The sequence below is a fragment of the Streptomyces sp. NBC_00005 genome (genome assembly GCF_045160215.1).
Lineage (GTDB): Bacteria > Actinomycetota > Actinomycetes > Streptomycetales > Streptomycetaceae > Streptomyces.
Map to the genome: position 1 here is coordinate 1,411,921 of NZ_CP108316.1, position 456,820 is coordinate 1,868,740.

At 70.6% G+C, this 456,820-nt stretch carries 404 protein-coding genes, 5 pseudogenes and 3 riboswitches (1 of these 412 cut by a window edge); of the genes and pseudogenes, 184 read left to right on the forward strand and 225 right to left on the reverse strand.

Annotation, left to right across the window (positions count from 1 at the left end):
- The 5 genes in view from OG303_RS06930 to OG303_RS06950 are tightly spaced (at most 32 nt apart) and all read left to right on the forward strand, a layout consistent with a single transcriptional unit that may run on beyond the window.
- A protein-coding gene (locus OG303_RS06930; RefSeq protein WP_405865818.1) for a CaiB/BaiF CoA transferase family protein crosses the window boundary here: on the forward strand, positions 1-457 show its 3' portion. Its footprint begins 728 nt before the window's first position; 457 of the gene's 1,185 nt are visible here — the last part of the coding sequence; the start codon falls outside the window, past its left edge; the stop codon is at positions 455-457.
- A gap of 25 nt (positions 458-482) precedes the next feature.
- A complete protein-coding gene (locus OG303_RS06935) occupies positions 483-1,649 on the forward strand; it encodes an acyl-CoA dehydrogenase family protein (protein ID WP_405865820.1) in 1,167 nt (388 codons plus the stop codon).
- On the forward strand, positions 1,642-2,388 hold the full coding sequence (locus OG303_RS06940) for a GntR family transcriptional regulator (protein ID WP_405865822.1): 747 nt from the start codon (positions 1,642-1,644) through the stop codon (positions 2,386-2,388). Before OG303_RS06935 ends, OG303_RS06940 begins: the two co-directional genes overlap by 8 nt.
- Before the next feature lie 32 nt (positions 2,389-2,420).
- The gene (locus OG303_RS06945) at positions 2,421-3,209 is read left to right on the forward strand and encodes an electron transfer flavoprotein subunit beta/FixA family protein (RefSeq protein ID WP_405865824.1); all 789 of its coding nucleotides are present in this window, start codon (positions 2,421-2,423) and stop codon (positions 3,207-3,209) included.
- A gap of 17 nt (positions 3,210-3,226) precedes the next feature.
- Positions 3,227-4,189 (forward strand): electron transfer flavoprotein subunit alpha/FixB family protein, encoded by a 963-nt coding sequence (locus OG303_RS06950; protein ID WP_405865826.1) that lies wholly within the window; start codon positions 3,227-3,229, stop codon positions 4,187-4,189.
- Between the two features lie 148 nt (positions 4,190-4,337).
- Here OG303_RS06950 and OG303_RS06955 read toward each other — a convergent pair whose 3' ends face one another.
- Together OG303_RS06955 and OG303_RS06960 are read right to left on the reverse strand one after the other, a co-directional pair.
- Positions 4,338-5,135 carry an SAM-dependent methyltransferase gene (locus OG303_RS06955; RefSeq protein WP_405865828.1) on the reverse strand — a complete coding sequence of 266 codons (798 nt, stop codon included), beginning with the start codon at positions 5,133-5,135 and terminating at the stop codon, positions 4,338-4,340.
- 248 nt (positions 5,136-5,383) lie between these two features.
- The gene (locus tag OG303_RS06960; protein WP_405865830.1) at positions 5,384-6,091 is read right to left on the reverse strand and encodes an SDR family oxidoreductase; all 708 of its coding nucleotides are present in this window, start codon (positions 6,089-6,091) and stop codon (positions 5,384-5,386) included.
- A 101-nt stretch (positions 6,092-6,192) separates the two neighbouring features.
- Here OG303_RS06960 and OG303_RS06965 point away from each other — a divergent pair, with 101 nt between their 5' ends.
- Entirely contained in the window at positions 6,193-7,032 is an 840-nt protein-coding gene (locus OG303_RS06965; RefSeq protein ID WP_405865832.1) for a helix-turn-helix transcriptional regulator, read from the forward strand.
- Positions 7,033-7,260: 228 nt separating this feature from the next.
- Here OG303_RS06965 and OG303_RS06970 read toward each other — a convergent pair whose 3' ends face one another.
- The 3 genes from OG303_RS06970 to OG303_RS06980 all read right to left on the reverse strand — a co-directional run bounded on the left by OG303_RS06970 (position 7,261) and on the right by OG303_RS06980 (position 10,450).
- Complete coding sequence (locus OG303_RS06970) at positions 7,261-8,166, reverse strand: class I SAM-dependent methyltransferase (protein WP_405865834.1); 906 nt, start codon at positions 8,164-8,166, stop codon at positions 7,261-7,263.
- Between the two features lie 88 nt (positions 8,167-8,254).
- Complete coding sequence (locus OG303_RS06975; protein ID WP_405865836.1) at positions 8,255-9,241, reverse strand: alpha/beta hydrolase; 987 nt, start codon at positions 9,239-9,241, stop codon at positions 8,255-8,257.
- Positions 9,242-9,427: 186 nt separating this feature from the next.
- Positions 9,428-10,450, reverse strand: coding sequence for a LacI family DNA-binding transcriptional regulator (locus OG303_RS06980; RefSeq protein WP_405865838.1), 1,023 nt, complete (start codon positions 10,448-10,450; stop codon positions 9,428-9,430).
- A gap of 220 nt (positions 10,451-10,670) precedes the next feature.
- Here OG303_RS06980 and OG303_RS06985 point away from each other — a divergent pair, with 220 nt between their 5' ends.
- The 7 genes from OG303_RS06985 to OG303_RS07015 all read left to right on the forward strand — a co-directional run bounded on the left by OG303_RS06985 (position 10,671) and on the right by OG303_RS07015 (position 19,019).
- Positions 10,671-12,611 carry a glycoside hydrolase family 127 protein gene (locus OG303_RS06985; protein ID WP_405865840.1) on the forward strand — a complete coding sequence of 647 codons (1,941 nt, stop codon included), beginning with the start codon at positions 10,671-10,673 and terminating at the stop codon, positions 12,609-12,611.
- Positions 12,612-12,650: 39 nt separating this feature from the next.
- Positions 12,651-13,898, forward strand: coding sequence for an extracellular solute-binding protein (locus tag OG303_RS06990; protein ID WP_405865842.1), 1,248 nt, complete (start codon positions 12,651-12,653; stop codon positions 13,896-13,898).
- 7 nt (positions 13,899-13,905) lie between these two features.
- Positions 13,906-14,874 carry a carbohydrate ABC transporter permease gene (locus OG303_RS06995; protein WP_405865844.1) on the forward strand — a complete coding sequence of 323 codons (969 nt, stop codon included), beginning with the start codon at positions 13,906-13,908 and terminating at the stop codon, positions 14,872-14,874.
- Positions 14,871-15,692: a carbohydrate ABC transporter permease gene (locus OG303_RS07000; protein WP_405865846.1), complete on the forward strand. Its 822-nt coding sequence runs from the start codon at positions 14,871-14,873 to the stop codon at positions 15,690-15,692. The genes OG303_RS06995 and OG303_RS07000 overlap by 4 nt, the downstream gene beginning before the upstream one ends.
- Before the next feature lie 36 nt (positions 15,693-15,728).
- The gene (locus tag OG303_RS07005; protein WP_405865848.1) at positions 15,729-17,480 is read left to right on the forward strand and encodes an RICIN domain-containing protein; all 1,752 of its coding nucleotides are present in this window, start codon (positions 15,729-15,731) and stop codon (positions 17,478-17,480) included.
- A gap of 344 nt (positions 17,481-17,824) precedes the next feature.
- Positions 17,825-18,334, forward strand: coding sequence for a SigE family RNA polymerase sigma factor (locus tag OG303_RS07010; RefSeq protein ID WP_405865850.1), 510 nt, complete (start codon positions 17,825-17,827; stop codon positions 18,332-18,334).
- Entirely contained in the window at positions 18,327-19,019 is a 693-nt protein-coding gene (locus tag OG303_RS07015) for a hypothetical protein (protein ID WP_405865852.1), read from the forward strand. The genes OG303_RS07010 and OG303_RS07015 overlap by 8 nt, the downstream gene beginning before the upstream one ends.
- Before the next feature lie 41 nt (positions 19,020-19,060).
- Here the strand turns inward: OG303_RS07015 and OG303_RS07020 are convergent, their stop codons facing one another.
- The 11 genes from OG303_RS07020 to OG303_RS07070 all read right to left on the reverse strand — a co-directional run bounded on the left by OG303_RS07020 (position 19,061) and on the right by OG303_RS07070 (position 34,214).
- Positions 19,061-20,122, reverse strand: coding sequence for a protein kinase family protein (locus tag OG303_RS07020; protein ID WP_405865854.1), 1,062 nt, complete (start codon positions 20,120-20,122; stop codon positions 19,061-19,063).
- Between the two features lie 65 nt (positions 20,123-20,187).
- Positions 20,188-22,266, reverse strand: a complete 2,079-nt coding sequence (locus OG303_RS07025; protein WP_405865856.1) for a S9 family peptidase — start codon at positions 22,264-22,266, stop codon at positions 20,188-20,190.
- 55 nt (positions 22,267-22,321) lie between these two features.
- A complete protein-coding gene (locus OG303_RS07030; RefSeq protein ID WP_405865858.1) occupies positions 22,322-24,382 on the reverse strand; it encodes a beta-galactosidase in 2,061 nt (686 codons plus the stop codon).
- Positions 24,383-24,411: 29 nt separating this feature from the next.
- Positions 24,412-25,230 carry a carbohydrate ABC transporter permease gene (locus tag OG303_RS07035; RefSeq protein ID WP_405865860.1) on the reverse strand — a complete coding sequence of 273 codons (819 nt, stop codon included), beginning with the start codon at positions 25,228-25,230 and terminating at the stop codon, positions 24,412-24,414.
- Positions 25,227-26,168, reverse strand: a complete 942-nt coding sequence (locus OG303_RS07040) for a carbohydrate ABC transporter permease (protein WP_405865862.1) — start codon at positions 26,166-26,168, stop codon at positions 25,227-25,229. The genes OG303_RS07035 and OG303_RS07040 overlap by 4 nt, the downstream gene beginning before the upstream one ends.
- Before the next feature lie 9 nt (positions 26,169-26,177).
- Positions 26,178-27,533, reverse strand: a complete 1,356-nt coding sequence (locus OG303_RS07045) for an ABC transporter substrate-binding protein (protein ID WP_405865864.1) — start codon at positions 27,531-27,533, stop codon at positions 26,178-26,180.
- A gap of 119 nt (positions 27,534-27,652) precedes the next feature.
- A complete protein-coding gene (locus OG303_RS07050) occupies positions 27,653-28,657 on the reverse strand; it encodes a LacI family DNA-binding transcriptional regulator (RefSeq protein ID WP_405877121.1) in 1,005 nt (334 codons plus the stop codon).
- A 393-nt stretch (positions 28,658-29,050) separates the two neighbouring features.
- Positions 29,051-29,527, reverse strand: coding sequence for a (2Fe-2S)-binding protein (locus OG303_RS07055; RefSeq protein WP_405865866.1), 477 nt, complete (start codon positions 29,525-29,527; stop codon positions 29,051-29,053).
- A gap of 18 nt (positions 29,528-29,545) precedes the next feature.
- Positions 29,546-31,882 carry a molybdopterin cofactor-binding domain-containing protein gene (locus OG303_RS07060; protein ID WP_405865868.1) on the reverse strand — a complete coding sequence of 779 codons (2,337 nt, stop codon included), beginning with the start codon at positions 31,880-31,882 and terminating at the stop codon, positions 29,546-29,548.
- A gap of 296 nt (positions 31,883-32,178) precedes the next feature.
- The gene (locus tag OG303_RS07065) at positions 32,179-33,066 is read right to left on the reverse strand and encodes a fructosamine kinase family protein (RefSeq protein ID WP_405865870.1); all 888 of its coding nucleotides are present in this window, start codon (positions 33,064-33,066) and stop codon (positions 32,179-32,181) included.
- A 62-nt stretch (positions 33,067-33,128) separates the two neighbouring features.
- Complete coding sequence (locus OG303_RS07070) at positions 33,129-34,214, reverse strand: hypothetical protein (RefSeq protein WP_405865872.1); 1,086 nt, start codon at positions 34,212-34,214, stop codon at positions 33,129-33,131.
- Between the two features lie 83 nt (positions 34,215-34,297).
- Here OG303_RS07070 and argG point away from each other — a divergent pair, with 83 nt between their 5' ends.
- Positions 34,298-35,752: an argininosuccinate synthase gene (gene argG / locus OG303_RS07075; RefSeq protein ID WP_405877123.1), complete on the forward strand. Its 1,455-nt coding sequence runs from the start codon at positions 34,298-34,300 to the stop codon at positions 35,750-35,752.
- A 140-nt stretch (positions 35,753-35,892) separates the two neighbouring features.
- Here the strand turns inward: argG and OG303_RS07080 are convergent, their stop codons facing one another.
- From OG303_RS07080 to OG303_RS07115, 8 genes and pseudogenes are all read right to left on the reverse strand, one after another.
- A complete protein-coding gene (locus tag OG303_RS07080) occupies positions 35,893-36,543 on the reverse strand; it encodes a phosphoribosyltransferase (protein ID WP_405865874.1) in 651 nt (216 codons plus the stop codon).
- Between the two features lie 122 nt (positions 36,544-36,665).
- Entirely contained in the window at positions 36,666-37,091 is a 426-nt protein-coding gene (locus tag OG303_RS07085) for a CBS domain-containing protein (protein WP_405865876.1), read from the reverse strand.
- Between the two features lie 358 nt (positions 37,092-37,449).
- Entirely contained in the window at positions 37,450-37,983 is a 534-nt protein-coding gene (locus OG303_RS07090; protein WP_405865878.1) for an NUDIX domain-containing protein, read from the reverse strand.
- 76 nt (positions 37,984-38,059) lie between these two features.
- On the reverse strand, positions 38,060-38,326 hold the full coding sequence (locus OG303_RS07095; protein ID WP_405865880.1) for a dihydrofolate reductase family protein: 267 nt from the start codon (positions 38,324-38,326) through the stop codon (positions 38,060-38,062).
- On the reverse strand, positions 38,311-38,817 hold the full coding sequence (locus OG303_RS07100; protein ID WP_405865882.1) for a MarR family winged helix-turn-helix transcriptional regulator: 507 nt from the start codon (positions 38,815-38,817) through the stop codon (positions 38,311-38,313). The genes OG303_RS07095 and OG303_RS07100 overlap by 16 nt, the downstream gene beginning before the upstream one ends.
- Before the next feature lie 31 nt (positions 38,818-38,848).
- Positions 38,849-38,974 (reverse strand): annotated as a pseudogene (locus OG303_RS07105) (hypothetical protein); the annotation flags it as partial.
- Between the two features lie 77 nt (positions 38,975-39,051).
- On the reverse strand, positions 39,052-40,380 hold the full coding sequence (locus tag OG303_RS07110; RefSeq protein WP_405865884.1) for an acyltransferase: 1,329 nt from the start codon (positions 40,378-40,380) through the stop codon (positions 39,052-39,054).
- Positions 40,381-40,474: 94 nt separating this feature from the next.
- Complete coding sequence (locus tag OG303_RS07115; RefSeq protein ID WP_405865886.1) at positions 40,475-41,125, reverse strand: TetR/AcrR family transcriptional regulator; 651 nt, start codon at positions 41,123-41,125, stop codon at positions 40,475-40,477.
- 157 nt (positions 41,126-41,282) lie between these two features.
- Between OG303_RS07115 and OG303_RS07120 the strand changes: the two genes are divergently transcribed.
- A complete protein-coding gene (locus OG303_RS07120) occupies positions 41,283-42,074 on the forward strand; it encodes an SAM-dependent methyltransferase (protein WP_405865888.1) in 792 nt (263 codons plus the stop codon).
- Positions 42,075-42,399: 325 nt separating this feature from the next.
- Complete coding sequence (locus tag OG303_RS07125; RefSeq protein ID WP_405877125.1) at positions 42,400-42,879, forward strand: ATP-binding protein; 480 nt, start codon at positions 42,400-42,402, stop codon at positions 42,877-42,879.
- A gap of 32 nt (positions 42,880-42,911) precedes the next feature.
- Here the strand turns inward: OG303_RS07125 and OG303_RS07130 are convergent, their stop codons facing one another.
- From OG303_RS07130 to OG303_RS07145, 4 genes are all read right to left on the reverse strand, one after another.
- Positions 42,912-43,613: an SDR family oxidoreductase gene (locus tag OG303_RS07130; RefSeq protein ID WP_405865890.1), complete on the reverse strand. Its 702-nt coding sequence runs from the start codon at positions 43,611-43,613 to the stop codon at positions 42,912-42,914.
- A gap of 132 nt (positions 43,614-43,745) precedes the next feature.
- Positions 43,746-44,336, reverse strand: coding sequence for a PadR family transcriptional regulator (locus OG303_RS07135; RefSeq protein WP_405865892.1), 591 nt, complete (start codon positions 44,334-44,336; stop codon positions 43,746-43,748).
- A gap of 40 nt (positions 44,337-44,376) precedes the next feature.
- Positions 44,377-45,165, reverse strand: a complete 789-nt coding sequence (locus OG303_RS07140; RefSeq protein WP_405865894.1) for an SGNH/GDSL hydrolase family protein — start codon at positions 45,163-45,165, stop codon at positions 44,377-44,379.
- 66 nt (positions 45,166-45,231) lie between these two features.
- Positions 45,232-46,302 carry an Lrp/AsnC family transcriptional regulator gene (locus OG303_RS07145; RefSeq protein WP_405865896.1) on the reverse strand — a complete coding sequence of 357 codons (1,071 nt, stop codon included), beginning with the start codon at positions 46,300-46,302 and terminating at the stop codon, positions 45,232-45,234.
- 124 nt (positions 46,303-46,426) lie between these two features.
- On the opposite strand from OG303_RS07145, the gene OG303_RS07150 reads away from it, so the two are divergent.
- Entirely contained in the window at positions 46,427-47,680 is a 1,254-nt protein-coding gene (locus OG303_RS07150) for an amidohydrolase family protein (protein ID WP_405865900.1), read from the forward strand.
- Positions 47,680-49,251: an AbgT family transporter gene (locus OG303_RS07155; RefSeq protein ID WP_405865902.1), complete on the forward strand. Its 1,572-nt coding sequence runs from the start codon at positions 47,680-47,682 to the stop codon at positions 49,249-49,251. Before OG303_RS07150 ends, OG303_RS07155 begins: the two co-directional genes overlap by 1 nt.
- Before the next feature lie 14 nt (positions 49,252-49,265).
- Here OG303_RS07155 and OG303_RS07160 read toward each other — a convergent pair whose 3' ends face one another.
- The 5 genes from OG303_RS07160 to OG303_RS07180 are packed head-to-tail and all read right to left on the reverse strand — an operon-like array spanning position 49,266 to position 53,264.
- On the reverse strand, positions 49,266-50,060 hold the full coding sequence (locus OG303_RS07160; RefSeq protein WP_405865904.1) for an alpha/beta fold hydrolase: 795 nt from the start codon (positions 50,058-50,060) through the stop codon (positions 49,266-49,268).
- A gap of 6 nt (positions 50,061-50,066) precedes the next feature.
- A complete protein-coding gene (locus OG303_RS07165; protein ID WP_405865906.1) occupies positions 50,067-51,119 on the reverse strand; it encodes an LLM class flavin-dependent oxidoreductase in 1,053 nt (350 codons plus the stop codon).
- Entirely contained in the window at positions 51,116-51,916 is an 801-nt protein-coding gene (locus OG303_RS07170; protein WP_405865907.1) for a 2-keto-4-pentenoate hydratase, read from the reverse strand. Before OG303_RS07170 ends, OG303_RS07165 begins: the two co-directional genes overlap by 4 nt.
- Positions 51,913-52,233, reverse strand: coding sequence for a ferredoxin (gene fdxA, locus OG303_RS07175; RefSeq protein WP_405865909.1), 321 nt, complete (start codon positions 52,231-52,233; stop codon positions 51,913-51,915). The genes OG303_RS07170 and fdxA overlap by 4 nt, the downstream gene beginning before the upstream one ends.
- A 5-nt stretch (positions 52,234-52,238) precedes the next feature.
- Entirely contained in the window at positions 52,239-53,264 is a 1,026-nt protein-coding gene (locus tag OG303_RS07180; protein WP_405865911.1) for an NAD(P)/FAD-dependent oxidoreductase, read from the reverse strand.
- A gap of 134 nt (positions 53,265-53,398) precedes the next feature.
- On the opposite strand from OG303_RS07180, the gene OG303_RS07185 reads away from it, so the two are divergent.
- Positions 53,399-54,382, forward strand: coding sequence for an ABC transporter substrate-binding protein (locus tag OG303_RS07185; protein WP_405865913.1), 984 nt, complete (start codon positions 53,399-53,401; stop codon positions 54,380-54,382).
- Here OG303_RS07185 and OG303_RS07190 read toward each other — a convergent pair.
- The 7 genes from OG303_RS07190 to OG303_RS07220 all read right to left on the reverse strand — a co-directional run bounded on the left by OG303_RS07190 (position 54,351) and on the right by OG303_RS07220 (position 60,652).
- Positions 54,351-54,773, reverse strand: a complete 423-nt coding sequence (locus tag OG303_RS07190; protein WP_405865915.1) for an acyl dehydratase — start codon at positions 54,771-54,773, stop codon at positions 54,351-54,353. The two genes, OG303_RS07185 and OG303_RS07190, sit on opposite strands and share 32 nt — an antisense overlap.
- Complete coding sequence (locus OG303_RS07195; RefSeq protein ID WP_405865917.1) at positions 54,770-55,303, reverse strand: MaoC family dehydratase N-terminal domain-containing protein; 534 nt, start codon at positions 55,301-55,303, stop codon at positions 54,770-54,772. Before OG303_RS07195 ends, OG303_RS07190 begins: the two co-directional genes overlap by 4 nt.
- On the reverse strand, positions 55,300-56,082 hold the full coding sequence (locus OG303_RS07200) for an IclR family transcriptional regulator (protein WP_405865919.1): 783 nt from the start codon (positions 56,080-56,082) through the stop codon (positions 55,300-55,302). Before OG303_RS07200 ends, OG303_RS07195 begins: the two co-directional genes overlap by 4 nt.
- Before the next feature lie 113 nt (positions 56,083-56,195).
- Positions 56,196-57,053, reverse strand: a complete 858-nt coding sequence (locus OG303_RS07205; protein WP_405865921.1) for an alpha/beta fold hydrolase — start codon at positions 57,051-57,053, stop codon at positions 56,196-56,198.
- Positions 57,050-58,009, reverse strand: coding sequence for a catechol 1,2-dioxygenase (locus OG303_RS07210; RefSeq protein ID WP_405865923.1), 960 nt, complete (start codon positions 58,007-58,009; stop codon positions 57,050-57,052). The genes OG303_RS07205 and OG303_RS07210 overlap by 4 nt, the downstream gene beginning before the upstream one ends.
- On the reverse strand, positions 58,006-59,334 hold the full coding sequence (locus OG303_RS07215; RefSeq protein ID WP_405865925.1) for a M20 family metallopeptidase: 1,329 nt from the start codon (positions 59,332-59,334) through the stop codon (positions 58,006-58,008). Before OG303_RS07215 ends, OG303_RS07210 begins: the two co-directional genes overlap by 4 nt.
- A gap of 115 nt (positions 59,335-59,449) precedes the next feature.
- On the reverse strand, positions 59,450-60,652 hold the full coding sequence (locus OG303_RS07220) for a Rieske 2Fe-2S domain-containing protein (RefSeq protein ID WP_405865927.1): 1,203 nt from the start codon (positions 60,650-60,652) through the stop codon (positions 59,450-59,452).
- A gap of 282 nt (positions 60,653-60,934) precedes the next feature.
- On the opposite strand from OG303_RS07220, the gene OG303_RS07225 reads away from it, so the two are divergent.
- From OG303_RS07225 to OG303_RS07240, 4 genes are read left to right on the forward strand one after another with little or no spacing between them, the layout of a single operon-like run.
- The gene (locus OG303_RS07225; protein WP_405865929.1) at positions 60,935-61,936 is read left to right on the forward strand and encodes an ABC transporter substrate-binding protein; all 1,002 of its coding nucleotides are present in this window, start codon (positions 60,935-60,937) and stop codon (positions 61,934-61,936) included.
- The gene (locus OG303_RS07230; protein WP_405865931.1) at positions 61,936-62,778 is read left to right on the forward strand and encodes an ABC transporter ATP-binding protein; all 843 of its coding nucleotides are present in this window, start codon (positions 61,936-61,938) and stop codon (positions 62,776-62,778) included. The genes OG303_RS07225 and OG303_RS07230 overlap by 1 nt, the downstream gene beginning before the upstream one ends.
- The gene (locus OG303_RS07235) at positions 62,775-63,596 is read left to right on the forward strand and encodes an ABC transporter permease (RefSeq protein ID WP_405865933.1); all 822 of its coding nucleotides are present in this window, start codon (positions 62,775-62,777) and stop codon (positions 63,594-63,596) included. Before OG303_RS07230 ends, OG303_RS07235 begins: the two co-directional genes overlap by 4 nt.
- Positions 63,593-64,546: a zinc-binding alcohol dehydrogenase family protein gene (locus tag OG303_RS07240; protein ID WP_405865935.1), complete on the forward strand. Its 954-nt coding sequence runs from the start codon at positions 63,593-63,595 to the stop codon at positions 64,544-64,546. The genes OG303_RS07235 and OG303_RS07240 overlap by 4 nt, the downstream gene beginning before the upstream one ends.
- Positions 64,547-64,590: 44 nt before the next feature.
- Here OG303_RS07240 and OG303_RS07245 read toward each other — a convergent pair whose 3' ends face one another.
- Entirely contained in the window at positions 64,591-65,016 is a 426-nt protein-coding gene (locus tag OG303_RS07245; protein WP_405865937.1) for an acyl dehydratase, read from the reverse strand.
- Positions 65,013-65,480 (reverse strand): MaoC family dehydratase N-terminal domain-containing protein, encoded by a 468-nt coding sequence (locus tag OG303_RS07250; protein WP_405865939.1) that lies wholly within the window; start codon positions 65,478-65,480, stop codon positions 65,013-65,015. Before OG303_RS07250 ends, OG303_RS07245 begins: the two co-directional genes overlap by 4 nt.
- Before the next feature lie 103 nt (positions 65,481-65,583).
- On the opposite strand from OG303_RS07250, the gene OG303_RS07255 reads away from it, so the two are divergent.
- The 4 genes from OG303_RS07255 to OG303_RS07270 are packed head-to-tail and all read left to right on the forward strand — an operon-like array spanning position 65,584 to position 71,277.
- Positions 65,584-66,450, forward strand: a complete 867-nt coding sequence (locus tag OG303_RS07255) for an alpha/beta fold hydrolase (protein ID WP_405865941.1) — start codon at positions 65,584-65,586, stop codon at positions 66,448-66,450.
- A 17-nt stretch (positions 66,451-66,467) separates the two neighbouring features.
- Complete coding sequence (locus tag OG303_RS07260) at positions 66,468-68,768, forward strand: CoA transferase (protein WP_405865943.1); 2,301 nt, start codon at positions 66,468-66,470, stop codon at positions 68,766-68,768.
- Between the two features lie 5 nt (positions 68,769-68,773).
- Positions 68,774-70,294, forward strand: a complete 1,521-nt coding sequence (locus tag OG303_RS07265) for an AMP-binding protein (RefSeq protein ID WP_405865945.1) — start codon at positions 68,774-68,776, stop codon at positions 70,292-70,294.
- Positions 70,295-70,326: 32 nt separating this feature from the next.
- On the forward strand, positions 70,327-71,277 hold the full coding sequence (locus tag OG303_RS07270) for an alpha/beta fold hydrolase (RefSeq protein ID WP_405877127.1): 951 nt from the start codon (positions 70,327-70,329) through the stop codon (positions 71,275-71,277).
- Positions 71,278-71,335: 58 nt separating this feature from the next.
- On the opposite strand, the gene OG303_RS07275 is transcribed toward OG303_RS07270, so the two are convergent.
- From OG303_RS07275 to OG303_RS07285, 3 genes are all read right to left on the reverse strand, one after another.
- Positions 71,336-72,115 (reverse strand): SDR family NAD(P)-dependent oxidoreductase, encoded by a 780-nt coding sequence (locus tag OG303_RS07275; RefSeq protein ID WP_405865947.1) that lies wholly within the window; start codon positions 72,113-72,115, stop codon positions 71,336-71,338.
- Between the two features lie 57 nt (positions 72,116-72,172).
- Complete coding sequence (locus tag OG303_RS07280) at positions 72,173-73,279, reverse strand: NAD(P)/FAD-dependent oxidoreductase (protein ID WP_405865949.1); 1,107 nt, start codon at positions 73,277-73,279, stop codon at positions 72,173-72,175.
- Between the two features lie 324 nt (positions 73,280-73,603).
- Entirely contained in the window at positions 73,604-74,518 is a 915-nt protein-coding gene (locus tag OG303_RS07285; protein WP_405865951.1) for a LysR family transcriptional regulator, read from the reverse strand.
- Positions 74,519-74,679: 161 nt separating this feature from the next.
- On the opposite strand from OG303_RS07285, the gene OG303_RS07290 reads away from it, so the two are divergent.
- On the forward strand, positions 74,680-76,983 hold the full coding sequence (locus OG303_RS07290) for an FdhF/YdeP family oxidoreductase (protein WP_405865953.1): 2,304 nt from the start codon (positions 74,680-74,682) through the stop codon (positions 76,981-76,983).
- Between the two features lie 17 nt (positions 76,984-77,000).
- Here the strand turns inward: OG303_RS07290 and OG303_RS07295 are convergent, their stop codons facing one another.
- The 4 genes and pseudogenes from OG303_RS07295 to OG303_RS07310 all read right to left on the reverse strand — a co-directional run.
- Positions 77,001-78,824 (reverse strand): glycoside hydrolase family 15 protein, encoded by a 1,824-nt coding sequence (locus OG303_RS07295; protein ID WP_405865955.1) that lies wholly within the window; start codon positions 78,822-78,824, stop codon positions 77,001-77,003.
- Positions 78,825-79,020: 196 nt separating this feature from the next.
- A complete protein-coding gene (locus OG303_RS07300; RefSeq protein WP_405865957.1) occupies positions 79,021-79,980 on the reverse strand; it encodes a hypothetical protein in 960 nt (319 codons plus the stop codon).
- A gap of 177 nt (positions 79,981-80,157) precedes the next feature.
- Positions 80,158-80,823: an SDR family NAD(P)-dependent oxidoreductase gene (locus tag OG303_RS07305; RefSeq protein ID WP_405865959.1), complete on the reverse strand. Its 666-nt coding sequence runs from the start codon at positions 80,821-80,823 to the stop codon at positions 80,158-80,160.
- A gap of 123 nt (positions 80,824-80,946) precedes the next feature.
- Positions 80,947-81,291: pseudogene (locus tag OG303_RS07310) on the reverse strand (STAS domain-containing protein); the annotation flags it as partial.
- Between the two features lie 163 nt (positions 81,292-81,454).
- On the opposite strand from OG303_RS07310, the gene OG303_RS07315 reads away from it, so the two are divergent.
- A complete protein-coding gene (locus OG303_RS07315) occupies positions 81,455-81,937 on the forward strand; it encodes a helix-turn-helix domain-containing protein (protein ID WP_405865961.1) in 483 nt (160 codons plus the stop codon).
- A gap of 87 nt (positions 81,938-82,024) precedes the next feature.
- On the opposite strand, the gene OG303_RS07320 is transcribed toward OG303_RS07315, so the two are convergent.
- Entirely contained in the window at positions 82,025-82,900 is an 876-nt protein-coding gene (locus OG303_RS07320) for an LLM class flavin-dependent oxidoreductase (RefSeq protein ID WP_405865963.1), read from the reverse strand.
- Between the two features lie 135 nt (positions 82,901-83,035).
- The gene (locus OG303_RS07325; RefSeq protein WP_405865965.1) at positions 83,036-84,055 is read right to left on the reverse strand and encodes an aldo/keto reductase; all 1,020 of its coding nucleotides are present in this window, start codon (positions 84,053-84,055) and stop codon (positions 83,036-83,038) included.
- Positions 84,056-84,211: 156 nt separating this feature from the next.
- Here OG303_RS07325 and OG303_RS07330 point away from each other — a divergent pair, with 156 nt between their 5' ends.
- Positions 84,212-84,802, forward strand: coding sequence for a TetR/AcrR family transcriptional regulator (locus OG303_RS07330; RefSeq protein WP_405865966.1), 591 nt, complete (start codon positions 84,212-84,214; stop codon positions 84,800-84,802).
- A gap of 247 nt (positions 84,803-85,049) precedes the next feature.
- Entirely contained in the window at positions 85,050-87,230 is a 2,181-nt protein-coding gene (helR, locus tag OG303_RS07335) for an RNA polymerase recycling motor ATPase HelR (protein ID WP_405865968.1), read from the forward strand.
- Positions 87,231-87,437: 207 nt separating this feature from the next.
- Here helR and OG303_RS07340 read toward each other — a convergent pair whose 3' ends face one another.
- Positions 87,438-88,004, reverse strand: a complete 567-nt coding sequence (locus OG303_RS07340) for a TetR/AcrR family transcriptional regulator (RefSeq protein ID WP_405865970.1) — start codon at positions 88,002-88,004, stop codon at positions 87,438-87,440.
- Positions 88,005-88,090: 86 nt separating this feature from the next.
- On the opposite strand from OG303_RS07340, the gene OG303_RS07345 reads away from it, so the two are divergent.
- The gene (locus OG303_RS07345; RefSeq protein ID WP_405865972.1) at positions 88,091-89,014 is read left to right on the forward strand and encodes an SDR family oxidoreductase; all 924 of its coding nucleotides are present in this window, start codon (positions 88,091-88,093) and stop codon (positions 89,012-89,014) included.
- Between the two features lie 155 nt (positions 89,015-89,169).
- Here the strand turns inward: OG303_RS07345 and OG303_RS07350 are convergent, their stop codons facing one another.
- Positions 89,170-89,931 carry an ABC transporter permease gene (locus OG303_RS07350; RefSeq protein WP_405865974.1) on the reverse strand — a complete coding sequence of 254 codons (762 nt, stop codon included), beginning with the start codon at positions 89,929-89,931 and terminating at the stop codon, positions 89,170-89,172.
- Positions 89,918-90,799 carry an ABC transporter ATP-binding protein gene (locus OG303_RS07355; RefSeq protein WP_405865976.1) on the reverse strand — a complete coding sequence of 294 codons (882 nt, stop codon included), beginning with the start codon at positions 90,797-90,799 and terminating at the stop codon, positions 89,918-89,920. The genes OG303_RS07350 and OG303_RS07355 overlap by 14 nt, the downstream gene beginning before the upstream one ends.
- A gap of 74 nt (positions 90,800-90,873) precedes the next feature.
- Here OG303_RS07355 and OG303_RS07360 point away from each other — a divergent pair, with 74 nt between their 5' ends.
- Positions 90,874-91,506 carry a TetR/AcrR family transcriptional regulator gene (locus tag OG303_RS07360; protein ID WP_405865978.1) on the forward strand — a complete coding sequence of 211 codons (633 nt, stop codon included), beginning with the start codon at positions 90,874-90,876 and terminating at the stop codon, positions 91,504-91,506.
- Between the two features lie 43 nt (positions 91,507-91,549).
- A complete protein-coding gene (locus OG303_RS07365; protein ID WP_405865980.1) occupies positions 91,550-92,335 on the forward strand; it encodes an alpha/beta fold hydrolase in 786 nt (261 codons plus the stop codon).
- Between the two features lie 46 nt (positions 92,336-92,381).
- Here OG303_RS07365 and OG303_RS07370 read toward each other — a convergent pair whose 3' ends face one another.
- From OG303_RS07370 to OG303_RS07380, 3 genes are all read right to left on the reverse strand, one after another.
- Positions 92,382-92,912 carry a cupin domain-containing protein gene (locus OG303_RS07370; RefSeq protein WP_405865982.1) on the reverse strand — a complete coding sequence of 177 codons (531 nt, stop codon included), beginning with the start codon at positions 92,910-92,912 and terminating at the stop codon, positions 92,382-92,384.
- Between the two features lie 146 nt (positions 92,913-93,058).
- A complete protein-coding gene (locus OG303_RS07375) occupies positions 93,059-94,087 on the reverse strand; it encodes a phosphotransferase family protein (RefSeq protein ID WP_405865984.1) in 1,029 nt (342 codons plus the stop codon).
- Positions 94,084-95,088: a C-terminal binding protein gene (locus OG303_RS07380; protein WP_405865986.1), complete on the reverse strand. Its 1,005-nt coding sequence runs from the start codon at positions 95,086-95,088 to the stop codon at positions 94,084-94,086. Before OG303_RS07380 ends, OG303_RS07375 begins: the two co-directional genes overlap by 4 nt.
- A gap of 741 nt (positions 95,089-95,829) precedes the next feature.
- Here OG303_RS07380 and OG303_RS07385 point away from each other — a divergent pair.
- Positions 95,830-97,098: an MFS transporter gene (locus OG303_RS07385; RefSeq protein WP_405865988.1), complete on the forward strand. Its 1,269-nt coding sequence runs from the start codon at positions 95,830-95,832 to the stop codon at positions 97,096-97,098.
- Positions 97,099-97,269: 171 nt separating this feature from the next.
- Here OG303_RS07385 and OG303_RS07390 read toward each other — a convergent pair whose 3' ends face one another.
- Entirely contained in the window at positions 97,270-98,049 is a 780-nt protein-coding gene (locus OG303_RS07390; RefSeq protein WP_405865990.1) for a fumarylacetoacetate hydrolase family protein, read from the reverse strand.
- Between the two features lie 185 nt (positions 98,050-98,234).
- Here OG303_RS07390 and OG303_RS07395 point away from each other — a divergent pair, with 185 nt between their 5' ends.
- Positions 98,235-99,266: a LacI family DNA-binding transcriptional regulator gene (locus tag OG303_RS07395; RefSeq protein WP_405865992.1), complete on the forward strand. Its 1,032-nt coding sequence runs from the start codon at positions 98,235-98,237 to the stop codon at positions 99,264-99,266.
- 81 nt (positions 99,267-99,347) lie between these two features.
- On the opposite strand, the gene OG303_RS07400 is transcribed toward OG303_RS07395, so the two are convergent.
- Complete coding sequence (locus OG303_RS07400; protein WP_405865994.1) at positions 99,348-99,914, reverse strand: NADPH-dependent FMN reductase; 567 nt, start codon at positions 99,912-99,914, stop codon at positions 99,348-99,350.
- A gap of 497 nt (positions 99,915-100,411) precedes the next feature.
- Between OG303_RS07400 and eno the strand changes: the two genes are divergently transcribed.
- From eno to OG303_RS07430, 6 genes are all read left to right on the forward strand, one after another.
- Positions 100,412-101,722, forward strand: a complete 1,311-nt coding sequence (eno, locus tag OG303_RS07405) for a phosphopyruvate hydratase (RefSeq protein WP_405865996.1) — start codon at positions 100,412-100,414, stop codon at positions 101,720-101,722.
- A 67-nt stretch (positions 101,723-101,789) separates the two neighbouring features.
- Positions 101,790-102,794, forward strand: coding sequence for a VOC family protein (locus OG303_RS07410; protein ID WP_405865998.1), 1,005 nt, complete (start codon positions 101,790-101,792; stop codon positions 102,792-102,794).
- Between the two features lie 33 nt (positions 102,795-102,827).
- Positions 102,828-103,379: a carboxymuconolactone decarboxylase family protein gene (locus OG303_RS07415; RefSeq protein ID WP_405866000.1), complete on the forward strand. Its 552-nt coding sequence runs from the start codon at positions 102,828-102,830 to the stop codon at positions 103,377-103,379.
- Between the two features lie 141 nt (positions 103,380-103,520).
- Positions 103,521-104,618 carry an alcohol dehydrogenase catalytic domain-containing protein gene (locus tag OG303_RS07420; protein ID WP_405866002.1) on the forward strand — a complete coding sequence of 366 codons (1,098 nt, stop codon included), beginning with the start codon at positions 103,521-103,523 and terminating at the stop codon, positions 104,616-104,618.
- 121 nt (positions 104,619-104,739) lie between these two features.
- Positions 104,740-105,648, forward strand: coding sequence for a LysR substrate-binding domain-containing protein (locus tag OG303_RS07425; RefSeq protein ID WP_405866004.1), 909 nt, complete (start codon positions 104,740-104,742; stop codon positions 105,646-105,648).
- A gap of 292 nt (positions 105,649-105,940) precedes the next feature.
- On the forward strand, positions 105,941-106,807 hold the full coding sequence (locus tag OG303_RS07430; protein ID WP_405866006.1) for a 3-hydroxybutyryl-CoA dehydrogenase: 867 nt from the start codon (positions 105,941-105,943) through the stop codon (positions 106,805-106,807).
- 706 nt (positions 106,808-107,513) lie between these two features.
- On the opposite strand, the gene OG303_RS07435 is transcribed toward OG303_RS07430, so the two are convergent.
- From OG303_RS07435 to OG303_RS07470, 8 genes are all read right to left on the reverse strand, one after another.
- Positions 107,514-108,470 (reverse strand): electron transfer flavoprotein subunit alpha/FixB family protein, encoded by a 957-nt coding sequence (locus OG303_RS07435; RefSeq protein ID WP_405866008.1) that lies wholly within the window; start codon positions 108,468-108,470, stop codon positions 107,514-107,516.
- Between the two features lie 63 nt (positions 108,471-108,533).
- Positions 108,534-109,316, reverse strand: coding sequence for an electron transfer flavoprotein subunit beta/FixA family protein (locus OG303_RS07440; protein WP_405866010.1), 783 nt, complete (start codon positions 109,314-109,316; stop codon positions 108,534-108,536).
- Between the two features lie 26 nt (positions 109,317-109,342).
- A complete protein-coding gene (locus OG303_RS07445) occupies positions 109,343-110,521 on the reverse strand; it encodes an acyl-CoA dehydrogenase family protein (RefSeq protein WP_405866012.1) in 1,179 nt (392 codons plus the stop codon).
- Between the two features lie 59 nt (positions 110,522-110,580).
- Positions 110,581-111,843 (reverse strand): CaiB/BaiF CoA transferase family protein, encoded by a 1,263-nt coding sequence (locus tag OG303_RS07450; RefSeq protein ID WP_405866014.1) that lies wholly within the window; start codon positions 111,841-111,843, stop codon positions 110,581-110,583.
- A 62-nt stretch (positions 111,844-111,905) separates the two neighbouring features.
- Entirely contained in the window at positions 111,906-112,259 is a 354-nt protein-coding gene (locus OG303_RS07455) for a Zn-ribbon domain-containing OB-fold protein (RefSeq protein ID WP_405866016.1), read from the reverse strand.
- 208 nt (positions 112,260-112,467) lie between these two features.
- Complete coding sequence (locus OG303_RS07460; protein WP_405866018.1) at positions 112,468-113,289, reverse strand: ABC transporter ATP-binding protein; 822 nt, start codon at positions 113,287-113,289, stop codon at positions 112,468-112,470.
- On the reverse strand, positions 113,286-114,299 hold the full coding sequence (locus tag OG303_RS07465) for a FecCD family ABC transporter permease (RefSeq protein ID WP_405866020.1): 1,014 nt from the start codon (positions 114,297-114,299) through the stop codon (positions 113,286-113,288). The genes OG303_RS07460 and OG303_RS07465 overlap by 4 nt, the downstream gene beginning before the upstream one ends.
- Complete coding sequence (locus OG303_RS07470) at positions 114,296-115,342, reverse strand: ABC transporter substrate-binding protein (RefSeq protein ID WP_405866022.1); 1,047 nt, start codon at positions 115,340-115,342, stop codon at positions 114,296-114,298. The genes OG303_RS07465 and OG303_RS07470 overlap by 4 nt, the downstream gene beginning before the upstream one ends.
- 54 nt (positions 115,343-115,396) lie before the next feature.
- Positions 115,397-115,611, reverse strand: a riboswitch (cobalamin riboswitch).
- Between the two features lie 190 nt (positions 115,612-115,801).
- Between OG303_RS07470 and OG303_RS07475 the strand changes: the two are divergent.
- The 3 genes and pseudogenes from OG303_RS07475 to OG303_RS07485 all read left to right on the forward strand — a co-directional run.
- Positions 115,802-116,113 (forward strand): annotated as a pseudogene (locus OG303_RS07475) (allantoin permease); the annotation flags it as partial.
- 888 nt (positions 116,114-117,001) lie between these two features.
- Positions 117,002-117,997 carry an esterase/lipase family protein gene (locus tag OG303_RS07480; protein ID WP_405877129.1) on the forward strand — a complete coding sequence of 332 codons (996 nt, stop codon included), beginning with the start codon at positions 117,002-117,004 and terminating at the stop codon, positions 117,995-117,997.
- Positions 117,998-118,172: 175 nt separating this feature from the next.
- Entirely contained in the window at positions 118,173-119,414 is a 1,242-nt protein-coding gene (locus OG303_RS07485; RefSeq protein ID WP_405866024.1) for a glycosyltransferase, read from the forward strand.
- Between the two features lie 78 nt (positions 119,415-119,492).
- Here OG303_RS07485 and OG303_RS07490 read toward each other — a convergent pair whose 3' ends face one another.
- On the reverse strand, positions 119,493-120,131 hold the full coding sequence (locus tag OG303_RS07490; RefSeq protein ID WP_405866026.1) for a methyltransferase family protein: 639 nt from the start codon (positions 120,129-120,131) through the stop codon (positions 119,493-119,495).
- 251 nt (positions 120,132-120,382) lie between these two features.
- Between OG303_RS07490 and OG303_RS07495 the strand changes: the two genes are divergently transcribed.
- The gene (locus OG303_RS07495) at positions 120,383-121,618 is read left to right on the forward strand and encodes an alpha/beta hydrolase family protein (RefSeq protein WP_405866028.1); all 1,236 of its coding nucleotides are present in this window, start codon (positions 120,383-120,385) and stop codon (positions 121,616-121,618) included.
- A 26-nt stretch (positions 121,619-121,644) separates the two neighbouring features.
- Here the strand turns inward: OG303_RS07495 and OG303_RS07500 are convergent, their stop codons facing one another.
- The 3 genes from OG303_RS07500 to OG303_RS07510 all read right to left on the reverse strand — a co-directional run bounded on the left by OG303_RS07500 (position 121,645) and on the right by OG303_RS07510 (position 125,957).
- The gene (locus tag OG303_RS07500) at positions 121,645-122,568 is read right to left on the reverse strand and encodes an RNA polymerase sigma-70 factor (RefSeq protein ID WP_405866030.1); all 924 of its coding nucleotides are present in this window, start codon (positions 122,566-122,568) and stop codon (positions 121,645-121,647) included.
- A gap of 157 nt (positions 122,569-122,725) precedes the next feature.
- Positions 122,726-123,199, reverse strand: a complete 474-nt coding sequence (locus tag OG303_RS07505) for a carboxymuconolactone decarboxylase family protein (RefSeq protein ID WP_405866032.1) — start codon at positions 123,197-123,199, stop codon at positions 122,726-122,728.
- 97 nt (positions 123,200-123,296) lie between these two features.
- Positions 123,297-125,957: a discoidin domain-containing protein gene (locus OG303_RS07510; RefSeq protein WP_405866034.1), complete on the reverse strand. Its 2,661-nt coding sequence runs from the start codon at positions 125,955-125,957 to the stop codon at positions 123,297-123,299.
- Positions 125,958-126,125: 168 nt separating this feature from the next.
- Here OG303_RS07510 and OG303_RS07515 point away from each other — a divergent pair, with 168 nt between their 5' ends.
- Complete coding sequence (locus tag OG303_RS07515) at positions 126,126-127,172, forward strand: LacI family DNA-binding transcriptional regulator (protein WP_405866036.1); 1,047 nt, start codon at positions 126,126-126,128, stop codon at positions 127,170-127,172.
- Between the two features lies 1 nt (position 127,173).
- Here OG303_RS07515 and OG303_RS07520 read toward each other — a convergent pair whose 3' ends face one another.
- Complete coding sequence (locus OG303_RS07520; protein WP_405866038.1) at positions 127,174-128,466, reverse strand: alpha-L-fucosidase; 1,293 nt, start codon at positions 128,464-128,466, stop codon at positions 127,174-127,176.
- Positions 128,467-128,898: 432 nt separating this feature from the next.
- On the opposite strand from OG303_RS07520, the gene OG303_RS07525 reads away from it, so the two are divergent.
- The 6 genes from OG303_RS07525 (at position 128,899) to OG303_RS07550 (ending at position 136,053) form a co-directional block, all read left to right on the forward strand.
- The gene (locus OG303_RS07525) at positions 128,899-130,332 is read left to right on the forward strand and encodes an ABC transporter substrate-binding protein (protein ID WP_405866040.1); all 1,434 of its coding nucleotides are present in this window, start codon (positions 128,899-128,901) and stop codon (positions 130,330-130,332) included.
- Between the two features lie 28 nt (positions 130,333-130,360).
- On the forward strand, positions 130,361-131,437 hold the full coding sequence (locus OG303_RS07530) for an ABC transporter permease (RefSeq protein ID WP_405866042.1): 1,077 nt from the start codon (positions 130,361-130,363) through the stop codon (positions 131,435-131,437).
- Positions 131,434-132,426 carry an ABC transporter permease gene (locus OG303_RS07535; protein WP_405866044.1) on the forward strand — a complete coding sequence of 331 codons (993 nt, stop codon included), beginning with the start codon at positions 131,434-131,436 and terminating at the stop codon, positions 132,424-132,426. Before OG303_RS07530 ends, OG303_RS07535 begins: the two co-directional genes overlap by 4 nt.
- Entirely contained in the window at positions 132,423-133,445 is a 1,023-nt protein-coding gene (locus OG303_RS07540) for an ABC transporter ATP-binding protein (protein WP_405866046.1), read from the forward strand. Before OG303_RS07535 ends, OG303_RS07540 begins: the two co-directional genes overlap by 4 nt.
- A 62-nt stretch (positions 133,446-133,507) precedes the next feature.
- Positions 133,508-134,596: an ABC transporter ATP-binding protein gene (locus tag OG303_RS07545; RefSeq protein ID WP_405866048.1), complete on the forward strand. Its 1,089-nt coding sequence runs from the start codon at positions 133,508-133,510 to the stop codon at positions 134,594-134,596.
- Positions 134,593-136,053: a glycoside hydrolase family 3 N-terminal domain-containing protein gene (locus OG303_RS07550; RefSeq protein ID WP_405866050.1), complete on the forward strand. Its 1,461-nt coding sequence runs from the start codon at positions 134,593-134,595 to the stop codon at positions 136,051-136,053. Before OG303_RS07545 ends, OG303_RS07550 begins: the two co-directional genes overlap by 4 nt.
- A 12-nt stretch (positions 136,054-136,065) precedes the next feature.
- On the opposite strand, the gene OG303_RS07555 is transcribed toward OG303_RS07550, so the two are convergent.
- The 3 genes from OG303_RS07555 to OG303_RS07565 all read right to left on the reverse strand — a co-directional run bounded on the left by OG303_RS07555 (position 136,066) and on the right by OG303_RS07565 (position 138,371).
- Complete coding sequence (locus OG303_RS07555; RefSeq protein ID WP_405866052.1) at positions 136,066-136,593, reverse strand: cupin; 528 nt, start codon at positions 136,591-136,593, stop codon at positions 136,066-136,068.
- Between the two features lie 5 nt (positions 136,594-136,598).
- On the reverse strand, positions 136,599-136,880 hold the full coding sequence (locus tag OG303_RS07560) for a cupin domain-containing protein (RefSeq protein WP_405866054.1): 282 nt from the start codon (positions 136,878-136,880) through the stop codon (positions 136,599-136,601).
- 126 nt (positions 136,881-137,006) lie between these two features.
- Positions 137,007-138,371 carry a MarR family transcriptional regulator gene (locus tag OG303_RS07565; protein WP_405866056.1) on the reverse strand — a complete coding sequence of 455 codons (1,365 nt, stop codon included), beginning with the start codon at positions 138,369-138,371 and terminating at the stop codon, positions 137,007-137,009.
- Positions 138,372-138,756: 385 nt separating this feature from the next.
- Here OG303_RS07565 and OG303_RS07570 point away from each other — a divergent pair, with 385 nt between their 5' ends.
- Positions 138,757-139,575, forward strand: a complete 819-nt coding sequence (locus OG303_RS07570) for an SAM-dependent methyltransferase (RefSeq protein WP_405866058.1) — start codon at positions 138,757-138,759, stop codon at positions 139,573-139,575.
- Between the two features lie 152 nt (positions 139,576-139,727).
- On the opposite strand, the gene OG303_RS07575 is transcribed toward OG303_RS07570, so the two are convergent.
- Positions 139,728-140,555, reverse strand: a complete 828-nt coding sequence (locus tag OG303_RS07575) for a recombinase family protein (protein WP_405866060.1) — start codon at positions 140,553-140,555, stop codon at positions 139,728-139,730.
- Here OG303_RS07575 and OG303_RS07580 point away from each other — a divergent pair.
- On the forward strand, positions 140,548-140,949 hold the full coding sequence (locus OG303_RS07580) for a recombinase family protein (protein ID WP_405866062.1): 402 nt from the start codon (positions 140,548-140,550) through the stop codon (positions 140,947-140,949). The two genes, OG303_RS07575 and OG303_RS07580, sit on opposite strands and share 8 nt — an antisense overlap.
- 88 nt (positions 140,950-141,037) lie before the next feature.
- Here the strand turns inward: OG303_RS07580 and OG303_RS07585 are convergent, their stop codons facing one another.
- The 3 genes from OG303_RS07585 to OG303_RS07595 form a co-directional block, all read right to left on the reverse strand.
- Positions 141,038-141,907 (reverse strand): PhzF family phenazine biosynthesis protein, encoded by an 870-nt coding sequence (locus tag OG303_RS07585; protein ID WP_405866064.1) that lies wholly within the window; start codon positions 141,905-141,907, stop codon positions 141,038-141,040.
- A 109-nt stretch (positions 141,908-142,016) separates the two neighbouring features.
- Positions 142,017-142,328, reverse strand: a complete 312-nt coding sequence (locus tag OG303_RS07590) for an EthD family reductase (RefSeq protein WP_043666123.1) — start codon at positions 142,326-142,328, stop codon at positions 142,017-142,019.
- A 78-nt stretch (positions 142,329-142,406) separates the two neighbouring features.
- Positions 142,407-142,553 (reverse strand): hypothetical protein, encoded by a 147-nt coding sequence (locus tag OG303_RS07595; RefSeq protein WP_405866067.1) that lies wholly within the window; start codon positions 142,551-142,553, stop codon positions 142,407-142,409.
- A 206-nt stretch (positions 142,554-142,759) separates the two neighbouring features.
- Between OG303_RS07595 and OG303_RS07600 the strand changes: the two genes are divergently transcribed.
- Positions 142,760-143,662, forward strand: coding sequence for a LysR substrate-binding domain-containing protein (locus OG303_RS07600; RefSeq protein ID WP_405866069.1), 903 nt, complete (start codon positions 142,760-142,762; stop codon positions 143,660-143,662).
- An 11-nt stretch (positions 143,663-143,673) separates the two neighbouring features.
- Here the strand turns inward: OG303_RS07600 and OG303_RS07605 are convergent, their stop codons facing one another.
- The 5 genes from OG303_RS07605 to OG303_RS07625 form a co-directional block, all read right to left on the reverse strand.
- Complete coding sequence (locus OG303_RS07605) at positions 143,674-144,939, reverse strand: DUF4158 domain-containing protein (RefSeq protein ID WP_405866071.1); 1,266 nt, start codon at positions 144,937-144,939, stop codon at positions 143,674-143,676.
- A 165-nt stretch (positions 144,940-145,104) separates the two neighbouring features.
- A complete protein-coding gene (gap, locus tag OG303_RS07610) occupies positions 145,105-146,103 on the reverse strand; it encodes a type I glyceraldehyde-3-phosphate dehydrogenase (RefSeq protein ID WP_405866073.1) in 999 nt (332 codons plus the stop codon).
- Positions 146,104-146,251: 148 nt separating this feature from the next.
- Positions 146,252-147,208, reverse strand: coding sequence for a GlxA family transcriptional regulator (locus OG303_RS07615; protein ID WP_405866075.1), 957 nt, complete (start codon positions 147,206-147,208; stop codon positions 146,252-146,254).
- Between the two features lie 65 nt (positions 147,209-147,273).
- Complete coding sequence (locus OG303_RS07620; RefSeq protein WP_405866077.1) at positions 147,274-148,002, reverse strand: SDR family oxidoreductase; 729 nt, start codon at positions 148,000-148,002, stop codon at positions 147,274-147,276.
- A gap of 100 nt (positions 148,003-148,102) precedes the next feature.
- Positions 148,103-148,768 (reverse strand): nitroreductase, encoded by a 666-nt coding sequence (locus OG303_RS07625; protein ID WP_405866078.1) that lies wholly within the window; start codon positions 148,766-148,768, stop codon positions 148,103-148,105.
- 149 nt (positions 148,769-148,917) lie between these two features.
- Between OG303_RS07625 and OG303_RS07630 the strand changes: the two genes are divergently transcribed.
- Positions 148,918-149,568 (forward strand): FMN-dependent NADH-azoreductase, encoded by a 651-nt coding sequence (locus tag OG303_RS07630; protein ID WP_405866080.1) that lies wholly within the window; start codon positions 148,918-148,920, stop codon positions 149,566-149,568.
- Positions 149,569-149,646: 78 nt separating this feature from the next.
- Here the strand turns inward: OG303_RS07630 and OG303_RS07635 are convergent, their stop codons facing one another.
- Positions 149,647-150,132 (reverse strand): MarR family winged helix-turn-helix transcriptional regulator, encoded by a 486-nt coding sequence (locus tag OG303_RS07635; RefSeq protein ID WP_405866082.1) that lies wholly within the window; start codon positions 150,130-150,132, stop codon positions 149,647-149,649.
- Positions 150,133-150,439: 307 nt separating this feature from the next.
- On the opposite strand from OG303_RS07635, the gene uppS reads away from it, so the two are divergent.
- The 6 genes from uppS to OG303_RS07665 are packed head-to-tail and all read left to right on the forward strand — an operon-like array spanning position 150,440 to position 157,403.
- Positions 150,440-151,171 carry a polyprenyl diphosphate synthase gene (uppS, locus tag OG303_RS07640; protein ID WP_405866084.1) on the forward strand — a complete coding sequence of 244 codons (732 nt, stop codon included), beginning with the start codon at positions 150,440-150,442 and terminating at the stop codon, positions 151,169-151,171.
- Positions 151,168-152,556: a cytochrome P450 gene (locus tag OG303_RS07645; protein ID WP_405866086.1), complete on the forward strand. Its 1,389-nt coding sequence runs from the start codon at positions 151,168-151,170 to the stop codon at positions 152,554-152,556. The genes uppS and OG303_RS07645 overlap by 4 nt, the downstream gene beginning before the upstream one ends.
- Positions 152,557-152,582: 26 nt before the next feature.
- Positions 152,583-153,650 carry a hypothetical protein gene (locus OG303_RS07650; protein ID WP_405866088.1) on the forward strand — a complete coding sequence of 356 codons (1,068 nt, stop codon included), beginning with the start codon at positions 152,583-152,585 and terminating at the stop codon, positions 153,648-153,650.
- A complete protein-coding gene (locus OG303_RS07655) occupies positions 153,647-154,897 on the forward strand; it encodes a cytochrome P450 (RefSeq protein WP_405866090.1) in 1,251 nt (416 codons plus the stop codon). The genes OG303_RS07650 and OG303_RS07655 overlap by 4 nt, the downstream gene beginning before the upstream one ends.
- On the forward strand, positions 154,894-156,087 hold the full coding sequence (locus tag OG303_RS07660; RefSeq protein ID WP_405866092.1) for a cytochrome P450: 1,194 nt from the start codon (positions 154,894-154,896) through the stop codon (positions 156,085-156,087). Before OG303_RS07655 ends, OG303_RS07660 begins: the two co-directional genes overlap by 4 nt.
- A complete protein-coding gene (locus OG303_RS07665) occupies positions 156,084-157,403 on the forward strand; it encodes a cytochrome P450 (protein ID WP_405866094.1) in 1,320 nt (439 codons plus the stop codon). The genes OG303_RS07660 and OG303_RS07665 overlap by 4 nt, the downstream gene beginning before the upstream one ends.
- On the opposite strand, the gene OG303_RS07670 is transcribed toward OG303_RS07665, so the two are convergent.
- The 10 genes from OG303_RS07670 to OG303_RS07715 all read right to left on the reverse strand — a co-directional run bounded on the left by OG303_RS07670 (position 157,396) and on the right by OG303_RS07715 (position 170,321).
- Complete coding sequence (locus OG303_RS07670) at positions 157,396-159,732, reverse strand: glycosyl hydrolase family 95 catalytic domain-containing protein (protein ID WP_405866096.1); 2,337 nt, start codon at positions 159,730-159,732, stop codon at positions 157,396-157,398. The genes OG303_RS07665 and OG303_RS07670 overlap by 8 nt on opposite strands.
- Before the next feature lie 137 nt (positions 159,733-159,869).
- Entirely contained in the window at positions 159,870-160,640 is a 771-nt protein-coding gene (locus tag OG303_RS07675) for a sugar phosphate isomerase/epimerase family protein (RefSeq protein ID WP_405866098.1), read from the reverse strand.
- Complete coding sequence (locus tag OG303_RS07680; protein ID WP_405866100.1) at positions 160,637-162,631, reverse strand: DUF2264 domain-containing protein; 1,995 nt, start codon at positions 162,629-162,631, stop codon at positions 160,637-160,639. The genes OG303_RS07675 and OG303_RS07680 overlap by 4 nt, the downstream gene beginning before the upstream one ends.
- Positions 162,632-162,668: 37 nt before the next feature.
- Positions 162,669-163,697, reverse strand: a complete 1,029-nt coding sequence (locus tag OG303_RS07685) for a hydroxyacid dehydrogenase (RefSeq protein WP_405866102.1) — start codon at positions 163,695-163,697, stop codon at positions 162,669-162,671.
- The gene (locus OG303_RS07690; protein WP_405866104.1) at positions 163,694-164,593 is read right to left on the reverse strand and encodes a carbohydrate ABC transporter permease; all 900 of its coding nucleotides are present in this window, start codon (positions 164,591-164,593) and stop codon (positions 163,694-163,696) included. Before OG303_RS07690 ends, OG303_RS07685 begins: the two co-directional genes overlap by 4 nt.
- Entirely contained in the window at positions 164,590-165,567 is a 978-nt protein-coding gene (locus OG303_RS07695; RefSeq protein ID WP_405866106.1) for a carbohydrate ABC transporter permease, read from the reverse strand. Before OG303_RS07695 ends, OG303_RS07690 begins: the two co-directional genes overlap by 4 nt.
- A gap of 9 nt (positions 165,568-165,576) precedes the next feature.
- A complete protein-coding gene (locus OG303_RS07700; RefSeq protein ID WP_405866108.1) occupies positions 165,577-166,893 on the reverse strand; it encodes an ABC transporter substrate-binding protein in 1,317 nt (438 codons plus the stop codon).
- A 98-nt stretch (positions 166,894-166,991) separates the two neighbouring features.
- Positions 166,992-168,080 carry a LacI family DNA-binding transcriptional regulator gene (locus OG303_RS07705; RefSeq protein WP_405866109.1) on the reverse strand — a complete coding sequence of 363 codons (1,089 nt, stop codon included), beginning with the start codon at positions 168,078-168,080 and terminating at the stop codon, positions 166,992-166,994.
- A 219-nt stretch (positions 168,081-168,299) separates the two neighbouring features.
- Positions 168,300-168,992 carry a M24 family metallopeptidase gene (locus OG303_RS07710; RefSeq protein WP_405866111.1) on the reverse strand — a complete coding sequence of 231 codons (693 nt, stop codon included), beginning with the start codon at positions 168,990-168,992 and terminating at the stop codon, positions 168,300-168,302.
- Between the two features lie 123 nt (positions 168,993-169,115).
- Positions 169,116-170,321 carry an NAD(P)/FAD-dependent oxidoreductase gene (locus OG303_RS07715; RefSeq protein WP_405866113.1) on the reverse strand — a complete coding sequence of 402 codons (1,206 nt, stop codon included), beginning with the start codon at positions 170,319-170,321 and terminating at the stop codon, positions 169,116-169,118.
- A gap of 221 nt (positions 170,322-170,542) precedes the next feature.
- Here OG303_RS07715 and OG303_RS07720 point away from each other — a divergent pair, with 221 nt between their 5' ends.
- The 6 genes from OG303_RS07720 to OG303_RS07745 all read left to right on the forward strand — a co-directional run bounded on the left by OG303_RS07720 (position 170,543) and on the right by OG303_RS07745 (position 175,462).
- Positions 170,543-171,010 carry an RrF2 family transcriptional regulator gene (locus tag OG303_RS07720; RefSeq protein WP_405866115.1) on the forward strand — a complete coding sequence of 156 codons (468 nt, stop codon included), beginning with the start codon at positions 170,543-170,545 and terminating at the stop codon, positions 171,008-171,010.
- Between the two features lie 286 nt (positions 171,011-171,296).
- A complete protein-coding gene (locus OG303_RS07725) occupies positions 171,297-171,770 on the forward strand; it encodes a carboxymuconolactone decarboxylase family protein (protein WP_405866117.1) in 474 nt (157 codons plus the stop codon).
- Between the two features lie 148 nt (positions 171,771-171,918).
- Positions 171,919-172,818, forward strand: coding sequence for a patatin-like phospholipase family protein (locus OG303_RS07730; protein WP_405866119.1), 900 nt, complete (start codon positions 171,919-171,921; stop codon positions 172,816-172,818).
- Positions 172,815-174,038 carry a macrolide family glycosyltransferase gene (locus OG303_RS07735; protein ID WP_405866121.1) on the forward strand — a complete coding sequence of 408 codons (1,224 nt, stop codon included), beginning with the start codon at positions 172,815-172,817 and terminating at the stop codon, positions 174,036-174,038. Before OG303_RS07730 ends, OG303_RS07735 begins: the two co-directional genes overlap by 4 nt.
- A 3-nt stretch (positions 174,039-174,041) precedes the next feature.
- The gene (locus OG303_RS07740) at positions 174,042-174,527 is read left to right on the forward strand and encodes a hypothetical protein (RefSeq protein WP_405866123.1); all 486 of its coding nucleotides are present in this window, start codon (positions 174,042-174,044) and stop codon (positions 174,525-174,527) included.
- Complete coding sequence (locus OG303_RS07745) at positions 174,524-175,462, forward strand: hypothetical protein (protein WP_405866125.1); 939 nt, start codon at positions 174,524-174,526, stop codon at positions 175,460-175,462. The genes OG303_RS07740 and OG303_RS07745 overlap by 4 nt, the downstream gene beginning before the upstream one ends.
- A 43-nt stretch (positions 175,463-175,505) precedes the next feature.
- On the opposite strand, the gene OG303_RS07750 is transcribed toward OG303_RS07745, so the two are convergent.
- From OG303_RS07750 to OG303_RS07760, 3 genes are all read right to left on the reverse strand, one after another.
- Positions 175,506-176,435 carry a UTP--glucose-1-phosphate uridylyltransferase gene (locus OG303_RS07750; RefSeq protein WP_405866127.1) on the reverse strand — a complete coding sequence of 310 codons (930 nt, stop codon included), beginning with the start codon at positions 176,433-176,435 and terminating at the stop codon, positions 175,506-175,508.
- 90 nt (positions 176,436-176,525) lie between these two features.
- Positions 176,526-177,122, reverse strand: a complete 597-nt coding sequence (locus tag OG303_RS07755) for a DUF5134 domain-containing protein (RefSeq protein WP_405866129.1) — start codon at positions 177,120-177,122, stop codon at positions 176,526-176,528.
- 67 nt (positions 177,123-177,189) lie between these two features.
- Complete coding sequence (locus OG303_RS07760; RefSeq protein WP_405866131.1) at positions 177,190-177,576, reverse strand: cupin domain-containing protein; 387 nt, start codon at positions 177,574-177,576, stop codon at positions 177,190-177,192.
- Between the two features lie 261 nt (positions 177,577-177,837).
- On the opposite strand from OG303_RS07760, the gene OG303_RS07765 reads away from it, so the two are divergent.
- From OG303_RS07765 to OG303_RS07785, 5 genes are all read left to right on the forward strand, one after another.
- On the forward strand, positions 177,838-178,695 hold the full coding sequence (locus OG303_RS07765) for a class I SAM-dependent methyltransferase (RefSeq protein WP_405866133.1): 858 nt from the start codon (positions 177,838-177,840) through the stop codon (positions 178,693-178,695).
- A 290-nt stretch (positions 178,696-178,985) separates the two neighbouring features.
- Positions 178,986-180,686, forward strand: a complete 1,701-nt coding sequence (locus OG303_RS07770) for an L-aspartate oxidase (protein WP_405866135.1) — start codon at positions 178,986-178,988, stop codon at positions 180,684-180,686.
- A gap of 193 nt (positions 180,687-180,879) precedes the next feature.
- Positions 180,880-181,626, forward strand: coding sequence for an SDR family oxidoreductase (locus OG303_RS07775; protein ID WP_405866137.1), 747 nt, complete (start codon positions 180,880-180,882; stop codon positions 181,624-181,626).
- Between the two features lie 94 nt (positions 181,627-181,720).
- A complete protein-coding gene (locus tag OG303_RS07780) occupies positions 181,721-181,897 on the forward strand; it encodes a hypothetical protein (protein WP_405866139.1) in 177 nt (58 codons plus the stop codon).
- Positions 181,898-182,008: 111 nt separating this feature from the next.
- A complete protein-coding gene (locus tag OG303_RS07785) occupies positions 182,009-183,058 on the forward strand; it encodes a hypothetical protein (protein WP_405866141.1) in 1,050 nt (349 codons plus the stop codon).
- 30 nt (positions 183,059-183,088) lie between these two features.
- On the opposite strand, the gene OG303_RS07790 is transcribed toward OG303_RS07785, so the two are convergent.
- Positions 183,089-183,802, reverse strand: a complete 714-nt coding sequence (locus OG303_RS07790) for a sigma-70 family RNA polymerase sigma factor (protein ID WP_405866143.1) — start codon at positions 183,800-183,802, stop codon at positions 183,089-183,091.
- A gap of 337 nt (positions 183,803-184,139) precedes the next feature.
- Here OG303_RS07790 and OG303_RS07795 point away from each other — a divergent pair, with 337 nt between their 5' ends.
- Complete coding sequence (locus OG303_RS07795) at positions 184,140-186,908, forward strand: AAA family ATPase (RefSeq protein ID WP_405866145.1); 2,769 nt, start codon at positions 184,140-184,142, stop codon at positions 186,906-186,908.
- A gap of 41 nt (positions 186,909-186,949) precedes the next feature.
- On the opposite strand, the gene OG303_RS07800 is transcribed toward OG303_RS07795, so the two are convergent.
- Both OG303_RS07800 and OG303_RS07805 read right to left on the reverse strand, forming a co-directional pair.
- The gene (locus OG303_RS07800) at positions 186,950-188,578 is read right to left on the reverse strand and encodes a cytochrome bc complex cytochrome b subunit (RefSeq protein WP_405866147.1); all 1,629 of its coding nucleotides are present in this window, start codon (positions 188,576-188,578) and stop codon (positions 186,950-186,952) included.
- 59 nt (positions 188,579-188,637) lie between these two features.
- Positions 188,638-188,931 carry a WhiB family transcriptional regulator gene (locus OG303_RS07805; protein WP_405866149.1) on the reverse strand — a complete coding sequence of 98 codons (294 nt, stop codon included), beginning with the start codon at positions 188,929-188,931 and terminating at the stop codon, positions 188,638-188,640.
- A 431-nt stretch (positions 188,932-189,362) separates the two neighbouring features.
- On the opposite strand from OG303_RS07805, the gene OG303_RS07810 reads away from it, so the two are divergent.
- Together OG303_RS07810 and OG303_RS07815 are read left to right on the forward strand one after the other, a co-directional pair.
- Positions 189,363-189,560 (forward strand): hypothetical protein, encoded by a 198-nt coding sequence (locus OG303_RS07810; RefSeq protein WP_405866151.1) that lies wholly within the window; start codon positions 189,363-189,365, stop codon positions 189,558-189,560.
- Between the two features lie 132 nt (positions 189,561-189,692).
- Positions 189,693-190,283, forward strand: coding sequence for a hypothetical protein (locus tag OG303_RS07815; protein ID WP_405866153.1), 591 nt, complete (start codon positions 189,693-189,695; stop codon positions 190,281-190,283).
- 271 nt (positions 190,284-190,554) lie between these two features.
- Here OG303_RS07815 and OG303_RS07820 read toward each other — a convergent pair whose 3' ends face one another.
- A complete protein-coding gene (locus OG303_RS07820) occupies positions 190,555-191,790 on the reverse strand; it encodes an erythromycin esterase family protein (protein WP_405866154.1) in 1,236 nt (411 codons plus the stop codon).
- A gap of 58 nt (positions 191,791-191,848) precedes the next feature.
- On the opposite strand from OG303_RS07820, the gene OG303_RS07825 reads away from it, so the two are divergent.
- Positions 191,849-192,598, forward strand: a complete 750-nt coding sequence (locus OG303_RS07825) for a TioE family transcriptional regulator (protein ID WP_405866156.1) — start codon at positions 191,849-191,851, stop codon at positions 192,596-192,598.
- An 83-nt stretch (positions 192,599-192,681) separates the two neighbouring features.
- On the opposite strand, the gene OG303_RS07830 is transcribed toward OG303_RS07825, so the two are convergent.
- A complete protein-coding gene (locus OG303_RS07830; protein ID WP_405866158.1) occupies positions 192,682-193,278 on the reverse strand; it encodes a hypothetical protein in 597 nt (198 codons plus the stop codon).
- A 142-nt stretch (positions 193,279-193,420) separates the two neighbouring features.
- Complete coding sequence (locus OG303_RS07835; protein ID WP_405866160.1) at positions 193,421-193,909, reverse strand: MarR family winged helix-turn-helix transcriptional regulator; 489 nt, start codon at positions 193,907-193,909, stop codon at positions 193,421-193,423.
- 48 nt (positions 193,910-193,957) lie between these two features.
- Between OG303_RS07835 and OG303_RS07840 the strand changes: the two genes are divergently transcribed.
- Both OG303_RS07840 and OG303_RS07845 read left to right on the forward strand, forming a co-directional pair.
- Complete coding sequence (locus OG303_RS07840; protein WP_405866162.1) at positions 193,958-195,076, forward strand: ABC transporter permease; 1,119 nt, start codon at positions 193,958-193,960, stop codon at positions 195,074-195,076.
- A gap of 232 nt (positions 195,077-195,308) precedes the next feature.
- Positions 195,309-195,923: a dihydrofolate reductase family protein gene (locus OG303_RS07845; protein ID WP_405866163.1), complete on the forward strand. Its 615-nt coding sequence runs from the start codon at positions 195,309-195,311 to the stop codon at positions 195,921-195,923.
- A 90-nt stretch (positions 195,924-196,013) separates the two neighbouring features.
- Here the strand turns inward: OG303_RS07845 and OG303_RS07850 are convergent, their stop codons facing one another.
- Positions 196,014-196,334 carry an SMI1/KNR4 family protein gene (locus OG303_RS07850; RefSeq protein ID WP_405866165.1) on the reverse strand — a complete coding sequence of 107 codons (321 nt, stop codon included), beginning with the start codon at positions 196,332-196,334 and terminating at the stop codon, positions 196,014-196,016.
- A gap of 431 nt (positions 196,335-196,765) precedes the next feature.
- Between OG303_RS07850 and OG303_RS07855 the strand changes: the two genes are divergently transcribed.
- The 9 genes from OG303_RS07855 to OG303_RS07895 all read left to right on the forward strand — a co-directional run bounded on the left by OG303_RS07855 (position 196,766) and on the right by OG303_RS07895 (position 211,327).
- The gene (locus OG303_RS07855; protein ID WP_405866166.1) at positions 196,766-198,301 is read left to right on the forward strand and encodes an AMP-binding protein; all 1,536 of its coding nucleotides are present in this window, start codon (positions 196,766-196,768) and stop codon (positions 198,299-198,301) included.
- A gap of 635 nt (positions 198,302-198,936) precedes the next feature.
- Positions 198,937-201,036 carry a non-reducing end alpha-L-arabinofuranosidase family hydrolase gene (locus OG303_RS07860; RefSeq protein WP_405866167.1) on the forward strand — a complete coding sequence of 700 codons (2,100 nt, stop codon included), beginning with the start codon at positions 198,937-198,939 and terminating at the stop codon, positions 201,034-201,036.
- Between the two features lie 52 nt (positions 201,037-201,088).
- Positions 201,089-201,328 (forward strand): SDR family NAD(P)-dependent oxidoreductase, encoded by a 240-nt coding sequence (locus tag OG303_RS07865; protein ID WP_405866169.1) that lies wholly within the window; start codon positions 201,089-201,091, stop codon positions 201,326-201,328.
- A gap of 93 nt (positions 201,329-201,421) precedes the next feature.
- Positions 201,422-202,393, forward strand: coding sequence for an NAD(P)-dependent alcohol dehydrogenase (locus tag OG303_RS07870; RefSeq protein ID WP_405866171.1), 972 nt, complete (start codon positions 201,422-201,424; stop codon positions 202,391-202,393).
- Between the two features lie 367 nt (positions 202,394-202,760).
- Complete coding sequence (locus OG303_RS07875) at positions 202,761-205,679, forward strand: AAA family ATPase (RefSeq protein ID WP_405866173.1); 2,919 nt, start codon at positions 202,761-202,763, stop codon at positions 205,677-205,679.
- 157 nt (positions 205,680-205,836) lie between these two features.
- Positions 205,837-207,468, forward strand: coding sequence for a protease pro-enzyme activation domain-containing protein (locus tag OG303_RS07880; protein ID WP_405866175.1), 1,632 nt, complete (start codon positions 205,837-205,839; stop codon positions 207,466-207,468).
- Between the two features lie 485 nt (positions 207,469-207,953).
- On the forward strand, positions 207,954-208,319 hold the full coding sequence (locus OG303_RS07885) for a hypothetical protein (protein ID WP_405866177.1): 366 nt from the start codon (positions 207,954-207,956) through the stop codon (positions 208,317-208,319).
- 221 nt (positions 208,320-208,540) lie between these two features.
- Positions 208,541-210,406, forward strand: a complete 1,866-nt coding sequence (locus OG303_RS07890; protein WP_405866179.1) for a serine/threonine-protein kinase — start codon at positions 208,541-208,543, stop codon at positions 210,404-210,406.
- A gap of 54 nt (positions 210,407-210,460) precedes the next feature.
- Positions 210,461-211,327: a serine/threonine-protein kinase gene (locus tag OG303_RS07895; RefSeq protein ID WP_405866181.1), complete on the forward strand. Its 867-nt coding sequence runs from the start codon at positions 210,461-210,463 to the stop codon at positions 211,325-211,327.
- A 23-nt stretch (positions 211,328-211,350) separates the two neighbouring features.
- Here OG303_RS07895 and OG303_RS07900 read toward each other — a convergent pair whose 3' ends face one another.
- The 4 genes from OG303_RS07900 to OG303_RS07915 form a co-directional block, all read right to left on the reverse strand.
- Positions 211,351-211,680, reverse strand: a complete 330-nt coding sequence (locus tag OG303_RS07900; protein ID WP_405866183.1) for a hypothetical protein — start codon at positions 211,678-211,680, stop codon at positions 211,351-211,353.
- A 311-nt stretch (positions 211,681-211,991) separates the two neighbouring features.
- Positions 211,992-213,290: an NRAMP family divalent metal transporter gene (locus tag OG303_RS07905; RefSeq protein WP_405866185.1), complete on the reverse strand. Its 1,299-nt coding sequence runs from the start codon at positions 213,288-213,290 to the stop codon at positions 211,992-211,994.
- Positions 213,287-214,642, reverse strand: coding sequence for a magnesium transporter MgtE N-terminal domain-containing protein (locus tag OG303_RS07910; RefSeq protein ID WP_405866187.1), 1,356 nt, complete (start codon positions 214,640-214,642; stop codon positions 213,287-213,289). Before OG303_RS07910 ends, OG303_RS07905 begins: the two co-directional genes overlap by 4 nt.
- Positions 214,643-215,010: 368 nt before the next feature.
- A riboswitch (M-box (ykoK) riboswitch) is annotated at positions 215,011-215,187 on the reverse strand.
- Positions 215,188-215,254: 67 nt separating this feature from the next.
- Positions 215,255-216,244, reverse strand: coding sequence for a cytochrome c oxidase assembly protein (locus OG303_RS07915; RefSeq protein ID WP_405866189.1), 990 nt, complete (start codon positions 216,242-216,244; stop codon positions 215,255-215,257).
- A 278-nt stretch (positions 216,245-216,522) separates the two neighbouring features.
- On the opposite strand from OG303_RS07915, the gene OG303_RS07920 reads away from it, so the two are divergent.
- Genes OG303_RS07920 through meaB form a run of 3 tightly spaced genes read left to right on the forward strand, consistent with a single transcriptional unit; the run spans position 216,523 to position 221,509 of the window.
- Positions 216,523-218,331 (forward strand): methylmalonyl-CoA mutase family protein, encoded by a 1,809-nt coding sequence (locus OG303_RS07920; RefSeq protein WP_405866191.1) that lies wholly within the window; start codon positions 216,523-216,525, stop codon positions 218,329-218,331.
- The gene (scpA, locus tag OG303_RS07925; RefSeq protein WP_405866193.1) at positions 218,331-220,517 is read left to right on the forward strand and encodes a methylmalonyl-CoA mutase; all 2,187 of its coding nucleotides are present in this window, start codon (positions 218,331-218,333) and stop codon (positions 220,515-220,517) included. The genes OG303_RS07920 and scpA overlap by 1 nt, the downstream gene beginning before the upstream one ends.
- Complete coding sequence (meaB, locus tag OG303_RS07930) at positions 220,514-221,509, forward strand: methylmalonyl Co-A mutase-associated GTPase MeaB (RefSeq protein WP_405866194.1); 996 nt, start codon at positions 220,514-220,516, stop codon at positions 221,507-221,509. Before scpA ends, meaB begins: the two co-directional genes overlap by 4 nt.
- Before the next feature lie 200 nt (positions 221,510-221,709).
- Here meaB and OG303_RS07935 read toward each other — a convergent pair whose 3' ends face one another.
- From OG303_RS07935 to OG303_RS07960, 6 genes are all read right to left on the reverse strand, one after another.
- Entirely contained in the window at positions 221,710-222,168 is a 459-nt protein-coding gene (locus OG303_RS07935; RefSeq protein ID WP_405866196.1) for a hypothetical protein, read from the reverse strand.
- A gap of 241 nt (positions 222,169-222,409) precedes the next feature.
- A complete protein-coding gene (locus OG303_RS07940; RefSeq protein ID WP_405866198.1) occupies positions 222,410-224,071 on the reverse strand; it encodes an RICIN domain-containing protein in 1,662 nt (553 codons plus the stop codon).
- An 80-nt stretch (positions 224,072-224,151) separates the two neighbouring features.
- Complete coding sequence (locus OG303_RS07945; RefSeq protein ID WP_405866200.1) at positions 224,152-226,233, reverse strand: glycoside hydrolase family 2 protein; 2,082 nt, start codon at positions 226,231-226,233, stop codon at positions 224,152-224,154.
- 55 nt (positions 226,234-226,288) lie between these two features.
- On the reverse strand, positions 226,289-227,161 hold the full coding sequence (locus OG303_RS07950) for a carbohydrate ABC transporter permease (RefSeq protein ID WP_405866202.1): 873 nt from the start codon (positions 227,159-227,161) through the stop codon (positions 226,289-226,291).
- 3 nt (positions 227,162-227,164) lie between these two features.
- A complete protein-coding gene (locus OG303_RS07955; RefSeq protein ID WP_405866204.1) occupies positions 227,165-228,091 on the reverse strand; it encodes a carbohydrate ABC transporter permease in 927 nt (308 codons plus the stop codon).
- The gene (locus OG303_RS07960; RefSeq protein WP_405866206.1) at positions 228,088-229,449 is read right to left on the reverse strand and encodes an ABC transporter substrate-binding protein; all 1,362 of its coding nucleotides are present in this window, start codon (positions 229,447-229,449) and stop codon (positions 228,088-228,090) included. Before OG303_RS07960 ends, OG303_RS07955 begins: the two co-directional genes overlap by 4 nt.
- 153 nt (positions 229,450-229,602) lie before the next feature.
- On the opposite strand from OG303_RS07960, the gene OG303_RS07965 reads away from it, so the two are divergent.
- The gene (locus tag OG303_RS07965; RefSeq protein WP_405866208.1) at positions 229,603-230,628 is read left to right on the forward strand and encodes a LacI family DNA-binding transcriptional regulator; all 1,026 of its coding nucleotides are present in this window, start codon (positions 229,603-229,605) and stop codon (positions 230,626-230,628) included.
- Positions 230,629-230,677: 49 nt separating this feature from the next.
- Here OG303_RS07965 and OG303_RS07970 read toward each other — a convergent pair whose 3' ends face one another.
- From OG303_RS07970 to OG303_RS07980, 3 genes are all read right to left on the reverse strand, one after another.
- Complete coding sequence (locus OG303_RS07970) at positions 230,678-231,487, reverse strand: SAM-dependent methyltransferase (RefSeq protein WP_405866210.1); 810 nt, start codon at positions 231,485-231,487, stop codon at positions 230,678-230,680.
- A 158-nt stretch (positions 231,488-231,645) separates the two neighbouring features.
- Complete coding sequence (locus OG303_RS07975) at positions 231,646-231,891, reverse strand: DUF397 domain-containing protein (protein ID WP_405866212.1); 246 nt, start codon at positions 231,889-231,891, stop codon at positions 231,646-231,648.
- Positions 231,892-231,894: 3 nt separating this feature from the next.
- Entirely contained in the window at positions 231,895-232,761 is an 867-nt protein-coding gene (locus tag OG303_RS07980) for a helix-turn-helix domain-containing protein (protein WP_405866214.1), read from the reverse strand.
- A 401-nt stretch (positions 232,762-233,162) separates the two neighbouring features.
- Between OG303_RS07980 and OG303_RS07985 the strand changes: the two genes are divergently transcribed.
- The 3 genes from OG303_RS07985 (at position 233,163) to OG303_RS07995 (ending at position 234,831) form a co-directional block, all read left to right on the forward strand.
- Positions 233,163-233,591: an ATP-binding protein gene (locus OG303_RS07985; RefSeq protein ID WP_405866216.1), complete on the forward strand. Its 429-nt coding sequence runs from the start codon at positions 233,163-233,165 to the stop codon at positions 233,589-233,591.
- Entirely contained in the window at positions 233,588-234,232 is a 645-nt protein-coding gene (locus tag OG303_RS07990; RefSeq protein ID WP_405866218.1) for a DUF6624 domain-containing protein, read from the forward strand. Before OG303_RS07985 ends, OG303_RS07990 begins: the two co-directional genes overlap by 4 nt.
- Positions 234,233-234,336: 104 nt before the next feature.
- Positions 234,337-234,831, forward strand: coding sequence for a peptidylprolyl isomerase (locus tag OG303_RS07995; RefSeq protein WP_405866220.1), 495 nt, complete (start codon positions 234,337-234,339; stop codon positions 234,829-234,831).
- A gap of 116 nt (positions 234,832-234,947) precedes the next feature.
- On the opposite strand, the gene asnB is transcribed toward OG303_RS07995, so the two are convergent.
- From asnB to OG303_RS08040, 9 genes are all read right to left on the reverse strand, one after another.
- On the reverse strand, positions 234,948-236,789 hold the full coding sequence (asnB, locus tag OG303_RS08000) for an asparagine synthase (glutamine-hydrolyzing) (RefSeq protein WP_405866222.1): 1,842 nt from the start codon (positions 236,787-236,789) through the stop codon (positions 234,948-234,950).
- A 272-nt stretch (positions 236,790-237,061) separates the two neighbouring features.
- Positions 237,062-238,201: an RNA polymerase sigma factor gene (locus OG303_RS08005; RefSeq protein WP_405866224.1), complete on the reverse strand. Its 1,140-nt coding sequence runs from the start codon at positions 238,199-238,201 to the stop codon at positions 237,062-237,064.
- Positions 238,198-238,617: a YciI family protein gene (locus OG303_RS08010; protein WP_405866226.1), complete on the reverse strand. Its 420-nt coding sequence runs from the start codon at positions 238,615-238,617 to the stop codon at positions 238,198-238,200. The genes OG303_RS08005 and OG303_RS08010 overlap by 4 nt, the downstream gene beginning before the upstream one ends.
- A gap of 146 nt (positions 238,618-238,763) precedes the next feature.
- Positions 238,764-239,144, reverse strand: a complete 381-nt coding sequence (locus tag OG303_RS08015; protein WP_405866228.1) for a hypothetical protein — start codon at positions 239,142-239,144, stop codon at positions 238,764-238,766.
- A complete protein-coding gene (locus tag OG303_RS08020; RefSeq protein ID WP_405866230.1) occupies positions 239,141-240,496 on the reverse strand; it encodes an NAD(P)/FAD-dependent oxidoreductase in 1,356 nt (451 codons plus the stop codon). The genes OG303_RS08015 and OG303_RS08020 overlap by 4 nt, the downstream gene beginning before the upstream one ends.
- 88 nt (positions 240,497-240,584) lie before the next feature.
- On the reverse strand, positions 240,585-241,442 hold the full coding sequence (locus tag OG303_RS08025; protein WP_405866231.1) for a DUF3592 domain-containing protein: 858 nt from the start codon (positions 241,440-241,442) through the stop codon (positions 240,585-240,587).
- Entirely contained in the window at positions 241,442-241,783 is a 342-nt protein-coding gene (locus OG303_RS08030) for a hypothetical protein (protein WP_405866233.1), read from the reverse strand. Before OG303_RS08030 ends, OG303_RS08025 begins: the two co-directional genes overlap by 1 nt.
- 1 nt (position 241,784) lies before the next feature.
- Positions 241,785-242,063, reverse strand: coding sequence for a hypothetical protein (locus OG303_RS08035; protein ID WP_405866235.1), 279 nt, complete (start codon positions 242,061-242,063; stop codon positions 241,785-241,787).
- On the reverse strand, positions 242,060-242,485 hold the full coding sequence (locus OG303_RS08040; protein ID WP_405866237.1) for a hypothetical protein: 426 nt from the start codon (positions 242,483-242,485) through the stop codon (positions 242,060-242,062). The genes OG303_RS08035 and OG303_RS08040 overlap by 4 nt, the downstream gene beginning before the upstream one ends.
- A 117-nt stretch (positions 242,486-242,602) precedes the next feature.
- Between OG303_RS08040 and OG303_RS08045 the strand changes: the two genes are divergently transcribed.
- The 5 genes from OG303_RS08045 (at position 242,603) to metE (ending at position 252,933) form a co-directional block, all read left to right on the forward strand.
- A complete protein-coding gene (locus tag OG303_RS08045) occupies positions 242,603-244,024 on the forward strand; it encodes a hypothetical protein (RefSeq protein WP_405866239.1) in 1,422 nt (473 codons plus the stop codon).
- On the forward strand, positions 244,024-245,409 hold the full coding sequence (locus OG303_RS08050) for a hypothetical protein (protein WP_405866241.1): 1,386 nt from the start codon (positions 244,024-244,026) through the stop codon (positions 245,407-245,409). Before OG303_RS08045 ends, OG303_RS08050 begins: the two co-directional genes overlap by 1 nt.
- A gap of 3 nt (positions 245,410-245,412) precedes the next feature.
- Positions 245,413-248,424 (forward strand): hypothetical protein, encoded by a 3,012-nt coding sequence (locus OG303_RS08055; protein ID WP_405866243.1) that lies wholly within the window; start codon positions 245,413-245,415, stop codon positions 248,422-248,424.
- 215 nt (positions 248,425-248,639) lie between these two features.
- Positions 248,640-249,980 (forward strand): right-handed parallel beta-helix repeat-containing protein, encoded by a 1,341-nt coding sequence (locus OG303_RS08060; protein ID WP_405866245.1) that lies wholly within the window; start codon positions 248,640-248,642, stop codon positions 249,978-249,980.
- Between the two features lie 250 nt (positions 249,981-250,230).
- Positions 250,231-250,451: riboswitch (cobalamin riboswitch) on the forward strand.
- A gap of 163 nt (positions 250,452-250,614) precedes the next feature.
- Positions 250,615-252,933, forward strand: a complete 2,319-nt coding sequence (metE, locus tag OG303_RS08065) for a 5-methyltetrahydropteroyltriglutamate--homocysteine S-methyltransferase (RefSeq protein ID WP_405866247.1) — start codon at positions 250,615-250,617, stop codon at positions 252,931-252,933.
- Between the two features lie 184 nt (positions 252,934-253,117).
- On the opposite strand, the gene OG303_RS08070 is transcribed toward metE, so the two are convergent.
- Complete coding sequence (locus OG303_RS08070) at positions 253,118-254,506, reverse strand: glycoside hydrolase family 43 protein (RefSeq protein WP_405866249.1); 1,389 nt, start codon at positions 254,504-254,506, stop codon at positions 253,118-253,120.
- 673 nt (positions 254,507-255,179) lie between these two features.
- Here OG303_RS08070 and OG303_RS08075 point away from each other — a divergent pair.
- The 5 genes from OG303_RS08075 (at position 255,180) to OG303_RS08095 (ending at position 261,143) form a co-directional block, all read left to right on the forward strand.
- The gene (locus OG303_RS08075) at positions 255,180-257,264 is read left to right on the forward strand and encodes a hypothetical protein (protein ID WP_405866251.1); all 2,085 of its coding nucleotides are present in this window, start codon (positions 255,180-255,182) and stop codon (positions 257,262-257,264) included.
- 26 nt (positions 257,265-257,290) lie between these two features.
- Positions 257,291-258,715: an amidase gene (locus OG303_RS08080; RefSeq protein WP_405866253.1), complete on the forward strand. Its 1,425-nt coding sequence runs from the start codon at positions 257,291-257,293 to the stop codon at positions 258,713-258,715.
- A 26-nt stretch (positions 258,716-258,741) separates the two neighbouring features.
- On the forward strand, positions 258,742-258,960 hold the full coding sequence (locus OG303_RS08085) for a hypothetical protein (RefSeq protein ID WP_405866255.1): 219 nt from the start codon (positions 258,742-258,744) through the stop codon (positions 258,958-258,960).
- A gap of 176 nt (positions 258,961-259,136) precedes the next feature.
- A complete protein-coding gene (locus tag OG303_RS08090) occupies positions 259,137-260,624 on the forward strand; it encodes a flotillin family protein (RefSeq protein ID WP_405866257.1) in 1,488 nt (495 codons plus the stop codon).
- A gap of 72 nt (positions 260,625-260,696) precedes the next feature.
- A complete protein-coding gene (locus OG303_RS08095) occupies positions 260,697-261,143 on the forward strand; it encodes a type II toxin-antitoxin system PemK/MazF family toxin (RefSeq protein WP_405866259.1) in 447 nt (148 codons plus the stop codon).
- Positions 261,144-261,174: 31 nt separating this feature from the next.
- On the opposite strand, the gene OG303_RS08100 is transcribed toward OG303_RS08095, so the two are convergent.
- Positions 261,175-263,952 (reverse strand): AAA family ATPase, encoded by a 2,778-nt coding sequence (locus OG303_RS08100; RefSeq protein ID WP_405866261.1) that lies wholly within the window; start codon positions 263,950-263,952, stop codon positions 261,175-261,177.
- A gap of 281 nt (positions 263,953-264,233) precedes the next feature.
- Here OG303_RS08100 and OG303_RS08105 point away from each other — a divergent pair, with 281 nt between their 5' ends.
- From OG303_RS08105 to OG303_RS08135, 7 genes are all read left to right on the forward strand, one after another.
- The gene (locus OG303_RS08105; protein ID WP_405866263.1) at positions 264,234-265,097 is read left to right on the forward strand and encodes an alpha/beta fold hydrolase; all 864 of its coding nucleotides are present in this window, start codon (positions 264,234-264,236) and stop codon (positions 265,095-265,097) included.
- The gene (locus OG303_RS08110; protein ID WP_405866265.1) at positions 265,097-265,816 is read left to right on the forward strand and encodes an SDR family oxidoreductase; all 720 of its coding nucleotides are present in this window, start codon (positions 265,097-265,099) and stop codon (positions 265,814-265,816) included. Before OG303_RS08105 ends, OG303_RS08110 begins: the two co-directional genes overlap by 1 nt.
- A 51-nt stretch (positions 265,817-265,867) precedes the next feature.
- On the forward strand, positions 265,868-266,737 hold the full coding sequence (locus OG303_RS08115; RefSeq protein WP_405866267.1) for a DUF427 domain-containing protein: 870 nt from the start codon (positions 265,868-265,870) through the stop codon (positions 266,735-266,737).
- Positions 266,738-266,780: 43 nt separating this feature from the next.
- Positions 266,781-268,505: an MOSC domain-containing protein gene (locus OG303_RS08120; protein ID WP_405866269.1), complete on the forward strand. Its 1,725-nt coding sequence runs from the start codon at positions 266,781-266,783 to the stop codon at positions 268,503-268,505.
- Between the two features lie 296 nt (positions 268,506-268,801).
- Positions 268,802-269,263, forward strand: a complete 462-nt coding sequence (locus tag OG303_RS08125) for a VOC family protein (RefSeq protein ID WP_405866271.1) — start codon at positions 268,802-268,804, stop codon at positions 269,261-269,263.
- 12 nt (positions 269,264-269,275) lie between these two features.
- Positions 269,276-271,219: a Na+/H+ antiporter NhaA gene (locus OG303_RS08130; RefSeq protein WP_405866273.1), complete on the forward strand. Its 1,944-nt coding sequence runs from the start codon at positions 269,276-269,278 to the stop codon at positions 271,217-271,219.
- Between the two features lie 5 nt (positions 271,220-271,224).
- Entirely contained in the window at positions 271,225-272,682 is a 1,458-nt protein-coding gene (locus tag OG303_RS08135) for a dihydrolipoyl dehydrogenase family protein (RefSeq protein WP_405866274.1), read from the forward strand.
- A gap of 46 nt (positions 272,683-272,728) precedes the next feature.
- Here the strand turns inward: OG303_RS08135 and OG303_RS08140 are convergent, their stop codons facing one another.
- On the reverse strand, positions 272,729-273,553 hold the full coding sequence (locus tag OG303_RS08140; RefSeq protein WP_405866276.1) for a TIGR02452 family protein: 825 nt from the start codon (positions 273,551-273,553) through the stop codon (positions 272,729-272,731).
- Positions 273,554-273,843: 290 nt separating this feature from the next.
- On the opposite strand from OG303_RS08140, the gene egtA reads away from it, so the two are divergent.
- The 6 genes from egtA to OG303_RS08170 all read left to right on the forward strand — a co-directional run bounded on the left by egtA (position 273,844) and on the right by OG303_RS08170 (position 279,850).
- Positions 273,844-275,145: an ergothioneine biosynthesis glutamate--cysteine ligase EgtA gene (gene egtA / locus OG303_RS08145; RefSeq protein WP_405866278.1), complete on the forward strand. Its 1,302-nt coding sequence runs from the start codon at positions 273,844-273,846 to the stop codon at positions 275,143-275,145.
- Positions 275,142-276,476 (forward strand): ergothioneine biosynthesis protein EgtB, encoded by a 1,335-nt coding sequence (egtB, locus tag OG303_RS08150; protein WP_405866280.1) that lies wholly within the window; start codon positions 275,142-275,144, stop codon positions 276,474-276,476. The genes egtA and egtB overlap by 4 nt, the downstream gene beginning before the upstream one ends.
- Positions 276,476-277,267 carry an ergothioneine biosynthesis protein EgtC gene (gene egtC, locus OG303_RS08155; RefSeq protein WP_405866282.1) on the forward strand — a complete coding sequence of 264 codons (792 nt, stop codon included), beginning with the start codon at positions 276,476-276,478 and terminating at the stop codon, positions 277,265-277,267. The genes egtB and egtC overlap by 1 nt, the downstream gene beginning before the upstream one ends.
- Positions 277,264-278,226, forward strand: coding sequence for an L-histidine N(alpha)-methyltransferase (egtD, locus tag OG303_RS08160; RefSeq protein WP_405866284.1), 963 nt, complete (start codon positions 277,264-277,266; stop codon positions 278,224-278,226). The genes egtC and egtD overlap by 4 nt, the downstream gene beginning before the upstream one ends.
- A gap of 260 nt (positions 278,227-278,486) precedes the next feature.
- Positions 278,487-279,161: a glycoside hydrolase family 11 protein gene (locus OG303_RS08165; protein ID WP_405866286.1), complete on the forward strand. Its 675-nt coding sequence runs from the start codon at positions 278,487-278,489 to the stop codon at positions 279,159-279,161.
- A complete protein-coding gene (locus OG303_RS08170) occupies positions 279,158-279,850 on the forward strand; it encodes a polysaccharide deacetylase family protein (RefSeq protein WP_405866288.1) in 693 nt (230 codons plus the stop codon). The genes OG303_RS08165 and OG303_RS08170 overlap by 4 nt, the downstream gene beginning before the upstream one ends.
- Before the next feature lie 66 nt (positions 279,851-279,916).
- On the opposite strand, the gene OG303_RS08175 is transcribed toward OG303_RS08170, so the two are convergent.
- The gene (locus OG303_RS08175) at positions 279,917-281,182 is read right to left on the reverse strand and encodes an extracellular solute-binding protein (protein WP_405866290.1); all 1,266 of its coding nucleotides are present in this window, start codon (positions 281,180-281,182) and stop codon (positions 279,917-279,919) included.
- 240 nt (positions 281,183-281,422) lie between these two features.
- Here OG303_RS08175 and OG303_RS08180 point away from each other — a divergent pair, with 240 nt between their 5' ends.
- The 3 genes from OG303_RS08180 (at position 281,423) to OG303_RS08190 (ending at position 284,806) form a co-directional block, all read left to right on the forward strand.
- Entirely contained in the window at positions 281,423-282,238 is an 816-nt protein-coding gene (locus OG303_RS08180) for an SAM-dependent methyltransferase (RefSeq protein ID WP_405866292.1), read from the forward strand.
- A gap of 196 nt (positions 282,239-282,434) precedes the next feature.
- Positions 282,435-284,552 (forward strand): nitrate- and nitrite sensing domain-containing protein, encoded by a 2,118-nt coding sequence (locus OG303_RS08185; protein WP_405866294.1) that lies wholly within the window; start codon positions 282,435-282,437, stop codon positions 284,550-284,552.
- Positions 284,553-284,590: 38 nt separating this feature from the next.
- Positions 284,591-284,806: a dodecin gene (locus OG303_RS08190; RefSeq protein ID WP_405866296.1), complete on the forward strand. Its 216-nt coding sequence runs from the start codon at positions 284,591-284,593 to the stop codon at positions 284,804-284,806.
- 18 nt (positions 284,807-284,824) lie between these two features.
- On the opposite strand, the gene OG303_RS08195 is transcribed toward OG303_RS08190, so the two are convergent.
- Together OG303_RS08195 and OG303_RS08200 are read right to left on the reverse strand one after the other, a co-directional pair.
- Entirely contained in the window at positions 284,825-285,316 is a 492-nt protein-coding gene (locus tag OG303_RS08195) for a hypothetical protein (RefSeq protein WP_405866298.1), read from the reverse strand.
- 22 nt (positions 285,317-285,338) lie between these two features.
- Positions 285,339-286,172, reverse strand: coding sequence for an alpha/beta fold hydrolase (locus OG303_RS08200; RefSeq protein WP_405877131.1), 834 nt, complete (start codon positions 286,170-286,172; stop codon positions 285,339-285,341).
- A 336-nt stretch (positions 286,173-286,508) separates the two neighbouring features.
- On the opposite strand from OG303_RS08200, the gene OG303_RS08205 reads away from it, so the two are divergent.
- The 6 genes from OG303_RS08205 (at position 286,509) to OG303_RS08230 (ending at position 292,774) form a co-directional block, all read left to right on the forward strand.
- Positions 286,509-287,717, forward strand: coding sequence for a right-handed parallel beta-helix repeat-containing protein (locus OG303_RS08205; protein ID WP_405866300.1), 1,209 nt, complete (start codon positions 286,509-286,511; stop codon positions 287,715-287,717).
- Between the two features lie 52 nt (positions 287,718-287,769).
- The gene (locus tag OG303_RS08210) at positions 287,770-288,192 is read left to right on the forward strand and encodes a (2Fe-2S) ferredoxin domain-containing protein (RefSeq protein ID WP_405866302.1); all 423 of its coding nucleotides are present in this window, start codon (positions 287,770-287,772) and stop codon (positions 288,190-288,192) included.
- A 69-nt stretch (positions 288,193-288,261) separates the two neighbouring features.
- Positions 288,262-288,432 carry a 50S ribosomal protein L32 gene (gene rpmF / locus OG303_RS08215; protein WP_405866304.1) on the forward strand — a complete coding sequence of 57 codons (171 nt, stop codon included), beginning with the start codon at positions 288,262-288,264 and terminating at the stop codon, positions 288,430-288,432.
- 90 nt (positions 288,433-288,522) lie between these two features.
- On the forward strand, positions 288,523-290,193 hold the full coding sequence (locus tag OG303_RS08220) for a LuxR C-terminal-related transcriptional regulator (RefSeq protein ID WP_405866306.1): 1,671 nt from the start codon (positions 288,523-288,525) through the stop codon (positions 290,191-290,193).
- Positions 290,194-290,319: 126 nt separating this feature from the next.
- Positions 290,320-291,705 carry an FAD-binding oxidoreductase gene (locus OG303_RS08225; RefSeq protein WP_405866308.1) on the forward strand — a complete coding sequence of 462 codons (1,386 nt, stop codon included), beginning with the start codon at positions 290,320-290,322 and terminating at the stop codon, positions 291,703-291,705.
- A gap of 58 nt (positions 291,706-291,763) precedes the next feature.
- Positions 291,764-292,774 (forward strand): LLM class flavin-dependent oxidoreductase, encoded by a 1,011-nt coding sequence (locus OG303_RS08230; RefSeq protein ID WP_405866310.1) that lies wholly within the window; start codon positions 291,764-291,766, stop codon positions 292,772-292,774.
- A 24-nt stretch (positions 292,775-292,798) separates the two neighbouring features.
- On the opposite strand, the gene OG303_RS08235 is transcribed toward OG303_RS08230, so the two are convergent.
- Both OG303_RS08235 and OG303_RS08240 read right to left on the reverse strand, forming a co-directional pair.
- Positions 292,799-293,824 carry an alcohol dehydrogenase gene (locus OG303_RS08235; protein ID WP_405866312.1) on the reverse strand — a complete coding sequence of 342 codons (1,026 nt, stop codon included), beginning with the start codon at positions 293,822-293,824 and terminating at the stop codon, positions 292,799-292,801.
- A gap of 131 nt (positions 293,825-293,955) precedes the next feature.
- Entirely contained in the window at positions 293,956-294,792 is an 837-nt protein-coding gene (locus OG303_RS08240; protein WP_405866314.1) for a helix-turn-helix domain-containing protein, read from the reverse strand.
- A gap of 113 nt (positions 294,793-294,905) precedes the next feature.
- Between OG303_RS08240 and OG303_RS08245 the strand changes: the two genes are divergently transcribed.
- Complete coding sequence (locus OG303_RS08245; RefSeq protein WP_405866316.1) at positions 294,906-295,502, forward strand: NADPH-dependent FMN reductase; 597 nt, start codon at positions 294,906-294,908, stop codon at positions 295,500-295,502.
- Between the two features lie 39 nt (positions 295,503-295,541).
- Here OG303_RS08245 and OG303_RS08250 read toward each other — a convergent pair whose 3' ends face one another.
- Entirely contained in the window at positions 295,542-296,114 is a 573-nt protein-coding gene (locus tag OG303_RS08250; RefSeq protein WP_405866318.1) for a TetR/AcrR family transcriptional regulator, read from the reverse strand.
- A 131-nt stretch (positions 296,115-296,245) separates the two neighbouring features.
- Here OG303_RS08250 and OG303_RS08255 point away from each other — a divergent pair, with 131 nt between their 5' ends.
- The 4 genes from OG303_RS08255 to OG303_RS08270 all read left to right on the forward strand — a co-directional run bounded on the left by OG303_RS08255 (position 296,246) and on the right by OG303_RS08270 (position 301,814).
- Positions 296,246-297,268: an NAD-dependent epimerase/dehydratase family protein gene (locus tag OG303_RS08255; protein ID WP_405866320.1), complete on the forward strand. Its 1,023-nt coding sequence runs from the start codon at positions 296,246-296,248 to the stop codon at positions 297,266-297,268.
- Between the two features lie 200 nt (positions 297,269-297,468).
- Positions 297,469-299,124 (forward strand): serine/threonine-protein kinase, encoded by a 1,656-nt coding sequence (locus tag OG303_RS08260; RefSeq protein ID WP_405866322.1) that lies wholly within the window; start codon positions 297,469-297,471, stop codon positions 299,122-299,124.
- 187 nt (positions 299,125-299,311) lie between these two features.
- Entirely contained in the window at positions 299,312-301,654 is a 2,343-nt protein-coding gene (locus OG303_RS08265) for an ATP-binding cassette domain-containing protein (RefSeq protein WP_405866324.1), read from the forward strand.
- A 13-nt stretch (positions 301,655-301,667) separates the two neighbouring features.
- Positions 301,668-301,814, forward strand: coding sequence for a hypothetical protein (locus OG303_RS08270; RefSeq protein ID WP_405866326.1), 147 nt, complete (start codon positions 301,668-301,670; stop codon positions 301,812-301,814).
- Here OG303_RS08270 and OG303_RS08275 read toward each other — a convergent pair whose 3' ends face one another.
- Positions 301,815-302,990 carry an alanine--tRNA ligase-related protein gene (locus OG303_RS08275; RefSeq protein ID WP_405866328.1) on the reverse strand — a complete coding sequence of 392 codons (1,176 nt, stop codon included), beginning with the start codon at positions 302,988-302,990 and terminating at the stop codon, positions 301,815-301,817.
- A gap of 337 nt (positions 302,991-303,327) precedes the next feature.
- Between OG303_RS08275 and OG303_RS08280 the strand changes: the two genes are divergently transcribed.
- On the forward strand, positions 303,328-303,633 hold the full coding sequence (locus OG303_RS08280) for an MBL fold metallo-hydrolase (RefSeq protein ID WP_405866330.1): 306 nt from the start codon (positions 303,328-303,330) through the stop codon (positions 303,631-303,633).
- Here OG303_RS08280 and OG303_RS08285 read toward each other — a convergent pair.
- The 5 genes from OG303_RS08285 to OG303_RS08305 all read right to left on the reverse strand — a co-directional run bounded on the left by OG303_RS08285 (position 303,562) and on the right by OG303_RS08305 (position 308,735).
- Positions 303,562-304,374 carry a lysophospholipid acyltransferase family protein gene (locus OG303_RS08285; RefSeq protein ID WP_405866332.1) on the reverse strand — a complete coding sequence of 271 codons (813 nt, stop codon included), beginning with the start codon at positions 304,372-304,374 and terminating at the stop codon, positions 303,562-303,564. The genes OG303_RS08280 and OG303_RS08285 overlap by 72 nt on opposite strands.
- Complete coding sequence (locus OG303_RS08290) at positions 304,374-305,147, reverse strand: GNAT family N-acetyltransferase (protein WP_405866334.1); 774 nt, start codon at positions 305,145-305,147, stop codon at positions 304,374-304,376. Before OG303_RS08290 ends, OG303_RS08285 begins: the two co-directional genes overlap by 1 nt.
- 215 nt (positions 305,148-305,362) lie before the next feature.
- On the reverse strand, positions 305,363-306,112 hold the full coding sequence (locus OG303_RS08295; RefSeq protein WP_405866336.1) for a succinate dehydrogenase/fumarate reductase iron-sulfur subunit: 750 nt from the start codon (positions 306,110-306,112) through the stop codon (positions 305,363-305,365).
- Positions 306,109-308,061, reverse strand: a complete 1,953-nt coding sequence (locus OG303_RS08300; RefSeq protein ID WP_405866338.1) for a fumarate reductase/succinate dehydrogenase flavoprotein subunit — start codon at positions 308,059-308,061, stop codon at positions 306,109-306,111. The genes OG303_RS08295 and OG303_RS08300 overlap by 4 nt, the downstream gene beginning before the upstream one ends.
- 2 nt (positions 308,062-308,063) lie before the next feature.
- The gene (locus OG303_RS08305; protein ID WP_405866340.1) at positions 308,064-308,735 is read right to left on the reverse strand and encodes a succinate dehydrogenase; all 672 of its coding nucleotides are present in this window, start codon (positions 308,733-308,735) and stop codon (positions 308,064-308,066) included.
- A 131-nt stretch (positions 308,736-308,866) separates the two neighbouring features.
- Here OG303_RS08305 and OG303_RS08310 point away from each other — a divergent pair, with 131 nt between their 5' ends.
- Positions 308,867-309,754, forward strand: coding sequence for a LysR family transcriptional regulator (locus OG303_RS08310; RefSeq protein ID WP_405866341.1), 888 nt, complete (start codon positions 308,867-308,869; stop codon positions 309,752-309,754).
- 13 nt (positions 309,755-309,767) lie between these two features.
- On the opposite strand, the pseudogene OG303_RS08315 reads toward OG303_RS08310, so the two are convergent.
- The 6 genes and pseudogenes from OG303_RS08315 to OG303_RS08340 form a co-directional block, all read right to left on the reverse strand.
- Positions 309,768-310,205, reverse strand: a pseudogene (locus tag OG303_RS08315) (DUF4440 domain-containing protein); the annotation flags it as partial.
- A 46-nt stretch (positions 310,206-310,251) separates the two neighbouring features.
- The gene (locus tag OG303_RS08320; RefSeq protein WP_405866343.1) at positions 310,252-311,610 is read right to left on the reverse strand and encodes a protein kinase domain-containing protein; all 1,359 of its coding nucleotides are present in this window, start codon (positions 311,608-311,610) and stop codon (positions 310,252-310,254) included.
- Positions 311,611-311,640: 30 nt separating this feature from the next.
- A complete protein-coding gene (locus tag OG303_RS08325; protein ID WP_405866345.1) occupies positions 311,641-313,776 on the reverse strand; it encodes a putative bifunctional diguanylate cyclase/phosphodiesterase in 2,136 nt (711 codons plus the stop codon).
- Complete coding sequence (locus OG303_RS08330; RefSeq protein ID WP_405866347.1) at positions 313,773-314,585, reverse strand: SAM-dependent methyltransferase; 813 nt, start codon at positions 314,583-314,585, stop codon at positions 313,773-313,775. The genes OG303_RS08325 and OG303_RS08330 overlap by 4 nt, the downstream gene beginning before the upstream one ends.
- Positions 314,586-314,826: 241 nt before the next feature.
- Positions 314,827-315,786: an SCO0930 family lipoprotein gene (locus OG303_RS08335; protein ID WP_405866349.1), complete on the reverse strand. Its 960-nt coding sequence runs from the start codon at positions 315,784-315,786 to the stop codon at positions 314,827-314,829.
- A gap of 216 nt (positions 315,787-316,002) precedes the next feature.
- The gene (locus tag OG303_RS08340) at positions 316,003-316,371 is read right to left on the reverse strand and encodes a hypothetical protein (RefSeq protein ID WP_405866351.1); all 369 of its coding nucleotides are present in this window, start codon (positions 316,369-316,371) and stop codon (positions 316,003-316,005) included.
- 142 nt (positions 316,372-316,513) lie between these two features.
- Between OG303_RS08340 and OG303_RS08345 the strand changes: the two genes are divergently transcribed.
- The 3 genes from OG303_RS08345 to OG303_RS08355 all read left to right on the forward strand — a co-directional run bounded on the left by OG303_RS08345 (position 316,514) and on the right by OG303_RS08355 (position 318,200).
- On the forward strand, positions 316,514-316,651 hold the full coding sequence (locus OG303_RS08345; RefSeq protein ID WP_405866353.1) for a hypothetical protein: 138 nt from the start codon (positions 316,514-316,516) through the stop codon (positions 316,649-316,651).
- A gap of 16 nt (positions 316,652-316,667) precedes the next feature.
- Positions 316,668-317,432, forward strand: a complete 765-nt coding sequence (locus OG303_RS08350) for a DUF4239 domain-containing protein (RefSeq protein ID WP_405866355.1) — start codon at positions 316,668-316,670, stop codon at positions 317,430-317,432.
- Between the two features lie 216 nt (positions 317,433-317,648).
- Positions 317,649-318,200: a hypothetical protein gene (locus OG303_RS08355; protein WP_405866357.1), complete on the forward strand. Its 552-nt coding sequence runs from the start codon at positions 317,649-317,651 to the stop codon at positions 318,198-318,200.
- 116 nt (positions 318,201-318,316) lie between these two features.
- On the opposite strand, the gene OG303_RS08360 is transcribed toward OG303_RS08355, so the two are convergent.
- Complete coding sequence (locus OG303_RS08360) at positions 318,317-318,811, reverse strand: hypothetical protein (RefSeq protein WP_405866359.1); 495 nt, start codon at positions 318,809-318,811, stop codon at positions 318,317-318,319.
- 331 nt (positions 318,812-319,142) lie between these two features.
- Here OG303_RS08360 and OG303_RS08365 point away from each other — a divergent pair, with 331 nt between their 5' ends.
- Complete coding sequence (locus OG303_RS08365) at positions 319,143-319,808, forward strand: class F sortase (protein WP_405866361.1); 666 nt, start codon at positions 319,143-319,145, stop codon at positions 319,806-319,808.
- A 39-nt stretch (positions 319,809-319,847) separates the two neighbouring features.
- Here OG303_RS08365 and OG303_RS08370 read toward each other — a convergent pair whose 3' ends face one another.
- Positions 319,848-320,696, reverse strand: a complete 849-nt coding sequence (locus OG303_RS08370) for a polysaccharide deacetylase family protein (RefSeq protein ID WP_405866363.1) — start codon at positions 320,694-320,696, stop codon at positions 319,848-319,850.
- Positions 320,697-320,851: 155 nt separating this feature from the next.
- Entirely contained in the window at positions 320,852-321,067 is a 216-nt protein-coding gene (locus OG303_RS08375) for a hypothetical protein (protein ID WP_405866365.1), read from the reverse strand.
- 269 nt (positions 321,068-321,336) lie between these two features.
- Here OG303_RS08375 and OG303_RS08380 point away from each other — a divergent pair, with 269 nt between their 5' ends.
- A complete protein-coding gene (locus tag OG303_RS08380; protein WP_405866367.1) occupies positions 321,337-322,119 on the forward strand; it encodes a hypothetical protein in 783 nt (260 codons plus the stop codon).
- Between the two features lie 4 nt (positions 322,120-322,123).
- Here the strand turns inward: OG303_RS08380 and lysX are convergent, their stop codons facing one another.
- The gene (gene lysX / locus OG303_RS08385) at positions 322,124-325,402 is read right to left on the reverse strand and encodes a bifunctional lysylphosphatidylglycerol synthetase/lysine--tRNA ligase LysX (protein ID WP_405866369.1); all 3,279 of its coding nucleotides are present in this window, start codon (positions 325,400-325,402) and stop codon (positions 322,124-322,126) included.
- A gap of 114 nt (positions 325,403-325,516) precedes the next feature.
- Between lysX and OG303_RS08390 the strand changes: the two genes are divergently transcribed.
- The gene (locus OG303_RS08390; protein ID WP_405866371.1) at positions 325,517-325,978 is read left to right on the forward strand and encodes a universal stress protein; all 462 of its coding nucleotides are present in this window, start codon (positions 325,517-325,519) and stop codon (positions 325,976-325,978) included.
- A gap of 97 nt (positions 325,979-326,075) precedes the next feature.
- Here OG303_RS08390 and OG303_RS08395 read toward each other — a convergent pair whose 3' ends face one another.
- Positions 326,076-326,489: a cytidine deaminase family protein gene (locus OG303_RS08395; protein ID WP_405866373.1), complete on the reverse strand. Its 414-nt coding sequence runs from the start codon at positions 326,487-326,489 to the stop codon at positions 326,076-326,078.
- A gap of 100 nt (positions 326,490-326,589) precedes the next feature.
- Positions 326,590-327,693, reverse strand: coding sequence for an isopenicillin N synthase family dioxygenase (locus OG303_RS08400; RefSeq protein ID WP_405866375.1), 1,104 nt, complete (start codon positions 327,691-327,693; stop codon positions 326,590-326,592).
- A 182-nt stretch (positions 327,694-327,875) separates the two neighbouring features.
- Here OG303_RS08400 and OG303_RS08405 point away from each other — a divergent pair, with 182 nt between their 5' ends.
- The gene (locus OG303_RS08405) at positions 327,876-329,288 is read left to right on the forward strand and encodes an amino acid permease (RefSeq protein WP_405866377.1); all 1,413 of its coding nucleotides are present in this window, start codon (positions 327,876-327,878) and stop codon (positions 329,286-329,288) included.
- 118 nt (positions 329,289-329,406) lie between these two features.
- The gene (locus OG303_RS08410) at positions 329,407-330,240 is read left to right on the forward strand and encodes a hypothetical protein (RefSeq protein WP_405866379.1); all 834 of its coding nucleotides are present in this window, start codon (positions 329,407-329,409) and stop codon (positions 330,238-330,240) included.
- Here the strand turns inward: OG303_RS08410 and OG303_RS08415 are convergent.
- Positions 330,237-331,052, reverse strand: a complete 816-nt coding sequence (locus tag OG303_RS08415; RefSeq protein WP_405866381.1) for an alpha/beta fold hydrolase — start codon at positions 331,050-331,052, stop codon at positions 330,237-330,239. The two genes, OG303_RS08410 and OG303_RS08415, sit on opposite strands and share 4 nt — an antisense overlap.
- Positions 331,053-331,109: 57 nt before the next feature.
- Between OG303_RS08415 and OG303_RS08420 the strand changes: the two genes are divergently transcribed.
- Complete coding sequence (locus tag OG303_RS08420; protein ID WP_405866383.1) at positions 331,110-331,592, forward strand: MarR family winged helix-turn-helix transcriptional regulator; 483 nt, start codon at positions 331,110-331,112, stop codon at positions 331,590-331,592.
- A gap of 11 nt (positions 331,593-331,603) precedes the next feature.
- Here OG303_RS08420 and OG303_RS08425 read toward each other — a convergent pair whose 3' ends face one another.
- On the reverse strand, positions 331,604-332,755 hold the full coding sequence (locus OG303_RS08425; protein WP_405866385.1) for a CapA family protein: 1,152 nt from the start codon (positions 332,753-332,755) through the stop codon (positions 331,604-331,606).
- Positions 332,756-332,991: 236 nt separating this feature from the next.
- On the opposite strand from OG303_RS08425, the gene OG303_RS08430 reads away from it, so the two are divergent.
- The 4 genes from OG303_RS08430 to OG303_RS08445 all read left to right on the forward strand — a co-directional run bounded on the left by OG303_RS08430 (position 332,992) and on the right by OG303_RS08445 (position 335,857).
- Entirely contained in the window at positions 332,992-333,537 is a 546-nt protein-coding gene (locus OG303_RS08430; RefSeq protein ID WP_405866387.1) for a sigma-70 family RNA polymerase sigma factor, read from the forward strand.
- A gap of 155 nt (positions 333,538-333,692) precedes the next feature.
- Positions 333,693-334,208: a hypothetical protein gene (locus tag OG303_RS08435; protein ID WP_405866389.1), complete on the forward strand. Its 516-nt coding sequence runs from the start codon at positions 333,693-333,695 to the stop codon at positions 334,206-334,208.
- A 151-nt stretch (positions 334,209-334,359) separates the two neighbouring features.
- Entirely contained in the window at positions 334,360-335,016 is a 657-nt protein-coding gene (locus OG303_RS08440; protein ID WP_405866391.1) for an anti-sigma factor family protein, read from the forward strand.
- Between the two features lie 73 nt (positions 335,017-335,089).
- The gene (locus tag OG303_RS08445; protein ID WP_405866393.1) at positions 335,090-335,857 is read left to right on the forward strand and encodes a MerR family transcriptional regulator; all 768 of its coding nucleotides are present in this window, start codon (positions 335,090-335,092) and stop codon (positions 335,855-335,857) included.
- 11 nt (positions 335,858-335,868) lie between these two features.
- Here OG303_RS08445 and OG303_RS08450 read toward each other — a convergent pair whose 3' ends face one another.
- From OG303_RS08450 to OG303_RS08460, 3 genes are all read right to left on the reverse strand, one after another.
- A complete protein-coding gene (locus OG303_RS08450) occupies positions 335,869-336,732 on the reverse strand; it encodes an Fpg/Nei family DNA glycosylase (RefSeq protein WP_405866395.1) in 864 nt (287 codons plus the stop codon).
- Positions 336,733-336,774: 42 nt separating this feature from the next.
- The gene (locus OG303_RS08455; protein WP_405866396.1) at positions 336,775-338,886 is read right to left on the reverse strand and encodes a SpoIIE family protein phosphatase; all 2,112 of its coding nucleotides are present in this window, start codon (positions 338,884-338,886) and stop codon (positions 336,775-336,777) included.
- An 82-nt stretch (positions 338,887-338,968) separates the two neighbouring features.
- A complete protein-coding gene (locus OG303_RS08460) occupies positions 338,969-340,138 on the reverse strand; it encodes a DUF6777 domain-containing protein (RefSeq protein ID WP_405866398.1) in 1,170 nt (389 codons plus the stop codon).
- A gap of 134 nt (positions 340,139-340,272) precedes the next feature.
- Between OG303_RS08460 and OG303_RS08465 the strand changes: the two genes are divergently transcribed.
- A complete protein-coding gene (locus tag OG303_RS08465) occupies positions 340,273-341,694 on the forward strand; it encodes a lipase maturation factor family protein (protein ID WP_405866400.1) in 1,422 nt (473 codons plus the stop codon).
- A 56-nt stretch (positions 341,695-341,750) separates the two neighbouring features.
- Here the strand turns inward: OG303_RS08465 and OG303_RS08470 are convergent, their stop codons facing one another.
- The 8 genes from OG303_RS08470 to OG303_RS08505 are packed head-to-tail and all read right to left on the reverse strand — an operon-like array spanning position 341,751 to position 349,618.
- On the reverse strand, positions 341,751-342,584 hold the full coding sequence (locus OG303_RS08470) for an amidohydrolase family protein (protein ID WP_405866402.1): 834 nt from the start codon (positions 342,582-342,584) through the stop codon (positions 341,751-341,753).
- Positions 342,581-342,895: an L-rhamnose mutarotase gene (locus OG303_RS08475; protein WP_405866403.1), complete on the reverse strand. Its 315-nt coding sequence runs from the start codon at positions 342,893-342,895 to the stop codon at positions 342,581-342,583. The genes OG303_RS08470 and OG303_RS08475 overlap by 4 nt, the downstream gene beginning before the upstream one ends.
- Complete coding sequence (locus tag OG303_RS08480) at positions 342,892-343,878, reverse strand: aldo/keto reductase (protein ID WP_405866405.1); 987 nt, start codon at positions 343,876-343,878, stop codon at positions 342,892-342,894. The genes OG303_RS08475 and OG303_RS08480 overlap by 4 nt, the downstream gene beginning before the upstream one ends.
- Entirely contained in the window at positions 343,875-344,630 is a 756-nt protein-coding gene (locus OG303_RS08485; protein ID WP_405866407.1) for an SDR family NAD(P)-dependent oxidoreductase, read from the reverse strand. Before OG303_RS08485 ends, OG303_RS08480 begins: the two co-directional genes overlap by 4 nt.
- Positions 344,627-345,976 (reverse strand): L-fuconate dehydratase, encoded by a 1,350-nt coding sequence (locus tag OG303_RS08490; protein WP_405866409.1) that lies wholly within the window; start codon positions 345,974-345,976, stop codon positions 344,627-344,629. Before OG303_RS08490 ends, OG303_RS08485 begins: the two co-directional genes overlap by 4 nt.
- Positions 345,977-346,012: 36 nt before the next feature.
- Positions 346,013-347,038, reverse strand: coding sequence for an ABC transporter permease (locus tag OG303_RS08495; protein ID WP_405866411.1), 1,026 nt, complete (start codon positions 347,036-347,038; stop codon positions 346,013-346,015).
- The gene (locus tag OG303_RS08500; RefSeq protein WP_405866413.1) at positions 347,031-348,548 is read right to left on the reverse strand and encodes a sugar ABC transporter ATP-binding protein; all 1,518 of its coding nucleotides are present in this window, start codon (positions 348,546-348,548) and stop codon (positions 347,031-347,033) included. The genes OG303_RS08495 and OG303_RS08500 overlap by 8 nt, the downstream gene beginning before the upstream one ends.
- A complete protein-coding gene (locus OG303_RS08505; RefSeq protein ID WP_405866415.1) occupies positions 348,545-349,618 on the reverse strand; it encodes a sugar ABC transporter substrate-binding protein in 1,074 nt (357 codons plus the stop codon). Before OG303_RS08505 ends, OG303_RS08500 begins: the two co-directional genes overlap by 4 nt.
- A gap of 164 nt (positions 349,619-349,782) precedes the next feature.
- Here OG303_RS08505 and OG303_RS08510 point away from each other — a divergent pair, with 164 nt between their 5' ends.
- Positions 349,783-350,484, forward strand: coding sequence for a FadR/GntR family transcriptional regulator (locus tag OG303_RS08510; RefSeq protein WP_405866417.1), 702 nt, complete (start codon positions 349,783-349,785; stop codon positions 350,482-350,484).
- A gap of 61 nt (positions 350,485-350,545) precedes the next feature.
- Here the strand turns inward: OG303_RS08510 and OG303_RS08515 are convergent, their stop codons facing one another.
- The 7 genes from OG303_RS08515 to OG303_RS08545 form a co-directional block, all read right to left on the reverse strand.
- Positions 350,546-351,001, reverse strand: coding sequence for an SLATT domain-containing protein (locus tag OG303_RS08515; RefSeq protein WP_405866418.1), 456 nt, complete (start codon positions 350,999-351,001; stop codon positions 350,546-350,548).
- Positions 351,002-351,032: 31 nt separating this feature from the next.
- Complete coding sequence (locus OG303_RS08520) at positions 351,033-354,053, reverse strand: alpha-mannosidase (protein WP_405866420.1); 3,021 nt, start codon at positions 354,051-354,053, stop codon at positions 351,033-351,035.
- Positions 354,054-354,143: 90 nt separating this feature from the next.
- Positions 354,144-356,177: an endo-beta-N-acetylglucosaminidase gene (locus OG303_RS08525; RefSeq protein ID WP_405866422.1), complete on the reverse strand. Its 2,034-nt coding sequence runs from the start codon at positions 356,175-356,177 to the stop codon at positions 354,144-354,146.
- Positions 356,174-357,436 (reverse strand): glycosyl hydrolase, encoded by a 1,263-nt coding sequence (locus OG303_RS08530; protein WP_405866424.1) that lies wholly within the window; start codon positions 357,434-357,436, stop codon positions 356,174-356,176. The genes OG303_RS08525 and OG303_RS08530 overlap by 4 nt, the downstream gene beginning before the upstream one ends.
- 46 nt (positions 357,437-357,482) lie before the next feature.
- On the reverse strand, positions 357,483-358,388 hold the full coding sequence (locus OG303_RS08535) for a carbohydrate ABC transporter permease (RefSeq protein ID WP_405866426.1): 906 nt from the start codon (positions 358,386-358,388) through the stop codon (positions 357,483-357,485).
- Complete coding sequence (locus tag OG303_RS08540) at positions 358,385-359,314, reverse strand: carbohydrate ABC transporter permease (protein ID WP_405866428.1); 930 nt, start codon at positions 359,312-359,314, stop codon at positions 358,385-358,387. Before OG303_RS08540 ends, OG303_RS08535 begins: the two co-directional genes overlap by 4 nt.
- 6 nt (positions 359,315-359,320) lie before the next feature.
- Entirely contained in the window at positions 359,321-360,613 is a 1,293-nt protein-coding gene (locus OG303_RS08545) for an ABC transporter substrate-binding protein (RefSeq protein WP_405866430.1), read from the reverse strand.
- 220 nt (positions 360,614-360,833) lie between these two features.
- On the opposite strand from OG303_RS08545, the gene OG303_RS08550 reads away from it, so the two are divergent.
- Positions 360,834-361,880 carry a LacI family DNA-binding transcriptional regulator gene (locus OG303_RS08550; protein ID WP_405866432.1) on the forward strand — a complete coding sequence of 349 codons (1,047 nt, stop codon included), beginning with the start codon at positions 360,834-360,836 and terminating at the stop codon, positions 361,878-361,880.
- Between the two features lies 1 nt (position 361,881).
- On the opposite strand, the gene OG303_RS08555 is transcribed toward OG303_RS08550, so the two are convergent.
- Positions 361,882-362,964 (reverse strand): aldo/keto reductase, encoded by a 1,083-nt coding sequence (locus OG303_RS08555; protein WP_405866434.1) that lies wholly within the window; start codon positions 362,962-362,964, stop codon positions 361,882-361,884.
- A 159-nt stretch (positions 362,965-363,123) separates the two neighbouring features.
- Between OG303_RS08555 and OG303_RS08560 the strand changes: the two genes are divergently transcribed.
- From OG303_RS08560 to OG303_RS08570, 3 genes are all read left to right on the forward strand, one after another.
- Positions 363,124-364,032, forward strand: coding sequence for an AraC family transcriptional regulator N-terminal domain-containing protein (locus tag OG303_RS08560; RefSeq protein WP_405866436.1), 909 nt, complete (start codon positions 363,124-363,126; stop codon positions 364,030-364,032).
- A 187-nt stretch (positions 364,033-364,219) separates the two neighbouring features.
- Positions 364,220-364,801 carry a hypothetical protein gene (locus OG303_RS08565; protein WP_405866438.1) on the forward strand — a complete coding sequence of 194 codons (582 nt, stop codon included), beginning with the start codon at positions 364,220-364,222 and terminating at the stop codon, positions 364,799-364,801.
- Positions 364,802-365,071: 270 nt separating this feature from the next.
- Positions 365,072-365,884 (forward strand): SAM-dependent methyltransferase, encoded by an 813-nt coding sequence (locus OG303_RS08570; RefSeq protein WP_405866440.1) that lies wholly within the window; start codon positions 365,072-365,074, stop codon positions 365,882-365,884.
- 34 nt (positions 365,885-365,918) lie between these two features.
- Here the strand turns inward: OG303_RS08570 and OG303_RS08575 are convergent, their stop codons facing one another.
- A complete protein-coding gene (locus OG303_RS08575; protein WP_405866442.1) occupies positions 365,919-366,467 on the reverse strand; it encodes an ATP-binding protein in 549 nt (182 codons plus the stop codon).
- Between the two features lie 228 nt (positions 366,468-366,695).
- Between OG303_RS08575 and OG303_RS08580 the strand changes: the two genes are divergently transcribed.
- From OG303_RS08580 to OG303_RS08590, 3 genes are all read left to right on the forward strand, one after another.
- Positions 366,696-366,938 (forward strand): DUF397 domain-containing protein, encoded by a 243-nt coding sequence (locus OG303_RS08580; protein WP_405866444.1) that lies wholly within the window; start codon positions 366,696-366,698, stop codon positions 366,936-366,938.
- 167 nt (positions 366,939-367,105) lie between these two features.
- Positions 367,106-368,011 carry a helix-turn-helix domain-containing protein gene (locus tag OG303_RS08585; protein WP_405866446.1) on the forward strand — a complete coding sequence of 302 codons (906 nt, stop codon included), beginning with the start codon at positions 367,106-367,108 and terminating at the stop codon, positions 368,009-368,011.
- A gap of 43 nt (positions 368,012-368,054) precedes the next feature.
- Complete coding sequence (locus tag OG303_RS08590) at positions 368,055-368,585, forward strand: MaoC family dehydratase (RefSeq protein ID WP_405866448.1); 531 nt, start codon at positions 368,055-368,057, stop codon at positions 368,583-368,585.
- Between the two features lie 68 nt (positions 368,586-368,653).
- On the opposite strand, the gene OG303_RS08595 is transcribed toward OG303_RS08590, so the two are convergent.
- The 3 genes from OG303_RS08595 to OG303_RS08605 are packed head-to-tail and all read right to left on the reverse strand — an operon-like array spanning position 368,654 to position 374,406.
- Positions 368,654-370,195 (reverse strand): alpha-L-fucosidase, encoded by a 1,542-nt coding sequence (locus OG303_RS08595; protein WP_405866450.1) that lies wholly within the window; start codon positions 370,193-370,195, stop codon positions 368,654-368,656.
- Positions 370,196-370,214: 19 nt separating this feature from the next.
- On the reverse strand, positions 370,215-372,062 hold the full coding sequence (locus OG303_RS08600) for a family 20 glycosylhydrolase (protein WP_405866452.1): 1,848 nt from the start codon (positions 372,060-372,062) through the stop codon (positions 370,215-370,217).
- A complete protein-coding gene (locus tag OG303_RS08605) occupies positions 372,055-374,406 on the reverse strand; it encodes an alpha-L-fucosidase (protein WP_405877133.1) in 2,352 nt (783 codons plus the stop codon). Before OG303_RS08605 ends, OG303_RS08600 begins: the two co-directional genes overlap by 8 nt.
- Positions 374,407-374,670: 264 nt before the next feature.
- On the opposite strand from OG303_RS08605, the gene OG303_RS08610 reads away from it, so the two are divergent.
- From OG303_RS08610 to OG303_RS08625, 4 genes are all read left to right on the forward strand, one after another.
- On the forward strand, positions 374,671-376,014 hold the full coding sequence (locus OG303_RS08610) for an amidase (RefSeq protein WP_405866454.1): 1,344 nt from the start codon (positions 374,671-374,673) through the stop codon (positions 376,012-376,014).
- 80 nt (positions 376,015-376,094) lie between these two features.
- Complete coding sequence (locus OG303_RS08615) at positions 376,095-376,778, forward strand: hypothetical protein (RefSeq protein WP_405866456.1); 684 nt, start codon at positions 376,095-376,097, stop codon at positions 376,776-376,778.
- Between the two features lie 54 nt (positions 376,779-376,832).
- A complete protein-coding gene (locus OG303_RS08620; protein WP_405877135.1) occupies positions 376,833-377,471 on the forward strand; it encodes a LysE family translocator in 639 nt (212 codons plus the stop codon).
- Positions 377,471-378,061, forward strand: coding sequence for a GNAT family N-acetyltransferase (locus OG303_RS08625; protein ID WP_405866458.1), 591 nt, complete (start codon positions 377,471-377,473; stop codon positions 378,059-378,061). The genes OG303_RS08620 and OG303_RS08625 overlap by 1 nt, the downstream gene beginning before the upstream one ends.
- Here the strand turns inward: OG303_RS08625 and OG303_RS08630 are convergent.
- Complete coding sequence (locus OG303_RS08630; protein WP_405866460.1) at positions 377,976-378,458, reverse strand: GNAT family N-acetyltransferase; 483 nt, start codon at positions 378,456-378,458, stop codon at positions 377,976-377,978. The two genes, OG303_RS08625 and OG303_RS08630, sit on opposite strands and share 86 nt — an antisense overlap.
- A gap of 91 nt (positions 378,459-378,549) precedes the next feature.
- Positions 378,550-378,723 carry a hypothetical protein gene (locus OG303_RS08635; RefSeq protein WP_405866462.1) on the reverse strand — a complete coding sequence of 58 codons (174 nt, stop codon included), beginning with the start codon at positions 378,721-378,723 and terminating at the stop codon, positions 378,550-378,552.
- Between the two features lie 375 nt (positions 378,724-379,098).
- Here OG303_RS08635 and OG303_RS08640 point away from each other — a divergent pair, with 375 nt between their 5' ends.
- The 3 genes from OG303_RS08640 (at position 379,099) to OG303_RS08650 (ending at position 381,659) form a co-directional block, all read left to right on the forward strand.
- Positions 379,099-380,226 carry an ABC transporter ATP-binding protein gene (locus OG303_RS08640; protein ID WP_405866464.1) on the forward strand — a complete coding sequence of 376 codons (1,128 nt, stop codon included), beginning with the start codon at positions 379,099-379,101 and terminating at the stop codon, positions 380,224-380,226.
- Positions 380,227-380,347: 121 nt separating this feature from the next.
- Entirely contained in the window at positions 380,348-380,797 is a 450-nt protein-coding gene (locus OG303_RS08645; protein WP_405866466.1) for a hypothetical protein, read from the forward strand.
- A gap of 25 nt (positions 380,798-380,822) precedes the next feature.
- Positions 380,823-381,659, forward strand: a complete 837-nt coding sequence (locus tag OG303_RS08650; protein WP_405866468.1) for an SDR family oxidoreductase — start codon at positions 380,823-380,825, stop codon at positions 381,657-381,659.
- Between the two features lie 17 nt (positions 381,660-381,676).
- Here the strand turns inward: OG303_RS08650 and OG303_RS08655 are convergent, their stop codons facing one another.
- The 8 genes from OG303_RS08655 to OG303_RS08690 form a co-directional block, all read right to left on the reverse strand.
- On the reverse strand, positions 381,677-381,907 hold the full coding sequence (locus tag OG303_RS08655; protein WP_405866470.1) for a hypothetical protein: 231 nt from the start codon (positions 381,905-381,907) through the stop codon (positions 381,677-381,679).
- 74 nt (positions 381,908-381,981) lie between these two features.
- Positions 381,982-383,475, reverse strand: coding sequence for an SDR family NAD(P)-dependent oxidoreductase (locus tag OG303_RS08660; RefSeq protein ID WP_405866472.1), 1,494 nt, complete (start codon positions 383,473-383,475; stop codon positions 381,982-381,984).
- Between the two features lie 104 nt (positions 383,476-383,579).
- Positions 383,580-384,914: a wax ester/triacylglycerol synthase family O-acyltransferase gene (locus OG303_RS08665; protein ID WP_405866474.1), complete on the reverse strand. Its 1,335-nt coding sequence runs from the start codon at positions 384,912-384,914 to the stop codon at positions 383,580-383,582.
- A gap of 145 nt (positions 384,915-385,059) precedes the next feature.
- A complete protein-coding gene (locus OG303_RS08670) occupies positions 385,060-387,381 on the reverse strand; it encodes a GH92 family glycosyl hydrolase (RefSeq protein WP_405866476.1) in 2,322 nt (773 codons plus the stop codon).
- Between the two features lie 34 nt (positions 387,382-387,415).
- Entirely contained in the window at positions 387,416-390,025 is a 2,610-nt protein-coding gene (locus tag OG303_RS08675; RefSeq protein ID WP_405866478.1) for a PA14 domain-containing protein, read from the reverse strand.
- A 139-nt stretch (positions 390,026-390,164) separates the two neighbouring features.
- Positions 390,165-391,385, reverse strand: a complete 1,221-nt coding sequence (gene glgC / locus OG303_RS08680; protein ID WP_405866480.1) for a glucose-1-phosphate adenylyltransferase — start codon at positions 391,383-391,385, stop codon at positions 390,165-390,167.
- A gap of 99 nt (positions 391,386-391,484) precedes the next feature.
- Positions 391,485-392,636: a glycogen synthase gene (glgA, locus tag OG303_RS08685; RefSeq protein WP_405866482.1), complete on the reverse strand. Its 1,152-nt coding sequence runs from the start codon at positions 392,634-392,636 to the stop codon at positions 391,485-391,487.
- 37 nt (positions 392,637-392,673) lie between these two features.
- Entirely contained in the window at positions 392,674-393,429 is a 756-nt protein-coding gene (locus OG303_RS08690) for a (2Fe-2S)-binding protein (RefSeq protein ID WP_405877137.1), read from the reverse strand.
- Between the two features lie 210 nt (positions 393,430-393,639).
- Between OG303_RS08690 and OG303_RS08695 the strand changes: the two genes are divergently transcribed.
- Positions 393,640-394,755 (forward strand): DMT family transporter, encoded by a 1,116-nt coding sequence (locus OG303_RS08695; protein WP_405866484.1) that lies wholly within the window; start codon positions 393,640-393,642, stop codon positions 394,753-394,755.
- On the opposite strand, the gene OG303_RS08700 is transcribed toward OG303_RS08695, so the two are convergent.
- Positions 394,745-395,935, reverse strand: coding sequence for a transglycosylase family protein (locus OG303_RS08700; protein WP_405866486.1), 1,191 nt, complete (start codon positions 395,933-395,935; stop codon positions 394,745-394,747). The two genes, OG303_RS08695 and OG303_RS08700, sit on opposite strands and share 11 nt — an antisense overlap.
- A gap of 279 nt (positions 395,936-396,214) precedes the next feature.
- Here OG303_RS08700 and gndA point away from each other — a divergent pair, with 279 nt between their 5' ends.
- Positions 396,215-397,654, forward strand: coding sequence for an NADP-dependent phosphogluconate dehydrogenase (gene gndA, locus OG303_RS08705; RefSeq protein WP_405866488.1), 1,440 nt, complete (start codon positions 396,215-396,217; stop codon positions 397,652-397,654).
- A gap of 483 nt (positions 397,655-398,137) precedes the next feature.
- On the opposite strand, the gene OG303_RS08710 is transcribed toward gndA, so the two are convergent.
- From OG303_RS08710 to OG303_RS08725, 4 genes are all read right to left on the reverse strand, one after another.
- Positions 398,138-398,776 (reverse strand): aspartate/glutamate racemase family protein, encoded by a 639-nt coding sequence (locus OG303_RS08710; RefSeq protein ID WP_405866490.1) that lies wholly within the window; start codon positions 398,774-398,776, stop codon positions 398,138-398,140.
- A 54-nt stretch (positions 398,777-398,830) separates the two neighbouring features.
- Positions 398,831-399,175, reverse strand: coding sequence for a GNAT family N-acetyltransferase (locus tag OG303_RS08715; protein ID WP_405866492.1), 345 nt, complete (start codon positions 399,173-399,175; stop codon positions 398,831-398,833).
- 24 nt (positions 399,176-399,199) lie between these two features.
- Positions 399,200-399,619: an aspartate 1-decarboxylase gene (panD, locus tag OG303_RS08720; RefSeq protein ID WP_405866494.1), complete on the reverse strand. Its 420-nt coding sequence runs from the start codon at positions 399,617-399,619 to the stop codon at positions 399,200-399,202.
- Positions 399,620-399,955: 336 nt separating this feature from the next.
- Positions 399,956-401,857, reverse strand: a complete 1,902-nt coding sequence (locus OG303_RS08725; RefSeq protein ID WP_405877139.1) for an ABC transporter ATP-binding protein — start codon at positions 401,855-401,857, stop codon at positions 399,956-399,958.
- A 174-nt stretch (positions 401,858-402,031) separates the two neighbouring features.
- On the opposite strand from OG303_RS08725, the gene OG303_RS08730 reads away from it, so the two are divergent.
- Complete coding sequence (locus OG303_RS08730) at positions 402,032-403,021, forward strand: YbhN family protein (protein ID WP_405866496.1); 990 nt, start codon at positions 402,032-402,034, stop codon at positions 403,019-403,021.
- Positions 403,022-403,076: 55 nt separating this feature from the next.
- Here the strand turns inward: OG303_RS08730 and OG303_RS08735 are convergent, their stop codons facing one another.
- Positions 403,077-403,790, reverse strand: coding sequence for an SDR family oxidoreductase (locus tag OG303_RS08735; RefSeq protein WP_405866498.1), 714 nt, complete (start codon positions 403,788-403,790; stop codon positions 403,077-403,079).
- 139 nt (positions 403,791-403,929) lie between these two features.
- Here OG303_RS08735 and OG303_RS08740 point away from each other — a divergent pair, with 139 nt between their 5' ends.
- From OG303_RS08740 to OG303_RS08750, 3 genes and pseudogenes are all read left to right on the forward strand, one after another.
- Positions 403,930-404,694: a crotonase/enoyl-CoA hydratase family protein gene (locus tag OG303_RS08740; RefSeq protein ID WP_405866500.1), complete on the forward strand. Its 765-nt coding sequence runs from the start codon at positions 403,930-403,932 to the stop codon at positions 404,692-404,694.
- A 44-nt stretch (positions 404,695-404,738) separates the two neighbouring features.
- A pseudogene (locus tag OG303_RS08745) lies at positions 404,739-404,918 on the forward strand (amino acid permease); the annotation flags it as partial.
- A 90-nt stretch (positions 404,919-405,008) separates the two neighbouring features.
- Entirely contained in the window at positions 405,009-406,115 is a 1,107-nt protein-coding gene (locus OG303_RS08750) for a mechanosensitive ion channel family protein (RefSeq protein ID WP_405866502.1), read from the forward strand.
- Between the two features lie 54 nt (positions 406,116-406,169).
- Here the strand turns inward: OG303_RS08750 and OG303_RS08755 are convergent, their stop codons facing one another.
- Entirely contained in the window at positions 406,170-407,720 is a 1,551-nt protein-coding gene (locus tag OG303_RS08755) for a M1 family metallopeptidase (protein WP_405866504.1), read from the reverse strand.
- A 220-nt stretch (positions 407,721-407,940) separates the two neighbouring features.
- Between OG303_RS08755 and OG303_RS08760 the strand changes: the two genes are divergently transcribed.
- Positions 407,941-410,160 carry an NADP-dependent isocitrate dehydrogenase gene (locus OG303_RS08760; protein ID WP_405866506.1) on the forward strand — a complete coding sequence of 740 codons (2,220 nt, stop codon included), beginning with the start codon at positions 407,941-407,943 and terminating at the stop codon, positions 410,158-410,160.
- A 160-nt stretch (positions 410,161-410,320) separates the two neighbouring features.
- Here the strand turns inward: OG303_RS08760 and OG303_RS08765 are convergent, their stop codons facing one another.
- Complete coding sequence (locus OG303_RS08765; protein WP_405866508.1) at positions 410,321-411,424, reverse strand: DNA glycosylase AlkZ-like family protein; 1,104 nt, start codon at positions 411,422-411,424, stop codon at positions 410,321-410,323.
- 42 nt (positions 411,425-411,466) lie between these two features.
- Positions 411,467-411,808 (reverse strand): DUF5713 family protein, encoded by a 342-nt coding sequence (locus OG303_RS08770; protein ID WP_405866510.1) that lies wholly within the window; start codon positions 411,806-411,808, stop codon positions 411,467-411,469.
- Positions 411,809-411,911: 103 nt separating this feature from the next.
- Between OG303_RS08770 and OG303_RS08775 the strand changes: the two genes are divergently transcribed.
- Positions 411,912-412,709, forward strand: coding sequence for an N-formylglutamate amidohydrolase (locus OG303_RS08775; RefSeq protein ID WP_405866512.1), 798 nt, complete (start codon positions 411,912-411,914; stop codon positions 412,707-412,709).
- Positions 412,710-412,923: 214 nt separating this feature from the next.
- Here the strand turns inward: OG303_RS08775 and OG303_RS08780 are convergent, their stop codons facing one another.
- From OG303_RS08780 to OG303_RS08790, 3 genes are read right to left on the reverse strand one after another with little or no spacing between them, the layout of a single operon-like run.
- Positions 412,924-413,463 carry a hypothetical protein gene (locus OG303_RS08780; protein ID WP_405866514.1) on the reverse strand — a complete coding sequence of 180 codons (540 nt, stop codon included), beginning with the start codon at positions 413,461-413,463 and terminating at the stop codon, positions 412,924-412,926.
- A 5-nt stretch (positions 413,464-413,468) separates the two neighbouring features.
- The gene (locus tag OG303_RS08785; protein WP_405866516.1) at positions 413,469-414,044 is read right to left on the reverse strand and encodes an RNA polymerase sigma factor; all 576 of its coding nucleotides are present in this window, start codon (positions 414,042-414,044) and stop codon (positions 413,469-413,471) included.
- A gap of 59 nt (positions 414,045-414,103) precedes the next feature.
- Positions 414,104-415,540: a S8/S53 family peptidase gene (locus tag OG303_RS08790; RefSeq protein WP_405866518.1), complete on the reverse strand. Its 1,437-nt coding sequence runs from the start codon at positions 415,538-415,540 to the stop codon at positions 414,104-414,106.
- A 148-nt stretch (positions 415,541-415,688) separates the two neighbouring features.
- Between OG303_RS08790 and OG303_RS08795 the strand changes: the two genes are divergently transcribed.
- Positions 415,689-418,253, forward strand: a complete 2,565-nt coding sequence (locus OG303_RS08795) for a CHAT domain-containing protein (RefSeq protein WP_405877141.1) — start codon at positions 415,689-415,691, stop codon at positions 418,251-418,253.
- A gap of 52 nt (positions 418,254-418,305) precedes the next feature.
- Here the strand turns inward: OG303_RS08795 and OG303_RS08800 are convergent, their stop codons facing one another.
- A complete protein-coding gene (locus OG303_RS08800; protein WP_405866520.1) occupies positions 418,306-418,713 on the reverse strand; it encodes a hypothetical protein in 408 nt (135 codons plus the stop codon).
- A 93-nt stretch (positions 418,714-418,806) separates the two neighbouring features.
- Here OG303_RS08800 and OG303_RS08805 point away from each other — a divergent pair, with 93 nt between their 5' ends.
- A complete protein-coding gene (locus OG303_RS08805; RefSeq protein WP_405866522.1) occupies positions 418,807-423,336 on the forward strand; it encodes a CHAT domain-containing protein in 4,530 nt (1,509 codons plus the stop codon).
- Between the two features lie 6 nt (positions 423,337-423,342).
- On the opposite strand, the gene OG303_RS08810 is transcribed toward OG303_RS08805, so the two are convergent.
- From OG303_RS08810 to OG303_RS08820, 3 genes are all read right to left on the reverse strand, one after another.
- Positions 423,343-423,969: an alpha/beta hydrolase gene (locus OG303_RS08810; RefSeq protein WP_405866524.1), complete on the reverse strand. Its 627-nt coding sequence runs from the start codon at positions 423,967-423,969 to the stop codon at positions 423,343-423,345.
- Positions 423,970-424,115: 146 nt separating this feature from the next.
- Entirely contained in the window at positions 424,116-425,150 is a 1,035-nt protein-coding gene (locus OG303_RS08815; RefSeq protein ID WP_405866526.1) for a hypothetical protein, read from the reverse strand.
- A gap of 225 nt (positions 425,151-425,375) precedes the next feature.
- On the reverse strand, positions 425,376-427,352 hold the full coding sequence (locus OG303_RS08820; protein WP_405866528.1) for a LuxR C-terminal-related transcriptional regulator: 1,977 nt from the start codon (positions 427,350-427,352) through the stop codon (positions 425,376-425,378).
- A gap of 95 nt (positions 427,353-427,447) precedes the next feature.
- Here OG303_RS08820 and OG303_RS08825 point away from each other — a divergent pair, with 95 nt between their 5' ends.
- Entirely contained in the window at positions 427,448-428,533 is a 1,086-nt protein-coding gene (locus OG303_RS08825; RefSeq protein ID WP_405866530.1) for a M12 family metallopeptidase, read from the forward strand.
- Positions 428,534-428,695: 162 nt separating this feature from the next.
- Here the strand turns inward: OG303_RS08825 and OG303_RS08830 are convergent, their stop codons facing one another.
- The gene (locus tag OG303_RS08830) at positions 428,696-429,658 is read right to left on the reverse strand and encodes a helix-turn-helix transcriptional regulator (RefSeq protein ID WP_405866532.1); all 963 of its coding nucleotides are present in this window, start codon (positions 429,656-429,658) and stop codon (positions 428,696-428,698) included.
- A gap of 108 nt (positions 429,659-429,766) precedes the next feature.
- Here OG303_RS08830 and OG303_RS08835 point away from each other — a divergent pair, with 108 nt between their 5' ends.
- The gene (locus OG303_RS08835) at positions 429,767-430,138 is read left to right on the forward strand and encodes a hypothetical protein (RefSeq protein WP_405866534.1); all 372 of its coding nucleotides are present in this window, start codon (positions 429,767-429,769) and stop codon (positions 430,136-430,138) included.
- Positions 430,139-430,150: 12 nt separating this feature from the next.
- On the opposite strand, the gene OG303_RS08840 is transcribed toward OG303_RS08835, so the two are convergent.
- A complete protein-coding gene (locus OG303_RS08840) occupies positions 430,151-430,699 on the reverse strand; it encodes an ATP-binding protein (RefSeq protein WP_405866535.1) in 549 nt (182 codons plus the stop codon).
- Between the two features lie 133 nt (positions 430,700-430,832).
- Between OG303_RS08840 and OG303_RS08845 the strand changes: the two genes are divergently transcribed.
- The 3 genes from OG303_RS08845 (at position 430,833) to OG303_RS08855 (ending at position 435,303) form a co-directional block, all read left to right on the forward strand.
- A complete protein-coding gene (locus OG303_RS08845; protein ID WP_405866537.1) occupies positions 430,833-432,362 on the forward strand; it encodes an APC family permease in 1,530 nt (509 codons plus the stop codon).
- Positions 432,363-432,487: 125 nt separating this feature from the next.
- On the forward strand, positions 432,488-433,930 hold the full coding sequence (locus OG303_RS08850) for an FAD-binding protein (RefSeq protein WP_405866539.1): 1,443 nt from the start codon (positions 432,488-432,490) through the stop codon (positions 433,928-433,930).
- 293 nt (positions 433,931-434,223) lie between these two features.
- The gene (locus OG303_RS08855) at positions 434,224-435,303 is read left to right on the forward strand and encodes an IS4 family transposase (protein ID WP_405877143.1); all 1,080 of its coding nucleotides are present in this window, start codon (positions 434,224-434,226) and stop codon (positions 435,301-435,303) included.
- A gap of 276 nt (positions 435,304-435,579) precedes the next feature.
- Here the strand turns inward: OG303_RS08855 and OG303_RS08860 are convergent, their stop codons facing one another.
- The 11 genes from OG303_RS08860 to OG303_RS08910 form a co-directional block, all read right to left on the reverse strand.
- Positions 435,580-436,671, reverse strand: a complete 1,092-nt coding sequence (locus OG303_RS08860) for an LLM class flavin-dependent oxidoreductase (RefSeq protein WP_405866541.1) — start codon at positions 436,669-436,671, stop codon at positions 435,580-435,582.
- Between the two features lie 64 nt (positions 436,672-436,735).
- Positions 436,736-438,112: an NtaA/DmoA family FMN-dependent monooxygenase gene (locus OG303_RS08865; protein WP_405866544.1), complete on the reverse strand. Its 1,377-nt coding sequence runs from the start codon at positions 438,110-438,112 to the stop codon at positions 436,736-436,738.
- Positions 438,113-438,129: 17 nt separating this feature from the next.
- Complete coding sequence (locus tag OG303_RS08870) at positions 438,130-439,341, reverse strand: LLM class flavin-dependent oxidoreductase (protein WP_405866546.1); 1,212 nt, start codon at positions 439,339-439,341, stop codon at positions 438,130-438,132.
- 71 nt (positions 439,342-439,412) lie between these two features.
- On the reverse strand, positions 439,413-439,574 hold the full coding sequence (locus OG303_RS08875; protein ID WP_405866548.1) for a putative leader peptide: 162 nt from the start codon (positions 439,572-439,574) through the stop codon (positions 439,413-439,415).
- On the reverse strand, positions 439,571-440,335 hold the full coding sequence (locus tag OG303_RS08880) for a GNAT family N-acetyltransferase (protein ID WP_405866550.1): 765 nt from the start codon (positions 440,333-440,335) through the stop codon (positions 439,571-439,573). The genes OG303_RS08875 and OG303_RS08880 overlap by 4 nt, the downstream gene beginning before the upstream one ends.
- Before the next feature lie 96 nt (positions 440,336-440,431).
- Positions 440,432-441,451: a transporter substrate-binding domain-containing protein gene (locus OG303_RS08885; protein ID WP_405866552.1), complete on the reverse strand. Its 1,020-nt coding sequence runs from the start codon at positions 441,449-441,451 to the stop codon at positions 440,432-440,434.
- A 92-nt stretch (positions 441,452-441,543) separates the two neighbouring features.
- Positions 441,544-442,341, reverse strand: a complete 798-nt coding sequence (locus OG303_RS08890) for an amino acid ABC transporter ATP-binding protein (protein ID WP_405866554.1) — start codon at positions 442,339-442,341, stop codon at positions 441,544-441,546.
- The gene (locus tag OG303_RS08895) at positions 442,338-443,315 is read right to left on the reverse strand and encodes an amino acid ABC transporter permease (protein ID WP_405866556.1); all 978 of its coding nucleotides are present in this window, start codon (positions 443,313-443,315) and stop codon (positions 442,338-442,340) included. Before OG303_RS08895 ends, OG303_RS08890 begins: the two co-directional genes overlap by 4 nt.
- Before the next feature lie 153 nt (positions 443,316-443,468).
- Positions 443,469-443,627, reverse strand: coding sequence for a hypothetical protein (locus OG303_RS08900; protein ID WP_405866558.1), 159 nt, complete (start codon positions 443,625-443,627; stop codon positions 443,469-443,471).
- 111 nt (positions 443,628-443,738) lie between these two features.
- Complete coding sequence (locus OG303_RS08905; protein ID WP_405866560.1) at positions 443,739-444,602, reverse strand: glutathione S-transferase C-terminal domain-containing protein; 864 nt, start codon at positions 444,600-444,602, stop codon at positions 443,739-443,741.
- 129 nt (positions 444,603-444,731) lie between these two features.
- On the reverse strand, positions 444,732-444,842 hold the full coding sequence (locus OG303_RS08910; protein ID WP_405866562.1) for a putative leader peptide: 111 nt from the start codon (positions 444,840-444,842) through the stop codon (positions 444,732-444,734).
- 250 nt (positions 444,843-445,092) lie between these two features.
- On the opposite strand from OG303_RS08910, the gene OG303_RS08915 reads away from it, so the two are divergent.
- Positions 445,093-446,370 (forward strand): hypothetical protein, encoded by a 1,278-nt coding sequence (locus OG303_RS08915; protein WP_405866564.1) that lies wholly within the window; start codon positions 445,093-445,095, stop codon positions 446,368-446,370.
- A 69-nt stretch (positions 446,371-446,439) separates the two neighbouring features.
- On the opposite strand, the gene OG303_RS08920 is transcribed toward OG303_RS08915, so the two are convergent.
- A complete protein-coding gene (locus tag OG303_RS08920; protein ID WP_405866566.1) occupies positions 446,440-447,261 on the reverse strand; it encodes an intradiol ring-cleavage dioxygenase in 822 nt (273 codons plus the stop codon).
- A gap of 200 nt (positions 447,262-447,461) precedes the next feature.
- On the opposite strand from OG303_RS08920, the gene OG303_RS08925 reads away from it, so the two are divergent.
- The gene (locus tag OG303_RS08925; protein ID WP_405866568.1) at positions 447,462-448,235 is read left to right on the forward strand and encodes an SDR family NAD(P)-dependent oxidoreductase; all 774 of its coding nucleotides are present in this window, start codon (positions 447,462-447,464) and stop codon (positions 448,233-448,235) included.
- A 17-nt stretch (positions 448,236-448,252) separates the two neighbouring features.
- Here the strand turns inward: OG303_RS08925 and OG303_RS08930 are convergent, their stop codons facing one another.
- Positions 448,253-448,990 (reverse strand): GntR family transcriptional regulator, encoded by a 738-nt coding sequence (locus OG303_RS08930; protein ID WP_405866570.1) that lies wholly within the window; start codon positions 448,988-448,990, stop codon positions 448,253-448,255.
- A 161-nt stretch (positions 448,991-449,151) separates the two neighbouring features.
- On the opposite strand from OG303_RS08930, the gene OG303_RS08935 reads away from it, so the two are divergent.
- Positions 449,152-450,108 carry an alpha/beta fold hydrolase gene (locus tag OG303_RS08935; protein ID WP_405866572.1) on the forward strand — a complete coding sequence of 319 codons (957 nt, stop codon included), beginning with the start codon at positions 449,152-449,154 and terminating at the stop codon, positions 450,106-450,108.
- 90 nt (positions 450,109-450,198) lie between these two features.
- Here OG303_RS08935 and OG303_RS08940 read toward each other — a convergent pair whose 3' ends face one another.
- The 5 genes from OG303_RS08940 to OG303_RS08960 are packed head-to-tail and all read right to left on the reverse strand — an operon-like array spanning position 450,199 to position 455,102.
- Positions 450,199-450,693, reverse strand: coding sequence for a carboxymuconolactone decarboxylase family protein (locus OG303_RS08940; protein WP_405866574.1), 495 nt, complete (start codon positions 450,691-450,693; stop codon positions 450,199-450,201).
- Positions 450,694-450,711: 18 nt separating this feature from the next.
- A complete protein-coding gene (locus tag OG303_RS08945; protein ID WP_405866576.1) occupies positions 450,712-452,175 on the reverse strand; it encodes a carboxylesterase/lipase family protein in 1,464 nt (487 codons plus the stop codon).
- Positions 452,172-453,395: an amidohydrolase family protein gene (locus OG303_RS08950; RefSeq protein WP_405866578.1), complete on the reverse strand. Its 1,224-nt coding sequence runs from the start codon at positions 453,393-453,395 to the stop codon at positions 452,172-452,174. The genes OG303_RS08945 and OG303_RS08950 overlap by 4 nt, the downstream gene beginning before the upstream one ends.
- Complete coding sequence (locus OG303_RS08955) at positions 453,392-454,210, reverse strand: fumarylacetoacetate hydrolase family protein (RefSeq protein ID WP_405866580.1); 819 nt, start codon at positions 454,208-454,210, stop codon at positions 453,392-453,394. The genes OG303_RS08950 and OG303_RS08955 overlap by 4 nt, the downstream gene beginning before the upstream one ends.
- Positions 454,211-454,217: 7 nt before the next feature.
- The gene (locus OG303_RS08960; RefSeq protein WP_405866582.1) at positions 454,218-455,102 is read right to left on the reverse strand and encodes a fumarylacetoacetate hydrolase family protein; all 885 of its coding nucleotides are present in this window, start codon (positions 455,100-455,102) and stop codon (positions 454,218-454,220) included.
- 105 nt (positions 455,103-455,207) lie between these two features.
- On the opposite strand from OG303_RS08960, the gene OG303_RS08965 reads away from it, so the two are divergent.
- Both OG303_RS08965 and OG303_RS08970 read left to right on the forward strand, forming a co-directional pair.
- Positions 455,208-455,945, forward strand: coding sequence for an SDR family NAD(P)-dependent oxidoreductase (locus OG303_RS08965; RefSeq protein WP_405866584.1), 738 nt, complete (start codon positions 455,208-455,210; stop codon positions 455,943-455,945).
- Between the two features lie 59 nt (positions 455,946-456,004).
- Entirely contained in the window at positions 456,005-456,784 is a 780-nt protein-coding gene (locus tag OG303_RS08970) for an SDR family NAD(P)-dependent oxidoreductase (protein WP_405866586.1), read from the forward strand.
- Positions 456,785-456,820 lie beyond the last annotated feature (36 nt).

A 456,820-nucleotide genomic window follows, 5' to 3' on the forward strand; every position in this document is an offset into this window, starting at 1 on the left:
GCAGGTGCTGTTCTCCATCCAGAACGAGCGCGAGTGGGCGGCCCTGTGCGCGCAGTTCCTGGGCCGGCCGGGGCTGACGGACGACCCCCGTTTCGCCACCGGTTCCCAACGCGTCGCCCACCGCGAGGAGTTGAACGCGATCGTCGCCGAGCGCATCGCCCGCTCGGACGCCGACGAGATCCTCGCGGACCTGGAGAAGATCGGCATCGCCTGCGCCGGTGTCAACGACGTGGCCGCGTTCCTCGACCACCCGGTCCTGGCCGCCCGCGAGCGCTGGCAGGAGGTGGCCGTGCCCGGCGCGACCATGCAGGCGCTGCTCCCGCCGGCCGACCTCGCGGGCCTGCCCGCGCGCATGGATCCCGTACCGGACGTCGGTGAGCACACCGACGCGATCCTCGCCGAACTCGGCCGCACCCGCGACGACATCGAGGCGCTGCGCGCCGACGCCGTCGTCTGACCCCGACGATCTGGAGACCCGCCCGATGAGCGCCCTGGACCTCCTGTCCGACGACGAACGGCTCGTCGTCCGGACCGTGCGCGAGTTCGTCGACAAGGACGTCAAGCCCGTCGTCCAGGAGCTGGAGCACTCCGACACCTATCCCGAGAGCCTCATCGAGCGGATGAAGGAACTCGGCATCTACGGCCTGGCCGTCCCCGAGGAGTACGGCGGCAATCCCGTCTCCACGCCCTGTTTCGTCCTGGTCACCGAGGAACTCGCGCGCGGCTGGATGAGCCTGGCCGGGGCGATGGGCGGGCACACGGTCGTCGCCAAGCTCCTTCTGCTGTACGGCACAAAGGAGCAGAAGCGGCGGTACCTGCCCCGGCTGGCCTCCGGGGAAGTCCGCGCGACGATGGCGCTGACCGAGCCGGGCGGCGGCTCCGACCTGCAGGCGATGACGACGGTCGCGCGCCGCGAGGGTGGCGAGTACGTCGTCAACGGGGCGAAGACCTGGATCACCAACTCCCGTCGCGCGGGCCTGATCGCGCTGCTGTGCAAGACCGATCCGGCCGCCGAGCCCCGGCACCGGGGCATCTCGATCCTGCTGGCCGAACACGGTCCCGGCCTCGTGGTCTCCCGTGACCTGCCCAAACTCGGCTACAAGGGCGTCGAGAGCTGCGAGTTGTCCTTCGAGGACCACCGGGTGCCCGTCGAGGCGCTGCTGGGCGGCGCGGAGGGCCACGGCTTCGGTCAGATGATGAAGGGGCTGGAGACGGGCCGGCTCCAGGTCGCCGCCCGGGCACTGGGCGTGGGGCGGGCGGCCCTGGAGGACTCGCTGCGCTACGCCCAGGAACGGGAGAGCTTCGGCAAGCCGATCTGGCGCCACCAGGCCATCGGGAACTACCTCGCCGACATGGCCACCAAGCTCACCGCCGCCCGCCAACTGACCCTCCACGCCGCCCGGGAGGCCGACGCCGGGCGCCGCGTCGACATGGAGGCGGGCATGGCCAAGCTGTTCGCGTCCGAGACGGCGATGGAGATCGCGCTCAACGCCGTGCGGATCCACGGCGGTTACGGCTACTCCACCGAGTTCGACGTCGAACGCTACTTCCGTGACGCGCCGCTGATGATCGTCGGCGAGGGCACGAACGAGATCCAACGGAACGTGATCGCCGCGCAGTTGGTCGCGAGGGGCGGTCTCGATGGCTGAGCAGGCACAGCGGGAGAGCACGTACGTACGGCTCGCGCGGGAGCTACGGACCGCGATCCTGCGGCACGACTATCCCGACGGGGTACGGCTGCCGACCGAGGCCGAGCTGGCCGAGACGTACGCGGTGAGCCGGCAGACCGTGCGGCGGGCCTTCCAGGACCTCGTGACGGAGGGGCTGGTCTACCGGGTGCCGGGGCGCGGTACGTTCGCCGCTCCCCGCGAGGAGCAGTACCTGCGGCAGTTCGGCTCGGTGGACGACCTGATGGGGTTGTCCATCGACACCCGCATGGACGTCGTCACGCCCCTGCACCGGCGGGTCGACGTCGACGCGGCGGGCCGGCTCGGCCTGCACACCGACCGGGTGCACAAGCTGTCGTTCCTGCGACTCCACGACGACGTCGCGTTCTGCCACACGTCGGTCTGGCTGCCGCCCGCTGTGGGCCGACTGCTGGAATCCGTACCGGAGTTGACGTTGCCGGGGACGCCCAACGCGTTCACCGTCATCGGACTGCTCGATCAGCGTCTGCCCGAACCGATCGCCGAGGCCGAGCAGAGCATCACGGTCGCGGAGGCCACTGGGGAGATCGCCAAGCACCTGGGCTGCGAACCGGGCCGCGCACTGCTGCGCATCGACCGGGTCTACCAGACGGTCGCCGGCCAGCTCGTCGAACTGGCCAGCAGCCACTTCCTGCCCGAGCACTACTCGTATCGCGTACGGCTGCGGCGCAGCGGCCAGTGATGTCTACGCAAGTCTGCAAAGGAGAAAGAGTCTTGAGCTTGAGGATCGTTGTCACTGTGAAGTACGTGCCCGACGCCACTGGCGATCGGCACTTCGCCGATGACCTGACCGTCGACCGGGACGACGTGGACGGTCTGCTCTCCGAGCTGGACGAGTACGCGGTCGAGCAGGCGCTGCAGATCTCCGAGAACTCCGACGACGACGTGGAGATCACCGTTTTGACGGTGGGTCCGGAGGATGCCAAGGACGCGCTGCGCAAGGCGCTGTCGATGGGCGCGGACAAGGCCATCCACGTGGAGGACGACGACCTGCACGGCACCGATGCGATCGGTACCTCGCTGGTGTTGGCGAAGGCGATCGAGAAGGCCGGTTTCGACCTGGTGGTCTCCGGGATGGCGTCCACCGACGGCACCGCGGGCATCGTGCCCGCGCTGCTCGCCGAGCGGCTGGGCGTGCCGCAGGTGACCCAGCTGTCCGAGGTGACGGTCGCGGACGGGGTCGTGAAGGGCCGCCGGGACGGGGACGCCGCGTCCGAGCAGCTGGAGGCTTCGCTGCCGGCGGTGGTGTCGGTGACCGACCAGTCGGGTGAGGCCCGCTACCCGTCGTTCAAGGGCATCATGGCGGCGAAGAAGAAGCCGGTTCAGGCCTGGGACCTGTCCGATCTGGAGATCGACGCCGACGAGGTCGGCCTGGCGGGTGCCTGGAGCAAGGTCGATTCCGCCACCGAGCGTCCGGCCCGCACCGCGGGCACGATCGTCAAGGACGAGGGCGAGGGCGGCAAGCAGCTCGCCGAGTTCCTCGCAAGCCAGAAGTTCATCTGAGAAAGGTGCAAGGATCCATGGCTGAAGTTCTCGTCTACGTCGATCACGCGGACGGTGCCGTCCGCAAGCCCACCCTGGAGCTGCTGACCCTGGCCCGCCGCATCGGCGAGCCGGTCGCCGTCGCGCTCGGTGCGGGTGCCGCCAACACCGCCGCCGCGCTCGCCGAGCACGGCGCCGTCAAGGTCCTCACCCACGAGGCCGCCGAGTACGCCGACTACCTGGTCGTCCCCAAGGTCGACGCGCTGCAGGCCGCGATCACCGCCGTCTCCCCGGCCGCCGTGCTGGTGCCCTCCTCCGCCGAGGGCAAGGAGATCGCCGCCCGCCTCGCGCTGCGCATCGGTGCGGGCATCATCACCGACGCCACCGACCTCGAGGCGTCCGAGGAGGGCCCGGTGGCCACCCAGTCGGTGTTCGCCGCCTCCTTCACCACCAAGACCCGCGTCATCAAGGGCACCCCGGTCATCACCGTCAAGCCCAACTCCGCCGCCGTCGAGCCGGCCCCGGCCGCCGGCACCGTCGAGGCCCTGACCGTCGCCTTCACCGGGCAGGCCACCGGCACCAAGGTCACCGCACGCACCCCGCGCGAGTCGACCGGACGGCCGGAGCTGACCGAGGCCGCGATCGTGGTCTCCGGCGGCCGCGGCGTCAACGGCGCCGAGAACTTCCCCCTCATCGAGGCCCTCGCCGACTCCCTGGGTGCCGCCGTCGGCGCCTCGCGGGCGGCGGTGGACGCGGGCTGGTACCCGCACACCAACCAGGTCGGCCAGACCGGCAAGAGTGTCTCGCCGCAGCTGTACATCGCCAACGGCATCTCCGGCGCCATCCAGCACCGGGCCGGCATGCAGACCTCCAAGACCATCGTCGCCGTCAACAAGGACGCCGAAGCCCCCATCTTCGACCTCGTCGACTACGGCGTCGTCGGCGACCTCTTCGACGTCGTCCCCCAGCTCACCGAGGAGATCAACACCCGCAAGGGCTGAGCGCGTTCAGGGGCTGTCCGGGTCAGCGCTCGATACGACCTGGGCAGCCCCTGCACATGCGGGGACACGCGGGCGGTTGAGTACCGTCTGCCGGCTGATCGGCGCGAGCCGCGGCAGCCGTGGCCACTCTCGTGCCGAAAGCAGCGGTTCAGCGGGTCTTGCGTGCCACGCCCCCGTAGATGCCGATGTCCTCGGACCCTGCCGGCGGCGGGGTGTCGGGGCGCCAGAACGGAACCTGGGCCACACCGGGTTCGACAAGCTCGAATCCGTCGAAGAACCGCTCGACCTCGGTGCGGGAGCGCAGACTGAGGGTGGCGGTCGCCTTGCTGTAGACGGCCTGGGCCTCGCGCCGGTCGGCGAAGTCGCCCGTGGCGTGCGAGAGCACCAGGAAGCTCCCGGCCGGGAGCGCGTCGCGCAGGGTGGCGACGACCTCCGCGGGCTTCTCCGCTTCGGTGAGAAAGTGGAGCACCGCCAGAAGGAACAGGGCCACCGGCTCGTCGAAGTCGATGACTTCGCGGACGGCCGGATCGTCCAGGATCACCTGCGGCTCGCGGAGGTCGGCGAGCACGATGCTGGTCGTGCCGGAGCCCCTGAGCAGCGCGTTGCCGTGCGTGGCCACGATCGGATCGTTGTCGACGTACACGACGCGTACGTCCGGCGCCGTCTCCTGGGCGATCTCGTGCACGTTCGGCGAGGTGGGCAGCCCGGTGCCGATGTCGAGGATCTGGCGGACGCCGCTGTCGACGACGTACCGGACGGCGCGCTGCAGGAAGGCACGGTTGGCCCGCAGGCCGATTCGCACCTCGGGCGCGGCTGCGGCGAGTGAGTCGCCGGCCTGTTGGTCGACCTCGTAGTTGTCCTTGCCGCCCAGCAGGTAGTCGTAGATCCGCGCGGGGTGCGGCCTGCTGGTGTCGATCTCCTCGGCACGGAAGCCGTCCTGTCTCACGCTGCACTCCTCTCGGCGACCGCCTCGTTCGGTGGACTGCGATCGGCCGACGTCAGCTTCGCACATCAACTTCTGCGTTCGCGCCCGCAGTTGCCCATCAGCAGTGCGGACCGGGTTCCGTGTCCGTCGCTGCTGTCGTACCGCCGGCACTGCTCGCATGTCGCCGTCGACCGGGAGTTGACCCGCGACGAGGCCGGGGCGCTGCTGCGCACGGAAGGCGCGGCGCCCCGGGCCGGTTCAGTTCCAACTCACCAGGGCAGCGAACCGTTGATGTCGAAGTAGCCGCCGGTCGGGCCGTCGGCGCCGATCTGCGCCATACGGACGATGATCTCGGCGCCCTGCTCCACGGTCTGCGTGCCCGTGTTGCCGTTGAGGTCGGTCTTCGTGAAGCCGGGCTCGACGGCGTTGATCCGGATATCCGGGAACGCCTTCGCGTACTGCACGGTGAGCATGTTGACCGCGGTCTTGGACGTCGGGTAGGCGACACCCGGATAGAAGTGCGCGGGGTGGTCCGGGTCGGAGAGGTGGGTGAGCGAGCCCAGGCCGCTGCTGATGTTGACCACGACCGGTGCGGCCGATCGCTGCAGCAGGGGAAGGAAGGCGTGGGTGACGCGGACGACGCCGAAGACGTTCGTCTCGAAGGTGTTGCGCATCTGGTCGGCGGTCACGGTCGCGGCGGTGGGCACGCTGTTGCCCTCGCCCCGCGTCTCGATGCCGGCGTTGTTGATCAGCACGTCCAGGCCGCCGTCGGCCTCGATGGCCTTGGCCGCCGCCTCGACGGAAGTGTCGTCGGTGACGTCGAGCTGGACGAACCTGGCGCCGAGCTGTTCGGCGGCGCGGCGTCCGCGCTCGGCGTCGCGAGCCCCCACATACACGGTGTGACCTGCTGCGACGAGTCGACGGGCGGTCTCGAAGCCGAGACCCTTGTTCGCTCCGGTGATCAGTGTTGTCGTCATGCGTCCAGCCTGCGTCGCGGCGGCGCGGACAGCCAGGAGACCCTTCTTCCTGGGACTGCGGGTACCAGGCACATCCGCGCCCGGCGGTGTTCACTGGGGGCATGGCTGCGACAGAACTCGGAAGGGCGCTGCGGCGCTGGCGCGACCGGGTCGCTCCGGACTCGGCCGGACTGCCGGCCGGCGGACACCGGCGCGCGGCGGGCCTGCGGCGCGAGGAGCTGGCCCTGCTGGCCGGGATCTCGGTCGACTACATCACGCGCCTCGAACAGGGCCGGTCCGGCAACCCCTCCGCCCAGATCGTGGAGGCCCTGGCCCGGGCGCTGCGGCTGTCGGGAGACGAGCGGACGTATCTGTTCCGGCTGGCGGAGCTGGTGCCCCCGGGTCCCGAATTCGCGCCCGCGTACATCACGCCCAGCGTCCAGCGTCTGCTGGACAGGCTGGTGGACACCCCCGTCGCGGTCTCCGACGCGGCGATGACGCTGCTCGTGGCCAATCCGGTCTACGCGGCCCTGATGGGCGATCCGTCCCGCTTGCGCGGCTTCGAACGCAACGGTGTCTGGCGCAACTTCCTCGGGGTGCCGACGCGGGTGCGCCACACCCCCGATGAACGACGCGCCTTCGAGGCGGGCATGGTCGCCGAGCTGCGCTCCACCGCCGCCCGCTATCCGGCCGACCGGCAACTGCGCAGCCTGATCGAGGAGTTGCGCACCAAGAGCGAGCGGTTCGCCGAGCTGTGGGATGCGGGCGTCGTCGGCAAGCTGGAGGCCTCGCGCAAGACGATCGAGCATCCGCAGGTGGGCCTGCTGACCCTGGACTGCGACCTGCTCAGGGTGGAGGGCAACGACCTCCACATCCTCGTCTACTCGGCCCGACCGGGCACCGAGGCCGCGGAGAAGCTGGAGCTGATCTCGGTGGTCGGCACCCAGAGCCTGGTCGGCTGAGGGCTTCCGGAGCTCCTCCTTCATCTCGTCCAGCCTCGCCAGGATCTTCATCTCGTCCAGCCTCGCCAGGATCGGATACCCGCTGACGCCGGGCGCGTTGCCGTGTCCGGTACACGCCACCATCCAGTCGGAGGCGTACGCCTGATCGCAGTGGAGCTGCCCGGTCGCACCGGACAGCTCCTGGCCCTGCTGCCGAAGGACGCCGGGGCCGAAGCCGCGACGCGATCTTCAGTTGGCGAGAGTCCTGCGTATCGCCCGGGTGACGATCGGGGGCAGCAGGTCCACGCCGATGCGGCGGGCCCGGGATCGAGGACGGCGGGGTGTGGGAGCGGAGACGACCGGTGTAGGGGGCTTCTGCGACTCGGCCGCCGTGTAGTGCCGGGAGTGCGGGAAGGGCGGCGGCTGCATCCCTTTCTGTGCGCGGGTGCGGACAAGACAGTGTCCTGCGGCCTCCTGGACGCTCAGACCGCAGTCCGCACGCTCCCTGAGCATCGCCAACAGCTCCTCCTGCACGGGCTTCGGATCGCCCCAAGTGCCGTACAGCTTCTGGGTGCTGAGGCAGATCGGGCGCAGTCCGCGGTTGAGCACGGCTTCCCAGGTGGCGACCGAGACGCCGGGAGTGTGCTCGGAGCGGAAGTCGTCGAGGACGACGATGCCGTCGGGCAGCAGCAGGTCGCGGGCCGCGCCGATGTCGTCGTGGACGTGCTCGTACAGGTGCGAGGCGTCTATGTGGACGAAGCGGCAGCTGTCCGGGCTGACCTCCTGCGCGATCACGGACGTTGGGGCCTCCAGCACCCTGGGCAGGGCGTCGTGGAAGGAGAGGTAGTTGCGCTCGAAGGCCTGCCGGGTGAGCGAGGAGTACGACTTCGCCGTCTCGGCCCGGTTGGCCCCGTCCGGCGCCTCGCCACCGAAGAGGTCGCAGACCGTGAACTCCTCCCCGGCCTGCCTGTGGTGACCGAGCAGGATCGCGCTCTTGCCCAGATACGCTCCCAGTTCGACCAGGTCGCCCTGGAAACCGCGTGTCTCCTGCCGCTCGAGAAACCAGGTGAACAGGATCTGGTCCAGCGGAGGAAACCAGCCGGGGACGTCTTTCAGCTCGCCAGGGATCTTGTCTGTAGCTTGTGCAGTCGCCATGAATCGAGTGTGCTCACTGGGAGCCGAACAAACTGTCGCCCGACTGAACGTCCAGTGAACAGCTCCCCGGGCCTGGCCCCCCGCACGGTTACACCCGCAGGCCATGCAGCATTTCCGTCACTCGGGCCGGATCCTCGGGGCCCAGGTGTCCCGCGTCGGGGATGCTGTGGACGGTGAAGCGGTTGTCCGGGGTGAGGGCGTCGGCCTCCGCGATCATGCGGTCCTGGAGCTCCGTGGCTACGGTCCTGTCCTTGCCGAACCGCAGGTAGGTGCGGGGAATCCGGCCCCACGTATCGGCCCGCCCCACGGCCCGACCGTCGTACGCCGTCATCGACTCGTCCGTCTGCATGCCCTCCAGCACCCGCAGGAACGCGACGTCCGAGTAGTCGGCGCAGATCATCTCCTTGAACACCGCGAGGTCCCGACGGTCGGAGGTACGCCAGTTGAGGCGCAGCACGCCCAACTTCTCGGGGTCTCCGACGAGTTGGTCGAGCGGGGTGATGGCGTGCTGCCCTTCCGGCGAGGCGGCACAGGCGTTCAGGGAGGGCATGCTGCGGCTGGGGCAGAACGCCGCCATGTAGCAGATGTGCGCGAGGAGTTCCGGCACGGCGTTGCCGACCCTGCTGAGCGATACACCCCCCATGCTGTGCCCGACCAGCACCACGGGACCCCCGAGCCGAGCGGCTCGGCGCACGACGCCGGTGACGCGCCGTTCGAAGTCGTCCAGTGTGAGGGCGGCGACGGGCGAGGTCTCCGTGGCCAGAGCGCGCAGGTCCTGCGTCTGGTACGCCGCCGGCACGAACCGCTCGGTGCCGTGCAGGGGTTGGTCGACGGCGACGACGCGGTGACCGCGAAGCGCCAACTCCCGGCCGATCGCCGTCCAGAAGGCGCCGGCACTGTGCGTGCCGTGGACCAGTACGTAGGTGCGCACACCATGGCGGCGGGCCCTCCCGCCATCGCTGTCGGCCGCGTGCGCGTTCAGCACACCCAAGCCGGCGGCGAGCGCGGCACCGCCGGCCCCCGCCGCGACCCGCATGACGTGCCGCCTGCTGTTGAAGTTCTCGTTGTCAGCCATGCCCACGACGCTACGAAGGCCTCCGGCAACCCACCATGGCCCTGCGCACCCTGCCGACGGTGCACCTGGCAACACCCGCACCGCGGAGGGCTCCCCATGGCGGCCGTCCCGGACTTGCGCAGCGAGACCGGCGAGCCGGGCGTCCGTCAACGACACAAAGGTGGTTGCCAGTACGGCAGTTCGGGCTCACGTCGACTCCCGCACCACCAACCGGCACGGCACCGTGTGCACCCCCAAAACCGGCTCGGAGTCGATGGCCTCCAGTAGCTTCAGGGCGGCGATCCGCCCGATCTCGGTGAGGTCCATGTCAATCGTGGTGAGGGGTGGACGGCAGGCCAGGGCCATGGTGTCCCAGTTGTCGTAGCCGACGACCGCGATCTCGCCGGGGACGTCCCGGCCCCGCTCGCGCAGCGCGTCGGCCACGCCGCGGGCGATCTGGTCGTTGCCGCAGAAGAAGGCGTCGGTGTCGGGCGCCGTGCGCAGCACCGCGTCAGCGGCACGGCGGCCCCACGCCTCGCTCCACTCGCCGAAGTGGACGCGTCCGGTGGAGAGTTGGCGTGCGGAGTGCTCCAGTACGTCCACCGCGTGGCGGGCCCGGTCACGGGCGGCCGCGTGGTGTTCGGGGCCGGTGACGTGGGCGATCCGGGTGCGGCCGGTCGCCAGCAAGTGCTCGACCGCGAGGTGGGCGCCGCCCCGGTCGTCCGAGGCCACCGAGGTGTCGGACGGGTCGGTGGACGGGGAAAGCGCGTAGATGATCGGGATGCCGTCGACGCCCTTCAGAGGCGGCCGCGGGTCCGTCCGGCGGCCCGTGACGATGATGCCGTCCACTCTGCGGTCCATGAGATTGCGCAGATGGTGCTGCTCCCGGATGGTGTCGCCCCGCGTGTCGCACAGCAGCACGGATATCTTCCCCGCGCCGAGCGCGTCCTCGGCGCCCAGCAGCACGGGCGTGCTGAAACGGCCGATGCCGTCGGTGGTCATCAGCCCGACCGTCCAGCTGCGGCCGGTGTGCAGGTTCTGCGCGTGCTGGTTGGGCCGGAAGCCGAGCGTCTCCACGGCGTCCAGCACCCGCTGCCGGGTCTCCGGACGCATACGGCCGCTGCCGCTCAAGGCCTTGGAGGCCGTGCCGACACTGACGCCGGCGAGGGCGGCGACGTCGGCGAGCCTGGCCCGGCCGGTGGAGGGGGATCGCGGAGCGGCTTCGGTCACGGGCAATCCTTTTCTCGATGATCGTTCACGGCAGGGTGCGGCGCGGCCCATGGTGGCAGGCGGCCGGGTCGAGTACCAGTCCTTGAGCAACAAGAGAAACTTGTGCAGAACCCTTGACCCCGATTCCCCGACTCCACTCTACTCTTCGACGAGGAAAACGGTTGCTCACCAAGTTGCCCAGCCGTTGCCTGCCGCCCCGCCATACACCTCCCGGAGAGCCATGCCCCGCACCCGCTCCACCCAGCCCTCCTCCCCGCCCTCCCCCACCGGCCCGGTCCGCCTCGGCCCCGACGCCCACGCCGCCCTGCGCCCCGCCACCGCCGAGGTGGCCGACGGTTTCTGGCACACCCGCCGTGAGGTCAACGCGCGCACCTCCATCCCCCAGGGCCCCGGCCTGCTCGAGTCCGCGGGCAACCTGCACAACCTGCGGCTGGCGGCGGGCGCGGCCGAGGGCGAGTTCGAGGGCGCCTATCCGTTCGTGGACACGGACGTCTACAAGTGGCTGGAGGCCGCGGCCTGGCAACTGGCGCAGCGCCCGTCGGCGGAGCTGGAGTCCGACGTCGACCGGATCGTCTCCCTGGTCGCCGCCGCCCAGCAGCCGGACGGCTATCTCAACACCTGGTTCCAGCTGGTCAAAGGCGGCGAGCGCTACCAGGACCTGCGCTGGGGCCACGAGTTGTACTGCGCGGGCCATCTGATCCAGGCGGCCGTCGCCCATCACCGGGCCACCGGGCGCTCCGAACTCCTCGACGTGGCCCGCAAGTTCGCCGATCACATCGACACCGTCTTCGGACCGCCCGGCAGCGGCAAGGAGATCGACGGCATCGACGGCCACCCCGAGGTCGAGACCGCCCTGGTCGAGCTGTACCGGGAGACCGGCGAGCGCCGCTACCTCGACCTCGCCGGCTACTTCGTCGACCGGCACGGTCACGGCCTCCTCGGCGGCGAGGCCTACTGCCAGGACCGGGTGCCGGTGCGCGAGGCGACGAACGTCGAGGGCCACGCCGTACGGCAGTTGTATCTGCTGGCCGCCGCCACCGACCTCGCCACCGAGACCGGAGAGGCCGAACTCCGGGCCGCCGCCGAACGGTTGTGGCACGCGATGACCACCACCAAGACCCACCTCACCGGCGGTCTGGGCGCCCACCACGACTGGGAGGACTTCGGCGACCCGTACGAACTCCCCAACGAGCGTGCCTACTGCGAGACCTGCGCCGCCATCGCCTCCGTGCAGTGGAGCTGGCGCATGGCCCTGCTCACCGGCGAGGCCCGCTACGGCGACCTGATCGAGCGCACCCTCTTCAACGGCTTCCTCGCCGGGGTCTCGCTGGACGGCGAGCGCTGGCTGTACGTCAACCCGCTCCAGGTCCGCGACGGCCACACCGACCCCGGCGGCGACCAGTCCGCCCGCCGCACCCGCTGGTTCCGCTGCGCCTGCTGCCCGCCGAACGTGATGCGGCTGCTGGCCGGCCTGGAGCACTACCTCGCCACCGGCGACGACGACGGCCTGCAGATCCACCAGTACGTCACCGGGCGCTACGCCTTTGGCCCGATCGCCGTGCGCGCCGAGACGGACTACCCCTGGCACGGCGCCATCGCCCTCACCGTCGAGGACTCCCCCGCCGACCGCCCCTGGACGCTCTCCCTGCGCATCCCGCAGTGGTGCCGTGAATTCCGGGTGCGGTGCGGTGAGTTGGCGTACGACCAGACCGACGCGCCGGTCAGCGAGGGCTGGCTGCGCATCGACCGCACCTGGGCGCCGGGCGACGAGCTCGTGCTCGAACTCGGCCTGGAGCCCCGGCTCACGGCGGCCGACCCGCGCGTGGACGCCGTGCGCGGCTGCGCGGCGATCGAGCGCGGGCCGCTCGTCTACTGCCTGGAGGGGGTCGACCACCCGGGCGGCGGGCTCGACGACGTCGTCCTCGACACGACCCGTCCGCTCGCCGTCAAGCACCACCCGGACCTGCTCGGCGGGGTCATGACCGTCGTGGCGGCCGGGCGGCAGCGCGACATCCCCGATGCGGGCTGGTGGCCGTACCGGGCGGCCGACACCGATGACACCCCCACGGACGGCGAGTCCGTCGAGCTCACGGCGATCCCCTACTACGCCTGGGCCAACCGGCAGGACGGCGCCATGCGCGTCTGGCTGCCGACCTCCTGACACACCCTCAACTCTGCCCTACGACAACGAGGTCACCCCGTGATACCCACCCGCCGCAGTCTCCTGGCCGCGCTCGCCGCCGTCGGCACACTCGCCTCCCTCACCGCCTGCGGAGGCGGCTCCGGCTCCTCGGACTCCTCCTCCGGAGCGTCCGGAGGGACGTACACCTTCTGGGACCCGTACCCGCAGTTCGACGCCTCCTCGGCCTGGGGCAAGCTCGTGACCTCCTGCGGGACGAAGGCCGGGGTGAAGCTCAAGCGCACCCCGTACGACACCACCGACCTGGGCAACAAGGCCCTGCTGGCGGCCCAGCAGGGCAACGCGCCCGATGTGATGCTGGTGGACAACCCGGTCGTGTCCACGCTGGTGGAGGCGGGGATCCTCAACAAGACGAGCGATCTGGGTCTGGACACGAAGTCCGTCCAGAAGAACATCATCGGCGCGGGCACCATCGACGACGCGTCGTACGGGGTGCCGATCGGCGCCAACACGCTTGCGCTCTACTACAACAAGAAGATCCTGTCCGCCGCGGGCGTCGACCCGGCCTCCGTCAAGGACTGGAACTCCCTCTCGGCCGCCCTGAAGAAGGTCAAGTCGGCCGGGAAGAAGGGGATCACCTTCTCCGCGATCAACACGGAGGAGGGCAGCTTCCAGTTCCTGCCGTGGTTCTGGGGCGCGGGCGGTGATCTCACCAAGCTCAACTCGGCCAAGGGAGTTGCGGCGCTGTCGTTGTGGAAGCAGTGGGTCGACGAGGGTTACGCCCCCAAGGACGTGCTGCAGAACACGCAGACCACCAGCTGGCAGGAGTTCGCGACCGGCGACTACGCGTTCGGCGAGAACGGCACCTGGCAGCTGGGCAACGCGGAGAAGGCCGGCTTCGAATACGGGATCGTCAACATCCCCGGGCAGAACGGCGGTTCGGCGCCGGTGCCGACGGGCGGCGAGTTCGTGACCGTGCCCGTGCAGAAGGACACCGGGCGCTACGACGTCAGCAAGAAGATCGTCACGTGTCTGACCAGCGACGCGAATCTGCTGCCCACCGACACGACGCTGCAGTACGTCGCTCCCACGGCCGCCGTGCAGGCCGAGCAGGTGAAGCAGAACCCGAAGCTCAAGCCGTGGGTGACCGCGGTCGCGGCGGCTCGCGGCCGCACCAGCGGCGGTCTGGGCACCAAGTACCCGACGATCTCCCAGCCGATGTGGACCGCCGTCCAGGCCGCGCTGTCGGGCAGCAAGAGCCCGCAGGACGCCCTGGACACCGCCCAGTCGAGCGCGCAGAAGGGCTAGGACCGGCATGACCATCGCCCGGGTCGACCGTCCGCGGCGAGCACCGGCCGCGGCGGGGGCGAGCGGCACCGACGCCCTGTCCCTGCGCCGCCGGCAACGGCGCAGGAGCCGCCTCACCGCACTCGCCTTCGTGACGCCCCTGCTCGCCTACCTCGCCGCCTTCTATCTCTATCCGCTCTACCGCAACCTCGACCTGAGCCTGCGCGACTACACCGTCCGGTCGTTCGTGGCCGGGGACGCGCCGTTCTCCGGCTGGGACAACTTCCAGAAGGTGCTGGACGACCCGACGTTCGGCCCGGCGATGCGGCACACGATGGTCTTCACCTTCGTGTCGATCGCCTTCCAGTACGTCCTCGGGCTCGCCCTCGCGGTCTTCTTCAACCGGCACTTCCGCCTCGCGCCCACCCTGCGCGCGCTGTTCCTGATCCCGTGGCTGCTGCCGCTGATCGTGTCGGCCTCGACGTGGTCGTGGATGTTCAACAGCGAGTCGGGGGTGGTGAATTACTTCCTGCACTTCATCGGGGTCGACCCGGTCGGCTGGCTCACCTCGCCGGACTGGGCGCTGACGTCGGTGATCGTCGCCAACATCTGGATCGGCATCCCGTTCAACCTGGTCATCCTCTACAGCGGCCTGCAGAACATCCCGGGCGAGCTGTACGAGGCGGCCTCGCTGGACGGGGCGAGTGCCTGGCAGCAGTTCCGGCGCATCACCTTCCCACTCCTGCGGCCGGTGTCGGCGATCACCCTGCTCCTCGGTCTCGTCTACACCCTCAAGGTGTTCGACCTGATCTGGATCATGACCAAGGGCGGCCCGGGGGACGCGTCCTCCACCCTCGCCACCTGGTCCTACCAACTCGGCTTCGGCACCCTGCTGCCCAAGTTCGGCCCCGGGGCCGCGGTCGGCAACATCCTCATCCTCATCGCGCTCGTCTTCGGGCTGCTCTACATCCGCGTCCAGAGGAGGCAGGAAGCATGAAGTCCCGTAAGCCTGCCCGCCGTTACACGGTCATCGGTCTTCTCCTGACCGCGCTGATGCTGTTCCCGGTGTACTGGATGCTGAACGTGTCCCTCACCCCGCAGCAGGACATGCGCAAGGACCCGCCCGACCTGCTCCCGCTGCACCCCACCTTCGAGGGCTACCGGGCCGTCCTCGACGACCAGTTGCCCTACCTCGGCACCAGCCTGCTCATCGGCCTGGGCACCGTCGCCCTCACCCTGCTGCTCGCCGCCCCGGCCGGCTACTCGCTGGCGAAACTCCGTCCGACCGGCGGCGGCGCGCTCGGCCTGGTGCTGCTGATCGCGCAGATGATCCCCGGGATCGTCATGGCGATGGGCTTCTACGGCATCTTCCTGGACCTCGGTCTGCTCAACTCCTGGTGGGGCCTGATCATCGCGGACTCCACCATCGCCGTGCCGTTCGGCGTCATGATCTTCACGGCGTTCATGTCGGGCATCCCCGGCGAGCTCATCGCCGCCTCCCGCATCGACGGCGCCGGGACCTTCCGCACCTTCTGGTCCGTCGTGCTGCCGGTGAGCCGCAATGCCCTGGTCACGGTCTCGCTGTTCAGCTTCCTGTGGGCCTGGTCGGACTTCGTCTTCGCCAACACCCTTGACGGCGGCGGCGATCTGAGGCCGATCACCCTCGGCATCTACAAGTACATCGGCAACAACAACCAGGAGTGGAACGCGATCATGGCCACCGCCGTCGTCGCGTCCGTCCCCGCCGCTGTCCTGCTCGTCCTCGCACAGCGCTATGTGGCCGCGGGCGTGACCGCGGGCGCCGTGAAGGACTGATTCCCCCCATCCCCCTCCGTTTGGAGAACCCCTTCCATGAGCCGCACAAGACCTCCTGTTCCCGTACGCCTGACCGCGGCGCTCGGTACGGCGGCCCTCGCCGCCGTCACGTTCGCCACCGCCACCCCCGCCCAGGCAGCCCCCACCGCCTCCACCACCCTGGTCGTCAACGCCGACCAGACCCTGCGCCCCGTCACCCATGTGGCGACCGGCAGCCTGTACGGCCTCGCCGACGCGAGCACCCCGTCCGACAGCCTGGTCAACGCGCTCAAGCCGAACACCTTCGTGCAGATGGCACCGGGCGGCTCCCAGCTGCCCAACGGCGAGCCCAAGCCCGCGGGCGACGCGCTCGTCGTGGCGTCCAAGGCGGCACGGGCCGGCGCCAAGGTCGTCGTACGCATGCCGGACTGGTATCCGAACTTTCCCTACAAGTGGGTGAGTTGGAGTGACTGGCTGTCTGCCGTGGACAAGCAGGTCGCGTCCGTGCAGTCCTCCGGCGCCACCAACATCAGCGCCTACGAGCTCTGGAACGAACCCGACTGGACGTGGGACACCACCAACGCGGGTGCCTTCGACGCGGGTTGGGCGCGGACGTACAAGGAGGTCCGGGCCAAGGACACCAAGACGCCCATCCAGGGCCCGAGTTACTCCGCGTGGAACCAGTCCTGGATGAGCACGTTCCTCGCCGACGCCAAGGCCAGCGGCACCGTGCCCGACATCGTCGCCTGGCACGAGTTGCAGGGCAGCAAGGACATCGCCGCGCACGTCTCGGCGTACCGCGCGCTGGAGAGCAGCCTCGGGATCAGCCCGCGGCCGATCTCGATCGAGGAGTACGGCACCCCCACCGAGATCGGGGTGCCCGGACCGCTCGTCAGCTACGCCGCCAAGTTCGAGCGGGCCGGCATCCACGACGCCGAGCTCGCCTTCTGGAACCACTACGGCACCCTCGGCGACACCTTGACCGACACCGGTGCCTCGCCCAACGGCTCGTACTGGCTCTTCAAGTGGTACGGCGACATGTCCGGCAACATGCTGGTCACCACTCCCCCGGCGCAGACGGGCATCGACGGCGCGGCCTCACTCAACGGCTCCCGCAACCAGGTCAGCGTCATCTTCGGCGGCGGCGCCGGTTCAAGCGCGGTCACGGTCAAGGGACTTGGCTCGCTGTCGGCGTTCGGCAGCAAGGTGCACGCGAAGCTGGAGTACACGCCCTCCAAGGGCCGTACGACGGCGGTGTCCGGGCCGATCACGATCTCTGACGCCGACTACACGGTGAGCAACGGCCAGATCACCGTCCCCGTGACGACGAACGCCTCCGACGGCTACCACCTGGTGATCACCCCGAGCGGCAGCTCGGCCTCGCTGGCGGGGACGTACCAGGTCACCAACAAGAACAGCGGGCTGGCCCTCGACACCTCGGGCGCGGGCACGGCCCAGGGCACGTCGGTCGTCCAGGCGACGTCGAGCACGGGCAGCACGCAGTCCTGGACCCTGACGTCCGCGGGCTCCGGCCTCTACAAGATCAGCAACAAGGCGAGCGGCCTGCTGCTCGGCATCAAGGACGCAGGCACGGCCGACGGCGGCACCGCCCTGATCTGGGGTGACAACGGCACCGCCGACCACCTCTGGCAGCTCATACCGTCCGGCGACGGCTACTACAAGATCGCCAACTACAACAGCGGTCTGCTGCTCGGCGTGGACAGCATGAGCACGTCGTCCGGTGCCCAGGTCCTCCAGTGGGACGACAACGGTACGGCGGACCACTTGTGGAAGCTGACGTCCCGATGAGCTGTTCCTCGGCGGTCGTGGCGTAGTCGAGGGTGGCGAGCACCGCGCGTTCCAGGTGCAGATTGAGGACGCGTTCGGTGCTCTCCGCCGCCTGCCTCGGCAATCCCGCAATCCGTTGTGCAAAGGCCGTCGCCTCGGCCGGCGGGTCGACCATCATTTGGTTGGCCGGCCCCGGGGCGACGGCCTTCTCCGTCGGGACGCGGAAGCGGATCATGAGCTGCTCCGCGGAGGTTCGTGGAGGCGCGGAACGAGGAGGCGATTCGGATGCAACCCTCCTCACGCCCCAGGCGTGACAAGCCATTGAGGGCAAGGAGTGCCTCGACAGGACGGCGCGGAGGGGGCTCATGCGTGACCCAAGTGATTTCGACATGTTCTACACCGGCAGCGTGCGGCGGCTGACCAGTCAGATGTACGCGATGACGGGCAGCCGTGCCGAGGCCGAGGACCTCGTGCACGAGGCGTTCGCCCGCGCCTGGCAGCGCTGGGACAAAGTGTCCGGCTATGCCGACCCCGAAGCGTGGGTGCGCACGGTCGCCTGCCGGATCCGGGTGAGCACATGGCGCAAGGCGGTGAACCGGCTGACGGCCCACCGGCGCCACGGCGCGCCCCACGAGGTCCCGGGGGCCGACCCCGACTACGTGGCCATCGTCGCCGCGCTGCGGCGCATCCCCGCCGAACAGCGCAGGGCCATCGTGTTGCACCATCTGGTCGGTCTGACCGTCGACGAGATCGCACGCGAGACGGGCGCCGCGGCCGGCACGGTCAAGGCCCGGCTCTCGCGCGGACGTCAGGCGATGGCGCCGTACCTCTCCGACATCGCACCCACCGATCAGGAGGCCCGCCACCATGCCTGATGACTTCGAATCCGTCCTTCGTACGGGATCCTCCGCATTCGCGGAGCGCACCAGCCCGAAGCCCGTCGGCAGCGTGCGCGCCCATGGCGACCGGCTGCGCCGGAGGCGCTCGGCCGTCACCACGGTGATCGCCGTCGCCGCGGCCGCGGGCATCGGAGGCGCCGCGTTCGCGATGACCGGACTGTCCCACAACGGCAACCCGGCCACCCCGCCCGCCGCAACCCACAACGTGCCCCCCGCACCGGCCGGTACCTCACCGGCTCCCGAGCACAGCAAGCCCTCGGCAGACACCAGCTCTCACCCCGCGTCCGCATGCCGCTCGCTCGTCGTCCCACAGGAGGTGAAGAACGCCGTCACCAAGGCATACCTCCAATCCCCCGGCGGACAGGGGCTCGCGCACATCGAACCGGCCAAAGGCACCTTCTACTACGGCACTTGCGACGGTACGACCTATGCCGCCACGCGCTTCACACCGGCACCCGGTGCCACGCTCGCCGACCAGGTGGGCCTCCAGGACGAGGGCGCCGCGATGAAGTACTTCACCCAGTCCCCGCAGGGCGGTTGGACCTACGTGGCCAGCAACGGCTTCCCGGCCGACCCCCGTGGCTGCGCCGCCATCCCGCAGATCCCGGCGGGCCTCGCCACCGCTTGGGGGGACTGTCTGGCAGCGCCCACCGCCGGGTGACGGGCCGCCGGCGGCGGGCCGACGGGACGGCTCGGTGCCCGTCAACTCGGCACTGCAGAGGTGTCGTTGAGCGCCTCGCGGAGGTCCGTGGCGGGGAACGGCGTGCGTTTGCTCCGGGTCAGCAGACGGTGATGGAAGTCGTCCAGGACCACCGCGGGACGGACGTGCCGGTCGATGAGCGCGCCGATCCCGGGCGGGCAGTCGGCGGGACGGCGGCCCTTGCTCCATTCGCGCAGAAAGGTCTCGCGGTCGACGTCACCGCGTACGCGATCGAGCAGGTAGTGCCACAACAGGTGCGTGGGCGCATAGCAGCGGTCGTACACGAGATGATCCGTCAGGAACTCGGCCTCGTCCCGCGCGAGTTCGAAGTCCGAGCTCAGCGCGAGGCCGAAGTCCGCGAAGTACACCTGCCTTCCGTCCGTCAGGAGGTTGCGGAAGTGCGCGTCGAAGTGGACCAGTCCACGTGAACTCATGAACTGCGTCCCGCGGGTCAGAGCGTCCTCGATCCACGGCTCCGTGGTGACGGCGTCCTCATGGTCGCCCAGCCACTCGGCGAGGGTGTGCGGCACATGTTCCAGGAAGAGGACCAGGCTCGCTGAGGACCGGCCGATGGCCTCCAGTCGGCGCCGCACCGCCGCCGAGTCCTCCCAGTGCGCGACGGCCCCCTCGACGCCTCCGAACGCGTCGGCGTAACCCGTGGGAGGGGCGTCGGGCAGGATCCGCCAGTGGTGCAGGAGCGGGAAACCCGGGTATGCGCCGCTCAGTACCCACCCGGTCGTCATGACATGCGCGGCCAGCTCCCGCCAGGCTCCGAAGCCCGCCGACCCCACCCCGTACTGGTAGAAGAGGGGCAGCCCGAACAGGTTCGCCGTCGACCTCACGTTCTCCGGCCGCAGTTCGAGCTCCGTCAGCGGCACACGCTTCACGAAGACGCGTACGCCGTCCACGTCCAGCTCCGCCGATCTGCCGCCGATGCCGGAGCCGAGAGCGGGAGCCGCGGCCACGGCGTCGGCCAGCCGACGGTCGCTGAGCAGGCCGAGCGCCGTGCTCACCGCCGCGTGGGCGGACAGGCGGGCGGGGCACGGCGGTTCGGCTGCGGACATCGACGGACTCCTGGATCGGTTCGGCCTGGATCGGTTCGGCCCAGATCGGTTCAGGCCGGCCCGGTTCAGAGCAGTGCGGGGCGCTTCCACTCTCGTCCAACGACATGGTGGTCGAAGAAGTTCAGCACCGTCTCGTACATGATCCGCAGGTGGTTCGGTGCTCCGATGCCGTGGCTCTCGTCGGGGAAGTACAGGAACCTGACGGGCACGCCGACCTTCTGCAGGTCGTTGTGGAGTGCCAGGGCCTGGCCCACCGGCACCCGGTAGTCCTTGCCGCCGTGCACGATCAGCATGGGTGTCGTCACCCTCGCCACGTCGAGGTGGGGTGAGTTGGCCTCGTAGCGTTCGCGCCGCGTCCGCGGGTCGCCGAAGATCTTCTGGAAGTACGCGTGCATGTCCGTGTCGTTGTGGAAGGACTCCAGGTTCCACATCCCGGCGTGCGTGACGATCGCCTTGAAGCGGTCGGTACGGGTCGCGGTCCAGTTGGCCAGGTAGCCGCCGTAGGACCAGCCTGCGAGGCCCGTCCGGTCCGCGTCGAGGTCTTCGCGGGCCAGCGCCGCGTCCGTCAGCGCGATGAGGTCACGGTAGGGCTGACCGCCGTACTGGCCCCGGCCGCGCTCCTGCATGCGTTGTCCGTAGCCGGTGGACAGGGCCGGGTCCGGGAGCAGCACCGCGTAGCCGCGGGCCGCGAACGGCCACGGATTCCACTGCCAGGTCCACGTGTTCCAGGACGCCTGTGGTCCGCCGTGCGGGACGACGATCAACGGCGCGGGACGCTCGGCCGAGGCGCCCTCGGGCAGGGCGAGCCAGGCGCGCAGCGGGAAGCCGTCGTCCGCCCGGGTGTGCACCTCCGTCACCGTGCCGGGAAGGGGGCCGAGAGGTCCGAGACCCCCAGGTGCCTTGAGGAATGTGGGGTGTTGATCGGCCATGGTGGCATCCAGTCGGACCACGCGTGGCGGGCTGTCGATCGTGCAGTGCAGCGCATACAGGGTGGAACCGTCGGGCGACACGCACAGCGAGGCATGGGCGCCGGAGGCGGTCAGGCGGGTGACCGTGCCATCAGCGTCGCGGCGGAAGACCGGGCAGTGGCCCCGCTCGTCCCCGGTGAACCACACCGTGGCATCCCCGGGAACCGGGGAGCAGACGGCGGGCCCCGGCCACGGCCAGTCGTCGAACTCCGGCAGGAGATCGGTCTCTTCGCCGGAGTCCAGGTCGAACGCGACGTGCGTGACCGTCCACTCCGTGTCGTACGTCTCCTCGCGCTGACGCTGGCAGACCAGCCGCGAACCGTCGGCGGTGAACACCGGGCGGTAGTACTGGTGGCCGGGACGCGAGAGGGTACGGCGCTCGGCGCCGGTGACGGCGTCGGCGATCACCACGGTGTTCGTGTCAGGGGCCCGGCTGGTCGCGGCGCGCGTGTAGGCCACCAGGGAGCCGTCCGGCGAGAGAGCCATGTCCCCGGTGCCCGCGAGACCCTGGCTTCCGGCGTCGACCGGGCCGCCGTCGGGGCGCAGGACGAAGGTGTGCGGCTCGCCGGGGCCGAGGTCGATGCCCCAGGCGCGCGCCGAAGTCGCCCCGTACAGGATCGCGTTGACCTTGGCACCGTGGCGGTCATCGAGGAGCCGGGCGTGTGTCTCGACGTCCGCGGCACCGGGCAGCAGGCCGGCCGTGTAGGCGACAGTGCCGGCGCCCCGGGCAACGGTGAAGGCGGTGACGCCGCCCGGGTGGTGGGCGATCTGCTCGGTCTCACCGTGCTCGGACAACGCCCACAGCGCCACACTCCGGGTGTCACCACTCGCACCCGAAGCCTTCGTGTCGGAGGCCTTCGTATCGACGACCTTCGTGTCGAAGACCTTCGTCCCGGAGGCCTCGATCTCCCGGGCGGAGAGGAACAGCAACCTGCCGTCGGCAGCGAATGCCGGAGCGAGGTCACCTTGGCCGGACCCGTCCACGAGGCGCGGATGCCGCTCACCGGACGGGTCCACCTCCCACAGCGTCGGAACGTACTTCGTTCCCTCGACGTCGATCGACTGCACCGACGCGATCAAGCGGGAGCCGTCGGGTGCGAGAACCAGGTCGGTCAGACGCGGTCGGGCGGTGAGCAGGTCGTGGAACGCGGGCGCATCACTCGGGGCGTATTCCATGGCGATCATCCTGCCCACCGCATCCGCTCTGCGACAGGGTCCACAGGTCAGGTGGCTAGGGCCGTTCCTCCGTGAGGATCTTCACGTCCCAGGGACCCAGGGGGACGGCATCGTCGTACACGGCCTCCGACAGTACGTCCCGTGCGGTCCCGGGCACGGAGACGGACACCTCGTCCCAGGACCAGTTGTGGAGGAAGCGGACACGGCGGCCGTCCCTGGCGGTCGCCGTGGTCGAGGTGACGCTCGGATGGGACGGGCGCCAAGTGTCCGTCGGAGCCGCCCAGTTGAACAGGGCGCGGGCGAAGGCGGGGTCGGGGACGGTGCCGACGTAGGTGATGCGGCCGTCGCCGTGGCGGTGTGTGGTGGCCGCCGGCCAGCGGCCGAAGTGCGGGTGCTCGTACGTCGCCAACTCCTCGGCTCCCTGCGGCCGCAGACCGTCCGCCCAGTGCAGGGCGCGCGCCTCGGGCGGGAGGGCGAGGGTGGTGGTGCCGATGACGGGCAGCGGGTCGCCGAGGTTGCTGAACTCGTCGTACGTCACCGCGGCCGCGTCGGCGAGACGGGCGGGCTGGGCGCTGGTGCGGGCGCGGGCCTCGGGGTCGGCGTACGCGGTGCGGGGCCCCAGGACGAGGTGGCCGCCCTGCTCGGCGTAGACCTTGAGACGTTCGAGGGTCTCGTCGTCGGCGGCGTAGTAGGCGGGGACGACGAGGACGGAGGGCAGTTCGGCGTCGGGGAGCTGGCCGGGGTGCAGGAGGCGGGACTGCAGTCCGGCGTCGAAGGCACCCCGGTAGAAGGCGTCGAAGATCCTCTCGTACGAGCGTGGGTCCGGGCCGCCGTCCGCCGTGGCCAGCGGGGGGTGGCCCTGCAGGGCCCACTTGCTGGGGCCGTCGTAGAGGAAGGCGATGTCGGCGTCCGGGGTCAGCTGCGCCACCAGGTCGCCCGCCGTCTCCAACTCGGCACCCAGGGCGGCGAGTTCGTGGTAGACGCGCCCTGGTTTGCCGTTGTGCGGGAGGATGCCGCCCCAGTAGGTCTCGGCGCCGAAGTGCAGGGTGTGCCAGTGCCAGTACTCGATCATCGAGGCGCCCCGGGAGATCAGCGCCCACGCGGCCTGGCGCCACTGGCCGTCGTAGGCGGGGCGGTTGTCCCACGGGGAGCCGATGGCCTGGGCGTTGGTCTCGGTCACCAGGAAGGGTTCCTGGCGGGAGGAGTACATGCGGTCGGCACTGCGGTACAGCGCCCAGGTGCCGTTGGTCGTCCAGTCCTGGCCGCCGCGGTTCCGGTCGGGCAGGCTCAGGGCGTCCTGCATCGTGTAGTAGGGGTTGCCCGCCGTCACGTCGAGGCGTTCCGTCAGCTTGTCGTCCTCGACGGCCGGGCGGTCGTAGGAGATGCAGGTGGTGACGAACTGGCCGGGCCGGGCGTACTCGCGGACGATGTCCGCCTGCCAGGCGATGAACTCGGTGACGAGCTCCGCCTGGAAGCGCCGCCAGGCCAGGTCGTACTGCGGCTGGACGTTGCCGTCCGGGGTCCACAGGTCGGCCCAGGTGGACAGGCGGTGCGACCAATACACCAGTCCCCAGGCGCGGTTGAGGGTTTCGACGTCCCCGTACTGCTCGCGGAGCTCGTCGGTGAAGCGCTGGAACACGCCGTGGTTGTGCAGGAGATGGAGTCCCGGTTCGTTGTCGACCTGGAAGCCGATCACGGCCGGGTGGTCGGCGTACCGGGCGACGATCTTCCGGATGATCCGCTCGGCGTGGAAGCGGAACGCCGGGTGGGTGATGTCGACTTCCTGGCGGGCGCCCCAGCCGATGCGCTCACCGGTGCGCCCCTCCCCCGCGATCTCCGGGTACTGCCGCGCCAGCCACGGCGGCACGGCGTACGTCGGTGTCCCGAGGACGACGGAGATGCCCCGCTCGTGGGCGCCGTCCAGGACCGGCTGAAGCCAGTCGAGGTCGAAGCGACCGTTGTCCGGCTCCCAGGTCGACCACACGGACTCACCCACGCGGATCACGGTGAAGTGGGCCTCGGCCATCAGGTCGAGGTCGTCCTTGAGGCGTTCGTACGGCTGGTACTCGTGGTAGTAGGCGGCGCCGAACAGGACCCGGCGAGGAAGCTCGAACATCCTTCTCCCATACGGTGGTTGAGCGTTGGTCAGCCCTTGACTGCGCCCGTGGACAGGCCTTCGAGGAGCTGTTTGCGCAGGACGACGAAGAGGGCGACGGCAGGTACGACGGCCAGGACGGCTCCGGCGAGCACGAGGTCGTACTGCCGTTGTTCCGACACGAACAGGGTCTGCAGGCCCAGCGGCAGGGTGTACTGGGAGCTGTCGGACACCAGCACCAGCGGCCACAGGAAGCTGTTGTAGCTCTGCAGGAACTGCCACACCGCGAGCGCGCCGAGCGAGGGCCGCAGCAGCGGCAGCACAATGCGGCGGAAGATGCCGAACTCGCTCGCACCGTCGATTCGGGCGGCCTCGAGGACCGAGTCCGGGACGGACTGCACGATGTACTGCTGCATCATGAAGATCCCGAACGCGGGCGCCACCCACGGCACGATCAGCGCGAACCACGGGCTGCCGAGGCCGGTTTTGACGAGGATCACGAACAGCGGCACGAGGATCACCGCGAACGGGATGGACAGCGAGCTGAACATCACGCCGAACAGCAGCCGTTTGCCGGCGAAGCGGAACTTGGCGAAGCCGTAACCGGCGAGGGCGCAGACGAAGACGGACACGGTGGTGGCGACGAGGGCGACGACCGTGCTCATCAGGAACCAGCGCCAGAACGGCTGCCCGGAGAACAGGCGTTGGTAGTTGTCGAGGGTGAACCGGTCGGGGATGAGCCTCGGCGGGTAGCCGAAAATGTCACCGCGGGGTTTGAACGAGCCGCTCAGGGCCCACAGCAGCGGCGCGAGGAAGGCCAGGAGCAGCAGGGTCAGGGCACCGTAGAGAGGCACACGGGTACGCATCATGAGGTGGCCCTCCCGATGCCGAGCAGACGGTTGAAGAGCTGACTGAGTCCGAAGACGAGGACGAAGAGAACGACGGCCGCCGCGGCTGCGTATCCGAACTGCTGGCGCTGGAAGGCGGCGCGGTAGATGAACATCGTCACGGAGAGGGTCGATTCGGCCGGGCCGCCGCCCGTCAGCAGGTACGGCTCCTCGAAGATCTGGGCCGCGCCGATGAAGGAGGTCACGACGACGAAGGCGGTCACCGGCTTCAGCGCCGGGAGGGTGACGGTGGTGAAGGTGCGCAGGCGTCCGGCGCCGTCCAGTGCTGCGGCCTCGTACAACTCCCTTGGCACGGCCTGGAGTCCGGCGAGGAAGAAGACGGTGAGGTAGCCGGTCCAGCGCCACAGCATGACGAGGGCGATGCTCACCTTGGCCAGGCCCGGGTCGCCGAGCCAGTCGATGCCGCCGGTGCCGAACAGGGCGCGCAGCACCGAGTTGACGAGGCCGAACTGCCGGTCGAAGAGCAGACCGAAGATGAGCGCGACGAGGATCGGGGAGACGACGATCGGCACGAAGTAGGCGGTGCGCCACAGGTCGCGGGCGCGCAGTCCGCGAGTGTTGAGCGCCTGCGCGATCAGCAGGGCGAGCGGGACGACGACACAGACGGCGACGAGGACGAAGACGGCGGTGTTGCCGAGGGCGCGGTGGAAGCTGATGTCGGTGAACAGCAGTCGGTAGTTGCGCAGTCCGACCCAGTGCGGGGTGCCGAGGCCGACCCACTGGGTCAGACTCAGCCACAGGGAGACCGCGACCGGGACCAGCATGAACAGGACGTAGAGGAGATAGAAGGGCGAGATGAAGAGATACGGCGCCCAGGGCTTGCGGGGGCGTTGAGCGCTGCCGGCCTCGCCGGTGCGTTCGCCGGTGGTGCGGGCCCGTCCCGCGATGGCGGTGGTCATGCGGTCCTCCTAGCGGCCGGCCTGGTCGCGGTAGTCGGCGGCGGTCTGCTTCAGGGCCTGGCGCGGGGTGACGTCGCCGCGGTAGGCACGCAGGAGGTTGCCGGCGAGGACGTCGAAGAGGATCGACTGGTCGGGGCTCTGGTAGAAGGCGGGTACGTCCGGCAGGAGTGAGCGGTAGAGCGTGAAGAGCCGTTGTCCGCCGCAGAATTCGTCCTTGGTGGCGTTGAGCCGGGGGTCCTCGTACACGGAGCGGCGAGTGGGGAGATAGCCGGTCTTGGTGAAGCGGCGTACCTGGCCCTCGTGGGTGAGCCAGGTGTTGAGCAGGAAGTCGGTGGCCGCCTCGGTGTTGGCCTTGTCCTTGACGACGCCGAAGCCGGTGCCGCCCAGCGCGGCGGTCACCCCGCCGCCCTTCGTGAACCGGGGCAGCGCCCGGATCCGCCATTTCCCTTTCTGTTCGGGCACGTTGGCGACCAGGCCGTAGTTCTTGTACCAGATGGCCATGGGCAGGCCGACGACCTTGTTCGTCTTCAGGGCGGTCTGCATCGCCGCGCCGTAGTAGTCGGAGATGTCGATGACGAAGCCGGTGCGCAGCCCCTGGCACAGGAAGCGGAGCGCCTCCTCGGCCTCCGGCGAGTCGAGCACCAGCTGCCCGTCGGCGTCGAAGAAGGCGCCGCCGCGCTGGTAGAGCAGCATCTGGAAGGACTGCACGACCTGGCCGGTGTCGCTGCCGACGGTGGAGACGACACACAGAGAGGCGCCGTGGTCCTTGTGAACGCGGGCGCCGAGTTCGGCGAACTCCTCCCAGGTCGCAGTGGACTTCGGGAGGTTCCACTTCGTGAACAGGTCGTCTCGGTAGTAGTAGACGACCATCGGGGTGTCCGAATCGAGGGCGTAGACCTTGCCGTTCTTGCTGTAGGGGGCGGTGCGGGCGGGCAGCAGGTCGTCCTTGAGGCCGGGTACGGCGGCGATGTCGGGGGTGAGGTCGTGCAGCAGGCGCGGGGCGATGTCGCCGCGCAGCATCCGCGGGAAGCTGCCTATCTCGAAGCCGACGGTGTCGGGTGTGCCGCGGCCCGCGACGGCCTGGGCGAGCAGTTTGGTGACGAGGTCGGCGGGACCGGCGCGGGTGACGTCCAGGTGGTAGCGGAAGCCGGTGAGCCGGTCGGCCTCGGGGATGCCTTTGCGGAAGAAGGCCTCGTATCCGGGGTCATGGGTCCACAGGGAGAGGGTCACGTCGCCGGAGGTGCGGGGCGTGGTGTCCTCGCTCCCGCAGGCGGTCAGGGCCGTGGCTGCGCCGAGGCCGAGGGCGCCGCGCAGCAGGGTGCGGCGGGGCAGGGGCGGTGGGGGCGGGTGTCCTGGGACAAACACACGTGACTCCTCACGTGGTGCGGCTGCAGGGGGTGCGTGCGGCGGCCGTCCCGGGCGGCGCACGCGGGCAGGGCGGACCGGGCCTGCGGCGGTGTGCCGCGGGCCGTTCCACCGACGGTTCAGCGGACGGGCGGTGCGGGGGCGCGTACCGGAGCGGTCGAGTTCCGTACGATCAACTCAACGGCGAGGTTGGTGTGTTCGGCCGGTTCCGGCCTGCCCTCGATCATGGCGATGAGCATGTCGACGGCGCGGTCGGCGACGGTGGCGAAGTTCTGCCGGACGGTGGTCAGGGGCGGTGAGAGATAGGCGGCGGCGGGGATGTCGTCGTAGCCGACGACACTCACGTCTGCGGGCACGGACAGCCCCGCCTCGGTGAAGGCCCGCAGCGCTCCGATCGCCATGTCGTCGTTGGCGGTGAACACGGCGGTGACGTCGGCGAGTTGGGCGAGCTGCCGTCCGGCGGCGTACCCGGAGGCCGGGCTCCAGTCGCCCTCCAGCGGCAGGGGCGGTTCGGGGGCGCCGGCGGCGGCGAGTGCCTCGCGCCAGCCCCGCATGCGGTCGCGGGCCGCCCACCAGTCCTGTGGGCCGGGGATGTGCCAGACGGTGCGGTGTCCCAGGGAGAGCAGGTGCTCGGTGGCGAGCCGGGCGGCGGCGACACCGTCGGCGCCGACGACGGCGCTCACCCCGTCGGTGAGCTCCAGCCCCTCGCCGAGGCTGACGACGGGCACGTCCGCGCCGAGTCTGAGGGGTGTGCCGTCGTCGATCGGCTCGGACAGGACGATGCCGTCGACGCCCTGCTCCAGCAACGCCTCCACGGCGACCGAGACCCTCTGCCCCTCCAGGGTGCTGGCGAGGGCGAACGAGTAACCGGCCTTCTGCATCGACCGTTCCAGCGCGATGAGCAGGGTGGACGGGCCGTACAGGGCGGTGCCGAGGGAGACGACGCCGAGCCTGCGGTAGCGGCCCAGGAGCAGGGCGCGCGCCGCGTTGTTCGGGCGGTAGTCCAGCTCCTGGATGACCCTCAGCACGCGGTCGCGCACCTCCGGGCTGACGTGCGGCTCGGCGTTGACCACCCGTGACACCGTCTTCTGGGAGACGCCGGCGGCCCGGGCGACCTCGGTCATGCCGGGCCCGCGACGCCGACGCCCGGGACCGTCCGGGGTCCCTTCGATTCTGCTCGCGGCCATGCGCTCTCCCACGGTGTCCGGTCCGACTACGTAGTCAAACCTGGGCGGCCGCCAGAAGGCGATTCTGTGACTACGTAGTCAGGCCAGTGTGGGCATCCCCCGCGGCCGCGTCAATGGTTTCGTACGGCTGATGCGGGCGCGCGGTCGGAGGGCGCCGTCGGCTGCCGATTCCAGTCCGGCGGCAAGGGCGAGGCAGATGCCGGCGGCCTCGCCCCGGCGCCTTCGCCGACCCGCACGTGGCTCTCGTACGAGACCATCTGCCGGAAGCGGCGCGCGGCCGGCCGCCGGAGCAGATCAGTGCTTCTTCCAGACTTCTTCCAGCCGGAGCGGTCAGTACTTCTTCGCGCCCGCCACGATCGCCTCGCGGATGCGGTGGTACGTGCCGCAGCGGCAGACGTTGCGGATCTCGTCGAGGTCGGCCTCGCTGATGTCGCGGCCCTCCTCGCGCGCCTGGCGGACCTTGGCGACGGCGGTCATGATCTGGCCGGGCTGGCAGTAGCCGCACTGCGCGACGTCGTACTCCAGCCACGCCTCCTGCATCGGGTGGAGCTCCTTGCCCACGGTGGCGGGCAGACCCTCGATGGTCGTCACCTCGTCGGTGGGGCCGAGGTCCTTCACCGGGACGCTGCAGGGGTTGAACGCCTTGCCGTTGATGTGGCTCGTACAGGCCTGGCACACGCCGAGCCCGCATCCGTACTTCGGTCCGGTGACGCCCAGGACGTCCCGCAGCACCCACAGCAGCCGTACGTCGTCCTCGATGTCCACGGTCACCGGTTTGCCGTTGAGGATGAAGGTGTGTTCGGGCACGAAGGGCCTCCTGGGCTCCTAGTAGGCGCGGCTCAGACCGTCGGTGGGGGACGCCGGGACCGGCGGGCTGGTGGGCAGCGGCTCGAAACCGAGTGGGCCGTCGTGGTTGACCGGGAAGGTCGTGGGCATCGTGCCGGTCGCGCGTCCGTAGGCACAGGCCACGGCCGCCATCGCGCCGGCGACGGCCAGCTCGCCGGCGCCCCCCGGCTTGCCGGTGGTCGGCGGCATGACCACGATCTCCAGCTCCGGCGGGGTGTTCCACTGGCGGGTGTAGAAGTAGTTGTCCCAACTGCCCTCCAGGAAGTGCCCGTTGTCGAGGTGCAGCCCGGAGCTGAGCGTGATCGCGATGCCGTCCATGATGCCGCCCATCATCTGGGCCTGAAGGCCGCGAGGGTTGACGGCCAGCCCGGCGTCGACGGCGCAGACGACCTTGGTGACCCGAGGCCCGGTGCAGGCGTCAGGGACCTTGCGGCCGGTGGTCTCCGGGCGGCAGTCGATCTCGGCGAGAACGGCGACGCACGCGTGGTATTCGGGGTGCAGGGCGATTCCCTGTGCCGTCCCGGCGGGCATGCTGCGTCCCCAGTTGCCGACCTCGGCGACCTTGTCGAGGACGGCCCGCGCCCGCTCGTCCTTGAGGAAGGAACGGCGGAATTGGTACGGGTCCTTGCCCATCCGCCTGGCCAGCTCGTCCACCACCAGCTCCTGCGCGCACCGCACGTTGGGCGAGTAGATGTTGCGCATGGAGCCGGTGTGGAAGCCCTTGTCGGTCTCGCTGAGCAGCTGGGTGACGACGCCGAAGTTGTAGGGGGTCTGCTGGGTGAGCGTGAAGATCGTCTCGGAGAAGGTGAGGTCGCCGACGGGCAGTTGCGCGGCCTCGGAGGTGATGATCTCGCCGACGCCGTGACCGAAGTCGGTGGCCACGGAGGTGTGCCGCTGGTCGTAGGTGAGCACCTGGCCGAGGGCGTAGGTGGCGCGCACGCGTGAGGTGGACATGGGGTGCGTACGTCCGTGGCGGAAGTCGTCGGTGCGGTGCCACATCAGCCTGACGGGCTTGCCCGTCGCCTTCGAGATCTCGGCGGCCTCGGCGGCACCGTCGTGGAAGAGCTTGCGCCCGAAGGAGCCGCCGCCCTCGGTGACATGGACCTTGACCGCGGCCGTCGGCAGTCCGAGCGTGAGCGCGATCTGCTCCTGTGCGGTGATCGGCGACTTCAGGCTCGCCCAGATCTCGGCCGAGTCCTGCCGTACGTCGGCGACGGCGCAGTTGGTCTCCAGGGCGCTGTTGCTCGCGAAGTGGAAGGTGAAGCGGGCGTCGACCGACTTGGTCAGCAAGTCGAGGGAGGGCAGCGGGAGTTCGGCCTTGCGCAGTTCGGCGCGGATCGTGTCGTCCGAGGCGCCTTCCGCGGTGCCGGGGCCCCAGCTGACACTGAGGGCGCGCACCGCGTCGATGCACTGCCCGAAGGTGCGGCCGCGTACGGCGACGCCGCTGGAGATCCGCACGACGTCGGTGATGCCGGGCATGGCCCGTACCTCGTCGAGGTTCTCGACCGAGCGGACCGTGCCGTTGACCGTCGGCGGCCGGCACACCATGGCCGGCAGCGCGCCCGGCACCTGCAGATCCATCGCGAACTTCTTGCGCCCGGTAACCGCCTCCAGCGCGTCGACGCGCCGCTGTGCGGTGCCGATGACCTTGAACTCGGACGGCTCCTTGAGGGTGACGGAGACCTGAGTGGTCGTCACCCCTGCTGCCTTCTGCGCCAGTTCGCCGAAGGTGAGGCTCTTGCCGGAGACGGAGGAGGTGATGACCCCGGCCTTGACGGTCAGGGTGCCGAGGGCCTCGCCCAGTTCGAGCGCCGCGGCCTTCAGGAGTCGCCCGCGGGCGACGGCGGCCGCCACCCGGATCGGGGTGAAGGTGGAGATGGTGGTGTTGGAACCGCCGGTGATCTGGTTGAACAGGAGCTCGGGGCGTGCGTCGGCGAGGGTGACTCGGACCTTGTCCAGCGGCAGGTCGAGTTCCTCGGCGACGAGCATGGCGCTGGATGTGGTGATGCCCTGTCCGACCTCCGCCCGGGGCAGGGCGAAGGCGGCGGTGCCGTCGGTGTCGATCCGGATGGTGATCAGGTTCGCCGTGGGCAGGGTGGCGTGGGTGAGCATGTCGTTGAGGTCGTAGATCTCGGCCGGTCCGGGCACGGAGGGGACGACCGCTGCGGCCCGGGTGGGCGCGAGGACGGCCTCGCCGAGTTCGGCGGCGACGGTCAGCGTCGACGCGGCCACGACGTATCCCAGGAACTTGCGGCGCCCGATGCCGCCCGCAGCGGCGGCGGCATCCTGCGGCTGCGGGTGTTCGGGAGCTCCCATCAGCTGTCCTCCAGACGGCGCGGCACTCGCCTTGATGGCGGCTCCTGACTGTGCACTTCAGACGCGTGCCGCGAAAGATCCTCGCGCTGCTTCCACACGGAAAAGCCATAAGTCGCTCCGTATGTGAAGTGCGCGCGGACGCGGTCCGCCCGAAATCCGAGTGCGCCGGCCTGGAAGGCTCTGCAGCACCTGTCGGGACTGTCCGAGGGCACGGTCGTCGGCACCGCCGTACGTACGCACACTGCGCACGGGCCGCGAACCGGTCGGCGACCACGTCCGGCACAACGTGTACTTCATCAGGGCAGGGCCCGACGCGCCGCGTCGAGGGCCTGTCGGGCGTAACCGCGGCCGAAGAGCACGGCGTGCACCAGGAGAGGAAAGAGCTGGTGCAGCGCGATCCGGTCCGTCCACCCGTCGGCGAGGGGCGCCGCCTGCTGATAGCCGTCGAGTACGTCCTCCAGGTGCGGGCAGCCGAAGAGGTGGAGCATCGCGAGGTCGGTCTCCCGGTGCCCGCCGTGCGCGGCCGGATCGATCAGCCAGGTATGCCCGTCCGCTCCCCACAGCACGTTGCCGTTCCACAGGTCGCCGTGCAGCCGGGCGGGCGGTTCGGCCGGCCCCGCCAGTTCGGGCAGCCGCTCGCAGACGCGCTCGACCACAGCCGTCTCGGCAGGGCGGATGGTGCCCCGGTCGACCGCGCCGCGCAGGTACGGCAGCACGCGGTGCTCGGCGTACCAGTGGGGCCAGTTGGCGCCGGGGACGTTGCGCATCGGGGCGAGCCCGATGTACGCGTCGACCGGACCGCCGGGCGGTGGCGCGCCGAACGCGGGCGCGCCCGTGGCATGGAGGGCAGCCAGCCCGCGCCCGAACCGCACCGCCGCTTGGGCCGTCGGCGCGCCTGGCGGGATCAGGTCGGTCACCAGCCAACGCCGGTCGTGGCCATGGACGTTCGGCACGCGGACCGTACCGGCGTCGGCCAGCCAGCGCAGCCCAGCCGCCTCGGCCTGCACTGCCCCGGGATCGTCCCCGCGCTTGACCATCACCAACTGCCCATCGTCCAGACCGACTTCGGCCAGGGCACCGGACAACCGGCGCTCGCTGCGCACCGTACGGCCGGTGATCCGGGCCGCGGCCGCGCCCGGTCCGTCGCCGGCACCGTCGCCGCCGGAGAGAAGGGAGGTTCGCACGGGCTCCAGACTAGGACCGCCAAGGGTTCACCCCCTGGCGGCGGGGACGGCCAGGAGCGGTGTCAGTCCTGTGGCTCCTCGTCATCATTGTCGTCGTTGGCGGCGTAGGGATGGACATACCGCTCTTCGTCGAAGGGGATGAACCAGTCCTGGACGCCTCTGCCGATACCGTCCGCGGCCGGGGCGTACAGCCACTCGTGGTCCATGTCCTCGAACACGCCGTCGCCGAAGACCTGCAGGGCTTTTTCGACCTCGTCGCTCAGCAACCCGTAGAGGTCGGCCGTGGCTTCGGCCTGGGAGAGGAGGAACTTCATCAGCAGCTCTTCGGCCACGCAGCTCAGCCGGCCGAAGTGCGGCTGGGTGAGGCGGCCGGTCATGGTCACGGCCGTGACGGTCAGACGGCGCGCGAACAGGACCGTGTACTGGAGGGCGAAGTGCGGGGGCAGTTCGTCGAGGATCATGAACGGCGCGTCGGTCTCCGCGACGGTCGGCCCGTCCTCCTCAAGACCGGCCAGGTCCGTGAACAGTTCGTCGACCAGTAGATCTATGGCGTACACGACAGCGCCTGCCGCGACTTCCGCCGCCTCACGACCGACGACCCGCTCCTCCTTGTCGTCGGAGTGGCCGAAGGCCTCGATCGGGAAGGCCCGCAGGCTCGGTGCGAGCGAGCGCAGTCTGCGCCGCATCTCCTCGACCTCGGCCTCGTCGAGACGGCTGGACTCGCCGGAGGGCTCGCCCGCCGCGTGCCGGCGTGCGCGTTCCGCGGGATCGGCAGGCGGTGCGTCCGGGCCGTCGGCCGCGTCGAGGCTCTCCTGGAGGAGGTCGGGGTGCAGATCCACCCCGCAGCGGGTGATCTCCCAGTCGACGAGCGGTTCGCTCCGCTCCATCACCTCCGCGACGACCTCACGCGCGGCGTCCTCGGCGAATTCCAGCGCCGGAGCGTCGATGAAGAGCTTCAGCAGGGCCCCTCCGGGATGCACGGCGATGACGTCGTCCACCAGGTCGACCTCCATCCCGTCGGGCCCCTCGATCGCCGCGATCGAATCGAGGCCCTTGCGCAGCAGGAAGGCGACGCCCTCCCGCTGAAGAACGTCGAGCTCCGGGGCGCCCTTGGGCAACTCCACGTCCACAGTCACCGCGTATGTCACACGATCATGGTGCCTGAGCGGTGGCGTCTCAGGTGCAGGAACCCCCCTTTGCATGATCATGCGAGATCATGCATACTCTTCCTATGTCCAAGGTCCTCACCTCCCTTCCCGTCGGCGAGCGCGTCGGCATCGCCTTCTCGGGCGGCCTCGACACCTCGGTCGCGGTCGCGTGGATGCGCGACAAGGGCGCCATCCCCTGCACCTACACCGCCGACATCGGTCAGTACGACGAGCCCGACATCGCCTCGGTGCCCGGCCGTGCGAAGACCTACGGTGCCGAGATCGCGCGCCTCGTCGACTGCCGTGCGGCACTCGTCGAGGAGGGCTTGGCCGCGCTCACCTGCGGTGCGTTCCACATCCGCTCGGGCGGGCGCGGCTACTTCAACACCACGCCGCTCGGCCGCGCCGTCACCGGCACCCTCCTGGTCCGCGCGATGCTCGAGGACAACGTCCAGATCTGGGGCGACGGCTCGACCTTCAAGGGCAACGACATCGAGCGGTTCTACCGCTACGGCCTGCTCGCCAATCCCCACCTGCGGATCTACAAGCCCTGGCTGGACGCGGCCTTCGTGACCGAGCTCGGCGGCCGCAAGGAAATGTCGGAGTGGCTGCTCGTGCACGGCCTGCCCTACCGGGACAGCACGGAGAAGGCGTACTCCACCGACGCCAACATCTGGGGCGCCACCCACGAGGCCAAGACGTTGGAGCACCTGGACACCGGCGTCGAGACCGTCGAGCCGATCATGGGCGTCCGGTTCTGGGACCCGTCGGTCGAGATCATCACCGAGGACGTGACGATCGGCTTCGACCAGGGCCGCCCGGTGACGATCAACGGCAAGGGGTTCGCCTCCCCCGTCGACCTGGTCATGGAGGCCAACGCCATCGGCGGCCGCCACGGCCTGGGCATGTCCGACCAGATCGAGAACCGGATCATCGAGGCCAAGAGTCGCGGCATCTACGAGGCGCCCGGCATGGCCCTGCTGCACGCGGCGTACGAGCGCCTGGTCAACGCGATCCACAACGAGGACACCCTCGCCCAGTACCACACCGAGGGTCGGCGCCTGGGCCGGCTGATGTACGAGGGCCGCTGGCTGGACCCGCAGGCGCTGATGATCCGGGAGTCGCTGCAGCGCTGGGTCGGCGCGGCGATCACCGGCGAGGTGACGCTGCGGCTGCGGCGCGGTGAGGACTACTCGATCCTCGACACCACAGGCCCGGCGTTCAGCTACCACCCGGACAAGCTGTCGATGGAGCGCACCGAGGACTCGGCATTCGGCCCGGTGGACCGGATCGGCCAGCTCACCATGCGCAACCTCGACATCGCCGACTCCCGCGCCAAGCTGGAGCAGTACGTCGGTCTCGGCCTGATCGGCACCGGCAGCCCCACCATCGGCGCCTCCCAGGCGGCCGCGACCGGGCTGATCGGCACCATGCCGGAGCTGCCGGAGGGTGGCGCCGAGGCCATCGCCTCCCGCGGCGAGGTCTCGGACGCGGACGAACTGCTGGACCGCGCCGCGATGGAGTTCGGCACGGACTGACCCCCGAGGGGATGCACCACCAAAAGAGGCCGGCTCGGCGCGAACGCCGTCGAGCCGGCCTCTTCCGTTCCCCTTTTCAGAGTTCCCTTTTCCGTTCCCCCTGCCCATCCCCCCGCCCCACTCCCCCTCTCCGATCCCGTTCAGTGTTCGGCCGTCGTGTGCAGCGCCTTCAGCACGTCCTCGTCCGTCAGCTGCTCGAAGTCCTCGTAGCAGAGGCCTACGGCCATGAAGGTAGGCGGCTGCTCCAGGCAGAGCACCTCGTCGGCCTCGTCGCGCATGCCGTCCGCCGCCTCCGGTGAGCCGACCGGCACGGCCAGCACGACGCGGGCGGGCGCCTGACGCCGTACGGAGCGCAGGGCGGCGCGGGCGGTTGATCCGGTCGCGAGCCCGTCGTCCACGACGATCGCGGTCCGGCCTGTCAGATCGGGGGCGGGGCGGCCCTGCCGGTAGAGGCGTTCGCGGCGGTGGAGCTCCGCGCGTTCCCGCTCGACCACCGGGGCGAGCATCGACTCGCTGAGGCCCAGTTGTTCGAGGGCGCGCTCGTCGAAGAGCGGATCGTCGTCGCCCACGATCGCGCCGACGCCGTACTCCTCGTGGAACGGGATGCCGATCTTCCGTACGACCAACACGTCGAGCGGGGCGCCGAGGGCCCGCGCCACCTCTTGGGCCACGGCGACGCCGCCGCGCGGCAGGGCGAGGACGACGGGGTCGGGCAGGGCGCCCTGCTTCTGCCGGACCCGCAGCCGTCCGGCCAGTTCCCGCCCGGCGTGCCCCCGGTCATGGAACTGCATCGCGGTCGCCACTCCTTCCCGCGGAGACGGCCCCCTGTGTCCGGTGCCCCGCGTACCCCTTGTGCGCCGGTCGATGCACGCGGCCCCGGCCTGCACACGGCGTCACCGGGTCTCGCGCACCCTCAACGGTTCGGTGCCGCCTTGCCGATGTCCGTCAGCGCGGAGTGCGTGTCCTCCGTCGTGGCAAGGTCACCGAGGCTGATCACACCGACCGGGCAGCCGCCGCGCTCGACGACCGGCAGGCGGCGGACGGCGTGGCGGCGCATCAGCTCGATGGCGCGGTCGGTCGTGTCGTCCGGCGTCAGGGTCGCCACGGGCGGCGGCGTGCACACGGATCCGACGGTCGTGCCGGCGGGGTCGCGGCCCTCGGCGAGCGCCCGGACCACGATGTCGCGGTCGGTGAGCACACCGAACAGATCGCAGTCGTAGGCCACCAACACGTCGCCGACATCCTGCTCACGCATCATGCGGGCGGCACGCGCCACCGTGGTCATGGGCTCGACGGCGGCCACGCCGGACGACATCACGTCGCGTACCTTCCGGGTCATGGCACCTCCCAGATCCCCGATCGGCGAGGTAGTGCATGTCGCCCGCGTAGCCCTCGGCGGGATCGGTAAACGGACCGCAGGTCGGGGCTGTGGTTGGTCGACGGACGGGGCGTCACCGTAGTCACCTTGGCTCGGAGAGGTATCTCAGTCCTTCGATCTTCATTCGATCTTCAGGAGACGGGCCAGGGCGAGATACGTCAGGGTCAGCGCGAGTGTCCTTGCGGCGAGGACACCCGGGCCGGGCCGCCCCTCGCCGCTTTGGTACGCCGGGCGGCGCGCCGCCCTCTTGTCCGTTCGCCCGACGACGTGGTCAGCGTCGCGGACTGTTCCCCCTGTGTCATGCACCCAACCTATGCGGTCAAGATCCTCGTGCTTCGTCGCCCTGTTCTCGGAGCCGATCGGCGCACTGCTTCATCCGGAGTCGGTCCTCGGCGAACCAGCCCTGCCACGGCTCGTCCAGCGGCAGCCAGGCCGCGGGCTGTCCCTCCTCGGGCGTCAACTGCGTTCGCCTGTCGAGGACTTCGAGGAACGTCAGGCCCACGGTGGCCGACCAGTCGGGGTGATAGGAGCGCACCATGACAGCCGCCGGTACCGGAAGGAGCTCGGCCCGGACGCCCGTCTCCTCGAACAGCTCCCGGCGGGCCGCCTCCCGTGGCGTCTCACCGGGGTCCACCTTGCCGCCGGGCGGCACCCAGCCGCGCCAGCGGTGCCGTACCAGCAGGACATGCGTCAGGGTGCTGTCGAAGGCCCACACTTCGCTGCCCAGCGGTGGGTTCAGCGCCGCGTCGGGGCGCAGCAGCCACTCCAGGGCGTCGTCGTGCGCGGTCAGAGCCTGTCGGGCGTCGCGGACCGCGGCCTCCAGGGTGCGCGGCTCGATGCGGTGGCGTGTCATCCGCCGGAGCGTACGACGCGCCACTGACAACGGCGCCCTACCCCTGGCAACGGCGTCAGACCACTGCCAACGCGTCTTAGCCGCGCAGCATTCGGTAGCGGAGGTGCGTCACGTCGCGTGCCTCCAGGCGGCGCAACAGCTCGAGTTCGACGTGGTCGGGGCCAAAGGCGTCGAACAACCGGCTGCCGTCGCCCAGCAGGACCTGGACGAGGCGGATCTCCAGTTCGTCCAGCAGCCCGGCGCGCAGGCACTCGTGCGCGGTGCTCGCACCGTGCAGCATGACGTCGCCCGCCGCCGGGTCCCAGCCAGGACCGCACCCTGGTTGCCCTACCGGCGTCGCCACGGCAGCACCGCCGGGTCGGTCTCGGTGCTCTCGGCGCGGTGCAGGGCGTCGCTGATGGCCTCGCCGATCTCCGCGAACTGCCGTACCTGTTCCGGGGTGAGGGCGTCGAACACCGCTCGGCGTACGGCGTCCACGTGGCCCGGGGCGGCACGCCGCAGCAGGGCGTGGCCCTCCTCGCTGAGGACGGCCAGCTGGCCTCGGCCGTCGGCCGGGTCCTCCCGCCGGTCCACGAGGCCGATCTCCTGCAGCCGGTTCACCGCGTGGGTGAGCCGACTGCGGGTGATCTTGAGCCGCTGGGCCAGTTCGGACATGCCGAGGGCACCGTCGGGCGTCGAGGAGAGGTGGGCGAGCAGGCTGTAGTCGGCGTGGGTCACGCCGGCGTCGCGCCGCAGCTGCCGGTTGAGATAGTCGGCGAGCAGGGTGGAGAAGTCGACGTAGGCCAGCCAGGCCCGTCGTTCGTCGGCGTTGAGCCAGCGCGGCGTCGTGGACATGCGCGCATTCTACCGCAATCCGTTTGAATATTCAATCACATGTGGAGTTCCGGTGTTCGGCGCCCAGTCGGGCGTAGTAGTCGATGAGGGCGGGGTCGTCCACCACGGCCGGGTTGACCACCTGCTCGACGGGCGCGCCCTGGAGCAGGCGCTTCATACGGGAGTGTCTGAGGACCCTCAACGGGCCTTCACACAGCGTCAGTCGAGAGCCCGCTGATGTCTCGCCGCCCGATGTCAGGCCGCCTCCTCCAAGGCGCCCGTGGCGTCCTCGGAGTGCTCGTCGCTGCGGTCGGCCGGCCTTCGGTGGAGCAGTACGAGCGCCGTGCCCACGGCCAGGCCCAGCGCGGGCAGTACGGGGAACCCGCCGTCGTGGGCGAAGCCCTGGGTGGCGAAGCGGGTCAGGACGGTGACGGCTGCGGCCAGGCCCGGCCAGAGCAGCCAGGGGCGGTACGGGCCGGCGTCCGGGCGGGTCCGCTCGTACCGCCTCATCAGGCCGCCCTCCAACGGGCGCAGCACCGATACCGCGGCAGCCAGGACGACGCCGAGTACCAGCAGCCAGGGGCCTCGCAGCGCCCACCAGGCCGCGGATGCGAGGGCGGGTTCGGGGGCCAGGCCGGTGAGGTAGAACGCGGCGGCGGCCACCAGTACCGGCAGCATGTGCCACAGATACAGCGTCATGCTGACGCCGCCCACGGGGCGCACCACGCGCCACACCCGCTCACGGTCCAGCAGGCGCCGCAGCACCGGTGCGGCGAGCAGGCACGCGCCCACCTGCGCGACCGCCCAGGACAGCATCGCCGCGGACGGCGGATCGGTGTTGCTGGGCGTCTGTCCGGTCACCAGGATCAGGCTGACGGGGAAGGGGCCGAGGGCGACGAGTGCCGCGAAGGCCAATCCGCCGCTCGCGGCCATCGCGGCCGGGACGAGCGGCCGGCGCTCGGTCAGCAGGCCGTCGCGCCAGCAGAAGCCCAGTTGGTAGGCGACGCCCCAGACGAGCACGTAGTTGAGCAGGCCCACGTAGGGTGCGTGCGCCGTGAGCACCAGCGCGTCGGCGGTCAGGGCGACCGCGCCCATGAGCACGGGGACGGCGAGCCCCCAGCGCCGGTGCGCCGCGTGCAGTACCGGCGTCAGGGCGCTGAGGAGCAGGTACACCGGCAGGAACCAGAACTGCATCGCCATGGCCCACCCGACGAGCGCGAGGGTGCCCGGGTCCACGCCGACCGCCGAGCAGACCGCGACGGCGAGCAGGACCAGGCCGCTGTACACGGCCGTCGGCAGCAGCAGACGCACCGCCCGCCGCCCCACCCAACCGGCCGCCGTACCGCCCGCCGACCGCGTCCGCGCCCAGGAGCCGCTCGCCGCGTGGCCTCCGGCCAGGAAGAACAGCGGCATGATCTGGAACAGCAGGGTCAGCCACTGGGTCCGGGGCACGCTCGCCAGCAGCTCCGGTGCGGTGAGCTCACCGCCGGGCCCGTGCCGCAGGGCGGTGATCAGCCAGTGGCCGAGCACGACCAGGACGATCGCCCACGCGCGCAGGAAGTCGACGTAGCGGTCTCGGCTCATGCGTCGCCATGCTGCCGCGGCCCTGGCATCGACGTGCCGAGAAGTCCGGGCCGCAACCAATCCGTGCCCGGTACGAGATCACCCGGGCCGGAACTCACGCGTCCGCGGCGGGCTCCTCGGGCGGCACGGTCGCCGCGACCTCCTCGACCACGGCGCTCGCCCGCTTCTCCGGTACGCCGGCCGCGATGAGCGTGGCGACGGCCGTACGGGTCCCGTCGTCCTCCAGCGCCCCGGTGTTCACGTCCTCGAGCAGGGCGACCGTCATCGCCTCAAGGGCGGCGCTCAGCACGGCGGGCGGCAGATGGGAGTGGAAGACGCCGTCGCGCTGCCCTCGCTCCAGAATCGCCGTGACCACCTCGCGGGCCGGGGCCAGGACCTCGGTCACCCACTCCGCACCCAGGTCCCGCCGGGCCAGCCCCAGCAGCATCCGGTAGCGGTCCCCCACCGGCCACATGGAGAGCACGAAGTACGCGAACGCCCTCTCGGCCGGCTCCTCGGGCCGCGCCCCGCGCACGAGCGCCTCGCGCAGCGCCTCGGACGCCTCTTCGGTGAGCGCCTCCAGCAGGGCCTGGCGGCCGGGGAAGTGACCGAAGAGCGTGCGCCGTACGACACCCGCGGCGCGCGCGAGTTCCTCGAGGGTGATGCCGGGATTGCGCCCGAGCTCCTGGCGGGCCGTGGCCAGGATGCGCGCCCGGTTGGACCGCGAGTTGCGGCGCAGCGGCTCACGGGCGGCGGGCTTGGTCACGGATCACCCTCGGCGGACGGGTCGGCAGGACGGCTGAGCAGGAGGAACGGCACATCCATTTTGGCACGGCGCCGAGAAGGCGGTTCCGGGGCACGCGCTTGACGGATCACGCGGCAGGCGGTGGGGTGGTGGCCGTCGGTCAACTGCGGGAGTTCTCATGCCACTTGACGGCTCGATCGTCGACGACAAGGTTCCGCACTCCGCCCGGATCTGGAACTACTGGCTGGGCGGCAAGGACTGCTACGAGATCGACCGTCGGGTCGGTGACCGGATCGTCGCGGCGAACCCGCAGATCCTCGACATCGCACGGGCCCAGCGGGCGTTCCTCGTGCGCACGGTGGAGTACCTCGTCCGCGAGGTGGGCATCCGCCAGTTCCTGGACGTCGGCACGGGCCTGCCCACCGCGGACAACACCCACGAGGTGGCGCAGCGGATCGCCCCCGAGACGCGGATCGTCTACGTCGACAACGACCCCGTCATGCTGGCCCACGCGGCGGCGCTGCTCACCGGCGCCCCGGAGGGCAGCACCGCCTACGTGGACGCCGACCTGCGCGATCCCGAGCGCATTCTGCGGGGCGCCGCGAAGACGCTGGACTTCACCCGCCCCGTCGCGCTCGTCCTGCTGGGGATCACGGCCCATGTCGTCGACGACACCGCCTACGACATCGTGGGGCGCCTGGTCGATGCGCTGCCCTCCGGGAGCCATCTCGTACTGTGCGACGACACCGAGGTCCTCGACCCTGATGCAATGCGCACGATGATCGAGCAGTGGAACGAGGCGGGCGACAATCCCCGCGTCAACCGCAGCCCACAACAGCTCGCCCGCTTCTTCGACGGCCTGGAGCTGCTCGAACCCGGCCTGGTGTCGGTCTCTCGCTGGCGGCCGACCGCTGCCGCCGGGGAGCCGCGGGAGGTCGACGACTTCGGCGGCGTCGGCCGCAAGCGGTAGCACGCACGTCAGCCATTCTGTCCGAGAACGGGCAGCCGCCCAGCCGGTCACCCGGTCGGTTGCCGGTAGGCGGAGCCGACGCCACGGAGGTCTGCGGCACCCGGCCAACTGCGGCCCTGAAGTGCCCACTTCCGGACCGCACCGCGCGGCACGGGCCTGCGGCGCCGGACCTCGCGGCCAGGAGTTCCCTCCAGGCGCCGCTACGTTACCGACGGTCCAGATATGGCCAGATTCAGCCGAGCGTCGTGTGCGGCGTGACATTGATCTGTCACTGTGCGCTTCTTCCAGTGTCGAGTCTTTTCGATCTCATTCCGGAGGGATGCGTGTGCTGAGACGCGAGACGTTCCGACTTCCCCGGCATCCGGCTTCGGTCGGCTTCGCCCGGTACCGGGTACGGCAGCACCTGGCCACCTGGGGCCACGACAGGGGCGACGAGATCACGGAGAGAGTCGTACTGCTGGCCTCCGAGCTGGCGGCGAACGTCGTCCGTCACGGGCCCATCCTGGAGCGCCAGTTCGAGTTAGCGGTGACGGCACGGGCCGACGGCTCCTGTTTCATAGCCGTCTCCGACGAGAGCTCCGCGCAGCCCGTCCTGCGTGCCGTGCCCACCGCGGAGGACGAGATGGGCAGGGGCCTGCACCTCGTCGACCAGCTGGCCCAGACCTGGGGGGTACGGGGCCGGGGGCGGCACGGCAAGACGGTGTGGGCGGTGGTTCGTCACCCGTGTTCGCGTGCGGTCGCCGGTATGCCGTCACCGAGATCCGCGAACTCGACGATCCAGGCTCCGCAGCGGCAGCGGGGGTAGCGCAACCACGCTCCCGCGGGGTGCGGCCGGCGTCAGTGGACCAACTGCGGGTACAGCGCCGTCAGGTCGCCGGCCAGCCCCGCCTTCACCTGGCGCGAGATGTCGTCGGCCAGGACCTCGTGCGCTCCCGCCTCGATGCCGTCGAGCGCGAGCGCGGCGACGGCGTGGGGCTCGGACTTGGGCGCGTCGATGCGGGTGGTGAGGTCGGTGTCCACGTAGCCGACATGCAGGCCGGTGACCGCGATGCCACGCGGCAGCAGCTCCAGGCGCAGGGAGTTGGTCTGCTGCCACAGGGCAGCCTTCGAGGCGCTGTAGGAACCGGCGTTGCCGAGCCACGACAGCACGGAGTGGACGTTGAGGATGTGGCCGCCGCCGTTGCGCTCGATGACCGGGGCGAAGGCGCGGGTCACCAGCAGCGGCCCGTAGAAGTTGATCTCGAACTCGCGGCGCACGTCGTCGACCGGGGTGTCGAGGAAGGACCCGCCGACAGAGGCGCCGGCGTTGTTGATCAGCACGGTGACGTCCTGGGCCCGAGCGGCGGCGGCCGCCACCGCGTCCGGGTCGGTGACCTCGAGCGCCAGCGGAACGGCGTCGGGGTGCGTCACCGTCCGCGGGTCGCGGGCAGTGGCGTACACCTTGCCCGCGCCACGGGCGTACAGCTCTTCCACCAGCGCCTTGCCGATGCCCCGACTGCCGCCGGTGACGAGGACGACGGCGTCTTTGATCTCGGTCATGACTGACTCCCCACTCGGAAAACCGATCGGTTTCCAGTCATCGTAAACCGATCGGTTTCCGCGCTCAAGGGCAGCCCGATGAACCGGCCGTCACACCGGTAATCCGATCTCGACCCCTGAGAGGGAAGGACGTCAGTCGTCGGCCGACGCGCCCAGCGCCGAAGCGCGCTGTTCGAGCCGCTTCAGGACCGTCTCGCCCCACTGGAGGTTGGCCTGCTCGAGGGCGATGCCGCCCAGGAGGGTGAGGTAGGGGCCGATGCGCTCGGCGGTGGCGAGGTACTCCTCCTCGCTGCGGCCGTCGAGCATGCGCTCCTGCATGCGCTGGTAGCGGGCCAGCTTGGCGGTGGACCGCTCGAAGCGCTCGGCGACCGAGGCCCGTACGGCGTCGACGTCCCGGGCGTCTCCGATGTCGACGCACTGGACCTTGACCATCAACTCGTCCCGCAGGGCCAGCGGCTTGGCCGGAGCCTCGCCGACGTAGTCGCGCAGGACCTCGAGTCCGGCATCGGTGAGCGAGAAGAGCCGCTTGTTGGGCCGGCGTTCCTGCTGGACGACCCGGGCCGAGACGAGCCCTTCCTTCTCCATCCGTTCCAGCTCGCGGTAGAGCTGCTGAGGGGTGGCCATCCAGAAGTTGGCGACCGAGGCCTCGAAGCCCTTCGCGAGGTCGTATCCGGACGCCTCACCCTCCAGGAGCGCGGCCATCACCGCGTTGCGCAGAGCCATTGCCCCAATTTAACAGCTTGTTGATTAGTCAATGGGGCGACTATCCCTCGGCGAGCGCGGTCACCGGGAGCAGGGCGGGGCGCTTGGCCTGTCGCCCGTCGCCGGACGAGCGGCCGCGCAGCCGCCGGACGAGCCAGGGGCCCAAGAAGCCGCCGGCCCAGCGCAGTTCGGTGCCCACGGCCCGCAGGCGCGAGCGCGCCGCCTCCGCAGGCAGCGGCCTCGTCCAGCTGTCGTCGCTGCCCGGCAGGTCGAGGGCGTGGGCGACCGCGGCGGCGATGAGGGCATGGCCGCGCGGGCTGGCGTGCAGCCGGTCCGCGCTCCAGATCCGGGGGTCGGTGACCACCGGGTAGGGCTGCGGGTCGACCACCACGACGCCGTGCCGCAGGGCCGCCTCCCGGATGCGGGCGTTGAGGGCGACGACCCGCGGGGCGAGCGGCCGGGCCAGCGGGGCGATGTGGCCGATGTCGGGGAAGGTGATCGTCGCGACGCGGGCGCCCTGACCGGTGAGCGCGGCGAACATGGCCTCCAGATGACCGGCCACCTCGTCCGGGTCGAACCGGCGCCGCAGCACGTCGTTCAGCCCGGCGACCACCGTGGCGAGGTCGGGCCGCAGCGCGACGGCGGGCGCGAGCTGCTCGGCGCGCACCTGTCCGGCGAGCCGGCCGCGTACGGCGAGGTTGGCGTAGAGCAGGTCCGGACTGCTGTGGGCGATCTGTTCGGCGAGGCGGTCCGCCCACCCCCGCAGGCCCCGGGCCTCGTCACCGTCGCCGAGCCCTTCGGTCTGGCTGTCGCCCAGGGCGACGTATCGCAGGTATCCACTGTCTGCCACGGTCGACCGCCTTCCGTCGCCACTGCACACCGAGTCGAGCCACTAATTGCTTACTCGCATTGTTGACTATACCGATACCGGCCCGGTCATCGCACGCCCCAGGCCCTGGGGGTGCCGGAGCGGTACGACTCCGATGCAGCGGCCGTCGTGGTCCAGCAGATGCCCCATGTGCTTGACCGTGCGCAGCACCACCGAGCGGTCGGCGACGGTGAGACGCGGGAGCTTGCGGGAAAGGTGGGCCTCGAAGGCGTGCACGTCGTGCAGCTGGCGCAGCCAGACGTCGATCACGAGGTTGTGCGGCCCCGCGGTGATCGCGCAGGAGCGCACCTCGCGCACCCCGGCCAGCATGCGGCTGGTCTCCTCCACGTACTGGCCCGGTACCGAGGCGAAGTAGACCGCGGACAGCGGCCATCCCGACAGCGGGCGGGCCAGGTCGCAGCGCAGGCTGAGGCGGGAGGCGAGGAGGGACTGCAGTCTGCGGCGCATCGTGGTGAGGCTGGTGTCGGTCGCCGCGGACAGGTCGCGCAGGGACATGCGGCCGTCCCTGCTCAGCAGTTCCAGCAGGCGGTTGTCGAGGTCGTCCCAGCCGGCCTCGGCGGTGCGCACGGGCAGGCCGGGCGGCGCCACCGCCGCCTCGATCCGCGCGCTCTGGGCCTCGTCCAGGCTGCGCAGGCGCCAGCGGCTGCCCTCGGTGGGGACGCCGGTGGACACGTGGGTCCGCGTCGCGCGCACCCCTGGCGTCCGCTGGAACATCAGGGTGGTGAGGCGGGCCAGTTCGTCCAGGTTGCGGGCCTGTACCGCGGCGACCAGGTCGCGGCCGCCCGCCGTGAGCTTGATGTTGGCCACCGAGGGGTCCGCCGCGAGGGCCTGGGCCACGTCCTCGGCGACGCCGGGCTCGGTGTCGACCTCGACCACGCCGGTGACCACGATCCTTGAGTTGGACAGCCGCGGATAGGCGGTGACCCAGGCGAGGCCGGCCTCCTCCAGCCGGTGCCAACGCCGCGCCGCGGTGACCGGGTTCACCCCGAGCACCTCGCCGACGAGCGTCCACGGAGCCCTGGGATAGATCTGCAGCGCGTGGACGACGCCTCTGTCCAGTTCGTCGAGATCCGCGGAGACACGATCCTGCACACCCATGGGCGGCACTTCTCTGCACGCGCCCGGGGAATCCGACCGGAAACCTGCATCGTCACACCAGGTTTTCTTCTGCATTCCACACTCCCTTCGCCTGCTACCGACAACGGAGGAGTGACCGCACCCCATGACGGACACCACCACCCGAACCGCTCTTCGGGTCCACAACGCCCGGCTGATCGACGGCACGGGCTCGTCCCCCGTGGACGACGCCGTGGTCTCCATCGATGCCCAGGGCACCATCACCTACGCCGGTCCCGCCGCGACCGCGCCCCCGGCAGGCGGTGAGCGTGCCGTCGACGCCGGTGGCCGCACCGTACTGCCCGGCTTCTTCGACTGCCACGTCCACCTCGCCTACGCGCAGGGCTCGCCGCCCAGCCGGCGCGCGGAACTGGACCCGGTCCTGGTCACCCTGGACACGGCCGCACGGCTGCGGCAGACACTCGCCGCCGGCATCACCACCGCCCGCGACCTGGGCGGCCTGTCGGCGGGCTTCCGCACGGCCGTCGAGACCGGACGCGTGGTGGGACCGCGGCTGCACACGGCCGTGCGGATCATCAGCCACACCGGCGGCCACGCCGACGTACGCCTGCCCGACGGCACCGACCTGAGCGCCGGGATGTCGGAGATCGCCGACGACACGGACGCGGCCCGGCTCGCCGTGCGGCGGGTGCTGCGCGACGGCGCGGACTTGGTGAAGGTGTGTGCCACGGGCGGCATGGGCAGCCCGTACGACGACCCCGACGACGAGGGCCTGCTCGAGGAGGAGATCCGGGCCGTCGTCGACGAGGCTCGCCGCCACGGCGACAAGCCGGTGGCCGCGCACGCCCAGGGCAACGCCGGCATCCTCAACGCGATCCGCGGCGGAGTAACCAGCATCGAGCACGGCTACGGCCTGGACGAGCGGGCCCTCGACATGGCGGGCGAACAGGGCGTCTTCGTCGTACCGACGCTGTCCACCGTCTACGCCGGCATCAACAGGGACACGATGCCGGACTACCACTACCAGAAGAAGGTCCGCTGGTCCGGAACCACGAAGGAGAACATCGCGCGGGCCATCGAGTACGGTGCCCGGATCGCGCTCGGCACCGACGCCGCCGTCGGCCCGCACGGCGTGAACCTCATGGAACTCAGCTATCTCGTGGACCTCGGCATGGACCCCATGGACGCCATCGTCGCCGGCACCCGCACCTCCGCCGAACTGCTCGGCATCGCCGACCGGCTGGGCACCCTCGCCGCCGGCCGCACCGCCGACCTGGTCGTGTGCGACGGCGACCCGCTCACGGACATCGGCGTCCTCGGCGACCCCGCGAACATCGTCTGCGTCGTCCAGGACGGCGTCGTACGCAAGGACCTCCTGCCAACCGAAGGGCGGCTCTGATGTCCTCACTGACCGACCTCAACGCCCCGGCCGGCAAGTCCCCGGACAAGCAGCGGCCGACCGGCATCGACCGGGTGCTCGCGCTCATCGAGCGGGCGGGCAACGCGCTGCCCAACCCGATCGTCCTGTTCACCGCCCTCTTCGTGATCCTGGCCCTCATCTCCACCGCGCTCGCGGTGGCCGGTGTGAAGGTCGCCGTTCCCGGAACCTCCGACACCAAGCCCATCGGCGGGCTGTTCACCGGCGAAGGCGTGCGCTGGCTGACGGAGAACCTCGTCACCAACTTCGCCACCTTCCCGCCCATCGCCGCCGTGCTGCTCATGATCATGGCGGTGGGGGTCGCGGAGAAGGCGGGGCTGCTGGAGACCGTCATGCGGGCCACGCTGGCCCGCGCGCCGCGTGCTCTGCTGCCGTACCTGGTGGCGCTGGTCGCCTGCCAGGCGCACATGATCAGCGACGTCGCCGCGATCGTGCTGCCGCCGCTGGCGGCCGTGGTCTTCAAGAGCGCCGGACGGCATCCCGTGGCGGGCCTGATCGGCGGCTTCGCCTGCGTCGGCGCGGGCTATGCCGCGGGGTTCACCATCGGCTCGCTGGACGCGCTCTACATAGGCATCACCCAGCAGGCGGCCTCGGTCCTGCCGGCCGCCAAGGGCCTCGACCTGAACCTGCTCATCAACTACTTCTTCACCGCGTCGAGCAGCCTGGTCCTCGGCTCGCTGGGCGGCTTCCTCATCAGCCGCGTCCTGGAACCGCGCCTGGGCCCGTACGAGGCCTCCGACGACGAGCCCGAGGAGCAGGACCTCACCCTCACTCCGGTGCAGCGCCGCGGCCTGCTGTTCACCGGCGTGGTCGTCGTCCTCTACGTGGGTGCGGTCCTGTCCCTGTGGCTGCCCGAGGGTGCGCCGTTGCGCGGCGAGGGCGGCACGCTCGTGCCCTCTCCCCTGCTGACCGGCATCGTGCCGGTGCTGTTCGGCGCGTTCCTGCTGGCGGGGCTCACCTACGGGTTCACGGTGAAGGCGCTGGCGGGCTCGGAGGGCGTGGTCACGGCGATGACCGACTCCGTGAAGAACATGTCGGGCTACATCGTCCTGATGTTCGTCGCCTCGCAGGTCATCGCCCTGTTCAACTGGTCCAACGTGGGCGTTCTGCTCGCCGTGAAGGCCGCGGCCGGGCTCGACTCCATCGGTCTGACCGGCTTCTGGGCGCTGATCGCGTTCGTGCTGCTGGTCTCCTGTCTCAACCTGTTCATCGTCTCGGGGTCGGCGCTGTGGTCGCTGGTGGGGCCGGTGTTCGTCCCGGCGTTCATGCTGCTGGGCATGAGCCCGGCCCTCAGCCAGGCCGCCTTCCGTATCGGCGACTCGGCCACCGGCATCATCACGCCGATGAACCCGTACGTGTTCCTGCTGCTGGCCCTGCTGCGCCGCTACGAACCGGAGGCCCGGCTGGGCACGCTCATCGCCCGGCTGTCCATCTTCACGGTGCCGTTCCTGGTGGTGTGGCTGGCGATCCTGGGGATCTTCTACGGCTTCCACCTGCCGCTCGGGCCCGGGGCGCACATCGGCCTCAAGTGAGCTCGGCGGCCGCCTTACTCGGACGCCGTCCATGCCAGTACGACCTTGGCGAACTCCCCGGGCAACTGCTCGGGGAGTGGCACGTGGCCACCGGTCATGACGCGGGTCTCGCAGCCGACGGCGGCGGCGAACTTCTCGAGCGCGGGCAGGGAGTAGTGGTCACCGGCGGCGCAGACGGCGAGGATGCGGGCGGTGACGCGGGGCAGCCGCCGGTCCATCTCGTACTGCCGCACCGCCACGTGGCCCTCCTCGACGCGGTCCAGGACCGTGAGCGCGTCGATCATGAACCGGTTGAGCGCGGCTTCCTGGCCCTGCTCGTAGAAGCCCCGCCGGCGGTTCCACAACTCGACCAGATGCGAACCGTCGGGCCGGGGGTCGACGTGATCGACGAGCTTGCGCTCGCCCGCCGTGCGCCGCTTCTCCTCGTCGATGAAGGGCGTGCCGGACAGGACGAGGCTCGCGACGCGGTCCTGGAGACGGGCGGCGAGTTCCACCGCGATCACGCCGCCGGTGTGGTGCCCGACCAGATGGAGGCGCTCCAGGCCGAGCGCGTCGACGAGCGCTTCGGCGGCGTCGGCGAAGCGCTCGATGGAGTGCGGTCCCTGGGGTTTGGCGGAGGCGCCGTAGCCGAGGGTGTCCATGGCGATCGCCCGGTGCGCGGTGCCGACCAGGGGCAGCACGTCGAGGTACTCGGTCCATGAGCGCGGGGTCTGATGGAGCATCAGGACGGGATCGCCGGTGCCGCATTCGGCGTAGTGCAGCTGGCCGAAGGGGGTGTCGGCATAGTTGTGCCGGATGTCGTGGGTCATGTGCGGTCAGCCTTTCGCCGGTTGGGCGTCGAGGGCCGGGAGTACGGCCGAGCCGACGGCCTCGATCAGGTCGGTGGGCGGGTCGTAGGAGCCGACGTGCTGGAGGAAGACGCCGGTGACTCCGTGGGCGGGCAGGGCGCGCAGCCGTTCGGTGATCTGCTCGGCCGTGCCGAACAGGCAGAATTCCCGGGCGAATCGAAGGGCCGCCTCGTCGCTGATCCAGGCCGAGCAGATCTCGACGGCCCGGTCCCAGTCCTCCGCGTGCACGAGGTCCGGGTAGACCCCCTCGACCGTCGCGGGCACGTCGACATCGATCCCCGCGAGGGCGAGGAAGGGTGCCCCGCCGTTCTGGGCGATCGACGCGCAGATGGGTTTGATGAGCCGGGCCTCGGCCTCGAGGTCGTCGGTCACCGCGCAGAACGCGGAGACGGTGATCGGGAGTCGGCCAGGATCCCGCCCGGCCGCCTCGGCGCCTTCGCGCACGCGCGCGGTCGCTCCCTCCAGGGTGTTCGGGGAGACCCCGCTGAGGAGGATCACGCCGTCGGCCGTCTCGCCGGCGAGCCGCAGGTTCTTCGGTCCGCTGGCGGCGAGGTGCAGGGGCACTTCGGGTCGCGGGTCGCGCAGTCGTGAGCGGACCTTGCCGTTCTTGGGGGCTTCGAAGTCCCAGTCCTCGCCGTCGAGCAGCGCACGCAGCATGACCAGGCCCTCGCGCATCGCCGCCGAGGTGGTCTGGCGCAGTCCGATCGGGCCGACGGAGCTGTTGCCCACGCCGAGGCCCAGGGTGAAGCGGCCTGGGGCGAGTTCGGCGACGCTGCGCGCGGCCGAGGCGACGACGGCCGGGTGCCGGGTCGCCAGGTTGGTGACGGCCGTGCCCAGACCGATCCGTTCGGTGCCGAGCGCGGCGGCGGTGAGGGTGGTGAACACGTCCCGCCACAGCAGCTGGGAGTCGGGGAACCAGACGTCGTCGAAGCCGAGTTGCTCCGCTCGGCGCACGGTCTGGACGATGCGGTCCGCGCGGTCGCAGGGCGGGACGCGGACGCCGATCCGCAGTGCGCTCATGCCGCGTCCTCCTCACTCGCGAACTCGACTGCCACGCGGCCGAGTTGACTGATGCGCGCCTCGAACCGGTCTCCCGGGGCGGCGACCGCCATCGGTCCCAGCGCCCCGGTGAGCACCACGTCCCCGGCGCGCAGCGGATCGCCCATCCGCGCCAGTGTCGAGGCCAGCCAGGCGGCGGCGTTCAGCGGGCCGCCCAGGCAGTCGGCGCCTCTTCCCTCGGAGACCGGCCGGCCGGCGAGGGTCATCGTCATCCGCACGCCGCGCAGGTCGAGGCCGCTCAGCGGGACGGGTGTGGCGCCGAGGACGAACAGTCCGCTGGAGGCGTTGTCGGCGACGGTGTCGACGATGCCGATGTCCCAGTCGGCGATACGGCTGTCCACGATCTCCAGCGCGGGCAGCGCGAAGTCGGTCGCGCGCAACACGTCGACCACCGTGCAGTCGTGGTGGGGCAGTTCGGCACCGAGGACGAGGGCGACCTCGGCCTCCACCTTCGGCTGGAGCAGCCGGCCCGCCTGGATCCGGCGGCCGTCGGGGACCGCCATGTCGGCGAAGAGGGTGCCGAAGTCCGGCTGGTCCACGCCCAGTTGGGCCTGCACGGCGGGCGAGGTCAGGCCGATCTTGCGGCCGACGATCCGCCGCCCTGCGGCCACGCCCCGCTCGACGTTCGTTCTCTGCACCGCGTACGCGCCCTGGATGTCGCCGTCACCCAGGAGTGAACGGATGGGCGGGCAGGGAGAGTTGACACGCGCCGCCGCCAGCAGGGCGTCTGCCGCTTTGGTCACCTCGGCGGCGGTCACCGTGCGACCACCAGCGGGGTGTCGACGCCCACCGGACCGAGGCCGGTGGCCCCGCCCGGGGTGCCCAGCGGCGTCGTACGACCGGGCAGGGTCTCTTCGAAGAAGCGGCGGTTGTCGGCGCGGAACTCGGGTTCGGCGAGGCGGTCGACGGTGATCGCCTGTTCGGGGCAGGCCGTCTCGCAGGCGCCGCAGTCGATGCACTCGGTCGGGTTGATGTAGAGCTTGCGCTCGCCCTCGTAGATGCAGTCGACGGGGCATTCCTCGACGCAGGAACGGTCCATGATGTCGACGCAGGACGAACCGATGACGTAGGCCATGGTGCTCAGTGCTCCTTCTCGGTGGAGTGGCCCGGGAAAAGGGCCGCCTCGGGGTCGATGACGGTGGCCGCGTTGTTCACGGCGGTGGCGACCTCGCCGAAGCCCACAGCGATCAGGCGCACCTTGCCCGGGTAGTCGGTGATGTCACCCGCGGCGAAGACACGGGGCCGGTTGGTGGCCATCCGGGTGTTCACGGCGATCCGCCGGGCGGCGAGGTCCAGGCCCCAGTGCTGGAGGGGGCCGAGGTCGGCGATGAAGCCGAGGGCGGCGACGACGGTGCTCGCCGGGAGCAGCCGGGTGGCCTTGGTGGTGCGGTGGCGCAGCTCGACCTGTTCGACGGTGTCGGCGCCGTGCAGCGCGCTCACCTCGGAGTCGGTGATGATCTCGATGCCGAGGGTGCGGACCTTGTCGACGCTCGCCCGGTGGGCGCGGAAGCGGTCGGTGCGGTGGACCAGGCGGACCGAGCGGGCGACGGGGGCCAGGGTCGCGGCCCAGTCGAAGGCGCTGTCGCCGCCGCCGACGACCACGACGTCGTGGTCGGTGTGGTCGGCCGGGTCCGGCACGAAGTAGACCTGGCCGCGCCCCAGGTAGTCCTCGCCCGCGGGCAGCGGCCGCGGGGTGAAGGTGCCCACGCCGCCGGTGATCACGACCGCGCCGGCCCTGACCACCGCGCCCTGGTCGCTGCGGACGACCGGTGAGCCGTCGGCGTCGTAGGACAGCTCGGCCGCCCGGTGGCCGAGGAGGTAGCGGGGGCCGTAGGGCTCCGCCTGCGCGACCAGGTTCGCGACCAGGTCGCGGCCGCGCACGGCCGGGAAGCCGGCGATGTCGAAGATGGGTTTCTCGGGGTACATGGCGCTGATCTGGCCGCCCCGCTGGGGCAGGACGTCCATGACGGCGACGCGCAGACCGCGGAAGCCGGCGTAGTAGGCGCCGTAGAGGCCTGCGGGGCCGGCGCCGATGATCAGGATGTCCGTCTCGATCGTGCGCGAGTCGTGGTCCGTGCTCGTCGGCACGTCGGAAAGAACGCTCATGGCCCGGAGCGTAGGGACGGGCCGGGTCCCGACAAATGGGTTCGGTCCGGTGGGCGGGACGCTTCGCTTATCGCCGGGGCGCGGCGCTGGGAGCGTCTGGGTCCCAGCTGTTTCCGGCCCTCGGGAGGACACCCATGGACATGCACGTGAACGGCAGAAGGGCTGTGGTGACCGCCGCGGCCTGCGCTGCGCTGGCCCTCACCGCGGCCTGTACGGCGGGCAGCACGGACGCGACGGGTGTGTCGGCGGCGGGCAAGCCGACCGTGCGTGTCGCGCTCGGGGTCGACGCCTCGTACGCCCCGTTCTATCTGGCCGAGGAGCGCGGGCTGTTCGAAAAGGCGGGCGTGAACGTCGAGTTGGTGAAGACGGAGGGCGGTCCCGCGGCGGCCGAGGCCGTGAGCGCGGGCACCGCGCAGATCTCGGCCAACGCCGACTCGACCGCGCTGCCGCTGATGGCGACCAATCCCGACCTTCGGTCCCTCGGCGTCTTCCAGTCCTCCGACAGCTATCTCAAGGTGGTCCTGCGCAAGGGCGTCACCTCGCCGAAGAAGATCAGGACCATGGCGTCGATCGGCGGGCTCGGTCTGTACGCGACGCACGAGTACCTCAAACACAACGGCATCGACCCGAAGTCCGTGAAGATCCTGCAGAGTTCGGCGCCGGAGATGCCCGGCATGCTGGAGCGGGGATCGATCGACGGGTACATCCTGTTCGATCCGTGGGCCGCCAAGGGTGTGGAAGGCGGCGGGCACATCGCCGGCAGGATCGGCGACTTCGGGGTGCGTTACGCGCAGTGGCTGCTGACCGACCAGAAGTGGCTCAAGGACAACGAGGACGTCGCCGGGAAGGTCTTCAAGGCCGTGGCCGAGGCGGACAGGCTCGTCACCGACGACCCCGCCGCCGCGGCGAAGGCGTCCAACCAGCAGGCCAAACTGCCCGTCGCACAGACCAAGGAGGTACTCCCGGAGATCACCTTCGCGTCCCGTGGCATCAATGACAGCGATGTGACCGAGTCACGGAAGATCGTCGACTTCCTCCTCGGCCAGAAGCTGATCAAGAAGTCGCCCGACCTGGACACCGTCCTGCTCAAGGGCTGGTACGAGCAGCACGCACAGTGAGGTCGACGTGCCCTGTGACGCAGGGAGCGCCGTCGTCCTTGAGTACCGAGACGTCGAGCGTGACCCGCACTCCCCCGTCACAGGGCTCGGCGGCGCGGACCGTCGCGGTCCAGGTGAGCGGTTCCCCGGCCACGGCGGTGGCGCGGTTGCGCCAGCTCACCGACTCCAGGCTCGCCCCCGGCCCGGCCCACTCCAGGGCGTGACGGCCGAGCATCTCGCCGTGCAGGGTCGACTGGACCACGACGCCGGGATGCCCCTCGGAGGCCGCGAACCCGGCGTCGTAGTGGATGCGATGGGCGTTCCACGACACGGCGCTGAAGCGGAAGAGCTGCACCGGGCTGTGGGTGTAGCAGCGGGGCGGGCAGGTCTGTCCGGTGGACGGCGGCGTCACGCGGCGGCCCCGCTCTCCTCGTCCTCGACGCCGTCGAGCACGACGATCGTCTCGTCCATGGTCATGAGTTCGTCACCGTTCTGAGTGGTGAAGCGGGTGGAGACGCCCAGCAGGACGAACTCTCCCGAGCGGCCCTGCCGCCGGTCCGCCGAGGTCACCGCCCGCAGGGCCGTCACGCGGGTACCGGCGACTGGGGCACGGACCAGGCGTACCGACTGGCCGCCGTGCACCTGCCGTACCGGCAGGCCCTGGGTGCAGGGGGATTCGCGGGCGGCCAGTCCGTCGGGGCGCAGTTCGTCCTCGGCCGGGCCGTCCTGCCAGCTCATCGTCCCGGCGAGGAAGAGCGCGGGAGCGACGACGGGCTCCCCGGCCGCCTCCTGGGCGCGGGCCCGGCCGATGTAGTCGGCGTCGTTGAGGGCGGCCGCGTACCGGCAGAAGTCCTTGACGGCGAGCACCCCGCAGTCCTCGCTCTCCCAGTCCCCGACCAGTTTGCGGGCGCGCGTGAGCACCTCGTCGAGCACCGGGCTCACCGCAGCGACCGGCTGATCCCCAGGGCCGCGGCGCGCAGCGCGACGGCATGCCCGGAAGGATCCATGCGATAGGTGGGGGCCGTGATGGACAGCGCGCCCACCAGACTGTCCTGGCTGCCGAAGACCGGGACGGCCATGCTCGTGTAGCCCAGGCGGATCTCCTCGGCCTCGACGGCGAAGCCCTCCGTCCGGATCCGCTCCAGCTGGGCCCGCAGCCGTCCGGGCGAGGTGACCGTGTGGCGGGTGAAGGGCTTCAGGCCGCTTCTGACCACCTCGCCGAACAGCGTGCCCGGGGAGAAGGCGAGGATCGCCTTGCCGGTGGCGGTGCAGTACAGCGGCAGCCGGCCCGCGACCCGGGACTCCTCGCTCAGGCCGCGGTGCGGGTAGATCTTCTCCAGGTACACGACGTCGAGGCTGTCGTGGATGGCGAAGTGGATGGTCTCCTGCGTGGCGAGCAGCAGGTCCTCCATGTACGGCTGGGCCACCTCGCGCAGGATGCGCTGGCGGTGCACGCGCTGGCCGATCTCGAAGAGCCGCAGCCCGAGCCGGTAGTCGCAGCCGTCCCGTTCCAGGAGCCCCCAGACGACGAGTTCCTGGGCGAGCCGGTGCACGGTGGCCTTGGCCACCCCGGTCCGACGCACCAGCTCGGCGAGGGACAGGCTGGCGTCCTCGGCGGTGAACGCCTCGAGGATGGGTCTGACCTTGCCGAGCACCGAGTTCATCGGGTCGGGAACCACTGCTGGTGTTGTGTCGGCGCGGCCGACCGTAGTGACGGTCATGCGCAGAACCTCCCGGTCAATCCGTTGCCTACCGGAGAACGGAACCATGTGTGCCGCGATCCGGCCATGGGGTCACGTGTAAATTCGCCGGGCCCCCGGCCGCCGTGCTCTCACTAGGCCTCGGCGAGGAAGGCCAGGCTGAGCGGGTTGTACAGGTCGGCCTTCTCGTGCTGCGGCCAGTGCCCGCACTCGGTGAAGACCTCCAGGCGGGCCCCGGGGATGGCGGCGGCGATGGCCTCGGCCTCCGGGACGTCCCCGAGGGGGTTCTTGTTGCCCCAGACCACCAGGGTCGGGGCCTTGATCCTGGCCATGCGGTCCGGCCGGAGCAGATTGCGTTCGCGGGCGTCGAGCTCCTGCAGGGCCAGGAGGTTGTGCAGGTTCTGCCGGAAGTCGGGGTGGTGGTAGATCTCGTAGCGGACCTGGGTGAGCTCGTCGCCGAGGTCCTCGTCCCACTGCGCCCACAGCAGGCGCAGCCGCTCCCGGGTGAAGGAGATGTCGTCCTCCACGGCGGCCGCCCGGGTGGACGTCTTCAGCCGCTCCATGACCTTCGGGTTGATCTTCGTGCCGCCCATGCACAGCAGTTGGAGGGAGGCGACGCGGTCCGGGTACTCGCTCGCCGCCCAGGATCCGACCCAGCCGCCCAGGGACTCGCCGACCAGGTGGGCGCGCTCGGCGCCGACCGCGTCGAGGTAGGCCATCAGGTGCTCCACGTACGCCGGGATCTCGCCGGGGCGGTCCGGCTTGCCGGTGTAGCCGTGGCCGAGCATGTCGATGGCGTGGCAGCGGTAACCGGCCTCGGCGTGCGCGGGGACGTTCCGTACGAACGCCTCCAGGTGGCCGGTCGTGCCGTGCAGGAACACGACGTGCTCGCCGTCCTCCGGGCCCGCCTGCAGGGCGCGGGTCCTGACGCCGTTGGCGTCGACGTAGGCGTGGCGGTAGTCGATGCCGGACAGTTCGGTCCAGATGCTCATGCGTGCCTCTCGCTGTTGGTGCGTGCGGGGTCGAGGACGGCGACGGCCATGCCGGTGAGCCACTCGGGCAGCGGCTCGTACGCCAGTCGCTGTGCGGGGGTGTGGTCGAGCAGGGACGCCATGAGCAGCCAGGTGCGCAGCTCCTGCGCACCGTTGCCGGCCGTCTTCTCCAGCTCTTCGGTGGTGAGTTCGGTGATGCGGTGCGCCTGACCGTGCTCCAGCAGGGACAGGAACTCGTCGTCGAACTCGGGGTTGATGGCGGCCTCGGCGGCCCGGATGATCTCGCGGCGGCGTTTGTCGTAGTCCGACCAGTTCTCCCGGCCGTCGAGCCAGGCGCCGACCAGGAACTCCTCGTCCTCGCCGTGCGGTTCGCGCCAGTCGGGCCAGGGCAGACGGTGCGAGAGGCCGCCGGAGCCGATGACCGCGACGCGGCGGTCGTCGGGGAAGGCCAGTACGGCCTCCCTAACGGCGCGGCCGAGTTGCTCGCAGCGCTCCAGCGTGGGCAGCGGGGGCGCGAAGACGTTCACGACCAGCGGCACGATCTCGACGTCCAGGCCGTCCAGGAGGTACTGGATCGCGTGCGACTGGCCGTGGTCGATCTGCAGCCGGGCCGAGAAGGCCACGTCGAACCGGCCTTGTTCCACAAGGGAGTCGGCGATGTGCCGGCCGAGCGGGACGTCCACCGGCTGCGGCCCCTTCGGCGTGCCGGACTCGCCGCTGGCGATGCACTCGCCGACGCCGATCGTGAAGCTGGGGATCAGGTCGAGCCAGAAGCCGCGGAAGTGGTTGGAGCCGACCAGGATCACCGTGTCCGGCCGAGCGGCGGCGAGTCGGTCGCGGGCGGAGCGCAGCCCGTCGCGGAAGCGTTCGGCGCGGTCCTTGTGGAGGGTCTCCTGCCAGTGGGTGTTCATCAGCGTGCTGTGCGACGCGCCGACCCCGAAGACGATCTCCGTCATGCCGGGTCTCCTTCCATCTCTGCGTGGGAACGGGTGACGGTGTCGACGGCCGTGCGGATCAGCAGGCGCGTCAGCCGCTCCATGGCCCGCAGGGACACGGTGTTCATTCCGCGCGCGAAGTCGATCTCGAAGGGTGCGTCGGTCACCTTCGGCATGCCGACCCGTACGGTGGGGATGCCGCGCCCGCGCAGGATGTTGGCGTCGGTGGCGCCGCTGTTGCCGCGGATCACCTCGTGCGCGCGTCCCTCGAAGGCCTCCCAGCCGGCCGCCGTGCTGCGGAAGATCCAGTTGTCCGGGTCGGTGCGTGTCCCGGGGATGGCGAGGATCATCTCGGCGGTGATGTCGTTCCACGGCAGCTTGTCGAGGGCGGCGAGGAACTCCCGCTTGGCCTGCATCGGCGTCGTGTCCGGGCCGATGCGCAGGTCCACCCTGAGTGTGCAGGTGGCCGGGGTGACCGCGGCCATGCGCGGCCAGCCGCCCCGGATGGAGGAGACGATGCCCTGCGGGGCGACGGTGCCGTCGGTGTGGCGGTCGGCGTACTCGACGAACCACTCCTCCAGGTGCCGGGCGACCTCGCCGGCGCGGGCGATGGCGTTGTCGTACGGCAGCCGGTGACGGGAGCCGACGTAGGTGTGCGTGCCGGGCACGGTGACCTCGAACCAGGCCAGGCCGACCTCGTCCCAGGAGACCGTCCAGCCGGGCTTGGCGATGACCGCGTAGTCGGTCCACACGCCCTGCTCCAGCAGGAACGAACAGCCCACGCCCTGGCCGGTGTTGAGCCTCGGGTTGCCCGGCCGGGCGTTGGTCGGCATGCCGCCCGCGCCGAACGCCGTGACCAGGTCGCCGCCGAGCGGGATGCCCGCGCGGGCGACGGCCTCGGCGGCCATCATCACGCAGGCGGCGTGCCCCTTCGGGTTGGACGCCCCGAGGCCGGTCACCAGATCGCCGTCGACGACGGTGGCGTGCGGACGCATGTCCGCTCTCAACTCCGGGCCGATCCACGGGAGATCCTCGCTCTCCTCGCCCACGGTCAGGGTGTCGATGGGGGCGTAGAGCATGAGGTCGGGGCCGGTGCCGTCACCGTCGAGCCGGGCCCAGGCGTTGGCCTGCCGGTCGTCGAGGGACTGGACCTCGGCGCGACATCCGGCGGCGTTCAGGGTGCCCGCGATGTGCGTGGCGAGCGGGCCCTCGTCGCCGGTCGGGCTCGGGATGTCGACGAGCCCGGTGATCAGTTCGCGCAGCCGGTCGCCGGTGACGTGCCGCCAGGCTTCGGTGACCCAGCCGGCGCGCCTCTCGTCCAGTCCCACGAGGCCGTCGCCGCTCACTGATTGATCCTGTGGACCTGGGTCATGGTGCTGCGCTCGAAGCGCTTCTTGGCCAGGGGCAGCCCGATGGCGAGGGCGACTCCGGTCAGTACGGCGAACAGGGTGCGGCGCATGCTCACGCCTCCTTCTGTGCAGATGAGTCGGTGCCCGTCGCGGCCAGCTTCTTGCCGTACTCCTGCTCGCTGAGGTTCCGCCAGGCGGTCAGCGAGATGTCGGGGCGGTAGAGCTTCTCCGGGGGTGCGTCGGTGACGTCGACCATCCAGGCGTCCTGTCCGGAGAACTGGCCGTGGAACAGCCAGCGGATGGCGCCCAGGTACTTGGCGTAGAAGCCGAGAGTCTGCCAGCCCTCGGTGAAGTTGACCATCACGCCGACGTAGTTGTGGTGGTCGGCGTCGACGGGGACGTAGAACTCGTAGTGGATGAAGTTGGGGTAGACGATGCGCAGCACGCCCGGCATGGACAGGGACGCGAAGCCGGGGAAGTCCTGGGCCTCGATCGTCGGGTTGATGCTGTCCGCCGCGCCGGTGTTGCCGATGTTGAAGGTTTCCTTGGGCGGCTGCATCTTCCACCAGCGCTTGTTGGACCAGCGGCCCACGCCGGGGAAGTCGGCCTCCCAGTGGACCTCGTCCTGCACGCGGAAGATCCAGCGGCCCTTCGGCACGATCCGGGTGATGTTCCAGGTCGGCATCGGCTTGAAGAGTCGCCAAAGGGCCGTGCGGTGCAGGTACTTGGCGTGGCCCTCGTCGAAGCCGTTCTCGCAGGCGAAGCGCCAGTTGCCGCCGCGCGGTTCGATCCGGCCGCCCATGACGAAGGCGTTGTCGACGAGTTCCTCGGGGAGCTGTGTGCCGATGTCGTGCGGTTCCTCGTCGGCGAGGGGGATGTACACCCACACCATGCCGAGGCGTTCCTCGACCGCGTACGTCTGCACGCCGACCTTGCCGGTCAGCCGGCACTCGGGTCCGTCGGTGATGACTGCAGCCAGCTTGCCGGTGGGCAGGTCGAACGTCCACCCGTGGTACGGGCAGCTGACGGTGCCCGGGAACTGCTGGTTGCCCTCGGACAGGGGGACCCCGCGGTGCGGGCAGCGGTTGTGCAGGGCGTATGCCGTGCCGCCGTCGCGGATCAGCGTGATCTTCTCGCCGCAGATCGTGAACGGCTGCGGCTTGTCCGTGACGTGGCTGGACCAGGTGACCGGGTACCAGTAGCCGCGGAATCCCGTGGCCGCCCCGTCGTAGTGGGGCCACGACGCCCAGTCCTGCCGACCGGGAGCCGATCGGCTTCTTTTCTTGGGGGCGAGCGAGCCTTCACCCGTCGTCATCTTGCGTGACCTCCTGCCGGCGTCGATGCATGGCTTCGAGCATCCGGTGACGGACCGTGGCCGCCTACGGAACCGTTCCGGTGAGCAGACCGCCGGCCCCGCGCCGGGCATTCGGCGGCCGTGTCCCGCTCAGCGGACCACCGTCCATGCGCTCCCGGCAGGGCGCGTTCTACGGTGCGCCGAATCGCGCCGACTCAGGCCGGTTCAAGGGTCAGGTCAAGGGCCCGCACCCCGACGCACCCCCGCCCCATCACCCTCCCCGCCGACCCATCCGAGGTGCTCATGGAGCCACAGGCCAACAGAGGACGCCCCGCCCGGAGCGTCCTCGCCCTCGTCACCGCCGCACTGGTCCCGCTGACCGCGTGCAGCGCGGCCACCACCGACTCCGCCGCAGGCGCCAAGAGCGGCGCCAAGGGATCCACGGTCCGCGTCGCCGTCGGCATCGACCCTTCGTTCGCGCCCTTCTTCCTCGCCGACGACCAGGGGCTGTGGGCCAAGCACGGGGTCAACGTCCAGCTGGTCCAGTTCGGCCGCGGCGGCGAGGGCGTGGACGCGCTCGCCGGCAATCAGGTCCAGCTGGCCGGAAACTCGGACACCACCACCATCGGCCAGCTCCCGCAGAACCCCGGCCTGCGCTCGCTTCTCGTCTACGAGCAGTCCGGCCGCTACCTCAAGGTCGTCCTCGGCTCGAAGGTCACCTCCCCTTCCAAGATCCGGAAGATGGCCGTCGTACCGGGACTCTCCCAGCTCGCGGCGACCCGCTACCTGGAGTCGAAGGGCATCAGCACCAAGTCGGTCAGGTTCATCACCGCCGACCCGCCCGAGATCCCGGCGCTGCTGCAGAAGGGCGACGTGGACGCCTACGTCCTGTGGGAGCCCTGGCCGGCGAAGGGCGTCGAACTGGGCGGACGGATCACGGAGACGACCGGCGACTACGGGGTGTCGTACGCGCAGTGGCTCATCGCGGACGACAAGTGGCTCAGCGGCCACAAGGACATCGCGGCGAAGGTGGCGCAGGCGCTGCAGGACGCGGCGCGGCGCACCGAGTCGGATCCGGACGCCGCGGCGACGGCCACGCAGAAGGCCGCGAAGATCCCCACCGCGCAGACCCTGAAGGCGATCAAGGAGATCGACTTCGGGGTGCGGGACATCACCTCGGGCGACCTGAAGACCTACGACGCCACCGCCAAGTTCTATGTGGACACCGGTTCCGCCAAGTCCCGGGCGGACGTGGCCACGACCGCGCTGCGCGGTTGGTTCACCCAGCAGACGAAGGGATCGTGATGACGAAGGCCATCGAGGCCGACCTGCCGCCCGCGAAGACCCAGGGCGGGCGTGGTGCGGCCGTGTGTGTCGACGGTGTCGACATCCGGTTCGGCAACTTCCATGCCGTACAAGGCATTTCGCTGGGCATCCCCGCCGGGGAGTTCCTGTGTCTGCTCGGGCCGAGCGGCTGCGGCAAGTCCACCCTGTTGTCGGCGCTGGCAGGGTTCGTACGACCGCACCAGGGCGCCGTCACGGTCGACGACAAGCCCGTCACCGGACCCGACCCCGAGCTCGGCATGGTCTTCCAGAGCAGCGAGGCTCTCTTCGACTGGCTGACGGTCCGTCAGAATGTCGCCTTCGGCCCCCGTATGCGCGGGAAGTCCCGGGCCGAACAGTCCGCGCTGGCCGACGAGTATCTGAGCCTGGTCGGACTGCGGCACTGCGCCGACCGGTTCCCCGGGCAGCTGTCCGGCGGCATGCGCCAGCGCGTGCAGATCGCGCGCGTCCTGGCGAACCAGCCCCAAGTCCTGCTGATGGACGAGCCGTTCGGCGCGCTGGACGCACAGACGCGGCAGGTGATGCAGGAGGAGATGGGCCGCATCTGGGAGGCCTCCGGCTGCACCGTCGTCTTCGTCACCCACGACATCGACGAGGCGATCCTGCTCGCGGACCGCGTCGCCGTCATGACGGCGGGACCGGCCGCCTCGATCAAGTCCGTGTACGACGTGGACCTGCCCAGGCCGCGCGACGAATCCGATCCCGCGGCCATCGAACTGCGCCGCAGCCTGCGCCAGGACATCGGCGAAGAGGTCCGCAAGGCGCTGCGCGACCAGGGACTCGACCCGGAGGACGAACGATGACCACGGCGACCGTCGACGCCACCCCGAAACCGCGCGTCGAGCGGCGCGCGCTGCAGGCCGCCCGCCTCCAACTGCGCACCCTCGCCCTGTACGCCGTCTCCGTCCTCATCGGCATCGGCATCTGGCAGCTGCTGGCGACGCACTACGGCCCCTCCCTCGTCGCCTCCCCGCATGCGACCCTCACCGCGGCGGGCGAACTCGCCCGCGACGGCACGCTCACCAACTCGATCATCGCCTCCAGCCGCCGCATCCTGATCGGCTGGGGCCTCGGCCTGCTGGTGGGCGTGCCGGCCGGCCTGCTCGTCGGACAGATCCGGCTGGTGCGCCAACTCCTCGAGCCGTACATCGAGTTCTTCCGGTTCATCCCGCCGATCGCCTTCGTGACGCTGGCCGTGGTGTGGCTGGGCATCGGCGAGTCGTCGAAGGTCGTGCTGATCTTCTACACGGCGGTCTTCATCGTCATCCTCAACACCAGCGCCGGCGTGATGGCGGTGAGCGAGTCGAAGCTGCGCGCCGCGGCGAGCCTGGGCGCCGGCCGGCGCCAGATCCTGCGCGGGGTCGTGCTGCCGTCGACGGTGCCGTACATCATCACCGGGGCGCGCCTGGCGATGGGCAACAGCTTCCTGACGATCGTCTCGGCGGAGATCGTCGCCGCCCAGGTCGGGCTCGGCTCGTTGATCTGGACCTCCCGGAACTACGGTCGCATCGACTGGGTGTTCGTCGGGATCATCACCCTGGGCATCCTGGGGTTCGTCTTCGACCGGGTGCTGCGGATCGTCGCCTCCCGGGTTCTGCGTCGATACGGAGTGAAGCTGTGAGCGTCGAGACGTCCCGCGCGCTGGTGCTGGAGCAATTCGGCACGCTGCCGCGGCTGGTGGAGCGGCCCGTGCCAAAGCCGCGGCCCGGCCACACCCTGGTGCGCATGCTGGCGTCGCAGGTGGCCCATCTCGATCTCAACGTGATGGACGGCAAGTTCGGGATCCTCCCGGATCTGCCGGCGGTGCCCGGCACCAACGGGTCCGGGGTCGTGCTCGCTTCGGACATCCATCCGGAGGGAACCCTGGTCAGGGTCAACGGCAAGGGGCTGGGGCTGCGTGGGGACGGCTGCTGGGCCGACCACGCCCTGGCGCCCGACGCGGCTGTCACCCCGGTTCCGGCGGGTACGGATCCCGCCCTGGCGTGCAGCTTCTTCTCACCGGCCGGGACGGCCTGGGCGGCGGTGCACTCGGTGGCGGCAGTCCAGCCGGGCGAGCGGGTTCTCGTCACCGGCGCGGCGGGCGCGGTCGGTTCGCTCACCGTGCAGGTCGCGGCGCGGGCGGGGGCCGAGGTGATCGGCGTGGTCGGCCGCGCGGCCAAGCTGGACCATGTGCCCGCCGCCGCCAAGGCGGTTCTGGCGACCGAGATGTCGACGGAGGCCGTGGGCGGGCCGGTCGACGTGGTCGTCGACACCGTGGGCGGGCCGGTCCTGCGGGACACCCTGCCGCTGGTACGCCCGCGCGGGCGGGTCGCGCTGGTGGGGTACACCGCCGGCCGCGAGCTCACCGTGGACCTCGCGGACTTCCTGCTGGCCGATGTGTCCCTGCTGCCCGTGAACCTGATGACGCGGGGCAGGGAAGTCGCCGCGGACGCCGAACGGTTGCTGACCGAGCTGACGGCGGGCGAGTTGAGCCTGCCGATCGAACGGTTCGGCCCCGACCGGCTGTCCGAGGCGGTGGAGCGACTGCGGCAGGGGACCGTGGTCGGGAGAGCGGTGCTCGACCTGGCGTGACGGCGGGCCCGCCCGCATCTCCGGCGCGATCCGCCGGAAGCCCCCTAACCCAGGACGACCACCGCGTGGCCCCGGCAGCAGACGATGCCGGGGTCTTCCCAGTGGTCGACGAGGTCGGTGCCGGCGTCCGCCCGGTGTTCGACGAGGTCGAGGGTGATCTCGCCGGCGCCCGGGTCGACTTCGCGTACGGTGCCGGTCACTTCGAGCCGGTCGCCCGGGTACGCGGGGGCCCGGTTCTGCCAGGCGAGTCGCAGGACCCGTCCCGTCGGCCCCGCGAACCGGGCGGCGGCCCGGTGGAAGAGGCAGCCGTGCAGCTGTGCCATGACCACGGGCGCGTCCAGCCCCTCGGACTGCGCGAAGGCGGTGTCGTAGTGGATGCGATGCGTGTTGCGGGTGACCGCGCCGAAGCGCAGCAGCATCACCTCGTCGGGCACCAGCTCCACCGGCCGTATCCGAGTGTCTTCCGTCATCGCACGATGAACCTTTCCGTGACCTCGACCAGGACGCCGCGCTCGGCGGCCGCGTAGCGCTTGTCGACGGTGAGCAGCAGGAAACCGGCGCTCTTGCGCTCGACCGCGGTGAGCGAACGGCGCACCTCGATGCGGTCGCCGGCCCGCACGTCACCGGCCCAGCGCACCTCCTGGCCGCCGGCCATCAGACGGACGTCGAGCCCGTCGGTCCCGGGAACCTCGTCGCGGTACATGCCGTCGGGTCTCAACTCCCCCGTGTCCGGGCCGGGTTCGGCCCGCAGCAGGCTGACGAGGTACATCGGATGGGCGACGAAGGCGGGATGCGCCGGATCCACCAGGTGCGGCGCGGACTCCCCCGCGGCCCGCGCGAACTCGGCGGCCGCCTCGGCCCGTACGATGCCCAGCGAGCGCGTCTCCCACCGGCCGACCAGCGCTCGCGCGCGTTCCTCCGCAAGATCCAGCATGTCGCCGACGCTAGGCGCGACCGCTCCCCGGCAGCCACGGAACCGGCCCACTGAGCGGACCGCCGCGCTTGGACGGGCACCCGGCAGCGGACACCATCCGCCTATGGATCTCATGGACATTCAGGCTCCTCCGCAGGGTTCCTACGCGGAGGCGGACGGCGTCAAGTACCACTACGTCGAGCTGGGCGAGGGCACTCCCACGATCTTCCTGCACGGCGGCGGCCCGGGCTGCACCGGCTGGTCGGACTTCGGCCAGGTGGCGCCCCTGTTCGCCGAGGACCGCCGCTGCTTCCTGGTCGACATCCTGCAGTACGGCAAGTCGGCGAAGCCCGTCATCGAGGGCCCCATGTGGGACTACCACGCCGCCAGGACGGTGGCTCTGATGGACGCGCTCGGCGTCGACCGGGCCGACTTCGTGTGCAACTCCTGGGGCGGCACGATCGCGCTCAACCTGGCCGCCAAGTACCCAGAGCGCGTACGGTCGTCGGTCATCACCGGCAGCATGCCCGTCTTCCACGGCCCGCTCGCCCCGCTCCCGGAGGGCGGCCGCCGCGGCCGCAACGCCCGCGACGTGTACTACGGCGGCGACGGCCCGTCCTGGGCGAAGATGCGGGACCTGATGGCGCGCCTGGAGTGGTACGACCCGGACGCCGTCCCCGACGGCACCGTGACGCTGCGCTACGAGCAGAGCCTCGACCCCGAGGAGACCGCGCTGGCCGGCGCCTCGGACAACCCACGCGGCGACTGGCAGGACCTCTCCGCCGAACTGGGCCGGATCGCCGCCCCCACCCTGTTCATGTGGGGGATGTACGACGCCTTCCTCACTCCGGACTATCCCCTGATGCTGGCCCGTATGGTGCCCCGGGGCAGTCTGCACGTGATGGACCGGGTCTCCCACCACCCGCAGGAGGAACGGCCGTACGACTTCCACAGCGTGGTCAGCGGGTTCCTGAACCAGCGGCACGGCTGACGGCGAGCGGAGGACACGTGAGCGCATCGACCCCGCGCATCGTCGAACTGTCCAGCCCCTTCGCCCGGTTCGCGGGCCGCCTGCTGGTCGGACTCGGCCACGAGGTGGTGCTGGTGGAGCCGCCCGGCGGCGCCCCGGACCGGCACGAGGACAAGGACGCCTTCGCCCACTGGCACGCCGGGAAGCGCTCGGTGACCCTGCCCCTCGGCGACTCCGACGGGTTGCGCCGGCTCCTGTCTACGGCCGACGTGCTGCTCGACGGGACACCCGACGGGGCCGGGCCGGCCGCCGAGGGCCTCGACCACCTGGTGCACGTACGCGTCACACCGTTCGGTCTGGTCGGTCCGCGCAGCGGCTGGCAGGGCACCGATCTGGTCGTGGCCGCGCTGGGCGGGATGCTGGCGCAGGTCGGCGATCCCGAGGGCCCGCCCCTGCACATGCCGGAGAACCAGGCGGAGCAGCTCGCCGGCGTCAACGCGGCGATCGCCGTCCTGCTGGGCCTGCGGGCCCGCCGCCGGGGACCCGGCCAGCTCGCCGACGTCTCCGCGCAGGCGTGCGTGGCGGCCGCCCTGGAGGCGGGCACCCTCGCCTACCTGCACGAGGACCGGGTACCGCCACGGCCGGGACGGGTGCACCCGCTGGTCCCGCACGGGCTGTTCCAGGCGGCCGACGGTCATGTCGGGGGCGGGCTCGGCGGCAGCCCCCGCATGTGGGACGCGCTGCTGGACTGGCTGTGCGACGAGGGGGCGCAGGCCGATCTCGTGGAGCCCCGGTGGCAGGACCCCGTCGAGCGCAAGCGGCATCAGGAGTACGTGTTCAAGGTCGTACAGGACTTCGTGGGCAGGTGGCCGAAGGCCGAGTTCGCGGAGCGGGCCCAGGCCAGGAAGCTGCCGTGGGCGGCCGTCGACCTGCCGTGCGAGCTGCCGGACAACCCGCAGCTCGCCGCACGGGACTTCTTCACACGGGTCGGCGACCGGACCGACCTCGGTTTCCCGTTCGCGTTCCCCGAGGGCCGCCGGATCACCGCGCTCGACGTGGCCGGCCCCGGCGAGGACCAGGCGCTGCTCGACGAGCGGCGGCCGCCGCGTCCGGTCGAGGTCGCCGCTCCCGGCCGGGGCGCCCTGGACGGCGTACGCGTCCTGGACCTCACCTGGGTGCTGGCGGGCCCGTACTGCACGAAGGTCCTGGCCGACCACGGCGCGGACGTCATCAAGGTCGAGTCGCTCACCCGCCCCGACCCCACCCGTTTCGCCCCCTTCATGCACCTGTCCCGCGGCTCCCACACCGACCCGGACACCAACGGCTACTTCAACGAGGTCAACCGCAACAAGCGCAGCATCGCCCTCGACACCCGCACCGACGAGGGCGTCGCCGTGCTGCGCGACCTCATCGCCCACTGCGACGTCCTGGTGGAGAACTTCAGCGCCACGGTCATGACCCGACTGGGCCTCGGCTACGACGAGTTGCGCGCCATCAACCCGCGCCTCGTCTACGTCAGCATGTCGGGCATGGGCCACACAGGACCGCGCGCCGGCTGGGTGTCGTACGCGGACACCGTGTCGGCGAGTTCCGGGCTCACCGGCCTGACCGGCTGGGGGCCGGACGACGTGGTCGGCGTGATCTACGGCCACGGCGACATCGTCGCGGGGCTGCAGGCGGCGCTGGCGACGGTCGCCGCGCTCGAGCACCGTGCCGAAACGGGCCGCGGCCAGCACATCGACCTGTCCCAACTGGAGGCGATCTCCGCCCACATGGGCACCGCTCTGCTCACCGGGTCCCGGTCGCCGGCCGGCAACACCCACCCGCGCTGGAGCCCGCAGGGCGTGTACCGGTGCCTCGGCGCGGACCGCTGGCTGGCCGTCAGCGTCCGGTCGGACGAGGAGTGGGCGGCCCTGTGCCGGGTGATCGGACGCCCTGAACTGGCCGCCGACGAACGGCTTCGCACGGCGGACGGCCGCCGGCAGGAGAGCGCCCTGGTGGACGGCGCGCTCGGCGGGTGGGCGCGCGGACTGCCCGCCGACATGGCCGCGGAGCTGCTCCAGGAGGCCGGGATTCCCGCCGGACCGGTGCAGGACGGCGGCGAACTGGTCGAGCACGACCCGCAGTTGAGGGCACGCGGCTTCTACGTCCGCATGGAGCACCCGGCGGCGGGCGCGTTCCTGCACGAGGGCGTGCCCATCCGTCTCACCGGCACGCCCGGTTCGATCCGCCGGCCCGCGCCCCTGCTCGGCGCCGACACCGTGGAGGTGCTGCGCGAGGTGGCGGGCCTGTCCCCCGAGCGGCTTCATCAGTTGCACGAAGCGGGCGTCCTGCGATGACCGGCATGACCGTGCCGGGGCTGGTCGAGACGGCGGCCGAGCGGTTCGGCGACCGGGTCTTCGTGCGGGTGGGCGACACGACGCGCACCTACGCGCAGACCCGGGCCGCGGCGGCCACCATGGCCGGATCCCTCGCGGCGCATGGCTGCCGGCCGGGCGACCGGATCGCGGCACTGCTGTCCAACCGCATCGAGCTCGTCGATCTGTTCCTCGGCTGCGCCTGGCTCGGTGCGACCGTGGTGCCGTTGAACACGGCTCTGCGCGGCGGCTCACTGCGCCAGGCACTCGACGCCGCGCGACCTCGATTCCTTTACGCGGAGCCCGAGTTGGGCGAGGCGGCGGTGGCGTCCGGGCATCACGGGGTGGTGTGGGTGGCGGGCGGCGAGGACGTTCCGCGCCCCGGAACCTCCGCGGCCCTGCCACCCGCCCCGGTCCGTCCGCAGGACACGGCGGCCGTCCTCTTCACCTCGGGCACGACGGGACGCTCGCGTGGAGTCCGTTGCCCGCAGGCCCAGTTCGTCTGGTGGGGGCGCAACGTCGCCTCCGCGCTGCGCCTGTCCTCCGACGACGTGCTGTTCACCTGTCTCCCGCTGTTCCACACCAACGCCCTCAACACCCTCGCGCACGCCATGACGGTGGGCGCGAGCTGCGTGGTCGGCGGGCGCTTCTCCGCCTCGCGCCACTGGGCGCAGGTGTCCGAGGCGCGCGCCACGACCACGTACCTGCTCGGCGCCATGGTGCCGATGCTGCTCGCGCAGCCGCCCGGTCCGCAGGACAGGGCGCACCGGGCCACACGCAGTCTCGCTCCCGCCACCCCGGGCGCCCTGTGGGAGCCGTTTCGCGAACGCTTCGGCGTGACGCTCGTCGACGGGTTCGGCTCCACGGAGACGAACCTGGTCATCGGCGCGACTCCCGAGGAGAGCCGCCCCGGCCGCATCGGCACCGTGCGCCCGGGGTTCTCCGCACGGGTGGTCGACGCGGCGCTCGATTCCGTCCCCGACGGGACGCCCGGCGAACTTCTCGTGCGCAGCGACCGGCCGTACGCCTTCTCCACCGGCTACCTGGGGGACCCCGAGCCGGAGCCCGACTCCTGGCGCCGGACCGGTGACCGCGTGGTCCGCGAACCCGACGGCCGGTTCCGCTTCCTGGACCGGATCAAGGACGTGATCCGGCGCCGCGGCGAGAACATCTCCTCGTACGAGGTGGAGTCGGCCGTGCGCGCCCATCCGGCGGTGGCCGAGGCGGCCGCCTTCCCGGTGGCCTCGGAGCTGGCGGAGGACGAGGTCATGGTCGCGGTGGTGGTGCGGCCCGGCAGGGTGCTGGATCTCGCGGATCTCACCCGGCACTGCGCCCGCGAACTCCCCGAGTTCGCCGTGCCCCGGTACATCGAGGCGGTCCCCGCCCTGCCGCTCACCGAGACGGGCAAGGTACGCAAGGCGGTGCTGCGGGAGCGAGGCGTCACCGGGGGCACCTGGGACCGGACCGCCGGTCCCGAGGCGACCGGCACCGCGGCCCGAAGATCATGACACATATGCTTCTGCACATGGTTGAGCATCGAATGATCGACGTGAACGGGGTGCGCCTGCACATAGCCGAGGAGGGCGAAGGCCCCCTGGTCGTGCTCCTGCACGGCTTCCCCGAGTCATGGCACTCCTGGCACCACCAGTTCGGCCCGCTGGCCGCCGCGGGCTTCCGCGTCGTCGCCCCCGACCAGCGTGGATACGGGCGCAGCGACCACCCCGACGACGTGAACGCGTACAGCATCCTGCACCTGGTCGGCGACGTCGTCGGGCTGATCCACGCGCTGGGCGAGGAGAAGGCGTACGTCGTCGGGCACGACTGGGGCGCCCCGGTCGCCTGGCACACCGCGCTGCTGCGGCCGGACGTCGTGCTGGGCGTGGCCGGCCTGAGCGTGCCGCCGCCCTTCCGGGGCACCGAGCCGCCGCTGGCCGCCATGGACCGGATGTTCGACGGCCGCTTCTACTGGAACTACTTCGACCGACCCGGCGTCGCCGACGCCGAGTTCGCACGGGACACCCGCACCACCCTGCGGAAGTTCTTCTACATGGCTTCCGGTGACGCTCCCGACGCGGGCCAGGGCAACCAGCCGCTCATCGAACCCGGCCAGGGCTGGCTCGCGAACATGCCGGACCCGGAGACCCTGCCGGAGTGGTTCACCGAGGACGACCTCGACGTCCTCACCGAGAGCTTCTCCCAGGGCTTCACCGGGGCGCTCAACTGGTACCGCAACCTCGATCGCAACTGGGAACTCACCGCACCCTGGCACGGCGCCGTCGTCAGCCCGCCCGCCCTGTACGTCTACGGCGACCGCGACCCGGTCCCCGCCTTCCCCGGCACGCCCGAACTCATCGCGAGCCTCCCCGACCTGATGCCGAACCTGCGCCGCAAGCCCCTCGAACTGTCGGGCTGCGGCCACTGGACACAGCAGGAACGCCCGGCCGAGGTGAACGAGGCACTCATCGACTTCCTCACCGAGCTCAGGGGCTGAACTCCCGCACCGCGCCCGCCGCCTGTACGGGTGATCACCTGCCGGCGGCGGACTCGCGTCAGTGCACGGACAACCCGCCGTCGACGAAGAGGGCCTGCCCCGTGACGTACGCGGAGGCGCGGCTCGCCAGGAACACCGCCGCGCCCGCGAAGTCCTCGGCGAGACCGTTGCGTCCGACCATCGTGCGGGCCGCGAGTTCCGCGACCTTCTCGGGGTCGGACGCGAGCCGCTCGTTGAGCGGTGTCATCACGAAGCCCGGCACGAGCGTGTTGCAGGTGACGCCGTGCGGCGACCACGCCTCGGCCTGGGAACGGGCCAGGGACTCCAACGCCCCTTTGGACACCCCGTAGGCGCCGCTCTGGACGAACGCCCGGTGTGCCTGTTGGGAGGTGACGTGGATGATCCGTCCGAAGCCCCGTTCCGCCATGCCGGGGCCGAACCGCTGTCCCAGCAGAAAGGGCGCCTCCAGGTTCACCGCCATCGTGGTGTCCCACACGTCCTCGCCCAACTCCCCCATCGGCGGGCGCAGGTTGATACCCGCGCTGTTGACGAGGATGTCGGGCTCCCCGAAGGCCTCGACCGCCTGCTCGGCCGCCGCGCGCACGCCCTCGCGGGTGCCCAGGTCGCCGCTCACCCGGACCGCACGGCAGCCGTCGGCGGTCAACTCGTCGACCGTGGCGGCCAGTTCCGCCTGCTTGCGCGCCACGACCACGACGCTCGCCCCGGCCCGCGCGAGAGCCCCGGCGATGGCCCGTCCGATGCCGGAACTGCCGCCGGTCACCACGGCCACCCGGCCGTCCAGCGAGAACAGTTCGGAGAGGTACGTCCGCGAGATCATGTCCGCACCCTAACCAGACGCAGCACCCGCGGACACAGCACCCGGACGAGCCACTGCTCAGGTGGCGGTGTACCCGAGTTGGCGCCTCATGTACGGGGTCATGAGGGTCTTCGCCTTGGCCAGCACGGAGGTGCGGCCGCCGAGGACCGCGCTCTCGCCTCCGGGCACGGGCAGCAGGGTCAGTCCGTCGCCCGGGCCGAAGGGCACGATCAGCGGGGTGCGGTGGATCGGCCGGTAGAGCCGGGGCTCCTTGCGATGCCTGCCGGAACTGTTCAGGTAGGTGCGGATGTTCCAGGCGGCGAGGTCGGCCTGGGCCAGCGCGGCAGGGGTGATCTTGAGTTCGGTGGCGTCGTTCACGTCACCCACGGCGAACACGTCCAGCCGCCCCTGGACCCGCAGGGTCCGGTCGACCTTGACGTGCCCGGCCGCGTTCAGCCAGTCACGGTGTCCGCCCAGACGCAGCCAGAGCGTGTTGGGCGTGGTGCCCGTCGCCCAGAAGGAGAGGTCTGCGGCTATGACGTTGCCGCGCCCGTCGCGATAGGTGCCGAAGTCGTTGCCGGGGGACATGAACGAGTCGAGCCGTACGTCCACGTCGTGGGACTCCAGCCAGGCCTGCGCCTTGCGCCCGGCGCGCTCCACGCCGGTGGCATGCAGGAGCAGCGACCCGGAGTGGGCGAGCGTGACCCGGGCGTTGGGCCGCGCGAGCCGTATCTCGGCGCTGAGTTCGACGCCGGAGGGTCCCCCGCCGACGACGAGGACGTGCTCGGCGGTGGCTATCTTCTGCTGGTGCCCGGCGAAGGACTTGACCGCCTCCTCGGAGGTGGTGCCGGTGAAGCGGGCCGGTTCGGGGTAGTCGGCGCCGGTGGCGATCACCACCACGTCGTAAGGGAGCCGCTCCCCCGTCGCGAGGACGACCTGCCGCTCGGCGGTGTCGATGCGGACCGCCTTGCCCACGGCCACCCGGCCGTGGCGCAGCAGCCGGTCGTAGGGGATGAAGGGCGTCACGGACCACTCCGGGCGTACGCCTGCGCGCAGGGAGGCGATGCGGTGGAAGAAGACCTCCTTGCGGTCCACCAGCGTGACCCGCGCGACCGAGTCCAGTCGTTTCGCCAGCCGGACACCCGCGTAGCCGCCGCCGATCACCACTACGTCGCCGTCGCGCACAACGAGTCTCCTGTGCCTGTGGGGGGAAGCGAGCGACACGACGCGTGAGCTTCTTCGGCCACTCGGACTGCCGTCGAGCCTAACCCTTGAAGTTTAAAGTTCAGCCGGGAGTCATGTGGGCATTCTGTGAAGCCGTGGCGCGCCAGGCCAGGACCGCGTATGTCTCCGCGGCGGTGTCGTGCAGCTGCCAGAGGCGGTCGGCCGGCTCGTTCGCTGTGCAGATCCGCTCCTCGGTCGTGCCGGTGTGATACGCGGCTGTCGAGGGTCAGACTTCGACGACGTACCGTTGCCGCGCGCCCGGGAACCGGCCGAACCGCGGGCCGGCTAGTCCGGCAGCCGCTCCAGCGCGGCGGCGATGCCGGCCTGGCCGACGGCGTCGATGAGCGCCTGTCCGATCACCGAGACGGGCTCACGTGCCGGGAGCACCAGGCCGATGCGCTCCGTGCGGACGGGGCGGACCAGCGGAACGGCGTGCATCCCCGCCGGGACGCCGAAGACGTGGAGCCAGGCGTGCGGCACGATGCTCGCCCACTGACCGGACCTGACCTGCGCGAACAGGGAGGCGATCGAGTCGGTCTCCACCCGCGGGGTCACGGAGGCGCCCACGGCCTCGAACACCGCGTCGAGGACCTGGCGCCCCTGCATCATGGGGTGCAGCAGGCACAGGGGGTACTGGGCCGCCTCCTCCCAGGAGATCTCCGCGGGGTCGGAGTCCGGGGCGGACCGCTGGGTCAGCAGGACATAGCCCTCCCGGTACAGCGGGACGAACTTGAAGTCGTGGCCCACGACGGAGCTGTGATACGTCACGGCGGCGTCGAGCTCGTACGCCCGAAGGCGGTTCACGATGTCCTCGGCCTGCAGGTCGGCGAAGACCTGGACCGTCGCCAGCGGGTTGGCGGCGCAGAACGGCTGGGTCAGCAGCGCGACCGCCGTGGCCGCGGTCGGCACGGTCCCGATGCGCAGCCGGCCGCTCAGACCGGCTCGCAGGGCCTGGATCTCGCCCTGCATCGCGTCGCGGTCGGCGAGGATGCGCTGCGCCCACAGGACGACGCGCTCGCCCTCGGGCGTGAGGCCGTCGAACCTGCGACCCCGCTGGACCAGGGGGATGCCGAGCTCCTCCTCCAGTTTGCGGATGCCCTCGGACAGGGCCGGCTGGGAGACGTAGCAGGCCTGCGCCGCCTTCGCGAAGTGACGGGCGCGGGCGAGGGCGACGAGGTATTCGAGTTGGCGGAGCAGCACAGCTCAATGATCCACCGTGCCGGGCCGTCCGGCACCGGTCGGTCACGCAGCACTGATCGGTGCGGCCTGTCAGGCGATAGGAACTTCCGCTTTGACCTCGCGCGACCTGCTGACGAACAGTGTGGGGCGACTGGCGGGCGAGACAGAGGGCGTGGTGTTCGATGCGCGACATCGACGAACCGGACGAGGCCGAGCTGTCGGTGACGGCTCCCAAGACGTGGGCCACCGGTGTTCCCGGGGTCGTCCACGCCCTGCAGTACGCCCTGGGCCAGACCTCGCCGAAGCGCACCGCGCTGACCCTGCTCAACATCAACCAGGCCAAGGGCTTCGACTGCCCGGGCTGCGCCTGGCCCGAGCCCGCGCCCGGTAAGCGGCATCGCAACGAGTACTGCGAGAACGGCGCCAAGCACATCAGCGACGAGGCCACCTCCCGCCGGGTGACCGCGGACTTCTTCCGGCAGTACTCGGTCGACGAGCTGAACCGGAAGTCGGACTACTGGCTCAACCAGCAGGGCCGACTGACCGAGCCGATGGTGCTGCGCGAGGGCGCGACCCACTACGAACCGATCGGCTGGGACGAGGCCCTGGGCCTGCTCGCCGACGAGCTGCGCGCCCTGGACCACCCCGACGAGGCGCTGTTCTACACCTCCGGGCGGCTGGCCAACGAGCCGGCCTTCCTGCTCCAGCTGTTCGCGCGGGCCTTCGGCACCAACAACCTGCCGGACTGCTCCAACATGTGCCACGAGTCCAGCGGTTCGGCGCTGAACGAGACCCTGGGCATCGGCAAGGGCAGCGTCAGCCTCGACGACCTGCACAACTCCGACCTGGTCTTCGTCGTCGGGCAGAACCCCGGCACCAACCACCCGCGCATGCTGTCCGCGCTGGAGGAGACCAAGCGCCACGGCGGCAGCGTCGTCGCCGTCAACCCGCTGCCCGAGGCGGGACTGCTGCGCTTCAAGCACCCGCAGAAGGCGCGCGGCGTCATCGGCCGCGGCACGGACATCGCCGACCAGTTCCTGCAGATACGGCCCGGCGGCGACCTGGCCCTGTTCCAGGCGCTGAACCTGCTCCTGCTCGAGGCGGAGGAGAAGGAGCCCGGGACCGTCGTGGACGGGGAGTTCGTCGAGGCACACACCACCGGTTACGACGACTTCGTCGACCACTTGCGTGCCACGACGTCGTGGGACGACGTCCTCGAGGCCACCGGGCTGAGCCGCGACGAGATCGAGCAGGTCCACGAACGCGTCCTGGCCAGCCGCAGCGTCATCGTCTGCTGGGCGATGGGTCTGACCCAGCACAAGCACGGCGTGCCCACCATCAGGGAGGTCGTCAACTTCCTTCTGCTGCGCGGCAACATCGGCCGTCCGGGCGCGGGCGTGTGCCCAGTGCGCGGTCACAGCAACGTGCAGGGCGACCGCACGATGGGCATCTGGGAGAAGATGCCCCAGCCGTTCATGGACCGGCTGGGACGGGAGTTCGCGTTCACCGCGCCGACGAAGCACGGCCTGGACTCCGTCGACTCCATCCGTGCGATGCGCGACGGGAAGGCCAAGGTCTTCGTGGGCGTCGCCGGCAACTTCGTACGGGCGACCCCCGACAGTGACGTCACCGAGCGGGCCCTGCGCAACTGCAGTCTGACCGCGCACATTTCGACCAAACTCAACCGCTCCCACGCGGTGTGCGGACGGACCGCGCTGATCCTACCCACGCTCGGTCGCAGCGACCGTGACGTCCAGGCGGGCGGCGAGCAGTTCATGACGGTCGAGGACTCCATGAGCGAGGTCCACGCCACGCGCGGCCGCCTCGCCCCCGCGTCCGAGCACCTGTTGAGCGAGGTCTCCATCATCAGCCGCCTCGCCCGCAAGGTCCTGGGCTCCGAACCGGCCATCCCCTGGGCGGACTTCGAGGGCGACTACGACCTCGTGCGGGACCGCATCGCCCGGGTCGTCGACGGGTTCCAGGACTTCAACGAGCGGGTACGGCAGCCGGGCGGTTTCCTCCTGCCCAACCCGGTCAACAGCAAGGTGTTCCGCACGCCGAGCGGCAAGGCCGTCTTCACCGTCAACGACTTCACGATGCTCCAGGCGCCCAAGGGCCATCTCGTCCTGCAGACCCTGCGCTCGCACGACCAGTGGAACACCATCCCGTACGCCATGGACGACCGCTATCGGGGCATCAAGGGAGGCCGACGCGTCGTCCTCGTGAACCCGGCCGACCTCGCTGAACTCGATCTCGAGGACGGCAGCCTCGTCGATCTGGTCAGCATCTGGTCCGACGGCTCGGAGCGCCGCGCCGAGGCCTTCCGCGTCGTCGGCTACTCCACGCCGGCGGGTTCGGCCGCCGCCTACTACCCGGAGACCAACGTCCTGGTGCCGCTCGACAGCGTCGCGGACATCAGCAACACCCCGACGTCGAAGAGCGTGATCGTCCGGCTGGAGCGGGCGGCGGAGCGGGCACCGGCGTAACGCGGGCGCACAGGCTCTCAGCGTTCCGTCCGGTCCAGTTCCTCGTCGAGGGCGAGGGCCGCGCCGATCAGGGCGAGGTGGGTGAACGCCTGGGGAAAGTTGCCCAGTTGTTCGCCGGTGGGGCCGATCTCCTCGGCGAAGAGGCCGACGTGGTTGGCGTAGGTGAGCATCTTGTCGAAGGCGTAGCGGGCCAGATCGACGCGCCCGGAACGGGCGAGCGCGTCCACGTACAGGAAGCTGCACAGGGAGAAGGTGCCCTCGCTGCCGCGCAGGCCGTCGGGCGAGGCGGCCGGGTCGTAGCGGTAGACGAGGCTGTCGGAGACCAGCTCCTCCTCCATGGCGTCGAGGGTGGACAGCCAGCGCGGGTCGTGCGGGGCGACGAAGCCGACTGCGGGCATGAGGAGGAGCGAGGCATCCAGGACCTCGCTGCCGTAGTGCTGGACGAACGCCTGGCGTTCCTGGCTCCAGCCGCGGTCCATCACCTGGTGGAGGATCGCGTCGCGGGCGGCGGTCCAGCCGGCCAGGTCGGCGGGGCGGGCGAAGTTGTGCGCGAGGCGGATCCCCCGGTCGAACGCCGTCCAGCACATCAGGCGGCTGTAGGTGAAGTCCTGCCGGCCTCCGCGGGTCTCCCAGATGCCCTCGTCGGGGCGGTCCCAGTGCGTCGTCAGCCAGTCCAGCAGGCCGGACAGGGCCAGCCAGCCGTCGTATCCGGCCACGTGGGCGAGGTCGTCGGCGCGGGTGAGGGCGTAGACCCCCTCGCCGTAGATGTCGAGCTGGAGCTGGTCGGCGGCGCCGTTGCCGATGCGGACCGGGGCCGAGCCTCGGTAGCCCTCGAGGTGGTCGAGGGTCTCCTCGGCGAGGTGGGGGTCGCCGTCGATCCGGTACATGAGCTGCAGGGGTTCGCCGGTGACGGTGTGGCCCGCGTTCAGACGGGCACCGAGCCACCGGCGGAAGGCGTACGCCTCTTCGGTGAAGCCCAGGCCGAGCAGGGCCTGCATCGACAGGGACGCGTCGCGCACCCAGGTGTAGCGGTAGTCCCAGTTGCGTTCGCCGCCGAGCTGCTCGGGCAGGCCCGCTGTGATGGCCGCGACGGGGGCGCCCGTGGGGGCGTAGGTGAGCAGTTTGAGGGTGATGGCGGACCGGTTGACCATGTCCTGCCAGCGGCCCCGGTAGCGGCCGCGCCGCAGCCAGCGGTGCCAGAAGCCGCGGGTCGCGTCGAAGTCCTCCCGCAGGCCCTCGGGCGTCAGCGGTGCGGGCGGCTCCGCACCGGAGGCGCACACGGTCAGGACCGCGGCCGCCCGCTCACCGTGCCGCAGCTCGACGATCGCCCGTACGTCGTCGCTGTCCCGTTCCAGCGTGACCGGACCGGCGGTCTGCAGAAACGCGTCGGTGCCAGGGCCGCCGAAGTGCGCACTGTTTGGGCGCAGGTCGAGGCGGTGGTCCGCACGCGCGTAGTCGAAGCGGGGACGGCAGGAGAGCGTGAAGCGGACCCGGCCACGGGTCACCCGCATGACCCGCACCAGCCGGTGCCGGTCCGTGGCGGTCTCGGGACGGTCCACCGGCATGAAGTCGACGACCTCGCCGACCCCGCCGGGAGTGAGGAAACGGGTGACGAGGACGGCCGTGTCGGCCAGGTACAGCTGGCGGGTGGTGACGTCCTCCCCCTCGACCGTGATGGCGAAGTGGCCGCCCCGGTCGTGGTCGAGCAGCGCGGCGAAGAGGCTGGGCGAGTCGAAGCGCGGGGCGCAGAACCAGTCGACCACACCGTCGGAGGAGACGAGGGCCGCCGTCTGCAGGTTGCCGACCAGCCCGTGATCCCCGATGGGTGGATAGCGGCGCATGGTGATCCTTTCGGCCCCGGTCGCTCGGCAGGCCGAACCGGGTACCGCTCGACCGGCCTGCTCCGACACTCCGGCCGGACCACGGCCACCACCACAGGGACTACGCCACCCGTGTGACGTGCGCGGTCCGGCCCTCGGCCGTTCCGGCCCGCTCAGCCATGCGGTGGCGGCAGGGCCGCCTTCACGACCGCCGGTCTCAGTCTCCGAGGAGGTCCTGGGCTCTACGGTCCGCCGCCCGCTCCCAGCGGCGCTCCTCCTCCAGCTTCGTCCGGTTCTTGGCGATGAGCCGGTACTGGATGCGTACGTCGACGGTGTGCACGGTGCGGAGGTAGCCGGTCTGCTGCTTGCAGCGGGCGTCGGCGGTGGCGGTCTTCTTCTCCTGTGCGGACGGCTCGGTCGTGTCGCGCCGGTGCTCGGTGAGCCGTTCCTCGAGTTCCTTACGGGTGCGGTCCTCGCCGATCTCCGCGTCTCTGGGAGTGGCGTAGTGGTAGCCCGCCTTCACCATGCAGGCCGACCACGCCTTGTTCGCCTTCTTCCAGGCGGGGTCCTTCATGCCCTGCTGGAGGCTCTTGGTCTCCAGGTCCAGGACCGGGTTCGTCCGCTCCTGCGGGGTCGTGCCGTAGATCGCGCGGTCCGCCTCACCGAGGCAGCCGCGTTCCGGGATGCGGTGGCCGTGCACGGTCTTCGGATCGTCGCCGACGAACTGGCCGGTGAGCGCGAGGTATTGGGGCAGGGTCCACTTCTTTTCCGGGTAGCGGCGTTCGTAGGCGGCCCGCGCCGCCTGATAGCCGTACCGCGCGGCCTGCTCGGGATCCTCGATGCCGTACCGGAAGTCGTCGTCGGAGTACAGAACGGCCGTCAACACGCCTGTGTTTGCGGGCCGTTCGGGCCAGGCGGGCACGGGGTCCACGGCGAGGCTCTTCAGGCTGTCGAACCCGAGGCGCACCATGCACTCCTTGGCGAGCGCCCACCGCGCCCTGGAGACCGTACGGCTGTCGCCGTCGGGCATGTCGTAGGCAGCCAGCGGCAGGAAGCGCGGATCGTTCGTCGAGGCGGGCCGCCCGTCGGACGCGGCCGGGCCGGCCTGCCCGCCGCACGCTGTGAGGCCGAGCAACGAGGTCAGGACGAGTAAGAGGGGGGCGGCGGATCTTGGCATCGGATCAGCCCACCAGGGTCCGGGGCCGCCGACTGTGGTGGAGGCCACAGTTCCGGGTCACAGCAGCATCACGTCACGCCTGGACGAGGACCTTCGGGAACGGCATCCGCCGCCGAGACGTCGACCTCCTGACCGCCCTGCGCTCGAACCGTCGAGCATCGCCCCGCGCTCGAACCGTCAAGAGTCGAGGTCGTCGGCGAAATGCCGGAAGCCCTGGCGGTCCCGATGCATCTCCCACAGCGTGTTGGCGAGGACGCCCGGGTCCTTCCTGGGGTGCCCGGGGACGATCGCGCCGGGGATGATCAGCTGCCCGACGTGGACACCCTCGCCGGCGAGCACGTCGTGCAGGAGATGTCCGTACGCGCTCTCCGCGGCGAAGGCGATGGAGGTGCCCGCGCGGTCGGGGTGCGGGACGACCGCGGTGCCGCCGTTGACGAACAGGATGGTGCCGCGGCCCAGGGCGCGCATGCCGGGCAGCACCTGCTGGACGGCGGCGACCGGACCGTAGACGGAGAACTCGATCGGTCCGGTGAGGTCGGTATGGGTGGTCTCCAGCACCGGAAGCATGAAGTCCCGCTGCGGTACCGGGCTGTACTGCAGGACCTCGATCGGGCCCAGCTCCGTGTGCGCCGCGTCGAGGGCGGCGGCGAGGGCCTTCGGGTCGCGTACGTCGGCGGCGAAGCCGCGTGCCGTGATGCCCGCGTCGGCCAGGTCGGCGGCGAGGGCGTTCGTCCGCTGGCGATTGCGGGAGACGAGCGCCACGTCGAAGCCCTCACCGCCGAAGCGACGGGCGACCGCGGCGCCGAGGCCGGGTCCGGCTCCGATGACGGCAATGGTGGTCATGGCTCTTCCTCCGAGTTCGTGAGGCTGATCCGCACGCGGCCTGCGGCCCGCTCACAGCAGTCCGTGGTCCCGGCACCAGGTGTCCACATCATGGCCCCCGGTCCCGAGAATCTCCCACCAGTGGTCATCGGATGCGATGGACTGCGGGACCGTCGGATGAATCGGGAAGACCTCGACGAGTCCGGTGATGCGGAAGATCCGGATGATCTGGTCGGAACCGATGACCAGGCGGAGCGAACCGTCTCGCCATCGCTGCCGCTTCAGCGCTCCCACGAGGGTTCCCAGCCCGGTCGAGTCGAGGAACTCCACCTCGCGCAGATCCAGGATGACGTGCAGAGCGCCCTTGTCGAGGAGCGCGATGAGCTTCTCACGCAGCTCGGGGGCGGTGTACACGTCGATCTCGCCTGCGACACGGAGGACGGCGCAGTCGCTCCCGGCACTCGCGGACTCCAGGTGAAGATGCTGCACTTCGGCCTCCGATGCGCCGGCAGGTCCCGATGGCCGCACCACCGACAACCGCGGCCATCCCGGCGGCTCTGCCCTACGTCATCACATGCATTGACGATGAATTCCCTGGCATGACAGTAAGGAGACTCCTTCTACCTGTCAATGCCCAAATTTCCATGTCATCATGGGGAATGACACTCGGGAGGTCGTCATGAAGGTCGAGGAAGCGATCGGACAACAGATCGCACGCCTTCGGGAAGCGCGGCGGATGTCACTCGCCGAGCTGGGCGAGTCGCTGGGCCGCCACCTCGGCAAGCCCTGGAGCCGACAGGCAGTCCATCAGGCCGAACGCGGCCGCCGCGCGTTCACGGCAACCGAACTGACAGCCCTGGCCCTGGCGTTGGACACGTCGATCCCGGCCCTGTTCCTCGCGGACAAGGACGAGGAACCGATCGAGATGCCCGGCAGAGCGGTCCCGTCCGAGGAGTACAGAGGCGTCCTCCTGCACGCGGACAAGGACACTCCCCTGGACGGAATCGAAGAACTCATCGTGGCCCTGCACGACATCGGGGACGTGCTGTCCAGGCCGGCGCTGGTCCGCCTGGCGAAGATCGGTCAGGTGGCGGAGCAGGTCGCCACAGCGGGGAGCGCGCGGGCCATGACGTAGCGGCGCCGCCGGAGCCCATCCACACGGCCGGGCGAAGTTCCTCCACTGTTGGTGAGTACCTCCACGTCCCCTGGCACCCGCGGAGAATCAGGCCGACGTACTGATGACCTCGTCGGTGACCCAGCGTGCGACGTCGGCGGGGAAGGGCGCCGGTAGCCCGAGGACGATGTGCCCGAACCCGGCGGCGATCGCTTCGCCGATCGCGTCCCGCGTGACGCCGGGCTGGTCGTAGGAGACGGCCAGGTGGATCGAGCGGGTGACCGAGGCGGGGTCGCGGCCGATCTCCGCGCAGTAGCGGTCCAGCAGTGCGCTGCGGCGGACGACGTCGTCCATGTCGCCGCCCGGGATGTTCCACAGGTCGGCGTGCTCGGCGACCACGCGCAGGGTCGAGGACGCGCGTCCGCCGATCAGGATGGGCGGGTGGGGGCGCTGGACGGGCTTGGGGTTGCCGAACGCTCCGGTGAGCTGGTGATGGGTGCCGTCGAAGTCGAACGGTTTGTCCTCGGTCCACAGGCGCCGGATCACCGTGCACGCTTCGGCGAGGCTCTCAACGGCCTGAGCGGTGTCGTGGAAGGGCAGACCGTGTGCCGGATACTCCCGGTGGGCCTGCGGAGGGCTGGGGCGCGAGCCGACGCCGATGCCGAAGTCGAGCCGCCCGCCGGAGACGATGTCGACGGTCGTGGCGATCTTGGCCAGCATCGCGGGCGGCCGGAACCGATTGCTGGTGACCATGACGCCGAGTCGCAGTCGTCGGGTGTGGGCGGCGAGGGCCGAGAGCAGCGTCCAGCCTTCGAAGACCGGTCCGTCGGGGTCGCCGCCGATCGGCATGAGGTGATCGAACAACCACGCGTGCTCGATCTGCGGGATCGCGTCCGCCTCGCGCCAGACCCGCAGGACGTCCTCGTACTCGACCTGCATGGGCGCGGTCATGATTCCGAAACGGGGTCGGGGTGTGTGCGGCATGGAGCCTTGCTCCTTTCGACACCGGCAGCGCCGGCAGAGGCGCGCTGCCGAGGTTCATGTGACGTTCGGCCGCACCGAGTTGGAGCACATCCGTCTCGGCGGGCGTGGAGGTTGTCCCCAGGACGACCCGGACGGTCAGCGGCGCCGCAGTGACGCGTCGAGCAGCGCGGGCGGGGTGTCGTACTTCTCGTGTGCGGCAAGGTCGGTGCCGGGAGCGACGATCGCGTCGATGGCGTCGAGTACGTCGGCGGGGAGCACGGTGTCCGCGGCGGCGAGTTGGGAGTGCAGGTGATCCAGCGTGCGGGGGCCGATGAGCGCGCTGGTCACGGCGGGGTGCGCGGTCACGAAACCGAGCGCGAGCTGGATCAGCGTCAGGCCGGCCTCGTCGGCGACCTTGGCCAACTGCTCGACGGCAGCGAGCCTGGCCCGGTTGGCGGGGACGCTGGTGTCGAAGCGGTCCGGCATGAACGTCGAGCGGCTGGTGGTGATCTCCTGGCCCTCGCGTATCGCGCCCGACAGCCAGCCCGAGGCCAACGGACTCCACACCAGCACGCCGAGCCCGTACTGCTCGGTCACGGGCAGGACGTGGGCTTCGATCCCGCGCTGCAGCATCGAGTAGCTGGGCTGCTCGGTGACGTAGCGGCTCAGGTGATGGTCGCGGGCGGCCCACTGGGCCTGCACGATGCGGTAGGCGGGGAACGTCGAGGAGCCGAAGTAGCGGATTTTTCCCGCGCGTTGCAGGTCGGTCAGCGCCGACAGCGTCTCCTCGTCACTGGTGTTCGGGTCCCAACGGTGGATCTGATAGAGATCGACGTGGTCGACACCGAGACGGCGCAGGCTGTTGTCCAGCTCGGTGACCAGCCAACGGCGCGAGCCGCCTTGGTGGTTACGCTCGTCGCCCATCGGCATGCTCGCCTTCGTGGCCAGCACGACGTCGTCGCGACGGCCTGCGATGGCTTTGCCGACCATCTCCTCCGACTCGCCGTCGCTGTACATGTCGGCGGTGTCGATGACGTTGATCCCGCCTTCGAGAGCGGCATCGACGATGGCGGTGGCCTCGTCCTGCGTGGTGCGCCCGATCGTGCCGAAGTTCATGGCGCCGAGCGCGAGGGAGCTGACCTGCACACCGGTGCGGCCCAAGGTGCGGTACTGCATGACCGTGTTCCTCCATTGCGGGTGAAGCGTGACGGCAGTGCATGACTTGGTGGATGGGTCCCGGCTCTGACATCATGAGCAAACGGAACCTCGTTCCGTTAACAATACGGAACACCGTTCCGCTTTGGCAAGCTCGGCATCGAAGGGAGCGGCGTGGTGAACGACGCCGACGAGGGCGCGGGACGCGCGGCCCGGTCCAAGCGGGTGGACGCCCGGCGGAACAAGGAGACTCTGCTCAACGCGGCCGCCGCGGTCTTCATCACGTCAGGCGTGGAGGCGCCGGTACGCGACATCGCAGCCGAGGCCGGCGTCGGGCTGGGCACGATCTACCGCCACTTCCCGACCCGGGCGGACCTCATCATCGCCGTCTACCGGCACCAGGTCGACGCCTGCGCCGCGGCCGGGCCGGAGCTGCTGGCGACGAGCGCAACTCCTCATGCCGCACTGGGGAAATGGATCGACCTGTTCGTCGACTTCCTGGTCACCAAGCACGGACTGGCCGCCGTGCTGCAGTCCGACAACGCCGGATTCGACACGCTGCACGCCTACTTCCTCGACACCCTCGTGCCCGTGTGCACCCAACTCCTGGACGCCGCGGTCGCTTCCGGCGAGATACGATCCGGCCTGCGTGCCTACGAGCTCATGCGCGGCGTCGGGAACCTCTGCATCGGCGCGGAGAGCGATCCCCAATACGACGCGCGCCGACTGGTCGAACTCCTGATCGCGGGACTGCGCCGGCCGCAATGACCACGGGCGGCCCCGTCCGCTACGGGTGACAAAAAAGAAAGGCAAGGAGGTTTCCCACTCCTTGCCACTCTCAACTTATAGCTCACCGGGGGGCTTGCGGCAAGGCCCCGGTCATGCCGCACAATCGCAGGCCAAAGCCAGTACCTGCGGAAACGGGAGATCCACGAAGTGCGTTTGTTGTTGTCGGTGTACGGGTTGTGCCGTGACGTCGAGCCGATGGAAACGACCTCAGATCAGGGCCGGTGACATGACTACCTCCGAGCAGGCCGCACTGAACACCAGCGCGTTCGATCTTCCCGAGCGCCTCTCCCCCAAGGCCGACCCGACGCTGATCGGCCGCGACGAGCAGCACTTCGCGGCCATCGCGGAAAGCCTCGAGCAGACGATCGCCGAACTGTCCGACCTCCTCGCCGCCGAGCTCAGGGCGCCTGGTGGCGCCGGCCGGGCGGCCATGGACCGGGACACCGAGGTCCACCGGCTCAACGGGCGTCTGCGCACCTTGCGCCGCTTCGGACTTGACCTGTGTCTCGGGCACATGGTCGGCGCGGACGACCCCGAGCCCGTGTACATCGGGCGACTGGGCCTCACCGACAGCGAGGGACGTCGACTGCTGCTCGACTGGCGCTCTCCCGCGGCCGAACCGTTCTTCGCGGCGACCCACGCGAGCCCCATGGGGCTGGCAAGCCGCCGCAGGTACCGCTGGACCCGCGGCCGGATCAGCGACTACTGGGACGAGGTGTTCACCGCCGACGGGCTCGAAGGGCACGCCGCGCTGGACGACCAGTCCGCCTTCATCGCCAGCCTGGGCACCAACCGGTCGGACCGGATGCGAGACGTGCTGGCCACCATCCAGGCCGACCAGGACGCCATCATCCGCGCGGGCTCCCGGGGCGCCCTCGTCGTCGACGGCGGTCCCGGCACGGGCAAGACCGTCGTCGCCCTGCACCGCACCGCCCACCTCCTCTACTCCGACCCGCGACTCGGTCACCGTCGGGGCGGCGTACTGTTCGTCGGCCCGCACCGGCCTTACCTGGACTACGTCGCCGACGTCCTGCCCAGCCTGGGAGAGGAGGGTGTGCAGACCTGCATCCTGCGGGACCTCGTCACCGAGGGAGCCGCAGCGGCGATCGAGACCGACCCGGACGTAGCCCGGCTGAAGTCGTCAGCGGACATGGTGAAGGCGATCGAGAAGGCCGTCAGGTTCTACGAGGAGCCGCCCGCCGAGGGGATGACGGTCAGCCTCGACGGGTCCGACATCCGGCTGAGCGCCGTCGACTGGGCCGAGGCGTTCGAAGCGCCGGAACCGGGCACTCCGCACAACGAGGGGCGTGAACAGGTCTGGGAGAGGCTGGTCGCGATCCTGACGGACAAGTACGACGGCGACGACGTCCCGCCCGCGCTGTTCCGCAGGGCGCTGCAGCGGAACAGGGAGCTGGTCGAGGCCCTGAACCGCGCGTGGCCGCTGCTCGAAGCGGCCGACCTGGTCTCGGACCTGTGGTCCGTGCCCGCCTATCTGCGGATGTGCGCCCCTTGGCTCGGCCGCGACGAGGTCCAAAGGCTTCAGCGCGACGAGGCCCAGGCGTGGACGGTGTCCGACCTGCCGCTCCTGGACGCGGCACGGCAGCGGCTCGGCGACCCGAAGGCGGCCGCGCGTGAGCGTCGGCGCAAGGCCTCCGTCGCCGCCGAACGCGAGCGCATGGCCCGCGTGATCGACGAGATCGTCTCGGCCGCGGACATCCACTCGGCCGGCGACGACAGCGAAGGCGCGGTGCGGATGCTGCACGGAAAGGACCTGCAGGACAGCCTGATCGACGAGACCGCACTGCCCACCGCCGAACCGGACGTACTGGCCGGCCCGTTCGCGCACATCGTCGTGGACGAGGCGCAGGAACTGACCGACGCGGAGTGGCAGATGCTGCTGCTGCGCTGCCCGTCCCGGAGCTTCACCATCGTCGGGGACCGCGCCCAGGCCCGGCACGGGTTCACGGAGTCGTGGCAGGAGCGGCTCGAGCGGGTCGGGCTCAACCGGATCGATCTGGCCTCCCTGAGCATCAACTACCGGACGCCGGAAGAGATCATGGCGGAGGCCGAGCCGGTCATCCGGGCCGTGCTCCCGGACGCCAACGTGCCGACCTCCATCCGCAGCGGCGGCGTACCGGTCGTCCACGGATCCGCCTCGGAACTGGACCCGGTCCTCGACGCCTGGCTCGCCGCACACGACGACGGGATCGCCTGCGTCATCGGCGATCCCACGTTCCGGGCGACGTCCCGCGTCCGGTCACTGACTCCGGAGCTGTCGAAGGGACTCGAGTTCGACCTGGTCGTCCTGGTCGACCCGGAGACGTTCGGCGAAGGCATCGAGGGAGCGGTCGACCACTATGTCGCGATGACCCGAGCGACCCAGCAACTGGTCGTGCTCACCAGCTGATCGCCCGGCGTCGCGACGGGGCGAACATTACCTGTCGCGGCGCTAGGGCCCTTCTGGTGGATCTCCGTGGAAGAAGGAGCGGCGTTCGGTGCGTGCGATCGGCGTGCGGCGTGGAGGGTCATGTGGCGGAGCCACCTGGCCCTTCGCGCCGTGCGGTGAGCGTGCGTGCCGGGCGTCGCGACGCCGCGGAGATCCACCAGAAGGGCCCTAGTCGCCCGCGGTCACGGCCTTGAGCTCGTCCAGGGACTCCCGCATGAAGTGCGACATCGTGCGTTCCTCGGCCGCCGCGATCCAGCGCTCGAAGCCGACCTTGAAGACGGCGATCCCCGCTTCAGCGGTCAGGCTCGCGGCCGGCTCCGCGACGCCCCGCAGGCGCAGTGCGTCGGTGAGCGCGGACGCCAGCGAGGCGAGCTTGATCAGCTCGCGCTCCTGGAGTTCCGCGTTCGCCGCGATGACGGCGTATCGCTGCCGGGAGTACTCACGGCGGCCGACGAACACCTCGGAGACCGTTTCGAGGGCCGCCGCCATCACGTCGATCGGCGCCGCGGACTCCGGAGCCTCGGTGACCGTGTGCACGAACAGCTCCTGCAGCGCCATCGAGCCGCCGAACAGCACCTCGCGCTTGTCGGCGTAGTGGCGGAAGAAGGTCCGCTCGGTGAGGCCGGCCAGTTTGGCGATCTCCGCCACCGTCGTCTGCTCGTACCCGCGCTCGCTGTAGAGCTCCAACGCCGCTTTCGCCAGGCGTTCGCGCGCGTTCGGCTCCCATCTACCCATGAGCAGATCCTACGTGATGACAGTGACTGACTTCAGGTGTTACGGTCGATGACAGTCACTGACATCAACAGTTTGGGGCTTCTCCCATGCGTATCTTCGTCACCGGCGCGTCCGGCTGGATCGGCTCCGCTGTCGTGCCCGAACTCCTCGACGCGGGACACCAGGTCGTGGGGCTCGCCCGCTCCGACGCCTCCGCCGCCGCGCTCACCACCGCCGGGGCCGACGTGGTCCGCGGCACCGTCGACGACCTCGACGTCCTGGGCGACGCCGCTGCCGCGTCGGACGGGGTGATCCACCTCGCCTTCAAGCACGACATCGCCTTCAGCGGCGACTTCCAGGGTGCCGCCGAGGCCGACCGCCGCGCCGTCGACGCCTTCGGCGACGCGCTGGCCGGCACCGACCGCCCCTTCGTCCTCGCCTCCGGCCTGGCGGGCCTCAAGCCGGGGCAGATGTCGACCGAGCGGGACATGCCCACGACCGACGGCTCCCATCTGTCCATCCGCGCGACCACGTCCATGGCGGCACTCGCGCTCGCCTCGCGGGGCGTGCGCTCCTCCGTGGTGCGGCTGTCTCCGACCTGCCACGGCGAAGGAGACAACGGGTTCATGGCGACCGTGGCCGCCATCGCCCGGGCCAAGGGTGTCTCCGGCTACATCGGCGACGGCGCCAACCGCTGGCCGGCCGTCCATCGCCTCGACGCCGCGCGGCTGTTCCGGCTGGCGGTCGAGAAGGCTCCAGCGGGGACGGTGCTGCACGGCATCGCGGACGAAGGCGTCGCGATCCGGGACGTGGCCGAGGTGATCGGCCGTCACCTCGATGTGCCGGTGACCTCCGTGGCCCCCGAGGCCGCGGCCGAGCACTTCGACTTCCTGGGCGCCTTCCTCGGACTCGACTTCCCCGCGTCGAGCGCCCTGACCCGCGACCTGCTGGACTGGCAGCCGACCCATCCCGGCCTCATCGAGGACCTCGAGAAGGGCCACTACTTCCACAACCCGGCCACCAGCTCCTGACCACCCGCGGAGACGCCATCTGTGACGCCCCGTGTGCGGTGTGCGTCCCGCCTCCCCCAGATGGCGTTTCCGCAGGACCGACAGATGGCGTTTCCGCAGGACCGACGAGTTGCCCGGACGGACCCCGCGAGAAATCCTCCTCGCGGCACACCCACCTAGAGCGCCACCAACCTGCTGCTACGACCCTGCAGCCGGACCGAGGCCAGAGCGCCGCAGACGAGTGCCACGCCGAGGAGCGTGCCGCAGGCCTCCACGGCGGTGTGCGCCTCGCCGTCGAGGGCGGCGCGCAGGCCGCGGGCAGCCCAGTAGCCCGGGAAGGCCGGGGCCGCGTCCGCGACCCAGGCCGGCAGGACGCTGAGCGGTACGAGCGCGCCGCCGACGCTGCTGAGCAGCATGCCGCCGATGTCGTAGGCGGCCGAGAGCTCGCCCATGCTGCGGACCAGCACACCGACCAGCGCTCCGAGGCCGAGCAGGGTACAGCTCCAGCTGAGCAGGACGCCCAGCAGCAGGAACGGATGCGGAACACTCAGCCCGAAGGCGACCATGCCGTAGCCGATGATCAGGAGTTGCTGGGCCAGCAGGGCCGCGAAGACGGGGATGGCCTTGCCGACGAGCATCTCCACCGGATGGAGCGGCGTGCCGCGCAGGCGGTCCCAGGTGCGGCCGAGACGTTCGGTGAGGATCGCGCTGCCGGAGATGCTGAGTGCCAGGAGCGAGAAGGTCACCAGGGTGCCGACGACCGCCTGTTCGGTGCCGGCCGTCCGGCCCTGTGCGGCCAGATAGAGCGGGCGCAGCAAGGTCATGAAGGCGAGCGGCAGGACCATCCGGCTGACGAGCGGGCCCGGTTCACGCACCATCAGCAGCAGGTTGTGACGCACCAGGACGCCCAGACGGGCGGCGGATTCATGCGGCGACATCACGGGGCTCCGGCTTCTCTTCGATCGCTGCGGTTTCCAGGGAGTGGTACAGGTCGTCCAGGCCGGGGCGGCGGACGTCGACGGAGACGGGCGTGCGGCCGGAGGTGAGCAAGGCGGCCAGATCCGCACCGGGGTCCGTGGTCGGCAGCCGCAGTTCGGGTTCGTCCGGGTCGGCGAAGGTGACGCGGAGTTCGCCCGGAAGGTGCCGGATGAGCTCTTCCTGGGTACCGCGCGCGATGACGCGTCCGGCCCGGGCGAGCGCCAACGTGGCGTCGAGATCGACGAGTTCGGGCAGATAGTGCGTCGTGTAGACGACTGCGGCGCCGGCCTCGGCGCGCGCCTTGACCGCGGTCAGCAGGGCCGCGCGGGTCTCCGGGTCGGCCCCGGCGGTCGGCTCGTCCAGCAGCAGGAGCGGCGGCGAACCGACCATGGCGGTGGCCGCCTGGACGCGGCGGCGCTGGCCCCCGGACAGGATGCCCACGGGCCGGTCGGCGACGTCGGCCAGGTGAAGTTCGTCCAGGACGCGGGTGATCTCCGCATCCCGTCGCCGCCCGCGCAGCCCGGCCAGTCCGGCGAGCAGCCGCAGGTTCTCCCGCACGCTGACGCCGCCGTACAGGGCCAGCTCCTGTGGAGCCACACCCAGGAGCCGTCGGGCGGCCCGCCCGGCACGCAGGGCGTCGTGCGAGCCGATGCGGATCCGGCCCGCGTCGGGACGCACGAGACCGGTGACGATCTCGACGAACGTGGTCTTGCCCGCACCGTTGTGACCTATCAGGCCGACGATCTCGCCGGGCGCGACCGTGAGGTCGAAGCCGTCGAGCGCGCGACGCCGGCCGTAGCACTTCACCAGTCCCTGGGCGATGAGCATCCTGCCTCCATTCCGCCTCTTCGTGAGGTCTACGCCGTATATGTATACGCCGTATACGTCTACACTGTAGACCCATGAGTGGCAGGCGGGAAGAGATTCTGGACGCGGCGTTGGCGATCGCCGACGAGCACGGCCTCGACGCGGTCTCGATGCGGTCCTTGGCCGACCGCGTCGGCGTGACACCGATGGCGTTGTACCGGCACGTCAAGGACAAGGCCGCGCTGATGGACGGCATGGTCGGACGTCTGCTGGCCGCGCTGTTGCCCTCGGACGAGGCCGAGGAACAGACCTGGGACGAGCGGCTCAACTCCCTCGCCCACGCCTGCCGAAAGGTGGCCCAGCAGCACCCCTGGGCGGCACATCTGCTCTTTTCGCGGCCCGCCGTCACACCGGACGCCGTGCGCGCGGTGGACATCGTCTACACCGCCCTCATCGAGGCCGGCGTTCCGGAGCCCGACGTGCCCCGGCTGGAACGGCTGGTCAGCACCTTCGTGATCGGGTTCGCCGCCTCCGAGGCGTCGGGCCGCTTCACGCCCGGCACCGTCGACCCGCGCAGCCGCCGCGGCCAACTCCCGGACAGTGAGCTCCCCGGGCACAGCGCACTCGGGCCATGGCTGGACCTGCCCGTCGACCTCACCGCCGAGTTCGAGGCCGACCTGGACGACATCCGACGGCTGATCCGGGCGGCCGCACGACGACAGGACTGACCGCTATCGTGCGGGATGCCGCACCGGGGATACGCTCCGGCACATGCTGGATCCTGTTGTGTCCTACTTCTCCGGCAGTGACGGCGTGCGCCTCGCCTACCGGGAGGTGGGGCGGGGCAGACCTCTGGTTCTGCTGCACGGCATCGCCGGGGACGCGACGATGTGGCTGCGCTACGGCCACGCCGAGACGTTCGCAACACGCGGATACCGCGTGATCATGCCGGATTTCCGTGGCCACGGCCGAAGCGCGAAGCCCCACGACGCCGTCAACTACCCCCTCGACGTACTGACCGACGACGGCCTCGCCCTCCTGCAGCACCTGGGACTGGGCGACGATTACGCCCGCGACTACGACCTGGGCGGCTATTCGCTCGGAGCCCGCATCGTGGTGAGGATGCTGGTGCGCGGCGCGACCCCGGGCCGGGCGGTGGTCGCGGGCCAGGGGCTGCGTCAGGTGCTCGGCATCGGCGGAGGCGCGGGATCAGTTCTGCGACGGGTTTTCGCCGGGTGGGGGATGTTCGAGCCGGGCTCGCCGGAGGAGCGGGCCGAGCAGTCGCTCCGGTCGAGCGGCGCGGATCCGGTCGCCCTGCTCCACGTACTGGATTCGATCGCCCCCACGCCGGTCGAACCACTCGGTCGTGTCCAGGTGCCGACGCTCGTGGTGGTCGGTGCCGACGACGAACGCGCCGCCACGGCCGACGAGTTGGTCGAGGCGTTGCCGCACGGCACCCGGGCAGACGTGCCCGGAAACCACGGGACGGCGGCCGCCGCGCCGGAACTCACCACGGCCATCCTGGACTTCCTTGCCCGGCGGCAGCCACAGACCTAGGTGACGCCGCCGGTGCGGCCCGGATGTCCGCGGCCGCTTCGCCCCCTCAGCGGTCGGCTTGGACTCCGATCAGTACGAAGGCCACGGTCGCCGGGTGGTCGCTGCGGTTGCGCCAGCCGTGGCGGGTGCCGTTCTGGATCACGATGTCTCCCGCCGAGAGCCGGGTGCGGTGGCCGTCGTCGAGTTCGAGGACGATCTCGCCCCGCAGCACGATGCCGTAGTCCACGGTCGGCGTCGTGTGCATGCCGTCGGGTTCCATGAGGTCCGCGATGCCTGGCGAGTCGGCCCGCTGCTCCTGGTCGAAGGCAACGGGGTCGAACGCCGGGTCGGCCATCGCGGTGTCCGGGGGAAAGGTCAGCACGATGAACCGCGTGCCGCCGGGCCCCGGAAGCAGGCTGGTGACCTTGGGCGTGGGGTCTTCCCCGGTAGGGCTGACCGGTTGGCCGGGGTCGGTGGCCCACGGCAGGCGCGACACCCAGCCCGGCAGACTGGTGAACTCCCGGCTGCGCGGAACAGGGCCGTCGCTGACGACGACGGACTTGCCGGTCGCGTCAAGGCCGGTGACGACTCTGCGCATGCGTCTCTCCGTAAGTCGGGTCCATCAGAATCATCAAGTCCATCGGATTCATCAGGTCCATCAGGTCCATCAAATCCATCGGATCCGCGAGGTACGCCGGACCCGTCGAGGCCGTCGAGGCCGTCGAGGCCGTCGGACCGGCCGGACTAGGCCGAAGACTCGATGGCCGTTGCCCAGGCGTCCAGGACGCCGGCCACCGTGGGGGCGGGCGCCCGCAGCAGGGACGAGGCCACCGTGCGTACGAGCAACTGGTGCCGGTCGTCGGTGAGGTACTCCACCGGAGACTTGCCGTCCACGCGCGCCAGCAGCAGCGCCGGCAGCAAGGACGCGGTTCGTGCCTCGATGTCGGGCCGGGCCTCCCAGTCGACGCACCGGACGTATTCCTCGGTCAACACCCGGGCGGAGCCCAGGAGTTCGCCGCGGTGCTCGGGCACCACCAGGCTCTTGAGGAGCAGATGGTTGACGCAGAAGGCGAGGTCGAAGGCCGGGTCTCCGTACCAGGCGCATTCGGCGTCCAGCAGTACGGGTCCGGCCGGGCCGACCAGGATGTTCTTGGGGCTGACGTCGCCGTGCACCAGCGCCAGGCGGGTCGAGGCCGTCCGGTCGGCGAGGCCCCGGAGGATGTCGCCCAGACCGGGGTGCGCTGCCGCGGTGGCCAGCAGGTACGGCTCGATGCGCAGCGCGTGGAAGTTGTCGTCGGTGGCGAACTCGGAGGCGAGGGCGGCGTCACCCGCGCTCGCCGCGTGGAGGGTGCCGAGCAGCTCTCCGACGGCCGCCGCGGTCGCCACCCGCACCTCGCCGCCCAGCAGTTGTGCCTTCCAGATCGGGTATCGCTCGGGAGGCAGATACGCCATCGCGAAGAGGCCCGCTTCGGCGTCGTGGGCCAGCAACTCCGGCACGCTGTCGGGGCGGTGCCGTGACGCGAACCGCATCCACGCCCATTCGTAGGCGTTGCGCGACACCGGCGCCTCCCAGTCGGCCGCGACCCGCAACCGTGCCAGGGCCCGCTTGACGCACAGGGAGCGTCCCGGCAGATCGACCCGCCACAGGTCGGAGGAGACGCCCCCGGCCAGCGACGTCCAGCGTGCGGCTTCGCCGGGTGTGGCGAGCTTGTGCGCGAGCAGGAAGTCGGCCAGAGAGGGGTCCGGGCTCACTTCCGCGGAGGTCGGGGTCATCGTCGGTCTCCCGACTCGGCGGGCAGACCGCGGGGGCTGTTGCGGGCGTGGGCCGGCGCCTCGCCCGCCAGGATGCGTACGACCTCTTCGGCGGCGCGGCGGCGCAGTTCCGTGACCGAGGCGTCGGAGGAGAAGGCGACGTGAGGGGTGAGCAGCGCGCCCGGCTGATCCAACAGGGCGGCGGGGACGTGGGGTTCGGACTCCAGTACGTCGAAGCCGGCTGCCTCCAGGTGCCCGCTGTCCAGCGCCTTGACCACCGCGTCCGTATCGACCAGGCCTCCCCTGCTGACGTTGACCAGCAGGCCGCCGGGCCTCATCAGTGCCAACTGCTCGGTGCCGATAATGTGGTGGGTGTCGGGCGTGAGGGGCACGTGGAGGATCACGACGTCGCTGCGGCGCAGCAGTTCCTCCAGGCCCACCATCTCGACCCCGGGGGCGTCCTTCGGCGGGAAGGGGTCGTGGGCCAGGATGTGGCTGCCGAACGCGCCGAGTTTGCGCGCGGTGGCACGTCCGATCCGCCCGAAGCCGACGACGCCGCAGGTCAGCGTCGACAGTCGGCGCAGCCGGGCGCTCGCGGGGTCCCAGCGGCCGGCCCGGACCTCGCGGTCGAACACCGCCAGGCCTCGCGTCCAGGCCAGCACCATGCCGACGGCGTGGTCCGAGACTTCCTCGACGCAGTAGTCCGGAACGTTGGTGACCCACACGCCCCGCTCGGTGGCGGCGTCCACGGCGATGTTGTCCAGGCCGACGCCGAGTCTGGCCACGATCCGCAGATCCGGCGAGGTGCCGATCGCGGTGGCGGAGACGGGCGCCCAGCAGGTGAGGATCCCGGCGGGCCGGTGTTCGGCGACCAGCTCCTCGACGGTCTCGGCGGAGGCGGGCTCCGCAGGGCCGGTCACCAGGGTGTGGCCGGCCTCCTCGATGACCGATCGCTCGACGGAGTCGTCGGGCCAGGCGTAGTCGGTGAGCAGCACGGTGCCGGGGCGGCTCGGTGGTTTCATGGCAGGTCGTCCTCGCAAAATCGTGCGGCCGCAGCGGACGGCCGGGCGGTGTGCCCGGTCGCGTCCGTTCCGCAGTCTGATCGTCACCCGGAACGGCGGCCGTCGGCATGTCCGATGAACCGTCGGCCGCCATGGGCGGGGTGGAGCGTGTCGCTGGGCTCGGGTCGGGTGTCGCGGGCGCTTGCCGACTTGTGGTCGGGGCGGGCGCCGCAGGACGTTCCTGGTACGGGTCACGAGATGCCGGGGCACGTCGAAGTCACTTTGTCACAGCCACGTGGTGCTAACGATAGCATTCAGGGTCTTCGACACGTCAAGAGCGGGCGCACACCTGATCTCCGGCCCGCCCACGGCAGTGCCCGTCCGGAACCGAGGAACCCGGTCATCTCGGGAAATGCAGTCACGCGGAAGAAATCCGGCGTTCACATCTTGACGCGCCGGAGACTTCCCCTTCATGGTTCTGCCAGCGCCGACCGTGTGACCGATAAGCGTCCGCACGGGGTCCGGCTGTCCAAGACGTCATAGCCACGGACGTCCCCGACAGGCGAATCACGGCTGAATTCCGCATGAGTTGTCCGACCGTGCGGCAGCCAACGCCTGCATTTCCGTCAGTCGACGACAGCATCGCCGTCGTCGGCTCGAGTCCGTGTTCAGCTCACCGCTTCTCGTCATCGCCCATGCGACCCGCAACGGCGATGGATCAGCCGCGGCCTGCCGCGGCCCATTCCTCCTCAAGGAGCCGCTATGACTCACGCAACGCAAGTCGACACCAGTGCGGTGCCCGCAAGCGACACGCAGGAAAACAGCCGTGCCCCCATTTCCCGCCTCATGATCGTAGTGGGCTTCCTGCTGGTGGTCCTCTCCTACATGGTCAACGCGATGGACCGTCAGGTCTTTCCGCCGCTGCTGCCCAACATCCGTGCGGAGTACGGGTTCTCTCTGGAGCAGGGCGGACTGCTGGCGACGAACTTCACCCTCGGCATGGCCCTGGCCGGCCTGCCCGCGGGCTATCTCCTGGACCGCTTCCGGCGCAAGACCGTGCTGGTGGTCAGCATCGTGATCTATTCGCTGGGCACGATGGCGACACCGCTGGCGACCGGTTTCGCCGACATGACCCTCTACCGGGTCGTCTCCGGCTTCGGCGAGGGCATGCAGTCCGCCGCCATCTTCGCGGCGATCGGCGCCTTCTTCGCCCACCGGCGCGGCCTGGCCTTCGGCGTCATCGGCATGGGCTACTCCATCGGCGTGTTCATCGCCCCGCTCATCGGCGTCGAGCTGATGAGCATGCACGGCACCTGGCACTCGCCCTTCTATCTGTTCGGCACGGCCGGGCTGCTGATCGCCGCCGCCGCCCTGTTCCTCGTGAAGACCGGCCTGACCGAGCACTCCGCCGAGAAGGTCGTCTCGACCAGGACCTTCGAGTACATGCCGGCCTCCGCCTACAACCGCAACACCATCGCGCTGGCCGTCCACTCGGTCATCAGCGGCGTGGCCATCTACGGGTTCCTCGGCCTCTACCCGACCTTCCTCATCACCTCGCTGCACTACACCTCCGGGCAGGCCGCACTGGCCATGAGCCTCCTCGGCTTCGGCGGCATGACAGCCGTTTTCGGCGGCTGGCTCGGCGACCGCTTCAACCAGCGCAACCTGCTGATCCTGAGCCTGCTGGCCGTCGCCGCCATCAGCGTGTGCATCTACCAGACACATGCCGGAGTCGGCCTGCAGTGCGTGTTCGCCTTCCTCATGGGCGCCTTCGGCCTGGGCTTCATCTACCCCAACACCAACAGCGCGATACAGCGGGCCGTCCGTCCCGCACAGATCGGACGCGCCTCCGGCCTCTTCGTCACCAGCTACTACGGACCCGCGGCGTTCTCCGGCCTGCTCTTCGCCGCCATGGTGGACTCCTTCGGCTGGGACCGGGCCGGACTCCTGCAGGTCACGGTGCTGCCGCTGGTGGGCGTCGCCGCGCTGATCTTCGTCCGCCCCTCGCAGTTCAACAACGCGGTCCGCTAGCGAACCGTCCGCCGGGCGACTTCCGCCGTGTTGCACCGGGCCGGCGCCCGGTGCAACACGGCGGCATTCCCCCACACGACACAGGAGACACCGCCGACACGCCGCCGGGGCCTGCCCACCGCTGAGCGGTGGGCAGGCCCCGGCGTGCGGTCGCCCTGCGAACGTCCCAGGTCAGAGACTCTCGGCCACGACCGGGTTGCGCAGGACGCCGATGCCCTCGATCTCGACCTCGATCTCGTCTCCCGGGCGGATCGGACCGACGCCGGAAGGCGTGCCGGTCATGATGGCGTCACCGGGCAACAGGGTCAGATAGCGGCTGAGGTAGCTGACAAGGTCGGGAACGGCGAGCAGCAGGTCGGCGGTGCTCGCCGACTGCTTCTCGACGCCGTTCACACGGGTCGTCAACGACAGCGCGGACGCATCGAGCCCGGTCGCGATGACCGGCCCGAGGGGAGCGAACGTATCCTGCCCCTTGCCGATCAGCAGCGTTCCGAATTTGCTTTCCTTGCGCTGGACAATGCGGTCGCTGACGTCGTTTCCGCATGTATAGCCGAGGATGTAGTCATGGGCCTCGGAAGGCTTCACATGGCGGGCTTCCTTTCCGATGACGACGACCAACTCGCCCTCGAAATGGATCAGTTCGCCGTCCGCCGGATAGACAATGGCATCATCCGGTCCAATCACCGCGGTGCTCGGCTTCATGAAGCACACGGGAACTTCCGGAACATCGCGGTCGGTCTCGTCGATGTGCGAGGCGTAGTTGTAGGCGAAGCCGAAGATCCGTGGCCGCTCGAGCGGCGGGAGGACGACCACGTCGCCCACTTCGTCGATGCGCCCCGTAGGAGACAACCCGGTGAAGGGGTCACCCTCGAATCTCGCGATCCTGGCGTCACCGGCTTCAATTTCTCCGTAGTGGCACACGCCGCCGACGGCATACCTGACGATCCGCAAGGGAAACCTCCGCAACTAGGCAGCCGCGGGCGGCTGCACGGCCCATCCAGTGATGCTAACGTTAGCACGATGAACATGATCAACCTGGCGCCCGATCTCTCCGACCACGGAGCGCAACGGAAGTTGCTATCGTTGGCATACGGAAAGTGACGGCACGGGATCAGTCAGCTCGAGGGGGCCCTTACGTGATTACGACCAGGGACATCGCCGAACGCCTCGGGATCTCCGTCTCGACGGTCGGCCGGGCGCTCTCCGACGATGCCCGCATCAGCGAGGAGACCAAGTTCCGGGTGCGCCAGGCCGCTTCCGAGATGGGGTACGTCGGCAACCGCGCGGCGCGGATGATGCGCGGGGCGTCCAGCAACGTGGTCGCGCTGGTGATCCCCGACATCCGCAACAGCTTCTACTCGACCATCGCGCACGAGCTGTCCAAGAACATGGAGGCCGAGGGCTTCCAGCTGATGCTCTCGGAGACCGACGACGACCGGATGGTGGAGCTGCGCCACCTGCGCGAGCTGTCCGCGAACCGCGTGGCCGGCGTCATCATCGTGCCCACCGCCCGCCCGCACAGCGAATCGGTCAAGCTGCTCAAGGCCGTGCCGCACCTTCAGTTGCTGCGCCGCAACCCGTCGCTCGGTTCCCAGTGGTTCGGCGTGGACGACCACGAGGCGCTGAGGCAGGCCACGGCCCACCTGGTGACGCTCGGCCACACTCGCATCGCCTATCTGGGCGGTCCCGAGGAACTGCCCACGGGCGCGGAACGTTTGCGCGGCTTCCGCAGCGCCCTGCGTGAGGGCGGCCTGCCGGACGATGCCGGGTGGACGGAGCTGGGGCCGCCGGCGTCCGTGGACCACGGCCGCCGGGCGGTGCGCCGGCTGCTGGAGGAACCGGATACGCCCACCGCGCTCGTAGTGGGCTCCATCCAGCTCACCCTGGGCGTCCTGGAGGAGCTGTCCGAGCAGGGCGTGAAGGTGCCCGGGGAACTGTCCGTGGTCGGCTTCGGGGACGACCCGGGGTTCTCCTGGTGGGGCCCCGGACTCACCACGATCGGCCTGCCGATCCAGGAGATGGCCACCGGCTGCGCCCTGTGGCTGATGCGTCGGCTGAAGACCAAGCCCGACAACGACGGCCCGTACACGTCACTCTCCCCCGGATCGCTGGTACTGCGCGGCAGCACCGCGCCTTCTGACGGAAAGACTCCGTCCAGGTCCGTCTGATCCAGGCGGCCTCACCCGCCCGCGCATGCGAAAGCGCCCGGAGCGAGGAACTCCGGGCGCCTTTGCATGTGCAGTGCAAGCTCAGTACGTTCCGCTGCGCAGTCGGCGCATGACGCGGGCAGTGCGCCCGAGTTCGTCGAGCACCTGCTCGGCAGCGGCCTCGTGTATCTTGCCGGGCCTGAAATCGCCGTCCTCGACGAGCTCGTTGACGAACGGGATGCTCACGGTCGGACCGATCGGCAGCATCCTGAGGTTCGCCACGACCTGCTTGCCCATCTGCACCGCCCGGGTGCCCGCCGAGACACCCCCGTAGCTGACGAACGCGGCCGGCTTGTGCTGCCACTCGACGACGAGGTAGTCCCACGCGTTCTTCAGCGGCGCCGGGAAGCCGCCGTTGTACTCCGGGGTGACGAAGACGAACGCGTCCGACGCTTCGACGATCCGGCTCCATTCCCGGGTGTGGCTCTGCGTGTACCGCTGCAGGGCCGGCGGATGCGGCTCGTCGTAGAAGGGGAGCGCCAGTTCGTACAGGTCGACTGTGTGCGACTCGAACTGGTTGTGGTCCGTGGCACGGAGGGTGAACCAGTCCGCGACGGATCTGCCCACACGTCCGGGGCGCGTGCTGGCCACAACGGTGGTGAGGGTCATGGGCGCCACAGAAGGCTCGGGGGTCACGTCGGGCTCGCTTTCCTGTCGGCCGGGATCCGGCCCGGTGGACCCACGCCGCCTGTGCTGTCCGTCCGTCCAGGAAAGCGTGGGTCCACCGGAGTTTCTTGCCAGAACACCAGGAGTTGTGCGAACGATAGCATCGGGCCTCCGGCAAACCAAGAGGGCGCAGGAAAACGACGAGACCACGGAATCAGACTGCTACACACCCCTTGACAGAGTCGTGGCGGCTTTGCACGATTGCGCTATCGTTAGCACGCCATGAGCCGCTGACGAGCAACCCTCGTCATCACCATTTCGCTCGCGCCGGGCGCCGCCGCACTGATTCGGGTGCCGCCCCCGGTGAGCCGTCCGTGACCGTTCGTCGGACAGGACTTCTTCCGTATGCCTCCGGCTGCGGGGACGCCGGTTCCCCCGATGACAGGCACGGGCATCCTTCATCACCCCGATCGTCCGAACTCCGAAAGGTTGCACCGCACATGACAGACGCGCGGATCGCCAAGCTCTACGGCCGCAGGGTGTGGGACTCACGCGGTCGGCCGACAGTCGAGGTCGAGGCCCATCTCGCGGACGGCGCGGTCGGGCGGGCCATCGCGCCGGCCGGGGCCTCGACGGGCCAGGGCGAGGCGCTCGACCTGCGCGACGGCGGCGACCGGTTCGGCGGGCTCGACGTCCTTCGCGCCGTCGGCTCGGTGAACCAGGAGATCGCGCCCGCCCTGCTGGACCGTGACGCGACCGATCAGGAAGCCGTCGACCGGCTCCTGGTGGACCTCGACGGAACCCCCGACCGCAGCCGTCTCGGCGGCAACGCGATCGTGGCCACGTCCATGGCGGTGCTGCACGCCGCCGCCGCGTCCGCGGGCGTACCGCTGTGGCAGCACCTGGCGGACGGGCGGCCGGTGCGCATCCCCCTGCCGGAGATCCAGATCTTCGGCGGCGGAGCCCACGCGGACCGTCGCGTCGACGTCCAGGACTTCATGGTGGTCTGTCCCGCAGCCCGGAGCTTCTCCGAGGCCCTGGACTGGACGGCGGAGATCTACCGGGCGGCCGGCAGCCTGATGCGCAGGGCGGGAAAGGCCCAGGGTGTGGCCGACGAGGGCGGTTTCTGGCCCGCGTTCGACTCCAACGAGGAAGCGCTGGAGACCCTGACCCTCGCCATCGAGACCGCGGGCTTCGCGCCCTCGGCACAGGTCGGCATCTCGCTGGACGTCGCGGCCTCGCAGTTCGGCAGCGGCGGACGGTACACCCTGGCCCTGGACGACCGCACTCTGGACACCGAAGCACTGATCGACCTGCTCGGCGGCTGGATCGAGCAGTACCCCATCCTCTCCGTCGAGGACCCCGTGGGTGAGGACGACCACGAAGGCATGATCGAGTTCACCCGGCGCCACGGCCACCGCTGCCAGGTGATCGGCGACGACTACCTCGTCACCAACGCCAAGCGGGTCGAGGCGGCGGCCACCACCCGGGCGGCCAACGCCGTGCTGGTCAAGCCGAACCAGGCCGGCACCGTCACGGAGGCCCACCAGGCCCTGCGCGCCGGGAAGGACGCCGGCTTCGGCACGATCGTCTCGGCCCGGTCCGGGGAGACCGAGGACGTCACCATCGCCCATCTCAGCGTCGGATGGGACGCGGGCCAGCTGAAGGTGGGCTCGTTCACCCGCTCCGAGCGAATGGCCAAGTGGAACGAGGTTCTGCGTATCGAGGAGTCCCTCGGTGAATCCGCGGAATTCACCGGGTGGTCCGCATTCACATTCGCCGGGGCCGGGCCCTCGACGACCAAGCCGTAAAACGACCACGCGATACTACGTATCACAGTCATCGAAATCCAGAGCCGATCCGAGCACGGAGACCAGCATGCTGCCACCCGTCAATCTGCGCCCGAGTTTCAACATCACCCGCTCCAGTCACGTTCGCCTCACGGTCGCGGATCTGGCCGAGAGCCGGAACTTCTACGTGAACGTGCTGGGGCTGGTCGTCAGTGACGAGGACGAGCGCACCTGCTACCTGCGCGGCCTGGCCGAGGCCTGCCACCACAGCCTCGTGCTGGAGCTGGACGAAGAGAGCGCGGGCACGTGCAGGAGGGTCGGCTACCGGGTCTTCTTCGACGAGGACCTCGACATCGCCTACACCTGGTTCCGTGAGCGGGGACTGCCCGCCGAGTGGGTCGACGTCCCGTACCAGGGCCGCACGCTGCACGTCAGCGACCCCATCGGCACCCCGCTCGAACTCTGCGCGCACATGGAGACGCGGCCGCGGCTGCACATCGACTTCGAGCAGTACAAGGGTGCCCACGCGCAACGGCTGGACCACTACCAGATCTTCGCGCCGAACACCTACGAGCTGTGCGCGTTCTACAGCGAGCTCGGCTTCCGCAACTCGGAGTACCTGGAGCACGGCGACAAGCTGCTGGGTGCGTTCATGTACCGCAAGGGCACCTGCCTCGACCTCGCGATCGTCGAGAACACCGGGCCCGCCCTGCACCACTTCGCCTACACCGTCTCCGAGAGCCATGACATCTTCACCGCCTGCGACTGGGCGGGCATCCAAGGCTATGGCGACGGCGTGGAGCGAGGCCCCGGACGGCACGGTCCGGGCGGGATGCTCTTCACCTACCTCCGCGATCCCGACGGGCACCGCGTGGAGGTCTTCAACAGCCATTACCAGACGATCGACACCGAGATCGAGCCGGTGCGCTGGGACGCGGGATCGCTGAGCACCAACGCGCGCTGGGGCCTCCCCGCTCTGGAGAAGTGGTACTTCGAGGCCTCGCCCTTCGTCGGCACGCCGCAGATCCCGCCTGCCGAGCTGCCGAAGCCGATGTCCCTCGAGCGGTTCCTGCTCGAACAGTCCGCCCACTGACCTTTTCGCCTCTACGTCACCCGAGGAGACGCCATGGCACGAGTCCCCTACCTTCGCCGCGAGGACGCGGACGAATCACAGAAGGCCCTGTACGACCGGCTGGAAGCCGAGCGCAAGGTACCGACGGCGAACATCTTCCTCGCCCTGACCAACGCGCCGACCCAGCTGGACGCCTTCCTGACCTACGCCAACTCGCTGCGAGCCGCCGACCTCAGTCCCAAACTGCGTGAACTGGCGATCCTGACCGTGGGGTACGCGACCCGGTCCGCATACGAGGTCGCGCACCACCAGTCGCACGGGCTCAAGGCCGGGCTCACGGAGGAACAGCTGGCCGCGGTGGCCGACTTCGAGTCGTCCGACCTGTTCGACGGGGTGGAGAAGGCGGTGATGCGTCTCGCCAAGGAGTCCACGCTCCAGGTCGACGTGTCGAAGGAGACGTGGCGTGCCGCCGCCGAGCATCTGACGGACAAGCAGATGGTCGAACTGTCCTTGTCCATCGCCTGGTACAACTCCGGCGTCCGCATCATGGGACTGCTGGACATCGACCTCGAAAACAATTACCCGAACCCCTTCCCGATTTCGTAGGAACCGGCGCCGTAGGGCCCGTCCATACGTGAGACGTGATTACCGAGCCGCCGGTCCGCCGCCTCGGTCGCCGAAATAAGAATGTCTCCGTCCCCCGATCATCGGGCCGGAGCGGTTTCAAGGAGTATTTCAATGGCGAAAATGCTCGCTGCACGACTGCACGCGCTCGGTGAGCCGATGTCGGTGGACACGATCGACGTGCCCACCCCGCGGCCGACCGACGTCCTGGTGCGAGTCAAGGCGTGCGGGATCGTGCCCAACATGGCCAATGTGATCAACAACTGGCCCACCTGGTTCCCGCACCAGCCGCTGCCCAAGTTCCCCGCCATCTTCGGCCTGGACGCCGCAGGCGTGGTCGAATCGGTCGGCGAGGCAGTGCTGCACACCAAGCCCGGTGACCGGGTGTACGTCAACCCGCTGCGTTCCTGCGGCAGTTGCCAGGTGTGCCGGGGCGGTGAACTGAGCCGGTGCCGCTACTTCACGTTGAACGGCTACTTCAGCACCTCGCGTGACGGACAGCGGATCTTCGACCTCTACCCCTACGGCGGCTTCGCGGAGTACATGACCGCACCGCAGTACTCGATCGTCAACATCCCGGACACCATGACGTTCGAGCAGGCCGGCAAGCTCGGCTACATCGGCACGTCCTACGGAGCGCTCAAGAATGCCGCGGCCGGCCCCGGCCAGGTCGCGCTCATCGACGGGATCACCGGAACCCTCGGTGTCGCGTCGACCGTGCTGGCGCTGGCCTCCGGAGCCTCCCGGATCCTCGGGACCGGCCGCAACGAGGAACTCCTCAAGCGCGTCAAGGAACTCGATCCGGATCGCGTCGAGGTCTTCCGGCTGGGCGACGGCTCCACCGGTGAGTGGGCAAAGTCCCGCACCGGCGGCGAGGGCGCGGACTACGTGATCAGCGCCCTCGGCGCCAAGGCCCCGGTGGAGACGATGCTCGACTCCATGCAGGGCGTCCGCCGGGGCGGCAAGGTGGTCAACGTCGGCGGTGTGGCCGACCGGCTGCCCGTGGACGTGAAGTGGCTCATGGACGAGCAGGTCCAGCTGATCGGCTCCAACTGGTTCACTACCGCACAGGGCCAGGAACTCGCCGACATGGTGGCCACCGGCACCCTGGACCTGTCCTACCTGCAGGCCAAGCCCTTCCCCCTGTCCAGGGTCAACGAGGCGATCTCGGGCCTCGTGGACCGCGACGGCGGCTTCAGCAACTACGTCGTCATTCCCTGAACCGTCCCGTACTCACCCCGCGGCGATCTTCTGCCCTGACGTCGCCGCGGGGTGTTCTTCCCACCGGCCGTGCGCACGGCCGTCGTTGCTGTCGGCAGGGCTCAACAGGACGGAGGAGCCGATGGAACTGCGCTGGCTGGAATCGTTCGTCACCGTCGCGGAGGAACTGCACTTCGCGAGGGCGGCCGACCGTCTGCACCTTGCTCCGTCGGCACTCAGCGCCCAGATCAGGGCGCTGGAGTCGCACCTCGGCGTGCGGCTGATCGACCGCGGACGCCGCACCCGCCCGGCCCTGACCGGCGCCGGGCGCCTTTTCCTGGAGGAGGCACGGCTGACCCTCGCGCAGGCCACCCGGGCCGAGTCGGTGGGCCGGCGCGCCGGTCGCGGGGAGCTGGGGCACGCCGAGATCGCCTACGTGGCCTCCGCCGCCTTCTCCGGAGTGCTGACCGACGTCCTCATCCGGTGCACGGCCCCCGACACCCACCTCACCGTGCAGGTACGCGAGTTGGAGACACCGGCCCAGCTCGAGGCGCTGGCCTGCGGGGACATCGACGTCGGCTTCCTGCGCTGGCGGCCGGAGTACCCGGCCGGGATCACGGCGACCTGCCTGCTCACCGAAGACGTCGTCCTGGCCCTGCCCGCCGGCGCGCCGCTGGCGGCCTACGAGGCGGTACCGGCGGCGAAGCTGCGCGACGAGTGCTTCGTGGCCCCGCACTTCGACGAGGAGTACGGCTGCCGCGACCAGATCCTCGAGGTGGCCGAGCTGGGAGGCTTCAGCCCTCAGTGCGCACCTCCGGTGCGGGACTTCATCGCCGCTCTGACGCTGGTGGGCGGCGGTCTCGCCGTGGCACTGGTGCCTGACTCGCTGCGCCGCGTACGCATTCCGGGTGTGGCCTACCGTCCGCTGGCGGACGTCGCGCTGACCACCCGGCTGGTCGGTGCCTACCGCAAGGGCGAAACCTCGCCCGCGGTTCGCGGCGTGATCCGCCGACTGCGGGAGGCAGCTGCCGCCACGACCGCCGTCGGCTGATGCCAGGACAACCCCCGGCATCGCCGTCAGGCCCGTCCGGAAATGCCGTTCCCTGACGCAGCCGACCTCCTCCTCATGCCGGCCTCACTGGTCACCGGGCCTGCCCCGGTCGTGATCGGTGTGGCTCTCGGTGGCACCGCCGGTCAACCACGAACGGCCGCATGTTTGTGCGCGGAATACGCACCATCGATGCAGGTCAGACGGGGTGTGCCCGGCCTAGGCTCAACACGGAACCACAAACCGTGGCGGCATCGTTGGACCGCCGCCGGACGCGGGACAGGCGGAGGAATACATGACATCGATCAAGCGCGTGGGCGTCGTCGGGGCTGGGCAGATGGGCCGGGGCATCACAGAGGTCTGCGCCCGTGCCGGACTGCACGTCACGTTGTGCGACGTGACCGAGGACCGGGCCCGTGCCGGGCTGGCGGGCGTGGCGGACTCGCTGCTCAAGGCGGAGCGGCGCGGCGACATCACCCCGGAAGCGCGCGCACATGCCCTGTCCGGAATCTCGGTCACCGGCGATCTCTGCGGCCTGTCCGGTGCGGACCTGGTCATCGAGGCGGCCGTCGAGGACGAGCAGGCCAAGACAGCGCTGTTCCAGCAGCTGGACAAGGTGGTCACCGACCCGGCCGCCGTGCTGGCCAGCAACACCTCCTCGATCCCCATCGCCCGGCTCGCGTCGGCGACCGGACGGCCTCATGCGGTAGTCGGCCTGCACTTCTTCAACCCGGTCCCCGTCATGCCGTTGGTCGAGGTCATCCCCTCGCTGCACACGTCGAAGTCCACGGAACTGCGGGTACGTGCCTTCGCCGGCGAGATCCTGGGCAAGAAGACGATCGTGGCGCAGGACCGCGCGGGCTTCGTGGTCAACTCCCTTCTGGTGCCGTACCTGTTGGCGGCTGTACGACTGGTCGGCACCGGCACGGCGACGGCTGAGGACATCGACACGGGAATGACGGCGGGCTGCGCCCACCCGATGGGCCCCCTGCGCCTCGCCGACCTCATCGGCCTGGACACCGTGGCGGCGATAGGCGAGGCGCTCTACGAGGAGTACCGCGAACCGCTGTACGCCCCGCCCCCGTTGCTGCGCCGCATGGTCGAGTCGGGTCTGCTGGGCCGCAAGTCGGGACAGGGGTTCTTCGACTACCAGGCGGCCTGATGGCCTGATGGCCTGATGGCCTGTCAGATAATGCCCGCTCAGACTGGCTTCGCCCCTGCTGAGCAGTGCCGGCGGCCGCCGATGGCGTCGACCGTGGGGTGGTCCATGGACGGATCGGCGCGGTCGAGTCGGCACCGCGCGAGACGCTGTTCCCGGATCAAGCCCGGGACCGTGTACCACTGTTCGGCCCACCATTTGTACAGATAGCGGCGGGAGAGGCGGTGGGCGGCCGCGATCCCCTCTGGGCTCAGCCCGAGGTGGCCGAGCCGCCTCTCCGAGTAGACGAGTGCCGCCTGCTCGGCCGCACCGCGTGACCGGCGAGATCACCCGTACGCGGGCCCGCGCGCACCGTCGTGGGCCCGCGTCGACGCGTTCGAGGACCCGGGGTTCACAGGGTCAGCCGGCCTGCGCCGCCGGGAACTCGGCCTGCGCGGCGGCGTCCTCGTGCGCATTGACCATCGACACGTTGTAGAGGCCGACCGGACAGGCCATGGCCGGCACGACCGGGGCCGGGGTGAGCTCCGGGACGATGAAGTGAACACAACGGCGCTGGAGACGGGGACGCGCCCACGGTCAGGGACCGTGGGCGCGGTGGCCCGGGCGGCGTGCGTCCGTCCACCCGGGGGCAGGTGCGTACTACGGGGCACATGGTCTCTCCCGCGGTACGCGCCTTGATCATCGGGCCGCCGGGGCGAGCCGCTTCCGCTCACTGGCGGCGGGCGGCCAATTCCTTCGTCAGCTGGGGCGCAACCGCGAACAGATCCCCCACCACGCCGTAGTCGGCGACGTCGAGGATCGGGGCCTCCGGGTCCTTGTTGACCGCGACGATCGTCTTGGAGGTCTGCATCCCGGCAAGGTGCTGGATGGCTCCGGAGATGCCCAGGGCGACGTACAGCTGCGGGGAGACGGTCTTGCCGGTCTGCCCGACCTGGAACTGGTGCGGGTAGTACCCGGCGTCGACCGCGGCGCGTGAGGCACCCACCGCGCCTCCCAGGGCGTCGGCCAGTTCCTCCACCACCCCGAAGCCGTCCGCTCCGCCGACACCGCGGCCTCCGGAGACGACGACGGTCGCCTCGGTGAGCGCGGGCCGGTCGCCTGCCGGTGCGGCCCGCCTGGCAGTGATACGGGCGGACGCCGCCGGGTCGACCGCCGGCGGGGCGAGCGTCCGCTCCACGGCCTCCCCGGGATGCTCCTCCGGTTCGAAGGCACCCGGGCGTACGGTGATCACCGGTACGCCATGGGTGACTTGCGACCGCACGGTGTACGACCCCCCGAAGACGATCTGGGTGACCACGCCAAAGGAGTCCAGGTCGACCGCGTCGATCAGCAGCCCGGCGTCCAGCCGCGCGGCGAGGCGCCCGGCCACTTCCCTGCCGTCCGTCGTCGCGGAGACCAGCACGGCGGCAGCGCCTTCCCGGGCCGCGAGTTGCAGCGCGTCCACGGCAGGCGTGACGAGGAACTGGGCCGCCTCGGCGGATTCCGCCACGTGGACGGTGGTGGCGCCGTACCGGGCGAGGGATTTCTCAAGGCGCGCCGCCGTGCCGGGAGTTCCGACGACAACCGCGGCCGGGTCCCCCAACCGCCGCGCGGCAGACAGGAGTTCGTAAGTGGATGGATTGACACGTTCCCCGTCGTGATCGACGAGCACGAGGACATCGGGCATGGGGTGCCTGTCTTCTTTTTCTCGGTCGGGTTTTCTCGGTCGGGTTTTCTCGGTCCGGGCGGTTCAGAGCAGCTTCTGAGCGATCAGATACGCGGCCATGGACCGGCCCGCCGAGCCCTCGTCCGTGATCCGGATTCCGGCGGCTCGCGGGGGGCGCAAAACAGCCTCCACCACACGGGTACGGGTCACGAGGAAACCGGCGTCGCCCGCGTCGGGGAACAGGTCGTCGAGGCCGACCGTGTCCACCGGCTTCTTCTTGGCGGCCATGATCCCCTTGAACGAGGGGTAGCGCGGCTCGTTGATCTTCTCGGTGACGCTGACCAGCGCGGGCAGCGGCGCGTCCAGTGTCGCCTGGCCGCTTTCGGTCTCGCGCTCGGCGCGCACCCGTCCCGCGTCCACGTCCAGCTGCCGCACGTGGGTCACCTGGGGAAGGCCGAGCAACTCCGCGACGACGGCGGGGACCGCGCTCGCCCGGCCGTCGGTGGTCGCATCGCCGGCGAGTACCAGGTCGACGTCCGCCACGGTCCGTACGGCGGCGGCCAGGACCTTCGCGGTGGTCAGCACGTCGGCGCCGCGCAGGCGGTCGTCGCAGATGTGGATGCCCCGGTCGCCGCCCATCGCCAGGACCTTGCGGATGGCGTCGAGTGCGGAGTCGGGTCCCATGGAGACGACGGTGATGTGGGCATCCGACGTCTCCTTCAGTCGCAGGGCCTCTTCTGCGGTGCGCTCGTTGATCTCGTCCAGGACGAGTTCGGCGCCTTCGCGGTCGAGGGCGTGGTCGGCCTGGGACAGGGTGCGTTCCGCGCCGGTGTCCGGGACCTGCTTGACGAGTACGACGATGTTCACGGGTCTCCTCCCTCGGCCTCCGGTGATCAGCGGAAGGCCGCCTGGCCGGTGATCGCCTGCCCGACTACCAGGGTGTGCATCTCACTGGTGCCTTCGTAGGTGAGGACCGACTCCAGGTTGTTGGCGTGGCGCAGCGGTGAGTACTCCAGGGAGATGCCGTTGGCCCCCAGGATCGTGCGGCACTCGCGGGAGATGGCGATCGCCTCGCGGACGTTGTTGAGCTTGCCGACGCTGATCTGCTCGGGGCGGATGCGGTGTTGGTCCTTGAGCCGGCCGAGGTGGACGGCGAGCAGCGCGGAGTTGCCGAGGGTCACGGTCATGTCGGCGAGCTTCTTCTGGGTGAGCTGGAAGGCGCTGATGGGCTTGTCGAACTGGACCCGGGAGTCGGCGTATTCGATGGCCGTCTGGAGGGAGTCGCGGGCCGCGCCGACGGCACCGAAGAGGATGCCGAAGCGGGCCTCGTTCAGGCAGGACAGCGGGCCGCGCAGGCCCTGGGCGTGCGGCAGTCGCGCCGCGTCGGGCAGCCGTACGTTGTCGAAGTACAGCTCGGAGGTGATGGAGGCGCGCAGCGACATCTTCTGCTTGATGTCCTGGGTGGTGAAGCCGGGCGTGCCGCGCGGCACGAGGAAGCCGCGGATGCCGTCCTCGGTCTGCGCCCAGACGGTGGCCACGTCGGCGATACCACCGTTGGTGATCCACATCTTGGAGCCGTTGAGGATCCAGTCACCGCCGTCGCGGACGGCCCGGGTGCGCATCCCGGAGGGGTTGCTGCCGAAGTCGGGCTCGGTCAGGCCGAAGCAGCCGATCGCCTCACCGGCGGCGAGCCGGGGCAGCCACTCCTGCTTCTGCTCCTCCGAACCCCACTTCCAGATGGAGAACATCGACAACGAGCCCTGCACGGAGACGAAGCTGCGGAAACCGGAGTCGGCCGCCTCCAGCTCCAGACAGGCCAGGCCGTAGCTGACCGCGTTGGTGCCGGCACAGCCGTACCCTTCGAGGTGCATGCCGAGCACGCCCAACTTGCCCAGTTCCGGGGCGAGTTCGCGGGCGAAGTGGGCGTTCTCGAACCACTCGCCGATGTGCGGGCGCACCCGGTCGGCGAGGAACTTGGCGACGGTGGCCTGGATCTCGCGTTCCTCGTCGGTGAGCGTGGAGGCGAGGTCGAGCAGGTCGAGGGGGTCCTTCATCGGCTTGGCGCCGCTCATGGTGAGCTCCTGGGAGTTGTGGTGGTGGGTTGGGGAGTGGGTGGCTGCGCGCGGAGCGGTCAGGTGGCCGGTCCCTTGGGCGCGGAGGCCCGGTCGGAAAGGACGTTGAGAATTTCCGCCGTGTGCTGACCCAGGCGCGGCGGCGGCAGACGGTACTGCGCGGGCGTCCCGCTCAGGGCTATCGGGTTCGCGACCTGTCGGGCGGGCCTGTCCTCCGCTCCGTCGCCGGGTTCAGCGTGTTCTGCGGGTTCGGCAGGGATATCGACGATGCCGGGAAGGCCGAGTTTGTGGGCGAAGTCGAATGCCTCGTCGAGGGTGTTGACGGGTCCGGCGGGCACACCCGCGGTCAGCAGAACGGCCGACCAGTGGTCCGCGTCGGCGACGTCCAGCCGTTCGGTGAGGATGTCCCTCAGTTCGGCCCGGTGGGCGACCCGGTCGGCATTGGTACGGAAGCGGTCGTCGAGGGCGAGACCGGGATCCCCGACGGCCTCGGCGAGCGCCGCGAACTGCCGGTCGTTGCCCACCGCGATCGCGATCGGACGATCGGCAGCCGGGAAGGTCTCGTACGGGGCGATGCTCGGGTGCGCGTTGCCCAGCCGGCCGGGCACCACACCGGCGACGGCGAACGCCGAGGCCTGGTTGACCATGGCCGACAGCAGCGAGCCGAGCAGGTTCACCTCCACCCGCTGGCCCTCTCCGGTGGCGTCGCGGTGGCGGAGGGCGGCGAGGATGCCGAGCGCGGCGTGCATGCCGGTGATCACATCGACCAGCGCCACGCCCGCCTTCACCGGCTCACCGGCCGCGTCCCCGGTCACGCTCATCAGACCGCCGACGGCCTGTACGAGCAGGTCGTATCCGGGGATGGCCGCGCCCGCACCGGCTCCGAAACCGCTGATCGAGCAGTAGACCAACTCCGGGTGCCGGGCTCGGAGTTCGCTGTGCCCGAGCCCCAGCCGTTCCATCGTGCCGGGACGGAAGTTCTCCACCAGGACGTCGGACTCGGCGACCAGGGCACGGGCCTGCTCGAGGCCCGACTCGGTCGTCAGGTCCAGAGCGACAGACCTCTTGTTCCGGTTGACGCTCAGGAAATACGTCGACGTGCCGTCGTGGTCCGCCGGAGGGTGCCAGGCCCGGGTTTCGTCACCGATGCCCGGCCGCTCCACCTTCACCACGTCGGCGCCGAGATCGGCGAGGAGCATGGTGGCGTAGGGCCCCGCGAGAACCCGGGAGAAGTCGGCGATGCGCAGACCTTCGAGCGCGCCGCGCCCCGCTGCGTCGAGAACGCCGGCCCATCCGTCCGACGCGTTGTGCTGGGTGCCCACGCACTTTCCTCTCTGATCGTCCCGTCCACCCGGATCCGGCTCCGCGCCGGAGCCGTTTCCCGTCACCACCAGCGCTCCGCGGGCGGCGCCGGGTGCGTGAGTTCCACGACGGGAGGGCCCTCACCGAGGGGAGCATCGGTCCGTACGACCCTCACCCGTGCCCCGATCGCGACCACGACGGGCGCCGTCCTGGTGACCTGGCAGACCAGGGTGAACCCCTCGTCCATCGCGACGAACCACGTGTTGTGCAGGGCGGGACCGTTGCGGCGGACGACGACTCCGGTACCGGCGCTGGGTTCCCGGCTGAAGGCCCTGGACCCGCAGGCGCGGCAGAACGCACGGCGGTAGGCCGGAGTGCCGCACCAGCGGCAGCGCTGGAAGATCAGTTCGCCGCAGTCGGTGTCTGTCTGGAGCATCACGGCCTCCTTCGCTCGGTCCGGTGACCGGAAACGGGTGATCGGAATCCGATATGGCTCCTTCACCCTGGCCCCGCCGCCAGTCCCCGGTCAACGACGAACCCACGCATCTTTGTGCGCGAAACGCGTTCCGTTCACCGAGGTCAGAGCCGGTTTGCCGGCATTACTCTCACGGCAGAGCACCCACGAGGACAGGCAACGGCCGCTGTCAGGCGGGCCCGTTCGACGGCTCGGTGACACGGCGCAGGTAGCGGATGACCGGGTGGCCCGGTTCGTGGCTGACGTCGGCGTGGACGCCGTAGACCTCTTCGATGAGGGACGGGGTCAGTACGTCGGTGGGTGTGCCCTCCGCGACGGCGCGACCGGCCTGGAGTACGAGGAGGCGGTCGCAGTACATCGCGGCGAGGTTGAGGTCGTGCAGGGCGATGACGGTGGTGACCGGCAGGGCCGCGATCAGGTCGAGGAGTTCGAGCTGGTGCTGGATGTCGAGGTGGTTGGTCGGCTCGTCGAGGAGGAGTTCGCGGGGTTCCTGGGCGAGTGCGCGAGCGATCTGGGTGCGCTGGCGTTCGCCGCCGGACAGGGTGTGCCAGGTCTGGTCGGCCCGGTCGGTCAGCCCGGTGCGTTCCAGGGCGGCGGCGACGGCCCGGGTGTCGGTGGGCGAGGCGGCCGACCAGGCGCGGCGGTGCGGGATACGGCCCAGGGCCACGACGTCGCGGACGGTCAACTCGGTCTGGGTGTCGGCATGTTGCTCGACCGTGGCGACGCGCCGGGCGGTGGCGCGGCGGCCGATCTGCGGCAACGGCCGGCCGTCCAGGGTGACGACCCCGGCGGAGGGCGCGAGGACACCGGCGAGCAGTCGCAGCAGAGTTGACTTGCCGGAGCCGTTGGGGCCGAGCAGGCCGATCGTCTCGCCGGGCTGCGGGGCGAGGGTGACGCCGTCGACGATGAGCCGGCCGTCGGCGCGGCGACCGACACGGTCGGCGTGGAGCCCGGACGGCGGCTGCTGCCCTGCCGGAGCGGGGCGGCTCACGTCCGCCGCCGGGTGCGGTAGAGCACGGCCACGAACGCCGGTACGCCGATGAGGGACGTCACCACGCCCACCGGGACCTCCTGGGGGTCGATGACGGTGCGGGCGGCGGTGTCCACCCACACGAGGAAGACCGCGCCGCTCAGCGCGGTGACGGGCAGCAGCCGCGCGTGGCCGTGGCCGGTGAGGGCGCGGGCGGCGTGCGGCAGCACCAGTCCGACGAAGCCGATCGCCCCGGCGCAGCTGACGAGCGCCGCGGTGAGCAGCGCCGTGGCGCACAGCAGGATCAGCCGGGTGCGGGCCACCCGTACGCCGAGGCTCGCCGCGGCCTCCTCGCCGAAGGCGAACGCGTCCAGGGTCGGGGCGTGGCCGAGGCAGACCACGAGGACGACGGCCAGGACGACGGCGCTCAGCACCACCTCGCCCCAGCCGGCTCCACTGAGCGAGCCGAGCAGCCAGAACAGCACGCCCCGCGTGGTCTCGGCGTCCGCCGAGGTCAGCACGACGAACGAGGTCAGCGCGGAGAACAGTTGCATGGCCGCCACCCCCGACAGCACGACCCGGTCCGTGGTGCCGCCGAGGGTGTGGCTGAGCACCAGGACCAGTGCGAAGGACAGCAGCGCACCGAGGAACGCGCCCGCGGACAGGGACACCGCTCCCCCGCCCACCCCGAGCACGACCACGGCGACCGCGCCGGTGGAGGCGCCCGAGGACACGCCGAGGACGAACGGATCGGCCAGCGGGTTGCGCAGCAGGGACTGCATGATCGCGCCGCACAGCGCCAGCCCGGCCCCGCACACCGCGGCCAGCAGGGTGCGCGGCATGCGCAGGTCCCACACGATGCCGTCCCGCAGCGGCGCCAACGTCCTTTCGCCCAGCCCGAGATGGGCGGCGACCGACGCCCACACGTCGGCCGTGGAGATGTCGGCCGGGCCGATGGTCACGGCGACGGCGATCGACGCGATCAGCACGGCCAGTCCGCCGCCGGTCAACACCAGGGTGCGGGCGCTCACTTGGCGAGCCCGAAGTCGCGCAGCCCCGCGGCGACCTCCTCGATCCCTTCGACCGTACGGATGGAGGGGTTCATCGCCTGCCCGCTCAGCAGGATGTACCGCTTCTTCTTCACCGCGGTCAGGTTGCGGGTGGCGGCGTTGGTCTCCAAGAAGCGGATCTTGGCCTTCGCGGTCTCCGCGGTCTGGGACCTGCGGGTCAGGTCGCCGAGAACGACGACGTCGGGGTCGCGGTCCGCGACGGTCTCCCAGTTGATCTGGGGCCATTCGTCGTGGGTGTCGGAGAACGCGTTCTCCGCTCCGACGGCACGGGTGATGGCGCCGGGGGCACCGCAGCAGCCGGCGAGGTAGGGCGACTGGGAGTTGGCGAACCAGTACATGAGGGAGACGTCGGAGGCGTCCAGCCCGGCGTGGGCGGTGCGCACCCGGTCCTTCAGCTCGGCGACGAGCGTCTCCCCGCGCTTCTCGACCCCGAACGCGCGGGCCAGGTCGCGTATTTCGCCGTACACGGCGTCGAGGGTGAGGGGCTTGCTGCGGGAGCCGTCGCCGCCGCTGTCGTTGTCCTTGCCCGCCGAGCAGTCGGAGGGCGAGACATACGTGGGCACGCCCAGCTTCTCGAACTGCTCGCGGGTCGCCACGCCACCCCTGCCGAGGGTGGAGACGAACGACGCGGTGACGAAGTCGGGTTCGGCGTCCAGGACCTTCTCGAAGGAGGGGTTGTTGTCGGCTAGGCGCGCGACGGTGGAATTGGCCTTCTCCAGGCCCTTCATCACCGGATCGGTCCAGGTGGCCGTGCCGGCCATGCGGTCGGCGAGACCGAGGGAGAGCAGCATCTCCGTCGTGCCCTGGTTGAGGGAAACGGCCCGCTTCGGGGCGGACTTGAGGGTGACCTTGTGGCCGCAGTTGTCGAACGTGCGCGGGTAGCCGGAGTCTGCGGACTCCCCCGCGTCCGTTTCGTCGCTGCCCGTGCCACCGCACGCGGTGAGCAGCAGGGCGGGGGCGAGCAGGAAAGCGGCGGTACGGCGGGTGGAACGGAGCACGGGCATGCCTCGGTTGTCGGGGCTCGTACGCGGAGCCTGGCCTACGGACGTCCTCCCCGCACGGGGCGCGGAGGTGCCAGCAGGTCTTCGGACTCGGGTTCGTCCGGACGGGGCGCCTTCCCGGTGCTCGTCCGCCCCGGCCCTCCGGCCGACACGGACTCCTTTCAGTGGCGTCGCATGCCCCGCCCGTCCCCCTCACCGCTGCGCGTCAGTTCCGGTTTCGCACCGGATTCCCTGGCCTCGGATGTGGCTCGACTGGCTCCCCGACACTATCAAGATCGTCGTACGGCCAAGTCGTGCGGTCGAGTCGCACGAGCCAGTCGTGCGGGCGGCCACGCGATCGCACAACTGGCCCTTGGTCACCGGGTGACCGGTCCCTCCCCTGCCGTTCGAGGCCGGGCGGAGGTCGGGTGAGATCTCGGAAACGAGCCGTTCACCACGCGCGAGGCCTTCGGAAACAAGAGGTTTCTAACCCTCGGCGACACCCTCCAGCCGTACTCCCCGGTCGCCGCGGCCGTCATCGCCTTCGTCTTCACCCCGCTGATGGCGATCGTCACCAAGGGCAAGTACTACCTGCGCCGCACCGACGACGGCATCGACGATCCCCTGCTCGACGCCGAGGGCAACCCGAGCGCGGTCACCCTTGACTGCCACGTCTGCCACCAGCCCTACGGGCGCCCCGACCTGACCGCCTGCGCCACCCACGGCGCCGTGGTCTGCTCGCTCTGCCTGAGCACGGACAAGGTCGGAGACCACGTGCTGCAGGCGACGGCATAACCCACGGAGCGGGCGGCGGGGCACGCGACACACCCGCCCGCTCCGCCGGACCACATCCCTACGCCAGGGAGCCGTCCGAGTCGGACACCCTGCGGGTCGCGGACCGGATCATTCGCTCCGCGCCCGCGCTGGGCCTGCGCACCGTAGCGGTGCACTCCGACACCGACGCCCGCGCACCCCACGTCCGGATGGGACGGCCGACGCGGCCGTACGACTGGGCACGTCGGTGCCCGCAGCCGGGAGCTACCTACGGGCCGACCCGGTACAGGGGCGGCACGAACCACCGGCGCCGGAGCCGTGCACCCCGGCCTCGGGTTCCTCTGGGGAAGCCCCACCTTCCCCACCGCCGTTGAGGTGGTGACCCGCCCGCCGTCCGCTGTCCGGCTTCGACGGCCTGCTCCGGCCCGCCATCACCGAGCATCCCGGCATCACCGCCCTCGCAACCGGCGAGCAGGCCTCAACTCCCCTCCCCGGTACGGGAGTCGACCTCGCCGTCTTTGGCGCCCAACTGCGCGCCCAGCCGCTCAACCCCCCACCTCAGCACCACGGCGCACGGTACGCGGGTGAGGTCACCGCGGCGCGCGGCCACTTCCTCTCCGCTCCACCCGCCCCCATGTCCCTGGGTCCCATGCCCCCGGGCCCCATCGAACTGGCCGACGACACCTGGGTCCTGGGCTTTCAGTGCGACCGACCCTCCTGGTCACGGCCGCCTCCCCACGACTCCGCCCCGCCCGCAGCGGGTGGGCCGCCGCCCTCCCGGCTGACCGTGCGTGCGCCGAACGGGCGCACCTGGCGCGCCGTGCACGAGCCCTGCGCGGCGGCTGTCGAAGCTGGGGCGGCCACTTCGAAAGCCCCCCGACCACCCGTCACCAGGAGGTGCGCACCGTGATGCGCCGAATCCTCAAGGCCGCAGGTGCAGTCCTGGCCGCGGCAGCCTGCCTGACCGCCGCCGTCCCCTCCGCATCCGCCGCGGCCCCGGCGTCGCGACATGCTGCCGCCGAGGCCTCGCCCGCGCCACCCGCCAACCCGTTGAGCCGCCTGGGAGCGCTCAGTTGGGGCCCGGCCGCGCTCGGCTCCGTCACCAACCCCGACCGTTCTCCTGCCGGGGCCAACGACTTCGCCTGCAAGCCCTCCGCCGCCCACCCCTACCCCGTGGTCCTGGTCCACGGCACCTTCGAGAACGCCTTCGACAACTGGAGCGGGCTCGCCCCCGTGCTGAAGAAGGCCGGCTACTGCGTCTTCGCCCTCAACTACGGCGAGAGCGCGCCCCGCGCCCTGATGAAGGCGACCGGCCCGATTGCCGCCTCGGCCAAGCAGTTGGCCACCTATGTCGACAAGGTGCTGGCCGCCACCGGGGCCGCGAAGGTCGACCTGGTGGGTCACTCCCAGGGCGGCGGGCTGATGGCCGAGTGGTACCTGCGCTTCGAGGGTGGCGCCGCGAAGGTGCACCATCTGGTGGGTATCAACCCCAGCAATCACGGCACCACCGCGAGCGGCACGATCCACCTTCTCGATGCGGCGCTGGACGTGGCGGGGCATGTCGGCAAGCCACTCGGTCTGGACAGCCCCGCGGCCAAGGACCAGACGATCGGCTCCCCGGTGCTCCAACAGCTGTACGCCAAGGGCGACACCGAGCCCGGCGTCGCCTACACCACCATCGTCAGCCGTACCGACCTGGTCGTGACCCCGTACACCAACCAGTTCCTCACCGCCGGGCCCGGTGCGACCGTGCGCAACATCCTGCTGCAGGACGTCTGCCCACTGGACCTCACCGGTCACGTGGGCGGCCCGTACGACCCGAACGTGTACCAGCTGGTGCGCAACGCCCTCGACCCCGCGCACGCCGAACCGGTGCGCTGCGCCCTCATGCCGATTCCGGTGTGAACCGGCTCCAGCCGAAAGGCCATTGAGAACAGAAGAGGGGAAAACGAAAGGGAAAGGAGGCTGCCGCTCCTTTCCCTTTTCAACGTATAGCGCACCAGGGGGCTTGCGGCAAGGCCCGGGTCGTGCCGCAGAATCTCCGGCCGAGGCCGGAATCTGCGGAATGGGGAGTCGAGAAATGCGTGTGCTGTTGTCCACGTACGGGTCGCGCGGGGACGTCGAACCGATGGCGGGACTCGCGGTGGCGTTGCGGGAGTTCGGCGCGGAGGCGCTGGTGTGCGCGCCTTCGGACGAGGAGTCCGCGAAGCGGCTGGCCGGTGTCGGTGTGCCGCTGGTGCCGGCGAGCGCGCCGGTGCGCGCGGTGGTGACCGCGGCGACGCAGCCGTCGCCGGCGGGCCTGCCGGAGCGCGCGGCCGCCTTGGTCGCCGCGCAGTTCGACGCGGTCGCCGCGGCGGCCGAGGGATGTGACGCGGTGGTGGCGACCGGCCTGCTGCCGTCCGCGGCGGGCGCCCGGTCGGTGGCCGAGACACTGGGCATCCCCTATGTGTTCGCAGCCTTCTTCCCGGCGTATCTGCCGTCGCCGCACCACCCGCCGCTCGCGCTGCCGGGCCGGCCGTTCCCGTCCGACGCGACCGACAACCGGAAGCTGTGGGACCTGAACACCGAGAGCATGAACGAGGTGTTCGGCCCGGGGCTCAATGCCCACCGGGCCTCGATCGGCCTGCCGCCGGTGGATGACTTCCGCAACCACGTCCTCACCGACCGCCCGTGGTTGGCGGCCGACCCGGTCCTGTCCCCGTGGCAGGAGTCGGCGGACCACGACGTGGTGCAGACCGGTGCTTGGATCCTGCCGGACGAACGCCCGCTCCCGGACGAGTTGATGGCCTTCCTGGACGCCGGCGCACCACCGGTGTACGTGGGCTTCGGCAGCATGCCCATGCACGGTGCCAAGGACGTCGCCCGGGTGGCCATCGAGGCGATCCGCGCGCAGGGCCGCCGCGCAATCGTCCGGCGCGGCTGGGCGGACCTGGCGCTGATCGACGACCGGGACGACTGTTTCGCGGTCGGCGAGGTCAACCAGCAGCACCTGTTCGGCCGGGTGGCCGCCGTCGTGCATCACGGCGGCGCGGGTACGACCACGACGGCTGCCCGCGCGGGCGCGCCCCAGGTGGTGGCACCTCAGATGGCTGACCAGCCGTACTGGGCCGGCCGGGTGGCCGAGCTGGGCATCGGCGCGGCACACGACGGTCCGACTCCGACCTTCGAGTCCCTGTCGTCCGCGCTCCGCACGGCCCTTGCCCCCGAGACCCGGGCACGGGCGACCGCCGTGGCCGCCACGATCCGCAGCGACGGGGCGACGGTGGCCGCGATGCTGCTGCTCGACACGATCAGCCGGGGAAGGCCGCCCGTGTCCGCGTGAACCACGCGGGACCGCCGAGCCGGGGCGTGCCCGGGCCGCGCCGTCAACTCGCCCTGCTGCGACTCCGGTTCCGGTCCGCTACTGCTCGCTGCCGGCAGGGCGGTGTCCGGCCCCGGCGGGACGCGTCCACGGGAGCAGCGCCGGTACGCGGGCGCGGTAGGCGTCGTAGGAGGAACCGAACTGGCCGGCCATGAGCCCGTCCTCGATCCGGACCCGGCGCAGCAGCCACGGAATGGCGACCGCCACGATGGCTGTCCACACCCCGAAGCCGCAGGCCAACATGCCGCCTATTGCCAGGCCGAGCAGGCCGGTGTAGATGGGGTGGCGGACCAGCCGGTAGGGACCGTCCGTGCGCAGCTCGTGGTGCTCCTGGAGCAGCGGGACGCTGGCCCACATCGTGCCCAGGACCCAGCGGGCCCACAGCAGCAACGCGGTGGAGGCGACGACCAACAGGCCACCGAGGAGGGCGAGTTCGGGCTGCCAGTACTGCAGATGGCGCCAGAAGCCCCGAGAGTGTCCGACCAGCGTGGAGAAGGCGAAGGCGCCCGCGATCAGCAGGACCCGGCGGGGCAGTGTGCCGCGCAGTCCGCGCACCCAGCCGTGCAGGCTGCCCTGGCTCTTCACGCCGAAGTAGGCGGCACCCACGATCCAGGCCACGACAAAGGTCAGGACGCAGGCACCGGTGAGAGCGACAAGCGCTGAGTGGAGAGAACTCATGCCCCAAGCGTGCTCCGAGTACCCAGTGGATCACCAGCACCCACGGGTCGATGGAGAAGTCTCCACCCACGGATGGAGCCCGATACCGCCTGGTCGGGGAGATGGGGTCTGGGGGTAACCCCCCACGCGCATCAACGGGCCTGCCGGATGGTGACGCCCCGGCCGAACCGCGACGCTGAACGTGATCGCCGAACACGTACAGATCGCCTACCGACCGCGTTCGGATCGCGCACAAACGAAGAGGTCCCGTCATGCTGAGCCGCCGCGCCACCCTTCTGTCGGCTGCCGCCGCCCTCGCCCTGTCCACCGTCCCGGCACGAGCCGCGTCCGCCGGGCCGGGCAAGGCGGGCTCGGTACGGCTGACCTTGCCCACGCCCAGCGGACCGTACGTCGTGGGGACGGTCTCACTGCACCTCGTCGATGCCTCGCGTTGCGATCCCTGGATCACGTCGCAGCCGTACCGGGAGCTCATGATCGGCATCCGCTACCCGGCCCGGACCGTCGCCGGGTATCCGGCCGCACCGCAGATGCTCCCCGGCGAGGCCGCCGGATTCGCCGCCCTGAACAGCTTCACCGACGTGCCCGCCAGTGAGGTCGACTGGTCGGCCACCCGCACCCACGCTCACGAAGGCGCCCCGGTCGATCGGGCCCGCGGCCCGTTCCCGGTGGTGTACTACTCGCCCGGTGCCGGGGACCCGCGTTCCCTGGGCACCACGCTCTGCGACGACCTTGCCTCCCGCGGCTATGTCGTGGTGACCATCGATCACACCTACGACGCCTCCGCCGTCCAGTTTCCCGGCGGCCGCGTCGAGAAGTCCGTTCTGCCCGCGGAGTACGAGAAGGCGTACCCGGACCAGGAGCGCATCACCGCCCTGTTGCGCAAGACGATGGCGGTAAGGGTGGCCGACACCCGCTTCCTGCTCGACGAACTGCCGAGTGCACTCCCCCAAGTCCTGCGCGGCATGCTGGACTTCGACCGCATCGGCATGTTCGGTCAGTCGGCAGGTGGCTTCACCGCACTGCAGACCATGCACGACGATCCGCGCATCGCGGCAGGGGCCGACCTGGACGGCGTTCTCGCCGACGTCCAGAACGACAGCACCCCCGGCAACCTTTCCAGCGTCGCCGCCGACGGCCTCGACCGCCCGTTCCTGCTGATCGGTATGGACGGCAACAACCTCGCCACGGTGCCGTCATGGAACGCCCTGTGGCGGCACAGTCACGGCTGGCACCGGGGCCTGAGCCTGCGCGGCGCCGATCACGCGACGTACACCGACGCCGAGGCACTCATCCCGCAGATCGCCCACCAGCTCGGCCTCCCCCGCAAGACCGTCGTGGAGAACATCGGCACCATCGCGCCGCGGCGTGCGATCGCTGCCGAACGGGCCTACCTCGCCGCCTTCTTCGACCGCCGGCTGCGCGGCCGGGACGACGACGGCCTGTTGGACGGGCCGTCGGCCCGATTCCCGGAGGCGCGCTTCTTCTGAGCGCCGAAGGGGCGGGTCGGTCGAGGTCAGTTCTTCTGCCGGCGCGTCTGTTTCACCTCGCGGTCGACGGCCCAGGCGTCGCCGACCGGTCCGAGGTGGCCGAGCTTGTCGGGATTGATCACCGCGCGGACGGTCTGGATCTGCCCGTCGAGTACGTCGAGGACCACGGTCTGCAGGATCCTGCCGTCCCGGTCGCGGAAGATCGCGCCCGGCTGGCCGTTGACCTCGTGCGGCTCGAAGGTCACGTCGATCCGGATCAGCCAGGGGTAGACCGTGCCCAGCAGTCGGGCCACGTTCTCCGCGCCCATGACGGTCCTGGCCAGCTGCGGGGCCTTGCCGCCGCTGTCTCCGACCAACTGCGCGTCGGCGGCCAGCAGGTTCCGCAGTCCGCCCACATCGCCGTCCTTCAGGGCGTCGAAGAAGCGGGTCGCCAGTTCCTGCCGCTCCTGACGGTCGGCCGCGAAGCGCGGCCGACCGGCCTCCATGTGCCGCCGCGCCCGCACCAGCAGCTGCCGGCACGCCGACTCGGATCGTCCGACCGCCGCGGCGACCTCGTCGAACCCGAAGCCGAAGACCTCCCGCAGCACGAACACCGCCCGCTCGAGCGGGCTGAGCCGCTCCAGCAGCAGGAGCGCCGCCATGGACACCGAGTCGGCCAGTTCCACCGACCGCGCCGGATCCTGATACGGATCGCTCAGCAGCGGTTCGGGGAACCACGGCCCGGCGTACTCCTCCCGCCGTACCCGCGCGGAACGCAGCACGTCGATCGAGATCCGTGTCACCGTGGCCGACAGAAAGGCCTTGGTCGAGGTGGGGCGGGTCCCTGAGCCGTCGAAGCGCAGCCACGTCTCCTGCACCGCGTCCTCCGCCTCGCTCACGCTGCCCAGAATCCGGTAGGCGAGCGAGAACAGCAGCGGCCGCAGCTCCTCGAAGTCCTCGACCTTGCTCACGCCGGCTCCTCTCCCCCTGACAGGCTCCGACCTGACCGTACGGGTCGGCGCAGGCGTCTGCCGGTGATCATCCGGACCATCGGCAGGCCAGGGTAACGCCGTCGAGCCCGGGGTCCGGGGCCCGCCGCCGGACCCCGGGGCCGGTTGCCGATGCCGTTCAGTGGAACTGCCCGGGCTTGTAGTCGCCGGCCGGCTGCCGGGTGATGATGTTCAGCCGGTTCACCGAGTTCATGAAGGACACGAGGATCACCAGGGCGGTGAGCTGCTCGTCGTCGTAGTGCTTGGCGGCGTACTCCCACACCTCGTCGCTGACCCCACCCCCCGCGTCCGCGACCCGGGTGCCCTCTTCCGCCAGTTCCAGCGCGGCGCGCTCGGCCTCGGTGAAGACCGTGGCCTCCCGCCACGCGGCGACCAGGTTCATCCGTACCGAAGACTCGCCGGCAGCGGCGGCGTCCTTGGTGTGCATGTCGATGCAGACGGCGCAGCCGTTGATCTGGCTCACGCGCAACGCCACCAGCTCCTGCGTCGCGGCCGGCAGGGGCGACTCCTTGACCGCCTTGCCGATCGTCATGAAATTCTTGATGACCTTGCCGGCGATCGGGGTGGCGAAGAAGTTCAGTCGCGCGTCCATGGTGTGCTCCTCCGTGGTTTTCGGTGGCTACACACCCTGAGACGAGACAGCCCGACCCCCTGTGACATGGCCGTATGTGACCTGCGTCTCCGCGCTGTCACTCGCGGATCGTCAGCCAGTCCAGGGCCGCGACCCGAGAACCTCCCTTCGCGACGAGATAGAGGGAGTGGATGCCGGTCGGCCGGCGGGACAGGGTGACCGACTCCTCCCGCCAGGTGTCGGCGGAGCCGGTCGTGCGCACGGGAAGGGTCGCCGCCACCAGGCCGTCCGGGGCGTCGACCCGGAGCTGGAGCGCGCAGCCCGTGGTACAGGTGGAGGCGAGGCGGACGGTGAGCCGGTCGCCGCTCACGCTCGCCCGCCGGAAGCCGATCCGGTCACCGGAGCCCAGCACGCCGGTCGCGCTCGCGCCGCGCTCGACCCCGCGCACGGATGTCGCCTGCTCGGCCTGGAGCGTGGCGGAGGCGTCGGGGCCCTCGCCGTACAGGCGCAGGTCGTTGACCACCCAGGGGACAGGGCCGCTCGCAGTCAGGGTGATGCGGACGTAGCGGGCCGTCCGGGTCGGGAAGGCCGCGTCCTGGGTGAAGGAGCGGCCGGAGACCTGAGCAAGGGGACTGGTCCAGTGCGTGCCGTCGCGGCTGACGGACACCGAGAAGCCGTACGGCTGTCCGCTGGTGTCGCGTCCGGCGTCGAGGGAGAGCCGGTCGAAGGTCTTCGTCTCGCCCAGGTCGACGGTCAGTGATTGGCCGGGGGCCTGCGCGGCTGCAGCCGTCCAGCGGGTGTTGATGTCTCCGTCGACGGCGGCGGACGCGTCCGTGCCGTCGCTCGCGGTCGCGGTCCAGGCGCCGTGCCGGACTCGCTGCTGGCAGCCAGGGAGGCTGCAGCCGGTGGACCAGATCGGTGCGCCGTATTCGTACGCGCCGATGTCGGGAGCCGTCCCTCGTACGTCTGTGGTGATTCCGTCGATCGTCTCGCCCGCGTCGATGGCGGGTGAGCCGGCGGTGAGCCACAGTTCGCCGTTGACGGCGTCGGCGTAGCCGGGCGTGCTGTCGATGAGGTTGGAACGGACGACGGGCAGTGGATCGCCTGTCTGGCTCGCGCTGATCGGCATCGGTCCGACGATGTTGCTGAGGTACGAGCCGGAGGCATCGGTCGCGCCGCTCAGCAGCACCGAGTTGCCGTTGATGCCCACGCCATAGCTGGAGTTGTGATCCTGGTTGGCGATGCTCGGGCCGGTGTGGCCGTTGAAGAAGGTGCCTCGGGTGCCGGTGTTCCAGGCGACGTTGTGGTGCAGCAGGAAGTGCCCGGAGTAGTTGTCGACGTAGAAGCCGACCTGGCCGTCGGCGTCGTGCGAGGTGTTGTGGTCGATGGAGGTCCCGGTGCCGTCCAGGCTGCAGCAGACGTAGAAGGGTGAGCCGTCGCGGGAGGTGCGCATGGCCTCGGACAGGTCGTTGTAGGCGATCCGGTTGCCGTGGAACTCGGTGCCGTTGAGCTGCCAGGCCGTGTCGATGGAGGCGCGTCCCGTGCGGCGGATCGTGTTGTGCGTGACCGTGTGGTCGTTGCCGTTGATCTCGATGCCGGGGGTGTAGCTGCCCATCCAGCCGACGTCGTGGATGTAGTTGTCGGTGACCGTGTTGCCGGTGCCTCGCACCAGGACGCCGTCGCCTGCGGACTGTGAAATCTCGCTGTTCTCAAGGGTGTTGCCCGTGCCGAGAATCTGCACGCCGGAGTCGAGGATGCGCGAGGCGACGATGTGCCCCTCGGACGGCGGGATCGCGAGGTCGCCGTCCGGTGGCATGGGGAGGGTCGAGAACTCGGAGATGTACGTGGCGTGCAGTGTGTCGACCACAACTCCCGTACTGGCCTTGCCCGTTCGCAGGGAGGTCCCCCACAGGTCGAGGCCGCGCACCGTGACGTAGGAGCTGTTGGTGAGGTCCATGCCCCACAGGCGGTGCTTGGCGGTCACCTTGTGCCCTGCGATACCGCCCTTCGGCGCGACCATGTAGAGGCGGTGGGCGGCCTTGTCGTAGTACCACTCCCCCGGCTGGTCGAGGGCGGCCTTCGCGCCCACGAGGTAGTAGTTGCGGTAGTTCTGGTTGCCCATGCACAGGGGCGGGCAGCGGTAGTTGCCGCCCGTGAAGTCCAGCTTGCCCGGTGAGGTGGCGGTGACCGTGCCGGTCTGCTGGGCCCAGGGGTTGGAGCCCGCCCACAGGTGTACGGTCGCGCCGGTCCAATCGGCGTCCGGCAGGTCGGTGTCGTCGATGTGCTGGTCGGTGGAGGTGGCGTCGGCCTCGGCCCAGGTGGTGTTCAGCGGATCGGAACCGGAGTTGGGCCAACGGCCCTCCGCCGCACGGTCGTTGTCCAGGAACACCGCGTTGAAGTCGGGGTCGAGCGGCAGGTCCGTGTCGGCGGCGACCAGTCCGCCGCCGGCGTTCTTCCAACCGGTCACCGGCTCGGTTCCGTCGACGGTCACCGGGCCGTCGCCGTACGCGGCGATCGTGACCGGGGCATCCTTGGTGCCGGAGGGCGGGGTGACCTGCTCGCGGTAAGTGCCGCGGTGGATCAGGCAGGTGTCACCGGGGTGGACGCGGGAGAGGCAGCCACCGATGGTGCGCAGGGGGTTCGCCGGCGAGCCGACTGCGTGATCACTGCCCGAGGGGGCGACGTGATAGGTGCGGCCTACGCCCGCTGCCTGTGCCTGGACCGGGAAGGCCAACAGCGCTGCCACGGCGGCCAGTACGGACAGATGTCTCGGTCTCATGCGCCGTCTCCAGTTCTCGTCGGGGGTGCCACCAGACAGGCGGCGCGCCAACTCCCGCCCGGACGCCGGTCCTTCATCGAGAACCACCTGCCACCTCTACGCTGGAGAGTTGGATTGCGATAGTTTTCGCAATCTGCGGCCGCTCCGGAAACGTAGGAGATTCATCCGATGACGTCAACGGTCCGGACAGGGTCCGGTGAAGCGAGGCGGCGAACTCTTGCCGAAATCGCAGACGAGGCAGGTGTCTCGGTCTCCACCATCTCCAAGGTGCTGCACAACAGGTCCGATGTATCGGCCGAGACCAGAGCCAAGGTGCAGCGCCTGCTGGAGAAGCACGGCTATCTCGCGCGCCGGCGGCCCGCGGCCACCGCGGCTCCGCCCGGCGGGCTGATCGATCTCGTCATCAACGAACTGGACAGTCCCTGGGCGGTGGAGTTGATCCGGGGCGCGGAGGACGTGCTGCACGAGGCGGGCATGGGGCTGGTCGTCTCGGCGACGCACGGCCGGCAGAAGCGGGCGCGTCAGTGGCTCGACTCACTGGCCACGCGCCCCACGCGCGGCGCGATCCTCGTCGTACCCGAACTCACCCCCGAGCAGCAGGCGGACCTCGCCGGTCTCGGCATCCCGTACGCCCTCGTCGCACCGATCGAGGAACCCGCGCCCGGCATTGTCTGGGTGGGAGCGACCAACTGGCCCGGCGGGCTTGCCGCGACCCGCCATCTCATCGAGCTCGGGCATCGGCGCATCGCCGTCATCAGCGGCCCGGAGCGCCGGTTGACCTCACGCGCCCGCGTGGACGGTTACCGTTCGGCGCTCGCGGAGGCCGGGCTGCCCTTCGATCCGGAGCTGGTCCGCTACGGCGACTTCACCCACCCTCTCGCGTATCAACACGCCCTGGATCTACTGGCGTTGGCCGACCGCCCCACGGCGATCTTCGCGGGCAGCGACCATCAGGCGCTGGGCACCTATCGTGCGGCGGCCGAGCGGGGGCTGCGCATCCCCGACGACGTCAGCGTGGTCGGCTTCGACGACCTGCCGTTCGCGGACTGGGTGACGCCCCGTCTGACGACCATGCGCACCCCCATCGCCGACATGACCGCGCTCGCCGCCCGGATGGTGCTGCGGCTGCTGTCGGGGCAGGAGCCGGAGACGACGCGGGTGGAGGTGGCCACGGAGCTGGTGGTGCGGGAGAGCAGCGGGCCGCCGGCGCGGTGACCTACTGCTCCGTCAGGAACAGCTCCACGACCGGCACGAGCACGTCGGGGCGGGTGACCGGGAGTGTCAGCGTCAGGGTGTCGGCGGCCTGCGGCAGCGGGGCGAGGTGGGCGTGCGGTTGCGGGGTGTCGTCGAGCACGCTGAGCGCGACTTCGCTGCCGTCGCCCAGCAGTTGGGCGTATTCCACCCGGCCGGCGAGTCCGGGCAGATGGACGTGCTTGAACGGCCAGGAGAAGAGGTGCAGGTAGAGGCGGTTGCCTCGGAGGGTGTAGACGCCGTGGGCGGGCGGCGCGAACGGAGCGGGACCGGCACCGTGGACGGCACGGGCGTGCAACCGCATCCAGTCCGCGACGGAGTGGAGGATCGCACGGGCCCGGGGCTCAATGTTCCCGCGGCCGTCGGGACCGACGTTGAGGATCATGTTGCCGTTGTTCGACACGGACTGGACGAGCATGCGCACCACGTCGCCGGGGTCCTTGAACTCCAGGTTGTCCCGGTGGTATCCCCACGAGCCGTTGAGGGTCTGGCACGCCTCCCACATCACCTCGACGCCGTTCTCGGTCAGCGGGCGGTCCGGCTGGTACTGCTCGGGGGTCACGTAGTCGCCGGGGATGCCGAGGCGGTTGTTGACCACGATGCCGGGCTGGAGGGTACGGGTCATCTCCAGGAGTCGCGGTGAGTCCCAGTCCTCGGGCCCCTTGCCCGGCATGCCGCCGCGCTGCCAGGGAAACGTGAAGTCGTAGAACATCAGGTCGACCTGGCCGTACGAGGTGAGCAGCTCCCTGACCTGGGTGTGCAGGTAGGTGCGGTATCTGCCCATGTCGCGGCCGGAGTTGAGGGCCGCCACGTCCGGTGCGTTGCGCAGCGGGTGGACGCCGTCGATCACGTAGTCGGGATGGTGCCAGTCGAGGAGCGAGTGGTAGAAGCCGACCTTGAGCCCTTCGGCACGGGCCGCGGCGACGAACTCGGCGACGAGGTCCCGGCCGCAGACCCTGGCCGAGGTGTAGTCCGTGACGGCCGAGTCCCAGAGGCAGAAGCCGTCGTGGTGCTTGGTGGTCAGTACGGCGTAACGCATGCCGGCCGCGCGTGCCGTGCGGGCGATGTCGGCGGCGTCGAACAGGTCGGGGTCGAAGTGGTCGACGTATCGCTGGTACTCGGCGTCCCCGATCTCCTCGTAGCTGCGCACCCATTCGTGCCGTGCGGCCATGCTGTAGACGCCGAAGTGGACGAAGAGGCCGAACCTCGCCTGGCGCATCCAGCCGGTCGCCGAGGGTGTGTCACGCGTCTGCGTCAATTCACTGCCTCCGATTTTCCCTGATTGCTTCCGGTTCGGCTGAGAGTCATTCTTGCCCTCCTATGCCACTCAAGGAAACACGTCTCCGACATACGAACCTGGTTCCTTTGTTTTTTGGAACCTGGATCGTATGTCGGCGATTTCCCTTTCTTCCTTGACAGTCGGAGTTCTCCGTTCGCACAATGCGGCATCCGAGACAGGAGGTCGACCGTGCGGCTCAGATGGTCCGTCAGAACCGGTCCCGCAGCGCTCGCCGTGGTGATGAGTCTGGCACTCACCGCCTGCCAGGACAGCGGTTCCACGAGTTCGGGCAGCGGCTCACTGATGATTAACTATGCTTCCGGAAAAACCGTGCTGCAGCGCAACTTCAATCCGCTGACCAGCACCGGGGACGCTTCTCCGGGAACCAGGATCTATATGTATCAGTCGCTGATGGGGGTGAATGTCCTCAAGGGCGGCGCATTCGAACCGTGGCTCGCCTCCGCGCAGAAACTGTCGTCGGACGGCCGCACGCTGACCGTGGATGTCGACAAGAAAGCCACCTGGAGCGACGGGAAACCGGTCACCGCCAAGGACGTGGTCTTCACCTTCCAACTGGTGAAGAAGACACCCGCGCTCAACTCGTCCGGGGTGTCGTTTCAATCGGTGGCCGCGCAGGGCGAGAAGACGGTCGTCTTCCATTTCGACAAACCCGCCTTCACCCAGGTCGCGTCGATTCTCCAGCAGTACATCGTTCCGGAGAAGTACTGGACGGGAAAGAACCCGGTCACCTTCACCAACCCGGATCCCGTGGCCAGCGGCCCGTACACGCTGAAGCGGTTCGATCCGCAGCAGATCTCGCTGGCCCTGCGCGGCGACTACTGGCGCAGCAGGATCCAGGTCAAGCAGATCCGGCTGCCGGTGGTGAACTCCGCCACCGAGATCTCCCAACTGACCAGCGGCCAGGAGGATGTGAGCGGGGGCGCCATACCCAACCTGGAGAAGCAGTACGTCGACAAGGACCCGGCGAAGAACGGCTACTTCTATCCGACGTACGGAGCTCTGATCCTGGTCTTCAACCACGACAAGGGCGCACTGAAGGACGTCCATGTCCGTAAGGCGGTCGAGCTGGCGATCGACCGCAAGCAGCTCATCCAGCTGGTCACCCAGCTCGGCGCCGACCCGATCAGCCAGACCGGCCTGGACGCCGCGACGCAGGGCAAGTGGCTCGACCCGGCGTACAAGGAGGCCGTCCAGACCGATCTCGCGGGCGCCAAGTCCCAGCTGCAGCAGGCCGGTTACACGCTGAGCGGCGGCAAGGCAGTGAAGGACGGCAAGCAGCTCACGCTCAACTACATCGAGGTCGCCGACTTCGCGGACTCCGTGCAGCGGGCCCGGATCATCGCCGACCAGCTCGGCAAGATCGGCGTCAAGGTGAACGTGCAACCACTGGCCAGCGGCACCTACACCGACACCCGCGAGAAGGGCGACTTCGACCTCGCCGCGTACGGACTCGCGTACGGCGCCGTGCCGTGGCAGATCTACAACCCGCTGCTGAACAGCGAGTTCGCCGGCACACCGAACGGCGGCAAGGCGCAGACCAACAACTACCTGCGCTGGCGCGACAAGAGCACCGACGGCCTGCTCAACCAGCTCGCGAACACCGGCGACGAGCAGACGCAGATCGAACTCACCCGCAAGCTGGAGAAGATCATCGTCGACCAGGTGCCGTACGTGACACTGTCGAACATCACCGCCGGCTGCGCGTGGAGCTCCCGCAACTGGACCGGATTCCCCAGCAAGAACAACCCGTACGACATCTGCGCGCCGTGGAACGGCGGACCGGCGTTCGAGAACGTGCTCGCGCACCTGAAGCCGGTGAAGTAGCCGTGACGCCACCGAAGGAGTCCGTCCGATGACGGCGACGACGCTTCCGGTCGGCGGGACGGGGCCGTCGGCGGCTGCGGCGGACGGCTCCGCACGCCGGCGCCGTCGCGGCGGCCGGGCCCGGGTCCTCCTGCGCCGCCTCGGCTTCTACCTCGCGACCGCAGCCGTGGCCATCACGCTGAACTTCGTCATCCCCCGGCTCATGCCGGGGGATCCGGCCTCCGTCATCCTCAACAAGCTGGCCCAGCGCTCACAGGTCACCCCGGCGACCGAGAAGTCCATCCGGGCGTTGTTCGGCGTCCCCGACCAGAACTTGTGGCAGCAGTATCTGCACTACCTCTCGCAGATCGCCCACCTCGACTTCGGCATCTCCACCGCGTACTTCCCGCAGCCCGTCAGCGAGATGATCTCGCAGGGCCTGCCGTGGACGCTGGGTCTGGTGAGCCTGACCACCGTCCTGGCATTCCTGCTCGGCACCGTACTCGGCATCATCTCCGGTGCCCGGCCCGGCAGTCGCCTGGACAGCGTGCTGGCGCCGCTGGCGACCTTCCTCGGCTCGATGCCGTACTTCTGGGTCGCCACCATGCTTCTTCTGCTGCTGTCGGTGAGCCTGCCGGTCTTTCCCTCGCAGAACGGCTACGACCTGAATCTCGAGCCGGGGTTCGGCTTCACGTTCGTCAGCAGCGTGATCGCGCACGGCTTCCTGCCCGCCCTGACCATCGTCGTCTCCTCGGTCGGCGGCTGGCTGCTCGGGATGCGCAACATGATGATCACGACCGTGGCCGAGGACTACGTCACCCTCGCCGAGGCCAAGGGGCTCGGCCGGTGGCGGATCCTGCTCGCGTACGCCGCCCGCAACGCCATGCTGCCGCAGGTGGCGGGCCTGGCCATCTCGATCGGCACGGTCGTCGGCGGCTCACTGCTCGCCGAGGCGGTCTTCGCGTATCCCGGCATCGGCTACCTCTTCTACCAGGCGGTCGTGAACCTCGACTATCCGCTGATGCAGGCCCTGTTCCTGATCATCTCGCTGTCCGTGCTCGTGGCGAACTTCATCGCCGACTCCGTCTACGTCCTGCTCGACCCGCGCACCAGGGAGGACGCATGACGCTCGCGGTCCCGCCGACCGCCCCGCTCGCCCCCGTGGCCGGCCGGCTGACCTGGCGCAGCGCGCTGCGCCGGCTGATCCCCGCCAACCGCAAGGCCCGCGTGGGGCTCGCGATCATCGCCGGGTACGTCCTCGTGGCCGCCGTCGGCCCGTGGATCGTGCAGTCGCCGATGGCCTTGTCCCCCACGGCCCTGACCGGGGCGGTCCTCCAACCCCCCTCGGGCGCCCACCCGTTGGGCACCACCCAGGACGGCACGGACGTCCTCGCCCAGCTCGTCGTGGGCACCCGGACGTCCCTGCTCGTGGGCGCGCTCGCGGCCGTCGTCTCCACCACGCTGTCGGTGGCCGTCGGACTGATCGGGGGCTACTACGGCGGCACGATCGACTCGGTGCTCGGCGCCCTCACCAACGTCTTCCTCGTCCTGCCGGGGCTGCCGCTGGTCATCATCCTCGCCGGGTATCTGCGGGGCCGGGGCGGGCCGTTCGCGGTGGCGCTGGTCATCGGGCTCACCGGCTGGGCCTGGGGAGCCCGTTCCAAGCGCGTGCAGACCCTGTCGCTGCGCAACCGGGACTTCGTCCTGGGCGCCCGGCTGCTCGGTGAGAGCAATCTGCGGATCATGCTCGTGGAGGTGCTGCCCAACCTGCTGCCGGTGATCTCGGCGACGCTGATGCTCTCGCTCGTCACATCCATCCTCGCCGTATCCGGCCTGGACTTCCTGGGCATCGGCGACATCAACACCGTCAGCTGGGGCACCATGCTCTACTTCGCCCAGCAGCGGCAGGCGATGGTCTCCGGCGCGTGGTGGTGGTTCGTGCCGCCCGGGGTCGCCATCACCGTGCTGGGCGCGGCCGCCGGGCTCGTCAACTTCGGCATCGACGAACTGACCAACCCACGGCTGCGCGGCGCCCGCCGCAAGAGCGTGCGGAAGTCCATGGGCAAGCCCGGACACAAGTCCGTGCCCAAGTCCGTGCGGAAGGAGGCGCGATGACCGCGGACAGCGCGGGAGACCTGCTGCTGGACGTGCGGGACCTGAGTGTCGACTACGGCTCGGAGGCCGAACCCCTGCCGGCCGTGTCCCAGGTGTCCCTGCGTCTGCGTCGCGGCGAGATCCTCGGCATCGCAGGGGAGAGCGGCAGCGGCAAGACCACCCTCGTGAACGCGTTGCTACGACTGCTGCGCCCGCCCGCCGTCGTCCTGTCCGGCAGCGCGACGCTCCACCCGCGCGCGGGCGGCACCGTCGACCTGCTGCACGCCGACGCACGCGAGCTGCGCAGGACGCGGTGGGAGCACACGGCCGTCGTCTTCCAGAGCGCCATGAACGCCCTCAATCCGGTGGCGAGGCTGAGCGCACAGTTCACCGACGTCCTGCGCGCCCATCGTCGTATGCCCAAGTCCGAGGCCCGCGAGCGCGCCGCGCACATGCTGGAACTCGTCGGTATCCCCGCCGGCCGGCTGGACGGCTACGCACACGAGCTCTCCGGCGGGATGCGCCAGCGGGCCACCATCGCGCTCGCCCTGGTCTGCGAGCCGGATCTGCTGGTGATGGACGAGCCGACGACGGCCGTCGACGTGGTGATGCAGCGCCAGATCCTGCGCCAAGTGATCCGGTTGCAGCGAGAGTTGGGCTTCTCCGTCGTCTTCATCACGCACGACCTGTCCCTGCTCCTTGAGATCGCCGACCGGATCGCCGTGATGTACGGCGGGCGGATCGTGGAGAGCGGACCGGCCGGGGACCTGTACCGGGACCCGAAACACCCGTACACCCGCGGACTGCGCGACTCGTTCCCGCCGCTGCGCGGGCCGATGCGCCGGCTGAACGGTATCCCGGGCAACCCGCCCGACCTGCGCGGCCTTCCGCCGGGCTGCCCCTTCCAACCGCGCTGCCCCCATGCGACGTCGGAGTGCGGGACGGCGGTTCCCGCGCTCACCGAGCACGGCCCGGAGCGCGTGGTGGCCTGCGTCCACGCCGACGACCTGCCCACGCTGATCACCGGAGGGCGAGGATGACCGACGAGGTGGGTGTGCCGGACGAAGTGAGTGTGACCAACAGGGTAGGTGTGACCGACAAGTTGAGTGCGACTGACGAGCCCGCCCCCGTGCTCGAAGCGGTGGACGTCACCGTCCACTACCCGGTGCACCGCGCACGCGGTGAGACCGTGCACGCACTGGAGAGCGCCTCACTGTGCCTGCGTCCGGGCCGCACCGTGGCCCTCGTCGGTGAGAGCGGCAGCGGCAAGTCCACCTTCGCGCGCACCCTCGCTCTCGCCCAGCAACCCACCAGCGGCAGCGTCCTGCTGTACGGGAAGCCGGCCTCGGCGCGCGGCCGGCGGGCCCGCCGCGCCTACGCCCGCCGGGTCCAGATGGTGCTCCAGGACCCGTTCGGTTCCCTCAACCCCCTGCACCGCGTGCGCTATCTGCTCGAACGGCCGCTGCGGCTGCACGGTTCCGTCACGGACGCCGACGCATTGGAGCGGCGCCTACGAGCCCTGCTGGAACGCGTGCGGCTCACCCCGCCCGAGCGTTTCCTCGACGCCTTCCCCCACGAGCTCTCCGGCGGCCAGCGGCAGCGCGTCGCCATCGCCCGCGCACTCGCCGTCGAACCCGAAGTCCTGCTCGGCGACGAGCTGGTGAGCATGCTGGACGTCTCCATCCGGCTGGAGATCCTCAACCTCCTGGCCGCTCTGCGGGACGAGGGGCACCTGGCCATGCTCTACATCACCCACGACATCGCCGGCGCCCGCTACTTCGCCGACGAGATCGCGGTGATGTACGCCGGGGAGATCGTCGAGTACGGCACGGCGGAGGACGTCACGCAGGCCCCGGCCCATCCGTACACCCGCCTGCTGCTGGACTCGACACCGGATCCCGACCGGATGGAGTTCCTGGCCGGACGTGCCGGCCGCGACGACGGCACGGCGACGGCGGCCGCCGAGGGCGACTACGGGGAGCCCCCGGACCTGGTCCACCCCCCGTCCGGCTGCCGCTTCCACCCGCGCTGCCCCCTGGCACGCGCCGCGTGCAGCACCGAGCAGCCGCCGCGCGTCGAGGTGACCGAACGGCACTGGGCCCGCTGCGTGTTGCTGATGGAGCCGGGTGACGACGCGTCCAACGAGGCCGCGACAAGCGGCGATACGACCACTGCGGAGATGACCCCGTGACCACGCTCCCCGGTGATCTCGTCGAGGCCGCGAACCGCTGTCTCGTCCTCGGTTTCGACGGAACGACACTCCCCGGCCAGCTCAAACAGCTGGCCGACACCGGACTCGGCGGCGTCATCCTGCACACCCGCAACGTCGCCGGCCGAGCCCAACTGCGGGAGCTCACCGACGAGTTGCGCTCGCTGCGCCCGGGCCTGCTGGTCACCGTCGACCAGGAGGGCGGCGGCATCAGCCATCTGGCCCGGGCCGGGGCGCCGGAGACTCCGGGGGCGTGGGCGCTCGGCGTCGCCGACGACATCGCGCTGACCTCCGCCGTCGCGGACTCGCTCGCCCGGCACCTGGCCGACTGTGGAGTGGCCGTGAGTTTCGCCCCGGTGGCCGACGTGCACCGAGTCCCGGTCAACCCCATCGTGCGCACTCGCGCGTTCGGCGCCGATCCCGGCCACGCGGCCCGGCACGTCACCGCCTGGGTCGAGGCCACGTTGGCCGCCGGCGTCGCTCCGTGCGTGAAGCACTTCCCGGGCCATGGCTCGACCGCCGTGGACAGTCACCTGGGCATGGCCGTCGACGCGCGAGACGAGCAAGTCCTGCGTGAGATCGACCTGTTGCCCTTCCGGGCCGCCGTCGCGGCAGGCGTCCCGCTCGTCATGACGGCGCACGTCGTCTACCCGGCACTCGATGCCGCCGCCCCCGCCACCCTCAGCCGCCGTGTCGTCACCGACATCCTGCGCGTCGAACTCGGTTTCCAGGGCGTCGTCGTGACCGATGCCCTGGAGATGAAGGCGATCGCCGACGGGGTGGGCGAGGCGGCCGGCGCCGTCGCCGCCATCGCCGCGGGAGCGGACCAGCTGATCATCGCCCGCCCGGACCCGGAGCTGTGGCTGCGCTGCCGGGACGCGCTCCTCGACGCGATGGCATGCGGCATGCTCGACCCGGCCCGGGTCGTGGACGCGGCCCGCCGGGTCGATGCCCTGGCCGAGCGGTTCGCGCAGCCGCCGAGCACTGACCGCGGGGCCGGTCCCGCGCTCGGGGACGTGGGGCTGCTCGCCGCTCGTCGGGCCATCCTGTGGAAGGGGCTGCCCGGCCCGATCCTCGATCCCTTCGTCGTGGACCTCCACCGTCGCCCCAAACCCGCGCTGGAATGGGCCCGTTCGGACCTGGTGACCCTGGTGCGCGAGGTCATGCCGGGTGCCGACGGCGTGACGGCCGTCGAAGGCCCCGTGGACGTGGCCGGCATCCTGCGGCGCGCCCAGGGGCGACCGCTGCTGATCGCCACCGAGGACGCCGAGCTTCACCCATGGCAGGCGGCGACCCGCACCGCCCTGCTCACCGGCCGCCCCGACGCGCTTCTCGTCGCCACCGGTGTGCCGGACGCGGAGACGGAGGCGGCGGACGGGTTGTGCGCGTACGGGCGGGGGCCGGCGAATCTCAGGGCGGTCGTCGAGGCGCTGCTCTGATCACGGCACCGGCTACTCCTGGCCGGACCGGAGGACGTAGAGGCCCGGCAGGTTGACCACCACGGCCTCCTGTGTGCTGCGGGCGATCACGACGACGGCCTCTTCGTCGGGGTCGGGGTTCTCCTCGCGGTGCGGCACGAAGGGCGGGACGAAGATGTAGTCGCCTGGCCCGGTCCGCAACCGCACCTCCTCGGGTTCCGCCCCGCTCTTGGCGGGATCGGCGGTATCAGCGGTATCGGCGAGGAAGACGAACTCGGGGTGGCCGCTGACGATGTAGATGGCGGTCTCGGAGTCGCCGTGGTGGTGGTCGGCCGAGGCGGTCGCGGGGGCGACCGTGGTCTGCCCCATCCACATCCGCTCCGAGCCGACCCTGGCACCGCTGATCGCGGCGAAGCGGCGCATGCCGTCGGTCTGCGCCGTGTCGGCGTCCAGATCGTCGGCGCGGACGTGGTGCACCCGTGTGCGCGCCTCGGGCAGCGGGCGGCTCGGACCGTCGGGCAGGTCCGGGTGGAAGCCGTCACGGGAAGGCTGTGAGGTCATCGGGATCATCCCTGCCTGAGCTCGACTTCGACAAAGCGGAACTCGTAGTCGTTCGTGTTCACGAGGTTGTGCGCGACACCGGCGGACCGTGCGTAGGAAGCGCCCGCGTGCATCTCCACCTCGTGTTCCCCGTCCGAGTCCTCCACACGAACCGTTCCGGTGATCAAGGGAACCACCACGTAGTCGTGTGCGTGAACGTGATGCCCCGTCTCGGCCCCCGGGGCGAAGCACCACTCCGTGACGACGACTCGATCCGTGTCGATCTGAACGGTCGGCTTCGCTTTCACGCGTCACCACCTCCATATTCCATGGAGGAAGGCTAGGGCGGCGCCCGAAAGGCCCACGCGCTCCATCTCGTACGACAGCCGTCCGCCACTTGTCCGAAGCAGAGCTTGCGAACCGGGCGGAGTCCGTCACACGGTCGCGACGGGCTGTCCGTCCACGGAGCCCGTCAGTGCCGCGGCGATCGCCAGGCGGTACAGCCCTGTCGGCCGCCCCTTGCGATGGGTCTGGGCGAGGCCCTCGGAGGTGACCAGGCCGTGCGCGTGGAGTTTGCGGACCAGGCGCCGGCCGCTGGGGTCGGTGATGGCCATCGCGTCGGCGAGTTCGCTCGGGGTGACCGTCCGCCCGGCCAGATCGTGCTCGATCGCGGCCAGTCTTGACAACGTTGCCGGACTGAGCCCGACGGTCCGCGCGAGTGCCCGTACGCGGTCGCCCTGATCGGGGCGGGGCGGGGCGGGGGGCTGCCCTCCGGCCCGTCCTCCCGCCTGTTCGGACGGCTCCCCTCCCGGCCCCATCGGCCCGATGACGAGCCCGCTGTCCTCCATCAGGTAGCCGCACGGCCGGTGCTCCGACTCCGCGCGTACGGCGGCCCGTTCGGCCAGCACCACCGCGCTGCGGGCCGAGGGTCCCACTCCGAAGCCGGCGGACACCCGTACGCCCAGCGCCTCCTGGGCCTGGTCCAGCACGGGAACGACCAGCCAGTTGCGGCTGAGGCGCTCGAACAGCGTCCGGCCCCCGAGGACCAGCACGCCGCGCCGCCCGCGGTTCTCGATCCAGGCGTCGGTGAGTTCGGGCGTGGCCCGCAGCAGGTGCAGCAGGTCCTTGCGGCTGCGCTCCAGGTCACCGGGGCGGCCGTGCCTGCCCACGCAGAACACGCCCGCGGCGAACCCGGCGGCGCCCGCCCGCTCGGACCGGACGCGCAGCACCAGCTCGTGCAGTTCCGCGCGGATGCTGGACGGCGTGGGCGAGCCGTTCAGCACCCGCACAGCGCCCCGCAACTGCCGTAGCACCGCGGTGCGCGCGGTGATGACGTAGCCGTCGCCCTCGCCCACGGACCGCTGGTGGAAGGCGCAGATCTCGTCGACGCTCTGGTCGTCGGCGTACGGGAGGCAGGTGACACGGGTGCGGTCGAGGTGCGCCGCCTCCGTCACCTCGGAGACCACCTCGTGGTCGAAGGTGTCGATGCTGACCGGAACCGCCTGCCAGCCGCGGGCCTGCGCCTGGGACAGTGCCAGCGCGAGGTCGAGGGCGGAGCTGCGGGTGACCGCGACGGGCAGGTTCCGGGAGAGGACGTCGCGGCAGGCGCGGTACGGCACGGCACCCACCAGCAGTCCGTCCAGGGCATGCCCGTCGACGAGGCTGCGAACACGAGGCCTGATCTCCTGCTCGTGCCCGTAGGTGACCCACTTCAGCGAGATTCCGGACAGCGGCTCGACCGCCTCCTCGAAGACCCCGCGGCGGCTTGCGTGAACGACCAGTCCGATGGACAGAGTCACGACGGCCGCCTACTCCACGCCCCTGACGGCGAGTTCGGGATCGTAGGTCACCAACACCCCCACAACCAGCCCCACCGCGACGAACAGGGTCAGCGGGACACGGCGGATCGTGCGCATACGGGACTCCTGTCCGACGCGGCAACTTGTAGTTCTCCGGCTCGCACGTTGATGATAGAAGTCACCAATTCATGAGAGCAATATGAATCGTTGAGCCAGAACTGATCCGTTGCCGACCGGTGTCCCCTACCCGGCGTGCGGCGCCATGGAGCTGTCAAGATCGGGGAATTGGTGGCCTGAACCGACACCGCCCGCTACGTTGTCGCTTGCCCATAGGCGTGAGGGGTCGGCGGACCAGGTGCCGCCGGTCCAGGACGAGGAGCGTGTCATGTCCGAGGAACCGGCCGACCGTGAGGCCGTGTTGGCACGGCTGGATCTCAACACCCCGCATTCGGCGCGGGTGTGGAACTACTGGCTGGGCGGCAAGGACAACTACGCCCCCGACCGCGCCCTGGGCGAGCAGGTCCTGACGTACTTCCCGGAGATCGTCGACGCCGCCCGGGCCGACCGGGCCTTCCTGGGCCGGGCGGTGCAGCACCTGGTCGGCGAGGTGGGCATCCGCCAGTTCCTCGACCTGGGGACCGGCCTGCCCACCGCGGACAACACGCACGAGGTCGCCCAGGGGCTGGCCCCCGAGGCGCGGATCGTCTACGTGGACAACGACCCCTTGGTCCTCGTCCACGCCCAGGCCCTGCTCACCAGCAGTCCCGAGGGCGTCACGGACTATCTGGACGGGGACGTCCACCACCCCGACAAGATCGTCGAAGGCGCCACCCGCACGCTGGACTTCACCGAGCCCGTGGCTCTCATGCTGCTGGGCATCATGCAGTTCGTGAACGACGACGAGCAGGCGTACGCGATCGTCGACCGGCTCGTCGCCGCCCTGCCCTCCGGCAGTTATCTGGCACTCGCCCACCCCACCGCCGAGGTCCACACCGAGGCTATGACGGCGGCGGTCGCGAGCTGGAACGAGCAGGGCTCCGCACCGATGAAGCTGCGCAGCCGCGAGCAGTTGCTGCACTTCTTCGACGGTCTGGATCTGCTGGAGCCGGGCGTGGTGTCCTGCTCCCGCTGGCACGCGCAGCAGCCGGAGGTCGGCGAGATCGTCGACGTGACGCAGTTCTGCGGAGTGGCACGGAAGCCCTGAGAAAGCACCGAGCGCCTGTGTCACCCACCCCGACGGGGATGTGACACAGGCTCGGACGCGGGCCGGTGCAGGCCCCGAGGCCAGTCGTTGGAGGCCCCGAAGTCCTAGTCCAGACACCAGGGAACAAGTAACCCGCCGGTAGCTTTGGCGGCTCAGGCATTCGCGGCCGTGGCGACTTGTTCATCATGTTCGCGCAGCATGCGCAGGACGGTGGCGGGCGAGGGGTGCTGACCCTTCTTCGCGCCCTTGGAGATGACGAGCCGGGCCGCGATGTCGCGCAGGCTCAACTCCTCGTCACGTAGGCGCAGGGCGGTGAACAGCATGTCGTCGTCGGTGACGCCCGCGCCGCCAATGGTCTTGCCGCGCTTGCGGGCGGACTCGTGGCCTTCGAGGGTGCGGTCCCGGATGTACTCGCCTTCCATGCCGGACATCGCAGCGAGCACGGTGAAGACGATCCCGGAGGGGTCGTGTGAGCCCTTGAGCTCCCCAGTGAGGAACTCCAGGCCGACATCGCTCGCCTTCAGCTCCTCGGCGAGCATGGCCAGTTCGATGCCGCGGCCGAGCCGCTTGTGCTCGTGCACGACGAGCGTGACGGCAACGCCGGAGGCCCGGATCTCCCCGGCGAGCTTCACGGCGGCGTCCAGCTCGGGGCGCATGGTGGCGCGGGTGGAGATCTTCTCCGAGAAGACCCGGGTGACCCCGGCCTCGGCGAGCGAGTCCAGCTGCGCGTCCAGGGACTGCCGGGCCGTCGAGGCGCGTGCGTAGCCGAGGCGGACGTGCCCGACTGGGGTGATGCCGGCGCTTACGGGCCGGGGCAGTTCGGTCCAGGCCGAGCCGGGCTTGCGCACCGCGGGGGTCTGCACGCTGAGCACCTTGGCGAGTTGGGGCACGAGGCGGAAGCGGGCGGTGTGGTACTGGATCGCCACCTTGGCCTTGCCGGTCCGGCACGGGGAGCCCGCGGGGGCGGCGCAGGTGGACATCGGGCAGTCGTGCGATTCCACGCGCTTGAAGTCGTGTCGGCATGCACTCCTCGCCATCGTCGAAGACGACCTGCACGCCAACGGCCGCCACTTCCGCACCCTCGACGGCATCGTGCTCGACACCAGCGACGACATGTGCGGCGAACTGATCTTCACCATGTTCGCCGCCATCGCCAAGTTCCAACGTCAGCAGATCGTCAAAGGCACCCGCGAAGGCCTCGACGCCGCCCGCGCCCGAGGCCGCGTCGGCGGCCGTCCTCGCGCCCTGACCTCCGAACAGATCACCGACGCCCGCATCCTGCTCGGCACCGGACAAACCCGAACCGCCGTCGCCGCCAAGCTGCGCGTCTCTCGATGGACACTCAGCCGCGCCCTCGACACCGCGTCCCGCTGACGCCCGCCACCGGGTGCCAACGCTTGACCGCAGCGGACAGCCCCGGCCCCATGCGCGGATCGCAGCAGAGGACGGTCTGGTCGTCGCCTCAGTGTCCGTCGCGGACCACCGCTAACCCGCCGACCCGGGTCGTGATGCCCGCCGGCCCGCGTCGGGCCGAAGCGAGCACGCTGGCCGGTCGACCGAGGGTGTCGCCCTGCTCCACCTCGATCGCGACCGTCTGCGCCCCTGTCGTGTCGAGCAGGTGGGCGGCCAGGCAGCCGGTGCTGTTGGCGTTGGCGACGTCCTCGTCGACACCGATCGCCGGCGCGAACATCCGCGCCGCACCCGGTCGGTCGCCCACCGGCGGTACGTACACGAAACAGCCGAGGAGCCCGTACCGCTGGCACGCCGCTGTCAGCCTGCCGAGGTGTGGGTGGACTCGGAGCAGCGCCGACCGGTCGTGGACCGGTACCAGCATGCGCGGTGCGCCGGGCGCGGCGATCCGTGGCGCGTCGGTCGGATGCGGATCGTCCGCGGTGAGCCCGAGCGCGGCGACGATCGCGGCGCGCTCGTCCGGTGCCGGGTTACGCAGCGCGACGAGGCCCTGGTCGAACCACACCTCGATGCCGGCGGGGCGGCGGATCGCGACGGTGTCGAACGTGCGCCCGCCAGTGTGTTGGCGGTCGTTCAGCTCGCCCAGCGCGGTGCGGGTCAACCGGACGGCCTGCGCGGCAACGGTGCCGTGGCCGCAGCCGGACAGTTCGGCGGTGGCGGTGAAGAACCGGACCGGCCAGCCACCGTCCGGCGTCCGCCCCGGGCCGAGGAACGCCGCGTGCGAGGTGCCGGCCGCAGCAGCGACCGCACGCCGGTCCGCGTCCGTCGCCGCCGGGTCGTCGTCGGTGACGGACGTGGGGCTACCGCCCCGGCCGTCGCGCCGCACGCACGCATCAACCACCGTGACATCCGGCCAGGACATCGGCCCACCTTTGACGCTCAACGAACCGGCAACCGCGAACGGCGTCCGCCGATAGCCGGACCTGGCCGCAACGGCCGACCGAACGCGTCCCGGAGCGTACCGGCCTGCCTCAGCCGGTGCCGTCCTGCACCGGATAGTGGATGACGACCGCACCGCCGGTGGCGTAGTTGGCGACATCAGCGGCCACCCGCCGGCCTTGCGGCGACGCCCGCGCCGCGGCCATGGCGGCGGCGTCAGCGAAGTCGCCTTCGAAGACCGCGAAATACGGCGCTTCTCCCTTGGTCGCCGCCACGTCGAAGCTGTAGCGCCACGCAAGCAGGCCGGGCCAATTCATGACCAGTGGAAGGTGGTTGGTCACGTAGTAGTCGCGGAAGTGGTCAGGGTCGGCGGGCTTGGAATACAGGACCACCAACTTATGCATGACGACCTCCGTCCAGAGACGGGACCGTAACACTCCGGGTGACCTGGGAGCTCCTGCCAAGAACTGCCGCCGACCTCGCTAGGTGCGGAGCATCGGGATCCGGGTGAGGACGGAGGTGGTTTCGAGGAGCGCGTGGGAGTCGGTGGCCAGCCACAGCGGGAGGTCGCCGACGAAGGCTACGACATCGGGGAGGGCCCGGGTGGGTCGGGTCGCGCCAGAATCCATAGTCGAGCACACCGGGCTCGGTGGCCGCGGCCTTCGCGAGAGCCGTGAGGGCGGACTCGAAATCGGCGGTGTGCGTGAGTGCGATGTCCAGTACTGCGGTCGGTTGAATCGTCATATGCGCAGGTTAGGGCTTGATGTGCGGTCGAGGGAAAGACCGGTACGGGATAGGCTCAGAACGGATCGTTATCAATCGGCAGGGAGGGCACGTGGCGCCGGATACGGTGAGCCTGTGCTACTTCCTGGTGCTGGCGCAGGAGTTGAACTTCACCCGCGCGGCCGCACGGATCGGTATCGCACAGCCCGCACTCAGCGCCCGGATGCGCCGATTGGAGGCGGAACTCGGTACGGCCCTGCTGGTCCGCAACACGCGTAGCGTCGTATTGACCACGGCCGGTGCGGCTTTGGCGGAGTCCGCGCCGCCCGCGCTGGCGGCGCTGGACCGGGCATGGGACACCGCCCGGAGCGCGGCGGCCGGTGAACTGGGCACGCTGCGCATCGGATACAGCCTCAGCGCCGGGGCCGAGACGGCACCGGCCCTGGTGGACAGGCTGATTCGCGGCAACAGCGGACTCGAGGTCGGCGCGGTCCCGATGGCGACACCGGAGATCTCCCCCGCGGTCGCCGACGGCCGCATCGATGCCGGGATCACCCGCGGTGAACAGCCGGGCCGTGGCGTGCGCCGGTTCCTGCTGCGGCGTGAGCGCATCGGGGTCCAGCTGGCTCAGCACCATCCGCTGGCCGAACACCCGGAGATCGAGATCGCCGACGCGGCCGCGTATCCGCTGCGACTCCCGGACCGTGCGGCCAACCCAGTGATCCACGATCAGCTGTCCGCACTGTTCCGAGACACCCGACCACACCCCCGATTCCACACGCCCGCAGTCTCTTTCGACATGTCTCAGCGTGACCTGCGCGACGGGGTCACCCTCGCCCCGGCCGGAGAAGCCGCGGTCACGGCATCACCGGCCGGTCTCACCTGGCGACCGCTGCGGGGCGCGCCCAGCCTGACGATCCACCTGGTCCTCCCACGCGAGCTGTCGCCACTACACCGCCGCATCCGTGCCGTCGCCAAAACCCTGGCGCACGAGTTGCACTGGCTGCCGGACTGACGCGCAAGAGGTCAAGCGAGACGGTCGTCTGCGGTGGCGAGGCCGAAGACCTTGCGCCGGGCGGCCGGGGTGACGGCGAACTCGCGTTCGGTCGGCGCGAACCGGGCGCCACCGCGTCGACCTCGCGCACCACGGTCGCCGGATTGTGCGGGCGCCCGGTGTTCCGCAGGACCTCGCGGGTGTCGTTGTACATCGTGATGAGCACGCCTCCGGCGAACGTCAGCTGGTCCTCCTCCAGGTCCGCGAGGTGCTCGACGACCGCGGTGCGGTCGCGTGCGACGTAGGCGCGCGTCAGGTCGAGGGCGCGCCACGCGGCCTCGTTCATCCGGCTTTCCGACCGCGGCCTCCGCCAGCTTGAAGAGGATCCCCTCCTTGCCCCGGACCTTCCTCAGCTCAGCCGTGAGCTGCTTCTCCACCCGTCGCTCAGCACGAGCGTTGATCTTGTGGACCAGAGCGATCAGCAGGTCGACCAGGGCTTCGGTGATCTCCGCCTGCCTCGACGAACACAGCGCCGCGAGCAACGTGACCCGCACGTCCTCCGCCGTGTCGCGGAAGTCCGAGGGATACATCTTGATCGCCCGCGCCCTCCACGCGGCGACCAGCTTCTCCGAGCAGTCCGCGAACAACCCCTTCGGAAGCCCGAGTTCCCGCACCGACGTGAGCTTGATGATCTCCATCAACAGGGCGTCCAGACCGACAGCTCCCGGGTCGCGCTTGAGCGCGGCCAGCAGCGCGGTGCCCTCATCGTTCCCCTCGGCCACCAGCGCCAACAGCCGGGCCCTGCCCACCGCGCCCAGACGCTCAATGGTCCGGGCACAGAACGCCCGCTCCCACCTGCCCCGCGCCGCGACCAGGACCCTCTCCATACGGGTCGGGCCCGGCGGCTCGATCTTCCGCGTATGGCACTCCACCAGCAGGGCCTCGCGCTGCCGGTCCTCCACCAGTTCGACCGGGCATACCTCCGCGGCCAGCCACGCGAGCGTCGGCGGCCGAAACCCCAGGGCCTCGTGGATCTGCTTGCGGTGCCGCTTCGCGCCCGCCAGGTCGTACTTCGTCAGCTCCGCCGCCGGCACCTTCACCAGACCCGAGACGTACTCCACCGCGGACTGGGGGAACTCCTCGATGAACTCCGGGAACCGCGCCTCGATCTCGAAGAACTTCAACATCAGGCAGAAGCCGAGCCTGGTCGGCCCGGACTTGTTGGCCACGAGCTTCCAGTCGCCGTCCACCAGGGTCCAGCTCGCCAGCAGCTCTTCCGGCGACCACTCCTGCCGCACACCCGCCCCTTGTCGTCGGCCTCCCGGGCATTCACCCGGATAGCCCAACGAGGCGTCCCACCACCGGGAAACGGGCCCCAGAACCTACCGACGGGTTACTTGCTCCCTGGTGTCTGGGCCAGGACTCCGGGGCCTTGGAGGGAACGAGGCGGGCCGGTGCGCAGGTCAGCCGGTGGCGAGCAGCTCCAGCGTGTCGATCACACGGTTGGAGAAGCCCCACTCGTTGTCGTACCAGGCGACCACCTTGACGTGGCGGCCGTCGACGCGGGTGAGGGCCGAGTCGAAGATCGACGAGGCCGGGTTGCCGGTGATGTCGGACGACACGAGCGCGTCCTCCGAGTACTCGAGGACGCCGGCCAACGGCCCCTCAGCCGCGGCACGGTAGGCCGCCAGCACGTCGTCGCGCGTCACGTCGCGGGCAACGGTGGTGTTGAGCTCGACGATCGAGCCCACCGGAACCGGTACACGGATCGAGTCGCCCGACAGCTTGCCGTCGAGGCCGGGCAACACGTGGCCGATCGCCTTGGCGGCGCCCGTCGTGGTCGGCACGATGTTGACGCCGGCGGCGCGGGCGCGGCGGGCGTCGCGGTGCGGGCCGTCCTGGAGGTTCTGCTCCTGCGTGTAGGCGTGCACCGTGGTCATGAACCCGTGCTCGATACCGGCGAGTTCGTCGAGTACGGCGGCGAGCGGCGCGAGCGCGTTGGTGGTGCAGGAGGCGTTCGAGACGATCGTGTGCAGCTCCGGGTCGTACGCGTCGGTGTTGACCCCGTAGGCGAGCGTGACGTCCGCGCCGTCCGAGGGCGCGCTGACGAGGACCTTCCGCGCGCCCGCGTCGAGGTGGGCGCGGGCGGCCTTGGCCGAGGTGAAGCGCCCGGTGGCCTCCAGCACGATGTCGACGCCGAGTTCGGCCCACGGCAGCTGCGCCGGCTCACGCTCGGCGAGCACCTTGATGCGCCGGCCGTCGACGACGAGGGCGTCCCCGTCGACGGTCACCGGGCGGCCGAGCCGGCCGGCCGTCGAGTCGAAGGCGAGGAGCCGCGCGAGCGTGGCGGGCTCGGTGAGGTCGTTGACGGCCACGATCTCGAGGTCGCTGTCGCGCTCGAGCAGGGCGCGCAGCACATTGCGTCCGATGCGGCCGAATCCGTTGATGCCGATGCGAGTCATGAATACCCCTTGGTGTCTCTTCGGTACGTCACCAGCCTCGCGCTCGGGATCCGGTCGTGGCAGTGGCGTGAGCGCCATGGTTCGAAAGGATCCCGCCAGGCGCGCCATGCCGCTGAGACCGGCAGCGACACTGGTGTCGGACGGCGGGCTACTCGCCTCGGGTGAAGGTGCGCCGGTACTCGCTCGGCGTGGTCCCGAGGATCCGCTGGAAGTGCGTCCGCAAATTCGCCCCGGTGCCGAGCCCCACGTCGTTGGCGATCTGCTCGACGCTCCGCTCCGAACGCTCCAGCAGCTCACGGGCCAGGTCGATGCGGGCGCGCATGACCCACTGCATGGGCGTGTACCCGGTGTCCTCGACGAAGCGCCGCGAGAACGTGCGCGCCGAGACCGCCGCGTGCTCCGCGAGGGTTTCGAGAGCGAGAGGCTCGTCGAGGCGGCGCAGGGCCCACTCGCGGGTGGCGGCGAACCGCTCGCCGAGCGGCTCGGGCACACTGCGCGGCACGTACTGCGCCTGGCCGCCGCTGCGGTAGGGGGCCGCGACCAGGCGCCGGGCCGCGTGGTTCGAGGCGGCCACCCCGAGGTCGCGCCGCAGGATGTGCAGACACAGGTCGATGCCCGAGGCGGCGCCGGCCGACGTCAGCATGCTGCCCTCGTCGACGAACAGGACGTTCTCGTCGACCTGGATGCGCGGATGCTTCTGAGCGAGTGCCCGCGTGTAGTGCCAGTGCGTGGTGGCGCGCTTGCCGTCGAGGAGGCCCGTGGCGGCGAGCGCGAAGGCGCCCGTCGAGATGGCGGCGAGCCGTACGCCCCGGTCGTGGGCGGTGATCAGCGCGTCGACGACGGCCTGCGGCGGGTCCTCGCGGTCCGGGAACCGGTAGCCGGGCACGAACACGATGTCGGCCCACGCGAGCGCGTCGAGACCGTCGGCGACGTGGTACGCCAGGCCGTCGCCGCCGGTCACGAGCCCGGGTGCCGCCCCGCACACCCGCACCTCGTACGGCATGCTCGCGCGCGTCGTGAACACCTGGGCGGGAATGCCGACATCGAGCGGCTTCGCACCCTCCAGCACAAGGACAGCGACGCGATGCAGGCGGGAGGTCGGCACGGGGAACAGCGTACGAGGGGTACGCGGCCGACCCGGTCACTTGAAGCCGCGAGGCTTCGAGCGCGTCAGGAGAGCCAGTCGGTGTAGTGGGTGGGGGCGAGGTGGGCGTCCTTGTCGGTGAGGACGTCGCCCTTGACGACGGCGAACATGCCGGCGGAGGGGTCGGTGACGACCGTACGACTGTCGCCCTTGCGGGACAGGGTGGTCCGGCCCAGCTCGTCCAGGGTGAAGACGTCGGGGCCGCCGATGTTGCGGATGCCGTTCAGCGGGACGCCCACGGCGACCTCCGTCACCGCGCTCGCCACGTCCTTGGCGGCGATCGGCTGGATCGGCGTGGCGGGCAGCCGGACGGTGTCGCCGTCGGCGGTCCAGGACAGGACGGCGTCCATGAACTCCATGAACTGCGTTGCCCGGACGATCGAGTAGGGGATCGGACCAGCCGCGAGGATGTGCTCCTGGAGCGTCTTGGCCCGGTAGTAGTCCAGCTCCGGCACCTGGTCCGTGCCGACGATCGAGAGGATGACGAAGTGGCCGACGCCGCCCTTGCGCGCCGCGGCAAGCAGGTTGTCCATCGAGGTCTGGAAGAAGGCAGGGGAGGCCTCGTCGAAGGTCGGGGAGTTCGTCAGGTTGACGACGACGTCGGCTCCCGCCACCGCCTCGTCCAGTCCCTGGCCGCTGATGACGTCGACGCCGGTGGACTTCGAGTGAGGTACCGCCTCGTGCCCGGCGGCCTTCAGGTTCTCGACGACCTGCGACCCGATCAGGCCGGTACCGCCGATGACTGCGATCTTCATGAGCATGCCTTTCGTCCGGAATATGTGTGCAATATGGAACATGAACCGCCTTGCGGGCGCGACAGGAAAACGCGCCCTTTTCGACCGAGGACGGGCGGTGTCAGCAGCCGACGAACGTGACCGTCTCGTCGAGCGGTGCCCGTCCCGTGCGGCAGTGATCCACCGTGACGTCCTCGAACCCGATCGACATGCCGCAGAAGAGGATCAGCTCGTCCGGGGGTGACACGACCTCCGCGACGCTCTTGTGGAACTTCGCCCACGCCATCTGCGTGCAACTGTGCAGCCCTTCGGCGCGGAGCAGCAGCATGACGGTCTGCAGATACATGCCGACGTCCGACCACTGGGGCGAGCCCAGGTCGCGGTCGATGTAGCAGAACAGGGCCGCGGGGGCGCCGAAGCAGTCCCAGTTCGCGGAGGAGGCCCGCTGGCGCGCCTCGATGTCCTCGCGCGGAATGCCGAGTGCGCCGTAGCGCTGCTCACCGAAGGCGGATCGGCGATCGCGATACGGGGACTTCAGCGCGGTCGGGTACTGCTCGTACTCGGGCTCGTCCCAGGCGTCCCCCGCCGTCAGGCGCTCACCGGCGCGCTTCTTGAGCTCGGCCAGCGGCCCGCCGGCCAGCACGTAGGTGTGCCACGGCTGAAGGTTCGACGCGGACGGCGCCCAAGCCGCGGCGGACAGCACGCGCTCCAGCACCTCCCCCGGGACCTCCTGCTCCGTGAACCCACGCACCGCCCGTCGGCTCGTGACCGCCCCATAGACGTCCATGATCGCCTGACTCCCATCTGCTCGACGTGCTCATCTCCGTTACACTCGCGACAGTATCATTCAAGACCATCTTGATTGACACCATCGTCGAGCATGGATCGACCGCCCCTGGGCTCCCCGCCCGGGCACTGCACACCGGAGAAAAAACCATGGCCACACTGCTGCACATCGACTCGTCCGTACTCCCCGGCGAGGCGTCCTCGTCCCGTTCGGTCACGGCCGCCTTCCGCAAGGCCTGGGAGGAGCAGCACCCGGAGGGCACGGTCGTCTACCGCGACCTCGCCGCCGACCCCGTCCCGCACATCACCGCCGCCGCCTGGTCGGCCGGTTACACCGCCGGGTCCGAGCGCACCCCGGAGCAGTCCGCCGCGTTCGCCGAGCGCGTGAAGCTCATGGAGGAGCTGGAGCAGGCGGACGCCATCCTGATAGGCGCCCCCATGTACAACTTCTCGATCCCGTCGACCCTCAAGGCGTGGCTGGACAGCGTGCTCCTGCTGGGCCGCACCGCGGGCGAGAACCCCTCCGCCAAGGGCACCCCGGTCGTCGTCGTCGCGAGCCGCGGCGGCTCCTACGCGCCGGGCACCCCGCGCGAGGGCTACGAGTTCGTGCAGACCTACCTGGAGGCCGTCCTCAAGGGCACCCTCGGTCTGGACCTCGAGTTCATCGTCCCGGAACTCACCATGGCCCCCCGCAACCCGGCCATGTCCGAACTGGTCCCCCTCTTCGAGGCCTCCCGTCGGCGCGCCTTCGAGGACGCGGCCGTCAAGGCCAAGGAACTCGCGGAGCGCGTCGCCGCGTAACTCCCCTACGACGGACGCCGTGTGACGCCTCGATACAGGTCGCCACACGGCGTCCTCGTCGTTTGTGCCCCCGGGCTTCTACGCCTCACCGTCTGCGGGATGCGTGAACCGCGTCAGCAGGTCCGTCAGCTTCTCCGGCTCACCGGGCCCCAGTTCGGCGACCAGACGTTCCGCCAGCGGCTCCGCCGCCACATGGGCCGCGTCGAAAAGCTCGAGCCCCCGAGGCGTGATCTCCACCGCCCGCACCCGCCGGTCTCCGGGCACGGACTTGCGTACGGCCAGACCCTTGCCCTCCAGGTCGTCCACGACCCGCATGATTCCCGCCTTGTCGGACCCTGTCGCCGCAGCCAGGTCCCGCTGCACCGTGGGCCCGCGGTCCACCAGCACGATCAGCACGGCGAAGTGCCGCAATTCGATGCCGAGCGGGCGGAGCGCCTCCGACATCACCGTGGCCGCACGCCAGTGCGCGCGACGCAGCAACAGACCGAGAGCGAAAGGGGATTCGTCACCGGGGCGGTCGGTCGCACGCGAGGCGGTGGTTCTGCGGGGAACGTCGGCGGTCATGCGGCCAGACTACAGCTGTCCATTCATTCGAAACGGTATCACTCGATACCAAATGAGGATGCACCGGCCAGAGGCGGCCTGACCTCGCAGTCCCAGATGAACAACTGGTTTAACGAGTAATTGAATTATCAAGTCCGTTGACCTCAATGGTCCAGACCACTTACGGTGAGGCCGCGGTTCTGCCGGCCGGCGGCACCCGCATCGCCGGGACCGGCGGTTCCCAGGTCCAGCGGCACCCTTCGCGCAACACCTCCCCCGTGACGTCGAAGGCGCGGTCCCCGATCGCGCGTAGCACTGGAGCAGCGCCATGGCCGTACAGCAAGCGACCGCCCCTCTCCCCCGCCAATTACCGAAGCACATCGCCCTGATCCCGGACGGAAACCGCCGCTGGGCCAGACAGCGCGGGCTGCCCGCCGGCGCCGGCTTCCGGCAGGGCGCCGCACGGATCCCCGAAGTGCTGGGATGGTGCGACCAGGCGGGCGTACAGACCGTGACCCTCTGGATGCTGTCGCCGGGCAATCTGCGGCGCGGCCCGGAGGAGTGCGCCGCGATGCTCACCCTGGTCGAGGAGAGCGTCGCCGGTCTGGCGAGAGCCGGCCGCTGGCGCCTGGCACCCGTCGGTGACCTGGGCCTGCTCCCCGAGCCCACGGCCGAGCGACTGCGGGCGGCGGAACGGGCCACCCGCCATGTGCGCGGCATGCTCGTCCACCTCGCCGTGGCCTACAGCGGACGCAACGCCGTTGTCTCCGCGCTGCGTTCGTACCTCAGCGGCCCCACCGCACGGGACGAGACCGGTGACCGCATAGCCGCCACCCTCACCGCCGAGCTGATCGACGCCCATATGACGGCCGGCGACTGGTCGGAGCCCGACCTCGTGATCAGAACCTCGGGTGAGCAGCGGATGTCCGGCTTCCTGGCCTGGCAGGCGGCCGAGTCGGAACTGTTCTTCTGCCCCGCCCTGTGGCCCGACTTCACGGAGCAGGACCTGCGGACCGCGCTGCACTCCTACGGCGCGCGCGAGCGGCGGTACGGCCGGTGAGCGGGACGCGGGAGACGACCCCGCGCGCCCCCGCCCCTGAAACGGCCTCGCCGGTCCCGGTGGCGTCCGGCCGGTGGCCGGGGCTCGGCCACGCCGCGGCGCTGGCCCGCCACCGGCTCGGTTACCTGCAGTCCCTGCGTGCCGAGGGGGACGCCGTCCGCGTCTATCTCGGCCGGCGGCCCGTGCACCTGCTCAACTCGCCTGATCTGATACGGCGGTTGCTGGCCGCGGACAGCTCGGGCTCCCTCGACAAGGGCCGCTTCTTCGACAAGATGCGCCCCGTCCTGGGCGACGGCATCCTGACCTGCCGGTCGGCCGCCCACAAGGTCCAACGGCCACTGGTACAGCCCGCGTTCCATCAGGAACGTATCCGCCGGTACGTGCGGATCATGGCCTCCGAGGCGGCGGCGACCAGCGGCGGATGGACGGCCGGGGCCGTGGTGCGGGTCGACCGCGAGATGCACGACCTGGCGCTGCGCATCGTGACCCGTTCGCTGTTCTCCTCCGATGTGGGGGTGCGGGCCGCCGAGGAGTGCTTCCGGCTCTTCCCCCTGGTCAGTGCCGGGGTCGCGCGCCGCACCCTGTCCCCGGTCACCTGGTGGGAGAGGGTGCCCACCCCGGGCAACCGTCGTTTCGACGCGGCCGTCTCACGGCTGCACCAGGTGATCGACGAGGTGGTGTCGGCGTACCGGACGGACGGCCGGGACCATGGCGACCTGCTGTCGATGCTGCTGGCCGCACGGGACGAGGACGGCGGCGCGGGTCTGAGCGATGCCCAACTGCGCGACGAGGCACTGACCATCATGGGAGCGGGCACCGAGACCACCTCGGTGTCGCTGTCCTGGCTCTTCTACGAGCTGGACCGCCATCCGGAGATCCGGGAGCGGGTGGAGGCCGAGGTCGACGCCGTCCATGCCGACGGCGAGGACCTCGGGTTCGAGCACGTGCGCCAACTCCCGTACACGCAGCAGGTGGTGAGCGAGACGCTGCGGCTGCACGCGCCGATCTGGCTCCTCATGCGCCGTGCCGCCGAGCCGCTCGACCTCGGCGGCGGAGTGCGACTGGCCCCCGGCGACGAGGTCCTCTTCAGCCCGACCGCCCTGCACCGGGACCCCGCACTGCACCCCGACCCGCTGCGCTTCGACCCCGACCGCTGGTCGCCGGAGCGCCGCAACGGCGTCGACCGCGCCGCCTACCTCCCCTTCGGCGCCGGTTCACGGCGCTGCATCGGCGACGTGTTCGCCCGTACGGAGATGACCGTGATCGCGGCGGCGGTGGTACGCCGCTGGCGACTCACCGCACCGCCGGGGCTGACGGTGCGCGAGGTGGCCTCCGGCTCCCTGGAACCCGACGCCCTGCCCATGACGGCCCGACCGAGGGATTGACCTCCGATGACGAGGAACGACCGCCCATGACACAGCCGGTTGACGTGCATACGAGGGAATCGAGGGACGCGGACACGGGCCTGCGGGACGCGCTGGAGGTGACCGCGTGGGCCCGCCGGCACCTGGCCGCCGCCCACGCCCGCCCCGCCCCCGGCCTGCCGCTGGAGTCCACCGCCTCGGGCGAGTGGGTACTCGCTCCCGACCCCGCGACCGTGGACCGCGTGGAGTCCGAAGTACGGCGCTGGGCCCTGGACTTGGGCCTCTACGACCGCCGCCAGGCGGCCGCGATGGCCCAGGGCCCCTGTACCCAGCTGGCCGCGACGGTCGCACCGGATGCCCCCGAGGCGCTGCTGCGCGCGATGTCCATGTACTGGACGATGATCATCGCCTTCGACGACCAGGTGGTCGAGGCCGGGCATCCCGCCGCCTCCTACCGAGCGGCCGTGGGCCCGATCCTGCTGGACGGGACGCTCCCGCAGTCGCCCGACCACTACCACCGGGCCTTCCTCGACGTACGGGAAGCGGTCCTCGCACTGCCGGGCGGTGCGGCCGCCCTGCCGGAGTTCACCTCGTACGTGCTGGACGCGCTGGACGGCTACGTGCACGAGTGGGAGTGGGCGCGCACCGGTCGGCGGCCCCGCTTCCCCGAGTACCTCGCCGACGGAGTGGCCAGCTCCCACATCCTGCCGGGCATCGTCCTCCAGCGTCTGGAACCGGGCCGAGGCCTGCTGCCGCCCGGCGAACCGCTGCCGCCCGCGCTCGCCGAACTCGCCCAACTGGCCTGCCTGGTGCCCCGGCTGGAGAACGACCTGCTCTCCTTCGCCAAGGACGAGAAGGACGGCGCGCTCAACGCCTGCTGGGTGCTGGCGGAGGAGTACGGCATCACACCGTACGAGGCCGCGCCCGCGGTCCTGGCGACACTCACCGCGCTGCGCACCCGGCACGACGCACTGCTGACCGCACTCGACGTCGACGGCCCGCAGGGCACCCAGGCACGGGTGATCGGACAGTGGGTGGACGCCTGTTACGCCTGGTTCCTGAGCGTCGCCCGGTACGGAGCGGAAGCCCGCAGGAAGGCGGAGCAACAGAAATGACGGATACTCACATATCGTCTGCGTTCGATGTGTTCGCCCGGATCGCCGAGCCCGAGGCGCGCCGCGACCCCTACCCGTTTCTGCGGGAGCTGCGGGAGAAGGAGCCGGTGCACCGTACGGCGGCCGGGTTCTGGCTGGTGAGCAGCCACACCGATGCGCAGGCCGTGCTCGCTGGGGCGGACCGGCTGTTCGCGAGCCCCGACCGGGAACGGCTGGAGCAGCAGTTCCCGCCCGCGGTGGAGCACAGCTCGACGGCCGTGCTGATGGAGAGCCTGCCGCTGCGCAACCCGCCGGAGCACACGCGGCTACGGCGCCTGGTGGCACGGGAGTTCACCCCGCGCCGGGTCGACACGCTGCGCGCCCGGATGGCGGAGATCTGCGACCGGCTCCTCGACGCCGTCGAGGAACCGCTGCGCGACGGCGAGACCGTCGACCTGCATGCCGCCCTGTCGGAGCCCTTCACGCTCCAGGTCTTCGCCGAGCTGCTCGGGGTTCCGGAGAGCGACCGCGGTTGGCTGGCGGAGACCGTGCTGGACATCGTCGCCGGAGTGACGGACGTGTCCCGGGAGTTGCTGGCCCGTGCCGACGCCCGGACCGACGAACTCGCCACTTATTTCACGGAGTTGGCTGCTGCGCGGCGCAGCGACCCGCGCGGAGACCTGGTCTCGGCGCTGGTGCGCACCCACGACGAGGACCCTGACCGGCTGGACGAGCGTGAGCTGTTCGGCATGCTCTGGATCCTGTGGATCGTGGGTTTCGAGGGCACCGCCGCCGCACTCGACCACGCCGTACGCGCCCTGTTCGCCCACCCCGGCACGGGCCACTGGCTACGCCAAGGGCAGCCCGAGGCACTGGCGTTCGCGGAGGAGGTGCTGCGCTGGAGTGGGCCCGAGCTGATCAGTTCGGTGCCGCGGATCGCCGCCGAGGACGTGGTGCTCTCCGGTACCCCGATCCCCGCGGGGTCGGACGTACGCGTGGTCATCGCCGCGGCGAACCGTGATCCGGCGGCCTTCCCCGACCCGGACCGCTTCGACCCCGCCCGCGACAACAGCACTCACCTGGCCTTCGGCCACGGCATCCACCACTGCCTGGGCGCCTTCCTGGTGCGCGCCGAACTCTCCACCGCGCTGCCCCGGTTGCACACGCGCTTCCCCGAACTGTCCGAGGGCGGTGAACCGGGCTGGCGGCAGGCCCGTGTGATGCGTATGCCCACCGACCTTCCCGTACGGCTGGAGGCCCGGGGATGACCACGAACACCGTTGACGCCCTCATCCTGCTGTCCTCACCAGAGGCCGCGCGCGACCCGTACCCGGTGCTCGCCCGGCTGCGCGAGGAGGAGCCGGTGCACCGTACGCCCGCGGGGTTCTGGCTCGTCAGCAGGCACGCCGACGCGCAGGCCCTGCTCGCCGGCGACGCACTGCGCGCGCCCGAACAGCTCCCCGCGGCCGGCGGACACGCGTCGCTCGCCATGCGGCTGGACACGATGCTGCTCAAGGACGGTGCCGAACACGCCCGGCTGCGGCGGCTGGTGGCCCGCGACTTCACCCCGCGCCGGGTCGAGGGGCTGCGCGCCCGGATGGCCGCGATCTGTGACCGGCTCCTCGACACCGTCGCCGCCGAACTGCACGACGGAGGCGAGAGCGACCTGCACCGGTCGCTGTCGGTGCCGTTCACCCTGCAGGTGTTCTCGGAGCTGCTCGGCGTCCCCGAGGGGGATCGCGCCGAACTCGCCGAGTGCGTACAGGACATCGTCGCCGCGTTCGGCAGCGGACGGCCCGACCAGCTCGCCGTCGCGGACGCGCGCACCGAGCATCTCACCGGCTACTTCCGCGAGTTGGCTGCCGCCCGCGCCGCCGAGCCACAGGACGACCTGGTCTCGGCGCTCGTACGCGCCCGTGACGACGATCCCGACCGGCTCGCCGAGCGTGAACTGCTCGCCACTCTCTGGGCGTTGTGGATCGTCGGCTTCGAGACCACCGCGGCGGCACTGGACCACGGAGTCCTCGCACTGCTCGCACACCCCGAACTGCCCCTGGACGACGGGTTCGTGGCGGAGGTGCTGCGCTGGAGCGGCCCCGCGCTGTTCAGCTCCATCCCCCGCATCGCCGTACGGGATCTGGAACTCGACGGCGGCACCGTTCCGGCGGGCGCAGATGTACGCATCGCCTTTGCCGCGGCCAACCGAGACCCGCGGGCCTTCCCCGACCCGGACCGCTTTGCCCCCGGCCGCGCGGGCGACGCCGCGCTCGCCCTCGGCCACGGCATCCACTACTGCCTCGGCGCCTTCCTCGCCCGCGCCGAACTGGCCGTCGCACTCCCCCGGGTACGTGCGCGCTTCCCCGCTCTGACCACGGCGGGGGAACCGGACTGGAACCCGGCCGTGATCATGCACGCACCGGCCACTTTGCCGGTGCGTCTGGGGAGCGACGGCGCATGAACACCCCCAAGGCGTCGGCGACTTACTCGCCGACGCTCCGCCAGGAGGCTCTGCTTCTCCCCCGGATCCTGCTGAACCGGGCGGTCACGGCGCTCGGCGCTCGGCTCGGCGACCCGCTGTGCCGTATGCAGCGGCCCGGCACCGACCCGTACCCGATCTACCGCGCGATGCGCGAACGGGGCCCGCTGTACCGCAGCCGACTCGGCTACTGGGCCACCGGCTCGTACGCCGTCTGCGACGAGGTGCTGCGCGACAGCCGGTTCGGGGTGCGCACCACCGAGGGCGTGGTGACGTTCAGCGACGACCTCACCCGTCCCGCGCTCGGTCTGGTGCGCGAGAGCATGTTGAAGCAGGATCCGCCGGACCACACCCGCACCCGGCGCGTCGCCACACCCGCATTCCGGCGCGGAGACATGGTGAGCCGCTACGGCGTCACCATCGAGACGACCGCCCGGGAACTGCTCGACCGGTTGGCGGCACGGGCCGCGTCCAGCGGCCGGGCGGACCTGATCTCCGACTTCGCCACCCCTCTATCCGTGAAGGTCATCGCGCTGCTGCTGGGTCTGGACGCGGTGGACGAGGCGACCGTCGGACGGCTGGCCCACTGCGGCATGGTCATCGGCGCGGCGCTCGACGGGCTCGGCTCCCGGCGCGAACTCCGGGAATTCCATGCGGCCGTCGGCGAGTTGGACACCCTCTTCGAGGGCCTGTTCGCGGCGCGTGCGGCCGAGCCGCGCGACGACCTGATCACCACGCTGCTGGCCGCGCGTGACACGGGCGGCCTCAGCCACGACGAACTGCTCTCCAGCTGCCGTCTGTTGCTCGTCGGCGGCTACGAGACCACGGCGAGCCTGATCGGCAACGCGGTGCTGTGTCTCCTCGGCAACCCCGAGCAGTGGAAGCAGTTGACCGCGGCACCCGCCGAACTGGCCGCCGGAGCCGTCGACGAGACCCTCCGCTACGAACCCTCGCTCCAGGCCACCCTGCGCACGGCGCACACCGACGTCGACCTGGCCGGCCACCGCATCCCGACCAACAGCACGGTGTTGCTGCTGCTGGCGGCGGGAAACCGCGACCCCGAGGTCTTCACCGACCCCGACCGCTACGACATCACCCGCACCGGCGGCCCCGACCATCTCACCTTCGGCAGCGGCATCCACTACTGCCTGGGCGCCCCGCTGGCCCGCCTGGAGGCCGAGACCGCTCTCCGCCTCCTCGCCGAACGCTTCCCCGCCCTCCACCTCACGGGCCCGCCCGGTCCCCGCCCCGGAGTCACCGTGCACGGCCCGGCCACCGTCCCCGTCGCGCTCAAGTGACGGGCAACCCCCAACGGGCCGCTTCCCCGTTCGGGCGTACGGGCGCCACGGTCAGGTCGGGATGGTCGCCCTTGGCGGTGATCAGCGCCGACTCCCCCTTGCGAAGGGTGAGTTGAATGGCACCGTCGCCTGCTTCGGCGTACCGGCGAGGGCGGCCCAAGCCGTCCCGTACGTCGATCGCTCCCGGGATCCCGTGCCGTACGACGCAGGGAGCGCCCGCCTCGCTGACCAGTCGCACCCAGCGGGTGGTGCCGCCCTGGCGCCGCGCGCTCAGCAGGAAGGCGCCCTGCGTACGGAAGTCGTGTACGGCCAGGTCCGCCCAGGCGGCGGGCAGTGCGGGAAACACCCTGATGATCCCGCCCCAGGACTGGCAGATCATGTCGTGCAGGGACTGGGACGCCGACAGGGGCGTCTCGATCACCGGCCCCGACTCCTGGTACATCGTGTTGGGTTGGATGAAGCGGGTCATGAGCTCGCCGAGGTACTGGAGTGCGTCCTCGCCCTTGCCCAGCAGCGCGGACATCGAGGCGGCACCCGTGAAGGTGTAGCCCTGGAGGGCGCCCTCGAAGCCCACCCAGTGCGCCAGTGACTTCTCGATCAGGGCGCGTTCGTCGGGGGTACGGCCGGTCACCTCGTACAGCGGGTAGACCGCAAGCAGGTGCGAGTAGTGGCGGTGCGACTTGGCGAAAGGGATGTCCGCGCCGATCATGAAGCCGTTCGCGTCCGTCGGATAGGCGACGCGCTTCGCCAGCACCTCTCGCCAGCGGGGCGCCAACTCGTCGTTGATGCCAAGGAGTTCGGCGGATTCGAGGAGGGTGCGGCAGCCCCACGTCAGGAGCATCAGGTCGTAGTTGCAGTCGCGCGAGTCGCCGCCGTACTCCGGGGAGAAGGTGGCGGGCAGGTGCAGTTTGCCGTCCGGGCCCGGCTCGAGGAAGTGCAGGTAGTAGTTGATCGCCTTCCGGAGGAGCGGGAAGAGGACGTCCCGGAGGATCGACTTGTCCATCGTGTGGCGGTAGCTGAGCCAGACGTTGTGCAACGCCCAGGTGAGGTCGCCGACTTCGGGGGTCGGCGGGTCCTGGCCGGGGATGCCGACGCCGTACCCCATGAGGGGGTCGGCCGCACCGTTGACCAGATGGGGGTCGGTGGTCCGCGGGATGCCCAGCGAGTCGGAGCGGTACGGCGCCGACACCTCCTTGGCGAGGTTGTCCCGGAACTCGCTCAACGCCCGGGTGATCGCGTCGAGTTCGAGATGGTTGGAGCCGTGGATGAGCCAGTACTCCAGCTGGGCGTTGAGGTTCCACCAGGTGTTGGGCCACGGGGTGGGTTCCAGCCAGGGGCCGCTGGTCGCCATCACGGGGGCGTCGCGGCGGGCGGCAGAGGCGGCCTTGTAGAGCTGGATCCAGTAGAAGCGCTGGATTCGGGCGTCCGGGAGGGACAGGAAGCTCTTGCGGTAGTAGGCCTGCCACCATGCGCGGTGGGCCACCGACAGGGCGGAGTACGGGAGTTGGGCGGTGGCGCGGACCGTCTTCAGCGCCCGCGGCAGAGCCGTGGTCTGCGGATACGAGTGCGCGACGTGCACGTAAAGCGTCCGTGTCCGGCCCCTGGTGCGCTCCCGCCACGCGGTGACGTGCTGTCCGCCTGCCAGTAGCGGCTGTACGGCGGCGCTCACCCCGTCGTGGTCGGCGACCTGAGCGGGTGGGTTGCCCTGGTAGCCGTCCGGCAGTGGCTTGAACGCGGCTCTTGGGCTGATCGCGTCCGCCGGGTGGAACACCCAGCGGAAGCCGCGCTCTCCCTCGCTCGGTGTGACTTCCACGGCGAGGACCGAGCGGTCGTTGTGGACGAGCGCTCGCAGGGCGAGGGTGCCCTTCTCGGTGGTGAGCGTGCCGGTCAACTCGGCGTCGCGCAGGGACAGTCGCCAGTCCAGACCGGTGATCGCGCCCACCGGCTCCAGCGTGAAGTAGCCGATCGGCAGCCGGGCCAGGCCGAAGAGGGAGCCGAACTCGGGGCGGTGGTCCTGCACTTCGGAGTGCTGGATGTTGAAGCGCACGGCCGTCGACGCGGCGCCCGGTTCGGCGTAGATCCCGGAGCCGAGGAAGCCGTTGCCGAGGAACGGGCCTTCGTACCAGGCCGTCGGCATCTTCTGCCAGACCATGTCGGCGTCGTCGAGCACGATCCGCCAGGGGTCGTCGTGGGTCGCAGTGGCCGCCTCGGTCTGGTCGGCCGCGGACGCCTGGGTGGTCAGGCCGGAGGTCAACAGCACACCGCCCAGGGCGGATCCGGTGGCGAGGACGGTACGTCTGGACGGGTCGGGCACGGAGGGGCTGGACACGTTGCCTCCAGGCAGGCTCAGCTATTCATCGGAGCTATACAGCAATGGAACGTAGAACTGTGGGTGTTGCGCGTCAATGCAACGCGAGAGATCCGATGTGTCGAGATCTGGTGTGTCGAGATCCGATGGATGGGTTGTCACCCCACGCGGGACGGACTCGCGAAGGACCGCAGGGTTCGGGCCTCGCGGACAAGCACCTTCTCGTCGTTGTCCGGGACGAACTCCAGGAGGACGTCCAACGGTCCGTCGTGCGCGCGCAGGCGGGAGAGGGCCGCCCGCCACAGTTCGGTGCGGGAGGAGAGGGGGTGTCGGGTGGTGCCGGGCCACCAGGAGAAGGCGTGCACCGCGGCGACGCGGTCGATCAGGGTGTCGAGGCCGAAGAGCGCGTCGGCGTCCGGCACGTCGAGCGGCGGCTGCCAATAGGTGCGGACACCCGGGTGGTCGATGTCGTCGAGCAGTCGGAGGGTCCGGTCGGCGCCGTCGGTGAGGGTGTTGCGGTGGAACTCGTACGCGAGTTGGACGCCCGCGTCGGCCGCGAGTGCCACCGCGCGACGGGTGTCCCTGATGACCGCTGCCCTCGCGTCGGGCGACGTGTCGTCGGTGCCCGTCGTGCCCGCCCAGATCCGGATGCGGGGCGCACCGAGCAGCACGGCCGAGCGCAGGACGCCGTCGAAGGCCGAGGGTTCGGTGTGCCCGGCACGGTAGTAGGAGCCGTACGAGGCGACCGCGAGGCCCGCCTCCTCGGTGGCGGTACGGACGGCGACGGCGACGGCCTCGTCACCCGCCGGCACGTGGATGTCGGCGCCCCACTCGACGCAGTCCAGCCCCGCCTCGACCGCGGCAGCGAGGACGCCGGCCACGTCGAGGTGGCGCAGGGTGACGGAGCACAGGCCCAGGCGCAGCGTCATGACGGCGCCTGCTCGGTGACGGAAATGCCTTGGCCTGAGCGGGAGTCGTGGCCGTGGTCGCCGTCGTGTCCTTCGGTGCCGAAGTCGATGACCGTACGCGCTCCGTCGGCCCAACAGACGGTGACGGCAAGGCCGTTCACCTCGGCGGTTGCCTGTCCGGCGAGCGGGGCGGGGTCCGGTTCACCCGTGAGGGAGGCGAGCGCGACGAACACCGTGCCGGCGCCTGCCTCGCCGACCGTTCCGGTGAGTTCGGGGACCAGGGCCCAGGGGCCGTACGCCGTGCCTTGTGGTGCGCGGACGGCACGCTGTGTCTGCCAGCCGTGCAGGCCGAGCAACTGGCTCGTCACCTCTGGCCCGTTGAGCCGTACCTCCGCGGTCTGTTCGGTCCGCTCGGCTTCGACGGCGTCCTCGGGCATCAGGGCAACTGCCCATCCGCTGTGGTGGATTGGCGTTGTCGCCGGTACGCCGACGGTTCGGTGCACGCGCAACTCCAGCCTGCCGCGCACGAGCGTCAGGCTTTCGATCCGGGCCGACGGGAGGACGGGACCGCCCTCGGGAAAGACCGGCCGGTGCCAGGAGGCGAGCCAGTCGGGGCCGGCGGCGAGGGGGTCGATGCGGAGGCGGGCGCTGCGTGTGCCGCGTGCCTGGAGGGCGATGTGGTTGTCGGGGACGTTCGCGGCGCTGGTCGGGCCGGTGCGGGTGGAGTAGGCGAGACGGGAGTAGAGCGGGTTGCCGGGGGCTCGCTCCGGCTGCCGGGAGTCGAGCTTGTAACTGCCGTGGTTGTGCAGACGGGTCAGGCCGTCCGCGCCCGTGGTCTGGATGAGCAGTCCGGGGGCAGGGACGGCGAGCGCGCGGTCGGGTCCTTCGGCGGGTGCCTTCTCCTCGGTGGCCGTCCACACCGGGTGCTCGGGCGGGAGCAGCAGGGCGAGGAAGCCCTTGGAGGCCCAGTACGGGGAGCCGGGACCGGAGTAACGCTGCAGGGTCGCCTCGTGCGGGCCGTACCAGCCGAGGCCGAGAAGGCCGTCGGCGGTCAACGCGCCGCGGTCGAGGAAATGGCGCAGCGCCCCGCTGAGGACGCGGCGGGTGGCGCCGGGGGCCAGCGGCGTCACCTCGGTGAGGGCGCCGAGGGCGACTGCCGTGACGGCGGCGAAGCGGTACGTCAGGGAACGACCGTGGTGGATCGGGGCGCCGTTCGCGTCGAAGAGGAGAGCGAAGCCGTCGAGGAACTCCCCCAGCCGCGGACCGAGTTGGTCGAGCAGCGCCCTGTCCCCCGCCAGGTGGGCGTGGAGCAGCGGATAGAAGTGCAGGGCCCAGCCGTTGTAGTGGTCGAAGGCGCGGCCGTCGCCGTCGGAGTACCAACCCTGGCCCTGGTACCAGCCGTTCAGCAGACCGAGCCCGCGCTCGATCGCCTGCCGTGTCTCGGCGTCACCGCGCCCCACGGATTCCAGGAAGCCCGCGACGGTCAGCGGGAAGAGGTACCAGTTGTTCGGGGCGGGCGTGTGCCTGAGCGCGCCGCGCAGCCACTGTTCGACGCGGTCCTGGTCGGCGGCCGGGAGGGTGTCCCAGGTCCAGGGCGCGGTCAAGCGCAGGGCCAGCGCCACGGATGCGGACTCCACCATGGGCTGGCCCTGGATCCCGTGGTGGCCGATCTCCGGCCAGGACTCGGCGTCGTCTCGGCCGGGGGTGCGGGTGCCGCGCACGAGCCCGGCGGTGTAGCGCTCCAGGAAGCCGTGCGGATCCTTGCCCGACGCTCCGGCGGTGCGGAACGCGGCCAGCAGGAACGTACGGGCGAAGCCTTCCAGGCCGTCGGAACGCACCCCGGACTGGGACGGCGGGCCGGGCAGGTCGATCAGGGCGTGGCCGGGGGTGGCGTAGCGGAGCGCGGCGGCCAGCAGCAGGTCGGCGGTGGTTTCCCAGTGGGCGCGGGTGTAGCCGGTGTACGGGCTGAGGATGCGGTCGTCTGCGGGGAGTTCGAGGGGGTGTTCAGGCATGACGGGCCACGTGTCCTGTTCGTTGCGGGAGCCGGTCTCAGGCGAGGCGGGCCAGGGATTCGGGCCGGACGGGGTGGGCGAAGGGGCGGCCGCGGACGTACGACTCGACCTCGGCCAGCGCCAGGTCGGCGAGGCGGCGCAGTTCGCCGCCCTTCGAACCGGCGATGTGCGGGGTGACGAGGGCGTTCGGGCAGTCCCACAGGGGCGATTCGGCCGGCAGCACCTCCGGCTCGGTGACGTCCAGGATCGCGTGGAGGCGCCCGGCCACCACCTCGTCGGTCAGGGCCTCCTGGTCCACGACGGCGCCGCGCGCGGTGTTGATCAGCGTGCCGCCGTTGCGCAGCCGGGTCAGCATGGAGCGGCTGACCAGGCCGCGGGTCTCGGGCAGCAGTGGTGTGTGCACGCTGACGACGTCGCTGCGCGCGAAGAGCTCCGGGAGGGGGACCGGGTGCGCGCCGAGATCGCGTGCCTCGGCGTCCGGGACGTAGGGGTCGTGGAGCAGCACCGTCAGGTCGTGCGGGCGCAGCAGGTCGATGACGCGGCGTCCGATGACCGAGGCGCTCAGAATGCCCACCGTGCGGCGGTAGTTGCCCGCGTCGGGGTGGCGTTCGTTCCAGTCGATGCGGCGGCGCTCGGCGTGGTAGACGCGAGCGGTGTCGAGGACGCGTTTGTTGGCGAGCAGGATCATGGCGAGGGTGTACTCGGCGACCGGCACGGCGTTGGCCGCGGCGGCGGAGGACACCGCGAGGCCTCGCTCCCAGCACGCTGCGGTGATGTGGTGGCGTACGGTCCCGGCGGTGTGGACGACCGCGCGCAGCCGGGGCGCGGCGTCCAGGGCGGCCGCGTCGACGGGCGGGCAGCCCCAGCCGGTGATGAGCAACTCGGCGTCGGCGAGGGCCTGGTGGGCGGCGGGGGTGGTGAGATCGTCGAGGACGAGCTGCGGGTCGATGTCGGTGAGGTCGGCCAGCCGGGCCCGTGCGTCCGCGTCGAGGACCTGTTGTGCGGTCCGCTGTGCCATGGCGAGCACGGCGCGCGGGCGACGGGACCGGAGGTCGGGGTGGGTCACTTGACGCTCCCTGCGGTCAGACCGGACTTCCAGTAGCGCTGCAGCGTGAGGAACGCGACGATCAGCGGGACGACGGCGAGCAGCGAGCCGATGACGACGAGCGGGTAGTACTCGGGCGAGACGGTGGCGGAGCTGTTCCAGGTGTAGAGCCCGAGGCTGAGCGGATACAGGTGCTGGTTGGAGAGCATCACCATCGGCAGGAAGAAGTTGTTCCAGATGGCGGTGAGTTGGAAGAGGAAGACGGTGACGAAGCCGGGGCCGAGCATGCGCAGGCTGACGCGGAGGTATGTCTGCAGTTCGCCCGCGCCGTCCACCCGGGACGCCTCCAGCACCTCGTTGGGTACGTAGCCGCTGCTCAGCAGGCGGGCCAGGTAGACGCCGAAGGGGTTGAACAGGACGGGGATGAAAACCGCCCAGAAGGTGTTGACCAGGCCGATGCCGGAGGCCACCAGGTAGAGCGGGAGGGCCAGTACGGTCGGCGGGACCATGACGCCGGTGAGGACGAGCCCGAACAGCTTCTCCTTGTGCGGGAATTCGTACTTGTCGAAGGCGTAGCCGGCGGCGACGCTGATCAGTGAGCCGACGAGGGCACCGACCACCGCGTACAGCAGGCTGTTGAGATACCAACGGCCGTAGACGCCGTCCTCCATGGTGAAAAGGTCGCGGAGGTTGTGCCAGAGCGAGAAGTCCCTGAAGGAGAGGATGTCGCTGCCGAAGAGGGCGTCGGCGTTCTTGGTGGAGGCCAGCAGCAGCCACAGGCCCGGCAGCAGGGTGTAGAGGGCCGCGATGACGACCACGGTGTTGGCGACGGTGCGGCTGGTCAGCCCGCCGCTGCCGAGGGAGCGGCCCGGCCGCCCGGCCGAGGTGTTCGTGGGAGTCGTGGTGGTCGTGGTCATCGCGCGCTCCGTTCCCTGCGGCCGGCCCAGCGCGTCACGGCGTACGACAGGGCGCAGGTGACGATGAGGAGGATGACGGAGGCCGCGGAGGCCAGTCCGTAGTTGTTGCGGCGGAAGGCCGCGTCGTAGATGTACATGTTCGGTGTGAAGCGGGAGTTGACCATCGGGGTGGCCTGGTTCATCAGCATGGGCTCGGTGAACAGTTGGAGTGCGCCGATCAGAGCGAACATGCACACCATCACGACGGACCCCTTGATGATGGGCACCTTGACCAGGAGCGCGGTGCGGATGCCGCCGGCGCCGTCGATCCGCGCCGCCTCGATCACCTCGCGCGGCAGGGCCTGGAGCGCGGCGTAGAAGATCACCATGTTGTAGCCGAGGCCGCTCCACAGGGCGATGTTGACGATCGACGGGAGCACGGTGTGCAGCCCGAGGAAGTCGATGGTGATGTCGGCCTGGGCGAAGACCTTGATGACCGGGCTGAGGCCGGGGGTGTAGAGGTACAGCCAGATGACGGCGGCGATGATGCCGGGCACGGCGTGCGGCACGTACAGCAGCATCTGCGCGGTGCGGCGCAGCCGGATCAGTCCGGAGTCGAGGAGCAGGGCGAGCGCGAGGGCGCCGATCACGACGACCGGCACGAAGATCACGCAGTAGAGGGCGATGACGCCGAACCCCGAGACGAAGCTCGGGTCGGTCAGCACCGCGAGGTAACTGCGCAGGCCGGTGAAGACAGTTGTGCCGCCGCCGAAGCCGAGGCCCTTGTGGTCCTCGGAGAAGAGGCTGAGGCCGATGGCGTAGCCGACGGGCACGAGGAACACGGCGACGAGTAGTGCCGTGAACGGGGCCAGGAGGGTCGCGCAGGCGAGCATCTGCTGTCGGCGTCCGGCCCTGCCGGGGCGGGCCGGGCTCTCGGCCCTCGCTGTCGTCCCCGTCCGCTTGCGCGTTTTCCCTGGAGAGATCGCTGTGCTCATGGGTGCACCTCAGTGGGTAGTGACCGACAGGCCGAGGCTCTTCAGGTCGGGCAGCGTCCTGCGCTGTCCCTCGCGGAGCGCGCCGATGATGGTGCCGCTGCCGGCTCCGGCCTTGGCGAAGCCGTCCTCGACGGAGGTGATGGTGGAGGACATGCGCGGCCCCCACTGCCAGCGGGGCGAGATCAGCCGGGCGGACTGCTGGAAGAGGCCGAAGATGTCCTGGCCGCCGTAGTAACTGGTGTCCATCTCCTTGCGCGCCACGGGGACGAGCGACGGTACGGCGGGGTAGGCGCTGCTGATGCCGCTGGAGAGCTTGGCGCGCAGGGCGTCCGGGCTGGTGACCATCCAGGTGATGAAGTCCAGCGCCTCTTGGGGGTGTTGGCTGTCCTTGGTGACGGTGAAGGTCGATCCGCCCTGGGTGCCCAGGGACGGCTTGTCCGGGTCCCACTGCGGGAGGGGCGCGATGGCCCACTTTCCCTTTCCGCCGGGAGTGGAGTTCATCAGTGAGCCCGCCGCCCAGGCGCCCGCCGTGTAGCCGACGGTCTCACCGCTCTGCAGATGCGCCCGCCACTGCTGGCTGTCCACGGGCTCGACGCGCACCAGGTCCTCGTCCACCAGGTGCTGCCAGTACGCGGCGACCTTGCGGGTCGGGGCGTCGGTCATGGAGATCTGCCAGGTGTCGTCGGAGGTCCGGAACCACTGGGCGCCGGCCTGCCAGGCGAAACCGGCCATGTGCAGGGAGCCGTTGGTGAAGAAGCTGGCGAGACGCGCGTGGGGCTGGGCCTTCTTGAGCTTGCGGGCCGAACTCTCGAACTCGGCCCAGGTCTTGGGGACCGGGATGCCGTACTTCGTGAACACGTCCTTGCGGTAGAAGAACATCATCGGCTCGATGTCCACCGGCACGGCGTAGGTGTGTCCATCGAGAGTGGTGAGGTCCAGCGCCTGCGGGAGGATCTTGCGGCGTACCGAATCGGGCAGGAGCTTGGTGAGGTCGCGGGGCACACCGTCGATGGCGAAGCCGGGCAGTTGCGGGTACTCGATGGTGGCGACGTCGGGGGCGTTGCCGGCGCGGGCGGCGTTGCTGAGTTTGGCGTAGCCGCCCTGCGGTCCGGAGGGGACCTGCTGGAAGTCGACCCTGACCTTGTTCTGGATGCGGTTGTACTCGTCGACGACCTCCTGGGTGCCGCGCAGCGCCGACCAGAAGGTGAGGTGGACCTGCCCCCCGTCCTTGGCGGTGTCGCTGCCGCCGGAGGCGGAGCAGGCGGTCAGCAGCATGGCGAGGATCGCCACTACAAGTCGACCGACCGGGCGTCGTTGGCCAGGCATGGACCCTCCCGCGTGATGGCTGGGGATACGGGCATCCTGATCGGCCGAAGAAAAAGACGTCAATACATCGAACAAAAGAAAGTGAAGCGATCAAACGATCAGCCGTGGTGCCGCATGGTGGATCCCCTGATGACGAGTTCGGGCAGCAGCTCCAGGTGGCGGGTGGCACCGGGGCGCAGCCCGTTGCGCGCCATCTCGAGCCGCCGCAGCAGCAGGTCGACTCCGGTCCGGCCCAGCTCCGCCTTGTGTGGGGCGACGGCGGTCAGCGGAACCGGTCCCATGTCCGCGACCACGTCGTTGTACGCGACCACTGAGCACGCTCCGGGGACGGAGATCCCCGCACTCTGCAGCGCCTGCACCAGCACGAGCGCGTCCATGTCGCTGTGGATCAGCACCGCCGTGGCACCGCTCTCCGTGACCGCCTCGGCGAGGTCGACCGCCCGCGGGTCGGCCACGCGTGGGTCGGGGCCGGCGGTGGGCGAGCTGAGAATCGTGCGGCACCCTTCGGCCAGCCCTCGCGCGGCGGTCTGCTCGGCGAACTCGGCGCGGATGACCCGCGCGGTGGGGCTGTCGTCGCGCGCCGCGAGAACGATCCGCCGGTGCCCGAGGTCGACCAGGTGCCCAAGGGCGAGGTGCACGCCGTACGCATGGTCCGTGCGTACGCAGTCCACCGGGTAGAGCGCGCTGGTCCGTGCGGGGCGGCGCTCCACCAGCACCGCGGGAACGTCCAGGGCGGACAGCCACGACTGGTCCGCGTCCGCCTCCTCCTGAGTGCGCCAGTGCGGCGACAGCAGCAGGCCGCGGGCCCCGGCGTCCAGGGCCTGGCGCACCGCCTCGCGCTCCGCCCCGCCGTGACCGGCGGTGATGTGCAGGGCGAGCCGGAGACCGGCCTTCTCCGCGGCCTCCCGCGCTCCCTGCACGGCCTCGGTGAGGTAGGTGTTGCTCTCCGGGACGATCATGGCGATCGCGTCGCTCCCGGAGGCGGTCTCCTCGGGCACCGGCCGCAGCGAACGCGCGACCCCGTGCCCGCGGCGCACCTCTCCGCGCCGGGCGAGCTCCTCGACGTCGCGGCGCACGGTCACGACGGATACGCCGAGTTCGTCGGCGAGATCGGTGATGCGCGCGACACCCCGGTCCCGCACCACCTCCGCGATCCGGGCCTGCCGCTTGTGCGCCGACTCCCGCATGTACCCACCGCTTCCGTCCGCGTCGGCCACCGCCGGGGCGCGCCCGGGGCACGGCCGCACGGCGGTTCGCACGATCGTTTTTCGCGCGATGCACCAATGGTAGCGATCAATCGATCACCTTGGTGGCGGGTTCGGTGGGTGTGAGGCGGCGAGCGGTGCGCGATCCCGACACCCCGGCGGCAGCCGTCACCACCTTGACAGGTGATGCACGGTCTCGGTTCAGCCGAGGGTGAGCAGTTCCTCGTAGAAACCGCCGAAGCCCCGTTCCCAGTCGACGAGGTGGACTTCCAGGATCCAGTGGCAACAGCGGTCTGCCTTGTCGGTGCGCCGCAGTGGGGTGTCGTTGGCGGGGGTGATGTACGACTCCGTGTCCGCACCGTCGATCTTCTCGTGGGGGAACTCGCCCACCAGGTGCCCGGCGTGCCAGCCGCCCAGCCCCCATCCCGCGTTCGCGGCCAGCCGCTCGACCTCGGCGTGCAGTTGCTTGCCGGTGACGTCGGGGGTGTCGGCGAAGAAGCGCTTGCCTGCCGCGAAGACCATCGGCAGGTCGTGGCGCAGTCGGTGCTTGACCGGGTCGTCGCCGAGGACGAAGGTCCGGCCGAAGTCGGCCTCGTACTCCTCGAAGATCGGCCCGAAGTCGGCGAAGACGATGTCGTCCTCGCCGATCACCCGGTCCGGCGGGTTCTCCCGGTACGGCTGGAGAGTGTTGGGGCCGGAGCGGATGATCCGCTTGTGCCAGTGCCGGGTGGTGCCGAAGAGTTCGTTGGCCAGGTCACGGATCCGGTCACTGACCGCCCGCTCCCCCTGCCCTGGTGCGATCAGTCCGCGCTCCTCGATCTCCGTGAAGAGCCGGGCCGCCTTGGCCTGGGCGTCCAGCAGTCCTGCCGCGCGTGTGAGTTCGTCGTCCGCCATGCGGCCGACCGTAGAAGCAGAGTTCGATCTCCGGCAACCGGAATGGGGTGGCAGAGCCCTCCAGCGCATCCGGTCCCGGAACGCCGGTCCCTTGCTGGAGGGCTCTCGTACTGCCGCCTGCTGTCAGCCGTTGGAGAAGCGGCCCGCCTGAGCGAGGATCTGCTCCGGGTCGTCGGTCGGCGGGTAGATCCAGACCCCGTTGATGTTCTGCTTGAGGGTCTTGGCCTCCTCCCCGGTCAGCGTGATCCTGCGGTCCCAGCCCTCCGTGAAGACGGCGCCGGCGGGGCCGAGGTCCAGGCAGGTGACGTAAGGGTCGGAGACGAAGGGGAGCAGGGGGCTGCCCAGGAGGTCGGCTGCCACGTTGTGACCCGCGAACTTCCCCATCGGCAGGGCGTGTTGGCAGCTCTGCGTCGTGGTGTGCCCCTCTTCCGCGGAGGCGAGTGCGGTGTCGCCGGCCGCGTAGACGTCGGGCACTCCGATCACCTGCAGGTGCGCGTCCACGCTGAGCCGTCCCAACCGGTCGCGTTCCCCGGGGATCTGGGCGGTGAGGGGGCTCGCGGCCATGCCGGCCGTCCACACGACGGTTGCCGCGGGGAGCACTTCGCCGTCCGAGAGGGTGACGTCCTGGCGGGTCACCGATGACACGGTGCGTCCCAGACGTCGGTCGATCTTGAGCTCCTCGATCGCGTCGTCGATGTTCGGGCGCGGGCCCGGGCCCAGTTCCGGGCCCATCACGTCGGCGCGGTCGACCAGGACGACCCGGACCTCTTCGGCGGCGCCGTGCGGGTCGGCGATCGAGTGGAGCCGTCCGCTCAGCGCCGTGGCGATTTCCAGGCCGGTGAATCCGGCACCGACCACGACGGCGGTGTAGCGGCCCAGGGACGGTGCCTGCTGGGGCAGCCGCCGCACGTGGTTGTCGAGTGCGGCCGCCGTGGAGAGGGTGTCGACGTCGAAGACGTCCTGCGAGCCCGGGAAGTCGGGCCGTACGACCTGACTGCCGGTGGCCAGCACCAACTTGTCGTAGGCCAGGTCGACTTCCTCACCGGCGCGACCGACGGCACGTACCATGTGCGCCTCGGTGTCGATCCCGGTGACGGTCGCCGTGACGCGGCGTACACCGATCGGGCCGAGGACGCGGTCGAGCGCGACCCGCATGCCTTCGGGGGCGTCCTCGTACAGGCGGGGGCGGATGACCAGATCGTCACCGCCGCTGACCAGCGTCACCCGTATTCCGTCGCCGGCGGCGCCTGCCTCACGAGCGGCGCGTACGGCTCCTGCCGCGCTCCACACTCCGGCGAAGCCGCCGCCGATGATCAGGACATCCTTCATGAACTTCTCCGTTTTCGAAGCCGAGAGATGGGCCGGTGCTCCGTGAGCAGGGGCTGTCTGCCGCGGCGGCCTCTCGTGGGGTCCACGCCGCTAATCCTGGACATTACATATCCTGGATATCGAGTGTCAAGATTTATTGGCGGCAGCGCTCCCGGCCCGCCCGGAGCGGCAGGTCAGCGGCCATTACCGCGCTTCGATCCTGGACATGTAATGTCCGTAATATGCGAATGGCTAAGGGTGTCGAGTGGGCTCTGCACACACTGCTGAACCTGGACATGGTCGGCGGCGGCCCGGTGGGCAGCGGCCAGCTCGCCGAGGCCCACGGCCTCTCGGCGTCCTACCTCAACAAGCAGTTGCAGCAGCTCGCCCGGGCCGAGCTCGTGGCCTCCGTGCCCGGGCCGCGCGGAGGTTTCCGGCTGGTCAGGCCTCTCGAGGAGATCACGCTTCTGGATGTCGTGGAGGCCATCGAGGGCGGCACAGAGCTGTTCCACTGCACCGAGATCCGCTGCTGCGGCAAGATCGGCGAGCTGTCACCGCCGCCGACCGGCCTGTGTGCCGTCAACGCGGCCATGCGCCGGGCCGAACAGGCGTGGCATCAGGCCCTCGCCGCCCAGACCCTTGCCGACATCAGGGCGGAGTTGGACCGCTCCCCCATGGTCCGGCAGGTGGTGCGCTCCGCGCTGAGCTGAGCGCCACGTCGAAGCTCCGAGGCAGCCCGAGAATTGCCTCCTGAAGCAATCGTGGGTCCGGGCGTCTGCGGCGCGGACATACAACCTTGTGTCGAAGCGCGCACAACGAACATACCTTGTGCGGCAACATGTTGTCACACGGGGGTGAACGCGGAACCGGCGCGACCTTCCGCCAGGGCCACCGAAGCGGGCGTACGAGATGCACGTCACATCCGGCTTGCTGTCACACATTGCGGGGTCCCCCGGTCAGTTGGGTGTATCCGCAATTCGGCAAGGAGAGATCACCGTGGAATCGCGTCTCAACTACTTCGGTCACCCCCTCGCGGGAAAGGTGCTGCGGCACATCAACTCGGCCAACAAGGCGGTCGCGGACTCGACTCTGCCCGCCGCGACGCAGGAACTGGTGCGGCTCCGCGCCAGCCAGATCAACGGCTGCGGCTACTGCACCGACATGCACACCAAGGACGCCGCGGCCGCAGGGGAGACCGCACAGCGCCTCCACCTGGTCGCTGCCTGGCGGGAGGCCACGGTGTTCACCGACGCCGAACGCGCCGCCCTGGAGGTGGCGGAGCAGGGCACCCGCATCGCCGACGCGGCCGGCGGTGTCACCGACGAGGCCTGGCGCAACGCCGCCAAGTACTTCGACGAGGAACAGCTCGTCGCCCTGATCTCCCTCATCGCCGTCATCAACACCTACAACCGCATCAACGTCGTCAACCAGCAGCCCGCCGGGGACTACCAGCCCGGCCAGTTCGGCTGACGGGCACCTCCCAGAGCCATCCGGTCCGGTGCCGTTGTGCGAGAGGTGGAGGATGAGGATTACTCGTCGTCAAAGACCTGCCCCATCGGCGCACTTGGGCTTCGGCGGAGACGACTCGTCGAGTGGCCGTCGCGCGACATCGGCGGGCTTGCAGGCCCTCCCCCGTCCCGTGGCCGTGGTGGTGGGCGCCGGCGGTGTGCTCGGAGCGGCGCACGTCGGTGTGGGGTACGCGCTGGAGCAGCGCGGATTCGTCCCGGACCTGGTCGTCGGAACCTCGGTGGGTGCCCTGAACGGGGCCATCGCGGCCGCCCACCCCGACCGGGCCGCGCCGTGGCTGGACCATGTGTGGACCCAGTTGCGTCGCCGTGAGGTGTATCCGCTCGGGTATCTGTCCTCCCGTGCCGGCGTCTTCACCGACCGCGGCCTGCGTCGGCTGATCGCCCGGGCCGGGCTGCCGTCGCGGATCGAGCAACTGGCGGTCCCGTTCACCGCGGTGGCCATGGATCTGGGTACCGGTGCTCCGGTACTGCTCGACCACGGCGACCTCGAGTCCGCGCTGCTCGCCAGCGCGGCCATTCCCGGGTTGCTGCCCCCGGTGGAGCGTGCGGGCCGCACGCTCGTCGACGGCGGGGTGATCGCCTACGTCCCGGTGCTGGCGGCCCGGCAGGCCGGTGCGGCCAGCGTGGTGGTGGTGTCGTCCGGGCCGGAGAGCTCGCCGTTGCGGCCCGTCGTTCCGCGCCGACGTGCCGGTGCGGTGGCCGCCAGGGCCGGGCTGCTGCTGTTGCGCCATCAGATCGAGCGTGACCTGCACGAGGTGTCCCGGCACATCCCGACCGTCGTCCTGCCGACCGGCATCGAGGACTGGCCCGCTCCGTGGGACTTCGGCCATTCCCAGCGACTGATCAGCACCGCGTCCCGCACGGCGGGGCGTTTTCTCGACGGGCTGCGCGTCAGCGGTCCGGGCCTGTATCGGGTCGACGATCCTCCGGCGGCCTCGGCCGGTCCGGGCGGGGAGTCGACGTCTTCCATCCTGGGGGTCGGTCTGTGAGTACCATCGCGTTCCTCAACATCGGCATGCACGGGCGTGTCAACCCGACGCTGCCGGTCGTGGCCGAACTCGTCCGGCGCGGCCACTCCGTCACGTACCACACCTCCCCCGCGTTCGGTGGGGAGATCGAGGCCACCGGCGCGAGCGTGTGCCTCTACCCCGGGGGCGAACAGCGGCTCCCGGATCCGCCGACGCCGGCCACCTGGTTGGAGGGGCTCGCCCGGACCACGGTCAGCCTGCTGCCCACCGTCCTCGCCGACCTGCGCCGCGTCCGGCCCGACCTGATCGTCCACGACAACGCCTGCTTGTGGGGTGCGGTCGCCGCCCGCGAACTCGGGGTGCCGGCGGCATCGTCATACACCACGTTTGCCTTCAACCGGCATGTCCCCAGCCCCACTCGCGGCTCGTGGGGTCTGCTGACCGCGGCGTCGGCCATGCCCCGCAGCGTCCAGGGCTATGTGCGGTCGCGCCGGGCGCTGCGCCGCCGCTTCGACACGCGTGGGCTGCCGCTGGTCGACCTGGGGAACATCCGCCAGCCGCTCAACCTGGTCTACACGTCGCGGGCGTTCCAGCCCGCCGTCGAGGAGTTCGACGACTCCTACCGGTTCGTCGGCCCGAGCATCGGTGCCCGCCCGGCCGACCCGTCGTTCCCGCTCGAACGGCTCCACGACCCCGTGCTGTACGCCTCGTTGGGCACGGTGTTCAACGCCGACCCGCAGCTGCTGCGCACCTTCGCCACCGCGCTCGCCCCGCTGGGCGGCACCGTGATCCTCTCCACCGGGCAGACCGATCCCGCCGCGCTGGGTCCGTTGCCGGCGAACGTGTTCCCCCGCCGGTCGGTGCCACAGCCGGAGGTGCTGGCCCGCGCGGCCCTGTTCGTCACCCATGGCGGCATGAACAGCGTCAACGAGGCTCTGTACGCCGGGGTTCCGATGCTGGTGGTTCCGCAGGGCGCCGACCAGCCGATGGTGGCCCGTCGCGTCGTCGAGCTCGGCACCGGTCTGTCGATCCGCACCCGGGACGTGACCGGGGTCTCCGTGCGGGTCCTCGCCCGGCGGCTGCTCGACCACTCCGGGTTCCGGGAGGCAGCGACCACGTTGCGGACCGCCCAGCAGGAAGCGGGTGGTTATCGGCGGGCCGCCGACGAACTCGAACAGTATGTGAAAGCGGCCGGCTCGGTCCGTGCGTCGGCTCCCGTCGATCCGTCACTGCGAGGCTGAGCGATGTCAGCCGTCGTCGTCCTGCTGCTGTTCGCCGGGCTGTCGGAGGCCGCCGGGCGCATCCTGCCTCTGGTGGCACGCCGGCCCGGCATGTCGCGGACGTTCGTGGCCGGGTTGCTGCTGGCCGCCGGTCTGGTCGAGGGCGCTGTGTTCGCGCTGTGGCCGCTGACGGCGTGGACCCTGGCCGAACTGACGCTGTCCGCCACGCCGTCGGGCGACGGGCCGGCGTGGACACCGAGCCTGCTCGCCCCGCTGCTGCTCTCCGCCGTCCTGGCGTTCCCGTTGCTCGGGCCGCTGCTCCACCTGCTGCTCCTTGTGGGCGTCGGGGCCGGTCTGGCCGGCCCGCTCGCGGCGGCCACCGGGCTTGGCTGGTGGGGCGCCGCCGGTTGCGTGGCCGTCGGTGGGGCCGGTCTCGGCCTCGCCGTGGAAGCCGTACGGCGTCTGGTCGTGAGGATCAGCGCGACCGCGGCGCCGGAGCGGATCGCATGAACGGCTTCCTGCTCTGGGTCTGCGTGCTCGGGCCGGTGCTGCTCGCCGAAGCCCTGTTGGCCCGCTACGAGGTGCTGGCCTACAGCGCCGGCTGGCGGGCCCCCACCACCGTGCTCCCGGACGGCGTGCCCTATGCCCGGGGTGCGGCCCCCGACAGTCCCCCGGACGCCTACCTGGTCTACCTGGACGGCATCGGGAAACGCCGCGTCCGCGACACCCGGGACGGCGGCCAGCTCGTCGCGGCCCTGATCGCCCGAGCGCCGGAACTGCGGGTACTGGGCCAGGTGCAGCCCTACTCTCCGCTGGCAGACCCGCTCGCCGACCGGCCGGTGTGGGCATGGCTGCGCCGCCACATCGGGCTGCTGCTGTTCCTGCACAACGTCATGCAGATCTTCGTCGCCGCCGATCACCGCTACCGCCCCCTGTACAACCGGGCTGTCGGCTCCCAGATCGCCACTCAACTCCGGCTGGCCGGCTACGAGCCCGACAGCGGTGTCCCGGTCGTGCTGCTCAGCTACAGCGGCGGCGCCCAGGTCGCCACCGGCGCGGTCGACGAACTGCACAGCCGGCTGCGCGCCCCGCTCCTGCTGATCACACTCGGTGGGTTCCACAACGGTGCCAACGACCTCACCCATGCCGAGCAGGTGCATCAACTCACCAGTGCGAGCGACCGAATTGAGCGCGTCGGCAGCTGGATCTTCCCTCAGCGCTGGCGCCTGTTCCGCAGCAGTGGATGGAACCGGGCCGGCCGCGCCGGGAAGATCACCGTGCATCGGCTCGACCCGGCCACTCACCTCGGGCCGCGCAGCTACATCAGCCCGGAGGCCCAGCCGCCCGACGGCCGCAGCTACCTCGACCGCACCACCGACACCGTGATCGCGCTCATCCGCGGCCGTACCGGCGCGTCGGTGCCCACGGACGACCCGTTGTCCTGAGCCGCTCACCGTGGGCGGGCGGCCAAGGACGTGGGGCGACAGGTCAGCTGTCGGTGTCCGCCTGGAGGGCCGCGGCACGGTCGTCGTCGAGTCCGTTGACCAGGCCGCGTACGAGAGGGCCGTACTCAGGGTGGGCGAGGGCGAACGCCATCTGGGCGACCAGGTAGTCGGCCGGGTTGCCGGTGTCGTACCAGCGGCCCTTGATGACCTGCCCGTACACCGCGCGGGTGGAGGCGTAGGCGTTGATGGCGTCGGTCAGGTAGACCTCGCCGGTCCTGCGCTCGTACCAGCGGCGGGTCTGCTCGCGCAGTTCGTCGATGATGCCGGGGGTGACGACGTAGCCGCCGATGGCCGCGTACGACGACGGGGCGGCGGCGGGCTCGGGCTTCTCCACCAGGCCGGTGATGCGCAGTTGGCCGTCACCGAGGTCTTCCTTGACGATGGGCACGCCGTAGCGCTGGGACTCGGTGGGGTCCATGGGCAGCAGGGCGAGCACCGGGCAGCCGGTCTGCTCGTACGCGCGGATCAGCTGCTGGGCGCGGGGGACCTCGGCCACGAAGACGTCGTCGGGCCACAGCACCAGCACGGGCTCGTCGCCGAAGGAACGGGCGGCGTTCAGCACCGGGGTGCCGTTGCCGTACGGGCCGTGCTGGTCGAGATAGGTGATGTGGCCGCGGCGGGCCAGCTCCGCGACCTCCTCCACCGCGTCCGCGTAGGCCGTCTTGCCGTCCTGGCGAAGTTGGTCAACGAGGGCGGGGTTGGGGCGGAAATGGTCCTGGATGAGGCTCTTGCCGCCGGAGACGACGATGGTGATGTCGGTGATGCCGGAGTCCACCAGCTCGCGCACGGTGTGTTCGATGACCGGCTTGTCGCCGACCGGGAGCATCTCCTTCGGCGTCGCCTTCGTGAGGGGCAGCAGACGGGAGCCGAGTCCGGCGGCGGGGATCACGGCCCTGCGAATCGTCGGGGACATCACGTCTCTCTCGGTCGAGCTGAACACCGCACCGGCCGGCACGGCACATGGCGACGCTATCAACGCCCGGTGCCGCCCCCGACTCGGCTGTCATGGGTGCATGAGGAGCATCACGACCGTGCCGAGGTGCGTCGCGCCCTCCCAGAAGTGGCCGTAGAGCTCCTTGGTGGAGCAGGCGGGCGAGTCGTCCGCGCTGCGTCGCAGCCCCGGCATGTCACGTGTGAGCGATCTCAGGGCGTATGCGAGAAGACACAGCACCAGTACGCCGGTCCCGGCGCCGTGGGTCGCCTGCTCCCCCATGGGGTGACCGGCGTGGGCGGCGGCCAGGGCGTGGTGTCCCGGACTCACCATCGGGCGGGCCATCCAGGCCATCGCGGCCATGCCGACCGCGGACGGCGCGTTCCGCGCCGCCTCGCTCAGTCGTGTCCCGTGCCGCCGGCTGAGGGCGGACACGGGAAACCACAGTGCGGCACCCACGAAGAAGGCCACCTGCACCCTCGCGGGCACCATGGCCTCCCCGCCCCACAGCATGGCTGCCATGGCCACGGCCATGACGGTGTGCAGAACGCCGTCGACGCGCCTGCGCCGGCCGGGGCTCCGTGGCAGGACACGGCGCCGCAGTGCGTGGACGGCCGCGGCCGCGAACAGCACCGTCAGCAGGGAGCTCACGACGTCGGTGGCACACATGCCCGCCTGCCCTCCCACGGAGCGGGTCCGCTTCGGTCACAGCGACCTGGCGGCAGAAAGCCGCAGGTCAGTTCGCGGGGCGCGGAGCACGCAAATGGGCCCGTTGGGCCAGTTCCTCCTCGTCGACCAGCGTGAGCATCGGCGCATCCGGCGCACACAACATGGTCACGACGAACCGGCAGGGCACGTCCGCGCCGGCGTTGCCGTCCTGGTAGTGGATGACGTCGCCGCCTGGCTCCCAGAACGTGTCACCGGCCTTGATGACGCGTTCCGGCTCTCCCTCCAACTCGAAGAGCACCTCGCCCTCGAGTACGTAGCCGAAGGCCGGTCCCGAGTGGCGGTGCGGAGGCGTACCCGTCGCACCGGGCGGCCACTCGATCAGGACGGTCATGCCCGAGGCTCCCTCGGGGATGTGGGGCGGCTTGGCGTCCTGCAGCATCGTCGCCGCGGCCATCCACGTCGGGGAATCCTGCTGTGCGTCGGAAGATCCCGCTGAGTCCTTGCTTGACACTGTGCTGCACCTCCGTGGTTGTCGCACTGTCTCCAAGTGATGACCGAGCACCTGCCGGGTCTGTGACAGACACCGCCGCTCGCACTGATCCACTCGGTGTCACAACAGTGCTGTGAGGTCTGTCGTACGCAGTGCACCTGGCCGACAAAGTGCACCTGGCCGACAATGGGTACGGGACTCGACTGTCACAGATGAGGTCCATGGTTGGTCTTGCTGGATATGCGCCCTTCTCCGTCAGATGTCTCCGTCGCTCCCCCCGGCCGGGAGGAGCCGGACGCCTATGCGATCAGTGCGGAGTTCTACGACGTCCTGCAGGGCGAGCGGGACGCGGCACGCGTACGCCGGTTCTACGGCCGCGATGTCGGCAGCGCCCGTGTCGGTGTGCTCGACGTCGGTGCCGGAACCGGACGTGTCACGGTCATGAGCCTCATGGAATCGCAGGTCCCCGTTCACGCGGTCGAGCCCGCGCATTCCATGCGCTGCCCGCTGATGACGCGCCTGGCAGCCCTGCCCGCCGAGCTGAGGATGCGGGTGACGGTGCACCCCCACACGCTCGATGAGGCCGCACTGCACGCCGTGGCCGATGTGGCCGTGTGCCACAACACGATCGCCTGCCTTCCCCCGGCCTCGCGGCGCGCCCTGTGGCCGGCCGTCGCCAAGGCCCTCGTACCGGGAGGCGTGCTGCTCCTCCAACTCCCGCCCGCCCGCCTCCCGCGTCACGAGACCACGTATGTCCTCCCGCCCCAGTGGGTCGGCCGACACGAGTACGGAGGGCGCAGGGTGGAGACGGCCGACGCGGACCGCATCCGCACACGCTTCGACTACTGGGTGCGAGGTGAAGAGGGTGTGCTGCGAGAACACAGCGAAACGTTCTGGCTGTGGCCGGCCTCGCGCGCACAGGTGATCGCGGAACTGGAACAGTGCGGGTTTGCCGCACTGCCCGAGCGGGCCGATCCCGCCGTACTGGCCGCACGGCACGTCCCCGTCGCTTCGGCATCGCACACCGCGTGCTGGGAAGTGCCGTTCGAGGGCCTGGGAGGACGGCTGTCACAACGTGGGTGACACCCGACTTCACCACGACGGCCACCTCCCGCACGTCGACCCGGTGGTCAAGTCGCCGGACGTCGATCCGGAGATCGCCGCCCGTCTCCTGAGCAAGGCCGACTCGCTGTGCCCTCACGCGATGACGGCGGTCTGGCGGGGATCGCCGACGACGATCGCGCCGCCTTCCCGGCCGCCGGCATCGGTTGCGCCGCGAGGTGTCACAGATCCCGCCCCGACCTGGTCCTACCTAGTGATGACTCTCGCGATCGGAGCGGACTGTGGCTATCACCGAACAACATCTATCCACCATGGTGCTGGTGATCGGCACCGGAGGTGCCGGTCTGCGAGCGGCGATCGAGCTGGCGGAGGCGGGCATCGACGTGCTCGCGGTCGGCAAGCGCCCCAAGGAGGACGCCCATACGGCGCTCGCGGCCGGAGGGATCAACGCTGCCCTGGCCACCATGGATCCCGAGGACACCTGGCAGCAGCACGCGGCCGACACGCTCAAGGAGAGCTATCTGCTGGCCGATCCGCGCACCGTCGAGATCGTCACCCAGGGTGCCGCCCGGGGCATCGACGACCTGGAACGCTTCGGCATGGCCTTCGCCAGGGAGGAGGACGGCCGGATCTCCCAGCGCTTCTTCGGCGCGCACAAGTTCCGGCGGACCGCCTTCACGGGCGACTACACCGGCCTGGAGATCCAGCGCACGCTCATCCGGCGCGCGGACCAGCTGGACATCCCGGTGCTCGACGGCATCTACATCACGCGGCTGCTGGTGCATGACGGCGCCGTCTTCGGCGCGTACGGCTTCGACCTCACGGACGGAAAGCGCTACCTCATCCACGCCGACGCCGTCATCCTTGCCGCGGGCGGCCACACCCGCATCTGGCGGCGTACGTCCTCGCGGCGCGACGAGAACACGGGGGACTCCTTCCGCCTGGCCGCGGAGGCCGGAGCCCGCCTGCGCGATCCCGAACTCGTGCAGTTCCACCCTTCCGGGATCATCGAACCGGAGAACGCGGCCGGCACCCTGGTCAGCGAGGCCGCCCGCGGTGAGGGCGGGATCCTGCGCAACGCGCTCGGGGAACGGTTCATGGCCCGCTACGACCCCGAACGCATGGAGCTGTCCACCCGCGACCGGGTGGCCCTGGCCGCCTACACGGAGATCAAGGAAGGGCGGGGAACCCCCAAGGGCGGCGTGTGGCTCGACGTCTCCCACCTGCCACGGCAGACGATCATGACGCGACTGCCCCGCGTCTACCAGACTCTTCTGGACCTCCAGATGCTGGACATCACCCGCGAACCGATCGAGATCGCACCCACCGCGCACTACTCGATGGGCGGGGTGTGGGTGCGTCCCGAGGACCACAGCACGGACGTGCGTGGCCTGTTCGCCATCGGTGAGGCCTCGAGCGGGTTGCACGGCGCCAACCGCCTCGGCGGGAACAGCCTCATCGAGCTGCTGGTCTTCGGCCGCCTCACCGGCCGGGCGGCGGCCGCCTACTCGCTGTCCCTGACCGCGCAGCCCCGGTCGGCGTCGGCGATCGCGGACGCCCGCGCGGAGGTCGACGACCTGCTCGCGACCGACGGCCCGGAGAACGTCCGCGCCCTGCAACGCGCCATCCGCAACACCATGACCGAGCACGCGGGAGTCGTACGCGACGAAGAGGGCCTGCGGGCCGGGCTGGCGGAACTCGCCGTGATCGAGAAGAGGATGGAGGCCGTCGGCGTCCACCCGGACATCGCCGGCTATCAGGACCTCGCCCACGCCTTCGACCTCAAGTCCGCCGCCCTGGCGGCCCGGGCAACCCTCGAAGCGGCACTGGAGCGTCGCGAGACCCGCGGCTGCCACAACCGCAGCGACTACCCGGAACTGGATCCCGCTCTGCAGGTCAATCTCGTGTGGTCCCCGACAGCGGGTATCTCCCGCGAGAGCATTCCGGCCATCCCCGACGAGATTTCCTCTCTGATGGAAGAGGTCTCGACCGACGGAAAGCTCGCCGAATGACCTCGTAAAACTCTCCGGACAACGCTCCGAGGCAGTCGGGGAATCCTCTCGATTCCCGCGAACCCTGTCACAAAGAGAGTCGCTGCCCTGTCACTCCTCATACAGACCGGATGTGTCCGACGGCGGTGAGCAGCTCGTCGCGGAATGCGCGCAATGCGCGCCGCACCACATAAACCTCCGAGAGGAATTCGTCATGAAGGTCGTAGTGATCGGTGGAACCGGGCTCATCGGCTCGAAGGTGGTCGGCAAACTCACCGAGCACGGGCACGAGGCGGTCGCGGCCGCTCCCAACACGGGCGTCAACACCCTTACGGGCGAGGGGCTGGCCGAGGTCCTGCAGGGCGCGTCGGTCGTGGTCGACGTGTCGAACTCCCCCTCGTTCGAGGACGGGCCCGTCATGGAGTTCTTCCGCACCTCCACGACCAACATCCTGAAGGCGGAGGCCGAGGCCGGCGTGACCCACCATGTGGCGCTGTCCGTGGTCGGCACCGATCGCCTCCAGGACAGCGGGTACTTCCGCGCCAAGCAGGTCCAGGAAGAGCTGATCGGGGCGTCCGGCACTCCCTACTCCATCGTCCACGCCACCCAGTTCTTCGAGTTCGTGAAGGCGATCGCCGACGAGGCCACCCAGGGTGACACCGTGCGTCTGTCCCCCGCCAAGATCCAGCCCATGGCCTCCGACGACGTGGCCGCTGCCGTCGCCCGTGCGGCGGTCGGTGCCCCGGTCAACGGCGTGGTGGAGGTCGGCGGCCCCGAGGCGTTCCCGCTCGACGAACTCATCCGCAAGGGGCTCGCCGCGAAGGGCGACCCGCGCACGGTGGTCACGGACGAGCACGCCCCGTACTGGGGTGTCGTGCTGAAGGAGACCACGCTCCTGCCGGGTCCGGACGCGCACATCGCCCAGATCCGGTTCGCCGACTGGCTCGCGCAGCAGAAGTGAGCCCTGGGGGTGGCCCCTGCCGGCAGGGGCCACCCCCAGCAGTCATCCCAGTGCAGCCCCCTTCATTCCGGCCACTGCCGCGGAAGGACACCCCATGACCCGGGCCACGGAGAGCCGCGCCGACATCACGGCCACAGTCCTGGCGCTGGCCGCTGAAGCCACCGAGCTCCAGACCCGTGTCGCCGAGCTTCGCCAAAGCCTGGTGAACGTCGACGAACGGATGAGCGCCATCGCCGCCACCCTGCGCCGGCTTTCCCCGGTTGAGAGCTGACGGATCTCCTCCGGCCCCGGCCGGGCACCGTCCGCCCTTGACTCTGACGCCGCTTGAGCCTCGACGATCGCGCCGTAAGGGACACACGGACTCTCCTCGGAGGCGCAAGGCATGCGTGGCAAGGGCATCCACTACGACACCGGCACCTTTCCCAACGGCGACACCTCCCGGCCCGTCTTCGACGCCGACGTCGTCGCGCGCGACATGCGGGTCATCGCCGAGGACCTGCACTGCACCGCGATCCGCATCACGGGCGGCGACCCGGACCGCATCGAGACCACGGCGCGGCTCGCGGCGGACGCCGGCCTGGAGGTCTGGTTCTCGCCGTTCCCCTGCGAGATGACCGACGCGCAGATGCTGCCGTACTTCGCCGACTGCGCCGAGCGAGCCGAACGGCTGCGCCGCGACGGCGCCGACGTCGTCCTGGTCACCGGCTGCGAACTGAGTCTGTTCGCCCGCGGCTACCTGCCCGGCGACACCTTCAACGACCGCATCCCGGTCCTGGCAGGGCCCGACCGCGAAGCCGCCCTCCGGCCCGTCCCCGACAAGGTCAACGCGTTCGTCGGCGACGTCGTCCGCACCGTCCGGCCGCTGTTCGCGGGCCCCGTCAGCTACGCCTCCTGCCCCCTGGACGGGGTGGACTGGAGTCCGTTCGACATCGTGGGCCTGGACGCCTTCCGGGGCCTGCGCAACGCCGCCACCTACCCTGACGACCTGCGCAAGGAGTTCACCCACGGCAAGCCGGTCGCCGTCATGGAGGTCGGCTGCTGCACCTTCCGCGGGGCGGGCGACTACGGCGGCGCGGGCCGGCACGTGGCCATGGAGGCGGACGACGTCACCCCCAAGCCGGACCTGGTACGCGACGAGGGCGAACAGGCCCGCTACCTCGACGACCTCATGCCGATCTTCGAGGAGGAGGGCGTCGACGCCGTCTTCTGGTTCAGCTTCGCCGGCTACGCCACCCCGCACCGCCGCACCGGCCCCGATCCCGACCTCGCCTCCTACGGAATCGCCAAGATCCTCGACGAGCACAGCGGGTATCCCCCGGACGAACGCACCTACCCCGGCCTGCCCTGGGAACCGAAGAAAGCGTTCCACGCGCTGGCGCACCACTACCGGACCCCCAGCCCGCAAGGAAACCCCGACCGGCCCTCCCGGTAACCGACAACGCCCGCAGGTGTACGACGGCGACTATTCGCTCGCAGCGCACGGCACCGGACTGAGGGCGGGCGGGTGGTCGGCGTCCGCGGAAAGGATCCTCTCCAGGGGCGCGAGGTCACCGGACTGGGCGGCCGCGAGGAACGCCTGAACCAGACGCCGGTGCGCGACGGAGTCCACCGGCTGCCCGGGACGGTTCGCGGCGAGACGCTCCTGGGCGCGCGACACCTGCTGCCTCGTATTGGCGACGCTGAGGTGCAGGAGCTCGGAGATCTGGCGGTACGGGTAGCCGAAACCCTCCCGCAGGACGTAGGCCGCACGTTGCCTCGGCGTCAGCGTCTCCATCAGCAGGAGCACCGCTCGCTCGACGGAGTCGTGCCGCTCGGCCGCTGCTTCCGGGGTCGCGTGGGCGTCCACCGTTTCCGGGAGCCAGGGACTGGCGCAGGATTCCCGGCGCCGCCAGGCGGACTGCACGACGTTGATGGCCAGCCGGACGGTTGTCGTCCTGAGCAGCGCCGGCGGGTTCACGACGACCGTGCGATCCGTGCCCTGCCAGCGAAGCCATGCCTCTTGGAGGACGTCCTCGGCCTCGCTCGCGTTCCCGACGATCCGGTTGGCGATCTTGAGGAGTCCTGGTTTGGCGCGGACGAACACCGACGTCGCGTTCTCCAGTTCGCCCAGTGTCGGGTCGGCCGTCATGCCCGCCATCTCCCGACCTCGCGTGGCTTCGACCGGATGCGTGTCCACGATCTGCTCCTCTGCTCCGTGGGTCAGCGGCTAGAAATGCGGCTGAGACCAACGTCGCGCCAGGGGGTGGCCGATCGCGCCCGTGGAAACCCGTGGCCGACTACGTGGTTACGGGGGCGGATCCGTGGCCGAGCCCCCGGGGACACCCCGTCCGGCGGCGCACGAAGCAGGCCGGGACCGCTTCGCCGACGTGCGATGCACACCCGTCACGTCCGCGGAGATGACGTGTGATGCACCCGTCTCGTCTGCAGAGATGACGTGCCATGCACCAGTCACGGCCGCAGAGATCAGGAGACGTACCCAGGAAGCCGGTCTATTCTGCTGCGGGGAGGCTGTCATGACGAGCCGCGGTTCCAGAGCCGGACTCCTCGGGCGGCGAACCGAGTGCCGGATCCTCGACGACCTCTTGGCAGGCGCCAGATCCGGGCGAAGCGCGGCCCTGGTCCTGCGCGGCGAGGCGGGGATCGGGAAGACCGAGCTCTTGAGGTACCTCCTCGATCATGCCGGCGGCTGCCGCGTCGTCAGGGCGTCGGGCGTCCAGTCCGAGATGGAGCTCTCCTACGCCGGCCTGCACCAGCTGTGCGCCCCGCTGCTGGCAGGCCTCGACAGTCTTCCCGAGCCGCAGCGCGACGCATTGCGCACGGCGTTCGGGCTGCGTGGCGGCGATGCGCCCGACCGGTTCCTGGTGGGTCTGGCCACGCTGAGCCTCCTCGCGGACGCCGGGGGGAACGAGCCGCTGGTCTGCCTCATCGACGACGCGCAGTGGCTGGACCGCGTGTCGGCGCAGACCTTGGAGTTCGTCGCCCGTCGGCTGTTCGCGGAGTCGATCGTGCTCGTCTTCGCCGTCCGCGAGCCGACCGCCGTCGAGATGCTCGCCGGTCTCCCCGAGCTTCCGGTGACGGGGCTGACCGAGGGCGACTCCCGAAAGCTCCTCGCCTCGGTCGTCACCGGTCCGCTCGACCACCGGGTGCGCGACCGCATCGTCGCCGAGACCCGCGGCAACCCGCTCGCCCTGCTGGAACTGCCTCGCGGACTGACCCCCGTGGACCTGGCCGGTGGCTTCGTACGTCCCGACGCGCAGCCCTTGTCGGGGCAGATCGAGCAGGGCTTTCTCCGCCGCATCGAGTCGCTCCCGGCCGAGACCCAGCGCCTGCTGTTCACCGCCGCCGCCGAGCCGGTCGGCGACGTGATGTTGCTGCGGCGTGCGGCCGAGCGGCTGGGAATCGCCATGGACGCCGCCGCGATGGACGCCGAAGCGGCAGGGTTGATCACTCTCGGCGCGTGGGTGCGCTTCCGGCACCCGCTGGTGCGCTCGGCGGCCTATCGCGCGGCAGGCCGGGACGGGCGGCGCGACGTACACAGGGCGCTGGCGGACGCGACCGACGCTCAGCTCGACCCCGATCGTCGGGCGTGGCATCTCGCGCGCGCGACGGCGGGACCCGACGAGACGGTGGCCGCGGAACTGGAGCGCTCGGCGGACCGGGCGCAGGCGCGCGGCGGAGTAGCCGCCGCGGCGGCCTTTCTCGATCGGGCCGCCGAGCTGACCCCGGACCCGGTGCGCCGGGGGGCCAGGGCGTTGGCAGCGGCGCAGGCCAAGTACCAGGCCGGTGCGTTCGACGCCGCGCGAGAGCTGGCGGACGCGGCGGAGCTGGGTCCGCTCGACGAGCTCGGATCCGCACAGTCGAAACTGCTGCGCGGCCGGATCATGTCCGCGTCCAAGAGCGCCAGCGCGGGCCTGCCGCTGATGCTCGAAGCGGCCAAGCGACTCGTGCCGCTCGACTCGAGACTCTCCCGGGAGACCTACCGGGACGCGATCTACGCGGCTCTCACCGCCGGCCGGCTGCCGAGGGGCGGGGTCCTCGAGGTGGCCGAGGCCGTACTGAGCGCACCGACGCCCGCCGAACCGACCCGCGACGATCTCCTCCTGGACGGCGTGGCGCGGGTGACCACAGAGGGCTACGCCGTCGGCGCGCCGATGCTGCTCCAGGCTCTGGCCTCGTTCCGCACCGACGAGGTCTCGAAGGAGGAGGGCCTCGGCTGGCTCCCGCTCGCGTGCCGCCTGGCGCACAGCGTGTGGGACTTCGACACCTGGTCCGTGCTCTCGAAGCGGTTGGTCGACCAGGCACGCGATTCGGGAGCTCTGTCCGTCCTGCCGTCGGCTCTCCTCCTGCGCCTGTCGAACCGGGTCTTCGCCGGTGACCTCGCCAACGCCGACTCCCTGGTCGCCGAGGCGGCCTCCATCGGCGAGGCGACCGGCAGCAGCTTCTTCGCTCACTACGGAGCGCTGGTCGTGGAGCCGTGGAAGGGCCGGGAGGCCGCGACCCACCAGGCCATCGAGGCCATCACCCAGGACCGCCTGCTACGCGGCGAAGGCAAGGTGGTGACCGCCACGCAATGGGCGGCGGCCGTGCTCTACAACGGTCTGGGCCGGTACGAGGACGCCTACGCGGCCGCCCGGCGCGGCTGCGAGAACCCGCAGGAACTCGGCCTGTCCCTCCAGTCGACGGTCGAACTCATCGAGGCGTCGGTACGACTCGGACGGCCGGCGCAGGCGGCCGAGGCGGTCCGGAGGATCAGCGACATGGCGCAGGCCAGCGGCACCGACTGGGCCCTTGGCACCTCGGCCGGTGTCCGCGCTCTGGTGAGCGAGGGGCAGGCCGCCGAGGCCTTGTACCGCGAGGCGATCGAGCGGCTCGGCAACACCGCGGTCCGGATGGACCTGGCCCGCTCCCGGCTCCTGTACGGCGAGTGGCTGCGCGCCGAGAACCGCCGGGCCGATGCCCGTGCCGAACTGGGCGCCGCCCACGAGATGCTCAACCACATCGGGGCCGAGGCGTTCGCGGAACGCGCACGACGCGGGCTCAAGGCCACGGGCGCGAAGGTGCCCAGACGCACCGCCGCGACCCGCTCGGCGCTCACTCCCCAGGAAGCACAGATCGCTCGTCTGGCCGGCGACGGGCTGACGAACCCGGAGATCGGCGCCCAGGTGTTCCTCAGCCCGCACACGGTCGAATGGCACCTCCGCAAGGTGTTCTCGAAACTCGGCATCTCCTCCCGCAAGGAAATCCGCACCATGCGGCTCGACGGCACGGCGACGTCGGCCTGATCGGACTCAGTCAGGTCGTTTCTTCTGGGCCCGAACCGAGATCAGCCTCCCTGTTTACTGGTGATCTCCTTGTACTCCTGCGCAGTTGGCTTGGTGATCTGCGTGCCTTCGCCGTAGAAATTCTGACTGAGACCGGCACGCAGGCGCTGAGCGAGGCGGAATCCGGCACCGGGATCATTCCCGTTCCGCGACGCAACGCCGGAACCGATCGGCTTGTACTGCTCGTGCTGGGTAAGAACGTGCAGTTGCTCTTGACTCAGTGGTTCGTGCACCTCGATGAATTCTCCGTTCGGCAGACGTTTGATGTTCCCGGTCTCACGGCCGTGCAGCACTTCGTCGCGGTCTCGGCGCTGGAGACCGAGCGCCCACCGCTTCGCCGTGGCATAAGCCGCAAGCGGTACGACGAAGAGTCCGATGCGAACCGCCCACGTCACCGATTCGACGGAGACATGGAAGCGTACGGCGATGATGTCGTTCGCGGCACCGATCAGGGCCACCAGATAGAACCCGATCCATGCGACACCAAGTGCCGTGCGCACCGGGCGGTTTCGTGGCCTGTCGAGAAGGTGGTGCTCACGGTCGTCGTCGGTCACCCAGGCCTCGACGAACGGATATGCGCCCATGGCGAGGAAGAGGCCAACGCCCACCAGCAGCGGGATCAGGTTGTCCAGAGCCAGGGTGTGGCCCCAGAAGTCGACTTCCCAGCCGGGCATGACCCGCAGCAGCCCGTCCGCCACACCCATGTACCAGTCCGGCTGCGAACCGGCAGAAACCTGGTCGGCACGGTAGGGGCCGTACTGCCAGATCGGATTGATCTGTGCGACCGCGGCGACGACGAAGATGAAGCCGGTGACCATGAAGAAGAGTCCCGCGGACTTTACGGTACGCACCTTGCGCGGCACTCCCACGACATTCTTTTCGCTACGTCCCGGGCCGGGGTACTGCGTGTGCCTGTGGCGGAGGGCCAGGAACAGATGGACGGCAAGCAGTCCCACCATGAGGGCGGGGATGAGCAGCACATGGATGGTGTTGAAACGCGCCACCAGATCGTGCCCCGGGAACTCGCCCCCGAAGAGGAACATCGAAAGGTACGTTCCGACGATGGGGACGGAAAGAATCGTTCCGTTCACGACGGCGAGTCCGGTCCCCGAAAGAAGGTCGTCCGGGAGGTCGTATCCCGTCAGCCCGGCGAACATTCCGAGAATCAACAGCAGGAACCCGAACACCCAGTTGAGTTCGCGAGGCTTGCGGAAGGCACCCGTAAAGAACACGCGCATCATGTGAACGAGCAGGGAAGCCACGAACACCAGCGCTGCCCAGTGATGGGCCTGCCGGATCAGCAGACCACCACGGACGTCGAAGGAAATGTGCATGGTCGAATTGAAGGCCTCCGACACCATCTGACCGCGCATCGGTGCGAAGCTGCCGCTGTATTGCACTTCCTTCATCGACGGATGAAAGAACAACGTCAGATACACACCCGTGACGACGATGACGATGAAGCTGTAGAGGCAGATCTCTCCCAGCATGAACGACCAGTGATCCGGGAAAGCCCGTCGCGCTTTCGCCCTGACCAGGCTGTACACGCCGAAGCGACCGTCAACCCATTCGGCGACCCTTTCCCCCTTGCCTGCCGGCCGCCCTTCCTTTTCCTGGCTCCCGTCACTCATACCCCTACCACCATTCACGGATCGTCGAAAAGCGTTGCGCCCCGCTCCGGGCCGTCTCGTCACGCCGCCGTGGTGACCGTGTCTTCGATCTGGCGGGCTTCGCGATGCCGCTTCATCGCGCGGCGTTCGCTCTCCGTCATCCCGCCCCAGATGCCTTCGACCTGCCCCACCCGCACGGCCCAGTTGAGGCACTGCTTGACGACAGGACAACGGCGGCAGACGGCCTTGGCCTCGTCGATCTGGATGAGCGTCGGCCCGCTGCTTCCTATGGGAAAGAAGAGATCGGGGTCCTCGCGCAGGCAAGCCGCCCGTCCGCTCCAAGAGAGGCTGTCATCTCCTCGTTCGGCAGCCATGGGCAAGCACACCTCCAATGTTCGTGATGCGGCAGGAGACCCCGGATTTCGATCATGGTCTTTCTCATCCCTGCGCAGGAATGCCGGGGGCTACCACCTGAGACCGAGTAGCCGCCGCATGTGTGACATGCAGCCGCGCCGCGGCGGCTCGTGACAGGTCGGGGGACAGCTCGCAAGCGGCTCGGGTTTGTACCGGCAACGGAAAACACTGTCTCACACTGTGACGCACCGAACCGATGAACATTCAACTACATGTGCGGTCGTGGCCTACGTTGAGGCGCAGGCCGACCGCTCAGCTCCGGAGCAGCCCGTCGTCGGGACGGCGTCCGATGTGCAGTCCCGATGTGCAGCGAGGGGCGCGGCCGGCCCTGCTGACCGTCCGCACACACGGTTGCCTACGACTATCGACTTGAGCAGCAGAAAGACGCGCAATGCCACCAGACTCAGACGAGCACTCCGACCCCTTCGCCGCCGGTGTGTCCCTGGCGGCCGAGGCCGCCCTGCTCGAGGCCCGCCTCCGCCTGCTCCAGGAGGAGATCGGTACCGTCGACGCGCGTATCGAGGCGGTCTCCGACGCACTGCACAACATGTCGCACCGCACGTCCTCCCACCGCCCTCACACTGTCTGATGTTTCCAGTGTTTCTACGTTCGGAGGGGGCGCTGCATATGATGTCGGGGGAACCCGGTTCCCGCGTTCGGACCGAACGGCACGGCATGTGAGCCGGGGCGCGGTACGGGGGCTTGAGGATGAGAGGAACACATGGTTTCCGCAACCCGCGCGGCGCACAATATCGAGATCACGGCTGAAAGCCTTCAGGAGGAACTGTCCCGCCTGCAGGTCCAGAAGCAGGCGCTGGAGCGGGAGTTGGCCGCTGTCGTGGCGCATCTCGGCTCGGTGCAGCGCGCCCTCAGTGCCCTCGAGACCCTGATGCTCAACCCGGCCGTCGCGGCTTCCACGGCAACGGCCGGTGCCGCGGCCGCGCAACAGGGCCAGGCTGCGGAGACCGCTGAACCGCAGACCGACAGGACCTCCGTCGAACCTGCGGACGCCGGCCCGAAGCCCGCACCCCGGCCTCGGAAGCCACAGAGCGCCAAGGGTGCAACACGCCCTCCTGCCGCCGGCACCGACACGGACGGGCAGACGAACTACGGCAGGCTCACCGAGCAGATCATGGAGTACTTCGCCGGCGTCGGCGACGCCGATGTGCGGGCCCGCGATGTCGCCGCGGCACTCGGCCGTGACACCGACAGCGGAAGCATCAACGGCATCCGCAGCACCCTCGACCGCCTCGTCGGTGCCTCCCGTGTCCAGCGGACCGGCCGGGGCCTGTACCGCGCGAAGCACTCCTAGACGTACTCCCGTTGACGTACTCCCGGTCGGGATAGCTGGTTCCGTGGGAGGCCGCCGTACCCATGAACGGGACGGCCGCCGCGCGCTCCCGTGGTGAATGATCCCGGGCGCCACCCGTCGGGGGATCGAGTGGCGCCCAGGCGCTGCACCTGCGGTTCCAGTCACAGGTATTTGCGTTCCGGGCACCTATCACGGGGGAATGTGTCAGCGGCGCCCGGAACACTGTGATCACCCTATCAAAGGTGTGACCGTGTCAGTGTCACGACCGGTGTCACACTGTCTGAGCAGATTGCGTCGCTCGGCTCTCGGCGGCGGGGACATCCCTGACGAACACGATCCCGTCGGTTGCGTCCAGGTGTGCCGGGTCGAGCGGGGAGTAGCCGTAGTACGGGGACACGCGGGGAGCGGGCCGCGTGGCGTCGAGGGTGGTGGCCAGCCGAGGGGCGTCGATGACGCTGCGGTCCTCCTGGAGCCCGTACAGGAGGCCTTCGACGGTGTCCGGCGGCGGGACGTCCACTCCTTGGTGCCGGATCGTGCCGAGGGCCGTGGCCAGGAAGGCATACCGCTCGCCCAGTTGGGAGCTCACGAGCGCGCCCGCGCTCCACCACTGCACGGGCCGGCCGCCCATCCGCATCGTGCTCTTGGCCCGCTGGAGATGGCCGTTGTGGGCGTGGACGAGTGCCGGGCCCCGTTCGGCGAGGGCGAGGAGGTTGTCGGCCATCATCTGGTCCCGCAGGCCGACCAGCCACGTCATGCGGCTCGGTGAGGTGTCTGCCATCCAGTGGTGGTAGCGCAGCAGGCCGATGGCGGTGCGCCCGTACAGGCGTGCGCGGTCCCAGTCGTCCCGCGAACTCGCCGTGATCAGGTGTGGGGTCTGTGCGTCGAACAGCGCCACCAGATCGTCGGTGAGCAGTCGCAACTCCCCCGCCTCGGCCGACTGCCCCACGGACTGGGCCGGGTCCATCATCGCGGCGGAATTGGACCAACGGTCGTCAGCGCCGAGCAGGTGGTTGAGCTTTTCCACGGTGCAGGGGAGCAGGTCCGTGTCCACCCGGGCCGAGAGGTAGTCGTGGAGTGCGGTGAGGGCCTGCCGGGGGCTCGCGGCGCCGGTGATCTCCAACGGGCCGTCGAAACCGGCGAAGCGGAGCCGTTCGGACTCGGGCCGGCCGTCGTTGTGGGCGCGCATCCAGCGCACCAGCTCGCGGTTGCCCGCGAACGCGCCCCAACCGTGGCTGAATCCACGCTCCATGACCTCGTCGAGGGCGCCCGTGCCCGAGGTGACGTAGTCGTCCACGACCGAGCCCATCATGCAGTCACTCTCGATCGCGATCGTCCGGTACCCCTCCTGCTCGACGAGCTGCCGGAAGAGCTCATTGCGCACGTCGAGCAGAGTGTCCTCGCCGTGGGTGGGCTCGCCCAGAGCGAGCAGCCGCGGCCGGGCCGGGAGCAGCCTCATGACGGCGGCGGCCTCGACGGCATGGACGGTGTCCTTGATGTCAGTAGCCATGCCTTCAACGCTATCGTTGAACTTTCGGTTGAAACTTCTCCGCGATATCGACAGGACCATGGGACAAAACCTTCAAAGGGGTGAGCGGCTCAGGCCGATCGATCTGGCACGCGGGCACGGTCTGTCCACGCAGGCGATCAGGAACTACGAGGAGGCCGGCATCCTTCCGGCCGCCGCTCGCACACCCCACGGCTACCGCACCTACACCCCGCTGCACGCGCAGGCCCTGCGCGCGTTCCTCGCCCTGGTGCCCGGCCACGGCCACCAGACTGCGACGTCGATCATGCGGGCGGTGAACGAGGGCGCGGTCGATGAGGCGTTGCACCTCATCGACGAGAGCCACGCCCAGCTCCTCGACGACCGGCGGACCCTCCAGGCCGTGGAGCGCGCCCTCCGCAGCCTGGGGCCCGCTGCGGCGTCCGGGCCCGAGGCAGCGTCAGAGCCCAACGCAGCGTCCGGGCCTGCCGACAGGTTCATCGGGCCGCTGGCAGGTGAGCTCGGCATCCGGCCCGCGACGCTGCGCAAGTGGGAGCGCGCCGGGCTGGTGCACCCGCGCCGCGACCCGCTCACCGGGTACCGCGTCTACGACGAGGCCGCCGTACGGGACGCCAGGCTGGTCCACCAACTCAGGCGGGGCGGCTACCTGTTGGAGCAGATCGCCCCGCTGATCACCCAGGTACGGGAGGCCGGCGGGCCGGAGCCATTGGAGGCCACCCTGCGCGACTGGCACGGCAGACTGTCCGCCCGTGGGCGCGCGATGCTGGCCGGGGCCGCCGAGTTGGAGGCGTACCTCCGCGAGCGCGGATGAGATGTGGGCCGTAAGCCCAAGTCAACTCACTGCCCGCGATATCCCCCTCGATCCGCTTCGATCCCCTGCGATCCCGGTCGGGTTCAGTGCGCGAACGTCTCCGTCAGGCGCACCTTGTAGCCGTCCTCCTCCATGAGGACGACGGTGACACCGAACGGGTTGGGGTGGTCCATGTCCATCGGGATGAAGGAGTAGTTGACGGCGGCCTGGATGGGCAGCGCCAGTTCGCCGCCGGGCTGGGGCGCGGGGCCCGGCTGCCAGTCGGGCGCGACGAAGGACCCGCCCTCGGGGCTGCGGGCCAGGACCTCTTCGTCGTACGGGAACTGGTGCAGCACATGCCCCTCGCGGGTGGCGTGGACCATGTTCAGGCACGGGGCCGGGCCGACGAGGGGCAGCTCGCAGGCGGTTGCGACGTCATGGGTTTCCCAGGCGAGGACGACCTCGTCCGCGCCGGCCGCGGCAGCGATGTTGGACAGCTGGGCGATGCCGGTGAGGGCGTCCTCGCCGGTCTTGATCGGGCGCACCCAGGTCAGGCCGACCAACTCGCCGCGCACCAGCGGCATGATGACCGGCCGGGGCACGGCGCCCTGCTCCAGGCCGGCGGTGTACGCGCTCTTCATCGAGTCGACCAGCGCGTCCCAGATCCGCCCGTCCATGAACTTCCCCTCCGTACCGGTCACTTCCTGATCTCCCGACCCTCCCATGCGGGCGGCGCGACCGCCAACACGGTGTTGTCGCCGGTTGCCGACGGCCCACGTCGACGCCCATCGCACGGATGACCGGCGGCTCCCCCTCCCCCAGTGCTGAACAGCGCGCCGCCACTCATGTCCCCTCGTGCCGGCTCCCGTCCCCCGGTCCGAGTGCCTGGGGGTTGAGGGCGCCGAGCATGCGGCGGAGGTGACTGCGTACCTGTTCCCGCTCCTGGGGCTGGAACGGTTCCAGGGTCTCCTGCTCGCACGGTTCGAGCGCGGTCTCGGCCCGTAGTGCCAGTGCCTCGCCCGCGGGCGTGACGCACATTTCGATGATCTTTCCGTGCGTGGGGTGGGGGCGCCGTTCGACCAGACCCCGCTCGACCAGACCCCGCAGCGCGGCGCCCATGGACTGCGCGGTGATGCCGCTGCGGCGGGCGAGTTCGGCGCTGGACAGAGCCCCGTCCCGGCTCAGTCGGACGAGCGTGCCGAATTGCGCCTGGGTCAGTCCGAGCGGGCCCAATGCCCGTTCGAGGCGCTGCATGTATGCCTGCGAGAGCTGCCAGATCAGGTAGCCGACGCGCTCGCTGGGATCCCTCACCGCCACAGATGGCCTCCACATGTAAGGTAGCTTATATAAGTTAACTTATACGGCGAGGACCGAGGAACCATGTCCAGCACCGCATCCACAAGTCAGAATCACTTCCCCGACGATCATTTCCCCGACATCGACCCGGGACCGGGCCCGGGGCGACATCGCCACTATGCGGGTCCGCAGAGCGACGCCCCGCCCCAGCGGCCGGGGCTCACCGGCCCGCAGGCAGTGCTCAGGCCCGTGGTCACTGTGCTGACCATCGGCCTCGTCTTCGTCAGCGTCTTCCTCGCCGCCTTCCATACGCCCCAGGCACACCGTCTGCCGGTCGCCGTCGCCGCGTCCGACAAGACCGCGGCACTCTTCGACGTCCGGTTGCAGCGTGTCTCACCGGACGGCTTCCAGGTCGACCGGTACCCGGACAACGCCTCGGCCCGCTGGGCGGTCGAGCACCGCAAGGTGTATGCCGCGCTGCTGGCCGACGGCGGCGATCCCAAGATCGTGTACGCGGGCGCGAACGGTCCGGCGGTGTCCGCGCTGGTGGCACCGCTCGCCGGCCTGTGCTCCCCGAGCTGTCAGCCGGCAACCCAGAAATGGCCCGTGGTCGACATCCTTCCGCTCTCCAGCGGGGACAGCCGGGGTCTGTCGGTCTTCTACGCGTCGTTCGGGCTGGTGCTGGCAGGCTTTCTCTTCGGCCAGGTGACCTACCAAGTGGCACCACGTCTCTCCTTCGGACAGCGCGTGAGCAGTCTGGCGCTGTTCGCGGTGGTCGGCGGACTCGCAACGGCACTCATCGCGAGTACGGCCTTCGGCGCGATACCCGGTCCCTTCCTGGGCATCGCGGGGCTCGTGGCGCTGATGGCGGGGGCCGTGGGGGCGGCCACCGTACTCCTGATCCGGATCTTCGGCCCGATCGGAGTCCTGTTGGCGTCGATCTTCCTGCTGGTCATGGGGAACGCCAGCAGCGGTGGGGTGCTGCCGCCCGAATTTCTGCCCGACTGGCTGAAGCCGCTCTCCTCGGTGATGCCTCCGGGCGTCGGCGTCCGCGCTCTGGACGGACTGGCCTACTTCCACCACGACGGGCTGGCCAACGGTGTTGTGGTGCTGTCGGTCTGGATCGCTCTCTGCGTCGCCGGCCTGTACCTGCTCGACCGGATCGCCGCATCTGCCGCGATCGTGCATGCCGCGCGGGTGTAGGCACGCATGGGCTTGCTCGAAGGACCTACTCGAAGGATGCCGGAGGATGCGCTCGAAGGATGCGCTTGAGGGACGTACTCGAAGGACGTGCTGGAGAGACGTGGTCGAGAGACGTGGTTGAGATGTGGTCGCAGCGGGATCTGGCGCGTGTCGCGGGGCATGTCGATTCCGCCGGTTCCCGATCGACGTGAGGGTGTAGGCAGCACATCCCAGGATTGAGGAGCACCTCATCGTGACCGTGACCGCAGATATGGCCATCTCCCTCGACGGCTACGTCGCCGGAACAAACGTCGCCATCGACAATCCGGGCGGCGACGGCGCCGAGCCGCTCTTCGAGTGGATCCACAACCTGGCGAGCTGGCGGGAGCGCCAGGGGATGACCGGCGGGGAGGAGAACCGCGACTCCGAGCTGATGCGCGAGTGGTTCGACACCACTGGAGCGGTGGTCATGGGCCGGATGATGTACGACACAGGCGAGGAGTTCTGGGGCGACAACCCGCCGTTCCGGACCCCGGTGTTCGTGCTGACCCACCGCCCACGGCCGACCCTGGTCAAGGAGGGCGGCACCACCTTCACCTTCGTCAACGACGGCATCCACAGCGCCCTCGACCAGGCGAAGGCCGCCGCCGGAGACCGGAACATCGACATCGCGGGCGGGGCGAGCACGGTGCAGCAGTACCTCGGGGAAGGGCTCATCGACGAGCTGCAACTGCACGTGGTGCCCGCGGTCCTCGGCGAGGGGCTGCGGCTCTTCGAGGGGCTGGGCGCCGCGCGGCGGCACCTCGAGCCGGTCAGAGTGGTCGACACGCCCCTCGCCACCCACCTGAAGTACCGCTTCGTGAAGTGACCCGGCCCGGACCGTCGACGGAAGGCCACCGGAGTCCCGGTCGCCGGTCAGGGCTTTGTACATCCACGGTCTCGGGGTCACGTACGGATCTCAGGGCCCGGTACGGATCTCAGGGCCCGGTACGGATCCAGCTGGCGGTCGCATATCGGAAAGGCCCGACGCGTCCTCGTGCCGGCGCACTCCGTCGGTGCCGGCGAGCAGCCGGACGAAGCCGCCCGCATTCCGCCAGCCGTCGCTCACCGCCAGAAACGTCCGGTACGAGGGCGCCAGCCGGTGCCCGAGCCGCTCCTCGACGGCGAGGATCCGCTCCTCGGAGGCGGGAGGGAACCCCAGCCGACGTGCGCTGAGGGGTTCCTCGTCCCTCGGCTCCGCTCCCCCGCCGACGTGTCCGGGTCCTGCGCGTCCGCCCACTCCTGGCTCCAGCGCTCCCGGAAGGACCGCCAGCCGTCGATGCTGTCCGTCATACTCTCGATGCTGCCAGCCGCCACTGACATTGATACTCGTGGCGGCTTCCGGCGGTCGTGGCTCAACAACTGACAACGCCCTTGCCCCGCAGGGTGGTTCGGGCGGCGCGACGGACACCTGGGTGCACAGCGGCTCCGACGGCGCCTCTGGTCAAGGTCCGCCCCACGGCCCCTCAGTAATCGGGCCGCCCCCGATGGAGGGCTGCCGATGTCCCGGCACACGAAGACGCCCGCGTCTCGCGCCATCGACCAGACGGGCAACACCGCGGCCCTTTCTGCGAGACACCCCTGCTCGGGGGTACCCCTCGTCCCGGGAGACGGGTCAGATGGGAGTCCGACTCACCGTGAAGTGCCACCTCGCAGAGCAGGGAGGCTTCGATGTTCGTTCCCTTCGGGGCGCGTGACTTTCTGGACCGCGCCACGACCGTGTATCCGGACCGCGTCGGCATCGTCGACGAACCGGACCAACCGGCCGTCCCCTGGCAGGAGTTGACCTATCGACGCGTAGGCGAACTCGCACGCGCCCAGGCCGCGGGGCTGGACGCGCTCGGGGTTCCGCACGGGGCCCGCGTCGGAGTCGTCTCGCACAACAGCGCGCGGCTGCTGACCTCGTTCTTCGGGGTGTCCGGATACGGCAGGGTGCTGGTGCCGGTCAACTTCCGGCTGTCGCCCGAGGAAGTCGACTACATCGTCGGCCACTCCGGATGCAGTGTGCTGCTGGTGGACCCGGAGCTCTCCGACCGGCTGGCCGGGATCGACTGCGAGCACCGCTTCGTCATGGGGGCGGAGTCCGACGCACAGCTGTACCGCTTCGACGCGGAGCCGACGCCCTGGGAGGCCAGGGAGGATGCGACCGCGACCGTCAACTACACCAGCGGCACCACCGCCCGCCCCAAGGGCGTGCAGATCACACACCGCAACATCTGGGTCAACGCGGTGACGTTCGCCCTGCATGCGGGTGTCTCGGACCGGGACGTGTACCTGCACACCCTGCCGATGTTCCACGCGAACGGCTGGGGCATGCCCTTCGCGATGACCGCCCTGGGCGTGCCCCACATCGTCCTGCGCAAGGTGGACGGCGCCGAGATCCTGCGCCGGGTCGCCGAGCACGGAGTGACCGTGATGTGTGCGGCGCCGGCGGTGGTCAATGCCGTGCTCACCGCCGCGGAGACCTGGCCGGACGAGATCCCCGGCCGCGACCGGGTGCGGATCATCTGCGCGGGAGCACCGCCGCCGACCCGCACCATCGCCCGGGTGGAGAGCGAGCTCGGCTGGGAGTTCATCCAGATCTACGGCCTGACCGAGACCTCACCCCTGCTCACGGTGAACCGCGGCCGCGCCGAATGGGACGACGTCGATCCGCACCAGCGGGCGGAGAAACTGGCGCGAGCCGGCGCGCCCGCCCTCGGCGTGACGCTGCGGACCTCGGCCTCCGGCGAGGTACTGGCCCGCTCCAACGTGATCCTGGAGGGCTACTGGCAGCAGCCCGAGGAGACGGCCGAGGCGCTGGCGGACGACTGGTTCCACACCGGGGACGGCGGCACGATCGGCGACGACGGCTACCTCACCATCAGTGACCGCAAGAAGGACGTCATCATCACCGGCGGCGAGAACGTGTCCTCCATCGAGGTCGAGGACGCGCTCTTCAGCCATCCCGCGGTCGCCGAGGTCGCCGTGATCGGCGTACCGGACGAGAAGTGGGGCGAGACCATCAAGGCCCTGGTCGTCCGCGCGCCCGACGCCGACGTCACCGAGGACGAACTCATCGAGCACTGCAAGGAACGCCTCGCCGGATTCAAGGCCCCCACCTCCGTGGAGTTCCGCAGCGCTCTGGAGCGGACGGCCACCGGAAAGCTGCAGAAGTACAAGCTCCGCGCGCCCTACTGGGAAGGGCACGAACGCGGCGTGAACTGACGGGGGTTCAAGAGCGACTGACGGGGATTCAGGCGCGAGCGGGTAGGACGTGTGCGGCCGGTCCCCCGGTCCGGCCGTACAGGTCCCGGCGGCCCGGCGCACAGGTCTCTGCTGGCCGGCCGCACACCTCTCGCCGCACAGGTCTCGGCGGTCCGGCCGCACACCTCTCGGCGTACAGATCTCGGCGGGTGCGCCGGCGGGCCGAATGGCGCGTGAGGTATTGACGCTTCCCGTGGGGCTCCTATCATCCTTGACGTCCGACAGCACGGCTCCCGTTCGATATTCCGGACAGCGGCGGGTGGGTGACCCGCGCACGCCGCGTCGGCGGAGCAGGACAGCACCCGCGCCATCCGTACCGGCAAAGCCCGTCCCGGCCACCGCGCCGGGACCGTCCGGGGCGCCCAGCGCACTCGCACGAGGTGGACCCCGACCGCCGACTGGAGCTTCACATGCCCGCTCACTGGTCTTCGCACCAGACCGCCGCCCAATGGGAGCGCTCCCACCCTCTCACCGGGCGAGAGCGCGAAGCGGTGACCCACAGGCGCACGGCGGTTCGGTCCGTGTCACGCGGTTCGAACTCTCAACGCCCTGACGCACCCGCACCCGCACCCGCACCCGACCGTACGAGGAGAAACATGAACCTGATCAAGCGGTTGAGCCGACGAAGGGCCTCGGTATTAGGCCTGGTGGTCGCCACCGCCCTGGTGGCTCCCACCACTCTGGTGACGACCGGGACCGCCACTGCGGCGCCGGCGCCGGAGCCCGCACCCATCAAGGCCGCCACGCTCGGCGCCCAAGCCGCCCAGTCCGGACGGTACTTCGGGGCCGCGGTGGCCGCCGGGAAGCTCGGTGACTCGACGTACTCGACCATCCTGGACCGCGAGTTCAACATGGTCACGCCCGAGAACGAGATGAAGTGGGACACCATCGAGCCCTCCCGCGGCTCGTTCAACTTCGGTCCGGCCGACCAGATCGCGAGCCACGCCGGCGCACACGGCCAGCGCCTGCGCGGTCACACCCTCGTCTGGCACTCCCAACTGCCCAGCTGGGTCAGCTCCATCACCGACGCGAACACCCTGCGCAGCGTGATGAACAACCACATCACCACCGAGATGGCCCACTTCAAGGGCAGGATCTACGCCTGGGACGTGGTCAACGAGGCGTTCGCCGACGGCAGCAGCCAGCATCGCAGTTCGGTGTTCCAGAACGTGCTGGGCAACGGCTTCATCGAGGAGGCGTTCCGCACCGCGCGGACGGCCGACCCGTCGGCCAAGCTCTGCTACAACGACTACAACATCGAGAACTGGACCGACGCGAAGACCCAGGGCGTCTACACCATGGTCCGCGACTTCAAGGCGCGCGGCGTCCCCATCGACTGTGTCGGCTTCCAGGCCCACTTCGGCACCGGCGGCCCGCCTGCAAGCTTCCAGACCACGCTGTCGAACTTCGCCGCGCTCGGCGTCGACGTACAGATCACGGAGCTGGACATCGCGCAGGCGCCGGCAGCCGCGTACACGAACACCGTCAGGGCGTGCATGAACGTGTCGCGTTGCACCGGCATCACCGTGTGGGGCATCCGGGACAGCGACTCCTGGCGGACCGGCCAGAACCCGCTGCTCTTCGACAACTCCGGTAACAAGAAGGCCGCTTACCAGGCAGTACTCACCGCGCTGGGCGGCACCGCCGTCGCGGCACGGAGTTCGTCCACCGGCACCCCGAGTTCGCCCGCAGCAGCCCGGAGTGCGTCCGCGACCACTCGAAGTGCGTCCGCGGTCGCCGCCCTCCCGAGCAGCTACAGCTGGAGTTCCAGCAGTCAGCTGATCGCGCCCAAGTCGGACTCCACCCACACCATCGCGGGCATCAAGGATCCCTCGGTCGTCTACTACAACGGCAAGTACCACGTGTTCGCGAGCGTCGCCAGTGCCTCCGGCTACAGCCTGGTCTACCTGAGTTTCACCGACTGGTCGCAGGCGGGTTCCGCCACCCACTACTACCTGGACCGCAGCGCCATCGGCACCGGGTACCGGGCCGCGCCGCAGGTGTTCTACTACGCGCCGCAGGGCCTTTGGTATCTCGTGTACCAGACGGGCAACGCCTCGTACTCGACCAACTCCGACATCGGCAACCCCAACGGGTGGAGCGCGCCGCGCAACTTCTACGCGTCGATGCCGGACATCATCAAGCAGAACATCGGCAGCGGTTACTGGGTCGACATGTGGGTGATCTGCGACAGCGCCAACTGCTATCTGTTCTCCTCCGACGACAACGGCCACCTGTACCGCTCGCAGACGACGGTGGGGCAGTTCCCGAAGGGTTTCACCAACACCGTCATCGCGGCCCAGGACTCCAACAAGTACGCGCTGTTCGAGGCGAGCAACGTGTACAAGGTGCAGGGCAGCAACCAGTACCTACTGCTGGTCGAGGCGATCGGATCCGACAACCGGCGCTACTTCCGCTCCTGGACCTCCAGCAGTATCGCCGGCACCTGGACGGCGCTGGCCGCGTCCGAGAGCAACCCCTTCGCCCGGTCCACCAACGTGACCTTCCCCGCGGGTACTTGGACGCAGGACATCAGTCACGGCGAGATGATCCGCTCCGGCTACGACCAGACGCTGACCATCCCCTCCTGCCGGCTGCAGTACCTGTACCAGGGCAAGGACCCCAACGCCACTGGCGACTACAACACTCTGCCGTGGCGTCTCGGACTCCTCACCCAGACCAACTCGACCTGTTGACCGCCGACTTCGCGTCTACGCTGGTCGCCCATCCCCGGGGCGAAGGGCCACCATGGCGCGCATCACCGGCAGGACGGTTCTGATCGTCGGCGCCTCGTCCGGCATCGGTGCCCAGGTGGCACGCCAACTCGCCGACGGCGGCAACAGGTTCGTCCTCACGGCACGACGCGCCCCCGAACTGGCCTCCGTCGCCAAGGAGAGGAGCCCGTTCCGGGCGGCCCTCACGCCGGAACAGCAGGTTCTGGAGGGCCAGTTGGTGGCCATGGCGCTGGACACCGTGACCGGTTCCTGACCGGCTGTCCCGTCAGGCTCTGGCCAACGGCGCGGTCCGTGGGGACGATCCCGAAAAGAGCAGCCCTGACGCAGCAGCGGTCAAGGAGCCCCGATGAAGGCCATCGTCCAGCACGCGTACGGATCCGCCGACCAGCTGCGCCTGCGGGACATCGACCCGCCGGTCCCCCGCGAGGACGAGGTGCTCGTCCGGGTGCGCGCGGCCGGCGTGGACCCGAGCGTCTGGCATCTCATGACCGGACGGCCGTATTTCGCCCGTCTCAATCCGCAGATCGGTCTGCGAAGGCCCGCCCACCACGTGCGGGGATGGGACGCCGCAGGGGTCGTCGACGCGGTCGGTGCGGGGGTGACCTCGCTCAAGCCCGGGGACGAGGTCTTCGGCCAGTGCAACGGTTCCTTCGCCGAGTACGCGTGCGGCAAGGCCGAACAGCTCGCCACCAAGCCGCCGAGCCTCACCTTCGAGCAGGCCGCCGCCTTCCCGGTCTCTGCGGTGACCGCCCTCCAGGCGTTGGACATGGACCGACCGCGCCCCGGCCGGAAGGTCCTGGTCATCGGCGCCTCCGGCGGCGTGGGCACGTACGCCGTCCAGCTCGCCGTCCACTACGGCGCCGAGGTCACCGGAGTCTGCGGACCCACCGGTGCCGATCTCGTCCGCTCGCTCGGCGCCGACGACGTCATCGACTACACGCGGGAGGACATCACCGACCGGCCCGTCCGCTACGACTTCGTCCTCGACGCCGCCGGCAACCGGCCCCTCTCCCGTCTGCGCCGCGTCCTCACCCCGCGCGGCACCGCCGTGTTCGTCGGCGGCGAGGACGGCGGTCCCGTGCTCGGCGGCACGGACCGGTGGGTGCGCGGCCTGGTGCTGTCCGCCTTCGTCGGGCAGAGGCTGCGCCCGGTGATCGCCGCCACGCGGCAGCAGGACCTGCTGACGCTCACGGAACTCGCCGAGGCCGGAGCGATCAAGCCGGTCATCGACCGCACCTATCCACTGGCCGAAGCCGCCACCGCGGTACGCCACTTGGAGACGGGACACCCGCAGGGCAAGCTCGTCGTCACCGTCTGAGCATCTCGGGGGCTCGCACGGGCGGTGGACGGGCCCGCAACCCGGGTGTGCGCAGAAGGCACGCGCGCCCCGGCGGACGTGGCGTCACCGCGTCGACGTAGTCGGTGGCTTCGGACGCGGAGGTGTCACCCCAAGTCTCATGTCGCCCCAAGGCTCATGCCAGTGGTCAACTCCCCTGGACACGCGGCATGTCGTTGACAAGCCGAATCCACAAAGGTTGTCATGACCACATGCTCCGACGTCCTGGGATCTGCTGCCCGCGCCGCACCGACGGCTCCGGCCTCCGCGCCGGGTGCGGACCGTCACCGGGCGGAGCGGGCACGGAGACCGCGGGTGCCACCCGAAGGGCGAGAAGTGGGCGGCCTCCGTGCGAATACGGTCACTGATCGGGCGCCGCGAGCTGCTCGAAGTCGCCCGGACCGAGTTGACGACTCGTCCCGGCGTGCTCTTCTACGGTCCCCCCGGCATCGGTAGGTCCATGCTCGCGGCGGCCCTCGTGGCGTCCTTGGCGGCAACAGCCCTGCCCGCATGCACGGTGCTGCGCTGCTCGCCGGCGAAGGACGACGCCGGGCTCCCGTTCGTCGGGCTCGTCGACCTGTTCGCGCGAGTTCCGGAGAGCTGCGTGGAGGCCCTGGCGCCCGAGCCCCGGGCGGCACTGAAGGCGGCCCTGCTGCAAGGCCGGGAGCCGGAAGGTGACCGTGACCTTCTCGCGGTGCGCCTCGCCGTCCTCGACGTGCTGCGAACTCTGGCCGCCACCGGGCCCGTTCTGCTGGCCGTCGACGACCTGCAGTGGCTCGACGGACCGAGCGCCGAGGTGCTCGCCTTCGCCGTACGCCGCCTCGACGGCCTCGACATCCGCATGGTGGCCGCCGAGCGCGTGGCCGACGGCGAGCAGCCCCAACGGCCGCACTGCTGCCCGCCGGACACCGCCGAACTTCCCGTGCCACCACTGACGGACGACGAGGTGGCCCACCTCGTGGCCGCCGACGTCGGCGCCGACCTGCCACCGGCGGTCCTGCGGGCGATCCAGGGCGCCGCTGCCGGGAACCCTTCGTACGCACTGGAGTTGGGGCAGGCAGCCCTGCGCGACGAGGCGCCCGTGGGCTTCGGCTGGACCCTGCCCGTACCCCGAAGGCTGCGTAACCCGCTGCTGGAGCAGGTGCGTTCGCTGCCGGAAGCCGCGCAGCGCACCCTCCTCGTGACGAGTGCCGCCGCGCACCCCAGCCTCACACTGCTGCGGGCCGCCGGGCTCCACGACCCCGCCGGGGACCTCGCGGAAGCCGAACGTCACGGCGTCGCGACGGCCGACGCGGGCGGAACCGTACGCTTCCGGCATCCGATGGTCCGGGCCGCCGTGTACGCCGACGCCCCGGTGAACAGCCGTCGGCAGGCGCACGCGCTGCTGGCCCGCGCGGTGACCGAGCCCGTGGAGCAGGCCCGTCATCTCGCCCTCGCCCATCCGCACGAGGACGAGTCCACCGCCCGAACGTTGATGTCCGCTGCCGAGTCGGCGCGCCGCCACGGCGCCCCCGATGCCGCCGCCGAACTGGCCGCGCTTGCCGCACACCGCACCCCCGGCGACCGCCCCGCGGAGCGCGCCGACCGGCTGCTGGCCGCAGCCGAGTTCGCCTGCGACGCCGGACAACTGGAGGAGGCGGAGCGGGCGGCCGGATCCGTCCTCTCCGAGTCGGGATCCGCACGGCGCCGGGTGCGGGCCCGGCTGATCCTGCTGCGCAACGCCGGGCAGGCACTGGAGGGTGCTCATGCCCTGATCGCGGACGGCCTCCGGGACGCCGAGGGTGACCCCGAGGCCGAGGCATGGCTGCACCACTGGGCAGCCGTACGAGGCCTGCTGTGCGGGGAGTTGGGCGATGCGGCCCGGCATGCCCGGCGCGCCGCCCGGCAGGCGGCAGCGGCCGGCGACACGGACACCCGGATCGGGGCGCTCGCCACTCTCGGCCGGGTGCAGTCCCTGGCCGGGGAGGCGGTCGCCGCCGACGCCGCGCTCGAGGAGGCGCTCGCGCTGGTCGGCGGTGTCCACGGCGGACCGGAGAGCTGGGGGCTGATCCGGATGCGCGCGATCCTCGCCCTGGACTCCGACAGGGTCACCGAGGCCCGCGACCAGGTCGTCGAACTCCTCGCCGCCATCGGCGAGTTCGCCGGGGTCGAGGAGGTCTTGGCGACGCTGGTGGCACTGACGCGTATTCAGGTACGTTCCGGTCACTGCCGGGAGGCGCTGCAGGCCGCCGCCCGCTGCTCAAGTGCCTTGACGGAGACGGACGTTCAGGCGGCGCCGGCGCTGTATGCGGCGGCGCTCGCGGCGACCGCGGGCGGTACCGCCGAGGAGGCCCGGCACCTCGCCGAGCAGGCGGTACGCGCCTCGGAGGCCGACGGCGACCGGCTGTTCCTGCTGCGGGCGTTGGCCGTGCTCGGGCAGGCCGAACTGCTCAGCGGCGACCCACGCGGGGCGGCGGCCGCGGTCGATGCGCTCCAGCGGGTCAAGGAACTCGGCGAGGCCATGTGCGCCGCCGACCCGCCCTTGCTGCACTGGTACAGCGACCTGGCCGAAGCCCTGGTCGTCCTGGGCGAGACGGACGCGGCCGGAGCCGTGATCCGCGAGGCCCACGCGCGCGTGTCCGGCGATCCGCCCGGCAGCGTACTGGCGGCTCTGGAACGGGCGGAGGGGCTGCGTGAGGCGGGGCTCGGCCGGGCGAAGGAAGGGGCGGTGCGACTGCGGGCCGCGGTGGACCGTCTGCGCCAACTTCCTTTGCCCGTAGAGCTGGTGCGCACTCTGATCGCGCTCGGCGCGGTCGAGCGCCGCTCCCGGCGCAGGAGCGCCGCGCGCGCGGTCCTCGGCGAGGCACTGGAGACCGCGACACGGATCGGCGCCGCTCCGCTGGCGGCGCGGGCGAGGGACGAACTGGCGCGACTGGAAGCCGGTGACAGGAGCAGTGAGGCGGGCTCGGGCGGGCCCGACCTCACCCCCACGGAGGCCAGGATCGCCGAGCTGGTCGGCGGCGGGGCCACCAATCGTGAGGTGGCCGCAGAGCTGTTCATCAGCGTCAAGACGGTGGAGGGGACGCTGTCGCGGGTCTACCGCAAGTTCGGGGTCCGCTCGCGCACCGCGCTCGCCCATGCGATGGCGGTCGCCGTCCTCGCCTCCGGGGCGGCCACGGTGGCCGCCGATGCCGGCGACGACGGCCAACTGAAGCCACAGGTACAGGCGGTGATGACGAGTCAGCCCGGCCGTGTCCGCACGCCCCGGGCCCGCGGCACCCTCCGTTGACGCGACTTCTGCGCTCGCGCGACACCCTGCGGCCGCGTGACATCTGCAGTTAACACGCAACGCAAGGGTTCCCCCGCTTATGCGGGTGGGGTCGATGTTCCTAGCGTGGAGGCGTTCCGCTTCCGGGACACAACCCCCCACACTCCGGAGGACTTCAGTGAAGTCTCGCCTGAAACTGCTCGGTCTGGTCGCCGCGCCGGCCCTGATCGCCGCCGCCGTCCCGGCCGCCGCCTACGCCGCCGGCGCCCCCCAGCCGCACACGACCCGGGCGGCCGTCGCCGGAGACGTCCTCAAGGGCCTGAGCCGGCACGCCGACCGCACCGGCAAGGTCGCCGCGACGAAGCGCATATCGGTGGCCGTCAGCCTGACTCCCAGAGACGACAAGGCACTTGACACCTTCGTCGCCAAGGTCAGCGACCCGAAGTCGAGTTCGTACGGCCACTATCTGACGAAAAGCCAGTTCGCGGCCCGCTTCGGCCGGACCGACGCCGAGGTCAAGCAGGTCAAGGACTACCTGCGGGCGCAGGGGCTCACCGTCGGCAAGGTCCACTCGGGCAACCTGCTGGTCGACGCCAGCGGTACCGCCGCCCAGCTGGAGAAGGCCTTCGGCACCAAGCTGTCGACGTGGAAGGACGCCACGTCCGGGCGCTCGTTCTACGCCAACGACAGCGCGCCGACGCTGCCGACCGGCATCGCCTCCCTCGTCAGCGACGTGGCCGGCCTCAACAACCACGTCCTGCTCCACCACCAGGCGCCGTCCAGCGTCACCCCCCACGACGGCCCCGGCGGCGGCTACACCCCGGCCCAGCTCAAGGGCGGCTACAACGTCTCCGGTACGAACACCGGAAGCGGCCAGAAGATCGCGCTGCTCGAGTTCGACGGCTTCCAGCAGTCCAACATCACCAAGTACGACACCAACTACAGCCTGGGCTCGCCCACCCCGACCGTGCAGAAGGTGAGCGGCGGCTCGGGCGCGCTCGGTGACGGCCAGGTCGAGGTCGAGCTGGACATCGAGGTCCTGCACGCGATCGCCCCCAAGGCGAACGTCACCGTCTTCGAGGGCCCCAACACCGACGCCGGCGAGGTCGACACCTACCAGGCCATCGTCGACAGCGGCATCCCGACCACCTCGATCAGCTGGGGCGCCGCCGAGAGCGCGCGCACCACCTCCGGCATGAACGCCGTGGACGCCGTCTTCAAGGCGGGCGCCGCCGAGGGCCTCGGCTTCTACGCGGCCTCCGGCGACGACGGCTCCGACGACGCGGGCGACGGCACCACCGCCGTCGACTACCCGGCCAGCGACCCGTACGTCACCGGCGTCGGCGGCACCAAGCTGACCGTCACCTCGTCCAACGCCTTCAGCAAGGAGGTGGCCTGGTCCGGGGGCGGCGGCGGCAAGTCCTCCGTCTTCAAGATCCCGAGCTGGCAGACCGCGGTGCAGAAGAGCGCCGGCGGCGGCTTCCGCCAGGTGCCGGACGTCTCCGCGCACGCCAACCCCAGCCCCGGCGTCTCCATCTACTCGCAGGGCAGCTGGAGTTCGGTCGGCGGCACCAGCGCCGCCGCGCCCGAGTGGGCGGCGTTCGCCGCGCTGTACAACCAGCAGGCCGCGGCGGCCGGCAAGGCCAACCTCGGCTTCGCCAACCCCGCCCTTTACACGGCGAATGGCACCGGCTTCCACGACATCACCAGCGGCAGCAACGGCGCCTACTCCGCGGCCAGCGGCTGGGACTTCACCACCGGCTGGGGCTCGTACAACGCCGCGACCCTGGCGAGCAAGCTGCTCGGCTGACGCCCGGCGGCTGAACGCCGACCGATGATCGAGCGCGGGCCGGGAGCGATCCCGGACCCGCGCTTCGGCCATGGTGGGAGTGGTTCCCAGGGCAGATGATCAGGGGCACCTCGCGCAACGGGACAACTCTTTCGGTGAGTTGAATGTCTTCTTCAGCAGACCGAATCCCCACGCGTCGCAGGGAAGGCACCACAGATGTATGCGCCGCACCACGGGCCTGACGGCCCGCCCGCACCGAGACGCCCGCGGCCGTCCGACGACCCGGCCGCAGCGGCCTTGGCGAGCGAACCCCGGTGTCCGGCGTGCGACGTGGTCGAGCCGTTGCTGCGGCGATCCGACCTGCTGTCCCAACTGCTGTGGCTGGGCCGCCCGTTCGACTGCACGACCGACCCCGCCCGCGGCGGCCACCGACGCTCGACGCCCGACGCCTATCCTGAACCGTGGACTGCCGCACCACACACGGCCGTACAGGGGGATGGTGACTGATGCACGGGTTCTGGTGGGTGCTCATTCTCTTCTGGACAGGCGGCTTCGCCTGGCTCGCCGACAACGCGCGCACCGCACTGCGCAACCGGCACCAGCGCAAGCTGGAGCTGATGGAGGCGGCCAAGCAGGAGCGCCTGGCCGTCGAGTCGGCGCACAAACCGCCGGAGCCGGTGTGCGGGTGCACGCACCATCTCGCCAAGCACGACAAGAGCGGCCGCTGCCACGAACGCGTCGAGGTGCCCACGGCCTGGGACAAGGACAAGAACCCGCTGCACTACGAGGCGGGGCAGTGCAACTGCCAGCAGTACGTGGGACCTCAGCCGCTGTCCCAGGTGTACGCGGAGGAACTGACCGACCGGATCTGATGGCTGGCCGCCGACGACCCCTCTGTCGGCGAACCCCCGCACCTGCCTTTGCCGGTGCCACGTGCGCATTCCTCTTCGGGAGGGCTCCCGAGCGGGTCGGGTGAGCATGGGGCCGCCGACCGCCGTGACGTTCGCTTCCGGTGGCCGGTCGGGATTGCGGAACAGTCGGGTGGTCGCGGGTGTGCGACGTGCTCGACGCACGGTCGAGGGGGAGAACCACTGTGGCAAGGGATCGGGAACGCGTCATCGCCGGGCGCTACCGGCTGCGGCAGCGACTGGGTTCCGGTGGCGGCGGAAGCGTCTGGCTGGCCGAGGACGAGGAGCTCCGGGCGCAGGTCGCGGTCAAGGAGATCGACGTACCGCACGCATCGGACGGCGGCGTCGACGACCCCGTCGGCCGCGGCCGCAAGGAGGCCCTGAGAGCGGCGCAACTGCGCGAGCACCCGAACGTGATCACGGTGTACGACGTGGTGGAGGCCGAGGACCGCCCGTGGATCGTGATGGAGTACCTGCCGGGTACGCGGGACCTGAACGCCGTGGTGAAGGAGCGTGGCCCGCTGCCGAGCGACGAGGTGGCCCGGATCGGGGCGGCCGCCCTCGACGGGCTGTCCGCCGGGCACCGGCTCGGCATCATCCACCGGGATGTGAAGCCGTCCAACCTCCTTCTGGCACCGGACCATTCGGGCGTCCCCGACCTCCGGGTGCTGCTCACGGACTACGGCATCTCGCTGCGGCCCCGCGAGACCCGGATCACCCAGAGCGGCATGGTGATCGGCACCCCCGGCTATGTGGCGCCGGAGCGGTTGTCCGGCGCCGAGGCGACTCCCGCGTCCGACCTGTTCTCGCTCGGCGTCACCCTCTACTTCGCCGTCGAGGGCGCCGCCCCCTTCGAGCGGGACACGATCGACGCGGCCCTCATGGCGGCGCTGACCACGGAGCCCTCCGTGCCGCAGCGGGCGAGCGCCCCGCTCAGCCGCGTGATCATGGGGCTGCTCGCGAAGGATCCGCTGGACCGCACGCAGGCGGCCGAAGCGGGCGAACTGCTCGCCGAGGCAACGCAGTCCGGTTCCCCTGCCACGGGCACGGCGCCCTCCGAGTCCCCGGTGTCCGGGCCCCGCAGTACGCCGCTTCCCGCGCTCCCTGCCCCCGCCCCCGCCCCCGCCCGGGCGTCGGACCCGGCGTCGGCACCGGACACCCGGCCCGCGTCGGAGGGCACCGGCAAAACGCCCGCCCGGCGTACGCCCGTACTGCTGGCGCTCGCGGCCGTGCTGGTCGTCGGAGGGGGCGGGTTCGCCCTGGGTGCCGGCACGTTCAGGGACACGGGACACGGAGCGGCGAGCGCGGAGACCAGGGCCAAGGCCGTCACGTCTCCGTCCCCGACCGTGACCCGCGGCGCGTACCCGTACGGCCGGCGGGCGGGGCTGCGCGAGGAACTCAACTCGGGACAGTGCGTCGACGCCGACTGGAAGGGCGGGGCGTTCAAGGGGCGGCCCGGCCTGAAGGTCGTCGACTGCTACGACGACGATCCCGAGGGCCAGGTCATCGCGACCGTGGCGGCGGGCGGCGCCGTACAGAGCGAGTGCACCCGGCGTACGTCGGAGCTGCGCAAGACCATGGCCGACCCGGTGCTGTACGTCCTGACCCCCGAGGCCGGGCAGAGCGAGCCGCCGGCCGCGGCCTGCCTCCTCTTCCTCAAACACGCCACCCTCGGCGGCCCGCTCGGCGACTTCCGCAAGTTCGGTGACAAGGTGTACGTCTCGCAGCTGGGTCCGGGTGACTGCATCAACGCCGAGAAGGACAAGGACGGCAAGTACACCGAGACCCTGGTGAGTTGCGAGAAACCGCACGACGAGCAGATGGTCGGCTGGACTTGGGCCTCGGGCGACGGCTCGGCGGACAGCGTCGACATGGGCGGGCTCTGCCAGGAGAAGTACGGCGTCGACTGGGCTCGCGGCCGGGGACACGAGATGTCGGGCTGGTACTCCACCGACGAGGAGTGGGACAACGGGTTCCGCTACACGCTGTGCAGTGTGGACCGGGAGGACGGCAAGCAACTTCCCGGCGGGGCGCTGAAACCGGCGTACTGACCCACGCGCGGTCAGGAACCGAGGGACACGCAATGGCGGCCCGGGACGGCGGAGATGAGCGACGACGAGCACCAACGGGCCGAGCGAGTCCTCGCGGACCGGTACGAGCTGAGAAGACCCCTGGGCACCGGCGGCATGGGCCGGGTCTGGCTGGCCCACGACCGGCGGCTGCGTCGCGAGGTGGCCGTGAAGGAGGTCCTGGTACGGCCGGCGGGCGGTCCGGGAGAGGAGCCCTCCGAGGTGCGGATCGCGCGGGCGTTCGGCGAGGCGTGGAGCCTGGCAGCGCTGCGCGAGGCTCCGCACGTGGTGACGGTTCACGACGTCGTCGAGGAGGACGGCCGGCCACGGATCGTCATGGAGTACGTCCGTGGCGCCGCGACCCTCCAGGAGGCGCTCGACGAACGGTTGCGGTCCGGACGCGGGCCGCTGCCGTCCGCCCGGGCCGCACGGATCGGCCTCGCCCTGGTCCGGGCGCTGGCGGCCGGACACCACCTCGGGATCGTGCACCGGGACGTGAAGCCGTCCAACGTCCTGCTGGCGCCGGACGGTTCAGGACCGCACGGGCGGGTGGTGCTCACCGACTACGGGATAGCCCAGCACATGACGGGCAGCCCCTCCCACACCCAGGCACGACAGGTCCTCGGCACGCCCGGCTATCTCGCCCCGGAACAGCTCTACGGCTCCCCCGCCACACCGGCGTCCGACCTGTTCGCCCTGGGCGCCACCCTGTACGTCGCCGTCGAGGGCACCGGCCCGTTCGCCGAGGTCGGTGGCCGCGCCACCGCCACCACGCCCCGGCCGCCCCGCCTGGCGGGGTCACGCCTCGGCGGCCTGCTCACCCGCCTCCTGGCGGCCTCACCGCTGCACCGCCCGGGGCACGGCGAGGTGACGAACGGTCTGCGCGAAGCAGCCGAGGGGTAGTCCGGGAGTTGGCGGGAGGCCGGTCAGTCCCCCGGGAAGAACTGCAGCACCGCAGTACCGCCGTCCAGGGACTTCACTCGGAAGTGGAGGTCGTTCAGGCCGCCGGTGCTGCCCGCGCCGACCGACGTGCTCAGGAACGTTCCGGGGCCCGAGGACTGGAGCACCACGGCGTCGTCCCTGATCTGCGTGATCCGGAGATCGCTGACGCCGAGCCGGCTGTCGATCTTGATGGTCATCGGCTTCGACACGGCGATCTCGCACCGTCCGTCGAAGCAGGCGTCGGTATCGGTGCCGTCGGCCGCGGCCGATCCGTTGGTGGGGGAACTCGTGGGGGAACTCGTGGGAGTGCCCACGGGAGACCTCGTAGAAGAAGGACTCGTAGGAGAAGCAGCGGACGAGGACGACGGCTCCGAACCCTCCCCGGAACCGTCGTCCCTGCCGCCGTTCCCTCCGCAGCCGGAGAGAACCGCCATCAGAGCCAGCGCCACAACGACGCCGACCCGGCCCCTGCCAGTGGTCATCGGTCCCACCCCTCAACTCGTACGGCTTTTCCCGCTGTTGAGCCCCGGCGATGGGGCCCGCCCTTTATACGGGCCGGGGGTGGGGAGGGGTCCCGCCGCGAGCGGGGATCCTGCTGACGTACGGCGAGGGGCGGGTTCCCGGGTCAGCCGAGGCCGAACCAGCCGAGGACAGTCTGGACGAGCAGGATCGTGGACATGCCGGCGACGCCGATGACCACCGCGGTGGCGGCGATGCGGTAGCGGGGGCCGTTGGCCGCCGTGCCGAGCACGGAGCGGCGGTTGGTCAGGACCAGCAGGTAGACCAGGACGACGGGGCTGATCAGACCCTGCAGGACCTGGGTGCCGATGAGGAGTTGGATGACGTCGACCGGGGTCATCGCCACGGCCGCGCCGAGCACGATCTGCACGGTGAACAGGCCGAGGAACAGCGGCGCGTCGCGGAAGCTGCGGGAGACGGAGCGTTCCACGCCGGCGGCCTCGCCGATGGCGTAACTGGCCGACAGGGGCACGACCGCGCCCGCGAGCGCCGACGCCCCGATCAGGCCGAAGGCGAAGAGCAGTTCGGCGTTCTGGCCGGCCACCGGCTTGAGGGCTTCGGCGGCCTGGGCGGCGGAGCTCAGCGGACCGGTGCCGCCGATGACCGAGGCGGTGGCGATGATGATGGTCAGGCTGATCACGCAGGCGAACACCGCCCCCAGCACGGCGTCCGTCCTGATCAGGCGGTAGTCCTCCGGCTTGGCGCCTCGGTCCACGACGCCTGCGGCGGCGTAGAACTGCATGTATGGACTGACCGTGGTGCCGATCAGGGCGACCGCGAGCAGGATGAAGTCCTTGCTGGGCTCCATGTGCGGGACGACGAGGTGCTTGCCGACCTCGCCCCAGTGCGGGTGGCCGAGGATCATCGCGATCGGGTAGGCGAAGAACGCCAACGACATGATGAGGAAGATGCGTTCGGCCCACCGGTAGGAGCCGAACAGCACCAGCGACCACAGCAGGATCGCGGCCGGCGGGATGACCGCCCACTTGGGCACGCCGAGCAGTTCGAAGGCGGCGCCGATGCCGGCGAACTCGCTGACGACCAGGCCTGTGTTGGCCAGCAGGAGACAGAACACCGCCAGGGCGGTGAGGCGGAGGCTGAACTGTTCGCGGATCAGGGCGCCGAGACCCTTGCCGGTGTGGGCGCCGAGACGGACGGCCATCTCCTGCACCATCACCAGGGCGATGGTCACCAGCACCATGAAGAAGAGCGTGCCGTACGTGTATTGGGACCCGGCGGAGGCGTAGGTGGCGATGCCGGCGGCGTCGTTGCCGGCGTTGGCGGCCACCAGGCCCGGCCCCGCGATCGCGGCGATCACGGCCAGGCGGCCCAGGCCCCGCCGCCGCGTGACGGGGGCGGCGGCCGCGGTGTCGATGGTGGTGGGCTCGAGGTCGCGGGTGGTCACTGGAGGATCCTCCGGAAGTGCAGGCGCCCGCGCTCGGGCAGCAGGGTGTCGAGGACGTCGTCGGCGAGGATGCGGCCCAGCGGGCGGCCGGTGTCATCGACGACCAGGAGGGACGAGACGCGGGCGGCCACCAACTGTTCGGCCGCCTCGGACAGCCGGGTGTCGGGACGCACGGTCACCGGTGGGCCGAACTGGGCGACCCAGTCGGTCAGTTCGGCGACCCCGGTGGCGTCCTCGGCCACCGCCAGGTCGAACAGGGCGATGTCGGCGACCAGGTGCCCGTCGTCGTCGAGCACGGCGATCGCGTCGATCTCGGTGCGGTGCTCGGCCTGCGCGGCCAGTACCGCCCGCACTTCGGCGACGCTCTGCTCGCGGCGCGCGGTGACCAGCAGCGTGGTCATCGCACCACCGGCGGTGCCCTCCGGGTAGGCCAGCAGCCGACGCAGATGCGCCGCCCGGGCGGTGGGCATGCGTTGCAGCAAGCGTTCGCGCTCGTCTTCGTGCAGGTCGCGCAGCGCGTCAACGGCCTCGTCCGGCTCCATCTCCTCCACCAGCCGGGCGGCATGGGCGGGTTCGGCCTCGCGCAGCAGGTTCTCCAGCTCGGCCGGTTCCATCTCCTCCAGCGCGTCCGCCGCGGCGGCGGGCTCGAGCATGTGCAGCAGCTGCTGCCGCTCGGCCCGGCCGAGGTCCTCGAGCAGGTCGGCCAGGTCCGCCGGGCGCAGTTGGTGCAACGCCCTTCGCGAGGCGCGCAGTTGGACCTGGGCGGGCCCGTCGGTGGCGTGCTCGGCAAACGGCGCCACGGACTGCCAGTCGAGCACCCGCTCCGGGGTCGGCCTCGCCTGCCAACGGCGCGGACCGAGCCGGCGCAGCAGGGTCGGCAGGCTCACATCCACCCCGACCAGCACGACCCGGTCGGACAGCGCGGCCAGGTACAGATCGGCGGCGCGGGTGACCTGCACCCCGTCGACGTCGACGAGTTGGTGGTCGAGCACGTCACGGGCCAACAGCGCTTCGCCCGGGCGGCGTTCGTACTCACGCAGGTCCAGTCGGGCGGTGCGCAGAGCGATCCGCCCGGCGTGCACCTTCTCCACGGTGTCGGCGGGCAGGAAGGCGTGGCGGCGGCCGACCCGTACGACCAGGCCGGTCACCGGCGGGTAGGGCTCGGTGCCGTAGAGCCGGGCGACGACGTCGACGACCCGGCCGACCTCCTCCCCGGCCTGGTGGGTGACGGGCCCACCAATCAGCCCGGCCAGCGAGACCAGGGAAGCGCGTACGGCCCTGGACGCGGTGGCCCGGCGCTCCAACTGGACACGGCGGCCACGGCGGCCGCGCAGGCGGGCGGAAGTGGACATGAACAGCGTGTTGGTGGACAGGGTGAATACCCCCTCGCCCCGACGAGACGGCGGGGCACAGGGCGGCACCAGGCAGCACCGGCGACCCTGACCAGGGCAGACCCGTACACGGGCCCGGAGACGGGCAGGCGTGAGCAGGCGACCGGCGACAGTGCCGGACGACCGGAACGAACGGTCAGGAAGCGATCGGCTGCCTCGTGCCGCGGCAGGACGGCGAGAACGACGTGCAGAACACGGACAACGCAGACAACGCGAAACGGGGCCGACTATGGCCCGGACTACTGTCCATCTCTCGCCTCCCTCCGGCCGGGACACCCAGGGCGTCACAACGACTCGGCAAGGAGCGACCAGGGCGCGCGATCGCCTCCGGTTCACCCCAACTCGTCAGAGCTTTGGCACTCCACGGCGTAGTCCCGCGGATGGGCGGGCAGCCACTTGGCCTCACCCCTTGTGCCGGGGAGAGGTGTCCTGAACCTGGGCGTCTCTCGACGTCGTGGGGTCAGTGGCCTGTGTCCGTGAAGACGCCTCACCGAACGAGGTGCCTACAACGGGGCACACGATACGCCCGCCGCGATCACCGCAACCAATCGGCCGGCGACCTCTCTTACCGAGCTACGGCCGTTGCCGACGGATGCGCTGGGCGACCTCGCTGTTCTCGGTCTCCCACCACGGGCGTACGAGGTCCGCGTCCGCGCCCGGTCCCGCCGTGGAGGCTGTCGCCGCCGCGGGTGCCGCCGGGACCAGCTCGGTGTCCAGGCGGCGGTCCAGTGCCACGGTCTCGGCGCGCTCGGTGCGCGCCCACTGCACCAGGATCGCGAGCAGGAAGGGCAGCGCCACCAGCTCGGCGATGCTGATCATCGCGCCGCCGCCGAGCTGCTGGTCGTGGTGCACGTCCGGCGCCCAGGACGGGGCGTGGTGCAGGTACCAGGCGCCGGCGATCAGCGTGCCGTGGGTCATCACCACGATGCCCGGCACGGCGTCGATGATCCCGTCGAGGAACACCAGGGCCGCCCGCACCGGATGCGTGCACCACTTCGGCAGCGCCGCCTCGCGGGTGAGCACCGGCACCACGAACAGGCACCCGGCCAGCAGCAGGTGCAGGTACATCACGTCGTGCAGCCAGCCCTCGCGCAGGGCGGTCTCGAAGTACGGGGTGAAGTACACCGTCAGCTCGGTCGCCAGCACCAGGGCCGTGCTGACCAGCGGGAAGGTCAGCAGACGCACGAGGCGCCCGGTCATCGCGCCCTGCACCCGCTCGGCGGCACGCTCGGGCAGGGCACGGACGGCCAGCCGGAGCGGGTCGCCCAGCGCCAGTCCGAGCGGTGCGATCAGGTCGAGGAGGATGTTCTGGACCGCGGCCGGCCAGAACAGCACGCGGTCGTACACGGCCAGCGCGGACATCGTGGCCACGACGAGCGTGCCGAGGCCCGGCAGCGCGAAGGCGGCGATGCGGGGCACGGGCCAGTGCTCGCCCCGGCGCCTCAGCCGCAGCACGCCCCAGCCGTACAGGACACCGAGGGCCACGACGAGCAGCAGTGCCGGGACGTCCAGTCGCCATGAGGACAGCAGCCGCCCCGCGGTGAGCTCCGGCAGACTCCCCATCACGCGAACTCCCTCCACGGCGCACCGAGCACCCGATTGGACCTGCCGAGGCACCCTACGCCGCCCGCTCCGCACGCCCGCCGGGTACCTGCCGGAGCGGCCGCCGTCACACCGATCTCATACCGAACCCACACCAAGGGGGCTGGGCGATCGACGTTCGGCAGGTGTGGGGACGAGCGGCGAAAACGGCGCGGAGAGGCAGGTCACAGCTTCGGAGAGGGCAAGGTCACAGCCGTGCCCTCTGCTGCTCCTTTGCGCCTCTGGCCTAGCATCCGAGCATGACGGTCCTGCCTGACGACGGGCTTGAGCTGGCCGCCGAGTTCCCTGACGTGTCCCATGAGCAGTGGCAGCGCCTCGTTGCGGGCGTGCTGCGCAAGTCGGGCAAGGACGTCGAGGGTGCTCAGGCCGAGGAAGCCCTGTCCACCGCGTTGGAGGACGGGTTGCGCACCCGTCCCCTGTACACCTCGCGCGACAGCGCGCCCGAGCCGGGCTTCCCCGGGTTCGCGCCCTTCGTGCGCGGCAGCCGGCCCGAGGGGAACACCGCCGGCGGCTGGGACGTACGGCAGCGCCACACGGCGGCCGACGGCTCCGCGGTGCTCTCCGATCTGGAGAACGGCGTCACGTCCGTGTGGCTGGCCGTCGGCGACGGGAACATCCCGGTGTCGTCGCTCGGCCGGGTTCTGGACGGCGTCTATCTCGACCTGGCGCCCGTCGTCCTCGACGCCGGACCCGAAGTGGAGCCCGCCGCACGGGAGTTGCTGCGGCTCTACGCGGAGCGGGGCGTCGCCAAGGACGCGGTGCGCGGCAACCTGGGCGCGGATCCGCTCGGCCACGAGGCCCGCACCGGGCAGTCGTACGACTTCGCGCCGGTGGCCGGTCTCGCCCGGCTGTGCAGCGGCGAGTACCCCGGGCTGCGGGCGCTGACGGTGGACGCGCTGCCCTACCACGAGGCCGGTGGCTCGGCCGCGCAGGAGCTGGGCAGCTCCCTGGCGACCGGGGTCGCGTATCTGCGCGAGCTGACCGACGCCGGGCTGAGCGTCGAACAGGCTTGTGCGCAGCTGGAGTTCCGGTACGCGGCGACCGCCGACCAGTTCCTGACGATCGCCAAGCTGCGGGCCGCGCGCAGGCTGTGGGCCCGTGTGGCCGAGGCCTGTGGGGCCCCGCAGGCGGGGGCGCAGCTCCAGCACGTGGTGACCTCGCCGGTGATGATGACGCGCCGCGACCCGTGGGTGAACATGCTGCGCACGACCATCGCCACGCTGGCCGCGGGGGCGGGCGGGGCCGACTCGGTCACCGTGCTGCCCTTCGACCACGAGCTCGGGCTGCCGGACGCGTTCGCGCGCCGTATCGCCCGCAACACGTCGACGATCCTCATCGAGGAGTCGCACCTGTCCCGGGTCATCGATCCGGCGGGCGGCTCCTGGTATGTGGAGCGGCTGACCGATGAACTCGCCCACGCGGGCTGGGAGTTCTTCCAGCGGATCGAGCGGAGCGGAGGCCTGGCGGCCGCCCTGCGTTCGGGGCGCCTCGGGCAGGACCTCGCCGACACCTGGCAGGCCCGTAAGGGCAAGCTCGCCAAGCGGCGCGAACCTATCACCGGCATCAGTGAGTTCCCGCACCTCGCCGAGAAGCCTGTCGTACGGCAGGCCGCACCCGAGCCGCTGTCCGGCGGCCTGCCCCGCGTCCACCGCGACGAGGCGTACGAGGAACTGCGCGCCCGCTCCGACGCGCACCTCGCGGCGACCGGCTCCCGGCCGCGCGTCTTCCTGGCCACGATCGGCCCGGCCGCTGCCCACACCGCGCGGACGACCTTCGTCTCCAACCTCTTCCAGGCGGGCGGCATCGAGCCCGTCACCGAGGGCACGTTCCGGGACAGCGGTGCCACGGAGGTCTGTCTGTGCTCCAGCGACGCCCTGTACGAGGAGCAGGCGGAGTCCGTGGCCGCGCAGTTGAAGGCCGCCGGCGCCTCGCATGTGTTCCTGGCCGGCCGTCCCGGGCAGTACGCCGATGTCGACTCGTACGTCTTCGCAGGCTGTGACGCCGTCGCCGTACTGTCCAACACCCTTGACCGCATGGGAGTGTCCTGATGGGAATCCCCGACTTCTCCGGGATCGAGCTGGGAAGTCCGTCCGTCGACGGCGGTGCCGACGAGTGGCGCACGGCCGTCAAGAAGGCGGCCGGCGGGGACGACCTGCTCTGGGAGACCCCGGAGGGCATCCCGGTCAAACCGCTCTACACCGGGCAGGACCTGGAGGGCCTGGACTTCCTGGGCACCTACCCGGGAGCCGCCCCGTATCTGCGCGGCCCGTACCCGACGATGTACGTCAACCAGCCCTGGACGATCCGCCAGTACGCGGGCTTCTCCACCGCCGAGGAGTCCAACGCCTTCTACCGGCGCAACCTCGCCGCCGGCCAGAAGGGCCTGTCGATCGCCTTCGACCTGCCCACCCACCGCGGCTACGACAGCGACCACCCGCGGGTGACCGGTGACGTCGGCATGGCGGGCGTGGCGATCGACTCGATCTACGACATGCGGCAGCTGTTCGACGGGATCCCGCTGGACAGGATGACGGTGTCGATGACGATGAACGGTGCCGTGCTGCCCGTTCTCGCGCTCTACATCGTCGCCGCGGAGGAACAGGGCGTACCGCCCGAGAAGTTGGCCGGGACCATCCAGAACGACATCCTCAAGGAGTTCATGGTCCGCAACACCTACATCTATCCGCCGAAGCCGTCGATGCGGATCATCTCCGACATCTTCGCCTACACCTCGCAGCGGATGCCCCGCTACAACTCCATCTCGATCTCCGGGTATCACATCCAGGAGGCGGGTGCGACGGCCGATCTGGAGCTGGCGTACACGCTCGCGGACGGTGTGGAGTACATCCGGGCGGGGCGGGAAGTGGGCCTGGACGTGGACGCGTTCGCGCCCCGGCTCTCGTTCTTCTGGGCGATCGGCATGAACTTCTTCATGGAGATCGCCAAGCTGCGGGCGGCGCGCCTGCTGTGGGCGAAGCTGGTCAGGCAGTTCGACCCGCAGAACGCCAAGTCCCTTTCCCTGCGCACCCATTCACAGACCTCCGGCTGGTCACTGACCGCGCAGGACGTGTTCAACAACGTCACGCGTACGTGCGTCGAGGCGATGGCGGCGGCCCAGGGCCACACCCAGTCGCTGCACACCAACGCCCTCGACGAGGCGCTCGCTCTGCCGACCGACTTCTCGGCGCGCATCGCCCGCAACACGCAGCTGCTGATCCAGCAGGAGTCCGGCACCACGCGGGTCATCGACCCGTGGGGCGGCAGCGCGTACGTGGAGAAGCTGACGTACGACCTCGCGCGCAGGGCCTGGCAGCACATCCAGGAGGTCGAGGCCGCGGGCGGCATGGCCAAGGCCATCGACGCGGGCATCCCCAAGCTGCGCATCGAGGAGGCCGCCGCACGCACCCAGGCGCGCATCGACTCGGGACGCCAGCCGGTCATCGGCGTCAACAAGTACCGCGTCGAGACCGACGAGCAGATCGACGTCCTCAAGGTCGACAACTCCTCCGTGCGCACCCAGCAGATCGATAAGCTGCGGCGGCTGCGCGCGGAGCGGGACGAGCGGGCCTGCCAGGACTCGCTCGACGCGCTCACCCGGGCGGCCGGGGGCGAGGGCAACCTGCTGGAGCTGGCGGTGAACGCCGCCCGTGCGAAGGCCACCGTCGGGGAGATCTCCGACGCCCTGGAGAAGTTGTACGGCCGGCACGCGAGCCAGATCCGTACGATCTCCGGCGTGTACCGCAACGAAGCAGGCGAGTCCCCCACCGTGGAACGCACCCGCACCCTCGTGTCCGACTTCGCGGAGGCCGAGGGCCGCCGCCCGCGCATCCTGGTCGCCAAGATGGGCCAGGACGGCCACGACCGCGGGCAGAAGGTCATCGCCACCGCGTTCGCCGACCTCGGCTTCGACGTGGACGTCGGCCCCCTGTTCCAGACGCCGGCCGAGGTGGCCCGCCAGGCGGTCGAGGCGGACGTCCACATCGTCGGGGTCTCGTCGCTGGCCGCCGGGCACCTCACCCTCGTACCTGCGTTGAAGGAGCAGTTGGCCGAGGAGGGGCGCGAGGACATCGTGATCGTGGTCGGCGGGGTGATCCCGCCGCAGGACGTGCCGACGCTGCTCGAGATGGGAGCGGCGGCCGTGTTCCCGCCCGGGACGGTGATTCCTGACGCGGCGTACGACCTGGTGAAGCGGCTGTCGGACGACCTCGGGCACGATCTCGGGCACGACCTGTGATCGATGTCGACGCCTATGTGAAGGGTGTGCTCGACGGGAAGCGGGCGATCATCGCGCGCGCCATCACGCTCGTCGAGTCCACCCGGCCGCAACACCGGACGCTGGCACAGGAGTTGCTGACCGAGCTGCTTCCGCACGGCGGCCGGGCGCGGCGGATCGGTGTCAGCGGGGTGCCGGGCGTCGGCAAGTCGACGTTCATCGACGCGTTCGGCACCATGCTCACCTCGCTCGGACACCGGGTGGCGGTGCTCGCCGTCGACCCGTCCTCCACCCGCACGGGCGGCTCGATCCTGGGCGACAAGACCCGCATGGAACGCCTGGCCGTGGACCCGGCGGCCTTCGTCCGCCCCTCCCCCACCGCGGGCACGCTCGGCGGTGTCGCCAAGGCGACCCGCGAGTCGATCGTCGTGATGGAGGCGGCCGGCTACGACGTCGTCCTCGTGGAGACGGTCGGCGTCGGCCAGTCCGAGACCGCGGTCGCCAACATGGTCGACTCCTTCCTGCTGCTCACCCTCGCGCGCACCGGCGACCAGTTGCAGGGCATCAAGAAGGGCGTCCTGGAGCTCGCCGACGTGATCGCCGTCAACAAGGCGGACGGCCCGCACGAGCGCGACGCGCAGGCGGCGGCAAGGGAGTTGGCGAGCGCCCTGCGCCTGATGCACGGCAAGGACGCGGTCTGGACCCCGCCGGTGCTCAGCTGCAGCGCCCGCGAATCGGCCGGCCTGGACACCGTGTGGGAACGCCTGGAGCAGCACCGCACCCTGCTGGACTCGACCGGGCGCCTCGCCGCCAAGCGCCGTGACCAGCAGGTCGACTGGACCTGGAACATGGTCCGCGACGAACTCCTCGGCCGCCTGCACGCCGATCCGGCGGTACGGTCCCTCGCGCCGCCCCTCGAACAACAGGTCAGGGACGGCGAGTTGACGGCCACGCTGGCTGCCGAGCGGATCCTCAAGGCGTTCGGGTCCGGGTTCGGACCCGGGGAACGCTGAGCGGGCGCGGGCTTCGGGCACGGGGTCGAGCTCCGGTCCGTACGCGAAGCAGGGCACAGCAACCACCACCGCAGCCCCCATGCGTGGGACGAGGCACTGCGGGCCTCGCGGAGCTGAACACGCCCGTCGCCCGGGGAGGGAACGGCCCCGGCGGTGAAGCGGGCGGGCGGGCCGCTCCGGCACAACTCCCCTACGGATTCCTACGGACAGATCCAGCAGTACAAGCGCTGTTCGCGGGTGACCGCTCGCTGTGCGAGGGTGGCCAGTTGGCGGAGGAAGGCGGCAAGGTCGTCGATGCCGTCTGCGTCCGGCGGTGTGTAGAAGTCGCCCGACGCGACCCAGCCTTGAGCAACGGCGTCCAGCAACCCCGGGTCAAAGCTCGCGAGTGAGTCGCGGAAGGTGTCGGTGAGGGACACCGTGACAACCTCTCCCTCTCCCACCATCGCGACCAGGTGAGCGTGCCGGGGATCGGCCTTGACATCCTCTGCGGCTCGGCCGGTTATGAGAACCTCCGCGGGCAGCAGGTCGGACACCGGATCGATGCCCTTCACCACGAACTCGTCGTAACCAGTCCCCCTGGGTTCACCGTCCTCCCGCAGAATCGCCCGGCCGGCATCCTGGTCATCGGCAGCGGCGTAGTAGCCGAAGAGCACTCCCATACGGCCGATCATGGCATCCCGCACTGACAACGGAGGTCACAGGTACGGGGCGGCTGGATCGAGTGCACCCCCGAGGCCCTTCGGATCCGGCGCAACAACGCCGGAATCTCCTGGCGGGCCCGCGTCGGCGACGTACGGCCCGAAGACTTCGCCCGTGTCCACCCGGCCAACCGGGCCGCTCGGACGCGCCGAGTTCGGACGTGCCGAGTTCAGGTCGTCAGGAGAAGGCTCGCCGGGCCCCCTACGTCGGGATGTTCCACTTCTGGGTGCCGAGGCCGTTGCAGTCGTAGATCTGGAGTTGTGTGCCGTTGGCTGTGGCGCCCGCGGGGATGTCCAGGCAGCGGCCCGACTGCGGGTTTCGCAGGGAGCCGTCTGATTGGGGCTGCCACTGTTGGCCGCCGGCGCCGTTGCACTCCCACAGCTGCACCTTGGTGGAGTTGGCCGTGCCGTTGCCGTCGATGTCCAGGCACTTGCCGAACGCGCGCAGAGTGCCGTCCGGTGCGACCGACCAGCGCTGACCCGTCGCCGTGTTGCAGTCCCACAGCTGTGCGGCCCTGCCGTTGGTGTTGGTGTTGGTGTCGACGTCGAGGCACTTGCCCGACACCCATGGGGTGGTGACCTGTCCGACCGGGCCGCCGAGCTTCCCGGTGTTGAAGCGGACCTGGCACTGGTTGCCGGTACCGAGCCATGTCGCGCTCAGGTACAGGAAGGAACTGCCGTCCGCCCTTGGGGTGATCGGTGAGCTGTAGCCGGGGCAGGAGGGCTCACCGGTGTTGTAGCCGCCGGTCGGATCCGTCTTCACGGGAGCTTCGATCTCGGTCCACTCGCCGGCGCCGAGGTTCGTGTTGGCCAGGACGACCGTGCCGGACTCCGCCATGACGGCCTTGTCGCCCGTCGGTCCGGTGACGACGCGCTGGCCGGACATCAGGAGTGTGCCGTTGGGGCCGCCGCCCGACTGCCAGGCCAGGTAGGGCGTGTGCAGCAGATGCCGGCCGTCGCCGGTCTGCACGAGGGTGCCCGCGTCGTCGGTGGGAGCCCAGTTCAGGCCGTCCGCGCTGGTCTTGGTGTACACCGCGCAGGCATGGTCGGGATCCGTGGCGTCCCGGCACAGCTCGTACGCCATCATGAACCTGCCGTTGGGCAGTGCCACGACGATCGACATGCCGGGGCGGGCCAGGTTGTCGGAGGGGAACGCGACGTCCTGGGTCGGCGTGGAACTCCAGGTCCGGCCACCGTCGGTGGAGGTGTAGTGGCCGATGACCTGGTTGTTGGTCGGGGTGTTCGCGGGCCGCTCGTCGGAGATGAAGCAGGCGAGTGTGTTGTTCGGGGCGAGCAGGAACCAGGGTTCCCAGATGCCGTGGCCCACGGTGTCGGGCATCCCGCTGGTCTGCGTGCAGTTGGACAGGTACTGCCAACTCCGGCCGTGGTCGGTGCTCTTGAAGACCTCGATCTTCTGCGCGGTGAAGTCGCCCGCGTCCCAGGCGGTTCCGGCGGCGAGCAGGTCGCCGGCGTTCAGTCCGTTCGCGGTGCGGGGCACCTCGTAGAGGACGGGGGCTTCCAGGTCCCAGCCGGCCGTGTGCGAGGTGATCGTGGAGATCGGGTTGGCACTCCACGTCTGTCCGCCGTCGGTACTGCGGTAGATCGGCAGTGAGTTGACGCCACCCTGATTGCGCCGGGCGAAGGTGGCCAGCATGGTCTGGCCCGATGAGCCGTCGTGGTCGAGACGTATCGCCCGGGGATAGCTGTTGTCTCCCTGCGGATAGGCGGCCAGGTCCGGCGACGCCAGCACCTGTCCGGCCGGTGCCGCGGACGCGGGAGGGGACCAGAGGGACAGCAGGGCGACCATCAGGGCGAGGACGCTGAGCAGAGCTGGTGATCTGTGCCGGGGTGACCTTGTGCGCATGAGGCAACTCCTTTGCGGTCGAGGTGCGGTGGGGTGCCGGATGGGCTGCTCGGGCGGCGGATCGGGTCGGTTCGGTTCGGTCACTCGGCCGGTCGGGCCTGCGGATCGTCTCCGACGTGCATCGCGGTGCGGGTGTCCACGTCGAGTGCGGTGCGGGCCACGACCGTTCCCTCGGCGACCAGCGCCAGGTGAAGGCGTCCGCTGGTCCAACCCGCGGGGAGCGTGGCGGGAACGGCGACGGGCTCACCGAGGAGGTAGGGCTTGGCTTCGGCGCGGCATCCCCGCACGGCGCCGCCGGGCGATTCGGGCGCCGCCGCGTACACCGGGGTCCATGCGGTGTGCAGGATGCCGTCGACCGGGTCGGTGCCGTGGTGGGACACGCGTACGCCGACGGTGAACTCCCGTGTGGCGGTGAGGAGATCGCGTCCGGGCGCGACCGGCGTGACGTCCAGGACGAGGGTGGTGGGTGCGTTGACGTGGGCCGGATCGACACCCGCGAGATCCTTGGTCCCCCGGTGGAAGTCCAGCAGCCCCGCGCTCTCGTGCTCGATGTCGTACAGCTCGGTGTAGACGTAACCGGCGAGCCGGTCGTGCCGGCGCAGTTCCTGTGTCTGCCAGCGCAGGTGCCAGGCGCGCTCCAGGCCCGTGAAGCCGCCGCCGTACTCGCTGTTGAGGTTGGGCAGGCCGCGCAGCGGCTGCCCGGGTACGGCGAGCTTCTTGTGGACGACGTGGTCCGGACCGAGCCTGACGGGGAAGTCGTCGCGTCGCCCCGAGAGGAGGTCAGAGACCGTGGCGGCCCATGAGGCGGCGCTCTCGTCGTAGTAGTGCCAGTCGAGCAGGTCGGTTTTGACGTGCGTCCAGCCGGAGTTGTCGACGGCGGGCCGGGTGGGGTCGAGAGCCTTGAGCCGGTCGTAGGCGTCCGCGACGGCCTGCTGCTTGGCCGGGTCGCCGGGGATGTCCCAGTCCAGGCCCCATTCCTCGTTGTACAGGCCCCAGATGACGATGGCGGGAGAGTTGCCGTCGCGTTCCACCATGGGTTCGATCTGCTCGGCGAACCGTGCGGTGGACTCGGGTGAGAAGCTGCCGGGAGAGGCGGGCTCGGCCCACACCAGCACGCCGAGGGCGTCGGCGTGGTGGAGATAGCGGGGATCCTCCAGTTTCAGGTGCTTGCGTACGAGGTTGTAGCCGGCCCGGGCAGCGAGTTCGACGTCCCGGCGCAGTGCCGCGTCGTCGGGAGCCGTGATCCCGGTGTCGGGCCAGTAGCCCTGGTCCAGTACGCCGCGGACGAACAGCCGGTGGCCGTTGAGATACAGCGCCTCGCCGTCCACGGTGACCGAGCGCAGCCCCGTGTAGGAGGTGACCCGGTCGCTGCCGTGTGCGCTGGTGAGTTCGGCGTCGACGTAGTACAGGTGCGGGTCTTCCGGGGACCACAACCGCGGGTCGGCGAGCGGCAGTTCGGTGCCGGCTCGCCCGTCCGCGGCGATGTTCAGGGTGACGGTGGAGGCTTCGCCGCGCACCCGCAGGTGCAGCAGTGCGGCGTCGGCGTTCGGGCCCCGCACGGTGGCGTCGACGGCGATGCCGGTCAGATCTCGTGTGGGGCGCAGCCGCAGCGCGGCGAGGTGGGTGGCGGGGCGCGGCGTCAGCCAGACGCTCTGCCAGATCCCGGACGAGGGTGTGAAGCAGACGCCGTCGTAGTCGTCGCGGGGCATGCTGCGCTGCTTGCCGTGCACGATGTCCCGCTTGTCCGCGGGTGCGTGGACGCGCACGGTGAGAAGGTGCCCGCCGTCGCCGAGCGCGTCCGTCACATCGGCGGAGAAAGGTGTGTAACCGCCTTCGTGGTGGGCCACTTCGATGCCGTTGACCCATACGGTGGCCGCGTGGTGGACGGCGCCGAAGTGGAGGACGACACGCTGCCCCTCCCACGCGGGCGGCACGGTGAACGTGCGGCGGTACCAAGCCGTCCGGAGCCAGTGCGCTGCGATGCCGGAGGCAGGGGTCTCCCAGGCGAAGGGCACCGTGATCTGCCGGTCGTAGCCGTCGGCGTCGTGCGCGGTGTGCTGTTCGGCGGGGTCGGCCCGGAAGTCCCAGGTGCCGTTGAGGCTTTGCCAGGCGTGCGAGCGGTCGAAGTGCGGGTGCGGGTACGCGGGGCGCGGGATGGGCATGGGTGTGTCTGCTCCGATCGTGACGGCGAGGGGGATGCCGGGTGGGCGGGGGGTGTCAGCCCTTGACGCTGCCCGCGAGGATTCCGTTGATGAAGTGGCGTTGCAGCAGGACGAACAGCAGCAGGACGGGCAGCATCGCGATGCTCCCGGCGGCCAGCAGTTCACCCCACACGGTGCCGAAGTCGGCGCCGATGCGGTTGCCGGTGACGTTCTGCGCCAGGGTGGACAGAACGACCTGAAGGGTCTGATGGCTCTCGTCGTTGACGGCGACGACGGGCCAGACGAAGTCGTTGTAGATGTTCATCGCGGTGAGCACGCCGAGTGCGGCGAGGCCCGGACGGATGACGGGCACCACGATGCGGGCGAAGATCCCGAACTCGCTCGCTCCGTCCACGCGACCGGCGTCGAGGAGTTCGTCGGGGACGGCGGCGATGGTCTGCCGCATCCAGAAGATGCTGAAGGCGTCGATGCTGCCGGGCAGGATCAGCGCCTGGTAGGTGTTGACCCAGCCCAGCTGACTCATCTCCAACAACAGCGGGATGATCAGCACCAGCGTCGGCAGCATCAGGGTGAGCATGAGGACGCCGAAGAGCAGGTCCCGGCCCAGAAAGCGGTACTTGGCGAAGGCGTAGCCGGCCAGCGGGCAGAAGCACATGGTCATCGCCCCTTTGACGGCGACGACCAGCACGGTGTTGAGGAACCCGGTGCCGATCGGCACGTCGTGGAACATCGCCTGGTAGTTGCCGAACGTGGCCGAGCCGGGTGAGAACGACAGCGGGGCACGGACGATGTCGTTCGGCGGCTTCAGGGAGGAACTGATCGCCCACCAGATGGGATAGACGAACAGGACGGCCAGTCCGGCGAGGACGACGTACTGGACAGGCCCGGGTGCGGGCTGGGAGAGGCTCTTGTGCTTCATGTGCTTCATGAGTCACTCGTCTCGGGAGCGCAGCAGACGCACGGACAGCAGGGACAGGGCGAACACCAGCAGGACGAGCAGGAAGGAGTTCGCCGCTCCGGTCCCGAGGTCGGATGCCGTGATGTGGTTGTAGAGGTAGAGGCCGCCGGTGGTGGTCGAGCCGTACGGACCGCCCTTGGTGACCACGAAGGGTTCGGCGAACATCTGGAACACCGCGAGGGTCTGCACGACGACCAGGAAGGCGATGCTGCGGCGGACCAGGGGCAGCGTCAGTGACCAGAACTGGCGCCGTCGCGTGGCACCGTCGAGCGCCGCGGCCTCGTAGACGTCGGGAGGCACGGCCTGGAGCCCGGCGAGGAGGATGATGATCGCGAACCCGGTGGTCTTCCACAGGAACAGCAGGGCGAGCGTCGGTTTCGCCCACGCCGTCGAGGTCAGCCAGTCGACCTCCGGCAGACCCACCAGCTGCAGCAGGTTGTTGACCAGTCCGTAGTCGGTGTCGAAGACGACGATCCACACCTGGGCCATGGCCACCAGCGGGGTGACGAAGGGCGCGATGAACGCCACCCGGAACATGCCGCGCAGTCTCAGGCGCGCGTTGGCGAGCAGCACCGCGGCGGCGAGACCGCCGACGATCTGCACGGGCACGATCAGCAGCCACATCACGGCGCTGTTGCCCAAGGAGGACCAGAACTCGGGGCTGGTGAGGAGGTAGGTGTAGTTGTCGAGGCCGATGAAGCGTGCCTGACCGGCGCCCTTCCAGTTGGTGAAGCTCAACTGCAGTGCGAAGAGCAGCGGATAGAGCCCGAACGCGGCGAAGACGACGTAGAACGGAGCGACGAACAGGTAGGGCGTGAGGAAGAGCCGGCGGCGGGCCCGGGGTGGCGCCGATGTCTCCTGTTCGGCACGTCGCAGCGGGGTGAGGGTCGCCGGAGTCACGCGCGGTCCACCAGGTTGCGCTGAATCTTGCGGGTGGAGTCGTCGATGACGTCGTCGGGGGTCATCGACCCTTCCATCAGGCGCTGCAGGTTGTTGCCCAGGTAGTCGACCGACTTGCTCCACCAGGCCGGGATCGGTGCAGCGGCCGGAATGGTGGCGGCCGCGTCCACGGCGATCTTCCACAGGTCCTGACCGCCGAGTGCCTGGACCGGCTTGAAGAGCGGCTTGTCGGCCTTGCGGGCGGGCGTGTAGCTGGGCACGGAGGTGTTGAGGCCGCCGGGGTAGACGCTGCCCGGACCGTAGACCGCGCTGTAGCCGGGCTGTTTGAAGCACAGGAACTCATAGAGCAGCCAGGCCAGTTGGGGGTTCTTCGCCTTCGCCGGGATGATGAAGCTGCTGCCGCCCATCGCGCCGCTGCGCGCCCCGCCGGCCGTCCAGGCGGGCAGCTGAATGGCCCGCCACTTTCCCTTGGTCTTCTTCAGCAGCTGCTGGGGAGCGAAGGACCACCACACCGCCCAGGGCACGAGTGCCTGCCGGCCGTCCTCCAGGGCGGCGAGGTCGGCCTGCTTGAGGTACTCGGCGTGCGTCACCAGGCCCTCGTGCACCGCCGACCGCATCCAGGTGAGGATGGTGCGGTACTCCTTGGAGTCCAGCCGGACCTTGCCCTGGGCGTCCGTGAGGCTGGTGCCCTGCTGGTTGGCGAGCATCTCCAGCCACAGCTGTCCGAGGAAGGGATCCTTGTCCATGTGGATGGGGCCTGCCTTGGGGTTCTTCTCCTTCAGCGCCCGGGCCGCGTCCAGCAGGTCGTCGTACGTCGCGAGGTTCGCCGGATCGACTCCCGCGTCCTCGAGCAGGTCCTCGCGGTACCAGAGCAGTCCGGGGTCGAGGTCCCAGGGAACTCCGTAGATACGGCCGTCGACGGTGTTGACCGAGAGCTTGTACGGGGACGTTTCCTTACGATACGGCTCGATCAGGTCCGTCAGGTCGTAGAGATGCTCGGCCTGGCTGCCGATCTTGGCGTCGTCCCAGAAACTGCCGTCCGGCAGATCCGCCCCGGTGATCAGGGTGTTGGCGAGTTTGGCGTCGATGTCGACGGCCTGGTGGTTCACCTTCACCTCGGGATGGGCCTTGCGGAACTTGTCGATGGCCGCGTCGAAGACCTTGAACAGATCGCCCGAACGATTCCAGATGGTGACCTCACCCTTGGCCGAAGCACTGGGCGTCCCGGTGAGCTTGCGCGGCTCGGCCCCGGAAGAGCCGGGGGCACAGGCGGCGAGGGGTCCGGTGCCGACGGCGAGGGCGCCGGCCCCCAGAGCGCCGCGCAGGACGCTGCGACGCGGAACGGAAGATCTGGGCATGAGCACGGCTCCACTCCTGATTGCAACGATGCAGAGATGATGCGACGCCTTTTGCAACGATGCAATACCCGGGTAGCATTCGATTGCCGCGATGTGGAGCAGTCCTGCCGGAGAGGCCCGGTGGGCGCGACACCGGCAGAGAGGGGTACCTGGATGGCCGGCGCAACCCTCCGTGACGTCGCCCGACGCGCGGGAGTCTCCATCCGCACGGTGTCCAATGTGGTCAATGCTTCCGTGCCCGTCTCCGACGAGCTGCGGACCCGGGTCGAGGCGGCGCTGGAGGAACTCGACTACCGGCCCAACCTGGTCGCCCGCAACCTTCGCCGGGGCCGCACCGGCATGCTCGCCTTCATCGTGCCGGAACTCGACGTCCCGTATTTCGCCGAGCTGGCCCGTGAGGTCATCACCGCGGCCCGTGCCCACGGATACGTCGTCATGCTCGACCAGACGGACGGCGACCGCGAGCGGGAACGGGAGCTGCTCAGCCGCGAATCACGCGCCACGATGTTCGACGGACTGCTGCTGAGCCCCCTGTCCATCTCCGAGGACGAACTGCGCGGCCGCACCAACCGGGTGCCCGTCGTCCTGCTCGGCGAGCACATCTTCAACGGCCACTTCCACCACGTGGCGATAGACAATGTCGCCGCGGCCCGCGAGGCCACCGAGCACCTCATCGCCCTGGGGCGCAGGCGTATCGCCGCCATCGGTGACCAGCCCTACAGCACCGGCGAAACCGCCCAACTGCGCACCATCGGTTACCGCCAGGCCCTGACAGCGGCCGGCCTGCCGCTCGACGAGAGCCTCGTCGTGCCCACGCCCCGCTTCCACCGGCACCTCGGCGCCGAGGCCATGAACCATCTCCTCGCCCTGCCCGAACCACCCGACGCCGTCTTCTGCTACAACGACCTCCTCGCCATCGGCGCGATGCACGCGCTGACGCGCGCGGGAGTCCGCGTTCCCGAAGACATCGCCGTGGTCGGTGTCGACGGCATCCAGGAGGGCGAGTACAGCTCGCCGACACTCACCACCATCGCGCCCGACAAGGCCCGCATCGCGCACACGGCCGTCAGCACGCTCGTCGGGATCATCGCCGGCACGGCATCGCCACCGGCAGACTCGAAGGCGCCGTACCGGTTGGTGGTGAGGGGCAGCACCACGAGCGACTCTCGAGCCGTGTGACGGCGCGGACCGAGGCCGCGGGCCGACCAGGCTGCGCGGGCGGCGCGGTTCAGGGCTTGCGGGCCACTCCGCCGTAGATGTCGGTGAGTTCAGGTGTGGTGCCGGGTTCGGCGCGCCACAGTGGGCAGGAGACGATGCCGGGTTCCAGGAGTTCGAGACCCTCGTAGTAGGCGGCGATCTGTGCCGGGCTGCGCAGGACGTACGGGATGGCGCCGGTGTCGTCGTAGCCCTGCTGGGCGTCCTTGAGCGACTCGTCGGTGTCGGTGCTGTCGTAGTGGACGAAGTAGCTGCCGGACGGCAGGGCGGCCTGGAGGCGGCCGACGATGGACTTGGCCTCTTCGTAGTCCTGGATGTGGCCGAGGATGCCCATGAGCATCAGCGCGACCGGCTGGTCGAAGTCGAGGGTCTGTCCGGCCCGTTCGATGATCTTCTCGGGCTCGTGCAGGTCGGCGTCGATGTACTCGGTGACACCCTCGGGGTCGCTGGTGAGGAGGGCCTGGGCGTGCCGCAGCACCAGGGGGTCGTTGTCGACGTAGACGATGCGCGACTCGGGTGCGATGCGCTGGGCGACCTGGTGGGTGTTGTCGTAGGTCGGCAGGCCGGTGCCGATGTCGAGGAACTGGCGGATGCCGAGTTCGCCCGCCACGAGGGTCACGGCGCGGATCAGGTACTGCCGGGAACCACGGGCCATGGTCTCGATGTTGGGGGCGACCTCACGGTAGGCGTCGCCCGCGATCCGGTCGACCTCGTAGTTGTCCTTCCCACCCATCCAGTAGTTCCAGATGCGGGCCGAGTGCGGCACCGTGGTGTCGATCTTGGACAGTGCTTCCTGGTCGGAGGTCGACCGGCTGTCTGCCATGGGAGATTCTCCTGCCGTGCGTCACGGGGTCTGCAACTAACCTAACGACAACGTCTGCGTAGGGGGCCCGAGTTGACAACCGGATGCCGACCGCGAACCCGCACGGCGGGAGCCGTCGCGCGGGTCGCACGGTTGTCCGTTCGTGGCGGGGCGAGTGCTCATGCGACGAGGAAGTCCGCCTGGCCGGACTTGGCGCCCTCCAGGAACGTGATCATCTCGTCGCGGGTGTAGACGAGTGCGGGCCCGTCGGGGTCCGTCGACTGGCGGAAGGCGACGCTGCCGTCGGGCAGTCGCTTCGCCTCGACGCAGCTGCCGCCGTTGGTACCGCTCCAGGGCTTGTGCCAGCCCTCGGTCCCCAGGTCGACGGCGGGCATACCGTTGTAGATGCGTCCCTCGGTTCCCATGGATCACAACTCCTTACGCAGTTCACCCAGGATTTCCCTGGTTCGTACGACCGGCTCCGCCTGAACGGACATCCGGTCCAGCACTTCGAGATAGGTGACGACGTCCTCCGGCCGGTCGACGTAGACCGCGCCGGTCAGGTTCTCCGTGTAGACGACGTCGGGCAGTTCGGAGAACCCGAAGCGGAAGTGGTGGAAGGGACCGAAGGCGCCGGGGTGTGCTCCCACGGAGACGGGCATGACCTGCATCCGGACCTTCGGCATCGCCAGGACCTCGATCAGCTGGTCGATCTGAGCCCGCATCACCTCGACCCCGCCCACGGGCCGGCGCAGCACCGTCTCGTCCACGATGGCCCAGATGGCCGGGGCGTCCGACTTGGTGAGGAGATCCTGACGCTTGAGGCGCAGGGACACCCGGCGGCCGATCTCCTCCTTCGACTCGTTGGGGAAGCCGACGCGCATGAGCGCGGTGGCGTAGTCGTGCGTCTGCAACAGGCCGGGGACGTAGTGGGGTTCGTAGAGACGGATGACGCTGGCTTCGCTCTCCAGGCTCACGTAGGCGCTGAACCACTCGGGCAGTACGTCGCGGTACTTGTACCACCACCCGGGCTGGTTGGCCTCCCGGGCCAGAGCGAGGAAGTCGTCTATCTCCGTCGCCGGGACCCCGTAGGTGTGCAGCAGTTCCTTGACGTACGGGATGCGCAGCCCGACTTCGGCCTTCTCTATCCGGCGGACCGTCAGAGGGGTCACCTCGATGGCCCGCGCCGCGTCCTCGAACGACACCCCGGCCCGCTCGCGCAGGGTCCGCAGGCGTTTGCCGAGAACGATCCGCAGGACGGTCGGCGCGCTGCCGCCCGAGCGGTTATCGCTCACGTCCAACCTCCTGAACGGCCGTTACAGCGTGCAGTGTGCCACGCATCCGACGACTCGGACAGAACGATGCGGATAGTTCTGAAATTATCGGAACGAAGGTTGCGGGTTGTGTTTGCAGGCGGCCATAGTGATTCTGTGACCTGTCGCACATCGCGATTGTGTGGTGCCCAACTGCCCCCGGCACCAAGGGAACTGATGTTCCGACGGGTCGGACGGCTGCCGCATCCATCGCGAGGCGAGACCTGGACGGCCACCGTGACCGACGGACAGTCAGGGAGCCCGGGCAAGGGAGCCCGCCGCGCAGGCCGGCACCCCGTCCCGCCTTCGAATCGCTTCGCCGCTACGGCAGTTGTTCACCGGGGCGGCCTCCCCACGGCCGGGCTGCGTACGAAGGAGGATCGATGACGGCATCCGCCGGGGTGAACGAACTCCTGCGGTCCACCTTCCCGGCCGACCCCTCCTGGGCTGTCGTGGTACGGCGCACCGTCACCGAGCGCCTGGCCGATCTGCTGCCGCGTCCCGAGCAGGTCGACGACGCGGCCATGGCGACCGGCGAACTGTTCGCCAACGCCGTCAGACACGCGAGCCGTGGCCCCCGCGACACGGTCGCCGTCACCATCGAGTGCACCGAGCGCGTGCTGCGCGTGATCGTGGCCGACCGCTCGCCCGTGCTGCCGCGGCCGCGGGCGGTGGACGAGGTGGCGGAGTCGGGACGCGGACTGGCCATCGTGGCGGCACTGACCGACGGCTGGGGCACGGCGCCCCCCGATCCGGGGATCCCGGGGAAGAAGGTGTGGTTCACGATCGGACGGCGGGGAGCGGCACCGTGAAGGGCACGGCAGGACGCCTGGGCGACAGCGGAAACGGCGTGGCACACGGTGCCGCCGGGGGTCACCCGGTGGCCGGCCACGGCGCGCGGAGCGGTGACCCCTGCACCGTCGCACCACCGCGGACCACGGCGGGACCCCTGTCCCCGGCGATGGCCTCGGCTCTGGCCGCCGAGCTGCTGCGAAGGGCGGACGAGGACAGGGAGCTGATGCGGCAGACGGGCGTGCATCCCACACCGGAGCGCGAACGCCGCATCGCCCGGTGCCACCGGGACAACGCCGAGGCGCTCGCGATGATCGTCCGCCGCTACGGCTGGCCCAACGCCGACCTGGTCGGACCGCCCGCGTCGACCGCGGCCCTGATGATCCTGCTGCACGCCTCCGATCTCGGCTTCCGGCTCAGGTGCCGCGATCTGATCGCCCAGGACACGGCCGACGGGCGCACTCCCGCCATCCACCTCGCCTACATCGCCGACCAGTGCGCCGTCGACCTGGGCCAGCCGCAGTACTACGGAACGCGGATCGATCCCACGAGCCTGCGCCCGTATCCCATCCGCCATCCGCAGAGCGTCGACGAGCGCCGCCGCGATGTCGGCCTCGGCCCCCTCGAAGAACAGCTGCAAGCCCTGCGCATCCATGGCTGAGGGGCTCTGGGCAGGCACCGTCACAGGCGCCTCCGAGGCGTGGCCGGAGAGCGCCGCGCCCGCTCAGTTCGACCTGGCCCCGCGTCTTGTGGAGAATCAGGGCCATGAGCGAGAACGTATTTTTCAAGGTTTCGGCCGATGGCGAGGACCTCGGCCGCATCGTCTTCCGGCTGTTCGACGACGTGGTGCCCAAGACCGCACGCAACTTCCGTGAGCTGGCGACCGGCCAGCACGGGTACGGCTACAAGGGTGCGCCCTTCCACCGGGTCATCCCGGAGTTCATGCTGCAGGGCGGTGACTTCACCAACGGCAACGGCACCGGCGGCAAGAGCATCTACGGCGAGAAGTTCGCGGACGAGAACTTCCAGCTCAAGCACGACAGGCCGTTCCTGCTCAGCATGGCCAACGCGGGCCCGGGTACCAACGGCTCGCAGTTCTTCGTCACCACCGTGGTGACGCCGTGGCTGGACGGCAAGCACGTCGTCTTCGGCGAGGTCGTCGAGGGCGAGGACGTCGTCAAGACGATCGAGGGCCTCGGCAACCGCTCGGGTGCGACGGCCAAGAAGATCGTCGTCGACGACTGTGGCGTCGTCGCCTAGCAGCGCCGGAGCGCGGATCGCGCCGTTACTCCCGCCGGTCCCCCACCCCGACATCGAACGAGGAACGTCACTTCCCGTGGACTGTCGGGGTGGGGGCGGGAGCCGGGGAGCGTGGCTCAGGCGAGCCTGATGTCCGGGCGGTACATGTCGAGCCACATGGCCAGGTCCAGCGTGCGTTCCAGGCCGCGTCGCTCGGCCTGCGTGTTCACGGGCGTGTCCCGGTGGGCGACGCGGTGGAGGCGGTCGCGGTCGACGAGGTCGAAGACGGCGTGGCCGGGCTGCGCCAGCAGGTCTTTCGCCTGGTCCTGGAGCGCGGCGGCGTACTTGGGGTCCTGTGTGGAGGGGTACGGGCTCTTGACCCTGTCGTACACGGACTTCGGAATCAGATCGGCGGAGGCCTCCCTCAACAGGCTCTTCTCCCTGCCGTCGAAGGACTTCAGCGCCCAGGGCGTGTTGTAGACGTACTCGACGAGCCGGTGGTCGCAGAACGGGACCCGGACCTCGAGGCCGACGGCCATGCTCGCGCGGTCCTTGCGGTCGAGCAGGACGCGGACGAAGCGGGTGAGGTGGAGGTGACTCATCCGCCGCATCCCGTACTCGAAGTCGCTCTCGCCGTCGAGGCGGCGGATGCCGGCGACAGCCGTGCGGTAGCCGTCGGCGACGTATCCCCCCAGGTCGAGGGAGTCGAGGAGGCCGGGGCGCAGGACCTCGGCGTCGTCACCGAAGTGGCGGCCGAACTGCACCAGCCAGGGGAAGGTGCCGCCGCGGCGGGCCTCCTCGTCGAAGAACTGCAGGTAGCCGCCGAAGACCTCGTCGGCCGACTCGCCGGACAGGGCGACGGTCGACTGGTCCCGGATGGCCCGGAACAGCAGGTACAGCGAGGCGTCCATGTCGCCGAACCCGGCGGGCAGGTCACGGGCCCGGATCACCTTGGCGCGGACGCCGGGGTCAGCGAGCGCCTGCGGGTCGAGCACGATGTCCTGGTGTTCGGTGTGGGCGGTGCGGGCCACGTCGTGGACGAACGGGGTGTCGGGGGTACCGCGGAGTTCGTCGGAGACGAAGCGGTCCGTCTGGCCTACGAAGTCGACGGCGAAGCTGCGCACCTTCTCGCCGTGTTCGCCGAGCTGCCGGGCCGCGAGCGCGGTCATCGCGGAGGAGTCGAGACCGCCGGAGAGCAGGGTGCAGCGGGGCACGTCGGCGACGAGCTGGCGACGCACGATGTCGTCGAGGAGGGAGCGGACGGTGGCGATGGTGGTCTCGCGGCCGTCGGTGTGGGGCCGGGTCTCCAGCTCCCAGTAGACGCGGCGGTGCAGGCCCGAGCGGTCGACGGTGACGACGGTGCCGGGTTCGACCTCCGCCATGCCGTCCCAGACGGCGTGCCCGGGCGTCTTGATCATGGTGAACAGCTCGCGCAGTCCGTCCAGGGTGACCCGGGCCGGGGCCAGCGGGTTGGCGAGGATCGCCTTGGGCTCGGAGCCGAACAGGACACCGTCGGGCGTCGGGCAGTAGTAGAAGGGCTTGATGCCCATACGGTCCCGGATCATCACCAGCTTGTCCTGGCGGCCGTCCCAGACGGCGAACGCGTACATGCCGTTGAGCCGCTCCGCGATCCCGTCGCCCCATTCGAGGTAGCCGCGCAGGACCACTTCGGTGTCGGAATCGGTGCTGAACCGGTGGCCCCGGCCGGTGAGTTCACGGCGCAGTTCCGTGAAGTTGTACGCCTCTCCCGAGTAGACGAGGGCCACGCTCCCGTGCGGGGTGTCGGCGGTCATCGGCTGCCGGCCGCCGGACAGGTCGATGATCGCGAGCCTGCGGTGCCCGAGGGCTGCCGGGCCCTGGACCCAGGTACCCCGGTCGTCGGGCCCGCGGCAGGCCATCGTCTCGGTCATTGCATCCAATGTGGCGGCTTCGGTGCGCAGGTCGCGGTCGTAGGAGATCCAGCCGGTGATGCCGCACATACGTTGCCTCCCGCTCCACGCTTGCCGGGGTCGTCGGTTCACCTGCGGTTTCCCGCATCCGATGACGCCCCACGAGCAAACAAGTTGTAACTGCCATGTAGGTGCGAGAGTGCGCCGCGCCTCTGGGGCGGTCAACATGGCCGTAACACCGACGGACCGCGCAACCAGACGTTTTCAGCCTCGCTTTGCATACGCGACACCCGTGGAGCCCCGCATCACCGGGCCGACCCACGGGGAATCGGCCACAGGCAAAAACTTCGCCACCTCTGAAGTCAGCGGCGGGTGTTGAGCCGGGCGGACTGGCGCGTCAGGTAGTCGCGTTCGGCGAGGTTGGGTGCCTTGTGGGCCGCCTCGGCGTACAGCCGGGCCGCCGTCGCCAGGTCGCCGTCGCGCTCGTGGAGGTAGGCCGCCACCGCGGTGTGGCGGGGCAGCGAGTCGTTCAGTACCGCGAGTGCCGCGAGGCCGGCGCGCGGTCCGTCGGCCTCGCCGACGGCGACCGCACGGTTGAGCCGGACGATGGGGCTGTCGGTCAGGCGCGTGAGTTCGTCGTACCACTCGACGATCTGCACCCAGTCGGTCTCCTCGGCGGTGGGCGCGTCGGCGTGGAGTGCGGCGATGGCGGCCTGGGCCTGGAACTCGCCCAGCCGGTCGCGGGCGAGGGCCCTCTGGAGGATGGTGACGCCCTCGGCGATCGACTTGGTGTCCCACCGGTCGCGGTCCTGCTCGGCGAGCGGTACGAGGCTGCCGTCGGGCGCGGTCCGGGTGGCGCGTCGGGCGTGGTGGAGCAGCATGAGGGCGAGCAGTCCCGCCACCTCGGGATGGTCGATCGCGGCGGCGAGCTGCCGGGTGAGCCGGATGGCCTCGGCGGCGAGGTCGACGTCGCCGGAGTAGCCCTCGTTGAAGACCAGGTAGAGGACGCGCAGCACGGTGGCGACGTCGCCGTGCTGGTCGAAGCGCACGTCGGAGACGGTGCGCTTGGCCCGGCTGATGCGCTGCGCCATGGTCGCCTCGGGCACCAGGTAGGCCTGGGCGATCTGGCGGGTGGTCAGCCCGCCCACGGCGCGCAGCGTGAGCGCGACCGCGGACGACGGCGTCAGCGAGGGGTGGGCGCACAGGAAGTAGAGCTGGAGCGTGTCGTCCGCCGCGGGTGCGGGCCCGGGTGCCGGCTCCTCGTCGACGCGGTCCTCACGCCGGCGGCGGGCGGCATCCGAGCGGGTGGCGTCCAGGAACTTGCGCCAGGCCACGGTGACCAGCCAGCCCTTCGCATCCCGCGGAGGGTCGGCCGGCCAGACGCGGACCGCTTCGAGCAGCGCGTCCTGTACGGCGTCCTCGGCCGCCGCGAAGTCGGCTCCGCGGCGGACGAGGATCCCGAGCACGCTCGGCGTGAGGCTCCGGAGCAGCACCTCGTTCACTTGAATGTGCACTCCGTGTCGGTGGGCGACATGCCGTAGAACGGGCGCAGTTCGAGCCACTCGTGGATCGGCTCCCCGCCCTTCCCGGGGGCGGCCGACAGCTCCCCGGCCAGCTCGACGGCGCGCTCGTAGCTGTCGACGTCGATCACCATCCACCCGGCGATCAGGTCCTTGGTCTCGGCGAACGGCCCGTCGGTGACCGGCGGGCGCCCCTCACCGTCGTACCGGACGAACGTGCCGCCGGGGGCGAGCGCCTGGCTGTCGACGAACTCGCCGGTCTCCTCGAGCCGGTCCGCGAAGTCCCGCATGTACTGCACGTGGGCCGAGATCTCCTCCGGCGTCCACTTCTCCATCGGCACGTCGTTGACCGAAGCCGGAGCGCCGCGGTAGTGCTTGAGCAGTAGGTACTTGGCCATCGTGGCTCTCCTCGGTACTGATGCGACCCATTGTGGTCGCGTTCACCCCGGGGACGGAGCCGGTCACGGGTTCTCGACATCGCCGTACGAGCGAGTTTCGCCGGGGTCTGTGCCACGGCAGGTGTTCCCAGGTGGCACACCAGTGTTCATCGTGACGCTTCCACGATCACGACGACGCACGCGATCATTGCCACGGTGATGAGGACCATCGCGATGAGTGTTCCCCGGAGCCAGTGCCGGATCCGGATGTGGTGCTGTTCTTCCGCCGCGTCGATGCGGTCGGCGATGTGATCGGTCACCAGGCGGGCGACGTATTTCTGCTCGTCGAGATACCACTGCTCGATTCGCTGTTTCTGTTCCGGGGTCAGCCCCTCTGCCCGTGCGGTGAAGTCCGCGACGCGCCGATGTGCCGCTTCCACGTGAGCCTCCCGGTACAGGAAGCCCTCGATGTCGGTCAGGCCGCGTGCGGCCTCCTCACGTGCGTCCACGGTGTCCTCCCGGTGGAATCGAGAACCCCACATGCTCATGCCGCAGTCTCCTCACTCGCCCGGCTCGTGCCGAAGCCCTGCGCCTCACCGCTCCTGACAAAAGCGTCCCTCGGATGCTGCACGGAGGCCAGGGATACGAGATCCCGGCCGAACAGTGCGGCAGTGAGCCAGACGGCCAGAACGCGGACCTTGCGCTCCCAGGTGGGCACCGCCAGGACGTGATAGCCCCGGTGCATCAGCCAGGCGGGCAGTCCCTTGATGACGATGCCCTTGTACTGGAAGATGCCCCTGCCCAGCCCCAGCGTGGCCACCACTCCCAGACTGCTGTGCCGGTAGTTCCGCACTCGTCCCCCGCGCAGGTCGGCCACGAGGTTCTTGGCGAGGAGCCTGCCCTGCCGTACGGCGTGCTGGGCGTTCGGCACCGTGCGGGCGTCCGGCAGGGGCGAGGCGAGGTCGGGAATGGCCGCGTCGTCTCCGGCCGCCCACACGTCCGGCACGGGCTCGCCGGAGGTGCCCACGCGAAGATCGGGGCGGACCATGAGCAGGCCGCGCTCGTCGACCGGCAGATCCGTGTGGTTGTGCACGACCGGGTTCGAGGCGTTGCCCGCGGTCCAGACGATCAGAGCGGACTCGAACTCGTCTCCGTCGGAGAGCACGACGTGCCCGTCCTCGGCGGACACCAGCTGGGTGTTCAGGTGGACGTGCGCGCCACGGCGTTCCAGTGAGCGCACCACCCAGGCACCCGGCTTGTCGCTCACCTCGGGCAGGATGCGGCCCCGGGCCTCCACCAGGTGGAAGGACAGGTCGTCGAAGCTCAGCTCGGGATACGACCTGAGCATGGCGGTCGCCAGCGACAGCAGTTCGCCGAAGCCCTCGACGCCGGAGAACCCGCCCCCCACGAAGGTGACGGTGAGCAGCCTTCGCCGCTCGGGACCCGGTGGCAGCGATGCCGCCTGGTCGAACGCGGTCAGCAGCCGGTCGCGGATCGCCACCGCCTCCTCCACGTGTTTGAGCCCGATCGCCTGCTGGGCGAGTCCGGGGATGGGGAAGGTGCGGGTCACGGCGCCGGCGGTGACCACGAGGACGTCGTAGTGGAGCTCGTGGTCGGTCCCGTTCACCGAGCGGACGGTGACCCTGCGGTCCGCGTTGCGGATCTCGGTCACGGTCCCCGCGATCAGCCGGGTGCCGCGCAGATGCCGCCGCAGCGACACCGCGGCATGACGTGCCTCGACCGAGCCGGCCGTGACCTCCGGCAGGAAGGGCTGATAGGTCATGTAGGGACGTGGATCGACTACCGTGACCCGCGCCTCGCCCGGACGCAGCGTCTTCTCCAGGCCCCATGCGGTGTAGAAGCCCGCGTAGCCACCGCCGACGATCAGAATCTCACGCATGATTCCCTCTGCTTGTTGGCCGACACCACTAAGACCGCGCAGGGCGTGCTGGTGTGACATCCCGGGGTTCCACTCCTGTCCTGGGGCGTCACAACATGGCCGCGCCGACCACCATCCCCGCTGTCCCGGCCAGCAGGAGGGCGACGATGACGGCGATGCTCCACGCTCCCGAACGGCGGTCGGCCGCGCGGTCGGCGGTGTGGACGGCCGGGTCGGTGGAGGCGTAGTGGATGGTGAGGGCGCGGTGGAGGGACCGGCCCGGGTCGGGGATGCCCTCGTGGGCCAGGACGGTGACGTGGGTGCCCTCGTGGGTGGTGAAGGCGACGACCGGGGTGTGGACGACGATGTCGCGCCCGGCCTCGTCGTCGGTGTGGACGTCCTTGGTGACGGCCACCACCCGTGCCGGGACGGCTACGGCCGAGGCCAGCAGGGCGTTGCGGGCGCGCACCATGCGGATGTCGGGGCTCCGCAGCGCGAAAGCCGTCAGCAGGGCGCCGAAGCCGAGCAGCGCCCATGGGTAACCCCAGCGGACGGTCGCGTGGATCACCAGCCCGATGAGGAACAGCATGACCGCACAGTCGGGGCCCTCGCGTCCGGTCTGCTCCCCCGGGCCGCCCCGCACGACGGCGAACCGCAGCGGCTGACCGCGCGGGTAGCGCACGTCGACCTCCCGGCCCACCCAGGCCTCATTGATCGCGTCGCCGTGCTTGCCCGCGTTCGGCAGGGTGAACTCCTGACCGGTGGCCGGGTCCTGGAACGTGATCGTCACCGGTATCCCGGGTTTCCTGGAGTCGCCGTGGGCCGGCTGCTCCACTCCCACGATCCGCGCCTTCACCCATACCGCCCGCTGGGCCCGGGTCATCCCGGCGAGCGAGCGCCCGTAGCCGAGCAGCGCCAGCCCCGCGGGTACCACCCACCAGAACTCCAGCACCTCTTGACCCCTCATCAGATCTCCACGCGGAATCTGCCGCTGGACGGGTCCACGACAGCGGTGAGGCGCAGACCCACGCGCAGGGTGACGTGGTGCGAGCGCTTCCAGGTCGCCTCGAACTCCCGGAACCCCGGCCCACTGACCCGAAGACCCGCCGTGACGCCCACGTCTTCTCCGTCGTCCCAGTCGGAGACGATGCCCATGACCATGAGGTCCGCGTGGGCGAGGACGGTCGAGGCGAGCATGACCGGGCCGCACAGACACATCACCGCCGCGCTGACATACGCGCTTGCGGCATCCCACGGGCCGACCCGCGAGACCTGCGTCCACCGGGGCCCGTCCCCGTCGTCCGCCATGTCAGGGTTCCGGCACCTCGGACACGCTCTCCGCCAGCCGGGCCGCCAGGGCTTGCAGGCCGGGGAGCAGGTGTGCGTCGTACGTGATGGTGTGGCGTCTGCCGCGCTTGGTGACGATCGCCAGTCTGCGGCTTCGGCCTGGCCGGAACTCCAGACGAGGCTGCTCCCAGAGGTGGTAGCGGACGGCGTTGACGTAGCCGAACGCCTCCAGCACCCGGCCGTCGAAGGAGAGCAGGATGAAATCGCTCGCCGGCGCTTCGTAGAAAATCGGCGAGGTCACGGGGTCACGCCGTCCCCGGCGTAGAGGTAGCCGCCCGGCCGGGCGGGGTCGGCGATGAGCAGGACCTGGTCGCCGGCGCGGGGGATCCGCAGTTTGGAGACGATGGTCTGGAGGGTGATCCGGTCGGTCGTTCCGGACGGTTGGAGGACCAGGTCGACGACCGGGTCGAAGTTGACCAGCCGGCCGGTGTCGCCGATCGACACGACGACGGCGGGTACGGTCGGCACTCCCATGGCGAGCAACTGCCGGACGTCGTGGCCCGATTGGTACGCGCCGATCGACTGCTGGACCTTGGCGAAGTCCTCCTGGCCGAGGAACGCCCGTGTGGCACGGCCGTAGAAACCCTTGCCGCTCGCCACCTTGCCGGCGATCTCGGCGGCCTGCTCCTCGCGGCTCTTGCCACGCTTCCTGAAGATTCCCATGACCGCTTCTCCTTGTGGTGATGTCATGTGCGGTGCACGGTGTGGAAGCTAGGCGGACCGGGACATCTACCGATCCCAGGTTCGCTCGCCTGTTCCCGGACGACGTACGCTCCCCGCATGCCGCCGTCGAGCCAGCCGACCGCCGAGTTCCGATCTCGCGCCCTGGTCATCGACCATGCCTGGCGTGGCCTCGGGCCTGGGCTGGAGTCGCTGAGCGGCCCGGGTGGGGCTCCGTTGACCCGGACGGTCAAGCTGATCGTGCTGCCGCTGATCATCAGGCCTTCGCTGCGTCCCGAACTCTCGGCAGATTTCCTCGGACCCGCGCAGGCCACGCACCTCGACGCGCTGATCCAGGAATCCGGTACGCGACTTCGGGCGACGGCACAGTGGTTCACGCTGCTCAAGAAGACCCGCCGGGCTCTGGGAATCGTGGCGGGTCACCCCCAGGATCTGTACTTCCAGCGGTGCTTCGAGCTGGCCACCGAGTACGGGGCACCCTCGGCCGGTACGGCCGCGGGCGCGGTGGCGAGGGCCGTGGTCGAGGAAGTGGCCGACGCGGGCGACGGTCGTACGGTCGAAGCGCTGAAGAGCCATCTGGCGGACGCCGCCCGACGGACCCGGCTCGACGAGGAGTTGGCCGGCGCGTGGGAGAGCCGCCGTCCGGCCTCGGACCCAACTCCCGCTCCGGCCACCGATGTTGACACCGCGATCGCACTGGCGGCCGAGGTCCTGGAAGCCTGCGGTGCGTCGGGGCCGGCGGGGAACTCACCGGAGTACGCGTCCATGGTCGAGGCGGGACACGGCGGACTCTTCGGCCGGGCTCTGTGGGCGCACGCGAACGGTGTCTGGGGCGCCGAGGGTTCGCCGGCGCATCTGGGGCTGACCGCACACCAGGCACCGCCACGGCCGGAGGTCGGCCGCACCGCCTCGACGGCCACGCTGCCCGCGCCGCTGGACCGCACGCTCTTCGAGCGGCTCTTCGTCGTGCTGCAGTCGTCGGCCCGGCGCGAGGAACTGCCGGCGGTGCCGGATCTCGTCCAGCGGGAGGTCGGCCGCAGTTGCGCTCCGCTCGGCCTGTACGACGAGAGCCTGCGCGTCGCCGTCGTCCTCGGCGGACGGCTGGCGGTCGGCCTCGACCCGCTGGGCACCGGGGCTGCCGCGCCGGGGCGTACGGCGGCGCACCGGGCCGTCAACGGCCGCTGGCGGCGGGAGGCTTCGGTCCTGCGGGCCCGCCGGATGACCGTTTCTCCCCGCCCCGACCCGGACGGCGGTGTCCTGGACGCTCTCGCCCAGGACCTCCGTACTCCCTGGTCGGCCTACATGCGGCGGCTGTGGGTGAGGCTGCACGGGCGGGACGTCCGCGACGCGTCACTGGGGGACCTCGCGTCGGCCTGGGCGGTGCTCGACGGGGTCGCCCGCTCGGTGATGATGGACCACCGCGCCAGGGTCAGGTCCGCACTGCGCACGCTGTCGGCGACAACGGTGACATCGCTGCCGCCGGCGACCGCCGTGGAAGCGGCCGAACCGAGGAGCGCGTGATGCCGGGGACCGGGACGGACGTCCACGTCGCACGGGGCGAGGACGGCACGATCCGGGTCGCCACCGGTCCTGTCCTCGGCCATGCCCGGGCCTACGACGATGTGGTCGCCGCCGGCCCCGACTTCACCCGGTCCGTACTCGACGTCGCGGGAGCGGTGCTGGTCTGGCCCGTCCTCGGGGACCCGGGGCTGCCGGTGGCGGAGGTCCATGACGTGAGGCGGGCGCAGCAGTGGCTGTGGGCGGTCTACGGCGAGAACGTCGCCGCCGCCGTGCACGCGTGCGCGGCAGGGACAGGAGCAGGGGCAGGAGCAGGAGCAGCCGAGCCGGTTCGGGTACGGGTGGCGGCGGAACTCACCGCTCTCGCGGGCGGCGCCGCCCGGCTCGGCTTCGGGCACTGGGCGTCCCGGTGGTGGCCGGCGTCGTACACGGACGGCATTCCGGTGCTCGAACCGGACGTGCTCGGGCTGGAGTTGGCCGCGCTCACCCACCGGTGCCAGCAGTTGTTCGACGACTTCGGTGACCAGCCCGACGACTGCGTGGCCGAACTGATCGCGGAGCACGAGGCCGCCCTCGACCCCCTGATCCAGTGGTGGCGCGCGGCACCCCGACCGGCCGACACAGCACGCCACTTGGAGAACATCCTGCGGCTGATCGACGACGCGGCGGACGGCGCCGGGCTGGACGGGCGTGCGCTGCGCCGCCTCCGCTCGGCCCTGGATCCGGACACGGATGTGGACATGAATCTGGACGTGGATCTGGATCTGGATCTGGATCTGGGCCAGCGGCGTACCGCCGGCGCGCCGGTCGACCCTGGCGCGTTGTTCGCACGGCAGGGCGGTTACGCCCTCGCGGCGGGCGAACCGCTCGTCGCCGGTGGCCGGGTGATCGCCCGGGGTTCGGGGCTCAACGACTGGCGACGCTGTCCGCCGGGGCTCGTCGACGCCGCCGAGGACTCGGTGTCCTGGACCGCTCGGGCGCTCGGCGGGCGCCGGCAGATCGAGGTCGAGGTCGTCGCTCACGCCGCGGCACCGGCCGCCGGTGTGCCCCTCGTCGCGGAGGTCCAGGTGAACGGTGGCCGTCCGCACCGGGTGCCCCTCGCCAGACGGGACGACGTGTGGACCGGCCGGGCGGATCTGGACCTGAACCCGGATCCGCCGGAGCTGTCGGCCGCGACGTCGCCGTGTGTCGAAGTCGGTGTCCTGCTGCCCGGTTTCGACCCGGGCGCCGGTCCTGACGGCCGCGCCGACCGTGACGCGATCCGCGCCCTGGCCCGGCGGCGGCTGACCGGCGCGGCAGGGCCCCTGCCCTCCGACGCGTACGACACGTTCTCGGGACCGTTTCTCGCCGAGACCCTCACCGCCACCGCCACCAGTGAGGACTACTGACGAATGCCGGACGAGAACGCGAACGCGGTGACGCAGCTGTACGGGGAGCCCTTCGACAGCGGCTTCGCGCTGGCCCACGAGCATCACATGGCCGCCGACTTCGAGGCCGCGTGCGCCGTCTACGGCGAGTTGCTGACGTTGGCCGAGTCCATCGAGGACTCCCCCGACGTGCGGTTCCTGCGCGCGCATCTGCTGTCCGACCTGGCGATCGTCCTCCTCACCACCTCGGACCTGCCCGGCGCGGAGGAGGCCGTCGACCGGTCCCGCGCCCTGCTCGACGACATCGCGTCGGCGCCGATGGGACCGCGGGGCCGCCAACTGTGGTTGGAGACCGTACTGAAGACGCTGATCGCCAGGTCCGACGTACTGGGCAAGACGGGGCGCCTGGACGAGGCGCTGGCCTGTCTCGACGAAGCGGCGGCCACGCTGCCCGAGTTCGACGATCCGGACGGGCTGCGTGCCGCCGAAGTCGGTCTGAACCGGGTGCTGTTGCTGATGACCCGGGGCGAGTGGGGAACCGCCGAGGAACAGGCCGCCCTCCTGCTGTCCATCACTCCGGCGACCGCGGCGGAGGCCATCCCACGCCTGCTGACCGCGCTCGGGGTCATCTGTTCCACGACGGGACGGTTCGACCTGGCCGAGGACTACTTCGTCCGCGCGGACGAAGGCTTCCGGGCGTTGGGGGACACCAGTGAGCGGCATCCGCTGCTCGTGCACCGGGCGTCCCTCGCGATGGAACGGGGCGAACTCGACCTGGCGGAGCGGCTGTTCGCCGAGGCGTCCACCTTCTTCGAGCAGCAGCGGCGGTTCGGTGATCTGGCGGTCTGCGAGCAGGCCCGTAGCCATCTCGCCAGTCTGCGCGGCGACATGGCGGGCGCGAACGACCTCATGGCGGCGAGCCTGGACCGGTTCCAGCAACTCGGCGCCTCGGTCGCCGCCGCCGACACGATGCTGCTGGGCGCCCAACAGGCGTACGAGCGGGGCGATATCGAGGAGCTGAAGCGGCTGGCCCAGGAAGCCCGCGACGTCTACCAGGAACGGGAGATCCACGAGCGGTGCGCGCAGGTCGACCTCATGCTCGCGAGAACGCTCGAGGACAACCTGAACCGGACGGACCACGACGACCAGGACGGTCACGGCGGCCGCGCGGCGCAGTCCCTCGACACCGCGCTCTCCCTCGCCCTGCCCGCCGCACTGGCGCTGGCGGCGGCACGCCACGACTTCGTCACCGCCCACGCGCGCAACCAGTGGCTGGAACTGGCGGACGACGCCATGCGGTTGGTCTTCCGTCTCGCCGTGCGGCGCCAGGATCAGGGGCTCCTCTTCGAACTGGTGGAACACCGTTGCGCGGGCGCCGCGCTGGCACTGGGCGGTACGTCGGGATCCGCCGCGTCCCCCGACGACCGGGCGTCGGTCTTCCCTGACGCGGCCATGAAGGCGTACGGGCAAGGCGACGGCAGGCCGATGGCGCTCGGGGGTGTGGCGGCGGAGGCCGCCGCCTCTGCCGGTCTGCGCGTCGCGCCGCCGCCGAAGGTCCGGATGTCGGCGGATTCCGGCCGGGTCGCGCTCCAGGAGTTCATCGCGGCGGCCGAGTTCCGCTATCGGCGGCGGATCGTGGACGAGGAGGAAGTACCGTTCTGGATCACCGACGAGCTGACCAGCCGCCCGGTGGTCCAGATCCGGCTCGCCGACGCGGGCGACCTGTTCATGACCTGGACGTGGGCCGGCGGCGCCCGGGGATTCGGCACCGGACACGGTCCTGCCGCCGAAGTGGACCGGGCGGTAGGTGAGTTGGCCGCCGCGCTGCCCGGGGCGGGCGAGGGAGCGGCGGGGATACGACGCGCCTTCGACTCGGGCGCGCTGGCCGATCACCGCACCGAGCGACAGCTCGCGCGGACGCTGGCCGAGGCGCTGTGGCCGGCGGGACTGACGGCGCAGATACGCCAGGTGTCGGAGCGCGCGGGCCGCCCGCTGATACGCATCCAGCCGTCGCCCCGGGTCGCCCAGGTCCCCTGGGAACTGCTGGCCGTCGACGGCGATGACGACGACGGCGGCGATGTCCGGCTCATCGATCTGGCGGACGTGGTGACCACCGCGCCGACATCGTTGCGACGACAGAAGACTTCTGACGGTACGGACGCCTTTGGTGGTCCGGACACTGCTGACCGTCCGGACATTTCTGAAGGTCCGGACCCTGCCGAAGGTCCGGACACCCTTGATGCTCCCGCGCAGGACACCGGCCCGGTCGTCCTCGTCCTCGACCCCCGCGTGCCCGGATTCCGGGCCGACTCCCCGCTCGGCTCGGTCCTGGGGCCGCCCGGCTCCGATCCGGAGCTGCTGTCGCTGGTCCGCAGCCGCCTCGACGCGGGCGCCGTCGAGCCGTCCCCCGCAACCCCGGCGGAGGCGTTCCGCCGCACCGACCTGGACCGGGACTGGCTGAGCGGCGTGCTCCGTAAGGGGGCCCGCAGACTGATGTACGTCGGGCACGTCAGCGGCGCACCGGTCGACGGCGGGCAGAGCGAGGACGGCACCCTCCATCTGTGCTGCGGCCCGGACACCGTCGGCCTGGCCCGGGCGGTCCGCACGCACCGGCCGCTCTCGGCCAAGGACCTCCTGCTGGGCACGCTGCCCCTGCGTGCCGACGGAGAGCCGGGGGCGCGGATCTGGCCCGCACCGCCGCGGGTCGCCCTGATCGCCTGCGAGAGCGGCGGCGATCTGCGGTTCGCCGAGTCGTTCGGCCTGGCCACGGCGATGATCCACAACGGTGCCGAACTGGTCACCGCCACCCGCTGGGTCCTGCCGACCAGCTTCGCGTTCCACCAGTTGGCCGGGCTGCCCGAGTCCGTACGCCCGCTGTCGGAGGCGATCATCGCCGTCGACACCGCCCATGAGCACCACGACCCCGTGCACCGGCTGGGCCGCTGGCAGCGCGAGCAACTGGACCGCTGGCGCGCCGACGGCCGGATCGAACACTCCCCCCTGCTGTGGGCGGCCATGACCTGCATCGTGGTGTGACCCGTCGTGGTGTGACGCGGGCGACGCACCGGGACGACTGACCACCGTGCGGTCGGACGAATCCGTCAGCTGCCGTCCGTAGGAGGCCCACACGGACCGCAAAGCGGCGTCACAGCGACGAGCACGAGGGTGGTGGTCAGGGCCGCTGGAAGCGGACCCGTGAGCTGCGAGTACCACCGGAGTGATCGATGAACCACCGCCTGACCACAAGCCGTATGTCGAGATCCGTTCTCGCCGCCACCGCCCTCGTTGCCTCCCTCGTGCTCGTCGGCTGCGGCTCCTCCACCACCGGCGCGACCGCCTCGGCCTCCGCCAGTGCCCAGGCCGGCGGCCCCGGCGGCGCACCACCGTCCGGTGCACCGGGCGGGTCGGGCGGCGGACCGGGTGCCTCCACGCAGCAGTACAAGGCCACCGGCACGTACACGCTCAAGACCGGCACCGTCTCGAAGTCCGGGACGTCGTACACCTCGTCCACCAAGGACAGGTCCGCGGTGCTGGTCACCAAGAAGGGCAAGCTGACGCTGACCGACGCGAAGGTGACCACCTCCGGCACCACGTCGTCGTCGGACGAGAGCAGCTTCTACGGTCTGAACGCGGGCGTGCTCGCCGAGAACGGCGGCGACATCACCCTCGACGGCGGCACCGTCAGCACCACCGGCAAGGGCGCCAACGGCGTCTTCGCCTACGGCTCCGGCTCCTCGGTGGCGCTCACGGGCACGAAGATCAAGGCCACCGGCCGGTACGCGCACGGCGTGATGGCCTCCGGCGGCGGCTCGCTGACGCTGAAGAACGTCACGGCCGACACCACCGGCGCCAACTCGGCGGCCATCGCCACGGACCGCGGCGGCGGCACGGTCGGCGTCACCGGCGGGACGTTCACCACCAGCGGCAAGGACGCTCCCGGTGTCTACTCCACCGGCAAGATCACGGTGACCGGGGCGACGGTCACCGCCACCGGCGCGGAGGGCGCGGTCGTGGAGGGCGCCAACTCGGTGCTCTTCAAGGACAGCACCGTCACCGGCGGCAAGAACGGCGTCATGCTGCACCAGAGCGGCTCCGGCGACGCCCTCGTCGGCACCGCCTCGCTCACCATGGACGGCGGCTCCCTCACTGCGCAGGGCGGCGACCTGTTCTACGTGACGAACACGAACGCCACCATCACCCTCAAGGGCGGCACGAAGGTCAAGGAGAGCAACGGCAAGCTCCTCGACGTGACCACCAAGAGCAAGGCGACACTCACGGCGTACGGCGAGAAGTTCACCGGCAACGTCCTGACGGACAGCACCAGTTCGGCCACGGTGCTGCTGAAGCAGGGCAGCACTCTCAAGGGCGCGATCAACAAGGCGGCTCTGACGCTCGACTCCAGCAGCACCTGGACGGTCACCGCCGACTCGACCCTGACAGGCCTGACCGGCGCGGAGATCTCCGGCACCAAGATCACCAACATCACCGGCAACGGCCACACCGTCTACTACGACAAGTCCCTCGCCGCCAACAAGTCCCTCGGCGGCAAGACGTACACCCTGGCGGGCGGCGGCAAACTCGTCGCCAAGTAGCACCGCCCGATGTCCCCGCCGGAGTCCGGAGTCCAGCGGGGACATCACGCTTCCCGCTGCGCGTGCGGGACGGCATGGAGGCCACGGGAGCCTGGAACCGTGTGCAGTCGGCGCATTCGGCCGGGCCCCGACAGCTCAGGACCAGACAGCCACCGGCAACGCTTCCCGCCCCGTGGCATGCCCGCCCTCGGGTGCCCCGATCGCCATCCGGATGACGGACGTACCGCTGCCCTCCGACGCAGTACCCCGTAGGGTGGCGGGTGCAGCTGGTTCGCCCCGTCCGCCAGGCGGGATGCGTCGTAAGAGGGAACCCGGTGGGAATCCGGGACTGCCCCGCAGCGGTGAGCGGGAACGACCGCCGTCATACGCACTGGGCCCACGCAGGGTCCGGGAAGCGACGGCCAGTAGGTGTCCTCCTCGGTGAGGACGTGCCCGCGAGTCCGAAGACCTGCCAACTGCCCGCGCACGAACCACTCGTGCGCGGACATCCCGGTGACCTCGTGGGCGGGTCGGCGTACATACCAGGCGGACGACCGCGCTTGCCGCGCAAGGTCGTTTCCATCCGGTTCGTCACCCCTTCGCGCTCTCGTCCCGTCCCGGGATCTCAGGGATTCATCTCGCGAAGGAGATCTCCGTGACCACCAGGCCCGCAGCCGCGGCAGCACAAGCCACCGTGTACGGCTACCCCCGCCAGGGACCCGACCGGGAACTCAAGAAGGCGATCGAGGGCTACTGGAAGGGCCGCGTCACCGCCGACGCCCTCCGCACCACCGCCGCCGACCTGCGCCGCGCCAACTGGCAGCGGCTGGCCGGCACCGGTATCGACGAGGTCCCCACCGGCGACTTCTCGTACTACGACCACGTCCTGGACACCACCGTCATGGTCGGCGCGATCCCCGACCGCCACCGCAGCGCCGTCGAAGCCGACGCGCTGGACGGCTACTTCGCCATGGCGCGCGGCACCCAGGACCTCGCACCGCTCGAGATGACCAAGTGGTTCGACACCAACTACCACTACCTGGTCCCGGAGTTGGGCCCGAGCACGGCCTTCACGGTCGACTCCACCAAGCAGGTCGCGGAGTTCAAGGAAGCCCTCGCCCTGGGACTGACGGCGCGTCCTGTGCTCGTCGGCCCGGTCACCTACCTCCTGCTCGCCAAGCCCGCTCCCGGCGTCGCCGCTGACTTCGACCCGCTGACCCTGCTCGACCGTCTGCTTCCGGTGTACGCCGAGGTCCTGGCGGACCTGCGGGCTGCGGGCGCCGAATGGGTGCAGTTCGACGAGCCCGCCCTCGTCCAGGACCGCACCCCGGCCGAACTGAACGCCGCCGCCCGCGCCTACCGCGACCTCGGCACCCTCACCGACCGGCCGAAGCTCCTGGTCGCCTCGTACTTCGGCCGGCTCGGCGAGGCCCTGCCGGTGCTGGCCAAGGCGCCGGTCGACGGGCTCGCCCTGGACTTCACCGAGGCCGCCGCCGCCAACCTCGACGACCTCGCCGCCGTCGGCGGACTGCCCGGCAAGCGCCTGGTCGCGGGCGTCGTCAACGGCCGCAACATCTGGGTCAACGACCTGGAGAAGTCACTCGCCACCCTCGCCACCCTGCTCGGGCTGGCCGGCCGCGTCGACGTGTCGGGCTCCTGCTCGTTGCTGCACGTGCCGCTCGACTCCACCCTGGAGCGGGACATCGAGCCGCAGATCCTGCGCTGGCTCGCGTTCGCCCGCCAGAAGACGGCCGAGATCGTCACCCTCGCCAAGGGCCTCGCCCAGGGCACCGACACCATCGCAGCCGAACTCTCCGCCAACCGGGCCGATCTGGCCTCCCGAGTGAACTCCCCCATCACCCGCGACCCCGCCGTACGCGCCCGTGCCGCCGCCGTCACCGAGGCCGACGCCCGCCGCTCCCGGCCGTACGCGGCACGCGCCGCGGCCCAGCGCGCCCGCCTCGGCCTGCCCCTGCTGCCGACGACCACGATCGGTTCGTTCCCGCAGACGGGTGAACTGCGCACTGCCCGCGCCGACTTGAGGGCCGGGCGCATCGACACCGTCGGGTACGAGGAGCGCATCAAGGCCGAGATCCAGGAGGTGATCTCCTTCCAGGAGAAGACCGGCCTGGACGTCCTGGTGCACGGCGAGGCCGAACGCAACGACATGGTCCAGTACTTCGCCGAACAGCTCACCGGCTACCTCGCCACCCGGCACGGCTGGGTCCAGTCCTACGGCACGCGGTACGTCCGCCCGCCGATCCTGGCCGGCGACATCTCCCGCCCCGAACCGATGACGGCGCGCTGGACGACGTACGCCCAGTCCCTCACCTCACGCCCGGTCAAGGGCATGCTCACCGGTCCGGTCACCATGCTCGCCTGGTCCTTCGTCCGCGACGACCAGCCGCTCGGCGAGACGGCCCGGCAGGTCGCCCTTGCCCTGCGCGACGAGGTCAACGACCTTGAGACAGCCGGGACTTCGGTCATCCAGGTCGACGAGCCCGCCCTGCGCGAGACCCTGCCGCTGCGCGCCGCCGACCACGCCGCGTATCTGGCCTGGGCCACGGAGGCGTTCCGGCTGACCACCGGCGGTGTGCGTCCGGACACGCAGATCCACACCCACATGTGCTACGCCGAGTTCGGCGACATCGTCCAGGCCATCGACGACCTCGACGCCGACGTCATCAGCCTGGAGGCCGCCCGCTCCCACATGCAGGTGGCCCGGGAGCTCGCCGCCCACGGCTACCCGCGCGAGGCCGGACCCGGCGTGTACGACATCCACTCCCCCCGCGTTCCGAGCGCCGAGGAGGCCGCCGAACTGCTGCGCACCGGCCTCAAGGCCATCCCCGCCGAACGGCTCTGGGTCAACCCCGACTGCGGCCTGAAGACCCGCGGCTGGCCCGAAACCCGCGCCTCCCTGGAGAACCTGGTCACCGCGGCCCGCACGGTCCGCGAGGAGTTGCCGCCCTCCTGACCCGCTCACCGCCTCGACGGCGGGGGCGCCATGAGCGCCCCGGCCGTCGAGGCGAAGAAGTCCCGGGGATGCGCGGCATGCACTACGCCCGCCCTGACCGCCCACCAGCCCCGCGGCAATCTGACGACCGATGGCGGTTGCCCCGCCCGGAAGCATGGTTGCTGCCCTCGGTCAGAGGAGCAGCTCAGCCCCAGGCGGTCACCGGCACGAACGAACTGTCCTGCCGGAACACATCCGTCCCGTCCGTCGGGTCCACCCGTAGTTGGTAGTTGTAGTGCCGCAGGTAGTACCCGGGGTAGTTGTACGACTCGAAGCGCATCGAGCCCGATGCCGTTCCCGTCCGGGCGATGAACGTCGCGTCCTTCGCGAACGTCGACGTGCCGTCGTTCGCGTCGAAGCGGCCGCGGTAGTCGTAGTGGCGCAGGTAGTTGCCGGACGCGTCGCGGAAGGAGAAGCCGTTCGAGTCGGCGAGGCCCGCGACGACCGTAAAGGTGGACGCCGTCTTCTCCGCGCTCGTGCTGGAGCTGGTCACCACCGGGAGGTTGAGCAGGGAGGACTGCTCCTGCCAGTACCGGGTGGAGTAGTTGACCGACTGGAAGGAACGCGTGACGTTCTTCGCGAGGGCCGGGCCGCCCGACACCGTCTCCTTGATGACCGTGAAGTGGCGTGCCGTGCCGGATACGGAGGCCAGGGCCTTGGGGGCGGTCCAGGTCGCGAACGTGTCGTAGCTGTCGCTGTAGTAGTAGTTGCCGTCGCCGTAGCCGTCGAAGAAGATCCGCCAGCCGCCGTTGTCGAGCTGGATCACGGACGGGCCCTCGCGGTAGCTGCCCCAGCCCGCCCAGTTGCCGGTCTTCGTGATCGTGTACGGGCCGGTGAGGCTCGACGCGGTGCCGTACTCGATGTACTTGGCCGTCTCGTTCTTCGTGAACGCGTGGTACGTCGAGCCGATCTTCACGATGTACGTGTCGATGTGGTTCGAGCCGATGCCGGACAGGACGACGGGTGAACTCCACGCCGTGAGCGCCGAGTTGGTCGCCTTCAGTAGGTACGGCGTGAAGATCCACTCGTCGCTGGTGAGCGAGCAGGACACGATGACGTTGACGCTGCCGTCGCTGTCGACGAACCACTCCGGCGCCCAGGCCCGGGACAGGTTCGTGATCGGCACCGTGTAGTCGTACAGGAACGTCCAGTTGACACGGTCGGAGCTGCGGGCGAAGCCGATGGTCGTGCTGACGTCCTGCCAGGTGTGCGTGGTGTAGGTGAGGTAGTAGTAGCCGTTCGTGTGCTTGAAGACGCTCGCGTCGCGGATTCTGTTGCTGGGCGGCGTGTACGCGGAGGACTGGACGAGCCGGAAGTCGGTGGCGTCGTCGGACTGGTAGACGTTCACGGTGCCGTCGTTGCTGTTGAGGAACGGCACGATCGTGTAGCGCGTGGCGGAGCCGCTCGACGGTGCGGCGGCGGCCGCCGTGCCGAGCAGGCCGGGCAGTTCGCCCAGCACGAGTGCCGTGGCGGGCAGGGCGGCCATGGCGCGCAGCAGGGCGCGGCGGGACGGCATGGGGGGGCGTGTGGTCACGGGCGGCTCTCCCTCGTGCACAAGCGGACACAAGTGAACGCAGGCGGCTCTGCATTCGATATTTCGAACTAGGTTCGGCGAATCGGTCAGAAGGTAAGGGCGGGGTACTGGCGCGTCAATGCTTCGCGCACAACCAGAAGTGCCCTGTGGGAAAGCTGTGGTGACCGCACAGAGCAGGATCTGACGACCGCCGGGACCGCTGACCACATCGCTGCAGAAGGACAGTCCGGCGTCGCGCAGCCGGTCGATCTCGGCGTCGAGGTCGTCGACGAGGCAACGGACGCCACCGACCCGGGCGACCGCCGTGGGCCGCTCCGCCCCGGTCGTCCCGCCCATGGCAGTCCTCCTCCGGGCGGCCGGGCACCTGCCTTGCGCCCGCCGAAACCGACCTCACGTCATTTGCTGACGGAAAATGCTGCGGAATGCAATGTTCCGAGTGTCGAGCCGCATTCCTCATGCGGTCGTGCACCTTCCTCTTCTCCGTGCGGAGAGTCCAGGGAACCGGCTCCAAAATCCTTCGCAGATCAAAAGTGAATTCTTTCTTGCCTCCAGGTGTACAACCATTCACCCCCTGCTCATGTCGAACGGGCGAACAACGGCGGCACTGCCGCCCGCACTTCATGAGGGGGAAGCCTTGTCCGTGATGGTCTGTTGGCTGAGTGCTGTTCTGCGCGTGCGCGGGAAGGCCGACCTTCTCCTGGTATTCCTGTTCGGCGCGGCCTTCGCAGCACTGCCCGTCTTCGCGCTGGTGCCGTCACTGTGGGGCTTCGCCGCGGCATCGGCCGTCAGCTACCTCGCGGACGAGGCGCTGCACGTCCGGTCGCCCGGATTCGTCCGCCGGCTCGCGGCGTTGCAGCTCGACCGCACCCTGCGATTCGCCGTCAGAACGGTGATGCTGCTCGCCCTGGCCCAGCGGATGAACGCTCCGGATACGGTGCTCATCACCGGACTGGCCGTCTTCTGCGCCCACTTCGCGATGGTGATGCTGAATTCGGCGCTGCACCACGCCATCCGCAAGCGGCGAATGCTGCCGGTGGCCGTCCGCAATCTCGACATGAGCGGTGCGGGCATTCCCGATCAGCCGCCCGCCTACCTCTCCAGACGATTCCTGCGCAAGCTGCTCCATCTCGATCTGCCCGCGCACGCCGGGCTGCTCACCGCGCTTGCGGCCGGAACCACGTACCCGGCGTACATCGGTTACACCCTGACCACCGGGCTGGCCGCGGCGGCACTGTTGGCGCTGCTGAAACAGTTCCGCACGGCCCGTCGGATGCCGGGACGGGACGAGATGATCCGCGAGGTCAACCGCCAACTGGCCGGACACCGGCCCGAGGTGGCGCTGTACTTCAGCTTCGCCTCGGTGTCCCGGGACTTCATGTACCAGGTCAACATGTGGATCGAGACGCTGGAGCAACTCGACCGGCGCCCGTTGATCATCCTTCGTGAACACGCCTCGTTCCGCCATCTCGGCCGTACCCGGATCCCGGTCGTGTGCGTGCCCAAGGCCGACGACCTGGCCGAACTGGAACTGCCCGACGTCCGCGTCGTGCTCTACCCCGGCAACGCCGGCAAGAACGTGCACATGCTGCGCATCGCCGAGGCCAAGCACGTCTTCATCGGCCACGGCGACAGCGACAAGCTCGCCAGCAGCAACCGGGTCAGCAAGGTGTACGACGAGATCTGGGTGGCCGGACGGGCCGGCCGCGACCGCTACCAGCGCGTGCGGCACGCCATCAGCGACGAGGCCATCGTCGAGGTGGGCCGCCCGCAGCTGGCACCGATCCGCCTGCACACCGACCACACGCCGGGCCCGCTCCCCGTCGTTCTGTACGCCCCCACCTGGGAGGGCTGGAGCGACGACGACTGCCACACCTCCCTGATCCCGATGGGCGTGACGCTCGTCGAGAAGCTCCTCGCGCAGAACGTGCGCGTCATCTACAAGCCGCATCCGCTCACCGGCAGGCGCTCGTCCGCGGCGGCCGACGCGGACCGGGCCATCCGGGCGATGCTGAGCGCCGACAACGAGCAGCGCGAGGCCGCGCAGGCAGCGGCCCGACTCGCCGCCGCCCTGCCGCGACTGAAGGAGATCCAGGCCCGGCTGGACGAGTTGGCCGGGCGGCACGGGGGCGACTACACCCAGCAGACCCGTGACGCGCGAGTCCCCGACCGCGACGACACGGCCGAGTGGCGCGTGCTCCACGCCGAGTGGCACCGGATCTTCTGGGCGAGCCGCGGCATGCTGCGGCACAACGAGATCCTCGGGCAACTGCCCACCCTGTACGAGTGCTTCAACCAGGCGGACATCCTCATCAGCGACGTCTCCTCCGTGGTCGCCGACTTCGTCGCCGGCCTCAAACCGTACGTCCTGACCAACGCGCACGACCTGCCCGACGAGGAGTTCCGGGCCGCCTACACCACCGCCGGAGGCGCCTATCTGCTCGACCGCGCCTGCACCCGACTGCCGGAGATCCTGCGGTCGGTCCGCGAGCCGCACCACGATCCCATGGCCCCCCACCGCCGCACCCTCAAGGAGTACGTGCTGGGCCCGGACCGTCCCACCTCCATGGAGCGGTTCAACACCGCCGTCAATGCCCTGGCCGAACGGGCCGAGGCAGAGATGACCGAACGCCGCGCAGCCCGACAGGACTCCCCTGCCATCCCCTTGCAGCGAACCGACTCGGCCGACCTGGTCGGTCGGCTCGACCCGGCCGTGTCGGAGCCGTTCCGCCCCCGCCCTCCGGACGTTACTGTTCGGTAGACAACGCCGTCCCGGAGGTGTCCCGCATGACGCTCGACCGTTCCGCAGGCCTGGCGGAGTCCGCCCGAGCGCTGGCCGAGGGGGAGACGACCTCCCGGGTCCTGGTCGAGGAGGCTCTCGCGCGGATCGAGGCGACACAGCCCTCCCTCAACGCCTTCCGCATCGTGCGGGCCGAAGCCGCTCTCGCCGAAGCCGACGCCGCCGACAAGGAGTTGGCCGCCGGAACACGGAAACCGCTGCTCGGCGTCCCCGTCGCCGTCAAGGACGACATGGACGTCGCCGGCGAGCCGACCGCGTTCGGCTGCGACGGGGAGTTCCCGCCGGTCGCCGAAGACGGCGAGGCCGTACGGCGGTTGCGGGCGGCCGGGGCCGTCATCGTCGGCAAGACCAACACCTGCGAGCTCGGGCAGTGGCCCTTCACCGAGGGGCCCGCCTTCGGCGCGACCCGCAATCCCTGGAACCCGGAGCACACTCCCGGTGGCTCGTCCGGCGGGTCCGCCGCCGCCGTCGCCGCCGGTCTCGTGCCCGCCGCCCTCGGCTCGGACGGCGCCGGATCCGTCCGCATCCCCGCCTCCTGGACCCACCTCGTCGGCATCAAGCCGCAGCGCGGCCGCATCTCCACCTGGCCGCGCGGCGAGTCCTTCCAGGGCATCACCGTCAACGGCACCCTCGCCCGTACGGTCGCGGACGCGGCCCTGCTGCTCGACGCGGCGAGCGGCAACCACGCGCACGATCCGCACCGACCGGCAGGCATCAACGCCTCCGAGGCCGTCGGCCGCGAGCCCGGGCGGCTGCGCATCGCGCTCTCCCTCAAGCCGCCGTTCACCGCCCTGCCCGCCCGCCTCCAGTCGGACGTGCGCGCGCAGGTTCTTCAACTCGCCGAGAAAATCAGTGGGTTGGGGCATGTCGTCGAGGAAGCCGACCCGCCCTACGGCCAGATCGGGCTGACCTTCATCCCCCGCGCCACCGCCGGACTCGCCGAACGCGTGGCAGAGGCTCCGTTCCCCGCGCTCCTCGACCGGCGCACCCACGAAGCCGCTCGGCTGGGCCGGGTCCTCGGCGGGGCGCCGCTCAGAGCGGCGCGGCGTGCGGAGGCGGTGCTGCACCGTCGTATCAACGGGTTCTTCGAGTCGTACGACGTGATCCTCGCGCCGACAACGGCCGCTCCCCCGCCGCGCATCGGCTCGATGCTGCCGCTGAGCGGCTTCGCCACCGACCGCGCGATGATCGCCGCCTGCCCCTACGCCTGGCCGTGGAACGTTCTGGGCTGGCCCGGTGTCAACGTCCCCGCCGGATTCGTCACCGGTGGACTGCCCGTCGGGGCCCAACTGCTCGGGCCTGCGGGCAGCGAGCCGTTGCTGATCTCGCTCGCCGCGCAGTTGGAGGCGGAGCTGCGCTGGCACGAGGCGTGGCCGCCGGAGCGGGCCGTCACGGATTCCCCGGCGGCGTAGGCGGGTTCGGCCCGTACCCTGTGACCATGGACGATGCGTCGATGGTCGGGCTCATGGGGCGGGTCACCGGAACGGTCGGGCCCGGGCTCGTCGGCGAGGTGATGGTCCGGGTGCGCGGCGGCGCCGAACACTTCCTCGCGTACCCGGCCACCGGCACGACCCGGATCGAGCGGGGCACGGTGGTGATGGTCGTGGAGTACCTGCCGCCGAGAACGGTCTACGTGACCGAGGCGTACGACAGTTGAGCAGTCGAGCCGACACCTGAACCCACACGTGAGCCTGCTTCCGCGCAGGTGAGAGGCTGTTCAAGGGCGCCCGCGTCAAGAATGCGACAAGGATTCGTCAGCGTCTTCACCCGGGCTTCGCGCAGGAGCACACTCCCTTCGTTCGGTGCCGAAAGGGCACCATGCAAAGGGGGCGTATGCCGATGATTGTCGGCGTCGTTGCGGGAGTGGTGGTTGCCGCCGTTCTCGTTCTGATCGGTCTGTTCAAGATGATGTGGCGTGTCGCGGAACCCAACGAGGCACTGATCATCTCCGGCTCCAAGCACAAGACGGAGGGGCTCGAGGAGGGCATGGGATTCCGCATCGTCACCGGACGCGGCACGCTGGTGCTGCCCGGTGTACAGGCGGTGCGCAAGCTCTCGCTCGACCTGAACGAGACCGAACTGCATGTGGACTGCGTGACCCACCAGGGCATTCCGCTCAAGGTGCGGGGCGTGGTCATCTTCAAGGTGGGCGACGACTTCGTGTCGATCGCCAACGCGGGGCGCCGTTTCCTCGACCAGCAGAAGATGATGTCGGAGCGGGTGCACAACGTCTTCGCCGGTCATCTGCGGTCCATCGTCGGCGGGTTGACGGTCGAGGACATGATCCGCGACCGGGAGAAGCTCACGGGGCAGACCCGGGCCGCCTGCGGCACGGAGATGGAGAAGCTGGGCCTGATCGTCGACTCGCTGCAGATCCACGAGATCGAGGACCCGACCGGCTACATCCAGAACCTTGCCCTCCCGCACGCCTCGGCCGTCCAGCGGGACGCGCGGATCGCGCAGGCGGAGTCGAACCGGCTCGCCACGGAGGCCGAGCAGGCGTCGTTCGCGCGGATGGCGGAGGCGACCCGGGACAGCGAGATCCTGCAGGCCGGTTACCAGGCCGAGCGGGACAAGGCGGCCGCACAGGCGCGGCAGGCGGGCCCGCTCGCCGACGCCGCGGCCCGGCAGGAGGTCGTCGTCCAGGAGACACGGGTCGCCGAACTCGAGGCGCAGCGGCGGGAACAGCAGCTCCAGGCGGACGTCCGCAAGCCCGCGGACGCCAAGGGCTACGAGAAGCGCACGCTGGCCGAGGCCGAGCGCGACGCACGGATCTCGGCGGCGCAGGCCAAGGCGAAGGAGACCGAACTGGCGGCCGCCGCCGAGGCGACCCGGGTCAAGACGGCCGCGGGCGCCGAGGCCGAGGCGACCAAGGCGCGAGGTGCCGCGGCCGCCACGGCGACCAGGGCCACCGGTGAGGCCGAGGCGGCCGCCGCTCAGGCCAGGGGCCTGGCCGAGGCCGAGGCGACCAAGGCCAAGGGTCTCGCCGAGGCGGAGTCCATCAAGGCGCGGGCCGCGGCTCTCGCCGAGAACCAGGAGGCCGTCGTCGCCCAGCAACTCGCCGAGAACTGGCCGGAGATCGTCAAGGCCGGCGCGTCCGCCTTCGGCAGCGTCGACAACATGGTGGTGCTCAACGGCGCCGACGGCATGGCCGACATGCTCGCCAAGGCGCTCACCATGGGCGGCACCGGCCTCGGCCTGGCCCGTCAGCTGCTGGCCTCGATGAACCAGAACGGACAGACCCCGAACGGGACTTCGCCGTCCCTCAACGGGATCTCGACACCGCCGGCGCAGCGGGTGCCGGTGGAGAAGGAGGGATAACCGGACGGCGGTCCGCACAGTACGTCTGGGGGTCCTCGGCTTCGAGGGCCCCCAACCCTCTAAGGTGCCCCCGTGACCGCGTTTACCGATGAGAACGTCCCGGGCCGCTTCGGCCCCACCGCCACCACCGAGGCCGACCCCCGCGAGGTCGGCAAGGTGCGTACCGAGTACTCGCCCGCGCACGACGGCGACCCCGATCCCGGGGAGATCGTGTGGACCTGGGTGCCCTTCGAGGAAAACGACGGCCGGGGCAAGGACCGCCCGGTGCTCGTCGTCGCCCGGGAGGCCGCCGGAACCGTGCTCGCCGTCCAGCTGTCCAGCAAGCGGCACGACGGCGACCGGGAGTGGGTGGCGATCGGCAGCGGGCCCTGGGACCGGACCGGGCGCGACTCCTGGGTCGACGTGGACCGGGTACTGCGGCTGCACGAGGAGGGCATGCGCCGCGAGGCCTGCGCCCTGGACCGGGGGCGGTTCAACCTGGTGCGGCACCGGCTGGCGGAGCGCTACGGCTGGAGCTGACGCTCCGAGAAGGCCCGTACAACACGCTCATTCAGGCGCCGGAGCCGCTGGGCAGGACTCGGTCGAGCTGGCTGCGTGAGGTGATACCGAGCTTGGTGAAGACCTTGCGCAAGTGGTACTGGACGGTGCGTGCGCTGATGAACAGGCGGGTGCCGATCTCCGGGTTCGACAGGCCGTCGCGGGCCATGCGGGCGATCTGGGACTCCTGAGCGGTCAGTTCCTCACGCCGGCTCGGGACGGTGCGCTGGTGGGCGGTTCCGCCTGCGGCCCGCAGCTCGCGGGCGGCGCGTTCGGCGAACGCCTCCACACCCATCGCCTCCAGCATGCCGTGCGCTGTGCGCAGTTGCTCGCGTGCGGCGGTGCGGCGGCGTTCCCGGCGCAGCCATTCCCCGTACAGCAGATGCGCCCGGGCGAGGTCGACGCGCATCCGGGTCTTGCCGAAGCGGGCGATCGCCTCGCGGTACAGACGTTCGGCAGCCTCGCCTTCACTCAGCAGTGCGTGCGAACGCGCCTGGGCCCCCAGGGCCCAGTTGGTGCCGCTGGCGCTGGCCGTCTCGGTGAGCCGTCCATAGGCCCCGGTCGCGGTCTCGGTCATCCCGCAGCGTGCGGCGGCCTCGATCAGCTCGACCAAAGACCAGCGAAGCGAAGCAGGATCCTTGTCGTAAGCGGTGGCGTGCAGGCCGGCGGCCATGGCCTTGTCATAGTGGCCAAGGCCGTTGTTGAGTGCGGCGTTCGCCCACTCGGCGAAGGTGATCCCGGTTCCCTCTCCGCGCCTGGTCACGTCCTTCAGGGTGGCGTCGATCAGGGCGGATGCCCCGGCCTCGTCGCCGCGCAGCGCGGCCAGCCCCAGGGCGCCGTAGGGCGCCAGGCCGCTCCCGGTCGCTTCCATGACCGCCTGCAGCTCGTCGGTCACCGACGCCGCAGCAGTCAGGTCGCCCGCGAACAGCAGCATGTAGGCGCGTGCGATGAGGGCCAGCGGAAGCTCGCTGAGTGCGCCGGTCTCGCGCGCGAGCTGGACGTATCGGGCGGAGAGCGTCTCCCAGCGGTCGTCGTCCCAGAGCCGCATCGCCGTGATGCATGCCAGATACATCCGTCGCAGCTCCTCTTCGGCGGACATGCCGGCACCGAATTCGGTCAGCGCCCTGCGCAGGATCGGGACTCCCGCCGCATACCCCACATGAAGGCCCGCTGCCGTGCCATCGAGAAGGAGGTCAGGTGCGCGCGGGACATGTTGTGGTGGAGGTGCCGCGCCGGCCGCGCGGGCCACCTCCAGGACATCACCGCCAGGGCCGGCCAGGGGGCCGGCGAAGATCGCGGCAACCAGTGCGTCCAGGTAGGTCGCGCGGGAAAGATCCGCGTCGATGGTCTCCAGCCGCCTGGCCGCCTTCAGTAGCAGCGTCGGGGCATCACCGCCCCGGCTCGTGATGAACGCGAGCTGAGCCCGCATCACGTCGACGTTTGCCTGTTGGAAGTCGCTGAGCGGCCCGGATTCGGCCATGGCCAGCAGGTCCCCTGCCACGTCAAAGGCGCCGGCCTGGATCTGGGCCTGCGCGGCGGCCAGCGCCCGGTCGGCCCGTTTCGCCGGGTCGAGGGTGAGCGTCGCCGCCTGCTTCAAGAACGCGGCTGCCGCGGCCAGGCCGCCGCGGGCCCGGGCCCGCCCGGCCGAGCGTTCGAGCTCGGCGGCGACGTCCTCGTCCGGCCCCGGGGCGGCCTGCGCCCGGTGCCAGGCACGCCGATCGGGTTCGAGTTGCTGATCGGTGGCCTCCGCCAGGGCCCGGTGCGCGTCCTGTCTGTCCTGGGCCGACGCCGACCGGTAGGCCGCCGAGCGGGCCAGTGGATGGCGGAACCGCAACCGTGTGCCGAACTCGGCCAGGCCGGCATCGGCCGCGGGTGTCGCCGCGTCGGCGCCGATCCCGAGCCGGCCGGCTGCCCGCCACACCAGCACGGGGTCGCCGGACGGATCGGCCGCCGCGATCAGCAGCAGCCGCCGGGTCTGTTCCGGAAGGGCACCGACCCGCCGCAGGAACTTCTCTTCCATGCCGTCCGACAGCGGCGCCACGCCCGGGAGACCGAACCCGCCGGCCAGCTCCGCCGGCGCCAGCCCGCGCGGCAGCTCCAGCAGGGCCAGCGGGTTGCCGCGCGCCTCGAAGACGATCTGGTCCCGCACCCGCGGATCGATGGGCCCGGTCAGTCCGGCGTCCAGTAGTGCCCGCGCGTCAACCTCTCGCAGACCTCCGACCACCAGCTCCGGCACCCCCGCCAGGTCGCCGCTCACGACACGGGCCCCGAAGACCAGACCGATCGACTCCGCACCCAGCCGGCGCGCGACGAAGGCAAGGACCTGCGCCGAGGCCCGGTCGAGCCACTGCTGGTCATCGACGAGGCACATCAGCGGCTGCTGCTCGGCGACCTCGGACAGCAGGCCGAGCACCGCCAGACCGATCAGGAACCGGTCCGGCGCCGGACCTTCGCTCATGCCGAACGCGGTCCGCAGCGCCTCACGCTGCGGCACGGGGAGATGCTCGAGCCGGTCCAGCACCGGCGCGCACAACTGGTGCAGCCCGGCGAACGCAAGCTCCATCTCCGACTCGACGCCGGCAGCACGCACGACACGGCAGCCCCGCGCCTGCACGGCCAGGTACTCCAGCAGCGCCGTCTTGCCCACGCCCGGTTCGCCATGGACCAGAAGCGCCCGGCTTTCGCCAGCGCGGACGGCCCCGATCAGCTGGTCAAGAGTCCCGCACTCGACGCGGCGGCCCGTCAGCTCGGCCGCGCGTCTCCACCCGGGCAGATCCGCGGATGCGTGCACGCCACCACGGTAGTGCCTCCCCTCCGGCCGGCGCACTGGCCGTGATGGCCAGCCAGTGGCGGATGCGGCCCCACACCTGTCGGCCACAGGCTGCAAGTGAGCCATGAGCAATGACTGGGCCGTCGCGCCGATAGCGGCGGACACCAATCACCAGGCTAACCACTCAACTCCACTTGACAGGTTATACACCCCAATGGTTGGCTCCACCTATAACCACTTACACCTCACACAGGAGTTAGAAGGTCGACCGTAGAGCCGACCTGACACCGAGCGGAGCAGACATGACGACCATCCATCACCGTTACGCAACCGTCCGCGGACAGCGGCTGTTCTACCGGGAAGCGGGGCCGGCCGACGCACCGACCGTGGTACTGCTGCACGGCTTCCCCACCAGCTCGTTCATGTTCCGCAACCTGATCCCGCTGCTGGCCGACCGCTATCACGTGATCGCCCCGGACCACCTGGGCTTCGGCCTGTCCGACGCGCCGCCCGTGGACGAGTTCGACTACACCTTCGACGCCCTGGCGGACCTCACTTCGGGCCTGCTCGCGCAGCTCGGCATCAGCCGATACGCCCTGTACGTCCAGGACTACGGCGCACCCGTGGGCTGGCGGCTCGCGCTGGCCGACCCGACCGCGGTCACGGCGATCATCAGCCAGAACGGCAACGCCTACGAGGCCGGGTTCGCAGAGGAGTTCTGGAAGCCGGTACGCGCGTACTGGCAGGACCAGAACCCGGAAACCGAGGCGGCACTGCGCCAGGCGCTGACCCTGGAGGTCACCCGGTGGCAGTACCTGCACGGCGTCGCGGACCAGAGCCTGGTCAGCCCCGACACCTGGTACCACGACTTCGCCCTGCTGTCCCGGCCCGGAAACGACCTGGTGCAGCTGGCCCTGTTCGCCGACTACGCCGGCAACATCCCGATGTACCCGAAACTCCACGCCTACCTGCGCGACAGCCAGGTACCGCTGCTCGCCGTCTGGGGCCGCAACGACGAGATCTTCCAACACGAGGGCGCACTCGCCTTCGCCGACGACGCCCCCGGCTCCGAGATCCTCCTGCTCGACGGCGGCCACTTCCTGCTCGAAAGCCATCTCGACGCCGCCGCGGGCAGCATCCGCGGCTTCCTCGAAAGGGCACTGTGATGACCGGGCCCCTCAAGGACGAGACCGTTCTGGTCATCGGGCGGGGCGGCGGAATCGCCCGTGCTGTCGTCGTCGCCGCCCGGGACGCGGGAGCCCGCGTCATCGCCGCCGGCCGCGATCAGCGCACCCTCGCCGAGGCCTACGCAGGCGAACCCGGCATCAGCACCGAGACCGTCGACCTCACCGACGAAGCCTCCATCGCCGCCCTCGGCAAGCGGCTCGGCACCGTCGACCATGTCGTGTCCACCGCCTCGGCCCGCGCCCGCGGCCGCCTCGCCGACCTGGACCGGGACGCGGTGCGGCTCTCGTTCGACACCAAGGTGATCGGCCCGCTCTTGCTGGCCAAGCACCTGGGCCCCCGTACGGGCGAGGCCGGGTCGTTCACTCTCTTCTCCGGCGTCGCCGCGGCAAAGATCGCGGTCGGCACCCTGGCCGTGGCCATCACCAACGGCGCCGCCGACATCCTGGCCCGCTCCCTCGCCCTTGAACTGGCTCCGGTCCGGGTCAACGCCATCTCCCCCGGCGTGATCGACACCGGCGCCTGGGACGCCCTCGGCGGACAGGGCAAGGCGGACTACTTCGCCGACATCGGCGCCCGCAACCCGGCACGGCGCATCGGCACGGCCGACGACATCGCCAACGCCGTCCTGTTCGCCATGACCAGCACCTTCCTGACCGGCGTGACGCTGCACATCGACGGCGGCGAGCCGCTCACCTGACCTCATTCGCGGGGCCCGCCCCAAGCGGGCCGAGCCGAAAGGAACGAGACGATGGGCCTTTCCTGGCAACAAGGACCGCTCGCCCCCGCAGCGGTCGGCCGGTTCCTGGTACCCGATCCGCTGCCCGAACGGATGCTGTTCGCCGAACCACTGCGCCGCCGCATGCGGATCCGGTTCGGCGACGCATGGATCGCCGACAGCGAAGACGTCGTGCTGCTGCACGAGCCCGGCCGCTATCCGGTGGCCTACTTCCCGCTCGGCGACGTCACCGCCGGCGTCCTGGAGCCGGGCGAGCACACCACCCGGCACCGTGACCTCGGGCCGACGTCCTGGTACACCGTCCGCGCCGGGACGCAGAGCAAGCAGCGCGCCGCCTGGCAGCACACCGAACTACCCGATTACGCCGGGGACTTGAAGGGCCGGGTCGCCTTCGCCTGGCGAGCCATGGACGCCTTCTACGAGGAGGACGAGCGGATCGTCGGCCATGCGGCCGACAACTACCACCGCATCGACATCCGCACCACCAGCCGCCATCTGGTCGTCCGCAGCGGCGACCAGGTCGTCGCCGACTCCACCCGCCCCCTGGTCCTGTACGAGTCCGGGTTCGCACCCCGCTGGTACGTCCCGCGGGCCGATGTCGACGAGTCCGCGCTGACCCCGGTCGAGGGCCAGACGTTCTGCCCGTACAAGGGCCTTGCCAGCTATTACGACATCGGCGGCGCCCATCGCGCGGCGTGGTCGTACGAAGACGCCTGGAGCGAGGTAGGGCGCATCTCCGGGCTGGTGTCGTTCGAGCCGGACCAGATCGAGGTGCATCTCGACGGTGTCAGGCAGAGGCTGGAACCCGGCCAGACCGTCGTGTCGCACGGCGTCGACCGCAACCTCGATCTCGACGAGACGACCGTCGTCGGGCGGCCGTGACAGGTGCCGCCGGACCGGCGGTCACCACTGGAAGGAGCGACCGATGCCCACCTTGCTGTCGGTGAACGTCGGCATGCCGAAGGACGTCAACTGGGAGGGCAGGACCGTCCACACCGGCGTGTGGAAGTACCCGGTGCACGGCCCTGCGATGGTCCGCCGGCTCAACATCGACGGCGACGGGCAGGGCGACACCGCCGGGCACGGCGGCGAGCAACGGGCCGTGCTGGTTTACCAGATCCAGTCCTACCGGCACTGGCAGCGGCACTTCGGACGCGACGACCTGGGCTACGGCCAGTTCGGGGAGAACCTCACCGTCGACGGCCTGCTCGACGACGAGGTCTGCATCGGCGACCGGTACCGCATCGGCGAGGCCGAGTTCGAAGTCACCCAGCCGCGGGTCACCTGTTACCGCGTCGGCCTGCGCCTGGGCGAACCCGAACTGCCCGCGCTGCTGGTCAGCCATCACCGTCCCGGCTTCTACATGCGGGTCGTCCGCGAGGGACGCATCCAGGCCGGCGACGGGATCGTGCAGACCAGGACCGGGCCCGGCGAGCTGAGCGTGGCCGACACCGACGCACTTCTCTATCTCCCCGACCGCGACCCCGCCACGCTGCGTCTCGCCCTGGACATCCCCGCCCTGAGCCCCGGTTGGCAGGGCTCGTTCCGTGAGCTGCTCGATGCCGACGAGGCGTCAGGTGCCGACAACAGCCCAGCCTGGAGCGGCTTCCGGACGCTGCGGGTGTCCGAAGTCACGCCCGAGAGCGCGACGGTCTCCTCGATCCACCTGACCGCCCCCGACGGGACGCGGCTCCCGGCTGCTCACGCGGGCCAGTACCTGACACTGCGGATCCCCGGCGTCGGCCGGACCGCCCCGGTGCGCAGCTACTCGCTGTCCTCGGTGCCCGATGCCGACGGGTACCGCATCAGCGTCAAACACGAGCCGCACGGCACCGCGAGCAGCTACCTGACCACGAAGCTGCAACCGGGCGCGGTCCTCGAAGTCGCAGCTCCGCGCGGCGACTTCGTCCTCGCCGAAGGCACCGCCCCGGTTCTCCTCGTCTCCGCCGGCATCGGCCTCACCCCGGTGCTGGCCATGCTGCACGAGCTCGCCGCACAAGGCAGTGACCGCGAGATCTGGTGGATCCATGGCGCTCGCGGGCCGCGGGAACATCCACTGGCCGCCGAAGCGCACGCCCTGCTCACCTCGCTGCCGCACGCCCGCGAGCATCTGTTCTACAGCGGGGCCACACACGAGGAACGGCGTCGCTCCCACGCCGGCGTCGGACGCCTCAGCAAAGACAAGGTGACCGCCCTGTCCGTCCCGGCCGACGCGATCGCCTACGTCTGCGGCCCCGCCTCCTTCATGGCAGACATGCAGGCCGCCCTCACCGCGGCCGGGCTCGACCCGGCCCGCATCCACACCGAGTTGTTCGGAGCTCTGCCGTCCATCAACCCCGGCCTCACCGGGCAGGCCGGCCGGCCGCCCCACCAGCCCTCGGGGCCGCCCGGTACCGGCCCGTTGGTGACCTTCGCCCGCAGCGGCATCTCCGTGCCGTTCCCCGACAGAGGGCGCGACGTGCTCGAACTCGCCGACGCCTGCGACGTTCCCGCCCGCTGGAGCTGCCGCACCGGCGTGTGCCACACCTGTGCGACCCCTCTTCTCTCCGGCGACGTCACCTACTCCCCCCTGCCGCTCGAGCCCCCGCCCGCCGGCGAGGTCCTCATCTGCTGCGCGCGGCCGGGTACCGACATCGTCCTGGACATGTGAGGCAGTGACCGCCATGACCACACCAGCCCCTCAGCCAAAGGGAATCGAGGACGCAGACCGGACCGCCTCCGCGCACTTCGGGCCGGATCCGGTCGCCGTCACGCCCGCCGTCGGCCCGATACCGGCCATCCACATCCCCCGGTCACCGAACGAGACAGACGCCGCCGGCGGCTTCCGGCGCGCCGCAGTCCGGGCGATACGCACGGCGGCCCGCTGGGCTGCTCGCCGTCTGCCACACCACCGCGCGGTCCCACGCCGGTGAACCCCCGCCCACCCACCGACCCTGCAGGTACCGCATGGACTACAAGCTCGAAGTCGTCACCCTTTCCGTCAACGACATCGACCGGGCCGCAGCCTTCTACACCCGGCAGGCCGGATTCACGCTCGACGTCGACTACCACCCGGCGGACAGCTTCCGCGTGGTGCAGCTGACACCGCCGGGCTCGGCCTGCTCGATACAGATCGGTGCCGGGCTCAGCGACGCCTCACCCGGATCGGCACGCGCCACCTACCTGACCGTCACCGACATCGAAGCCGCCCACCGCGAACTCACCGACCGCGGCGTCAAGGTCAGCGCCATCCGGCACAAGTCACCGGTCGACGACTGGACGGGTGACTGGGCGCCGGGTTGCGACCCCGAACGCCGGGACTACGCCAGCCTCGCCGACTTCGCCGACCCGGACGGCAACACCTGGATGCTGCAGGAAATCGGCCACGGGCGGGCGGAGAACGCCACGGACGCACAGCCCCCCGCATGATTCAGGAGTGTCATGACCCACGATCAGGAATCGGTACGACTGCCGGGACCGGCCGACGCGGGCACGGGCACGGGTGTCGGCCGCACGATGATGCCCAGCACCTCGACCAGTCCGCTGCGCGCGTTCCTGCAGACCGAGTCGTCCAGCGCCCGGGTCCTCGTCACGGCAGTCGGCATCGCCCTTGTCTGGGCCAACGTCACACCGGCCGGGTACGAGGCCTTCTGGACGTGGGAACTCCCGGTGCGCGTCGGTCCGTTGTCGACGAGTCTGGATCTGCGCGGCTGGGTGAACAGCGGACTGATGACGCTGTTCTTCCTGGTGGTCGGGCTGGAGGCGCGGCGCGAGTTCGACCTTGGCGAACTGCGGGACCGGCGGCGGCTGATCCTTCCGGTGACGGCCGGACTGGCCGGCATGGCCGTGCCCGTACTGATCTACCTCGCGATCAACCACTCCGGCGTCGGCGCATACGGCTGGGGTGCCGCGATGTCGACCGACACCGCCCTGGCGCTGGGCGTCTTCGCGGTGGCGGGCCGGGGCGTGCCCGACCGCATCCGGACGTTCCTGCTCACGGTGTTCGTGGTCGACGATGTCGTCGCCCTGGTGGTCATCGCCCTGGCCTACACCGGTCACATCAGGTTCCTCGGGCTCGGTGTCGCAGTCCTGGCCTATGCGGGCGTCCTGGCCGGCGCCCGGCTGCCCTACCGGCGCCGCAAGCCGGTCTTCACCGCGCTCGCCGTGATCATGTGGGGCGCGCTGCTGGCCGGCGGTATCGATCCGGTGGTCACCGGGCTGGCCGTGGGCCTGGCGACCTCGGCGTACGTGCCGAGAAGGGACGAGCTGGAAGAGGCGACCACGCTGGTCCGCCTGTTCCGGGAGCAGCCCTCGCCGGAGCTGGCCCGTTCGGCGACGAAAGGGCTGACCGGCGCCCTGTCGGCCAATGCCCGCCTGCAGCACACGTACCACCGAGCGACCAGCTACCTGATCGTGCCCGCGTTCGCGCTGGCCAACGCCGGCATCGTGGTCGGCCCGCGGGTACTCACCGAGGCGGTCACCTCACCGATCACCATCGGGATTTTCCTCGCCTACGTGGTGGGCAAGCCCCTGGCGGTGACCGGCGCGTCGTGGGTGATCACCCGGACCAGCCGCGGCGCGGTGCGGCCCCAGGTCGGCTGGGCCGCCGTTCTCGGCAGCGGCACGATCTCGGGCATCGCGTTCACCGTCTCGCTGCTGATAGCCGACCTCGCCTTCACCGGCGAAGCCCTGGGCGAGGCGAAGCTCGGCGTGCTCGCGGCGGCGCTCGGCGCGTCCCTGCTGACCCTGCTGGTCTTCCGGTTCATCGCGCTCCTGCCCGCCCCGGTCCGTACGCGTGCGCTGCTGGGCACCGTCCGCCAGCTCAGTGACCTCGTCGCGCCGGTGGACACGGCACGGGACCACGTCCGCGGGCCCGCCGATGCCGCCGTCACCGTGGTCGAGTACGGCGACTTCGAGTGTCCGTGGACCCAGATGGCCGCCCCGACAGCGCGAGAGCTGCTCGCCGCCAACGCCGACATCCGGTACATCTGGCGGCACCTGCCCCTGAACGACGTCCACCCGCACGCACAACTCGCCGCGGAAGCCGCCGAGGCCGCGGCCCTTCAGGGCAGGTTCTGGCAGATGCACGACCTGCTGCTGACCAACCAGAGGAATCTCCAGTTCGACGGCCTGATCACCTACGCCACCCAACTGGGCCTGAACGTCGACCAGTTCCGCCGTGATCTCAACCGGCACCCCTTCGCGGCCCGAGTCGCACAGGACGTCGACTCGGCCGATCGCAGTGGCGTGGCGGGCACGCCGACCTTCTTCGTCAACGAACGGCGTCACGACGGGCCGCAGGACCTCGCGACGCTGAACAAGGTCATCCAGGAGGCGCGGGCTCAGGTGTTCGCCCTCGACACATCGGATCGTGAAGCGAGGTAACAGCCATGACCGAGACACTTGAGAACCAGGAACACGCGAGCTACGACGTGATCGTGCTGGGTGCCGGCCCGGTCGGCCAGAACGTCGCCGACCGCGCCCGCGCCGCCGGCCTCACGGTGGCCGTCGTGGAGCGGGAACTCGTCGGCGGCGAGTGCTCCTACTGGGCCTGCGTGCCCAGCAAGGCGCTGCTGCGGCCGGTCATCGCACTCGCCGACGCCCGCGGTGTGGACGGCGCCCGGCAGGCCGTCACCGGCCACATCGACACCGACGCCGTCTTCGCCCGCCGCAACCGCTACGTCTCCGACTGGGACGACACCGGCCAGGCCCAGTGGGTCAAGTCGATCGGCACCGACCTCTTCCGCGGCCACGGCCGCCTCGACGGCCCCCGCAGCGTCACCGTGACCCGGGACGACGGCGGACGCCACACCCTCACCGCCCGCCACGCGGTGGCCGTCGCCACCGGCAGCCGCCCGGTCCTGCCCGACGTCCCCGGCATCCAGGAGGCCCGGCCCTGGACGAACCGCCACGGCACCGACTCCAGCACCGTCCCCGACCGCCTCGCCATCGTCGGCGGTGGCGGGGTCGGCGTCGAGATGGCCACCCTCTGGCAGGGCCTCGGCTCCCACGTCACCCTCCTCGCCCGCCACCGCCCGCTCCCCCGCATGGAACCCTTCGCGGGCGAACTGGTCACCCACGGCCTCACCCAGGCAGGCGCGGACGTACGGACCGACACACAGGTGACCGCCCTGCGCCGTCCGGACCCCACCGGCCCCGTCACGCTCTCCCTCGACGACGGCAGCGAACTGGAGGCCGACGAGGTCATGTTCGCCATCGGCCGCACCCCCAACACCGACGACATCGGCCTGGACACCGTCCAACTCGCCCCCGGCTCCTGGCTGGACGTGGACACCACCTGCCTGGTCCGGGGCATCGACGGCGGATGGCTGTACGCCCTCGGCGACGTCAACCACCGCGCCCTGCTCACCCACCAGGGCAAGTACCAGGCCCGCACCGCCGGTGACGCCATCGCCGCCCGCGCGGCCGGCCGCCCGGTGGACGACGCCCCCTGGGGCGACCACGCCACCACCGCCGACCAACACGCCGTCCCCCAGGTCTTCTTCACCGACCCCGAGGCGGCCGCGGTGGGCCCGACCGCCGAGCAGGCGGCCCGCGCCGGCCACCGCATCAAGACCATCGACGTCGACTTCAACGCCGCCCAGGGCGCCAACCTCCACACCGACAACTACCAGGGCCACGCCCGGATGGTCGTCGACCTCGACCGGGACGTCCTGCTCGGAGTGACCTTCGTCGGCCCGGGGGTCGGCGAACTCCTGCACTCGGCCACCGTCGCGGTCGCCGGCCAGGTACCGCTCAAGCGGCTGAGGCACGCGATCGCCTGCTTCCCCACCGTCAGCGAGATCTGGCTCTTCCTCCTCGCCGCCCACCAACACGCCCACGACTGAACCCCATCCCCCGCGCACACCATGCGCCAGGCGCACCCACCGCGCCCTACGGTTGGAGCTGACGCTCCGGAAACGCCCGTACGAACGCTCCTCGGACCGTGTTGCCCGTGGTGCGGTCCAGGATCCCGAACGCCACGTGCTCGAAGGTCCGGGCGAAGCGGCCGTCGGGGCCGAGCAGCGCGCGGAAGGCGCCCGCCACCTGCGCCGGGTCGTTCTGGAAGACTCCGCAGCCCCAGGCGCCCAGCACCAGCCTGCGGTAGCCGTGGGCCGCGGCCGTCTCCAGCACCCGCTCGGCGCGGACGGCCAGGGCCCGCGGCAGTTCGGGGGCGCGCTCCGGCGCCGTACGCCTGATCACGCCCGCGTTCGGCGCCGCTGCCGTCAGGAAGCCGGCGGTGTACGGCTCGTCCAGGAGGCGGCCGCGGTCGTCGCGGAAGACGGGCACCGCCGGTGAGTGGATGACACGGTCCGTGTAGAACGGGTCGCGGTGGGCTCGGTGGTGGTCGTAGAACTCCCGGACCTCGATCAGGCACGTGTACAGCGCGGAGGCGCGGCACAGGGCCTCCTCCTGCGCCTGGGCGCCGTTGAGGTAGCCGCCGCCGGGGTTGCGGGCCGAGGAGAAGTTCAGGACCGCCACCTCTGGGCCGAGCCTGCGGGCCGCCTCCAGGCTGCTCTCGCCGGTGACCTCGAAGAACGTGTCGGCGGGAGAGACTGACGGCACCTGCACCGGACCGGGCCCGTACATCCGCGTGCCCGTCCGCGCCGCCTCGACCGCCGGGGCGATGGGCACCGCGCGCCCGTCGGACGCGTGATACGCCCCCGCCGCCACGATCTGCTCCGTCTGCTGCGCGATGCCACGCAGGCGCGCGCTCATGGCGCCACCCCCGTGGGCGCCATGCTCACGCGCCGTGCGCGCTCCCCCGTCGTGCTCATGACCGCATCCTGGGCGATGCTGGACATGCGGTGCAACAGAGTTTTCCGCGTCCGCGAACACCCGGGAAAGCCGCAGGAAACGCTCGGAACGAGGAGATTACCGAGCCGGAACATGCCGATACGCACCCTTGTGCGATGCGGCGTGAGGGTCTTGGGTGGGACGAGTGTCGCCGTTCGGGCGCCTGACAGGCCCGGCCGGTGACCCGGTCGATTCCAAGGAGGTTTCCGGACATGTCAGATTCAGTAAGCGACTGTACGGAGTCCCGCACCGCCCTCACCGCGGCCGAGGTGGAGGCCCTGGTCCGGGGCATCTGTTTCAAGACCGGCCCACCCCGCAACGTCGGGGTCGAAGTGGAATGGCTCGTCCACGAGCTGCGCACACCGCAGCTCCCCGTGACACCCGAACGACTCGAAGCGGCCTACGCCGCACTGGGGACCGTGCCTCTGAGGTCGGCGCTCACCATCGAGCCCGGCGGCCAGCTGGAACTGAGCTCGTCGCCCGCCACCTCCCTGATGGAGTGCATCGGTACCGTCTCCGCCGACCTCGACGCCGTCCGCGCCACGCTGCGCGAGCACGGTCTCGGCCTCGTCGGCATCGGACACGACCCCTGGCACCCACCCCGCCGGTTCCTGCACGAACCGCGCTACGACGCCCTGGAGGCCTGCCTGGACCGTTCGGGCCCCTCCGGTCGTCGCATGATGTGCACCTCGGCCTCCGTCCAGGTCTGCCTGGACGCCGGATACGAGGAGCCCGGCCCCCTCGGCCACGGGCGGCGCTGGTGGCTGGCGCACCAGTTGGGCCCGGTCCTGGTGGCCGCCTTCGCCAACTCCCCGCTGGCCGGACGGCAGCCCACGGGCTGGCGCTCCACCCGGCAGCTGCTGTGGATCGAGATCGGCGCCGACCGGGCGGGCGCGCCCCCGCTGAACGGGGACCCGCGCGCGGCCTGGGCCCGGCACGTCCTGGACGCGCCGGTGATGTGCGTACGACGGGACAGCGGGCCCTGGGACGTCCCGGAGGGCCTGACCTTCCGGGAATGGACCAGGTCGGGCGCACCGCGGCCGCCGACCCGGGAGGACCTCGACTACCACATCACGACCCTGTTCCCGCCGGTCAGACCGCGCGGGTTCCTCGAGATGCGCATGATCGACGCGCAGCCAGGCGACGACGGGTGGATCGTCCCGCTCGCCGTGACGACGGCGCTCTTCGACGACCCCCAGGCCGCCGAGACCGCCTACCGCACCGTGAAGCCGCTGGCCGAGCGGGCCCTCTCGCTGCCGGCGCCGCACAATCCGCTGTGGATCGACGCGGCCCGGTACGGCATGGCCGACCCCGAGCTGCACGAGGCGGCCGTCGTCTGCTTCACGGCGGCGCTGGAGGCCCTGCCCCGGCTCGGCGCCACCACCCAGGTCACGGACGCCGTGAGGGCGTACCTGGACCGCTATGTCATCCAGGGGCGCTGCCCCGCAGACGACCTGCTGGACCGGGTGCGCGGTACGGACCGGCGCCCGCACGGGAAGGACATCCGCACATGACCGACCCCGCCATCGACGAACCCTCTGTCGACGCGGAGGCGCTCCGGGAGCGGGCGCTGACCACGCTCGTCACAGCCCGCGACCGCACCACGCTCCTGACCAGCTGCGTCGAGGAGCCCGACCTGACCGCACAGCACTCACCGCTGATGTCCCCGCTGGTCTGGGACCTGGCGCACATCGGCAACCAGGAGGAGCTGTGGCTGCTGCGGGGCGTCGCCGGCCGCGAGGCGATGCGCCCCGACATCGACGGCCTCTACGACGCCTTCGAGCACCCGCGCTCCGAACGGCCCTCGCTGCCCCTGCTGCCGCCCGCCGAGGCCCGCACCTACGCGGCGGACGTGCGCGGCCGAGCCCTGGACGTGCTGGAGAGCACGGACTTCCACGGGACGCGTCTGACGGAGGCGGGCTTCGCCTTCGGGATGATCGCGCAGCACGAACAGCAGCACGACGAAACGATGCTGATCACCCATCAGCTCCGCAAGGGCCCGCAGGCCCTGACCGCCCCGGACCCGGAACCGGCGCCGCTGTTCACCGGACCGGCCGAAGTCCTGGTCCCCGGCGGCCCGTTCACCATGGGCACCTCCACCGAGCCCTGGGCGCTGGACAACGAACGCCCGGCGCACCGGCGCGAGGTGGCGCCGTTCCACATCGACACCACTCCGGTGACGAACGCCGCGTACCAGGCGTTCATCGAGGACGGCGGCTACGACGACGAGCGCTGGTGGACGCCGGAGGGCTGGGCGCACATCCGCCGGCACTCCATCCACGCGCCGCTGTTCTGGCGCAGTGACGGCAAGCAGTGGCTGCGGCGCCGCTTCGGGGTCACCGAGGTCGTGCCGCCCGAGGAGCCCGTGCTGCACGTCTGCTGGTACGAGGCCGACGCGTACGCCCGCTGGGCCGGGCGGCGGCTGCCCACCGAGGTCGAGTGGGAGAAGGCCGCCCGGCACGACCCCGCGGGCGACCGGTCGATGCGCTATCCGTGGGGTGATGCGGACCCGGCACCGGAGCACGCCAACCTCGGCCAGCGGCATCTGCGCCCGGCCCCGGCCGGCAGCTACCCGGCGGGCGAATCGCCGCTCGGCGTACGGCAGTTGATCGGCGACGTATGGGAGTGGACGTCGAGCGACCTCCAGCCGTACCCGGGGTTCAAGGCCTTCCCGTACAAGGAGTACTCGGAGGTGTTCTTCGGGCCCGAGCACAAGGTGCTGCGCGGCGGTTCGTTCGCCGTGGACCCGGTGGCCTGCCGGGGGACGTTCCGCAACTGGGACTACCCGATCAGGCGGCAGATCTTCTCCGGGTTCCGCACCGCCCGGTCCGCGGGGGACGTCTGATGTGCCGTCACCTGGCGTATCTGGGACCGGAGGAGTTGCTCGGCAAGGTTCTCGTGGAGCCCGCGCACAGCCTGTACCGCCAGTCGTGGGCGCCACGGCGGCAGCGGTACGGGACGGTCAACGCCGATGGTTTCGGGGTGGGTTGGTACGCCGAGGGAGACCCGACCCCGGCCCGGTACCGCCGTGCCGGGCCCATCTGGGGGGACCCGTCCTTCGCCGACCTGGCCCGCGTCGTGCGCACCGGGGCCCTGCTGGGCGCCGTACGCGATGCGACCCGGGCGGGCGCCGACGCGGAGGCCGCGGCGGCGCCGTTCGCCACCGGGCCCTGGCTGTTCAGCCACAACGGTGCGGTGAAGGGATGGCCGGGGTCGCTCGCGCCCCTGGTGCAGAGTCTGCCCGCGGTCGACGTGCTGTCGCTGGAGGCCCGCAACGACTCGGCGCTCGTGTGGGCGCTGGTCCTGGCGCGGCTGCGCGGTGGTGACGACGAGGGGCAGGCGCTGGCCGACACGGTCGTGGAGGTCGCCGAGGCGGCCCCCGGCTCCCGCCTCAACCTGCTGCTCACCAACGGCGAGAGCATCACCGCGACCACCTGGGGCGACACCCTCTGGTACCTGTCCCAGCCCGGCCGCAGCACCGTCGTGGCGTCCGAGCCCTACGACGACGACCCGCACTGGCAGGAGGTCCCCGACCACACCCTCCTCGCCGCGAGCCGCACCGACGTGCTGCTCACCCCCCTCAAGGAGCCGAGCGACGCCTTGGCACCCGCACTGCCGAAGGAGCCCCGTACGTGAGTCCGTTCCTTCTCACCCGCACCCTGCCCGAGGACGCCACGGACGCCGCCCTGCGCGCCGACGTCCAGTACGGCCTCACGGGCGCGCCCAAGACGCTGCCGCCGAAGTGGTTCTACGACGCCCACGGCAGCGAGCTGTTCGAGCAGATCACCGAGCTGCCCGAGTACTACCCGACACGCGCCGAACGGGAGATCCTCATCGCCCGCTCCGGCGAGATCGCCGCGGCGACGCACGCCCGCACCCTGGTCGAGCTCGGCTCGGGGTCGTCGGAGAAGACGCGGTACCTGCTGGACGCCCTGACCGAGCTGCACACGTACGTCCCGGTCGACGTCAGCGAGAGCGCGCTCACGCAGGCCGGGCAGGCGCTCGTCGCCGAGCGTTCCGGCCTCCAGGTCCACGCGCTGATCGCGGACTTCACCGCGAGCGTGACGCTGCCGGACACGCCGGGCCCCCGGCTGATCGCCTTCCTCGGCGGCACGATCGGCAACCTGCTGCCGGTCGAGCGGGCCGCGTTCCTGGCCTCGATCCGCGGTCTGCTCTCCCCCGGCGACGCGCTGCTGCTCGGCACGGACCTGGTCAAGGACGAGAAGGTCCTGGTCGAGGCGTACGACGACGCGGCCGGCGTGACGGCCGCCTTCAACAAGAACGTCATGACCGTCGTCAACCGCGAGTTGGGCGCCGACTTCGACCCCGGCGCCTTCGACCACGTCGCCCTCTGGGACTCCGGCAACGAGTGGATCGAGATGCGCCTGCGCTCCCGTACGACGCAGACGGTGAAGGTCCCCGCACTGGACCTCGCCGTCGACTTCGCCGAGGGCGAGGAACTGCGCACCGAGATCTCGGCCAAGTTCCGCAAGGAAGGCGTACGCGCCGAACTGTCGGCGGCGGGACTGGAGTTGGCCCACTGGTGGACGGACGAGGAGGGACGGTTCGCGCTGTCGCTGAGCGTGGCGGAGTGATCGCAGCACACAGCTGAGTCAGGGCAGGTACCGGCTTCGGTACCTGCCCTGATTTATGCGAGTCGCGGTCCGGAAATGCTTCGAAACATTCGAGATTTCTACTCCCGATTCGATCTCTTGCATGCGCTTCTCCTGAAATGAGCACAGGGCAGCGCAACGAATGTTTCGCGATCATTGCCGAAACTGTTGACGCTTGACGGGGACAGGCCAACACTCTTGGACCACAACAACGGCCTCGGACCATGAGGAGGAACCCCCGCATGAGCGTCACACCCGCACACCCGATGAGCCGAAGGGCCGCCTGCGGCCTGTTACTGGGCACCACGGCCGCGCTGGCGCTGCCCGGTACCGCCCGCGCCGCCACGGTGATCACCACGAACCAGACCGGCACCAACAACGGCTTCTACTACTCGTTCTGGACCGACGCGCAGGGCACGGTCTCCATGACCCTGGGCTCCGGCGGGAACTACGGCACCAGCTGGAGCAACACCGGCAACTTCGTGGCCGGCAAGGGCTGGAGCACCGGCGCGCGCAGGAACGTCACCTACTCGGGCAGCTTCAACCCGTCCGGCAACGGCTACCTGGCCCTGTACGGCTGGACGTCGAACCCGCTCGTCGAGTACTACATCGTCGACAGCTGGGGCACCTACCGGCCCACGGGGACGTACAAGGGCGCGGTCACCAGCGACGGCGGCACGTACGACATCTACCAGACGACGCGATACAACGCCCCGTCCGTCGAGGGCACCAAGACCTTCAACCAGTACTGGAGCGTGCGGCGGTCGAAGCGGGTCGGCGGCACCATCACCAGCGCCAACCACTTCAACGCCTGGGCCGGCGCCGGGATGCCCCTCGGCAGCTTCAGCTACTACATGATCATGGCGACCGAGGGCTACCAGAGCAGCGGCAGCTCCAACATCACGGTGTCGGGATGAGCGGCGTACAAGGATCGTCACGGCCCCTGACGACGGCCCTCGCCGCCGTCGCACTGGCCGCCACCGGCACCCTCACCCTCCAGCCCACCACCGCCCAGGCCGCCACCTGCAACGGTTACGTCGGACTCACCTTCGACGACGGCCCGTCCGGCAACACCGCGGCCCTGCTCGGCGCGCTGACGCGGAAGGGGCTGCGGGCCACCATGTTCAACGAGGGCCAGTACGCGGCCGCCTACCCGGCCCAGGTCAGGGCCCAGGTCTCCGCGGGCATGTGGGTCGGCAACCACAGCTACACCCACCCCCACCTGACCACCCTCGGCCAGCCGCAGATCGACTCGGAGATCTCCCGCACCCAGGCGGCCGTCGCAGCGGCGGGCGGCGGCACGCCGAAACTGTTCCGCCCGCCGTACGGCGAGACCAACTCCACGGTGAAGGCGGTCGAGGCCAAGTACGGGCTGACCGAGATCCTCTGGAACGTGGACTCGCAGGACTGGAACGGCGCCACCACCGACGCGATCGTGGCGGCCGCCGGCCGGCTCACCAACGGCCAGGTCATCCTCATGCACGACTGGCCCGCCAACACTGTCGCCGCGATCCCGCGCATCGCGCAGGGGCTGGCCGCCCGCGGTCTGTGCGCCGGCATGATCTCCCCGCAGACCGGTCGTGCCGTGGCCCCGACGGCGGCCTGACCCGACCCGCCACGGCCTGGCCGGGCAGTGGTCCGCACCTCGTCCTGCGGCTCCGGCCAGGCACCCTCAGTCCAGACGGCTCAGGATCTCGGTGACGCGCCGGGAGGCCCGCCGGGCCTCGGTCACCGGGTCGGATCCCGTGAGCACCTTGGTCATGTACTCCTTGATCGGGTTGTCCTCCTCGACCGCGGCCCACTGGGGCGTGGCCGGGGTCGCCCGCCCCTGGGCGGCTCCGGCCGCCATGGCCGCGGCGCCCTTCTCGCCGGCGACGGACTTGGCGAGGGTCTTCTTGTTGGGGACGTAGTTCATGGTCCGGGCCAGTTCGGTGTCCCACGTGGCACCGGTGAGCGCGGCGACTACGGCGACGGCGCCGTCCTGTTCACCGGTGTTGTTCGGTACGACGAGGTCGGAGCCGCCGGTGAAGACGGCGCCCGGCCTGGCGGAGGTCTTGCCGGGCACGGGAAAGAAGCCCAACTTGCCCTTCAGGTCCGGGTTCTGCTGCAGGACGACCTGGGCGAGGCCCGGTACCGCCACGATCTGTGCCACCCGCCCCTTGGCGAACACGCCTGCCTGCGGCGGGTGTTCCTCGTCGGAGCGGGCCGGGCCGTCGCCGAGCGAGTGCAGGCGCCGGTAGAAGTCCATGCCGCGCAGGGCGGCCGGGGTGTCCAGCGTGCCCCGCCAGCCACCGCCCTCGCCGTCGCCGTCCCCGTCGTCCGCCAGTTCGCCGCCCTCGTCCCAGATGAAGCCGGCGAGCGTGTACCAGTCCTGTCCGGCGAGGTAAATGCCCTGGTTCCCGCCGGAGTTGAGCTTCTCGGTCGCGGCGAGCCACTCTTCGCGGGTGCGGGGCGGGGTCTTGATGCCGGCCTGCGCGAACAGGTCCTTGCGGTAGATGACGACGCGGTTGGCCGCGTACCAGGGGATGCCGTACTGGTGGGACAGGAACTGTCCCGGTTCGGCGAGGCCGGGCAGCCAGTCCTGGTTCCCCCAGCGCAGTGTCGACTCCAGGGTCAGGTCGAGCAGCCGGTCCCGCTCCACGTACTGCGGGACCTGGGTGTTGCCGACCTCGATGACGTCGGGCCCGTGCCCGGTGTCGGCGTCCAGCGCGTTCTGCACCTTCTGGCCGATGCCGGTCCACTGCTGAATGCGGATGTCCAGGCGCAGGTCCTTGTGCGCGCGCTCGAACGCCTGGGTGAACCGGCGCAGGAAGTCCTGGGAGGCACTGTCCTTCATCAGCCACACGGTGACGGTGCGCCGGTCGTTGCCCTGGGGCAGGAGCCCGCAGGCGCTGACGAGACCGACGGATGCGAGAGCGAGAAGGCGACGACGTCTCACGAGGGGTCCTGTTCTGTCTGACGGACAGGGGAAACGGGCCCGACGTGGGGGACGAGCGCACGGCTCGTACGGGTGTGCCGGATTTTGGTATGGACCAATGTCGGGCGTCAAGGGGCGTCCAGGACCGTCGCCGCGCTTGAGCCTCACCCAGAAGTGTGAACTGGCCCATGCGGCACGGGGGTTGGGGCCTACGTTGGGCGTCTGACAATCCACGCCCCGGCTGAAGGACGGACGCCACCCATGACCGACCATGCGACCACGCCCGGACCGGCTGCGCACCAGAAGATCGACACGTCGGTACCGCACTCGGCCCGTATCTGGAACTACTGGCTGGGCGGGACGGACAACTACCCCGTCGACAGGGAAGCCGGCGACGCGTACACCGCCGTCTTCCCCGGCATCGTCACCATCGCCCGCAGCAGCCGCGCCTTCCTGCGCCGCACCATCACGTACCTGGTCTCCGAGGCGGGCATACGGCAGTTCCTGGACGTCGGAACCGGCCTGCCGACCGCCGACAACACCCATGAGGTCGCCCAGCGGATCGCCCCCGAGGCACGGATCGTCTACGTCGACAACGACCCGATGGTCCTGGCCCAGGCCCGCACCCTGCTCCACTCCACGGCGGAAGGAGCGACCGCCTATGTCGACGCCGACGTGCTCGATCCGGAGCGCATCCTGGCGGCCGCCGCCGAGACGCTGGACCTCACCCGCCCCACCGCCCTCGTCCTCAGCAACATCCTGGGCCACGTCGCCGACCACGACCGGGCCCGCTCCCTCGTGAACCGCCTGATGGAGGCGCTGCCGTCCGGCAGTTACCTGTGCGTCAACGACGGTTCGCGGGGCATCGACCCGGTCTTCGAACAGGCCCAGGACGCCTACAACGAGAGCGGCGCCGTCCCGTACAACCTGCGCACCGTCGACGAGATGACGGCGTACTTCGACGGCCTGGACCTCCTGGACCCCGGCGTCGTATCGGTCCCCCTCTGGCGTCCGGAGCCGGCCTCCCGGACCGCGGAGCCCATCGGCGAGCACGGTGGCCTGGCCCGAAAGCCCTGATGCGGCGCGAACGGGGCGCAGTTGTTCACTCCGGTCGCACACCGGAGTGAACGGTGACCCGTCGGCTGAACGTTAAGAGGGTGCAGGGCCTGCGTCGAGCGCGAGGCGATCCAGTAGCGATAGGACGATCTTGCCGAACACGGTTTCCCAGACATCCGAAGACCAGCAGCGGCGTTCCCTGACCGGCAACTGGCCCGTGGCCAGACGTCTGAGGGCCGTCCTGTCGATCCCGGTACTCGTCGCCCTCGTCCTCGGAGGCGTGCGGGTGAAGAGCTCTGTGGACACCTGGCAGGCCGCCGACGACGCGGTCCGCGTCGCCGAGCTGGTCCAGGCGGCGAACAAGTACGCGAGCGACGCGATCAACGAACGCGACGTGTCGGTCATCCCGCTCCTGAAGGGCGACAGGACCGCCAAAGCGGTCGTGCAGGCCCGCGGTGTCACCGACGAGGACGCCAGGGCATTCGACACGGCGGTCGCGCACATGCCGAAGAACGCGGGCCTCCTCCGGCGGGTCGAGCTGGTGCGCACCGGTGAGCAGCAGTTACCGACGGTGCGAAGGAACGCCTTCACCTCCCGGCTGTCCGGTGTGCAGACCGAAGAGAGCTACCACCTCGTCCAGCACCCTCTGATGGTGATGTCGAACGAGCTGGGCTTCGGCAGCAACAACCAGGCGAGTTTCGGCCGGACGCTCTACGCCATCTCCCTGACCCAGGCGGCCAAGTCCCTGATCCGCTCCATCGGCACCCACCTGCTGGCGGAAGACCGCGGCAACCTCGCCTCGGGCGAGCTGGCGACCCAGCTCACCTCCTTCCGCTCGTACGCCTATCTCGAGCAGGTCGCGCTCCAGGAGTACGCGGGTGCCGGCACCGCCGACGACATGGCGAGGCTGCGGAAGGCGCTGGCGGCCGCGGACAAGCGGGGCGAACAGCAGCGCGACGAGGCGGCGGCGGACGCGAAGGCGGCCGGGCGGAGCTACACCGCCCCACCCGCCATGGACAAGATGATCAGCGAGATCTCCACCGGGAAGACGACCGCGCAGCTCGCCGCCAAGGGCATCACACCCGAGTCGTTCTTCGCCGCGTCCACGCTCGGCTTCGACGCCTACCGCAGCATCGAGGTCAACCTCACCGACACGGCCCTCGCGAGCGCCCACGACATCGCCGACGACGCTCGCCGTGACGCCATCACCAACGCGGTCCTCGTCCTGTCGTCCGTACTCATGGCCTTCCTCCTCGCCGCCTGGGTGGCACGCTCGATGACCATCCGTATGCGCCGTCTGAGTGCCGCCGCCATCGAGATCGCCGGGCAGCAGCTGCCGGCGCTGATCACCCGGATGTCGCGGGCCATGCCCGGTCAGACCGCCCCCCGGGTCGCTCCCATCCCGATCACCAGCACGGACGAGATCGGTGAGGTGGCCCGCGCCTTCGACAACGTCCACCGCGAGGCCGTCCGGCTCGCCGCCGAGCAGGCCCTGCTGCGCGGCAACATCAACACGATCTTCACCAACCTGTCGCGCCGCAACCAGTCGCTGATCGAGCGTCAACTGGCCCTGATCACCGACCTGGAGGGCGCCGAGACCGATCCGGACCAGCTGGAGAACCTGTTCCGGCTCGACCACCTCGCCACCCGGGTCCGCCGCAACGGTGAGAACCTCCTCGTGCTCGGTGGGGAGAAGCCCGCCCACCAGTGGGACCGGCCGACGCCGCTGGTCGACGTCATCCGTGCGGCCGCCTCCGAGGTGGAGCAGTACGAACGCGTCGCCTTCTCCGGCATACCGGAGGCCGAGATCCACGGCCGGGCCGTGACCGATCTCGTGCACCTGCTCGCCGAGCTGCTGGAGAACGCCACCGAGTTCTCCTCCCCGCACTCGGAGGTCCGCGTGACCGCCACCCACCTGGCCGACGGCCGCATCATGCTCGAAATCCACGACAAGGGCATCGGCCTCCCGGCGGAGGACTTCGCGCCGATCAACCACAAGCTGGCCAATCCGCCGACGGTGGACGCCGACATCTCCCAGCACATGGGGTTGTTCGTGGTCGGCAGGCTGGCCGGCCGGCACGGCATCCGCGTCCAGCTGCGCCCGTCCGGCGAAGAGTCCGGCACGACGTCGCTCGTCATGCTGCCGGACACGATCACCTATCGAACGGCCGATGACGAGACCACCGCCGGAACCCCGGCGCCGCCTGCCTTCCACGATGCCCAGGACCCGTTCAGCAACCGTGAAGGGTGGCACGACCGGGGGGCGGACACACCGCCCGCACGGCGCGCTCCCACGCACTCGCGCTCCGCCGCACCTTGGGGCACGGTGGAGTGACGCGTGACGCAGGTGTCACGGCGGAGAGGAGCACCCGCATGTCGAACCACACCTACCGGGTCACCGAGATCGTGGGCACCTCGCCCGAGGGCGTCGACCACGCCATCCGCAACGGCATCGCCCGGGCCTCGCAGACCCTGCGCAACCTGGACTGGTTCGAGGTGACCCAGGTCAGGGGCCAGATCGAGGAGGGGCAGGTCGCCCACTGGCAGGTCGGCCTGAAGGTGGGCTTCCGGCTGGACGAGTCCGACTGACGGTCCGCGGACCGGACGTCAGGTACGTCCCTCCTGCTCCTGCGCCACCTCGAGCTGCGCGGACGGGGCCGTCCAGCGCGCCCGTACGACGGTGAAGCCGGCCCGTTCGGCGTCCTCGCACACCAGCTCGTCGTCGTCCACGAGCACGCGGATGTCCCGGGTGCGCGCGAGACGGCGCAGGGTCTCCAGCTTGGTGCGGCGGGCGGGCCTGCGGTCGTCGTTGCGCCGCATGTGGACCCGCCCGTCGGGCAGACCCTGTGCGGCGAGCCAGTCGAGCGTGTCGCGCCGACAGCGCTCGGGGCGGCCGGTGAGATACACGACCTCGCACTCCTTGGCGCTCTCGAGCACCAGCGCGATGCCCTCCGGAATCGGCGGGTCGTCCGGCGCGGCGGCGAAGAACGCGTCCCAGTCGCGCGGCTTGCGCTCCAGGAACCGCTGCCGGTGGGCCGTGTCGGCGAGCGTGTTGTCCAGGTCGAACACGGCGAGCGGGCGTTTGCTGCTTTCGGTCACGCGCCCACCCTAAACAGGGGCGTCAGTGGGGGTGCTGGAGGAAGGCGATGAGGGCGGCGGTGAGTTCGGCGGGAGCGTCCTCCTGGACGAGATGGCCCGCGCGGGCGATGGGTTCGAGGCGCGCACCAGGGATACGGGCGACGAGTTGGTGCCCCTTCGCCGGGGGGATCCAGGTGTCCTCCTGGCCCCAGCACACCAGGGTGGGGATGCCGATCTCGCCGTAGCGGTCCTGTACTTCGTCGGTGTAGCGCTGGTCGGCCTGGGCGATCTGCCGGTAGAAGGCCGCCTGGCCGAGGTCGCCGAGCCAGGGCTGGACGAGCCGGTCCAGGACGGCGGGGTGCAGGCCGGGGCTGCTGGCCGAGCCGACGTACTCGCGCACCAGAGCGCGGTGCAGGGCGGGTGGCAGTTGCTCGAAGACGGTGGAGTGCTCGCCGACGAGCCGGAAGAACGGGGAACCCCAGGGAGCCAGCGCGACCGGGTCGACCAGAGCGAGCGCACGGTAGCGGGCCCGGTGCAGCAGATGCGCCCGCAAGGCGACCGCGCCGCCGAAGTCGTGGGCCACCACCAGTGGTTCCGCGAGGCCCCAGTGCGCCAGGAGTTCGGTGAAGACCCTGCCCTGGGTCGCCAGGGAGACGTCCTGGCCGGCGAACATCTGCGAGGCGCCGTAGCCGGGCATGTCCCATACGAACACCTGGTACCGGCGGGAGAGGGAGCGGGCGACGGCGCGCCAGACGTACGAGGAGAAGGGCGTGCCGTGGAGGAGGACGACCGGATCCCGGCCGGGTTCTCCGAGGCTGTCCCAGCGGACGTCACCGGACGTGCTGCGGAACGTCCTGCCCAGCGGCCATTCGCTCACCATGTTGCTCCTCTGCGCAGAACGGCCGTGACGGGCACAAGCTAGTGCCGTGGCAGGCAATGTTTGCCCCGTCGCGACGCCTGGCACGCTCCCCCACTGCCTGAAGGGCGTGGGAGGTGCCCCCACTCGCCGCACCGGGCGAAAGCCCAAGTACGTCCGGTCCATCGACGGGGTCTTCCGCCCGGCACGCCGATAGCACGCACCAGACGCCGCTCCTTCTCGGGCAAACACTGCCTGCCACGGCACTAGCGAACGGGCAGCCTTCCACGGGCAACCTTCACGCCATCGGCGACCACTGCCGAGCGACACAGCACGCAGGCGGAGGCAGGAGGCCCCATGCGCAGGAACGCGGCGATCTGGACAGCGGCAGTCGTGAGCGCGGCACTGATGACGGTTCTCGGGACGGCCGGTGAAGCGGCGGGCGCCGCGAAGACCCTGGTCGTGGCCCCGAACGGGGACGACTCCGCTCCCGGCACGCTCGCGCGGCCCCTCCGCACCATCCAGAAAGCGGTGGACCTGGCGGCCCCCGGCGATGTCATCGCCGTACGCGGCGGCACATACGCCCTGACCGACAACATCACCATCGCCACGTCGGGCACGGCGTCCCAGCCCATCACACTGAGCGCGTACCAGGGCGAGCGCGTCGTGGTCGACGGCGAGCAACTGCCCGCGAGCCACACCCCGGTCGGCGGCAGCATCCCGCGGGCCGAGCGCGGGGCGATCCACCAGGAGGCCTCGTACTGGCGCATCTCCGGCCTGGAGATCGTCAACGGCCCCTACGGCGTGTACTGCGACGGCTGCAACGGCAACGTCTTCTCCCACCTGTCCACGCACGACAACTACGAGTCCGGCTTCCAGCTCCAGGGCGCTTCCGGCAACAACCAGATCCTGAACCTGGACAGTTACGCCAACCGCGACCCCCGCAAGAACGGCGAGAGCGCCGACGGCCTCGCCGTCAAGGAGGGCAGCGGCACGGGCAACGTCGTGCGCGGCGCACGCCTGTGGAACAACGTCGACGACGGCTTCGACGCCTGGAAGTTCGGCTCGCCGATCCTGATCGAGAACACGGTGGCGTACGGCAACGGTTTCGACCGCTGGAACTTCCCGGACTTCGCGGGCGACGGCAACGGCTTCAAACTCGGCGGCGGCACCCCGGCCCCGGCGGTGGCGCACACCGTCCGGGGCAGCGTCGCCTTCGGGAACGCGGCGCACGGCTTCACCGACAACGGGAACGCGGGCGCCCTCACCCTGACCCGTGACACCGCCCACGCCAACGCGGGCACCGGCTTCGACGCCGACGCCTCGGGCGGGACCGCCACCCTCACCGCCGACCTCTCCGTCGCCGACAAACGCGCCGCGGCCCTCGGCCCGTCGACCGTCTCCACCGGCAACTCCTGGGATCTGGGCGGCACTTGGAACGCGTCCTCGGTGCTGAGCACGGACCCGGGCCCGCTCACGGGCCCGCGTACGGCCGACGGCTCGCTGCCCTCGGCACCCTCGTTCCTGGTCCCCCGCAACGGGGCGGACATCGGGGCCCGGTTCTGAGCGAACCCACCCGATGACGTGCGACGCAGGGCCGATGGATCATGCTTGCCCCATGCCATCCCCGTTCCCCGCCCCTCGTACGACCCTGATCGGCGCGGCCCAGCAGCGCCCCTGCACGCTCGTCGTGTGCCGGGGCTGCTGCTGCGGCGACCCGCGCAAGCACCCCGGCACCGACCACGCCTGGCAGCTGGACCGACTGCGCGCGGCGGCGGCCGAGTTCGGCTTCCAGGTCCGTACGACGGACTGCCTGGGCCCCTGCGACCAGGCGAACGTCATCGTCGTCCAGCCGTCGGCCGCGGGGCGCCGGGCCGGCGGGCGGGCCACCTGGATCGGCTTCGCCATGGACGACGACTGCACCGAGGAGGTCGCGAGCTGGGCGGCGGCGGGCGGACCGGGCATCGCCGAGCCGCCCGTCACGCTGGAGCTGCAGTTCATCCGGCCGCCGCGCGGGGAACGCACGCGCTCCCGCCGATGAGCTTCTCATTGTTAATGGGATCCATTTTCATGTAGCGTCCTCGGTGCTTGCCCACCGAGGAGGTTTCCCATGGCTGTCCCCAAGCGGAAGATGTCCCGCAGCAACACCCGCCACCGCCGCGCCCAGTGGAAGGCGACCACCCCGCAGCTCGTGCCCATCACCATCGACGGCGTCGCCCACCTCGTGCCGCAGCACCTGGTCAAGGCGTACGAGCGCGGACTGCTGCACCCCCAGGACTGAGCACGCCGTCGAGTCCCCGATGCCCGTTGCCTGACTATCCTGACGAAAAGGGGACGGTCCGGCTCGCGGCGGGCGTGAAGGGAGCCGCGTGTGACTGAGCGGAGTACCGGCAAGGCGGCCGCCGACACACTGCGGCAGGCGCGGGACGCCGTGGCCCGGGAGTCCTGGGCCGAGGCGTACGGCCTCCTGCACCGGCTGGATCCGGGCCGGTTCACCCCCGACGACCACGCCGCGTTCGCCGACGCCGCCTGGTGGACCAGCCGCGTCGAGGAGTCGATCGTCCAGCGGACGAGTGCCTACTCCGGGTACTCGGCGGCAGCCGACGCCCGGCGGGCCGCGTACAGCGCCTGGATGCTCTTCTACGAGCACCAGCTCGCCGGACATACGGCCGTGGCCGCCGGCTGGCTGCGCCGGGCCCGGCACCATCTGCGCGACGAGCCCGAGTGCGTCGAGCAGTGCTATCTCGCCTGGATGGACACGGAAGCGGCGCAGCGGCGCGGCGCGTTCGACGAGGCGATGGCCTCGGCCCGGCGCATGGCCGAGATCGCGCGGCGCTGCGACAGCCCGGACCTGCACGCCATGAGCGTGCAGGCGCAGGCGGGTGTTCTGGTGGCGCGGGGACGGGTGGCCGACGGGCTCGATCTGCTCGACGACGCGATGTGCTCGGCCACGGCGGGCGAACTCAGCGCCTTCTTCACCGGGTGGGTCTACTGCCTGGGCCTGCAGCAGTGCATGGCCTGCGCCGACCTCGCCCGCGCCGCCGAATGGACCGAGGCGGCGATGCGGTGGTGCGCCTCGATGCCGGCGGAGAACAACTTCCGGGGGCTGTGCCGGGTGCACCGGGTGGAGGTGCTGGAGCTGCGGGGCAGTTGGACCCGGGCGGCGGCCGAGGCCGTGCGGACCTGCGAGGAACTGCTGCCGTACGAGCGGCGGATGGCCGCCGAGGCGTTCTACGTGACGGGTGAGATCCGGCGGCGGCGCGGCGAACTGGCCGCGGCGGAGCAGTCGTACGAGCGCGCACACGAGCTCGGCCGCGATCCGCAGCCCGGTCTCGCCCTGCTCCGGCTGGCCCAGGGGAAGGCCGAGGCCTCGGCCGCGGCCCTGCGGCCGGCTCTGGCGGGTGACGGGCCCGGCGGTCTCGAACGGTGCCGGCTGCTCGCGGCCCAGGTGGAGGTCTCCCTCGCGCTGGGCCGGCTGGACGAGGCGCGCACGGCGGCCGGGGAGCTGGACCGGACGGCCGAGGACTGGCGGGAGCGGTGCGGTTCGGAGGCGACCCCGCTGCACGCGAGCGCCGCGTCGGCGGGCGGCGCGGTGGCCTTCGCGACGGGTGACCTCGACCGGGCGCTGCCGCTGCTGCACCGTGCCTGCGCGCTCTGGCTGGAGCTGACCGTGCCGTACGAGGCGGCCCAGGTGCGCATGACGCTGGCCGCCGCCCACCGGGCGGCCGGCGACGACGAGGGCGCGCGGATGGAACTGCGGGCCGCGCGGCAGACCTTCCAGGAGCTGGGCGCCGTACCGGACGCACGCCGGGCCGCGGCCCTGCTCGCCGATGTGCGCGGGCAGCAGCCGGGCGGGCTCACCGAGCGCGAGATCCAGGTGCTGAGGCTGGTCGCAGCGGGCCGGACGAACCGGGCTGTCGCCGCGGAACTGGTGATCAGCGAGCACACGGTCGCCCGGCACCTCAACAACATCTTCGCCAAGCTGGACGTGTCCTCGCGGGCCGCGGCGACGGCGTACGCGTACACGCACGGTCTGGCGTGATGGGCCGTTCTGCCCATGCCCGGTCCGCCGGGGATGGGCCGTTGTGGCGATGAGCGCTCCCCGGCTCCCCGCATAAGACTGAGGAGTGACCCTTCCCGACTCAGGAGCGGAAAGCAGGTGGTGGCCATGACCACCTCCCCACCGGCCCTCGACGGCAGGCTGCTGGAGCGGCTGCGCGGATCCGTGCGCGGCGAGATCGTCGAACCGGGCGATCCGGACTACGACGACGCGCGCAAGGTCTACAACGCGATGCACGACAAACGGCCGGCACTCGTCGTCAGGGCGGTCGACTCGGGCGACGTCATCGCCACGGTGGACTTCGCCCGCGAACAGGGCCTGACGCTCGCGGTACGCGGCGGCAGCCACAGCGTCCCCGGCCACGGGACCTGCGACGACGGCGTCGTCCTGGACCTCGGCCGGATGCGTGGGGTCCGGATCGACCCCGACACCCGCACGGCGTGGGTCGAGGGCGGCTGCACCTGGGCGGACGTCAACCACGCCACGCACGCCTTCGGCCTGGCCACCACCGGCGGGATCGTCTCGACCACCGGCGTGGGCGGTCTGACGACGGGCGGCGGCATGGGCCATCTGGCCCGGCGCTGCGGCCTGGTCTGCGACAACCTCGCCTCGGCGGACCTGGTCACCGCCGACGGATCCTTCCTGACCTGCACGGACGAGCAGAACAGCGACCTGCTGTGGGCGGTGCGCGGAGGCGGCGGGAACTTCGGCGTCGTCACGTCCTTCGCCTACCGGCTGCACCCCGTCGCCGACGTCCTGGGCGGGCCGACGTTCTTCCCGCTCGACGCCGACGTGATGCGCGGCTACCGGGAGCTGATCGCGGAGGGTGACGAGCGGCTCGGCGCGCTGCTCGTCGTCGGCCTGGGACCGCCGTTGCCGTTCCTGCCGGAACGCTGGCACGGGCGGCCGCTGTGCGGCGTGGTCACCTGCTGGACCGGTCCCGAGGACGAGGACGACCGCATCCGTGACCGTGTGGCCGGCCTCGGACCGGTGCTGGGCCGGATGGTGGAGCGCATGCCGTACCCGGCGATCAACACCCTCTTCGACGACCTCGTGCCCGCCGGCCTCTTCCACTACTGGAAGGGCGCCTTCACCCAGGGCCTGCCGGACGGTGCGGTCGACGCGTTGGTCGAGTACGGCGCCACGACCCCGTCGATCCAGAGCGTGACGGTCGTCTTCCCCATCGACGGCGCCTGCCACCGGGTCGGCCCGCAGGACACCGCCTTCTCCTACCGGGACGCCGACTTCTCCGTCGCGCTCAGCCCGACCCTCACCACCCGCGAGGACTGCGAGGCCCACAAGAGCTGGGTGCGCGCCTTCCAACAGGCGCTTGCACCGCACGCCATGGAAGGCGCCTACGTCAACTTCATGGACAGCGACGACCAGGACCGCGTCCAGGCCAACTACCGCGGCAACCTCGCCCGGCTGACGGAGCTGAAGCGGCGCTACGACCCGGGCAACCTGTTCCACCTGAACCACAACATCGCGCCCTGAGAAGCGCTCCGCCGAACGCCTTGAGGAATCCTGGGGGCTCGTGGGTGTTGAACCATCCATGAGCTCCCTGATCGCCCAGACCCGCTTCTCCGTCCTCGACCGCTCCCGCACCCGCGAGGGGCACACGAACGCCGAGGCGCTGCGCGACACCGTAGGGCTGGCGCGGGAGCTGGAGGGGCTCGGCTACCGGCGGTTCTGGGTGTCGGAACACCATGGGGTGCCCGGGGTCGCCGGGTCCGCGCCGACCGTGCTGGCCGCCGCCGTCGCGAGCGCGACGCGCACGATCCGGGTCGGCACGGGCGGTGTGATGCTGCCCAATCACCAACCGCTGGTCGTGGCCGAGCAGTTCGGGGTGCTGGAGTCCCTCTTCCCTGGGCGGATCGACATGGGGCTGGGGCGATCGGTCGGCTTCACGGACGGGGTGCGCAGGGCACTGGGCCGGGACAAGGACGACGCCGAGGACTTCGGGGCGCAGCTGGAGGAGTTGCTCGGCTGGTTCCGCGGGACGTCTCCGACGGGAGTGCACGCGCGCCCCGCGGAGGGCCTGACGGTGCCGGCCTTCGTGCTGGCGATGGGCGAGGGCGCCGCCGTCGCCGCCCGCGCGGGCCTGCCCATGGTCATCGGCGACCTCCGCAACCGGGAGAAGATGCAGCGCGGCATCGACCACTACCGCACCCACTTCCAGCCGTCACTCTGGGCACCGGAGCCGTATGTCGTCATCTCCGGCACGATCGCCGTGGCCGCCACACCCGAACAGGCCCGCCGGCTGCTGATACCGGAGGCCTGGTCGATGGCGTACTCCCGCACCCACGGCACCTTCCCGCCGCTGCCGCCCGCCGAGCGCGTCGAAGGGCTTGCGATGAGCGAGAAGGAGCGCGGCCTCTACGAGGCAGGGCTCGCGGGGCACATCGCCGGCACCGAGGAGCAGGTCGCCCACGAACTGGAGACGGTGCTCAAGGAGACGGGGGCGCAGGAGGTGCTGGTCACCACGAGCACGTACGACCGGGCGGCGCTGGTGGACTCGTACCGGCGCCTCGCCCGCCTCGCCTCCGCCGGCCCCACGGGCTGACCGGCGGACGGCGGGGCCGGGGTCTCAGCCGGTGGTGATCACCATCCGGAAGCGGGCGGTGCCGGCCAGCATCTTCCCGTACGCCTCGCCGGCCTGGTCCAGCGGCAGGGTCTCGACCATCGGGCGGATGCCGTGCAGGGCACTGAAGGCCATGGTGTCCTGCACGTCCTGCGCGGTGCCGGACGGATGGCCGCGGATGATCCTGCCGCTCATGAGCAGCTGGCCCGGACTGATCCCCAGGGGCTCGGTATCCGCCCCGATGACCACGAGTTCACCGCGGGGCCTCAGCCCGTCCACGGTCGCCGTGATCGCCGCGGAGTTGCCGGCGGTGGCCAACACGACCCTGGCACCGCCGAGGGACCGCAGCGCCTCCGCGACGGGGGTGGGGGCCGTGCTGTCGACGTAGTGGTGAGCGCCGAGCTGCTTCGCGAAGTCGGCCTTCTCGGCCCCGCGGGCGATCGCCACCGTCTCGAAGCCCATGGCGACCGCGTACTGCACTCCCAGGTGGCCGAGACCGCCCAGCCCGAGCACGGCGACCAGGTCTCCCGGCCGGGCGGAGCTGCGCCGCAGCCCGTTGTAGGTGGTCACGCCCGCGCACGCCATGGGCCCCGCGTCGTTCGCGGACAGGGCTTCGGGGATCCGCGCGAGGGCGTCGGCCGGCGCGACCAGCATCTCGGCGAAGCCGCCGTCGTACGCCCACCCGGGCACCTTGAGGCTCTCGCAGACGATGAAGTCGCCCTGCCTGCACGGTGTGCAGTGGCCGCAGCTGCCCCCGAACCAGCCGACCGTCACCCGGTCGCCCAACTGCCAGCCCCGTTCCTGGGCTCCGTCTCCGAGCGCGTCGATCCGTCCGGCGACCTCGTGCCCGGGGACCACCGGGAAGCTCACGCCCGGCACGCCGGCGTTCACGAAGAGCACGTCGCTGTGGCAGACCCCGCAGGCCTCCACCGCCACGCGTACATGACCGGGGCCCGGCTGGGGCACCTCGCGCTCGACGATCCGGAACGGCCCGCCGGCCTCGGCCACCTGCGCGACTCGATAGCTATCCATCTGTCCCTCCGGGATGGACGGGAAGGGGAGGAAACCCCCGGAACCAGCACACCAGCCCGAGGCCGATCCCGCGCGCGGAATGGAGGAATGAAGGAACGGAGGAGCAGAGGTATGGAGAGGGTCGGGGTGGGTTACGAGATGGCCCGGAGCCGGCTGTGGGGTCGGCGGCGGAGTTGGTCGACCGCCTGGGCGGTCTGCTCGTCCGCGGGCAGGAGGACGACCAACTGCTGGGCGTCCGAGGCGAGTTCGAGCGTCTCGCGGTGCAGCTGAAGTGCGCACCCGGACGGGTGGTTGAGGCGGAGGGTTCCCCGTCGCGGAACCACGTGACGGTTCAGCCGGCGCGTGAACTCCGGGCCGGCGACGGGGGTGAGCTCCGCGGTGAACCACTCGGAGACCTCGATGGACGGTGCGAGCCACAGGTCGAAGACCTGCTGGTCCGCGATGTCGTCCCAGTCGGCGAAGAACGTCCGGGCGCGGGGGTCGGTGAAGACGTGGCGGGTGAGGTTCGGGGCCTCCGCGTCGAGCAGCCCGGTCCCGCTCATCACCGACGCGTAGCCGCTGGTGTGCGCGAGGACGTCGCCGAGCTTGTTGGTCACCATGGCGATGCCCGGTTCCAGGAGGCGGAGTGTCTCCAGGACCGAGGGCCGGACCTCGCGGCGTGGTGGAGCGGGCTGGGTGTGGGCGATGCACTCGCCGCCGCTGATCTTCGCGAGGTAGCGCAGGTGGTTGCGCTCCGACGGGTCGAGGCTGAGCGCGTCGGCGAGCGCGTTCACCACCGTCACCGACGGATTGCGGTCACGGCCCTGTTCGATGCGGGTCAGGTATTCGACGCTGACACCGGCCCGCGTGGCGAGATCCAGGCGCCGCAGCCCCGGTGACCGGCGGCGGCCGCGATCGGGCAGGCCCAGCGATTCCGGCTGGATGCTGTCCCGCTTGGTCCGGATGAAGTCCCCCAACGGCGTACCCATGTGGGGAGCATACGAGCACCGACCGCTGATCGCGCAGTGCTCAGAGTGGCCCTGCGGGGGCCAGCCTGAGCACGGTCTGGTTGGCGTCGCGGTGCGGCCCGATCGTGAGGGGCATGGAGAAGAACACGCACAAGCTGGTGATCATCGTCGGAAGCGTCCGGGACGGACGGTTCGGCCCGGTCGTGGCCTCGTGGGTCGCCGAACAGGCCGCTGTCCACGGGGGTTTCGAGGTGGAGGTCGTCGATCTGGCCGAGATCGACATCCCGTTGGCGCTGCCTGCCGCCTCGCCGAAGTACGCCGGCGACGGTTACCCCCGTCCGACCGGAATGGCGGCCCTGACGTCGGCACTCGAGGGCGCCGACGCGTTCCTCGTGGTCACGCCGGAGTACAACCACAGCTATCCCGCGTCGCTGAAGGCAGCCATCGACTGGCACTACACCCAGTGGACGGCCAAGCCGGTCGCCTTCGTCAGCTACGGCGGTGCGGCGGGCGGGCGGCACGCGGTGCTGCACCTGGAGAACGTGCTGACCGAGTTGCACGCGGTGACGATCCGCGACGGTCTCGCCTTCCCGAACTACTTCACCGCGTGGCAGGACGGTCGTCCCCTCGACGCCGAGGCCCCCGGGTACGCCAAGACGGTGCTCGACCAACTGGCCTGGTGGGCGGCGGCACTTCGGTCGGCACGCAACGCCGCCCCCTACCCGGCGTGAGCCTGGACGGCATCCCGCGCGCTGCGGCACCCTGCGCGATCAGGCTCCCGGCGCGGCTCTGAGGCCGTCGACGATGAGGGCGAGGATGCGTTCCGCCCGCTCCTCTCCCCCTCGCGCCGGGTCGATCCGCCACAGCACGCTGAGCTGGAGCAGAACGTCCTCCGGGTCGAGCCCGGGCTTGAGGGAGCCGTCGGCGGCGCCCGCGTCGAGGAGGACGGCGATGGCGCCGACGAAGGGGGCGTAGTACTCGTCGTCGAGGCCGCCGTTGGTCGCGGCGTGGATCACCTCGGCGACGCCGTACTTGAGCCGTCCGTAGTGGGCGACCTCGTCGAACCAGTGCCGGAGCGCCTCCAGGGGCGGATGCTGCCGCAGCAGCTCGGGCGCCCGGTCGATCAGGTGCTGGATGTCGTGGCGGTAGAGCTCCAGGACGAGCGCCTCCCGCGTGGGGAAGTGGCGGTAGAGCGTTCCGATGCCGACACCGGCCTGCTTGGCGATCGCGGTGAGGGAGGCGGAGCTGGACTCGGCGAGCGCGTCACGGGCGACGGTCAGGATCCGCTCCCGGTTGCTGAGCGCGTCTTTCCGGGTCGGCTTCGCGGAGGGTGGCGGATTCACGGGGTCGGTCGTCCCATCGGTCGGGGTCGGCGTCGATTGCCAACCGGAGGGGCCTCCGGTACGTTGGGAGACGTAACGGAGGGCCCTCCGGTTCATTCTGGCACACCCACCCCACTCCGTGGAGGACAGTCATGCCCGAGCTGGTTCTGGTCACCGGGGGCAGCGGTTACATCGCCGGCTGGTGCATCGCCGAGCTGCTGCGGCGGGGCTACGACGTGCGGACGACGGTGCGCTCCGCCGGTCGCGAGCAGTCCGTCACCGACGCGGTGTCGAGCGTCGTCGATCCCGCCGGGCGGCTCGGTTTCGCCGTCGCCGACCTCACGGCCGACGAGGGTTGGGACGAGGCGCTCAAGGGCGTCGACCACGTCCTGCACGTCGCCTCCCCACTCGGCGGCGCCGCCTCGGACGATCCCGACGCCCTGATCGCTCCCGCCCGCGACGGCGCGCTGCGGGTCCTGCGCGCGGCCACCGCGGCCGGCGTGCGGCGCGTCGTGATGACCTCGGCGGCAAACGCGGCGAGCCCCTCGTCGTACGCCACCGAAGGTGTCACCGACGAGACGCTGTGGACCGATCCGGAGGACCCGACCCTGATCCCCTACCGCCGTTCCAAGACCCTCGCAGAGCGCGCGGCCTGGGACTTCATGGAGGCGTACGACGGTCCGACCGAGCTGGCCACCGTGCTCCCGGGGGCCGTCTTCGGCCCGATCCTGACGACGGACAACATCGGGTCCGTCGGCATCGTCGGCCGCATGGTCGCGGGCGAGATGCGCGGCATCCCCCGGATCGGCCTGGAGGTCGTCGACGTCCGTGACCTCGTCGATGTCCACATCCGGGCGATGACGTCACCGGCGGCCGCGGGTCAACGCTTCCTCGCCACCGGCGAGTTCATGTGGATGGCGGACATGGCCCGCATCCTCCGCGACGGCCTGGGCGAGCACGGCCGCCGGGTGTCCACCCGCCAGGTACCGGACCTCCTCGTCCGGCTGGTGGCCCGCTTCCGGGACCCGTACCTGCGGGAGATCACCCCCGCGCTCGGCCGCCGCAACCGGCACAGCACCGAGAAGGCGCGCAGCGTCCTGGGCTGGCGGCCGCGCCCCGCCCGGCAGACGGTGCTCGACTGCGCCGAGAGCCTCGTCGCGCACGGCGCGGTCTAGGGGCCGGCGGTCGGGCGGTCCGGCGGTCCGGCGGTCCAGGGGATGGAATTCGTCCGGACGACCGGACCGTCCCACGCCGCCCCTCCCGGAACCCCGTCCCCTTTCGCCCCGGCTCCGACCAGCGGTCACAGCACAACCTTTAGGCTGCTGCCGTTGGTCAACTCATGGAGTGGCCAGGGGATCTGGGGGGACGAGGGGCGATGAATCATGCGACTGAGGTGTTCCAGCCATTGCAGGCGGACGATCCGTCGGTAGTGGCCGGTTACCGCCTGGCCGCCCGGCTCGGCGCGGGTGGCATGGGACGGGTCTACCTGTCGCACACACAGGGCGGCCGACCGGTGGCGATCAAGGTGGTGCGGCCGGAGCTGGCCGACGACCCGGCCTTCCGGCGGCGGTTCGGCCGGGAGATCAAGGCGGCCCGTCAGGTCCGGGGCGCGTACACCGCCGAACTGATCGACGCCGACGCGGACGGCGTACCGCCCTGGCTGGCCACGCTGTACGTGCCCGGACCCTCCCTCGCCGAGGCCGTCGCCCGGCGCGGACCACTGCCGGTTCCAGCGGTGCTGTGGCTGATGGCGGGGGTGGCCGAGGCGCTGCAGGCCATCCACGGCGGGGGAATCGTGCACCGGGACCTGAAGCCGTCGAACGTGCTGCTGGCCGCCGACGGACCGCGGGTGATCGACTTCGGCATCTCGCTGGCCTCCGACGCCACCTGGAACACCGCCACCGGACTCACCGTCGGCACGCCCCAGTTCATGGCTCCCGAGCAGGCGACCGCGGGTGAGGTCACGGCGGCGACCGACGTCTTCGCGCTCGGGCAGACGGCGGCGTTCGCGGCACTGGGCGAACCGCTGTACGGAGACGGCCCCTCGGCCGGCGTGCTGTACCGGATCGTGCACTCGGAACCCGACCTGTCCCTGCTGCCCGAGCAACTGCGTCCGCTGATCGCCCGGTGCCTGGCGGCCGACCCGGAGGAGCGGGCCACCCCGGCGGAGGTCGTCGAATGGTGCCGACAGGAGCTGGGCCAGGACCCCGAGGCGGGCGCCGGACCGACCGTCTGGCGGGAGGTCACGGGGCCGGAGGTGACGGTTCCGGCCCCGGTCCGTGCCCCCGCCCCTGCCCCAGCTCCCGCGCACACGCTGCCGCTGATCACACAGCCGTTGCTCGCGCAGCCGCAGTTGCAGCTGCGGCCGACGGAGCCGGGCGAGCTGCGGGCCCGCCGAAGACGCATCGCGCTGATCACGACCGCCTGCGTGGCGGCGGGCGCGCTGCTGCTGGCAGGCCTGACCTGGACGGTCTGGAACGCGGTGGACCGGCTCCGCCACCGGGACACGGCCTCGTCCTCGACGCCGGGTCCGGCGACCTCCCCACGATCGTCGACGTCCTCGTCGGCGTCCGCACCGGTCTCGGGGACCGGCGCCGGTGACGGGGCAGCCGGGACGTCGGGCCCGTCCTCGACCGCGCCCTCGACGCCGCAGGCCGAGGCATACCCCCAGCAGTCGCTGGACGAGAAGACCTCGCTGAGCTTCAAGGAGCCGATCCAGCGCAAGGACCGCAAGGGCGACATCCGCTTCGACTGCAAGTCGATCGGCTGCGCGCTGGAGAGCGACACCAGCGTGATCCTCCAGCTGTTCGGCAAGCCGGGAGCCACCCTCGATCTGTGCCGTCTCATGCTCGGCGGCGCGAAGAGTCACCGCCTCCCGCTGGCCGCGGCGGCGAGCGGCACCGAGATCTGCGTCAAGCACCGCAACGGAGACATCGCGCTGCTCGTGGTCCAGGTGAAGTCGACCGCGCTGTGGGACACCCCCGGGATCAGCTTCCTCACCGCGGACATGACGATCTGGCGGGCGGCCTAGACACGACGATCTGGCGGCGGCCTAGACACATCGCAGCACGGCCCCGCACCCGCGGAGGCCAACGCGCGTGAAGCACCCCGCTCGCATAGGATCGCGGGGTTTGTCCCCGTCCACGCCCCGTTCCCGTCTTCGTCCCGTCCCCTCTCAGTCCCGTCCCCGGCCGCAGATCCATACGGAGTTTCCCTTCATGCACGACGCCCACGACCCCTATGTCCGCGTCCGCGGCGCCCGTGAGCACAACCTCAAGGGCGTGGACGTCGACATCCCGCGGGACGTGTTGACCGTGTTCACAGGCGTGTCCGGGTCCGGTAAGTCCTCACTCGCCTTCGGCACCATCTACGCAGAGGCCCAGCGCCGCTACTTCGAGTCGGTCGCTCCGTACGCGCGCCGTCTGATCCACCAGGTCGGCGCGCCGAAGGTCGGCGAGATCACCGGACTGCCGCCCGCGGTCTCCCTCCAGCAGCGCCGCTCGGCACCGACGTCCCGCTCCTCCGTCGGCACCGTCACCAACCTCTCGAACTCCCTGCGGATGCTGTTCTCCCGCGCCGGCGACTACCCACCCGGCGCCGAGCACCTCGACTCGGACGCGTTCTCCCCCAACACGGCTGCCGGGGCCTGCCCCGCGTGTCACGGCCTGGGCCAAGTCCACCGTACGGCCGAGGAGTTGCTGGTCCCCGACGCGTCCCTGTCGATCCACGACGGTGCGATCGCCGCGTGGCCGGGCGCCTGGCAGGGCAAGAACCTCCGCGACATCCTCGACACACTCGGGTACGACGTGGACCGCCCCTGGCGCGAACTCCCCGCCGATCAGCGGGAGTGGATCCTCTTCACGGACGAGCAGCCGGTCGTCACCGTCCACCCCGTGCGGGACGCGAACCGCATCCAACGCCCCTACCAGGGCACGTACATGAGCGCCCACCGCTATGTCATGAAGACCTTCTCGGACTCCAAGAGCCCGACGCTGCGCGCCAAGGCGGAGCGCTTCCTGACCAGCACCCCCTGCCCGGCGTGCGGTGGCAGCAAGCTGCGTCCGGAGGCGTTGGCGGTGACCATCGCGGGCCGCACGATCGCCGAGCTGGCCGCGCTGCCGATCACGGAGCTCGCCTCCGCCCTGGACGCCACCTCCGAGGCCGCCCGCGTCCTCACCGAGGACCTCGAGTCCCGTATCGCACCGATCCTCGAACTCGGCCTCGGCTACCTCAGCCTGGACCGCTCGACCCCCACCCTCTCGGCGGGCGAACTGCAGCGACTGCGCCTCGCGACGCAGCTGCGCTCCGGACTGTTCGGTGTCGTCTACGTCCTCGACGAACCGTCCGCGGGACTGCACCCGGCGGACACGGTGGCCCTGCTCACGGTCCTGGAGCGGCTCAAGTCGGCGGGGAACTCGGTGTTCGTGGTCGAGCACCACCTCGACGTCGTCCGCGGCGCCGACTGGCTGGTGGACGTGGGCCCGCGCGCGGGCGAGCACGGCGGAGAGGTGCTGCACAGCGGCCCGGTGCCGGAACTGGCCTCGGTCGCCGAGTCCGCGACGGCCCGCTTCCTGTTCGACCGCTCCCCCGCCGTCGTACGCCAAGTACGCACCTCCCGCAGTCAGTTGAAGGTCGGGCCGGTCACCCGGCACAACCTGCGCGGGGTGACGGCCGAGTTCCCGCTCGGCGTGTTCACGGCGGTCACCGGGGTGTCGGGTTCGGGGAAGTCCACCCTGATCGGTGAGATCACCGACGAGTCGGCGGGCGTCGAACGCCTCGTTTCAGTCGACCAGAAGCCCATCGGCCGCACCCCGCGCTCCAACCTGGCGACGTACACGGGCCTCTTCGACGTCGTACGCAAGGTGTTCGCGGCCACCGACCAGGCGCGCGCCCGGAGTTACGGCGTCGGCCGCTTCTCCTTCAACGTGGCGGGCGGGCGCTGCGAGACCTGTCAGGGCGAGGGGTTCGTCAGCGTCGAGCTGCTGTTCCTGCCGAGCACGTACGCACCGTGCCCGGACTGCGGCGGGGCCCGCTACAACCCCGAGACGCTCCAAGTGACGTACCGGGAACGGAACATCGCACAGGTGCTGGACCTGACGGTGGAGAGTGCGGCGGAGTTCTTCGCGGACACCCCGGCGGTGGCCCGCAGCCTCACCACCCTGCTCGACGTGGGCCTCGGGTACCTCCGCCTGGGCCAGCCCGCCACGGAGCTGTCCGGCGGCGAGGCCCAACGCATCAAGCTGGCCAGCGAGTTGCAGCGCGGCCGCCGGGGCCACACCCTGTACCTCCTCGACGAGCCGACCACTGGCCTGCACCCGGCCGACGTCGAGGTCCTGATGCGCCAACTGCACGGCCTCGTCGACGCCGGCCACACCGTGATCGTCGTCGAGCACGACATGTCGGTGGTGGCCGGCGCGGACTGGGTGATCGACCTGGGCCCGGGCGGCGGAGACGCGGGCGGGCGGATCGTCGCGGCGGGGACACCGATGGAGGTGGCGGGGGTGGACGGGAGCGCTACGGCGCCGTATTTGGAGCGGGTGCTGCCTCGACGTACGGCGTGAGCGCACCGCGTTCGTGGACGACCTCGACGCACGCGTCGCCGGGATCGCCGACCGGGGCCTGGAGCCCACGAGCAGCGAGACCTACGCGAACGGCGTGCGCAAGGTCACCTACCACGATCCGGACGGCAACGAGTTCGGATTCGGCGGCGCTCCGCAGTGATCAGTCGGTGGTGAGCAGACCGGCGACGAGGTCGCGGGGCAGGCCGTGGGTGTCGTGGAGGTACTGGTAGTCCTCCTCGCTCAGCGGGCCCTCGAACTCCCGCCGGGAGAGCACCCGTTGCCCTCGTTCGAGGAGATTGGTGAAGCGCTGCTCCTCGTCCAGGAGGAACTCGCGGACGGTGCCGGTTCCGCAGGACTGGTGGAAGTGGTCCAGCGTGTGGCCGACGAGTTCCACGGGCAGGTCGGTCAGAGTGCGTGAGGGATCGTCGCGCCGCAGCGTGGTGAGGACGCGCCGGATCAGGCGACGCAGTACATGGCCGCGGCCGGTGTTGGACGGGCGTACGCCGTCGCCGAGTACCACGATGCCCGAGCGCAGGTGGTCGCAGACGAGTCGCGTCGACGGCTCGTCCAGGTCCCACAGCGGCGGAAGAAGCCGCATCCACGGTTCGAACAGATCCGTCTCGTAGACCGAACGGTGTCCCTGCAGGACCGTCATCAGCCGTTCCAGCCCCATGCCGGTGTCGATGCCGGGCTGGGGCAGGGGTTCGAGACTGCCGTCCTCCTTGCGGCGGTAGCGCATGTTCACGTGGTTCCAGATCTCCACCCACCGCGGGTCGGTGGTGGGAGTGCCCTGGGGTGGGGTGCCGGGGTCTCCGGTCCAGACGAAGATCTCCGAATCGGGGCCGCAGGGGCCGACGGGCCCGTTGGACCACCAGTTCTCGTCGTCGGTCGGCTCCACGGGCAGCCCCAACTCCTGCCAGGTGCGCAGGGATTCGGTGTCGGGGCCGACCTGGTCGTCTCCGCCGAAGACCGTGACGTACAGCCGATCCTGCGGGATGCCGAATCCGTCGCGCAGCAGCTCGTATCCCCAACGCAGGCTCTGCGAATGGCTGTAGTCGCCCAGGGACCACGAGCCGAGCATCTCGAAGACCGTCAGGTGGGTGAGGTCGCCGATCTCGTCGAGGTCGGTGGTGCGCAGGCAGCGCTGGAGGTTGATCAGGCGTCGTCCTTGGGGATGCGGGCGGCCTTGAAGGTACGGCGTGAGGGGGTGCATGCCGGAGGTGGTGAACAGCACGGGGTCCGAGGGCGGCGGCAGGAGGGTGCTTCCGGTGATGAGCCGGTGCCCGCGCTCGCGGTAGAAGTCGGTGAACGTCCGTACGGTCCGGTCGGTGTTCATGGCGGTGTTCCTTCGGGTCATGGGGACCGGAAAGAACCGCGGGAGCAGCCTGCGAGCCTGCGAAGAGGGGTGGAGCCCACGTCCCGGCGATCCGTTTCCGGCCGCCGGGGAGAAGAGGTGGTGAGGTCAGGCGTCGGCAGCCAGCGAGTTGGTCGCTCGCGCGGCTGCGGTGTGGCTGCAACAGGTCCTGACGTTCATGGCAGCAACGCTAACAGGGGACGGCCGACCCGTCGCCGGGTTTTCTCCCCGCTGGAGCAGCCCCCTGCCTGCTCGGACACGCCTTGCCCGCTCGAAATCCACTGCTCGCGCCCGGGGACCGGCGTCAGGGTCTCGTGCCATGCGACTGACGGTTCTCGGCGGCTGCGGCGCGTGGCCCACGGCGGTCCGGGCGTGCAGCGGCCACCTCGTCGAGTACGACGGATTCCGCCTGCTGGTCGATCCCGACTACGCCACGCTGCCCCGCCTGCTGCGGCACGCCACCGTCACCGCGGTCGGCGCCGTGCCGATCAGCCACGGACACCCCGACCACTGCGCCGGCTTCGACCCTCTGCTCCGTGCCCGACCAGGAGACCTAGGCCACCAACGCCGTGTGGATCCAGCCCGGTTGGAGCGTCTCCCCCGGCTGGGCCGCACGGGCGAGTGAGCGCCGGTCGCCGTGGCTGCCCGGCGCGATGGCGTCCCGTACGTCGACCTCGGCCACCAGCCCCCGCGCCGACACCACCCGCCACACCGATGCCAGCAGCGAGTCGTCGCCGATGAAGGCGGGCGCCGTGCTGGCCGTACCCCCGACGATCCGGTACCGCAGACGCACCGGCTGCACGGCAACGCCCGCGTCGAGGGCGGCCTGGAAGACGGCCCGGCGGAAGAAGCCCTGCGCGCGTCCGCACCAGGTGCTGCCCTCGGGGAAGACCGCGACCGCTCCCCCGCCGCGCAGTACGTCCGCGATCCGGGCGACCGTCTCCGGGAGGGCCCGCAGCCGGTCGCGGTCGATGAACAGGACGCCGCCACGGGCGACCAGCGGCCCCGCCACGGGCCAGCGCCGGATCTCGGCCTTGGCGAGCATGCGGGCCGGGCGGACGGCGGCGAGCAGCGGGATGTCGAGCCAGGAGATGTGGTTGGCGACCAGGAGCAGGCCCCCGGTGGGGGCGGCGGCGGTGCCGGTGAAACGGACCTGGACCCCTGCGGCCCGTACGACCCACCGGCACCACCGCTTCACCAACTCGGCGGGGATCAGCCCGCCGATCGGCGTCAGCACGACCCCGGCCAGCACCAGGGCCGTGACCGCCGCCATCCGCAGCACGGCACGCGGTACGGCCGTGGCGGACCCCGTCGGCTCGATGCACGCCCCCGGGGTGCAGGGCGCGGTGGGCAGCCAGACGCTCATCAGGCCGGTACGAGGGAGAGGAAGTGCCGCAGATAGCGTGAGTTGACCCGGCGCATCGACAGCAGCACGTACAGGTCGGCGACCCCGAAGTCCGGGTCGTGCGCGGGCTGCGCGCACACCCAGGCGCCGAGGCGGAGGTAGCCGCGCAGCAGGGCGGGCAGTTCGGCGTGCGCGCTCGCCGGGGCGGCGGTGTCCGGGACCCAGGGCAGCAGCGGCCGTACGCGGTACTCCTCCGGGGCCAGGTACTTGCCCCGCACCCGCTCCCAGGTCGCGGAGGCGAGCGCCCCGCCGTCGGCGAGCGGGATGGAGCAGCAGCCGGCCAGCCACTCGTGGCCGCGGTCCACCATGTAGCGGGCGATCCCGGCCCAGATGAGTCCGATGACGGCGCCGTCGCGGTGGTCGGGGTGGACGCAGGAGCGGCCGACCTCGACGAGGCCGGGCCGGATCGCGTCGAGCGCGGTCAGGTCGAACTCGCCCTCGGAGTACAGCCGTCCGGCGACCGCGGCGCGCTCCGGCGGCAGCAGCCGGTAGGTGCCGACGACCTGTCCGGTCACCTCCTCGCGCACCAGTAGGTGGTCGCAGTACGCGTCGAAGGCGTCGATGTCGTGGCCCGGCTGGGCGGTGGCCAGCCGGGCGCCCATCTCTCCGGCGAAGACGTCGTGCCGCAGCCGCTGCGCGGCACGCACGTCGGCCTCGTCGCGGGCGAGGGAGACGGTGTAGCGGGTGGGGGCCGCGGGCTGCGGGGGGCGGTCGAGCGTGGAAACGCCGGTCATGGCTCTCTCCTGGTCACGGGCCGGGGGGCGGCTCAGCGGCGAGCGATGCCGCCGTTCCTGTTGTGCCGACGCCGGTTGTCCGTGGCGTGACCCGCGAAGGGAGAGACGATGTGGGGTTGTTGAATGCCAGGGGTGCCTGGCGGAGCCGGGACGAGCACCGCACCCGGCCCCGCCCGTCCGCACACTGCCGGCGAACGTTCGGTGAGCTGGGGCGTCTAGCGCTTGGCCACCTTGCGCGTCGCCCGCAGCCATTCCTTGTTCATGCTGGTGATGGACACCAGCGGGATGCCCTTCGGGCAGGCGGTGGCGCACTCCCCGGTCAACGTGCAGCCGCCGAAGCCCTCTTCGTCCATCTGCGCCACCATGTCCAGCACCCGGGTCTCGCGTTCGGGCGCGCCCTGCGGCAGGACGTTCAGGTGGTTGATCTTGGCGGAGGTGAAGAGCATGGCCGCCCCGTTCGGGCAGGCCGCCACGCACGCCCCGCACCCGATGCACTCGGCGTGCTCGAAGGCGAAGTCTGCGTCCGGCTTCGGTACGGGCGCGGCGTGGGCCTCGGGTGCGGCGCCGGTCGGGGCGGTGATGTAGCCGCCGGACTGGATGATCCGGTCGAAGGCCGAGCGGTCGACGACCAGATCCTTGATCACCGGGAAGGCGGAGGCACGCCACGGCTCGATGTCGATCGTGTCGCCGTCCTGGAAGGACCGCATGTGCAGCTGACAGGTGGTGGTGCGCTCGGGCCCGTGCGCGTCGCCGTTGATCACCAGGCTGCACGCGCCGCAGATGCCCTCGCGGCAGTCGTGGTCGAAGGCGACCGGGTCCTCTCCCTTGAGGATGAGCTCCTCGTTGAGGGTGTCGAGCATCTCCAGGAAGGACATGTCGGAGGAGATGCCGTCCACCTCGTACGTGGACATGGTGCCGTCGGCGTCGGCGTTCTTCTGCCGCCAGACGCGCAGGGTGAGCTTCATGCGTAGCTCCGCTGAGTGGGGTGGACGTACTCGAAGACCAGGTCTTCCTTGTGCAGGGTCGGGGCCTCGCCCGTGCCGGTGAACTCCCAGGCCGCCCCATAGCCGAACTCTTCGTCCCGGCGGGCCGCTTCGCCGTCCGGGGTCTGCGACTCCTCGCGGAAGTGGCCGCCGCAGGACTCGGCGCGGTGCAGTGCGTCGAGGCACATGAGCTCGGCGAGTTCGAGATAGTCGACGACGCGGTTGGCCTTCTCCAGCGACTGGTTGAACTCCTCGCCGGTGCCGGGCACCTTGATCCGCCGCCAGAACTCCTCGCGGATCTGCGGGATGCGTTCGAGCGCCTTGCGCAGTCCGCTGTCGGTGCGGGCCATGCCGCAGAACTCCCACATGAGTTCGCCGACCTCGCGGTGGAAGGAGTCGGGGGTGCGGTCGCCGTCGACGGCCAGGAGCAGGCCGAGGCGGTCCTCGGTCTCGGCCAACACCTCCTGGACGGCGGGGTGTTCGAGGGTCACCTCGCTCTGGTGCGGGTTGCGGGCGAGGTAGTCGTTGATGGTCGCCGGCAGCACGAAGTAGCCGTCGGCCAGGCCCTGCATCAGCGCGGAGGCGCCGAGGCGGTTCGCGCCGTGGTCGGAGAAGTTGGCCTCGCCGATCGCGAACAGGCCCGGGACGGTGGTCTGCAGGTCGTAGTCGACCCACAGGCCGCCCATCGTGTAGTGCACGGCCGGGTAGATGCGCATCGGGACCGAGTACGGGTCCTCGGCGGTGATCCGCGCGTACATGTCGAAGAGGTTGCCGTACTTCTCCTCGACCGCCTTGCGGCCCATCCGCTCGACGGCGTCGGCGAAGTCCAGGTAGACGCCCTGGCCGCCGGGGCCGACGCCCCTGCCCTCGTCGCAGACGTTCTTCGCGGCGCGGGAGGCGATGTCGCGCGGGACCAGGTTGCCGAAGGACGGGTAGATGCGCTCCAGGTAGTAGTCGCGCTCGTCCTCGGGGATCTTGTTCGGCGGCCGGTCGTCGCCCTTGGCCCTGGGCACCCAGATCCGGCCGTCGTTGCGCAGCGACTCGCTCATCAGGGTGAGCTTGGACTGATGGTCGCCGGTGCGCGGGATGCAGGTCGGATGGATCTGGGTGAAGCAGGGGTTGGCGAAGTAGGCGCCGCGCCGGTGGGCCCGCCAGATGGCGGTGGCGTTGGAGTTCATGGCGTTGGTCGACAGGTAGAAGACGTTGCCGTAGCCGCCACTTGCGAGGACCACGGCGTCCGCGAAGTACGTGTCGATCTTCCCGGTGATCAGGTCGCGGGCCACGATGCCGCGGGCCCGTCCGTCCACGACGATCAGGTCGAGCATCTCGGTGCGCGGGTGCATCTCGATGTTGCCTGCGGCGATCTGCCGGCTGAGTGCCTGGTAGGCGCCGAGCAGCAGCTGCTGGCCCGTCTGGCCGCGGGCGTAGAAGGTCCGCGACACCTGTACCCCGCCGAAGGAGCGGGTGTCGAGCAGTCCGCCGTACTCGCGGGCGAACGGCACGCCCTGCGCCACGCACTGGTCGATGATCTCCACCGAGATCTGCGCGAGCCGGTGCACGTTCGACTCCCGCGCGCGGAAGTCGCCGCCCTTGACGGTGTCGTAGAACAGCCGGTGGATGGAGTCGCCGTCGTTGCGGTAGTTCTTCGCGGCGTTGATGCCGCCCTGCGCGGCGATGGAGTGGGCGCGTCGCGGGGAGTCCTGGTAGCAGAACTGGACGACGTGGTAACCCTGTTCGGCGAGCGTGGCGCCCGCGGAGCCGCCCGCGAGCCCGGTGCCGACGACGATGACGGTGTGCTTGCGCCGGTTGGCCGGGTTGACCAGCTTGGCCTCGAAACGGCGCTTGTCCCAGCGCTCGTTGACGGGACCGGTCGGGGCCTTGGCGTCGACGACCGGCTCACCGGTCGCGTAGTCCACGTACTCAGCAGTCATGTTCAGCTCACCACTCCGGTCATGACGCCCACGGGTACGGCGATGAAGCCGGCCGTGAGCAGCAGCGCGAGGACGTTGGCGGTCGCCTTGAGGGCGCGGTCGCGGGCGCGGCTGCCGACGCCGAGGGTCTGGGCCGCGCTCCAGAAGCCGTGCCGCACGTGCAGGCCGAGCGCGAGCATCGCGACGATGTAGATGACGTTGCCGTACCAGGTGGAGAAGGTGTCCACGACGTTCTGGTACGGGTGGCCCTCCTGGAAGCCGCCCGAGTGCACGGTGCCGGTGGTCAGGTCCAGGATGTGCCACACGATGAACAGGCCGAGGATGGTGCCGCCCCAGCGCATGGTGCGCGTCGCGTAGCTCGCCTTCGGCTTCTTGTGCACGTACTTGTTCGGCCGCGCCTTGATGTCGCGGCGGCTGAGCTGGTACGCGGACGTGGCGTGGGCGACGACGGCGACCACCAGCACGACGCGGATCAGCCAGAGCGTCCACTCGTAGTGCATGAACGGCTCGCCGATCGTGCGCAGCCAGTGGGCGTAGTGGTTGAACTCGCCCATCCCGAAGAAGATCTTCAGATTCCCGATCATGTGGACGACCAGGTACAGCAGCATGATCAGTCCGCTGACCGCCATCACCGTCTTCTTGCCGACGGAGCTGTCCCACACGGTGCGTGCCATGGACGGCCGTCGATCCGTCCGCGTTGCCAGAGCCATGAGTCAAGACGCTAGAGCCGAAGGGGCCAATCGGTCCAAGACATGGTCCGGCTCGATTCCATAGGCAACCGCTATCGTACGGCTAGGGTGGAGGCATGCAGTTCCAGCAGCTCCAGTACTTCGTGGCGGTCGCCGAGACGCGGCACTTCACCCGGGCCGCGGACCTGGTCCATGTCGCGCAGCCGTCCCTGTCCCAGCAGATCAAGTCGCTGGAGCGGGAGCTCGGGGCCGATCTGTTCCTGCGGGCGCGCGGCAACATCACCCTCACCGACGCGGGCGAGGCACTGCTGCCGCTGGCCCGCCGCATCCTGGCCGACGCGGACACGGCCCGGCACGAGGTGCAGGAGCTGGTGCAGCTGCGCAGCGGCCGGATCCGGCTGGGCGCGACGCCGAGTGTGTGCACGGGCCTGCTGCCGGACGTGCTGCGCGCCTTCCACGACCGCTATCCCGGCATCCGGCTGCTGATCGAGGAGGGCGGTTCCCACGATCTCGTACGGGAACTCGCCCGCGGCGCTCTCGACCTCGCCCTGGTCGTCCTGCCGCTGCCGACGCCGTCCCCGGCACTGACGACCGTGGAGCTGCTGCGCGAGGACCTGGTCGTGGTGTCGTCCCCGGAGTCACCCCCACCGGGCGGCCCGGGCCGGCGCACCGTACGCATCGCCGACCTGGAGAACGAACCGCTGGTGATGTTCCGGCACGGCTACGACCTGCGCGAACTGACCGTGGCCGCGTGCCGCGCCGAGGGCTTCGAACCGGACTTCGCGGTGGAGGGCGGCGAGATGGACGCGGTCCTGGGCTTCGCCCGGGCGGGCCTCGGTGTGGCCGTCGTCCCGCGCATGGTCGCGACCCGTTCCGGCCGGGGGCTACGGGTCACTCCCCTGGCCCGCCCCGGACTGCACCGGACGATCGCCCTGGCGCACCGCAGCGACGTGGCTCCGCCGCGGGCGGCGCGGGAGTTGCAGCAGATGCTGCTGGAACGCTGAGCGGGTCGGTCTCGCGCGGCACCGGCGTGCCCTGGTGGTAGTACATGCGCCAGCCCGTCTCCTCGTCACGCTTGCGCCACAGGGAGCTGCGCCGGGCCCGTCGGCCGTCGAAGACCGTCTCGAACGTGAGGTGCACCAGACCGGGGGCCAGCAGGACACCCGTGATCTCCGACGGCTCGTAGCGCGGGCCGTCCGCCGCGCTGCCCGGCTTGTCGGGCAGCCCGGCGATCGTCTCCTCGTACGTGTAGCGCCGGCCCGAGGCGCCGACCTCCACGAACTCGGGGTCGATCAGCCGGGCGCCTTCGGCGCAGGAGCGGACGGCGGGATCCAGGAGGCGCAGTTCGCCCGCAATAGCCTCGTTGACGTCTTGTGCGTCATGTGTTTCGTGGTTCACCCGTGCATCGTCGCGTGCGACCCCGGCGCCTGCGCCACCGGATGACGCGGTCGTCATCCCCTCACACCCACGCGCGCCGAACGACCGCTACCGCGCCGGGAGTTCACAGATGCCGACCGGGATAGGCCTGCGACCGACGTCGGTTGCGCAGGTGCACGCCTGCCCCGGTGGCGGCCGTGAGGACGAGCGCGGCCCACCACGGCAGCAGAAGGCCCGTGATCACCAGCACGACGGCCGCGACGGAGAGGGCTTCGGACTTGCCGGGCGCGCGGCCGGCGGGCAGTGGGGTGTCGGTCCATGACTGGTGTGGCGCGCCCGGGAGTTGGGGTGTGGTGGCAGCCGCCGGGTGGGTCGGGTGGGTGGGCGGACGGAGCGGGGGTTCGGTGTTCCGGGCCGGGTCCGACTGGGGCTGCGGCGGGACCGCGGGCCCGCTCCGTGGTCGCGGTGGCGCGGTGGTTTCGTGCGGCATCGCCAGCTGGTCCAGCCGGGTCGGTGGGCGGACCGGTGTGGATCGGGGTGGCTCCGGTGTCGTCCGGGTGGCGGCGTCGACCGGTGCGGGGCGCGGGGTGTCGAGCGGAGGCGGGACCGGCACCGGACCGGTGAGCGTGCCGAGCATGCCGCGCACCTCCGTCGCCGAGCCCGGCCGGTCGCCCGGTTCCTTGGCCAGCAGGGCGAGGATCAACTCGTCCCACTCCGGCGTCAGTTCGGGGCGCAGACGGCTCGGCCGCAGCGGCGGCTCGTCCATGTGCTTGCGCAGCAGGACATGCCAGAGGGGTGCCTCGAACGGCGGGCGGCCGGTGACGAGTTCGTAGAGGATGCAGCCCAGGGAGTACAGGTCGGTGCGCCGGTCGACGGGACCGTCGCCGCGGGCCTGCTCCGGCGACATGTAGGCGGGCGTGCCCACGATCGAGCCGGTGACGGTCAGTGTGGTGGACGACCCGGTGCCGTCGAGGATGCGGGCGATGCCGAAGTCCAGCACCTTCGCCGTGCGGTCCTCGGGTTCGTCCCGGTCCCCGCCGGTGACCAGGACGTTCGCCGGCTTCATGTCCCGGTGCACCACGTCCGCCGCATGGGCCGTGGACAGCGCCCGGCACATCTGGTCGGTCCACCGGGCGGTGTCCGCCAGGGCCGGCCGGCCGTCGTCGCGGATCACCCGGTCCAGCGGCCGCCCGGTCAGCAGTTCCATCACCAGGTACGGCACCTCGGCATCACCGGCCGTGCGTGCCGTGCCCAGCTCGTGGACGGTGACGATGTACGGGCTGGACAGGCGCGCGGCGGCGCGCGCCTCCCGCACGAAACGGGCCGCGACACTCGGATCGTGGCCCGCGCCGATCCCGGTGAGCAGTTTGACGGCCACGTCACGGTGCAGGTGCTCGTCGTAGGCCCGCCACACCTCGCCCATGCCGCCGGAACCGATCCGGTCGGCCAGTCGGTAGCGCCCGTCGAGCAGTTGCTCCGACATCCGTCCCCCTCCGTGCCCGTGCCGTTCGTGTCAGCCGATGGCGTCCACCAGCGCCAGTTCGTGCAGCCGGTCCGGTGGGCCGGGGCGGGCGTAGTACCAGCCCTGGGCGGTGTCGCAGCCCAGTATCCGCAACTGCTCGGCCTGGGCGCCGGTTTCGACGCCCTCGACCGTGACCGCGAGGTTCAGGCTGTGGGCCAGCGAGACGATCCCCTCGACGATCTTGAGGTCGACGGGGTCCGCCGGGAACTGCTGCATGCTCTGCGTGAACGACCGGTCCAGCTTGAGGATGCTCACGGGCAGGCGGCGCAGGTTGGCAAGGTTCGAGTAGCCGGTGCCGAAGTCGTCCAGGGCGATGTCGACGCCCATTTCGGCGAGCCGACGCAGCGGTTTGAGCAGGTCGTCGTCGGCGCCGATGAGGGCCGACTCGGTGACTTCCAGGCACAGCGCGTCCGGTTGGACGCCCGCACGCTCCAGGATGTCGACGGTGTCCTGGACCAGGCCGGGGTGGGTGAGCTGGCAGGGCGAGAGGTTGACGTTGATGCGGAGCGGGCCCGCGTCGTCGTACCGTTCTCGCCATTCGCGGGCCTGGCGCACCGACTGCTCCAGGACCCAGCGCCCCAACGGCACGATGAGGCCGGTGTGTTCGGCGAGCGGGATGAAGCGGTCCGGGCCGAGGACGCCGTGCTGCGGGTGCAGCCAGCGCACCAGGGCCTCGGCGCCGCGCACAGTGCCGTCGCCGAGGTGGACCAGCGGCTGGTACTCGATGAAGAACTCGCCCCGGTCCAGGGCCGCCGGCAGCGCGGTGGTGAGGCCGTGCCGGGTGATGGCGCGGGCGTCGGCCTCCTCGTCGGCGAGCTCGAAGCGGTTGCCGCCCGCCGACTTGGCCCGGTACATGGTGATGTCGGCGCTGCGCAGCACCTCCGCCGGGCTGCGCTCCCCCGCCGGCCCCTCGACGATGCCGATGCTGCCGCGCACGGTCAGCTCCCGGCCGTCGATGCTGATCGGGGCGATCAGGGCGTTCATGATGCGGGCGGCGAGCTCGTCGACCTCGCGCTCGGTGTCGGGCCCGGTGGTCAGCGCCACGAACTCGTCGCCGCCGAGCCGCGCGACCATCTCGCCGGGAGCGGTCGCGCATCCCTGCAGCCGGTCGGCGACCTCGACGAGCAGCCGGTCGCCGGCCGCGTGACCGAGGCTGTCGTTGACGGTCTTGAAGCCGTCCAGGTCGAGGTAGCACAGCCCGAAGCGCTGGCCCGCGCCCGCACCCAGCGCCTTCTCCAGACGCTCGAAGAAGAAGGTGCGGTTGGGCAGGCCGGTGAGCGCGTCGTGCGTGGCCTCGTAGCGCAGGCGGAGGTTGAGCAGCCGGCGCTCGGTGGTGTCCTCCATGAGGGCCAGCTGGTACTGCGGCTCACCGTCGGCGTCGCGCAGGAGAGAGACCGTCAGGTTGGTCCACAGGACCGTTCCGTCAGGTCGGTAGAACGCTTTCTCGACGTGGTAGTGCTCGCGCTCGCCGCGGACGAGTTCGTCGTAGAGCGTCCAGGTCTGCGGCGCGTCCTCGGGATGGGTCCACTCCCTGACGTTGCGACCGCCCATGGTCTGCTCGGAGATGCCGAACATGCGCAGCAGCGCGCCGTTGACCTGGAGGATGTTGCCCTCCAGGTCGGCCATGCCGATTCCTATGGCCGCGCCTTCGAACACCGCGCGGAAACGGGCCTCGGTCGCGTGCAGCGCCTGTGCCACCACGCCCTGCGCCTGGAGGGCGGCCGCGGAGATCGCCTCCTGCTCGGCCAGCGTCCGCTCGCGCAGCGCCTGTGCGAACCCGGCGGCCATGGCGTGCTGCAACCGTGAGGAGCGCGCCCGCAGTTCCTCCTGGTCGCCCTCCTCGCCGCAGTAGAGCACCAGGTAGGCGTCGACGCAGTCCAGCGTGCGGGCGAGCGCCTCCGGGTCGGTGCAGTGCGCGCCGACGAGGGCGGCACCGACCGCCCTGCCCTCCTCCGCGTCGAGGATCCGGGTGTGCAGCGCCTGGCTCAACCTCCGGGCCAGCGGCAGGAGTTGCTCCTCGAACTCCGGCCGGGTCAGCGACGTCGAGGTCGCCGGGAACACCGCCCGGCTCCAGATCGTCGCGAACCTGCGCAGTCTGTCCTGGGGCCCGTCCGGTTCCGCACTCACGCCGTACGCCCCACGCCGGCGAACCCGGAGAAGGCATACGGATCCTCGTCCCGAGGCTCCTCCTGCGGCCGCCACAGCGGCGGCGCCACCAATCCCGGTTCCACCATGTCGTACCCCTCGAAGAACCGCGCGATCTCCTCGCGCGAGCGCATGATCAGCGGGTTGCGGATGTCCTTGTACACGTCCACCGCGCCCTCGGCCCGCTCCGCCGGCAGCGGGATTCCCTCGTACGAGGCATGCGTGAGCACGAGCAGGCTGCCGGGCGCGAGCGCGTCGCGCAGCTCGGCGACCGACTCGTACGGGTCGTCCGCGTCTTCCACGAAGTGCAGTATGGCAACGAGAAGGAGCGCCACCGGCCGGTTCAGGTCGATCAGTCGCTCCACTTCGGCGCTCGCGAGGATCTCCTGCGGCTTGCGGAGGTCGGCGGCGACCACGCCCGCGCCCTCGTTGCCCTCCAGGACAGCCTGGCTGTGCGCCACCGCGACGGGGTCGTGGTCGACGTACACGACGCGCGCATCGGGGTTGGCCGTCTGGGTCACCTCGTGGACGTTGCCGAAGGTGGGGATGCCGGAACCGACGTCCAGGAACTGGTCGATGCCCTCGTCGAGGGCGAAGCGCACCGCGCGGCGCATGAACGCCCGGTTCGCCTGCATGACCTTGGGGAGTCCCGGCATGAACTCCATTGCCCTGCGGGCCGCTTCCCGGTCGACCTCGAAATTGTGCGAACCGCCCAGGTAGTAGTCATAGATCCGCGAAACACTGGGCACCGAGATGTCGATGCTCCGGGGGGCCCAGGCGGGACGCTCCATCTATCTCTCCAAGGCGTAGGCGATCCGGTGTTCGAGCTGAGGCTACTGATCGCCTGCCAACGGGGCGAGCTGAAACGGAAATTGACCATCCGTTCCCGGTCACTGCCAGCGGCACGTGCCGCACACGCCCGGTGAAAAACGGCAAAACGCCAAAACGGCCCGCCCCCTCCGTGCGGTGCGGAGGGGGCGGACCTACGGCCGTACGCGCTGTCCGGTGCGATCAACCCTGGGGAGGTGACGCCTACTTCTTCAGCGCGCCGACCGGCTTTCCGTCGGGCGCCATCGCGTACCACGTGCCGCCCACGCCCTGACCGTTGGTGTCTCCGGGTTCCGTGTCACCGGAGAAGGTGTACGCCGGCCAGCAGTCGACGGTCATCTGCTTGACGCCGTCGGGCCGGGTGAAGCCCATGAGGCCCTTCTTCTCGATTCCCTTGGTGTCGTTGGGCTCGACCGGGGCGACGGCCGGCCACTTCTCCAGGCAGGAACCGGTGCAGTTGGAGATCGGGTCCGGCCAGGCCACGTCCTTCAGGAAGCGGTAGACCGTCATGCCCTTCTTGTCGACGACGATGTCACCGAGCTTGGCGTCCTTGCGGACGGACAGTCCGGGCAGGCTCGCCAGGGTGGCCTTCTTGCCGTCGGGGGCGAGCGCGTACCACTTGCCGCCCACACCCTGACCGGCGATGTCCCCGGCCTTGGCGTCCTTCGCGTAGCGGTACGCCGGCCAGCCGCCGATGGTCAGCTGCTTGCTGCCGTCGGACCGGGTGACCTCGCCGAGCAGGGCCTTGTCGATGCCGGCGCCGGCCGTGGCGTCGTCCGCGGGAACCGGCGGCCAGGTCTTGGCACAGTCGCCGTCACAACTCGACTTGGGCGGCTCGGCGGTGTCCGCGTCGAAGCGGTACAGCGTCAGACCGGCGCCGTCGGTCAGCACCTTGCCGAGCTCGGCGTTCTGGGTGACGGCAAGCTTGCCCGCGGCGGAGGCCTGGGCCGCCGAGCCCTGCCCGTCCGCACCGTAGCCATTACTGGGACTGGCACTGGCAGTGCCACCTGCGCCGACGCTGCCGTAGCCGCCCGCCGCAGCGGTGGCGCCCACGTTCTGGCTGCCCACCCCCGACGTGCCGCTTTCCTGACCGCACGCCGTCGTCAGCGCCAGTACAGCCGCAGCGCTTGCCACGAGTGAGGCGCTCCGCCAGGAGGTCTTCATCATCAACTCCCCATAATCACAACCGTGTTGCAGCGCCCTACTACGCCGCCGCACGAGCATGGGTACGAATGAGACCTGCGGTTGTGTTCAACCGCCTCACAAATTTCTTTCCGGAACCTGTGCCACCGGTGCGTCAACTCGCACACGCGTGCGCGTCCATGGGCGTCCGGGCGCACTCCCGTCAAACCACCGCATGCCGTTGTTCCCCCGTTCGGATCAATCCCGGCGCGGTCCGGCGTGCTCCGGTTCGCCAGGGCTCATGATCTTCGTCGTGTATGGACCCGAACCGACCCAAACCGCCTTCCCCGCAAGGGCGTTGGCGCTGGTGGCGCTGACCTGGCTCCTGGTGGGGGCACCGGCCGGCGTGGCGACGGCCGACGCCTGCGCATACGCCTCGGCAGGCCCGGACGGCACCCAGGCGGTGGCGGTCGCCGGAAACCTCTCCTGGCCGACGCCCCCGACCTGCCCCAAACCCACGCCGACGCCAACACCCACCCCCACACCGACGCCGCCCCCCACGCCCAGCCCGCCCGAGCCGAAGCCCTCGCCGCCGCCCCCGAAACCCACCCCCACCCCGAGGCCCACACCGAAACCGGAGCCTCCGCCTGCCGCCCCACCGGCCCCGCGACCCGCGACACCGCGCCCGACCCCGACTCCCCCGCCCGCCCCGACTCCGGCTCCGCCCCCCACCCCGAAGCCGTCGGCCAGCCCCACCCCCCGTCCGTTCGTGGCCCCGGTGACCTACCCGCACTACCGGGCGCCGGTGCGAAGGGCGCCGGTGCACGGCGGCCCGTCGCCGGTCACCTATGTCCTGCTCATCACGGCACCCGCCGTGATCGCCGTCGCCGCGCTGCGGCCGCGCTGATTCCTGGAGGCACCTCTTGCCGGAATGGCTTGTTCTCACCCTCGCGATGCTGGCCGCCTGCGCCGTGGTGGTCATCATCACCTTCGTACGGCACCGGGCCGCACCCGAGGACGAGGACCCCAGCGAGACCCCGGACGTCATCGAGTACATGACGATGTGGATCGGCGTGGTGTACGCCATCGTCCTGGGCCTGGCCATCGCCGGGGTGTGGGAGGGGCGCAGCGCCGCCCAGGACCATGTGCAGGCGGAGGCCGTCGCGCTGCACGAGATCTCGGAGCGGGTGCGGGTCTATCCGACCGACGTCCGTGACCGCATTCGGGACGACGTCAACGCCTATGTCGGACAAGTCGTGAACACCGAGTGGAAGACCATGGCCGACGACGGCCGTCTCACCCCGCGCGGCGACGAGCTCTTCGACCGCATCCGCGAGGACGTCACCGACTACCAGCCGAAGACGGACTTCGAGGCCCAGGCGTACCAGCCGCTCCTCGACCAGGTCACCGCGGCGGACCAGGCCCGCAGCGCCCGGGCCGACTCCATGGGCGCGACCATGCCGGGCGTGGTGTGGTTCGGGCTTCTCGCCGGGGCCGTGGTCACCATCGGCATGGTCTTCGCACTGCAGATCCGGCGCACCATGCGCGAACTGGTCCTCGCCGGGCTGTTCTCGGCCCTGATCGCGTTCCTGCTGTTCCTCATCTGGGACTTCGACGCGCCCTACACCCGGGGCATCACGGCTTCGGCGGAACCGTTCCTGAACCTCTTCCCGCACATCAAGACCTGACTCCCGCGCAACAAGGCCCGACCGGGACTGCCCGACGGGCCACCCGGGGACGTGCGCCACGCCGCCGGCGTCCCCTGAGTGGCCCACACGTTTGCCCCATTCGCGCGACCCCGATCGCGCGGACGCACACCTGTTCCTAGCGTTTCGGTCATCGAGGTGCATTTTCACCAAAAGCGGAAAGGTCCGCACTTGCTCCTCGGGGACCGGAGGAACACCATGCGCGCGATACGCGTCGCTTCGGCCGCACTGCTGGGCATCAGCGCCCTCGCCCTCTCCGCGCCGGCCGCCGTCGCGAGGGGCGACGACCACAACATCACGCCGTTCGCCTTCAGCGTGCTGCCCTCGACCGTCGCGGCCGGTGGCAAGGTCACCCTGCACGTGAACCGGGACGGCGGCTGCAAGGGGCCGGCCACGGTCAGGTCGGCGGTGTTCGACACCGTCACCATCCGGCCGGGACATTCCTGGGGGACGGCGATGGTCGACCGGGACGCCAAGCCTGGCGCGGTGTACCGGGTGAGGTTCACCTGCGACGGCGCGAGCGGTTCCACGGATCTGACCATCGTCGGCGGCCGCCCGCACCACCCCACACCGGTGCCGGTCAATCCCACGCCCGTGCCGATCAACCCCAACCGGGGTGTGAAGGCCGGTGTGGGCGGCAGCATCGCCGGGTTCGACCTCAAGGAGCTGGGGATGGGCGTGGCGCTCATCGCGGGCTCGATCGGAGCGGCGTACCACTTCTCGCGCCGCCGTAGCGAGGACGGCGCCTGACGACACGGCACCTGACAGCAGGACTTCGCCCCGGATCCTGAAGGGGAAGGATCCGGGGCGAAGTCCTGCTGCCGTGCGATCGGCTCTCCGAAAGGGGAAGGTGCTCGGAGGGAAGGTCAGATCTGCTTCTCGGACCTCCTGCGCAGCCAGAACACTCCGCCGGCGACGACGGCCGCGGCCACGAGCCCACCGCCGATGGCCATGTCGGTCGGCGTCGCCCCGCTGGAGTTGCTGCCGCCGAGGCCGCCCTGCACACCACCGATGACGGTGAAGGCGGCGGGGTTCGTCAGCGTCTTGCCGTTGCAGTTGACGGTGATGCTGTGCGAACCCGTCCGCGCGTTCCTGTTGACCGTGGCGGTGCCCCTCGCCGTGTTGGTGTTCCTGACCGGGGTGAGGGGTGTGCTCGGGAACGCTTCCGAGGTCGCGGTACCGCCTGCCGGGCAGCCGTCGACGGTGATGGTCAACTGCCCCCCGCGCGCGATGACGCTGGGCAGGGCGACGATGTTGCTCGGGCTGATGTTCATGCCGTCCCGCGCGACGGCCACCGGCGCGGCGAGGCCGAGGGCGGCGACCGCGGCGGCAGAGACCGCCAGGGCACGATGAGTACTCATGTGATCCTCCGCGGAAGGCGCCCCGGGGCCCGTCCCCGGTCTGTCGGCGAGAAAGCGCCTCCCATGAAAGACCCTCAGTTGCCCTGGACGCGCCCGCATTTCGGCGATGGTCCGTCCTGGTGAGAGGACACGCCGAGCAATTACCGCACAATCGGATATCGCCGCAGGTCACGGACCGTCAGAAATTTCCTGTCCGCGGCAACTCGGATGGCGCACCGAAGGCGTACGGGCCACCCGTTCGCATCTGCCCCGTCGCCGGTTTCATTCGCGGCATTTAGCGTTGTCGTATGCGCGAATGACGGGGCGACGGCCGCGTCGAGAGGGGAAACGAATGTCTGCGTCCGAGCTGGCCGAACTGGCTGAAGAGGAGGAGCGGCGGAAGAAGCGTGCTCCTTGGGGCGTGATAGCGCTTGTTCTGCTGACCGGACTCGCGCTCATTCGGAACGGCTCGGGCGAGTTCGACGTGGGTCCGCCGCAACCGGCCACCGCGGCCGCGGCCGGCAGCCGCGTCCCCGGCGCCTCCGGCAACGTCCAACCGCTCCCGTACGCCCTGCCCGACCGGGTCAGGATCCCTACGATCCGCGTCGACGCACCGGTCCTGCCGGTCGGCCTGGACTCGGACGGCTGGGTCGCGGCGCCGCCCCCGGAGGACCCGAACCTGGCGGGCTGGTTCACCGGCGCCGTGTCGCCCGGCGAGAAAGGCACCGCGGTCGTGGTCGGCCATGTCGACAACAAACAGGGCCCCGCCGTGTTCTACAACCTCGGGGCCCTCAAGAAGGGAAATCAGGTCGACGTCGCCCGCAAGGACGGAAGAACGGCCGTGTTCGAGATCTACGGCATCGAGGTCTTCGACAAGAACAACTTCCCCGGCGACCGCGTCTACGCCTCCAAGGGCACCCCGGAATTGCGGGTCATCACCTGCGGTGGCGGTTTCTCCAAGCAGCACGGTTACGACGGGAACGTCGTCGTTTTCGCCCGCCTGGTCGAGGTTCGCTGAGCGTTCTCCGACCGGGCGGGCGGAATCCGGTGGCGCGGGTTATGCGTCGCGCCGTCTCGGCACGGTGATGTGGTAACCGGAATCCAGCAATTGCGGAAGATAGTCGCGCAGAGCGCGGACACTCTGGGAGCGGTCGCCCCCGGCGTCGTGCGAGAGCACCACGACGCCGGGGGCGGCGCCGTCCTCGACCCGGCCGACGATGGTGCGGGTGCCGGGCGTGGTCCAGTCGAGGGTGTCGACCGTCCAGGCAAGGGGCTCCATGCCCATCTCGGCGCCGAGTTGGAAGGCCGCGCGGTTCCAGGCTCCGTAGGGTGCGCGGAACCACTGGGGCCGCTCGCCGTACGCGTCCTCGATGACATCGCTGGTGCGCTTCATCTCGGAGCGGATGCGGGCGCGGGTCAGGCGGGTCAGCAGGGGATGGGTCCAGGTGTGGTTGCCGACGAGGTGGCCGTCGTCGGCCATCCGGGCCAGCAGGTCCTGGTTGTCGACGGCCATCTCCCCGCACACGAAGAACATGGCGCGGACGTCGTGTTCGGCCAGGGTGTCCAGGATGTGCGGGGTGTAACGGGGATCGGGCCCGTCGTCGAACGTGAGCACCATGGTGCGACCGCGCCCGGACACGCGCAGGAAGGGCTCGTGCCGCACGAGGGTCCTGCCGGGTGCCGCGCGCGGCGGCCCCCCGTATCCGGTCAGGGGCTGCAGGCGATAGGCGGACGGCTTGAGCACCGAACGTGCCTGGGGGCCGGCGGCCGGAGCGGGGGCGACGGGGGGCCGGACCGTCTCCTCGCCCCCGCCCAGCGCGAGCACACCGGCGGTGCCGGCGGTGCCCAGAGCGGCGGCGCCGGCGATCAACGCCCGGCGCCGCGTCAGCAATTGATCCTTCGTCATGACTCATCAGTCGCCCGGCCGAAGGCCGACGCTCCCCAGCAACACCGAGGCGGCGGCAGGAATCCACCCACCCGGCCCAAGCAGCCGGACCAACGGCGGCGTGTCCGTCGCGCTCCGGCCCGCGGTGCGAACGAAGGCCCCGCCGCCCGCTCCGCTCAGTGGTCCCACACGTCCGGGCCGCCACCCCGCCACTCGATCAGCTCGGACTGCCGCAGCCACGCCTCTTCGGCGTCCTCCAGGCCCGCGAGGCGCAGGAACTCGACGACGTCCAGCAGCCCGTACGCCATCCCGCGAAACCGGTCGCCCACACGGACCCGCCGGCCACCGTCAGCGGTGGGCGGGTAGATCACGATGGGCTGTGCGTCGGCCACGACACCAGAGTGCGCCGTGTGTCGGCTGCGCGCATGTGGGGCGGTTGTGGCGTTCGTGGGCCGGTGCTGACCGAGTGGTCGCGGAGGTCTTCCCTTCCCCGAACCGCGCGGGCCGGTGGGCGGCCCAATTCGGTTCCGGTGTGCGGGGGTTGCGGGTAGCGTCGGCCGCGTGCAGTGATCTCCCCGCGGCGTCCCGGATGCCGCAGACGCGAAACGGTCCGTATCCGCGGCCGACGGCCGCGCACCTTCCGCTCGGAGAGATCACCAACATGCGCGCAGTTCCCCCTGTTCCCGGCGACACCCCCGATGCCACCCTGGCGGCCTTCGTCGCCCGGGCCACCGCCGATCCCGGCGTCGTCGGCCTGGTGCTCAGCGGCTCCCAGGTGCACGACGGGATGCCGACCGCCCGCTCCGACCACGACCTGCACGTCGTCCTGCGCGACCGTGACGCCTCGCCGCTCAGCGAGCTGGACTGGTTCCGGTCCGCTCATCTGGACCTGGTGGTGATCACCCTCGCCGAGTTCCGCCGCCGCGGACTGCCCGGCGACCCCGACGGCTGGTGCCGCTACGCCTACGTCCACGCCCGGGTGCTGCTCGACCGGCTGGACGGGGAGATCGCCACGATCCTCGACCGCAAGCGCACGCTGGAGGAGGGTGAGGCGCGCAGCGCGGCGGCCGGCGCTCTCGACGCCTACGTCAACCAGGCCTACCGCTCGCTGAAGAGCTACCGCGACGGCCGCGACGCCCTGGGGCATCTGGACGCCGCCGAGAGCGTGCCGTACGCGCTGGAGACGGTGTTCGCCCTGCATCGCCGGGTGCGGCCGTACAACAAGTACCTCCAGTGGGAGCTGGAGCGGCGGCCGCTCGGGGGCGAGGAGTGGAGTGCCGGGCGTTTGCTGCCGGTGCTGCGTCGCATCCTGGCCGACGGCGATCCGCACACCCAGCGCGCCTTGTTCGGCGGCGTCGAACGTGCCGCGCGGGCCGCCGGTCACGGCACGGTCCTCGACTCCTGGGGAGCGGACCTGCGGCTGCTGCGACCACAGCGGCAGTGAGCGGTCAGCGGCGGCGCACCAGCGGGAACGGCAGCGTCTCCCGGATCGTCCGGCCGGTGAGGAACATGACCAGCCGGTCGACGCCGATGCCCAGGCCTCCGGTGGGCGGCATCGCGTATTCGAGGGCGTCGAGGAAGTCCTCGTCCAGTTCCATCGCCTCGGGGTCTCCCCCGGCGGCGAGCAGGGATTGTGCGGTGAGCCGGCGGCGCTGTTCGACGGGGTCGGTCAACTCGGAATAGGCGGTGCCGAGTTCGGTGCCGAAGGCGACGAGGTCCCAGCGTTCGGCGAGCCGCGGGTCGGTGCGGTGCTGACGGGTCAGCGGGGAGACGTCGGTCGGGAAGTCCTTGTAGAAGGTGGGGAGTCGGGTCTTCTCCTCGACCAGGCGCTCGTACATTTCCAGTACGACGTCGCCGCGGCCGTCGTCGGCCGTGTACGGCACGCCCGCGCCGTCGCACAGCCGTTGCAGCGCCTCCAGCTCGGTGTCCGCGTCGACCTCCTCCCCCAGCGCCTCGGAGATCGCGCCGTAGACCGTCTTGACGGGCCAGGCGCCGGAGATGTCGTACTCCTTGCCCTCCTTGTGCGCGATCGGTGAGCCGAAGGCGGCGGTGGCCGAGCCCTGGATCAGTTCGCGGGTGAGGTCGAGCATCACGTCGTAGTCGGCGAAGGCCTGGTAGGCCTCCAGCATCGTGAACTCGGGGTTGTGCTTGTAGGAGACGCCCTCGTTGCGGAAGGTGCGGCCCAGCTCGAAGACCTTCTCCATGCCGCCGACGCACAGTCGCTTCAGGTAGAGCTCGGGCGCGATACGGAGGTACAGGTCGAGGTCGTAGGCGTTGATGTGGGTGGTGAACGGACGGGCGTTGGCACCGCCGTGGATCTGCTGCAGCATCGGGGTCTCGACCTCGAGGTAGCCGCGCTCCAACAGGCCCTGGCGCAGGGCCTGTACGGCGGTGGAGCGGGCGCGGATCACCGCGCGGGCGTCAGGGCTGGAGACCAGGTCGAGGTAGCGCATGCGGACCTTGGCCTCGGGGTCGGCGAGGCCGCGGCGCTTGTCGGGCAGCGGGCGCAGGCACTTGCCGATGAGCTGCCAGGAGGTGACGAAGACGGTCGGCTCGCCCTTGTCGCTCACTCCGGCCCGGCCCGTGGCGGTGATGTGGTCGCCGATGTCGGTGTCGGCGGTGAAGCGGTCGAGGGCGGGTCCCGAGTCCTCGCGGGTGAGGGCGAGTTGACGGTCGCCGGACCAGTCGCGCAGCACGGCGAAGACGATGCCGCCGAAGTCCCGTACGAGCATGACCCGGCCGGCGACGGTGACTTGCTCGCCCTGCCGAACGTCGGCGAGGGCGTGGGTGCGCTGCGGGATGCCGACCGGGTAGGGGTCGGTGCCGTCGGCGCGCAGGCGGTCGAGGGTGCGGTGCCGGATGCGGACCTGTTCGGGCAGCCCGGCGTGCGCATCGCCGGGCCCGGCCTCGTCCCCTCCGGCGAGACCGAGCGCCGACAACGACGGCAGGCCCTCGGTGGTCGCGGGCCTGGACGCACCCCTCGGGTGCCCCTTTCCCCAGAGTTTGCGCAACGACGGTACGGAGACGAAGCCTTCGGCGATTCCGGAGGCCAGGCCGATCCGGGCGAGGGAGCCGGTGTCGCCGTAGCAGATGAAGCGGGGGTACCACTCGGGGTGGTACTTGGCGTTGGAGCGGTACAGGGCCTCCAGCTGCCACCACCGGGAGAAGAACAGCAACAGGCGCCGCCACATCCGCAGTACGGGTCCGGCGCCGATGCGGGCACCCTCCTCGAAGGCCGAGCGGAAGACGGCGAAGTTGAGGGAGATCCTGCGGACGCCCAGTTTGGGGGCGGCCGCGCACAGGTCGGCGACCATGAACTCCATGACCCCGTTGGGTGCGCTGCGGTCACGGCGCATCAGGTCGAGGGAGACGCCGTCGCGTCCCCAGGGCACCAAGGAGAGCAGCGCGAGGAGCCGGCCGTCCTCGCTGAGGGCTTCTACGAGGAGGCAGTCGCCGTCGGCCGGGTCGCCGAGGCGGTCCAGGGCCATGGAGAAGCCGCGTTCGGTCTCGGTGTCGCGCCAGGCGTCCGCCCTGTCGACGATCTCCTCCATCTCCTCGTCGGTGAGGGTGGCGTGGCGGCGGATGCGGCAGTGGGCGCCGGTGCGGCGGACGCGGTGCACGGCCTGCCGTGCCACCCGCATGTCCCGGCCGTCGAGGTCGAAGTCGGCGACGTTCAGGATCGCCTCGTCGCCGAGCTGGAGCGCGCCGAGTCCGGCGCGGGCGAAGGCCTTGGCGCCGTCCTCCGAGGCGCCCATCGCGGCGGGCGCCCAGGCGTGCCGGCCGGCCACGTCCAGCCAGACGGCGATGGCGTGCGGCCAGGCCTCCCGGTCACCCACGGGGTCGCCGCTGGCGAGGCAGACGCCAGCCTCGACGCGGTAGGTGACGGCGGCCTTGCCGCTGGGTGAGAAGACGACGGCCTTGTCGCGGCGGGTGGCGAAGTACCCGAGGGAGTCCTGCTCGCCGTAGGCCTTGAGGAGGGCGCGGATGCGGGGTTCCTCGTCGCCGTGCAGGGCGGATTCCATGCGCTGCGAACGGAACAGGGTGGCGGCGGCGTTGAGCAGGGCGAGGGCGCCGAACAGGCCGAGCGGGAAGTACAGGGCTCGGGGTGGGCGGCCGTCGAAGGAGCGGGCGGAGACCAGGCCGCCGCAGACGCGGTTGGCGGCCCACAACAGGCGCTGATCGCGCGGGAGTGTGCCGGGGAACAGCTCCACCAGGCCCCAGCCGACGAGGATGCCGACGACGAGCCCGGCCAGCAGCACGACGAGGGCCCGGCGGACGGCGGCGCGGCGGGAGGCGCCGTAGAACTCCCTGCGGGCGACGATCAGCAGGGCCAGCGCGAGCGAGCAGACGACGAGGGACGGGACGGACTCGCCGTACAGGCCCACCGCGACGCCGAGGACGTCGTCGAGGACCAGCAGGCCCAGATAGACGACGACCAGCCACCAGGCGACCTTCTTGCGGGCGGCGGTCGCGGCGGCGAGCAGGAAGAGGAAGACGGCGTAGGCGAGGTTGGCGCTGACCGGGACGATGAGCAGGTCGAGGAAGCGGACCACCGGGCGCAGCAGGACGCGCAGCGGTGGGATGAGGGCCAGCAGGACGCAGAGCAGGCCCAGGGCGCCGAAGAAGGCCGCGAAGACCTCGGGCACCCTGCTCATCGGCCCGTTGCCGGGCGGCCGTATCGAGCCCGTGGCGCCCTTGGGCGGGGAGGCCTCCACAGTGGCACTCATGTTCCGACTGTAGGAAGGGCGCGGCCTCCTCGCCCGTCGAGAGTCCTGTGGAGAGGTCCTGTGGAGAGGTCCCGCATGGCGGTGGGACCTGCGGTTTCCGATAGCCTCACAGCCGTGACGGAACAGCACTCGCACCAGTTCGAGCGGGGCACGGACGGGCCCAAGGTCATCGTGGCCGGGGTGGACGGTTCGGACTCCTCGCTGCGCGCCGCGGCATATGCGGGTGGCCTGGCCCGTCGACAGCACGCGCTGCTCGCCCTCGTGTACGTGCAGCCGGTGATGGCGGCGGGCGCGGCCATGGGGGTGCCGGTCGCCGAGACGACCGACGAGATCGCCGAGGACCTCGCCGCCCAGATCCGGGACGCGACCGAGCGGATGAAGGGGATATTCGACGTCCGCTGGGAGTTCCACACCTTCCGCGGCGACCCCTACAGCGGCCTGGTGAAGGCGGCGGACGAACTGAAGGCGGACGCGGTGGTGGTGGGCGCCTCGGAACAGGCCGGCCACCGGATCGTGGGGTCGGTGGCGGTGCGGCTGGTGAAGGCGGGGCGGTGGCCGGTGACGGTGGTGCCGTGAGGGTCACTGTCTACGGGCGAGCAGTTGCGCCGCCTGCGACCGGTGACCGTTCGTCGTTTCGACGTCGCAGGTACCCCTGCTGGGCAGAACGGTTCGTCTACTCGGCGTCGAGCTGGTGGTCGGCCCAGACATAGCTGTCGGGCAGCAGCTCGGTGACGAGGACGGTCCGGACGCGGTCCTCTTCGCCGACGATGACCTTGAGGCCGGGGAAGTAGTCGAGAAGCACCTGCCGGCACCGGCCGCACGGGGGAACGACTCCCCGGTCGCGGTCGCCCACCGCGACGATGGTGTCCAGTTCGTAGACGCCCTGGGCGGCTGCCGCACCGATGAGGACCAACTCGGCGCAGGGCCCTCCGGTGAAGTGGTAGGCGTTCACAGCGGTGACGATCCGGCCGTCCTGGGCGCGGGCCGCGGCCGCCATGGTGTGGTTGTCGCCCCGGCAGCGGGTGCGGGCGACCTCGGCCGCGGCATGGATGAGTTCGTGGTCGACCGGCTCGGCCTGCGTGGTCATCTTCTCCGCCTTCGTGAGGTGTCAGGCGACGTTGACCTGGGTGACGGGGATACGCAAGCGAGTACCGGCTGGAACGGGCCGAGCTGTGAGCGCCGGCGGTTCACTGCGCGTGCAGTGCCTCCTCGCGCAGGTGGTCGAGGATCTTCAGGCGTCCCTCCGTGTTCATCCGGGCCGTGGTGATGCGTCGCGGGTAGCACCTTCTGAACATCGAGGTGAAGTGGGTGCCGTAGTGGATGTGCTCGTCGGCGCCCGGGGCGGTCAGGGGGCGGGCGACGGCGTTGAAGCTCGGCTCGTGGAAGTAGGCGAGGGTGTAGCGCTCGCGGGTGGCCAGGCGGACCTTGTGCGGGGTGGAGAGCAGGGCGCCTCCGGTCATGAACTGCATGATGTCGCCGGGGAAGACGGTGAAGACTCCGGGGACCGGGGTGACGTAGGTCCAGGGGTCGTCGTGTTCGTAGCGGCCGGCCATGGACTCGCCGGGGAGCCAGTTGCGGCCGCGTTCCTCGCCGGGCACGGGCGGGCGGATGTAGAGGCCGCCGACGTCGTCCTGGGCGGCGATGACGAGCAGGCCGTAGTCGGTGTGGGAGCCGATGCCGCGTTCGGAGGTGGCGTCGGCCGGCGGGAAGCGCAGGACCCGCATGTGGTGCCAGCCGTCGGCGGTGAGGCGGGTGAAATGGTCGGGGTCGTCGAGGCCCAGGCCGAGGGCCGTCAGCCGGAGCAGGCGGTGGCCGATCTCGCCGACCGCGGCCATGTAGTCCTTCATCGCCCGGGCGTAGGCGGACGAGGGCCAGGGCACGGGGCCGTGGCAGGGCCAGCGCTCGATGACGCGGGGGTCGTCGGCCGGTATGTCGGGGCAGACGGTGAAGATCTCCGAGCCGTCCCTCTCGCCCGCGGTCTCCTCCTCGCCGGAGGCCACGTAGCCGCTGTAGGTGAGGTCGGAGACGTGGGCCGTCTTCTCCTTCAGCGGGCGTGAGCAGAAGGCACGGGAGGCGGCCAACGCCCGTTCCGTGGCGGCCTGTTGGGCCGGGGTGGCGTGGATCTGGAAGATACCGTCCGCCTGCCACGCCGCCACGAGGGCCCGGCCCAGAGCCCGGTCACGAGCCCGGTCAACAGTCCGGCCGGGCGTCCGGTCGGTGTCCGTTCCGTCGACGGCGGACGGTATCCGGAAGGTCTGAAGTGGCGTCAGAGTCCGTTTGTCACTGCCCATTCGAGGTACTCCGCGAGCGATGCGAGTGGTTGCGCGCCAAACTACTGCGGAGCCCTCCGTCCTGAACAGCCGTTCAGTTCAGATGGTTTCGCCACGTATCTGCGCGACGTCTTCCCTCTCTCGCGCGGCTGGACCATCATGATCGGCCGTCAACCGTTGCCGAACGTGAAGGGGTGAGGCGCATGGCCCGGCTCCGCATGGGCGAGGGGATTCTCCGGCGCAAACCGATCGAGCACATCGAGGAGACGGAAGTCGGCGAGGGCACACGTCTGGACCGGTCGCTCGGACTGTGGCAGCTGACCGCGATCGGCGTAGGCGGCATCATCGGCGCGGGCATCTTCACCCTCGCCGGCACCGTGGCCAACGGTACGGCGGGGCCCGCAGTCCTCGTCTCCTTCCTGATAGCCGGCGTCGCGAGTGCCGCGGCCGCACTGTCCTACGCCGAGTTCGCGGGACTCATCCCGAAGGCCGGCTCGGCCTACACGTACGGCTACGCGGTGCTCGGCGAGTTCGCCGGCTGGTTCATCGGCTGGGACCTGCTGCTGGAGTACACGGCGATCGTGGCGGTCGTCGCGATCGGCATCTCCGGGTACTTCAGCTTCCTGGTCGAGGACATGGGCGCCGAGCTGCCGAAGTGGATGCTGGGCGCGCCGAGCACCGGCGGCGGGCACAAGGTCGACCTGTTCGCGGCCGTGCTGTGCCTGCTGATCGCGTGGCTGCTGAACATGGGCATGAGGAACGCGGCCCGCTTCGAGACCGCCGTGGTGGCACTGAAGGTCCTGGTCGTACTGCTGGTGATCGCCGTCGGCGTCTTCCACATCGACACCGGGAACTACCACCCGTTCTTCCCGTACGGGGTCGGCGGGGCCTTCACCGGTGCGGCGACCGTGTTCTTCGCGGTCTTCGGGTACGACGCCATGTCGACGGCGGCCGAGGAGTCCAAGGACGCGCAGCGGCACATGCCGAAGGCGATCATCTACTCGCTGGTCATCTCGATGGTCCTGTACGTGGCCGCCTGCCTGGTGCTGACCGGTATGCAGGACTACAAGGACATCGACAAGGAGAGTGGCTTCTCCACAGCGTTCAAGTCGGTGGGGCTGGGCGGTCTCGCGGACGTGATCGCGGTGGGGGCGATCATCGGCATCCTCACCGTGATGTTCACGTTCATGCTGGGCGTGACCCGGGTGTGGTTCTCCATGTCCCGGGACGGGCTGCTGCCCAAGTGGTTCGCGAAGACGCACCCGACGCGGCACGTGCCGACGCGTGTGACCTGGATCGTCGGGGTGGCGTCGGCCGTCATCGCCGGGTTCCTGCCGATCGGTGAGGCGGCCGAACTGACCAACATCGGCATCCTGTTGGCGTTCGTGGTGGTGTGCACGGCGGTGATCGTGCTGCGCTACCGGCGGCCGGACCTGCCGCGCACCTTTCGGACACCGTGGATGCCGTTCGTACCCGCGCTGGGTGTCGTCGCCTCGATCTGGCTGATCACCTACCTGCAGTGGCAGACCTGGGTGCGGTTCGCCGTGTGGTTCCTGATCGGGGTCGGGATCTACTTCGGGTACTCCTACAAGCGGTCGGAGCTGGCTCGCCACTAGGACCGGCCCGCCACTGGCGTCGGACTCGCCGCTAGAGTTCTGCATCGGTCGGAGCAACACCGGTGCGGTACGGGGGGATTGAGCGCTGATGCGATCAGGCAGAACGCGCGGAACAGTCGTGAGCGCAGTGCTCTGCGCTGTCGCCGTACTGTTCCTCGGCGCGTGCGGGACGCAGGTGGCCGGTCGGGAGACGTCGGCCTCGCCGACCGGGCCCATCCCGTGGACCACGGCGGAGCCCTCCGGCATCACGGGAGCCCGCCTTTCCGGCGACGGCCGCACGCTGCTCGTCGACGCACGGGTGCCCAGCGGCAAGCACCCGTGCATGCGGGATCTCAAGGCGGTGCTGACCGAACCCGTGGAGAACAGCGTGCGGGTTCAGGTGACGTTCTCCTCGCCGTCGGGGGACATGCGTTCCGGATGCACCAAGGAGAAGGTGGCCACGGCGCGGGTCCGGCTGCCCGCCCCCTTGGACGCCCGGGAGTTGGTCGTCGATCAGGACGTGCAGTTCACCGCCGACGGCGCCAAGCTGCCCGCGCTGCGACTGTGCGGGCAGCTGGGCTGCACGCCGCCCGCCACCGGCTGCACGACCGCCTCCTACGAGCAGGCACTGATCGCGGTCGACGCGCCCGCGCACACGTACCGGGACTCGCAGGACTGCGACGGCAAGTGGCTGGTGACGGACTTCTCCTGGCGGACCGGACCGGCCTGCGGTGACAACACCGCGGATCCCGCCTGCTCGTCCCGGCTGGGCGACCGCTGGTTCTTCAAGGCGAAGAAGTCCGGCTGGGTCCCGATCGCGGAAGGCGCGGCCGGCGGCTGCCGTGTCGTACAGCGAAAGGAACCGGACTTCCCGACCTCGATGTGCAAGTCGCTGGCTCCGCTGTCCCGTTCGCTGCACCCGAGTTACCCGCCCGCGTCGCCCTCCGCGAGCCCCTCCCCCAGCGCCTCCTAGAGGGTACGGAGGAAGTCCAGCAGGATCTTGTTGTAGACCTCCGGCTTCTCCATGTTCGGATAGTGGCCGGTGCCTTCGACGGTCTCGGCACGCCCGTCGGGGACGGCGCGCACGAGACGTTCGGCCGCGTCGAGCATCTCCGGAGGTTCGAGCGTGCCGTTGACGGTGAGCACCGGGACGTCGATCTTCGGCAGTCGGGGCCAGGAATCGGTCACGCGCACATGCCAGTCCTTCTCGCCGGGCGTGTGCTTGGAGAGCGAGTTGAAGGCCATCTCCTTCAACCGGCGCGAGATGTCCGGGTCGACGTCGTCGGCACTGCGGTACGGGCCGGGCACGACCCGCACGAAGACGTCGAGCCACCCGTCGATGTCACCGGCGCTCAGGGTACGGGCGTACTCGGCCTGGATCTCCCGGGTCCAGTCGTCCGTGTACTGGAAGTCGCCGGTCGCGGCACCGCAGGTGACCACCGCGCGCACGAGCTCCGGGTACTCCAGCACCGTGTCGGTGGCGATCAACCCGCCCATCGACAGGCCGACGAGGACCGCGGGCCCGGCGTCGAGGTGGCGCAGCAGTTCGGCGAGGTCGTCGGCCCAGCGGAAGGGTTTGCTCGCGTTGACGGAGGATCCGTGGCCGCGCACATCCGGGGCGATCACGCGGTACCCGGCGGCGAGGGCCGGTATCTGGTCGTTCCAGAGGCGGTGGTCGACGTATCCGGAGTGCAGCAGGACCACGAGGTCCCCGAAGCCGGTGTCGAGGTAGGCGAGGTCACCGTCGGTGGACGTGAAGCAGCTCAGTTCCGAAGCAACTGTCATGACAACCAAGGTGTCATCTTCAGAGGGCTTTGGCAACCTAGGTGTCATGATGGCCGGGTGAACGACATCGACGCACCGCTGCCACCCGACGATCTCGGCCACCACATCAGCGAGGTGTTCGACCTCATCGGTGCGCTCTACCGGCGCGGGCTGCGCAAGCTCGAGCAGGACGAAGCAGCCGGGGCGGTCGAGGGGGTGTCCGTCGGAGTGCGCTCCGTCCTGGTCCTGCTGCACAGGTACGGGCCCATGACGGTGCCTCAGATGGGCCGGGTCATGGCGCTGACCCGGCAGTTCGTGCAGCGCATGGTCAACGACGCGGTGGACCGGGGCTGGGCGGAGGCTACGCCCAACCCCGCGCACCAGCGGTCCTCGCTGATCCGGATCACGGACGAGGGCACGGCCGTCATCAACGCGATCCTCGCGCGTGAGCACGCCCTGAACCGGCAGGTCGGCGGCGATCTGACCGACGCCGAACTCCGGGCGTGCGTACGCGTACTGAAGGAGATGCTGCGCACCTTCGACCACGTGGACGTGGACTGACGCCCATCGCCCTACTGCCCCATCGTCAGCCCGTCCTTCGCCGCGCCCCGGCTGAGCGCCACGTCCCGGATCCGGTCGCGCACGCCCTTCACGTCGGCGCCCTGGGCGAGCGCCTGGTTGAGGTTCACCGTCCGCCCGGCGTCGACGTCGAACAGTTGCGGAATGAACTCCGCCTTGGTGACCGCCCAGCGGTCACCCGGTCGGGCGGGCCGGGTGAAGGTGAAGCGGCCGAGGGTGGACTCGTTGCCGCGCGGGTCCTGGACGCCGTCGTTGTTGGTCATCTCGCCGGCGATCTGGTCGCCCATGCCGTAGACGACCCAGGTGCCGTTGACCTTCTCGTACGCCTGCGGGACGTGGGCGTGGGTGCCGAGGATGAGGTCGACGTCGGGGCGGCCGCCCGTGCGGGAGGCGGTGAGCTGCTGGGCCAGGGCGAGCTGTTGCTGGTCGGGCGCGTCCTGCCATTCGGTGCCCCAGTGCAGGGAGACGACGACCACGTCGGCGCCCGCCCGCCGGGCCGCCCGGGCGTCCTCGATGATCTTGTTCTCGTTCATGAGGTTGACGGCCCAGGGCTGCCCCTGGGGCAGCGGGAGGCCATTGGTGTCGTACGTGTACGCGAGGTGGGCGACCTTCGCCGGGCCCGCGCGCAGGACGGTGACGGTGCGCGCCTCGGCCTCGGTGCGGGCCGAACCGGCGTGCCGCACGCCCACGCGGTCGAGGGCGTCGAGGGTGCGGCGGATGCCGTCGGCGCCGTCGTCGAGGCTGTGGTTGGAGGCGGTGGAGCATCCGTCGTAGCCGGTGACGGCGAGGCCCTGGGCGACCTCGGGCGGGGACTTGAAGACGGGGTAACCGGTGTAGTCGCCGTTCGCCCCGTAAACGGTCTCCATGTGACACAGCGCCAGATCGGCGCGGGAGACGAGGGGTTTGACGCCGGAGAGCATCGGGCGGAAGTCGTAGCCGGCGCCGCCGCCGTCGAAACGGGCGCGGTCGATGATGGCGCTGTGCGGGAGGACGTCGCCGGAGGCGACCAGCGTGAATCCGCGGGCAACGGCCGGCGCCGGGCGTCCGGCGCCGGTGGACCGTTCGTGCCGCTGGGCCTGGCAGGCGGCGCCCGCTGTCAGAAGGACCGTCAGGGCCAGGGCAACCTGTCGTCTGCGTGCAATCATCAGCTCACCCCACTTTGTTCCTATTTACGGACAAATACGTACGAAGTTGAGAGCGCCCCCAAACAACTCGGGCGCACCGATTAGCCCGTCCGGCGCCCACGAGCGGGCGCCAGAGACCGCCGCGTGGGGGTGCCCGCAACCGTTCGTCGAACCGTTCGTCGACGCGATCGACCGTCCGCCGCAGATCCCGGCACGGGGCCTGTCCCGTAAACGGCACCCTGCGATGCCATACGCCCATGACGGCCGGAACCACCCTCACGAACGCGACGACCGCCGAGCACGAGCTCGCCGCACTTCAGCGGGAGCACGGCCGGCCCCTCTTCGCGCTCCTCCTCCGGCTCTGTGACGGCGACCGGCAGCGCGCCGAGGACCTCGTGCAGGAGACCCTCGTCCGCGCCTGGCAGCATCCCGAGGCGCTGCGCGCCGACGACTTCGAGTCCGTACGGCCGTGGCTCATGACGGTGGGACGGCGGCTCGCCATCGACGCGCGGCGGGCCCGGCAGGCGCGTCCGCCGGAGGTCCACGACGCGATCCTGGAGAACGCGCGCGTGATCGGCGACCACGCCGAGCGGGCGGCCGCCGCCCTCGATGTACGCGAGGCTGTGAAGACACTCACTCCGGAGCACCGTGAAGTCCTGGTGCTCGTGTACTTCCAGGGGGCGAGTGTGGCGGAGGCCGCGCAGGCCCTGGGGATTCCGCCCGGTACCGTGAAATCCCGCGCGTACTACGCGCTGCGCGCCCTGCGCAGGGTGCTTCCGGGATACGCAGCCGACCTGCGGTGAAACGGATTGCTGAGTCAAACCTCCGTAAAGCGCCTTGCTGAAGACATGGGTTGAGCAATCAGCTGTCTTCATCCGTGTTCCGGACTGGGGGCTCGGGGTCCTGACGGGGACCCGGAGTCGGGCGACGCGCACGCACCGGAGGAAGGCAGGAAGGGATGCTGCACAGAGGTCAAGAGAGCACGGACGGCACCGGCGGCGGTGAACTGGTCGTCCCCATGGCATGGCTGTACGCCGAGTACATCGCCGACGAACTGCTGCGGACGGGCGACCTGATGCCGCCGACGTCCTTCGAGTTCCGTGCCGGACGGGACGCGCTGGCGCTGACCATCTTCCTGTCGGACATGGACGGCGAACTTCCCGGCATCCGGGTGGTCTCCCAGCTGGAGACCTGGCTGTCCCTGACCGCGTACGACCAGCCGTGGCAGGACTGGGTGGGCGAGCGGATGGCGAAGCTCTGCGCCGAGGCGGTCGATTCCGCGGGCCCCGCTCCCGACTTGGAGCTGGCGGAGGCGGCCTGGCGCTGGCTGGAGGAGACCGAGTTGCTCGCGCCCGACCTGAACGCGGTGCCGGGCGGTGCCGCGGTGGTCGGTGAGGACGAGGGTCCGAAGGTGTGGACGAAGGCGTGGCAACTGGGACTGCCACTGGGGCATCTCGCCATCCACCTTTTTTAGACTCGTTCAGAATCGGACCAATCCGGGAGTCGGCCCGCTCCGAATCCCTTGGTTGCGATTCTGTGGATGCCTTGAGTGATTCGACTGTCTGGTGCGTACCGGTGGGAGCAAGGAGTAACCCCACCCGCACCCAACGGCACGAGGATTCGGCATGAGGTCCCAGGAGAGGCATCGCGACGTCGCCGCGTACGCGCTCGGCGTGCTGGACGAGGCGGACGCCTTCCGCTTCGAGGACCACCTCATGGAGTGTGCGCGCTGCGCCGCTCACGTGACCGAATTCGGGCCCATCACCCGGCAGATGATGCTGTACCGCCGAGCGACCCCACGGTTCGTGAGCCCCATGACGAGGCCCGGTCCCCAGTTGCTCGACCGGTTGCTCGGCGCTGTGGCGACCCGGCACCGGGCGGGCCGACGGCGCTTCCTGTACGCCGTCGCCGCGTCCGTGGCGATCGGGATCGCCGGGCCCGGCATCACCACGATGATGGCGCACGGCAGCAGCACCGGGGCCGTCCAAGTCGCCGCGACCGACGCGAAGTCGGGCGTATGGGCCCAGTTGACGACCCAGGACGAGTCCACCGGCAGCCAGGTGAAGCTGGAGGTGAAGGACGGCGCGGGCCCGCGCTCCTGTCGTCTGATCGCCATCGGCCGCGACGGCTCCGAGCAGATCCTGACCAGCTGGACCGTGCCCAGCCACGACGCCCACCCCATCACCATGCAGGGCAGTTCGGCCATGCACACCAGCGAGATCGCCCGGTACGAGGTCCGTACCGCGGAGGGCGAGCATCTGGTGACGCTCCAGCCCCGCTAGGAGTGTTGGGGCAGCGGGATCAGTCGCGGTCACGACTTGAACCTCACGCGGTGTGAGGATGCATCGTTGCCGTATGACCCTTTCTGCCACCTGGAAGGTGGGCCGGCTCGCCGAGGCCAGCGGCCTGACCGTGCGCACGCTGCACCACTGGGACACCATCGGGCTGCTCAGCCCCTCGCACCGCACCACGGGCGGACACCGGGAGTACGTCGAGGAAGACCTCGTCCGGCTCTATCAGGTGCTGGCGCTGCGCAGTCTGGGGCTGGCCCTGGACACCATCGCCGTCTGCCTCGACGCCGGGGTCGACCCGGCGCGGTTGCTCCGGGACCACCGGGCCGCAGTGGAGGCGTCCATCGCCGCGCTGGGTGTCCTGCGGGAGCGGCTCGTGCGGCTCGAAGACGAACTGTCGGGCGGGCGGCCTCCGACGACCACGTCTCTGCTCGATGCGCTGCGGGCGATCGGCGACACCGGTCCGGAGGGCGAGGACACGCTGGGCCGCCACCTGGACGCCGACCAGATTCAGGTCCTGCGGACTCGTGCCGCCGCCCTGGGGCCCGCCACGCACTACCTGCTCGAGGTCGAGTGGCCGGAGCTGTACCGCAGGGCCGACCGGCTCCGGACGGCCGGAACTCCTCCCACCGATCCGAAGGTCCGTCGGCTGGTGACCCGTATGGATGAGCTGAGCGTCCTGTTCAGCGGCGGCGACGCCCGTATCTCCACGGGTGTGCGCAAAGCCTGGCGTGACGATCCGGCCGCCATGTCCGGCGACCCCGACGCTCCGGCCGACGAGTGGCGAGCGCTGGCGGACTATCTGGAGCAGGCCCGCAACAGCCCTGCCTGACGGCACGGTGGCTACTTGAGCAGCCGGGACATTCTGCGGTCCGCCAGCGGTTTGCCGCCCGTCTGGCAGGTCGGGCAGTACTGGAGCGAGGAGTCGCTGAAGGAGACCTCGCGGATGGTGTCGCCGCAGACCGGGCAGGGCTCGCCGGTGCGGCCGTGGACGCGGAGGTTGGTCTTCTTCTCCGCCTTCAGGCGGCCGGCCGCGACTCCGTGGGAGCGGTCGACCGCCTCGGTGAGGGTGGTGCGCAGGGCCGCGTAGAGGCGGGTGGTCTCCTCGGGGGTGAGGGAGGCGGCGAGTTTGAAGGGGGACATCTTCGCCGCGTGCAGGATCTCGTCGCTGTAGGCGTTGCCCACGCCGGCGATCAGACTCTGGTCGCGCAGGGCGCCCTTGAGCTGACGTCGTTCGGAGCCGAGGAGTTCCGCGAGGCGCCTCTCGTCGAAGTCGTCGGCGAGCGGGTCGGGGCCGAGGCGGGCCACGCCCGGGATCTCCTGGGGGTCCTGGACGACGTAGACGGCGAGGCGTTTCTGGGTGCCCGCCTCCGTGAGGTCGAAGCCCTCGCCCGTCTCCAGGGCCACGCGCAGCGCGAGGGGGCCCTTGCCGGGGCGGGGCGGGCCGTCCGGGAGTTTGTCCTTCCAGTGCAGCCAGCCGGCGCGGGCCAGGTGGGTCACGAAGTGCGGGCCGCCGTCCGTCTCGAGGTCGAGGAACTTGCCGCGGCGGTGCACGGCGGTGACCTCGCGGCCCTCGACGGCCGTGAGCGGGGGGTCGTACGTCTTGAGGACGCTGATCGCGACGGGCAGCACCCGCACGATCTCGTGCCCGACCAGGTGCTCGGTGAGGAAGTCCTTGAGCGCTTCCACCTCGGGGAGTTCCGGCATACGTTCCAGAGTGCCACCCGGCACCGACAGTGCCAGGTGGGATCAACCGACGGTGCCGTCGGTGGACGAGTCGTCCTCCGGGACCACGAACTCGCACCACACGCACTTGCCGCCGCCGCGCGCCTCCACGCCCCACACGTCCGTGAGCAGGTCGACCAGGAGCAGGCCCCGCCCGGAGACGCCCGACTCCCCCGCCTCGCGGCGGCGCGGCAGGGCGCTGGAGGAGTCCTCGACCTCGACGCGCAGACGGCGCTCGCTGCCGGCGAGGACCCTGAGAGTGACGATCGCGGAGCCCTCGGTGTGCATGAGCGCGTTGGTGATCATCTCGTCGGCGACCAGCTCGATCTCGTCGGCGCGGTCCCGGGCGCCCCAGGCGCGGACCGCGGCCCGGATCATGTGCCGGGCCTCGGCGAGCGCCTCGGGGTCGCCCGGTGCCACGTGCTGCTGGAGCCGGCCGCCGGACTGCGCGCTGTCCAGACCGCGGCGGCGCAGCAGGAGCAGGGCCACGTCGTCGTCGCCGCCGCGTTCCTCGGCGACGTCGATGAGGCAGTCGGCGAGATCCCGTACGTCCTGCGGGCCGGTGGCGATCAGTGCGGTGAGGGTCCGCATGCCGTCGTCGAGGTCGGCGCCCGGCTGTTCGACCAGGCCGTCGGTGCACAGGAGCAGCGTGTGGCCGGGGTCGAGCTCGAGGGTGCCGACCGGGTACTCGAGGCGCCCGAACTCGGCGGACAGGCCGAGCGGCAGCCCGCCCGCCAGGGAGACGCGGCGGCAGCTGCCGTCGGTGCTCCGGATCAGCGGGTCGATGTGCCCGGCCCGGACCACCTGGACCACTCCGGTCGACAGGTCGGCCTCGGCGTACAGGCAGGTCGCGAAGCGGTCGGTGTCGAGTTCGTGGAGGAAGACGGAGGCGCGGGCCATGACCGTGGCGGGGGTGTGGCCCTCCGCGGCGTAGGCGCGCAGGACGATACGGAGCTGGCCCATGACGGCGGCCGCGTGCGTGTCGTGCCCCTGGACGTCGCCGATGACGGCGCCGACCCGGCCGCCGGGCAGCGGGATCAGGTCGTACCAGTCGCCGCCGATGTCCCGCCCGAGGGAGCCCGCGGCGGTGCCGGCGCGGTAGCGGACGGCCACGTCGGCGCCGCGGACGCTGGGGATGGTGCGCGGCAGCATGGCCTGCTGGAGGCCGGTGGCGAGGTCCTTCTCCTGCTCGTAGAACATGGCCCGCTGCAGGCTCTGCGCGATGCTGCTGCCGAGGGCGACCAGGACGTTGCGCTCCTCGGCCGAGAAGCCGCGCCGGTCGCTGTAGAGCAGGCCCATGGAGCCGATCGGGCGGGCCTGGGCGATCAGCGGGAGGTAGGCGGCGGACGTGATGTGCAGGTCGGTGAGGTGCGGCCACAGGAGCGGGTAGCTGTCGGCGAACTCCTCGGGGGACTCGATGAAGCGCGGGGTGAGGGTTCGTACGACCTCGCTCATCGGGTACTGCTCGTCGATGCGGGTGACGTCGGTGCCGGGGACGAAGCTGCCCGCGGGGCCCTCGGCGATCAGCCGGATGCGGCCGGCCTCGACCAGGCCCATGACCAGGCTGGTGGCGCCGAGGTGGGTGAGGCCGTGGGTGTCCTTGAGGACGTCGATGACGTCCTGGACGGTGCGGGCGTGCGCGAGGGCGGCCGTGGTCAGCTGCACGACGTTGGTCTGCTCTCGCCTGGCCGCGTCCTGGGCGGCCCGCTCGCTGCCGGGCGCGCTGTCGCCGAGCTCCTGGGTCGCGTCCCGGACGATGCCGATGATGCGGCGCGGACGGCCCGTCTCGTCGCGCCGGATGTAGCCCTGGGTGTGGGTCCAGCGCAGGGTGCCGTCCCGGCGGCGGATGCGGAAGTAGGCGCCGTAGTTCTCGCTGCCGTCCTTCAGGGCCTGCGCGACGAGGGTGTCGAGCCGGTGGCCCTCGGCCGTGGGGACCCGGACGGAGAGGGTCTCGGGGTGGCCGTCGTATTCGTCGGGGCGCACGTCGAAGACCTCGTGGGCCTGGGCGTCCATGTGGAACAGACCGGTATCCAGGTCCCAGTCGAAGCTGCCCATGCGGTTGAGCGCCAGGATCGGATCCGGGTGGGCGGGCCAGTCGTCCGGGAGTGACAGGGCGCTCGCTCCCCGATCAACCATGGAGCCACCCTGCCAGGATTCGCCCGATTCTTCGACCGGGAAGCACGGAGGAATTCTCGGGCCGCCCGGTCGCCGTCGGTGGTCAGCTGTCGAAGACGTTGGTGGGGCTGTCGAAGATGACGCTGGTGGTGTCGTTGTCGGGGACCAGTCCGCCGCCGTCGGGCACGTCGGGGGTGTTCGGCACGGTCTCGGGGCCGATCCCGTCCGTGGCGTCCGGGGAGGTCTCGGGCTTCGTCGTCGGGGGTACGGCCGTGACGGTCGCCGTCGCGCAGTCGGTCGGCCCGGCGGACGGCTTCCCGGTCGGCACGTCGCGGGTGGCGCCCGGCGTGACGGTCACCGTCGGGGTCTCGCAGCCGGTGGCCGGATCGGACGGGGACGAGCTCTCGTCGCCGGGGGACGCGCTGTCGGCGGACCTGCTCGGGGCGGTGCCGGACTCGTTGCCGTCCGGACTCGGCGTCCGTGTCGGTCGCGGTGTGGTCGTGGCCGACGCCGGCGGGGGCACGACGTGGTCGTGGTGCACGTCGTGGCCGACGGGCCGCTCGATCCAGGTGTTGCCGACGACGTCGATGATCGTGATGCCGGTGATGACCTGGGGCGCCGGCGTCACCACGATCACCTGGTCCGGCCGGTAGCCGGACCAGGGGCGGCCGTTGGTGCCCTGGCCGCCCTGTGTCGCCACGGGCGGCTTCAGCGGGTTGCCGCAGGCGCAACGGACGCGCGGCACGCCCCGGTTGTCGACGAGGACGGCGGTGCCGGCCTGGAGCACGGACTGATAGCCGGTGGCCCGGCCGGCGCGGAACCCGTGGTTGGTGACCCGGGTGTCGGCGCGCAGCACGACCGGGGCGAGGCCCCGCAGATAGTCGGCGACGGACGCCTGGGAGACACCCTCGACCTGCGCGAAGGCGCGGACCTTGGCCTGGTCGGAGGTCAGTTTGCCGATCTGCCGGGCCACGTCGCAGCTGCCGACGCGTGCGGTGCCGGCATAGAGGCCGGGCGTGGAGCCCGAGACCGATCGCACCGGCTGCGTGGCTCCGGTCGGCGTCGACGGGTCCGGCTGTGGAGTGCGGACGGCGGGGGACGGGAGGGCCGTGGAGTCCGTGAAGGGGTCCGGGCCCTGTGCGGCGGCGGGTTGGAGGAAGACCTCTCCGCTCGACCGCGTGGCCCTGTCGCCGCCGTCGCCGCCGCAGCCGGCGACGAGGAGCGCCGCCGAGAGCGCGCAGGCCGTGGCGAAGGTTCCGGTGGCTGTCCGCACCTCGTCCTCCCGCCTCACTTCAGGTAATTCGTCACCATTGTCTGCTTCACTCACTTGGGTTACGCAAGCGGAAGAGGGATATACGGAGGGTGACATAGGGTTCGGCGCGACAATGGAGTGAGGAGCGCACGGCCGTGGACTGGTTCACCGCACCCGAGTACTGGCTGAGCCGGCTGGTCTTCCAGCGGGCTCTGGCCGGCCTGTACCTCGTGGCGTTCCTGACGGCGGCCCTGCAGTTCCGGGCGCTGATCGGTGAGCGGGGCATGCTGCCGGTCCCCCGCTTCGTCGAGCGGGTGCGCTTCAGGCAGGCGCCGAGCGTGTTCCAACTCCGCTTCTCGGACCGGCTGTTCGCGGCCTGCTGCTGGACGGGCTGCGCGGTCGCGGTGGCGCTGATCGCCGGACTCGACTCCCGACTCCCCCTCTGGGCGGGGATGTTGCTGTGGCTGGTCCCTTGGGTCCTGTACCTCTCGATCGTCAACGTCGGCCAGACGTGGTACGCCTTCGGCTGGGAGTCCCTGCTGCTGGAGGTGGGCTTCCTGGCCGTCTTCCTCGGCAACGACGAGGTGGCCCCGCCGATCGTGGTCCTCTTCCTGCTGCGCTGGATCCTGTTCCGGGTGGAGTTCGGCGCGGGCCTGATCAAGATGCGCGGCGACGCGTGCTGGCGGAAGCTGACATGCCTGGACCACCATCACGAGACGCAGCCGATGCCGGGCCCCCTGAGCTGGTTCTTCCACCACCTCCCCAAGCCCCTGCACCGCGTAGAGGTGGCCGCCAACCACGTCACCCAACTCGTCGTCCCCGTACTGCTGTTCACTCCCCAGCCGGTCGCCACGGCCGCCGCGTCCCTGATGATCGTCACCCAGCTGTGGCTGGTGCTGTCGGGGAACTTCGCCTGGCTGAACTGGATCACCATCGTGCTCGCCGTGTCCGCGCTGGATCTCCCGGCCGACGCACCGTCCGAACCCGCCGCGCCGCTCTGGTACGAGGTCGTGGTCCTCGCGGTCGCCGCGCTGCTCCTCACGCTCAGCTACCACCCGGTCCGCAACATGCTCTCCCGCCGCCAGATCATGAACCGCTCCTTCGACCCGCTCCATCTGGTCAACACCTACGGCGCGTTCGGCAGCGTCAGCCGGATCCGGTACGAGGTGGTGGTCGAGGGCACGGACGACGCCGTACCGCACGAGGACTCGGACTGGCGGGAGTACGAGTTCAAGGGCAAGCCGGGCGATCCGGGGCGCTGGCCACGCCAGTTCGCGCCGTACCACCTGCGCCTCGACTGGCTGATGTGGTTCGCCGCGCTCTCGCCCTCGTACGCCGGTACGTGGTTCGGTGCGCTGGTGGAACGGCTCCTGGAGAACGACCGCGACACGCTACGTCTGCTGCGCCGCTCCCCGTTCCCACCCGACGCACCGCCCCGCTACATCCGCGCCCGCCTCTTCCGCTACCGGTACACGACCTGGCGCGAGCTGCGGGCGACGGGGGCCTGCTGGGAGCGGACGTATGTGCGGGAGTACCTGCCGCCCACGCGGCTGGAGGGAGTGACTCAGAGGTCCTGAGCGACCTGACCGCGCCTGCCCCGCCGAGGCGGTCGATGCGCGGGATCACGGCCGGGTCACAGGGCGTAGACGCGGGTGGCCGTGCCCTCGAAGACCTTCGTCCGCTCGGACTCGCCGAGCCCGGCGGTCAACTGCCCTGCTGCGTCGAGGACTTCGCCGTAGGTCGCCGTCGGCGTGCACACCGGCCAGTCCGAGCCGAACATCAGGCGGTCGGGGCCGAAGGACTCCAGGGCCGTGTCGGCGTACGGGCGGAGGTCGTCGACGGTCCAGGAGGCGGGGTCGGCCTCGGTGACCAGGCCGGAGAGCTTGGCGAACACATTGGGGTGGGCGGCGAGGGCGTGGAGGTCGGTCGCCCAGGGTTTCAGGGCGCCGGACGCGATGGGGGGCTTACCCAAGTGGTCGAGTACGAAGATGAGTTGGGGCAGCGCGGCGGCCGCCCTCGCGCAGGCCGGCAGTTGGTGCGGGAGGACGACCAGGTCGTAGACCAGGCCCGCGTCGGCGACGGCGGTCAGGCCGCGGAGTACGTCCGGGCGCAGGAGCCACTCGGGGTCGGGTTCGCCCTGGACCTGGTGGCGGATGCCCTTCAGGAACGCGCCCCCTGGGAGTTCGCGCAGGCGGGCGAGTTCGTCGGTGATGTCCGGGCGGGTGAGGTCGGTCCAGCCGACCACGCCGGCGATCAGGTCGTGGGCCCGGGCGAGTTCCAGGAACTCCGGGGTCTCCTCCGGCACGGTGACGGTCTGGACGAGGACGGTGCGGTCGACTCCGGCCGGCTGCGCCTCGGGGGCGAGGTCGAAGACGGTGAAGTTCCGGCGCAGCGGGCTGAGTCGGGGGATCCAGTCCTGGTCCCGGACCGACAGGTCCCACACGTGGTGGTGGGCGTCGACCGTCACGGCAGCTCCCAGACCACCGGCAGGCCCGCGACCGCGCCCTCGTCGGAGTAGTCGTGCACCACGTCCAGGAGTTCCGCCATCCGTGCCTGCCAGGTGATGTTGACCGGGAGTTTCTCCAGCTCGGCGAGGAGACGGGCGTAGTCCTCGCACTCCAGGACGTGGAAGAGGTCGGTGCCGCTGCGCCAGATCGTCCAGGAGGTGGCGCCGGCCGCGCGGATCGCGTCCGTGAGTTCCTTCGGGACCTCGCGGTGGGCGGCCTCGTACTCGGCGATGCGGTCCGCGCGGACCTTGGTGTGCAGGGCGACTCTCATGACGGTTCCTCGGCGGGTACGGGGGCGTCGGCGGGCAGGAGTCCGGTGCCCCGCAGTTCCTGCCAGAAGGAGGCGGGCACGTGTGCGGCGAACTGCTCGGCGCTGTCCCGGACTTCTTTGGCGGTGCGCGCACCGACGAGCACGCTCGCGACCACCGGATGGGCGACGCAGAACGCGAGGGCGGCGGCGCGCAGCGTGGTGCCGTGCCGGTCGGCGACCGCTTTCAGGTGCAGGGCGCGGTCCAGCAACTCCCCAGAAGCAGTGGCGTAGTTGTACGTCGCTCCCGGCTTCGGATCCGCCAGCAGACCGGAGTTGAAAGCGCCGCCGATCACCACGGAGGTGCCGCGTTCCTGGGCGGCGGGCAGCAGTTCGGCCAGGGCCCCCTGGTCGAGCAGCGTGTAGCGGCCGGCGCACAGCACCACGTCGACGTCGGTGTCCCGTACGAAGCGGGTGAGCATCTCGGCCTGGTTCATGCCCGCGCCGATGGCGCCCACGACGCCTTCCGAGCGCAGCTTCTCCAGCGCCGGATAGCCCTCGTGGAAGGCCTGTTCGGCGTGGTCGTCGGGATCGTGGAGGTAGACGACGTCGACCCGGTCGAGACCGAGCCGTTCCAGGCTGGCGTCCAGGCTGCGGCGTACGCCGTCGGCGCTGAAGTCCCACACGCGGCGGTGCGTTGCGGGCACGGCGAAGCCGTTGGCCAGGTCGTCGCCGCCCTCGTCGGAGGGCTCCAGGCGGCGGCCCACCTTGGTGGAGATCGTGTAGGCCGTACGAGGGTGTTCGCGCAGGGCGGCGCCGAGGCGGCGTTCGGACAGGCCGAGGCCGTAGTGCGGCGCGGTGTCGAAGTACCGCATGCCCACGGCCCAGGCAGTCTCCACAGCCTCGTGTGCCTGCTCCTCGCTCAGCTCGGCGTAGAGGTTGCCGATGCCCGCGGCGCCGAAGCCCGGTTCGCCGACCTCGACGGCGCTGGTGCCGAGCCGGTTCACTGGCCCACCGGCCTCAGCCGCAGGCCCTGCATGCCGCCGTCGACGGCGAGTGAGGTGCCGGTGGTGGCGCCGGACAGCGGACTGGCCAAGTAGGCGATGGCGCCCGCGACTTCGGCCGCGCTGACGAGGCGGCCGGTGGGCTGGCGGGCCTCCAGCGCGGCACGTTCGGCGGCGGGGTCGGACGCGGCGTCGAGCAGGCGGCCGACCCACGGGGTGTCCGCCGTACCGGGGTTGACGCAGTTGACCCGGATGCCCTCGCGGACGTGGTCGGCGGCCATGGCGAGAGTGAGGGAGTAGACGGCGCCCTTGGTCGCGCTGTACAGCGCGCGTTGCGGGAGACCGGCCGTGGCGGCGATGGAGCAGGTGTTGACGATCGCGGCGTGCTCGGACTGGCGCAGGTGCGGCAGGGCGGCGCGGGCGACGCGGACCATGCCGACCACGTTGACGTCGAGGACGCGATGCCACTCGGCGTCGTCGTTGTCCTCCACGGTGCCCTGCGCACCGACGCCCGCGTTGTTGATCAGCACGTCGAGGCCGCCGAGTTCGGTGGCCGCGGCCGCCACCGCCTCCCGTACGGACGCGTCGTCGCTGACGTCGGCCCGGTAGGCGAGCAGCGGCTTGTCGACGGAGGTCGGGTCGAGGTCGAGGACGGCCACCTGGGCGCCGCGGGCGGCGAGGAGTTCGGCCGTCGCCCGTCCGATACCGGAGGCTCCGCCCGTGACCAGGGCCCGCAGACCCCCGAAGTCGCTCATGCCGCCCGTCCCTTCTTCTCGTCGAGGTCGGCGGCCCAGAAGGTACCGCCGGGAAAGGTGTACCGCGCGATGGACTCGGGCCGCATGGCGGCCGAGAAACCCGGCGCGGTGGGTGCCGTGTAGTGACCCTCGCGGACCACCACCGGGTCGAGGAAGTGGTCGTGCAGATGGTCGACGTACTCGATGACCCGGTCCTCGGTGGTGCGGGAGACCGCCACGTAGTCGAACATCGACAGGTGCTGGACGAGTTCGCACAGACCGACGCCGCCCGCGTGCGGGCAGACCGGCACGCCGAACTTGGCCGCGAGCAGCAGGATCGCGAGGTTCTCGTTGACGCCGCCGACGCGGGCCGCGTCGATCTGGACGACATCGAGGGCACCGGCCTGCAGGAGCTGCTTGAAGACGATCCGGTTCTGGACGTGCTCGCCGGTCGCCACCTTGACCGGCGCCACCGCCCTGCGGATCGCCGCGTGGCCGAGGACGTCGTCGGGGCTGGTGGGCTCCTCGATCCAGTACGGGTCGAACTCGGCGAGGGCCTTGGTCCAGCGGATCGCCTCGTCCACGTCCCAGCGCTGGTTGGCGTCGATCGCCATGCGGATGTCCGGGCCGACGACCGAGCGGGCGACGCGGCAGCGCCGTACGTCGTCCTCGAGGTCCGCGCCCACCTTGAGCTTGATCTGCCTGAACCCGTCGGCGACCGCCTGGGCGGCGAGCCGGGTGAGCTTCTCGTCGCTGTAGCCGAGCCAGCCGGCGGAGGTGGTGTAGCCGGGGAAGCCCCTGGCCAGGAGGTCGGCGGTCCGCTCGGCCGCCCCTTCCCGGCCTCGGCGCAGGATCTCCAGCGCCTCCTCGGGTGTGAGCGCGTCCGTGAGGTAGCGGAAGTCGATCTGCCCGACCAGCCACTCGGGTTCGGCCTCGGCGAGCAGCCGCCACAGCGGTGTGCCGGCGCGCTTGGCCGCCAGGTCCCACACGGCGTTGACGACCGCGCCGATCGCCATGTGCATCACGCCCTTCTCGGGCCCGAGCCAGCGCAGCTGACTGTCCCCGATCAGGTCCCGGTACAGCGCCCCGGGGTCGTCGCACACCTCGTCGACCGACCGTCCGACCACGTGGTGACGCAGCGCGTTGATCGCGGCGACCTGGACATCGTTGCCCCGCCCGATGGTGAAGGTGAAGCCGTGCCCCTCCGGGCCGTCCTCGGCGTCGGTACGCAGCACGACGTACGCGGCCGAGTAGTCGGGGTCCGGATTCATCGCGTCGGAGCCGTCGAGCTCGCGCGAGGTCGGGAAACGGATGTCGTAGGTGTCGAGCGCGGAGATGCGGCAGGAGGGGCCGGGCGTCGGGGACACGGAGGGCCTTTCGGTCGGTGGCAGGTCGGGCGGGGGTCAGTCCTGGGCGCGGCCCGTCGTCACACGGGCGATCATGAGGGCGACCAGGATGATTCCGCCGTAGATGGCGTCGATCCAGAACGACGGCACCTGGGCCATGGTGAGCATGGTCTTGACCACGCCCAGCAGGAGTACGCCGGTGAGGGCCCCGAACATGGTGCCCCGGCCGCCGTCGAGGCTGATGCCTCCGATGACGGCGGCGGCGAACACCGTGAAGATCATGTTCTGGCCCTGGTTGGCGCCGATCGCGCCGACGTAGCCGGTGTACATGAGGCCGCCGACGGAGGCGAGGACACCGGCGACGACGTAGACACCGAGCCGGACGCGGTCGACGCGGATGCCGGCGGCGCGGGCCGCCTCCAGGTTGCCGCCGATCGCGTACAACGACCGGCCGACACGGTGGTACTTGAGCACCAGTCCGGCGACGGCGAATGCGGCGGCGGCCAGCCAGACCGACAGCGGGATGCGCAGGAACGTGGTGGTGGCCAACGAGAAGAACGCGTCGGGCATGCCGAACAGCGTCTTGCCCTTCGTGGCTCCGACGAGCAGTCCGCGCAGGATGATCAGCATGGCGAGCGTGACGATGAACGCGTTGAGCTTCACCTTCACCACGAGGATGCCGTTGAAGGCGCCGATGGCCGCGCCCACCAGGGGGACGGCCAACAGGGCGAGCCCGGCGGGGAGCTCCGTGCCCCAGCCGGCCTCGGCGGCCGGCAGCACCAGCAGGGCCGCCACGGCCGGCGCGATACCGACCACGGATTCGAGCGACAGGTCGAACTTGCCGGTGATCAGCACCAGAGACTCGGCGAGCACCACCATCGCCAGCGCCGCCGACGAGGCCAGGATGGAGATCAGCGTGGCCTCGGTGAAGAAGGAGTCGTTCAGTACGGCCCCGAGTACGAGCAGCAGCAACAGCGCGGGAACCAGCGCGAGTTCGCGGGCCCGGCGCAACAGCACAGCCCTCGCCGACCGCGCGTCGGGCACGCTCACCGGCTTCACCGGCGGAGCCTTGGTGTCAGCCATGGTCCACTCCTTCGATGGAGGCGATCAGCTCGTGGTCGCGCCAGCCCGCCGGATGCTCGGCGACGACGCGGCCGTGGAAGAGGACGAGGACGCGGTCGCAGCGCCGCAGGTCGTCGAGTTCGTCGGAGACGACCAGTACGGCGGTGCCGTCCTCGCGGGCGGTGTCCACGCGGGACAGCAGGGATTCCTTCGACTTCACGTCCACGCCCGCGGTGGGGTTGATGAGGACGAGCAGCCGTGGGTCGGAGGCGAGGGCGCGGGCCATGACGACCTTCTGCGCGTTGCCGCCGGACAGGTCGGAGACCGGCTGCTCGGGGCCCTCGGTGTGGATGTCGAGACGGTCGATCAGCTCGGCGGCGAAGCCGCGTTTGCGGTCCGTGCCGATGAAGCCGAAGCGGCCGAGCCGGTCCAGGACGGTCATGGTGGCGTTGTCGCCGATGGTCATGCCGGCGACCATGCCCTGGTCGTGCCGGTCGCGCGGGACGCAGCCGACGCCGGCCTTGAGGGCGGCCTGCACGTCCCCGAACGGAAGCTTCCTGCCGTCGAGTTGAGCTGTCCCACCGGTCGGGGTGTAGAGCCCCGCGAAGGACTCGGCGAGCTCGATCTTGCCGCTGCCGCTGATGCCGGCGAGCCCGACGACCTCGCCGCGGCGCACGGTGAGGTCGATGTCCTCGTACGCGTCCGAGGTGAGGCCGCGGGCGTCGAGGAGCACGGGGGCGCTGTCGTCAACAGCCCTTTCCTGCAGGCCTTGTTCGGCGATCACCTCCATGGACTCGCCCGCCATGGCCTCCACCAGGGCCGCCCTGGGCAGGTCGGCGACGGGGGCCGTGGTGATCCAGCGGGCGTCGCGCAGCACGGTGACGGTCTGGCAGACCTCGTACACCTCCTGGAGGTGGTGCGAGATGAACAGGAACGTGACGCCCGAGTCCTGCAGGGCGCGCATGCGGCTGAAGAGCCGCTCGATCTCGCGCTTGTCCAGCTGGGCGGTCGGCTCGTCGAGGACGATGAAGCGGGCGCCGAAGCTCAACGCCCGTGCGATCTCCACCATTTGACGGTCCTCAACCTTGAGGTCGGCGGTGCGCGCCTCCGGGTCGACGCGCACGTCCCAGGTGTCGAGGAGCTGGGCCGCCTCGGCCCGCAGCCGGCGCCAGCTGATGAAGCCGCGGTGCTGTGGCTGACGGTTGATGAAGAGGTTCTCGGCGACCGTCAACTCGGGGACGACCGTGGGGTGTTGGTAGACGCAGGCCACCTTGCGGCGCCAGGCGTCGCGGTCGGCGAGCGGGGGTGCGGGCTCGCCGTCGAAGTGGACCGTGCCCTCGTCGGGTGCCTCGAGGCCGGTGAGCACCCTGACCAGGGTGGACTTGCCGGCGCCGTTGCGGCCGACGAGGGCGTGCGACTCCCCGGACAGCACGGTCAGCCGCCCGTCCGCGAGGGCGGTGGTGGGGCCGTAGCGCCTGACGATGCCCCGCGCCTCGACGAGGGGCACCAACGGGCTTTCCTGGACGCTCATTTGACGGTGTTGCCCCACAGCTTGGCGTCGTCGACGTTGTCCTTGGTGACCAGCGGGGCGGGCAGCTGGTCCTCGAGGATGCCGCTCGGCAGCTTGACGATCGTCGAGTCGTGGTCGGTCGGACCGGGTTTGAACGTCTTCCCCTGCATCGCCGCCTTGATGTAGTACATGCCGTACTTGGCGTAGGCGTCGGCGGGCTGGGAGACGGTCGCGTCGATCTGGCCCTTGCGGATCGCGTCGAACTCCTGCGGGATGCCGTCGTTGGAGACGATGGTGATGTGGCCCGCCGTGCCGGCCTTCTTCAGCAGCCCCTTGGACTTGAGGGTCTGCAGAGTCGGGGCGAGGTAGACGCCGCCTGCCTGCATGTAGATGCCCTTGATGTCCGGGTTGGCATTGAGGAGGGTGTCGAGCTTGGAGGCCGCGGTGTCGGACTCCCACTTGGCGGGGATCTCCAGGACCTTGAGCTTGGGGTACTTCTTCTTCACGCAGGCGCGGAAGGCCTCGGAGCGGTCCCGGCCGTTGACGGAGGCCAGGTCGCCCATGATCTGCACGACCTTGCCGCTGGTGATGTGCTGGCCGAGGTACTCGCAGGCCTTCTCGCCGTAGGCGACGTTGTTGGCGCGTACGACCATGGCGACCTTGCCCTTGTCGGGCGCCACGTCGACGGCGACGACCGGCACGCCCTTGCGCTCGGCCTGGTCGAGTCCGGCCTCGATGGCGGCGCTGTCCAGGGGGGCGACGACCAGTCCCTTCACCCCCTGGTTGAGCTGGTTGTTGATGTCGGTGATCTGCTGCGAGGGGTCGCTGTTGGAGTTGACCGTCTTGAGCGCGTCGACGCCCTCGGACTTGGCCATCTTCGGCACGTAGTCGTTGTACGACTGCCAGAACGGCGAGGTCAGCAGGGGCAGGATCACGCCGACCTTGCCGGTGCCGCCGCCTCCCGCACTGCCGGAGCCGCCGGTGTCCTTGGTGCTGCCGCATGCGGCGAGCGCGAGCGAGACACTCGCGGCCGCGGCGACCATTCCTGCCATCCGAATCCTGTTCCGCTTCCCCACTGTCTTGCCGGGCATCTGGCGGCTCCTCGTTGAGCGTGTTCCAGCAGATGCAGGCATACTTATCAGACCACTCCCCCGGAAGAACACCCTCCAGCGCCGAATTTTCACGGATTCCGGCCGTAGTGGTCCGACCACCTTGCCGGTTAGACTGCGGCGCACCCGGTGAGTGGAGGAACGGCATGGACGAGACAGCCCCGCAGAAGGGCACCGTGCCGCAGCGCGCCATCGAGCAGATCAAGGCGATGATCGCGGAGGGGCGCCTGGAGCCGGGCGCGCGGCTGCCCACCGAGCGCGACCTCGCGGTTCAGCTGGGCATCTCCCGCAGCTCGATGCGCGAGGCGATCCGCGCGCTCACGGTGCTCGGTGTCCTGGAGGCCCGGCACGGCTCCGGCATCTACGTCACCCAGCTGGAGGCCGGCGACCTCCTGGAGACCTTCGGCGTGGTCGCCGACCTGTCACGGGGCCCGCGTCTGGTGGAGCTCCTGGAGGTCCGCCGCATCCTGGAGTCGACGGCGACCGCGCTGGCGGCGGCCCGTATCACCCCGGACCAACTGGCCGAGGTCGAGAAGCACTTGACCGCGATGAACGCCACCGACGACCCCGAGGAGATCCTCGCCCACGACCTCGCCTTCCACCGCGAGATCGCGTCGGCCGCGGGCAACGACACCATGGCGGCCATCCTGGAGGGCCTGTCCTCCCGCACCTTCCGTGCCCGCGTGTGGCGCGGCTACCAGGAGGAGGGCGCCTTCGCCCGCACCCGCCGCGAGCACGCGGCGATCCACCGCGCCCTGGTCGCCCATGATCCGGAGGCGGCCCGGGCGGCGGCGGCCGCGCATGTGGGCGAGGTGGAGCAGTGGCTGCGGACGCAGCTCGGGCCGTAGGGCGCCGGTAGGGCCGCGCACCGCGTCGGGCCCGGGGCTCTTGTGCGTTTCGTGGGTCCGCTCACGCGTTCTGCGGGTCCGTGCGTTGCCCCTGTGTGTCGGACCATTCCCGCAGTTCGTTGTTGCCCACCTCCTCGATGGTCGCCTGCAGGGTGGCCCGCGCCGCCGCGTCGCGCTCCGCGGGCGGCAGCAGCCGGTAGCGGTCGACGGCCCGCCGCAAGGTCTCATGGGACTGCCCGGTCACGACCCACCGCGCCGCGGGGCTGAACAGCTGGCGCATGCCGGTGAAGAAGACGGCACCGCCGGCGATCAGGGCGGTCAGCCAGGCCGGCGCGTGCAGCCCCGCCGCCACGACCGTCGAGGAGGTGGTGGCGAGGCCGCCCAGTTCGGTCGCGTAGTGCGTCCGTCGCGATCTGTCGCGTGTGCGTCCGTAGAACGCCAAGTCCTGCCGCGCGAGGGCCAGTACGGGGTCCGGATCGGCGGCCCAGTCCCCGTCGGTGACCGTTCTTCTTCTCATCGGGACATCATGCCCGGACCGGGCCGCCGCGTCAGGCTCGCCGGAACCGCAAGGTCATGAGCTCGAAGGGGCGCAGCCGCACGGTGACCCGGCTGCCCTCGTGCCGCTCGGGCGCCGCCTCGGGCAGTGGGCGTTCCAGCAGGTCCGTCACCGTCACGCCCGCCACCTCGAAGCCGGCCGTGAGCGTGGTCCGGGCGCGTCCTCCATGGGCTTCGTGGAAGCGGACCACCACGTCGCCGCTGCCGTCGTCGGCGAGCTTGACCGCGGTGACCACGACCGCCTCGTGATCGACGGTCACCAACGGGGCGACCGCCCCTGCCCCGTTGATCCGCCCCTCCCGCAGATTGATCCGCCACCCCTCGCGCACCGCGTCCCCGATCCCCGCCCCCGGCACCAGCGCGTGCCGGAAGCGATGGACGCCCTGGTCGGTCTCGGGGTCCGGGAAGCGTGGAGCACGCAGCAGCGACACCCGGACCGTGGTGGTCGTACCGCGATCGCCGTCCGTGCGCACCGTGCGGGTCACGTCGTGCCCGTACGTCGAGTCGTTGACGACCGCCACGCCCCAGCCGGGTTCCTCGAAGTGGACGAAGCGGTGGTTGCAGGCCTCGAACTTGGCCGCCTCCCATGAGGTGTTGGTGTGCGTGGGCCGGTGGAAGTGCCCGAACTGCGTCTCCGACGCGTACCGTTCGGCGTGCACGTCGAGCGGGAAGGCGAGCTTCAGGAACTTCTCCGTCTCGTGCCAGTCGACCTCCGTGTCCAGGACCAGCCGCCGCTCCCCCGGCGGCAGCGACAGCACCTGCGTGACGCGCGAGGCACCGAAGGACCGCACGATCCGCACCGATGCGCCGTCGCCGGCGGGCGTCACCTCGTCGGCATCGGTGAGGTCGGTGACCGTGTTGCGGTAGAACTCGTCGACGTCCCAGGCATCCCACATGTTCGGGAAGTCGGGGTGGAGTTGGAGGAGGTTGGCCGCCCGGCCCGGTGCGATCGTCTCCCGGTCCGCCTCGATGTCGTGGGCCGATACGACGAGGCCCCGGGCGTCGATCTCGATCCGCAGCAGGCCGTTGTCGAGGACGTGTCCGCCGCCGGGGCGCGGAGTCAGTGTCGTCCCGCCCTCGACGACCGCCCTGGCCGCACCGCCCGCCGGTACACCGGCACGCGCGTGCGGGGCCGCGTTGAAGACCAGCGGCGTCGACCCCTCGCCGGCCAGCGCGTGTTGGGCCGCGACGACGATCGCGTCCAGCTCGGCGGCCACCCGCTCGTACGTCGCCCGGGCCTCCCGGTGCACCCACGCGATGGACGAGCCCGGCAGGATGTCGTGGAACTGGTGCAGCAGCACCGTCTTCCAGATGCGGTCCAACTCCTCGTACGGATAAGGGTGTCCGGTCCGTACGGCGGCGGTCGCGGCCCAGAGTTCGGCCTCGCGCAGGAGGTGTTCGCTGCGGCGGTTGCCCTGCTTGGTCCTGGCCTGGCTGGTGAGGGTGGCGCGGTGGAGTTCGAGGTAGAGCTCGCCGACCCAGACGGGCGGCTCGGGGTGCTCGGCCTCGGCCTTCTCGAAGAACTCCTGCGGGGTCTCCCAGACGACGGTCGCCGAGCCCTCCAGGTCGCGCAGCCGGGCCGACTTGGCGACCATCTCGCGGGTCGTGCCGCCGCCTCCGTCGCCCCAGCCGGTCGGCGCGAGGGAGTGGCGGGCGACGCCCTTGTCCTTGAAGTTGCGTGCCGCGTGGGCGATCTCGCTGCCCTTCATGGAGCAGTTGTAGGTGTCGACGGGCGGGAAGTGCGTGAAGATCCGGGTGCCGTCGATGCCCTCCCAACGGAAGGTGTGGTGGGGGAACTTGTTGGTCTGGGACCAGGAGATCTTCTGCGTCAGCAGCCACTTGGAGCCGGCCGCCTTGATGATCTGCGGAAGTCCGGCGGCGAAGCCGAAGGTGTCCGGCAGCCAGGCCTCCTCGTTCTCGATGCCGAACTCGTCGAGGAAGAACCGCTTGCCGTGCACGAACTGACGGGCCATCGCCTCCGAGCCCGGCATGTTGGTGTCCGACTCCACCCACATGCCGCCCGCCGGCACGAACCGTCCGTCGGCCACCGCCTTCTTCACCCGCGCCCACACCTCGGGCCGGTGCTCCTTCACCCACGCCCACTGCTGGGCCTGCGACATGGCGAAGACGAAGTCGGGTTCGTCGTCGAGGAGGGCGGTCATGTTGGAGGTGGTACGGGCGACCTTGCGGACCGTCTCGCGCAGCGGCCACAGCCACGCCGAGTCGATGTGCGCGTGACCGACGGCGCTGATGCGGTGGGCGGAGGGGACGGCGGGCGCGGCCAGGACGTCGGCCAGTCGTGAACGGGCTTCGCCCGCTGTGCCGTTGACGTCCTGGAGGTCGACCGCGTCGAGCGCCCTCTCCACCGCCCGCAGGATCTCCCAGCGGCGCGCCGAGTCCACCGGCAGCTCGGCCATCAGCTCGCCGAGCACCTCCAGGTCGATCACCAGCTGCCACACCGTCTCGTCGAAGACGGCGAGGTCCATACGGGCGAGGGTGTACTGCGGATCGCTGCCGGCGGTCTCCTTGTCGCCCAACTGCGTGGGCAGGAAGGGGTGGTAGTCGAGGATGACGGGGTTGGACGCGGCCTCGACGTGCAGCCGTACCTCCTCGCCGCCCTCGACGGGAGCGCCCACCCGCACCCACTGGTTGCGGGGGTTGAGGCCCTTCACCGGGGTGCCGTCGGGGCGGTGGACCAGGCCCTCGCACTGGAAGCCGGGCATGTTCTCGTCGAAGCCGAGGTCGAGGATCGCCTCGACCGTCCTTCCGGCCCACGCCTCGGGAACCGTCCCGGTGACGCGGAACCAGCTGGTCCCCCACGGAGCACCCCACCGGGCGCCCACCTCGATCGGCTCGGGCTCGGCCGCGAGTCCCTCGGCGACGGGCACCGGCTCTCCGGGCGCGTGCCACACCGCCACCTCGAGCGGTACGGACTCGGGGTACACGGCGGGGCGGATGCGCTCGTCGAGAACGCGCTTGAGGCGGGCTTCGACCAGGCTGCGGTCGTCATGCATGCGGGGTGCTCCGTAGATCGTCCGGGTAGTGGGTGGTTACCGGTGGCCGGTGGTCACCGGTAGCGACCGGTGGTCACCGGTCTCGGGTGATCACCAGGGGTGGGTCACGGTGACGGGGTCCGACGAGGTGTACAGCTCCCCCACCGCACGCAGCTCGAACCGCGCCGCCTGCTCGCCCTGTTCGGCCTGGAGCCCCTCGACGAAGTAGGCGTGCTGGCAGGTGCCGCCGAGGAAGCGGCGGGATCCGTCGGCCAGGAGGCGGTGCAGCGTGTAGTGCCGTACGTCGCCGGGTGCGGGGTTCCAGGTGAAGCGCAGGTCTCCGCCGCTCGCGCCGCTGATCCGGAAGGCGGAGGGAGCGGCGGGCGTAGCGACCGAGTCCCGCACCGCGAGGCCGCCCAGCCGCCACGTCACCGGGCCGTCGGTCGCCGTGAGCCGCACACCGATGGCATGGACGGTCCCGGAGAGGCCTGTGAGCGGCACGGTCACGGTCTGCCAGCCGTTGACCGACTTCACAGCCGCACCGCGCCTCCCGTTGACCGAGTTCACAGGCAGATAGGTGTACGGCGGCGTCGCACCCGCAGCACTCGGTTCAGCGGTGGCAACAGTGAGCTCGACGTTCACACCACCCACGTCGGTCCGATGCGTCAGCTCGACAACCGTGTCAACACCGATCGCCAGCCGTGTCGCATACACATCCAGCACCGCCGGCTCGTCCAGTTCACCGTCCACCAGCACGCTGCTGCCGCCACGCCACGCATCCGCGAAGTCGAAGGACACAGCCGGCCGCTGCCCCTCCGTCCGCACCACCCACCGCCGCGACGGCAACCGGTCCTGCAGCCCGAGATGGTTCCAGGGCGTGTCCGAGACGACGGCCCCGTCCTCGTACCAGCGCAGTCCGTGCCCCGTGTTGAAGGTGCTCGCGAACGGCACGCCGCTCACCGTCGACCGGTCCGCGACCGACACCGCCGGCGCCCGCCAGGGGTCGGTGGCGTCCGGCTGGGACGGGTCGAGGGACCGCCCGGTCCAGAACCGGTCGTCGGCGGCGTGGAAGTCGGCCGGGGTCCGCGAGGCGGGCAGGTGGTTGCGCGTCCACTCGGGCCGGTAGAAGCCGATCGAGGCGATGTGCGCCTTGCTCGTCGGCACCATCGCATCCCAGTTCACGCTCGTACCGGACCCGTTGGACTCGACATCGACACCCGCCCACAACTCGTAGCGGCTGCGCCCCAGTTGGTCGGCCTTCTGCCCGGACGAGGCCAGCGTGCCCGCGCTCCAGCGGAAGTCGACGAACATGTCGTCGGCGGCCTGGAAGAACGCCTGGTTCTGGCTGTTGAGCGCTCCCTGCCAGCTCACCGTGCCGTTCACGGTCATGGCGTCGTACCAGGTCACCCGCTGTCCCTTGGCCGCGGCGAGCGACTTCAGCTCCTTGACGAACCCCAGCATGTCGGTCCCAAGCGCGGTGTTCCCGCCGCTTGTCTCCGCGTTCACGAACCACCCGTCGAAGCCGTACGCGGCCGCGACCGCGACGAGTTGGGCGGCGAGCGGGTAGTGCCCGGCGGAGTCCTTCTGCACCAGGTCCCGCGTCCACTGCAACTGACCGCCATAGGCGGTGGGCGGCAGGAAGATGTTGCCGAGGACCGGCACGCCGTGGCGGTGGGCGGCGTCCACGATCGGCGCGTTCGGAGCGAGGACGAGTCCCTCACCGGACGAGCCGCCCCAGAACACCAGCTCGTCGACGTACGCCCAGTGCGTGAGCGCGTAGTAGTCGGCGGTGGCCGCACCCTGCGAGGGGTTGCCGGAGGTCGGCCCGAAGGACACCAGCGACTGGATGCGTGCCTGTCCGGAGCGGGCGGTCGTGTTCGCCGGGGTCGGGGTGAACCGGGGCGCAAGCGGCACGGACGCGGCGTTGAAGGCGAGGTCGGTGTCACCGGCGGCCGTCCAGCTCTTCAGGCTGCGCCAGGTGATGCCGGTGCCGGGTGTGCCCGAGGGCAGCGAGTCCGGGTACCAGTAGGAGGCGTACGGCGGTGTCGCGGCGGCGTCCGCCTTCGGAGCCGCGAAGGCGGGCAGCGGCGGGAGCAGGGCGGCCGCTGTGCCGGCGAGCAGGACGGTGCGTCTGGTGGGGTTCACGAGCTGGTGCCTCCTTGTGGGGTGGGGAGTACCTGTTCGGGAGTTGCGACTTCGGTGATGCCGCGCGCGGCGAGGTGGTCCTTGTCGTCGGCGCGGGTGTCCAGGACGGTCGTGGGCCGGGCGCCGTCGGCGGTCAGCCGGAAGTAGGCGTCGAAGACCGGACCGCCCGGGGCGCAGAGTGAGCGCGCGGCCGGTTCGGCGGGCACGACGAGCGCGGTCGTACGGGGCGCGGGTGGTGTGCGGGCGGATGCGCGTGCCGCTGCCCGAGCCAGCACCCGTGCCGTGTCCTTCGGCTGTCGTTCGTTCGTCAACAGGCCGAGGCCGTACTCGAGTTGGGGGAAGTCGGCGAGGTCACGGGACACGTCGTGGGAGCACCACCAGGTGATGCCCCACAGGTCGGGGCAGTCCAGGGCGGCCGCGACGGTCGCCCCGGTGAAGGCGGCGGCGTGCTCGGGCGGGATCAGGGGTGCGGGCGCGCCGACCTCCTGGAGCCAGACGGGCCGGTGCGGGTCGTCGGCCCAGGCCTTGCTCAGTTCGACGAGGTAGGCGGCGTGGTGTTCGGTCGGCACGGAGGTGCGGCCGTGGCGCTGGGCGGTGCCGTTGAAGACCCAGGAGTGCACGGCCGTGACGGCGCCGTGGCGGGCGGCCTGGGCCGGGGTGAACGGCATGTCGTCCTGGTACCAGGTCGCGTCGTACTCGGCGTGCAGATGGAGCTTCCCGGGGGCGCCCTCCTCGCAGGCGGCCAGCATCCGCGAGAGCCAGGCGTCGATCTCGTCGGACGTCGCCCGGTCGGGGTCCGGATGCGGGCCCGCCGAGAACTGGTTGACCTCGTTGCCGAGCGTCATGCCGATGAAACCCGGCTGGTCGGCGAGGGCGGCGGCGAGGGTGCGCAGATAGGCGGCCTGACCGTCGAGGACGTCCGGGTCGGTGAAGAGGTTGCGCCGGTGCCAGGTCCGGGTCCAGGCCGGCAGGAAGTCGAAGCTGCTCAAGTGCCCTTGCAGACCATCCACGTTGACGTCGAGTCCACGCTCGGCGGCCGCGTCGACCAGCTGCACCAACTGCTCGACGGCGCGCGGCCGGATCAGCGCGCGGTTGGGCTGGAAGTACGGCCACAGCGGGAAGACCCGGATGTGGTCGAGGCCCAGGGCCGCGATGGAGTCGAGGTCGGCGCGTACGGAGTCGAGGTCGAAGTCGAGCCAGTGGTGGAACCACCCTTCGCTGGGGGTGTAGTTGACGCCGAAGCGCACGGCAGGAGGCATGCGGTATTCCTTGAAGCTTGGCGTGGGTCTCGAGGTCCGGCGGCGGTCAGCCCTTGACGGCCCCCTCGCCCACGCCGCGGAAGAAGTACCGCTGCAGACAGGCGAAGAGGGCGATGAGCGGTGCCACGGCGATGACCGTGCCCGCGGCGACGAGCCGTTCGTCGTTGGCGAAGGTGCCGTGCAGGTAGTTGAGGCCGATGGTCAGCGTGAACTTGGAGGGGTCGCTCAGCACGATGAGCGGCCACAGGAAGTCGTCCCAGGCGCCCATGAAGGCGAAGATGGCGACGACGGCGAGGGTTCCCTTCACCGCCGGCAGGGCGATGCGCAGGAACCGCTGCCAGACGTTGGCGCCGTCGACATAGGCGGCCTCCTCGATCTCGTACGGCAGGTTGAGGAAGGCGTTGCGCATCAGCAGGACGTTCATGGCACCGATGCAGCCGGGCAGGACGACCCCGACGAGGGTGTTGTTGAGGCCGAGTTCCCGCATGGTCGTGAACTGGGCGATGATGATGCCCTCCACCGGCACGAGCATCGCCAGGATGAAGGCGAGGGTGGCGACGCGGCGGCCCCGGTAGCGCAGGCGGGCCAGGGCGTAGCCGGCGAGGGCCGAACCGACGCAGTTGGTCACGACGTTGGCGGTGGCGACCTTCAGCGAGTTGAACGCGTAGTCCCAGACGGGGATGGTGTCGGCGACCCGCTCGTAGTTGTGCAGGGTGGGGTGGCCGGGCAGGAAGCTGGGCGGGGAGCTGTAGATGTCCTCGGTCGGCCCCTTGAGCGAGGTGGACAGCTGCCACAGGAACGGGCCGACGGTCAGGGCGAGTACGGCGAGCAACAGCACATAGCGCAGGACGAGTTCCCACACCCGGATGCGACGGCCGTGCTCGTCGGTGACGCGGGGCTCCCGCGCGGGCGCGGGCGCCTCAACGGGTCGCACCTTCTCCGCGACGCTCATGTCTCCTCCCTCCGGTCGGCGCGCAGCACGAGCAGCATCAGCGCGACGGTGACGACGAAGACGACGACCGAGATGGCGGAGGCGTAGCCGACGCGGCCGGTCAGGCCGGTGCCGGTGCGCTGGACGAGCATGACGAGGGTGGTGTCCTCACCGGCCGGTCCGCCGCTGGGGCCCGCCATCAGGTACACCTCGGAGAACACCTTGAACGCGGCGACCGAGGACAGCGCGCCGACCAGGACCATGGTCGAGCGGACGGCGGGCACGGTGACGCTGAGGAAGCGGCGAACCGCGCCCGCGCCGTCGACGGCGGCTGCCTCGTGGAGTTCGCGCGGCACGTTCGCCAGCGCCGCCAGGTAAATGATCATGTAGTAGCCGAGGCCCTTCCAGACCGTGACGGCCATCGCGCTCAGCAGGAGCAGCCACTGGTCGCTGAGGAAGCCGACCCGGCCGACGCCGATCGTCTCCAACAGGGAGTTGATCAGCCCGCGTTCGTCGAGCAGCCACACCCAGATCAGCCCGACGACGACGATCGAGGCGACGACCGGCGTGTAGAAGGCGGACCGGAAGAAGGTGATGCCGGGGATGTTCTTCTGCACCAGCAGGGCCAGCAGCAGCGGCAGGATCACGAGCGCGGGGACGACCCCGAGGACGTAGAGCGTGCTGTTGCGCAGGCCGATCCAGAACATGTCGTCGTGCAGCAGCTCGCGGAAGTTGGCGAGGCCCACGAACCGGCCCGGGATCAGGGTGCGCCGGTCGGTGAAGGCGTTGACCAGCGTGGAGACGAACGGGTACAGGATGAAGACGCCGGTGATCAGCAGCCCGGGGGCGGCGAACAGCCAGGGGCTGGTGGGCAGTTGGCGCCTGACGCGGCGCAGCTGCCCGGGCCGCCGCACCCGGGGCCCGGTGGGAACAGTCGAACTCGCCATGACGGTTCAGCCCTGCTGCGCCAGGAGCGTGTTGCAGGCCTTGACAGCGTTGTCGAGCGCCGCCTTGGGGCTCTCCTTGCCCTGCAGTGCCTTGGCGACCTCGTTGCGCAGCGCCGTCTTCATCTGCTCGCTGAACAGGACGGGCGTGTAATTGACCGCGTTCTTCAGCGACTTGGCGGCGGCGATGCGGACGCGCGTCTCATCCGTCCCGTCCTCCTTGGTGAAGTACGGGTCGTCCAGCGAGCCGGCGGTGCTCGGGAAGATGGCGACCTTCTTGGCGAAGGACATCTGGTGCTCGGCGTCGGTGACCCAGTGTGCGAAGGCGACGGCGGCGGGCGTGTGCTTGGTCTTGGAGTTGACCATCACGCCCATCACGTACATGTTGACGTGGCCGGTGCTGGTGATCTGGTCGGTGATGCCGATGTTCTTGTACAGGTTCGGCGCCTGCTTCTTGAAGTTGCCGAGGTCGAGGGCGCTGCCGGGGTTCATGGCGACGGCCTCGGTCAGGAACTTCTTGCCGGACGACTCGGGCGTGGCGGTCAGCGCCTGCGGGTCGAGCGCCTTGGCGTCGTACAACTCCTTGTACTTGGTGAGGAGTTCGATGCCCTTGGCGTCGTTGAAGGTGAAGGCGGTGCCCTGCTTGTTCATGAGCTCGACGCCGTAGCGCCCGAAGTCCTCGACGGTGGGCACGTTGGCGAGGGTGGCGACCTTGCCGTCGCTCTTCTTCGCCAACTCCAGGGCGTCGGTGAAGAGTTCGTCGTACGTCTTCGGCGGCTGGTCGGGGTTGAGACCGGCCTCCTTGAACAGGGACTTGTTGTAGAACAGCGGGCCGGTGTTCAGGTACCAGGGGAAGGCGTACGTCCCCGTCATGCCCGGTATCCGATGGCTGGCCCAGGCCCCGGCCAGGTACTCCTTCTTGTACTTCGCGGCCGCCTTGTCGAGGTCGAGCGCGAGACCGGCCTTGGCGAGCGGGGCGACGAGGTCGGGCGAGACGTTCACGACGTCGGGGAGGGTGCCGCCGGCCGCGTCCGCGCTGATCTTGTCGGCGTAGCCCTCGGCGGGCTGGTCGACCCACTTCACGTGGGTGCCCGGGTACTTCTTCTCGAAGTCGGCGATCACGCCCTCGAAGTACGACTTGAAGTTGGCGCGCAGGTTCCAGGTCTGGAAGGTGATGTCGCCCTCGACCTTGCCGGAGGCGTCGGTCGAGCCGCTGTCGTCGCTCCCGGAGCCGCAGGCGCTCAGCGGCAGGACGAGAGCGACGACGGCGGCTGCGGCGAAGGTTCTGCGGGATGTGGGCACGGTGACACGGCTCCCTCGGAGTGTCGGCGGCGGTGACGCCAGCGACCATGCCCGGGGCGTTCCGGGAAAGTCAATGGATTGGTCCCAGCTAAAGAAATAGGCTCCTCATTAGTGCAGGTCAGAGGCGCGTGATCGAGAACTTGCCACTCATCGCTAATGCGCTTTAGGGTTCTCGCACTCAAGCGCATTAGCTACGACTGCGGAGAAAAGGGTGAGCGAGGTGCCAGCCAGACGTTCCCCGGCCCGCCGGCCGACGATGAAGGACATCGCGCAGCGCGCCGGCGTCTCGGAGAGCGCGGTCTCCTTCGCGCTCAACGGCCGTCCGGGAGTCTCCGAGGTCACCCGTGACCGGGTGCGCAGGGTCGCCGAGCAGCTGGGCTGGCGGCCCAGCACGGCGGCACGCCAGCTGTCCGGGGAGGGTGCGGCCACGGTCGGCTTCGTCCTGGCCCGGCCCGCGGACACCCTGGGCGTCGACTCCTTTTTCCTCCAACTCGTCTCCGGCATACAGGAGGTACTGGCGGAGCGTCATCTCGGCCTGCTCTTCCAGGTGGTGGAGGACGTCGCCGACGAGTGCGCGGTCTACCGGCGCTGGTGGGCCGAGCACCGCGTGGACGGCGTACTGGTCGTGGACCCCCGCACCGACGACCCCCGACCGGACCTGCTGGACGAACTCGGCCTGCCCGCCGTGGTGATCGGCGGCGCCCCCGACGAACGCCATCCCGGGCTGTCGACGGTGTGGGCGGACGACGCGGGCGCGATGGCCTCGGTGGTGGACGAGTTGTACGCGCTCGGCCACCGCCGGATCGTGCACATCGCGGGCCTGCCGGGCCTCGCCCACACGGACCGCCGTATCCGCACCCTGCGCGCCGAGGCCGGGCGCCGGGGCCTGTCTGAGGTGGAGTCGGTGACCACCGACTACTCGGACGCGGAGGGCGCGGCCGTCACCCGCCGGGTCCTTCAGGGCCCCGCTCCCCCGACCGCCCTGATCTACGACAACGACGTGATGGCCGTCGCGGGAGTGGCCACCGCGATCGAACTCGGCTTCTTTGTACCGGCCGACGTGTCGGTGGTGGCCTGGGAGGACTCGGCCCTGTGCCGCATGGTCAAGCCGTGGCTGTCCGCCCTGTCCCGCGACAGCGTGGAGTTCGGTCGCACGGCGGCCCGCGAGCTGACCGCACTGCTGGACGGCGGCCCGGCACGGACCGTACGGGTACCGGTGCCTCGGGTGATCGTGCGGGACAGTACGGGGGTGGCGCGGGGCGGGTGAGTCAGTACCGTGCCGCGCTCTCCAGCAGCGGCGGATACACCGGGCTCGGTGCGCCGTCGACGGTCGCGCCCGCGTACTTGAGCATCGGGCCCACGTTGCGGTTGAGGTCGTGGGGGAAGTTGAGCGTCGGCGCCGACACCTCGTCCAGGGTCGCGGTCTGCTCCGCGGTCAGCCGTACGTCGAGGCCGGCGAGGTTGGCCTCGAGGTGCTCCAGGGTGCGGGGGCCGATGAGGGTGGAGCTGACGCCTGGACGGCTCTGCACCCAGGACAGCGCTACGGCCGCCGGGCTCGCGCCGATCTCCTCGGCGACCGCGGCGAGGGCCTCGATCACGGTGAACTGGGCGTCACTGGGCAGGCCGAGGACGGCCGACCGCCTGGTGTCGGCGGGACCGGCCTGGTCCCGGCGGTACTTGCCGGACAGATAGCCGCTCTTCAGCGGGCTCCACGGCAGTACGCCCATCCCGGCGTCCTGGGCGAGCGGGATCAGCTCGCCCTCGATGGTGCGCTCCAGCAGGGAGTACTCCATCTGCAGAGCGGTGACGGGCGTCCAGCCGCGCAGGAGCGCCATGGTGTGGGCCTTGGCGGTGAACCAGGCGGGGGTGTCGGAGAAGCCGACGTAGCGGATCCTGCCCGCGCTGACGAGGTCGTCCAGGGTGCGCAGGGTCTCCTCGACGGGGGTGGACCAGTCGTAGTTGTGCAGCCAGTACAGGTCGACGTAGTCGGTGCGCAACCGCCGTAGCGACTCCTCCAGTTGGCCGGTGATCGCCTTGCGGCTCGCGCCGCCGCCGTTGGGGTCGCCGAGGTGGAGGTTGCCGTAGAACTTGGTGGCCAGGACCAGACGGTCGCGCAGGCCGGGGCGGGCGGTGAGGAAGTCGCCGAGGATCGCCTCCGAGTGGCCGTTGGTGTAGAAGTTCGCGGTGTCGACGAAGTTGCCGCCGCGGTCGAGGTAGGCCTGAAGGATCTTCTGGGACTCCTCGACGCTGCAGCCGAACCCGCCGTCCTCCCCGAAGTTCATCGCGCCGAGACAGAAGGGGCTGACCTTGAGGCCGCTGCGGCCGAGACCGACGTACGAGTCGAGTGCCATGAAATGCTCCGTGGGAGATTCGGAGGGACAGGGACTCTTCGAGGAAACCACTCTGACCAGCACACTTGTTAGAGCGATCCCACCGGTCTCTTGCACGATCCTGTCGAAGTCGCCCGGATCGACGTTGCGCGGAGTGCGGCCACGGTCTTCAATCGGAGGGTGTCCCTGGATGAGCTGCGCACCCTGATCGCCCGGCATGCGGGGCGGTCCACCGCCGCGGTCGACGGACTGCTGCTGTCCGCCGACCACCGGCCGACGCCGCCGCGCGCCGGTATCGCCGATCCGGTGCTGGCGCTCGTCGCCCAGGGCTCGAAGCGACTCGTCCTGGGCGACCGCGTCTACGACTACGGCGCCGGTCAGTACCTGGTGGTGCCGCTGGGACTGCCGGTCACCGGCCATGTCACGCAGGCCAGTTCGCAGCGTCCGCTGCTCGGCGCCGGGCTCGCCCTGCGGCCCGCCGTGATCGCCTCGCTGCTCCTGGAGACGGGCTCGGGACGGAACAGCAGAGCACCCTCGGCCGCCGCTCTGGCCGTGAGCGACGCACCCGCCGACCTCCTCGACGCCGTCGTCCGCATGGTCCGGCTGCTCGACCACCCCGCCGACGCACCGGTCCTCGCCCCGATGATCGAACGGGAGATCCTCTGGCGGCTGATCAACGGTGAACAGGGCGCGCTGGTACGGCAGATCGGCCTGGCCGACAGCCGTGTCACCCAGATCGGCCACGCCCTGCGCTGGATCCGCGACCACTACACGGAGCCGCTGCGCGTCGAGGACCTCGCCCGCCTGTCCGGGATGAGCCCGTCCCCGTTCCACCGGCACTTCCGCGCGCTGACGACCATGACGCCGATCCAGTACCAGAAGCAGATCCGCCTGCAGGAGGCCCGCCTGCGGCTGATGAGCACCACCGAGGACGTCGCGGACGTCGGATTCGCGGTCGGCTACGACAGCGCCTCCCAGTTCAGCCGCGAATACCGCCGCCACTTCGGCCTGCCACCGGGCCAGGACGCCGCACGCCTGAGCGCCGAACCACGCGAAGTGGCCGGCATCGGCTCGCCGGCGCCGTGGTGAGCGTGGCCGGCCCTCGCACGGAGGCCGACGGCCGCGGCCTGATCGAGGGACGGGGCGGCGGACCGCACGACTGGAATGGCGCCGCGCACCCCGTCCACCTGCTCTTCCTTGGCGTGCGGAGGCCCCGCGACGATCCGGGGCGCACACTGGGAGAGGGGTTGTCGGTACTCGTAAGGGGGTGTCGACCGTGGCCAGGGCATGTGGCACGAGCCGCTGGATGTGGCGGTGGCGGCGCAATTCCCTCCGTCGGCGCAGTGATGTGATCGAGGTATGGCTCGTGCTCGCGGCCTGGGTCTTCGCGATGGCGGGAGGCCTGCTGGTGGGCGTGACCGCGGCCGGCGCGGTGGAGCGGAACCTCGACCGACAAGGGCGGGAACGCCACGCCGTCGCAGCCGTCCTCACCGAAGGCACGGCAGGCAGGACAGCGGTCCCGGCCGTCGACGACAACCAGGTATGGGTCACTGTGCGCTGGGCCGCGCCGGACGGCTCACCGCGCACCGGCCAGACGAAGGTGTCCCCCGGCACGGCGAAGGGCGCGCAGGTCACCGTGTGGACGGACCGGCAGGGCCGACTGGCGTCGAGGCCCCCCAGCCCCTCGCAGGCACAGTCCGAGGGAGTCTGGGTGGGAGCGCTTGCCGCGCTGGCCGTCGGCGCGGCCGCCATCGGGAGCGCGCAGTGCGTACGCGGACGTCTGGAGCGCCGGCGCATGGAAGCGTGGGCCGAGGAATGGCGGCGCTTCGACACCCACCGGGGCCGTATGGCCGGCTGACCCGAGGAGCGCCTGCACGGGCAGTGATGCGCGATGGACGTGGCCGAGGTGACGCGGTGAGGCGGTGAGGCGGTGAGGCGGTGAGCCTTGCACGGTCGGGTTGCCGCCACCCGGGCCTCTCGCAACTGCGCCGAGACTCGCAGTGGCGGGGCCGCGTCCCCGCTTCCGTCCGCCACTGCGCCTGCGGTGCCGATCTACGCGAGTTCTGCGGCAGGGGCTGTGCGCACGAAGGACCGGACACCGCGGCCCACTCCGTGTGAGGCTTCGCCCATGACCTCCGAAGACCACCCGCCGACCGACCGGCTGCAGCGGGACCGGCCGCATTCGGCCCGTGTGTGGAACTTCCTGCTGGGCGGCAAGGACCACTACGCCGCCGACCGCGAGGCGGGAGAGATGATCCTGCGGATGTTCCCGGACATCGCGCTGCTCGCCCGTCTCCAACGGCGCTTCCTCGTCAGGGCGGTGCGCCATCTCGCCGCCGAGGCGGGCATACGCCAGTTCCTGGACATCGGCAGCGGCCTGCCCACCGTCGACAACACCCACGAGGTCGCACAACGGATCGCCCCCGCGAGCCGCATCGTGTACGTCGACAACGACCCCCTGGTGCTGGTGCACGCCGAGGACCTGCTCACCAGCACACCGGAGGGCGCCTGCGCCTACCTCGACGCCGATGTGCGTGATCCCGAAGGCATCCTCGAAGTGGCGGCCCGGACACTGGACTTCAGCCAACCCGTCGCGCTGACCATGCTCGGCATCCTGGGCCAGATCCCCGACTCCGACGAGCCGGAAGCCATCGTGGCCCGCTTCCTCGACGCCCTGCCCCCGGGCAGTTACCTCGCCCTGAGCGACGGCACCGACACCAACGAGGCGCTCAACCAGGCCATTTCCGTGTACAACGCCAACTCCCCGAGTTCCTACCACCTGCGCGGGCCCGAGCGGATCGCGGCCTACTTCGACGGCCTGGAGCTCGTGGAACCCGGGATCGTCCCCACCGCGCAGTGGCACCCCGCGCCCGACGACGTGAGCCGCTCGACTTCCGATTCCGGGGTGGACGCGATCTGCGGTATCGGCCGCAAGGTCTGAAGGAGCCGAGGAAGAGCAGTACGCAAACGGGGCGTCAGAGCCTGAACAACGCCCAGACGATCTTTCCGCCGTCGGCCCGTGGGTTCCAGCCCCAGGTGTCGCTCAACGCCGAGACGACCTGCAGTCCCCGTCCCGACTCCGCGAGTTCGTCGGCCTCCACGGCGACGGGGCCCCGGTCGCTCTCGTCGGTGACCGCGCACACGGCGCAGGACCACCGGTCCCAGAACGCGAGCCACAGCGCCGGCTGCAACTCCCCCTCGGCGCCCGGCGCCCGGCCGTAGCGCAGGGCATTGCTCACCAGTTCCGACACCGTGACCGACATGTCCTCGACGCGTTCGTCCGCGGTCCGGCCGACCAGCGTGGTCCTCGTGAAGTCCCGGGCGATGTGGGCGGATTGGGGAATCGGCGGTACGACGAGCACCGAGCAGTGGGCGGGGCCGAGCCCGTCGCCGGAGGCCGGAGCGAGGGGAAAGCTCAACCCGGGCCCGGGTCTGCCGATATGGTCCACGGCCCGGCACAGCCACTCCCAAGTCGCCTCGATACGCGGGGGGTCCACTGGTTCTGCGACCTGCTCTGCGGACATCGCTACCCCTGGGACCCCTGCGGAGAGAACAACCGAGCGCTACATCTGTGCGAAGTATCGTGCTACGTCCGGCAGTACGTACGCAAGTGCATCGGCAATTACCGCTGCAATTGCAGACGATCTTGCGAGCGGTCGGGACCGAGCGCTATCGTCCCGCACACCACTCGTGGATGCAATTGAGGATGCAATTGCAGAGCCGCCCGCGACCTCATCTCGAAGAGGCTTCAGATGCAGCACGTGAGCAACGGCATGCCTGCCACCCAGCTGAGGGGGGCTGTCTGGCGCAAGAGCCAGCACAGCAACCCCGAGGGCAACTGCGTCGAGCTCGCCGCACTCCCGGACGGCAGCGTCGCCGTACGCAACTCCCGCCACCCCGAAGGTCCGGCGCTCGTCTACACGGGCGCCGAGATCTCCGCCTTCGTCCGCGGCGTGAAGGACGGCGACTTCGACGGCCTACTCCCCGGCCGTTGAGGTCAGGCTCACCCGTGGACGGCCGGAAGGCGCCGGTCACCTCTCAACGGTCGGCGCCTTCCGGCCACTTCACTCACCGCAGCCGTACGACACCTCGGTGCTACCCTCCTTGGTTGAGTCCCGAAAAACATGCAGACGCAGCCGGTGCGGCGGCCGAGGGGATGACCATGACGGCACTTCAACCAGAACCCCTCCCCTCCGGCGTCGACGTCCTGAGCCTCCAGCGCGGCGGACCGACGGTCCAGCGCATCATGCTCGGCACGCGACTGCGCCGCCTGCGCGAGTCCCTCAACATCAGCCGCCCCACGGCCGCTTCGTCGATACGCGCCTCGGACGCCAAGCTCTGCCGCATGGAGCTGGGCCGCGTCGGCTTCAAACAGCGCGACATCGCCGACCTGCTCACCCTGTACGGCGTCCATGAGCCGGACGTACGCCAGGAGTTCCTGGATTCTGTGCAGCGGGCGAACGAACCCGGGTGGTGGCGTGCGTACGGAGACGCCTTCCCGAGCTGGTTCGAACAGCATCTGGGGCTGGAAGAGGCCGCCTCCCTCATCCGTACCTACGAAGTCCAGTTCATCCCGGGCCTGTTGCAGACCGCCGCGTACGCCGAGGCCGTCATCCGGCTCGGCCACCCCATCAGCTCCCCGGACGCGGTCCAGCGCCGCGTCGAGCTGCGCATGAAGCGGCAGGCACTGCTCGCCAAGCCGGGCGCCCCGAAGCTGTGGGTCGTGGTGGACGAGGCGGCGCTGCGCCGTCCGCTCGGCGGGGCCGACGTGATGCGCGCCCAGCTCGAGCACCTCATCGAGACCGCCGCCCTGCCGAACGTCACGCTCCAGGTGCTGCCCTTCCACGTCGGCGGCCACGCGGCGGCCGGCGGCCCGATCACCGTGCTGCGCTTCCCGGTGCCGGACCTGCCCGACGTGGTCTACCTCGAGCAGCTCTCCAGCGCCCTGTACCTGGACAAGCCCGAGGAGGTCGACCACTACCTCGCGGTGATGGACCGCCTCAGCCTGGTGGCCTCACCGGCCGTGGACTCGGTGGCCTTCCTGGAACAGGCCCTGAAGGACACCTGAGTCCGCCGCGCCGCGGGATCATCCGGCGGCTATCGTGCGGCGAATGACAGCACCGACCACCATCACGCTGAGCGACGCGGATTTCGCCGTCCCGATCGAGGACCGTTACTTCGAGGACTACGTGCCGGGCGCGGTCTACGTCTACGGCAGCGTCACCATGACCGAGGAGGACATCCTCCGGTTCGCCGGGGAGTTCGATCCGCAGGGCATCCACATCGATCCGCAGGCCGCGCTGCGGGGCCCCTACCAGGGGCTCATCGCCAGCGGCTGGCACACCTGCGCCGTGATGATGCGGATGTACGCCGACCACTACATCAGCAAGGTGGGCGGCCTGGCCTCCCCCGGCATCGACGAACTGCGCTGGGTACGGCCCGTCCGGCCCGGTGACAGCCTGTCCCTGCGCACGACCGTCCGTCAGACCCGCGTCTCACGCTCCAGGCCGGACCGCGGACTCGTCCACACCGGAATCGAGGTCCTCGACCAGCACGGCGACCCGGTCCTGACCATGACCGCGGTGAACTTCCTGCTGCGCCGGACGGCCACGGAGGGGACCACCTCGGCCGGGTCCTCGTAACCCGCAGAGAAGAAGCGGCCACCAGAGCGCCGACACCCCGGTGACCGCTCGTTTCTTCCGGGTACCCCTCAGACCCGTGATCGGTACAACTCGAACCGTGCGAGCTTCACGGTGTCCCGCGCGCCCGTCACGCGCACGCGCCACCGCCGGGCCCGTGCGGGCGCCGGCAGGAGCAGGATGCGGCTCGCGCCGATCGTTCCGGCGTGGGTGACCTCGGTCCAGGCACCGTCGCGGTACGCCTCGACCACGAAGCTCTCGACCTGCTGGCCGTGGCGGATGTCCTCCGCCAGCCGGATGCGGTCCACCTCGTGCTCGGTGCCGAGGTCGACGGCCCGCACGCGGGAGGCGCCGGTGACCCGTGCCCGGTGCGCCAGGTCCTCGGGGAGCTCTCTCTCGATCCGCTCGCGGAACTCGCGCAGCCGCGTGACGTCCGTGCCGTGCAGCAGACCGTCCGTGTCCGGCGGGACGTTGAGCAGGAGCACCGAGTTGCGGCCCACGGATCCGAAATAGATGTCCGTCAACGCGTCGACGCTCTTGGGCAGTTGGTCCGCGTGATAGAACCAGCCGTCGCGGATGGACACGTCGCACTCCGCGGGCCACCACTGGAGGTAGTCCGTCGTCGGCTGCGCCGTGACGAGCGCCTCGCGGCTGCCCTCGTCGGGGGTGTCGTAGGACAGGGCCCAGTCGGTGCGGCCGTACTGGTTCTCCTTGACCGGTATGACGCTCCATTCGTCCTCGCGCGCAAGGCCGCTCTCGTTGCCGACCCAGCGCAGGTCGGGTCCCGTGACGGCGATGGCCGCGTCGGGGGCGAGCGTCCGGACCAGGCTGTACCAGCTGTCCCAGTCGTAGTCCTCGACCTTGCCGGGCGGGATACGGCCCTGGGCGCCGTCGAACCACACCTCGTCCACGGGCCCGTACTCGGTGAGGACCTCGTAGAGCGTGTTGAGCATGTGGGCGCCGTAGTCGGTGGCGTCCAGGGTGTAGAAGCGGTCCGGGGAGCGGTCGTCGCCGTCGACGAGGGTCGGGATGGAACGGGTGCCGCGGGCGCTGCCGTTGGCGTACACACCGTGCAGGTACTGGTTCTCGTCGGCGGGCGAGATGTAGACGCCGACCTTGATGCCGTGGCGGCGCATCGAGTCGGCGAAGGAGCGCAGCACGTCGCCGTGGCCGCTCTCCCAACTGCTCGACGCCACCGTGTGGTTGGTGTAGCGGGAGGGGTAGAGGACGAAGCCGTCGTGGTGCTTGACGGTGAGGATGGCGAGTGTGAAGCCGCCGTCGCGCAGGGCGCGGGCCCACTGGTCGGTGTCGAGGCCGGTCGGCTGGAAGACGTTCGGGTCCTCGTCGCCGGTGCCCCACTCCAGGCCGGTGAAGGTGTTCACGCCGAAGTGCAGGAACGCGGTCTGTTCCAGGGCCTGCCAGGCGATCTGCCGTGCGGTGGGCCGGACTTGGGAGGCCTTGCGGACGAGGTCGGCCTCGGTGTCGCCGGGGCCGACGGGGATGCGGTAGCGGGACTCGTCGGGGCGCGGGGCCGCCGAGGCGGGCAGTGCGGGCAGGCCGGTGGCGGCGAGCACGGCGGCCGAGGTGACGAAGAGGCGTCTTGAGAGGGCCATGCGAGGTCAACTCCTCACATCAGGGTGCGGTCAGGTGCCAGACGGCAGGGGTGCGCCGGTCCGGCGGGTACTGCACGAGCCGGCCGTCGTCGGTCACGGTCAGCGCCATCTGCGTGATCGTGTTGACGAGGTGGAAGCCGCCGGACGCGTCAGCCAACTGCCAGCGCTGCAGAGTGTCGGTGGGGTCGCAGGTGTTCCACGTCGCCTCCACGCCGGGCTGCAGCGGCACGTTGAGGGTGAGCTTGCCGCCGCTCACCTCGAGGCAGCCGGCCGCGGTGCTGACGGTCGCGTATCCGTCGGCGGTGCGGGTGACTTGGGCCTGGAAGGACTTTCCACTCGTACGGAAGGTGTATGTGCCGTCGGCCACGGGGAGCCGCGTCAGGTCCCGCCATCCGGGCGCATGCCCGACGGCCGCACCGCGCGCCGTGAACTCGGCGTAGGTGGCGTCGGGATGGGGATCGCCCCAGGTGGCCTGCGCGATGTGCCGCAGCGCGGGCCAGAGTTCGACGGCGACCTCGTTCTCGGTCTCGCCACGGCCGTTGTCCGGCCACAGGCTGATCTTCGCGCCGGTGATGCCCTTGCTGGAGGTCACCTTCTCGCCGTCGAAGCTGCGCGGGTCCCAGCTCTGGTCGTACAGCGACGCGGTGTCGGAGTGGAAGCCGCCGCGGATGAGATAGAGCGAGTAGGCGGCGTTCATCAACGGGTAGCCCTGGGCGATGAGTTGGCTGGGCTTGGTGTTCACGTTCAGCCAGTGCTCGACCGTCGTGCCCGCGGCCACCGGAACGGTGTTGGCGCCGGTGAGACCGTCGTTCCAGATGCGCAGCTTCTTGCCCTTGCTCGCGGCGTAGGCGTGGACGCGGTTGATGAAGTCGATGTAGGCGTCCTGCGGGGTGGCGTTCGCGCCGTACTTCTCCTGGGCGTAGCGCAGCATCTGCGGGTACTTGGAGTAGTCGGAGCCGAGCATGTACTCGTCGGCGCCCATGTGCCAGGACTTCGCGGTGAAGACCTGTGCGTACTCGTCCATCAGGCTCGTGTAGTAGTCGAACGCCGCCTGCTGGGTGACGTCGAGCCGGGCGGGCTGCTTGTTGCCGTCGGAGTCGGTGAGCTGCAGGTCGGGGCGGTTCTCGATCCACGGGTCCATGTGTCCCGGGGAGTTGATCTCGGGGATGATCTCGACGTGGTACTTGTCGCCGAGCGCGACGAGCCTGCGGATCTCGTCCTTGGTGTAGTAGCCCCAGGTGTTGGCCTCGGGGTGGGCGTCGCTCTTCACCTTCAGCTCGACGAGCAGCTGGTTGAGCTTGTTGTACGCCATCTCCCGGACGAGGTTCTCCAGCCAGGGCAGCGTGATGTGGATGTAGCAGGCGCACACGCCGACGCCGCGTTCCTTGTAGCGCGGAACGTCGACCGTCCGTCCGGCGGGGATCCCGTCGCCCTGCGCGAGGAGTTGGAGGACGGTGCGGGTGCCGTAGAAGGCGCCGGTCTCGGTGGCGCCGGTCACCGACAGCCGTTTGCCGGCGTGGAGTTCGTAGCCTTCGGCACCCAGGGAGCCACGGGACGCCTGGACGTCGATCACTATGTCGCCGGTGCGGGCGCCGCCGCGGACGACTGGGACGGTGCCGTGGCCCGCCGCTCGCAGATCGTCGGCGAGGGTGCCGGCGACCCGCCGCTCGGCCGGACTGTCGGCCACCAGCCTGGCACCCTTGCCGTACTGGTAACTGCCGGACTCCGCCGCCCAGTTGGTCAGTGCGGGCACCGTGACCGGCGTCTGCTGCTTCTCCTGCGCGACCGCCGATGTCGGCGCCACCAGCAGTGTCAGCGCCGCCGCGACGCCGAGCAGACGCAGCAGTCTCTTTCTGAACTCACCCATGCCACTCCACCTTGAACACCCACACGTGCTGTCCCGCGTTCCGGGCTGTCTCGGGTACGTCGATCACCAGTGCTCCGTTGTTGACGCTCCAGGTCAGGGGCCGGTCGTGGCCGAGCATCGTCACCTTGTCGCCGGAGCGGACCGGCACCGGTGCCTCGACGGTGAGCTTCGCGCCCGGCCGGGTCAGGGAGTGGATGTAGAAGGCCCGGTCGGGGCGGACCGTGAACCGCAGGTCCTCGCCGAGTTGCGCCATCCGCGACCAGTACGTCGTGTCGTAGATCGCCTCGCCGTTGACCTTGAGCCAGGCGCCCGTCTCGCGCAGCCGCGTCTGCATGATCTCCGGGATGGTGCCGTCGGCACGCGGGCCGATGTCGAGCAGGAAGTTGCCGTTCTTGGACACGATGTCGACGAGGCTGTGCACGACCTCCTCGGCGCTCATGTAGGCGTCGTCGGGGGTCTCCCCGTTGTAGCCGTAGCTGTAGGGGTCGAGGCCGCGGCTGGACTCCCACTTGGCGACGACCGTGTTCTCGTACGTCGTGTACTCGGGCGTCGTGAAGTCGTGGAAGGCGATGCCCGAGCGGTTGTTGACGGTCACGTCGATCGGACGGGCCCGGTTCTTGGCGTGGTTGAAGTAGTCGGCGAGGACATGGAGGCTGTCGTTCACGCCGCCGATGTCGCACCAGATGATCTCCGGGTCGTAACCGTCGATCAGCTCCAGCATCTGCGGGGCCTGGAAGTCCTTCACGTAGTCCTTGCCCGCGGTGTATCCGGTGTACGGGACCGGCTCCAGCGTGTACGGATTGCGCGGGGCGTGGCCCATCCACGGGTTGTCCGGGTTGAACCACTCGGGCATCGAGAAGTAGAGGCCGCGGTGGAGTTCGGGGGCGTAGCGCCGGGACGCGGCGAACAGCTCCTTGATCAGGTCCCGTTTCGGGCCCAGCTTCACGGCGTTGCGGTCGGAGACCTTGGTGTCCCACAGGGCGAAGCCCTCGTGGTGCTTCGAGGTCAGCACGTGGTACTGGGCGCCGGCGTCCCGGAACAGCTCGACCCACGCGCGCGGGTCGAACTTCTTGGCGGTGAAGCGCGGGATGAAGTCGTCGTAGGCGAAGTCCTCGCCGTACGTGTCCCGGTGGTGGGCGTAGGTGGGGTTGTTCGGGTCCTGCATCTGGTCCCAGTACCACTCGGCGTACTGCTTGCCGACCGGCGCCCAGGCGGGCACCGAGTAGACGCCCCAGTGGATGAAGATGCCGAACTTGGCGCCGTTGAACCAGTACGGCGCCTGGTGGCCGGCGAGGGAGGTCCCGGTCGGCAGGTAGTCGGCGACACCGAGGGTCAACGCGCCCTTTTGTGAGGTGACTTGGGCGCCTCGGCCGCTGACGTTCACCGAGCCGTCCCGCAGGGTGCCGGGTGCGGTGCCCGTGCGGTTGCGGATGCCGACGCGAACGCGGGCCTGTTCGCCGGGGTCGAGGCGGCGGATGCGGGCGGCTTCGACGGTGCGGGCGCCGGGGACGTCCACGCGTACGGACACGTCGTCGCCGGTCAGGATCGCGACGGTGCCCGCGTTGACGACGGTGGCCTCGACGCTCTGGGCGCCGGTGGACCGCAGGAGGGAGCTGGTGGAGTGGGCGTCGCGCAGCGCCAACGCCCGTCCCTGGGCGACGGGTTGGAGGGACAGCGCGAAGACGTGCAGGGAGGTCTTGTCGGCCTCGGCCGGGTTGGTGACCGGCAGGGTGATGGCGACGGCCTCGCGTCGCGGGTCGGTCCACACCTCCGAGGTGCCGATGCCGACGCCGTGCTCGTCCTTGGTGCCGTCCGGCTTGTAGCGGTAGGCCGCAGAAAGGGAGCCGCCCGCCGAGTACCAGTCGGCGCCGGTGAGGCCGGCGGTGGTGGTCGAGCCGTCCGCGTAGTGGACGGTGGCCCGGCCGGAGGCGTTGCCGTAGCTGCCGGCGGTGAGGAAGACGGCCGACAGGTAGCTCCCCTTGGGCAGGTCGATGCGCTGGCCGAGCGCGACGACGTTGTTCTTGGCGCCCGCCGTCGAGGCCGGGAAGAGGAAGGGGATGCCGTCGACCTCGACGCGGCCCGCGGGGAGTTCCTCGCCCGGGAACGTGTAGCCGGAGCCGTCGAAGTCGCCGCCGGGGGCGGCGGCGGTGTCGATGCCGTCGTTGTCGTAGAGGCTGTCGAGCGGGACGGGGACCGGGTCGGGGACGGGCACCCACTCCGGTCCGGGCCGGTCGTCGACCGGTTCGGCGGCGTGCGCCTCGGTCGCAACGGTGAGGGGCAGGGCGGCCGCCGCGGCGACTCCTGCCGCGGCACCCAGGACCTGACGTCTTGGACAGGGACTCATACTCATGAGCGGCTCCCGATTCATCCGAGGTCTGATGATTGGGCTGGCCCAGGAGCCTGTCAATGGGGTGTGATCGCTCGGGAGTTGCCCTATTGATCGGATGACCTGCGGGAAGGCGTCATGGCCGACCGCCACCCCGTGAAAAGTCCAAGAAGAGCCGCCCGAATGTCCAAGAGGAGGCGCTCTCGACGCGGAGCCCGCAGCGGGGCAGAGTGCTCTCCGTACTCATCAGTAGTGCCACGCACCGCACCCCGAGGAGCGCCCGTGACCAGCTGGGTCGGCCGGACCGCCGCCGAGATCGCCGCCGCCGTACGCGAGAAGCGGGCCACGCCCCGTGAAGTGGTGGCCGAGCACCTCGACCGGATCGAGCGGCTCGACGCACGCGTCGGCGCGTTCCGGGTGGTGCGGGCCGAGGCGGCGCTCGCCGAGGCCGACGAGGTGGCCTCCCGCGGAGACCTTGCCGAACTGCCGCTGGCCGGCGTGCCGGTGGCCGTCAAGGACAACCTCGCCGTACGCGGCGAGTCCAACCGCATCGGTTCCGCGGCGACGCCGGACACGCCCGCCGAGGAGGATCACGTCACGGTGGCCCGGCTGCGGGCGGCGGGCGCGGTGGTCGTGGGGCTGACCAACGTGCCCGAGCTGTGCGTGTTCGGCACCACCGAGGGTGTGCACGGCACCTCCCGCAACCCGTGGGACCTGACCCGCACGGCGGGCGGCTCCTCGGGCGGCAGCGCGGCCGCGGTCGCCGCCGGCCTGGTACCGATCGCGCTCGGCAACGACGGCATGGGCTCGCTGCGCATCCCGGCCGCCAACTGCGGTCTCGTCACCATCAAGCCGGGCTACGGAGTGGTCCCCGCGGGCATCGGCGAGGGCGACTGGTTCGGCATGTCCGAGAACGGCCCGCTGGCCACGACGGTCGAGGACGCCCGCCTGATGCTGGCCGTGCTCGCGGACACCGAGGCCACCGCGCCGGACGAGCCCGCCATGCGCAAGATCGCCGTCTCGCTGCGCAGCCCCCTGCTCGGCGTCACGGTCGGCAAGCCGTACGCGGCCGCGGCCCGGGACGCGGCCGGCGTCCTGATCAAGGCCGGCCACCAGGTCCGGCGCGCCGACCCGCCCTACCCGCTGTCCCTGGGCACGACGTCCCTCGCCCACTGGACGGCCGGCACGGCGGTGGACGCCCGGAACCTGGACCCACGCCTGCTCACCCGACGCACGCGCGTACACGCCGCCATCGGCCGCCGCTTCCTGAACAGCGTCCGCACCAGCGACAGCCGGGACCAACTGCGCCGCCGCATGGAGCCGTTCTTCGCCGAGTACGACGTCCTGCTCACCCCCGCGCTCGCCCGCCGCTCCCCCAAGTCCGTGGCCTGGCACGAGCGGGGCTGGCTCCCCAACGTCCTCGCCAACTCCAACTACTCCCCGATGACCCCGCCTTGGAACCTCACCGGCTGGCCGGCCATGTCCGTCCCGTTCGGCTCCCTCCCCTCCGGCGCTCCCTGCGCCGTACAACTGGTGGGCCGTCCGGGCTCGGAGGCGATGCTGCTGGAGCTGGCGCAGCAGTTGGAGAGGCTGCATCCGTGGCAGCGGACGGCGCCGCTGGACTAGGCGCTACGGCGCCGCCGGAGTAGGGGCTATCGTGCTCATCGACCTTCAACCACGATCTCTCGACGGGGGAACTGATCCGCGTGGGCGCCATCGTGTTCAACCTGACCACCGCGGCGCTGATGGTGCTGATGTTCAAGGGCGGCCTGGCCCTCGTCGGTGAGAACACCCTGCGCGGGCGCCCGGTCCCGTGGGCGGCCGTCGCTCTCACCGCGGTGGCGATCGGCGCCGTGGTACTCCAGCACAGCTGGTCCGGGGCGATGGACGCGCTCGACAGCGACCCGCGCAGGAGCGGCTGGTGGCGCGTGGTGACGTCGGTCTTCATGCAGAACGGCGGCTTCTTCGGCGCCTTGTGGAACATCGTCACCCTGGCCGCGACCGCCGCGCTGGCGCAGTGGTTCTGGCGCGGCCCGCTGATGCTGGTCCTGTTCGCTGCCGGGATCCTGCTGCCCGAGCGGATCGACGCCCTGTTCGGCGAGACCGACCGCAGCACCGACCCGCGCAACTTCGCCGGCAGCTCCGGTGCCACGTACTTCCTGGCCGCCACTCTCGCGGCGGCCCTCCTCCTGACCACCACCGACACCAGGCAACGTCTGCTCGCGCTGAGCGTGCCGGCGGCCGGCCTGGCGATGTGGCTGGCCCAGGAGAACGGCCACGGCCTGGTCACCGTCTACGGCTTCGCCCTCGGCGCGGCGGCCGTCCCCCTCGCCCACCGCCTGCGCCGGCGCAGCGCGCCGCCCACGTCCACCGGGCAGGCCGAGGCGTAGACCCCGAAAAAAACGGGCTGAAGACCTGCGCCTCCCCGTGCTTGCATGGAGCGCATGATGTCCACCGACCGCCTTCTCGCCTTCGCGGCGCTGTCCTTCCTGTTGATCGTGATACCCGGCCCGAGCGTGCTGTTCGTGGTCGGGCGGGCCCTCGCGCAGGGGCGCCGGGCGGCACTGACCACCGTCGTCGGCAACACGCTCGGCGCCTATCTGCTCGTCGTGGCCGTGGCGTTCGGCATCGGCTCCGTCGTGGAACGCTCGGTCCTCGTGTTCACGGTGCTCAAACTGGCCGGCGCCGCCTACCTGGTGTGTCTCGGCGTCAAGGCATGGCGCGAACGCGGTTCGCTGCGGGCGGCGTTCACCGGCGGCGGGGTGGCCCACGGCGGACTGCGCACCTTCTGGGAGGGCTTCGCCGTCGGCGTCACCAACCCCAAGACCATCGTCTTCTTCGCGGCCGTACTGCCCCAGTTCGTCGACCGCGACGCGGGTCACGTCACCGTGCAGATGCTGCTGCTCGGCCTGGTCTTCAACGCCATCGCGGTCGCCTCCGACAGCATCTGGGGCCTGGCCGCGGCGACCGCCCGCGACTGGTTCGCCCGGTCACCACGACGGCTCTCCGCGGTCGGCGGAGTGGGCGGCCTGACCATGATCGGCCTGGGTGTGACCGTCGCGGTGACGGGGCGCAAGGACTGATGGGATCGGAGCAAGCGGTGCCCGCACGGACCTCGTCGACGCCTGCCGCGAACTGGACACTGCGTTCAGCGGTCGCGGAGGACGTCGAGGTGATCGCCGAGTTGCGGGCCGCGGTCATGCGTGCGGACCTGGAACGCCTCGGACGCTACGACGAGCACCGCGTCCGGCAGCGGCTGCGGGACTCCTTCTCCCCACAGCACACGTCGATCATCGAGATCGGCGGTGAGCTCGCCGGCTGCGTCACCGTCCGGCCCGCCGAAGGCAGACAGTGGCTGGAGCACTTCTACCTCGCCACGCACTGCCAGGGCCGCGGGCTCGGATCCGCCGTCCTGCGCACGGTGCTGGAGCGGACGGACGTGCAGGGCGTGACCGTGGGACTGAACGTTTTGCAGGGCAGTGCGGCCCGTCGGCTCTACGAGCGCCACGGATTCGCCGTGGAGGCCCAGGACCCGATCGACGTCTTCATGGTGCGCGCGCCGGGGACCACGGCAGGGCCGGGCCCGCTCAGAGCGCCCGGTACATCACGTGCAGCCCCACCCGCCCATGCCGTGGATGCTCGTAAGCGTCCGGCACCGTGCCCAGGATCGTGAAGCCCAGGGACGTCCACAGCTTCACGGCCGGATTGGTCTCGACGACGGCGTTGAAGACCATCGCCCGGTAGCCGTCGGACTTGGCGGCGGCCAGGACGTACTCGGCCAGGGTGCGGCCGATGCCGCGGCCGGAGTGTGCGGGGTCGACCATGAAGCCGGCGTTGGCGATGTGGGCCGCCGGGCCGCCGTAGTTGCGGGTGACGTAGGCCGAGGCGACGACCGTGCCGGTCTCGTCCTCGACGACGTAGACGCGCTTGGCCGGGTTCATCCACAGGACCCGGGCAGCCTCCTCGGAGGTGTCCGGGTCCCATGTGTAGCTCTCACCGGCGGCGACGACGCGGTGCCAGAAAGGCCAGATCCGCGGCCAGTCGTCGGCCGCGGCTTCTCTGATCTGCATGGGCGTGAGTTTCGCACGCCCATGCGGTCGGCGATCGCGAGGGTCCTGCGTGGGGCCCCTCCCGCTCGATCAAAAGTCGAGGGTGAGGGAGTCAGTCGACGCTGGGCAGGATGTGGGGCTCGGCGAGGTCGTCCTCGTAACCCGCCAGCCGGATCGGTGCCGCATGGGCCCAGACTTCCAGGCTGCCGAGCTCGTCCGACCGTCGGCCGGCGCGCTCCGTGCGTTCCTTGGCGCGCTGTTCGCGATTCGTCTTCTCTGGTGTCACCGCGCACTCCTTATGTGTCGGGTCACCCTCGGGGCGGGCCGGTAACTCTGCGGTCCGGCGCCTGACGCCCGCTCGGGTGTGAGTCGAAAGCAGTTCGGACGCGGTGGCGCCGGTAACTCGTGTGAGAACAGGCCGCTGTAATCCGGCTTGCCCCGGGACGGACGTGGGTGTGGGTGGGACCCGATCGTGCTGCCCGTCTGCTCCAGATTAACCAAATGAGCGGGCATCCGCTCTATGGGGCTGCAAACTTGGGGCTACTATCCTAAGTTGTCCGGTTTCCGGTCTCTCTTTTGTCACTCGTTCGGCCTACAGGCCTACCGAAGGGCAACACCCGTTCCATGCTGGGTTCGAGGGACCCGTCCGGGAGGGGGATTCATGGCGTCTGTCACCTTCGACAAGGCCACCCGGCGCTTCCCGTCGATGGACCGGCCGGCCGTGGATTCGCTCGACCTCGAGATCGAGGACGGTGAGTTCATGGTCCTGCTCGGTCCTTCCGGCTGTGGAAAGTCGACCTGCCTGCGCATGCTCGCCGGGCTGGAGGACGTCGACTCGGGATCCATCCTCATCGGCGTCCGTGACGTCACCCATCTTCCGCCCAGGGACCGGGACATCGCGATGGTGTTCCAGGACTACGCCCTCTTCCCGCATTTGTCGGCTGCCGACAACATGGGCTTCGCCCTGAAGATCGCCCGCATGTCAAAAGCCCGCGCCCGGCAGCGAGTTCAGTACGCCTCCACCGTCCTCGACCTCGACGACTACCTGGGCCGCAGGCCCAGGACGCTCGCGGGCGGCGAGCGGCAGCGCGTCGCGACCGGGCGGGTACTCGTGCGGGACCCGCGGGTCTACCTGATGGACGAACCGCTGTCCAACCTCGACGCCCGGCTGCGGGTGGAGACCCGTACCCAGATCGCCCGGCTGCAGAACCACCTCGGCATCACCACGGTGTACGTCACCCACGACCAGACCGAGGCGATGGCCATGGGCGATCGCCTCGCCGTGCTCAAGGACGGCGTGCTGCAGCAGGTGGGCAGGCCGAAGGAGGTCTACGCGCGCCCGGCCAACACGTTCGTGGGCGGTTTCATCGGGTCGCCCGCGATGAACCTCTTCCGGCTTCCGCTGTCCGCGGACGGCGCCCGGTTCGGCGCCCTGAACGTACCGCTGCCCCGCGGCACCCTGCGGGCGGCCGGAGCCGGCGGCGCCGACGAGATCGTGCTCGGCGTCCGGCCGGAGCACTTCGACTTCCTCCCGCCGGACGACCGGGAGACCCCCGGCCTCGACCTCGTCGTCGAGACGGTCGAGGACACCGGCGCCGTCGTCCACCTCCACACGACCGCATGGTCCGGCGAGGGGCTCGCCCGGATCGTCGTACGACTGCCGGGACGCCCCACGTACGGCAAGGGGGCCGCGCTCCGGGTGGCGATCCGCACGGACGGCGTGCACTGCTTCTCTGCGGTGACGGGGCAGCGGCTTCCCGAGGACGCGGACGCGTCACGGGCGAGCTGAGAGCCGGGCCTTCGACGGAGCACCCAACAGGCCACGCAGTTCAAGTCCCGTTGGCCGAATCGAAACGCGGCCATGATCTGCTGACGGACGGCAACGGCTCGTCCGGCGGAAGGACTGGCGCATGGAGCTGCGCAGTGTCGAGGAGCTGATGGATCTGCTGTACGCCTGCCGGGGCTCCTGGGACGCCCCGGGCCTTCGGCGTGGGCGGGTCGACCTGCACCAACACGCGCTGCAGACCGCCGCGCTGCTGCGGCGCCGCCGCCCCGCCGACAAGGAACTCCAGGTGGCGGGCCTGGTCCACGCCATAGGCCCGCTCCTGCGGCCCGGCGACGAGGCCGCCCACCCCGGCTGCGCCGCCGACGCGGTACGCAGTCTGCTCGGCCACCGGGTCTCCCGGCTCGTCCGCGAGCACCATCGCTCCGACGTACCCGCCGACGAGGATCTGCAGCGCCTGCGCCAGGCGGACGAGGAGGGCCGGAGCGCCGGCTTCGACGCGGGCGTGCTGGAGGACTGGCGCACGGTGCTGGAGCTCGTCGCCGCGCGCAACTCCCGTCTCGGGGCTGTCGACTGACGGTCCGTCATGAGACGGTACGGCGATGACGTCGTCGTACGGACTCGATGAGTACGGGCTCAAGGGATACGGGCTCAAGGGCAGGGCCGCCGTCGTCACCGGGGCGACGCGCGGGATCGGGCGTGCGGTCGCCGGGCAGCTGGCCGCGGCGGGCGCGCTGGTGTGCGTGACGGCGCGGGACGCGGACGAGGTGCGGCGCACGGCCGAGGAGCTGGGCGGCGTCGGGCTGGCCGGCAGCGTCGGGGATCCGGATCATCTGCGGGACGTCACGGAGCTGGCGCTGCGCGCGTTCGGCCGGATCGACGTGGTGGTCAACAACGCGGCCACGAACCAGCCGTACGGACCGCTCATGGAGGTCGATCCCGGGGCGTGGCGGGAGGCGTTCGCGGTGAACGTCGAGGCGCCGCTGCGGCTCGTGCAGGGGGCGTGGCGGGCGTGGATGCGGGAGCACGGCGGCTCGGTCGTCAACGTCTGCACGGAGGGCGCCGGGCATGTCGGACCGAACGTCGGCGCGTACGGCACGAGCAAGGCGGCCCTGCTGCACCTGACGCAGCAGCTCGCCGGGGAGCTGGCGCCGAAGGTGCGGGTCAACTCCGTCTCCCCCGGGCTCGTCCGCACCGAGATGGCGCGCTTCGTGTGGGAGCCGGGCGAGGATCAGCTGGCCGCCGGGCTGCCGCTCGGGCGGATCGGTGAGCCGGAGGACGTCGCGCGGGCCGTGCTGTGGCTGGCCTCGGACGCGGCGGAGTGGGTCACCGGCGCGGATCTGCTGGTGGACGGGGGGACCCGGGTCAGGACGGCGTACCCCGCGCAGGGGTACGCCGTCGACGACCGTCTTCGCTCATACGCACCACCTCGCTCGTGACGCCTGCTGCGGCTTCCTCACGGGAACAGTGCGATGCCCATGAGAATGATCATGACGACAAACGCGACGAAAGCGATCGTGCCCCAGGTCCAGGGGTGCTTGTACGGATCATGGGGACCACCGCGGGGGCGATCCTCCGCCAGTTCGCCCTGGTCGGGGCGGTCGCTCGCGTAGAACTCTGCGTCCGTCGGGTAGCGGTTGCGGGGGTCACTGAACGCCCGCGGATCAATACTGTCTGGACTGCCCATGTTCACTCCTGGCGCGGGTACTCACCAGGGCCGGGCACCCGACGGACGTCGGGCCACGCGTCTCGGTAGGTGGCCTACCACTTGCCGGGCGCGTAGTCCTTCAGGAACACGCCGTACAGGTCCTCGCCCTGCTCGCCACGCACAATCGGATCGTAAACCCGGGCGGCCCCGTCCACCAGATCGAGCGGAGCGTGGAAACCGGCCTCGGCGAGGCGCAGCTTGTCGTAGTGGGGGCGTTCGTCGGTGATCCAGCCGGTGTCGACCGAGGTCATGAGGATGCCGTCGGCCTGGAACATCTCCTCGCCGCTGGTCCGCGTCACCATGTTCATGGCGGCCTTGGCGGCGTTGGTGTTGGGGTGGCCCGCACCCTTGTAGCCGCGGCCGAAGACGCCTTCCATGGCCGAGACGTTCACGACGTACGACCGTCCGCTCGTGGCCTGCCTGGCGGCGTCCGCCATGGCCGGGCGGAGCTTACTGATCAGGATGAACGGCGCCGTGTAGTTGCACAGCTGGGTTTCGAGGAGTTCCACCGGGGAGATCTGCTCGATGGTCTGCACCCAGGTGTTGGTGTCGACGACGTCGGGGACGAGGCCGCCCGCGTCGATGGCGGTGCCGTCGAGGTGCCGGGCGACGCTGGCGTTGCCCGCGACCAGGGCGAGGTCGGCGACCTGCTGGGCGTCGAGGCCGCTGATGCCGACGGGCAGCGCGGCCAGGCCGTCGACGGCGCCGGAGTTGAAGGCACCGATGACCTGGTGGGCGGGCAGCTCCCCGGCGGGCAGCGGCGCGCTCTCGCCGTCGACCAGGGCAGCGTAGGCGGAGGGCAGGCGGCGTACGGTCTGCGTGGCGTTGTTGATGAGGATGTCGAGGGGGCCGGCCTCGGCGACCTGGTCGGCGAGGGCGACGGCCTGCGCCGGGTCGCGCAGGTCGAGGCCGACGACCTCGAGGCGGTGGATCCAGTCCGCCGAGTCGTCCATGGCCTTGAAGCGGCGGATGGCGTCCTTGGGGAAGCGCGTGGTGATCGTCGTGTGCGCGCCGTCGCGCAGCAGCCTGAGCGCGATGTACATGCCGATCTTGGCGCGGCCACCGGTGAGCAGGGCGCGCTTGCCGCTGAGGTCGGCGCGGGCGTCGCGCTTGCCGCGGTTCAGGCGGGCGCAGTCGGCACAGAGCTGGTGGTAGAAGTAGTCGACTTCCACGAACCGGGCCTTGCAGGTGTAGCAGGAGCGGGGGCGCTGGAGTATCCCCGCGATGCGCCCCTGCTCGGTGACCGAGGACGGGAGGATGCCCTCCGTCTCGTCGTCGATGCGCTGGGCGGAGCCGGTCGCCGTGGCCTCCGTGACGGCCTTGTCGTGGGCGGTCTTGGCGGCACGGCGCTCCTGGCGGCGGCGCTGCTTCACGGTGCGGTAGACGCCCGCGGTGGCCCGCCGCACGGCGATCGCGTCCGGGTGGTCGACCTCGAGCTTGTCGAGTTCCTCCAGCACGGCGAGGCAGACGGCGAGCCGCTCCGGGTCGATACCGGGCCCGTACACGACCTCGTCCATGGCCGCCGAGCCGTTGTCTGTCACCGTCATCGCCGCTGCCGTTCCCTGGTTTCCCGTCGCGGCGCTCCGATCGCACCCGCTGTCGAACGGCGAATTTTACGGAGCGCCGGGCCGGTCCTCCAAACCCGCCTTGATCAGGAACCGCAGGCGGTGATCAACGTCTGTACCTCCTCGGTGAGGGCGGCGGCCAGTCGGTCCAGGTCGGGGACGGCCTCGGCGTCCGCGACGAGCCCGTAGTGGACGTGGCCGCGGTAGGTCGAGACGGCCACCGCCAGGGACTGGCCGCGGGCCAGCGGGGCGAAGGGGTAGACCTCCGTGACCGGGTTGCCGCCGAGCTTCAGGCCGATGCTGGGCAGCGGGACGCTGGTGACCAGGATGTCGAACCAGAGCCGGGCGGCCTGGCCGACCAGCGGTCCGCCGAGCCGATGGCCGAGCGCGGGCACATGGTCGGCGAGCAGGGCGACGGCGCCCGCGCCCCGGTTGGGGCCGGCGTCCTTGTTGCGGTCCATGGCGGAGCGGACCGTGTCGAGCCGGCTGAGCGGGTCGGCGTCGTTGACGGGGAGCCGTATCAGGTAGCCGGAGAGCCGGTTGCCCTGTGGGTGGGCGGTGCGCGGGCGGCGCTTGGAGACGGGGATGAGGGCGCGCGGCCGGACGCCGGCGCTGCCGTCGCCGCGCTCGTCGAGCCAGCGGCGCAGGGCGCCCGCGACGAGGGCGATCAGGACGTCGTTGACGGTGCCGCCCTCGGACTTGCGGATGCGGTGTACGTCGTCGATGTCGATGACGACGCCGGCGGTGCGGCGGCTGCCGGTGGCCTCGGCGGTGAACGCCGTCGAGGAGCGCACGCCCAGGCTGGACACGGCCAGGGAGGCGCCGATGTCGAGGGCGCGCCCCACGTCGGACAGGGCGCCCCTGACCAACCCCGGCAGCTTGCGCACGTCGGGCAGTAAGCCGCGCTTGGGCTCCTCGGGGCGGGGCTTGCGGGCCGGCAGGTCCATCGGGTCCAGGATCGCGGCGGCGAGCGTCAGCGCGCGCAAGCCGTCGGCCAGGGCGTGGTGGAACTTGAACAGCACGGCGAAGGAGACGCCGTCCTCCCCGGGCAGCACATGGGCCTCCCACGGCGGCCGGCCGCGCTCCAGCGAGCGCTCCATGAGCCGGCCGGCCTCGGCGTGGAAGTCGGCGGTCGGGGCGTGCAGCCGGACGTGGTGCAGGGGGTCGAAGTCGGGGTCGGGCTCGCGGGCGGCGCTGCCGAAGGACAGCGGCTGCAGGGGGGACGGATGCCATACGTCCCGGATGCGCATCCGCAGTCCGGGCACGGCCGCGGCCCGTGTCGCGAGGAGGTCGGCTGCGTGCGCGCCCGCGGTGGGCGAGTGCGACGAGAAGACCCCGAGCGCACCGAGGTGCATGGGGTGTTCGGCGGACTCGAGGTTCCAGAACGCCAGGTCGAGAGGAGCGAGCTGGTCAGAAGTCAAGGGCTTGCCTCGCGTCGACGACGGGTGAGCAAGCAGTCAACCCCCCTTTGCCGATTACGGTCAAGTACGATCAAGCTACGCACAGTTAACAGCAGATTAAGTCCCACCCCCCATGTGAGGGGTGGGACTCAAGAGGCGCTTGAGGTCACTTCAGTGCAGGTGGCGCCGCCTGCGGCGACGTTCCCCACTCAGACGGGTGCGGGCCGACCGTGAACGCGAGGGAGCGCAGGGAGCGCAGAGTGCCGGTCGTCAGGTACGTCCGCTCGTACGACGACCCGTCCGTGCGGGCCGACTGGATGTAGCGGTCGGTGCCGGAGGTGCCGGGAGCGGTGATCGTCAGGGCGCCGTGCGGGTAGTAGCGGCGGTCCAGCGTCAGGTCGACCCGGTCGAAGACGGGCGTGGACAGCCCCCAGGTGTCGTAGCCGGGCTGCACCGGGAAGATGCCGATCGACGACAGCACGTTCCAGGCGGACATCGTGCCGAGGTCGTCGTTGCCGGTCATGCCGGTCGGCGCGTCCGTGAAGAGGGTCAGCGCCGCGTGCACGACGTCGGTCGTCTTCCAGGGCTCGCCGGTCGACAGGTAGGTGTACGGGGCGATGAGGTCGGGCTCGTTCTGCGGGTTGTACTTGTCGGCGTTGTAGTAGTCGTAGGGGCCGTTGACCCACACCTCGCGGGCCGTCTTCGCCGGGTCGGCCAGCAGCTGGTCGTAGGCGAAGAACGAGTCGAGCCGGTCGTTCGCGGCCTGCTCGCCGCCGATGAGGCCGACCATGCCCGGCAGGTCCTGCGGCACCAGCCACTGGTACTGCCAGGACGTGCCCTCGTGGAAGCCCTCGCTCTGCGCCGGGTCGGCCGGACCGGTGAAGGCACCGGAGGCGTCACGGGCGCGGAAGAAGCCGGTCGAGGGGTCGAAGATGTTCCGGTAGCTCTGGGCGCGGGCGGCGTAACGCGCCGCGTCGGCTCCGTGTCCGAGGTCGCGCGCCATCTGCGCGAGCATCGCGTCCGACAGGGCGTACTCCAGGGTCGCCGAGGCGCCGTGGTCGTAGTCCGAGTCGCCCGGCTTCACATGCGGGCGGTCCTTGATGTACGGCGCGAAGCCCTGGGCGATGTACTCCTTGTTCGCCTCCCGGCCCACCGCCGGCGAGTCCGCGGGCGGCACCCCGTCGGCGTTCTGCTTCAGGGCCCGGTACGCCCGCTCCTCGTAGCCGTTGAGCAGGCCCTGCTGGTAGGCGTTGGTGAGGAATGGGGTGACCGGGTCGCCGGTCATGATGTTCGTCTCGACCGTGCCGTAGCCCCACTTGGGCAGCCAGCCGCTCTCCTCGTCAATTTTGATCACCGAGATCGCCATGTCGCGGGCTTCGCGGGGCGCGAGCAGGGACAGCAGCTGGGACTGGGTGCGGTAGGTGTCCCACAGGGACCAGTTCTGGTAGTAGGTGAAGCCCTGCGCGCGGTGGATCTTCTGGTCCCAGCCGGTGTAGCGGCCGTCGGCGTCGCTGCCGATGTTGGGGGCCAGGAACGACCGGTACAGGGACGAGTAGAAGGTCCGGCGCAGACTGTCGTCACCGCCCTGTGCGCGCACGTCGTCGAGGCGGTCCTCCCATGCCTGCTGCGCCTTGTGGTGCACGGCGTCGAAGGAACGGCCGCCCTCGGCACGGAGGTTGACCGCCGCGCCCTGCGCGTCGACGTAGGACAGGGCCGTGGTCGCCTCGACCGTGCGGTCCTTGGTGGTGTCGAAGCGTACGTACGCGCCGTCGCGGCCGGCCTTCGAGCCCGCGGCGACTGAGCCGCCGTCCCAGGTGCCGTAGGCGGTGAAGGGCCGGTCGAAGCGGGTGATCGTGTAGACGGTGTACGGCTTGGTGTCCTGGCAGAAGCCGCGGCCGGTGATGGCGGTGCGCACGGTGCGGCTGTCCAGGATCTCGACCTTGGTGGAGACCGTGGTGTGCAGCGACTGGGCCGCGTTCAGGAGGACGTTGGCCTTGTCCGTGGCGGGGAAGGTGTAGCGCTGCACGCCGGTGCGCGCGGTGGCGGTGAGTTCGGCGCGGATGCCGGTCTTCAGGCCGACGCGGTAGTAGCCGGGGCTCGCCTTCTCGTCGTCGTGGCTGAACTCGGCGGCGTACTTGGCGTAGTCCGTCTGTGTGACGTCGCCCGTGGTCGGCAGTACGGGCAGGTCGCCGCCGAGGCCGCAGCCGACGCCGGACAGGTGGACCAGGGAGAAGCCGCGGATGTGGTTCTGGGAGTAGTCGTAGCCGGTGTTGTGGCCGGTGTCCGGCGAGAGCTGCACCATGCCGAAGGGCACGGCGGCGCCGGGATAGGTGTTGCCCTCGTTCTCGGTTCCGATGAACGGGTTGACCAGGTCGGTGAGTCGACCGTCGCTCGGCTCGGTGGCCTGGGCGGTGGCGGGCACGGCGAACAGCGCGGACGCTGTCACCGCCCCCGCCACGCACAGGCGCAGGCGCCGGGTCCATCTCATGGGGAAGTCCTCCGGAGGCGTGAGAGATCTCGGATCACGTGGTCGGGCAGCCGGCGGGAGTCGCCTGGGAAGCGTCGCGGATCAAGGCCTGCTGGGCGGCCCTCACCCGCTGCGTGTCGGGCTTGAGCACCCTGCGGTCGTACGTCAGCAGGCCGTTCAGCTCGCCCTCGACGTCCGAGATCTGGGTGTAGACCGCGCCGTTGCCGCCCTTGCAGGCCAGGGCGTGCACCTCGGCGAGCTTCGTCAGGTAGTCGTCGGTATAGGCCGCCGGGTCGACGTCGACGTACGACTGCTGCACCGACCAGGCGTGTCCCGGCACCGCGAGGCCGAGGCCGCCGTACTCGCCGCTGACCAGGGCGCGTTGACCGTCGGGGTGGGGTGGCAGGGCGGGGCTGGGATAGCCGTGCTCGTCCATGATGTCGCCGGTGCCGCCGTCGGCCCCGAGGTTGAGCCCGGACATGGAGTTGACCAGCCGGGTCGGGTCCCAGGCCTTGGCCTGGTCGGCGATGCGGGCCTCGTCGTACTGGCCCCAGCCCTCGTTGAAGGTGACCCACATGACGATCGACGGGCTGCTGATGTGCTCGTCGATCATCTGCTTCATCTCGCGCTCGTACTCGGCGCGGGCCGTCGTGCTCGGGTTCACCCCGGCCGTCATCGCGGGCATGTCCTGCCAGACCAGCAGGCCCAGCCGGTCGGCCCAGTAGAACCAGCGGTCGGGTTCGACCTTGATGTGCTTGCGCACGGAGTTGAAGCCGAGCTGCTTGTGGACCTTCAGGTCGTGGGCGAGTGCCTCGTCGGTCGGGGCCGTGTAGAGGCCGTCGGGCCAGAAGCCCTGGTCGAGGGTGGCCATCATGAAGATCGGCTTGCCGTTGAGGACCGTGCGCGGGACGCCGTTGATCTTCTCGACGGCGATGGAGCGCATCCCGAAGTAGCTGCCGACGCGGTCCTTGCCGACGGTGACCTTCAGGTCGTAGAGGAACGGGTCGTCGGGCGACCACAGGTGCGGGTTGTCGATGGTCAGGGTCAGCGGGCCGCCGGTCCGGCCGCGGGCCGTGGCGACCCTGCACTTTCCGTCGTACGCCGTCGCCGTGATCGGCACGCCGTCGCGAACTCCCTTTGCTTCCACGGTGAGTCGGCTCTTGGCGACGTCGGGTGTCAGCTTGAGGGAGTCGACGTGATCGGACACCACCGGCTCCATCCACACCGTCTGCCAGATGCCCGAGGTCGGTGTGTACCAGATGCCGCTCGGGTCCAGGCGCTGCTTGCCGATCGGCGGGTTCTCGCCGGCGGCCGCGTCGGTGGGGTCGTACACGCCGACGATCAGTTCCTGGGTGCGGCCGGGCTTCAGGGCGTCGGTGACGTCGGCGCTGAACTTGTCGTATCCGCCCTGGTGTTGGGCGACCTTCGTGCCGTTGACGTATACCTCGGCCCGCCAGTCGACGGCCCCGAAGTTGAGCTGGAGGCGCTTGCCGGAGCCGATCCGCCAGTCGGCGGGGACGGTGAAGGTGCGGCGGTACCACATGCGGTCCTCGTGCCGTTCGAGGCCGGAGAGCTGGGACTCCACGGGGTACGGGACGAGGATGCGCTCGGCGAGGTCCTTGCCGACGGGCGGCTGCTCGCCCGCCGTGGCCGCCGCGAACTGCCAACGGCCGTTCAGGTTGCGCCAGTCGGTGCGGGTCAGCTGCGGTCGCGGGTATTCGGGGTGGGCGTTGTCCGGGCCCACCTGGTCGGCCCACTTCGTGCGCAGCTCGTACGTGGAGTGGTTAGGGCCGCTGCTCCAGAACGCCTTGACAACGTTGCCGTCGGCGCCGGTGAGGCCGCCGCTTCCGTCGTAGCGGACGTCGGCGATGCCGGGTGCGGTGCCGGTCTTGTTGCCGACGACGGGTTCCTTCAGGGCGACGAGCAGCGCCCTCGGGTCGGCGGGGTCCGGTTTCGCGGTGCCCAGGGGCCACTTGGCGCCGCCGATCACCGCTTCGAGGTGGTCGGTGAAGTCGGCCGGGGGCGCGGTGAGGCGCTGGGCGAAGTCGAGCTTCAGGGTGCGGCCGGTGCCGGTGACCGTGGCGGCGACGGCACCGTCGTAGTCCCACCCGTCGGGGAGCCGGAACGCCGACTGCGGGACGGCCTCCTTGGTGCCGCCGGGCTCGGTCCAGCGCAGGTGGAGGTTGGAGCCGCCGTAGTGCTCGAAGTACTCGACCTTGATGTCGTAGGCCTTGCCGGCGGTCAACTCGATGGGCTCACCGGTCTGTTCGCGGTCCCAGTCGTCCACCCAGTGGTCGATGACGATCCTGCCGTCGACCCACAGCCGGAAGCCGTTGTCGCCGATGATCGAGAACGTGTGGGGGCCGCTCTTCTCCGGGACGATCTTGCCGGTCCAGCGGACGCTGACGTCGTCCGACTGACCGGTGGTGAAGGCGAGGCGCGGCTCCAGGTTGTCGAAGTCGAGGTTCGGGTCGAAGCCGGTGGCCTTGAGCTGGTCGAAGTCGAAGGCGCCGGGGGCGGACTGCGTGTAGTACTCGCCCTTCAGGCCATGGATCTCGACGGGGTCGTCGGCGGCGGTCGCGGCAGGGGCGGCGGCGAGCCCGGCTGCGCCGAGCGCCGCGGCGAGCAGGAGGGCGAGTCGGTCTCTGAGGCGTCTGATGCGCACGGATCCTCCATAACAACGTTGTCATGGACAGCAGTTGGCATGACAACACGGAATCCGCTCCCCGTCCAGGGACATGACAAGTCAGGGGGTGCCACACACGCGTGTGGCACCCCCAGGCGTCTACGGCATCGGTGCCCGTCTACGGCACCAGCTGTCCCTTCCCCAGTGCGATCACTCCGCCCTTGGAGACGGTGTACAGCTCCGCGTCCCGTTCCGGGTTGACGCCGATCGTCGCGCCCGGCGGTACCTCGACGTTCTTGTCCAGTACCGCCCCGCGCACGACCGCGCCCCGGCCTATGTGGACGTTGTCGTGCAGGATCGAGCCCTGGACCACGGCTCCCGGGTCGACCCGGACGCCGGGCGACAGGACGGACCGCGTGACCTGGCCCCGGATGAGGCAGCCCGCGCTGATGATGGACTCGCTGGACATGCCGCCCGCGTTGAAGCGGGCCGGGGAGAGCTGGTTGGAGTGGGTGTAGATGGGCCACTGGCGGTTGTAGAGGTTGAAGGCGGGGCGCTCGGCGATCAGGTCCATGTGGGCGTCGTAGTACGCGTCCATGGTGCCGACGTCGCGCCAGTAGCCCCGGTCGCGGTTGGTCTCGCCGGGCACGTGGTTGGCGCTGAAGTCGTACAGCTGCGCCTCGCCGCGGCCGGTGAGCTGGGGCAGGATCGAGCCGCCCATGTCGTGCAGGGAGTGCTCGTCCTCGGCGTCCCGCTGCAACGCCTCGATGAGCGCCTTGGTGGTGAAGATGTAGTTGCCCATCGAGGCGAAGACGCATTCCGGGTCGTCGGCCAGGCCGGGCGGGTCGGCGGGCTTCTCCAGGAAGCGTTCGACCGTCAGGCCGTCCGAGCCCGGGGTGATCACACCGAACTGCGAGGACTCGGAGCGCGGGACGCGGATGCCGGCGACTGTCACGCCCGCACCGCTCTCGATGTGCTGGTTGAGCATCTGGCGCGGGTCCATGCGGTACACGTGGTCGGCGCCGAACACCACCACGTACTCGGGGCTTTCGTCGTGCACCAGGTTCAGGGACTGCAGGATCGCGTCGGCGCTGCCCAGGTACCAGCGCGGGCCGAGCCGCTGCTGGGCCGGGACCGGGGTGACGTAGTTGCCGAGCAGGCTGGACATCCGCCAGGTCTGGGTGATGTGCCGGTCCAGCGAGTGCGACTTGTACTGCGTGAGGACGCAGATGCGCAGGATGTCGGCGTTGACGAGGTTGGACAGGACGAAGTCGACGAGGCGGTACGTGCCGCCGAAGGTGACCGCTGGTTTCGCGCGGTCCGCGGTCAGGGGCATCAGGCGTTTGCCTTCTCCGCCCGCCAGTACGATCCCGAGCACCGAAGGTCCGCCACGACGCATGGCCGCTCCCCTCACCGTGGTTGATCCATGCCTGCCCCTGTGCAGGGCGGTGTAAGCCTGTTCGAGAAACTCCCCGCCGCTCTGCCCGTCCGTTCCTGTCTAGTCCTGCTTGAGGATCTCCTCGTAAAGCCCGACCGTACGGCGGGCGACGGCATCCCAGCCGAACTCCCCCACCGCGCGCTCCCGTCCGGCCTCGCCCATCCGCCGGGCGGCCTCGGGGTCGCCGATCACCGCGTCCAGCGCCCGCGCGAGGCTCGCCTCGAAGTCGTCGTCCACGGACACGAGCAGGCCCGTCTTGCCGTCGTCCACGACCTCGGGGATGCCACCGACCCGGGAGGCCACGACGGGTGTCCCGCAGGCCATCGCCTCCAGGTTGACGATGCCGAGAGGTTCGTACACCGACGGGCAGACGAACGCGGTCGCATGCGTGAGAAGTTGGATCACTTCCGGACGCGGCAGCATCTGCGGGATCCAGTGCACGCCCTCGCGGACGCTGCTCAGCTCCTGGTAGAGGTCGCGGAACTCCCGGTCGATCTCCGGGGTGTCGGGCGCTCCCGCGCAGAGCACGACCTGCGCCGCCGGGTCGATGTTCCGCACCGCGCGCAGCAGATGGGGCACGCCCTTCTGGCGGGTGATGCGGCCGACGAACAGGATGAACGGGCGGTCCCGGTCCAGGCCGATGCGATCCACGACGTCGGTGCCGTGGTCGGGGCGGTAGAGCGTGGTGTCGATGCCGTTGTGGACCACGTGGACCTTGGCCGGATCCAGCGTCGGGTAGCAGGTGAGGATGTCCTCGCGCATGGCGCCGGAGACGGCGATCACGGCGTCGGCGGTCTCGATCGCGGTGCGCTCGGCCCAGCTGGAGAGGGCGTATCCGCCGCCTAGCTGCTCGGCCTTCCAGGGACGCAGGGGCTCCAGGGAGTGCGCGGTCATCACGTGCGGGATGCCGTACAGCAGCTTGCCGAAGTGGCCGGCGAGGTTGGCGTACCAGGTGTGGGAGTGCACGAGTTCGCGACCTTCGAGGCCGGCGGCCATCGCGAGGTCGACGGAGAAGGTCCGCAGCGCGTCGTTGGCGGTGTCGAGGGCGGCCCAGGAGCGGTGGCGTACGACGCCCACTCCGCGGCCCTCGCCCCAGCAGTGCACCTCGAGATCGACCAGGGCGTTCAACTCCCGGGCGAGGAACTCGACATGGACACCCGCACCGCCGTACACGTCCGGCGGGTACTCCCGGGTCAGCAGTCCCACTCGCACCCGCAACTCCCTGTCTCGGCGGCCGGTTCCCTCATGGTCACCCAGATGTGTCGCGCGGGGAAGGGCGCGGGGGTCGTGTGAAGCAACAGTCACCGCACACACCCCCGCCGGGCACCCGGTAGTAGAGGCAGCAGCTGCGGCGCCGGAAGGCGGTGCCGGTGAGGGTGCCGGTGTCCGACAGGAGGGGGTGGGCGAGGAGTTCGGCAGTGAGAGTGCGGGCGCGGGTGGCGACCTGGGGGCGGGCGTGCGCGCGGGCCCAGTGGTCCAGTTGCCGGGCGGCGCCCGCCAGCGCGGACGCCGCGTTGCCCCACAGCAGTCCCGGCGCGATCCGGTAGCGGGCGCGCAGGGCCGCCGCAAGCGGTTCGAGGTGGCCGTGCAGGACGGTGTCCGCGACGGTCGGGGCGTCCGCGGGCAGCGGGCGGACCTCCGGCAGCCACAGGTCGTCGGGGGCGCCGGCGTCGGGGTCCCAGTGCAGCAGCACGGGGTCGAGGTCGGGGATGCTGCCGTGGAGGACGGCGCAGCCGAGCGTCACCGACCACAGCCGGGCCGCGAGCCCCTGCTGCGCCACGGAGGCGGCGATCCGCGGCTCGGGGGCGCGGAGGGAATGCGCGACCTTTTCGACCCGAAAAGTAATAGGATTTCCGTACGCATACGAAGACTGGTTCTCGTACGCGTACGCGAGCGTCGGCAGTGGCGTGTGCGGCGTCCCGCTGGTGCGCAGTACGAAGAAGCCGCCGAGCGGCAGGAGGGCGGCAAGATTGTGATCGAGGTCCACGAAGAGCAGTAGTACCAAGGGCCCTAGGGGTTCCCATGGGGGGGTCTCCACCCCATGTCGCCCACCTTGGGTAGGACGGCGCCCGATTCGTACTCCATCGGTAGTAGGACCCATTGCCTGCTCAGGGACGACGACGGGAACAGATCGACAAGGCATCGTGTTGGTTATGAAGGCCGACCGTTCGTCGCGCGGGGCTCACCGACCCCGCCACACGCAGAGGAGCAGCACATGAGTGCCCTCGCGTTGTCAGTGCTGCTGTCACTCGTGTCCGCCGTCGCATACGCGGGCGGGGCGATCGTGCAGGAGCACGTGGCGGTGTCCTCCCCGGACCACCAGCAGTTCGCGCCGCTGCGCCGGCCGACCTGGTGGGCCGCGGTGGCGCTCAACGGCCTGGGCGGCGTCCTGCACGTGGTGGCGCTCGCCTACGGCCCGCTGAGCCTGGTGCAGCCGCTGGGCGCGCTGACCATCGTGTTCGCGCTGCCGATGGCGGCCCTGTTCGTGGGGCGCAAGGCCGGCGCGACCGCCTGGCGGGGCGCGATCATGGCGACCGTGGGCCTCGCCGGTCTGCTGGCCCTGGTCGGATCCTCCGACGCGCAGTCCCTGGACACGGCCCAGCGGGTCGGCGTGGCCGTGGTCTCCGGCGGCGTGGTCGTGGCCCTGATGCTCGCGGGCCGGGCCGCCCACCGGCACCCCGCGGTGCGCAGCATGCTGCTGGCGACCGGTTCCGGCATAGCGTTCGGCATGTCCTCGGTGTTCACGAAGACCGTCGCGGTCGACTGGACCGGCGGCGTGACCTCGGGCGACATCCCCTCCCTGGCCGTGATCGGTGTCTTCGCCACGGCCGGCATGCTGCTGTCCCAGGCCTCCTACCGGGGCGCCGGACTCGCGGCCCCGCTGGCCACGCTGACCGTGGTGAACCCGGTGGTGGCGGCGGCGGTCGGCATCACGATGTTCGGCGAGACCTTCCGGTACGGCACCACGGGCACCGCGCTCGCGCTGAGCTGTGGCGTGGTGGCGGCGGGCGGCCTCATCCTGCTGACGACGGAGCGCATCGCACGCGCCGCCCCGGAGACCGCGCCGGAGCCGGCCCAGCCGGTCACCGGGCCGACCCCCGTGGAGGAGCTGCTCGCCACGATCCCGGACCAGCCGACGGCCGCGGCCGCACTCCGCGAGGAGGTCCTCGTCCCCACCCAGGTGGGACCCACCGTCCTGGCGGTGGCCTACGCCGAGGACGACGCGCTGCCCACCGACCCGGCCCGCTACCGCTTCTACGGCCCCTTCTACGGCGGCTCGTATGTCCCAAGGCCGGACGTCGACCGGCACCGGGTACGCGTCAAATCCTGACGCCGCCGGCCCTGAGATAGGCGACAGGGTCGATGTCAGAACCGAAACCGGGCCCCGTCCGCACCTCGAAGTGCAGATGAGGGCCCGTCGCGTTGCCCGTGGCCCCGGAGCGGCCGATGCGCTGCCCGCCGCCCACGCTCTGCCCGGCCTTCACGGAGATCGCCGACAGATGGGCGTACTGGCTGTAGCGGCCGTCGGCGTGCCGTATCACCACCTGGTAGCCGTAGGAGCCGCCCCAGCCGGCCGTGACCACCCGGCCCGCCGCGACCGCCTTCACGGTCGTGCCGGTGGCCACGGGGAAGTCGACACCGGTGTGGTAGCCCTTCGACCAGGAGGCGCCGGCCACGTGGTACGGGGTGCCGATGGGACCGCCGACCGGGGCGACGAGGGAGTGGCTGCCGGTCGTGGCCTTCTCTTCGGTGGCCGAAGACGCCTTCTCCGTCGAGGACTTGGACGCCGTGGACGAGGTGGACGACGTGCCGCCCGTACCGGACGGGTGCGTCGTGGGGGCCTTCGCGCGCAGATTCAGCCGCTGCCCCGGCAGGATCAGGTCGGGGTCCGTGCCGATGGTCTTCCGGTTCGCGGCGTACAGCCGCTGCCAGCCGCCCCGGACGTGCTCGGTCTCGGCGATCCCGGAGAGGGAGTCGCCGCGGACCACGGTGTACATCTCGGCCGTACCCGCCCGGGACTGGGGCGTGGACTGGGGCTGTACGTCCTCGACGGACGTCTTGGCGGCCTTCTTGGCGGTGGTGCCGGTCTTCGCGGTCGTGCTTCCGGCGGGACGGACGTCCGGGGTGGCGCCGCCCCGGGTCAGCCCGGCCTGTACCGAACACACCGGCCAGGCACGCGGCCCCTGGCCGTCCAGGACCTTTTCCGCGACGGCGATCTGCTGGTCCTTGGTGGCCAGATCCGCGCGGCGTGCGTACTTCGCGCCGCCGTACGCCTCCCACGTGGACTGGGTGAACTGCAGTCCGCCGTAGAAGCCGTTGCCGGTGTTGATGCTCCAGTTGTTGGTCGACTCGCAGGCGGCGACCTTGTTCCAGGTGGCCACGTCGGCCGCGTGGGCGGTGCCGGTGCCGATCAGCGGGATCGCCATGCCGGCGCCGCCGACCGTGACGGTGAGTGAGGCACGGTTGATCCTGTTCGGCTGATACCGGCGGTGCCGGCCGCGTACGGCCATGAAGATCCCCCTCGACATGCGTCAGGAGGGCCAAAAGTAAGCGCCCCGAACAGGCCATGACAAGACGGCAATCGGCCGCCCTGTCCCTCAAACAACAAGCACTCCACGCCAGTTGCACGACGGCTGAGGCGAGTGGGGCTGGTTGTGCGTATCTGCCTGCGGCACGTCGGGCACCCCGGACATGCGCTCGGCGTACCGGCAAGCCAGGATGGTCGGTGGGGCGATACTGACGGGGTACGACCGGCACCACCGATACCGGATCCTTTAGGAGCCAACCGAATGAGCAATACAGCCCAGATCGGCGTCACGGGACTCGCGGTCATGGGCCGCAATCTCGCCCGTAACTTCGCGCGCAACGGCTACGCGGTCGCGCTGCACAACCGGACGGCGGCGCGTACGCACGCTCTGGTGGAGGAGTTCGGGGACGAGGGCGACTTCATCGCGGCGGAGACCGCCAAGGAGTTCGTGGCGGCACTGGAGCGGCCGCGGCGCCTGGTCATCATGGTCAAGGCGGGCGACCCGACCGACGCGGTGATCCAGGAGTTCGCCCCGCTCCTGGAGCCCGGCGACATGATCATCGACGGCGGCAACGCACACTTCGCGGACACTCGCCGCCGGGAGCGCGAACTGCGCGAGCAGGGCATCCACTTCGTGGGCATGGGCGTCTCCGGCGGCGAGGAGGGCGCGCTGCACGGGCCGAGCATCATGCCGGGCGGCCCCAAGGAGTCGTACGACTCCCTCGGTCCGATGCTGGAGAAGATCTCCGCGAAGGCGAAGGACGGCGCGCCCTGTGTGACGCACGTCGGCCCCGACGGCGCCGGGCACTTCGTGAAGATGGTCCACAACGGCATCGAGTACGCCGACATGCAGCTGATCGGCGAGGCGTACCAGCTGCTGCGGGACGTGGCCGGATACTCCCCCGCCCAGATCGCCGAGATCTTCCGCACCTGGAACACGGGCCGCCTGGACTCCTACCTGATCGAGATCACGGCCGAGGTGCTGTCCCATGTGGACGCGGCGACCGGCAAGCCGTTCGTGGACGTGGTGGTGGACCAGGCCGAGCAGAAGGGAACCGGCCGCTGGACCGTCCAGATCGCCCTCGACCTGGGCGTGCCGGTGTCGGGCATCGCTGAGGCGGTCTTCGCGCGCTCGCTGTCCGGGCACGCCGACCTCCGCGAGGCGTCCCGCGGGCTGGCCGGCCCGAAGGCGTCCCCGCTGGGCGAGGCGGAGGCGGCTGCCTTCGCGGACCGCGTCGAGCAGGCGCTGTACGCGTCGAAGATCGTGTCGTACACGCAGGGCTTCCACGAGATCGCGGCGGCCCGTGAGGAGTACGACTGGGACATCGACCTGGGCGCCGTCTCCGCGATCTGGCGCGGCGGCTGCATCATCCGCGCGGCGTTCCTGGACCGCATCCGCGCCGCGTACGACACCCGGGCCGACCTGCCGAGCCTGCTGTCCGACGAGACGTTCGCGCAGGAGATCGCGGCCGCCCAGGACGACTGGCGCGAGGTCATCGTCGCCGCGACCCGTCAGGGCGTCCCGACCCCGGGCTTCGCCGCGGCCCTCGCGTACTACGACGCGCTGCGTGCGGAGCGGTTGCCTGCGGCGCTCACGCAGGGGCAGCGGGACTTCTTCGGTGCGCACACGTATCGGCGGACGGACCGGGACGGGTCGTTCCACACGTTGTGGGGTGGGGATCGGTCGGAGGTTTCCGCCTAGTGGTTCGGGTGGTGCGGTGATCGCGCGACTGCGGGTTGTTCCTGGCTGATCGCGCAGTTCCCCGCGCCCCTTCATGGCGTTGCGGTGGGCGGTGTCGAGTACTCGCCCACCGCATTCGTTTTCTTACCCGGCCGACTCAGGTCAGTGGTGGCCCCGGCTCCGGGGACGGCACCGGCTCCGGGCCCGGCGGGACCGGGGACGGAGAGGGGTCCGGGGGCGGGGTCGGAGTCGGCGGTGAGGGCGGGGGTCCCGGCGGCGTCGGCTCCGGGGACGGTGGCTGCGGGGTAGGGACCGGAGACGGGAACGGGGCGGGGGGCTGGGGATCCGGGCCGGGCGTGGGTCCGGGGGGAACGGGGTCGGGGTACGGGTCGGTCATGGTGTCCTCCGGCCAGTCGGTCGACGTCGGCTGTGGACTACTCCCCGCGTACCCGACGGCTGTCTCCCCACTCACCCGCCCGTAGGACGGCGGGGGCCCAGGTGTGCCTAGCCGGTGCGCACCGCCGCGGCGCCCGCGGCCAGGCCCGGGCGGGGGCTGGACAGCACGGGGAGCGTGGTCGTCGTCAGGTCCTGGGCCGGGGCCATGGAGCCCTGGGCCAGGACGATCACGTCGACGTCGGTGACCGCGTCGATCGCGGCCGCCACGAGACGCGCGCAGCCCTCGGTGTCTCCCGCCTCGAAGTGCTTCCAGGCGCCCTCGACGAGACGGGTCCGCACCTGGACGGGGCGTCCGGCGCGCCGGGCCTCCTCCTCGATCAGGGACGTCGTGGGGCCGAACGTGCTCTCCACGGTGGCCAGGACGACGATCCGCGGACCGGCGGCCACCGCGGCGGCCGCCATGGGACGGTCCGAACGCACCACCGGTACCCCGGCCTCCACGGCGGCCGCCTCCGCGATGGCGCCGATGGTCGAGCAGGTGCACAGGACGGCTCGCGCACCGTGGGCGACGGCCTCGTCCAGCGCGGCCCGTACGTCCTCCGCCACCGCCTCGGGACCCTCGCGGCGGGCCCGGGCGAGCAGCTCCTCGTCGACCAAGTGCCGCAGTTCCAGGCCCTGGTGGTCCTCGTCGCGCAGGGCGTCGAAGACCGGGACGTGCAGGGGCGAGGTGTGCAGGAGGGCGAGCATGAGGCAGAGGGGACCCTTCTTCGCAGGTTCGTAGGGGTTGAGGGGGACGCGCCCTCAGAACCGGTCCGGGTGCGCGACCAGCCAGTCCTTCGCCGCCCGCAGCAGCTCCGGGTCGGCGGCCGGGGCCTCGTCGGGGTGGCGTTCGGCCCACTTGACGACGTACGGGCACAGCGGGGCGACCGCGACGGCCTCGCGCTCGGCGATGGCGTAGAACTCGCGGGCCAGCGAGCCCGCGATGCCCTTCCCCTCGTGTGCCGGTTCCACGATCGTGTGCACGGGAACCAGGGCACGCTCGGGCGATTCGAGGACGAAGTACTCGATGTGGCCGACGACTTCGCCTCCGTCGAGGGCCTCCAGGCGGCCCGCCGCCCGGTCGTCGCGGATCTCGCTGGCGCTCATCGGCACGCTCCTGATGGTCGGCGGTCAGGCCGGTACGGCCTGCGGGCTGCGCTCCTGGTCCGAGCCCGGTACCGGCTCCGACGGGTCGGCGCCCAGGGCCACGATCCGGTTGTCGCGGTCCACGTGCACGACCCGCGGCTCGAGTTCCCGGGCCTCGGCATCGGTCACCTGAGCGTAACTGATGATGATCACCAGGTCGCCGGGGTGGACGAGATGGGCGGCGGCCCCGTTGATCCCGATCACACCCGAGCCGCGCTCGCCCTCGATGACGTACGTCTCCAGGCGGGCGCCGTTGGTGATGTCGACGATGTGCACGAGCTCGCCGGGCAACAGGTCGGCGGCGTCGAGCAGATCGGCGTCGATGGTCACGGATCCGACGTAGTGCAGGTCGGCCTGGGTGACGGTGGCACGGTGGATCTTCGACTTGAACATGGTGCGCAGCATGGGCTGAGGCTCCCGTGGTGAAGAGGGTCGCGTCCCGGAGACGGGTACGCGCCGACGCGGGACAGGGTACGGCGGGCGTCCGTCCCGTGCCTATGGCACCGGACTCGCGGCCGACGCGATCTGGGTCACCCCGGGCACGACGCTCCTATGGCTCTGTCCACGCACGCACTCATCAGGGCTGGTCGAGCTCGCCGGGCCGGTTCCGGCTGCTTGCGTGGTGCCGGGCGGTGGCCCCGTCGGCCGGCAGTCCCGCCCCAGCCGTGCACCGGCGGCGGGGCGGCTGCCTCGGCCGGGCCGAGGGCCGGAGGGAAGGGCCCGGGCGCGGCGAGGGCGTCCCTAGGCCACGGCCTCCCCGGCGGCGGCGATCTCCGTCACCCCCGCCGCCCGCTCCTCGAACTGCGTCCGGTACAGCTCGGCGTACCGGCCGTCGGCCGCGAGCAGTTCCTCGTGCGTGCCCCGTTCCACGATCAGTCCGCCCTCGATCACCAGGATCACGTCCGCCGCCCGCACCGTGGACAGCCGGTGGGCGATGACGACCGCGGTCCGTCCCTCCAGGGCCTCGGTCAGTGCCTCCTGGACGGCGGCCTCCGACGTGTTGTCGAGGTGGGCGGTGGCCTCGTCGAGGATGACCACGCGCTGGCGGGCCAGCAGCAGCCGGGCGATGGTCATGCGCTGGCGTTCGCCGCCGGAGAGACGGTAGCCGCGTTCGCCGACCACGGTGTCGAGAGCGTCGGGCAGGGACCGTACGAGATCGTCGAGGCGGGAGCGGCGCAGGGCGTCCCACAGTTCGGCCTCGGTCGCCTCGGGGCGGGCCAGGAGCAGGTTGGCGCGGACCGTGTCGTGGAAGAGGTGGCCGTCCTGGGTGACCATGCCGAGGGTGGCCCGCAGTGAGCCGGCGGTGAGGTCACGGACGTCGACGCCGCCGATGCGGACGGCGCCCTCGTCGACGTCGTACAGGCGCGGCAGCAGCTGCGCGATCGTCGACTTGCCCGCTCCGGACGAGCCGACGAGTGCGACCGTCCGGCCCGGTTCGGCGCGGAAGGAGATGCCGTGCAGGACCTCGGCGCCGCCACGGGTGTCGAGGGACGTCACCTCCTCCAGGGAGGCGAGGGAGACCTTGTCGGCGGAGGGGTAGGCGAAGCGGACGTCGTCGAACTCCACGGAGACCGGGCCGTCGGGGACGGTCTGCGCGTCCGGTTTCTCGACGATGAGCGGCTCGAGGTCGAGCACCTCGAAGACGCGCTCGAAGCTGACCAGGGCGCTCATCACCTCGACCCGGGCGCCTGCGAGCGCGGTGAGCGGCGCGTACATGCGGGTCAGGAGCAGCGCCAGCGACACGACCGCGCCCGGCTCCAGGCTGCCGTGCAGCGCGAACCAGCCGCCGAGGCCGTAGACCAGGGCGAGCGCCAGGGAGGACACCAGGGTCAGCGCGGTCAGGAACACCGACTGGGCGGTGGCCGTCCGCACGCCGATGTCCGCGACCCGGCGGGCGCGGTCGGCGAACTGCTCGGACTCCTCCTCCGGGCGCCCGAAGAGCTTGATCAGCGTGGCGCCGGGGGCCGAGAAGCGCTCGGTCATGCGCGTGCCCATCGAGGCGTTGAGCGTCGCCGCCTCCCGCTGCATACGGGCCATGCGGCTGCCCATGCGCCGGGCGGGCACGACGAACACCGGGAGCAGCACCAGCGCGAGCAGCGTGATCTGCCAGGAGAGCGTCAGCATGACGGCGAGGGTGAGCACGAGTGTGACCAGGTTGCTGACCACTCCGGACAGGGTGTTGCTGAAGGCACGCTGCGCGCCGATGACGTCGTTGTTGAGACGGGAGACCAGCGCTCCCGTACGTGTGCGTGTGAAGAACGCGACCGGCATCCGCTGCACATGATCGAACACGGCTGTCCGCAGATCGAGGATGAGTCCCTCCCCGAGCGTCGCCGAAAGCCTCCTGCCGAGGATGCCGAGCGCCGCCTCCCCGACGGCGAGCAGTGCGATGAGCAGGGCCAGGTGTACGACCCTGCTCTCGTCGCCGCCCGACACGATCGCGTCCACGACTCGTCCGGCGAGCACGGGGGTCGCCACGGCGAGCAGCGCGGTCACCACCCCGAGCAGGACGAACTGGGCGATGCGGGCGCGGTGCGGGCGGGCGAACGTGCTGATGCGGCGCAGCGTGGCGCGCGCCACAGGGCGGCGATCCTGCTGGGCGGTCATGACACTGTGCAGTTGTGTCCACGCTGTGGTTTCCATGCTCATGGGAGAGAACCTAGAACCTCGAGCGTTATTGAGGTCAACACTCCCGCTGCGTCGTTCCCTCCCCCGAAGGACCTCATGGCCCTCCCTCCCCAGCCGCTTCCCGTCCGTAAGACGTTGTCCGCGATCCCGCAACCCGCAGTTGGCGGGAGACGGAAAACCTCTTCCGATATGACTGCGGTTCAACTCCCCGAAGGGCCACTCCCCGAGGGACGCCTTCCCCGACGCGTCCCGGCCCGCCAGATCCGGCAGATCCTGTGCCTGGTTCCGCTCCTGCTCGTCACCGTCGTCGCCGTGCAGCACCGCTCCGTCCTCGCCGAGGGCTTCGGCCATCTGCGCAGCGCCGAGTGGCCATGGCTGCTGGCCGCCGCCGGTGCCACCTGTCTGACCTGGGTGGCGGCCGCCTGCACCCGGCAGGGCGCGGTCATGGACCGGTTGCCGAAGCGCCGGCTGCTGGCCACGCAGTTCGCGGCCGGCTCGGCCAACCACCTGCTGCCGACCGGGCTCGGCGCGAGTGCGGTCAACCTGCGGTTCATGACCGTGTGCGGGATTCCGCTCGCCCGCTCCTCGGCCGCGCTCGCCCTGTACCTGCTGGCGGAGACGGTCGGGCGGCTGAGCCTGCTGGCCGGACTGCTGCTCGCCTTCCCGGGCGCGCTGAGCTTCGGCGAGTTGCTGCCCCGGGGGGCGATGGGACCGTTGCTGCTCGGCGTGTGCGCGGTGCTGGTCGTGGCGGCGGCCGTCCTGGCGTTCGTACGACGGGTGCGCACCGCCGTCGCGTCCTTCCTGCGCACCGCGCTGTGCGAGTTGCGCTCGGTGCACACCCGTCCGTCCCGGGCGCTCGCCCTGTGGGGCGGTTCGCTCGCCTTCCCCGCGCTGCAGGCGGCCGGTCTCGCTCTGGTCGGGCAGGCGCTGGGGCTGGACGTGCCGCCCGTGCACATGGCCGTGGCGTATCTGGCGGCGACGGTCGCGGTCGCGCTGGTGCCGACGCCGGGCGGACTCGGTTCGGTGGAGGCGGCGCTGGTCGTGGCGCTGGTGGCGGCGGGCGGCCCGGCGGCCGTGGCGACGGCGGTGGTCCTCGCCTACCGGATCATCACGGTGTGGCTGCCGCTGGTGCCGGGGGCACTGACGCTGGGCGCGCTGGTCCGGCTGAAGGTGATCTGAACCGCCCCCTATCGAGGTCCGGTGAACCGCCCCGCCTCCCGAGGCCTCGCGGGTCTCACCACGGCACCGGCTTGCCGTCACGGAAGAAGCCCCCGGTCGGACCGCTGTCGGGCAGTGTGGCCGCCCACACGATCCCGGCGGCGCCCTCGGCGACGGGGCGTCCGCCACCGCCACCCATGTCGGTGGCGACCCAGCCGGGGCAGATCGCGTTGACCAGGATGCGGTGTCGGCGCAATTCGCCGGCGAGCAGGCAGGTCAGGGCGTTGAGCGCGGCCTTGGAGACGCTGTAGGCGGGGGTGCCGCCGCTCATCGACTGCAGCGAACCGCCCTCGCTGCTGACCATGACCACGCGCGGGTGTGGACTGCGTCGCAGCAGCGGAAGCAGTGCCTGGGTGACTCGCCAGGCACCGAACAGATTGGTGTCCAGGGCCCGTTGGACCTCGCCGAGTTCGGCCGACCGGGCCTGGGCCCAGGTGTCGTAGAGGATCGCGGCGTTGTTGACGACCACGTCCGCGCGTCCCGGGTTCCGGGTGACCCAGTCGGCCATGGCGGTGACGCTCGCCGCGTCGGCGACGTCGAGCTGCACGGCGCTCACCCGCTCGCCGCCCGGGTCGATGCGCGCGGCGGCGGCGCGTCCCTTGGCAAGGTCGCGGGAGCCGAGGACCACGCGGTGGTCGCGCTCGGCGAGCTGCCGTGCCACCTCGTACCCGATGCCGCGGTTAGCTCCGGTCACCAGGGCGACCGGCAGATCCGTACGTTCGGCTGCCATCGGCCGGACTCCCTCCACAGGGAACTTCAGCCTCGCACAGCCGCCGGGCCGGCGTTCGGACGATCGCTGCACGCACCTGGACGGGGAGACCCAACCCGTGAGTAACATGCGGCTGCGATCCATGAAGAGGGGGCCCAGCATGCCGGTCCGTACCGAGCGCCAGGGACACGTCACCACGGTCGTCCTCTCCCGCCCCGATGTCCGCAATGCCGTCGACGGCCCGACTGCCGCCGAACTCGTCGCCGCCTTCCGGGAGTTCGAGGCGGACGACGAAGCGCGGGTGGCGGTGCTGTGGGGTGAGGGCGGCACGTTCTGCGCGGGCGCCGACCTCAAGGCACTCGGCACCGATCGCGGCAACCGGGTCACGGAGGACGGGGACGGCCCGATGGGGCCGACGCGGCTCAGGCTGTCCAAGCCGGTGATCGCCGCCGTCGCGGGGCACGCGGTGGCGGGCGGTCTGGAACTGGCCCTCTGGTGCGACCTGCGGGTCGCCGAGGAGGACGCCGTCTTCGGGGTGTTCTGCCGCCGCTGGGGTGTCCCGCTGATCGACGGCGGCACGGTACGGCTGCCCCGGCTGATCGGCCAGAGCCGCGCCCTGGACATGATCCTCACGGGGCGGGCCGTGCAGGCGCGGGAGGCGTACGAGGTGGGGCTCGCCAACCGGGTCGTGCCCGCCGGCACGGCACGCGCCGAGGCGGAAACGCTGGCCGCCGAGATCGCCCGCTTCCCGCAGGCCTGTCTGCGGGGCGACCGGGCGTCGGTGCTGGAGCAGGACGGGCTGGACGAAGCGGCGGCGATGCGGGGCGAATTCCGTTACGGCATGGGCGTGTTGACGGAAGCCCTGGAGGGGGCCGCGCGGTTCGCGGCCGGGGCCGGGCGGGGCGGGTCGTTCACGGACATGTGACGGTCACCTTGATCGGCCCGCCCTTCGGGTCGATCCCGTCGCCCCTGTTGAAGTCGTCGCCGGTATCGGTCGACTCGATGGACTACGCGTCCATCGCCCTCGCCGTCGTACTCGTCCTCGCCAGTGTGTGGTGGTACGCGGCCCGTCGTTCGTACGGAACTCACAAGACCGCCGCGTACGGCTCAAACTTGGACCAGCCCGAACCGGCGGAGGGGACCGTCTGATTCGCGCCGTCCGGGCGACCGCCAGGTACGAACTCCTGTACGGGATAGGGCAGGATGAGCGGCTGCACATCCCGAACTTGGAGGTAGCCGGTGGACCGCGCGCTCACCGTGGACGACCTGGTCATCGCCGGAATCGCGCTGGCAGCGGGCCTGTTGGCCGGGTTCCTGCTGCGCATGTCGCTGCGCTGGCTGGGCAAGCATGCCGACCGCACCCGCTGGAGCGGCGACGACGTCATCGTCGGCGCGCTGCGCACGGTGGTGCCGTGGGCGGCGATCGTGGGCGGTGCCGCCTCCGCGGGCGCGGCGCTGCCGCTGACGAGAACCGTCCAGAACCACGTCAACCAGGTGCTGACCGTGGTGCTCATCTTCGTCGTCACGGTGACGGCGGCCCGCGTGATCGCCGGCCTGGTGCGGGCGGTCACCAGCTCCCGCTCCGGGGTCGCCGGATCGGCCACGATCTTCGTCAACATCACCCGGGTCCTGGTCCTGGCGATCGGTTTCCTGGTGGTGCTGCAGACGCTGGGCATCTCCATAGCGCCGCTGCTCACCGCCCTGGGCGTGGGCGGTCTGGCGGTCGCGCTGGCGCTGCAGGACACGCTCGCGAACCTCTTCGCGGGCATCCACATTCTCGCCTCGAAGACCGTGCAGCCCGGCGACTACATCCAGCTGAGCAGCGGCGAGGAGGGCTACGTCGAGGACATCAACTGGCGTCAGACGACCGTCCGTGCGCTCTCCAACAACCTGGTCGTCATCCCCAACGGGGAGCTCGCCAAGTCGAACATGACCAACTTCATGCGTCCCGAGCAGCAGTTGACCATCCTGCTCCAGGTGGGGGTCGCCTACGACAGCGACCTGGACCACGTCGAGCGCGTGACGATGGAGGTCATCTCCGAGGTGATGACCGGAATCACCGGCGCCGTCCCGGACCACGAGCCGGCGATCCGCTTCCACACCTTCGGCGACTCGCGGATCGGCTTCACGGTCATCCTGGGCGTGGGCGAGTTCAGCGACCAGTTCCGGATCAAGCACGAGTTCATCAAGGCGCTGCACAAGCGCTACCGCGAGGAGGGCATCCGCATTCCGGCGCCCGCGCGGACGGTGGCGCTGCAGCAGGGATCGGTGGCGATCCCCCAGCAGCGGAGCGTCGAGCAGGCGGTCGTCGAGGCGGGCGAGGTGTCCGTCGCCCGCCTCGACTGAGGGCTCCCGCGAGATCCCTCGAGTTCCCGCGAGATCCTCAGAGGTCCCTCGGGGTCAGAGAGTCGCGGAGTTCTCGTGCCAGTGCCCGCCCCTGCGGCTGTGCGGTGAGGCGAGCGCCGAGTTCACCGGTGTGACCGTCCAGTCCGGGTGGCCGGGCATCCGCGGCGTCTTCGTACCGTAGAGCCAGTCGCGCAGGAAGCCGGACTGGTCCTGGCCGGACACCTCCGAGGCGACGGCGATGTAATCCGCCGTCGTCGCCGAGGAGTTGCGGTGACGCGCCAGGAAGGTGTGCTCGATCGCGGCGAAGACGTCCTCGCCGACCAGCTGACGCAGGGCATACAGGACCAGCACGCCGCCCAGGTAACGCTGGCTGTCGAACAGATTGGCCTCATTGGGCGCGGCCACCGGGCCCGAGTCGTGGCGCCACTGGTCGCCGCGGGCGTAGGTGTTCTTCATCCGGGCTTCCATGGTGGTCAGGCCGAGGGAGTCGGCCCAGCCGCGCTCGTAGCGGTACAGCAGTCCGTAGAAGTCGGCGTGGCCCTCGTTCAGCCACAGATCCGCCCAGTTGCCGGGGCTGACGAGGTTGCCGAAGTAGGAGTGGACCAGCTCGTGCATCATGTGCGAGCCGATCGACTTCTCCGCCTGGAGCAGGAAGTTCGGCTTGTACAGGGTGAGGGTCTGGGTCTCCAGGCCCGTGAAGTCGAAGGCGTTCGCGTCGTCGGAGTTGCAGGGCAGCAGCCCGTACGTCTCGAACGGGTAGGCCCCCAGCCGTGCCTCGAGCCACTGGACCAGGTTCGGGGTGAGCGCGAGCGCCGGTTCGAGGGCGGCGGCGCGGGCCGTCGGCACGACGTCCCGCAGCGGCAGCCCGTGCGGGCCCTGCCGGTCCTTGATCACGTAGTCGCCGACCGTGATCTGCACCAGCTCGGTGGCGATCGGCGAGCGGGACCGGTACGAGTACGCCGTCCGGCCGCCGGACAGATCCTCGGTGCAGGTGAGGACGCCGTTCGCGACGCCGCGCAGCCCGCTCGGGACGGTGATGCGGAAGGTGAAGTCCGCCTTGTCCGACGGATGGTCGTTGCACGGGAAGGCGGTGTGCGCGGAGTTCGGCTGCGGACACAGCGCGAAGCCGTCCGGCGTGGCGACCCAGGCGGTGTGGGCGAGTATGCGGCGCGGGTCGGCGGAGTACTCCACGCGGACGCGGACCCGGCACCGCGCGTCCAGGGCGGTCGCGGGCGTGACGCGCAGCTTCTCGCCCGCCTGCTCGAAGGCGGCCGTACGACCGTCGACGCGGACCGTGCGGATGTCGAGGCCGAGGGCGTCCAGGGAGAAACGGCTCAGGGCCTGGGTCGTCCTCAGTTCTATCGTCGCCGCGGCGTCCACCAGTCGCGTGGTGTCGTCGTAGGCGAAGTCGAGGTGGTACGCCGAGACGCGGTAGCCGTCGTTGCCGAGGCTCGGGAAGACGGAGTCACCCAGGGTCTCGGGGCCCGGCGTGCCGGTGTCTCTTGCGGTGAAGGGTCCGGCGTACGCCGCGGTTCCCGTGGTCAGGGCCGCGGCGGTGCCGATCAGGGCGGCCGCGGGGGCCGTCACTCTGCTGCGATATCTCATGGTCAGCTTTCCCTCGGGCGGCCGGGAGGTCAGCTCCGGCCGTCGACGATCAGGTGCACGATCTCCTTCCAGGACCCTGGATCGGCCCCTTTGGTTGCACCGTCGCGAGGCACTTCGCGGTCCGAAGTGTGGGACGTGCGTGCGGACCCCTGTCGAGCCCGCCTCGATCACGAGATATCTTGATGTCGAGCAATGTTGCAGACGTGGAGCGGAGCACCCGGTGACTGACTCGACCATCTTCTATACGCACACTGACGAGGCCCCGGCCCTGGCGACGTATTCCTTCCTGCCGGTGGTCCAGGCCTACGCCTCTCAGGCGGGTGTCTCGGTGGAGACCCGTGACATCTCGCTGGCCGGGCGCATCATCGCCCTGTTCCCGGAGTACCTGGCCGAGGACCAGCGGATCCCGGACGCCCTCCACGAGCTGGGCGAGCTGGCCAAGACGCCCGAGGCCAACATCGTCAAGCTGCCGAACGTCTCGGCGTCCATCCCGCAGCTGAAGGCCGCGGTCGCCGAGCTCCAGGGCCAGGGCTACGCACTGCCGGCCTACCCGGACGACCCGAAGACCGAAGAGGAGCGGGAGATCCAGGCCCGCTACGACAAGGTCAAGGGCTCCGCCGTGAACCCGGTCCTGCGTGAGGGCAACTCCGACCGCCGCGCCCCCGCCTCGGTCAAGAACTACGCCAAGACCCACCCGCACCGCATGGGCGCCTGGTCCTCGGACTCGAAGACCAACGTCGCGACCATGGGCGAGAACGACTTCCGCTCCACCGAGAAGTCCGCGGTGATCGCCGAGGCCGGCGCCCTGAAGATCGAGCTGGTCGGCGAGGACGGCACCACCACGGTGCTGCGCGAGTCCGTACCGGTGCTCGAGGGCGAGGTCGTCGACGCCTCCGTGATGCGCGCCGCCGCGCTGAACGAGTTCCTCGCCGCGCAGGTCGCCCGCGCCAAGCAGGAGGGCGTCCTGTTCTCCGTGCACCTCAAGGCCACGATGATGAAGGTCTCCGACCCGATCGTCTTCGGCCACGTGGTGCGCGCCTTCTTCCCGAAGACCTTCGCGAAGTACGGCGAGACGCTCGCCGCGGCCGGCCTGACCCCGAACGACGGTCTGGGCGGCATCCACAAGGGCCTGGAGGCCCTGCCCGAGGGTGCCGAGATCAAGGCCTCCTTCGACGCCGAGCTCGCCGAGGGCCCGGCGCTCGCGATGGTCGACTCCGACAAGGGCATCACCAACCTGCATGTCCCGTCCGACGTGATCGTCGACGCCTCGATGCCGGCCATGATCCGCACCTCCGGCCACATGTGGGGCCCGGACGGCCAGGAGGCCGACACCCTCGCGGTCCTTCCGGACTCCTCCTACTCGGGCGTCTACCAGGTCGCGATCGACGACTGCCGCGCCAACGGCGCCTACGACCCGTCGACCATGGGCTCGGTCCCGAACGTCGGCCTGATGGCGCAGAAGGCCGAGGAGTACGGCTCCCACGACAAGACCTTCGAGATCAAGACGGCCGGCACGGTCCGCCTGGTCGACCAGGCCGGGAACGTCGTCCTCGAGCAGCCGGTCGCCGCCGGTGACATCTTCCGCGCCTGCCAGACCAAGGACGCCCCGATCAAGGACTGGGTGAAGCTGGCCGTCACCCGCGCCCGCGCCACCGGCGACCCGGCGGTGTTCTGGCTGGACGAGACCCGCGCGCACGACGCCAACCTGATCGCCAAGGTCAACGCCTACCTGCCGGAGCACGACACCGAGGGGCTGGACATCCGCGTCCTCGCGCCGGTCGAGGCCACCAAGCTGTCGGTCGAGCGCATCCGCCGCGGCGAGAACACCATCTCGGTGACCGGCAACGTGCTGCGTGACTACCTCACCGACCTCTTCCCCATCCTGGAGCTGGGCACCAGCGCCAAGATGCTGTCGGTCGTCCCGCTGATGGCGGGCGGCGGCCTGTTCGAGACGGGCGCCGGCGGTTCCGCGCCGAAGCACGTCCAGCAGCTGGTCAAGGAGAACTACCTGCGCTGGGACTCGCTGGGTGAGTTCTTCGCGCTGGTGCCGTCCTTCGAGCAGTACGCCACGGCCACGGGCAACACCCGCGCCAAGGTCCTGGCCGACACCCTCGACCGCGCCACGGCGACCTTCCTCAACGAGGACAAGTCCCCGACCCGTCGCGTCGGCGGCATCGACAACCGCGGCAGCCACTTCTTCCTGTCCCTGTACTGGGCGCAGGAGCTGGCCGCGCAGACCGACGACGCGGACCTGGCCAAGGCCTTCGCCCCGCTCGCCGAGACGCTTGCCGCGAACGAGCAGAAGATCGTCGACGAGCTGCTCGCCGTCCAGGGCAAGCCGGCCGACATCGGCGGCTACTACCAGCCCGACCCGGCCAAGGCCGCCGCGGTCATGCGCCCGTCGGCCACCTGGAACGAGGCGCTCGCGTCCCTGAGCTGACGCCAGGGGCCTTCGAGGCTCGCTCCTGACTGCGCCCCGGCCGGCACACTGCCCGGCCGGGGCGCAGTCGTGTCCGCCCGCTCGGAGCCGGTGTCCCCAAGCCCTCAGTCGGCAGCGGGAGTTCCAGAGCCATGAGTCGGCAGCGCGAGTTCCCGAGATCTCAGGCGGGCAGCGCGAGCTCCAGGCCGAGCCAGCGGGCCAGGTCCTCGATCTCGTGGCCGATCTCCGCGCTCATCGGCTCGGTGAACGGCACGTCCTGGTGGATGGCGTCGACCCGCAGCGCTCCGGTCCTGCGGTCGGCGGTGGCGTCGACCTTTCCGACGAGTCCGTCGCCGTAGAGGATCGGCAGCGCGAAGTAGCCCCAGCGGCGCTTGGCTGCGGGCTTGTACATCTCCAGCTGGTAGTCGAACTCGAACAGCTCGCTGGTGCGCTTGCGGTCGTGGACGAGCCGGTCGAAGGGTGACAGCAGCGCCGCGCGTCCCTCGAAGGGCCGGCCCAACTGGGCCGGATCCACCCGCCACTTGCCCCGGACGCCCTCGACCACGGCGGGCTCCCCCGCCTCGCCCACGTCCGCCGGCTCCACCGGGCACTCCGGTCCGCGGGCGCGGGCGATGCCGAGGGCGCTCAGCCGCCGCTCGTCGCGGATGCGCAGCGCCTCCTCCACCGGGATCGGCGGGACGTCGGGGTAGACCCGGTCGGCCAGGTCCCACAGGCGGTCGCCGCCGGTGCGTCCCGCGACGGCGACCTCACCGCGCTGCACCATGAGCTCCAGGAGCTTGGTGACGTTGCGGTTGTTGGACCAGCCGCTCGACCTCCACGGCTGGGCGCAGGTGTCCGGCAGGTCGCGGGACGGCAGCGGCCCCTCGGCGCCGAGCCGGTCGAGGAGGTCGCGACGGCACGCGTCGTTGGCCGCCACCCACGTCCGGTGGTACTCGCGCCAGGAGGACGGTGTCCCCCGCTCGGGCCACTCCGCCATCTCGGCGCGGTAGAGCGCGAGATCCTCGGCCGGCCGGATCATCGCCTGCAGCTCCAGCAGCGTGCGCTTGTCCAGCTCGGCTCTCAGCCCGGCCGGTGCATACGGCGATCCGAGCCGGCTCCACGCCACGAGGTCGGCGTTGGGCGCGACGGCGGCGACCGGGTCGATCTGCAGCAGGGTCAGCCCGCGCACCAGGTCGGACAGCCCGTCCGGCCGTACGGCGTCCAGGAGTTGGGCGCGTACGGCGATGCGGCGGGCGTCGGTGCGCGAGAGCTCGTGGACGGTCATGGCACGAGATTAGGCGAGGGGTCCGACAGTGGCCCGGCGCGCTCACCAGTCCCGGGTGGCGATCAGCTCCTCCACGTCCGCGTCCGTGAAGCCGTACGCCTGCGCGACGAACCAGAAGTCCTCGGCTATCTGCTCGCGGGCCACGGTCTCGATGTCGCTGTCGGCCGCCTCGAACTCCGCCTGCAGGTCGTTGAACTCCTCGGTGGCCGCCTGCGTCAGGACGTACAGGGTCTCGAGGTCGGCGGGCCGCCGGTCCTCGATGCGCTCGCAGAGCGCGAGCAGGATGGCCTTGCCCTGGTCCACCACGTGGTCGGGGTAGTAGTCGTCCCGGTACATCCCGCGCAGGAACGAGTGCTCGGTCACCTGCTGATTGCTGATGGGCATGCTGCTCCCCCGCCCTGGCACGTCGTCGAGTCGATCCGACGTGGATCCGATGTGACACCTTGATCATGCATCACGCCACTGACAACGCCCCGGGAGCCGCCGCATGACCCCTGCCGCACCGCCTTTCGAGTTCCTGCCCGGCGCGGCCCACTCCCCCGTGATCCTGCACGTGCCGCACTCGGCGCGGGAGATACCGGCCGAGGTGCGCTCGGGCATCGTGCTCGACGACGCGGCGCTGGAGCGGGAGTTGGACCACATCACCGACGCGCACACGGCCGAGCTGGCGGAGGCGGCGGCGAGGCGGAGCGCCGTCACCCCGTGGCGGTTCGTCAACCGGCTCTCGCGGCTGGTCGTGGATCCGGAGCGGTTCCCGGACGAGCGGGAGGAGATGCTGTCCGTCGGGATGGGCGCGGTCTACACCCGGACCACGCACCGGGATGCGCTACGGCCCGCGGACACCGATCCCGAACCGCTCATCGACCGCTGGTTTTGGCCGTACGCGCAGGCCATGACAGAGGCGGTGGCCGACCGGCTGGCCGCCACGGGGCGGGCCGTGATCATCGATGTCCACTCCTACCCGAGCGCCCCACTGCCGTACGAGCTGCACGCGGAGGGCCCCCGGCCCGCGGTGTGTCTCGGCACCGACTCCTTCCACACGCCGCCCGAACTGCGGGCAGCGGCGCGGGAGGCGTTCGTGGGGTGCGGGGAGACGGGGTTCGACAGCCCGTTCAGCGGGACGTACGTGCCGCTGGAGTTCTACGGCCGGGATCCGCGGGTGAGCGCCCTGATGGTGGAGGTCCGTCGGGACACGTACATGACCGAGCCGGGCGGGCCCGCCGGGCCCGGACTGGCCCCGCCGGCATCGGCGCTGGCCGCCCTCGTCGACGCCGTGACGGGCTGAGACACGGGCTCCGCCCTACGGCTGGAGCACTCCCGCGCGACAGGCGCCAGGGCCGGGGCCGAGGTTGGGCCATGACCGAGGCGATCACCACGTGGCCTGGCGCCGCAAGACCATGATCCGCGGGCCGCGGATCCTGCCCGTCACCTGGGGACGGCCCGGCTCGCACCTGGTGACGGCCGGACTGTCCGTCACCAGGTGCGGGCCGGGTCCCCGGTCAGGCCGTCAGCCAGTCCGTGACGAGTACGCCCTCTCCGGTCCGCAGCCGCAGGGCGAAGGGACCGGTGGGGGGTTCGTCGTAGGTGAAGCGCCCCATGTCGTCGGTGGTCAGCGGCGAGCCCGCCTGCGGGCCTCTGAGCACCTCGATGCCTGCCGCCTGGGGCGGCAATATCTGCCCCATCAGGCCCTGTGCGGTCAGCTCGACGTCGACGGTCACGCCGCCCGCGTGGAAGGTCAGCATCCGCGGCACGTCCGTCGCTCCCCTGACCGGGATGGCGTCGACCACCGAGTCGAAGGTCAGCTCGGCGATGCGGGCGTCGAGGTCGTGCAGTGCGAAGGCCTCCACGGCGATCTGCCGCAGTTGGGCCGGCACCGGGTCCAGGATGCCCGCGGCCTGGCGGAGTTCCGCCTCCAGCAGGTCGTACGCGAACTCCTCGCCGTCAAAGGCGCTTTCGTCGAAGAGCCCGTCGGCGTCGTTGTCGTTGTTGATGTCGTCGTTGTTGGTGTCGTCGTTGTCGTTGCCACTGTTGTCGTTCATGTCGGTCACACCGCCCCCCGTGCTTCGAGTCGTGCCCGCAGGCGCCGCAGACAGCGCTGGCGGAGCGGTCCGATGCTGCCCACGGCGATGCCCAGTGCCGCGGACACCTCCTGGTAGCTGGGCGGCGGCGAGGCCATCAGGACGCGCAGCAACTGCCTGCAGCGATCGCCGAGTTCCTCGAACTCCTGCCACAGGTGCCGGATGCGCTCCGTCTCCGCGGCCGCCTCCTCCAGGTCGAGGAACGACTGCTCGGGCGTACGGTCCTCACTGACCCGGTCGAGCAGGTGCGGATCGTCCGTCGGGGTCAGCCGCCTTAAGCTCTTGAGCACCTTCAGGCACTCGTGCCGCGCGGTGCTCGCCAACCACGCCCCGGCCTTCTCCGGTTCGCGGATGCGCCCCAAATGCTGGGCGAAGCGGAACCACACCGTCTGGTACACCTCGTGCGCGTCGGCGTCGGAGAGCCGGTGCGAGCGCACGACGGACCACACCAGTGGGCTCAGCCCTTCCACGAGCGCCTTCCAGGCCGCCGCGTCACCGTCGACGGCGGTCTGGACCAGCGCGCCGACATCTGCTCGGTCCACGGCCCCACCCCTTGTGTACGGCAAGTCATCGTACGCCGTGGAGGGGGCCGTTCCGGACCTCATGCTCCGGGAGAGAGCTGCACGACCGGACCCGGGCGCCAGCCGGCCGGGCGGAGCGCCGGCACATGCGCCCCGCGCACTTCCGCGAACTCGGCGTTCGCCGCGAGCAGTTGCCCCCGGGCGGCGCGCGCGTCGCCCATCTTGTTGGCCGTCATGTAGGCGGCGACCATGCCGGCGGCCACGGGAGCGGCGAACGAGGTGCCGCTCCAGTGCGCGTAACCCTCGAACATCACCTGGTCCGCCTTGCCGGAGGTCGGAGTGCCGGCCTCGCTCAACACGCCGGTGTGGCGCGGGTACTGGCACGTACACGCGTACGTGAAGCCGAACCGGCAGGCGTCGTACGTGGAGTGCTGGTAGACGTACGGCACAGGGGCGTCGAAGCCGGTCAGCGCGCTGGTGAGGCGCTCGCCGGGGGCGTACACGTCGACCCAGGCACCGTGGTTGCTGAAGCAGGCGCCGAACTCGCCGTCGCTGCGCAGCGCGCCGACCGACAGCACGGTGTCCGTGTAGTCGGGAAGGGAGGCGTAGGCGGCGGGCCAGAACGGGGTGGCACTGGCGTTGTTGCCGGCCGCGGCGACCAACAGGGTGCGCTGGGTGCGGAGTTCCTGCATGAAGCTCTCCACGCCGAGCAGGCCGTCGGTGCGGCCGTTGGCGGTGCCGGCGGACAGGCTGATGATGTCCGGCCAGCCGTGCTCGTCGACCGCGGCGAAGAGCTTCTCGCCGAACTCGGACTCCAGGATCGCTCCGGCGTCGTTGAGGGTGTTGCGCACGGTGACGTTCGTGTTGGGTGCCACGGCCGCGAGCACGCCGGCGATGAACGTGCCGTGGCCGACGTACTGCAGCAGGTTGCCCTGGGCGTCCTTCTCGGTGCCGTGCAGGTCGCCCTGGACGTGGGCGAGCAGCGGGACCATTCCGTAGTCGTGCGTGAGGCCGTTGTCGATGACGAGGACTCCGACGGCGGTGTCCGCGTCGTGACCGGCCGCGGACGCGGCCGGATTGGTGCCCTGGGTGAGCGGGGCGGGCACGGGCTCGTCGCCGGGACAGGAGTTGACCGCGATCGACACCACGTGGTTGCGGCTGACCAGTCGGCGATCGGCGCGTCCCTCGTGCTCGCGCATGGCCCGCAGGGCGTGCGCGACGGCCCGGTCGCCGTGCTGGTCGCCGTGGCCGGGGTCGCCGACCTTGATGCGGGTGATGCCCGAGCGGTTGGTCTGAGGGCTCAGCCGCTCCACATGGTCGGCGGTCAGCCCGGTCGCCGCGGTGAAGTGCGTGCGCACGGTGTCCTCGACGAGCCGCGCCTCCTCACCGTCACGGGCGAGGACCACGCCCTTCTCGTAGATGAACTCCGCCGCGTCGTCGGGCCCCATGGCCAGGGAGACGTCGGGCATCGAACGCTGGATCTGGTCGAACTGCTCGTGGAATCGCTGAGGTGCCATGGCGTGTCCTCCCACTGAGGCGACAGTCGTCAATCAGAGTCGCGGAACCGTCGGTTGATACAGCGCCAAACCGATGTGGGGCGCCACCAGGGCCACTACCATCCGTTGGGTGACAGCAGGAAGCGACTCGGTTCTCGAACTGCTGCCGATGGTGTTCGCCGACCCGGGCGAGGCTGTGGCAAGGGCGCAGGGCGTGCTGGACTCCGATCCGTCGCCCTGGCGCGCCTCCGTCGCGCACCAGGTGATCGGCATCTGGCAGCGGGACTGGGGCGACATGAGACTCGCGCTGCACCATCTGCGCCGCGCCCGCGCCCTCGCGGCGCGTGCCGAGTCACCCGACCGGGAGGCGGACGTCCTGGCCGCCCTCGGCGTGGCCCTGGTGCACGCGGGCCGCACCCGGCAGGGCCTGGAGGCGCTGGAGCGGGGGGTCGCGGTGAGCAGCGGCCACACCCGCGCGCGTGTCCTGTTCCGGCGGGCCTACGCCTCCTGGGTGCTGGGCCGTCACCGCGAGGCACTGGACGACGTGCGACGGGCGATTCCCGTCCTGCGGCAGGCGGACGACGTCATCTGGACGGCACGTGCGCTGACCCTGCGGGCCACCGTGCATCTGGCACTCGGTGCGGTCGACCGGGCGGACGCCGACTTCACCGCGGCCCATGCGCACTGGGACACCACCGGCCAGGAGCACGACAAGGCCGACGTGGTGGAGAGCCGGGGCCTTGCCGCGTTCCGGTCGGGCGACATTCCCGTCGCGCTACGGCTGCTCGACGAGGCCGAGGAGCGGTACGCCAAGCTCGGCACGCCGTCCTTCATGCTCTACATCCGGCGTTGCGAGGTCCTGATGGCGGCCGGGCTCGCCCGGGAGGCGCTCACCGAGGCGGACGCGGCCACGGGGATCCTCGACGGCATCGGCGGGCAGTCCACCCGCAAGGCGGAACTGCTGCTGGTCGCGGCTCGCGCGGCCCGTCTCGCGGGCGATCCGCACACGGCGATCGCGCGCGCGGCGGTGGCCGTGCGGCTGTTCTCCGGGCAGCGGCGCCCCTGGTGGGAGACGCACGCCCGGCTGGTGCTGATCGAGGCGCGGGTGGCCGCCGGGCGGGGCTCGGGACGGCTGGTCGCGGATGCGGCGGCGGTGGCCGAGCGGCTTGCGTCGTTCGGCGCGCCGGCCGCGCCGGAGGCGTCGCTGCTCGCGGGCCGGATCGCGCTCGGGCTTGGCTGGACGGCGGACGCGGAACGGCATCTGGCCGTCGCGGCCCGCAGCCGGCACGGCGGGCCGCCGCTGGCGCGGATGACGGGCTGGGCCGCGCAGGCGTTGCGGGCGCGGGCCGCCGGTTCCGGCCGGGGTGTCCTGGAGGCGTGCCGGCGCGGGCTCGACGTGCTCGACGACCACCGGATGACGCTGGGCGCCTCGGAGCTCAGGGCTCGTGCCACCGAACAGGGCGCGGAGCTGGCCGCGTTGGCCCAGCGGGCCAGCCTCGATTCGGGCGGTCCGCGGCGGCTGCTGGTGTGGAGCGAGCGTTGGCGGGCCACCGTCCTGTCCACTCCGCCCACCCGGCCGCCGGCCGACCCGGCGCTGCTCGGTGACCTGACCGCGTTCCGGGAGATCGCCGCCCGCGCGGAGACCGCCCGCATGGACGGCCGTCCGATTCCGGCCCTGGAGCGTGAACAGCGGCGTCTGGAGCGGGAGATCCGCTCCCGGACCCTGCACATGCGCGGCGCGGTGCCCGGCGCCGAGGACCGCTTCGAGCCCGGCAGGCTGCTCGAACGGCTGGGCGAGGTACGGCTGGTGGAGCTCGCGGTGCTCGACGGGCGGGTCCAGGTGCTGCTGTGCGGGCAGGGGCGGGTGCGGCGGTTCGAGGCGGGGCTGCTCGCCGACGCGGAGGTCGAGGCCGAGCATGTGCAGGCCGGGCTGCGGCGGTTGGCCCACCCTGGTGCGGAGGCCCGGCTCGCGGTGGTGGAGGCGATGGGCCACCGCCTGGAGGAGCTGCTGCTCGGCCCGGCCGCCGCGCACCTGGGCTCCGGTCCGGTCGTGGTCGTACCGCCGGGCCGGCTGAACCGGGTGCCTTGGGCGCTGCTGCCGTCGCTGCGGGAGCGGGTGCTCAGTGTGTCGCCGTCGGCGAGCAGTTGGCTGCGCGCCCGCGAGACCGAGCCGCCGCCCGGCGGCCGTCACCTCCTCGTACGCGGACCGGGGCTGGCGACCGGTGGCGCGGAGGTGCCCGAACTAGCCGACCGCTACGGCAGGCCGGTCCTCCTGGAACACGACAACGCGCGCGTGCCGCGTGTTCTGCACGAACTCGACGGCGCCGCGCTGGCCCACATCGCCGCGCACGGCACGTTCCGGGCCGACAGCCCCCTGTTCTCCTCGCTGCGGATGGCCGACGGCCCGCTCATCGTCCACGACTTCGAGCGCCTGGACCGCAGCCCGTACCGGATCATCTTGTCCAGCTGCGACACCGCCCGCCTCGCCTCGGTCGGCGCGGACGAGCTCCTCGGTCTGGTCACCGCGCTGCTGCCGCTGGGCACTGCGGGGGTGGTGGCGAGCAGCGCGCCCGTCAACGACGCCGCCGTGGTGCCGCTGATGCTCTCGCTGCACAAGGGGCTGAGCGTGGGCCTGTCCCTGGCGGAGGCGCTGCGTGATGCGCGCGCCGCGCTGCCGGGGGATGCGCTGCATCAGGCGACGGGGTGGGCGTTCACGGCGTTCGGGGCGGCCTGACGCCACAAGGCGCCTTCCGGGACAGGCGCCTTGAGGAACGTGCCCGCGGCGGTCACGGATCGAGTGTGGACCTTCGAAGGGATTCGCCGCTCACCCGGCAGACGCGACTGCCGTTCCCGGGCCAGGCGTACCGCGCGCACGGGTGGGCGGAGCGTGGGCAGAGCAGGATCGGCTCGTACGGTGCCCCGGCCGCGATGCCGGCGGACGTCAGCATCGAGGAGGCGCGGGTACGGCCGAACACGCCGAGGGCGTCCTGGGCCTCGCGCAGAGCGCGGTGCACGACGTCCAGCAGAGCCGTGGGGTCCTCGCCCGCCCGCAGCGCCGCGACGAGTTCGTCGAGCCGGGCCGGTCCGTCGGCCGGGCCCTGTTCCAGGGTCGTGCGGACCTGGTCGACGTGCTCACACACGTACGCGAGTCCGACGGCGATTTGCTCCGGCGTACGCCCTTGCCCTTGTCCCATGAGGTCTGCTCCGGACGCTGGTTGCTCTCTGCCACCCCCTGTGCAGGGCGTTGTCATCGTACGATGAGAGGCCGCTGTGACAAGGGGGATCTCATGCGGCGACGCGACGAATTGCTGGCGTTATCGGGCGAGTTGCTGCAACGGATCAGGAACTCCGGTGATCCGTCACTGGCGTTGGCGCCACAGGTCACGGCTCTGGCCGACGACTTGGCGGCGAGCCTGGACGAGTCGGAGACCTGGGACCTGCCGGCCAGGCACGTGCTGGGCTGGGTGAAGTGGTACCAGTCCGAAGCCCTGCCGGCGGGGCAGCGGCGGACGTTGGTCGACGAGGCGCTGGAATGGCTGACTCCGACCGCGCTCTGGATGGGCGTGTGGGAGCTGCCCCGGCCCCTGCTGCCCGAGCTGGCGGACAGGGTCGCGCCGACGCTGACCGGCGCACTCGATCACGCCGTCACGGGTTCCGACACGGGCCTGCTCTCCGATGTGATCGTGCACTGGATCCACCTGGTGAACGCCACTCCCGAGGGGCATCCGGACCGGGCCCGACGCCTGGCGGTGCTGTGTGGCGGGCTGTGCACGCGCTTCCTGCGGATCGGTGAACCGCGCGACCTGGACAGCGCGTTGGCCACCGGTCGGCGGGCCGTGCAGATCGCTTCGGGACGCCTCGATCTGGCGATGAGCCTGTCGAATCTCAGCGTCGCGCTCAAGATCGGCTACGAGCGCACCGGCGCCGACGCGGATCTGGACGAGGCGGTGACGGTCGCCCGGCGGGCCGTCTTGGCCGCCGAGGGTCTGCAGGGACAGAGCGCGGCCTTGACGAATCTCGGCGCGCTCCTGCAGACCCGCTTCGATCGCAAGGGCGGTGGGGAGGACCTGGAGGAGGCGACCGCCCTGGCCCGGCGCTCCCTCGACGTCATCGGCGCGGACGACCCGAACCGCGCGGCCGTCCTCAACAACCTCAGCACGGCGCTTCAATGCGGGTTCAGGCGTACGGAGTCGGTGGCGGACCTGGACGAGGCGGTCCGGGTCGGACGTGCGTGTGTGGCGGCCGCCGGGGACCATCCCGACAAGGGCATGTATCTGTCGACCCTGGGCCGGGCGTGCCGGAGCCGCTTCCAGCAGACGGGGGCGGCGGCGGATCTGGACGAGGCCGTGGACGTCATGTGGCAGGCCGTACAGGCGACTTCGGCACGCCATGCCGAACGGGCCTCGCGCCTCGCGGATCTCGGCAACGCCCTGGAGTCCCGCTTCGAGCTGGCCGGCCTCCCTGCCGACTCGGCCGAGGCGGTGGCCGTTCTGCGTCAGGCGGTGACCGCGACCCCGGAGCGGCACCCGCACCGCGCGCTCCGCCTCCTGGGTCTGAGCACCGCGTTGCAGAAGCGCTTCGCCCTGACCCGTGTCGCGGCAGTGGGCGACGAAGCGGTCGCCGTGGCCCGCCAGGCCGTCGAGGCGACCGACGTCGTCGACCGGTCCGGCCGGTCCGGTCTGCCGCTGATGCTCACGAACCTCGGCTCCACGCTCCTGGCGCGCCACGAGACGACGCACGTGGCGGCCGACATCGACGACGCCGTCGCCGCGTGCCGTCAGGCCGTCGCGGCCGCCGCCGAGGACGACGCGCACCGGGAGCTGTATCTGTCCACGCTCGACCTGGCCCTGTGGCGGCGCTTCCAACTGTCCGGAACGCCCGCGGATCTCCACGAGACGGTGTCCGTACGGCAGTTGCTGGTCGAGGCGACCGCCGCCGACCATCCCGATCGATGTGCACGGCTGTGGAACCTCGCCCTCGTGCTGCTGTGCCGTTTCCAGCGCACGGATGCGTTCGGCGATCTGCAGTCGGCGCTGGCCGTCGAACGGGAGGCGTTGGAGGCGGCGGCGGACGATGCCGAGCGCACGGCCTGTCTGTCGAACCTGTGCGCCGCGCTGTACATCCGCTTCGATCGCCTGGGCGGCCGGGAGGACCTGGAGGAGGCAATCTCCTTCGGCAGGCGGGCCGTTGAAGCGACCGACCACACGGGCGGAGACCTGCCAGGTGCTCTGCTGAACGTTGCCAAGGCTCTGCACAGCCGCTCGAGACTGACGAGGTCGGTGCAGGATGTCGACGAGGCGATCGGCTTCGCCCGGCGCGCCGTTGCGCGGACCGAGCGACGGAATCCCGACGGAACCGCGGCCACGCGAGGAGTCGCCCGCACCCTGAACGCGCTTCCCGATCAGGCCGGGTCAAGGGTGAACTTCGGCGGCGCGGGCGGTGCCGGCCGGCACTCCATCACCTTCGTCACCACGGGCGATGACGACCTTGCGGGCGTCCTGGACCTGCTCGCCGACTGCCTCAAGGACCGGTTCGGTCGTACCCGCTCGCTGGCCGACGCGGAGGAGGCGGTCCGCACCCGCCGCCGGGCCGTCGAGGCCACCGCCGCGGACCATGTCAAGCGGGCCGGACGTCTGGCGGCCCTCAGCTTCGCCCTCCGGCTCCGCTTCGAACGCGCCGGTGAGCCCGCCGATCTCGACGCGTCGGTCGAAGCCGCGCGCAATGCGGTGGACGAGGCCCGCACCGACGACCCCAAGCGCGGCATCTATCTGGCGTCCTTGAGCAATGCCCTGCACTTCCGGTTCGAGAGGACCAGGGACTCGGCGGATCTCGACGCGGCGGTGGAGTTCGGCCGCCAGGACGTCGAACGGGCCCAGGCGGACGAAACGTCCCGGGTGCAGGGTCTGTCGAACCTGTGCAGTCTTCTTCAGACCCGCTTCGAGGTCGGCGGGGATCCGGACGACCTCGACGAGGCGGTGGACAGGGGACGCCGGGCCCTCGACGCGGCGCCCGCCGACCACCGCAACCGTCCCGAAGCGCTGCTGGTCACGGCAACCGCCCTGCGGTCCCGGTTCATCCGACGTGAAGCCTCAGCCGACCGGGACGAGGCGCTCGGCGTCCTCACGGAACTGGTCCGCTCCGAGGCGGCACCGCCGAGGCTGCGCATCCACGGTGCCCGCTTCGGCTCGGGACTGGCCGCTCTCACCGATCCCCGCCTCGCGGCCGAACTGCTGGAAACCGTGGTCCTCCTGCTGCCGGAGATCGCCTCGCCCCGTATGCGCCGCGACGATCAGCAGCACGCGATCGGGTGGGCCGCCCAACTCGCCGACGGTGCCGCCGCAGCCGTGCTGGCCGACACGACGCGCCCGCTCGGGGACCGTGCGCAGCGCGCTCTCTCGCTCCTGGAGGCGGGCCGCGCGGTCCTCCTGAGCCAGACCCTCGACGCCCGCAGCGACCTGGCCGAACTACGCCGTGTCCACCCCGCGCTCGCGGCACGTTTCGCGGACCTCCGGGAGCGCCTCGACCGCGACGTCGGTTCCCTCCCTTCCCGGCAGGCCGGAAAGGCCGCAGGGGACGTGCCCGACGACCGCATCGACATGGCCGCGGAGATGACCGCACTGCTCGGCCGGATCCGCGCCCTAGACGGCTTCGACGACTTCGCGCTGCCGCCCGCCCTCGACGAACTGCGCTCCGACGCAGCGCAGGGTCCGATCGTCACCTTCAACATCCACGATCGCCACAGCCACGCCCTGCTGCTCACGGCCGACGGCGTCACCGCGCTGCCGCTGCCCGCGCTGACGCCGCGCGCGGTGATCGACAAGGTCAACACCTTCCATGTGGCGCTGCGCGAGGCCACCGATCCGGACGCGGACCGCATCGCGGCGCAGGCCGACCTCACGGACGTACTGGCATGGCTGTGGGACAACGCCGCCGGGCCGGTCCTCGACGCACTCGGCCACCGTGGCACTCCGCCCGACGCCGCGGTATGGCCACGAGTGTGGTGGGCTCCGAGCGGGCGTCTCAGTCTCCTGCCGCTGCATGCGGCCGGGCACCACGGCGACCCCGGCTCCGGCTCCCGGCACACGGTCATGGACCGCGTCGTGTCCTCGTACACCCCCACCGTCAGGGCCCTGCGGCACGCGCGGCAACGCCGCACCGCCACCGGGGCGGACCGTTCGCTCGTCGTCGCGATGCCGACCACCCCGGGGCTGCCGGACCACGGGCTGCTCCAGCACGTCGCGGCCGAGACGGAGTCCGTCGCCGGGCTGCTCCCCGATCCGCTGGTGCTCATCGAGCCCGGCGCGGACCCTGCACCCGACACCACCGGCCCGCCTCCCACACACGATCTCGTTCTGGCGGAGCTCCCCCGCCGCCCCATCGTGCATTTCGCCTGCCACGGCGCGTACGACATCGAGGACCCCTCGGCCGGTCGGCTCCTCCTGCACGACCACGAAACGCGTCCGCTGACGGTCGGCAGCCTTGTCGGCGTCGACCTGCAAGGCGCCCAGCTCGCCTACCTGTCGGCGTGTCACACCGCGCTGAACGCGGCCGACCATCTCCTGGACGAGGCGATGCACCTGGCCGGGGCCTTCCAGCTCGCCGGCTTCCCCCAGGTCGTCGGCACGCTGTGGACGGTGGACGACGAGGTCGCCGTGGACATCGCGGAGGACTTCTACGCCACGCTCCGCGACCCGGCGACCGGCACACTCGACCTCGACCGAGCCGCGCACGCCCTGCACCGCGCCACCCGCAGCCAGCGGGACCGGTATCCGCGCACGCCCTCCTTGTGGGCCGCGCACCTGTACACCGGCTCCTGACGGAGGTCAGACCGTACCGAGGATGATCTTCCTGAGCGAGGGCAGATAGCGGACCGTCGGATCGTCTCCGTACGACAGCGGGCCGGGCTGCAGCACGGTCGCCCCGAACCCGGGGGAATCCGGCCGCGGGCCGTGCACGTCGTAGGGCGTGCCGTCGCCGTTCACGTCGGGGGACGTCGCGTACACCCGCCCCACGCCGCGCAGCCCGCTCGCCGTCCCGGTCCCCGCGGACGCGCAGCCGAGCAGGACCAGCGCGTCGACGTCCAGGCCGTGGTCCCGCGCCGCGAAACCGGCCACGAGGCCGCCGTAACCGTGTCCGACGATCGTGATCCGGGCAGGCCCGGGGCCGCGGCCGTACAACTCCGACGTGACGCGCAGTCCGGCGACGAAACTCGCCAACGAGGCCGCGCCCTGCTGGGCGAACGACGGATCGCGGGCGTCCTTGGGCGATGACGGTGTCCGGTAGTCGACCCAGGTGATGACCGAGTACGCCTGGTCGTCCGGTCCCGACGCGAACTCGCGGTAGAGGAACTCGGCACGCTGGAGCAGCGGTTCGAGGCCAAGGGGGCCGGTGCCGATGCCGGGGATGACGACGACCACGTACCGCGCGTGGTCGGGGTTGCTCCTCGACACGACGATGCGTCCGTCAGGATCGTATTTCAGGAGAAGAACACGGTTCTCGCCAGGAGAGTCGTCTGCCGCTTCGGAGTGCCCCATCCGCGTCATGCGCCGCAGTCTGCCCCACGAGCCGCCGCCCGCACAACGCCGCCCAGGAGTGGTCAATCGGCCACGGGAACAGGCGAGTTGGCGAGCAGCAGGTGGTTCAGTTCCGCTCCCGTCTCGGGGGTCAGCGGACCGGTGTGGTCCATCCCGAGGTGGCGGGCGAGGTCGGGGGTGTGCAGCCGGACGGCGGCTTCCAGCAGCAGGGCGTAGGTCTCGGTCGCGGCTCGGGTCCGGGTCGCGCTGGTGAGGGCGAGCCCGCCGGATATCAGCGCGGCCGGCCACCAGTACCCGGCCGGCGGCAGATAGAGCAGCGCCCACGCGGCCAGGGCGCTCGCGCGGGTGAGCGTTTCGCGGGCCGCTGTGATCTCCGTACGGGAGGTGTCGGGCAGCGTCAGCCACAAGTGGGGCCAGACGGCGGCGAGATCGAGGCGGTACTGGCGCTCGACGCGGACGGCGACCGCCTGGATGCGGTCGCCGCACCAGGTGGGCCGGGCGGGACGTTCGAGGGCAATGCGCGTCATGTCCCGGTGGGCGGCCCGGCGTTCCTCGGGGTCGGTCCGCCGGCCCAGGGCCCTGGCGCGGCCCGCTTCCTCGCGGAGCGGAAGATAGCGCCGCGCGGCCGCCTCCCACCGGTCCCGCCGGCGGGTGACCTGCCGCCGGGTGAGACGACGAAGGAGTGTCGGCCAGGTGGGCCAGTCGGCGGCCAGCCACAGCCGTTCGACCAGAGCGCCGAGGGCTTGGGCGGCAAGCCCCACGGCGGCGGCGGCGCCCAACACGGCGGCCAGCAGCACGAGTTGTCCGCCCACGTTCTTGACCGCGGGTGCACCCGCCCAGGCCGTGACCTGATCGGCGAGGCGAGGGAGATCGAAGGGGTGGGTGTGGCCGAGTGCGTCCGCCGCGGCCAGCACGACGAGGTAGAGAGCACCCGGCAGGACGAGCAGGGAGAGCCACCGTTCGGCCAGTCTCTTCCCGAGCTCGGACAGCAGGCCGCCCATCTCAGTGCCGACCCCGGCGCACCGGCTGTCCGTCGACTCGAGCCATGCGCGTCCTCCCGGTGGATGGGCGCCGTCCCGGTGCGGTGCTGCCGTCACGGGAGCGCGGTCCTGCGTTCTGTGCGTCTGTCGGGCACCAGCCTGGCACGGCCGCTCCGTCGGCGACACGGGGGTCGGCGGCATGGGGTCATCCGGGCATGGCGACCGTCGGGCGTGCAGGACTACGACGAGAGGGAGTTGCGCCTTCGGTGATCACGGCAGGGGGTGGCGGCCTGACCCCTCCCCCGAATACTGGGGGTCAGACCGCCGGTCCGGGTGGGCGGCTCAGGCAGGCTGCGCGTTCGGCAGTTCCACGAGCCATGGCAGCGCGCCCCGGTCGCTCGCGCCGAGCCGGGCGTACGCGCTGTAGAGGTGGTTGCCGACGGTGCGGATGGACAGCGTGAGCTGTTCCGCGATCTGCCGGTTGCTCAGGCCCGCGGCCGCGAGGGTGACGATCTGCCGCTGGCGGGCGGTCAGTTCGCCCAGGACCAGGCCGGACAGGGCCGGTGTGCGGGCGCCCTGGCAGCGGCGGGCGAGGTCGACGGCACGCGTGCGTGAGGTGCGTGCGGCGCGCGGGTCGCGGTGTGCGCGTGCGGCCTGTGCGTGCGCCTCGGCGGCGAACAGCAGGAACCCGCGCTCCTCCAGCGCCTCGGCCGCCCGGTCCAGTGCCGGTCCGTCCCCACGGGCGAGCGCGTCGGCGTGCAGGGCGAACACACCGTCGGCGGGGAGACGGTCGACGACCTTCTCCGGGGCGCCGAGTCGTACCGCGTCGTAGAGGGCGAGGGCGCCGTCGAGGGCGGACGCCCCGTCGAGGCCGGCGATCCCGGCAGTCACGCCCTCGGCCCCACGGCCACCGCCGACCCCCGCGATACGGCCGCCGCCCTCGCCGTACCTCTGCACCATGCCGTCCAAGGCGTCGCAGAGCTGCGCCAGTGCCCCGTCGACGTCGCCGCGGGCCGCCGCCAGCCACGCGGCCGGATCCTCCAGACCCTGCCACCCCTCCACGGCCCTCTCCGCGACCGCCGCGTCCCCCGACTGCGCGGCGGCCAGGGCGAGTTCGGCACTGCAGGACGCGTCCCCCGGTGCGCCCCGCAGCCCTTCACCCGCCCAGGCCGCCGCCTCCCGCAGCTCCCCCCGAAGCCGCGCGAACCGTGCGCGGACGGCTGCGTACCCGGCCGGCACCGGTGCGCCCTCCTGCACGAGCCACTCCCCCACGGGCGTCGGCAGCGCCCGTACGTCCGCCTGCTCGATCCGTCGGGTCAGCGCGGTCGACTCGGCGGCGAGGGCCGCGGCGCACTGGGCCGGTGTGCGGGCCAGCCGCCTCGCCCGGAGCCTGCCGGCCGCGGCGCGCAGCACCGGGCCGTGCAGGGGGTGGGCGAGGCGGACTGTGCCCTGGTCGTCCTGGTCGTCGTGGTCGTCGATGCGGATCAGGCCGTCGGCCTCGAGGTTCTCGAGGATCCGCAGGTCGAAGTCGTCCATGTGCCGGGCCAAAGGCTCGCCGAAGGCGAGGCGTTCGAGGGTCCTGCGCTCGTCGGAGCGGGGGCGTTCGAGGACCTGGGCGGTGCGTTCGCGGACGGTCGCCGTCACCGGCACCGGGCCCCGCCACGCCCATGCCTCGCTGTCCGGAAGCAGCCGGGTGAGCAGACCGCGCTCGCGCACCGCGTCCACCAGGTCGCGCAGCAGCCTCAGATCCCCCTGGCACAGGTGGTGGAGGCGGTTCAGCGTGAGCGGTTCCAGGCCGCCTTCGACTGCCGCCGCGAGCAGCTGTTCGGTGTCCTCGCGGGGCAGTGGCTCCAGGGCGAGGCGCGGGAGCAGCTCCCCGGTCCACAGCCGGGAGATCGCGCCCGGGTACGGGACATCGTCCGCGGCGACGGCGATCAGGCGGGTGCGGCCGTGCACGGCCAGTTGGTGCACGAGGGCGGCCGAGGCGTCGTCGAGCAGGTGCGCGTCGTCGACCAGCAACAGCCGTACTCCGGAAAGGAGTTGGACCGCCCGGTGCAGGGAGACCGCCTCGGGCAGCAAATGGGCGAATGCGGCGAACGGGATGTGCCGGGTCTCCGGTGTGCCGGCCGCCCGGGCGCGGTCGCTGCCCCGCACGGCCTCGGTGACCAGCCGGGTCTTGCCGCAGCCGACCGGGCCGGTCACCACGATGCCGTGGTGGCCCGCGGTGAGGGACCGGCGGACCAGCTCCAGCTCGTCCTCGCGTCCGGTGAACCGCCAGGGCAGCTCAAGGGTCTTCGCATCCGGTTCGAATGTCGTCACGGGAGTATGAGTGCGAGTACTCACACCTGATACAGGGTGACTTGAGTAGCCCTCGACTCAGGCGCCTGTGACCCTGCCCACGGCACTCTGTGGGCATGACCGGACGCTACTGCTCCCTCGCGCAGCAGTCGGCCCCCGCTTTCACTCCGGGGCTGACCGCCGAGCGGCTCAGTGCGCTCATCGGCGGACGCTCGATGTGGGTCAACGGCACCGTCGTGCACTACTACTTCTTCGACGGCGACACCGACGGGTCGGTCATCCCCGTACCGGGAACCGGGCAGTCCCGCCGGGTGTCGTGGGTCGGCGCCAAGGAGCAGCAGGACGTGGTGCGGGAGTGCTTCCAGGAGTGGCAGGACCTCGGCATCGGCGTGTCCTTCGTCGAGGTCGGCGACCGCTCGGAGGCCGAACTGCGCATCGGATTCCAGCTCGGCGACGGCTCCTGGTCGACCGTGGGCAAGGGCTGCCTCCAGGTCGGACAGAACGATCGCACCATGAACTTCGGCTGGGACCTGACCGTGCCCGGGGAGCGCGGGACGGCCCTGCACGAGATCGGGCACGCGCTCGGCATGCTGCACGAGCACCAGAGCCCGTTCGCCGGGATCCACTGGGACGACGAGGCCGTCTACGCCGATCTGGCGGGGGCGCCGAACTTCTGGAGCCGGGACAGGACGTTCTTCAACATCCTGCGCAAGCTCGACGCGGACGAGGTCAACGGCTCCGTCTGGGACCCGCAGTCGATCATGGAGTATCCGTTCTCGAGCGGGCTGATCCTGGAGCCGGAGCAGTTCCGTGCGGGTCTGAACCCGCCCGGCACGCTCTCGCCGGCCGACAAGGAGTTCGCGCTGCGCTGGTACCCGTCGGCCCGGCCGCCGCGGCCGTCGACGCTGGAGCCCTTCCGGTCCGTGCCCTTGGGGCTCGGCCCGGGTGAGCAGGCCGACTTCGCCGTCGAGCCGCCGGAGACCCGCGACTACACCGTGGGCGTCTTCGGTGCGAGCGACTCCGTAGTCGTGGTCTTCGAGGAGCGGGACGGGGAGCCCCGCTATCTCGCCGGGCGGGACGACGGCGGAGCACCGCACAACGCCACGATCAAGGCCCGGCTCGTCAAGGGCCGTCGCTACTTCGTCCGTGTACGTCTGTACTCCGCGTGGGATTCGGGGGAAACAGCGGTCATGTGCTGGTGACAGCACGGATCCGCACCACGCGGTCGGCTGGACCACAGTCCGGCGCCGGGGGAGCGGTCGGGGGTACTTCACCTTGGGGGAGGTGAGGTACCCCCGACCCATGTCCGGGTGCCACTGCGAGTTCTCACGGCGATTTCTCACGACCAGTTCTTCGGTGAGTTCTCACGGCGAGTAGCGAGCCGCCGTTTGCCGAGCCGCCCGCGCCAACTCCTCGCGCACATCGGCCGGTTCGAGCACTTCGAGGTCAGGGCCGAAGCCCAGCAGGCGGCGGCAGGCGGCGCGTGGGGAGTCGAAGTGGAGGGTGAGACGGTGCCAGCCGTCCTCCGGGTCCGGGGTCGCGCGGGTCGCGGACGTCGTGTCGCCGAGCACCTCGGGCAGGGCGGCGAGTCCGGCCGTCGTAAGGCGTACGGCGACGGGCAGTTGGTCCAGGCTCGTCTCGAACTCCGTGGTCCAGTCGGCCCAGAACGCCGCGAGGTCGAAGTCGCCGGGCCGGGTGAACCCGGCGGTCGACATCTCCGCTTCCGTGATGCGCGAGGCCCGGTGCGCGCGGATGCCGCTGTCGGCGCGGGCGACCAGGTACCAGACGCCCGCCTTCGCGACGAGCCCGAGTGGGTCCACGGTCCTGGCGACGGTACGGCCGTCCCGGCGCCGGTGGGTGAGGCGCAGGCGTCTGTCCTGGCGTACCGCGTCCACCAACACGGCCAGCCGCGGGACGAGTTCGGGCGGCCTGAACCAGGCCTGCGCGTCGAGGTGGAAGCGGGCGGCCGCGGAGTTCGTCCGGTCGCGGCCGGCCGTCGGAAGTGACGCCAGCAGCTTCAGCCTCGCCTGCGGGAGCGCGTCTCCGAGGGCGATCCGTTCCAGGGGGCCGCCCGCGGACACCGCCAGCAACGCCGTCGCCTCCTCGGTGCTGATCCCGAGCAGCGGGCTGCGCCAGCCTTCCATCAGCCGACAGCCGCCACCGGGCCCGCCGTTCGCCACGACCGGCACACCGGCGGCGCCCAGCGCCTCCAGGTCCCGGTAGACGGTTCGGACCGACACCTCCAGCTCGTCGGCGAGTTGACGTGCCGTCATCCGGCCCCGGGACTGCAGGCACAGCAGCAGCGACAGGAGCCGGTCCGCTCTCATCGGGCGATCACTTCCTCACCGTATGACCGGCGTATGGCTGACAGAGGATGTCAGCCATGGGTCCGTAGTGTCGCTCCCGGACAGCCGCCAACTCCAGGGAGACAGCACGTGATCAGCGGATACGTCATCGGTGAGAGCCTCCGTCCCGGCGCGGTGTTCCAGCCCCACGGCCTGCGCCTGCGCAAGGTCACCCGGCTCGACGTCTCGACGAGCGCGACCGCCGCGCAGCCGCAGCTGTGGACGCTCGTCGAGTGGGAGGCCGACGGCGACGACGTCGGCGGCCTGGCGGAGGCGTTCGCCGAGGCGCTGGAGCCGGCGAACGGCTGGTACGCCGACTTCACCGCCGGCGACGAACGCGTGGTCGTCTTCGCCGGCAAGGTGTTCCGCTACCGGCGCGGCGACGAGGCGGGCCGCGCCGAGGCGATCGCGTACGGACGGTCGGCGGGCACGCCCGGGCATCAGCTCGACTGGGAGGAGTGAGACGGGTGTTGTTCACGACATGGGCGGCGAAGAAATGGCCGAACTGACGGCGGCGACGCGGTGCGCGAGGTCGTCCGCGGGGATGTCGACCAGCTCGTAGCCGAACGCCCGGTAGCTCTGCTCGTGGATCTTCTCGAAGTCCAGCGACTCCTGGAAGCTGATCCGACGGGCGCCGGTGGGCTCGCAGAAGCCCAGGTTGCGGACGAAGAACACCTGGCGCTCGTAGATCTCCTGGCCGATGATGCGCTCGATCTCCGCGGTGAGTGCCCTGGACGGCGCACGTCCCAAGTACGTGGCGAGCGCGTGCGTACAGACCGGCGACCGGTCGTACACCTGGACCGAATCTGTGGCGGGAGAGCCGACCTGCCGCTGTCTTTGCAGGTCGACGATGTCGTCGATGAAGGACGCCCGGGTCCACGGCTCGTCCTCGCCGCGGGCCTGGGCTCGCGCGATGACCTCCGTGGCCGCCTCCTCGACGACGCCGTGACCCAGCTCGGCCAGGCCCCGCAGGATCGATGTCTTGCCTGCTCCCGGCGTACCGGTGAGGACGTACCGCCGCATGATCGGAAGCCTTCCCGCGCAATACCGAGGTGATGGTCAAGACTTGTACATGAACGCTTGTGCGTTTTTGTGGCGGCGGCGGATCATTGGCCGGATCCGATCCACTCGTACCCCAAGCACGCTGGAGCTCCCGGTGACCGTTGGCCAAATAGCATCCGAGCCGGCCGACGTGCCGGTCGCGGCCCAGACGGAGCGGCAGAAGCTGCGCAAGCACTTCGGCCGCTTCGACATTCTCTTCTTCCTGCTGTGCACCATCGTCGGCGTGGACACCATCGGCACCGTGGCCTCGTCCGGTGCCGAGGCGTTCACCTGGCTCATCGTGCTGGCCGCCGTGTTCTTCGTGCCCTCAGCGCTGCTGACCGCCGAACTGGGGGCCGCGTTCCCCGACGAGGGCGGGCCCTACATCTGGACCAGCCGGGCCTTCGGGCGGCTCGCGGGTGCGGTCAACAACTTCCTGTACTGGATCACCAATCCGGTGTGGCTCGGCGGCACGCTCGCCGTGTCCGCGGTCACGGCCTTCACCACCTTCTTCAACGACGGGAAGGACCTGAGCACCCCGGCCTTCTACGTCTTCACCCTGGTCTTCGTCTGGTTGGGCGTCCTCGCCGCGATCCTCTCCTTCGACGTCGGCAAGTGGATTCCGACCATCGGCGCCTGGAGCCGTTTCGTCCTCCTCGGCCTGTTCACCGTCACGGTCGTCATCTACGGCATCAAGCACGGCCTGCACGGATTCGGATTCGGTGACTTCTCCCCGACGTATGTGGGATTCGTCGGGCTGGTGCCCGTCCTGATGTTCAACTACGTCGGTTTCGAACTGCCCAACACCGCCGGCGACGAGATGACCGACGCCCAGAAGGACGTGCCCTTCGCCATCTTCCGCAGCGCCGGCCTCGCCGTCCTGCTGTACGCGCTGCCGATCCTCGGCATCCTGCTCGTCCTGCCCGTCAAGGCCATCACCGGCCTCGGCGGATTCATCGATGCGATCCGCCAGGTCTTCACCGTGTACGGCGGCCACGTCGGCTCCGACGGCACCGCCACGCTCAGCGGTGCCGGCAGCCTGCTCGGGGACCTCGCCGCGATCATGTTCATCCTCACGGTGCTGTCCTCAGGCGTCACCTGGGTCATGGGCTCCGACCGCGCCCTCGCCGTCTCCGGCTACGACGGCGCAGCGCCCCGCTTCCTCGGCGTCATCTCCAGCCGGTTCGGCACCCCGGTACGGGTCAACATCCTCAGCGGGGTGGTCTCCACCCTCGTGCTCGTCCTGGCCCACGAACTGACCGACGGCAGCGCCGCCAAGCTCTTCGGCGCCGTCCTCGGCCTGGCCGTCTCCACCACCCTCGTCAGCTACCTGGGCATCTTCCCGGCGCTCGCGGTACTGCGCCGCAAGGCCCCGGACGTCCACCGCCCCTACAAGGCGCCTTTCCCCCGCACCATCAGCGTGGTACTCACCCTGCTCGTCCTGTTCGCCAGCGTGCAGCTCGTCGCCCCCGGACTCGGCGACCACTGGTTCGGCTCCGACTACGCGCCGGACGGCTGGAGTCACGGCGAGCGCTGGAAGTACCTGCTGACGGAGGCCGTCCCGCTCGTCGGGTTCATGCTCCTCGGCGTGCTCTTCTGGGCACTGGGCAGGCCGACCCGCACGGCAGCCGCCGCCAAGGGCTGACGCGCACAGCCGGCACACACCACCGAAACCCGCCCAACTCTCCTAGGATGACCAGGAGTTGATCATTTCAAGTTGCGTGCGAGGTGGTAGTGCTCATGCCCCACACACCGTCACGACGGACCGTCATGCGCGGACTCACAGTCACCGGTGCGGCGGTGATCGGCTTCGATCCCGCCGCCCGGAGCTGGGCCGCGACCGGGTCCGAATCCGGCCCTGACCTGGCAGGAGTCCCCGCGCTGGACGGGACGCTCGTCATGGACGACGCGTCACTGGCCGAGGCCTCCGACGACTACGGCCACATCGTGCACCGCCGTCCCGTCGCCGTCCTGCGCCCGGGCTCGGTTCGCGACGTCGTCGCCATGGTCCGGTTCTGCAACACGCACCGCCTGCCCGTCGCACCGCGCGGCCAGGGACACGCCACCAACGGCCAGGCGCAGGTCAAGGGCGGCCTGGTGATCGAGACCGCGACCCTCGCGGACATCGGCCCCCTGGGACCGCACAGCACCACCGTCACCGTCGGCGCCGGCGTCAGATGGAGCGAGGTGGCCAAGGCCACCATCGCCCACGGCCTCACCCCGCCCGTCTTCACCGACTACCTCGAACTCTCCGTCGGCGGCACCCTGTCCGTGGGCGGTCTGGGCGGCCAGACCCACCGGCACGGCGCCCAGGTCGACAACGTCAGCGAACTCCACGTCGTCACCGGAGCAGGCGAGTCGGTGCGCTGCTCCGCCACCCGGCACCCCGACCTCTTCCACGCCGTCCTGGCCGGCCTCGGCCAGTGCGCGGTCATCGTCGGCGCCACCCTCCGCCTGGTGCCCGCGCCGGAGACCGTACGGCACTACCTGCTGCCCTACGACGACCTGGAGACCCTGCTCGACGACCAGCGCGCCCTCGTCCAGGAGGGCCGCTTCGACTACGTCGAAGGCCAGGTCTCGGCGGACACCGACGGAGCCTTCCGCGTCCACACCCTGGAGGCCGTGGCCTACGGCCCGCCGGTCGGCCCCGCACCGGACGACACGGTCCTGCTGCGCGGACTGCGCCACAACCCGTCCGGCGTCCAGCACACCGACCGCCCCTACTACGACTTCCTCGACCGGATCGCCCCCGCCGTCGAAGCCCTGAAGCAGGCCGGCCTCTGGTCGTACGCCCACCCCTGGCTCAACCTGCTGATCCCCGGCAGGTCCGCGGTCACCGTCACGGGGGCGGTGCTGGACGCTCTCACCCCGGACGACCTGGGCCCCGGCGTCGTCCTCGTCTACCCGATCCTGCGCGAGCGTCTGACCACGCCCCTCCTGCGTGCCACGGACGACGAAGTGCCGTACCTCTTCGCCGTCCTGCGCGCCACCCCTCCGGACGACACCGCCACCGTCGACCGCCTCCTCGCCGCCAACCGCTCGGCCTACGAGGCGACCGCGGCGGTCGGCGGCACGCAGTACCCGGTCGGCAGCATCCCCTTCACCCGCGCGGACTGGCGCACCCACTTCGGTTCGGCCTGGCCCGCGCTCAAGGCGGCGAAGCGCACGTACGACCCCCGGGGGATCCTGGTCCCCGGCCAGGGCATCTTCTGATGCCGCTCGGCTGACCGGCGCGGACGGTCGGCACTAGGGCCCTTCTGATGGATCTCCGTGGAGGAAGGAGCGGCGTTCGGTGCGTGCGATCGGCGTGCGGCGTGGAGGGTCATGTGGCGGAGCCACCTGGCCCTTCGCGCCGTGCGGTTGGGGGTCCCCCCACGCCCTTGAGGCCAATGCCGTTGCTTTTGCGAGGGCCGGGCGGTTGAAGTCGTGTGCTGATATCGCGACTTGAGCGACTGGGGTTGGGAGTCCTGACCCGGTCGTGTCCGCCTGAGCTGGTGGACCGGGTGGTGGGTGAGGCAGGGCGTTCGGAGAAGCGTCGGCGTCTGTTGTCCGCCCGGTTCACGGTGTACTTCGTCCTGGCGATGTGCTTGTTCCCGCAGGCCGACTACCTGGAGGTCCTGCGGCTGGTGAAGACCGGCGACAAAGGGCTGCGGTCCTGGTCCGGGGTGAACAAGTCGTCGCTGAGCAGGGCCCGGCAGCGGCTCGGCTGGCCGGTGATGCGGGAACTGTTCCGGTCCGTGGCCCGGCCGCTCGGCGCTGACGGTGAGCTGTTCCGAGGGCTACGAGTGCTGGCCCTGGACGGGATACTTCTGGCCGTGCCCGACTCCGCGGGCAACAACGATGCCTTTGGCAAGTCCGGCTCCCAGCGCAGTCCCATGGGTTATCCGCAGGCCAGAGTGGTCGCGGTGGCCGAGTGTTCTTCTCACGCCGTCCTGGACGCCGCGATCGGCGGTTTCAAGGATTCCGAGCGCATCGTCTCCGACGCTCTGGACGCCCATATCGGGACGGGCACGCTGTTACTGGCCGACCGGGGACTGTGGGGTCTGGCCCGCTGGCACCGGCTCCGGGACCAGGGAACACACCTGCTGTGGCGCATCGAACGACGCAAAGCCCGCCGAGTCCAGGACGTTCTGCCCGACGGCAGCTACCTTGCCCGGATCGAGGCGAACAAACACAGCAAGGCGGCCGGAACCGTCAAGGCGCCGCCGGCGCTGGTCCGGGTAATCGAGTACCGCGTCGACGGGCAGGCCGACATCGTCCGGCTCATCACCAGCCTGACCGACCACGAGAAGTACCCCGCCGAAGAACTCGCCGTCCTCTACGCCCGGCGCTGGGAGATCGAGCTCGTCTTCGATGAGATCAAGACCCACCAACGCGGGCGGCCGGTGCTCAGGTCGCAGACACCGGACGGCGTGCGGCAGGAGATCTATGCGCACTTGATCGTGCACCATGCCACCCGGGATCTGCTGGAGGAGGCCGCCCGCCTGCACTGCAGCATCGCTGAGCGGACCTCGTTCACCCGGGCTCTGCACGTCGTCCGCCGCTCTGTGATCTCACCGAGCGGCTTTTCCCCCCTCAGCCCGTAAGAGGGACCGACGCCTGGGACTCTCTGAAATCGGTCGCAGTCTGCTGCCCCGCCGAAGATCCCGTGACTGCCCTCGCAAGATTCGTTCCTGCGTCACCGGCTACGTCAGCAAAGCTCCTGACGAACCCTCCAGCAGCCGTCGCCCACCGGTCGCCGTGACCTTGAACAACCGGTGGCACGACCACTAAAGCAACGGCATTGCCCTTGAGGCAGTGGGGGAGTGCGTGCCGAACGTCGCGACGCCGCGGAGATCCATCAGAAGGGCCCTAGGAGCAGGTCAGACCCTGGCGGGCTCCTCGGTGGTCGCCGGTGCCGGGAGCACCGGGCCCCAGTCGAAGGGCGGGTCCGGGACGGCCGTCCGCAGCGCCGGAGCCACCGCCGCCTGGAACAGCTCCAGCGAGTCGCGGTGCTGGACGTCGGTGAGTCCGCTCGCGTCCGCGTGCAGATGCACCACCGTGTGACCGAACTGCTCGTGGTAGCGGTGCACCTTGTCGACGACCTGCTGCGGGCTGCCGATCAGCGCCGAGCTGCGCTCGACGAAGTCCTCCAGGGTCTCGAAGACGATCGGCAGGCCCACCTTCTTCTGGAAGGCGAGGTTGCCCTCGAAGACCGGCCGGTAGGCGGCGAGCGCCTGCTGCGTCGTGGGCGCGACATACACGCCCGCCGTGCCCGCACCGACCGCGATGCCGGCCGGATCGTGGCCGTAGTGCTCCCAGCGCTCGCGGTAGTACCGGATCAACTCGGCATACGGCTCAATGGGGTTGGTGACGTTCGCCGAGAAGAGCGGGTCGCCGTGGCGGGCGGCGAGGTCGACCGACTCCTTGCTGGTCGCGCTGCCGTGCCAGACCCGCACGGGCTGTTGATACGGCCGCGGCCAGACCTCCGCGTCCGTCAGTTCGGGGCGGAAGCGGGTCGCCGCCGTGACCTTGTCCTGGCGCCAGATCTGCCGGAACACCTCGTAGCTCTCGGCGTTGCGGTCCCACTGGTCCTCGGGCGTGACCTGGAACAGGTCCCGCTGGGCGGCGCCGTTGCCCTTGCCGATGATCAGGTCGAGGCGCCCGTCGGAGAGATGGTCGAGGGTCGCGTAGTCCTCGTACGCCCGCACCGGGTCGAGGAGGCTGAGCGTCGTCACGGCCGTGAACAGGCGGATCCGCTTGGTCAGTGCGGCGATGTGGCTGAGCACGACGGGCGGCGAGGAGGAGATGAACGGCCGCTCGTGCCGCTCCCCCACACCGAACCCGTCGAAGCCCAACTCCTCGGCGAGCAGGGCGTTGTCGAGCACCTCACGGAACCGGTCACGGGTGGGTTTCTGTACGCCGGTGACCGGGTCCGGGCGGTGCACGATCAGGGTGATCGCGAGGAACTTCACGACGCGGTCAGTGTGGGCGTCTACATCGCCGGCCGACTCCTGGCGTCGTACTCCGCCGACGGCGTCATCGTCGCCACCCCGACGGGTCCGCCGCCTCGTCGGGGTGGGCGAGGCCCAGCTGGTGGCGGAGGGTCGGGCCCTCGTACTCCGTGCGGAACACGCCCTGTTCCTGGAGCAGCGGGACGACCCTGTCGACGAAGTCGTCCAGGCCGGTCGGGGTGATGTGCGGGGCGAGGATGAACCCGTCGCTGGCGTCGGCCTGCACGAACTCGTTGATGGTCCTGGCGACGGTGGCCGGGGAGCCGATGAAGTTCTGGCGGTTGCCGGTCTCGATGACCAGGTCGCGGATGGACCAGTTGTTGGCGGCGGCGAGCTCGCGCCACTCACGGGCGGTGGCCAGCGGGTCGCGGTACATGCGCACCTGGGCGCGGCCCTTGGCGATGTGGGTGTCGCTGACGTCCGGGTCGACGTCGGGGAGCGGTCCTTCCGGGTCGTACGACGACAGATCACGGTTCCAGACGAACTCCAGGTGCTTGAGGGCGGTGGCGCCGCTGACCTGCTGGCGGCGCACCTCCTTGGCCAGCTCCTCCGCCTCGGCGTCCGTGTCGGCGAGCGCGAAGGTCGCCGCGGGCAGGATGAGCAACTGGTCGTGCCGGCGGCCGTACTTGGCGAGGCGGTTCTTGACGTCCGTGTAGAAGGCCTGGCCCCCCTCCAGGGTGGCGTACCGGCTGAAGATCGCGTCGGCGCTCGACGCGGCGAACTCGCGGCCCTCCTCGGAGTCGCCGGCCTGGAAGATGACCGGCCTGCCCTGCGGGGAGCGCGGAACGTTGAACTGGCCGTGGATGTCGAACTGTTGGCCGCTGTGCACGAAGGAGCCGGCCTTCGCGTCGCTCAGGAAGGTGCCGGTGGCCTGGTCGGCGATGATCTCGTCGCCGTGCCACGAGTCGAAGAGTTCGCCCGCGGTGACCAGGAACTCCTTGGCGCGGGAGTAGCGCTCCTCCTGCGGGAGGAAGCCACCGCGGCGGAAGTTCTCACCGGTGAAGGCGTCCCAGGAGGTGACGACGTTCCAGGCGGCACGGCCGCCGGACAGGTGGTCGAGGCTGGCGAACTGGCGGGCGACCTCGTAGGGCTCGTTGAAGGTCGAGTTGATGGTGCCGGCCAGGCCGAGGTGTTCGGTGACGGCGGCGAGCGCTGCCAGGACGGTGAAGGTGTCGGGACGGCCGACGACGTCCAGGTCGTAGATGTTCCCGCCCTGTTCACGGAGCCTGAGTCCCTCGGCGAGGAACAGGAAGTCGAACTTGGCGCGTTCGGCGGTCTGCGCGAAGTGGACGAAGGAACTGAACTCGATGTGGCTGCCGGCCTTCGGGTCGCTCCACACGGTGGTGTTGTTGACGCCCGGGAAGTGCGCGGCCAGATGGATCTGCTTCAGCGGCTTGCTCATGTCGGTGTCCCTCCGGCTCAGGCGGTGGCGGCGTAGCGGTTGGCGGGGCGGGTCAGGCCCAACAGACCGCGCAGGGTGTCGGCCTCGTAGGCGGTGCGGAAGGCCTCGCGGCGCTGGAGTTCGGGGACCAGACCGCGGCTGATCGCCGGCAGGTCGTGCCCGGCGACGGCGGGCCGCAGCCTGAAGCCGCTCAGCCCCGCCTCCGCCAACTCCTGGAGCAGGTCGGCGAGTTGGGCGGGCGTACCGGCGAAGATGCGTGCGTCGCTCGGGTACGGCTCTCCCGCGAGGGCGTCGAGGCGGGCGCGTCGGTCCTCGGCGGCGGCCCGGTCGTCGTCGAGGAAGACCACCAAGTCGCCGAAGACATGCAGGAGTTCACCGGTGCGCCCGGCGGCCTCCTGCTCGGCGCGGATCTCAGCGACGATCGCGCGGGCCTGGCCGGCGTCGTGCGGGGTGACGTAGCCGACGTCGGCCTGGCGGGCCACCAGCCGGTACGGCACGGTCTGGTGGGCGAGGGCGGTGACCAGGGGCTGGCCCTGCGGCGGGCGAGGCGTGATGGAGGGGCCTCTGACGCTGAAGTGCCGGCCCTCGAAGTCGATGTAGTGCAGCTTCTCGCGGTCGACGAAGCGGCCGGTGGCGACGTCCCGGATCTCGGCGTCGTCATCCCAGCTGTCCCAGAGCCGGCGCACGGCCTCGACGTAGTCGGCGGCCTCGTCGAAGAGGTCGGTGAGCCGTTCCTGTCCGGCCGGGCTCTGGAGTTCCTCCAGGTTGATCGGCGGGAAGGTGCGGCGGCCGAAGTGGTCGGCCTCGTGCGGGCGGGCGGTGATCTGCACGCGCAGGCCGGCGCGGCCGGTGCTGACGTAGTCGAGGGTGGCGATCGCCTTGGAGATGTGGAACGGCTCCGTGTGGGTGGCGACGACGGTCGGCACGAGACCTATGTGCCGGGTGAGGGGCGCGATGCGGGATGCGATCAGGACGGCGTCCAGGCGGCCGCGTACCTGGTCGGTGCGACCGTCCAACTCGCCGTAGTGCGAGGACTGCAGGCCGAGCCCGTCCTCGAGGGTGACGAAGTCGAGCAGCCCGCGCTCGGCCTCGGCGACCTGGTCGGCCCAGTGGGCGGCGGTGAACAGGTCCCGGGGGCGGGCGACCTGCTCGCGCCAGGAGGCGGGGTGCCAGCCGGTGCCGTCGAGGGCCACGGCAAGGTGCAGGTGGGAAGCGGGGGTTGAGGACACGAGGGTGCCTTCCTGGAGGTCCGTACGAGAGCGCCGGCCCGCGAGAGGGGCGACGGCGGTGGGCAACGGGGTCAGGAGCAACAGAGGGCGCCGGCCACGCGCTGGAGGTCGATGTGGGGCCGGGAGTGGAGGCGGACGCGACGGCGCGGGTTCAGGACACGCAGACGGAGTACACGTGTCATGGGGTGCGCCTCCGTCCGGTCGCCTCTCGACAGGGACAACTGCGTGGTCATGCCGTTTCTTCCAGGACGGCGGCCGCGGTTTCCCGACGGCCTGCGGCTTCGGCCGGCCGCGCGCCCGTGGGCCGTACGAGCGCGAAGACCGTAGGGCGGCGGAGGGTGAAGCCGATCGACTCGTACAGCCGGATCGCGTCCGCGTTGTCGGCCCTGGCGTGCAGGAAGGGCCGCTCGCCGCGCTCCTTGATACCTGCGGCGACGGCGCGGACCAGCCGGGTGGCCAGGCCACGGCCGCGGTGGGCGGGGTCGGTGCACACGGCGCTGATCTCGGTCCAGCCGGGCGGGTGCAGCCGCTCACCGGCGAGGGCGATCAGCCGGCCGCGGTGGCGGATGCCGAGGTAGGTGCCCATCTCTACGGTGCGGGGCAGGTAGGGGCCCGGTTCGGTGCGGGCGACCAGGTCGAGGATCTCGGGCACGTCGTCGGGGCCGAGCGGTACGGCTTCGGGGTCGGGCTCCGCCCGCAGGCCGGTGTCGACGAGTTGGACTCCCCGGCCGGTGCGGACGACCTCCCAGCCGTCCGGTGCCTGGGTCACACCGCGGACGGCGGCGGTGCCGCCGGGGCCGGTGAGGGTGGCCAGGTCCGCCCAGGCGCGCGGGTCCTGCAGAGCGGTGACGGCGTGGAAGGGGGCCACGTCGAGCGGGTAGCGGGCGGCGCGGCCGACGCGCTCGGCGAGGTGGGCGTGGGGTCCGGTGAGCGCGGCCCAGGCGGGGTTGTCGAGGACGTGGGAGGAGGTGGTTTCGATGCTGGCGGTGGACATCGTGTGACGGTCTCCGGGCGGGTGCGCGGGGTGGCGGGACTCGACGTGCGGGGACCCCGCCGCGGGGCGGCGGCGGGGTCCCCTGCGGGCGGCTGGTCAGGAGTTGTCGAGCGGCAGCCCGGGCGGGTTGACCTCGGACTTGGCGACGGCCTCGTTGGAGAGGTTCCAGGCCTTGAGCCACTGGGCGTACTGGCCGTTCTTGATCAGGTAGTTGATGGCGTCGGCGACGGGCTCGGCCAGGCCGCTGTCCTTCTTGGCGGTGGCCGCGATCAGGCCCTGGAGCGAGGCGCCCGCGCCCGAGAACGTTCCCGCGCTGCGTGTCGCGTTGGGCGTGCTCGTGGACTGCCTGACGTGGTAGGCGATGCCCGGGTTGGGGCCGAAGAAGGCGTCGATCTTGCCGCTGCTCAGCGCCAGGTAGGTGCCGTTGCGGTCCGGGTAGTACTTGACGGTGAGCTTCTTGCCTTCGCTCTCCAGCTTCTTCTTCCACTCCAGGAGGATCTTCTCCTGGTTGGTGCCGGAGCCGACGGAGACCGTCTTGCCCGCGAGGTTCTTGTAGTTGCCGTCGAAGTTCCACTTGCTGGACTTGAGTACCTCGAAGCCGAGGTTGTCCTGCCGGTAGGAGGCGAACTCGTACTTCTTCTTGCGCTCCTCGGTGTCGGTGATGTTCGAGAAGCCGACGTCGACCTTGCCGCTGTCGATGCCTACGAAGAGGTTCTCCCAGGTGAAGTTCTTCTGCTCGGGCTGGAGGCCGAGGACGGCGGCGACGAGGCGGCCGAGGTCGGGCTCGGCGCCGGTGAGGGTCTTCTGGTCACTGCCCACGTAGGCCAGCGGCGCGAACCCGGAGGGCAGGGCGCCGATTCCGATGACCAGTTTGCCGCTGCTCTTCACGGACTTGGGCAGTTCGGCGCTGATCGACTTCACCTCGGAGACCTTGAGGGTGGTCTGCTTGGCGGCGCCGTTCGAGAGCTGTCCGACGGTCACGCTCCCGGAGGCAGCGGTCGTGGTGGCGGCGTCGCTGTCACCACCGCAGGCGGCGAGCCCGGTGGCGAGGGAGGCGACGGCGGTCGCCGCGGTGATGCCGCGTATCAGGCTGCGTCGGGTGAAGTGGGTAGACATGGCCGTTCCTTGTCGCTCAGGGAAGGTGATGAGGGCGGTGGCGTGGGGGGAGGTCGTGGGGCGCGCCGTGGGGTCGCAGGGGTGTGCGCGGGTCAGAGGACCTTGCTCAGGAAGTCCCTGGTCCGCTCGTGCCGGGGCTTGTCGAGGACTTCGGAGGGCGGGCCCTGCTCGACGATCCTGCCGCCGTCGATGAAGACGACCCGGTCGGCGATCTCGCGGGCGAAGCCGATCTCGTGGGTGACGATGACGAGGGTCGTACCGGTGGACGCCAAGTCCTTGATGACGGCGAGGACTTCGCCGACGAGCTCGGGGTCGAGGGCGGAGGTGGGTTCGTCGAAGAGGATGACGCCGGGGCGCAGGGCGAGGGCGCGGGCGATGGCGACGCGCTGCTGCTGGCCGCCCGACAACTGGCGCGGGTAGGCGCCGATCTTGTCGGCGAGTCCGACCCGGCCGAGCAGTTCGCGGGCCAGTGCCCGGGCCTCGGGCTTGCCGAGCTTGCCGGTCGCGACCGGTGCTGCGGCCACGTTGTCCAGCACCGTCAGGTGCGGGAACAGATTGAAGTTCTGGAAGACGAACCCGATCCGGCCGCGCTGGGCGAGGATGGCCCGCTCGCTCAGCTCCTTCAGGCGGTCGCCCTGCCTGCGTACGCCGATCAGCTCGCCGTTGAGGCTGACGTAGCCGATCTCCGGCTTCTCCAGGTGGTTGATGACCCGCAGCAGGGTGGACTTGCCGGAGCCGGACGGGCCGAGGATCACGGTGACCTCGCCGGGCCGCACGGTCAGGTCGACGCCGTCCAGCACCCGGTGGGTGCCGTACCACTTGTGCACGTCGTGCACCTCTACGGCGGCCGGGGTGATGTCCGCCAGCGGCTCGAGTGTCTTCGCGGTCATACGGCGGCCTCCCGGCGGATCCGGGCTCGCAGGTCGGTGAGACCGGTGCGGAGCTTCTGCAACGGCGTCGGCGGCAGGTTGCGGGTGGCCCCCCGGGCGTAATGCCGCTCGACGTAGAACTGGACGACCGACACGAGGCTCGTGAGGATCAAGTACCAGACGGTGACGACCAGCAGCAGCGGCACGATGTCGCCCGGGTAGGTGGCGCCCATGGTCTGCGCGGTGCCGAACAGGTCGAGGAGGGAGACATAGAAGACCAGTGAGGTGCTCTTGATCAGGCCGATGAGCTGGTTGACGTAGTTCGGGGTGATCGACCGCAGCGCCTGCGGGAAGACGATCTTCGTGAACTGGTAGCTCTTCGGCAGGCCCAGCGCCGCTGCCGCCTCGTGCTGGCCCTGGTCCACGGAGAGGATTCCGCCGCGGACGACCTCGGCCGCGTAGGCCGCCTCGTTGAGGCTGAGGCCGATGACGGCGATCACCATGTCGGTGGCGAGCTTCGACTCGTCGAAGGAGAAGAAGGCAGGACCGAAGGGGACGCCGACGCTCAACGTCTTGTACAGGGCGCTGAAGTTGTAGAGGAAAAGCAGGACCACGATGAGCGGGATGGAGCGCAGCGCCCAGATGTAGGTCCAGCTCACCGCCCGCAGTACCGGGCTCTTCGAGAGCCGGGCCAGGGCGAGGAGGATGCCGCCCAGGAGGCCCAACACCGCGCTGTAGGCGGCCACTTCGAGGGTGATGAGCAGTCCGTCGAGGATGGTCGGCCGCAGGAACCAGTAGCCGAAGCGGTCCCACTGGTAGAAGGGGTTGGTCGTCAGGCCGTGGACGAACTGGGCGACGAGCACCAGGACGACGGCGGTGGCGATCCAGCGTCCGGGTCGTCTCAGCGGAAGAACTCGCTGTGCTGTAAAAGGTTTTGACGGTTCGTCGGTCGGCGGCGCCACGGGGAGGACGGCGGTGCCTGGGGGTTCACTCATGGAGGGCTCCGGCAGAGGAGGACTCCCCGGACCGCCGTCACCTGCGCCGCGACAGCATGCGGCGAACGGACACGCACGGTACCGGGGGCTGGGCGGAAGACGGCACACCGCGCGTGCGGTGTTCGTCAGGGATGCTGGGGTTGCGGAGAGGTGTCAGCCCCGGCAGCGGGCGCAGCCCGGTGCGGTACACAGTGCGCTGTTCACGCGGAGCAGATCGACGGCGCGGTTGGCGGCGAACAGGTTCAACAGGCTGGCGCACGGCTGTACGCGGCTCTGGAGGCCGCGTGCGACCGTCCTGGGAGCTGCGTGCATGGCGTCACCGTCACTGTTCCTGGCCCTGTGGGCCTCGCGCTTACCGAACCGAGCCGTCAGTTAAGACAGTTGCCCGAAAGAATGTCAACGCCGGTCCACCGTGTGGAACGGCTAGTGGGCGGCGTGTGCCGCCCAGTCCAGGATCTGGACGGCCGCTCCGGCGGCCTCGAGTCCCCGACAGCGGGCGTGGTGGCGGCGCTCGATGCCGTCCAGGTCGAGATGGGAGCCGAAGGCCGGGTGGGCGGCCAGGCGGCGGGCGTAGGCCCACAGGGTGGGGTGGTCGGCGATGCGCTGCACGGCGGAAGCATCCAGGTGATTGCGGTGCACGGTGTCGAGTTGGACCAGCGCGACCCACAACTCGACGTCCGCGGCGGTGATTTCGTCGCGGATCATGTACGTGCGCCCGTCGAGCCACCGCTCCAGCGCGCCGAGCGTCTCCAGCAGCGCGTCGAGGGCCGCGTCGCGTTCCGCCTGCTCGACGCCGGCCGCCCCGGCGCGCTGTGCGGCGCCCTCGATGCCCTGCGCGCACATCTGCTCGACGGCCTCGATCTCCGACTCTGCGCCGCACGGGTACGGCGAGGGGCGGTCGCTGCCGAAGCGGCGGGCGAGGTCGCGCATGATGTCCGGGGCGTGTGTGCTGACGATCCGTCCGGACCAGTCGTCGCTGAGCACCGGCGCGACGGCCGGACCGGTGTAGCGGTGGGCACTCGCCTCGTACAGCGGGCGCAGGGCGGAGTGGCCGCCTTCGGCCGTGTCGGGGACGGCGGGCAAGAAGGTCGCCGGGCAGACGGTGTCCAGGCCGAGCAGGCTGTGGGTGACGGCGATGCGCAGGCCGTCGGGACACGCGGTCGACAGATGGAGGCGGTAGCGGCACGGGACGGCGTAGTGGCCGCTGCGTGCGTCGCTGCCGATCCGGCCCCGGAAGGCGGGCGCGGGACGGTCGGAGATGTGGGCGGCCAGCGGTGTGACGGACATGGTTCTCCCCGGGAGCGGGCGCGGACGTACGCGCGGCGGAAGCGACGTCGGGCAACTGGGCCGTACTCACCTGTGCGCGCCGGACCGGACGACGCCCGAAAGGGCACGGTCGGCGCGGGGTGGTCCGGCTCAGCCCTGGGGGCCGATCGCACTGCAGACTCGCTGCAGATCGATGTGGCGGCGGGAGGTCAGAAGAGGCGAACGGATCACTCGGACGGTGACCGACTCAAGGCGCCTCATGCTTCCCTACCTATTCACTAGGATTCCTCTCAGGAGTGTCGGTCCGCCCCGGGGTCCCGTCAAGAGGGCCGGTCCGCATCGTGGACAGCCCGGTGGACACGGGCGCGAGGACACATACCCCTCACGTCACCGCCGCGCCCCCGGCCCCAGTGCAACCATCGGGTACCCCCGCGTGTCTCCTGTGGTGGAACTCGCGTTCCCGCGCAGTTCGTTCGCCCGTCGCCGATGCTTCACTCGGAGGACCCCCCACATGCTCCAGAGCTCTCCCGGCCTTCGCCCGCTCCGCCAGACCGCCGGCGCACTCGGCGCCGTCGCCCTGATCGCACTGGGTGCCTCGCCGGCCGTCGCCGACGACGACCCGGCGACCGGGCTGGTCCTGGGAAAGATCGCCGCGATCGACGGTGCGAAGCCCGGCAGTGACTTCGACGTGCCGGTCACCTTCACGAACACCGGCACCAAGGCCCTCGACAAGGTCTGGCTGTCGTACGCCGTCACGCGCGGGCTGAGTCACCAGGATCTGCCCTCCAACTGCCTTCGCTACGACGTCGGTTCCTACGACGAGATACCGGAGTCCTCCGACGCGATCTGCGAGTTCGACCAGACCGTCGAACCCGGCGTCGTCTACGCACCCGAGAAGTCACTGACGCTGAACGCCACCGACCACGCCCTGTACGACAGACTTCGGGTGGTGGTCGAGGACTCCGACAACCCGCCTGGTGACCCCGTTCCGGATCCCGTGCACGGGACCGCCCCCGCGGTGAAGCTGGTCGAGGTGCCCGACGCCACTCCGGCCGCGCCCGGCAGCGCCGAGCACGACGGCTGGGACGCGGTCGACGTTCCGGTGACCGCCGCCAACACGGCCGACTTCCAGGTGTCGGGAGCCCAGCTGAAGGGCAAGGTCGGGGACACCGTCGACCTGACGGTGAAGTTCACCAACGCCGGGCCCGGCTGGGTGCTGAGGCCCCCGGGCACCCCGGCGACCCAAGTGCTGATCAAGATGCCCGCGGGGACGACGGTGACCAAGGGCCACGGCTTCTGCGACAAGGTGGCCACCGGAAGCTACAAGTGCGGGACCGCCGAGTCCTGGATCGACGAGGGCGACGGCCAGACGTACACCTTCAAGCTGAGGATCGACAAGGCGGTGTCGGGGGCGAAGGGTTCGGTGGCGCTCGCCGGCAAGTCCCGGCCGTTCGACGAGAACAAGGCCAACGACAAGGCCGACATCGCGCTCGACGTCACGGGCGGCGGATCGACGGGCGGTGACGGTTCCGCGGGCGGCAGCGGCTCGACGGCCTCCACTGGAGGCTCCGGCTCCACGTCCACCGGCGGCTCCGGCTCGTCGGGCGGCACTTCCACCACGGGTGGTTCCTCCACGTCCGGCACCTCGGGCTCCACCACCGTCGACGGCGACCTGGCGAGCACCGGTTCCGGTGCGACCCTGCCCGTCGCGGGCGCGGCGGCAGCGGCCGTCGCCGCCGGCGCGGGTGCCGTCCTGGTGGCCCGCCGCCGTCGTGCCACGAGGCGGTAGATCCGACGCTCCTACCGCACCACGCAGGCCGGCCGGGGACCTGGGGGACCCCGGCCGGCCTTTTGTGTGTCAGCTCGTGCTCACACCCACGGTGAGCGTCGCCCTGTACCCGTCGGAGACGCTGTCGCCGAGCGCGGTCAGGGTCAGCAGGCCGGAGGAGGCGCCGCCGCCGCCGTAGATGGTGTCGTCGTCGAGCTGGGTCTCCTTGGTGGTGTTGTCGGAGTACGGCGAGATGGCCTGGATCTCGGTGTTGATGTCCGGGTCGAAGAACAGCTGGCCGGTGTGGATGATCTCGCCGCCGGTGTACGAGTCGTCGGTGAGCGTCACGTCCGTGTGGACCCTCATGTGCACGTGGACCGCGCGGGAGACGTAGTGCCCGGGCCAGATGGAGATGAGGCTCACCTGCCCGTTCTCGTCGGTGAGTTGGCCACCGCGCAGGAAGGTGCCGTCGTCCTCCTCGGTGTGGCCGTTGCCGCCGACGAACCCGGAGTACTCGCCGAGCGAGTCGCAGTGCCACAGCTCCACGAGGGCGTCGGCGAGGGGCGCGCAGTCGTTGGCCTCGTCGACGACGGTGAAGGTGTACTGGACCTCGACGCCCTCCTTGTCCTCCCGGATGTCCTCGCGGACGAGGGCGCCTTCGAGGGAGTACGGGCCTTCGGTGACCTCGGCGTTGAGGGTGCACACGCCGCTGCTCGTGGTCGTGGCGGAACCGGCCGAGCGGGCCTTCGCGACGGCCTTGGTCTCCGGTGCGGCCGTCGCGGTGGCCGCGAGTCCCAGACCGGCGACCGCCGCCACCGCGCCACCCGCGGCGATGACATGACGGCGGTTCACGGTGCCGTTGGCCTTGCTCTTCACTTCGTCCTGCCGCTCTGCAGGAAGGTTATCTGTCATGGACGCGGAAACGTAGGAACGGCCGCTGTGAGAGGCATGGCACCGGACTGTCATTTCCATAAGCGTTCCCACCCAACTGTCGACAGGATAGCGCCTTTTCGAGTTACGCACCTCTTGACCGCCCCATAGTGCCGACACTAGGAAGGGGGGGGACGAGCCGCGTCGCGGTCTCGTACGACTGCCTCGAGAAGGGGGTCCACGTGACCGGCAGGCTCTCCGGCAAGGTCGCACTCGTCACCGGCGCGGGCGCCGGGATCGGCCAGGGGTGCGCGCTGCTCTTCGCCGAGCAGGGCGCGAGCGTCGTCGGCTGTGACATCGACCCGGCCGCGGCCGAACGCACCCGCAAGGCCGCCGCCGACAGGGGGTTGGCGGTGGAGGTGCTCGCGCCGCTCGACATGACCGTCCCCGCCGACGCCCGGCACTTCGCCGACCAGGCGTACGAGCAGCACGGCCGGATCGACGTCCTGGTCACCGCGGGCGCGATCGCCCCGCACATGGCGACCGCCGCCGAGATGGACTTCGGCGCGCAGTGGACACCGACCCTGCGCGGCGAGATCGACGTCGTCTTCCTGCCCGTACAGGCCGTGTGGCCGCACATGGAGGCGTCCGGGGGCGGCTCGATCGTCAACTTCGCCTCGGTGAACGCCTTCCGGGGCAGCGGGACCTTCGGGATGGTCGCGCACTGCGCGGGCAAGTCCGCGGTGCTGGGACTGACCCGTCAACTCGCCGTGGAGGGAGGCCCGTCGGGCATCCGCGCGAACACCGTCTCACCCGGCATGGTGCGCACGCCCGCCACCGAGTCCGCCGGGGCCCACGACGGCGCGGCCCGGGAGGCCCTGCTGGCCCGCATCCCGCTGGGCCGGGTCGGGACCCCCGAGGACATCGCCTGGTGCGCGGTGTATCTGGCGTCGGACGAGTCGGCGTGGGTGACGGGCGGCAACTTCCCCGTCGACGGCGGAGTGCTGGCCAAGTGAACTGTTCCCAGGGGCCGTTACGAGGCCGCCCGGCGCCGGCGGGCGGGCTTTCGGCCGTCGCCGTCCTGCTCCAGCTGCTCCTCCACCGCGCGCTGGGCGCGCACCGTCGCCCCCGCGATGAGGGCGGAGGCGAGCTCCCCGTCGCGCTCCTCGACGGCCTGCAGCAGCCGTTCCTGGTCGTCGATGCTGTGGGCGAGGCGGCCGGTCCGGGTCAGGCTCAGGTGCCGCAGCATCAGCGTGCGCAGGGCGAGCGAGTCCAGGATCTGCTTCAGCGTGGCGTTGCCGACGATCTCGGTCATCCGCTCCTGGAGCAGCACATGACCCCAGAAGTACGCGTCCACGTCACCGTCGTCGGCCAGCTTGCGCATCCGCTCGACCCGGGTGCGCAGCTCGGCCAGCTCCTCGTCGCCCGCCCGGTCCACCAGCAGGCCCGCGAGCATCGCCAGGAGCTGCTTGCGCACCTGGTAGATGTCCCGGATGTCCTGCCGGGAGGGCGCGGCGACCCGGGGCCGGCGGCGCGCCTTCATCTCGACCAGACCCTCCTGCTCGAGGAGCATCAGCGCCTCGCGCACGGGCGTACGGCTGGTGTCGAACCGGCGTGACAGATCAACGCTGTTGAGGTCCTGCCCGGGTTCGAGCCGGCCCTCGATGATGCCGGCGCCGACCCATTCGGCGATCTGCGCGACCAGCGGCTCGCGCCGGTCCCGCAGCCGCAGGAGGCGCTCCAGCACGAGGTGCGTGTCCTGATCGGTCATGCGGCACTTCTCCCTGCCTGCTCCGGGCTCACAGCCAATACAACGGTGTCGACACTATCTCACCTGAAGACGCGCCTACGCGGGCGTCCCCCGCTTCTCTTACCTACTCCTGTCGGCTCCTGTCGACAGAGAATGCCGAACAATGGAAGGAACTAGAACGCATGCCGCAAAACCGAATGAATCAGCCGAGCCTCAGCAGACGCGCGGTGGTCGGGGGCGCCGCGCTGGCCGCGCTCGCGGCGACCGGCGTCAACCAGGGGACGGCCGAGGCCGCCGCCTCCGCGGACGAGCCGTGGGAGCCCGTGCCGGTACCCGAGCAGGTACCGGCCACCGAGTACCGGATCCCCGTCTCCGGTGACGGCAGCCTGTGGTGCTGGGACACCGGTGGTGACGGGGAGGCCGTCGTCCTGCTGCATCCCGGCTCCGGCAGCGGGGAGAGCTGGCCGTACCAGCAACCGGTGCTGGCGGAGGCCGGCTTGCGTGTCATCGGCTACTCGCGGCGCGGCGCGTACCGGTCGGTGGCGGGCACCAAGGCGGAGGCCGAAACCGCCTCCGGGGACCTGAACACCCTCGCCGACCATCTGGGCCTCGACCGCTTCCACCTGTCCGGCTCGGCGGCCGGCGGTCCGGTGGCGATCGACTACGCGCTCTCGTACGAGGACCGGCTGCGCAGCCTCACCGTCTCCGGCAGCATCATGGGCATCATGGACGCGGAGTACCAGGAGCTGACCGCGGCGCTCCAGCCCGACCCGTTCGGCGACATGCCCGTCGACTTCAAGGAGCTCGGCCCCTCGTACCGCGGCGGCGACCGGGACGGGGTGGCGGCCTGGCTCGAGATCAACGCCCGTGCCAGAACCTCGGACGCCTTCGCGCAGTCCCTCACGCACGAGATCACCTGGTCGGCCCTGGAGACACTGACCCTTCCCGTCCAACTCCTCACCGGAGACGCCGACTTGTACAGCCCGCCGTCCGTCATGCGCCTGAACGCCGGGCATCTGCAGGACGGGCGGACCCATGTCGTCCGCGAGGCCGGCCACAACCCGCACTGGGAGCAGCCGGCCGCGTGGAACCGGCTGCTGATCGACTTCGTAGGGCGGCACGGCGGCGGCCGCTCCTGACAGCGGTGGTCGCTCCTAGGGCCTGTCCGGCGGATCAGGTCGGCTGCAAGAAACGGCACTTCGCAGCCGACCTGATCCGCCGGACAGGCCCTAGCCGACATCGAGCGCGACCAGGAAGCGGGACACCATGTTGTACGCCGCCACGGTCGCCGTCAGTTCGACGAGTTCGGTGTCGGTGAAGTCGGCGCGGAGGGCGTCGAACAGCTCGTCGGGGACGTGAACGTCGCGGGTCATCGCGTCGGTGTAGGCGATGACCCGTCGGCGGCGGGCGTCGAGTTCGGGTTTGTCGCGGTGCAGTTCGGCCAGTTCACGGTCGCCGAGTCCGGCCCGCCGTGCGTCGGGTTCGTGTGCCGTCCACTCGTAGGTGGCACGGTTGAGGACGGCGATCCTGAGAATCGCCATCTCCCTTATGTCGGCGGGGAGTTGCAGCCGCCCCCGGATCGCCCCCAGGAGGCTGTTCCAGCCGTCGGCGAGCTCCGGGCTGTGCAGCAGCATGCGGTCGAGGGGGTGCAGGGTGCCGCCCCGGCGGGCGCGGATGCGCTGGGCGATCTCATCGGTGCCGTCGGTGTCGGGGAGTCGTGCCACGTGGGGTCCTTTCGCGGGTCACAGGGGTCGGGGGCAACGGGCCAACAGCCGCAGGGCGTCAAGCCGTTCGACGGTTCTCGCCGCCACCCGGTCGCCGAAGACCATGGCCTCGCCGCCGGTGAAGGCGGGCCAGAGCGGCAGCGTGCCCCCGTTCGGGTCGGCCGTCTCGACGAAGCGTGCCCAGGTGTCGGCCATGGTCCGCGCCAGCGTGCGGTCGGTGTCGGTCCAGGGCCAGGGGCGCCGGTCCAAGTTGTCCAGGACGTAAGGGAGTTCGGCGGTGTGGTACACCCCGTACTCCGGCAGCCCGTCCTTCGGGGGTGCGAGGTCCAGACCCTCCGGCAGCGGGGGTGTCCGGGTGAAGCGGTACAGCCAGGTCGGCGCCCTGTCCCAATGGGCCATGGCCCACTGCCAGACCGGGTGGGTGAAGCGGCTCTCCCCCGTGAACCGCCGTGCCGTGCGCCTCGCTTCGGTCCCGTCCCGCACGGGATACAGCGCGTCCGTGCCGGGTTCGACCGGGAGCCGGCGCAGCGCGTCCAGGGTCGCGTACACGGAGCCCTCATCGGTGTTGCTGCCCACCAGGAGCGGTACGGCGTGCTGCCGCCCGGTGGCGAAGACGTCGTCGCTGGGCTCGGTCAGGACCCGGCCGTCGACGACGGGCCCGAAGTGCCCCCGCAGCAGAGCTCCACGCCGGTCGAGCCGCCGCAGTCCCTCGATGTCCCGGTCGCCGAACCCCTCCGCCCAGCGCAGTCCCTGCTTCTGTGCCCCGGCCTGCTCGACGAGCGGTCCTTCGGCGCGTGCGATGCCCGAGGCGCTCTGCCCGATGGCCGCGCGAAAGAGGGGCCGGGCCGCCCGCGAGGCCATGAGGTGGCAGATGTGGGCGGCCCCGGCGGAGTTGCCAGCGAGGGTCACCCGGCCGGGGTCGCCGCCGAAGGCCGTGATGTTCTCCTGCACCCAGGTCAGGGCGGCGACGATGTCGAGCAGACCGTAGTTGCCGGACGCGCCCAGGTCGTCCTCCGCGGCCAGTTCGGGGTGGGCGAGGAAACCGAGGGCGCCGAGGCGGTGGTTGAGGGTGACGACGACCAGGCCGCGCCGGGCCAGGGCGCAACCGTCGTGGATCTCCTGCCCGCCGTGGCCGTAGCGGTTGCCGCCGCCGTGGATCCAGACCATGACCGGCAGTCCGGCGGCGCGCGAGGGGTCCGATGTCCACACATTCAGGTACAGGCAGTCCTCGCTCATCACGAGCGCCCGCCGGTCGGCGAAGTTGGTGTGGTACATGATCGAGTCGCGGGGCGGCTGCGGCTGAAGCGGTGCGGGCCCGAAGTCGTACGCGCGCCGCTCGCCCTCCCAGCGGCCGGCCGGCCGGGGCGGTCGCCAGCGCAGAGAGCCGACCGGGGGCTCGGCGAACGGGATGCCCCGGAACACGGCCACCTCCGCGTCCCGCTCCCCCACGAGCCGTCCGGCGCTCGTACGGACGCTGCTCACGCCCGGTCCTTGTGCAGCGTGCCGTCCTTCATGATCGCCGCCAGCCGGTCGCGGTCCTGGAGGACGGCGATCTCCTCCAGCGGATCGCCGTCGACGAGGACGAGGTCGGCGAGGAACCCCGGTCGGATCAGGCCGAGTTCGTCCTCCATGCCCATCACCTGCCCGCCGTACTGGGTCGCCGCGCGCAGCGCCTCGGCCGGGGTGAAGCCGAACCAGTCGACGAAGAGTTCGAGGTCGCGGAGGTTGCGGCCCACGGGGTTCCAGGAGAAGCCGTAGTCGCCGCCGGGGACGACGCGGATGCCGCGCCGGACGAGTTCGGGCACCACCTTGCGTACGGCCTCCGCGGTCGCCTCGACCTCCATGCCGGGTTCGGGTTCGCTGCCCGCCTCGTGGAGGTTGGCGTGGATGATGCCGGGGGTCGGGGCGACGAAGAGGCGGTCTCGGGCGGCTTCGAGGAGGTCGAGGGCCTCCTCGTCGGCGAAGGTGCAGTGGTAGACGGCGCGGATGCCGTGCCGTACCGCCATCTTGATCGACTCGGCGGCGTGGGCGTGGGCGGTGAGCCACACGCCGTGCTTGTCGGCCGCGTGGGCCGCGGCGGCGACCTCCTCGTCCGTGAACTGCACGATCCGCGAGGTGCCTTGGACGACGGCGCTCTCCCCGGACAGCGACAACTTGACGATGTCGACGCCGAGTTCGGCCATGTCGGTGACGAAGCGGGACACCGAGTCGGGGTCGGAGGCCCGTGTGTCGATGCCCGGGAAGTCGTAGACACCGGGCTCGACCATGCCCGCGCTGCCCTCCCAGGACGCGGCCTTCAGCCGCGGTCCGGGCATCCAGCCCTCCGCGAAGGCCTTGCGGGCGGCGACCTCCGTACGGGGCAGCCGGTTGCCGCCGGAGTACGCGCTGGTGATGCCGTGGTCGAGCAGGACGCGTCCGGCGTGGGCGACGAGCAGGGCCTTCTCCTCGTCCGGTTCGTCGCGGCGCGGGGAGCGGTGTTCCACGGTGGAGCCGAAGCCCAGGTGGGTGTGGGCGTCGACGAGTCCGGGGAGCAGGGTGCCGCCGCCTCCGTCGATCACCCGGGCCCCGGTGCGCGCCTCGCGCGGGATCCGGTCGGCGACCGCGGTGATGCGGTTGCCCTCGACCAGGACCTGGGCCGGGAAGGGATCGCGCCCGGTGCCGTCGAAGACCTGGACGTCGGTGAACAGGGTGCGGGTGGTCATGGCGTCGTCCTCCGGAAGCGGTGCCGCATCTCGCCGACTCCCCCGATACGGCTGACCAGTTCGTCGTCGGGCGTCAGAAACCGCTGGGGGGTGCGCCGGTTGCCGACGCCCGCCGGCGTGCCCGTGAAGATGAGATCGCCCGGCAGGAGCGTGCAGAACTCGCTCAGGTACGAGACGAGTCGGGGAATCGGGAAGATCATGTTGCCGGTGCGGTCGTGCTGCACCACCTCGCCGTTCAGCTCGCAGGTCAGCTCGAGGTCGTCACGGCCCGGGACCTCGTCGAGACTGACCAGGGCGGGGCCGATCGGGCCGAACCCCGGGTGTGACTTGGCGAGCGAGAACTGCGCGGGTCGGCCCGCCAGTTGGGCGATCCGCTCGGACAGGTCCTGCCCGACGGTGAGGGCGACGACCGGCTCCCAGCCCTTCTCCACGGGGACGTTGCGAGCCTCGCGGCCGATCACGGCGACCAGCTCCAGCTCCCAGTCGACATGACCGGGAGGCAGGTCGACGGTGGTGTGCGGGCCGGTGAGGCAGGTCGGGAACTTGGTGAAGACCAGGGGCGCTTCGGGTTCCCCGTAGCCCGCTTCAACCGTGTGGGGCCGGTAGTTGAGGGCGACGGCGAAGATCTGGCGGGGCGCGGGTACGGGCGGTTCGAGGTCGGAGTCGGCGTAAGGGCGACCCCCGGTGGCGTTCTGGGACCAGTCGAGGAGCTCGTCCCACCGGTCGAGGACGCGCCCCTCGAATTCGGCCGGAACTTCGACGGCTCCCCCGGACGTCAACGCCACTGTGCGGCCCGCGAGTCGAGCGATACGCATCTGCCGATCACACCCAGTTCTCGGCGGGCGGCTCTTCGCTGCCGTATGCGTCCCGCCAGGAGACGACCGAATTGCGCAGCACCCCGATCTTCTCGATCTCCGCCTCGACGACGTCGCCGGGCTTGAGGTAGTTGGCGAACGGGTCCTCGGTGCTCGCGGCGACGCCGGCGATGGTGCCGGTGGTGACGAGGTCTCCCGCGCTGTAGGTCTGCGGGGAGTGGTACGCGACCAGTTGCGGGATCGACACCGACATCCGGGCGGTGTTGGACTTCTGCCGGATGTCGCCGTTGACGCGCAGTTCCATGTCGAGGTCGTGCGGGTCGTCGATCTCGTCCGCGGTGACGATGTACGGCCCGATCGGGCAGAACGTCTCGATCGCCTTGGAGAAGGAGAAGACCCCGGACTCCATCTCCTTGCGCTGGATGTCGCGGGCGGTGATGTCGTTGAAGACCAGGTAGCCGGCGATGTGCTCGGCTGCCTGCTCGGCGGAGAAGAAGCGACCCGGTTTGCCTATGACGACGGCGAGTTCGAGTTCGTAGTCGAGTTCCCGGGTGAGGTTCGCCGGGTACACGATCGGCTCGTCGGGGCCGATGATCGCGTCGACGTTCTGGAAGAACACGATGCCCTTGTTGACGGGGTGGGACCAGTCGACCCGGACCAGGTCCTCGTGGTGCTCGCGGAAGTTTCCGGCCGTGTGGAAGAACTTCTTCGGCACGATGGGCGCGCGCAGTCGGACGTCGGCGAGCGCGAACGTCCGTCCCGTTTCGCCGACTTGGCCCTCCCGCTCGAAGTACTCGCGGGTCGAGGGCACGTCGAGTTCCACGACGGCCTCGCCGTCGAGTCGCCCCACCAGCCCCGGTTCAGGTCCCGAGTCGAACGTCACCAGTTTCATCAGACCTCCCTAACTGTCGACACTCAGCCTGCCCAGCATGCCGATCACCGTCAAGTGTCGTGCAAAGTGTGGACACAAAACCCGGACGTGGCTTACGGTCCGGGCATGCGGACAACGTGGGACTTCGCGGGTACCCGCGCCGTGATCGCCGGAGTGGGCGGGATCGGTGCGACGGTGGCCAGGGCGCTCACCGAGGCGGGCGCGGACGTGGTCGTACTCGACGTGGACAAGGAGAAACTGGCGGACATCGCACCGGGCGTGACCGGCCTTGCGGCCGACCTCACCTCGGCCGACGCCTGCCGTGCCGCGGTCGGCGAGGCGGTCCAACTCCTCGGCGGACTCGACGTGTTCGTCCACGCGGTGGGCGTCAACGACCGCAGACCCGTCCTCGAGACACCGGACGAGGTGTGGGAGCGGCTGCTCGCCGTCAACCTCACCAGCGCGTTCTGGCTGGGGCGTGCCGCGGGTGCGGTGATGGTGCCGCGCGGGTACGGGCGGATCGTCTACCTCTCCTCCGTCTCCGGCCTGCTCGCCCACGCGGACCACGCACCGTACGCGGCGACCAAGGGCGGCGTGAACCAGCTGATGCGCGTGATGGCACGCGAGTGGGCGGCCGCCGGGGTCACCGTCAACGCGGTCGCCCCCGGCTACACCGAGACCGACCTCACCCGCGACCACCTCGCCCGCCCCGGCGTCCGGGCATCCCTGGAGGCGCTGGTCCCCGCCGGACGCCTCGGCCGGACGGACGACCTGATCGGCCCGTTGCTCTTCCTCGCCTCCGCCGAGTCCGCGTTCGTCACCGGGCAGGTGCTGTACGCCGACGGCGGCCGCACCCTCGTATGAGTGCATCCGTGAGCCATCAACACCCTTACGCACCGAGCGACTTCACGAACGGAGCCCGTATGACCCCCGTCCCCGAACGCTTCGCCGGCAAGACCGTCCTCGTCACCGGCGCGGGTACCGGATTCGGCGCCGAGATCGCCGTACGGGCCGCGCAGGAGGGTGCGCGGGTCGCCGTCCACTACCGCAGCTCCATCGCCGGCGCCGAGAAGACCGTCGCCCGCGTCAAGGACGTCGGCGGCGAAGCGTTCACCGTGCAGGGCGACATCGCCGTCCACGCCGACGTGACCCGCATGGCCGAGGAGGTGTTCGGCCACTACGGCGGCCTCGACGTGCTGGTCAACAACGTCGGCGACGTCGCGGGCGACCAGATGTCCTGGCGCGACCTCACCGAGGAGTCCATCGACCACGTGCTCGCCGTGGACGTCAAGGGAACCATGCTGTGCGTCCACGAGTTCGGCTCCCGGATGCTGGAGCAGGGCCACGGCGCCATCGTCAACATCGGCTCCACGGTGATCGTGCGCGGGAGCGCGCGTGCTCCGCAGTACGCCGCCGCGAAGTACGGGATCCTGGGCATTACCAAGTCCTATGCGCAGGCGTTCGCACCTGTCGTGCGGGTCAACACCTTTGCCCCTGGCTTCATCGAGACCGAGACCCTGCTGAACCGGGCGGACTGGAAGTCCGGGCGGCGCGAGGACATGATCGCGAAGACGCCGATGGGGCGGATTCCGGGGCCGGCCGAGGTGGCGGGGACGGCTCTGTTTCTGGCGAGCGAGGACGCGGCCCACATGACCGGGGTCTATCTGAACGCCGACGGAGGCTTCAACATGATCGGAGCGTAGGCACTGCGTTGCTTGGGCCGGTGAGTATCTGTCGGT

Excerpts from the sequence above, each read along its gene's own strand:
- OG303_RS07625 (WP_405866078.1), bottom strand. The coding sequence starts at position 148,768 with ATGGACGTCTATGGGGCGGTCACGAGCCGACGGGCGGTGCGTGGGTTC.
- OG303_RS08955 (WP_405866580.1), bottom strand. The coding sequence starts at position 454,210 with ATGCGTATCGCTCGACTCGCGGGCCGCACAGTGGCGTTGACGTCCGGG.
- OG303_RS08535 (WP_405866426.1), bottom strand. The coding sequence starts at position 358,388 with ATGAGCGTCGCGGAGAAGGTGCGACCCGTTGAGGCGCCCGCGCCCGCG.
- OG303_RS07575 (WP_405866060.1), bottom strand. The coding sequence starts at position 140,555 with ATGTCCACCTGCGCCGCCCCCGCGGGCTCCCCGTGCCGGACCGGCAAG.
- OG303_RS07375 (WP_405865984.1), bottom strand. The coding sequence starts at position 94,087 with ATGACCCCGACCTCCGCGGAAGTGAGCCCGGACCCCTCTCTGGCCGAC.
- OG303_RS07485 (WP_405866024.1), top strand. The coding sequence starts at position 118,173 with ATGCGTGTGCTGTTGTCCACGTACGGGTCGCGCGGGGACGTCGAACCG.
- OG303_RS07015 (WP_405865852.1), top strand. The coding sequence starts at position 18,327 with ATGCCTGATGACTTCGAATCCGTCCTTCGTACGGGATCCTCCGCATTC.
- OG303_RS07935 (WP_405866196.1), bottom strand. The coding sequence starts at position 222,168 with ATGGGAGTGCTCTTCGGCTACTACGCCGCTGCCGATGACCAGGATGCC.
- OG303_RS07650 (WP_405866088.1), top strand. The coding sequence starts at position 152,583 with ATGACACAGCCGGTTGACGTGCATACGAGGGAATCGAGGGACGCGGAC.
- OG303_RS08740 (WP_405866500.1), top strand. The coding sequence starts at position 403,930 with ATGCCGGTCCGTACCGAGCGCCAGGGACACGTCACCACGGTCGTCCTC.
- OG303_RS07620 (WP_405866077.1), bottom strand. The coding sequence starts at position 148,002 with ATGAAGATCGCAGTCATCGGCGGTACCGGCCTGATCGGGTCGCAGGTC.
- OG303_RS07410 (WP_405865998.1), top strand. The coding sequence starts at position 101,790 with ATGCTGCCACCCGTCAATCTGCGCCCGAGTTTCAACATCACCCGCTCC.
- OG303_RS08695 (WP_405866484.1), top strand. The coding sequence starts at position 393,640 with ATGAGTGCCCTCGCGTTGTCAGTGCTGCTGTCACTCGTGTCCGCCGTC.
- OG303_RS06985 (WP_405865840.1), top strand. The coding sequence starts at position 10,671 with ATGCCCCGCACCCGCTCCACCCAGCCCTCCTCCCCGCCCTCCCCCACC.
- OG303_RS08280 (WP_405866330.1), top strand. The coding sequence starts at position 303,328 with ATGCGACTGACGGTTCTCGGCGGCTGCGGCGCGTGGCCCACGGCGGTC.
- OG303_RS08360 (WP_405866359.1), bottom strand. The coding sequence starts at position 318,811 with ATGAGTACTCATCGTGCCCTGGCGGTCTCTGCCGCCGCGGTCGCCGCC.
- OG303_RS07455 (WP_405866016.1), bottom strand. The coding sequence starts at position 112,259 with ATGCTCCAGACAGACACCGACTGCGGCGAACTGATCTTCCAGCGCTGC.
- OG303_RS08430 (WP_405866387.1), top strand. The coding sequence starts at position 332,992 with ATGACGGCCGGAACCACCCTCACGAACGCGACGACCGCCGAGCACGAG.
- OG303_RS07800 (WP_405866147.1), bottom strand. The coding sequence starts at position 188,578 with ATGAGTGACGGGAGCCAGGAAAAGGAAGGGCGGCCGGCAGGCAAGGGG.
- OG303_RS07720 (WP_405866115.1), top strand. The coding sequence starts at position 170,543 with ATGCGAATGGCTAAGGGTGTCGAGTGGGCTCTGCACACACTGCTGAAC.
- OG303_RS08775 (WP_405866512.1), top strand. The coding sequence starts at position 411,912 with ATGACCCCTGCCGCACCGCCTTTCGAGTTCCTGCCCGGCGCGGCCCAC.
- OG303_RS07630 (WP_405866080.1), top strand. The coding sequence starts at position 148,918 with ATGGCCACACTGCTGCACATCGACTCGTCCGTACTCCCCGGCGAGGCG.
- egtC (WP_405866282.1), top strand. The coding sequence starts at position 276,476 with ATGTGCCGTCACCTGGCGTATCTGGGACCGGAGGAGTTGCTCGGCAAG.
- OG303_RS07050 (WP_405877121.1), bottom strand. The coding sequence starts at position 28,657 with ATGACCGAGGTCGCCCGGGCCGCCGGCGTCTCCCAGAAGACGGTGTCA.
- OG303_RS07775 (WP_405866137.1), top strand. The coding sequence starts at position 180,880 with ATGAAGGTCGTAGTGATCGGTGGAACCGGGCTCATCGGCTCGAAGGTG.
- OG303_RS08275 (WP_405866328.1), bottom strand. The coding sequence starts at position 302,990 with ATGAACACCGACCGGACCGTACGGACGTTCACCGACTTCTACCGCGAG.
- OG303_RS08300 (WP_405866338.1), bottom strand. The coding sequence starts at position 308,061 with ATGACTGCTGAGTACGTGGACTACGCGACCGGTGAGCCGGTCGTCGAC.
- OG303_RS08850 (WP_405866539.1), top strand. The coding sequence starts at position 432,488 with ATGCGCGGACTCACAGTCACCGGTGCGGCGGTGATCGGCTTCGATCCC.
- OG303_RS08415 (WP_405866381.1), bottom strand. The coding sequence starts at position 331,052 with ATGACAGTTGCTTCGGAACTGAGCTGCTTCACGTCCACCGACGGTGAC.
- OG303_RS08895 (WP_405866556.1), bottom strand. The coding sequence starts at position 443,315 with ATGAGTGAACCCCCAGGCACCGCCGTCCTCCCCGTGGCGCCGCCGACC.
- OG303_RS08060 (WP_405866245.1), top strand. The coding sequence starts at position 248,640 with ATGTCGAGATCCGTTCTCGCCGCCACCGCCCTCGTTGCCTCCCTCGTG.
- OG303_RS07505 (WP_405866032.1), bottom strand. The coding sequence starts at position 123,199 with ATGGACGCGCGACTGAACTTCTTCGCCACCCCGATCGCCGGCAAGGTC.
- OG303_RS08090 (WP_405866257.1), top strand. The coding sequence starts at position 259,137 with ATGCCGATGATTGTCGGCGTCGTTGCGGGAGTGGTGGTTGCCGCCGTT.
- OG303_RS07295 (WP_405865955.1), bottom strand. The coding sequence starts at position 78,824 with ATGCGCCGCTATCCACCCATCGGGGATCACGGGCTGGTCGGCAACCTG.
- OG303_RS07060 (WP_405865868.1), bottom strand. The coding sequence starts at position 31,882 with ATGGGAGCTCCCGAACACCCGCAGCCGCAGGATGCCGCCGCCGCTGCG.
- OG303_RS08170 (WP_405866288.1), top strand. The coding sequence starts at position 279,158 with ATGAGCGGCGTACAAGGATCGTCACGGCCCCTGACGACGGCCCTCGCC.
- OG303_RS08190 (WP_405866296.1), top strand. The coding sequence starts at position 284,591 with ATGTCGAACCACACCTACCGGGTCACCGAGATCGTGGGCACCTCGCCC.
- OG303_RS07245 (WP_405865937.1), bottom strand. The coding sequence starts at position 65,016 with ATGACGGAAGACACTCGGATACGGCCGGTGGAGCTGGTGCCCGACGAG.
- OG303_RS07345 (WP_405865972.1), top strand. The coding sequence starts at position 88,091 with ATGCGTATCTTCGTCACCGGCGCGTCCGGCTGGATCGGCTCCGCTGTC.
- OG303_RS08575 (WP_405866442.1), bottom strand. The coding sequence starts at position 366,467 with ATGTCCGCAGAGCAGGTCGCAGAACCAGTGGACCCCCCGCGTATCGAG.
- OG303_RS07265 (WP_405865945.1), top strand. The coding sequence starts at position 68,774 with ATGACCGTGCCGGGGCTGGTCGAGACGGCGGCCGAGCGGTTCGGCGAC.
- OG303_RS07030 (WP_405865858.1), bottom strand. The coding sequence starts at position 24,382 with ATGTTCGAGCTTCCTCGCCGGGTCCTGTTCGGCGCCGCCTACTACCAC.
- OG303_RS07035 (WP_405865860.1), bottom strand. The coding sequence starts at position 25,230 with ATGATGCGTACCCGTGTGCCTCTCTACGGTGCCCTGACCCTGCTGCTC.
- OG303_RS08260 (WP_405866322.1), top strand. The coding sequence starts at position 297,469 with ATGAATCATGCGACTGAGGTGTTCCAGCCATTGCAGGCGGACGATCCG.
- egtB (WP_405866280.1), top strand. The coding sequence starts at position 275,142 with ATGACCGACCCCGCCATCGACGAACCCTCTGTCGACGCGGAGGCGCTC.
- OG303_RS07135 (WP_405865892.1), bottom strand. The coding sequence starts at position 44,336 with ATGGCTCTGCGCAACGCGGTGATGGCCGCGCTCCTGGAGGGTGAGGCG.
- OG303_RS07910 (WP_405866187.1), bottom strand. The coding sequence starts at position 214,642 with ATGTCCACTTCCGCCCGCCTGCGCGGCCGCCGTGGCCGCCGTGTCCAG.
- OG303_RS08645 (WP_405866466.1), top strand. The coding sequence starts at position 380,348 with ATGGAGCTGCGCAGTGTCGAGGAGCTGATGGATCTGCTGTACGCCTGC.
- OG303_RS07235 (WP_405865933.1), top strand. The coding sequence starts at position 62,775 with ATGACCACGGCGACCGTCGACGCCACCCCGAAACCGCGCGTCGAGCGG.
- OG303_RS08040 (WP_405866237.1), bottom strand. The coding sequence starts at position 242,485 with ATGGGAATCTTCAGGAAGCGTGGCAAGAGCCGCGAGGAGCAGGCCGCC.
- scpA (WP_405866193.1), top strand. The coding sequence starts at position 218,331 with ATGGGAATCCCCGACTTCTCCGGGATCGAGCTGGGAAGTCCGTCCGTC.
- OG303_RS07970 (WP_405866210.1), bottom strand. The coding sequence starts at position 231,487 with ATGGCAGACAGCCGGTCGACCTCCGACCAGGAAGCACTGTCCAAGATC.
- OG303_RS08125 (WP_405866271.1), top strand. The coding sequence starts at position 268,802 with ATGGACTACAAGCTCGAAGTCGTCACCCTTTCCGTCAACGACATCGAC.
- OG303_RS07815 (WP_405866153.1), top strand. The coding sequence starts at position 189,693 with ATGGTTTCCGCAACCCGCGCGGCGCACAATATCGAGATCACGGCTGAA.
- OG303_RS08500 (WP_405866413.1), bottom strand. The coding sequence starts at position 348,548 with ATGAGCGTCCAGGAAAGCCCGTTGGTGCCCCTCGTCGAGGCGCGGGGC.
- OG303_RS07425 (WP_405866004.1), top strand. The coding sequence starts at position 104,740 with ATGGAACTGCGCTGGCTGGAATCGTTCGTCACCGTCGCGGAGGAACTG.
- OG303_RS07795 (WP_405866145.1), top strand. The coding sequence starts at position 184,140 with ATGACGAGCCGCGGTTCCAGAGCCGGACTCCTCGGGCGGCGAACCGAG.
- OG303_RS08205 (WP_405866300.1), top strand. The coding sequence starts at position 286,509 with ATGCGCAGGAACGCGGCGATCTGGACAGCGGCAGTCGTGAGCGCGGCA.
- OG303_RS07010 (WP_405865850.1), top strand. The coding sequence starts at position 17,825 with ATGCGTGACCCAAGTGATTTCGACATGTTCTACACCGGCAGCGTGCGG.
- OG303_RS07435 (WP_405866008.1), bottom strand. The coding sequence starts at position 108,470 with ATGCCCGATGTCCTCGTGCTCGTCGATCACGACGGGGAACGTGTCAAT.
- OG303_RS08585 (WP_405866446.1), top strand. The coding sequence starts at position 367,106 with ATGACGGCACTTCAACCAGAACCCCTCCCCTCCGGCGTCGACGTCCTG.
- OG303_RS07510 (WP_405866034.1), bottom strand. The coding sequence starts at position 125,957 with ATGAGACCGAGACATCTGTCCGTACTGGCCGCCGTGGCAGCGCTGTTG.
- OG303_RS08265 (WP_405866324.1), top strand. The coding sequence starts at position 299,312 with ATGCACGACGCCCACGACCCCTATGTCCGCGTCCGCGGCGCCCGTGAG.
- OG303_RS08530 (WP_405866424.1), bottom strand. The coding sequence starts at position 357,436 with ATGCCTCCTGCCGTGCGCTTCGGCGTCAACTACACCCCCAGCGAAGGG.
- OG303_RS08960 (WP_405866582.1), bottom strand. The coding sequence starts at position 455,102 with ATGAAACTGGTGACGTTCGACTCGGGACCTGAACCGGGGCTGGTGGGG.
- OG303_RS07540 (WP_405866046.1), top strand. The coding sequence starts at position 132,423 with ATGACCGCGGACAGCGCGGGAGACCTGCTGCTGGACGTGCGGGACCTG.
- OG303_RS08485 (WP_405866407.1), bottom strand. The coding sequence starts at position 344,630 with ATGAGCGACTTCGGGGGTCTGCGGGCCCTGGTCACGGGCGGAGCCTCC.
- OG303_RS07430 (WP_405866006.1), top strand. The coding sequence starts at position 105,941 with ATGACATCGATCAAGCGCGTGGGCGTCGTCGGGGCTGGGCAGATGGGC.
- OG303_RS08950 (WP_405866578.1), bottom strand. The coding sequence starts at position 453,395 with ATGACCACCCGCACCCTGTTCACCGACGTCCAGGTCTTCGACGGCACC.
- OG303_RS08700 (WP_405866486.1), bottom strand. The coding sequence starts at position 395,935 with ATGGCCGTACGCGGCCGGCACCGCCGGTATCAGCCGAACAGGATCAAC.
- OG303_RS07480 (WP_405877129.1), top strand. The coding sequence starts at position 117,002 with ATGCGCCGAATCCTCAAGGCCGCAGGTGCAGTCCTGGCCGCGGCAGCC.
- OG303_RS07305 (WP_405865959.1), bottom strand. The coding sequence starts at position 80,823 with ATGACCACCATTGCCGTCATCGGAGCCGGACCCGGCCTCGGCGCCGCG.
- OG303_RS06935 (WP_405865820.1), top strand. The coding sequence starts at position 483 with ATGAGCGCCCTGGACCTCCTGTCCGACGACGAACGGCTCGTCGTCCGG.
- OG303_RS07290 (WP_405865953.1), top strand. The coding sequence starts at position 74,680 with ATGCGCGACATCGACGAACCGGACGAGGCCGAGCTGTCGGTGACGGCT.
- OG303_RS07810 (WP_405866151.1), top strand. The coding sequence starts at position 189,363 with ATGCCACCAGACTCAGACGAGCACTCCGACCCCTTCGCCGCCGGTGTG.
- OG303_RS08970 (WP_405866586.1), top strand. The coding sequence starts at position 456,005 with ATGACCCCCGTCCCCGAACGCTTCGCCGGCAAGACCGTCCTCGTCACC.
- OG303_RS07210 (WP_405865923.1), bottom strand. The coding sequence starts at position 58,009 with ATGACGGAGATCGTCTTCGGGGTCGGCGCGTCGCACAGCACGCTGATG.
- OG303_RS07740 (WP_405866123.1), top strand. The coding sequence starts at position 174,042 with ATGTCAGCCGTCGTCGTCCTGCTGCTGTTCGCCGGGCTGTCGGAGGCC.
- OG303_RS07325 (WP_405865965.1), bottom strand. The coding sequence starts at position 84,055 with ATGCAGTACCGCACCTTGGGCCGCACCGGTGTGCAGGTCAGCTCCCTC.
- OG303_RS07820 (WP_405866154.1), bottom strand. The coding sequence starts at position 191,790 with ATGGCTACTGACATCAAGGACACCGTCCATGCCGTCGAGGCCGCCGCC.
- OG303_RS08120 (WP_405866269.1), top strand. The coding sequence starts at position 266,781 with ATGCCCACCTTGCTGTCGGTGAACGTCGGCATGCCGAAGGACGTCAAC.
- OG303_RS08165 (WP_405866286.1), top strand. The coding sequence starts at position 278,487 with ATGAGCGTCACACCCGCACACCCGATGAGCCGAAGGGCCGCCTGCGGC.
- OG303_RS08600 (WP_405866452.1), bottom strand. The coding sequence starts at position 372,062 with ATGGGTGAGTTCAGAAAGAGACTGCTGCGTCTGCTCGGCGTCGCGGCG.
- OG303_RS08790 (WP_405866518.1), bottom strand. The coding sequence starts at position 415,540 with ATGGCACCTCAGCGATTCCACGAGCAGTTCGACCAGATCCAGCGTTCG.
- OG303_RS08915 (WP_405866564.1), top strand. The coding sequence starts at position 445,093 with ATGCTCCAGAGCTCTCCCGGCCTTCGCCCGCTCCGCCAGACCGCCGGC.
- OG303_RS08830 (WP_405866532.1), bottom strand. The coding sequence starts at position 429,658 with ATGAGAGCGGACCGGCTCCTGTCGCTGCTGCTGTGCCTGCAGTCCCGG.
- OG303_RS08730 (WP_405866496.1), top strand. The coding sequence starts at position 402,032 with ATGACTGCGGTTCAACTCCCCGAAGGGCCACTCCCCGAGGGACGCCTT.
- OG303_RS08795 (WP_405877141.1), top strand. The coding sequence starts at position 415,689 with ATGGTGTTCGCCGACCCGGGCGAGGCTGTGGCAAGGGCGCAGGGCGTG.
- OG303_RS07915 (WP_405866189.1), bottom strand. The coding sequence starts at position 216,244 with ATGGGGAGTCTGCCGGAGCTCACCGCGGGGCGGCTGCTGTCCTCATGG.
- OG303_RS07525 (WP_405866040.1), top strand. The coding sequence starts at position 128,899 with ATGGGGGTGAATGTCCTCAAGGGCGGCGCATTCGAACCGTGGCTCGCC.
- OG303_RS08630 (WP_405866460.1), bottom strand. The coding sequence starts at position 378,458 with ATGCAGATCAGAGAAGCCGCGGCCGACGACTGGCCGCGGATCTGGCCT.
- OG303_RS07690 (WP_405866104.1), bottom strand. The coding sequence starts at position 164,593 with ATGACCACGACCACCACGACTCCCACGAACACCTCGGCCGGGCGGCCG.
- OG303_RS07840 (WP_405866162.1), top strand. The coding sequence starts at position 193,958 with ATGTCCAGCACCGCATCCACAAGTCAGAATCACTTCCCCGACGATCAT.
- OG303_RS08965 (WP_405866584.1), top strand. The coding sequence starts at position 455,208 with ATGCGGACAACGTGGGACTTCGCGGGTACCCGCGCCGTGATCGCCGGA.
- OG303_RS08105 (WP_405866263.1), top strand. The coding sequence starts at position 264,234 with ATGACGACCATCCATCACCGTTACGCAACCGTCCGCGGACAGCGGCTG.
- OG303_RS07220 (WP_405865927.1), bottom strand. The coding sequence starts at position 60,652 with ATGACGACGGGTGAAGGCTCGCTCGCCCCCAAGAAAAGAAGCCGATCG.
- OG303_RS08305 (WP_405866340.1), bottom strand. The coding sequence starts at position 308,735 with ATGGCACGCACCGTGTGGGACAGCTCCGTCGGCAAGAAGACGGTGATG.
- OG303_RS07380 (WP_405865986.1), bottom strand. The coding sequence starts at position 95,088 with ATGAAACCACCGAGCCGCCCCGGCACCGTGCTGCTCACCGACTACGCC.
- OG303_RS06970 (WP_405865834.1), bottom strand. The coding sequence starts at position 8,166 with ATGGCGACTGCACAAGCTACAGACAAGATCCCTGGCGAGCTGAAAGAC.
- OG303_RS07445 (WP_405866012.1), bottom strand. The coding sequence starts at position 110,521 with ATGAGCGGCGCCAAGCCGATGAAGGACCCCCTCGACCTGCTCGACCTC.
- OG303_RS06995 (WP_405865844.1), top strand. The coding sequence starts at position 13,906 with ATGACCATCGCCCGGGTCGACCGTCCGCGGCGAGCACCGGCCGCGGCG.
- OG303_RS07130 (WP_405865890.1), bottom strand. The coding sequence starts at position 43,613 with ATGACCGAGATCAAAGACGCCGTCGTCCTCGTCACCGGCGGCAGTCGG.
- lysX (WP_405866369.1), bottom strand. The coding sequence starts at position 325,402 with ATGAGTGCCACTGTGGAGGCCTCCCCGCCCAAGGGCGCCACGGGCTCG.
- OG303_RS08595 (WP_405866450.1), bottom strand. The coding sequence starts at position 370,195 with ATGGCCCTCTCAAGACGCCTCTTCGTCACCTCGGCCGCCGTGCTCGCC.
- OG303_RS08765 (WP_405866508.1), bottom strand. The coding sequence starts at position 411,424 with ATGACCGTCCACGAGCTCTCGCGCACCGACGCCCGCCGCATCGCCGTA.
- OG303_RS07090 (WP_405865878.1), bottom strand. The coding sequence starts at position 37,983 with ATGACACGCCACCGCATCGAGCCGCGCACCCTGGAGGCCGCGGTCCGC.
- OG303_RS07675 (WP_405866098.1), bottom strand. The coding sequence starts at position 160,640 with ATGACGCTGCGCCTGGGCCTGTGCTCCGTCACCCTGCGCCACCTCGAC.
- eno (WP_405865996.1), top strand. The coding sequence starts at position 100,412 with ATGACAGACGCGCGGATCGCCAAGCTCTACGGCCGCAGGGTGTGGGAC.
- OG303_RS08510 (WP_405866417.1), top strand. The coding sequence starts at position 349,783 with ATGGACGAGACAGCCCCGCAGAAGGGCACCGTGCCGCAGCGCGCCATC.
- OG303_RS07040 (WP_405865862.1), bottom strand. The coding sequence starts at position 26,168 with ATGACCACCGCCATCGCGGGACGGGCCCGCACCACCGGCGAACGCACC.
- OG303_RS07825 (WP_405866156.1), top strand. The coding sequence starts at position 191,849 with ATGGGACAAAACCTTCAAAGGGGTGAGCGGCTCAGGCCGATCGATCTG.
- OG303_RS08240 (WP_405866314.1), bottom strand. The coding sequence starts at position 294,792 with ATGGGTACGCCGTTGGGGGACTTCATCCGGACCAAGCGGGACAGCATC.
- OG303_RS07080 (WP_405865874.1), bottom strand. The coding sequence starts at position 36,543 with ATGCAGTTCCATGACCGGGGGCACGCCGGGCGGGAACTGGCCGGACGG.
- OG303_RS06960 (WP_405865830.1), bottom strand. The coding sequence starts at position 6,091 with ATGACGACAACACTGATCACCGGAGCGAACAAGGGTCTCGGCTTCGAG.
- OG303_RS08395 (WP_405866373.1), bottom strand. The coding sequence starts at position 326,489 with ATGACCACGCAGGCCGAGCCGGTCGACCACGAACTCATCCATGCCGCG.
- OG303_RS08015 (WP_405866228.1), bottom strand. The coding sequence starts at position 239,144 with ATGAGCATGTGGGGTTCTCGATTCCACCGGGAGGACACCGTGGACGCA.
- OG303_RS08135 (WP_405866274.1), top strand. The coding sequence starts at position 271,225 with ATGACCGAGACACTTGAGAACCAGGAACACGCGAGCTACGACGTGATC.
- OG303_RS08880 (WP_405866550.1), bottom strand. The coding sequence starts at position 440,335 with ATGTCCACCGCCAGCATCGAAACCACCTCCTCCCACGTCCTCGACAAC.
- OG303_RS07360 (WP_405865978.1), top strand. The coding sequence starts at position 90,874 with ATGAGTGGCAGGCGGGAAGAGATTCTGGACGCGGCGTTGGCGATCGCC.
- OG303_RS08245 (WP_405866316.1), top strand. The coding sequence starts at position 294,906 with ATGGAGAAGAACACGCACAAGCTGGTGATCATCGTCGGAAGCGTCCGG.
- OG303_RS08455 (WP_405866396.1), bottom strand. The coding sequence starts at position 338,886 with ATGGTTGATCGGGGAGCGAGCGCCCTGTCACTCCCGGACGACTGGCCC.
- OG303_RS07385 (WP_405865988.1), top strand. The coding sequence starts at position 95,830 with ATGACTCACGCAACGCAAGTCGACACCAGTGCGGTGCCCGCAAGCGAC.
- OG303_RS08930 (WP_405866570.1), bottom strand. The coding sequence starts at position 448,990 with ATGACCGATCAGGACACGCACCTCGTGCTGGAGCGCCTCCTGCGGCTG.
- OG303_RS08605 (WP_405877133.1), bottom strand. The coding sequence starts at position 374,406 with ATGAGTCCCTGTCCAAGACGTCAGGTCCTGGGTGCCGCGGCAGGAGTC.
- OG303_RS08440 (WP_405866391.1), top strand. The coding sequence starts at position 334,360 with ATGAGGTCCCAGGAGAGGCATCGCGACGTCGCCGCGTACGCGCTCGGC.
- argG (WP_405877123.1), top strand. The coding sequence starts at position 34,298 with ATGTCCAAGGTCCTCACCTCCCTTCCCGTCGGCGAGCGCGTCGGCATC.
- OG303_RS07315 (WP_405865961.1), top strand. The coding sequence starts at position 81,455 with ATGGGGAATGACACTCGGGAGGTCGTCATGAAGGTCGAGGAAGCGATC.
- OG303_RS08935 (WP_405866572.1), top strand. The coding sequence starts at position 449,152 with ATGCCGCAAAACCGAATGAATCAGCCGAGCCTCAGCAGACGCGCGGTG.
- OG303_RS08755 (WP_405866504.1), bottom strand. The coding sequence starts at position 407,720 with ATGAGATATCGCAGCAGAGTGACGGCCCCCGCGGCCGCCCTGATCGGC.
- OG303_RS06950 (WP_405865826.1), top strand. The coding sequence starts at position 3,227 with ATGGCTGAAGTTCTCGTCTACGTCGATCACGCGGACGGTGCCGTCCGC.
- OG303_RS07785 (WP_405866141.1), top strand. The coding sequence starts at position 182,009 with ATGCGTGGCAAGGGCATCCACTACGACACCGGCACCTTTCCCAACGGC.
- OG303_RS08110 (WP_405866265.1), top strand. The coding sequence starts at position 265,097 with ATGACCGGGCCCCTCAAGGACGAGACCGTTCTGGTCATCGGGCGGGGC.
- OG303_RS07960 (WP_405866206.1), bottom strand. The coding sequence starts at position 229,449 with ATGCCCAGATCTTCCGTTCCGCGTCGCAGCGTCCTGCGCGGCGCTCTG.
- OG303_RS07865 (WP_405866169.1), top strand. The coding sequence starts at position 201,089 with ATGGCGCGCATCACCGGCAGGACGGTTCTGATCGTCGGCGCCTCGTCC.
- OG303_RS07885 (WP_405866177.1), top strand. The coding sequence starts at position 207,954 with ATGCACGGGTTCTGGTGGGTGCTCATTCTCTTCTGGACAGGCGGCTTC.
- OG303_RS07700 (WP_405866108.1), bottom strand. The coding sequence starts at position 166,893 with ATGCCTGGCCAACGACGCCCGGTCGGTCGACTTGTAGTGGCGATCCTC.
- OG303_RS08050 (WP_405866241.1), top strand. The coding sequence starts at position 244,024 with ATGCCGGGGACCGGGACGGACGTCCACGTCGCACGGGGCGAGGACGGC.
- OG303_RS07965 (WP_405866208.1), top strand. The coding sequence starts at position 229,603 with ATGGCCGGCGCAACCCTCCGTGACGTCGCCCGACGCGCGGGAGTCTCC.
- OG303_RS08225 (WP_405866308.1), top strand. The coding sequence starts at position 290,320 with ATGACCACCTCCCCACCGGCCCTCGACGGCAGGCTGCTGGAGCGGCTG.
- OG303_RS07515 (WP_405866036.1), top strand. The coding sequence starts at position 126,126 with ATGACGTCAACGGTCCGGACAGGGTCCGGTGAAGCGAGGCGGCGAACT.
- OG303_RS07470 (WP_405866022.1), bottom strand. The coding sequence starts at position 115,342 with ATGCCCGTGCTCCGTTCCACCCGCCGTACCGCCGCTTTCCTGCTCGCC.
- OG303_RS08475 (WP_405866403.1), bottom strand. The coding sequence starts at position 342,895 with ATGAGAGTCGCCCTGCACACCAAGGTCCGCGCGGACCGCATCGCCGAG.
- OG303_RS07350 (WP_405865974.1), bottom strand. The coding sequence starts at position 89,931 with ATGTCGCCGCATGAATCCGCCGCCCGTCTGGGCGTCCTGGTGCGTCAC.
- OG303_RS07940 (WP_405866198.1), bottom strand. The coding sequence starts at position 224,071 with ATGCGCACAAGGTCACCCCGGCACAGATCACCAGCTCTGCTCAGCGTC.
- asnB (WP_405866222.1), bottom strand. The coding sequence starts at position 236,789 with ATGTGCGGCATCACCGGCTGGATCTCCTACGACCGCGACCTGCGCACC.
- OG303_RS08365 (WP_405866361.1), top strand. The coding sequence starts at position 319,143 with ATGTCTGCGTCCGAGCTGGCCGAACTGGCTGAAGAGGAGGAGCGGCGG.
- OG303_RS08840 (WP_405866535.1), bottom strand. The coding sequence starts at position 430,699 with ATGCGGCGGTACGTCCTCACCGGTACGCCGGGAGCAGGCAAGACATCG.
- OG303_RS08020 (WP_405866230.1), bottom strand. The coding sequence starts at position 240,496 with ATGCGTGAGATTCTGATCGTCGGCGGTGGCTACGCGGGCTTCTACACC.
- OG303_RS07355 (WP_405865976.1), bottom strand. The coding sequence starts at position 90,799 with ATGCTCATCGCCCAGGGACTGGTGAAGTGCTACGGCCGGCGTCGCGCG.
- OG303_RS08780 (WP_405866514.1), bottom strand. The coding sequence starts at position 413,463 with ATGAACGACAACAGTGGCAACGACAACGACGACACCAACAACGACGAC.
- OG303_RS07860 (WP_405866167.1), top strand. The coding sequence starts at position 198,937 with ATGAACCTGATCAAGCGGTTGAGCCGACGAAGGGCCTCGGTATTAGGC.
- OG303_RS07770 (WP_405866135.1), top strand. The coding sequence starts at position 178,986 with ATGGTGCTGGTGATCGGCACCGGAGGTGCCGGTCTGCGAGCGGCGATC.
- OG303_RS07420 (WP_405866002.1), top strand. The coding sequence starts at position 103,521 with ATGCTCGCTGCACGACTGCACGCGCTCGGTGAGCCGATGTCGGTGGAC.
- OG303_RS08425 (WP_405866385.1), bottom strand. The coding sequence starts at position 332,755 with ATGATTGCACGCAGACGACAGGTTGCCCTGGCCCTGACGGTCCTTCTG.
- OG303_RS07255 (WP_405865941.1), top strand. The coding sequence starts at position 65,584 with ATGGATCTCATGGACATTCAGGCTCCTCCGCAGGGTTCCTACGCGGAG.
- OG303_RS08435 (WP_405866389.1), top strand. The coding sequence starts at position 333,693 with ATGCTGCACAGAGGTCAAGAGAGCACGGACGGCACCGGCGGCGGTGAA.
- OG303_RS08230 (WP_405866310.1), top strand. The coding sequence starts at position 291,764 with ATGAGCTCCCTGATCGCCCAGACCCGCTTCTCCGTCCTCGACCGCTCC.
- OG303_RS08890 (WP_405866554.1), bottom strand. The coding sequence starts at position 442,341 with ATGACCGCGAAGACACTCGAGCCGCTGGCGGACATCACCCCGGCCGCC.
- OG303_RS08115 (WP_405866267.1), top strand. The coding sequence starts at position 265,868 with ATGGGCCTTTCCTGGCAACAAGGACCGCTCGCCCCCGCAGCGGTCGGC.
- OG303_RS08180 (WP_405866292.1), top strand. The coding sequence starts at position 281,423 with ATGACCGACCATGCGACCACGCCCGGACCGGCTGCGCACCAGAAGATC.
- gndA (WP_405866488.1), top strand. The coding sequence starts at position 396,215 with ATGAGCAATACAGCCCAGATCGGCGTCACGGGACTCGCGGTCATGGGC.
- OG303_RS08355 (WP_405866357.1), top strand. The coding sequence starts at position 317,649 with ATGCGCGCGATACGCGTCGCTTCGGCCGCACTGCTGGGCATCAGCGCC.
- OG303_RS08445 (WP_405866393.1), top strand. The coding sequence starts at position 335,090 with ATGACCCTTTCTGCCACCTGGAAGGTGGGCCGGCTCGCCGAGGCCAGC.
- OG303_RS07750 (WP_405866127.1), bottom strand. The coding sequence starts at position 176,435 with ATGTCCCCGACGATTCGCAGGGCCGTGATCCCCGCCGCCGGACTCGGC.
- OG303_RS07415 (WP_405866000.1), top strand. The coding sequence starts at position 102,828 with ATGGCACGAGTCCCCTACCTTCGCCGCGAGGACGCGGACGAATCACAG.
- OG303_RS08400 (WP_405866375.1), bottom strand. The coding sequence starts at position 327,693 with ATGGGCAGTGACAAACGGACTCTGACGCCACTTCAGACCTTCCGGATA.
- OG303_RS08210 (WP_405866302.1), top strand. The coding sequence starts at position 287,770 with ATGCCATCCCCGTTCCCCGCCCCTCGTACGACCCTGATCGGCGCGGCC.
- OG303_RS07320 (WP_405865963.1), bottom strand. The coding sequence starts at position 82,900 with ATGCCGCACACACCCCGACCCCGTTTCGGAATCATGACCGCGCCCATG.
- OG303_RS08235 (WP_405866312.1), bottom strand. The coding sequence starts at position 293,824 with ATGGATAGCTATCGAGTCGCGCAGGTGGCCGAGGCCGGCGGGCCGTTC.
- panD (WP_405866494.1), bottom strand. The coding sequence starts at position 399,619 with ATGCTGCGCACCATGTTCAAGTCGAAGATCCACCGTGCCACCGTCACC.
- OG303_RS07160 (WP_405865904.1), bottom strand. The coding sequence starts at position 50,060 with ATGACCCACGACATCCGGCACAACTATGCCGACACCCCCTTCGGCCAG.
- OG303_RS08640 (WP_405866464.1), top strand. The coding sequence starts at position 379,099 with ATGGCGTCTGTCACCTTCGACAAGGCCACCCGGCGCTTCCCGTCGATG.
- OG303_RS08590 (WP_405866448.1), top strand. The coding sequence starts at position 368,055 with ATGACAGCACCGACCACCATCACGCTGAGCGACGCGGATTTCGCCGTC.
- OG303_RS07155 (WP_405865902.1), top strand. The coding sequence starts at position 47,680 with ATGTCCTCACTGACCGACCTCAACGCCCCGGCCGGCAAGTCCCCGGAC.
- OG303_RS07110 (WP_405865884.1), bottom strand. The coding sequence starts at position 40,380 with ATGAGCCGAGACCGCTACGTCGACTTCCTGCGCGCGTGGGCGATCGTC.
- OG303_RS08865 (WP_405866544.1), bottom strand. The coding sequence starts at position 438,112 with ATGAGCAAGCCGCTGAAGCAGATCCATCTGGCCGCGCACTTCCCGGGC.
- OG303_RS07365 (WP_405865980.1), top strand. The coding sequence starts at position 91,550 with ATGCTGGATCCTGTTGTGTCCTACTTCTCCGGCAGTGACGGCGTGCGC.
- rpmF (WP_405866304.1), top strand. The coding sequence starts at position 288,262 with ATGGCTGTCCCCAAGCGGAAGATGTCCCGCAGCAACACCCGCCACCGC.
- OG303_RS08380 (WP_405866367.1), top strand. The coding sequence starts at position 321,337 with ATGCGCGCAGTTCCCCCTGTTCCCGGCGACACCCCCGATGCCACCCTG.
- OG303_RS07370 (WP_405865982.1), bottom strand. The coding sequence starts at position 92,912 with ATGCGCAGAGTCGTCACCGGCCTTGACGCGACCGGCAAGTCCGTCGTC.
- OG303_RS08875 (WP_405866548.1), bottom strand. The coding sequence starts at position 439,574 with ATGACCACGCAGTTGTCCCTGTCGAGAGGCGACCGGACGGAGGCGCAC.
- OG303_RS07150 (WP_405865900.1), top strand. The coding sequence starts at position 46,427 with ATGACGGACACCACCACCCGAACCGCTCTTCGGGTCCACAACGCCCGG.
- OG303_RS08580 (WP_405866444.1), top strand. The coding sequence starts at position 366,696 with ATGCAGCACGTGAGCAACGGCATGCCTGCCACCCAGCTGAGGGGGGCT.
- OG303_RS07855 (WP_405866166.1), top strand. The coding sequence starts at position 196,766 with ATGTTCGTTCCCTTCGGGGCGCGTGACTTTCTGGACCGCGCCACGACC.
- OG303_RS07200 (WP_405865919.1), bottom strand. The coding sequence starts at position 56,082 with ATGACCGTCACTACGGTCGGCCGCGCCGACACAACACCAGCAGTGGTT.
- OG303_RS07715 (WP_405866113.1), bottom strand. The coding sequence starts at position 170,321 with ATGAAGGATGTCCTGATCATCGGCGGCGGCTTCGCCGGAGTGTGGAGC.
- OG303_RS08650 (WP_405866468.1), top strand. The coding sequence starts at position 380,823 with ATGACGTCGTCGTACGGACTCGATGAGTACGGGCTCAAGGGATACGGG.
- OG303_RS07250 (WP_405865939.1), bottom strand. The coding sequence starts at position 65,480 with ATGCTGGATCTTGCGGAGGAACGCGCGCGAGCGCTGGTCGGCCGGTGG.
- OG303_RS08520 (WP_405866420.1), bottom strand. The coding sequence starts at position 354,053 with ATGCATGACGACCGCAGCCTGGTCGAAGCCCGCCTCAAGCGCGTTCTC.
- OG303_RS06975 (WP_405865836.1), bottom strand. The coding sequence starts at position 9,241 with ATGGCTGACAACGAGAACTTCAACAGCAGGCGGCACGTCATGCGGGTC.
- OG303_RS07000 (WP_405865846.1), top strand. The coding sequence starts at position 14,871 with ATGAAGTCCCGTAAGCCTGCCCGCCGTTACACGGTCATCGGTCTTCTC.
- OG303_RS08825 (WP_405866530.1), top strand. The coding sequence starts at position 427,448 with ATGACCGGACGCTACTGCTCCCTCGCGCAGCAGTCGGCCCCCGCTTTC.
- OG303_RS08255 (WP_405866320.1), top strand. The coding sequence starts at position 296,246 with ATGCCCGAGCTGGTTCTGGTCACCGGGGGCAGCGGTTACATCGCCGGC.
- OG303_RS08570 (WP_405866440.1), top strand. The coding sequence starts at position 365,072 with ATGACCTCCGAAGACCACCCGCCGACCGACCGGCTGCAGCGGGACCGG.
- OG303_RS07085 (WP_405865876.1), bottom strand. The coding sequence starts at position 37,091 with ATGACCCGGAAGGTACGCGACGTGATGTCGTCCGGCGTGGCCGCCGTC.
- OG303_RS07660 (WP_405866092.1), top strand. The coding sequence starts at position 154,894 with ATGACCACGAACACCGTTGACGCCCTCATCCTGCTGTCCTCACCAGAG.
- OG303_RS07490 (WP_405866026.1), bottom strand. The coding sequence starts at position 120,131 with ATGAGTTCTCTCCACTCAGCGCTTGTCGCTCTCACCGGTGCCTGCGTC.
- glgC (WP_405866480.1), bottom strand. The coding sequence starts at position 391,385 with ATGCGTCGTGGCGGACCTTCGGTGCTCGGGATCGTACTGGCGGGCGGA.
- OG303_RS08320 (WP_405866343.1), bottom strand. The coding sequence starts at position 311,610 with ATGTCGGAGCAACTGCTCGACGGGCGCTACCGACTGGCCGACCGGATC.
- OG303_RS07780 (WP_405866139.1), top strand. The coding sequence starts at position 181,721 with ATGACCCGGGCCACGGAGAGCCGCGCCGACATCACGGCCACAGTCCTG.
- OG303_RS07985 (WP_405866216.1), top strand. The coding sequence starts at position 233,163 with ATGACGGCATCCGCCGGGGTGAACGAACTCCTGCGGTCCACCTTCCCG.
- OG303_RS08900 (WP_405866558.1), bottom strand. The coding sequence starts at position 443,627 with ATGCACGCAGCTCCCAGGACGGTCGCACGCGGCCTCCAGAGCCGCGTA.
- OG303_RS08770 (WP_405866510.1), bottom strand. The coding sequence starts at position 411,808 with ATGCCCATCAGCAATCAGCAGGTGACCGAGCACTCGTTCCTGCGCGGG.
- OG303_RS07805 (WP_405866149.1), bottom strand. The coding sequence starts at position 188,931 with ATGGCTGCCGAACGAGGAGATGACAGCCTCTCTTGGAGCGGACGGGCG.
- OG303_RS08805 (WP_405866522.1), top strand. The coding sequence starts at position 418,807 with ATGCGGCGACGCGACGAATTGCTGGCGTTATCGGGCGAGTTGCTGCAA.
- egtA (WP_405866278.1), top strand. The coding sequence starts at position 273,844 with ATGTCAGATTCAGTAAGCGACTGTACGGAGTCCCGCACCGCCCTCACC.
- OG303_RS08285 (WP_405866332.1), bottom strand. The coding sequence starts at position 304,374 with ATGAGCGTCTGGCTGCCCACCGCGCCCTGCACCCCGGGGGCGTGCATC.
- OG303_RS07340 (WP_405865970.1), bottom strand. The coding sequence starts at position 88,004 with ATGGGTAGATGGGAGCCGAACGCGCGCGAACGCCTGGCGAAAGCGGCG.
- OG303_RS07995 (WP_405866220.1), top strand. The coding sequence starts at position 234,337 with ATGAGCGAGAACGTATTTTTCAAGGTTTCGGCCGATGGCGAGGACCTC.
- OG303_RS08715 (WP_405866492.1), bottom strand. The coding sequence starts at position 399,175 with ATGAGCGCCAGCGAGATCCGCGACGACCGGGCGGCGGGCCGCCTGGAG.
- OG303_RS08725 (WP_405877139.1), bottom strand. The coding sequence starts at position 401,857 with ATGGAAACCACAGCGTGGACACAACTGCACAGTGTCATGACCGCCCAG.
- OG303_RS08030 (WP_405866233.1), bottom strand. The coding sequence starts at position 241,783 with ATGGCGGACGACGGGGACGGGCCCCGGTGGACGCAGGTCTCGCGGGTC.
- gap (WP_405866073.1), bottom strand. The coding sequence starts at position 146,103 with ATGACTCGCATCGGCATCAACGGATTCGGCCGCATCGGACGCAATGTG.
- OG303_RS07975 (WP_405866212.1), bottom strand. The coding sequence starts at position 231,891 with ATGGGAACCGAGGGACGCATCTACAACGGTATGCCCGCCGTCGACCTG.
- OG303_RS08055 (WP_405866243.1), top strand. The coding sequence starts at position 245,413 with ATGCCGGACGAGAACGCGAACGCGGTGACGCAGCTGTACGGGGAGCCC.
- OG303_RS08025 (WP_405866231.1), bottom strand. The coding sequence starts at position 241,442 with ATGAGGGGTCAAGAGGTGCTGGAGTTCTGGTGGGTGGTACCCGCGGGG.
- OG303_RS07020 (WP_405865854.1), bottom strand. The coding sequence starts at position 20,122 with ATGTCCGCAGCCGAACCGCCGTGCCCCGCCCGCCTGTCCGCCCACGCG.
- OG303_RS08290 (WP_405866334.1), bottom strand. The coding sequence starts at position 305,147 with ATGACCGGCGTTTCCACGCTCGACCGCCCCCCGCAGCCCGCGGCCCCC.
- helR (WP_405865968.1), top strand. The coding sequence starts at position 85,050 with ATGACTACCTCCGAGCAGGCCGCACTGAACACCAGCGCGTTCGATCTT.
- OG303_RS08905 (WP_405866560.1), bottom strand. The coding sequence starts at position 444,602 with ATGTCCGTCACACCGCTGGCCGCCCACATCTCCGACCGTCCCGCGCCC.
- OG303_RS08450 (WP_405866395.1), bottom strand. The coding sequence starts at position 336,732 with ATGCCGGAACTCCCCGAGGTGGAAGCGCTCAAGGACTTCCTCACCGAG.
- OG303_RS07680 (WP_405866100.1), bottom strand. The coding sequence starts at position 162,631 with ATGCCTGAACACCCCCTCGAACTCCCCGCAGACGACCGCATCCTCAGC.
- OG303_RS08335 (WP_405866349.1), bottom strand. The coding sequence starts at position 315,786 with ATGAAGACCTCCTGGCGGAGCGCCTCACTCGTGGCAAGCGCTGCGGCT.
- OG303_RS08620 (WP_405877135.1), top strand. The coding sequence starts at position 376,833 with ATGATGTCCACCGACCGCCTTCTCGCCTTCGCGGCGCTGTCCTTCCTG.
- OG303_RS08555 (WP_405866434.1), bottom strand. The coding sequence starts at position 362,964 with ATGGCACTCGACTCGTACGTCGGTCTCGGCCGCAGCGGCCTCAAGGTC.
- OG303_RS08540 (WP_405866428.1), bottom strand. The coding sequence starts at position 359,314 with ATGGCGAGTTCGACTGTTCCCACCGGGCCCCGGGTGCGGCGGCCCGGG.
- OG303_RS07920 (WP_405866191.1), top strand. The coding sequence starts at position 216,523 with ATGACGGTCCTGCCTGACGACGGGCTTGAGCTGGCCGCCGAGTTCCCT.
- OG303_RS07165 (WP_405865906.1), bottom strand. The coding sequence starts at position 51,119 with ATGAGCGCACTGCGGATCGGCGTCCGCGTCCCGCCCTGCGACCGCGCG.
- OG303_RS08140 (WP_405866276.1), bottom strand. The coding sequence starts at position 273,553 with ATGAGCGCGCGCCTGCGTGGCATCGCGCAGCAGACGGAGCAGATCGTG.
- OG303_RS07025 (WP_405865856.1), bottom strand. The coding sequence starts at position 22,266 with ATGGAATACGCCCCGAGTGATGCGCCCGCGTTCCACGACCTGCTCACC.
- OG303_RS07710 (WP_405866111.1), bottom strand. The coding sequence starts at position 168,992 with ATGGCGGACGACGAACTCACACGCGCGGCAGGACTGCTGGACGCCCAG.
- OG303_RS08330 (WP_405866347.1), bottom strand. The coding sequence starts at position 314,585 with ATGGAGCGTCCCGCCTGGGCCCCCCGGAGCATCGACATCTCGGTGCCC.
- OG303_RS08670 (WP_405866476.1), bottom strand. The coding sequence starts at position 387,381 with ATGAGATGGACCCGGCGCCTGCGCCTGTGCGTGGCGGGGGCGGTGACA.
- OG303_RS08295 (WP_405866336.1), bottom strand. The coding sequence starts at position 306,112 with ATGAAGCTCACCCTGCGCGTCTGGCGGCAGAAGAACGCCGACGCCGAC.
- OG303_RS07100 (WP_405865882.1), bottom strand. The coding sequence starts at position 38,817 with ATGTCCACGACGCCGCGCTGGCTCAACGCCGACGAACGACGGGCCTGG.
- OG303_RS07225 (WP_405865929.1), top strand. The coding sequence starts at position 60,935 with ATGGAGCCACAGGCCAACAGAGGACGCCCCGCCCGGAGCGTCCTCGCC.
- OG303_RS07535 (WP_405866044.1), top strand. The coding sequence starts at position 131,434 with ATGACGCTCGCGGTCCCGCCGACCGCCCCGCTCGCCCCCGTGGCCGGC.
- OG303_RS07120 (WP_405865888.1), top strand. The coding sequence starts at position 41,283 with ATGCCACTTGACGGCTCGATCGTCGACGACAAGGTTCCGCACTCCGCC.
- OG303_RS08660 (WP_405866472.1), bottom strand. The coding sequence starts at position 383,475 with ATGACGGTGACAGACAACGGCTCGGCGGCCATGGACGAGGTCGTGTAC.
- OG303_RS07530 (WP_405866042.1), top strand. The coding sequence starts at position 130,361 with ATGACGGCGACGACGCTTCCGGTCGGCGGGACGGGGCCGTCGGCGGCT.
- OG303_RS07230 (WP_405865931.1), top strand. The coding sequence starts at position 61,936 with ATGACGAAGGCCATCGAGGCCGACCTGCCGCCCGCGAAGACCCAGGGC.
- OG303_RS07400 (WP_405865994.1), bottom strand. The coding sequence starts at position 99,914 with ATGACCCTCACCACCGTTGTGGCCAGCACGCGCCCCGGACGTGTGGGC.
- OG303_RS08085 (WP_405866255.1), top strand. The coding sequence starts at position 258,742 with ATGGACGATGCGTCGATGGTCGGGCTCATGGGGCGGGTCACCGGAACG.
- OG303_RS08655 (WP_405866470.1), bottom strand. The coding sequence starts at position 381,907 with ATGGGCAGTCCAGACAGTATTGATCCGCGGGCGTTCAGTGACCCCCGC.
- OG303_RS07870 (WP_405866171.1), top strand. The coding sequence starts at position 201,422 with ATGAAGGCCATCGTCCAGCACGCGTACGGATCCGCCGACCAGCTGCGC.
- OG303_RS08370 (WP_405866363.1), bottom strand. The coding sequence starts at position 320,696 with ATGACGAAGGATCAATTGCTGACGCGGCGCCGGGCGTTGATCGCCGGC.
- OG303_RS07570 (WP_405866058.1), top strand. The coding sequence starts at position 138,757 with ATGTCCGAGGAACCGGCCGACCGTGAGGCCGTGTTGGCACGGCTGGAT.
- OG303_RS07275 (WP_405865947.1), bottom strand. The coding sequence starts at position 72,115 with ATGATCTCGCGGACGTACCTCTCCGAACTGTTCTCGCTGGACGGCCGG.
- OG303_RS08920 (WP_405866566.1), bottom strand. The coding sequence starts at position 447,261 with ATGACAGATAACCTTCCTGCAGAGCGGCAGGACGAAGTGAAGAGCAAG.
- OG303_RS08045 (WP_405866239.1), top strand. The coding sequence starts at position 242,603 with ATGCCGCCGTCGAGCCAGCCGACCGCCGAGTTCCGATCTCGCGCCCTG.
- OG303_RS08710 (WP_405866490.1), bottom strand. The coding sequence starts at position 398,776 with ATGCTCGCCCTCCTGCACACCTCGCCCCTGCACGTCCCGGTCTTCGAC.
- OG303_RS07300 (WP_405865957.1), bottom strand. The coding sequence starts at position 79,980 with ATGCCAAGATCCGCCGCCCCCCTCTTACTCGTCCTGACCTCGTTGCTC.
- OG303_RS08505 (WP_405866415.1), bottom strand. The coding sequence starts at position 349,618 with ATGCCCGGCAAGACAGTGGGGAAGCGGAACAGGATTCGGATGGCAGGA.
- OG303_RS07270 (WP_405877127.1), top strand. The coding sequence starts at position 70,327 with ATGATCGACGTGAACGGGGTGCGCCTGCACATAGCCGAGGAGGGCGAA.
- OG303_RS07760 (WP_405866131.1), bottom strand. The coding sequence starts at position 177,576 with ATGGCCGCGGCGACGATGCTGCAGGACGCCAAGCCGCCCCACATCCCC.
- OG303_RS08910 (WP_405866562.1), bottom strand. The coding sequence starts at position 444,842 with ATGAGGCGCCTTGAGTCGGTCACCGTCCGAGTGATCCGTTCGCCTCTT.
- OG303_RS07945 (WP_405866200.1), bottom strand. The coding sequence starts at position 226,233 with ATGCCCATCCCGCGCCCCGCGTACCCGCACCCGCACTTCGACCGCTCG.
- OG303_RS06940 (WP_405865822.1), top strand. The coding sequence starts at position 1,642 with ATGGCTGAGCAGGCACAGCGGGAGAGCACGTACGTACGGCTCGCGCGG.
- OG303_RS08405 (WP_405866377.1), top strand. The coding sequence starts at position 327,876 with ATGGCCCGGCTCCGCATGGGCGAGGGGATTCTCCGGCGCAAACCGATC.
- OG303_RS08130 (WP_405866273.1), top strand. The coding sequence starts at position 269,276 with ATGACCCACGATCAGGAATCGGTACGACTGCCGGGACCGGCCGACGCG.
- OG303_RS07180 (WP_405865911.1), bottom strand. The coding sequence starts at position 53,264 with ATGAGCGTTCTTTCCGACGTGCCGACGAGCACGGACCACGACTCGCGC.
- OG303_RS07835 (WP_405866160.1), bottom strand. The coding sequence starts at position 193,909 with ATGTGGAGGCCATCTGTGGCGGTGAGGGATCCCAGCGAGCGCGTCGGC.
- OG303_RS08495 (WP_405866411.1), bottom strand. The coding sequence starts at position 347,038 with ATGGCTGACACCAAGGCTCCGCCGGTGAAGCCGGTGAGCGTGCCCGAC.
- OG303_RS08515 (WP_405866418.1), bottom strand. The coding sequence starts at position 351,001 with ATGAGAAGAAGAACGGTCACCGACGGGGACTGGGCCGCCGATCCGGAC.
- OG303_RS07755 (WP_405866129.1), bottom strand. The coding sequence starts at position 177,122 with ATGTGTGCCACCGACGTCGTGAGCTCCCTGCTGACGGTGCTGTTCGCG.
- OG303_RS06965 (WP_405865832.1), top strand. The coding sequence starts at position 6,193 with ATGGCTGCGACAGAACTCGGAAGGGCGCTGCGGCGCTGGCGCGACCGG.
- OG303_RS07145 (WP_405865896.1), bottom strand. The coding sequence starts at position 46,302 with ATGGGTGTGCAGGATCGTGTCTCCGCGGATCTCGACGAACTGGACAGA.
- OG303_RS07555 (WP_405866052.1), bottom strand. The coding sequence starts at position 136,593 with ATGACCTCACAGCCTTCCCGTGACGGCTTCCACCCGGACCTGCCCGAC.
- OG303_RS08080 (WP_405866253.1), top strand. The coding sequence starts at position 257,291 with ATGACGCTCGACCGTTCCGCAGGCCTGGCGGAGTCCGCCCGAGCGCTG.
- OG303_RS07695 (WP_405866106.1), bottom strand. The coding sequence starts at position 165,567 with ATGAGCACAGCGATCTCTCCAGGGAAAACGCGCAAGCGGACGGGGACG.
- fdxA (WP_405865909.1), bottom strand. The coding sequence starts at position 52,233 with ATGGCCTACGTCATCGGTTCGTCCTGCGTCGACATCATGGACCGTTCC.
- OG303_RS07635 (WP_405866082.1), bottom strand. The coding sequence starts at position 150,132 with ATGACCGCCGACGTTCCCCGCAGAACCACCGCCTCGCGTGCGACCGAC.
- OG303_RS07595 (WP_405866067.1), bottom strand. The coding sequence starts at position 142,553 with ATGGATTCTGGCGCGACCCGACCCACCCGGGCCCTCCCCGATGTCGTA.
- OG303_RS08010 (WP_405866226.1), bottom strand. The coding sequence starts at position 238,617 with ATGGCCAAGTACCTACTGCTCAAGCACTACCGCGGCGCTCCGGCTTCG.
- OG303_RS07205 (WP_405865921.1), bottom strand. The coding sequence starts at position 57,053 with ATGAGCATCTGGACCGAACTGTCCGGCATCGACTACCGCCACGCCTAC.
- OG303_RS07185 (WP_405865913.1), top strand. The coding sequence starts at position 53,399 with ATGGACATGCACGTGAACGGCAGAAGGGCTGTGGTGACCGCCGCGGCC.
- OG303_RS07655 (WP_405866090.1), top strand. The coding sequence starts at position 153,647 with ATGACGGATACTCACATATCGTCTGCGTTCGATGTGTTCGCCCGGATC.
- OG303_RS08625 (WP_405866458.1), top strand. The coding sequence starts at position 377,471 with ATGGGATCGGAGCAAGCGGTGCCCGCACGGACCTCGTCGACGCCTGCC.
- OG303_RS07745 (WP_405866125.1), top strand. The coding sequence starts at position 174,524 with ATGAACGGCTTCCTGCTCTGGGTCTGCGTGCTCGGGCCGGTGCTGCTC.
- OG303_RS07585 (WP_405866064.1), bottom strand. The coding sequence starts at position 141,907 with ATGTCCTGGCCGGATGTCACGGTGGTTGATGCGTGCGTGCGGCGCGAC.
- OG303_RS07590 (WP_043666123.1), bottom strand. The coding sequence starts at position 142,328 with ATGCATAAGTTGGTGGTCCTGTATTCCAAGCCCGCCGACCCTGACCAC.
- OG303_RS07495 (WP_405866028.1), top strand. The coding sequence starts at position 120,383 with ATGCTGAGCCGCCGCGCCACCCTTCTGTCGGCTGCCGCCGCCCTCGCC.
- OG303_RS07005 (WP_405865848.1), top strand. The coding sequence starts at position 15,729 with ATGAGCCGCACAAGACCTCCTGTTCCCGTACGCCTGACCGCGGCGCTC.
- uppS (WP_405866084.1), top strand. The coding sequence starts at position 150,440 with ATGGCCGTACAGCAAGCGACCGCCCCTCTCCCCCGCCAATTACCGAAG.
- OG303_RS07950 (WP_405866202.1), bottom strand. The coding sequence starts at position 227,161 with ATGAAGCACATGAAGCACAAGAGCCTCTCCCAGCCCGCACCCGGGCCT.
- OG303_RS07895 (WP_405866181.1), top strand. The coding sequence starts at position 210,461 with ATGAGCGACGACGAGCACCAACGGGCCGAGCGAGTCCTCGCGGACCGG.
- OG303_RS08735 (WP_405866498.1), bottom strand. The coding sequence starts at position 403,790 with ATGGCAGCCGAACGTACGGATCTGCCGGTCGCCCTGGTGACCGGAGCT.
- OG303_RS07705 (WP_405866109.1), bottom strand. The coding sequence starts at position 168,080 with ATGCGGGAGTCGGCGCACAAGCGGCAGGCCCGGATCGCGGAGGTGGTG.
- OG303_RS08885 (WP_405866552.1), bottom strand. The coding sequence starts at position 441,451 with ATGTCTACCCACTTCACCCGACGCAGCCTGATACGCGGCATCACCGCG.
- OG303_RS07665 (WP_405866094.1), top strand. The coding sequence starts at position 156,084 with ATGAACACCCCCAAGGCGTCGGCGACTTACTCGCCGACGCTCCGCCAG.
- OG303_RS08800 (WP_405866520.1), bottom strand. The coding sequence starts at position 418,713 with ATGGGACAAGGGCAAGGGCGTACGCCGGAGCAAATCGCCGTCGGACTC.
- OG303_RS08310 (WP_405866341.1), top strand. The coding sequence starts at position 308,867 with ATGCAGTTCCAGCAGCTCCAGTACTTCGTGGCGGTCGCCGAGACGCGG.